Source organism: Macellibacteroides fermentans (genome assembly GCF_013409575.1).
GTDB lineage: Bacteria > Bacteroidota > Bacteroidia > Bacteroidales > Tannerellaceae > Macellibacteroides > Macellibacteroides fermentans.
Genome location: NZ_JACCCY010000001.1, coordinates 57,672 through 519,044, shown reverse-complemented (window position 1 = coordinate 519,044; position 461,373 = coordinate 57,672). Strand labels below are relative to the sequence as shown.

General features: G+C 41.1%; 380 protein-coding genes, 6 tRNA genes, 1 other RNA gene and 5 pseudogenes (2 of these 392 running past the window's edge). 211 read left to right on the top strand and 181 right to left on the bottom strand.

Annotated features, from left to right (window positions below):
* On the top strand, positions 1-1,566 hold the 3' portion of the coding sequence (locus tag F5613_RS02165; protein ID WP_246303316.1) for an IS1182 family transposase. It extends 96 nt beyond the left edge of the window; the window shows 1,566 of its 1,662 coding nt (coding positions 97-1,662); its start codon lies off the left edge, out of view; it ends in the stop codon at positions 1,564-1,566.
* Between the two features lie 295 nt (positions 1,567-1,861).
* On the opposite strand, the gene F5613_RS02160 is transcribed toward F5613_RS02165, so the two are convergent.
* Together F5613_RS02160 and F5613_RS02155 are read right to left on the bottom strand one after the other, a co-directional pair.
* A complete protein-coding gene (locus F5613_RS02160) occupies positions 1,862-3,253 on the bottom strand; it encodes a GNAT family N-acetyltransferase (protein WP_179398501.1) in 1,392 nt (463 codons plus the stop codon).
* Positions 3,254-3,409: 156 nt separating this feature from the next.
* On the bottom strand, positions 3,410-4,327 hold the full coding sequence (locus F5613_RS02155; RefSeq protein ID WP_179398500.1) for a DUF2156 domain-containing protein: 918 nt from the start codon (positions 4,325-4,327) through the stop codon (positions 3,410-3,412).
* Positions 4,328-4,504: 177 nt separating this feature from the next.
* Between F5613_RS02155 and gnd the strand changes: the two genes are divergently transcribed.
* From gnd to pgl, 3 genes are read left to right on the top strand one after another with little or no spacing between them, the layout of a single operon-like run.
* Positions 4,505-5,959, top strand: coding sequence for a decarboxylating NADP(+)-dependent phosphogluconate dehydrogenase (gnd, locus tag F5613_RS02150; RefSeq protein WP_179398499.1), 1,455 nt, complete (start codon positions 4,505-4,507; stop codon positions 5,957-5,959).
* 15 nt (positions 5,960-5,974) lie between these two features.
* Positions 5,975-7,456 (top strand): glucose-6-phosphate dehydrogenase, encoded by a 1,482-nt coding sequence (zwf, locus tag F5613_RS02145; RefSeq protein ID WP_079683859.1) that lies wholly within the window; start codon positions 5,975-5,977, stop codon positions 7,454-7,456.
* Positions 7,456-8,154 carry a 6-phosphogluconolactonase gene (gene pgl / locus F5613_RS02140; protein WP_179398498.1) on the top strand — a complete coding sequence of 233 codons (699 nt, stop codon included), beginning with the start codon at positions 7,456-7,458 and terminating at the stop codon, positions 8,152-8,154. Before zwf ends, pgl begins: the two co-directional genes overlap by 1 nt.
* Before the next feature lie 30 nt (positions 8,155-8,184).
* On the opposite strand, the gene F5613_RS02135 is transcribed toward pgl, so the two are convergent.
* Positions 8,185-8,784, bottom strand: coding sequence for a M23 family metallopeptidase (locus F5613_RS02135; RefSeq protein ID WP_246303342.1), 600 nt, complete (start codon positions 8,782-8,784; stop codon positions 8,185-8,187).
* 330 nt (positions 8,785-9,114) lie between these two features.
* Between F5613_RS02135 and F5613_RS02130 the strand changes: the two genes are divergently transcribed.
* The 3 genes from F5613_RS02130 to F5613_RS02120 all read left to right on the top strand — a co-directional run bounded on the left by F5613_RS02130 (position 9,115) and on the right by F5613_RS02120 (position 11,931).
* Positions 9,115-9,615 carry a GNAT family N-acetyltransferase gene (locus F5613_RS02130; RefSeq protein ID WP_179398496.1) on the top strand — a complete coding sequence of 167 codons (501 nt, stop codon included), beginning with the start codon at positions 9,115-9,117 and terminating at the stop codon, positions 9,613-9,615.
* 110 nt (positions 9,616-9,725) lie between these two features.
* Positions 9,726-11,129: a glucuronate isomerase gene (gene uxaC / locus F5613_RS02125; RefSeq protein WP_179398495.1), complete on the top strand. Its 1,404-nt coding sequence runs from the start codon at positions 9,726-9,728 to the stop codon at positions 11,127-11,129.
* A gap of 481 nt (positions 11,130-11,610) precedes the next feature.
* Positions 11,611-11,931 carry a helix-turn-helix domain-containing protein gene (locus F5613_RS02120; RefSeq protein WP_179398494.1) on the top strand — a complete coding sequence of 107 codons (321 nt, stop codon included), beginning with the start codon at positions 11,611-11,613 and terminating at the stop codon, positions 11,929-11,931.
* 228 nt (positions 11,932-12,159) lie between these two features.
* On the opposite strand, the gene F5613_RS02115 is transcribed toward F5613_RS02120, so the two are convergent.
* Positions 12,160-17,259: a DUF3320 domain-containing protein gene (locus F5613_RS02115; RefSeq protein ID WP_455639249.1), complete on the bottom strand. Its 5,100-nt coding sequence runs from the start codon at positions 17,257-17,259 to the stop codon at positions 12,160-12,162.
* Positions 17,260-17,809: 550 nt separating this feature from the next.
* On the opposite strand from F5613_RS02115, the gene F5613_RS02110 reads away from it, so the two are divergent.
* Positions 17,810-18,970: an ISAs1 family transposase gene (locus tag F5613_RS02110; protein ID WP_179398492.1), complete on the top strand. Its 1,161-nt coding sequence runs from the start codon at positions 17,810-17,812 to the stop codon at positions 18,968-18,970.
* On the opposite strand, the gene F5613_RS02105 is transcribed toward F5613_RS02110, so the two are convergent.
* From F5613_RS02105 to F5613_RS02085, 5 genes are all read right to left on the bottom strand, one after another.
* The gene (locus tag F5613_RS02105) at positions 18,914-19,552 is read right to left on the bottom strand and encodes a hypothetical protein (protein WP_179398491.1); all 639 of its coding nucleotides are present in this window, start codon (positions 19,550-19,552) and stop codon (positions 18,914-18,916) included. The genes F5613_RS02110 and F5613_RS02105 overlap by 57 nt on opposite strands.
* 250 nt (positions 19,553-19,802) lie before the next feature.
* Positions 19,803-20,780, bottom strand: coding sequence for an IS982 family transposase (locus tag F5613_RS02100; protein ID WP_455639057.1), 978 nt, complete (start codon positions 20,778-20,780; stop codon positions 19,803-19,805).
* A gap of 153 nt (positions 20,781-20,933) precedes the next feature.
* A complete protein-coding gene (locus tag F5613_RS02095; protein ID WP_139376633.1) occupies positions 20,934-21,428 on the bottom strand; it encodes a helix-turn-helix domain-containing protein in 495 nt (164 codons plus the stop codon).
* 345 nt (positions 21,429-21,773) lie between these two features.
* Positions 21,774-22,292: a hypothetical protein gene (locus F5613_RS02090; protein ID WP_179398490.1), complete on the bottom strand. Its 519-nt coding sequence runs from the start codon at positions 22,290-22,292 to the stop codon at positions 21,774-21,776.
* Between the two features lie 508 nt (positions 22,293-22,800).
* Entirely contained in the window at positions 22,801-23,028 is a 228-nt protein-coding gene (locus F5613_RS02085) for a DUF4248 domain-containing protein (protein WP_179398489.1), read from the bottom strand.
* A gap of 239 nt (positions 23,029-23,267) precedes the next feature.
* On the opposite strand from F5613_RS02085, the gene F5613_RS02080 reads away from it, so the two are divergent.
* The 3 genes from F5613_RS02080 (at position 23,268) to F5613_RS02070 (ending at position 24,775) form a co-directional block, all read left to right on the top strand.
* Positions 23,268-23,699 (top strand): HU family DNA-binding protein, encoded by a 432-nt coding sequence (locus tag F5613_RS02080; protein ID WP_179398488.1) that lies wholly within the window; start codon positions 23,268-23,270, stop codon positions 23,697-23,699.
* 100 nt (positions 23,700-23,799) lie between these two features.
* On the top strand, positions 23,800-24,261 hold the full coding sequence (locus tag F5613_RS02075) for a glucosaminidase domain-containing protein (protein ID WP_179398487.1): 462 nt from the start codon (positions 23,800-23,802) through the stop codon (positions 24,259-24,261).
* Between the two features lie 190 nt (positions 24,262-24,451).
* Positions 24,452-24,775, top strand: a complete 324-nt coding sequence (locus tag F5613_RS02070; RefSeq protein ID WP_179398486.1) for a hypothetical protein — start codon at positions 24,452-24,454, stop codon at positions 24,773-24,775.
* 315 nt (positions 24,776-25,090) lie between these two features.
* On the opposite strand, the gene F5613_RS02065 is transcribed toward F5613_RS02070, so the two are convergent.
* The 3 genes from F5613_RS02065 to F5613_RS02055 all read right to left on the bottom strand — a co-directional run bounded on the left by F5613_RS02065 (position 25,091) and on the right by F5613_RS02055 (position 27,187).
* Positions 25,091-26,101 carry a nucleotidyl transferase AbiEii/AbiGii toxin family protein gene (locus tag F5613_RS02065; RefSeq protein ID WP_179398485.1) on the bottom strand — a complete coding sequence of 337 codons (1,011 nt, stop codon included), beginning with the start codon at positions 26,099-26,101 and terminating at the stop codon, positions 25,091-25,093.
* Positions 26,094-26,699, bottom strand: a complete 606-nt coding sequence (locus tag F5613_RS02060) for a DUF6088 family protein (RefSeq protein WP_179398484.1) — start codon at positions 26,697-26,699, stop codon at positions 26,094-26,096. Before F5613_RS02060 ends, F5613_RS02065 begins: the two co-directional genes overlap by 8 nt.
* A 212-nt stretch (positions 26,700-26,911) precedes the next feature.
* The gene (locus F5613_RS02055; RefSeq protein ID WP_179398483.1) at positions 26,912-27,187 is read right to left on the bottom strand and encodes a hypothetical protein; all 276 of its coding nucleotides are present in this window, start codon (positions 27,185-27,187) and stop codon (positions 26,912-26,914) included.
* Between the two features lie 155 nt (positions 27,188-27,342).
* Between F5613_RS02055 and ltrA (F5613_RS02050) the strand changes: the two are divergent.
* Positions 27,343-28,749, top strand: a pseudogene (gene ltrA / locus F5613_RS02050) (group II intron reverse transcriptase/maturase).
* A 111-nt stretch (positions 28,750-28,860) separates the two neighbouring features.
* Here ltrA (F5613_RS02050) and ssrA read toward each other — a convergent pair.
* The 3 genes from ssrA to F5613_RS02035 form a co-directional block, all read right to left on the bottom strand.
* Positions 28,861-29,259: a transfer-messenger RNA gene (gene ssrA / locus F5613_RS02045) on the bottom strand.
* Between the two features lie 58 nt (positions 29,260-29,317).
* A complete protein-coding gene (locus F5613_RS02040) occupies positions 29,318-30,229 on the bottom strand; it encodes an alpha/beta hydrolase (RefSeq protein ID WP_179398482.1) in 912 nt (303 codons plus the stop codon).
* 28 nt (positions 30,230-30,257) lie between these two features.
* Positions 30,258-31,037 (bottom strand): glycoside hydrolase family 16 protein, encoded by a 780-nt coding sequence (locus F5613_RS02035; protein WP_179398481.1) that lies wholly within the window; start codon positions 31,035-31,037, stop codon positions 30,258-30,260.
* Positions 31,038-31,173: 136 nt separating this feature from the next.
* Here F5613_RS02035 and F5613_RS02030 point away from each other — a divergent pair, with 136 nt between their 5' ends.
* The 4 genes from F5613_RS02030 to F5613_RS02015 all read left to right on the top strand — a co-directional run bounded on the left by F5613_RS02030 (position 31,174) and on the right by F5613_RS02015 (position 36,815).
* The gene (locus F5613_RS02030; RefSeq protein ID WP_179398480.1) at positions 31,174-32,913 is read left to right on the top strand and encodes a DUF6057 family protein; all 1,740 of its coding nucleotides are present in this window, start codon (positions 31,174-31,176) and stop codon (positions 32,911-32,913) included.
* Between the two features lie 11 nt (positions 32,914-32,924).
* Positions 32,925-34,382 carry a TolB family protein gene (locus F5613_RS02025; protein WP_179398479.1) on the top strand — a complete coding sequence of 486 codons (1,458 nt, stop codon included), beginning with the start codon at positions 32,925-32,927 and terminating at the stop codon, positions 34,380-34,382.
* A 60-nt stretch (positions 34,383-34,442) separates the two neighbouring features.
* The gene (gene nikR / locus F5613_RS02020) at positions 34,443-34,844 is read left to right on the top strand and encodes a nickel-responsive transcriptional regulator NikR (protein ID WP_079683879.1); all 402 of its coding nucleotides are present in this window, start codon (positions 34,443-34,445) and stop codon (positions 34,842-34,844) included.
* Between the two features lie 93 nt (positions 34,845-34,937).
* Positions 34,938-36,815: a TonB-dependent receptor plug domain-containing protein gene (locus F5613_RS02015; protein WP_179398478.1), complete on the top strand. Its 1,878-nt coding sequence runs from the start codon at positions 34,938-34,940 to the stop codon at positions 36,813-36,815.
* Positions 36,816-36,918: 103 nt separating this feature from the next.
* Here F5613_RS02015 and F5613_RS02010 read toward each other — a convergent pair whose 3' ends face one another.
* Entirely contained in the window at positions 36,919-41,241 is a 4,323-nt protein-coding gene (locus F5613_RS02010; protein WP_179398477.1) for a hybrid sensor histidine kinase/response regulator transcription factor, read from the bottom strand.
* A 210-nt stretch (positions 41,242-41,451) separates the two neighbouring features.
* Between F5613_RS02010 and F5613_RS02005 the strand changes: the two genes are divergently transcribed.
* Both F5613_RS02005 and F5613_RS02000 read left to right on the top strand, forming a co-directional pair.
* A complete protein-coding gene (locus F5613_RS02005) occupies positions 41,452-42,777 on the top strand; it encodes a glycoside hydrolase 5 family protein (protein WP_179398476.1) in 1,326 nt (441 codons plus the stop codon).
* Positions 42,778-42,813: 36 nt separating this feature from the next.
* Positions 42,814-43,998, top strand: coding sequence for an AGE family epimerase/isomerase (locus F5613_RS02000; RefSeq protein WP_179398475.1), 1,185 nt, complete (start codon positions 42,814-42,816; stop codon positions 43,996-43,998).
* A 27-nt stretch (positions 43,999-44,025) separates the two neighbouring features.
* Here the strand turns inward: F5613_RS02000 and F5613_RS01995 are convergent, their stop codons facing one another.
* On the bottom strand, positions 44,026-44,310 hold the full coding sequence (locus tag F5613_RS01995; RefSeq protein WP_179398474.1) for a hypothetical protein: 285 nt from the start codon (positions 44,308-44,310) through the stop codon (positions 44,026-44,028).
* Positions 44,311-44,464: 154 nt separating this feature from the next.
* Here F5613_RS01995 and ltrA (F5613_RS01990) point away from each other — a divergent pair.
* A pseudogene (ltrA, locus tag F5613_RS01990) lies at positions 44,465-45,871 on the top strand (group II intron reverse transcriptase/maturase).
* 110 nt (positions 45,872-45,981) lie between these two features.
* Here the strand turns inward: ltrA (F5613_RS01990) and F5613_RS01985 are convergent.
* Together F5613_RS01985 and ettA are read right to left on the bottom strand one after the other, a co-directional pair.
* Positions 45,982-46,632 (bottom strand): 3-keto-disaccharide hydrolase, encoded by a 651-nt coding sequence (locus F5613_RS01985; RefSeq protein ID WP_179398473.1) that lies wholly within the window; start codon positions 46,630-46,632, stop codon positions 45,982-45,984.
* 21 nt (positions 46,633-46,653) lie between these two features.
* The gene (ettA, locus tag F5613_RS01980; protein ID WP_068179822.1) at positions 46,654-48,342 is read right to left on the bottom strand and encodes an energy-dependent translational throttle protein EttA; all 1,689 of its coding nucleotides are present in this window, start codon (positions 48,340-48,342) and stop codon (positions 46,654-46,656) included.
* A gap of 147 nt (positions 48,343-48,489) precedes the next feature.
* On the opposite strand from ettA, the gene F5613_RS01975 reads away from it, so the two are divergent.
* A tRNA-Lys gene (locus F5613_RS01975) sits at positions 48,490-48,565 on the top strand.
* Between the two features lie 57 nt (positions 48,566-48,622).
* On the opposite strand, the gene F5613_RS01970 is transcribed toward F5613_RS01975, so the two are convergent.
* The 10 genes from F5613_RS01970 to F5613_RS01925 all read right to left on the bottom strand — a co-directional run bounded on the left by F5613_RS01970 (position 48,623) and on the right by F5613_RS01925 (position 58,027).
* Entirely contained in the window at positions 48,623-49,240 is a 618-nt protein-coding gene (locus F5613_RS01970) for an HAD family hydrolase (protein ID WP_179398472.1), read from the bottom strand.
* A 203-nt stretch (positions 49,241-49,443) separates the two neighbouring features.
* Positions 49,444-50,550 (bottom strand): type II toxin-antitoxin system HipA family toxin, encoded by a 1,107-nt coding sequence (locus F5613_RS01965; RefSeq protein WP_179398471.1) that lies wholly within the window; start codon positions 50,548-50,550, stop codon positions 49,444-49,446.
* Entirely contained in the window at positions 50,543-50,878 is a 336-nt protein-coding gene (locus F5613_RS01960; protein WP_079683886.1) for a helix-turn-helix domain-containing protein, read from the bottom strand. Before F5613_RS01960 ends, F5613_RS01965 begins: the two co-directional genes overlap by 8 nt.
* 162 nt (positions 50,879-51,040) lie before the next feature.
* Positions 51,041-53,833, bottom strand: a complete 2,793-nt coding sequence (locus F5613_RS01955) for a glycoside hydrolase family 2 protein (RefSeq protein ID WP_179398470.1) — start codon at positions 53,831-53,833, stop codon at positions 51,041-51,043.
* Positions 53,834-53,901: 68 nt separating this feature from the next.
* Positions 53,902-54,642, bottom strand: a complete 741-nt coding sequence (locus F5613_RS01950; protein ID WP_179398469.1) for a DUF5131 family protein — start codon at positions 54,640-54,642, stop codon at positions 53,902-53,904.
* Between the two features lie 10 nt (positions 54,643-54,652).
* Positions 54,653-55,504, bottom strand: coding sequence for a GNAT family N-acetyltransferase (locus F5613_RS01945; protein WP_179398468.1), 852 nt, complete (start codon positions 55,502-55,504; stop codon positions 54,653-54,655).
* Positions 55,495-55,950: a cupin domain-containing protein gene (locus F5613_RS01940; protein ID WP_179398467.1), complete on the bottom strand. Its 456-nt coding sequence runs from the start codon at positions 55,948-55,950 to the stop codon at positions 55,495-55,497. The genes F5613_RS01945 and F5613_RS01940 overlap by 10 nt, the downstream gene beginning before the upstream one ends.
* A 185-nt stretch (positions 55,951-56,135) precedes the next feature.
* Positions 56,136-56,693: a hypothetical protein gene (locus F5613_RS01935; protein WP_179398466.1), complete on the bottom strand. Its 558-nt coding sequence runs from the start codon at positions 56,691-56,693 to the stop codon at positions 56,136-56,138.
* Between the two features lie 379 nt (positions 56,694-57,072).
* Positions 57,073-57,621, bottom strand: a complete 549-nt coding sequence (locus tag F5613_RS01930; RefSeq protein WP_179398465.1) for a hypothetical protein — start codon at positions 57,619-57,621, stop codon at positions 57,073-57,075.
* 187 nt (positions 57,622-57,808) lie between these two features.
* Positions 57,809-58,027: a DUF4248 domain-containing protein gene (locus F5613_RS01925; RefSeq protein ID WP_079684258.1), complete on the bottom strand. Its 219-nt coding sequence runs from the start codon at positions 58,025-58,027 to the stop codon at positions 57,809-57,811.
* A 271-nt stretch (positions 58,028-58,298) separates the two neighbouring features.
* Between F5613_RS01925 and F5613_RS01920 the strand changes: the two genes are divergently transcribed.
* Complete coding sequence (locus F5613_RS01920) at positions 58,299-58,736, top strand: HU family DNA-binding protein (RefSeq protein ID WP_068178817.1); 438 nt, start codon at positions 58,299-58,301, stop codon at positions 58,734-58,736.
* Positions 58,737-59,036: 300 nt separating this feature from the next.
* Here the strand turns inward: F5613_RS01920 and F5613_RS01915 are convergent, their stop codons facing one another.
* Together F5613_RS01915 and F5613_RS01910 are read right to left on the bottom strand one after the other, a co-directional pair.
* The gene (locus tag F5613_RS01915) at positions 59,037-59,786 is read right to left on the bottom strand and encodes a hypothetical protein (RefSeq protein WP_179398464.1); all 750 of its coding nucleotides are present in this window, start codon (positions 59,784-59,786) and stop codon (positions 59,037-59,039) included.
* A gap of 12 nt (positions 59,787-59,798) precedes the next feature.
* Complete coding sequence (locus F5613_RS01910) at positions 59,799-60,647, bottom strand: hypothetical protein (RefSeq protein WP_179398463.1); 849 nt, start codon at positions 60,645-60,647, stop codon at positions 59,799-59,801.
* A 265-nt stretch (positions 60,648-60,912) separates the two neighbouring features.
* Between F5613_RS01910 and F5613_RS01905 the strand changes: the two genes are divergently transcribed.
* The 5 genes from F5613_RS01905 (at position 60,913) to F5613_RS01885 (ending at position 66,148) form a co-directional block, all read left to right on the top strand.
* Positions 60,913-61,248 carry a winged helix-turn-helix transcriptional regulator gene (locus F5613_RS01905; protein WP_079684519.1) on the top strand — a complete coding sequence of 112 codons (336 nt, stop codon included), beginning with the start codon at positions 60,913-60,915 and terminating at the stop codon, positions 61,246-61,248.
* A gap of 184 nt (positions 61,249-61,432) precedes the next feature.
* Entirely contained in the window at positions 61,433-62,305 is an 873-nt protein-coding gene (locus tag F5613_RS01900) for a PepSY-like domain-containing protein (protein WP_179398462.1), read from the top strand.
* A gap of 506 nt (positions 62,306-62,811) precedes the next feature.
* A complete protein-coding gene (locus F5613_RS01895; RefSeq protein WP_179398461.1) occupies positions 62,812-64,230 on the top strand; it encodes an NAD(P)/FAD-dependent oxidoreductase in 1,419 nt (472 codons plus the stop codon).
* Positions 64,231-64,235: 5 nt separating this feature from the next.
* Positions 64,236-65,132: a LysR family transcriptional regulator gene (locus F5613_RS01890; RefSeq protein WP_068180317.1), complete on the top strand. Its 897-nt coding sequence runs from the start codon at positions 64,236-64,238 to the stop codon at positions 65,130-65,132.
* Between the two features lie 71 nt (positions 65,133-65,203).
* Positions 65,204-66,148, top strand: coding sequence for a YeiH family protein (locus F5613_RS01885; RefSeq protein ID WP_179398460.1), 945 nt, complete (start codon positions 65,204-65,206; stop codon positions 66,146-66,148).
* Between the two features lie 121 nt (positions 66,149-66,269).
* On the opposite strand, the gene F5613_RS01880 is transcribed toward F5613_RS01885, so the two are convergent.
* Both F5613_RS01880 and F5613_RS01875 read right to left on the bottom strand, forming a co-directional pair.
* Complete coding sequence (locus F5613_RS01880; protein ID WP_179398459.1) at positions 66,270-66,551, bottom strand: hypothetical protein; 282 nt, start codon at positions 66,549-66,551, stop codon at positions 66,270-66,272.
* A 137-nt stretch (positions 66,552-66,688) separates the two neighbouring features.
* Complete coding sequence (locus tag F5613_RS01875) at positions 66,689-68,530, bottom strand: ChbG/HpnK family deacetylase (RefSeq protein ID WP_179398458.1); 1,842 nt, start codon at positions 68,528-68,530, stop codon at positions 66,689-66,691.
* Between the two features lie 269 nt (positions 68,531-68,799).
* Between F5613_RS01875 and F5613_RS01870 the strand changes: the two genes are divergently transcribed.
* A complete protein-coding gene (locus F5613_RS01870) occupies positions 68,800-69,675 on the top strand; it encodes a VIT1/CCC1 transporter family protein (protein ID WP_179398457.1) in 876 nt (291 codons plus the stop codon).
* 66 nt (positions 69,676-69,741) lie between these two features.
* On the opposite strand, the gene F5613_RS01865 is transcribed toward F5613_RS01870, so the two are convergent.
* From F5613_RS01865 to F5613_RS01855, 3 genes are all read right to left on the bottom strand, one after another.
* Positions 69,742-71,898 (bottom strand): alpha-galactosidase, encoded by a 2,157-nt coding sequence (locus F5613_RS01865; RefSeq protein WP_179398456.1) that lies wholly within the window; start codon positions 71,896-71,898, stop codon positions 69,742-69,744.
* Between the two features lie 78 nt (positions 71,899-71,976).
* Positions 71,977-73,050, bottom strand: coding sequence for an alanine racemase (locus F5613_RS01860; RefSeq protein ID WP_179398455.1), 1,074 nt, complete (start codon positions 73,048-73,050; stop codon positions 71,977-71,979).
* 6 nt (positions 73,051-73,056) lie between these two features.
* Complete coding sequence (locus tag F5613_RS01855) at positions 73,057-73,491, bottom strand: GNAT family N-acetyltransferase (RefSeq protein ID WP_218858855.1); 435 nt, start codon at positions 73,489-73,491, stop codon at positions 73,057-73,059.
* A 613-nt stretch (positions 73,492-74,104) separates the two neighbouring features.
* Between F5613_RS01855 and F5613_RS01850 the strand changes: the two genes are divergently transcribed.
* The gene (locus F5613_RS01850; RefSeq protein WP_179398453.1) at positions 74,105-74,674 is read left to right on the top strand and encodes a DNA-3-methyladenine glycosylase I; all 570 of its coding nucleotides are present in this window, start codon (positions 74,105-74,107) and stop codon (positions 74,672-74,674) included.
* 289 nt (positions 74,675-74,963) lie between these two features.
* Here F5613_RS01850 and kdsB read toward each other — a convergent pair whose 3' ends face one another.
* Both kdsB and F5613_RS01840 read right to left on the bottom strand, forming a co-directional pair.
* A complete protein-coding gene (gene kdsB / locus F5613_RS01845; protein ID WP_179398452.1) occupies positions 74,964-75,713 on the bottom strand; it encodes a 3-deoxy-manno-octulosonate cytidylyltransferase in 750 nt (249 codons plus the stop codon).
* 207 nt (positions 75,714-75,920) lie between these two features.
* On the bottom strand, positions 75,921-78,191 hold the full coding sequence (locus F5613_RS01840) for a cation:proton antiporter domain-containing protein (RefSeq protein ID WP_179398451.1): 2,271 nt from the start codon (positions 78,189-78,191) through the stop codon (positions 75,921-75,923).
* 84 nt (positions 78,192-78,275) lie between these two features.
* Here F5613_RS01840 and F5613_RS01835 point away from each other — a divergent pair, with 84 nt between their 5' ends.
* A complete protein-coding gene (locus F5613_RS01835; RefSeq protein WP_179398450.1) occupies positions 78,276-78,773 on the top strand; it encodes a hypothetical protein in 498 nt (165 codons plus the stop codon).
* A 12-nt stretch (positions 78,774-78,785) separates the two neighbouring features.
* Complete coding sequence (locus F5613_RS01830) at positions 78,786-79,169, top strand: 2-amino-4-hydroxy-6-hydroxymethyldihydropteridine diphosphokinase (protein ID WP_179398449.1); 384 nt, start codon at positions 78,786-78,788, stop codon at positions 79,167-79,169.
* Here F5613_RS01830 and F5613_RS01825 read toward each other — a convergent pair.
* From F5613_RS01825 to F5613_RS01790, 8 genes are all read right to left on the bottom strand, one after another.
* Positions 79,127-80,161 (bottom strand): 50S ribosomal protein L11 methyltransferase, encoded by a 1,035-nt coding sequence (locus F5613_RS01825; RefSeq protein ID WP_179398448.1) that lies wholly within the window; start codon positions 80,159-80,161, stop codon positions 79,127-79,129. The genes F5613_RS01830 and F5613_RS01825 overlap by 43 nt on opposite strands.
* 20 nt (positions 80,162-80,181) lie before the next feature.
* On the bottom strand, positions 80,182-81,303 hold the full coding sequence (locus F5613_RS01820; RefSeq protein WP_179398447.1) for a glycosyltransferase: 1,122 nt from the start codon (positions 81,301-81,303) through the stop codon (positions 80,182-80,184).
* The gene (locus F5613_RS01815) at positions 81,287-82,579 is read right to left on the bottom strand and encodes a glycosyltransferase family protein (protein ID WP_179398446.1); all 1,293 of its coding nucleotides are present in this window, start codon (positions 82,577-82,579) and stop codon (positions 81,287-81,289) included. Before F5613_RS01815 ends, F5613_RS01820 begins: the two co-directional genes overlap by 17 nt.
* Positions 82,572-83,924: a polysaccharide deacetylase family protein gene (locus F5613_RS01810; protein WP_246303315.1), complete on the bottom strand. Its 1,353-nt coding sequence runs from the start codon at positions 83,922-83,924 to the stop codon at positions 82,572-82,574. Before F5613_RS01810 ends, F5613_RS01815 begins: the two co-directional genes overlap by 8 nt.
* Complete coding sequence (locus F5613_RS01805) at positions 83,893-84,885, bottom strand: GNAT family N-acetyltransferase (RefSeq protein ID WP_179398445.1); 993 nt, start codon at positions 84,883-84,885, stop codon at positions 83,893-83,895. Before F5613_RS01805 ends, F5613_RS01810 begins: the two co-directional genes overlap by 32 nt.
* Before the next feature lie 98 nt (positions 84,886-84,983).
* A complete protein-coding gene (gene recA / locus F5613_RS01800; protein ID WP_068180396.1) occupies positions 84,984-86,018 on the bottom strand; it encodes a recombinase RecA in 1,035 nt (344 codons plus the stop codon).
* Positions 86,019-86,022: 4 nt separating this feature from the next.
* Positions 86,023-86,481 carry a thioredoxin-dependent thiol peroxidase gene (gene bcp / locus F5613_RS01795; RefSeq protein WP_068180266.1) on the bottom strand — a complete coding sequence of 153 codons (459 nt, stop codon included), beginning with the start codon at positions 86,479-86,481 and terminating at the stop codon, positions 86,023-86,025.
* Between the two features lie 4 nt (positions 86,482-86,485).
* Complete coding sequence (locus F5613_RS01790; protein ID WP_068180263.1) at positions 86,486-87,679, bottom strand: saccharopine dehydrogenase family protein; 1,194 nt, start codon at positions 87,677-87,679, stop codon at positions 86,486-86,488.
* Positions 87,680-87,929: 250 nt separating this feature from the next.
* On the opposite strand from F5613_RS01790, the gene F5613_RS01785 reads away from it, so the two are divergent.
* Positions 87,930-89,117, top strand: coding sequence for a THUMP-like domain-containing protein (locus tag F5613_RS01785; protein ID WP_179398444.1), 1,188 nt, complete (start codon positions 87,930-87,932; stop codon positions 89,115-89,117).
* 117 nt (positions 89,118-89,234) lie between these two features.
* Here the strand turns inward: F5613_RS01785 and F5613_RS01780 are convergent, their stop codons facing one another.
* Positions 89,235-90,908, bottom strand: coding sequence for a putative transporter (locus F5613_RS01780; protein WP_179398443.1), 1,674 nt, complete (start codon positions 90,906-90,908; stop codon positions 89,235-89,237).
* Between the two features lie 271 nt (positions 90,909-91,179).
* On the opposite strand from F5613_RS01780, the gene F5613_RS01775 reads away from it, so the two are divergent.
* Positions 91,180-91,254, top strand: a tRNA-Pro gene (locus F5613_RS01775).
* Between the two features lie 240 nt (positions 91,255-91,494).
* On the opposite strand, the gene F5613_RS01770 is transcribed toward F5613_RS01775, so the two are convergent.
* From F5613_RS01770 to F5613_RS01750, 5 genes are all read right to left on the bottom strand, one after another.
* Positions 91,495-92,034, bottom strand: a complete 540-nt coding sequence (locus F5613_RS01770) for a hypothetical protein (protein WP_179398442.1) — start codon at positions 92,032-92,034, stop codon at positions 91,495-91,497.
* Positions 92,035-92,047: 13 nt separating this feature from the next.
* Positions 92,048-92,335, bottom strand: coding sequence for an ISAon1 family transposase N-terminal region protein (locus F5613_RS01765; RefSeq protein WP_179398441.1), 288 nt, complete (start codon positions 92,333-92,335; stop codon positions 92,048-92,050).
* A gap of 106 nt (positions 92,336-92,441) precedes the next feature.
* Positions 92,442-93,551, bottom strand: a complete 1,110-nt coding sequence (locus tag F5613_RS01760) for a hypothetical protein (RefSeq protein ID WP_179398440.1) — start codon at positions 93,549-93,551, stop codon at positions 92,442-92,444.
* A gap of 90 nt (positions 93,552-93,641) precedes the next feature.
* Positions 93,642-95,321: an ATP-binding protein gene (locus F5613_RS01755; RefSeq protein WP_246303314.1), complete on the bottom strand. Its 1,680-nt coding sequence runs from the start codon at positions 95,319-95,321 to the stop codon at positions 93,642-93,644.
* 7 nt (positions 95,322-95,328) lie between these two features.
* The gene (locus F5613_RS01750; protein ID WP_179398438.1) at positions 95,329-96,297 is read right to left on the bottom strand and encodes an SIR2 family protein; all 969 of its coding nucleotides are present in this window, start codon (positions 96,295-96,297) and stop codon (positions 95,329-95,331) included.
* A gap of 408 nt (positions 96,298-96,705) precedes the next feature.
* Here F5613_RS01750 and F5613_RS01745 point away from each other — a divergent pair, with 408 nt between their 5' ends.
* A complete protein-coding gene (locus F5613_RS01745; protein WP_179398437.1) occupies positions 96,706-97,149 on the top strand; it encodes a hypothetical protein in 444 nt (147 codons plus the stop codon).
* Between the two features lie 216 nt (positions 97,150-97,365).
* On the opposite strand, the gene F5613_RS01740 is transcribed toward F5613_RS01745, so the two are convergent.
* From F5613_RS01740 to F5613_RS01720, 5 genes are all read right to left on the bottom strand, one after another.
* Entirely contained in the window at positions 97,366-98,769 is a 1,404-nt protein-coding gene (locus tag F5613_RS01740) for a CHC2 zinc finger domain-containing protein (protein ID WP_179398436.1), read from the bottom strand.
* A 60-nt stretch (positions 98,770-98,829) separates the two neighbouring features.
* Positions 98,830-100,164, bottom strand: a complete 1,335-nt coding sequence (locus tag F5613_RS01735) for a replicative DNA helicase (protein ID WP_179398435.1) — start codon at positions 100,162-100,164, stop codon at positions 98,830-98,832.
* A 57-nt stretch (positions 100,165-100,221) separates the two neighbouring features.
* Positions 100,222-100,836 (bottom strand): hypothetical protein, encoded by a 615-nt coding sequence (locus F5613_RS01730; RefSeq protein ID WP_179398434.1) that lies wholly within the window; start codon positions 100,834-100,836, stop codon positions 100,222-100,224.
* Between the two features lie 243 nt (positions 100,837-101,079).
* Positions 101,080-101,628, bottom strand: a complete 549-nt coding sequence (locus F5613_RS01725) for a hypothetical protein (RefSeq protein ID WP_179398433.1) — start codon at positions 101,626-101,628, stop codon at positions 101,080-101,082.
* A 186-nt stretch (positions 101,629-101,814) separates the two neighbouring features.
* The gene (locus F5613_RS01720) at positions 101,815-102,033 is read right to left on the bottom strand and encodes a DUF4248 domain-containing protein (protein ID WP_079684258.1); all 219 of its coding nucleotides are present in this window, start codon (positions 102,031-102,033) and stop codon (positions 101,815-101,817) included.
* 271 nt (positions 102,034-102,304) lie between these two features.
* Between F5613_RS01720 and F5613_RS01715 the strand changes: the two genes are divergently transcribed.
* The 19 genes from F5613_RS01715 (at position 102,305) to F5613_RS01625 (ending at position 120,635) form a co-directional block, all read left to right on the top strand.
* The gene (locus tag F5613_RS01715; protein ID WP_068178817.1) at positions 102,305-102,742 is read left to right on the top strand and encodes an HU family DNA-binding protein; all 438 of its coding nucleotides are present in this window, start codon (positions 102,305-102,307) and stop codon (positions 102,740-102,742) included.
* 86 nt (positions 102,743-102,828) lie between these two features.
* Complete coding sequence (locus tag F5613_RS01710; protein WP_179398432.1) at positions 102,829-103,299, top strand: glucosaminidase domain-containing protein; 471 nt, start codon at positions 102,829-102,831, stop codon at positions 103,297-103,299.
* A 32-nt stretch (positions 103,300-103,331) separates the two neighbouring features.
* Positions 103,332-103,625, top strand: a complete 294-nt coding sequence (locus F5613_RS01705; RefSeq protein WP_179398431.1) for a hypothetical protein — start codon at positions 103,332-103,334, stop codon at positions 103,623-103,625.
* A gap of 279 nt (positions 103,626-103,904) precedes the next feature.
* Positions 103,905-104,609: an SOS response-associated peptidase gene (locus F5613_RS01700; protein WP_179398430.1), complete on the top strand. Its 705-nt coding sequence runs from the start codon at positions 103,905-103,907 to the stop codon at positions 104,607-104,609.
* Between the two features lie 37 nt (positions 104,610-104,646).
* The gene (locus F5613_RS01695; RefSeq protein ID WP_179398429.1) at positions 104,647-105,105 is read left to right on the top strand and encodes a LexA family protein; all 459 of its coding nucleotides are present in this window, start codon (positions 104,647-104,649) and stop codon (positions 105,103-105,105) included.
* Between the two features lie 3 nt (positions 105,106-105,108).
* Positions 105,109-106,377, top strand: coding sequence for a Y-family DNA polymerase (locus tag F5613_RS01690; RefSeq protein ID WP_179398428.1), 1,269 nt, complete (start codon positions 105,109-105,111; stop codon positions 106,375-106,377).
* Positions 106,378-106,595: 218 nt separating this feature from the next.
* Positions 106,596-106,976 carry a hypothetical protein gene (locus F5613_RS01685; protein WP_179398427.1) on the top strand — a complete coding sequence of 127 codons (381 nt, stop codon included), beginning with the start codon at positions 106,596-106,598 and terminating at the stop codon, positions 106,974-106,976.
* Complete coding sequence (locus F5613_RS01680; RefSeq protein ID WP_179398426.1) at positions 106,973-107,935, top strand: DUF4407 domain-containing protein; 963 nt, start codon at positions 106,973-106,975, stop codon at positions 107,933-107,935. Before F5613_RS01685 ends, F5613_RS01680 begins: the two co-directional genes overlap by 4 nt.
* Positions 107,936-108,151: 216 nt before the next feature.
* Positions 108,152-108,775 (top strand): type IV toxin-antitoxin system AbiEi family antitoxin domain-containing protein, encoded by a 624-nt coding sequence (locus tag F5613_RS01675; protein WP_179398425.1) that lies wholly within the window; start codon positions 108,152-108,154, stop codon positions 108,773-108,775.
* Between the two features lie 706 nt (positions 108,776-109,481).
* Complete coding sequence (locus F5613_RS01670) at positions 109,482-110,360, top strand: hypothetical protein (RefSeq protein WP_218858854.1); 879 nt, start codon at positions 109,482-109,484, stop codon at positions 110,358-110,360.
* The gene (locus F5613_RS01665; protein ID WP_246303313.1) at positions 110,350-111,573 is read left to right on the top strand and encodes an acyloxyacyl hydrolase; all 1,224 of its coding nucleotides are present in this window, start codon (positions 110,350-110,352) and stop codon (positions 111,571-111,573) included. Before F5613_RS01670 ends, F5613_RS01665 begins: the two co-directional genes overlap by 11 nt.
* Before the next feature lie 225 nt (positions 111,574-111,798).
* The gene (locus tag F5613_RS01660; RefSeq protein ID WP_179398423.1) at positions 111,799-112,602 is read left to right on the top strand and encodes a metallophosphoesterase family protein; all 804 of its coding nucleotides are present in this window, start codon (positions 111,799-111,801) and stop codon (positions 112,600-112,602) included.
* Positions 112,583-113,215: a hypothetical protein gene (locus F5613_RS01655; protein WP_179398422.1), complete on the top strand. Its 633-nt coding sequence runs from the start codon at positions 112,583-112,585 to the stop codon at positions 113,213-113,215. The genes F5613_RS01660 and F5613_RS01655 overlap by 20 nt, the downstream gene beginning before the upstream one ends.
* Positions 113,216-113,218: 3 nt before the next feature.
* A complete protein-coding gene (locus F5613_RS01650) occupies positions 113,219-115,768 on the top strand; it encodes a DUF5686 and carboxypeptidase-like regulatory domain-containing protein (RefSeq protein WP_179398421.1) in 2,550 nt (849 codons plus the stop codon).
* Positions 115,769-116,050: 282 nt separating this feature from the next.
* On the top strand, positions 116,051-117,349 hold the full coding sequence (locus F5613_RS01645) for an inositol-3-phosphate synthase (protein WP_179398934.1): 1,299 nt from the start codon (positions 116,051-116,053) through the stop codon (positions 117,347-117,349).
* A gap of 97 nt (positions 117,350-117,446) precedes the next feature.
* Positions 117,447-118,142, top strand: coding sequence for a nucleotidyltransferase family protein (locus tag F5613_RS01640; RefSeq protein WP_179398420.1), 696 nt, complete (start codon positions 117,447-117,449; stop codon positions 118,140-118,142).
* A 14-nt stretch (positions 118,143-118,156) separates the two neighbouring features.
* Positions 118,157-119,026: an ATP-grasp domain-containing protein gene (locus F5613_RS01635; protein WP_179398419.1), complete on the top strand. Its 870-nt coding sequence runs from the start codon at positions 118,157-118,159 to the stop codon at positions 119,024-119,026.
* Positions 119,023-119,937 carry a CDP-alcohol phosphatidyltransferase family protein gene (locus tag F5613_RS01630; RefSeq protein WP_179398418.1) on the top strand — a complete coding sequence of 305 codons (915 nt, stop codon included), beginning with the start codon at positions 119,023-119,025 and terminating at the stop codon, positions 119,935-119,937. Before F5613_RS01635 ends, F5613_RS01630 begins: the two co-directional genes overlap by 4 nt.
* Complete coding sequence (locus F5613_RS01625; protein ID WP_179398417.1) at positions 119,934-120,635, top strand: HAD family hydrolase; 702 nt, start codon at positions 119,934-119,936, stop codon at positions 120,633-120,635. Before F5613_RS01630 ends, F5613_RS01625 begins: the two co-directional genes overlap by 4 nt.
* 44 nt (positions 120,636-120,679) lie before the next feature.
* Here the strand turns inward: F5613_RS01625 and F5613_RS01620 are convergent, their stop codons facing one another.
* Positions 120,680-121,606 (bottom strand): helix-turn-helix domain-containing protein, encoded by a 927-nt coding sequence (locus F5613_RS01620; protein ID WP_179398416.1) that lies wholly within the window; start codon positions 121,604-121,606, stop codon positions 120,680-120,682.
* 93 nt (positions 121,607-121,699) lie between these two features.
* On the opposite strand from F5613_RS01620, the gene F5613_RS01615 reads away from it, so the two are divergent.
* From F5613_RS01615 to F5613_RS01605, 3 genes are all read left to right on the top strand, one after another.
* Entirely contained in the window at positions 121,700-122,371 is a 672-nt protein-coding gene (locus F5613_RS01615) for a hypothetical protein (RefSeq protein WP_179398415.1), read from the top strand.
* A 113-nt stretch (positions 122,372-122,484) separates the two neighbouring features.
* Positions 122,485-124,947: a phenylalanine--tRNA ligase subunit beta gene (gene pheT / locus F5613_RS01610; protein ID WP_179398414.1), complete on the top strand. Its 2,463-nt coding sequence runs from the start codon at positions 122,485-122,487 to the stop codon at positions 124,945-124,947.
* A 33-nt stretch (positions 124,948-124,980) separates the two neighbouring features.
* Complete coding sequence (locus F5613_RS01605) at positions 124,981-125,706, top strand: YebC/PmpR family DNA-binding transcriptional regulator (protein ID WP_068186063.1); 726 nt, start codon at positions 124,981-124,983, stop codon at positions 125,704-125,706.
* Positions 125,707-125,798: 92 nt separating this feature from the next.
* Here F5613_RS01605 and F5613_RS01600 read toward each other — a convergent pair whose 3' ends face one another.
* The 6 genes from F5613_RS01600 to F5613_RS01575 all read right to left on the bottom strand — a co-directional run bounded on the left by F5613_RS01600 (position 125,799) and on the right by F5613_RS01575 (position 129,806).
* Positions 125,799-127,055, bottom strand: coding sequence for a Y-family DNA polymerase (locus F5613_RS01600; protein WP_179398413.1), 1,257 nt, complete (start codon positions 127,053-127,055; stop codon positions 125,799-125,801).
* Complete coding sequence (locus tag F5613_RS01595; RefSeq protein WP_079683164.1) at positions 127,055-127,495, bottom strand: LexA family protein; 441 nt, start codon at positions 127,493-127,495, stop codon at positions 127,055-127,057. Before F5613_RS01595 ends, F5613_RS01600 begins: the two co-directional genes overlap by 1 nt.
* Positions 127,496-127,595: 100 nt before the next feature.
* Positions 127,596-128,540, bottom strand: coding sequence for an NAD(P)H-dependent flavin oxidoreductase (locus tag F5613_RS01590; protein ID WP_079683163.1), 945 nt, complete (start codon positions 128,538-128,540; stop codon positions 127,596-127,598).
* Positions 128,541-128,626: 86 nt separating this feature from the next.
* Positions 128,627-129,046, bottom strand: coding sequence for a DUF302 domain-containing protein (locus F5613_RS01585; RefSeq protein WP_068186076.1), 420 nt, complete (start codon positions 129,044-129,046; stop codon positions 128,627-128,629).
* Positions 129,047-129,057: 11 nt separating this feature from the next.
* Positions 129,058-129,561 carry a thioredoxin gene (gene trxA / locus F5613_RS01580; RefSeq protein WP_068186078.1) on the bottom strand — a complete coding sequence of 168 codons (504 nt, stop codon included), beginning with the start codon at positions 129,559-129,561 and terminating at the stop codon, positions 129,058-129,060.
* A complete protein-coding gene (locus F5613_RS01575) occupies positions 129,558-129,806 on the bottom strand; it encodes a hypothetical protein (RefSeq protein WP_179398412.1) in 249 nt (82 codons plus the stop codon). Before F5613_RS01575 ends, trxA begins: the two co-directional genes overlap by 4 nt.
* Positions 129,807-130,075: 269 nt before the next feature.
* Between F5613_RS01575 and F5613_RS01570 the strand changes: the two genes are divergently transcribed.
* Positions 130,076-132,343, top strand: a complete 2,268-nt coding sequence (locus F5613_RS01570) for a beta-N-acetylhexosaminidase (protein WP_179398411.1) — start codon at positions 130,076-130,078, stop codon at positions 132,341-132,343.
* Between the two features lie 43 nt (positions 132,344-132,386).
* Complete coding sequence (locus tag F5613_RS01565) at positions 132,387-134,630, top strand: GH92 family glycosyl hydrolase (RefSeq protein ID WP_179398410.1); 2,244 nt, start codon at positions 132,387-132,389, stop codon at positions 134,628-134,630.
* 133 nt (positions 134,631-134,763) lie between these two features.
* Here F5613_RS01565 and F5613_RS01560 read toward each other — a convergent pair whose 3' ends face one another.
* The 3 genes from F5613_RS01560 to kbl form a co-directional block, all read right to left on the bottom strand.
* A complete protein-coding gene (locus F5613_RS01560) occupies positions 134,764-136,431 on the bottom strand; it encodes a formate--tetrahydrofolate ligase (RefSeq protein ID WP_179398409.1) in 1,668 nt (555 codons plus the stop codon).
* A gap of 68 nt (positions 136,432-136,499) precedes the next feature.
* Positions 136,500-137,345 carry a histidinol-phosphatase gene (locus tag F5613_RS01555; RefSeq protein ID WP_179398408.1) on the bottom strand — a complete coding sequence of 282 codons (846 nt, stop codon included), beginning with the start codon at positions 137,343-137,345 and terminating at the stop codon, positions 136,500-136,502.
* Between the two features lie 81 nt (positions 137,346-137,426).
* Positions 137,427-138,617, bottom strand: a complete 1,191-nt coding sequence (gene kbl, locus F5613_RS01550) for a glycine C-acetyltransferase (RefSeq protein ID WP_179398407.1) — start codon at positions 138,615-138,617, stop codon at positions 137,427-137,429.
* A 172-nt stretch (positions 138,618-138,789) separates the two neighbouring features.
* Between kbl and F5613_RS01545 the strand changes: the two genes are divergently transcribed.
* The gene (locus tag F5613_RS01545) at positions 138,790-139,743 is read left to right on the top strand and encodes an NAD-dependent epimerase/dehydratase family protein (RefSeq protein ID WP_179398406.1); all 954 of its coding nucleotides are present in this window, start codon (positions 138,790-138,792) and stop codon (positions 139,741-139,743) included.
* A 540-nt stretch (positions 139,744-140,283) separates the two neighbouring features.
* Here the strand turns inward: F5613_RS01545 and F5613_RS01540 are convergent.
* The 3 genes from F5613_RS01540 to F5613_RS01530 all read right to left on the bottom strand — a co-directional run bounded on the left by F5613_RS01540 (position 140,284) and on the right by F5613_RS01530 (position 143,768).
* A complete protein-coding gene (locus tag F5613_RS01540) occupies positions 140,284-141,135 on the bottom strand; it encodes a TIGR01777 family oxidoreductase (RefSeq protein WP_179398405.1) in 852 nt (283 codons plus the stop codon).
* 113 nt (positions 141,136-141,248) lie between these two features.
* Positions 141,249-141,935 (bottom strand): NAD-binding protein, encoded by a 687-nt coding sequence (locus F5613_RS01535; RefSeq protein ID WP_179398404.1) that lies wholly within the window; start codon positions 141,933-141,935, stop codon positions 141,249-141,251.
* Positions 141,936-141,947: 12 nt separating this feature from the next.
* Positions 141,948-143,768 carry a TrkH family potassium uptake protein gene (locus tag F5613_RS01530; RefSeq protein WP_179398403.1) on the bottom strand — a complete coding sequence of 607 codons (1,821 nt, stop codon included), beginning with the start codon at positions 143,766-143,768 and terminating at the stop codon, positions 141,948-141,950.
* Positions 143,769-144,021: 253 nt separating this feature from the next.
* Here F5613_RS01530 and F5613_RS01525 point away from each other — a divergent pair, with 253 nt between their 5' ends.
* From F5613_RS01525 to F5613_RS01495, 7 genes are all read left to right on the top strand, one after another.
* Positions 144,022-144,732 carry an NUDIX hydrolase gene (locus tag F5613_RS01525; RefSeq protein WP_079683154.1) on the top strand — a complete coding sequence of 237 codons (711 nt, stop codon included), beginning with the start codon at positions 144,022-144,024 and terminating at the stop codon, positions 144,730-144,732.
* Between the two features lie 22 nt (positions 144,733-144,754).
* Positions 144,755-146,239 (top strand): xylulokinase, encoded by a 1,485-nt coding sequence (locus F5613_RS01520; protein WP_179398402.1) that lies wholly within the window; start codon positions 144,755-144,757, stop codon positions 146,237-146,239.
* Positions 146,240-146,275: 36 nt separating this feature from the next.
* Positions 146,276-147,604, top strand: a complete 1,329-nt coding sequence (gene xylA, locus F5613_RS01515; RefSeq protein WP_179398401.1) for a xylose isomerase — start codon at positions 146,276-146,278, stop codon at positions 147,602-147,604.
* 69 nt (positions 147,605-147,673) lie between these two features.
* Positions 147,674-149,218 carry a D-xylose transporter XylE gene (gene xylE, locus F5613_RS01510; RefSeq protein WP_179398400.1) on the top strand — a complete coding sequence of 515 codons (1,545 nt, stop codon included), beginning with the start codon at positions 147,674-147,676 and terminating at the stop codon, positions 149,216-149,218.
* A gap of 97 nt (positions 149,219-149,315) precedes the next feature.
* The gene (mtgA, locus tag F5613_RS01505) at positions 149,316-150,092 is read left to right on the top strand and encodes a monofunctional biosynthetic peptidoglycan transglycosylase (RefSeq protein ID WP_179398399.1); all 777 of its coding nucleotides are present in this window, start codon (positions 149,316-149,318) and stop codon (positions 150,090-150,092) included.
* Positions 150,056-150,721 carry a lipoyl(octanoyl) transferase LipB gene (gene lipB / locus F5613_RS01500; protein ID WP_179398398.1) on the top strand — a complete coding sequence of 222 codons (666 nt, stop codon included), beginning with the start codon at positions 150,056-150,058 and terminating at the stop codon, positions 150,719-150,721. The genes mtgA and lipB overlap by 37 nt, the downstream gene beginning before the upstream one ends.
* Positions 150,718-151,659, top strand: coding sequence for a tRNA dihydrouridine synthase (locus F5613_RS01495; protein WP_179398397.1), 942 nt, complete (start codon positions 150,718-150,720; stop codon positions 151,657-151,659). The genes lipB and F5613_RS01495 overlap by 4 nt, the downstream gene beginning before the upstream one ends.
* On the opposite strand, the gene F5613_RS01490 is transcribed toward F5613_RS01495, so the two are convergent.
* Entirely contained in the window at positions 151,656-153,074 is a 1,419-nt protein-coding gene (locus tag F5613_RS01490) for an MltF family protein (RefSeq protein WP_179398396.1), read from the bottom strand. The genes F5613_RS01495 and F5613_RS01490 overlap by 4 nt on opposite strands.
* A gap of 18 nt (positions 153,075-153,092) precedes the next feature.
* The gene (rlmD, locus tag F5613_RS01485) at positions 153,093-154,514 is read right to left on the bottom strand and encodes a 23S rRNA (uracil(1939)-C(5))-methyltransferase RlmD (RefSeq protein WP_079683147.1); all 1,422 of its coding nucleotides are present in this window, start codon (positions 154,512-154,514) and stop codon (positions 153,093-153,095) included.
* Positions 154,515-154,701: 187 nt separating this feature from the next.
* Here rlmD and ppdK point away from each other — a divergent pair, with 187 nt between their 5' ends.
* The 13 genes and pseudogenes from ppdK (at position 154,702) to F5613_RS16420 (ending at position 170,249) form a co-directional block, all read left to right on the top strand.
* Positions 154,702-157,422, top strand: a complete 2,721-nt coding sequence (gene ppdK / locus F5613_RS01480; RefSeq protein WP_179398395.1) for a pyruvate, phosphate dikinase — start codon at positions 154,702-154,704, stop codon at positions 157,420-157,422.
* 165 nt (positions 157,423-157,587) lie between these two features.
* Positions 157,588-157,965, top strand: coding sequence for a LytTR family DNA-binding domain-containing protein (locus tag F5613_RS01475; RefSeq protein WP_079683146.1), 378 nt, complete (start codon positions 157,588-157,590; stop codon positions 157,963-157,965).
* A gap of 26 nt (positions 157,966-157,991) precedes the next feature.
* Positions 157,992-158,642 (top strand): FHA domain-containing protein, encoded by a 651-nt coding sequence (locus F5613_RS01470; protein ID WP_179398394.1) that lies wholly within the window; start codon positions 157,992-157,994, stop codon positions 158,640-158,642.
* Positions 158,643-158,765: 123 nt separating this feature from the next.
* The gene (locus F5613_RS01465) at positions 158,766-159,011 is read left to right on the top strand and encodes a hypothetical protein (protein WP_079683144.1); all 246 of its coding nucleotides are present in this window, start codon (positions 158,766-158,768) and stop codon (positions 159,009-159,011) included.
* The gene (locus tag F5613_RS01460; protein WP_079683143.1) at positions 159,008-159,523 is read left to right on the top strand and encodes an FHA domain-containing protein; all 516 of its coding nucleotides are present in this window, start codon (positions 159,008-159,010) and stop codon (positions 159,521-159,523) included. Before F5613_RS01465 ends, F5613_RS01460 begins: the two co-directional genes overlap by 4 nt.
* Before the next feature lie 15 nt (positions 159,524-159,538).
* Positions 159,539-160,342: a PP2C family protein-serine/threonine phosphatase gene (locus F5613_RS01455; RefSeq protein ID WP_179398393.1), complete on the top strand. Its 804-nt coding sequence runs from the start codon at positions 159,539-159,541 to the stop codon at positions 160,340-160,342.
* Between the two features lie 41 nt (positions 160,343-160,383).
* Positions 160,384-162,213, top strand: coding sequence for a serine/threonine protein kinase (locus F5613_RS01450; protein ID WP_179398392.1), 1,830 nt, complete (start codon positions 160,384-160,386; stop codon positions 162,211-162,213).
* A 12-nt stretch (positions 162,214-162,225) separates the two neighbouring features.
* Positions 162,226-163,170 (top strand): hypothetical protein, encoded by a 945-nt coding sequence (locus F5613_RS01445; RefSeq protein ID WP_246303312.1) that lies wholly within the window; start codon positions 162,226-162,228, stop codon positions 163,168-163,170.
* Positions 163,171-163,174: 4 nt separating this feature from the next.
* Positions 163,175-165,019 carry a Kelch repeat-containing protein gene (locus tag F5613_RS01440; protein ID WP_179398391.1) on the top strand — a complete coding sequence of 615 codons (1,845 nt, stop codon included), beginning with the start codon at positions 163,175-163,177 and terminating at the stop codon, positions 165,017-165,019.
* Between the two features lie 2 nt (positions 165,020-165,021).
* Positions 165,022-165,903, top strand: a complete 882-nt coding sequence (locus F5613_RS01435) for a serine O-acetyltransferase (RefSeq protein ID WP_179398390.1) — start codon at positions 165,022-165,024, stop codon at positions 165,901-165,903.
* Positions 165,904-166,233: 330 nt separating this feature from the next.
* On the top strand, positions 166,234-167,961 hold the full coding sequence (locus tag F5613_RS01430; protein ID WP_246303339.1) for an NADH-ubiquinone oxidoreductase-F iron-sulfur binding region domain-containing protein: 1,728 nt from the start codon (positions 166,234-166,236) through the stop codon (positions 167,959-167,961).
* Positions 167,962-167,972: 11 nt separating this feature from the next.
* Positions 167,973-169,739: pseudogene (locus F5613_RS01425) on the top strand (NADH-dependent [FeFe] hydrogenase, group A6); the annotation flags it as partial.
* Positions 169,740-169,775: 36 nt separating this feature from the next.
* The gene (locus F5613_RS16420; RefSeq protein ID WP_176134041.1) at positions 169,776-170,249 is read left to right on the top strand and encodes an NADH-quinone oxidoreductase subunit NuoE family protein; all 474 of its coding nucleotides are present in this window, start codon (positions 169,776-169,778) and stop codon (positions 170,247-170,249) included.
* A 214-nt stretch (positions 170,250-170,463) separates the two neighbouring features.
* Here F5613_RS16420 and F5613_RS01420 read toward each other — a convergent pair whose 3' ends face one another.
* Positions 170,464-171,426, bottom strand: a complete 963-nt coding sequence (locus F5613_RS01420; RefSeq protein ID WP_179398387.1) for a TPM domain-containing protein — start codon at positions 171,424-171,426, stop codon at positions 170,464-170,466.
* A gap of 10 nt (positions 171,427-171,436) precedes the next feature.
* Entirely contained in the window at positions 171,437-172,024 is a 588-nt protein-coding gene (locus tag F5613_RS01415; RefSeq protein WP_068186165.1) for a LemA family protein, read from the bottom strand.
* Positions 172,025-172,171: 147 nt separating this feature from the next.
* On the opposite strand from F5613_RS01415, the gene F5613_RS01410 reads away from it, so the two are divergent.
* Together F5613_RS01410 and F5613_RS01405 are read left to right on the top strand one after the other, a co-directional pair.
* On the top strand, positions 172,172-172,627 hold the full coding sequence (locus tag F5613_RS01410; RefSeq protein ID WP_089418928.1) for a septal ring lytic transglycosylase RlpA family protein: 456 nt from the start codon (positions 172,172-172,174) through the stop codon (positions 172,625-172,627).
* A 12-nt stretch (positions 172,628-172,639) separates the two neighbouring features.
* Positions 172,640-173,575, top strand: a complete 936-nt coding sequence (locus tag F5613_RS01405) for a UDP-glucuronic acid decarboxylase family protein (protein ID WP_179398386.1) — start codon at positions 172,640-172,642, stop codon at positions 173,573-173,575.
* A gap of 199 nt (positions 173,576-173,774) precedes the next feature.
* On the opposite strand, the gene F5613_RS01400 is transcribed toward F5613_RS01405, so the two are convergent.
* Both F5613_RS01400 and F5613_RS01395 read right to left on the bottom strand, forming a co-directional pair.
* Entirely contained in the window at positions 173,775-175,544 is a 1,770-nt protein-coding gene (locus F5613_RS01400) for a sensor histidine kinase (protein WP_068185496.1), read from the bottom strand.
* 10 nt (positions 175,545-175,554) lie between these two features.
* Complete coding sequence (locus F5613_RS01395) at positions 175,555-176,241, bottom strand: response regulator transcription factor (protein WP_179398385.1); 687 nt, start codon at positions 176,239-176,241, stop codon at positions 175,555-175,557.
* A 193-nt stretch (positions 176,242-176,434) separates the two neighbouring features.
* On the opposite strand from F5613_RS01395, the gene F5613_RS01390 reads away from it, so the two are divergent.
* The 3 genes from F5613_RS01390 to F5613_RS01380 all read left to right on the top strand — a co-directional run bounded on the left by F5613_RS01390 (position 176,435) and on the right by F5613_RS01380 (position 178,882).
* On the top strand, positions 176,435-177,721 hold the full coding sequence (locus tag F5613_RS01390) for an L-cysteine desulfidase family protein (RefSeq protein WP_179398384.1): 1,287 nt from the start codon (positions 176,435-176,437) through the stop codon (positions 177,719-177,721).
* 59 nt (positions 177,722-177,780) lie between these two features.
* The gene (locus F5613_RS01385; protein WP_179398383.1) at positions 177,781-178,005 is read left to right on the top strand and encodes a CDGSH iron-sulfur domain-containing protein; all 225 of its coding nucleotides are present in this window, start codon (positions 177,781-177,783) and stop codon (positions 178,003-178,005) included.
* 376 nt (positions 178,006-178,381) lie between these two features.
* Positions 178,382-178,882, top strand: coding sequence for a thioredoxin family protein (locus F5613_RS01380; RefSeq protein ID WP_079683132.1), 501 nt, complete (start codon positions 178,382-178,384; stop codon positions 178,880-178,882).
* Positions 178,883-178,954: 72 nt separating this feature from the next.
* On the opposite strand, the gene F5613_RS01375 is transcribed toward F5613_RS01380, so the two are convergent.
* The 6 genes from F5613_RS01375 to F5613_RS01350 all read right to left on the bottom strand — a co-directional run bounded on the left by F5613_RS01375 (position 178,955) and on the right by F5613_RS01350 (position 185,874).
* Positions 178,955-180,040 (bottom strand): LptF/LptG family permease, encoded by a 1,086-nt coding sequence (locus tag F5613_RS01375; protein ID WP_068185461.1) that lies wholly within the window; start codon positions 180,038-180,040, stop codon positions 178,955-178,957.
* Between the two features lie 3 nt (positions 180,041-180,043).
* Complete coding sequence (gene tgt, locus F5613_RS01370) at positions 180,044-181,174, bottom strand: tRNA guanosine(34) transglycosylase Tgt (RefSeq protein ID WP_068185457.1); 1,131 nt, start codon at positions 181,172-181,174, stop codon at positions 180,044-180,046.
* 58 nt (positions 181,175-181,232) lie between these two features.
* Positions 181,233-182,822 (bottom strand): 4Fe-4S binding protein, encoded by a 1,590-nt coding sequence (locus tag F5613_RS01365; RefSeq protein ID WP_179398382.1) that lies wholly within the window; start codon positions 182,820-182,822, stop codon positions 181,233-181,235.
* Positions 182,822-183,754 (bottom strand): DUF362 domain-containing protein, encoded by a 933-nt coding sequence (locus tag F5613_RS01360; RefSeq protein WP_068185452.1) that lies wholly within the window; start codon positions 183,752-183,754, stop codon positions 182,822-182,824. Before F5613_RS01360 ends, F5613_RS01365 begins: the two co-directional genes overlap by 1 nt.
* Before the next feature lie 218 nt (positions 183,755-183,972).
* On the bottom strand, positions 183,973-184,623 hold the full coding sequence (locus F5613_RS01355) for a response regulator transcription factor (RefSeq protein WP_179398381.1): 651 nt from the start codon (positions 184,621-184,623) through the stop codon (positions 183,973-183,975).
* 15 nt (positions 184,624-184,638) lie between these two features.
* On the bottom strand, positions 184,639-185,874 hold the full coding sequence (locus tag F5613_RS01350) for a PLP-dependent transferase (protein WP_179398380.1): 1,236 nt from the start codon (positions 185,872-185,874) through the stop codon (positions 184,639-184,641).
* 406 nt (positions 185,875-186,280) lie between these two features.
* On the opposite strand from F5613_RS01350, the gene F5613_RS01345 reads away from it, so the two are divergent.
* Genes F5613_RS01345 through F5613_RS01325 form a run of 5 tightly spaced genes read left to right on the top strand, consistent with a single transcriptional unit; the run spans position 186,281 to position 194,008 of the window.
* Positions 186,281-189,352, top strand: coding sequence for a SusC/RagA family TonB-linked outer membrane protein (locus tag F5613_RS01345; RefSeq protein WP_179398379.1), 3,072 nt, complete (start codon positions 186,281-186,283; stop codon positions 189,350-189,352).
* Positions 189,353-189,364: 12 nt separating this feature from the next.
* Positions 189,365-190,726 carry a RagB/SusD family nutrient uptake outer membrane protein gene (locus F5613_RS01340; protein WP_179398378.1) on the top strand — a complete coding sequence of 454 codons (1,362 nt, stop codon included), beginning with the start codon at positions 189,365-189,367 and terminating at the stop codon, positions 190,724-190,726.
* Between the two features lie 32 nt (positions 190,727-190,758).
* On the top strand, positions 190,759-191,337 hold the full coding sequence (locus F5613_RS01335) for a TlpA family protein disulfide reductase (protein ID WP_179398377.1): 579 nt from the start codon (positions 190,759-190,761) through the stop codon (positions 191,335-191,337).
* Positions 191,338-191,349: 12 nt separating this feature from the next.
* The gene (locus F5613_RS01330) at positions 191,350-192,807 is read left to right on the top strand and encodes an amidohydrolase (RefSeq protein ID WP_179398376.1); all 1,458 of its coding nucleotides are present in this window, start codon (positions 191,350-191,352) and stop codon (positions 192,805-192,807) included.
* Between the two features lie 22 nt (positions 192,808-192,829).
* Positions 192,830-194,008: a dicarboxylate/amino acid:cation symporter gene (locus F5613_RS01325; RefSeq protein WP_068185408.1), complete on the top strand. Its 1,179-nt coding sequence runs from the start codon at positions 192,830-192,832 to the stop codon at positions 194,006-194,008.
* Between the two features lie 19 nt (positions 194,009-194,027).
* Here F5613_RS01325 and F5613_RS01320 read toward each other — a convergent pair whose 3' ends face one another.
* Entirely contained in the window at positions 194,028-194,354 is a 327-nt protein-coding gene (locus tag F5613_RS01320; RefSeq protein WP_068185403.1) for a cupin domain-containing protein, read from the bottom strand.
* Positions 194,355-194,433: 79 nt separating this feature from the next.
* Between F5613_RS01320 and F5613_RS01315 the strand changes: the two genes are divergently transcribed.
* The 3 genes from F5613_RS01315 (at position 194,434) to F5613_RS01305 (ending at position 196,878) form a co-directional block, all read left to right on the top strand.
* Positions 194,434-195,048 carry an HAD family hydrolase gene (locus tag F5613_RS01315; RefSeq protein WP_179398375.1) on the top strand — a complete coding sequence of 205 codons (615 nt, stop codon included), beginning with the start codon at positions 194,434-194,436 and terminating at the stop codon, positions 195,046-195,048.
* A gap of 41 nt (positions 195,049-195,089) precedes the next feature.
* Positions 195,090-196,208, top strand: coding sequence for a Card1-like endonuclease domain-containing protein (locus F5613_RS01310; RefSeq protein WP_179398374.1), 1,119 nt, complete (start codon positions 195,090-195,092; stop codon positions 196,206-196,208).
* Between the two features lie 241 nt (positions 196,209-196,449).
* Positions 196,450-196,878, top strand: a complete 429-nt coding sequence (locus tag F5613_RS01305; RefSeq protein WP_079683192.1) for an Hsp20/alpha crystallin family protein — start codon at positions 196,450-196,452, stop codon at positions 196,876-196,878.
* A gap of 74 nt (positions 196,879-196,952) precedes the next feature.
* Here F5613_RS01305 and F5613_RS01300 read toward each other — a convergent pair whose 3' ends face one another.
* From F5613_RS01300 to F5613_RS01280, 5 genes are all read right to left on the bottom strand, one after another.
* Positions 196,953-199,007, bottom strand: coding sequence for a DNA topoisomerase 3 (locus F5613_RS01300; protein ID WP_179398373.1), 2,055 nt, complete (start codon positions 199,005-199,007; stop codon positions 196,953-196,955).
* A 20-nt stretch (positions 199,008-199,027) separates the two neighbouring features.
* On the bottom strand, positions 199,028-200,335 hold the full coding sequence (locus F5613_RS01295) for an NCS2 family permease (protein ID WP_179398372.1): 1,308 nt from the start codon (positions 200,333-200,335) through the stop codon (positions 199,028-199,030).
* A gap of 2 nt (positions 200,336-200,337) precedes the next feature.
* Positions 200,338-201,036, bottom strand: a complete 699-nt coding sequence (locus F5613_RS01290) for a nucleoside-specific channel-forming Tsx family protein (protein WP_179398371.1) — start codon at positions 201,034-201,036, stop codon at positions 200,338-200,340.
* 108 nt (positions 201,037-201,144) lie between these two features.
* Entirely contained in the window at positions 201,145-202,065 is a 921-nt protein-coding gene (locus tag F5613_RS01285) for an efflux RND transporter periplasmic adaptor subunit (RefSeq protein WP_179398370.1), read from the bottom strand.
* Positions 202,066-202,076: 11 nt separating this feature from the next.
* Positions 202,077-206,378: a CusA/CzcA family heavy metal efflux RND transporter gene (locus F5613_RS01280; protein WP_179398369.1), complete on the bottom strand. Its 4,302-nt coding sequence runs from the start codon at positions 206,376-206,378 to the stop codon at positions 202,077-202,079.
* A gap of 148 nt (positions 206,379-206,526) precedes the next feature.
* Between F5613_RS01280 and F5613_RS01275 the strand changes: the two genes are divergently transcribed.
* Positions 206,527-207,504, top strand: coding sequence for an IS982 family transposase (locus F5613_RS01275; RefSeq protein WP_034753041.1), 978 nt, complete (start codon positions 206,527-206,529; stop codon positions 207,502-207,504).
* Between the two features lie 253 nt (positions 207,505-207,757).
* Positions 207,758-208,063 carry a hypothetical protein gene (locus F5613_RS01270; protein WP_068185372.1) on the top strand — a complete coding sequence of 102 codons (306 nt, stop codon included), beginning with the start codon at positions 207,758-207,760 and terminating at the stop codon, positions 208,061-208,063.
* Between the two features lie 79 nt (positions 208,064-208,142).
* Here F5613_RS01270 and F5613_RS01265 read toward each other — a convergent pair whose 3' ends face one another.
* A complete protein-coding gene (locus F5613_RS01265) occupies positions 208,143-208,835 on the bottom strand; it encodes a hypothetical protein (RefSeq protein ID WP_179398368.1) in 693 nt (230 codons plus the stop codon).
* A 643-nt stretch (positions 208,836-209,478) separates the two neighbouring features.
* Here F5613_RS01265 and F5613_RS01260 point away from each other — a divergent pair.
* From F5613_RS01260 to F5613_RS01230, 7 genes are all read left to right on the top strand, one after another.
* Positions 209,479-211,050, top strand: a complete 1,572-nt coding sequence (locus tag F5613_RS01260; protein WP_179398367.1) for a type I restriction-modification system subunit M — start codon at positions 209,479-209,481, stop codon at positions 211,048-211,050.
* 2 nt (positions 211,051-211,052) lie between these two features.
* Positions 211,053-212,249, top strand: a complete 1,197-nt coding sequence (locus tag F5613_RS01255) for a restriction endonuclease subunit S (RefSeq protein WP_179398366.1) — start codon at positions 211,053-211,055, stop codon at positions 212,247-212,249.
* A 46-nt stretch (positions 212,250-212,295) separates the two neighbouring features.
* Positions 212,296-212,598, top strand: a complete 303-nt coding sequence (locus F5613_RS01250) for a helix-turn-helix domain-containing protein (protein WP_179398365.1) — start codon at positions 212,296-212,298, stop codon at positions 212,596-212,598.
* Between the two features lie 127 nt (positions 212,599-212,725).
* Positions 212,726-213,598: a hypothetical protein gene (locus F5613_RS01245; RefSeq protein WP_179398364.1), complete on the top strand. Its 873-nt coding sequence runs from the start codon at positions 212,726-212,728 to the stop codon at positions 213,596-213,598.
* Between the two features lie 108 nt (positions 213,599-213,706).
* Complete coding sequence (locus tag F5613_RS01240) at positions 213,707-215,026, top strand: AAA family ATPase (RefSeq protein WP_179398363.1); 1,320 nt, start codon at positions 213,707-213,709, stop codon at positions 215,024-215,026.
* Positions 215,013-215,633, top strand: a complete 621-nt coding sequence (locus F5613_RS01235; RefSeq protein ID WP_179398362.1) for an RloB family protein — start codon at positions 215,013-215,015, stop codon at positions 215,631-215,633. Before F5613_RS01240 ends, F5613_RS01235 begins: the two co-directional genes overlap by 14 nt.
* A gap of 127 nt (positions 215,634-215,760) precedes the next feature.
* Complete coding sequence (locus tag F5613_RS01230) at positions 215,761-218,610, top strand: type I restriction endonuclease subunit R (RefSeq protein ID WP_179398361.1); 2,850 nt, start codon at positions 215,761-215,763, stop codon at positions 218,608-218,610.
* Positions 218,611-218,624: 14 nt separating this feature from the next.
* Here the strand turns inward: F5613_RS01230 and F5613_RS01225 are convergent, their stop codons facing one another.
* A complete protein-coding gene (locus F5613_RS01225; RefSeq protein WP_179398360.1) occupies positions 218,625-219,284 on the bottom strand; it encodes a DUF1349 domain-containing protein in 660 nt (219 codons plus the stop codon).
* 167 nt (positions 219,285-219,451) lie between these two features.
* Between F5613_RS01225 and F5613_RS01220 the strand changes: the two genes are divergently transcribed.
* Positions 219,452-220,204 (top strand): response regulator transcription factor, encoded by a 753-nt coding sequence (locus tag F5613_RS01220; RefSeq protein ID WP_179398359.1) that lies wholly within the window; start codon positions 219,452-219,454, stop codon positions 220,202-220,204.
* Between the two features lie 28 nt (positions 220,205-220,232).
* Here F5613_RS01220 and F5613_RS01215 read toward each other — a convergent pair whose 3' ends face one another.
* Positions 220,233-220,811 carry a pyridoxamine 5'-phosphate oxidase family protein gene (locus F5613_RS01215; protein ID WP_179398358.1) on the bottom strand — a complete coding sequence of 193 codons (579 nt, stop codon included), beginning with the start codon at positions 220,809-220,811 and terminating at the stop codon, positions 220,233-220,235.
* A gap of 151 nt (positions 220,812-220,962) precedes the next feature.
* Between F5613_RS01215 and F5613_RS01210 the strand changes: the two genes are divergently transcribed.
* The 21 genes from F5613_RS01210 (at position 220,963) to F5613_RS01110 (ending at position 244,287) form a co-directional block, all read left to right on the top strand.
* Positions 220,963-221,883 carry a nuclear transport factor 2 family protein gene (locus F5613_RS01210; RefSeq protein WP_179398357.1) on the top strand — a complete coding sequence of 307 codons (921 nt, stop codon included), beginning with the start codon at positions 220,963-220,965 and terminating at the stop codon, positions 221,881-221,883.
* 284 nt (positions 221,884-222,167) lie between these two features.
* On the top strand, positions 222,168-223,334 hold the full coding sequence (locus tag F5613_RS01205) for an IS4 family transposase (protein WP_179398356.1): 1,167 nt from the start codon (positions 222,168-222,170) through the stop codon (positions 223,332-223,334).
* 253 nt (positions 223,335-223,587) lie between these two features.
* Positions 223,588-224,355, top strand: coding sequence for an SDR family NAD(P)-dependent oxidoreductase (locus F5613_RS01200; protein ID WP_179398355.1), 768 nt, complete (start codon positions 223,588-223,590; stop codon positions 224,353-224,355).
* A gap of 487 nt (positions 224,356-224,842) precedes the next feature.
* Entirely contained in the window at positions 224,843-225,646 is an 804-nt protein-coding gene (locus F5613_RS01195) for a DUF2971 domain-containing protein (protein ID WP_179398354.1), read from the top strand.
* 35 nt (positions 225,647-225,681) lie between these two features.
* Entirely contained in the window at positions 225,682-228,006 is a 2,325-nt protein-coding gene (locus F5613_RS01190) for an ATP-dependent helicase (RefSeq protein ID WP_179398353.1), read from the top strand.
* Between the two features lie 76 nt (positions 228,007-228,082).
* Entirely contained in the window at positions 228,083-229,222 is a 1,140-nt protein-coding gene (gene nspC / locus F5613_RS01185; protein WP_079683105.1) for a carboxynorspermidine decarboxylase, read from the top strand.
* 67 nt (positions 229,223-229,289) lie between these two features.
* The gene (gene ftsY, locus F5613_RS01180) at positions 229,290-230,243 is read left to right on the top strand and encodes a signal recognition particle-docking protein FtsY (RefSeq protein ID WP_079683104.1); all 954 of its coding nucleotides are present in this window, start codon (positions 229,290-229,292) and stop codon (positions 230,241-230,243) included.
* Positions 230,244-230,285: 42 nt separating this feature from the next.
* Positions 230,286-231,584, top strand: coding sequence for a 30S ribosomal protein S12 methylthiotransferase RimO (rimO, locus tag F5613_RS01175; protein ID WP_179398352.1), 1,299 nt, complete (start codon positions 230,286-230,288; stop codon positions 231,582-231,584).
* Between the two features lie 81 nt (positions 231,585-231,665).
* Positions 231,666-231,956, top strand: coding sequence for an HU family DNA-binding protein (locus F5613_RS01170; protein ID WP_179398351.1), 291 nt, complete (start codon positions 231,666-231,668; stop codon positions 231,954-231,956).
* Positions 231,949-233,430 carry an HU family DNA-binding protein gene (locus F5613_RS01165; RefSeq protein ID WP_179398350.1) on the top strand — a complete coding sequence of 494 codons (1,482 nt, stop codon included), beginning with the start codon at positions 231,949-231,951 and terminating at the stop codon, positions 233,428-233,430. Before F5613_RS01170 ends, F5613_RS01165 begins: the two co-directional genes overlap by 8 nt.
* A 148-nt stretch (positions 233,431-233,578) precedes the next feature.
* Positions 233,579-234,574, top strand: coding sequence for an AAA family ATPase (locus tag F5613_RS01160; protein WP_068185313.1), 996 nt, complete (start codon positions 233,579-233,581; stop codon positions 234,572-234,574).
* A 132-nt stretch (positions 234,575-234,706) separates the two neighbouring features.
* Positions 234,707-235,576 (top strand): DUF58 domain-containing protein, encoded by an 870-nt coding sequence (locus tag F5613_RS01155; protein ID WP_079683101.1) that lies wholly within the window; start codon positions 234,707-234,709, stop codon positions 235,574-235,576.
* Positions 235,577-235,584: 8 nt separating this feature from the next.
* The gene (locus tag F5613_RS01150; RefSeq protein WP_179398349.1) at positions 235,585-236,562 is read left to right on the top strand and encodes a hypothetical protein; all 978 of its coding nucleotides are present in this window, start codon (positions 235,585-235,587) and stop codon (positions 236,560-236,562) included.
* 1 nt (position 236,563) lies between these two features.
* Positions 236,564-237,550, top strand: coding sequence for a vWA domain-containing protein (locus F5613_RS01145; RefSeq protein ID WP_179398348.1), 987 nt, complete (start codon positions 236,564-236,566; stop codon positions 237,548-237,550).
* A gap of 11 nt (positions 237,551-237,561) precedes the next feature.
* Positions 237,562-238,581, top strand: coding sequence for a vWA domain-containing protein (locus F5613_RS01140; protein ID WP_068185307.1), 1,020 nt, complete (start codon positions 237,562-237,564; stop codon positions 238,579-238,581).
* A 14-nt stretch (positions 238,582-238,595) separates the two neighbouring features.
* Positions 238,596-239,309 carry a tetratricopeptide repeat protein gene (locus tag F5613_RS01135; protein ID WP_068185474.1) on the top strand — a complete coding sequence of 238 codons (714 nt, stop codon included), beginning with the start codon at positions 238,596-238,598 and terminating at the stop codon, positions 239,307-239,309.
* A gap of 33 nt (positions 239,310-239,342) precedes the next feature.
* Positions 239,343-241,166, top strand: a complete 1,824-nt coding sequence (locus F5613_RS01130; protein WP_179398347.1) for a BatD family protein — start codon at positions 239,343-239,345, stop codon at positions 241,164-241,166.
* Between the two features lie 5 nt (positions 241,167-241,171).
* The gene (locus tag F5613_RS01125; RefSeq protein WP_079683096.1) at positions 241,172-241,939 is read left to right on the top strand and encodes a tetratricopeptide repeat protein; all 768 of its coding nucleotides are present in this window, start codon (positions 241,172-241,174) and stop codon (positions 241,937-241,939) included.
* 18 nt (positions 241,940-241,957) lie between these two features.
* A complete protein-coding gene (locus F5613_RS01120; RefSeq protein WP_179398346.1) occupies positions 241,958-242,653 on the top strand; it encodes a phosphatase PAP2 family protein in 696 nt (231 codons plus the stop codon).
* A 138-nt stretch (positions 242,654-242,791) separates the two neighbouring features.
* Positions 242,792-243,070, top strand: coding sequence for a DNA-binding protein (locus F5613_RS01115; RefSeq protein WP_079683094.1), 279 nt, complete (start codon positions 242,792-242,794; stop codon positions 243,068-243,070).
* A gap of 104 nt (positions 243,071-243,174) precedes the next feature.
* Positions 243,175-244,287 (top strand): universal stress protein, encoded by a 1,113-nt coding sequence (locus F5613_RS01110; RefSeq protein ID WP_179398345.1) that lies wholly within the window; start codon positions 243,175-243,177, stop codon positions 244,285-244,287.
* Positions 244,288-244,799: 512 nt separating this feature from the next.
* Here F5613_RS01110 and F5613_RS01105 read toward each other — a convergent pair.
* On the bottom strand, positions 244,800-245,375 hold the full coding sequence (locus F5613_RS01105; protein WP_176134042.1) for a superoxide dismutase: 576 nt from the start codon (positions 245,373-245,375) through the stop codon (positions 244,800-244,802).
* Positions 245,376-245,638: 263 nt separating this feature from the next.
* On the opposite strand from F5613_RS01105, the gene F5613_RS01100 reads away from it, so the two are divergent.
* From F5613_RS01100 to F5613_RS01070, 7 genes are all read left to right on the top strand, one after another.
* On the top strand, positions 245,639-246,283 hold the full coding sequence (locus F5613_RS01100; protein ID WP_179398344.1) for a hypothetical protein: 645 nt from the start codon (positions 245,639-245,641) through the stop codon (positions 246,281-246,283).
* Positions 246,284-246,463: 180 nt separating this feature from the next.
* On the top strand, positions 246,464-247,003 hold the full coding sequence (locus F5613_RS01095) for a pyruvoyl-dependent arginine decarboxylase (protein ID WP_068186632.1): 540 nt from the start codon (positions 246,464-246,466) through the stop codon (positions 247,001-247,003).
* 211 nt (positions 247,004-247,214) lie between these two features.
* Positions 247,215-247,928, top strand: coding sequence for an SIMPL domain-containing protein (locus F5613_RS01090; protein WP_079683202.1), 714 nt, complete (start codon positions 247,215-247,217; stop codon positions 247,926-247,928).
* A gap of 3 nt (positions 247,929-247,931) precedes the next feature.
* The gene (nfo, locus tag F5613_RS01085) at positions 247,932-248,771 is read left to right on the top strand and encodes a deoxyribonuclease IV (protein WP_179398343.1); all 840 of its coding nucleotides are present in this window, start codon (positions 247,932-247,934) and stop codon (positions 248,769-248,771) included.
* 97 nt (positions 248,772-248,868) lie between these two features.
* Positions 248,869-250,275, top strand: a complete 1,407-nt coding sequence (nhaD, locus tag F5613_RS01080; protein WP_179398342.1) for a sodium:proton antiporter NhaD — start codon at positions 248,869-248,871, stop codon at positions 250,273-250,275.
* A 10-nt stretch (positions 250,276-250,285) separates the two neighbouring features.
* On the top strand, positions 250,286-251,923 hold the full coding sequence (locus tag F5613_RS01075) for a dipeptidase (protein ID WP_179398341.1): 1,638 nt from the start codon (positions 250,286-250,288) through the stop codon (positions 251,921-251,923).
* 53 nt (positions 251,924-251,976) lie between these two features.
* Positions 251,977-252,444, top strand: coding sequence for an outer membrane beta-barrel protein (locus tag F5613_RS01070; RefSeq protein ID WP_079683282.1), 468 nt, complete (start codon positions 251,977-251,979; stop codon positions 252,442-252,444).
* 86 nt (positions 252,445-252,530) lie between these two features.
* Here F5613_RS01070 and F5613_RS01065 read toward each other — a convergent pair whose 3' ends face one another.
* A complete protein-coding gene (locus F5613_RS01065; RefSeq protein WP_179398340.1) occupies positions 252,531-254,195 on the bottom strand; it encodes an AMP-binding protein in 1,665 nt (554 codons plus the stop codon).
* 104 nt (positions 254,196-254,299) lie between these two features.
* A complete protein-coding gene (locus F5613_RS01060) occupies positions 254,300-254,746 on the bottom strand; it encodes a YhcH/YjgK/YiaL family protein (RefSeq protein WP_068186641.1) in 447 nt (148 codons plus the stop codon).
* A gap of 213 nt (positions 254,747-254,959) precedes the next feature.
* On the opposite strand from F5613_RS01060, the gene trhA reads away from it, so the two are divergent.
* The gene (trhA, locus tag F5613_RS01055) at positions 254,960-255,610 is read left to right on the top strand and encodes a PAQR family membrane homeostasis protein TrhA (RefSeq protein WP_179398339.1); all 651 of its coding nucleotides are present in this window, start codon (positions 254,960-254,962) and stop codon (positions 255,608-255,610) included.
* A 275-nt stretch (positions 255,611-255,885) separates the two neighbouring features.
* Here the strand turns inward: trhA and F5613_RS01050 are convergent, their stop codons facing one another.
* The 12 genes from F5613_RS01050 to F5613_RS00995 form a co-directional block, all read right to left on the bottom strand.
* Positions 255,886-257,436 (bottom strand): sodium:solute symporter family protein, encoded by a 1,551-nt coding sequence (locus tag F5613_RS01050; RefSeq protein ID WP_179398338.1) that lies wholly within the window; start codon positions 257,434-257,436, stop codon positions 255,886-255,888.
* A complete protein-coding gene (locus F5613_RS01045) occupies positions 257,433-257,573 on the bottom strand; it encodes a symporter small accessory protein (protein WP_179398337.1) in 141 nt (46 codons plus the stop codon). The genes F5613_RS01050 and F5613_RS01045 overlap by 4 nt, the downstream gene beginning before the upstream one ends.
* Positions 257,574-257,575: 2 nt before the next feature.
* Positions 257,576-258,001 carry an acetolactate synthase gene (locus F5613_RS01040; protein WP_068186647.1) on the bottom strand — a complete coding sequence of 142 codons (426 nt, stop codon included), beginning with the start codon at positions 257,999-258,001 and terminating at the stop codon, positions 257,576-257,578.
* Between the two features lie 29 nt (positions 258,002-258,030).
* Positions 258,031-259,329 (bottom strand): phenylacetate--CoA ligase family protein, encoded by a 1,299-nt coding sequence (locus F5613_RS01035; protein WP_179398336.1) that lies wholly within the window; start codon positions 259,327-259,329, stop codon positions 258,031-258,033.
* Positions 259,330-259,446: 117 nt separating this feature from the next.
* Complete coding sequence (locus F5613_RS01030) at positions 259,447-260,088, bottom strand: HAD family hydrolase (RefSeq protein ID WP_068186651.1); 642 nt, start codon at positions 260,086-260,088, stop codon at positions 259,447-259,449.
* A gap of 129 nt (positions 260,089-260,217) precedes the next feature.
* Positions 260,218-261,981, bottom strand: coding sequence for an ArnT family glycosyltransferase (locus tag F5613_RS01025; RefSeq protein WP_179398335.1), 1,764 nt, complete (start codon positions 261,979-261,981; stop codon positions 260,218-260,220).
* Positions 261,982-262,074: 93 nt separating this feature from the next.
* On the bottom strand, positions 262,075-263,607 hold the full coding sequence (locus tag F5613_RS01020; RefSeq protein ID WP_068186654.1) for a DUF4435 domain-containing protein: 1,533 nt from the start codon (positions 263,605-263,607) through the stop codon (positions 262,075-262,077).
* Between the two features lie 170 nt (positions 263,608-263,777).
* The gene (locus F5613_RS01015; protein ID WP_079683211.1) at positions 263,778-265,040 is read right to left on the bottom strand and encodes a phosphoglycerate kinase; all 1,263 of its coding nucleotides are present in this window, start codon (positions 265,038-265,040) and stop codon (positions 263,778-263,780) included.
* 122 nt (positions 265,041-265,162) lie between these two features.
* Complete coding sequence (locus tag F5613_RS01010; protein WP_179398334.1) at positions 265,163-265,624, bottom strand: alanyl-tRNA editing protein; 462 nt, start codon at positions 265,622-265,624, stop codon at positions 265,163-265,165.
* A 64-nt stretch (positions 265,625-265,688) separates the two neighbouring features.
* A complete protein-coding gene (locus tag F5613_RS01005) occupies positions 265,689-266,597 on the bottom strand; it encodes a transposase (RefSeq protein WP_246303311.1) in 909 nt (302 codons plus the stop codon).
* 149 nt (positions 266,598-266,746) lie between these two features.
* Positions 266,747-267,337, bottom strand: a complete 591-nt coding sequence (locus F5613_RS01000) for an HD domain-containing protein (RefSeq protein ID WP_079683213.1) — start codon at positions 267,335-267,337, stop codon at positions 266,747-266,749.
* Positions 267,338-267,452: 115 nt separating this feature from the next.
* A complete protein-coding gene (locus F5613_RS00995) occupies positions 267,453-267,728 on the bottom strand; it encodes a hypothetical protein (RefSeq protein WP_079683214.1) in 276 nt (91 codons plus the stop codon).
* A 432-nt stretch (positions 267,729-268,160) separates the two neighbouring features.
* On the opposite strand from F5613_RS00995, the gene F5613_RS16655 reads away from it, so the two are divergent.
* The 22 genes and pseudogenes from F5613_RS16655 to proS all read left to right on the top strand — a co-directional run bounded on the left by F5613_RS16655 (position 268,161) and on the right by proS (position 287,423).
* Positions 268,161-268,514 carry an Arm DNA-binding domain-containing protein gene (locus F5613_RS16655; protein ID WP_179398201.1) on the top strand — a complete coding sequence of 118 codons (354 nt, stop codon included), beginning with the start codon at positions 268,161-268,163 and terminating at the stop codon, positions 268,512-268,514.
* Between the two features lie 253 nt (positions 268,515-268,767).
* Positions 268,768-268,902 (top strand): annotated as a pseudogene (locus F5613_RS00985) (zinc transporter ZupT); the annotation flags it as partial.
* 113 nt (positions 268,903-269,015) lie between these two features.
* Positions 269,016-270,098: an alpha/beta hydrolase gene (locus F5613_RS00980; RefSeq protein WP_179398332.1), complete on the top strand. Its 1,083-nt coding sequence runs from the start codon at positions 269,016-269,018 to the stop codon at positions 270,096-270,098.
* Between the two features lie 14 nt (positions 270,099-270,112).
* Positions 270,113-271,126, top strand: a complete 1,014-nt coding sequence (locus F5613_RS00975; RefSeq protein ID WP_218858853.1) for an alpha/beta hydrolase — start codon at positions 270,113-270,115, stop codon at positions 271,124-271,126.
* Between the two features lie 22 nt (positions 271,127-271,148).
* Positions 271,149-272,258 carry an alpha/beta hydrolase gene (locus tag F5613_RS00970; RefSeq protein ID WP_218858852.1) on the top strand — a complete coding sequence of 370 codons (1,110 nt, stop codon included), beginning with the start codon at positions 271,149-271,151 and terminating at the stop codon, positions 272,256-272,258.
* A 24-nt stretch (positions 272,259-272,282) separates the two neighbouring features.
* Positions 272,283-272,873 carry a flavodoxin gene (locus tag F5613_RS00965; RefSeq protein WP_179398331.1) on the top strand — a complete coding sequence of 197 codons (591 nt, stop codon included), beginning with the start codon at positions 272,283-272,285 and terminating at the stop codon, positions 272,871-272,873.
* Positions 272,874-272,881: 8 nt separating this feature from the next.
* The gene (locus F5613_RS00960) at positions 272,882-273,349 is read left to right on the top strand and encodes a nuclear transport factor 2 family protein (RefSeq protein ID WP_179398330.1); all 468 of its coding nucleotides are present in this window, start codon (positions 272,882-272,884) and stop codon (positions 273,347-273,349) included.
* A gap of 35 nt (positions 273,350-273,384) precedes the next feature.
* A complete protein-coding gene (locus tag F5613_RS00955) occupies positions 273,385-274,326 on the top strand; it encodes an aldo/keto reductase (protein WP_179398329.1) in 942 nt (313 codons plus the stop codon).
* A 243-nt stretch (positions 274,327-274,569) separates the two neighbouring features.
* On the top strand, positions 274,570-276,216 hold the full coding sequence (locus F5613_RS00950) for a carboxylesterase/lipase family protein (RefSeq protein ID WP_317171193.1): 1,647 nt from the start codon (positions 274,570-274,572) through the stop codon (positions 276,214-276,216).
* A gap of 24 nt (positions 276,217-276,240) precedes the next feature.
* A complete protein-coding gene (locus F5613_RS00945; RefSeq protein WP_179398929.1) occupies positions 276,241-277,224 on the top strand; it encodes an aldo/keto reductase in 984 nt (327 codons plus the stop codon).
* 36 nt (positions 277,225-277,260) lie between these two features.
* Positions 277,261-277,977, top strand: coding sequence for a carboxymuconolactone decarboxylase family protein (locus tag F5613_RS00940; RefSeq protein WP_179398327.1), 717 nt, complete (start codon positions 277,261-277,263; stop codon positions 277,975-277,977).
* A gap of 44 nt (positions 277,978-278,021) precedes the next feature.
* On the top strand, positions 278,022-279,038 hold the full coding sequence (locus F5613_RS00935; RefSeq protein WP_246303310.1) for an alpha/beta hydrolase: 1,017 nt from the start codon (positions 278,022-278,024) through the stop codon (positions 279,036-279,038).
* Between the two features lie 11 nt (positions 279,039-279,049).
* The gene (locus F5613_RS00930) at positions 279,050-279,571 is read left to right on the top strand and encodes a cupin domain-containing protein (protein ID WP_179398928.1); all 522 of its coding nucleotides are present in this window, start codon (positions 279,050-279,052) and stop codon (positions 279,569-279,571) included.
* A gap of 26 nt (positions 279,572-279,597) precedes the next feature.
* Positions 279,598-280,350 carry an SDR family oxidoreductase gene (locus tag F5613_RS00925; protein ID WP_179398325.1) on the top strand — a complete coding sequence of 251 codons (753 nt, stop codon included), beginning with the start codon at positions 279,598-279,600 and terminating at the stop codon, positions 280,348-280,350.
* Between the two features lie 11 nt (positions 280,351-280,361).
* Positions 280,362-281,003, top strand: coding sequence for an NAD(P)H-binding protein (locus F5613_RS00920; RefSeq protein WP_179398324.1), 642 nt, complete (start codon positions 280,362-280,364; stop codon positions 281,001-281,003).
* A gap of 133 nt (positions 281,004-281,136) precedes the next feature.
* A complete protein-coding gene (locus tag F5613_RS00915; RefSeq protein ID WP_179398323.1) occupies positions 281,137-281,985 on the top strand; it encodes an aldo/keto reductase in 849 nt (282 codons plus the stop codon).
* A 19-nt stretch (positions 281,986-282,004) separates the two neighbouring features.
* A complete protein-coding gene (locus F5613_RS00910) occupies positions 282,005-282,676 on the top strand; it encodes a flavodoxin family protein (RefSeq protein ID WP_218858850.1) in 672 nt (223 codons plus the stop codon).
* A gap of 187 nt (positions 282,677-282,863) precedes the next feature.
* A complete protein-coding gene (locus tag F5613_RS00905) occupies positions 282,864-283,154 on the top strand; it encodes a hypothetical protein (protein ID WP_179398322.1) in 291 nt (96 codons plus the stop codon).
* On the top strand, positions 283,135-284,007 hold the full coding sequence (locus F5613_RS00900; RefSeq protein ID WP_179398321.1) for an RteC domain-containing protein: 873 nt from the start codon (positions 283,135-283,137) through the stop codon (positions 284,005-284,007). The genes F5613_RS00905 and F5613_RS00900 overlap by 20 nt, the downstream gene beginning before the upstream one ends.
* A 140-nt stretch (positions 284,008-284,147) precedes the next feature.
* Positions 284,148-284,588: a hypothetical protein gene (locus F5613_RS00895; RefSeq protein ID WP_179398320.1), complete on the top strand. Its 441-nt coding sequence runs from the start codon at positions 284,148-284,150 to the stop codon at positions 284,586-284,588.
* 307 nt (positions 284,589-284,895) lie between these two features.
* A complete protein-coding gene (panB, locus tag F5613_RS00890) occupies positions 284,896-285,717 on the top strand; it encodes a 3-methyl-2-oxobutanoate hydroxymethyltransferase (RefSeq protein WP_079683215.1) in 822 nt (273 codons plus the stop codon).
* Positions 285,718-285,941: 224 nt separating this feature from the next.
* Positions 285,942-287,423 (top strand): proline--tRNA ligase, encoded by a 1,482-nt coding sequence (proS, locus tag F5613_RS00885; protein ID WP_179398319.1) that lies wholly within the window; start codon positions 285,942-285,944, stop codon positions 287,421-287,423.
* A gap of 152 nt (positions 287,424-287,575) precedes the next feature.
* Here the strand turns inward: proS and F5613_RS00880 are convergent, their stop codons facing one another.
* From F5613_RS00880 to F5613_RS00870, 3 genes are all read right to left on the bottom strand, one after another.
* A complete protein-coding gene (locus tag F5613_RS00880; RefSeq protein ID WP_068186669.1) occupies positions 287,576-288,502 on the bottom strand; it encodes a magnesium transporter CorA family protein in 927 nt (308 codons plus the stop codon).
* A gap of 208 nt (positions 288,503-288,710) precedes the next feature.
* Positions 288,711-290,063: an MFS transporter gene (locus F5613_RS00875; protein ID WP_068186671.1), complete on the bottom strand. Its 1,353-nt coding sequence runs from the start codon at positions 290,061-290,063 to the stop codon at positions 288,711-288,713.
* Between the two features lie 11 nt (positions 290,064-290,074).
* Positions 290,075-291,379 (bottom strand): bifunctional folylpolyglutamate synthase/dihydrofolate synthase, encoded by a 1,305-nt coding sequence (locus F5613_RS00870; protein WP_179398926.1) that lies wholly within the window; start codon positions 291,377-291,379, stop codon positions 290,075-290,077.
* Positions 291,380-291,632: 253 nt separating this feature from the next.
* On the opposite strand from F5613_RS00870, the gene F5613_RS00865 reads away from it, so the two are divergent.
* From F5613_RS00865 to F5613_RS00850, 4 genes are all read left to right on the top strand, one after another.
* Entirely contained in the window at positions 291,633-292,958 is a 1,326-nt protein-coding gene (locus tag F5613_RS00865) for a PhoH family protein (RefSeq protein WP_179398318.1), read from the top strand.
* A gap of 127 nt (positions 292,959-293,085) precedes the next feature.
* The gene (locus F5613_RS00860; protein ID WP_179398317.1) at positions 293,086-293,397 is read left to right on the top strand and encodes a hypothetical protein; all 312 of its coding nucleotides are present in this window, start codon (positions 293,086-293,088) and stop codon (positions 293,395-293,397) included.
* Positions 293,398-293,437: 40 nt separating this feature from the next.
* Entirely contained in the window at positions 293,438-295,591 is a 2,154-nt protein-coding gene (locus tag F5613_RS00855; RefSeq protein WP_179398316.1) for a TonB-dependent receptor, read from the top strand.
* Positions 295,588-296,040 (top strand): DUF4625 domain-containing protein, encoded by a 453-nt coding sequence (locus F5613_RS00850; RefSeq protein WP_068186682.1) that lies wholly within the window; start codon positions 295,588-295,590, stop codon positions 296,038-296,040. Before F5613_RS00855 ends, F5613_RS00850 begins: the two co-directional genes overlap by 4 nt.
* 1 nt (position 296,041) lies before the next feature.
* Here F5613_RS00850 and F5613_RS00845 read toward each other — a convergent pair whose 3' ends face one another.
* Positions 296,042-298,045, bottom strand: a complete 2,004-nt coding sequence (locus F5613_RS00845; protein ID WP_179398315.1) for a biosynthetic peptidoglycan transglycosylase — start codon at positions 298,043-298,045, stop codon at positions 296,042-296,044.
* Between the two features lie 108 nt (positions 298,046-298,153).
* On the opposite strand from F5613_RS00845, the gene F5613_RS00840 reads away from it, so the two are divergent.
* From F5613_RS00840 to F5613_RS00825, 4 genes are all read left to right on the top strand, one after another.
* Positions 298,154-299,158: a 2-hydroxyacid dehydrogenase gene (locus F5613_RS00840; RefSeq protein WP_179398314.1), complete on the top strand. Its 1,005-nt coding sequence runs from the start codon at positions 298,154-298,156 to the stop codon at positions 299,156-299,158.
* A gap of 111 nt (positions 299,159-299,269) precedes the next feature.
* On the top strand, positions 299,270-300,553 hold the full coding sequence (locus F5613_RS00835; protein WP_068186689.1) for an O-acetylhomoserine aminocarboxypropyltransferase/cysteine synthase family protein: 1,284 nt from the start codon (positions 299,270-299,272) through the stop codon (positions 300,551-300,553).
* 10 nt (positions 300,554-300,563) lie between these two features.
* Positions 300,564-301,397, top strand: coding sequence for a patatin-like phospholipase family protein (locus F5613_RS00830; protein ID WP_179398313.1), 834 nt, complete (start codon positions 300,564-300,566; stop codon positions 301,395-301,397).
* Positions 301,398-301,482: 85 nt separating this feature from the next.
* On the top strand, positions 301,483-303,597 hold the full coding sequence (locus tag F5613_RS00825) for a M3 family metallopeptidase (RefSeq protein ID WP_179398312.1): 2,115 nt from the start codon (positions 301,483-301,485) through the stop codon (positions 303,595-303,597).
* A 269-nt stretch (positions 303,598-303,866) separates the two neighbouring features.
* Here the strand turns inward: F5613_RS00825 and tnpC are convergent, their stop codons facing one another.
* The 7 genes from tnpC to F5613_RS00790 all read right to left on the bottom strand — a co-directional run bounded on the left by tnpC (position 303,867) and on the right by F5613_RS00790 (position 309,743).
* A complete protein-coding gene (tnpC, locus tag F5613_RS00820; RefSeq protein ID WP_179398925.1) occupies positions 303,867-305,447 on the bottom strand; it encodes an IS66 family transposase in 1,581 nt (526 codons plus the stop codon).
* Between the two features lie 193 nt (positions 305,448-305,640).
* A complete protein-coding gene (locus tag F5613_RS00815) occupies positions 305,641-306,162 on the bottom strand; it encodes a hypothetical protein (RefSeq protein WP_179398311.1) in 522 nt (173 codons plus the stop codon).
* 521 nt (positions 306,163-306,683) lie between these two features.
* Positions 306,684-306,757: transfer RNA gene (locus F5613_RS00810), tRNA-Arg, on the bottom strand.
* A gap of 34 nt (positions 306,758-306,791) precedes the next feature.
* Positions 306,792-306,865 (bottom strand) — tRNA-Arg (locus F5613_RS00805).
* A 24-nt stretch (positions 306,866-306,889) separates the two neighbouring features.
* Positions 306,890-306,963: transfer RNA gene (locus F5613_RS00800), tRNA-Arg, on the bottom strand.
* 75 nt (positions 306,964-307,038) lie between these two features.
* Positions 307,039-309,354, bottom strand: a complete 2,316-nt coding sequence (locus tag F5613_RS00795) for a patatin-like phospholipase family protein (RefSeq protein ID WP_079683226.1) — start codon at positions 309,352-309,354, stop codon at positions 307,039-307,041.
* A 122-nt stretch (positions 309,355-309,476) separates the two neighbouring features.
* Complete coding sequence (locus F5613_RS00790; protein WP_179398310.1) at positions 309,477-309,743, bottom strand: hypothetical protein; 267 nt, start codon at positions 309,741-309,743, stop codon at positions 309,477-309,479.
* A gap of 154 nt (positions 309,744-309,897) precedes the next feature.
* Here F5613_RS00790 and ltrA (F5613_RS00785) point away from each other — a divergent pair.
* Positions 309,898-311,304 (top strand): annotated as a pseudogene (ltrA, locus tag F5613_RS00785) (group II intron reverse transcriptase/maturase).
* A gap of 112 nt (positions 311,305-311,416) precedes the next feature.
* On the opposite strand, the gene htpG reads toward ltrA (F5613_RS00785), so the two are convergent.
* Together htpG and F5613_RS00775 are read right to left on the bottom strand one after the other, a co-directional pair.
* Entirely contained in the window at positions 311,417-313,465 is a 2,049-nt protein-coding gene (htpG, locus tag F5613_RS00780) for a molecular chaperone HtpG (RefSeq protein ID WP_179398309.1), read from the bottom strand.
* A 213-nt stretch (positions 313,466-313,678) separates the two neighbouring features.
* A complete protein-coding gene (locus tag F5613_RS00775) occupies positions 313,679-316,237 on the bottom strand; it encodes an ATP-dependent Clp protease ATP-binding subunit (protein WP_079683228.1) in 2,559 nt (852 codons plus the stop codon).
* 201 nt (positions 316,238-316,438) lie between these two features.
* Here F5613_RS00775 and gyrA point away from each other — a divergent pair, with 201 nt between their 5' ends.
* A complete protein-coding gene (gene gyrA, locus F5613_RS00770) occupies positions 316,439-319,030 on the top strand; it encodes a DNA gyrase subunit A (protein ID WP_179398308.1) in 2,592 nt (863 codons plus the stop codon).
* Positions 319,031-319,082: 52 nt separating this feature from the next.
* On the top strand, positions 319,083-320,303 hold the full coding sequence (locus tag F5613_RS00765) for a tetratricopeptide repeat protein (protein WP_179398307.1): 1,221 nt from the start codon (positions 319,083-319,085) through the stop codon (positions 320,301-320,303).
* A gap of 80 nt (positions 320,304-320,383) precedes the next feature.
* Here the strand turns inward: F5613_RS00765 and F5613_RS00760 are convergent, their stop codons facing one another.
* The 15 genes from F5613_RS00760 to F5613_RS00690 form a co-directional block, all read right to left on the bottom strand.
* Positions 320,384-320,857 (bottom strand): C-GCAxxG-C-C family protein, encoded by a 474-nt coding sequence (locus F5613_RS00760; RefSeq protein ID WP_179398924.1) that lies wholly within the window; start codon positions 320,855-320,857, stop codon positions 320,384-320,386.
* A 7-nt stretch (positions 320,858-320,864) separates the two neighbouring features.
* Positions 320,865-321,167, bottom strand: a complete 303-nt coding sequence (locus F5613_RS00755) for a Dabb family protein (protein WP_179398306.1) — start codon at positions 321,165-321,167, stop codon at positions 320,865-320,867.
* A 15-nt stretch (positions 321,168-321,182) separates the two neighbouring features.
* Complete coding sequence (gene serB, locus F5613_RS00750) at positions 321,183-322,409, bottom strand: phosphoserine phosphatase SerB (RefSeq protein ID WP_079683232.1); 1,227 nt, start codon at positions 322,407-322,409, stop codon at positions 321,183-321,185.
* 134 nt (positions 322,410-322,543) lie between these two features.
* Entirely contained in the window at positions 322,544-325,048 is a 2,505-nt protein-coding gene (locus F5613_RS00745; RefSeq protein WP_179398305.1) for a beta-N-acetylglucosaminidase domain-containing protein, read from the bottom strand.
* 391 nt (positions 325,049-325,439) lie between these two features.
* The gene (locus F5613_RS00740) at positions 325,440-327,635 is read right to left on the bottom strand and encodes a beta-N-acetylglucosaminidase domain-containing protein (protein ID WP_179398304.1); all 2,196 of its coding nucleotides are present in this window, start codon (positions 327,633-327,635) and stop codon (positions 325,440-325,442) included.
* A gap of 39 nt (positions 327,636-327,674) precedes the next feature.
* Positions 327,675-329,432: a DUF3857 domain-containing protein gene (locus F5613_RS00735; RefSeq protein ID WP_179398303.1), complete on the bottom strand. Its 1,758-nt coding sequence runs from the start codon at positions 329,430-329,432 to the stop codon at positions 327,675-327,677.
* Between the two features lie 18 nt (positions 329,433-329,450).
* A complete protein-coding gene (locus F5613_RS00730) occupies positions 329,451-331,409 on the bottom strand; it encodes a DUF3857 domain-containing transglutaminase family protein (RefSeq protein WP_179398302.1) in 1,959 nt (652 codons plus the stop codon).
* Positions 331,410-331,414: 5 nt separating this feature from the next.
* On the bottom strand, positions 331,415-332,503 hold the full coding sequence (locus tag F5613_RS00725) for an AMP-binding protein (protein WP_179398301.1): 1,089 nt from the start codon (positions 332,501-332,503) through the stop codon (positions 331,415-331,417).
* A 12-nt stretch (positions 332,504-332,515) separates the two neighbouring features.
* Positions 332,516-333,580 (bottom strand): o-succinylbenzoate synthase, encoded by a 1,065-nt coding sequence (locus F5613_RS00720; protein WP_179398300.1) that lies wholly within the window; start codon positions 333,578-333,580, stop codon positions 332,516-332,518.
* Positions 333,577-334,401 (bottom strand): 1,4-dihydroxy-2-naphthoyl-CoA synthase, encoded by an 825-nt coding sequence (menB, locus tag F5613_RS00715; protein ID WP_068183723.1) that lies wholly within the window; start codon positions 334,399-334,401, stop codon positions 333,577-333,579. Before menB ends, F5613_RS00720 begins: the two co-directional genes overlap by 4 nt.
* A gap of 3 nt (positions 334,402-334,404) precedes the next feature.
* On the bottom strand, positions 334,405-336,072 hold the full coding sequence (menD, locus tag F5613_RS00710; RefSeq protein ID WP_179398299.1) for a 2-succinyl-5-enolpyruvyl-6-hydroxy-3-cyclohexene-1-carboxylic-acid synthase: 1,668 nt from the start codon (positions 336,070-336,072) through the stop codon (positions 334,405-334,407).
* 6 nt (positions 336,073-336,078) lie between these two features.
* Positions 336,079-337,185, bottom strand: a complete 1,107-nt coding sequence (locus F5613_RS00705; RefSeq protein WP_179398298.1) for an isochorismate synthase — start codon at positions 337,183-337,185, stop codon at positions 336,079-336,081.
* Positions 337,182-338,411 carry a Cof-type HAD-IIB family hydrolase gene (locus F5613_RS00700; protein ID WP_179398297.1) on the bottom strand — a complete coding sequence of 410 codons (1,230 nt, stop codon included), beginning with the start codon at positions 338,409-338,411 and terminating at the stop codon, positions 337,182-337,184. Before F5613_RS00700 ends, F5613_RS00705 begins: the two co-directional genes overlap by 4 nt.
* A 155-nt stretch (positions 338,412-338,566) precedes the next feature.
* Entirely contained in the window at positions 338,567-338,830 is a 264-nt protein-coding gene (locus F5613_RS00695) for a helix-turn-helix domain-containing protein (protein ID WP_068183736.1), read from the bottom strand.
* A gap of 129 nt (positions 338,831-338,959) precedes the next feature.
* Complete coding sequence (locus F5613_RS00690) at positions 338,960-340,882, bottom strand: AAA domain-containing protein (protein WP_179398296.1); 1,923 nt, start codon at positions 340,880-340,882, stop codon at positions 338,960-338,962.
* Between the two features lie 508 nt (positions 340,883-341,390).
* Between F5613_RS00690 and F5613_RS00685 the strand changes: the two genes are divergently transcribed.
* From F5613_RS00685 to F5613_RS00675, 3 genes are read left to right on the top strand one after another with little or no spacing between them, the layout of a single operon-like run.
* On the top strand, positions 341,391-343,637 hold the full coding sequence (locus F5613_RS00685; protein WP_179398295.1) for an aconitate hydratase: 2,247 nt from the start codon (positions 341,391-341,393) through the stop codon (positions 343,635-343,637).
* Positions 343,638-343,644: 7 nt separating this feature from the next.
* On the top strand, positions 343,645-344,910 hold the full coding sequence (gene icd, locus F5613_RS00680) for an NADP-dependent isocitrate dehydrogenase (protein WP_079683245.1): 1,266 nt from the start codon (positions 343,645-343,647) through the stop codon (positions 344,908-344,910).
* Positions 344,911-344,913: 3 nt separating this feature from the next.
* Positions 344,914-346,266: a citrate/2-methylcitrate synthase gene (locus tag F5613_RS00675; RefSeq protein WP_179398294.1), complete on the top strand. Its 1,353-nt coding sequence runs from the start codon at positions 344,914-344,916 to the stop codon at positions 346,264-346,266.
* 70 nt (positions 346,267-346,336) lie between these two features.
* On the opposite strand, the gene F5613_RS00670 is transcribed toward F5613_RS00675, so the two are convergent.
* The gene (locus F5613_RS00670; protein WP_179398293.1) at positions 346,337-347,596 is read right to left on the bottom strand and encodes a type IX secretion system plug protein; all 1,260 of its coding nucleotides are present in this window, start codon (positions 347,594-347,596) and stop codon (positions 346,337-346,339) included.
* A gap of 155 nt (positions 347,597-347,751) precedes the next feature.
* On the opposite strand from F5613_RS00670, the gene F5613_RS00665 reads away from it, so the two are divergent.
* The 6 genes from F5613_RS00665 to nqrF are packed head-to-tail and all read left to right on the top strand — an operon-like array spanning position 347,752 to position 353,591.
* Positions 347,752-349,101, top strand: a complete 1,350-nt coding sequence (locus tag F5613_RS00665) for a Na(+)-translocating NADH-quinone reductase subunit A (protein WP_179398292.1) — start codon at positions 347,752-347,754, stop codon at positions 349,099-349,101.
* Between the two features lie 21 nt (positions 349,102-349,122).
* Positions 349,123-350,316 carry an NADH:ubiquinone reductase (Na(+)-transporting) subunit B gene (locus F5613_RS00660; protein WP_179398291.1) on the top strand — a complete coding sequence of 398 codons (1,194 nt, stop codon included), beginning with the start codon at positions 349,123-349,125 and terminating at the stop codon, positions 350,314-350,316.
* A 20-nt stretch (positions 350,317-350,336) separates the two neighbouring features.
* Positions 350,337-351,026: an NADH:ubiquinone reductase (Na(+)-transporting) subunit C gene (gene nqrC / locus F5613_RS00655; RefSeq protein WP_179398290.1), complete on the top strand. Its 690-nt coding sequence runs from the start codon at positions 350,337-350,339 to the stop codon at positions 351,024-351,026.
* Positions 351,027-351,030: 4 nt separating this feature from the next.
* Complete coding sequence (locus F5613_RS00650; RefSeq protein WP_179398289.1) at positions 351,031-351,660, top strand: NADH:ubiquinone reductase (Na(+)-transporting) subunit D; 630 nt, start codon at positions 351,031-351,033, stop codon at positions 351,658-351,660.
* 24 nt (positions 351,661-351,684) lie between these two features.
* Entirely contained in the window at positions 351,685-352,302 is a 618-nt protein-coding gene (gene nqrE / locus F5613_RS00645; protein ID WP_179398288.1) for an NADH:ubiquinone reductase (Na(+)-transporting) subunit E, read from the top strand.
* Between the two features lie 29 nt (positions 352,303-352,331).
* Positions 352,332-353,591 (top strand): NADH:ubiquinone reductase (Na(+)-transporting) subunit F, encoded by a 1,260-nt coding sequence (gene nqrF / locus F5613_RS00640; RefSeq protein WP_179398287.1) that lies wholly within the window; start codon positions 352,332-352,334, stop codon positions 353,589-353,591.
* A 714-nt stretch (positions 353,592-354,305) separates the two neighbouring features.
* On the opposite strand, the gene F5613_RS00635 is transcribed toward nqrF, so the two are convergent.
* On the bottom strand, positions 354,306-355,484 hold the full coding sequence (locus tag F5613_RS00635; RefSeq protein WP_179398286.1) for a transglutaminase-like domain-containing protein: 1,179 nt from the start codon (positions 355,482-355,484) through the stop codon (positions 354,306-354,308).
* A 150-nt stretch (positions 355,485-355,634) separates the two neighbouring features.
* Here F5613_RS00635 and F5613_RS00630 point away from each other — a divergent pair, with 150 nt between their 5' ends.
* On the top strand, positions 355,635-355,817 hold the full coding sequence (locus tag F5613_RS00630; protein WP_068183770.1) for a hypothetical protein: 183 nt from the start codon (positions 355,635-355,637) through the stop codon (positions 355,815-355,817).
* 133 nt (positions 355,818-355,950) lie between these two features.
* Positions 355,951-357,717, top strand: a complete 1,767-nt coding sequence (locus F5613_RS00625; RefSeq protein WP_246303307.1) for a glycoside hydrolase family 9 protein — start codon at positions 355,951-355,953, stop codon at positions 357,715-357,717.
* Positions 357,718-357,726: 9 nt separating this feature from the next.
* On the opposite strand, the gene F5613_RS00620 is transcribed toward F5613_RS00625, so the two are convergent.
* Positions 357,727-358,179, bottom strand: a complete 453-nt coding sequence (locus F5613_RS00620) for a type I restriction enzyme HsdR N-terminal domain-containing protein (RefSeq protein ID WP_179398285.1) — start codon at positions 358,177-358,179, stop codon at positions 357,727-357,729.
* Positions 358,180-358,235: 56 nt separating this feature from the next.
* On the opposite strand from F5613_RS00620, the gene F5613_RS00615 reads away from it, so the two are divergent.
* From F5613_RS00615 to F5613_RS00585, 7 genes are all read left to right on the top strand, one after another.
* Positions 358,236-359,012, top strand: a complete 777-nt coding sequence (locus F5613_RS00615; protein ID WP_068183776.1) for an AMP nucleosidase — start codon at positions 358,236-358,238, stop codon at positions 359,010-359,012.
* 9 nt (positions 359,013-359,021) lie between these two features.
* Positions 359,022-360,044, top strand: coding sequence for a DNA polymerase III subunit delta (gene holA / locus F5613_RS00610; protein WP_179398284.1), 1,023 nt, complete (start codon positions 359,022-359,024; stop codon positions 360,042-360,044).
* 934 nt (positions 360,045-360,978) lie between these two features.
* On the top strand, positions 360,979-361,434 hold the full coding sequence (locus F5613_RS00605; protein WP_079683257.1) for a helix-turn-helix domain-containing protein: 456 nt from the start codon (positions 360,979-360,981) through the stop codon (positions 361,432-361,434).
* A 60-nt stretch (positions 361,435-361,494) separates the two neighbouring features.
* Positions 361,495-362,277, top strand: coding sequence for a dihydroorotate dehydrogenase electron transfer subunit (locus F5613_RS00600; protein WP_179398283.1), 783 nt, complete (start codon positions 361,495-361,497; stop codon positions 362,275-362,277).
* On the top strand, positions 362,265-363,176 hold the full coding sequence (locus F5613_RS00595) for a dihydroorotate dehydrogenase (RefSeq protein WP_079683258.1): 912 nt from the start codon (positions 362,265-362,267) through the stop codon (positions 363,174-363,176). Before F5613_RS00600 ends, F5613_RS00595 begins: the two co-directional genes overlap by 13 nt.
* A 162-nt stretch (positions 363,177-363,338) precedes the next feature.
* Entirely contained in the window at positions 363,339-363,986 is a 648-nt protein-coding gene (locus tag F5613_RS00590; protein WP_394353436.1) for an MgtC/SapB family protein, read from the top strand.
* Between the two features lie 299 nt (positions 363,987-364,285).
* On the top strand, positions 364,286-364,855 hold the full coding sequence (locus tag F5613_RS00585) for an ester cyclase (protein WP_179398281.1): 570 nt from the start codon (positions 364,286-364,288) through the stop codon (positions 364,853-364,855).
* Between the two features lie 354 nt (positions 364,856-365,209).
* On the opposite strand, the gene F5613_RS00580 is transcribed toward F5613_RS00585, so the two are convergent.
* The 6 genes from F5613_RS00580 to F5613_RS00555 form a co-directional block, all read right to left on the bottom strand.
* Complete coding sequence (locus F5613_RS00580) at positions 365,210-366,427, bottom strand: IS256 family transposase (protein ID WP_179398280.1); 1,218 nt, start codon at positions 366,425-366,427, stop codon at positions 365,210-365,212.
* A 58-nt stretch (positions 366,428-366,485) separates the two neighbouring features.
* Positions 366,486-367,100, bottom strand: coding sequence for an aminotransferase class IV (locus tag F5613_RS00575; RefSeq protein ID WP_179398279.1), 615 nt, complete (start codon positions 367,098-367,100; stop codon positions 366,486-366,488).
* The gene (locus tag F5613_RS00570) at positions 367,084-368,127 is read right to left on the bottom strand and encodes an aminodeoxychorismate synthase component I (RefSeq protein ID WP_179398278.1); all 1,044 of its coding nucleotides are present in this window, start codon (positions 368,125-368,127) and stop codon (positions 367,084-367,086) included. Before F5613_RS00570 ends, F5613_RS00575 begins: the two co-directional genes overlap by 17 nt.
* A 1-nt stretch (position 368,128) precedes the next feature.
* A complete protein-coding gene (locus F5613_RS00565) occupies positions 368,129-369,010 on the bottom strand; it encodes a carbon-nitrogen hydrolase (protein WP_179398277.1) in 882 nt (293 codons plus the stop codon).
* Positions 369,011-369,014: 4 nt separating this feature from the next.
* Positions 369,015-370,055, bottom strand: a complete 1,041-nt coding sequence (locus F5613_RS00560) for an agmatine deiminase family protein (RefSeq protein WP_079683262.1) — start codon at positions 370,053-370,055, stop codon at positions 369,015-369,017.
* Between the two features lie 157 nt (positions 370,056-370,212).
* Positions 370,213-372,204: a glycoside hydrolase family 97 protein gene (locus F5613_RS00555; protein WP_179398276.1), complete on the bottom strand. Its 1,992-nt coding sequence runs from the start codon at positions 372,202-372,204 to the stop codon at positions 370,213-370,215.
* Between the two features lie 110 nt (positions 372,205-372,314).
* Between F5613_RS00555 and F5613_RS00550 the strand changes: the two genes are divergently transcribed.
* The gene (locus F5613_RS00550; RefSeq protein WP_179398275.1) at positions 372,315-374,054 is read left to right on the top strand and encodes an SGNH/GDSL hydrolase family protein; all 1,740 of its coding nucleotides are present in this window, start codon (positions 372,315-372,317) and stop codon (positions 374,052-374,054) included.
* 67 nt (positions 374,055-374,121) lie between these two features.
* Here F5613_RS00550 and F5613_RS00545 read toward each other — a convergent pair whose 3' ends face one another.
* Complete coding sequence (locus tag F5613_RS00545; RefSeq protein WP_068183813.1) at positions 374,122-374,544, bottom strand: PaaI family thioesterase; 423 nt, start codon at positions 374,542-374,544, stop codon at positions 374,122-374,124.
* Between the two features lie 97 nt (positions 374,545-374,641).
* Between F5613_RS00545 and F5613_RS00540 the strand changes: the two genes are divergently transcribed.
* The 21 genes from F5613_RS00540 (at position 374,642) to F5613_RS00440 (ending at position 401,133) form a co-directional block, all read left to right on the top strand.
* Complete coding sequence (locus F5613_RS00540; protein WP_179398274.1) at positions 374,642-376,342, top strand: glutamine--tRNA ligase/YqeY domain fusion protein; 1,701 nt, start codon at positions 374,642-374,644, stop codon at positions 376,340-376,342.
* 13 nt (positions 376,343-376,355) lie between these two features.
* Entirely contained in the window at positions 376,356-377,780 is a 1,425-nt protein-coding gene (locus F5613_RS00535) for a tetratricopeptide repeat protein (protein ID WP_179398273.1), read from the top strand.
* A 3-nt stretch (positions 377,781-377,783) separates the two neighbouring features.
* Positions 377,784-378,686, top strand: coding sequence for a DUF368 domain-containing protein (locus F5613_RS00530; RefSeq protein WP_079683266.1), 903 nt, complete (start codon positions 377,784-377,786; stop codon positions 378,684-378,686).
* 242 nt (positions 378,687-378,928) lie between these two features.
* On the top strand, positions 378,929-379,156 hold the full coding sequence (locus F5613_RS00525; RefSeq protein ID WP_068183827.1) for a 4Fe-4S dicluster domain-containing protein: 228 nt from the start codon (positions 378,929-378,931) through the stop codon (positions 379,154-379,156).
* Positions 379,157-379,178: 22 nt separating this feature from the next.
* Entirely contained in the window at positions 379,179-380,258 is a 1,080-nt protein-coding gene (locus tag F5613_RS00520; RefSeq protein WP_179398272.1) for a 3-methyl-2-oxobutanoate dehydrogenase subunit VorB, read from the top strand.
* 187 nt (positions 380,259-380,445) lie between these two features.
* Positions 380,446-381,210: a thiamine pyrophosphate-dependent enzyme gene (locus tag F5613_RS00515; protein ID WP_079683268.1), complete on the top strand. Its 765-nt coding sequence runs from the start codon at positions 380,446-380,448 to the stop codon at positions 381,208-381,210.
* Between the two features lie 18 nt (positions 381,211-381,228).
* Positions 381,229-381,771, top strand: coding sequence for a 2-oxoacid:acceptor oxidoreductase family protein (locus F5613_RS00510; protein WP_068183837.1), 543 nt, complete (start codon positions 381,229-381,231; stop codon positions 381,769-381,771).
* Between the two features lie 213 nt (positions 381,772-381,984).
* The gene (locus F5613_RS00505) at positions 381,985-383,280 is read left to right on the top strand and encodes a DUF3472 domain-containing protein (protein WP_246303306.1); all 1,296 of its coding nucleotides are present in this window, start codon (positions 381,985-381,987) and stop codon (positions 383,278-383,280) included.
* 30 nt (positions 383,281-383,310) lie between these two features.
* Positions 383,311-385,320 (top strand): putative porin, encoded by a 2,010-nt coding sequence (locus F5613_RS00500; protein ID WP_179398271.1) that lies wholly within the window; start codon positions 383,311-383,313, stop codon positions 385,318-385,320.
* Positions 385,321-385,326: 6 nt separating this feature from the next.
* Complete coding sequence (locus F5613_RS00495) at positions 385,327-386,154, top strand: transporter substrate-binding domain-containing protein (RefSeq protein ID WP_179398270.1); 828 nt, start codon at positions 385,327-385,329, stop codon at positions 386,152-386,154.
* A gap of 94 nt (positions 386,155-386,248) precedes the next feature.
* Positions 386,249-387,535: a DEAD/DEAH box helicase gene (locus F5613_RS00490; RefSeq protein ID WP_179398269.1), complete on the top strand. Its 1,287-nt coding sequence runs from the start codon at positions 386,249-386,251 to the stop codon at positions 387,533-387,535.
* A 693-nt stretch (positions 387,536-388,228) separates the two neighbouring features.
* A tRNA-Thr gene (locus tag F5613_RS00485) sits at positions 388,229-388,302 on the top strand.
* A 101-nt stretch (positions 388,303-388,403) separates the two neighbouring features.
* Positions 388,404-388,967, top strand: a complete 564-nt coding sequence (locus tag F5613_RS00480; protein ID WP_079683272.1) for a DUF4199 domain-containing protein — start codon at positions 388,404-388,406, stop codon at positions 388,965-388,967.
* Positions 388,967-389,914, top strand: a complete 948-nt coding sequence (locus F5613_RS00475) for a glycosyltransferase (RefSeq protein WP_079683273.1) — start codon at positions 388,967-388,969, stop codon at positions 389,912-389,914. The genes F5613_RS00480 and F5613_RS00475 overlap by 1 nt, the downstream gene beginning before the upstream one ends.
* Positions 389,911-390,438 (top strand): nitroreductase family protein, encoded by a 528-nt coding sequence (locus tag F5613_RS00470; protein ID WP_179398268.1) that lies wholly within the window; start codon positions 389,911-389,913, stop codon positions 390,436-390,438. Before F5613_RS00475 ends, F5613_RS00470 begins: the two co-directional genes overlap by 4 nt.
* Before the next feature lies 1 nt (position 390,439).
* Entirely contained in the window at positions 390,440-391,006 is a 567-nt protein-coding gene (locus tag F5613_RS00465) for a manganese efflux pump MntP (protein ID WP_179398267.1), read from the top strand.
* Positions 391,007-391,131: 125 nt separating this feature from the next.
* A complete protein-coding gene (gene ilvD / locus F5613_RS00460) occupies positions 391,132-392,862 on the top strand; it encodes a dihydroxy-acid dehydratase (RefSeq protein WP_179398266.1) in 1,731 nt (576 codons plus the stop codon).
* Positions 392,855-394,222 carry a GntT/GntP/DsdX family permease gene (locus tag F5613_RS00455; protein WP_179398265.1) on the top strand — a complete coding sequence of 456 codons (1,368 nt, stop codon included), beginning with the start codon at positions 392,855-392,857 and terminating at the stop codon, positions 394,220-394,222. Before ilvD ends, F5613_RS00455 begins: the two co-directional genes overlap by 8 nt.
* Positions 394,223-394,283: 61 nt before the next feature.
* Entirely contained in the window at positions 394,284-395,312 is a 1,029-nt protein-coding gene (locus F5613_RS00450; protein WP_179398264.1) for an FAD:protein FMN transferase, read from the top strand.
* A gap of 183 nt (positions 395,313-395,495) precedes the next feature.
* On the top strand, positions 395,496-398,090 hold the full coding sequence (locus F5613_RS16625; protein WP_179398263.1) for a sensor histidine kinase: 2,595 nt from the start codon (positions 395,496-395,498) through the stop codon (positions 398,088-398,090).
* Positions 398,077-401,133 carry an ATP-binding protein gene (locus F5613_RS00440; RefSeq protein WP_218858848.1) on the top strand — a complete coding sequence of 1,019 codons (3,057 nt, stop codon included), beginning with the start codon at positions 398,077-398,079 and terminating at the stop codon, positions 401,131-401,133. Before F5613_RS16625 ends, F5613_RS00440 begins: the two co-directional genes overlap by 14 nt.
* A 13-nt stretch (positions 401,134-401,146) precedes the next feature.
* Here F5613_RS00440 and F5613_RS00435 read toward each other — a convergent pair whose 3' ends face one another.
* Positions 401,147-402,862: a phosphoethanolamine transferase gene (locus F5613_RS00435; RefSeq protein ID WP_179398261.1), complete on the bottom strand. Its 1,716-nt coding sequence runs from the start codon at positions 402,860-402,862 to the stop codon at positions 401,147-401,149.
* A gap of 102 nt (positions 402,863-402,964) precedes the next feature.
* Positions 402,965-403,318 (bottom strand): hypothetical protein, encoded by a 354-nt coding sequence (locus F5613_RS00430; RefSeq protein WP_179398260.1) that lies wholly within the window; start codon positions 403,316-403,318, stop codon positions 402,965-402,967.
* 433 nt (positions 403,319-403,751) lie between these two features.
* Here F5613_RS00430 and recJ point away from each other — a divergent pair, with 433 nt between their 5' ends.
* Both recJ and F5613_RS00420 read left to right on the top strand, forming a co-directional pair.
* A complete protein-coding gene (gene recJ / locus F5613_RS00425) occupies positions 403,752-405,476 on the top strand; it encodes a single-stranded-DNA-specific exonuclease RecJ (protein ID WP_179398259.1) in 1,725 nt (574 codons plus the stop codon).
* A 9-nt stretch (positions 405,477-405,485) separates the two neighbouring features.
* On the top strand, positions 405,486-407,405 hold the full coding sequence (locus F5613_RS00420) for a RecQ family ATP-dependent DNA helicase (RefSeq protein ID WP_179398258.1): 1,920 nt from the start codon (positions 405,486-405,488) through the stop codon (positions 407,403-407,405).
* A gap of 80 nt (positions 407,406-407,485) precedes the next feature.
* On the opposite strand, the gene F5613_RS00415 is transcribed toward F5613_RS00420, so the two are convergent.
* A complete protein-coding gene (locus F5613_RS00415; protein ID WP_179398257.1) occupies positions 407,486-408,760 on the bottom strand; it encodes a hemolysin family protein in 1,275 nt (424 codons plus the stop codon).
* Between the two features lie 224 nt (positions 408,761-408,984).
* On the opposite strand from F5613_RS00415, the gene thiC reads away from it, so the two are divergent.
* Positions 408,985-410,682 carry a phosphomethylpyrimidine synthase ThiC gene (thiC, locus tag F5613_RS00410; protein ID WP_179398256.1) on the top strand — a complete coding sequence of 566 codons (1,698 nt, stop codon included), beginning with the start codon at positions 408,985-408,987 and terminating at the stop codon, positions 410,680-410,682.
* 304 nt (positions 410,683-410,986) lie between these two features.
* Here the strand turns inward: thiC and F5613_RS00405 are convergent, their stop codons facing one another.
* Genes F5613_RS00405 through F5613_RS00375 form a run of 7 tightly spaced genes read right to left on the bottom strand, consistent with a single transcriptional unit; the run spans position 410,987 to position 418,482 of the window.
* Positions 410,987-411,439: an ATPase gene (locus F5613_RS00405; protein ID WP_179398255.1), complete on the bottom strand. Its 453-nt coding sequence runs from the start codon at positions 411,437-411,439 to the stop codon at positions 410,987-410,989.
* A 53-nt stretch (positions 411,440-411,492) separates the two neighbouring features.
* Complete coding sequence (locus F5613_RS00400) at positions 411,493-413,316, bottom strand: V-type ATP synthase subunit I (RefSeq protein ID WP_179398254.1); 1,824 nt, start codon at positions 413,314-413,316, stop codon at positions 411,493-411,495.
* Positions 413,313-413,930, bottom strand: a complete 618-nt coding sequence (locus tag F5613_RS00395; RefSeq protein WP_068183904.1) for a V-type ATP synthase subunit D — start codon at positions 413,928-413,930, stop codon at positions 413,313-413,315. Before F5613_RS00395 ends, F5613_RS00400 begins: the two co-directional genes overlap by 4 nt.
* A 3-nt stretch (positions 413,931-413,933) precedes the next feature.
* Positions 413,934-415,259: a V-type ATP synthase subunit B gene (locus F5613_RS00390; RefSeq protein ID WP_179398253.1), complete on the bottom strand. Its 1,326-nt coding sequence runs from the start codon at positions 415,257-415,259 to the stop codon at positions 413,934-413,936.
* 4 nt (positions 415,260-415,263) lie between these two features.
* A complete protein-coding gene (locus F5613_RS00385) occupies positions 415,264-417,024 on the bottom strand; it encodes a V-type ATP synthase subunit A (RefSeq protein WP_079682998.1) in 1,761 nt (586 codons plus the stop codon).
* Between the two features lie 2 nt (positions 417,025-417,026).
* The gene (locus F5613_RS00380) at positions 417,027-417,890 is read right to left on the bottom strand and encodes a DUF2764 domain-containing protein (RefSeq protein WP_179398252.1); all 864 of its coding nucleotides are present in this window, start codon (positions 417,888-417,890) and stop codon (positions 417,027-417,029) included.
* 1 nt (position 417,891) lies between these two features.
* The gene (locus F5613_RS00375) at positions 417,892-418,482 is read right to left on the bottom strand and encodes a hypothetical protein (RefSeq protein WP_079683083.1); all 591 of its coding nucleotides are present in this window, start codon (positions 418,480-418,482) and stop codon (positions 417,892-417,894) included.
* Positions 418,483-418,855: 373 nt separating this feature from the next.
* Here F5613_RS00375 and F5613_RS00370 point away from each other — a divergent pair, with 373 nt between their 5' ends.
* Positions 418,856-419,353 (top strand): GNAT family N-acetyltransferase, encoded by a 498-nt coding sequence (locus F5613_RS00370; protein WP_179398251.1) that lies wholly within the window; start codon positions 418,856-418,858, stop codon positions 419,351-419,353.
* A 364-nt stretch (positions 419,354-419,717) separates the two neighbouring features.
* Here the strand turns inward: F5613_RS00370 and F5613_RS00365 are convergent, their stop codons facing one another.
* The 4 genes from F5613_RS00365 to F5613_RS00350 all read right to left on the bottom strand — a co-directional run bounded on the left by F5613_RS00365 (position 419,718) and on the right by F5613_RS00350 (position 425,753).
* Positions 419,718-421,781 (bottom strand): acetate--CoA ligase family protein, encoded by a 2,064-nt coding sequence (locus F5613_RS00365; protein ID WP_179398250.1) that lies wholly within the window; start codon positions 421,779-421,781, stop codon positions 419,718-419,720.
* Positions 421,782-421,874: 93 nt separating this feature from the next.
* Positions 421,875-422,618: an MIP/aquaporin family protein gene (locus F5613_RS00360; protein ID WP_179398249.1), complete on the bottom strand. Its 744-nt coding sequence runs from the start codon at positions 422,616-422,618 to the stop codon at positions 421,875-421,877.
* A gap of 22 nt (positions 422,619-422,640) precedes the next feature.
* Entirely contained in the window at positions 422,641-424,140 is a 1,500-nt protein-coding gene (gene glpK, locus F5613_RS00355; RefSeq protein WP_179398248.1) for a glycerol kinase GlpK, read from the bottom strand.
* Between the two features lie 47 nt (positions 424,141-424,187).
* Entirely contained in the window at positions 424,188-425,753 is a 1,566-nt protein-coding gene (locus tag F5613_RS00350; protein ID WP_179398247.1) for a glycerol-3-phosphate dehydrogenase/oxidase, read from the bottom strand.
* A 195-nt stretch (positions 425,754-425,948) separates the two neighbouring features.
* Here F5613_RS00350 and pheS point away from each other — a divergent pair, with 195 nt between their 5' ends.
* The 3 genes from pheS to F5613_RS00335 all read left to right on the top strand — a co-directional run bounded on the left by pheS (position 425,949) and on the right by F5613_RS00335 (position 428,700).
* Positions 425,949-426,968: a phenylalanine--tRNA ligase subunit alpha gene (gene pheS / locus F5613_RS00345; protein ID WP_179398246.1), complete on the top strand. Its 1,020-nt coding sequence runs from the start codon at positions 425,949-425,951 to the stop codon at positions 426,966-426,968.
* Between the two features lie 89 nt (positions 426,969-427,057).
* Positions 427,058-427,699, top strand: a complete 642-nt coding sequence (gene nth, locus F5613_RS00340; protein ID WP_068183937.1) for an endonuclease III — start codon at positions 427,058-427,060, stop codon at positions 427,697-427,699.
* A gap of 92 nt (positions 427,700-427,791) precedes the next feature.
* On the top strand, positions 427,792-428,700 hold the full coding sequence (locus tag F5613_RS00335; RefSeq protein WP_179398245.1) for a hypothetical protein: 909 nt from the start codon (positions 427,792-427,794) through the stop codon (positions 428,698-428,700).
* Here the strand turns inward: F5613_RS00335 and F5613_RS00330 are convergent.
* The 10 genes from F5613_RS00330 to F5613_RS00285 all read right to left on the bottom strand — a co-directional run bounded on the left by F5613_RS00330 (position 428,690) and on the right by F5613_RS00285 (position 446,675).
* Positions 428,690-429,445, bottom strand: coding sequence for an MBL fold metallo-hydrolase (locus F5613_RS00330; protein WP_079683084.1), 756 nt, complete (start codon positions 429,443-429,445; stop codon positions 428,690-428,692). The two genes, F5613_RS00335 and F5613_RS00330, sit on opposite strands and share 11 nt — an antisense overlap.
* 4 nt (positions 429,446-429,449) lie before the next feature.
* Complete coding sequence (gene murB, locus F5613_RS00325) at positions 429,450-430,463, bottom strand: UDP-N-acetylmuramate dehydrogenase (RefSeq protein WP_179398244.1); 1,014 nt, start codon at positions 430,461-430,463, stop codon at positions 429,450-429,452.
* Between the two features lie 173 nt (positions 430,464-430,636).
* Entirely contained in the window at positions 430,637-433,471 is a 2,835-nt protein-coding gene (locus F5613_RS00320; protein WP_179398243.1) for a TIM-barrel domain-containing protein, read from the bottom strand.
* Positions 433,472-433,643: 172 nt separating this feature from the next.
* Entirely contained in the window at positions 433,644-437,753 is a 4,110-nt protein-coding gene (locus F5613_RS00315; RefSeq protein WP_179398242.1) for a hybrid sensor histidine kinase/response regulator transcription factor, read from the bottom strand.
* 93 nt (positions 437,754-437,846) lie between these two features.
* The gene (gene rho, locus F5613_RS00310; protein ID WP_179398241.1) at positions 437,847-439,907 is read right to left on the bottom strand and encodes a transcription termination factor Rho; all 2,061 of its coding nucleotides are present in this window, start codon (positions 439,905-439,907) and stop codon (positions 437,847-437,849) included.
* 200 nt (positions 439,908-440,107) lie between these two features.
* Entirely contained in the window at positions 440,108-441,421 is a 1,314-nt protein-coding gene (tilS, locus tag F5613_RS00305; protein ID WP_179398240.1) for a tRNA lysidine(34) synthetase TilS, read from the bottom strand.
* A gap of 55 nt (positions 441,422-441,476) precedes the next feature.
* Entirely contained in the window at positions 441,477-442,241 is a 765-nt protein-coding gene (locus F5613_RS00300) for a zinc ribbon domain-containing protein (protein ID WP_079683012.1), read from the bottom strand.
* Position 442,242: 1 nt separating this feature from the next.
* On the bottom strand, positions 442,243-443,340 hold the full coding sequence (locus tag F5613_RS00295) for a Nif3-like dinuclear metal center hexameric protein (protein WP_179398239.1): 1,098 nt from the start codon (positions 443,338-443,340) through the stop codon (positions 442,243-442,245).
* A gap of 1 nt (position 443,341) precedes the next feature.
* Positions 443,342-445,099 carry an aspartate--tRNA ligase gene (gene aspS / locus F5613_RS00290; RefSeq protein ID WP_079683014.1) on the bottom strand — a complete coding sequence of 586 codons (1,758 nt, stop codon included), beginning with the start codon at positions 445,097-445,099 and terminating at the stop codon, positions 443,342-443,344.
* Positions 445,100-445,472: 373 nt separating this feature from the next.
* Entirely contained in the window at positions 445,473-446,675 is a 1,203-nt protein-coding gene (locus F5613_RS00285; protein WP_179398238.1) for a uracil-xanthine permease family protein, read from the bottom strand.
* Between the two features lie 51 nt (positions 446,676-446,726).
* Here F5613_RS00285 and msrA point away from each other — a divergent pair, with 51 nt between their 5' ends.
* Positions 446,727-447,230, top strand: a complete 504-nt coding sequence (gene msrA, locus F5613_RS00280; RefSeq protein ID WP_246303305.1) for a peptide-methionine (S)-S-oxide reductase MsrA — start codon at positions 446,727-446,729, stop codon at positions 447,228-447,230.
* A gap of 1,033 nt (positions 447,231-448,263) precedes the next feature.
* Here the strand turns inward: msrA and rplT are convergent.
* The 13 genes from rplT to F5613_RS00215 all read right to left on the bottom strand — a co-directional run.
* Positions 448,264-448,608 carry a 50S ribosomal protein L20 gene (gene rplT / locus F5613_RS00275; RefSeq protein WP_068183962.1) on the bottom strand — a complete coding sequence of 115 codons (345 nt, stop codon included), beginning with the start codon at positions 448,606-448,608 and terminating at the stop codon, positions 448,264-448,266.
* Between the two features lie 105 nt (positions 448,609-448,713).
* Positions 448,714-448,911, bottom strand: coding sequence for a 50S ribosomal protein L35 (gene rpmI, locus F5613_RS00270; RefSeq protein ID WP_068183964.1), 198 nt, complete (start codon positions 448,909-448,911; stop codon positions 448,714-448,716).
* Positions 448,912-448,960: 49 nt separating this feature from the next.
* On the bottom strand, positions 448,961-449,590 hold the full coding sequence (gene infC, locus F5613_RS00265; protein ID WP_179398237.1) for a translation initiation factor IF-3: 630 nt from the start codon (positions 449,588-449,590) through the stop codon (positions 448,961-448,963).
* Between the two features lie 29 nt (positions 449,591-449,619).
* Positions 449,620-451,575, bottom strand: coding sequence for a threonine--tRNA ligase (gene thrS / locus F5613_RS00260; protein WP_179398236.1), 1,956 nt, complete (start codon positions 451,573-451,575; stop codon positions 449,620-449,622).
* 135 nt (positions 451,576-451,710) lie between these two features.
* A complete protein-coding gene (locus F5613_RS00255; RefSeq protein WP_179398235.1) occupies positions 451,711-453,825 on the bottom strand; it encodes a tetratricopeptide repeat protein in 2,115 nt (704 codons plus the stop codon).
* A 43-nt stretch (positions 453,826-453,868) separates the two neighbouring features.
* Entirely contained in the window at positions 453,869-454,189 is a 321-nt protein-coding gene (locus F5613_RS00250) for an acetyl-CoA carboxylase biotin carboxyl carrier protein subunit (protein WP_068183970.1), read from the bottom strand.
* 67 nt (positions 454,190-454,256) lie between these two features.
* Positions 454,257-455,804 (bottom strand): acyl-CoA carboxylase subunit beta, encoded by a 1,548-nt coding sequence (locus F5613_RS00245; RefSeq protein ID WP_179398234.1) that lies wholly within the window; start codon positions 455,802-455,804, stop codon positions 454,257-454,259.
* Between the two features lie 22 nt (positions 455,805-455,826).
* Positions 455,827-456,384 carry a peptide deformylase gene (gene def, locus F5613_RS00240; protein ID WP_179398233.1) on the bottom strand — a complete coding sequence of 186 codons (558 nt, stop codon included), beginning with the start codon at positions 456,382-456,384 and terminating at the stop codon, positions 455,827-455,829.
* A complete protein-coding gene (gene ruvX, locus F5613_RS00235; protein WP_079683022.1) occupies positions 456,381-456,809 on the bottom strand; it encodes a Holliday junction resolvase RuvX in 429 nt (142 codons plus the stop codon). The genes def and ruvX overlap by 4 nt, the downstream gene beginning before the upstream one ends.
* 68 nt (positions 456,810-456,877) lie before the next feature.
* A complete protein-coding gene (locus F5613_RS00230) occupies positions 456,878-458,275 on the bottom strand; it encodes an undecaprenyl-phosphate glucose phosphotransferase (protein ID WP_079683023.1) in 1,398 nt (465 codons plus the stop codon).
* A 97-nt stretch (positions 458,276-458,372) separates the two neighbouring features.
* Positions 458,373-459,509 (bottom strand): OmpA family protein, encoded by a 1,137-nt coding sequence (locus F5613_RS00225; protein ID WP_179398232.1) that lies wholly within the window; start codon positions 459,507-459,509, stop codon positions 458,373-458,375.
* Positions 459,510-459,750: 241 nt separating this feature from the next.
* Positions 459,751-460,635, bottom strand: coding sequence for a glucose-1-phosphate thymidylyltransferase RfbA (gene rfbA / locus F5613_RS00220; protein WP_179398231.1), 885 nt, complete (start codon positions 460,633-460,635; stop codon positions 459,751-459,753).
* 59 nt (positions 460,636-460,694) lie between these two features.
* Positions 460,695-461,373: the final stretch of a PD-(D/E)XK nuclease family protein gene (locus F5613_RS00215; protein ID WP_179398230.1), read on the bottom strand. Its footprint extends 2,189 nt past the window's final position; 679 of the gene's 2,868 nt are visible here — the last part of the coding sequence; its start codon lies beyond the right edge, outside the window; it ends in the stop codon at positions 460,695-460,697.

The window sequence follows — 461,373 nt, the reverse complement described above, 5'->3', positions numbered from 1 at the left end:
GTTGTCAATGCCCTGGTTGATAATCTTGATCTTGATAAGATTAAGGCTCTTTATAAAGAATATGGTCGTAGTCCCTATCATCCGCAGATGATGCTCAAGGTGATTATCTACGCCTACATGAACAACGTTTATTCCTGTCGCAAGATTGAGAAGCTGCTTCTTCGCGACATCCATTATATCTGGCTTGCCGGGTATGAGAAACCAGACTTTATTACGATCAACCGTTTTCGTAATCGGGTAAAGCATGAGATTAACCAGATTTTCACCCAACTAGTGCTTCTTCTTGCCGGTAAAGGCTATGTGAGTCTGGATGTGGAATACATTGATGGGACAAAGATTGAATCCAAAGCCAACAAATATACCTTCGTCTGGCGCAAAAGTGTGGAGAAGAACCGGGACAAACTTCTCGATAAAATAAGAATCCTACTTGAACAGATTGATGAAACGATCGCCCAGGATAAAGCAGCAGAGAATCAATCCGTGGCGTTTACTCCGGCAGCCATCTCCGATCTTGCCCGGGAGTTGAAGGAGGCGCTGGCAGAGCAACCCGCAGCCAGGACCAGGGAAGAGAAAAAAGCCCGTCGGGCAAGGGAGAAAGAGATAAAAGAGTTAGAGAAGCACGGCGATAAGCTTGCCGAATATGACCAGCATCTGCAAACACTCGGGGATCGTAATTCTTATTCCAAATGTGATCCTTCAGCCACCTTTATGCGCATGAAAGAGGATGCGATGAACAACGGCCAGACCAAACCCGGCTACAACTTACAAATCGGGACAGAGAACCAATTCATCACCGACTTTTCCCTGTTCCCCAACCCTACAGACACATTAACCCTTATACCTTTCCTTAGCTCGTTTTCCGGACGTTACAACCGGCTTCCCGGCAAAGCCGTTGCCGACTCCGGTTATGGATCGGAGGAGAATTATCGTTTTATGGAAGAACATGATATAGAGTGTTTTGTAAAATACAACTGGTTCCACAAAGAGCAGAAGCGTTCGTTTAAGAATAATCCTTTTCTGGTGGATAATTTATATTATAATGCCAAAGATGATTACTATGTTTGCCCCATGGGGCAGCATATGACCTTTGTGGGTAAGACTCATGGAAGGACAGCTAGCGGATATATTACCGAATCACATCGCTACAGGGCAGCAAGATGCGAAGGATGCCCTCTTCGGACCGGATGCTTCAAAGCCAAGGGGAATCGCTCCATCGAAGTTAACCGCAGACTCGTGGAATATAAACGCAAAGCCCGTGAGAAGCTGATCTCGGATGAGGGACTTGAACACCGATCCAAACGACCTATAGAACCAGAAGCCGTTTTCGGACAAATGAAATACAATATGGCATACCGTCGATTCCGTCACTTCGGACTCGACAAAGTCACCATGGACTTTGCCTTCTTTGCCATAGCCTTCAACATAAAAAAGATGTGTGCAAAAGCAGCTAAAGGGATATCAAAGGGCTTTTATAACAGGAAAATTACTCTGAAAACAGCGTTTTATGAGGTGATAAGCGATCAAAATCGAATCGAAAGAAAAATCAATCCAAAATGGGCGGCTTGAAGCTTTTTTGAAAAACGAAACAAAAAAGAAAGAGGATGTGCCAATTACTTTGTTTTGACACACCCTCCTTTTTTCTTGTTTGCCCGGTATGAATGTATTCAAACAGATTTAAACGAATTCAAAAGTATTCAAACGAGTACAATCTGCTATGGAGATATTCTATCCTACGTTAGAGATTCTGAATTCATTCATAGTACCAGAGTACAATCTGCTATGAAGATATTCTATCCTTATAATTACCAAATAACTACCAGAAATCTCCCAAGTATCTTACGTATATCCTTCAGTAGATCAGTTAGTCGAACATCAAACTCATAAAAGGATATTCCGGATAGATGATGAAGTGGGCCAGTTGCCCTATGTCCATCGTTAGCGTTTCGAAAGCCTCTTTATCTGTTTCTAAGTAGTAGTCGCCCGGAGTCCCATCACCCCCGGTTTTTGTATCTTCACTATGTTGCATCATTGCATATCCTTCAGTGGTGTTGCATGGTGATGCATCAATTCTGTCATTTGTAATGCCTGGTTTATTTATTATTCCTTTTTGAAAGGAATAATTCCTTTCGGTCTGGATACCTTCGTTGTCTGTTGTTTTGAAACATTTCCCGTTCTCAATTATATAAGAACCGTTGTTGTTGGTCAGCAGCGGATCAGACAAATGAATGATCAGCCGCCTTTCCGGGTTTACGGCTGCCCACATGCACAGCATTTTATTAGCATCAATAATCCGGGCCATCCCGAATGGAATAGTTTGTCCTTCTTCTGAGGAGGTATTGGATACTACCGTACGATATATCCCGGAGGAGGCATGGTAGTGATTTAAAGCTGTGCGAAGTAAAGCCTCCTTCACCTCTTCGCTGTCAGCCACCAACTCTTTGGCAACAAAAGAAGAACCACCGGCAGGTACCGTAAAAATGATGCCGACCGGAATATGTTTACTGTTTAACGCCACCCATATCTTCCCATCGGAAATGGCATAGTCATGCACAATAGTCCGGAAGTTGGCATAGGGATGTAATATACAAGCGTTACGTTCCCTTAACCGTTGATCAAAATAGGAAAAACAAGCATCCATAAGATCCTCTCTCTTTTGCAAAAAAGAGTCTCCCAGATCACTAATGGAATACTGTTCCATAACAAGGGCATCTTTACCATGTTTTAGCCCATTTTCACCGCACTGTAGAGTTTCTTCTCCACACTGCAAATCATCTTCCCCTAAGCGTTGCTCTTTGGGCGGAAAACCTACGGATGAAGTAGATGTTCTGTCTGTAGCCGATACAAAGCGTTGCTCTTTGGGCGGATAAACCTGCTGATTATAGGCGAAAACCGTTACATAACCACTCTTCTCATAAAAACCATAAAGCCACGGTTCGGCAGGGATTAGAATTGATAACGGTATCTGACGGCGCTCCATCTCTTTGAATGAATCGATCAGCAAGCTACGCATCAATCCCCGTCCCTGTGCTTCGGGGAGGGTACCAGCACCTGATATATAAGAAGCTGTAACCTCCTGGTTCCATATCCGAAACGGATAGGGCAACATATATAAAGCCGATAAGATACATCCCTTTTCTTCCAGCACACGGATGTTTTCCTCACGTACTACCTCGTGGAAGAAAAGAGAAATAAACGCTTCCGTATCACCAAAAAGCGATTTCCATAACGACTTTAATTGTTCTATATCCTTCATCAATTTATTTTAATAGTCTTGCAATTTCGATAGGAGGTTGCCGTACATCTCCGATTACATAGTTGCTTACCGGTTGAAACAAACAATAATTTATTCTCCGTTGGTCACGTTCAGCCCGTCAATAGGTAATATCGTGCTGCCGAATCAAACAACTATTTATTGTCCGTTGGCCGGTTTCTTTATCACTACATTCTTTTCAAGCAGAAATACCGGATTATAAGATAACTTGGCTTGTCGCAAGCCCGGTAATCCTAAATCCTCTTCTCTGTTCACGTATGTATATTGCTCCGGAATGCGTGAAGCAAATTCCTGGTTAATAATCGTAAAGGCACCCTGGTAATTTACATCCGCCTTTTCCACATGCACCCCAAAGGTATTATGATTAATGGGCGATCCAAAGGAGAATGCTATAATTTCTGAACCAACCCTGATAGCACCACCCGTCAGTCCCAGCGCCTCAAAATTCTGCAATGCATAGGTAAGCGACCTGCGTTCGTAAGTCAGATCGTCGCCATCCGTATCCGGATCATTGGCTTTAAACCACTTATGTTCCAGTCGGAGGCAATGCGGAACCAGATCTGGCGTAATGGGAAGATACTCGTAATCGGGATTCTGTTTCTTAAAATTATTGATGTGATTCCGCTTGGACTGAAATTTTTTCCCCTTAAGCGAAGTAAGATCCTCCCTCAGGTAAATATAATCGTAGTAGTCTCGGTTGGGCAGGTAAACCAATTCGTTGGGGAAATGCACCTCCAGATTCTCTTTGGCAGCAGGCGTAATACCCAGCATACACAAGGGATGTCCGTTAGCCAGCGAATCTTGCTCTATCAGCTCGACCGACTTCTTCAAATCCCCTTTGCCTATCGGACACATGTAGGCAATACGGGTTCCGTCTTCAATCCAGAAACGGATCAACAACTCGCCGTCAACAACCGCGTACTCACTTTTGTAAAGAAAGCGCCAGCTGCACATATTAGAAAAAGAAAAATCACAATTACGATAATCCCCCGGAAGGGTGAAAGATTGTATAATACCCCTGTCGTCAAGGGTAATTGGTTTAAATGGTATATCCATGTCTGTTTTTTTGTTGCACCTATAGAACTATTAACCCGCCAATAATGTTTAGTGGAAATATAAAAATTCGGCTAATAATTTTATTTTACTTACTAATAAAGAGAATCTATCAAACAATTGAACAAATGTAATTGTTCTAAGTACATGAAAAAAGTTTTTAACTAAAAATAAAGATATATGGAATTAGCAGATGTAGGATTGATCGGGTTGGCAGTTATGGGCGAAAACCTTGCATTGAACATGGAAAGCAAGGGGTATAAAGTAGCTGTATATAATCGTAGCGCACCCGGAGAAGAGGGAGTTGTTGATCGTTTTGTGAATGGAAGAGGTAAAGACAAAAAATTTATCGGCTCAAATAACATTCAGGCATTCGTTAACTCCATCCGTGCTCCCCGAAAAATAATGATGATGGTAAAAGCCGGTTCTCCCGTAGACGAACTTATTTCGCAACTGGTACCTTTTCTTTCGCCGGGTGATGTGATTATTGATGGAGGTAACTCCGACTTTAACGACACCGAACGCCGGGTAAAAGAGGTGGAACAGAAAGGATTCTATTTTATCGGGTCCGGAATCTCAGGAGGAGAGGAGGGTGCACTTAACGGTCCTTCCATCATGCCCGGCGGTTCAGCCAAGGCCTGGCCTTTGGTACAGGAACTGCTTCAGTCCATCGCCGCCAAGCTGGAAGACGGTACACCCTGCTGCCAATGGATTGGTAACGGAGGGGCAGGCCACTTTGTAAAGATGGTGCACAACGGCATCGAATATGGCGACATGCAACTTATAGCCGAAGCCTACTCGTTGCTCAGAGCCGGAAAAGAATCAGACAACGCACAGCTTGCCACCGTGTTCGACAACTGGAACAAAGGCGATCTGGATAGCTTCCTGATCGAGATTACCGCCAACATCCTGCGCTTCAAGCAGGCGGACGGTACCTATCTGGTGGATTCCATTCTGGATGTAGCCGGACAAAAAGGAACGGGTAAGTGGAGTGCCATGGCTGCCATGGACCAGAACGACCCGCTTACATTGGTAACCGAAGCCGTGTATGCACGTATGCTATCCGGCTTACAGAGCGAAAGACAAAAAGCATCCGCCTTGTATCCCGGACAAGGAGAGGAGGTTGCTGCGTTAACTACCAACGATATCCGTGATGCCTTGTACGCATCTAAAATTATCTCTTATGCACAGGGATTCTCTCTGATGAGCCGTGCTTCCGCATCTTATAAATGGAACCTGAACTACGGAGCCATTGCCCAGATATGGCGTAAGGGATGTATCATACGTTCGGCCTTCCTCGGTAAGATTACAGAAGCCTACCAACACAATCCGGAACTCGAGAATCTGCTGTTCGATCCATTCTTTAAACAAAAGATCGAAAACTCCCAGTCGGCCTGGCGTAAAGTGGTATCTGCCGCGTTTGCTTCGGGAGTGGCTATCCCTGCCATGGCATCGGCCCTCAGTTATTTCGACGGACTACGCACCTTGAACTCGTCGGCCAACCTTATCCAGGCGCAGCGCGACTACTTCGGAGCACATACCTACGAACGAACCGACAGTCCGAGGGGACAGTTTTTCCATACCGACTGGACCGGTAAAGGCGGATCTACGCATTCGGGAAATTATAATGTATAAAAGAGGAGGGAACCTATGAACGAAAAAGTAGACAGTCAGCTTATTGTTATTTTCGGAGCCTCGGGCGACCTTACAGGCCGCAAGCTGATCCCTTCGTTGTATGAACTGCATAAACGGGACCTGCTTCCCGAGAAGTTGTGTGTGATGGGTGCGGCGCGTACCGAGTATACCGACGAGGAATTCCGTAACATACAGCGTGAAAACCTGGAGCATTCGCAGAAAGGTAAAGAACTTAAACCCGGCGATATCGACGCTTTTCTGGAGCATATCTGCTATGTAAGCTTCGATTCGGGCAAGAGCTCCGACTATTATAAACTAAAGGATCGCATCACAGAGAAGCAAACTGCTCTGAATCTGCCGGATAAGGTAATGTATTACCTGGCTACTCCACCGCAGATGTACGACCTGATTCCTCAGTATCTGCAGGAAAACGGGATGAATGTAGCCGCTACTCCCGAGGGATGGCGACGGGTTATCATCGAGAAACCCTTCGGTACGAGTCTGGAGACAGCGCGCGCGCTTAACAAAAAGTTGATGAGTATCTTCGATGAAAAAGAGATTTACCGCATCGACCATTACCTGGGAAAGGAAACCGTACAGAACATCCTGGTGCTGCGGTTCTCCAACGGGATTTTCGAACCCCTGTGGAACCGTAACTACGTAGATTCTGTAGAGATAAAGGTCTCCGAAACCCTGGGAGTGGAAAACCGTGGTAAATATTACGAAGGCTCCGGGGCCATGCGAGACATGATACAGAATCACCTGATGCAACTGATGGGCTTTATCGCCATGGAGTCGCCCGCCGTGTTCGAAGCCGAACCTTTGCGCGACGAGATTGTAAAGGTGTTCCGTTCACTGCGTCCCTACAAGTCAGCCGAGATAGACCTTAACGTGGTACGCGGGCAATACGAGGGATACCGTCAGGAGCCGCAGGTGTCGCCCACTTCCACTACGGAAACCTACGTTGCCATGAAGTTTTTCATCGACAACTGGCGGTGGGGCGGTGTGCCCTTCTACCTGAGTACAGGCAAGAAGCTGGATGAGAAGAAGTCGGAGATCGTAATCAACTTTAAATCCACACCCAACCAGCTTTTCAGCGGTCAGTGCTCCGGTACCTCCTGCAACAAGCTTACCATTGCCATCCAGCCCAACGAAGGTATCTCCCTTCAGTTCGGACTAAAGATGCCAGGTGCCGGATTTGAAGTAAAACAGGTAAGCATGGACTTTAAGTACGAATCATTGTCGAAAGTCTACCTGCCAGACGCCTACGAGCGCTTGTTGCTGGATGCCATGCTGGGTGATTCCACCCTGTATGCCCGTAGCGACGCTTTGGAGGCAAGCTGGAAGTTTATCGACCCCATTCTGGCACACTGGAAGGAATCAGGCGATCAGAACCTGTATCCCTACACACCCGGAACCAAGGGACCCAAAGAGCGTAAACCCCTCAAGGTATTACCTCGTCCCTGTATTTGTTACAGTAAACAACAGATTGAATAATGGAAATAAAAAGATACAAGACTAGTGCAGAGGCCCTGGAAGGTCTCACCGGGTTGCTTGCCGACCTTATGAGTGCCAGGCCCGGACCTTTTCACCTGGCCATTTCGGGAGGCGATACACCCAAAAACCTTTTCAAACTTTGGGTGGATGCCTACAAAGATAAAATTGACTGGAAACAGCTCAGATTCTATTGGGTGGACGAGCGTTGCGTACCTCCGGCCGACAGCGAAAGCAACTACGGACAAGCCAAATTACTCCTTTTTGATCCCTTGCAAATTCCGGATGAACACATATTCCGTATGAAGGGAGAGGTTGATCCTGTAGCCGAAGCAGCACGCTACGCCACCCTTTTAGAAAAGCAGCTACCCAAGGTAAACGGATTGCCCCGTTTCGATTGCATCATGCTGGGAGTGGGAGGCGATATGCACACCGCATCCATATTTCCAGGTAACCTGGCCTTGCTTACTGCAAAGGAAACCGTAACAACCGCTGTACATCCCGTATCGGGACAAACACGCGTAACGCTTACGGGACCCGTTCTGCTGAACGACACTCCTTTGCTGATTCCTGTTATCGGAGCATCCAAAGCCCCGGTGATAGAAGCCCTGGCCAGAGGACTGGATCCGCAAAACCCAACCCCGTCGGCTTACGTGCTGAGCAAAGCAAACCATGCAACCGTAATTACGGATGTAAACTAAAAAGAAAAACGCGATTCGGATTGAACAGCGTTAACTTACGTATCTCACAGCAATGCTTCCACCAGACGTTTTTGTACAAACAATACGTTTGCGCTGGAGGCATCGCTCTTTTAGATTGAAGATGATGTTGGGGTTGAAATGCTGTCCGTTTATGCGTGTCTCAAAATGCAGGTGTGCCGTAGTGGTTCTGCCGGTACGACCGGTCAGACCTATTGGCTGACCCGCTTTTACGATATCGCCGGATTTAACGAAGTTTTTGGAATTATGACTGTATACGGTCTCCAGACCGTTATAATGACGTACCACAATTACATTTCCGTAGGCAGCGTAGGGTTTGGACATCCTTACCACGCCATCGAAGGCCGACAGGATCGTGTCGTTGGGAACGGTTTTAATATCCACGCCAGTATGTCCGCGCCGTTTTCCTCCATAAGGCGAAATCACCTTGGCCCCGGGCAACGGAAAAGCAAAATCCTCGTCGGCAATCAGATCCAGGTTGATGGTATGTTTGTTGCCACTCTTGAACAAGGCCGGATCATGAGCCACCAGGTGATTTATCTCTCTGGGAGAAAACGTTTGGGTAATCTCAATCCGCGGATCCACAATGGGTTCGAGCGCAGCTTTAGGCATGCAAAAACTAAAATCGGTTGCCGGAAGCGGAATATTCTGCGCAGGCAGAACCACCTTCGGAGTGTAGGCCGCCAGCGAAACTTCTTGCTTTTGAAAGCGGGAGAATTGAGTGGAACAGGAACTGAACAACAACAACGCAGAGCAAGAGATTAAACAAAGTATGTTTTTCCGATATTTTTTCATGAATACAAACATAAGAATTAAATTTTTCTTATCCTACGCCCTTCTCTCTTCTTAGCTTTTCTTTTCATATTTTTACATTCCCATCCTTTAAAGCATTCCCTTTTATACTATTTTTGTGCTCATTATTAACAAGTACCAATTAAAAATATGGAAAACGTAGAATTGAAAGAGATGACCCCGGCCGATCTTGAATTTGTAAAAGAGGTATACGATTACTATATACTCCATTCTACCGCCGTATTCTACCTGCATCCCTTAACCATCAGTGAGCTGGGCGAAAACATCCGTCTGGGCGACCCCCGTTACCTGGCCTATACCATTCATGCCAACAACCAGCGGTGCGGCTTTTGCTACATTTCCAAATTCAAACCCAAGGAAGCATTCGACGTAACCGTCGAGATAACCGTCTACCTCACACCTTCAGCCGGAGGTAAAGGCATCGGATATGCTGCCATGCAACAGTTCGAGCCCCGCATCTGGGAGGCTGGATTCCATAACATCGTGGCCCTTATCACCGGCGAGAACACAGCCAGCGTACGCCTTTTCGAGAAATGCGGCTATACCGAATGTGCCCGTATCAAGCAGGTGGCCCGTAAGTTCGACCGTCTGCTAGACCTGCTCATCTACCAGAAATTGCGCGCTTCCTAAAGGGAGGCATGTTAATATTCATTAGTTTTTTGATGTGGTTCAACAATGAACTCTCAATAAAAAACCATTTCTTTGCCCTACCATATTTTCGTCCTTAAACTTATCATTGTATGAACACATTTTTGACTGCCGATTTTTTACTTAAATCGGATACTGCGAAAGCGCTTTACCATAATCATGCGGCCAAGATGCCGATAATCGACTACCACTGCCACCTTAATCCGCAGCAAGTAGCCGAAAACTATGGATTTGCAGATCTCACCGAGATCTGGTTGGGAGGCGACCATTATAAATGGAGGGCCATGCGTGCCAACGGCGTTCCGGAAGAGTACATCACCGGATCCAAACCATCTTACGAAAAGTTTATGAAGTGGGCAGAAACCATGCCCTATACCCTTCGTAATCCGCTATATCACTGGACGCACCTTGAATTGAGCCGCGTATTCGGTGTAGATAAGGTGCTTAATCCAACCACCGCCCGCGAGATATATGATGCGTGTACGGCCAAGCTTCAGCTTCCCGAATTCAGAGCCCTGGGCATCATGAAACAAATGAACGTTGAGGTAGTCTGCACCACAGACGATCCCATCGACTCCCTTCAATATCACAAACAACACCGTGATAATGAAACCGGTATAAAGATGCTTCCAACCTGGCGTCCCGATAAAGCCATGGCGATAGAGAGCCCCCGGGTGTACAACGAATACCTCGATAAGCTGGAGGCAGCGGCCAACGTAAACATCACCTCCTATAACAACCTGCTGGAAGCCCTTCAGATCCGTCAGGATTTCTTCGAATCGATGGGCTGTTGTGTGTCCGATCACGGACTCGAAACCTTCTGTGCCGAACCCTATACCCAGGCAGAAATAGAAGCTATTTTCCTGAAGGTACGCGAAGGGAAAGAACCCACTGCCGCCGAGGCAGCTAAGTTCCGGTCGGCTTTGCTGTTCGAATTCGGACGGATGAATGCACGCAAGGGATGGGTACAGCAATTCCATATCGGAGCGATACGCAACAACAACCCCCGCATGTACCGTCAGCTGGGTCCCGATACCGGATTCGATGCCATACACGACGTGCCCGTGGCCGCAGCCATGAACTGTCTGCTGGGTAATTTGGATCTGGAAGGAATGCTTACCAAAACCATTGTGTACAACCTCAATCCCCGCGACAACGAACTGATGGTTACCAACGCCTACAACTTCAACGACGGTACGGTACCCGGCAAAATGCAGTACGGGGCCGCCTGGTGGTTTCTGGATCAGAAAACAGGCATGGAAAATCAGCTCAACGCCCTTTCGGCACTGGGCCTGCTAAGCCGTTTCGTAGGGATGCTCACCGATTCGCGCAGTTTCCTTTCGTACCCCCGTCACGAATACTTCCGTCGTATCCTGTGCAACCTGTTGGGTTCCGAAATTGAAGCGGGTGAGATACCCGTATCCGAGCTGCCTTTCGTAGAGCAGATGGTAGAAAACATATCCTACTACAATGCTAAAAACTACTTTGGATTCTGATAAAATAAAAGAGAGCCCGACTTACAAGAGCCGGGCTCTTTGCGTGTGTAAATTATATAGTATCAGAAAAGTGATCTAAACAAAGAAAGCCGGTCTTAGAGAGTAAGACCGGCTTATGTAATTAAAATCCAAACCTTATTCTCTCGAACCAGGGTCAGCGAACACTATTTAGTATAAAAAAAACTTCAATATAAATGCAAGTGGAATGTTAACATTCTGCTTACTTAATATAAAAACAAAGTAAGATCCCAAAACGTTTAGTAAAACATTAAAAAATCGTATAAAAAAATATTAATAATGTGATAGTAATCAATGGGATATACTATTAATTCATGTATTCTATACAATAATAACTACCTTTTTAAAAGATTTGTTCAGGAAGACGTTATTAATGATCTCACTATTGAAATATCTATATTTTATGCTATATATTTGATGTTATTATAGATTTATCTATATTTGTAAATCTAATATTGAGCATATGTACAGCGATATTTATGAAAAGTCCGGATTTGAAATAATCCGTGAGCTTGGTAAACGGTACAGCGACTACCGCAAGCGGATGGGGTATACTCAAAAAGAAGTTGCCGAAAAATCCGGATTGAGTGTCTTCACCATAAGCTCTTTCGAGAATGGCTCTTCCACCGGAATCACCTTCTCCTCTTTCATACGATTGCTTCGGGCGATCGACTGTCTGGACGAAATTGAAAAACTATTGCCCGAACTGCCCGAAAGTCCACGGGCCATATTTATGAAACAAACTAAAAATAGTAAGACAGCAAAGACCTTATTGAAGCCGTAACCAATGCCATTGCTAATTTTGAGACTTACCCAAAAGACCTGGCTATTGACAACCACTTAATAGCAACCATGAAAGCCGATTTTGTGAAGATGTAACTGCAATGACCCCTATTGATGGAGGTATAACCTTCGCCTTTCGTAATTTGCTCTACATTTTTTATTGCGTTGCTATTTCGTTAATAGTTTCTTGTTATAATCGTTAAACCAGGCACTTTTTAATTGGAATTACTTAACACAAAATTATTCTATCGTTTTCCAATTTTGCAAATCCTCTTTGAATCGCTTTATCTATACCTTGTTGCATTGAAGATTCAACAATATTACCTAATCGGGCAAAGCCAAATAAGCGTGCAGTCTCACGAATTAGATCCTCACGAGATAGGCTGATTTGTGCCTCTAACACTTCTCGTACAGCAACGCTTACTTCCTCAGGGCATATATCGGCAGCATTTGTCATATAGATACGATAATTCATATAGTCTTTCGGATCTTGATCATTCTTCCAGAAATAACGACCCTTACCAACTCCTGTAAATTTAAGATTCATTCTGTCAAATATCTGATTAAAATGCTCATCAATTCGACTGCCTATACGTGATATGCCCCACATCGAAAGGACTCTTCGGCATAACTGATCTTTACTTATTGGAGCTTCCAAGGCTATAACATCTGATATCTGACTTTTAATTAAATCTTTCCAATGTTCAAATGTAAACTCTTCGGGTAAAACTCCACAAAATTCAACAGGAAATATTGAATATTCTGCTCTATAACTTATTGCTATTTGAGGTATTTCAATTGATAGTGGTTCAGGTTCGCTTAATGACTCGCTCTCAACAAGGTGTAATATTTCATCTTTTTCAATCTGATTTATTGGGACATCATTAATTATTTGAATTATTTCAGAGATAACCTTATCTTGGTTTTCTATCCAGTCTATTGCCCAGACCCGATGAATATTCCAACCTAACAGTTTAAGAACATCTTGTTGAATAATCTCTCTGTCACGGACGGTTTTTGCCGCTTTATATGAGGTACCATCACACAATATACCTAACACATATTCAGATTTATTCTCGTTGCTTACAATTCCAATATCAACCCGATAACCTGAACAGCCAATATTCGTATGGACATCATAACCATACTTTCGTATTTGATCTGCAATTACATCAACTAGAGATTTTCCTTTTATATGATTAGAATATGGATTTATGGAGATCGTTTTTTTGCCTTTCTCAGCAAATTCCAGGAATGCTTTCAGACCAGCAACTCCCTCTGAAGATGTACGTGCTAAATCAATCTGTTCGGCTCGTAGGGTAGAAAACACCTTCATTTCGTAACGTGCACGAGAAACGGCAACGTTAAGTCTTCTCCATCCTCCATCACGATTAAGCGGACCAAAGTTAAGGCTAACCTTACCTTCTTTATCTGGACCATAACCAACCGAAAAAAGTATTACATCGCGCTCATCGCCTTGTACATTTTCAAGATTTTTGATAAATATTGGTTCCGGCGAATTGATAGCAATAGATTCAAGATGTGGATTTTTTGCAAAAGCATCTGTCAATAAATCTTCTATTAATATTTGTTGTACAGAACTAAATGTAACTACACCAATACTGTATTTTGATAATTTTCTATCAGATAAACGAGCTAAAATTTCACGAACTACAGCATCAGCTTCAGCATAATTTTTACGACTTTTACCCTTATCATAAAATCCTGCGACAGGCTGAAATGTTACTTTACTTTTTATATCGTCTGGAGAAGGGAATGTAAGAAGTTTATTTTCGTAATATTGCGAGTTGCTAAATGCAATCAAACTTTCGTGTTTGCTTCTATAATGCCATAAAAGATGATTTGAAGGCATTGATAGAGCTAAGCAATCATCTAGTATGCTTTCCAAATCTTCCTTGTCCAGATTATCTTCGTCAATATTATTCGAAGAAAAGAAGTTGGTAGGTGGCATCTGTTTTGGGTCACCCACTACAATTAGGCTGTTGCCTCTGGCAATAGCACCAACAGCCTCGCAGGTTGGCATCTGAGAAGCTTCATCAAAAATAACTAAATCAAACTTGAAATTGTCGGCATCAATATATTGAGCTACAGACATCGGGCTCATCAGCATACAAGGGTTAATACGCGTTAGCAGTGTTGGTATTGTATCAAAAAGTTTGCGTATAGAAACACCACGTCCATTATTACGAATATTACGTTGTAAAATTCCAACTTCGGAACTCTGAGATGCTTCTTTGATAAAGGAGGGTATATTAGCTGCTAATTTTGCAAATAACTCATCACGTGTAAGTTTTTCAAACCGAGAGGTTAGCTCCTTAAATTTACGAATTTTATCCTCAAATATTTTACCATTGAAATTTGCTAGTATTGGACTTGAATCAATCGTATAATTAATGATGGATTTATATAATGCTTTGTCGAATGCGTTAATAACTTGTTTAACATCATTGTTGTCTATATAATTAACAAATGCCTCTAAACCAACTTCTTTAGCCTGCTGTTTAATTTGATTCCAATTACACCAATCCCTAAGTAGCTCCAGATTAGCTAATAATCTTTTAGAGGTATCAATATTTATATCAATCCAATTTTCAGATGTTTTGATGTTTATTTCTCCTTTCTTGGCCAACATTAAATTTATATCTGATAATTCGTCGAAACTGTCAACATAAGTCAACAGCTTTCCTTCATGTAAGGCAAGAAAGGAATCACTTCCTTGAGAAAGATTATCTGCCAGCAAAATTCGTAGTTGTAAACCAATAGATACATCAGAAGCAAGACGTGTTAATATTTCAGATATTGTCAATGCAGAACTACATATTTGTTCTAGCTTTAACCAATTCTCACTTAGCATACCAGTCAAATCGGCATAATAGGCTTTTTTGTTTTCAATAAATTGTTTTTCAGTCTGATATTGAATAATATCTAAAAGTGTTTGAGGTATTTTTGTTTTATCAATCTGTCCGCTTAAAGAAAAGCCCCGCAGAGTTTTTGCAATTTTATTTTGGATGAGAAGTTTTGGTAAAAACCACTTTGATTGTGATGCATTCCACTCAAAATGAAGTTTTTGTGCGCCAATATCAAAAAACGTATTGGAGTAATGTTTACTATATTTATTTTTGATTTTATCTCGTTCAATACCATGTGGTATTGTTTCTCTAACATGTTTAATAATGTCATAAAGATTCCTCGTTTTTAATAAAGGACTCGGAATATCTCTATTGGTCATTAATAGCCTGCATAGTTTACTCAAATCATTATGCATTGCATAAGTGAGATTGTTTTGATTACCTCCAAGTAACTGGATGATGCTTTGTGCTGATGATTTAAATTTAGTTAGAAGTATGAGTTGTTGTGTTAATAAATCTCTTAGCTCAGTTTTTAAAGTCTGTGAATAGTTTGATGTTTCAATCTCGCGTAAAGGATGTTCAACTATTGAATTAAATAAATCAGCAGCAACCTGCATCTGTTCAACGATATCTCTCCACTGTTCAAGTTCTTGACCACTTAATTCTGCTACTATATTATCTTGAAATTCAAATGTAGATGTGTTTTCTGCAACAATACTATAATTGTATAAAGCATCATAAAGAGAAATGCCTGAAGATAGTTTTTTGTGTAATTGCTCGACATAGCTACTTAATTCTTTTCGTAGCATATGTAAACGCTCAGACTCTGCTTCAAAATTTTCTGGAGAAGATCTACGAATGATTTCTGTCGTCGCTTTTAGCTGCTCAAGAACTGTTGTTTTCTTTGATTTATTAGAGTGTAGTTCCAAACAAAATGGAGCAATGCCAATATCCGCCAATCTTTTTTGTACAACAGAAAGTGCTGCCATCTTTTCGGCCACAAATAATACTTTTTTACCATTATAGAGGGCATCAGCAATTATATTTGTAATAGTTTGCGATTTCCCTGTCCCAGGAGGTCCATGCAAAATGAAGCTTTTACCAGTACTTGCGTTACACACAGCCTCCATTTGATAAGAGTCGGCACTAATTGGTAAAGCTACCTCTGCAGGTTTGAAATCCTTATCGAGATTAAATTCTTTATTTTCATCAGCTTTCCACTCAATCATTCCTGTAATAAGGCTTTTTACAATCGGATTTCTACATAATTTATCGGCATTGTTGTGAATATCATTCCACATTATGAATTTACTAAAAGAGAAGATCCCAAGTATAGCCTGATCTTCCACATCCCATCGTTTTTGGTTCATAATCCCTTTACGAATGGTATTTAATACCAATTTAACATCTACACCGCTATCATCTTTAGGTAAAACATCCAATCCTCCTATATTAATTCCAAAATCTTGTCTCAACATTTCAAGAAGGGTCACATTCATCATAACCTCTTCTTCTCTAGAACGAATAACATATCCTCGTGCAGCCGATTTGCGAACAATTTCGATGGGTAGTAATAGTATAGGAGCATAGCGGGGGCGTTCACTAGTATTTGTTTCATACCACTTTAACAAGCCTAAAGCTAGATATAATGTATTTGCTCCATTCTCTTCGATTGAAGAACGGGAGCTCCGATATAATCCTGTAAGCGAATGATTTAATTCTGTCTCTGACAAATAAGAACGAAGTCTTTTCTGCGTCAGTTCTTGCTTTACTAAATCAATAATCGGATCTGTCTGGCTGATTGATTGGTATATACCCGCACTCATTATATCATTATTCCAGTCCGAAGGCTTAGGTAGTACGGTAAATTCTTTTCCGTCTGCAAGTGCGTCTTCAAGTAAATTTATATTTACTGATATTAATTGTAGTGTGCTTTTAGTCAATCTAATATTAAGCAGGTTATTTCTGAGAGTAAGATCTAATAACTTACGTTCCCAAAGTCTCTGTTTGGTTACATCAATCTGACTTATATCTATACACCTATCTTGAGAAATAGATTCAGGATTGTCATTTTTACGAAGACTAGGAGTGGACTCTATTATTTTAAATTCATTTGATCCAATTATTCTTTGAGGTAGAGGTCGGATTGCGGCAAATCGACACCTTTTAATGTCAATTGCAAGCACAAATTTTGAAGGATCATTCAATAAATCTTCTGCAACATTCAACGCTGAGTCAAAATTTATATTTTTACCTGCATTCATGCAAGTGGTTTCAACTACTGCTACCTCGTTAATTCCTTTCGCTATGCGTTTTGTAAGTATGGACACATCGTCATTAATACCATCGGCAAATGTGTCGTCTATCAACCATCCTCCAGCAAATGCATGACCTTGTATAATAATTATAATTGGGTTAATTCCGACAGCCTCTAAACATGAGGCATAAAGGAGGGACATATCCAGGCACGTTCCCAGTTTGGCAGATAAAATAGTGTCGCACATCCTAATTCGCTGACCTGTCAGTTCATAGCTTGCAGGAGGAGTACTATATACAGGGCAGACGCATATTATTTTAGAGCTAAAAGAGTAAGGATTATTACTTAATGTGTATATATATAATGCAGATATTCAATATATTAAACATAGCATATCTGACGTTCATAATTTATTGTATCAAAACATCGTCAATTTAAAATAAGATTAAAATAGCCATATTTAATATTAATCGTACATATTGTATGTGATAAAATTTGCTTTAAAAATAATAACCGTCTCTAAAAATTGGATGTATCTTTTTGCTACGACAACTTTGTTAAGTTAAAACTTTAATCAGAATATTTAAGTTCAGTTTGAAGTCATATTGACATTACTAAAAAGAGCCCAAAAACGGTAATTACAACTACGAAAAGAAAGATAATAAATCTTCAAAATAATCACTTAAACTCATTGATATCTCAGTAAAAAATCGTATATTTACCTTATTATCAATAGTTTAAATACATAAAATATGACATTGCTTGCTTTTGCTTCAAGTATCGAAGATTATCGTTTTGACAGAAATAAGGTTCACTCTGCAGAAACTATTATTTATATTACGTTAGCTGCCGTTATTTGCGGGGCCGAGACATGGAATGAAATAGAAGACTTTGGTCATTGTAAAATTGATTTCTTCTCTCGTACGATCCCTTCTTTTAATGGAATACCCTCACATGATACATTTAACCGATTTTTCACAGTCTTGGATACCTCATATTTTGAAAATCAATTCAGAGAATGGGTTAAATCCATATGTGGCAAGTATAAAGGCGTGGTTGCTATCGACGGCAAAACAATATGCGGAGCATATGAGTCTGAAGAGGCTAAATTATTCAGAGGTACCTACTTAAAACCATCGAGTCCCAAATATAAACTTCACATGGTAAGTGCCTGGGCCGCAGACAATGGAATAAGCCTTGGACAAATCAAGACAGAAGAAAAATCCAATGAAATTACCGCTATCCCCGAACTATTGGAAGCATTAGATATTAAAGAGTGTATAATCACTATTGATGCTATGGGATGTCAAAAGACAATAGCATCTAAAATAATAGACAAAGAAGCTGATTACGTTTTGGCTGTGAAAAACAACCATATGCATTTATACAAAGAAATAGAACATTTTTTCACCATTTGGAGTGCTGAGAAGCCCAACCGGGTAAGCGTTTACGAGAAGAGCGAGACTGGACATGGTCGTTTGGAAAAAAGAACTTGCATAGCCTGTGACAACCTATACTGGTTAAATACTAAAGACTTCACTCAATGGGCTGGTTTGAAAACATTTGCCTGTGTCATTACAGAGCGTACCGTTCCAGGCGAAAAAGGCCCTCGTAAACAAAAAGAAACCAGATACTATATTTCTTCATTAGCTTTAGATGCTGAATTAATCGCTAGTTCTGTCAGAAAACACTGGTCTGTGGAAAATAATTTACACTGGCAATTGGATGTCTCGTTTAATGAAGATTACGGAAGAAAGAAGAACAATGCTGCCGTCAACTTTTCGCTTGTCTCTAAAACAGCTTTATCTATGTTAAAGCACTATGAAAGTAAAAGTAGCATTGCTCGCAAAAGAAAATCAGCAGGATGGTCTGACGACGTTCTCCAAAGCATACTTTCTGTGGAGAAATTTTAATGCGTCTGCCCTGGTACTATATACAATATTAAGCTCTGCTATAGCTTCATATATAGCCGCCATTTGTTTTTTTACTCGGTCTGGATTGCGACTTTGATATTCATCAAGGGATGGATTACTAGTCCATTTATCTAAAAACTGCGATGCACGGTGAAGAATTGTCGAAATGAATGGGTAGTTGGGGGTTACAAATGCAGATAGCATTTCAGGTAAAACTGCTACTCCTGACCATTGATCGAAAGGTAGTATTTCTATTGGATGTTTTTTTGAAATAATATCCTCTCCATTTCTTGAAATAGATATTATTACTTCTCCGGAAACCTTTTCTGTAAGTTCTGATAGATATTTTACAGAAATTATTGGCTGTAAATCTTTAATCTCAATCGAACTTTCATTTGGAATTCTATCAATAACTCTTTCTGTTGTGTCCGTCAAGAGCGGACTAAACATTACAACAATTCTAATGTTGTTGATCTCCTCTGTATTTTCATTTATTATAAGAAGTTTTCTAATAACAGGAACGTGATTCTGCTGCATCGCAAAATTAACTACCGGGCAATAAGTGAGGTCAATATCCAACATAGTATTAAAATTATCTGTGATTAGTCAATCGTCATAAATATGGTTTCAAATAATAGCTATCGATATTATGTAAATCAAATCAGCAAATCATAAAAAAAGATGATTGAATCTTAAAAACGGGGGGTAGTTATTTTTTATAATAAAAACCTGCTTGATGATTGTACTGTCATGATTAATACAAAGATAGTTTATTTATGTGTATATTGATTATTTATTTATATTAAAATATATATTTAACCCGTTGGCGGAATTAAATTAGTGCATATTTAATTTGTCCAATGGGTTTGTTATTAATCTTGTTTATATATTGAAGGATTGTAAGTGCACTAATTTTCCCCGTAATTCTGGTAAACAATCCTTCTGTTTGTTTTGCGTAATTTCTGATTATCATAAATTGATCGCATAATTGTGCAAAAAGCGTTTCAACCCTTTTCCTTGCTTTAGCAAATGGACTAAATACAGGTTTCCAATCTTTTTGATTCGACCGATATGGAACTTCCAACTTGATATTAGCTTTTTCAAATAAATCAAGTTGTATGGCTGCTCCAATATATCCACGATCACCGATGATGGTGCAATTCTGAAAGTTACACTTTACGTCTTTCAAATAATGAATGTCGTGAACACTCGCCTTTGTCAGGTCAAAAGAGTGTATGACACCGCTCAACCCACAGAGAGAATGTAATTTATATCCGTAATAATGTTTACCCTGTGAAGCACAATAGCCATAATTGGGAGCTTTATCATAATTATTCTTTCCCATTTTACAACGTTTTGACCTTATGGGACGACAGACTTCAATTGGCATAGAATCAATACAGAAAATAGCTTCTCCACCATCAACTTTTGATGCAATTCTTTCACGCACCTGATTACATAAGCCGATAGTGAGCTTCCTGCGATCATTATATTGACGACGGGATATGAGAGAAGAAAAATTATCTTTGTATTCATTTAATTTAGAAAACAAAAAGCTTTCACTATCTATACCTATTGATTCGGCAGCAAGGCTTAAACTGATCACTTCTAAGTCAGAGAACTTCGGGACGACTCCTCTGCGAGGTATATTCCCTTTTTCGTTTACTAAATCAGCAGAAAACATCTTGCATATATCAAGAAATTTAGCGAATATTGCATATAAGTTGTGCATAATTGAGCTGTATATTAATAGTTTGATCACCATTAAAATGCTAATAATCAATGATATGCACAACTTATTTCCTGACATTTTTTAGTGAATTAATTCCGCCAACGGGTATATTTATTATTCATGCAAAATTAAAAGCAACCGGTCGGGGTATTATGAATTAAGGTTTTGTTATGTTTACCAGACCGATACTTTTTAATTTATGCATTTTCGTGGGTGATCCCCGTGTTACTTTCAGTCATTACTCATAAAATCTAAAATGTGTCCTTTCAATGAAAACGTGGTGTCTGACGCTTCCGTTTCTCTCTCTTTCTGTCTCTTTTTGTCGGATTTCCCTTCCATCGCATCCTTCTGTCTGGGTTTGCCGGCGATGGAATCGTAGTACAGTATCCCGATGTGCGATATGCCCATCTTGTTCTCCACCTCAATGAGGTAGCGTTCTTTGAGTCGGTTTAACACGTCGCGGACTTTCCATACCGAAAGGCCGAAGATTGCAGCTATTTCCTCTTGAGAGCAGATTACTTCCCCTCTGTGGCATGTAAACTGCTTGTTGTCCCGGATTACCGTGCCGGTGGCAAAGTAGCTTCTGGAAAACAGGAAAAGATAAACATTGGCCAATAGCTGTTCTAGGGCATTGGACCCGTAAAGGTCGTTCAGCACTTTTCGTGGTACTCTGATGTAGCCCGACTCCAGCAGACTGTCCAAATATTTTAGTTTAAAATTGCTCATAACGTTGATATTTAAGTGTTTAACAAATAAGGATCTTCTGGTTCCCCAAAAACCGCAGGCCAAACCGCAGGTCTTTTCCCTGCATTGATGCGGGTTTGGAGGGTGTCCACCGCAGGTCAAACCGCAGGCCCTATATTAATATATAAAGAATATTTCTGTATAAGGCTACGCTTTAAAACCGTAAATCCGTTGCCGCTGCAACTCAGGAACCACCGACAAAGAACAGTTAAAAGATTGGATAATAAAAAATGGAAGATTCTCATATTTTTAAAAGTTAAATCCCTTTACTGATGCGGCTTTTGGAGAAAAACGATATGAGATTGCTTTTTCCTTTTTCAGCCATTTTCATCCGGTTTCTTTGTATGTTATACTAATCATATTTTCGATATTTCGAATCAGGTTTATCTCTTTGTTTTTCTTGAATTTATGTAGGCAGTTGTAGATGTGTGCATCTTTTGCGTTGAGAACAAAATTGGTTTGCAAGAAGCTTACCATTCTGTTTATGGAGCAGTCTCCAAACACTCCGTCGCCCAGCAGCTGAGATACGCAATAGTAGAGTAACATCCTCTTATTACGTGGAATATGGATCGGCTTATTGTCTGCTTCCGTGCAAACATAGCTGCTTATCTCTTTACCGAACTCAGCCAAAAAGCCGGTAGAAAGCTGCTTCCAGTGCCTGGAGGTGTGCTCAGTGTTTTCGAATGCCCAGGAGATAAGCCGCAGGATGATTCTCTTTTTCAAGCGGATGTCCGTAAAGTTACTTATACGCTCTTTGAGGTGCTTCAAAGTAGGCTGATTCTGATTACATATTTTGTTGATCAAAACGAAGCCGTAATCGTCTTTATTTAATATAATTTCACACATGGCCGGAGATTAAAGGTGTATTTTAAGTATTATTGTCATATTGAAATTTATTCTGCATTAGCACATGCCTGTGTTTTAGTTTTGTAATTTTCTCATTTTTAGTCCACTTTTCAGCATTAAATAGGGACTGTTTACGACCGATCGGGCAATTCCGCTTCTTGTTCCGTGAAGCTTTTCAGCTTTCAAAAGGACATAGGAGAGACTTTTTACTCCATTTTCTTTTGTTTCCCAAAGCAGTATGGAGTGATTTTCTACCTAAAAAGGACTAAAACCAGAGATAAAAGGAAGGTTTCCCGGTGATAAGAGAGGTGTTCCATAGAGATAAAAGAGCGTTTTTGAATGATACCTGATCCTGTTTTCAAAGATATATGTTTGACAAATCAAAGATATAGGAATGAACTTTCAAAGATATATGAATGAAACTTCAAAGATATATGATTGGAAAGCCAAAGATATAGGATTGAAAACGGATGGATACCTGTATTTCAGTATGCTCTTTTAGGGGTGCTTAAGGTGGCCCGATGCAATCGAACAGCAGGGAGATTTGTTTGGGACTGAACCGTCGTTGCCCTTTTTGCCATCCAGTCTCATGCAGACGGGGAATAAGGTTAGGATGCCTTAGCATCCAGCGAAGCAGCTGTTTGGTGGCAGCCGAAAGAGAAAGAGTGGGTGAGTACAATTGGCTGAGTTCAGACAATGAGTAGCTCTTGACAGGAATTTCTTCTGTGTTTTTCATCCGTATTTTGATTGCGATTATCATAATCAAATATACGTATAATTATTTATATTGGCAAATTATTGAGGAGATATTTCGGAAATAAAAGTATCTTTTTTGCTGATTTCGGACATATTCTCCCATAAACTGCACTAACTGCACATAGGTGTCTGTTTTGCGCAAACAGGCAGGAGGGTGGATGTATCTTTGCATTGTTACGTAACGAAAAGATTTCATTAACCCTTAAAAATTAAAAGCGTATGTCACTAAAATTTTCACTTGTGCACCGTAAGGATATGACCAAAGGTGCTCCTGCCGATCGCAAATTGTATTATGGTTTAACCCGTGTTTCCATCCGATTGGACCTGGAGAAGTTGTGCGATGCCATCGCCTCGCGAAGCACTGCCAGCCGTGGCGACATCAAGTTGGTGCTTGAAGGTCTGATCTATGAGATGTGTAGCAAGCTAACTGAAGGGTACTCTATTTCCCTCGGCACCTTTGGTACCTTCCGCATCACCAACGGTTCGAAAGGAGTTGCCACTCCGGAAGAGTTCAACGCCAGCATGTTCAACAAAGGACGCATCACCTTCAGTGCCGGAACGATGCTTCGCGGTGCGCTGAAAGACCTGAAGTATGAGAAGATGCAGGTGGTAACTGTGGAAGAAAAGTGCGATAAAGAGCACGTTTATTAATCCCTCATTGTACCCCCGGATACCGGTGCCGGGGGTGCAATTTTGTATGCACAAATCTCAATTTTGAATTACAAGATTTAGAAACAAACAAGATATCAATATGCTGAAAGAAATATTTGTACAGAGTTATTACCCCCAGGTAAAAGAGGCGGGAATAAAATATGGCATTAACCCGGTGGTGCTGCTGGCCCAGATCGCCATCGAAACAGGGTGGGGCGAATCGGTGCTGTGTAAGGAGCACTTTAACTTCGGAGGGTTGACAGGCTTCGGTAAACCGTCTGAGTTCTGGCCGGGTACCAAGGTGCAGCTTTGTGAAAAGGGCCTTACCTACCGGAGCTACCCCGATGCCCGCAACGGCATCCTGGATATGGCCCGCCTGCTGCGCTCATCCTATGCCTCTGCCTGCAACGTAAGCAACGTTCCGGCCGCCTATGCCCAGGAAATAGCCTACAGCCGCTACATCAGCGAGGTAAACGGCGACAACCGCGATAATTACAAGCAGCTTTTGGTAAAGCTCTCGGTAACCATCAGTAAGCTGATAGCGCTGCAGTTTCCGGAGTAAATACAAGAGCCTTTATTTATTATTGGTACACCTTATTGAAGAAGTACCCGGATGGCATACATTACTACTTTGGTAGCATACAAATATCAATAGAAGTTCTGTTTTGGGAATAGATCCGTCTCCAGGATGGTGCTTCCCTAAGCATTAAACAAACGATTCTCAATACTAACCCCTTAAAACAAACAGAAAAATGAAACAAGTAAAACAGATCATTGAATTTATTTTGGTAGTGGCAAGCTGCTTTTTTCGGAAAAGGAAACAGCCGAAAGTCCACCCTCACGTTCCTGAAGATCCTTACCCTCCTGGCTCTTGTAATGGAAGAAAAGGAGATTGCCCTGGCTGCACTGGGTGTAATTGTGACCCTCAGTCAGCGCCCGCCACCGGATACCCCGGTGCCTCCGAGCAATATGGAGCCGCCAACCTGCTTGGCTGGTGTTTGATAGCGGTAGCCGGAACCAGTTACCTGTATAAGTTGCTGGTTAAGGATAAAAAATGGCCGGGATATGTAATATAATAAGGTTCGCGCAACGCGCAAATAGTTTAATAAATGAATTATCCAAATTAACCGGTCTGTTTCGCAACATTGTATAATTAGTTGCGAAATGGACGGCTAATCATTATCTTTGTAACGGAAATTTAAAGTGTTCACCGGTTTTTGGAGATGCCGGTTGTTTTATAGAGAGAAAGTCCGGCTCGTGAGAGTCGGACTTTTTGCATAATTATTCATAGCATTGTGTGATTAACGTAAAAAGATGTGGATATTAATTACTAATTTTATAGACATCGACATATTTAATTATGAATACTAAAGAAAGGGAGCGGATAGCTTCTATCGTTTAGCAGATCTGAACCTATCTTGAAGTTCAGATATAGCTATCAATAGTTTTTCAAACGAAGGTTTCTTTCCGTAAATCATAGATTCCTTCATTGCTTCATAATCAACCTTCCATACGTCAAGTATATCTTCTCTTGGAACAAGTTGCAATCTCCTGCGTACATCTGGCGTATAGTCCATTTCCATAACAGAAGTGTAAATCTCTCGGTGATGGCGAATGGATTCCCACAATACGTCATCTTTAACAGCATCCTTGGCAAAGTCTTTATTCATCATCACGTACAGATCATACAGATGGCGACTTTTACGTTCAGCCTTCATGCCATGGCCAGGAATAGAAAATAGCTCATGAAGCAAGAAAGCCTTCTCAAGGAATGTCTTTGCGAGAATAGCTGTGTAAATGGCGCTATCTTCTAATGGGGCAATAGGGAGGCTTTCTGCGATGATGCTCTTGATATGTATTGCCTCAGTTGGTTCAATTAACGAACGCGCACTCACTTCCAATACAATATCAGGACGAAGATATCCAAGCCCCTCTTCAAAGACAGACTTATAACGAAGATAAACTTGTCGTGGCTCAGGATAGGTGTTGTCGCCTTCTCCGTTAGGTTGAGCCTCGACGGTAATAAACGAATGTAGTCCCAGTTGCTCCAGTTTTTCACAAATCATCGGGGTTAGCTGATCGAGAACGAAGAGCGACGATGTCTTGCGTAATTTCTTGATTTGTTTTTTCGTAAGATCGCCCTCTTGAGCACCAAGAAATACTGGATCAACCGCAAGGTCAATATCCTCAGAGAATCGTTCGATGAGTTTCCATCCTTTGCTTAGGCTTGTGCCGCCTTTGAAAACCAGGTGTCTGGCAATCGGCAATGAGAATAAGGACTGTAAAATGGCTGTTACCCAGAAGTCCTTCTCTATAACCTGAGAAGGTAATCCAACTTTATGTGCAATTGATTCAAAGACACTTTTGCGCTGTGAGTCTGATAACACGAGAAACTTATTCATATAGACTAATTATTAGTTCCCTTACCTTCGATGTCATTAGTTTGAGGTCTGCCACCTGAAGACGAGGGTTTTCATTTAGTTTTGTCTTGATAATCGATATTTGTTCTTCCGTCAGGTTTTCCACTTTCCAGTCTTTTAAGGCTGTTGTCAGGAGGAGTGCCAGCTGACTACGAATGGCAAAATACCTGGGAGAAGAATGCTTGAACTTAATGCTTTTGCCCTCACCAATATTTATGGTGCGTGATACTCCATTGGTAAGGTAGACAACATTCATCGGTATCTGCTGAGTAAGTCCAAGTTGATATTGCGCATAGAGGCCTGTTGGTGCAATCTTGGCGCCATCTCGTTTAGCCATAGCCCCTGCAATATCTTCAAGCGACGGAGGCACAGGACCAAGTCCATACACCTTCTCAATCTTAGGGTAGCAATAGATACCGCGTGCAGCACGAAGCATCAGACCTTTTTCGGTTAATCGTTCTAGTGCTTTATTGACTGCATTCCGATTTCCATAAGAAACGAAGTCACTTACAAAGAATATTGAACCACGCCCGCACTTCTTTGCTTTGATAAGTATCATGTTTTCAATAGTTTCAACCATAAAATAAACGGTTTCTTGTCGCGAAATAATATGTTTTTTACGACTGGAAATATACTGATTATTTTCTAAAGTGCAATCAAAAGTACAAGAAAACTGCGTTATTCATGCAATGATTTACAATGGAATTAGTGTAATTGGCGGATATGATACTGTAACGTTGGAGTCTTTAGTTGCGAATGGACATAAAAAAGAGTGTAATCTGCGGTTGCTGATTACACTCTTTTGTTGTTCGCCCAGCACGAACGTATTCTAACGGGTGTAAGTCCCCAACGCGCCCTAACAGCGGGAAGCGTCCAGCCAACGACAAGGGTGTTCATCGCGAGGTGTAATCTGAAGGAAGTCTTCGGCAAAGATCTGGCCTGACGAACAGAAACTTGATACCAAGGCTCACGAGTGTGGATTAGTTTGCAATACAAAACAAAGTCCGATAGCTGTTCGGAACACTTGGAGTAAATCAAGCAGGTATAAGATTGAAAGAATACGTCCATAACTGGGGAGATCTCACGGGCGAGGTCATCCGAGCAGTAACAACGAACCGTGAGAAGTCAGCAGAGGTCATAGTAGCCGGGCAAGGAAAAAAAACATCGACAACCTGGTGAAGGACTGAACTTTAATTAAACTGGAATTATTACATTATTACCAAATGGAAGAAACAATGCAGCAAACAACAGAATCTGTTGGCTGCCATCAGATGAATAGGACGGAATCCGAAGGGTATGATGGAGCGCAGACTTTTATGAGGATAATAGGTGAAAACCTAGTGGAAGTGCAGATAGGCACAACCAATTTGTTGGAACTTATCCTGAGTCCCGAAAACTTAAATCGATCTTATCGGCAAGTAATAGGGAATGACGGATCCGGAGGTGTCGATAAGATGGGAACGAGCGAACTGTTGCCATACCTAAACCTCCACAAAGACGAATTGATAGAGCAGCTACTAAAGGGTAAGTACCGGCCCAATCCGGTCCGTCGTGTCGATATCCCCAAGGACAACGGCAAGGCACGTCAACTCGGTATCCCTACGGTTGTTGACCGGTTCATCCAACAGGCTATAAGCCAAGTGTTGATACCGATATACGAACGAGAGTTCAATGACAACAGTTTTGGCTTCCGCCCAAACCGCAGCGCCCACGATGCGCTGAAGCGGGTGCAGGAATATGCAGACAATGGGTATCATTACTGCATAAACCTTGACTTGGAACGATTCTTCGATACAGTAAACCATAGCAAGCTGATAGAGGTGTTGTCACGGACAATCAAAGATGGACGGGTAATTTCACTTATCCATCACTATCTCAAAGCCGGCGTAATGGTTGCTCATAAGTATGAATCAACCGAGGAGGGAGTTCCTCAAGGGGGTCCGTTAAGCCCGATTCTAAGCAATATCTTGCTGAATGAGCTTGATAAAGAGTTATCTCGCCGAGGTCATCCATTTGTCCGCTACGCAGACGACTGTCTGATTTTGGTTAAAAGCAAGCGAGCCACAGAACGAGTACGAGACAGTATATCCACCTATTTAGAGAAGAAACTCTTCCTTAAAGTGAATATGGAAAAGACCATCATTGGAGATGTTCGAGGCATGAAATACCTTGGCTACTCATTCTACTGAAGGTCCAAAGGCAAGTGCGGTCTACGCACCCACCGTACAAGTCAAGAAAAGTTCAAACGCACGCTCAAACAAATAACCAAACGAAACAATGGAAAAGGTTATGCATGGCTAAAGCAACGATTGTCACAATACGTACGAGGCTGGCTAACTTACTACAGTTTAGCAGACATGAACCAATTTATCCAAAAGACGGATGGTTGGTATCGTCGCAGGCTAAGGACGTATATATGGAAGAGTTGGAAGAAAATCAGCACCAAATCACATAATCTCCAGAAATGTGGTATAAACAAACATCAGGCTTGGCAATGGGCTAATACCCGTAAAGGATACTGGCACATAGCCAACAGCTGGGTGCTGCATCGGGCAATTACAGATGAGAGTCTAGACCGAGCAGGTTATCCACAAATAATGAGATTATATCGCCGTCTGCATCGTAATTAAAGAACCGCCGTATGCCGAACGGCATGTACGGTGGTGGGAGAGGTCGGAAAACAAAAGTAGGAAGAAAACTACTTTTGTTTTCCTCCTACTCGATTGCCTGCTGGCTCTCTTGGGTGGAGCTGGAGAGATTCGAACTCTCGTCCAAACGAGGAACTAATTTGCTTTCTACATGTTTATCTTCGCTTAAATTGTCGGGGAGGAGCAAGACCGAAGCCACCAACTCAACCCTTATCCTCTATGTTTCGCTTGCGATCCGAGGCATCCCGCAAACTATCTCCGATATTTCTGCACCACCGGGTCGGACCGCTTCGGAACAACAGCATCCGGGTGATGTAACGTCCCCACAACTGTTGCGGGGATTAAGCTTTAATCTACTATACTTCGATTAAGCAGCGAGAGCGTAATTATTTTCGCCAGTTAAAATTTTGTTGTCTGAGATTACAGTGCAAGCCAACCACGCACTACATGCTTACAAACCACTTCTGCCCGCTGTCAAAACCGGTCAGCCCCTTGATTTGCGGTACAAAGATACGAATAATCTTTGTACCGCGGTATATTTTATCCTAATTTATTCGCTAAGATCGCCTTCGGCCTCTGCAGGTTCGATAACCCCCAGTTCCATAAACCACTCTTCGGCACGGTATGGCCACTCGTTTACGGCATTTCCCGTGTCGCGCAAACCGTAACCATGTCCGCCTTTGCTGTACAGGTGCATCGTGGCAGGTACTCCGGCCTCTTTCAGTGCGTAGTAATAGAAAAGGCTGCTGTTGATGTATGATTTATCGTCTTCGGTCTGCACCAGCATGGTAGGAGGGGTTTGGGCTGTTATCTTCAGCTCCGGAGCGATGCTGAAGTTTGGTCCGTCCAGGTAGGCCGGATAAACAAGCAGACAGAAGTCGGGTTTGCAGCTCACCTTATCGGCGGCATCCACCTCCGGATAGGTACGTTTATCATAACTCGTGCTGGCCATCGCCGCCAGGTGAGCTCCGGCAGAGAAGCCCATCACTCCGATACGCTGCGGGTCCAGGTTCAGCTCTTCGGCTTTGCTTCTTACCAGGCTGATGGCACGTTGTACATCCTGCAAAGGTGCCGTGTGTTTTTCGAGCCCTGTACGGCGGGGTACCCGGTATTTAAGTAATACGGCGGTAACACCGATCTCATTCAGCCATTGGCAGATTTCGTCTCCTTCGAGGTCGTACGCCAGAATCTCGTATCCGCCACCCGGACAAACAACCATGGCCGCGCCTGTGGCCACTTCGTCGGAGGCTGGGTATATGGTGATGGTGGGATCGCTTACTCCCGAAAGGCGAAGTACGGAAGCGCCTCCCACTTTCCCGCCTTCGGGCAGTGCCTTTTCAATCAACTTGGTCTGCTCGCCGGGAGCGCCCTTGGGAAACAACTGGATGGGTTTATCCTGCGCCATAATTGAACCTGTAATAAGATTAGTAATCAACAGGAAAAGTAAATTTCCTTTTTTCATAACGAGTTTGTTTTAGTAGGATTTATGTTTAGTTGTAATAACGTACCCAGTCTACATAATATTTAAGCGGGAATATACTGTTGTCGATTCCCTGAGATCCTCCCCAGGCTCCTCCCACTGCCAGGTTGAGCAGGAGATAGTGGGGCTTGTCGAACCGCCAGTACTCGGGCAGCTGATCGTCTTTGCGGTAACTTAAAATCAGTTTTTCGTCCACGAAAAAGTCCAGCCGGTCGGCATACCATTCCACGGCAAATACATGAAATGCACTGAAGGCATCATTCAGCTTTACAGAATTGCTGCGTATCACTGCTTCGGGATCGCGTTTGGATCCGGGGGTATGTACGGTGGCATGGATGCGCAGCGGATCGTAACCCACATTTTCCATGATGTCGATCTCGCCGCATTCGGGCCAGCCCACGGTGGATCTGTCGGTTCCCATCATCCAAATGGCAGGCCAGGATCCTTTTCCGGTGGGTATCTTGGCGCAAACCTCGATGCGGCCGCGGAAAAATTCCATTTTGCCCAGGGTGTTGATACTGGCCGAAGTGTATGAAAAGGTGTCTACCTTTTCCTTGTGGGCCGTAATTACCAGACATCCGTTGGATACATACGCATTCTTCTTATTCCGGGTGTAGTACTGAGCTTCGTGATTCCGGATATACCCCGTCTCGTAGTCCCAGACTGCCGGGTCGGGCAATCCTTCGTAATTAAACTCTTCAGACCATGCCAGCTTGAGCTGCTGATTGTATTGAGCCTGCAGCGGCAGCAAACAAATTGTACAAAAAAGAAGGAGGATGAATGGTTTCATAAATCATGTAATTTGAATACGAAGGTAAGTATCTTATTTGATTTTTACAACATATTGAAAATAGATTAAATAATCTGCCTGTAAGTTTTTAAGGCTTATTAAAAACCAGTACATTTGCAACATAGATGATAATACCATGAAGCACCTAATCTCTTTCCGCTGGCCTCTGGTGGCGGTATGCTTGTTTGTTTTTTTACAGCTTTGTTGCTCGTATCACTTTTATTATATTGAACAGAATCAATTGTTTCTGTTTACGACGGATTACTTTCTTTCTGCGTTGAAGGTTCCGGGCGGACTTACTGTATATATGGCCGAGTGGATCACGCAGTTCTTTATGCTTCCCTATGCAGGTCCGCTGGTGGTGTCGATACTACTTACATGTACCGGTATGTTGTGCGAAGCGTTGTTCAAACGCCTGAATGCGGGTAAATACGGATTTGTATGCAGTCTTTTCCCCCTGGTTTCGTTGCTGTTGGCTCACTTTAACTTCAATTATTATACCCAGGGTACGATGGCTTATCTCTTTATGCTGGGAGCCTTGTATCTTACGTTACGTATTGCCGATGCCACCAAACGGCTTATTGCGGCTACGCTGGTTGCGGTGGGCCTGTTCCTTTTGTCGGGTTCCGTTGCCATCCTGTACGCCCTGTGTCTGTTTATGATAACGATTCTGAACCGTACAAAGCGTTGGTATCTGTTTGCATTGCCGGTGACTGTCACTTTTGTGCTGGCCCTTGTTTCGGTACGCTTCGCCTGCTTTGGTCACTACCGTTTTGCCTTGCTGCCCGATGCCTATTACCATCCGCAATCTCTTCCGGTGGCGTCAATCTATATATCCTGGTGGATCCTGCCTTTCCTTTTGCTTGCGGTAAAGCTGTTGAGCAGTAAGCAGCAGGGGAGAACCATGTGGCTCAAGCAAGGGGTGTTAGCGGCTGTTCTTGTGGGCTTCACCTATTGGGGCATCCAAAGCTACGGCGATTTTAAATCGGCCAAACTGAAAGAGCTCGACTTCTATGCCCGTACGCAGCAATGGCCTAAAATTATAGAGGCATGTGAGGGGAAAGTGACCAACCTGCTTTACATGAACTACCTGAACATGGCTTTGGCTCATCAGGGAATGTTGGGCGACCAGATGTTTGCTTTCGACCAGCGTGAACCCAGAAGCTTGATGGTGAACTGGAACAAGACTGCGGAGGTGTCGGCATTGCTCAGCGATGTGTACTTTGCCATAGGGGATATTGCCTCTGCTCAGGAGATGGCCTTTGAAGGAAATGTGGCGGTACATGGATATGGGAGTCCCCGTATGTTAATGCGTCTGGTGCAGACCAACCTGATATACGGTGCTTATCCGGTGGCCGAAAAATATATTTCGCTGTTGGAACATACCTTCTTCTACGATAAATGGGCCGGTTCGCATCGTAAGTTCCTGGGGAATGATGCATTGATCGAGCAGGATCCGCTGCTTGGGAACATGCGTCGCTGCCTGCCGGATACAAGCCGGTTGGTTGCCTTAAACGGTGCCTTGGCCGATTTGGAGACTGTGGCTGTGGCTAATCCGCAGCACAAGGCTGCCTTTCAGTATCTGGCCGGAGTATGCCTGCTTTCCAAAGATCTTGCCAAGTTTAAAGAGTTGATAGATAAGTATCATGGTACGCCGGTGTTGCCGTCGCTGCCCGTTCCTTACCAGGAGGCGGTGATTGCTTTTGCCGAAAAGGATACCGCCTATTGGCGCACCCGGGGTGTTACCCAGGAGGTGGTGAGACGTTTTTCCGATTACAAACGCCAGGTGGTGGCCAACCGTAATTATCCCAATGCAGCCGACCTGCTGGCGGGATCGTACGGAAAGACCTACTGGTATTTTTATATGTTCAAATAACCTGTTTAATTATGTATAAATCACTTTGTATCGTATTAAGTTCGCTATTGGTAGGCTGTACGGAAACAGTCACCGTAAGTAAACAGCTGGCCGAATTGCCTATTATTGTGCCCGATTATAAGGAGGTGACCATCCCCGCTGCCATTGCCCCTCTGAACTTTGAGGTAAAGGAGGCTAAGGGGGATGTGCAGGTACGGTTTGCCTCGACAACCGACTCCTTCGAGGTGGCTGCCAACAAGGGCCGGATTGAGATTCCCTCCGGAAAGTGGGAGGCATTGCTAGCTTCGGCCACGGGTAAAAGCATCACGGTGCGCATATTCGAAAAGCAGTCCGAAGGGTGGGTGGGGTACGCTCCGTACACCATGCAGGTGGCTCCCGAGCCTATCGATCCCTATATTGTGTATCGTCTGATCGAACCGGGGTATGAGTTATGGAACAAGATGGGCATCTACCAGCGCGAACTGGCAACCTACAGCGAGTCCGCTATCTACGAGAATAAGATGACCGACAATAACTGTGTGAACTGCCACTCTTTCTGTATGCAGAATCCCGAAAAGATGCTGTTCCACATGCGTGCCACCTATCCGGGAACGATGATAGTGGATGGCGGGAAGATAGAAAAACTGAATACCAAGACGCCCGAAACCATCTCGCCGCTGGTGTATCCTTCGTGGCATCCGTCGGGCAAATACGTCGCTTTTTCGGTCAACAAAACCCAGCAGTCGTTTCATTCCAATAGCCGGAACCGCATCGAGGTGTACGACCTGGAGTCGGATGTGGTGGTGTACGATGTGGAGAAGCACGAGATTGTAACCTCCTCGCGGTTGAGCGGCAGGGATGCCTTCGAGACCTTCCCCACCTTTTCGCCCGATGGGAAATCGCTTTACTATTGTTCGGCAGAAGCCAAAGAGATGCCCGCCTCTTTCGAAGAGGTGAAGTATAGTCTGTGCCGCGTGGACTTTGATCCGGAGAGCCGTTCGTTCGGTGGGCAGACCGACACGCTGTACAACGCAGCCGTGAACGGGAAAAGCGTATCCTTCCCCCGCGTATCGCCCGATGGCAAATACCTGCTATACACCCTGGCCTCCTTCGGTAACTTCTCCATCTGGCATGCCGATGCCGATTTATACATGGTGAATCTGCAGACAGACACTCACGAGCCTCTTACCGAAGCCAACAGTCCGGATGTGGAAAGCTATCACTCGTGGTCGTCCAACAGCAAATGGATTGTGTTCAGCAGCAGACGGATGGACGGTCTCTATACCCGTCCCTTTATTGCCTATATAGATGCACAGGGAAAAGCCTCCAAGCCTTTTGTGCTTCCGCAGAAGTCGGCCGACTTCTATCTGGATTTCATGAAATCGTACAATATCCCCGAGTTCGTTACCGGTAAGGTAAAACAGCAAAGTCGGGAAATCGCCCTGCATGCTAAAAACGATAAGGGAACAGACGTAACGTTTTCAAAATAATTTTTCTATCTTTAACGCCGATAAAATAGCTTCGGCGTTAAAGATAAAATTGAAAGGATCATGTCATTAAAACGTTTTGGCGTATCACTGGAAGACAACCTGCTCGAATCGCTTGATAAATTCGTAACAGACAATGGGTTTGCAAACCGTTCGCAAGCCATTCGTTTCCTTGTGGAGAAGAATGTGGCGGAAACCAAATGGCAGTGCAACCATGTTGTGGCAGGAACCATCATCATTATGTACGACCAGCTTAAAAAGGACATCGCCCTGAAGATAGAGCGTGTTCAGCAGCAATATAAAGATGTTATTTTGTCGTCTTCACAGTATTACCTCAATCAGAATTTTTGTCTCCATATCGTAACCGTGACCGGAACTGCCCAGCGACTCACCGAGTTGTCGGACGGGTTGATTACGATTAAGGGCATCAAACATGGTAAACTGGTGATGAGCCGGGCGGACTGACGTCCTTTTTTTTAGCCCTGCGGTAACACCTTTTTTGTTTAGCGTGTTACTATTCTATGGAAAGTTGTGTAAACATTAAAATAAGGGAAGAGAATGAAAAAAGAAGCAATGATGCTTTTAGGCCTTTTGTTAAGTACGGCTTCGTATGCCGGAGACGGAGGGAAGATAGACAGCCTGATCAATCTGAACGGGGTGGTGGTGTCTGCCACCAAAATTCAGGTGAACAAGAACAGCGTACCCATGTCGGTGTCTGTAATTGAGAGAGAACAGATAGAAGCCAGTAGCGAATCGGTCTTGTTGCCTGTACTGTCGCAGCGTGTACCGGGACTCTTTGTAACCCAAAAAGGGATTACCGGCTTCGGTATATCCGAAGGTGCTGCCGGAACCGTAAACATCCGTGGAGTGGGGCAGAGTAACAAAGTGTTGGTGATGTTTGACGGACAGCCGCAATGGGCCGGCGTGTTCGGTCATGCGCTTCCGGATACCTATGTGGCATCGGATGTGGAGCGTGTGGAGGTGATACGCGGACCGGGTTCTCTGTTATACGGATCCAATGCCATGGGAGGAGTGATAAACATCATCACCCGCAGGCAGCATGAGGAGGGACGTTCTACACAGGCCCGGGTGATGTATGGCTCTTACAATACCCAGAAGTACATGATAAACAACGGTTACAACGTGGGCAGGTTCAGCAGCTTTGTATCCCTTAACCACGACCGTACCGATGGTCACCGTCCCAATTCGGAATTCCAAATCACCAACGGCTTCGCCAAACTGGGCTATACCATAAACGACCGCTTCAAAGCGACCGGCGATGTGAGTCTGGCTAAATACAAAAACCAGAACCCCGGTAAGGTTACCGCACCTATCCGCGACAATACGATGGATATTCTGCGTGGAACCACCTCCTTTGCGCTGGAAAACACTTTCGGTAATTCCAGCGGTGCCATCCGTGCATTCTACAACTGGGGCGACCACGAGATAAACGACGGACTGCCTATGACATCCAGTGCCATGAACAGGGGATATCTTTTCCGTTCGGACGACCATAACTACGGGGTGCTTCTGTACCAATCTTTCCGCCTGCTTCCGGGCAATCTCTTCACAGTGGGTGTAGACTATAAGAACTGGGGCGGACATGCCTGGAACGACAGCATTGTTGGTCCGGATCAGGAGTTGGTGGACAAATCCGTAAGCGAGACTGCCGGATACATCATCATGCAGCAGGAGCTGTTCGATAAGGTGAGTCTGAATGCCGGTGTACGGTACGAACACAACAGCACCTTCGGCGGCGAATGGGTTCCCCAGGCCGGCGTAACCTACCGTCGGGTGGATGGAAATACATTGAAAGCGTCTGTATCCAAAGGCTTCCGGAGTCCCAATATCCGCGAAATGTATATGTTCCCGCCTCAGAACCCGGATCTGGAACCGGAACGGATGACCAACTACGAGCTTTCTGTAGGACAGCAATTCCTGGGTGGACGGTTGTTTACGGAGCTGACCGCCTTCTTTATCGACGGCAGTAACATGATTGAGGTTACCCGTATCGACGGTCGCCCACGTAACGTGAACACAGGTTCGTTCACCAACAAGGGAATCGAATTCGAAACCATCTGGATGGCTTCCAACAAGCTGCATTTCGATCTTAATTACAGTTACCTGCATACAAGCAAACCCTTGTTGGCTGCACCCACCCATAAGCTGTCGGCAAACGCAACCTACAAACCCGGCCGCTTCACCTTCAATGTGAATGTACAATCCATCCACGACCTATATGTAAACACCGTAACACCGGTTAAGGAAGATTATGCCCTGCTCAATGCCAAGGTATCTTACCGCTTCGGTTCGCAGTCGAAAGGACTCAATCTGTTTGTAAAGGGAGAAAACCTTACAGCAACACGCTACACCATCAACGAAGGCTTCCCCATGCCGAAAGCCATCGTAATGGGAGGGTTTGATGTTACTTTCTGATGATTAGAGATTGTGTAATCCCCTCATAAATAAAAAAGAGTGCCTCTTGCAGGGGGGCACTCTTTTTTATTTATGAGGAGGTTCTATTCTATGATGCCGAACTTTACCGTTTAACCTCTTTCTCGTCGTTGCCGTTGCTGTTGCCTCTCTGCTCCATATAGGCAGTAGGACTCATGCCGAAATGAGCGTTGAAGCTGCTGGAGAAGTAGGAGGGGGTGTTGTAGCCCACTTTGTAACCCACTTCCGAGACTGACAGTTTGCCCGTGCTCAAGAGGTAAGCGGCCTGCTTCATGCGGATCACCTTGATGAATTCGATGGGACTTTGGTTGGTTAGAGCTTTCAGTTTACGATGCAGGTGCGTACGGCTCATACCCAGCGCCTTGCTCATGTTCTCCACACTCAGCTCCGGATCTTCCATATTCTCCCGGATGTAATCGATGGCATGCTGCAGCAACCGCTCGTCGGTCGACGTAAGCGTAACCTCCTGCGCCTCCATATTCAACGACTTGCTGAAACGCTCTTTCAGGGTCTGCCGTAAGGCAATCAGCTTCTCAATTCGTACATTGAGATGCTTCACGTTGAAAGGCTTGGGGATATACGAATCGGCACCTGTTTCCAGTCCCTCGATGCGGTGTTCCAAATCCGACTGCGCCGTAAGTATGATTACCGGGATGTGGCACGTCTCCGCATCCGTCTTCAGTCGTTTGCACAGCTCGGTACCCGTCATCTCCGGCATCATCACATCCGTAATTACCAGATCGGGCAGTATCTTCTTTGCTTTGCTCAGTCCCAGCGCTCCGTTTACAGCCTCTTCCACCTGATAGCGGCTTTCCAGCTCCTTACGTATGTATTTGCGAATATCCTCGTCGTCTTCCACCACCAGGATAGTCAGCTTCTTTCCAACTGCATCCTCCTGTACCTCATGAACATCAGATGCCTCCGGGGATTCCATCGCCTTACTAGCTTTCATATCCTCCGGCATCTCTCTTAGACCTTGCAATTCCGTTACCTGTCGAACCTTAGTAGCTCCCTGAACGTTCTGCTCTTTCGCTGTTACCGATCCATCCAGTATCTTTGAAGCTGTCTGTGCATCAGATACTCCCTGTGCACCGGTAGTAACCTCCTGCATTTCTGCTCCGGTGCCTTTAGTCTCCTTTTTTTCCACCCTATGGAAGCCATCTTCCAGTGCCATCTGCTCTACGGCAAAGTGGCTGTTGCCCGGAAGAATGAGCAGGCAGAAAGAGGAACCCTTATCCATTTCGGAAGAGGCGGTTATGTTACCCCCGTGAAGCTCTGCAATACTTTTCGCCAGGTGCATCCCGATACCCGAACCCGCGGTAAGCTGCTTGCTGTTGCCCTGATAAAAACGTTCGAACACCCGTTGGAGGGTATCCTTATCCATTCCCACACCGGTATCGGACACGGTGATATACACCCGTCCCCCTTCGTCTTCGCGAATATCCAGTGAAACCTTGCCACCATCTGGGGTGAACTTAAAGGCGTTGGATAAAATATTAAACAGACACTTGTCCAGCAAATCCGGATCGTACCAAACCCGCACCTGTGAAGAGTTGTAACTGTAGGTAAGTGATATATGTTTCCGGTTGGCCAGGTCGGTAAACGAGCCCAGCAGATCAGACACAAAGGATACCAGTTCCAATTGCTGTACCTGTAACTTCATCTTGCCCTGCTCCAGTTTGCGGAGTTCCAGAATCTGATTGATCAGGCGCAACAACCTTTCGGCATTACGGTGCATCATGGAGTGCAGCTGCTGCTTTTCCGGATCGGTCTCCGTTTCCATCATCTGCTCAAGCGGACCGATAATCAGGGTGAGAGGAGTGCGGAACTCGTGACTGATATTCGTAAAAAAGCCCATCTTGGCTTGAGTAAGCTCCTCCTGTTGGCGCATTTTGAACCGTTCGATGCGGAGTTCGTTTTTCTCCTTCATACGCAGGGTGAAGAGCCGCAATAGCAGCCATACGGCACCGCAGGCAAGCAGAAAATAGAGGGTGCGGGCCCACCACGTAGCCCACAAAGGCGGCTCCACCACGATGGTAAGCGAAGTAACATTGTCGCCCCACACCTCCGGATCGTTGCTGGCCTTCACTTTGAATGTGTAGGTGCCCGGATTCAGGTTGGTGTAGGTGGCAAAACGCTGAGACGAGTTGTAATAGATCCACTCGTTGTCGAATCCCTCCAACTTACAGGCGTAGATGATATTGGCCGGAACCGCTGCATCCGGAGTGGTAAACTCCAGCGTGAAACTCTTGTCGCTGTACAAAAGCCGTATCTTTTCAATCTGCGAGACATTCTGAGGAAGCACCACCCGTCCGTTCACCTCCTGGTTGATGGCGACCGACTGATTAAAGATTCGTAAGCCCGTTATGTAGGTAAGCGGACAATCGGTCTTGTCTTCGATTGCATCCGGAAAGAAGGAGTTGAGTCCGCTTATGCCTCCGAAGAAAATCTCGCCGGCCGGACTCTTATAATAGGATGCCAGGATAAACTCGTCGCTCTGCAAGCCGTCGTAGCGCGTATAGATCTTGGAGGAGAGAGAAGACGGATTAAACCGCACGATCCCCTTGTTGGTGCTCAGCCACAGGTTCTCCTTGTGGGGTACAATGCCGTTGATAACCTGACTGATCTGCTGTCCGGATGGCCTTATCGACGTAAAGTTGTTCTTGTCCGGATTATACCGGTTCAACCCATTCTGCGTACCGATCCATATCACACCCTGCTCATCTTCAGCAATAGCATACACAGCCATGCTGCTTAGTCCGCTATCCATCTTAAAGGAGGTGAGTGTCTCCGTTTCCGTATCCATACAGCTCAACCCAAAGTAAGTGCCAATCCACAACCGGTTTCTGCTGTCCATAAAAATCACGGAGATATAATCATTCACTAGTCCCCTGTTATCTTTTGTCTGAAAATTACGGAAGGTTTTGTCTGCCGGATTAAAGCGCGACAAGCCCCCGCCGTTGGTACCCAACCAAAGATAGCCCCTTTTATCCTCCGCGATACTCTTCACATAATCGGAACTCAGTCCGTCCGGTTTCCCATTGGAACGGTAGGTAACAAACCCCCGTCTGTCCGGGTCCCACATACAAAGGCCCCCCACATAGGTACCCGCCCAAATCCTCTTTTTGCTATCACAGAAAACACTCACGATGGCATTGTCCGAAATTGAATTAGGATTACCCGGATTGTGCAAGTAATGCGTAAACCGTCCGCTCTTGCGGTCGAAGAAGTTCAGTCCCCCGCCATCCGTGGCAATCCAGAGATTATTATCTTTGTCGGCCGTAACCCCCATCACATGGTTATAGCTAAGCGAATTAGGCTCGTTGTTTATTTTACGGTAATTGGTAAAGCCGTTGGAACCGGTATGGATAACGCACAACCCTTTGTAATGCATACCCACCCAGAGGTTCCCTTTTTTGTCCTCAAACAAATAATGTATCTTCGAGTCGCCCATCTCCTGCATAAACTCATTGAACACCGGATGTGGAGAGATAGACTGCTGATCCGCTCTGAAACGCATCACCCCCAGTCCGTCGGTCCCCGCCCAGACAGCACCCTCTTTATCCTCCATGGCACAGAAAGTACGCCGGGCCGTACCCCTGCTGAACGCCTCCGGATAGGCAATAAACCGCTTCTGTTTCTGATCGTATACCGTCACCCCCACACCGATGGTGGAGATCAGCATATTGCCATTCTTCTTTTTGAACAGGTCGAATATTACATCGCTCTTCAGGTGACCACTGGCCACGCTGTAATTGGTGAAACTCTTTTTTACCGGGTTGTACACCGACAAGCCGTTATCCTGCGATCCAAACCACAAATTACCATCCGCATCCTCGTCGATAGCCCGGATATGGCCGCTGCATAACGACTGCCCCGGATGCGTATGCGAAGGCGAGAACAATACACTTTCCGACGTTTTAGGATCGAACCTCAGTACTCCCAGTCCGGACGAGGCAAACCACAGGCAGCCGCTCCTGTCCTGGAAGATGGCATTACACTGATTCTGCTTTACAATATAATCCGGCTGATTGAGGGCGGTACTCACAAAATTATCGTTCCGCTTGTCGTAATACTGTAACCCCTCGATGGTGCCCACCCATAAGTTATCGTTTCGATCCGTATATAAAGCGGTAATATGGTTGCTTACCAACGATCCCCGCAAGGCGCTGTTACGCTTGTAGACGGTAAAACCGTACCCGTCAAATTTATTAAGGCCATCTTCGGTACCAATCCACACAAAACCCCGCTTATCCTGCACGATACAAGAAACTTTCGTGCTGGACAAACCATGATCGGTCGTAAAAATACGGGAATCCAGGTTATGATGGTTCTGAATAGCCTTCAATACGTACGGAATGTTAACCAGGTAGCAACAAAACAGTACCAGCGTGCAAAGTTTTTTCATTATTGTTCCTATAAATTAAAAGGCAAAGCCTGCTTTTGGAAGGTAAAAATACAATTTAATGCGATACAAAAAAATGTCAGTTGCCTAAAGCGTACATTTTATATGGCAGATGCAACATTGTTAAAACAATTAGGCACAATTCTGATAGTCTGCTTCTCTACTTTTCCTCACTTTTGTAAGGTGAAATTATATAATAAAATTCAATAGAATATGCGACACGTACTAGTGTATGTTAACCTTGTGTTCCTGCTGCTGCTTGCAAGCTGTACAGGAAAGAGTACCACCACCGCATCGGTAAACGATGCATGTATCCGGGTAGAAAACGGACAATTTGTTCTTAACGGCAAACCCTATTATTTTATAGGAACCAATTTCTGGTATGGGCCGCTGCTGGGGTCGCAGGGCGTGTTTGGCGACCGCGACCGGTTGATACGCGAACTGGACTTCCTCAAGGAAAAGGGAGTCAACAACCTGCGCGTACTGGTGGGAGCCGACGGTCCCAACGGAGTACCCTCCAAAGTGATGCCCTCCCTGCAGGAATCACCGGGACATTACGAGCAGTCGGTTTTCGACGGACTGGACTTCTTTATGAGCGAGCTTGCTAAACGCGATATGCACGCCGTGCTGTACCTGCACAACACCTGGGAGTGGTCCGGAGGCTATGCCCAATACCTTAACTGGGCAGGATACGGTCCCGTGCCCGTTCCGTCGGTTGCCGGATGGGATGCCTTTAAAGACTATGTGTCTAAATACTTCGAGTGCGACAGCTGTCAGCAAATCTTCAAGAACCACATCACCACGGTGTTGTCGCGTACCAATTTTTACAACAAACGTAAATATACCGAAGACCCCGCCATCCTGTCGTGGCAGATAGCCAACGAACCCCGACCCATGGGCTCCGGAAACAAGGATGCCTACGCCGCGTGGATCAAAGACATAGCCGCACACATCAAGAGTCTGGATAAGAATCACCTTGTATCCACCGGATCCGAAGGCGAGGCAGGCAGCGAAGAAGACTTCGACCTCTATGCCCGTGTTCATGCCGATCCCAACATCGATTACCTTACCATGCACATCTGGCCCAAGAACTGGGGCTGGCTGGACAGCAAGGATATCCCAGGCACACTGAACCGTGCCATCGAGAACACCGCAGCCTACATGGATAAACACATTGCCCTTGCCGATTCGCTGCGCAAACCCATCACCCTCGAGGAGTTCGGTATGCCCCGCGATTCGCATAAGTACGAATTAAGCGACCCTACCACCAGCAGAGATACCTATTATTCTTATATCTTTGAGCGCGTATTGGAAAGCGTACGTACCAACGGCACCCTGGCCGGATGCAATTTCTGGGCATGGGGCGGTTATGCCCGTCCGCGTACGGACCATGTATACTGGCAGGTGGGCGACGACTATATGGGCGATCCAGCCCAGGAAGAGCAGGGACTTAACTCGATTTTCGATACCGACTCTACCGTGCAGGTGATTAAGAATTATACCGTATCCATGCGTCAGATCATGGATGCAGCCAAATAAGATATTATTTCATACAGAAAAAACGACAAGAGAACGATGAGCTTACTCAAACAACTGAAAGAGGAGATGCGTGCCGAGCTGATTCATGGAATCCTTCCCTACTGGATGGGGCGTATGGTGGATGTGGAACAGGGCGGGTTTTACGGACAGATAGATGGCGCCGACCGGATCATTGGTGGAGCAGGGAAGGGGGGCATCCTGAATGCCCGCATCCTATGGACCTTCTCGGCGGCCTACCGTGTGCAGCCCGATTCCGCATACCTGCACATGGCCGAACGCGCCTACGGGTATGCCCTCAAATACTTTTTCGACGAGGAGATGGGCGGTACCTACTGGCTGGTAAATGCCGACGGATCGCCGGCCGATACCAAGAAGCAGATCTATTCGCAAGCCTTCTTTATCTATGCCCTTACGGAATACCATATGGCATCCGGCAACGAAGAGGCATTAGCTAAGGCAAAGGAGTTGTTTCACCTGATCGAACAACATAGCAGGGATACCCAGCTGGGAGGCTATTTTGAAGCTTACAGCCGCGACTGGCAATTGCTGGACGACCTCCGCCTAAGCGAAAAAGACGAAAACGAGAAGAAGACCATGAATACCCACCTCCATATCCTGGAGGCCTATACCAACCTGTACCGTGTATGGAAAGATCCACGCCTTAAAAAGGCGCTGGAGGCGCTGATACTGATCTTTGCCGATCATATCATCGATACCCGTACAGGACATATGAATCTCTTTTTCGACGAACAGTGGACTCGCAAAGGAACCATCGACTCCTACGGACACGACATCGAAGCCTCGTGGTTGTTGTACGAAGCCGCCCAGGTATTGGGCGATCCCGCCCTGCTGCTACGGGTGGAAAGCCTGTCCATGCAGCTGGTGCAGACCACCGTACGCGAAGGCTTGCAGTCCGACGGAAGCATCTGGTACGAGACCGATACCCGCAGAGGACATACCGATACCGACCGGCACTGGTGGCCTCAGGCAGAGGCGGCCGTAGGATTCATGTACGCATGGAAACTATCCGGCGATGCAGCATATTTGGATAAGTCGGCCGCCACCTGGCAATACATCTCAGCCCACCTGATAGACCGGGCCCACGGCGAATGGTACTGGAGCATCCGCGACGGGAAACCCAACCTGGCCGAAGACAAGGCCGGCTTCTGGAAATGCCCCTACCACAATTCGCGTATGTGCATCGAAATCATCAGAGCCTGATAAAACAAAAACGCCGTTGTACCCAAGTTATCGGTACAACGGCGTTCTATTGTTCGCCCAGCACGAACGTATTCTAACGGGTGTAAGTCCCCAACGCGCCCTAACAGCGGGAAGCGTCCAGCCAACGACAAGGGTGTTCATCGCGAGGTGTAATCTGAAGGAAGTCTTCGGCAAAGATCTGGCCTGACGAACAGAAACTTGATACCAAGGCTCACGAGTGTGGATTAGTTTGCAATACAAAACAAAGTCCGATAGCTGTTCGGAACACTTGGAGTAAATCAAGCAGGTATAAGATTGAAAGAATACGTCCATAACTGGGGAGATCTCACGGGCGAGGTCATCCGAGCAGTAACAACGAACCGTGAGAAGTCAGCAGAGGTCATAGTAACCGGGAAGGGAAAAAAACATCGACAACCTGGTGAAGGACTGAACTTTAATTAAACTGGAATTATTACATTATTACCAAATGGAAGAAACAATGCAGCAAACAACAGAATCTGTTGGCTGCCATCAGATGAATAGGACGGAATCCGAAGGGTATGATGGAGCGCAGACTTTTATGAGGATAATAGGTGAAAACCTAGTGGAAGTGCAGATAGGCACAACCAATTTGTTGGAACTTATCCTGAGTCCCGAAAACTTAAATCGATCTTATCGGCAAGTAATAGGGAATGACGGATCCGGAGGTGTCGATAAGATGGGAACGAGCGAACTGTTGCCATACCTAAACCTCCACAAAGACGAATTGATAGAGCAGCTACTAAAGGGTAAGTACCGGCCCAATCCGGTCCGTCGTGTCGATATCCCCAAGGACAACGGCAAGGCACGTCAACTCGGTATCCCTACGGTTGTTGACCGGTTCATCCAACAGGCTATAAGCCAAGTGTTGATACCGATATACGAACGAGAGTTCAATGACAACAGTTTTGGCTTCCGCCCAAACCGCAGCGCCCACGATGCGCTGAAGCGGGTGCAGGAATATGCAGACAATGGGTATCATTACTGCATAAACCTTGACTTGGAACGATTCTTCGATACAGTAAACCATAGCAAGCTGATAGAGGTGTTGTCACGGACAATCAAAGATGGACGGGTAATTTCACTTATCCATCACTATCTCAAAGCCGGCGTAATGGTTGCTCATAAGTATGAATCAACCGAGGAGGGAGTTCCTCAAGGGGGTCCGTTAAGCCCGATTCTAAGCAATATCTTGCTGAATGAGCTTGATAAAGAGTTGTCTCGCCGAGGTCATCCATTTGTACGCTACGCAGACGATTGTCTGATTTTGGTTAAAAGCAAGCGAGCCACAGAACGAGTACGAGACAGTATATCCACCTATTTAGAGAAGAAACTCTTCCTTAAAGTGAATATGGAAAAGACCATCATTGGAGATGTTCGAGGCATGAAATACCTTGGCTACTCATTCTACTGAAGGTCCAAAGGCAAGTGCGGTCTACGCACCCACCGTACAAGTCAAGAAAAGTTCAAACGCACGCTCAAACAAATAACCAAACGAAACAATGGAAAAGGTTATGCATGGCTAAAGCAACGATTGTCACAATACGTACGAGGCTGGCTAACTTACTACCGTTTAGCAGACATGAACCAATTTATCCAAAAGACGGATGGTTGGTATCGTCGCAGGCTAAGGACGTATATATGGAAGAGTTGGAAGAAAATCAGCACGAAGTCACATAATCTCCAGAAATGTGGTATAAACAAACATCAGGCTTGGCAATGGGCTAATACCCGTAAAGGATACTGGCACATAGCCAACAGCTGGGTGCTGCATCGGGCAATTACAGATGAGAGTCTAGACCGAGCAGGTTATCCACAAATAATGAGATTATATCGCCGTCTGCATCGTAATTAAAGAACCGCCGTATGCCGAACGGCATGTACGGTGGTGGGAGAGGTCGGAAAACAAAAGTAGGAAGAAAACTACTTTTGTTTTCCTCCTACTCGATTTGTAAACCCTCCGGATTATAACGGAGTAACCGTTACATTCCTGAACTGAATATCCTTTCCTTCGCTCTGCAAAGCAATGTAACCTGTTTTATGCATCGAACGCGTACCCGAATTCTGGTACACACCGTTTATAAACACCGTAATATTACCATCCTTGCAGTAAATCTTAGCACGGTTCCACTCGCCTACAGGCTTTTCGCTGGATTCGTTGGTCTTCTTAACCACCGGGAAAGCCGGACGAACCGTACCCGGTCTGCTCATAAACTCGAACAAATCGCTGCCACCCAGTAAAACAAAGTCGCCCGCATCGCCTGCGTGAAGCTGGCACTCAATCGCATTGGGCCACAGCTTTTCGCCGTCCTGCACAAACAAGAAGATACCACTGTTGGTTGCTTCCACCGGATAACGCCATTCCACATCCAGGATAAAGTTACTATACTTCTCCTTGGTGTACATGTAACCGAAAGGGGTACCCTTAACATGGATCACGCCATCCTTCACCGTATACACCTCCTGGGCACTGGCGCCCCCTTTGTCTACAAACAAATTCCAGTTAGACAAATCCTTGCCATTAAACAACTTTACAACCTGCGCACCCGCATCGGCCGTACACACAAACAAGGCAGCACAAACAACCGCTGCAAACGAAAGAAAAGATTTTTTCATGGTCTTGTATTATTTAAATGATTAATCAGCAATCAACTTACGGTAACGAACACGCTTCGGCTCTACATCGCCCAGCTGCTTCCGTTTGTATTCTTCGTATTCGGAGTACGAACCCTCGTAGAATACCACGTCGGAGTTACCCTCGAACGAAAGAATATGCGTACAGATACGATCCAGGAACCAACGGTCGTGCGAGATAACCACGGCGCAACCGGCAAAGTTCTCCAGACCCTCTTCCAGTGCACGCAAGGTATTTACGTCGATATCGTTGGTAGGCTCATCCAGAAGCAATACATTGGCCTCGGCACGCAATGTAAGTGCCAGATGCAAGCGGTTACGCTCACCACCCGAAAGAACACTGCAAAGCTTCTCCTGGTCGCCGCCCGTAAAGTTGAAACGCGACAAATAAGCACGGGCATTAATCTCCTTGCCACCCACACGAATATACTCCTGTCCGCTGCACACCACCTGGAAAACCGTCTTTGTAGGATCGATATCCTTGTGCGTCTGATCGGCATACCCGATCTTCACCGTTTCACCCACTTCGAAGGTACCCTTATCTACTGTCTCCATACCCATGATCATCTTGAACAAGGTAGTCTTACCCGCACCGTTGGGACCGATAATCCCTACAATACCGTTGGGAGGCAGCATAAAGTTAAGATCATCAAACAACAACTTGTCGCCAAAAGCCTTGGCCACGTGCTGCGCCTCGATCACCTTGTTACCCAGACGCGGACCGTTGGGGATAAAGATCTCCAGCTTCTCTTCGCGCTCCTTCTGATCCTCGTTAAGCAACTTCTCATACGAATTAAGACGAGCCTTACCCTTGGCCTGACGAGCCTTGGGAGCCATGGTAGCCCATTCAAGCTCGCGCTCCAATGTCTTTCTGCGCTTGCTGGCCTGCTTCTCTTCCTGCGCCATACGCTTCGTTTTCTGATCCAGCCACGAAGAATAGTTACCCTTCCAGGGGATACCCTCGCCACGGTCAAGCTCCAGAATCCATCCGGCCACATGATCCAGGAAGTAACGGTCGTGCGTAACACAGATCACCGTACCCGCATACTGCTGCAAATGCTGCTCCAACCAGTCGATAGACTCTGCATCCAGGTGGTTGGTAGGCTCATCCAGCAACAATACATCCGGTTGCTGAAGCAACAAACGGCACAAAGCCACGCGACGGCGCTCACCACCGGACAACGTATCCACCACCTGATCTTCGGGCGGACAACGCAAAGCATCCATAGCACGCTCCAGGCGGCTGTCCAGGTTCCATGCATCCGTAGCATCAATCTTATCCTGCAATTCGGCCTGTCTGTTAATCAGCGCATCCATCTTGTCGGGATCGTCCAGCACCTCCGGATCACCAAACTTCTCGTTCACCTCCTCGTACTCCTTCAGTACATTCACGATATCCTGCACCCCTTCCTGTACGATTTCCTTTACAGTCTTGCCGCTTTCCAGCTTTGGATCCTGTTCAAGATAACCCACAGAGTAGCCTGGCGAGAAAACCACTTCGCCCTGATATTCTTTTTCGAGACCGGCAATAATCTTCATCAGGGTAGATTTTCCCGACCCGTTAAGACCGATAATACCGATCTTGGCACCGTAGAAAAAGGAGAGATAAATATTCTTTAAAACCTGTTTCTGAGGAGGAAACGTCTTAGTGACGCCCACCATAGAGAAAATAATTTTTTTATCGTCTGCCATAGATAAAATGTCTGTTTATTAGTATGTTTTACAGTATGTTTACAAGTATGCCTGCAAAGATAGCAAAATAAAAATGGTGCGAAAACTTGCACAATAAAAATGTACGCCCTATCTTTGCACTCGCATTACAGAAGTAACGCACAGGATGATTCGCTAGCTCAGCAGGTAGAGCACATCCCTTTTAAGGATGGGGTCCTGGGTTCGAGCCCCAGGCGGATCACCAATAAGAAGGCTTTCCAAACGGAAAGCCTTTCTTATTTTTATAACAATATCTTTATAGTCAGATCATTAAAATATCCATGGGGCTATTAAAGCTAAACCGGGTATCTGAATGGCTTATCCTGTTATCACCCCACAAAGCCACCCCAAAGTCCACCTTTGCATTCTTGGCACAATGATAATCGTAATCACTATCACCAATATAGAGCACTTCATCCGGAGATACGCCACACCTCTCCATATAAACCAGCAGCGGATCCGGATTCGGTTTAGGGCGGGGCGCATCCGTAACACATATAATCGTTTCAAAATGGTCTATAATCTTACCTAAGGCAAAATCGTTGTTGAGTTCGTTGTGCGTACGCGAAGTGACCAACCCTAACCCCAACCCTTTACTCTTCAGAGCGGCGATTATATGCTCGATATGGGGAAAAAGCTCGATCTCAGCCTTGTGCTTCATAAAGTTCTTAACCCACACCTCATCAAACTCTTTTGGATTTTCAGCCCCGAGACGTTCCATGGTAGTCACCCCCGGAATACCCAACACAAAATTAAGCTCCGAAGTCTCATAGTGTTTGCCAAACAACTGCAGGATAGTCTCCTGCCAAGTAGCCAAAACAGCTTTTTCATTGTCCACCAAAGTCCCGTCAATATCAAAAACCAAATGTTTATACCCCATATGATTGTGTTTTAATAGATTGCAATGCCTCTTGAGTATTCATGACTCCAGAATGTAATTTTGAAGATGGCTTTACTATTAACGTAATCCATTTAAAAAAGTTGTAAACTTCTGGGTGACTTTTTAATCCATCTCCTACGACGAATATCCATGGGGCTATGGAAGCTAAATCGGGCATCCGTATGGGCTTATCCTGTTATCAACTATTTCAATCTGAATCTCGTCTTCTTTTTTGCAATACATTTCTCCGTCAACTCTTGTATAATCTGAGTTGCCGACTGTTTTGACAGACCTATTTCAGTCGCCACCGCAATCGTATCGGCAAGAGCAGGCTCTCCCTTACCATTTATGGTCGTAGTATGGTAGCCATTAAAACCACTGCTTGGCAGTAGATCATAAGCCGGCGAAAGTTTCCACGCCCCATCAATCCATTGGAACGAAAAATTCTTAGCATGATCGTCCCGATTTGAAATCAGGATATTAAACACCATTAGCCGGAACATTTGAGCCACCTGTTCCATATCCCTGGTGAGATTCAGCGTCAGCTTCAATAGCAAAGAGTAGTCAAGACAAGGAATCCGGTAATTGGCATTGAGCAGTCCGGCTGCACTTATGGTATGTATCTTACCTTGAGGAGTTCTGTCGAATCGTTTAACTCCGAAATAGCGATTATCAAACAAGCGGGTTTCCGCCATTCGTATTCCACACTCTTTGGCAAGTAGAGAGTAGTTGTACTCTATTTCTCCAACATTAACAGGATCGCTGGTTGCTTTAAACTTCACAAGCCACTCGCAACCATCTAACTTCGCAAATACCTTGGGGCGTGCTCCACCGGATGAACCGCCATATTTATAGAGCAAATCGACCGAACCCGTACTTTCTTTGCTTTCGAGTATTTTTTCGATCTCATTTGCTAAACGATCAAAATTTAGAAACTCATCATCTGTGGCAATGCTTTTGTCTGGTTGATACTCCAATGCGCCACGTCCGGTAGAACCAATCAGCGACAATCGTTCTAAAATATTCAATTTATATGGATCGACCCCTTTCTCTTGTAAATAACGATCAAGCAATAGATTGCCCCAACCATCCGGCAAACTGTCATCGAACACCCCAAAGTTTCCCGCAAACGGATCTCGCTTGGCCATTATCAGACCTGGCTTCAACGGCAGATAGAATGGAGATATTGAAAATCCGCTCTGTATCCAGTCAGCATCGTATTCAAAACCACACAATCCTTCGGGCGTAAGAGCCATTCGCCCTACACGTCTATCAGATATAAAAATCTCTATCATTGAGACACTATTCATTTTTATGCCCTCTTTTTCTTTGTTTCGTTTGCTCCGATTTTACTATATCGTCAATACTCTGATAGGTCTTGCTGCTGAAAAGAGTTTCGAACTCATCTATCATATCCAATGCAAATGCAAGCATCACCAATGAACGCACAGATATCTCTCCAGATGATTCAAAACGCCTGTAGGAAGGCAACGAAAGCCCTGCTTTTGCAGCAAGCATCTTTTGCGTCCACCCTTTTTCCAATCGCCTCTGTTTAACACGCTGGGCAATACCCGACATTATCAAGTTGGGAGTTTTATCTATAAGTGATAATATATTATCATTTACATCTACTTTCATATATCTAATGCTATTATATGAGCACTTACAAAGTTAATCAAAGTTTCTCAACTATCAAATCAAACGAGACAGAATATCCTTTCTTCCTTTGTCTTTGGGCATTTATCTTTGTACCGATCTTTCTTATATAAATAAGCGTGTCCAAGCAATTATTCAAGACGGTCATTTATTAATTGTATTGAAATCAAAAAACAATTGTCCTGATATATTATTCTCTGCACCATTACCGCTAAAACGGTGTAATTGGGACTGGGGACCGTAATTCTCTGCTTTTCCAAACTTAGTACCTACCGGAGGTATCGCACTCATAAAAGAGATGTTTCCTTTGGGGTATGCCGGAACTGTATAATTCCTGTCGGCTGCGTACAAGGATTGTATAGCTGGAGTGAATAAATGAAGTATAACATCTTCTTTTCCCGAATATACTGCAAAGGGTGTCGGACAATCCAGTTTCATTCCGTAAAAGAGGGAATAGTATCCTTTGAACTCGGGATAGTCCCAACTCTCGCCGGTAACGGTGTTATTATATGTTTTATTCCAAACGTTCAGGGTTCCTCCTTTCATGCGGTTCTTGTATACCCGATATGGACCGTTTGCAAACAGAGTGGCTCCCTTAACGCCCTCTTCGGGGAAATCGAATGTAATTCCTGCCATGGAAATCTTATCCTGTGGCCGGTAATCGTAATCCAGTTGCAATACGCCCGAAGGCAACATGGTCCACGTAAATCCATAGGCGACATCTTTGCCGTTGTTCGTTACGTAGGTTACTGTCAAATGTGGATTTCCTTCTGCCAATTTATATTCAACGGATTTACAGGTAACCTGTTTGTCTGTTATCAGAACAGGGCCATTACTCAATGGAATGGTTTTCCCCTGATAAACGACTGCGTGAAGCAATCCAGTCTCCTTATTAATACGGGCTTCTACTCCGGCAGCCGATAACAACCAATCGGCTCCCAGATCCTGCGCTTGGGCAGCAGGGGCTGATTTATCCGTTGGCAAACATCGCGAGGCAACCTTAAGCGGATTCCCAATTTCGTAGCTCCAGGTAAATAACTCACGGTTTTCACGATCGGTCGCGGTAACATATAGTATATCATAATCCTTCCAGTCTTTGGGTAGATCGATAGTTATTGCGCTCTTTTCTCCCGGTTTGCAATCGGGAGAGTCGATGCGACCAGCTACAGATGTCACGCCATCCACCGAAAGATCCGTAACCTTTGCAAGTCTGAATTTAAATGTACATTCGTTGATGTTGGTGAATGCGTACCGGTTTTCAATGATCAATCGTTTATTCCATGTGGGAGTTATATACTTTTTCTCCAAATGGACAGGAGACCAGATTTCTTTAATGGTAAAGAAGCTTCCCTCTTTTTCGCGGTACGGCCCGGTGATACCATCAGCCCCGTGATCTTTATCTGTATCTAAAAAACCATTTCTATCGGTCCGGACAACAGCCTGGTCGGCCAAATCCCAAAGAAACATTCCGGCACTGAGGTTATTAGAACGCATCAAATTCCAATAATCATCCAGTCCCGCTCCATGTCCGCCGTCATACAATCCATGCAATATTTCAGTCGGCATAAAAATATCCCGTCCATGAAACAGATTATTTATACCCGTGTCGTAATTAATATAATGTGCTGTGTTTATACAGCTAAACTTAGCCCAGGGATGCAGGACAGCCCGTTTTTGAATATCATATTGCGGAAAAAGAGGATCAAGGTCAAAATTAAATCCACCTTCATTTCCATTTGCCCAGAATACAATACTGGGATGATTTATGTCGCGGGTAAGCATTTCTCTTACCAGCACTTTGCCTACAGGAGTATCATAGGGCGGATATTGCCAGGCACAGAGTTCATCTATCACATAAAGACCTAACGAGTCGCACACCTCAAGAAAATGTTTATCCGGTGGATAATGAGACATACGAACGGCATTCATATTCATCGCCTTTATCAGATTTACATCGTCGATGCTAAGCTGTTTATTTGTGGTACGTCCGGTTGTGGGCCAGAAAGAATGACGGTTAACCCCTTTAAACATCATCTTTACGCCATTCACATACACCCCGTCGTGTTCGCGGACTTCCACGGTACGGAAGCCGATCTTTTCTGTTATCGTATGTAACATCTTTCCTTTACGGCTGATGGAAATAGAAGCAGAATATAGGGTGGGGGATTCGGAGGACCAGGGCTTTACATCGGCTATATGACCGGACAAAGAGATTTTATTTTTTTTACCGGCAGCAGGGGTGGAAGATAATTTGCCTATCACTTTATTTTGCTGATCCAGAACCACCATTTGAGCATCAATGTCCGACAGATTGCCCGAAAGGATAATATCTGCCTTAACATCTCCTGTATGACGTGCGTCAATAGCTGTATAATCTATAAATTCGTTGGGGACAGCCTCCAGGTAAACCGGACGGAAGATACCTCCAAACACCCAGAAATCTGCTTCGCGTTCCGCCTCATTTATACTATTATTGGCAGACATCTTGCTCACCTTTACATCCAAATCATTTGACTTTCCATAATGGACCAGATTGGTAATTTCCCGCTTAAACCGATAAAAAGCGCCTTGATGAACAGTACCTGCTTGTTTACCATTCACTTTAATTTCGGTATCGGTCATAGACCCTTCAAAAACAATAAAAATACGCTTGCTTTTCCAGTCCGCCGGAATTTGAAATTTGGTTTTATACAATCCTTCTTCGTTGGCCTTATTCTTATCGTGTCCATAATTGTAGGTGCCATAGCCTTCGGTTTCCCAGCAGGATGGAACTTTTATCTTATTCCATGAACCGCTTTTAGCTCCTTTGGTACAAAAGAAGTCCCACTCGATGGCATCGTCGGAACCTTTACCTGATAAGTATTTTATCTCTGTAACCTGCGCATGTGTTATTTCCAGGCAAAATATGAATAGGAATAAAAGGTGGTTTTTCATCATAATACTAATTTATGTGGTAAATATACAAGAAATAAATGTTTCCTTTAGGTTAACTTCCGAAGTTCTTCTCACAAATTTATTCCGGCTTTTCGGGCTTGGGAGTGTTGGAGGGGACGTTTGATGTTGTAGTGTTTACCGTCTTTGATGAAGTTGGCGCCGGTTTGTTTGAACCAGAAGGATACCTTTTCCTTTTCGCAGACGCTGCGGAGTTCCATTACCCAGTCGAAGTTGCAGGGGCGGGCTTCGTTGCCGGATTCGCCGCCTGCTACTACTTGTTCCACCCATTGACCTATGTTGTAGGGTGCAAGGTCGATGCGCTCCAGTAAGGGTTCGCAAATAATGATTTTGTGCCGGATGGGAGCGGAGCGATAGATGGGTAGCCGGTAGTTGGCACGGGATTGATTCTCTACGGTGCAGCAGATGGTTACGTGCTCGTATCCCTCGCCCCAGTCGGCCGGCAGGCATTGAGTCAGCCGGTCTATCCGCTTGGTAATCATCAGGAACTGGAGGTCGCTCCGTTGGTGTATCATCGCCCAGGCATCGGGGCGCCAAGGATCAGCATCTTCCACAAAGAAATCGGACGTAAAGCAGGTGTAGACCAGCGTGCCGGAGGGGATTTTGTACTCTCCGCTGCGTTTACGCTTGATGGGGGCATCGAAACTTTTCGTCTGCGTTATCACCGAGCTGTCTATGTTTCGCCGGGCATCCCCACGGTATACGTAGCAATGGCGGCAACCCTCACTCAGCTTGTGGCAGCCGTGCCACGGATTCCAAAGGGCCGATTTCTTTTCGACGGCATTTACCTCCATAGCACTTGCTTTACAGAACCTTTATCATTTCAAACTGCTTTCCCTTCTGCTGGATATTCCGTGCTTTCAGGAAATCGGTAATATTCGTACAGGTAGTATCCGTATTTATCACCTTTACGGCGGTATGCTTGTTCCGTTTCAACGCTTCCCTTAGTAGCGCGGTTGCAATACCCTTACACCTATGCATAGGCTCAACAGCCAACTGGGTAACATCGCCGGATGCAGGTTCGAAAATACAATACCCTGTGAGCCTGTTGTCTAGGTAAGTTCCTAAGCATACGAATTTATCCATAGCCCTTTCTACAGATTCAAAACTGTTCTGCCAGGAAGGATGGAAATCTGCCATTCCGGAAGCCGATTTACATGCTGCAACATCCACCTCTTTTATTGAATATGGAACATCCAGCTGCTCTTTTCCTGTGAGAATCATTTCGTTTGACTGACAGAAATAATTAAACTCCCGGCTCACCTCAAACCCCAGGTTCCGGTATAAAGACACCGCTTTTGTATTATGCTGCAATACTTCAAGCAGATAGTGCCGGATGCCCGCTGCGCGCAGGAAGGGGATTGAATACTCAAATATCTTTGTGGCCAATCCTTGTCCGCGGTAGTCGGGGAGTGTGCCTGTTCCCGTGTCGTAAGCCGTTGCAATGCCGAGGAACGTGCCAATTCCATTCAGCGTAAAAGCAACCAGCTCGTCTCCATCGAACGCCCCAAAGGAAAGCTCCGGAAGATAACCGCGTCTTGTAAGCATGGCCTGTAACTGAGTATCATTCAGTTGAAGTTCGTAATCGGCAAAAGCCTTTCCAAATGCCCTGCAGATTGTACCGAAGTCGGTTTCTTTGAGCGATTTTATTTCCATTTCGGGTTCCATTCAGTTCGTGATCCGTCCTCTGTAGAATAGTTTCCCAACGAATTTTCTTTGGATTGAATAACCATGTAAATCATCGGTTCGTCCGAAGAATTCCTCATGCCTCTTGACGGAGCAGGAGCCACGCGGACAACCGAGCCTTCGCATACAGGGAAGCAATCATCATCAATCTGGAAATCGCCCGAGCCCTTCAGGATGATGTAGGTCTCCTCGTTATCTCTGTGGCGGTGGAAGTAAGGAATCTCCGTATGAGGAGGCAGCGTATTAAAGGAAATCTCTGTTCCGGTAGCTCCGGTAACATCCTTCAGAAACAACTTTCCGAAGATCTCCGTGTTCAGTTTCGGGTGTATCAGGGAGTATTCGCCAACACTATCCAATGGCCCCATATTGATGGCCGTATAACCTTCGCCTTTTGTAATTTGCTCTACATTTTTCATTGCGTTATTATTTCGTTACCAGTTTCTTGTTATAATCGTTAAACCAGGCACTTTACCATGCCGAATCGAGAATGTGCAAATATAATCACCATCTAACCGATTTTGTCAGAAATAAAGTAATTTATTTTAGTTTTATCTTCCGATATTCAACCTGCAGTGTATCCTACGGAAGATATTTTTCGCTATTATTTCTCAGATAGTTTGTCCTGAAATTCAGGTATTTTGCTTAAATCAATCTCAAGAGGGGGAATATCGCAACCCTTTACGTGGTGCTCGGGGTAGTAGTTTTCGACCCAAACGCCCAGTTTCGGCTTCTTTGCTTTGGGGGTTGCATCTGCAGCTTTTTCACCACCGTTGGCCTGCTTGTATTGAGCGCTTTTTTTACCCACAATGCAGTCGTAAGCTACTATGGTGATGCGGGATCCGCCTCTTAATCGGTCAACACGGATGATGTTTTCGCTCGTAAACTCTGCCATGATGCGGTTCCATTGCCTGCGTTCGGTTTTAAAAAAGGCTGCTAGTTCTTTCTGATTCACAATCAGCTCTCCCCTGAAGCATGTGTAGATCCGCCCGTCCAGCACAACATCGCCTTTGGCAAAATAAGCCTTTTGGTAAAAGTAGCTGAGGATATCTGCTCTGAGGGCTGTCTTTTTACAGCTGCTCTGCTGGTTATCCAATATCACCCGGGGGATGATGCAGTATCCGCTTTTCAGTAAGTTTTCTAACGCAAAAAATTTATTCATCGTATCGATTTTTAAGGTAATTAATAATGTTATAATTAAATGTCCTATCCTAATGTCGTCTACTTCCCTGTATTGATGGGGTTTTGACTTCGAAATGTCCTATCCTATGTCCTAAGCTTCTTAAATATATAATGCATATTCAAGATAGTTTTAAAAAAAACCGGAATTCAAAGACTTCCCATTACTGATAAATGCTTCAGACAATCGCTATTGTCTTTCCGGATTTGTTTTGCCCTCCGGCCAGGCTTTGGTTAAATCGCTTCCGCAAGCGGAGGAGATTTGTTTCGTTCATTTCTTGAAATTGCTTTCGACTGCAATGATACGACATGTTTTTGGAAGAACAAGTTATACTTTTTTGACGGTTTTATTAACCTTTCAATCATTGACTATGTTCCTTAATCTTCTTTATTACAGACTCATACGCATTTATTACGGAGAGTTTGTCAATGAAATTATACTCATTTTGTATAATTTGCAGATTAAAATTTTTATTTAGCAGCTTGCAGATGCACTTCAGAATATGCCTTTTGGAAGTGAATTTTATGATTCCTGCCATACTAAGTCCGTAAATAATTAAAAAACACTCTTTGGTAATTAATTTATTTTTTACCGAGATATTCTTACCACAGGAGTGTTCATTCAGTTCGAGCCTGTAATTCTCGTAATGGTAATTCTTGTCCCACTCCTTGTGCATGGTATGCAACCTGGGCAGGAAATAGTTTTTGAATTTGTTTTTAAAAACCATCTGCTCCTTGTTGTTAAAATAGGCGGGATCGTTTATGTATCCCATTATTTCGAGGATGATAGAGAGCGCATATTCATCCTTCCTTACATTGGCTAAAAACAGGTCGAAGTTGTAAGGATTGGTTCCGCAATAGGTCTCGATCAACTCTTTAAATCGAGACCTTTTCTTCTTTAATTCGTTCATGATTTGATCTAGATAATAAGTTTGTAAAAGCATATTTTATAAGTTTATTTTCAAAAAAAAGCACAAGGTTTCCCTGCCTTGAAATCAATTGATTTTAAGACTCAGATAAGTTTATTTGAGTGTTGAAATAAGCTTATCTTGAAGTGCAAATAAGCTTATTTAGGACAGAGTGTAAGCCTTGGTTTTTTCAGGGTTCTCCCAGTACGGAAACGATGTGTTGCACCATTTTGGGGGTTAACCGTTTGTGCCCTTTTTCCCATCCTTCCTGTTGGAGGAGGTGGAGGAGTTTGGGGTTGGCGGTAATCCAGCGTTTAAGTTGTTTGGAGGCCGAGGCCATGTTTATATCGGGCGAAAACAGGGAAGATAGCTCCCCGAAACCATAACTTTTAATAGTGAACACTTTCATTTAAGGTCAAAAATTAAGTTTTAAATTATTATATCATTATTATCAAAGATACATTTATTCCCTGATATATGCAACTTTTAGGGGCGTAAATATCTATAATCAGGTATGCTTTAAAGCATAGGCTAAGTGGACATATCTGTACTTATCTGTACTTAAGTGGACACAGGTGGACACAAGTGTACACAAGTGGATTTGAGATTTCGGGGGGTGGTATATTTGTACTGTTGATCAGCAAAGCATTTATTTACAAACAATTAAAAACAATTTAACGATGGCTTTACAATTTACCGTTGTACGACGGAAGGATATGAGAAAGAATGCTGCGGCAGACAGTAAACTATTTTACGGTCAGACCAAGGCGAGTATGAAAATGGATTTTGATAAATTCTGCGAGGCAGTGGGCGATTACTGTACCGCCTCCAGTGCGGATGTAAAAGCGGTGCTGGATGCCACCACCCATACCCTGGCCTCCAGGCTGGCAGAAGGCTATGTGGTCCAACTTCAGGATCTGGGAAATTTTCAGATGCTGGCCGGTAGCGGGGGCGCTGATACGGAGGAGGATTTTTCTTCTGTGATGTTCAAGAGACCGAAGATTGTTTTCCGCCCCGGTGCTAAGTTGCGTTATATCATCAATAACGCAAAGTTCGAAAAGCAGGTGGTTAAAACGATAACCGTAGAAGAAAAGTGCGATAAAGAGCACGTGTATTAATCCCTCATTGTACCTCCGGGTAGCCGGAACCAGTTACCTGTATAAGTTGCTGGTTTAAGTAGTAAATTGGTCGGGATATATTTGCACACATTATAATGTTCGCGCAGATAGTTTAATAAATGAATTATCCTAATTAACCGGACTGCTATGTAACATTGTATAATTAGTTGCGAATGGGTGGGTAATCATTATCTTTGCACCAAGGTTATTAAACGTTTTTATTATTAATTGTTTCAAGATTAATTAATTGTAATAAGGAAAGTCCGGCCCGTGAGAGTCGGACTTTCTTGTTATCCTAAGTTATTTAAGCATCCACTCCATTAGTTCCTTCATAAAAGTGGCGTCGTCTTTTCCTTTCCAGACAACCTTCATGCCGTTGGGGAAGGTTGCTTCTACGCCACCCATCATCAGACCTGTCATCGTTTCGCCAAAAGCGGCTATTTTCCCGTTGCTATCCAGCTTTACATAGGCGCCGTGAACCGGAGCTGCGTCGCTGTTCATCCGGCTGATGGGTGTTCCGCCTGTTATAGACCGGCTTCCGCTGTATGATAATTCGTACTCGTTTTGAATTACTTCAGATTTGACTGTTGTTGCCCCTGCATTGGGTTTAGGTGGCAGGTCAATCCCATATTCCATCCCGAAAGGCACAACAATGTCGTTACCCCCAAAGGCTTTCATATCGACCCGGTGCTCTTCGTCCATGAAAAGGATCAACCTTCCTCCGTTCTGTACATAGTTTACAATGTCTTTCCTTTCTACTGAGGTAAGATCTCTTTTGGTTGTCACCCTCTCTCTGTTTAGTGGCGAAAGAATTACAAGCAGGTCTGCCTCGCTTAACAATGCTTCGTTTAGTTCTTTGTCTTTATTGATAATCAGGTTGGCGCCCATCTGCTTCTCTACAATATCCTTATACAAATTAAATATATTGGGATTAACGTAGGCGTAGATTGTATCCACATCGTGAGAAACGTCGATAATTACATTCTTTTTCTGTGCGCTGATACTGATTGTGCATGTTGCCATCAGTATGATAAATAATATTTTCTTCATCTTCTAGATTTTTTATTTTTTGTATAAATTAGTAGCAACGGCAGTAAGATTTTCTTCGCCGGCTATGTCTGGATAGGTCAACTGCATTACAAGTACAAACTCGTCGCCGGTTTGTATCTGCAACCTGGTTTCCTTTACTTTCTTCAGGTATTCTATCTGGAAGTTTACAGCCTCTGCCGAAGCTGTAGCACCGCCATGCCCGCCGATGAAAGTGGTGGCTCCGCTTGCTTTGGCATGTTCCAATCCCGCCAATTGAGCGTCTACAGCTTCAAGACTGGTAATCTGGAGTGCACTCATGTGCATATTGGCCACCGGGGTGAAATGGGTATAATATACTTTCCCCCCGATAAGGATGCTGGCAGCGGGGAAGTCTGACGATGCCCCCGGTGAGAATTTGAATTCGACACCCGCCCAGTTTTCTTTTGCATCTTTGCCTACGGTGACCGAAGGGGTAAATTGACTTATGTCCATCTTGTTGCCGAAGGTTGTGGCAAAATTAGCCATCATGCCGCTGTAAACGTCTCCTTTTACAAATTGGGGCATTCCTTCAATCATAACGAATTTGGAGTTGTCGAATGCGCTGAATCCTGCTGCATGATAGTTGGCTATTACTTTCTCGACAGGTTTATTGAGTTTGCCCAGGTATTCGCCCAGTTCTTTGATGTTGTCGTGGAATGCTGCGGGCTCTAATACAACTACAGACTTATTGCCTTCGATGATGTAACTCATATCGCCCAAGGGGTCGGCTGTGATGTAGGAGTGGAGTTTGAAACTACCGAACTCTTTTACTTCAAACTTGCCTTGTGCGCTTGCCGTAAGTGTTGCACAGAGGACTAATGCAATTGAACCTAATTTTTTCATGACCTGTTATTTATTGTTACACAATGTAGTTCCGTTCTCATAGAGTTTTTAATTTGTTTTAATCCGATTCAAACTTACTTTATCCGATTGCTGTATGCAAACGGGTTTCTAACTCACCTATAGGGTTAGTATTGTTGATTATCAATGTGTTGTGAAATTAGATTTAAGTTTTTTTATGAAATTATCTGAAGGAGTATAATAATTTGTTTGGTTTGTTACTCTCTTTTGGATATAATAGATATTTTTGTTGCAAATTCATAAAAATATGAGAGAAGTAGATTTACGGTATCCAACATGTCCGATAAGGAATGTGCTGGCACGAATAAGCGACAAATGGTCTTTAATCGTTTTATGGAATCTGGGATTGAACGAGAAAATGCGCTACAAGGAATTGATGCTGTCAATTCCGGATATTTCGCATAAGATGCTTACCAATACCTTAAAGCATCTGGAGGAGGATCACCTTGTGAAGCGTGAAGCGTATGCCGAGATTCCCCCGCGTGTGGAATATTCGCTTACAAAAACAGGAAAGAGTCTGATTCCGACCATCGAACAGATGATTGACTGGGCGCAGACTAATTTTGAAGAAGTGGTAAAGTAGGTGTCCTTTATCGTTAAATATCTGTGCCGGATTAATTTAACTACTTAAGAAGACTTGTACGCCTAATAAATTGTAGAAAAATATTATAAATTTGGTTAATTTATAACGCTCGAATATAATTACTCGTTATTTTTGTGGTATGCGAACCTGCTTTATTGGCGATTCCCTTAAATGTATATGACCTATGAAGTTTAGAAATTGTTTGTATTGTACCTTGTTGGCTGTGCTGTTTGTAAGTTTTACGGCTTGTGAGAAGGAGAATGAGATGGAAGAGCTTACGGCTGAGATTCCGGTTGCCATTAAACGAGATTTTAATGCAAAGTATCCTTTGGCAACGATCACCTCTTTTCATGCCTATTCGGATAGTCTTAATGAAATTGAGTTTGTAAATGACCAGCAGAATAAAGCTACTGTTTGGTACGATAAGAACGTGTGGAAGTTTACCTATACCAAAGTTGACGACCTGAAACAGCTTCCGGTTAAGGTGCAAGACTCCTTCAGGAATTCTCCCTATGCAAATGCCTCTGTGCAGGATATATACAAAGCCGAACGGAGGGGTATTAAACAGCCCCTTTACACGTTACACTTTAAGTACGCCATCAAAAAGACGCCCAATGTGGAGCATTACGTATTTATAAGTGAAGACGGATTGTTTATAAAGACTTTAAACTGGCGACCAAACGATCCGAGTTGGATTATAAGGTTGCCCCAGGATCATTTTAATTACATTGCCCGGAAGTACAGCGGAGCCGAAATAAGGGGGTATGTAAATAACGGGGGCTACAACGAATACTTTATACTGCATGAGGGTAAGGTGAAGTTTGTAACTTTTAGAGGAGAAGTGGAATCTGATCGTGGTTTCTGGTACGAAACCCGGTACGAGCTGGGTAGGGATGCGGTTGTTCCGGAAAATGTGATTGCTTACCTGCATAAAACTCATCCCGAATTTACCTATACCCACGTGTATTACATTGAGTCGCCCGATGGTAATTCGTATCATTTGCAGGATAAAAATCACGATCAGGAACTGGGTTACATTATAGGCGAAGGGATCTGACGGGTTTTTTAGTCAGCATTCTCTTTAGATTTGAATATAAGATATTGGTGCATCGGTAGATAGCTTGTTTTGTAATGAACCATTGCTAAATATGCGCAATTGTATTAGTTATTTTTTTACTTGAACTTTTAACTTTTAGTGTTAAAGAAGTGTAACCATTTAGTGTGAGAGTCCTTTTAAATAGATAGATTTTTGCCAAAACATGTTATAAAACATATAAAAAGGGGTTGTTATAAAAATAATCCGTTTTACCTTTGCAGTATACTAAATAGTGTTCACTAAATCCTGTTCGTGAGAATCGGGTTTAATTTTTTTGGATATCATAAAAATTGATTTTTTAAAGCCTGCCTTTTTTAAGGTGGGCTTTTTTTGTAACGTTATATAATATTATAACTTTTGGTTATACATCATTAAAAAAAACAATTAGTTTTGCAGTAGGTTATGTTTTACCTTTACGCCTTTCTTGCAAGGAAACATTGTAAAACAATCTCTATAAATATCTATTTATGAATAACAACGAACTAAAAGAGAGGCTTGAACTGCTGGAAAAAGCGGGGATGGACAGACGCCATTTTCTGAAGCTGATGGGGATGACCGGCATGCTTACTGTAGCAGGCACTTCGCAAATTAAAGCATTTTCGAGCAACGCAAAAGGTAAAATAGTGATTATCGGAGGGGGGGCAGCCGGGATAAGTATGGCTGCACGTTTGATGAACTGGTTGGATGAGCCGGATGTAACCTTGATCGATCCTAGCGAACTACAATATTATCAGCCTGGTTTTACACTGATTGCTTCGGGGGTATATCAGCCGGAGGATGTGTATAAGAAGCAGGAAGCCTGCATTCCGTCTGGTGTGAAGTGGATAAAGGATAGCGTTGCTGCCGTAGATCCGGTGAAGAACGAAATCAGAACCCAGACAAACGGAGTGGTTGCCTACGATTTTCTGGTGCTTACGCCCGGTTTGCAGATTAACTGGAACCTGGTGGAGGGTATGACGCATGAAACACTGGGACAGGGTAACGCACACTGTATATACGATTTTGAAGGGGCCAAACGTACCTGGGCTGCCTTGCAGGAGTTTGGCGAGAAGGGCGGACGCGGTATCTTTACCGATACCTACACCAAGCATAAATGCGGGGGTGCTCCCAAAAAGATCTGTTTGCTTACGGAACATTATACCCGCCAGCAAAATACGCGCGATAAGGTGAAGCTGGATTACTTTACAGCGGCACACGAATTGTACGATGTGAAGTATTATACAACCCGCCTGGAGGAGATTTATAAAGAACGTAACGTAAGTATTACCTTGAATTATAGGGTGAAGGGTATCGATACCTCCGCTAAGAAGGTTTTCTTTAACAAGGTGGAAAAGGTTGAGAAAGAGGTGAAAGATGAGCAGACAGGCAAGTTAACCAAGGTGGAGGAGAAGATTGTAACGCCTTATACCGAGGATTACGACTTCCTGCATTTTACGCCGCCTATGTCGGCTCCCGACTTTGTGCGCGATTCCGGATTGGGGTGGACCGAAGGTAAGTTGGCTGCCGAAGCCTGGGTGATGGTAGACAAAGAGACGCTGATACACAAAACATATAATAATATTGTGAGTCTGGGTGATGTGGCTGGTATTCCTACCAGTAAGACTTCGGCTGCGGTACGTATGCAGGTTCCGTTGGCTGCCAAGAATCTTATTTCGCTGATGGAAGGTAAAGAGCCGGTGGAGAAGTACGACGGATACGCGGCTTGCCCGATCATTACGGAGTATGGCAAGGTGCTGCTTTGCGAATTCGACTATGACAAGAATCCGAAACCAAGTGTTCCGTTCAACTTTATGGACATGTCGCAGGAGCAATGGCTGGCCTGGGTGCTGAAGGTTTATATCCTGAAGCCTATGTATTTTTATGGAATGCTAAACGGTTATGCCTGATTTATATGGCTGATTTTAGGTTAAAAGTATTTTTAAGCGTAGCGAGGAATCTTAGTTTTACGAAGGCTTCGCAGGAGCTTTTTATCACTCAACCGGCTATTACGAAGCATATTCATGAGCTGGAGAGTGTCTATAAAACACGTCTGTTTGATCGTTTGGGCAATCGCATTGCCCTTACGAGGGCAGGCCTGCTGTTGCAGGAGCACAGCAAACGGATACTGGACGATTACAAGCGGCTGGATTACGAGATGCATCTGTTGCAGAACGAATGCTCGGGCGAGCTCCGCCTGGGGGCCAGTACCACCATTGCGCAGTATGTGCTGCCTCCTTTCCTGGCACGTTTTATAGAGAAGTTCCCGCAGGTTTCGTTGTCGTTGCTGAATGGTAATTCGCGCGATGTGGAGGGTGCCTTGCTGGAGCATCGTATTGACTTGGGACTGGTGGAGGGTATCATCCGCCAGCCCAATCTTAAATATACCACTTTCCTTAAAGATGAGCTGGTGGCGGTGGTGAGCACCCGCAGCAAGCTGGTGAAGCACGACGAGATTACGGTGAAGGAGTTATGTGATGTACCCCTGGTTTTAAGGGAAAGAGGTTCGGGTACGCTGGATGTGTTGGAGACTTCTCTGTTGAGCCATAACGTAAGATTATCGGATATGAATGTGCTGATGTACCTGGGTAGTACGGAAAGCATCAAGTTGTTTCTGGAGAATACGGATTGCATGGGGATTGTATCGGTACGGTCTATCGACCGCGAACTGGTTGCCGGGCAGTTTAAAGTGATAGAGATAAAGGATCTGGATATGGAGCGGGAGTTCTCTTTTGTGCGTCTGCAGGGCGAAGAGAGCGGTTTGTCGCAGGTGTTTATGCAGTTTGCCGAGCATTATAATAAAAACTTATAAGGCATTAAAAGATACGATTGGCGCGTTTGTTTTCGGTTGCTTACCTTTGCAGTCGTTAAATAGGTAGATATATGAATGCAATTGAAAATTTTCTGCAGTCTAAGAGGAAGGTTGTTTACGTGTTGTTACTGTTATTTTGTTTTTTACCCATGGTTACCCCGCCTGTGGCTCTCTTCACAGGGTTGGTTTTTGCATTGGTCTGCGGGGAGGCTTTTCCTGGTTTTACTAAAAAATCGTCTAAATATTTGCTCCAGGTTTCGGTCGTGGGACTGGGATTTGGGATGAATCTGCACGAGTCGCTGGCTTCGGGCAGGGAGGGGATGGTGTTTACTGTTATTTCGGTGGTGGGAACGCTGCTGATTGGTTCGGTGCTGGCCCGGAGGATGCAGGTGGACCGTAAGACGGGCTATCTGATCAGTTCGGGTACTGCCATTTGCGGCGGTAGCGCCATTGCAGCGGTGGGGCCGGTAATCAAGGCGAACGACCACGAGATGTCTGTATCGCTGGGGGCGGTCTTTATCCTGAATGCCGTGGCGTTGTTCTTATTTCCGGTACTGGGGCATCTGCTGGATCTTACACAGCAGCAGTTTGGTATGTGGGCTGCCATTGCGATACACGATACAAGTTCGGTGGTAGGTGCCGGTGCCGCTTATGGCGACGAGGCTCTGAAGGTGGCTACCACTGTTAAGCTTACACGTGCTTTGTGGATTATCCCGGTGGCATTTGTTACGTCGTTTATTTTTAAAAGCAAATCGGACAAGGTGTATATGCCCTGGTTTATCTTCTTGTTTGTGCTTGCCATGCTTGCCAATACGTTTTTATCGTTACCCGCTCTGCTTACCGGTAGTATGGTTTGGTTGGCACACAAAGGGCTTACGCTTACGCTTTTCTTTATCGGAGCCGGACTTTCACGCGGGGTGCTGCGCAGGGTAGGGATGCGTTCGCTGACGCATGCTGTATTGCTGTGGCTGGTTATAGGTGTGAGTTCGCTCGCCTACGTATGGTTTTTCTGTTGATAGAAGAGGTGTAGTTTAGTTTTTTGAGACATAAAAAACGGGAGATAAAGCATTCGCCTTGGCGATTCTTTGTCTCCCGTTGGTATTTTCGGAAGGTTATCCTTTCGTAGTTGTACGTTCATTAACGGTTTCTGCCGGCTCCGCCGGGAAGATTCCGCGAAACGGCACGTGTGTGTTGATGAACTCCTCCCATAGGATGGGTAGGATGGTTATGCGGATCAATCACATGTGTCGCTTTTCTGCGTGCAGCTATTTCAATGACAGATTTGATTTGTTGGGTTCTGCTCTCTACAGCAGTCTTTATTCCTTCAATAATCTGCTTGCAATCAAGGCACATCCAATATTGGCTAAGATCTTTGTTATAACAAAGTTTCTTATGTTCGTGTGTACACTTTGCTTTCATAACAATGCATTGTTTGTATTTAGAAAACAACCTTGGGCCGGGGTTTGTTGACTGTATCCGACTTATTATTGTTAAACATTGCTGCTTTGTTTAAATTGCCTTCGGGCCATCCTCCGGTACACACAAGTAGTGCCGTATCAGCGCAGGGCGGGCAGCAGGTGTTTCCAGATAAGGTTTATCTCGGCCTGCATATCGCCTATGTTGGCTGTGGTTACTATCACCGCGTCTTTCTCTGGTATCACGATGATGAATTGTCCGTTGGCTCCATCGGCGCGGAAGGCGTTGTTCCTGCATCGCCATACCTGGTATCCGTAGCCTTGGGTCCAGTCGCTTTCCTTTACTTTGCCGTTGGCAGGGAACCATACGGGTGGTTGGGCGATGTGCGATTGGGTGGCCTCGTCGAACCAGGATTCGGGCAGGAGCTGCTTGCCGTTCCATTTTCCCTTCTGCAGCATGAATTGTCCCATCTTGGCCATGTCTTCGGTCTTGATGTAGAGTCCCCATCCTCCTGCATTTATGTTGGTGGGACTGCTTTGCCATTCGGCTCCGGTGATGCCCAGCGGACGGAACAGGCGCGGGTAGAGGTAGTCCAGTACTTTTTGTCCGGTTACTTTCTGGATGATGGCCGACAGCATGTAGGTGCCTACGCTGTTGTAAACGAACTTGGTGCCGGGTTTGTGTACTACGGGGGTGGCCAGGAATTTACGTTCCCAGCTTAGATCTTCTTTGCGGATGTCGGATGTCGGGTCGGTGTCGTGACCGCAGCTCATGGTTAGCAGGTGCCTGATCTCCATTTCGGCCAGGTTAGGCGAAATCTCTGCGGGCAGGTCGTCCGGGAAGAAGGAGATTACCTTGTCGGTAACCTTGATACGGTTTTCGGCAACGGCAAATCCGATGGCGGTGGCTGTAAAGGTTTTGCTTACGGAGTTCAGAATGTGGTTCTTATTGGCTGCGTTGTCGCCCAACCAATGTTCGGCCACTACTTTTCCGTGACGCAGAACCATCACGCTGTGAAGGTCTTGTCCGCTTTCCTTAACCGCCTTCAGGTAGTTGGTGATGCCTTTAGGGTTTACCTTTTCGGCTTCGGGCGTGCTGCGGGGTAGTGCTTTGGTCAGCTCGTTGTAGCTGATCAGCTGTATTCCTTTGTCGCGGATTGCCTGTTTCACCTTGTTGCTGGTAAAGAGGTTGGTCACTCCCTGGCGGTCGGCCGCCACCTGCTCGTATCCAATATGGTGTACGGCTTTCATTTCGGCATCGTCCAGGGCGGGATGATCTACAAAGAGGTAGCTCTTTCCGGCTTCCAGCTTTTGAAGCATACGGATAAAGCTCTCTTCTTTTTCGGCCGAAGTCTGACTGGGACCGTCGTACCGTACATATTCAACTTTGGTGCCGTATCCTGTGTCGGTAAGGTTGATGGGCAGGTTGTATTCGGTAGCCAGGCGTTCGGTAAGCTTCTGCACCTCCGGATCAAAGGCGTTGGATAGCATGTGTCCGGAAAGGTGGCTGATATGGGGTATGTTTTTGAGTGCCAGTTCGATCTGCGCCCTGAATTCCTGTTCTATCTCGGCAAGGGTCCATTTGCTTTCCTTGATGGACAGGCCGGGGTAGTTGGGGTTGGGAAACATCATGGGAAGGAAGTAGCCGTTGCTGTCTGTAAGCGACGGACAATGGGTGAGGGGACGCCATTTGATATTGTCCCATTCGCTGGTGATGGTAAGGTGTAGTCCCACGTCGATGCCGGGGTTCTCTTTAAGAAGTTTGGCTGCTTCGGGAAACCAGGGGGCAACAGCCATCACCTCGATGGAGGTCTGGATTCCGTTTTTATAGCCTTCCATACAGGCCAGGTTACTGGATTGGAACGAACCCATGTCGTCTGCTCTTACAATTAGCCGGGGATGTAGTGTCTGCGCCGGCAACGAAACACAAGCGGCACACACCATTAGTGTGCAGATTGCTTTTTTGAAGTGGTTTGTTTTCATATCGAGATTGTTCTAAAAGAATGATTCATGTAAAACAGTTCTGTGTACTTGTATGCTGCAAAAGGCACAGAACTTACAAAAGTATCTTTTTTATTTTAAATCTGGAGTGATAAATTAATAAAATGAGGGGAATCTTTGCCTGGCATTCTTTTTAATTTTAAAGGATGTGGGTGAATTGTTATGTTATTTGTATACCTTTGTAGAGCGCCCGGCTCACTTTTACGATGCTGGGTGGCTTGAATATGTAATAACCTAGCTGACTAATTTTTATGTTGAATGTAGATTTAAATACGAGACGGGATTTTATCCGGTTTCAACGGGATGAATTGACTTCGTCTCTTGTTTACGCTAAACTGGCGTCTATAGAGAAGGATGAACAGAATAAAAAGGTGCTTAACGCTATATCGTTCGAGGAGTTGGAGCACTGCGAGGTGTTGATGAAGTATACGGGTATTATTCCTTCGCCTTACAGCTGGAAGGTGATTTTTTATTATGTGCTGGCCCGGATATTCGGACTCACATTTGCAATCAAGCTGATGGAAAACGGCGAATCGGAGGCGCAGGATATGTATGCCCGCTATAAAGATTACCCCGAGGTGGTGGCCCTGGGCCAGGAGGAGGAGAAGCACGAAGAGCAGCTGATTGCGATGATAAACGAGGAGCGCCTTTCTTATATGGGTTCTGTTGTACTGGGACTGAATGATGCGCTTGTGGAGTTTACCGGTGCGTTGGCTGGTTTCACCCTTGCCCTGAACGACTCGAAGCTGATCGCTCTTACGGGAAGTATCACCGGAATTGCTGCGGCTTTGTCTATGGCCTCGTCCGAATATCTTTCTACCAAGTCCGACGGAGACGGCGAGAAGCACCCCGTAAAAGCGGCTGTTTATACCGGTTTTGCCTACATTGTGACGGTGTTTGCCCTGATTCTTCCGTTTATATTGATAAGCAATGTGCTGGCGGCTTTAGGCCTGATGCTTGTTGCTGCACTGATTATTATCGGGTTGTTTAATTACTATTACGCAGTTGCCAAGAGCGAAAGTTTTAAGAAGCGCTTTGTGGAAATGGCCGTTTTAAGCTTTTCGGTAGCTACGGTGAGTTTCCTGATTGGCTACGCACTCAAATATTTTACCGGAATAGAGGCGTGATAAAATATAAAAGGCTGCCCCTCTTTACGATAGGGCAGCCTTTTTTGTATGGTACTGACAGCTGGCTTATTGAGCGGTAAGCTCCAATACGTGGCTGGTGGTGTGTCTGGTTGAAAGTAACGGCAGACCAACCTTCATGAGGTAATCGCCGGAGTATACTTTCCCATTGGCTGCGGAAACCGGTTTGCTGTCCTGAAGCAGGTTGATCTCTTCAACTTTGTAACGCTTGGCCGGGTCGAGGCCCTCTAACCGTACCGGCTGAGTGATTTCGCCGTAACGGGGATGGATATCGTAGGTAAATAAGATAGCCTTGTTTTTATCTTTGGCATTGTACATAACAGCTGCGTGGTCGCTTTCGTAGGGTGAAACCAGTCTGTATTGATCGCCGTCCAGTATAACGGGTTGCAGGCGTTTGAAGTTCTTTACCACATCCTGACAAAGAATCTGTTCCTTTTCATTCATCTCGTGCAGCTGGATATCGAAGCCCAGTTTGCACATCATGGCTACATCCAGACGAAACTTGAGCGGTTGTTTTCCCCAGGAGGTAACGTGGGCTGCAATGCTTTTGGATGGGAAGAAATGGGAGAATCCCCATTGGATAAAGATACGCTCCACTCCGTCGGTGTTGTCGCTTGCCCAGAATTCGGTGAAGTACTTCAATGCTTCGTAGTCGCAACGTGCACCTCCGCCGGAACACAGCATCATCGGAAGGGTAGGATATTTATCCTTCACCCGTTTAAGTACCTTGTACAGTCCGCGTACATGTTCGATGTAGAGATGCGACTGCTTGTCTTTGAGGTAGGCCGAATAGACGTTGGTAATGGGGCTGTTGCAGTCCCATTTAAAGTATGCGATGCCCGGATAGCTGGTCATCAGTTTGTCTACAATACCGAACACATAGTCCTGCACTTCGGGATTACTGAGGTCCAATACCAGCTGGTTACGGAAGTAGTAGGTTTCTCTGTTGGGCAGATGGATGGCCCAGTCGGGATGCTTCTCAAACAGCTCGCTCTTGGGGTTCACCATTTCGGGTTCGATCCAGAGTCCGAATTTCACGCCTTGCGCATTGGCCTCTTTTACAAGGTGCCCGATGCCGTTGGGAAGCTTCTCTTTTATCTCGGTCCAGTCGCCCAATCCCTGAGTGTCGCTGTTGCGCGGATACTTGGTTCCAAACCAGCCGTCGTCCAGTAAGAACATATCTACTCCCAAGTGTTTGGCCTCTTTAAACAGGTTGCCCAATTTGGTTTCGTCGAAATCGAAATAGGTGGCTTCCCAGTTGTTCAGCAACGACATACGCGATCCTTCTCCGTCTTTTAGCTGGTACTTGCGGGCCCAGGAATGGAAATCGCGGCTGGCCTTTCCTTTTCCTTCGGTGCTGTAGGTGAATATAAACTCGGGGGTGGCAAATACCTCGCCGGGTTTAAGGGTATATTCGGATGCGTAGGGGTTGATACCCGAGAGGATACGTAATTTATTATGATTGTCTACCTCGAAGGTGAAACGGAAATTGCCTGTCCACGCCAATGTCCCAAAAAGAACATCGCCGCTGTTTTCTTTTGCTTTATCGTTGAGCGATACTAAAAAGAAGGGCGAGCAAAGCATGCCGGCACGGCTTCCAAGTTTGGTATCTACCATTTTTTTACCGAAAGAAAGCTCCTGTTCGGTCATGTTGACTTCGTGGGCCCATTCGCCGCTGAATTCGGTCATGTAGTATTTGGATGCCTGCATGCTGAGCAGGGAGGAGGCATATTGGTAGAGGGTGGCCGGCTTCTTTTCGTTGTGTCTGATTTCGGTACGTTCTTTGATGATATTCTCCTTGGCAAAAGCCGTGAAGTAGAGGGTAACCTCTACGGGATAGACTTCGTCTTTCAGCAGGATGGATGTTTCTGTAACGCCCGGCTCTACATTGCGGGTGTTGTGAGATACATACTTGAGCAACAAAGAGGGGTTGCCGTCGTTGTGCAGGATACGTATGGCAGGCTCGAAGTAATCTTCCATGCCATGGGTTAGGTAGGCTTCGATACCCTGCGGAAGGTAAGCCAGATCGGATGCATCGCCAAGTGCTTGTCCCAGATAGGATTGATATAACCGGCCGTTGTCGCCTACCTTGAAGATGAGATTTGTCTGATCGGTCCGAATTGAAATGAATTTGCTTTCTGCGGCCTGCAGCTGCAGTAAACCGGCAAAGATCAGGATGGATAATAGAACCAATGTTCGTTTCATAAAAGATTTAAATTTGTGTGTGTTAACAAGTAAATGTTTTGTAGACACTTATTATTTTTCTGGCGACAAATGTAATTATTATTCTTCTAACTGTTTATCTACATAGTCGGAATTCATGATACGTAATATTCCCATATAATCGAGTCTGAACTCGATACTGTCTCCCACACACAGGTTTTGGGCATTGCTGCCTATATCTACCACAATCATATCCGAGCTGGCTCCCACAATATGCATGGAGGAATCTACCGGGTAGATATGCCCGTCTTCCACATCAAGAAGTCCCACGTCTACGATGGCCCTGAAGGATACTTTGCCGGTAAGCGCCTCGTCGAATGAGGCAGTCTGCCCCGTAAGGTTATGCCCCAGTTCGCCGGTGGGAACTACCGGTTTTTCGTTCAGCTCAATTATTTCGGCAAATAATTTGAATACATCATTGTGCATATGTTCGTAAGGCTGACTGTAATACACATCCGTACCCAGGTAGAGGGTTTCGCCTACACGGAAGTGATTGATGCCATTGGGGAGAATCCCTTTCAGAATTAAGGGGATGGTTACCGATGCCCCTCCCGAGATATAGGGTATCTGTTTGTTGAACTTTGCCTCCACCAACTGTTTATACAGGCAGAGCTGGATGAGTTTATCTTCGTTAGGCAGCACGCCGTACATACACGTGAGGTTTGTGCCGATACCGATCACCTCGATGTTGGGCAGTTCGAATACGTTGGAGTAGAATTCGATGAAGTTATCGCGCAGAACGCCTTCGCGCAGTTCGCCCAGCTCGATCATGATAACAATGCGATGTTTTTTATTTTGGTTAACGGCTGCTTTGGACAGTAGCCGGATGGTTTCGAGTTCGGTATTGAAACTGATGTCGGCATATTGAACTACCCGTGCAGCGTTTCGTTTGGCCGCAGGTTTAATGAATACAGTTTCTATCTGTGGGGCGATGGATTTAATGATACGCAGGTTGCTGATACGGCTGTCGCACACTTGCCTGATTCCCAGACTGAGTACCTTTTCGAGGTATTTTCTGTTTCCGCAAAGCATCTTTACGACTATTCCCCATTCGATGTTATGTTGTTTGAACAGCCGGTCCAGGTAATCGTAATTCTCCTTCAGCTTGTGTGTATTTAATGTTATATATGCCATCGCGGATTATTTTATCAGTCTCATTTCAAGATATTTATTTTCGAAACCAAGTCTTTCGTATAATTTACGTGCGGGATTGTCCGGGTCTACATGCAAGGCGATGCCTCCCTCGGATAATTCGATTGCCTTTTGCATGAGCTGTTTTCCCAATCCTTTGCCGCGGTAGGCCTGATGGGTGGCGATGTATACAAGGATATTCTCCGGAATATAGCTTTCCATTCCGGTTTTGTTCACCACCACGGCTCCGGTCATGGCCTCCTGATCCCACGAGGTGATTAGAAATCCACCGGGTTTATTGTCGGCCTTCAAAGCATAGCGGATGGCTTTGAGAATATGTTCTTTGGGATCGCCGTATGGCCCGAGCTGCTTAAAAAGGAAATCGGCAATCGCTTCTTGAAGTTCGTTTGAAGGTGGATTCTGGCTGGAGAATGTTGTTATCATATGCATTCAATTTTTAGTGATTTTTGGAAGGATTGGTCGGAATCTCAAATGGAAAATGAAACGTCCATCTTCAAAGATAGGTAAAAAAGAGAAAAAAGGCTGACTGTTTTAGTCTGTTTTTTAGTTAAAATGTTGAAAATAAGCTGAAGTCAATGCTTATATATGGTGATTTGGTGTGGTTTGAAGCGTGGTTTGGATAAGGAAAGTGCCGGTTATTTATACCGGAATAAAGTTCCTTAAATAGGATTCGATACAATAAAAAAGGGATTATTCAGAATAATAACCCCATTCTAGTAAAATGCTTTTACCTAATTGCTCCATGCAATTTTTAATAAACTTTTTCATGTTAGTCCTAATTTATATGTTTTATAAATATGTTGTACAACATATTTGAGTGCAAATTTACACCTTTATTTGAATGTGCAAACCTATTAAAGGTAAAAATATAGGGGGGAATGTTTAAAAATAGCTAACAATGTATGTAGGGGTTATTTTATTTGTCCTTTCAGTATCCATATATAAACCGGAAGTCTGATTTATATATAATAATAAACCCGGTGCGATTTGTTTCATGCAGTTTTCTATCTTTGCAAATAAGTAAAAAAATACGTTTATGGAAAAAGCAGATGGAATAGTTCGATGCGGCTGGAGTGGTACAGACCTTTTGTATACAACCTACCACGACCAGGAATGGGGGCGTGAGGTGAACGACGATCCTACAATGTTTGAATTCCTTGTACTGGAAAGCTCGCAGGCGGGGTTGAGCTGGATTACCATTTTACGTCGCAGAGAGAATTACAGAAAGGCTTTTGCGGATTTCGACGTACACAAAGTGGCCGGATTTACAGAAGAGGATGTGGAACGTTTGATGCAGGACCAGGGTATAATTCGTAACAGACGGAAGATTGAGTCGACCATCTCCAATGCACGTTGCTTTATAAAGGTGCAGGAAGAGTTCGGATCCTTTTGTGCTTATCTGCGCTCTTTTTTGCCTGGCGGTGAGCGCATTGTTAACCATTGGAGCAGTTTGTCTGATGTTCCGGCATCAACGGATTTGTCCGACCGCATCAGTAAAGATATGAAGAAGAGGGGTTTTAAATTCTTCGGCACCACCATCTGCTATGCGCATTTACAGGCGGTTGGGTATGTGAATGATCACCTGGTGTCTTGTAGTTTCAGGTAAAATTCTAAACAGACCTTATATGCAATTTAATATAAGCTGATTATGGGAAATCTAAAAGGAAACAGACTTATGTGACACTATTGGATTGTATTACCAAAGAAGAATAGGGCGGCAGTACTTCACTGCCGCCCTATTCTTTTGGAATTTCAGGGACTATCCATACTAATTCCTTTATCAAAGGAATAAATAACTACAAACTTTATGTCTTGTAGTCTTCATTAACACAATGTTATGGACAGTATCGAAATCTTATGGAAAGTGTCGGATTTTTATGGACAGAAGTCGGATATTATCTGTTTCTTAAGAATTGCAGCGCCTTTTCCATGTCTTCGGGTGTATCGATGCCGATGGTTTCCTGCTGGGTGATACCTACCTTAATTTTGAATCCGTTTTCCAGCCAGCGGAGTTGTTCCAGACTTTCGGCTATCTCCAGCGGAGATTGAGGTAGACGGGTGATGGCTGCCAGGGCATCAGCACGGTAGGCGTAAAGTCCGATGTGCTTATAGTAAGTATGACTGGCTATCCATTCGTGCTGCTCTTTGCCGCGCAGGTACGGAATGATGGACCGGCTAAAGTAAAGGGCTTCCTGGTTCTTGTTAAGTACAACCTTGGGACTGTTTACGTTGCTTAGTGCCTCGAAAGAGTCGTTGCCCTGGAATGGTTTCACAAGGGTTGCAATGTCGATGGAGTCGTTGTCGAAGCATGACTTCAAGCTCTCGATCTGTGAGGGCTGGATAAAGGGTTCGTCACCTTGAATGTTTATTATCACATCGTAACCTGCACCTACCAGTGTGTACGCCTCGTGACAACGGTCGGTGCCGCTGCGGTGCTCGGTGGAAGTCATCACCACGTTCCCTCCAAAAGCCTTTACTGCAGCTTCGATGCGTGTGTCGTCTGTTGCCACCCATACCGCATCAAGTACCTCTTTTACCTGTTCGTATACCCGTTGAATCATAGGTTTGCCATCCATCTGTGCCAGAGGTTTGCCTGGAAAGCGGGTAGATGCATACCGTGCGGGAATAATTCCAATGAATTTCATATATTTCTGTATTTTGCTTTATACTTACTACTTTACTATTTAAACCTTAAATCCGTAATCCTTAAATTCTTACATCTTAGGTGCTTACAACTTATATCCTTACAATTTAATCCTTATAAATTAAACACTTACTAATTAAATATCTAATATCTAATACTTTATACCTGGTGATTTTCACTTTAAGTTCTATATATTAGGTCTTGTGTTTTAGGATCCAACCGTTTCTCCTTCGCTTAATTTAACCATCTTATCCCGTTCGCCAACGATCCAGACAATGTCCCCTTCTTCAAGGATGGTGTCTGGAGAGGGGTTCATCACGGAGGACACACCCCGTTCGATCCCGATAACCAGGCAGGCTGCGTTATCGCGGATACCCGACTGGCGTATGGACAGTCCGATTAGTTTGGAGCCAGCACTAATTACAAACTGTTCCATGCTAACCTCCTTCACCTCTTCTTTCTGAAGAACAGATTGATTCTGTCTGTATCGTTCTTCTGTGTATTGCAGGAAAGACTCAAGCTCTTTGTCGGTGCCTACCACAATTAATTTGTCGAAAGGGTATAGCCTCTCGTCGCCACCGGGTATGTTGATACGTTGTTCGCCCCGGATGATAGTTACCACATTCACCCCGCATTTTTGTCGGAAGTTAAGCTCCTTCAGTGTTTTGCCAACACTGGGGGAGGCCTGTCTGATCTCGAAATCGGCTAAATGGAGGTCGCGGGCCAGCAAGTGGTTCGCAAAGTGCTGCTTGATGGGTGAACGCCTTTCCATCTCTTCCTGGCGGGCGGCCAGGTTCCGGAAGAAGTGTCGTTCTATCTGTATGGAATGCTTTTTAAGCCGTTTGGATAAAATGAATACCAGGATGGAGGCCGCTGCAATGGCGACAACCAATCCGAATGTGATATTGAGAAGCTTGATGATGGGTATCATAACGATCCCGATGCAGAGGATGATGCGTAAAACAATAAGGGATACCAACGATCCTCGGTTGTATTTACTGTCTTGCCAAAGTTCCTGAAACTCTTCGGAATGATTCTTTTTCATCATGATGGCTCTGAGCAGCGGCGAAATGATAAGCAGTATAAGCACCAGCGAGATGATCTCTCCGAAGATACCCTGCGTACTCCTGATAATGAGGGGGGCTACAAAGCGCAGCCACAGCAGGATCAGGACTACCGATACGGCAGAATACATCACAACGATTCGCATCAGGGCTTTCAGCAGCTTGTTCCACGTACTTTTCTGTTTGATGGTTGATCCCCCGGATGAGTATCGGTCGAAAAAGCGTCTCCACGATTTAGGCATATGCTTGTCGGCATACACATAGGCGGGCTCCGATAACCGTATCATATAGGGTGTGAGGAATGTAGTTATCACGGATACCGCTACAACGATGGGGTAGAGAAAGTTGTCTGTTACCTTGAGCGATAATCCCAACGATGCGATGATAAAGGCAAACTCGCCGATCTGCGCTAAAGCAAATCCCGATTGAATAGCTATTTTAAGCGGCTGCCCGGATAAGAGTATGCCAAATCCGGAGAAAAGAATCTGACCAAGGATTACTGCCAGTGTGATGAAGAGGATAGGTAGCTTGTATTGCCAGAGCAGTTCGGGTTCGATTAGCATCCCCACGGATACGAAGAAGATGGCCCCGAACAGATTTTTAACCGGCTTAACAACGTGCTCGATGCGTTCTGCCTCGATGGTTTCGGCAAGTATGGAGCCCATGACGAAGGCACCCAGTGCCGACGAGAATCCCGATTTAGTTGCAAGGATTACCATCCCCAGACATAGACCTACACTAACAATCAGCAGGGTTTCATCATTTAGGAATCTTCTTGCTTTACGTAAGAAGGTGGGTAGTATGTAAATACCGGTTACAAAGCTGAAGAGCAGGAATACGCCCAGTTTAACCACACTGTCCAGCATATCCATGCCTTCTACATGCTTGCTTACGGCCAGGGTGGATAATAGAACCATGAGTAAAACGGCAAAGAGGTCTTCTACAACCAGAATGCCGAATACCACGCCCGCAAAGCGTTTGTTGCGCAGCTCCATGTCCTCGAAAGCCTTGAATATGATGGTGGTAGACGACATGGAGAGCATCCCTCCCAGAAAAAGACTGTTCATATGTCCCCATCCAAGGGATAGTCCGGTTGTATAGCCAACGCTCATCATCCCGAAAACGACAGTTACAGCCCCTACCACAGCGGTACCACCCACCTTCATCAGTTTCTTGAAACTAAAATCGAGTCCCAATGCAAAAAGTAGAAAAACTACCCCGATATCAGCCCAGATACGTATACTGTCTGTTTCAGATACCGTAGGAATGGATGCTATCGAGGGACCGGCAAGAATTCCTGCAACTATATATCCAAGGACTACAGGTTGCTTTAATCGTTTGAATAACAGCGAAACAAGTCCCGCCGAGATCAGTATGACAGCTAAGTCTGATATAATGGATGGTAAATGCGACATTGTCCGTTTGTTTATATAGGCAAAGTTACTTATATTTTAATTTCTTTTCGTTAGCTTTGCGCAGTAAATTAATTATGAAATAGCATGAAAACACGTATCTCATTGTTAACCATTTTATCTGTTATGCTGATTTGTTTGAGTGGATGCAGCAATAAAAAAGAGTTTGAAGAATTTTCGTTTACCTATAGCATGGAAAGTGTAGACAACTACAAGATGGTTATAACCTACGACAGTGATCAGAATTATAAATTGGAAGAGTACAATTACTTTTTCGACAATGCCGCGAATAAAAGGGATCCGAAGATAAGTGAAGGGAAACTGACCGATAAAGAATTTGGAGAAATACAGAAACTGTTAAGTAAGAGTAAACTGTTTGAAATGGAAGACTCGTATGGTTTCGATAAGGAATACAACCGTGATTTGGGTGATATTATGTATCAGATCTCTTTTTCAACTAAAGACAAAGACAAATTTATATCGATCCGTTCTACCGAGAACCAGCAGTTTTCATCGGGATTTATCAGTCTGATCGGGTATATCAATACGTTTATCAACTCCCACAAGAAAGAGGTGGCCAACTAAGTATTATCGAACATGCTTTATCGTGTTATTTTAAGTCTCGGGTCTAATTATAACGAGCAGCAGAACATGGCATTTGCTGTGGAGCAGCTAAAAAAACTATTCCTGTCTATCCGCTTTTCCGAAAGCTATTATACAGAGCCGGTGGGCAGCTCTTACAGCATTGGCAATTACCTGAATCAGGTTGCCATCGCTTATACCGACTGCAGTGCGGATGAACTCAAACCTTTGTTTAAAGAGATAGAAAAAGCCGCCGGAAGAAGTCCCCAATTAAAAGCTGAAGGCAAAATACCCCTCGATGTAGATCTTGTTAAATGGAGTGATTGGGTGATTAAGCCGGCCGATCTCCAACAGGATTATGTGCTGAGGGGATTGTTCGACTTGCAGGAGGAGCCCTGAGGCAGGCAAGAGATAATAATGAAAGGGGCTGCCAAAAGACCCATTTTGCCGGTTAGGGCTATCAAACTATTCAGACACTTGCATACAGCCCACTTGACCAGACTATCTCTTTGTTCGTTATAGAAGCCCTTGCTTACAATTACATCGTAGGCGTAGGGTTTGAGGTAATCCCTGTATTTCTGTATGGGGAGTATCCTTTCGGTCCAGTTCCCGTTTTCCGGATCACAGGTGTTCCATGGGTCGCTTGGTACAGGTTTCAAATCGGACTGTATCACGTTATTTATATCCCCGAAGGTTAGTCCCCGGGTGCAATGTGCCCATTCATTCAAATCGTCTTCATTCAATGATGGAAACTGCGTACGGATGTACTCGTAACGCTTGGTAAAGTAGTTAGGCGACAAGGCATCACCGGTTTCGCAGGAGTCCATTATTTTCCTTAACTTTCTCTTTACGTATGGATTGTATGGGGTAGAGGCGGTGGTGAAATACATCGTTAACGCAGGATTGATAGCTACCAACCCGGAAAAAAAACGTTTCAGATCGTACACATGCTCAATCAGATCTGTCGCAATCAGCAGGTCGGGTTTCGATTGGGTATCCCTGCACCAATCAGCAAGCTGTTCGGTACTGCCTTCCAGAAACAGATCGGCTCCGGTTCCGGTATATTCCTTCAACCGGAATGCTGCCTGAACAGACAACGGGTTGAGGTCTACATAGATTACATGTCCGATACCGATCGATTTGGCCAACATACTCAGGAATCCGCTTCCCCCTCCAAAATCAATCATGGTAAGTTCGCGGGGTGATTTACCTGATCCGGCTATTCCTTGCTGTAGACAGGTTGCATAGATTTTAAGGAAATAACCTATTGCCGGCATCATTCCTTTGATATAAGACTTGTTATAGCTGCTTATCGAAAGCGTTTCGTAAGGAACAGCCTGCAGCTTTTCCGTCAATTCCTGAATAGCTTTGTGGTAGATTGTGTTTTTCATACAAGTAAATTAGATGATCGTCATCCCATCATTTCGGCCAATCGCCTGGCCTGTTCCAGATTGGAGAACTGTGGTATAAGCATTTTTCTTCGCTCCTCGATGGATGCAACGTGAAATGGCATCTCCATATACTGGTTGCAAGCCAGCACAAGGTCGTCTGCTGTATTGGCAATACAGCACAAATTGTCGAGTCCGCTTCCGGCCAGCATTTTCTTATTGGCAATAACATGCCTTCCCGCAAACAACGTATTTAATAACTTTAGTTTTAATCCCGTTTCCTGAAACGTAACCAGCACATGAACCTGGGCATTTTTTACCAACTCTTCCATACGGTCTTCCGCCGGATTTATCTCCAGACAGACGTTGATGTATTTAGCAGCCGCCTGCTTCAGTCTGTTTGTGGGATTAAGTCCCGCCACCACACATCTGAAGGGAAGTCTGCAGAAAACATTTTCAATCAGATACAGTGCGGCACGTTCATTTTCGGGGACAGATAAATTACCGTGATATAATATATAATCCGATTGTCCGGGAAGGATATCAATCTGTTCGTTCTTATGAAAACAGGGAATAAACTCGACCCGGTTTGCCGGGAAGCGTTTACGAAGGTAAGCTGTGTCGGTTCCCGAAACAGCAATCATCAGATCTGCATGTCTCAGAACCGGCTCATAAAGCCGGAACTTGAGAGCCTCCAGGTAAAAGAATGCTTTTGTTACAGGATTGCTTTCTGCTTTACCGAGGTGCTGGTAATAGGCATGTTCAATATTGCATTCCCTGAATATCTTCATCCGGTCCTTCAGATCCGGATGGCTGATGAGGTAACAACTATGAAGTCCCTCGAAAAGGATGGGATAGGAGTTGGTGCATAGATTTCGGAGCAGCTGCTTGTCTCTGCGGCTGTATACATTGTAGGGAAGCAACGAAAAGTGGGAGCTGAGTCCCTTTTCCCTTTTGTAATAAATCACCTCTTCGCACAAATTATTCAACTCCACGGCATGCTGACGGCCATACTCAAAGCAATGCAGATGGATTTTAAACCCGCAACGGCTCAATGCATACAGTTTGTAGTAGATGTCGATCACCCCGCCGTAATTGGCCGGAAATGGAATGTTCAGGGCAATGATGTTAATATGCTTTTCCATGTTCGTCTCCTTTCTTTTGCAATTCCATAAAAAGATCCATAAATTGGGCAGCCTGTTCTTTGCGGGAATACCTCTTTACAACCTCTTTATCTACGCTGACCGATGTATATCCGTCGGTTTTCCATCTTTCAAAGTAATATTTTATAAAATCGTAGGCTTCCTGGGCAGTACGGGCGCTTGCTCCGGCATTGGCTTCCCGGATGGCTGCCTCCAGACAAGCTTCGTCGCTTCGTACGCACAGCATGGGCTTTTCTACTGCCATAGCCTCGAAAAGCTTGGTCGTCATAATCCCCTTCGGTCCGGATTGACTGGCGGTGTTGGCCAACTGAAGCAATATCGAGCTGTTATTGAGGATGGAAGGAACTTGCGAAGCTTCCACATACGGATATAAATCCATGTAACCGAGCAAGCCAAATCTTTCCGCCTCGCCGGAAACCAGCTGCTGCGAATAAGAGTCCATGTACCATTTTACCCTGAAATCCGCCGGAGTGATAACACCTTCGGTATGCAGACGCCCGATTGCCTCAAACAGAGGACGCGGGTCGCGAATGGCAAAACTAAGCAGTCGGCCGGTGTAGGAAAGTACAAACTCGCTGGTCTTGATCTGTTCCGGATAAAACAGCTCCGGATCGTAGCCGTTAAATATAAGCCGTACATTGCCGTTGTACCTCTTCAGTGTATCCACATGCCAGGTGGATACCGTGGTGATACAATCTGCTTTGGGAAGAACCTTGTTCCTCTCGTTTAACAAACGCCTGGTAAAGAGAGTGGTTATCAGCCTGTTCAGCCATGAAAAGCGGCCCATCTTGCTGGCGATATATTCGGTTCCGGCATATTGTTCAATGATATCTCTGTGGTCGGCCACCAGCGGAAGCCTAAACTCTTTGGCTACTTTGTAAGCTGCCGGAAGAGGGAAGGTACGGTAGGTACTGCATAAAACACAGCCAAAGCCTCCCTGACTAAGCTTCCGGGCAGCTGCTTTGGCCATCCTGCGCTCCTTGTATCCGAAAAGGCAGTCGGCCGTCAGCGTTGCCACCCAAGCCAGTTTTTTAATCCATCTGTTTTTATATGGATAGAAATCCACGTAGGTAACATCGCAGACCTCCTTTAAGAATGCAAAGGTATTTTCGTTGATGTACTCTGTAACGACCACTGGTTCCCATTCGGCCTTCTTCATATATTTGCACAGGTAACCCATCCTTGGGGCAAATGCCGGAGGAAACATATCGCAAAGGATAAGTATCTTTTTGGATAATATGTTCTCTTTCTCAGGCATTGATCATCAGATGTTCTATTAATTTACTATAAAGAGAACGTAACCAGGGTACGGTGCGGGTTAGCTGCGGATTGTCCGTCACCAGGTTGTTGTGCCAGAGTAAAACCAGTTCTCCGTTCATCTCTTTAACCTTGTCGATCAGGTCGATGCAATAAACTTCGGCCTCCTGACTGGTCATATTCATGTATTTTTGTTCGTTCAGCGTACAATCCATTACTGTGATTGAATGAAGCTTCAGCGAATTGACAATCCCAGTATAAGGATCAATCCGACGAACCGGCCGGGTAGTGCCCAGTCTAAATCCTGCCACATCTGCATACCCCATGGTGAAATCGTCTGTTATACCTGCCTTTTCAAGCTCTTCCATATCTCTGGGGTCTCGTGAAGAGAGGTAATGATGCCTGTTGTATTTTACGGGCTGGATGATGGCGTTTTCGAGGTTGTTATGCTCTTGTGCAATCAAACCGGGGTTAATTCCGGCTTCGTAACTGCTGTGCAACCCGATTGATATGTTATTGTTTATGCTGGCTGTAAGCAGTTTACGGATGGGGTGAGATTTTAATTTATAATGAGGCTTGTCTTGCGGTGTGCTTCCACCGGCTCTTACAAAAAGAATACTTTTACAGCGCTTGTTACCAACTGTAAGCTGAAGTTTCCGGGCTTGTATATCAAACCAGGGAAAGGTATAAAAGGGATCGGCTTCCGGTTGTCCGGTTCGAATGCGTAGAAGACTGAGCGCGTTGGTGCCACGCATCAGCTCACGTATGACACTTTTCCACGATCTGCAAAAGAATGGCATATCCAGGTCGTGGGTGAGGTAGATCTTTTTTATAGCCTTACCCGGCTCGGGAATTTCGAATCCCGTACTTCGTAACCACCTGCGAAGTATCTTTCCGTATTCGTCCACGATGGGCCTGTTAATGAACCCCATTCGGCCGGCAATCGATTCTTTCCCGGGAAATCTGCCGTGCTCGTCCCTTACAGCAGGACGTACCATCTCTTCGTATCGGCTCAGCATAAAAAAAGCACTGGCAATAATATCGGCGTATACAATCAAAGTTTCGCCAGCCCAGAAGGTTTGAGGTTTGCCGTAAAGCAATGGAACACCTTCAATCTGTTTTAAAGGCAATATAGGAAGGTTGGAATGTGTGCCGTAAATTTTTTCGTGAAAGAACAGAGATGGATTAATAATGATGTTGTAGTTCTTATACAGATCTTTGTCCGCCGTATAACCAACCGCATTATATACCTCATCGGGAACTTTTACTGCAATTAAAAAGTGAATAATGTAACGAATCGTCTCTTCATTCAGCTTAAATCTTTCGGTTATCATCTCGCTCATCATGTTGTTTGGTTACAAATTTCCCTAGTTTTAACCAGGCTCTGTGTAGTAAACACATTTTTCCTCTTGTTATTGTGAAATAGGGGGTCTGAATTGTACCAAATTTCCGGAAATAATGCTCAACACCCTCTAACATTGATCCTTCAAAGTCGAATCGATCCGTAAACCGGGATACAGAACAGATGGCTTCCCACATCAGCAGGCTGCCGGCGCCCGATGATCGTAGTGCCGGATCTTCGCCTCCGGCCAGATAGTAGGCCGAGCTTTTCTGCCATACCACAAAGATCGCAGCGTGAAGTTGCCCAGTAGAATCGTATGCACCCCACAGCTCCCCCTGATTCCGGAGGCGGCAACATTCAATAAGCCGTTTCAGCAACTGCTCGTCGCCTTTAACAGCTAATCCCTGTCTGCCGAAGCTCTGGGCATTCACCTTCAGGAAATCATCCACCGGAATTCCCTTCTTACAGATTATACCCTTTTTATCGCGTGCAGAGCGGATGTTACGTTGTATATTCTGACTCAGATTATCCCACAATATCTCCTGATTATTAATACCTTCCAATACGTACGAATAGCGGGTGGTCTGGTTGTATCCACCCCAGTAAAAAGGAAGCCAGTCGGTAATGCCGGAATGGAAATTTTGTAAAAAGGAGCTGTATCCGTCCAATCGGGAAACAAACTTCTTTAAACATTCCTGCCTGTGGGTGATTTGTTTACCATAAGCCTTCGGCTCGAAACGAGGGTTTATCCAGGGTCCCATGGTCTGGGTATAGCAGGGCATTGAAATCACGTTGGAAAGTGGTTTATAAAGGGGCATGGCGGCTAAGATATTGTTTCCATCTTCAACCAATAACACATCCCACTTTGAAGCTCCGCACACCACATCCAGCCACCAGGGTCTGCCGAACAGGGGAATGGATTCTTCCGTAATACATAGTGCGATGTATCTGTCTTTTTCACTCATGCCGTTTTACAAGTATTGGAGTTAAAAAAATAACCTTGTTATCCCGAATAACGGTAATAACAAGGTTTTATTTTACTTTCACAAAAGAAAGCTATCTCTTATCCCTTCAGGGCATTCAAAATTAATCCGGCAATCTCTTCGGCCAATTCGGGATTATCGGCAACACACTGCTTGGCAGCATCGCGGCCTTGTCCCAGTTTAGTCTCATTGTAGCTATACCATGAACCGCTTTTCTTTACGATATTCAATTCGGAACCCAAATCGATTATCTCGCCGGTGCGGGATATACCTCCACCAAACATGATGTCGAATTCGGCTTTACGGAAAGGAGGAGCAACCTTGTTTTTCACCACCTTTACGCGAACCTGGTTACCTTTTACCTCGTCGCCGTCCTTAAGCTGACCGATACGACGGATATCCAGACGCACCGAAGCATAAAACTTAAGAGCATTACCACCGGTAGTAGTTTCCGGATTACCAAACATAACACCGATCTTGTCTCGGAGCTGGTTGATAAAGATACAGGTAGTATTTGTCTTGTTGATAGCGGCGGTAAGCTTACGCAATGCCTGAGACATCAAACGGGCTTGCAGACCCATCTTGCTGTCGCCCATCTCGCCTTCAAGTTCGGCTTTGGGAGTAAGTGCCGCCACAGAGTCGATAACGATGATATCGATAGCCGACGAGCGGATAAGCTGTTCTGCAATCTCCAGTGCCTGTTCGCCACTATCCGGTTGCGAAATATATAAGTTCTCTACATCCACACCCAGCTTTTCGGCATAGAAACGGTCGAATGCATGCTCTGCATCAATAAATGCGGCAATACCACCTGTTTTTTGTGCTTCGGCAATGGCATGAATGGCCAGGGTAGTCTTACCAGACGATTCCGGTCCGTAAATCTCGATCACCCTTCCGCGGGGAAATCCGCCTACGCCCAAGGCAGCATCCAGCCCGATCGAACCCGAAGGGATGACACTTACCTCTTCCACATGATCATCACCCATTTTCATGATTGAGCCTTTGCCGTAGCTTTTCTCAATCTTATCCATTGTGGCACGCAACGCCTTCAGTTTCTCCAGGTTGGGTGCCGGTTTCTCAAAATTAATCTCTGAACCTTTTTCTTTTTCAGCCATCGTATTATTTATTAAGGATTTGATTTGCATGGTCTTTTGTATTCACCTCTTTCGAGTCGATCACCCGTTCGATGATGCCCTCCTCGTTTATAATAAAGGTTGTACGGGCAGTCCCCATGTATTTACGTCCGTACATCGATTTTTCCTGCCATACGCCAAAAGCCTGGTTCAGGGTTGTTTCTGTATCAGCAATCAAGCTGAAGGGCAACGACTGTTTGGAGATAAAGCCCTGGTGCGACTTGGCACTGTCTTTGCTTACCCCAATAACCTCGTATCCTGCAGCACGAAGCTGTTCGTATCCATCACGCAAGCTGCAGGCCTGAGCCGTACAGCCGGATGTGTTATCTTTGGGATAAAAATACAATGCTAGTTTTTTTCCTGCGAAATCGCTCAGCTTGATATTGTTCCCATTCTGATCGGTCCCCAGTATTTCGGGGGCTTTATCTCCAACAGTAAGTGCCATATGCTTATAGTTCTAAGTCTACGTTAAACAATTCGTGCCAAGGTAAACCCTGTTCGTTCAGTTCTTTCATGAACGGATCCGGATTAAACTCCTCTACGTTAAATACACCCGGTTTACGCCAGATACCCTGCATGAACAGCTTTGCACCGATCATAGCCGGAACACCTGTAGTGTAGCTAACACCCTGCGCACCTGTTTCTTCGTAAGCTGCCTGGTGGCTGCAGTTGTTGTAAACGTAGTAAGTAAGTTCTTTACCATCTTTTAGTCCGCGGATACGGCAGCCGATGGATGTTTCGCCTGTGTAGTTTTCGCCCAGATCGCCGGGGTTAGGCAACACAGCCTTCAGGAACTGGATTGGAACAATTTCCATTCCGTTGTACATGATAGGATCGATACGAGACATACCGATGTTCTGTATCACACGCAGGTGAGTAAGGTACTCCTGACCGAATGTCATCCAGAAACGGGCACGTTTGATAGTCGGGAAGTTCTTGGTAAGCGACTCCAACTCCTCGTGATGCAACAGATACGATTCACGCGGACCGATGTTGGGGTAGTTAAGCGGCTTATGTATCTCCTGTGGTTCTGTTTCCACCCACTGGCCGTTTTCCCAGTATTTGCCCTTCTGAGTAATCTCGCGAATATTAATTTCCGGATTGAAGTTGGTTGCAAAAGCCTTGTGATGATCACCGGCATTACAATCCACGATATCCAGGTATTGAATTTCATCAAAATGATGTTTTGCTGCATAAGCAGTGAAAACTCCGGTTACCCCCGGGTCGAATCCGCAACCCAGGATAGCTGTCAGACCAGCTTCCTTAAATCTATCCTGATAAGCCCATTGCCAGCTATACTCGTATTTAGCTTCGTCGATAGGTTCGTAATTGGCTGTGTCAAGATAGTTCACACCACAGGCAAGACATGCATCCATGATGGTAAGGTCTTGATAGGGGAGTGCCAGGTTAACCACCAACTCCGGTTTGAAGGAATTGAACAGTTTGATGAGTTCGTCCACATTGTCTGCGTCCACCTGAGCTGTCTGAATCTTTACGTTTTTGATTGCAGCAGCAATCGCGTCACATTTAGACTTTGTACGGCTTGCCAGCATGATATCTGTAAAAACATCCGCATTCATAGCGATCTTCTTAACTGCTACCGTACTAACACCACCTGCACCAATAATTAATACTCTTCCCATTTATCAAATAGAATTTTCTTGTTAATATAGTTACTAAACATTTAAACCAACTACAAAAATACGATTATTATTGAGATTAATCTGCATCCGTAAGAATAAAAAATATCTATAATGAGATCGATCCTTGTATATGCAGGGCCAGATTGAAATATTTGCCTTATTTTTGTATCGGATTCAAGCTGTGATATCCCATCGATACATTCTCTTTTGCGGGGGTATAGATTAAAAACATTCAAGAAGCAGTACAATCATGCAGGTTACAGAACAATTCCGCGATTTTATACGTAAACATCAAAAAGACGATCTCAACAAGCTGTTGCTTTCGGCTAACCGCTATCCGGATATCGATATCCCTTTTGCGGTGGAACAGCTTGCATCCCGCCGTCAGATCAAGGATAAGTTACCTTCGTGGTACGACAACGAAGCATTGCTCTTTCCCGCCAAAATAGCTGCCGAACAGTGTTCGTCCGAGCTAACCGGATTGTATAAACAGCAGTTGGTTGGCGAAAACGAGCGTGTGTGCGACCTTACAGGCGGACTTGGGGTGGATAGCTACTTTATTTCACACAAGGCCCGTGAGGTGCTTTACCTCGAGCGCTTTGAACGTTATTGCGAAACTGCCCGTCATAATTTCGGAGTGCTACAGGCAGACAATATCCGGGTGCTGAATACAGATGCTGTAGAGTACCTGGAGCAAATAGAGCAGGTGGATCTGTTTTATATCGATCCGGCCCGCAGAGGACAAGGAGACAAGCGGGTGTATGCTCTTGAAGATTGCGAACCCGATTTAATAAGACTTGCTCCCATATTACTGCAGAAGGCGCCCCGTATTATTGCCAAAATATCTCCCATGGCCGATATTCAGCACACGTTGCAGCTGCTGCCCCAGACCACCGGCGTGCATGTGGTGTCGGTAAAGAACGAATGTAAGGAGCTGTTGTTTATTCTGGAGCGTACAACGGCATTGGTTGATCCTCTTATAACCTGCGTAAACCTTACCAGCGAAAGTACGGAGTCCTTTTCATTTACCCTGGCGGACGAGCGGGATACGGCTGCCGGAATGGCTGCAGGTATCGGTCGTTTTTTATACGAGCCCAACGCATCGTTGCTAAAGGCCGGAGCCTTTAAGTGTGTGGCGGACCGGATGGGGGTGGCCAAGCTTCAGGTAAGCAGTCACCTTTACACTTCCGATAACCTGGTTGAACTTTTCCCGGGCAGAAAGTTTGTGGTGCAGGAGGTATATCCTTTTACCGGTAAGCTGGCCAAGGAGTTGCACAAGAGCGTTCCCAAGGCAAACATTACCGTAAGGAACTTTCCATTATCGGTTCAGGAGTTGCGGAAGCGAACCAAAATAGCCGAAGGGGGTGATGTTTATATATTTGCTACGACCAACGCCAACGGCGACAAACTGCTGGTCCGGTGTTCTAAGCTTGCCTGATACAACATTTCCTTATATCACGAAAAAGAAGGAAAACAAAAACAGCAGGAAAATGCAGGATGAGCAACATCAATACGTTCCACCGGGAAGCGATGAAGTGCTCAAACCTCTGTTATATCAGGAAAACAGCAGGATGAGCAGTTGTGCCGAAATAACCCGAATAAACATGGACAAGGGATATACAGTTGCGTAGGCAACCGATGGTTCATCACCTTCAACCGTTGTGTTTGCGTAACTCAGCGCCATGGGATTGGCCATGCTACCGCAAAGCATACCCATGCTGTTGGCATAATCCATTTTAAGAACACGCATGGCTACAACGCCCACAATCAATACGGGTACAAGCGTGAGTGCGGCACCCAATCCAATCCAGATCAGACCTTCGGTACGGAAGATGGTCTCGAAGAAGTGAGCACCCGAGTTGATACCCAATCCTGCCAGATAGATAACGATACCAAGCTGACGAAGCATCAGGTTTGCGCTTTGCGTTGTGTAAGTAGTAAGATGTAGACGGGCACCAAAAGCCCCCATCAGTATCCCCACGATGATAGGTCCCCCGGCAATTCCAAGTTTAACAGGTGTACTTATGCCCGGAATGGTTATGGGTAATGCGCCCAGGATAACACCCAAAGTGATGCCTACAAATACGGCAATCAGGTTGGGATTGTCCAGTCGTTTTACCTCGTCGCCAAGGATCTTCACCACATTGTTTACCGAATTCTTTTCTCCCACGATGGTCAGCTTATCCCCAATCTGCAGGTGCAGGTTAGGAGAGGCCAGCAAATCGATTCCCGCGCGGTTGATGCGGGTGATATTTATGCCGTACAGATTGCGCAGCTTCAACGATCCCAATTTAACCCCGTTTATCTTAGGCTGGGTAACAATCACCCTGCGGGATATAAGCTGACTGTCAATTGCATTCCAGTCGATATCTTCCTTGTTCCAATCCACTTGCTCTTGTTCGCCAAACAATACTCTGATACTCTCTACATCCGATTTCACCGAGATGATAAGCAGATGGTCGTGTGGGAGCAGCTTCGTCTCCGAAGTAGGAATACTAACCTTGCCATCTCTCCACACCCTGGAAATTACAAACTGCTTGTGAGTAAGCTTCATGATATCGCGGATGCTTTTATCGTAAATGGCCGGATTGCTTACCTGGAACTCGCCAACATAGGTGGTAGGATCTTTATGCTCTTTCGAAAAAGAGGTGTCATTCTTGTAGATGAAAAACTTGCGTAAAAACACAATGGCCAGAATAACGCCTACAACCCCTAAAGGATAAGTTACCGCACAAGCTAAAGCCATATCGGTAGTTCCTTTGGTGTCTGCCGGATTAAGCTGCAGAAATGCCTGCTGAGCCGCACCAAGTGCCGGAGTATTGGTTACCGCCCCCGAAAACAAGCCTACCATATTGGATAGTGAAACCCCCAATCCCCAGTGAAATCCTAGTGTCATGGAAATACCCAGCACAATTACAGCAATGGAAAGCAGGTTTAATTCGATTCCTCCTTTTTTGAATGAAGAGAAAAAGCCGGGGCCCACTTGCAGTCCCAGTGTATACACAAAAAGAATAAGTCCCAGGTTCTGGGCAAAGTTAAGCATGTCCGGATTAACCTCGATGCCGATGTGTCCGGCAAGGATACCTGTAAAAAACACGAACGTGATACCCAACGAAATGCCGAAAAACTTTATTCTGCCCAGAGCGAGTCCCAGAGCAGACACCATGCATATTACAATCACAGCCTGTATGATTGTGGGTTTTAAAAACGCATCCGATAACCAATCCATAAGATAACCTAAAATTTGTGGCTGCAAAGATATGACTTTATGTTTGATTAAAGCTCAAATTACGAAACAATGTAATAACTAACACCCCGTAATTGGATGTGGAATCTCTTTAATACGTTCAAAATGAAAGAAGTGATGCTTGTTTGGCTGATATAATGCCTGGGTGGATTCAATAATTTTGAAGGAAAAGAGGGAAAAAGTTTTGCAGTTAAAAAATAAACCCTACCTTTGCACCGCAATCAGAAAACAAGACGCAAGTCAACTGGTTTTTCGGGGTGTAGCGCAGTCCGGTTAGCGCACCTGCTTTGGGAGCAGGGGGTCGTGGGTTCGAATCCCGCTACCCCGACAACAAAAAGGCAACTATCTAAGATGGTTGCCTTTTTTGTGTTTTAATACTTTTCCCCTCAACTTTTGTCGGTGATCCATGATCTCTTTTACCACAAAGAAAGTAAAGATAAAAGTGCATATATGCTTATAAATAACAATGAATTACAAAGAACACCACAATTAATTCAGTAGATAGAAACATTTTTTGTTGAACAATATGTGTATTTCGAATGAGAATATTGATTGAAGGATCATTTATTTACAACAATTCTCGCAATTCATCTATATCTTTTTTAAAGTCTTTATAAGTGACCCTGTAATTATCGTAAATTTCATCAAATAATTCCCATATCTCATTGAATATGATTTGTACTTTTTCACATTGTTTTTTTACTTTCTTTATTGTCTCAGAAGTAGTTAGCCTATGTACAATCTCTATTCTTAAGAAATTTAAATTATTTGCCTTTTCTACAAATATGTGAATTTTTTCATCTAAAATAGACTGATTCAATTCTTGAATGAGCTGACCAAACATTTTGTTTTTAAATTTTCTATCTTGAAATTCTTGAGGAAATACTCTCAATTGAATATAAAATGTTGAACTCTCAATTAGAATCCGAATAAGCTCTTCTGTTAATTGATGATAAATTAATACTGAAGCTAAATACCCTTCAATAGTTTTTTTTTCAAAACTACTATCTGCTAACTCATTTAATTCATCAAGAAATTCTGGGCGTTCAAATCCAGGCCACTTGTTGGAATCTTCTAGCTTAATCAAAATGTCGTCCTTGTATGCCATAATTATTTACTTTTTAATGTATGAAGTTGAATTGTAATCTATTCAATGTTGTCAATACTATTATCACTGTTGTACAGTAAGAGATTTTATCCAGCAATTTACCTCGTACCGAAAAAATATTGACCATAACATGGGGATAAAATCCTTTACACCCATACTCGAAAGCAGAATCTTTTTGGTTGATATTATTCATTTCTTCCAGATAAATCTTGATCTCCCTGGGCTTTTCTTCTACCGACACTATTTCAAAGTAATCCAACAACCCTTCAGGTATTAACAAGCTATAACTATCTTTGTGCATATACTTTTTTATTTAGAAAGATAATTTTATAATCTTTTCCCCTTAACTTTTGTAGGTGTATCCGTGATGTATGTTTCATTATTTTGATTGAACCAGTAAAAGTCGATTAGTCGATTATATCTACATTTTTATTCCAAATATCCATTGCATTAATATATGTAATTCCATCTTCCCAATTTTTTATTTCTTTAATATATGAAACGATACTTTTATTATTATTTGTATATTGTTGCCTGAAATTGGGAATAGCAGTCGTGAATACTTCATTGTTTGTTAACTCATTATGAAAATCCATGATTTTAAAGAAAAGAACGCTATTGTTAAGATTAACTCCTTGCTCTTTATATATTTTATTTACAGAAAAATGGTTCGTTATATTTAAAATAATATTTAGTACTCTTATAAGAGGATGTGGGTGATTGTATTCTTTAAAATACAACTCTAAATGGCTAGTGAAGTTTAGAATGTATTCGAACAGACATGCTCCAAAAATAGCTATAGTTGTCGTAACAACTTCTTGATTAATGTTTTCTATTAAATAAGTATTTATATATTGATGTATTTGGGTTGCAATAGATATAGATGCATAGGTATCTGCATTAATCTCCAATTTGTGATTAATAATATTAAAATTGTTATCAATACTTTGCTCTTGAAGTTCTTTGTCTGTTTCAACCCTAGAAAGTTGAAACAAATGAGCCAATTCGTGATAATAAGTAAATTGAATATTTATTTGAAAAGCTAAATAGCTCATGGAGTTATCAAATTTAGCAATCAAATCAGGTTCTTTTGATTGTACAAATTCATTTAAAGCATGATTGTTTAAATACTTATTTATGCATTCTTGCATTAATCCCATGTTAAACAATATTACACAATGATTATTATATTTACAGGCCTTTGCATTTACATTATAATCATTGGAATATAAAAAAGTACTTTTTAATATGTTTTTTCTATTGAAATGAATGTCGAGATTTTCTCTACAAAAATTGTAAATAGATTCATAATGCTTTTTTTGGGGAGTATCTCTAAAGTCAAAAATATCGCTATTACTAACGATACTGTTTTTTACTGCATATTCAATTTCTTGAGTATAATCAAATGTTTTATTAAATATTATAGCATTAATTTCATAGCAGTTCCGTTTGGTTTTCTTTTTACGAGTACCTATAAAACGTTTTCCTTTACGTGTTTTTCTATCCCCTTTTCCCATTTGTTAGAATATATATAACTATATGTAATGAATAATTTTTCTATTCAACGTTGTTTCTTGTCCACAAGGTAGAGTAGTATTATGAATTTTTTATTTTTGTTGTTTACGTAATGACTCAACTGCTAGTAGAATACCTTTTTCTTTATTTGGAACATTCCATTCATCCCAAAAATTTATTGTTGCACTATCTGGCTTAATAGTTGGTTTATCTATAATTACACGACTTGGCAATAATGAAGCATCTCCCACAATTAACGCTTCTCCAGTATCTAATATAGGAAGCATTTCAGAAAAATCACCTAGATTATCAGGAAAGAGTCGTTTAATTACATTTTGGTCTTCTGGATTTGTAAGACGCATTGCTACAAAGTTGCTACACTGACTTAAAACTGTTTTATTCACATCAGAAGGTCGCTGGCTTATAACCACTAAAGAGATACCATATTTTCGTCCTTCTTTTGCAATTCGTTCAAAATTTTGCAATCCTCTTTCATCAATTCCTCCTTTAATATATGTAGGAATATATAAGTGTGCTTCATCACAAAATAAAGCAATTGGATGTCGTTTGCTTGGTTCCATCCATTGCTGAATAGAGAATATTAATCTACCAACTAAACCTGTAATCAAAGGTAATATATCTGAAGGAACTTCCGAAAAATCAACTATTTTCAAGCCTTTACCATTACCAAAATCAAGTAAATTATTTGCAAGTTCAGAAAACCAATCATAATGAAGAAGTTTTTCCTCTGAATTAAATAGAAAATTTAATCTTTTATCCGCCTCTTTGCTTTTTAATCGTTGGATAAATCTAGTTAATTTTCCATGCAAAGGCCCCTGTTTATCAGAGCCTGCTTTACTACCTTGTACCATTTCAGTATCCAACTTTTCCAATGAATTTAAGACATCTGATATTTTATAAGGGATTGGACTTTCAATAGTAAAATTATTTAATATATCTTGTTTGTTTTCTTTCTTCAATATTTCTTTTTTATAATTGATTATTAAATCAAATAATACTCTAGATTGGTTAGGAGCATTGGAATCACTTCTGTCCAAAAGTAGTGATTCTATTTCTTCGTAAGACAATAGCCAATACGGCAAAAAAATAACATTTTTATCACTTGAATTATCAGCTGGTCCAGCAATTTTTAACAAAGTTGTATTCTTTAATTTGCCTAGAGGTTTATATTCTCCATGTAAATCAAAAACAACAGAATTAATTGAGCACAATTTTGTAGCTTTTTCTAGAATATTAGCTACAGTCCAAGATTTTCCAGATCCTGTACCACCTACAATTATAGCATGTCTTTGAAAGAATTTATTCCCATCCAAATTAGCATTTGATTCTTCTGAAATAGTATATTTGCCAATTGTTAAAGGATTTTCACTATTAGATGAAAGGGTATTCATAAACATTGATAATTCATTCCCTTGTAATAGGAAGCAATCAGCGTTAATACTTGGAACCGTGTTTAATGTCCTTTTGAAAATGTATTTTTCAGTTCCACTTTTTTCGATTAATGTTCCTACAAGATTGATGCGGATTACATTTTCAACAATATAGTCAGGATCATTTTTTTCATCAATCTTTTCTGCTACGGCTTTTCTCATTATTTTTGAAACTAAGCCTATTATTTTCTCACCTGTTTTTGTTGAACGAATTTGAACAATCTGATTAATTTGAACGCTGTTCAATGACTCTTCATTATCAACTTTTACTGATACATTTCCTGTATCGACACTTTGCACTTTTCCAATTAAAGATTCCATATTCATGCTATAATATTTCGATAAAGTTATTCAATTGCCAAAAATTTCCATTTAAAGTAACATCCATCTTTTTATTAATATTGTTGTTTTTATACATGATTCTAGTAACACCAACTTCTTTTTCCTCGAAAAGGATGTACTTTTCAGCCTTTTCTATTTCTTTGTATGTGCTATCTGTTATACTCTTTGTAATTAATACTACAGGAGCACCTTTTTTTATTTGTGTTATTATTCGAGGGGTTAAGTGTTCATCATTGAATCCAAACCCAATAATCAGAAAACTAGAAGCATTTTTTATTATTGTGTCAGCTTTTTGAATGAGCTCTCTATACGGACTATTATAAGCTTCTTGAAATTTGTTTCTCCCTGGAGCAATTATTTTAGGGGAGTGTTGAGCGTAACAATTATTCATAAATCTTAGTTCTCCTGAAACGTCAAACCAATTTAAAGAACCATGAACTTTGATTAAATTTACCATATCTTTATTTTGAAATAAATTTTCATCAAAACAGGAGAGAGTTTTACCTGTAAAACCATCTGTAAAATTGATACTATAATAGGCCATAACATACTCTAAGACTCTATCATAATTAGTGGTTACGATATTCAATACTTTTGGGTGTACATCAATGAATTTATCAATTAAAAGTTTGATTCCTTTGAAACTATCAATCTCATTTGATGTGATTTTTTCCAAAACAGCTATGTCAGCCCCATTTATTTCATTCCAAATTACATTCTTTATTTCTGGTATTTGGTTTTTATATTTTTCTTTTCCTAATTCCAATTCTAAATTGGTATTAGTTGTGTCAAAACCTATGATTTCTTCCTTTAGTTTTTCATTTAATTTAAACATACTTGGTAAGCCGAAAGGCACAGTGGCACCGGAACCCCAAACAATTAATGGTGGAGTTTTTAGAAAAGTTTGTGTTATTCTAAAAACTTGTTCTCTTATATTATCAGATTCTTTTGTCATTATTTTATTACATTATTTACTACGATAAATGTTAATATTTTCACAATTAAAATAAGTGAGATATATAGAAAATATAATAAACAAAAAAAGAGATTTTCTATGTTGCATACAAATTTAGTAAATATTTGAGAAAATAGTTATAATTGTACAATAAATAAATTAATTGAGGTGTTTTTATTTTAATTATTGTTTTTTGCTTTTAAAGGGTATTATTTTATTAAGTTTTACATGTTTATAATCTCAGCCAAATATTAATCCTCGTCATCTCCAATGGTATTCGTTAGGGACAGAGGGGGAGCACATAATAAACTAATGATTTATCTGGGTTTTGGAGGATGGATAAGTAATTAGTTGCGGAATTGGAATATTTGGGCCATCTTTGTGTAGTTTAACAAATAAATTATCAACATGAAAGTGAAAGAATTTATTTCCAAAACCGAATTGTTATGCGAACACTGTGGAAAAGACTTGCTTACCGATCCGGCATCCGGAATATTTGTGACCTGGACTACTAAACACAAATCTTACAACCTAAAAGAATTTTACCAAAAAGCGTATTATTGCTGTAAAGGTGCATGTAATGAGGCGATGAAGATAAAGTCCAGGAATCAGGGTTTGATCTACCACGAACAGGAAGATTTGTCTGTTTATATGAATCCTCTTACCTATATAAATAAGAGTGTGTTGTGGATGGATTTGTTGAATAAAGGTGTAACGCTTAAACCTGCTGCGTTCGATAAGTTGAATAACCTGTTTACAGTTGCTTTTATTGAAGTTTCAAGAAGGATGACTAATAAGGAGGTGACCGAAGCAAAGTATCGCGTTGCAAATGGAATTGATTCCATATTATAAAACTGGTTCTGTTTAAGATAAATTACAGGAAAATTAATGGCAACCGGTGGGGGTTTTGAAAGTTCTTTTAAACCCCCGTCCGTTGCGAAAAGTGGACGGGGGTAAAAGAAATAGAAATGTTTAACAAATAAATAATGAAAGAATATTTTAAGGCAACCGGTCGGGGTGTTGTAATTTCTGACTTTGGTAGATTTTACCCGACCGGTGCCTTTTGTTTTAATGCCAGACTTTGGGGCGGTTTAGTTGTTTGCCTATTTGTTTTAGTTGGGTGTGCAGGTGCATCAGGTCGATGTTGAGTTGGATGCGGTCGGGGCCGGCTCCGGTTATGAATCGCTTGTCGTATAGTTTTCCTATTTGTTTGCGTAGCTCGGCTTCGCGGGCTTCCAGTCGGGGGCGGTCGCTTATCAGCGTACCGAATTCTTCTGTGGCTTGCAAAGGCAATTCGCTTTTGGGGGTGGTGGATTGGATTTGGTCGGTTAGTTGGGATTCGCGGATGATGGCGCGGAAGGATTGGCGGCCCAGTCGGCGGAAAAGGGAGTCGGGGTCTTCGCCCGGAGGGAGTACCAGGTCGCAGGTTTGGAGGCCGTTGCTTTGCAATACATGGATAGCTTTGGCGGCAATTTCGCGACCTCGCTCGTCGGCATCCATCAATACGGCCACGCGGTTGGTATATTGCTTCAGCAACAAAGCCTGTTCGTTGGTAAAGGCTGCACCGCACTGTGCCACCGAATTGGGATAGCCTGCCGCCACCATGGACAACACGTCTTTGTAGCCCTCGGTCAGGAAGCAGAATCCTTCGTTGCGGATGGCGTTGCCTGCCTGAAACAATCCATACAGGGTTTCGCTCTTTTTATACAATCCGTCCGATTTACTGTTCAGATACTTTTGTACGTGCTTTTTCTCCTCCTGTGTGGGGTTGAAAGTGGTCCGTCCGGCAAAGCCTACCAGTCTGCCGCCGGCATCGCGGATGGGAAAGATAATACGTCCCGCCATGGCCGAAAATCCGTGAAGCACGGACATCCCTGCCATACCCACTTCGTAATCTATATACGTCTGTGCGATGCCATGGCAATCGGGATGATACTTCCCCGATGGCTCAATGGCTTTCACTCCGCTCAACTTCATTTCGGAATCCATGGGCTTATCTAAGCCGGTACCGTTTGTTTGTGCAAAGTCGGGATCGTACTGGCTGGCCACTTCGGGGTGGAATCCGCTGAGGGATTTCAGGAAGCGGATGTTGGCGGCTTCGATGGCCTCCTGTTGGGCAGGGGGAAGTTCCACCACCGGCTTCTTTTCCACTTTGCGAGGTGTGTGCATCACCAGCGGTTCCGAACCGTTTCCCCACCGTTCGCGCAGTAGCTTTACGGCATCCACAAAGCTGCAACGTTCGTATTGCTGAATGAATGAAAACACATCGCCCCCGGCATCGCAGGCAAAGCATTTAAAGATCTGCTTCCCCTGGTGTACATGCATAGAGGGATGACTGTCGTCGTGAAAGGGACAAAGCCCGATGTATTTGCCGCCGAACTTTTGTTGCAGGTGCACGTAGGCGCCAATCACCTTTTCAATGCAAAGCGAATCCTTCAGGTCGCGGGTCTGTTGTTCGTAATCGATACTCATGGTATGGATGATTTAAGGAAAGTCTGCCGCCGGTTACGATGGCGGCAGACCGGTTGTGAATTAATAATCGCTCAGGCGTGTCATGTTCTCATTGTAACGGAAACGGGTGATGCCCGTGCTTCCGTTTCGGTTTTTCGCTACTTTAAGGAAGCCTATCCCGGCAAGCGATTCACCGTTTACATCCTTGGTTTTACCCTGTTGTTCGGGGCGGTTTATAAAGATTACGATATCCGCCGCCTGCTCCAGTACACCGGAATCGCGCAGGTCGCTCATACGGGGATCCTTTGAATCGGTACGTTTCTCGATGTCGCGGTTCAGCTGCGAAAGCAGCAGGATGGGGATGTGCTCCTCGATGGCCAGATCCTTGATGCGCTTGATGGCAAAACCCAACGTGGTGGCGTGGTTGTTATTGGCGTCGCTCTCCAGCTCCAGCTGATGCAGGTAGTCCAGCACCACCAGATCGCACTGGTTGCGGTTGCGCGCCAGCTTAACCTTCGACCGGATATCCTCCACCCGTGCCGAAGGAATGTAGTCGATATACAGCGGCAGCTCGGCCAACTTGGTTTTATTGAGGTTGCGAACCGCCTCGATCTCGGTAACGGTAAGTCCATGCTGACGTAAATTGGCGGCCGATACCTCGGAGAGCGACAGCAGGATACGACCGTAAAGCTGTTCCAGACTCATTTCGAGGGTGATAAAATACACCGGATGTCCGCTCATCGCCACCTGCAGGGCAATAAAGAGTGCCAAAGCCGACTTCCCCTGTCCCGGTCGTGCGCCGATACAGGGCACCTCGCCGGGCAGCAGACCGCCTATTATCTCATCCAACCCTTTCAGACCGGTGGACAATCCCACCGAATGCACATCCTGTTGCAGCATCCGTTCGTGTTTGGCAATCACCTCTTCCCCAATCTGAGACACCTGGCGGATGGTTGAATTATCCACTCCCACGCAGCTGATCTGCTGCATCTTCAGCGTCGTATCTTCCAGAATCTGCTTCATGGAAAGGTTGTACTGCACCGCTTTGGCGCGCATCTCGGTAGAAAGTGTGGAGAACTTACGCCGCTGAAACCCTTCGATGATATGATCCGCATACATCCGCACGTTGCATCCGTCCAGCACCAATCCGAAATAATCCTTTACGGCATCGATACCGTTTATCTCGTTGTAATAGGCCGGATCGATGCGCCGCATCTCCTCCTCAAGCAAGGTAAGGTCCATGGGAATACCGTTGTTGTACAGGTTAACGGAAGCCTCGTACACAAAGCCGAAGGGCTTGCTGTCGAAATGCTCCGGTTTAAGTCGGGGGTAGATATCACCCATGCAGGTCTGACCCGTAATAAGGGCACAAAGTAAGGAAATCTCTTCTTTAAATTCCAATGAAATGTTATTCATACTGATTGATTTAATAGTGCAAACGGATTGATTTGCACCGTGTTTGTTTTGTTTTGATTAATTGCTGTTCTGATCCGGAAACATCTCCCGCATGTTGATCTCGTACACATCGCAGGGCAACTTCTTCGGTTCGGCCGGTTTATGCTCTTTCAGCTTGGCCCCTACCAACATATCGTAGGCTGTGATGGTGATTCGGCTGCCGTCCTTCAGGCGTTCCACTTCGATAATGCCATCGCTTTTTAGAAAATCCATAGCCTGTCTAAATAATCGGTAATTTACATTCAGCTGAGCCGCCATTTTCTTTTGCTGAATAATCAGCTGACCGCGCCGGCAGGGATATACCGAATTTTTAATTGCCATGGTGCCATCTACGAACCGGGCATCCATGAAAAAATTAAATAAGAGATTGGCAACAAGTCTCTCCAGATCGTCCTGGTTCGTAAGGTTGTGTAACACGGTTCTGGGAATTGCACAATACCCTTCGTTGATAAGTCTGCGCATGGAACACGATTTTTCCATAATTATGTTGGATAATTGGGTAAAGTTCCGGTTTTTGCTGTAGAAAGGTTGTTTTGCACCACTGAATGCACCCCCTAAACCTTGGATCGATGCGGCCTCTAATGAGGTCGTTGTCATGTCTGGTGTAAACTCCTTTATTAATATAATATTCATGTTCTTTAATACAATTTTAAAATTAATCCTGATTTAATATTAATCTACAGATTTGCCGGAACAAAAAGTTTAAAAAAACGGGAACTTGTGGCGACCTCCCGTCTTGGTCTTGTGGTTAAATCGCTTCCGCAAGCGGAGGAGATTTGTTTCGTTCGTTTCTTGAAATTGCTTTCGACTGCAATGATACGACATGTTTTTGGAAGGTCAGATTATACTTTTTTGGCGGTTTTATTAACCTTTCAATCATTGACTGTGTTCCTTAATCTTCTTTATTACAGACTCATACGCGTTTATTACGGCAAATTTATCAGTCAAATTATACTCATTTTGTATACTTTGAAGCCTGTAATTTATTTTTAGCAGCTTACAGATGCACTTCAGGAAATGCCTTTTGGAAGAGAATTTTATAACTCGTGCCATGCTAAGCCCGTAAATAATTAAAAAACACTCTCTGGCCAGCAACCTGTTTTTCTCATCACGATTTTTCCGGCAGCTATGCTCATTCAGTTCGAGCATGTAATTCTCGTAATGGTAATTCTTGTCCCATTCCTTGTGCATGGTATGCAACCTGGGGAGGAAATAGCTTTTGAATTTGTTCTTAAAAACCATCTGCTCCTTGTTGTTGAAATAGGCGTGATCGTTTATGTATCCCATTATTTCGAGGATGATAGAGAGCGCATATTCATCCTTCCTTACATTGGCTAAAAATAGGTCGAAGTTGTAAGGGTTGGCTCCGCAATAGGTCTCGATCAACTCTTTAAATCGAGACCTTTTCTTCTTTAATTCGTTCATAATTTCAATTTGGTTATACGTTTGTAAATACATATTTTATCAGTTTATTTTCAAAAAAAAGCACAAGCTTTCCCTGTCTTGAAATCAATTGATTTTAAGACTCAGATAAGTTTATTTGAGTGTTGAAATAAGCTTATTTTGAAGTGCAAATAAGCTTATTTGGAATTAGGAAATACCCCTGTAATTTCAGGGTTCTCCCAGTACGGAAACGATGTGTTGCACCATTTTGGGGGTTAACCGTTTGTGCCCTTTTTCCCATCCTTCCTGTTGGAGGAGATGGAGGAGTTTGGGGTTGGCGGTAATCCAGCGTTTAAGTTGTTTGGAGGCCGAGGCCATGTTTATATCGGGCGAAAACAGGGAAGATAGCTCCCCGAAACCATAACTTTTAATAGTGAACACTTTCATTTAAGGTCAAAAATTAAGTTTTAAATTATTATGTTATTATTATCAAAGATACATTTATTTCCTGATATATGCAACTTTTAGGGACGTAAATATCTATAATTAGGTATGCTGTAAAGCATAGGCTAAGTGGACATATCTGTACTTATCTGTACTTAAGTGGACACAGGTGGACACAAGTGTACACAAGTGGATTTGAGATTTCGGGGGGTGGTATATTTGTACTGTTGATCAGCAAAGCATTTATTTACAAACAATTAAAAACAATTTAACGATGGCTTTACAATTTACCGTTGTACGACGGAAGGATATGAGAAAGAATGCTGCGGCAGACAGTAAATTATTTTACGGTCAGACCAAGGCGAGTATGAAAATGGATTTTGATAAATTCTGCGAGGCAGTGGGCGATTACTGTACCGCCTCCAGTGCGGATGTAAAAGCGGTGCTGGATGCCACCACCCATACCCTGGCCTCCAGGCTGGCAGAAGGCTATGTGGTCCAACTTCAGGATCTGGGGAATTTCCAGATGCTGGCCGGCAGCGGGGGAGCAGATACGGAGGAGGATTTTTCCTCTGTGATGTTCAAGAGACCGAAGATCGTGTTCCGTCCGGGCGCTAAGTTGCGTTATATCATCAATAACGCAAAGTTCGAAAAGCAGGTGGTTAAAACGATAACCGTAGAAGAAAAGTGCGATAAAGAGCACGTGTACTAACCCCAAAGCCCCTCCCGGAGGTTTTGTACCTCCTGGGGGTGGCTTTTTCATCCTGAAAACTCAATACGAAACTTCAATTCTAACACATGATAAAAGAAATTTTTGTACAGCAATTTTATCCCCTGGCCCAGGCGGCGGGGAAACTATTTAATATCAATCCGGTGGTGGTGCTTGCCCAGGCCGCCATCGAAAGCGGATGGGCGGAAAGCAGATTATCCAAAGATTATAATTCCTTTTTTGGAATAACCGGCTATGGTGGCCCGACCGATTATTGGGCAGGCGAAAAAATAAGGCTCAACGAAACGGGATTGCTGTTTCGCAGCTATGCTTCGGCAAGGGATAGCTTCTTCGATTTTTGCCGACTCATACGAAGCTCGTATACCGTTGCCGCAAACGTAAGCAATGTACCTGCCGCCTATGCCCAGGAGATAGCCTACAGCCGATACATCAGCGAGGTAAACGGCGACAACCGCCAAAATTACAAACGCATGCTAATACGGATTTCCACCGATATGGAAAGGCTGATAGCGTTGCAGTTTCCGGAACATAAAGATTGATTCTCAACACAACCCCTTAAAACAACAGAAAGATGAAACAAGTAAAACAGATCATTGAATTTATTTTGGTAGTGGCAAGCTGCTTTTTTCGGAAAAGGAAACAGCAAAAAGTCCACCCTCACATTCCTGAAGATCCTTATCCTCCTGGCTCTTGTAATGGAAGAAAAGGAGATTGCCCTGGCTGCCCTGGGTGTAATTGTAACCCTCAGTCAGCGCCCGCCTCCGGATACCCCTGCACCTCCGAGCAATATGGAGCCGCCAACCTGCTTGGCTGGTGTTTGATAGCGGTAGCCGGCACCAGTTACCTGTATAAGTTGCTGGTTTAAGTAGTAAATTGGTCGGGATATATTTGCACACATTATAATGTCCGCGCGATTAGTTTAATAAATGAATTAACCTAATTAACCGGACTGCTATGTAACATAACTTTAATTGTTGAATGATTCTTTAAATAACTTATATTTGTACCACATCAAGAAAATGGTTAATACCATTGTGCTTGGTAAGGTTTTGGTTAAGAAAGTCCGGCTCGTGAGTGTCGGACTTTTTGCTTTTATATTGTTATAATAATAGTATATCTTTGAATCTTTAACACACTAAGTTCTATGTGCTTTTATAACAGTATGAGTAAGAAGGCGCAGCAGTTGGCGGCGCGGTATGGACGGAAATCAGATATAATCGAGATTGCTCGCGAGATATTGGAAGAACAGTACAGGCAATCGGCTTTTACCAATCCCGATTGTGCGGTGGTAACGACTTCCGAATCCCTCGAGGTGCGTAAATGGGGGTTGATTCCCTTTTGGTGTAAGACACCGGAGGATGCAGATAAGATGCGGAAGTTTACCTATAATGCACGGTCGGAAACTGTATTTGAACTCCCTTCCTTCAGAGGGCCGATTCTTTCTAAACGTTGCATTGTTCCTAGTACGGGCTACTTTGAATGGCGGCACGAAGCCGATGGAACAAAAACACCTTACTTTATTTTTGTACGGGATTTGGAGATATTCTCCTTTGCCGGGGTGTGCGACACCTGGCAGAACAAGCTGACCGGTGAGGTTCTAAATACCTTCTCCATCCTTACCACCCAGGCCAATCAACTGACAGGCTTTATTCATAACAACCCTAAAACGGGTAACCGGATGCCTGTTATCCTACATGTTGAAGAGGAGGAGAAGTGGCTGGATCCATCATTAAAGCGCCCCGATATTGCTGCCATGTTGCGCACTTTTGATTCCGAACGGATGGATGCCCATACCGTTAAAAGTGATTTTTTGAAGAAGAATCCCAAAGATTCGTCTATTCTGTTATAGTATTTTTATGCATGGTTTGTTTTATCTTTGCAGAACAATGAACACGAAGAATAGTAAGTCGGAATTAGATATCTTTAAAGTTGACACATCCAGTAGTGTGGAACTTCCGTTTGTGGAAGAGGGGATCCGGGCGGGTTTTCCCTCTCCGGCACAGGATTACCTTGATTTAAGCATCGACCTGAATCACGAGCTGGTGAAACATCCCTCTACTACATTTTACGGCCGGGTGAAAGGTGATTCCTTGCTAGAAGCTGATATTCACGACGGCGATCTGCTGATTATCGACAAGTCGCTGGAACCTCGTAACGGGGATTTAGCAGTCTGTTGTGTAGATGGGGAGTTCACCCTCAAATACATCCAGATAGAACAGGATGCGGTATGGTTGATACCTGCCAATAAAGAATTTCAACCAATAAAGGTGACTGCCGGAAACGAATTTATCATCTGGGGTATTGTTACCTATTCCATCAAAAAGCATCGAAATACAAGGAGATAGCCCATGTTTGCGTTAGCGGATTGTAATAATTTCTACGCAAGCTGCGAAAGGGTGTTTAAGCCCTGGCTGCGTACTACGCCCATTGTTGTACTTTCTAACAACGATGGGTGCGTGATTGCACGCAGCAACGAAACCAAGGCCCTGGGCATTAAAATGGGGGTGCCTGCCTACCAGATTAAGGATGCGATTGACCAATATGGCATTGAAGTGTTTTCCAGCAATTATACGTTGTACGGGGATATGTCGAACCGGGTGATGTCTATGTTGGGTTCGTATGTGGAGGAGATGGAGGTATACTCCATTGATGAAGCTTTTCTGCACATGGGTGGTTTCGGCCAACTGGATCTGAAGGCGTACGGCGAACAGATTGTAAAGTCGGTAACCCAAGGTACGGGTATACCTATCAGCATGGGGATTGCGCCTACCAAAACCCTCGCCAAGGTGGCCAACAAGTTTGCCAAAAAATATCCCAACTACAAAGGGGTATGCCTGATTGATTCTGACGAGAAGCGTATCAAGGCGCTGCAACTCACGGAAATTGGCGATGTGTGGGGTATAGGCAGGCAGCATGCTAAGATGTTGGCTCAACACGGGGTGAAGAATGCCTACGATTTCGCTCAGCTTCCCAAGGCCTGGGTAAGGCAGAAGATGACTGTGGTGGGCGAACGTATGTGGAAAGAGCTGAACGGAGAGTCGTGTATTGAAATGGAACTGGCCCCTGCACCTAAGAAGCAGATCTGTACTTCGCGCTCGTTCGGCCACATGGTAACGGATTTCTCCGAACTGGAAGAGGCTGTGTCTACCTACGTATGTATGTGTGCCGAGAAACTACGTGCTCAAAAATCGTGTGCTGCTTCGCTCATGGTTTTTATTCATACCAATAACTTCCGGAGTGATCTGCCTCAGTATTTTAAGAATTATGTAATCAAGTTGCCTGTTCCCACCAGCAGTTCGCTGGAGTTGGTAAAGTATGCCCTTATGGCGCTACGCCTTATTTATGTAAAAGGCTATCAATTTAAAAAAGCAGGGGTGATAATCACCGAAATAGTGGACGAAAGCGCCGTGCAGATGGATCTGTTTGACAACGTAGACCGCGAAAAGCACGCCAAGATCATGAAGGTGATGGATGCTCTGAACTCCGGCTTCGACCACCGCAAATTAAGCCTTGCCGTACAAGGCTCCGGCCGCAAATGGAAGCTCCGCCGCGAGAAACTCTCACCCTGCTACACCACCAACCTGCAGGAAGTTATAGAGGTGCGTACGGATAGATAAGTGTTATGGAACCAGTTACCTGTATAAGTTGCTGGCTTAAGATTCATACAGTAAAAGTCCGGCTCGTGGGGGTCGGACTTTTTTTATTAATAATTATGATTTCGATTGAAAAATAATCTGTCAAACTTATTGATAATTCAGACCCCAATGATGATTCAGCTAATACAACTACAATTACGTATGGATCGTCTATGCCGATCGATTTGATATATCAATTTTTGAAGGAAGACTACGAAACGAAAGGTTACGAAGATGCTCTTTGTAACCCGGATAATTCGTACAAGGAGATGAATAAAGTTATTATCAGAAATAATTTGGAGGTAAGATTTAAACAGGTAAAACTTAAATACATGGATGATGTACGAGAGATAGATTTTCATATTCAATCTCGTGCTCAAGCCGGTTTGGTTGATGTGGTAGAGCAACTTAAAACAAGAAAGCAAACCCTTACAGAGCATCAGCGACAACTGGAGGAAATGGAAAGAGACTTAAGAAACAATACCGGGTATATGATCGGAATGCTGCTTTCGTACGAAAGAGGATTTCTTAGGGGACTTGCGGCACTTTCGTTAGAAACGCTTAAATCTCAAAGATCATGAGTCCCTGGGTTAAATTTGGATGTTTCATTACCGGATGGAATCGTAATATTCTTGCCAACTGTACGGAGGCAAGTCATAAAGCATTAAAGAAATATACATCTTCGATGCTTATATTAATTCTTCTGTGGGCATTTACCGGATATTGTTTTGCAGATAGATATGTGGGGTTGCAATGGTGGGGTTGTATTATTGTTGCTCTTGTATTTGTAATAATAGTTGTGCAGATAGAAAGACAGATTATCCTTACAGTTGTAAAAAATTATTGGGTAGTAGCATTACGAGTACTTTTGGCGTTTATAATGGCGATTCTGGGCTCTACAATCATCGACCAGATCATTTTTGGAGATGACGTTGATAAGGAGATGATTGATATCAGAACGGAAGAGGTTAACCGAATTGCTCCTGCGAGGCAGATTGTAATTCAAGCCGAAATTGACAGATTGTCTTTTGCCATCGATTCATTGGATAAAGTGAATATGCAATTGAACGAAGAAATTGCGCAGCGTCCAACAATAATGACTGTACAATCGGTAACCACCGAGGTTCCTGTTGTACAGAAAGATGGTAGCATAGTAAAAGAAAAATCGAATTCAATAACGCGTACGCCGATTGAAAATCCCAGACTAAAACAGGTGATTTCCAATGAGAAGAATTTGGAATATATGAGAAAGCTGCTGGATGAATACAATAATAAAAAACTTAATGTGGCAGCCGAGCTTAAAAAAGAATTGGAAGCCAAGACCGGTTTTTTGGAAGAGCTAAAAGCTTTGGTGCGAATTATGTCTAAAAGTAGTATTGCATTAGGATTTTACATGTTTATGTTCTCTTTTCTTTTAATCCTTGAATTATTAGTAGTTATTTGTAAATTGGGAGATAAATCCTGTGATTACGATTTGATAGTTCAGCATCAGCTTGCTGTGAAGGAGGAGTCTATAAGAGATCTGGTAAAAAGAGTCTAATAAATACAGCGAAAGTCCGACCCGTGAGAGTCGGACTTTTTAATTATAACAAGGGGATTACCCATTTTTTGATTCATGTAGGTCTGAAAAGGTACAATACTGAAAGGTATTTGAGTTATTTGTATAAAATAGCTGAATTAAGTACAGATAATTGAATTTATTTGTATTATGTGTTCCTGTTTTTACTATATTTGCTCTCAAAATGAATCAGGTTAGATGACAACACTTACAGAGATTGGTAATACGCCCGTTGATTTTGCAGTGTTAAGATCAATGTTTCCCAGCCATAAGTCGGTGAACAACAAAATCAGCGAATTGGAGAAGTCCGGAGTCCTTATAAGACTTAAGAAGGGGATGTATGTTGTATCGCCAAAGGAAAGCGGTAAACTTCTATCGCTGGAGTTGATAGCTAATCATCTTTATGGTCCTTCGTATGTATCTATGGAATCGGCTTTAAGGTATTTTGGGCTGATTCCGGAACGTGTTTACGCTAACCTATCGATGACTGTCAAGCACTCCAGAGAGTTTAATAATCAACTCGGAAGATTTATATATACACAATGCCAGAAGGAGTATTTCCCCATCGGTATCAGGCAGGAAATCCATGCTGAAACAGCATTTCTTATTGCTACTCCAGAAAAAGCCTTATGTGATCTGATCATTCACACCCCGAACCTGAATTTGCGGTTTAAGAAAGAAATACTTACTTACCTGGAAGAATTCCTTCGCTTCGATATGGATGCATTCTACCAGATGGATTATCGTATTTTTGAACAATGCGCAGAAGTGGGTAAGAAAAAAGTTACATTTAAGAAAATAGTAAAAATACTAAAGCCTTAAACAGATTACTTTCTGCAATTAGCAGATATGATGCTTTTTGAAGAATGAACTGGGCCGGATATATTTGCACACACTATAATGTTCGCGCAAATAGTTTAATAAATAAATTATCCAAATTGTCCGGTCTGCTATGCAACATTGTATAATTAGTTGCAAATGGACGGGTAATCATTATCGTTCGTAACGAAAAATAATAGTGTTCACTGGTTCTTTACTAGAAGCCAGTTCTTAAATACAGCGAAAGTCCGGCCTGTGAGAGTCGGACTTTTTAATTTTATATTATTATAATAATAGTATATCTTTGAATCTTAAACACTCTAAGGTCTATGTGCTTTTATAACAGTATGAGTAAGAAGGCGCAGCAATTAGCAGCGCGGTATGGGAGAAAGTCGGATTTTGATATCTTACAGGTTGACACATCGCATCGTTTTGAATTAAAAGGAGAGAGTTTAAGAAAAAACTGTAAATTGTCAGATTTAGAAATATTAGTTAAGTCATAAAATTGAGGCATATCTGCCTTTTGGGTGGGTGCATATCACCGGAATAACTAATTAAGATGTAGAAAATGTGGAAAACAAGATAAATAACTTATCTTTGTATAATAGAAATCCATTATACTAAGACTGTAAAAGTGAAAAGAGTATTGTGTTTAAGTATGTTGATATCTCTTGCTGGATGCAATGGGGATGTTTTTATAGACGATTATATGTCTAAAGGAGATGATGAGATTACAATCTCAGAAACTAATAATAGTAAAGAAATAAATTTCAAGTCAGACAATTGGGGGCTTATTGATATTGTTTGTGAAACGTCTGATCAATACACTATCAATGCATACAACATTGATGGCGAGTTAACCTATCTACCTTTCAAAGAGAAAGAATTGGGCACTGTTCATTTAAAAAATGACTATATGGATGTGCAAGTAGAGAAAAAAGGTGGGAACAAACTAAAGGTGATACTCAATGAGAACCTGATTAATGAGAATGTTCGAATGCTGATAGAAGTAGGCAACAGTTTTAAATATGAAAAGATAGAAGTGCAACTGGCTCCCACACAAAAATATCAGATTGACAGTGTAGTGTATGACTTCGATAAATTTGAAACGGATGTGAGTCGTTTAGAGAAAATGCAGAATATTATTATTGAGAACAATGCTTCCTCACCATTAACTTTTAGTGTCCTTCCGTATAATAAATCTTCACATGAAATCCTCTTTTCTAATTCAACAACAGTATGGAGAGAGGAGTTATTCACTAATTTACTAGGCATTCCACTGCCCGAAATAACTATCCCGGATATAGCCGATGGAAAGCCTGTGCTCCGTGATACCAAAATTGCTTTTGGCATTCAAGAACAACACTTAGCAGTAGATTTAGACAAAGAGTTTTCCGTTGATGTAACGATTGATGGATTCGATAAAATAAAAGTAGTAGTTTTTAATGTAATGAGAAGCTATTCCGTGCCCTACAAAATATATATATCGAATCCGAGAACGGGTAAGAAAATAACTTCCTCAGGTAAACTATACAGTAGTGAGCCTATGGATTATTATATTTTAAAACAAGTGTTGGATGAAAACTAATATGAATAATATTGTAAACAGAACGATTGTAGCTATTCTGTTGTTGACGTTAATATCTATAGATGGTTTAGCCACTGATCGAGATACTACTTCAAACAAAATCATACAGATTATAGGACTTGATTTAAAACCAAGTTACCTGTTCCCTACTCACGAGTTCTTTAAAGGTAGTAATAACGCCCAAAAGGAGATGAACTCTACACTATCTGGACATCTGAAGTATGGTTTCAAGTTCGCTCCTGACAGCTATTTGGGCAATGTATATCCATACGCCATACAGGGAGTAGGAGTTGGTTATAATACCTTCTTCAACTCTTCCGAACTGGGCAATCCTCTATCCGTTTACGTCTTCCAAACATCAAGGATAGCAAACATCACTAAGGAATTGTCATTCGATTATGAATGGAATTTTGGAGCTTCATTTGGTTGGAAGAAGTATGATGAAGAAAAAAATCCACATAATAAAGTTGTTGGCTCTAATACCAACGCCTATATTCATCTTGGTCTTCTGTTGAATTGGCAACTTTCTTCAAACACAAACCTGCGTGGTGGTGTGGGTTTGACACATTATTCCAATGGTAACACCAGTTATCCCAATGCAGGAGTTAACACAATTGATGCTTCCATAGGTGTGATTCGCTTTTTCAGAAACAACGAAAGATCTACATATTTTCCCTATCAATCACGCAAACATGTATTCAATTCTTATATTAACTATGACCTTATTCTCTATGGTTCAACACGAAAAAAAGGCATCTACCCTGAAGATTCAGGCCCTATGCTAGTTCCTGGTTCCTTTGGTGTTATAGGGCTAAACTTCAACCCTTTGTATAACTTCAATAAATACTTCCGTGCTGGTGTCTCTCTTGACTTACAGTATGACGAAAGTGCCAACATCGGTAAGCATATAGCCAACGAATATATTCCAGGTAACCCAGAGGATCTTAAATTCTACAGACCCTCCTTCAGAGAGCAGTTTTCGGCAGGTCTCTCATTGCGTGCTGAGATTGTTATGCCTATTTTCTCAATCAACCTTGGCATTGGAAAGAATTTCCTGTGCAAGGGAGGCGATACTAATTCATTTTATCAAACCTTTGTGTTGAAGACTTATATTACGGATAATGTTTTTTTGCATACAGGATATCAACTTTACCGTTTCGAGGATCCAAACAATCTTATGTTTGGACTTGGCTATAGATTTAACGCTAAATGAAACAACAAAAACAAAAAGTCCGACCCGTGAGAGTCGGACTTTTTAATTTGAATAGATAACCTTAAAAAGAATATCTTCAGGGTAGTTGTAAATGGCATATATTCAGTAGTATACGCGTTTAATAATTTAATAATCAACCTCTTTTTGGACTATTTTTGAAGAGAAATAGAACTTTTTGCGTGTAGATGGGGTTCGTAACTTTGCATCGTCATCAAATGAGTGAATATGATAAAAAGAGGTGTTTTAATAGGGTTGTGTTTAGGTTTTTTGCTTACAGGTTGTGATTTAATAGAATATCATCCATATGATGTACGTATCGACGGAGAAACAAATATCAATTTAAAGAATATTGAAAAGATACAGCAGCAATGCGCCGGAAAGGATACGATCCGTTTCGCTTTTATGGGCGATTCGCAACGATGGTACGACGAGACAGCCGATTTTGTGAAACATATTAACAAGCAGGATAGCATCGATTTTGTTATCCACGGAGGGGATATCTCCGATTTTGGAATTACAAAGGAGTTTCTCTGGATCAGGGATATCATGCAGGGGCTTCGTATTCCGTATGTTGCCCTGATTGGGAATCATGATATCCTGGGTAACGGAAAAGAGGTGTTCGAACAGGTGTACGGCGACGAGAACTTTGCCTTTATTGCCGGTAATACCAAGTTTGTGTGCATGAACACCAATGCGCTGGAATACGATTATTCGCATCCCGTACCCGATTTCGATTTTATAAGCCGTGAGGTGGCGGACTCGGCCCGGTATTCTAAAACAGTGGCTGTTATGCATGTAAAGCCTTACGACGATCAGTTTAATAACAACGTAGCCCGACTGTTTCATGCGGAAATAAAGAAGTTTCCTTCGTTGCAGTTTGCTTTGCATGCCCACAACCATAAGCTGCAGACAACCGATGTGTTTAAGGATGGCATCATCTATTACGGGTGTGCCTCGATGAAGCAGCGGAATTATATGGTATTTACCTTAACTACAAACGGTTATAGTTATGAAGTTGTCAATTATTAAGAAGATAATAGTTTTTGTGGTGTTGCTGATGATGGCCTATTCGCTTACGGCTGCCGAGACGTATAGTCCGGGGGTGGAGAAGTTCCATAGGGTATGGAATCACCTGATACCCCGGTACACCAAGTTGCAGTATGCCGGATCGATGGGTTTCATGTCTGTAGGTACCGGATGGCAGTATGGATCGAATCATCAGTGGGAGACGGATTTGTTGCTGGGCATCGTGCCGCGGTATTCGTCTAAACGGGCCAAGGCTACCCTTACCCTGAAGCAGAACTTTATGCCGTGGAATGTGGAGCTGAACGATCGCTGGAGTCTGGAGCCCCTGGCCTGCGGGTTGTATGTAACCACGCTGTTGGATAATGAGTTCTGGACCAAGGAGCCGGAGAAGTATCCGTCTGGTTACTACGGGTTTTCCACCAAGTTGCGTGCCAATATCTTTGTGGGACAGCGCCTCTCTTTTTCGTGCGATAAAAACAATCCAAATAAAAAAGTTACGCTGTTCTATGAACTAAGTACCTCCGATTTGTATTTTATTAGTGCGGCGACCAACAAATATCTTAACCCACGCGATGTGCTGAGTCTTTCGTTTGGTGTTAAACTCCAATTATTTTAAAAGATGCCAACAAAATATATAGGCTACGTAGCGCTGTTGCTTTTGATGCAGTTGATTCCGGCACGGGGGGTGGCTCAGACTACGGTGAAGGGGATGGTGCTCGATTCGATTACGGGCGAGGGACTTCCATTCGTTTCGGTGTTGCTTAAGGGTACTAACCAGGGAACCACCACCGATGCCGATGGTTACTTTGCTCTGGCAAGTCCTTCGCGTTCCACCATGCTTGTATTTTCGTGTCTGGGGTACAACGAGAAGTTGATTACCTTGAAATCGAGACGCGAAAACAACCTGAAGGTTTCTATGGCGCCTACTTCCTATGCCCTCAATGAGGTGGTTATCAAACCCGGCAAGGAGCGTTATGTAAAGAAGGGCAATCCGGCCGTGGCCTTTGTAAAGCAGGTGATTGATGCCAAAGAGAAGAATGATCCCAGAAACAAAGACTACTACGGGTACGAGAAGTATGAGAAGATGACGTTTGCCCTGAATAACTTTAACGAGGAGAAGCAGAAGAAGGGGTTGTACAAGAAGTTCGATTTCCTGAAGGACTATGTGGATACCTCGGATGTTACGGGTCAGCCTATATTGAATGTCTCCGTAAAGGAGTCGCTGGAGAATGTGTACTACCGCAAAGATCCTAAGGAGGAGAAACGGGTGGTGAGCGGCATCAAGCGGTCGGGGATAGACGAGCTGTTCTCGCAGGAGGGGGTGCAGCAGTTCCTGAAGGAGGTGCTGAAGGATGTGGATCTTTTCAAGAATGATATTCCCCTTTTCCTGAACCGGTTTGTGAGTCCGCTTTCCACCATGGGGCCCTCATTCTATAAGTATTACCTGATGGATACGGTGCAGGTAAACGGCGAACCGTGCATGGATCTGGGGTTTGTTCCTTTCAACTCGGAGTCGTTCGGCTTTACCGGGCATCTGTACATCACCCTCGATTCTACACACTTTGTAAAGAAGGTGGCTTTGCAGATACCAAAGGATATCAACCTTAACTTTGTGGAGGGGATGCGGATCGACCAGGAGTACGACCGGGCTCCGGATGGTACCCGGCTGATCAGCCGCGACGATATATCGGTGTCTTTCAAGCTTACGGGTAAATCGGATGGGTTGCATGCGCGACGAACGGTTACCTATAAGAATCATACCTTTGATAAGCCGGCCGACGAATCGGTGTTTAACAGTCCCGGGGAGGTTATCGAGCTGGCCGAGGCTAAGTTTCACGACAACGAGTTCTGGAAGCAGAACAGGCACATCCCCATCGGGCAGAAGGAGCAGACCGTGGATGCCATGCTGGCCCGCTTGAGGGAGGTTCCTCTTTTCTATTATACCGAACAGGTGGTGAAGGTGCTGGTTTCGGGTTACATTCCCACGGCTGCCAAAAAGAGCAAAGTGGATATCGGACCGATGAATACGTCCATCAGCGGAAATGCGGTGGAGGGACTGCGCTTCAGGGCCGGCGCCACAACCACGGCTTATCTTAATAACCGCCTGTTTGCCGACGGCTACATGGCCTACGGTACAAAAGACCGGAAACTAAAGTATTCGGGGGGTGTGGAGTATTCGCTGATAGATAAAAAGGAGCATCCCAACGAGTTTCCGGTGCATTCCATCCGGGCCGAATATCAGTATGATGTAAATCAGCTGGGACAGCATTACCTGTATACCAACATGGATAATATGTTTCTTTCCTTTAAACGGAAGAAAGACGACCGGGTTACTTACCTCCGTAAGGCGGAGCTGAGCTACAACCGCGAGCATTATTCGGGCTTCTCCTACGGTGCCACCCTGCGGCATAAAACCGAGACAGCCACTGACTATGTACCGTTTCTGCAGAAGGAGGGCGACGGACTTACACGGGCTGTTAACGATTATTCCATGGGTGAAATGGAGTTCAGGTTGCGCTTTGCCCCGGGCGAAAAGTATTACCAGACCCGTAACAACCGTATCCCCATCACCTTCGATGCGCCTATCTTTACCCTTTCGCACATTGTGGCCCGTAAGGGGGTGCTGGGTGCCGATTACGATTACAACCGTACGGATCTGGGTTTCCAGAAGCGTTTCTGGTTCTCGGCCTTCGGGTATACGGATGTGATTCTGAAGGCGGGTAAGATATGGGATAAGGTGCCTTTCCCGTTGCTGATGATTCCCAACGCCAACCTGTCGTACACCATTCAGTACGAATCGTATGCGTTGATGAATGCCATGGAGTTTCTGAACGACCGGTATGCTTCGTGGGATCTTACCTATTTTGGAAACGGGGTGTTGTTTAACCGTCTGCCACTGGTAAAAGAGCTGAAGTGGAGAGAGGTGCTTACCTTTAGAGGATTGTACGGCGACCTGAGCGATAAGAACAATCCGGCCAAGAGCGACGGCCTGTTCTTGTTTCCCGAAGGGTCTTACCAGATGGGTAAAAAACCGTATATGGAAGTTGGAGTAGGGGTGGAGAACATTTTGCGGTTTCTGCGCTTCGATTATGTATGGCGACTAACCTACAGGGAGTTACCGGATGTAGATACCAGCGGCCTGCGTGTTAGTCTGCATTTTACTTTTTGATTTGGGTGGTGCGCATCCGTTAAAGAGGAGTAATGCGTTACGTTTTGTTTAAAAAAAACATGTAATACTGTTTTAATATTAAAATAAATTATAATTTTGTGGTGTATTCTTTGTAAAAAGGAATCGCTTATAACGACTTTTGGAACAGAAATGAAGAAAACCAGACCAATTTAGCGTAATGCTTTATTGTACATTTGTACCCGGTTTTCGGAGTTACCGGCAGTTCGCTGCCGTTTTTCGATCATTAAGATTTTTGGGATCTAATTTAATGAATAAATGAAAATGAAAGTAGAAGTTAAACCAGCCAGCGGGAAGCTGGGGGTTTTAGTTGTAGGTGTAGGAGGAGCCGTGTCGACTACCTTTTTAGTAGGAACATTGGCAGTAAGAAAGGGATTAGCCACTCCAATCGGATCAATCACACAGTTGGCCACCATGCGATTGGGTAAAAGAAATGAGAATAACTTCCCTAAGATAAAAGATATCGTTCCATTGGCGACGTTGGATGATATCGTATTTGGCGGATGGGATATATTCCCGGAAGATGTGTATGCTGCAGCAAAGCATGCCGAGGTACTTACCGATAAGGATCTGGAAGGTGTTAAAGACGAATTGATAGCCATCAAACCGATGAAGGCCGCATTCGATCAGAACTTTGTAAAACGTTTGAACGGTACACATGTGAAAGAGGCCGCCACCCGTTGGGAGCTGATGGAACAGGTACGCGAGGATATCCGTAACTTCAAGGCTCAGAATAACTGCGATCGCGTAGTTGTAATTTGGGCTGCCAGCACGGAAATCTATTTGCCGTTGGCCGACGAACACCAGACGCTGGAAGGTTTCCGCAAAGCCATGAAGGAAAACAACGTGGAACAAATTGCTCCAAGTATGTGTTATGCCTATGCTGCCATCGCAGAAGGTGCTCCGTTTATTATGGGTGCTCCTAACTTGTGCGTGGATATGCCGGCTATGTGGGAATTCTCTAAAGAGATGAATGTACCCATCTGCGGAAAGGACTTCAAAACAGGTCAGACCATGCTTAAGACCGTATTGGCTCCGATGCTTAAAACGCGTATGTTAGGTCTGGACGGTTGGTTCTCTACCAACATCCTGGGTAACCGCGACGGCGAAGTGCTGGACGATCCGGATTCATTCAAGACCAAAGAGGTCAGCAAGCTTTCGGTTATCGATACCATCCTGCAGCCCGAGTTGTATCCGGAGTTGTACAAGAATATTTACCACAAGGTACGTATCAACTATTACCCACCGCGCAAAGACAACAAAGAGGGTTGGGATAATATCGACCTTGTTGGATGGATGGGCTATCCGATGCAGTTGAAGGTTGACTTCCTGTGCCGCGACTCGATCCTGGCTGCTCCGCTTTGTCTGGACTTGGTATTGTTTGCCGACCTGGCTTTGCGTTGTAATTTCTCGGGTATTCAGAGTTGGTTGTCGTTCTATTTCAAGAGTCCGATGCACGACTTCGAACATGTTCCCGAACACGATTTGTTTATACAGTATATCAAGCTGAAAAATACATTGCGCACCATCATCGGTGAAGAGACATTGGATTATATCGATTGATATAGTAACTATAGATTGAAGTAAAAAGAAACCCTGCGAAGGCATTGAATCCGGTTCAATGCTTTCCGGGTTTTGTTTGTATATAATTTTGATAGGTATGAAATATGCAATTATAGCAGCAGGTCTCGGATCGCGTCTGCAATCAGAAGGAGTGTCGTTGCCCAAGCCGTTGGTTAAGCTTAATGGCGAGGCGATGATCGACCGGTTGATCCGGATATTCGTGGCCAACCATGCCGAGTCGGTGAGTGTAATTGTGAACGAAGAGATGAAAGAGGTGCAGGAACACCTCAAATCGCTCTCGTTGCCTGTGCCCTTACACCTTGTAATTAAGAGTACACCAAGCTCTATGCACAGCTTTTTTGAGCTTTCGCCTTCGCTGGAGGGGGGCAAGTTCTGTCTTACTACGGTAGACACCATCTTTAAGGAAGATGAGTTTGCCAGTTATATCAAGGCATTTGAACAGGATGACGTACACGATGGACTGATGGCGGTTACCGATTACATTGACGACGAAAAGCCGCTATACGTTGCAACGGACCCATCGCTTTTGGTTACCGGTTTTATGGATAGCGCGTATCCCGGTGCCCGGTATATCTCGGGGGGTATCTATTGCCTTAATCAGGCAGGAATACATACGCTGCACGGCTGTATGAACGACGGGGTGTCGCGCATGCGCAACTATCAGCGCAGGTTGGTAGAGGAGGGGGTGCAGCTTAAAGCCTACCCGTTTTCAAAGATTATTGATGTCGATCATGCGGAAGACATCCAAAAAGCAGAGAATTTTATTTATTAATAGTTTTCGGGTAAATGAAACAAAATAAAATCGCCGGCATTGTACGGGGCAACTGCTATTCACCCAATCATGTGGGAAACGATGCGGCTGTTTTTAATGAGACGATCCGCCACCTTGAGTTGGCCGGATACGAGGTTGCTACTTATACAGAGGAAGATGTATTGAACCGGGAAGTTTTGGAACCGGTTATCTTCACCATGGCACGAAGTAAAGAGGTCGTGGAAAAATTGAAAGAATACGAAAACAGGGGAGCTGTGGTGGTGAATTCGGGTTATGGTATTTCCAATTGTACCCGCGAGCAGATGACGCGTCTGCTGGTAGACAATAACATACCTCATCCCAGAAGTATTATAACTCCCACCAAAGATCATCATATTGCCCAGCGTCTGAAAGAAGAGGGTATGGATAATTGCTGGATCAAACGGGGCGATTTCCATGCGATACACCGCGAAGATGTAACCTACGTACGACATATCGAAGAGGCCGAAGGTATCTTGAGCGAATATGCCCTGCGTGGTATTCCCAATGCAGTGATAAATGAGCATCTGGTGGGCGACCTGGTTAAGTTTTACGGTGTGGCCGGAAGTGATTTCTTCTATTGGTTTTATCCGTTTAATATGAATCACAGTAAATTCGGACACGAGCAGATTAACGGTAAAGCTACAGGGATTGCCTTTTCGGTGGAGGATATGCACGCTATATGCGAACGTTCTGCACAGGTGCTGAAGGTTAAGATTTATGGCGGCGACTGTATCATTTCGCCCGAAGGCGAGATTCGTATCATCGATTTTAACGACTGGCCCAGTTTTGCCCCTTGCAGAGATCAGGCTGCACCTCATATAGCACGTTGTATTATTGAAAGTGGTAAGGATTTATTGGCATGAAAGAAGAAATTAAATCTACGCTGAAGTCGATGGACACCGAAGAGTTTATCGACCTGGCGTTTTACAGGCCCATCGGTTATCTGTGGGCCAAATTATTTGAACGGTTACACATAACCCCCAACGCTGTTAGCGTGGCTTCCATCTTTTTGGGTGTGGCTGCCGGCGTATTGTTTTATTTTGATGATCTTGCCTACACCATTCCGGGCATCTTGTTGCTTATCTGGGCGAACTCTTTCGATAGCGCCGACGGACAGCTGGCTCGTATGACGGGGCAGTATTCGCGTCTGGGACGTGTGCTGGATGGTGTTTGCGGCGATATCTGGTTTATCACCATCTATGCGGCTATCTGCTTTAGGCTTACCCCCGAGTTTGGTATCTGGATTTGGCTGATGGCTGCCGTAGCCGGGTATTTTCATAGCATGCAGGCTTCCATGGCCGATTATTACAGGAACTTCCACCTCTATTTCCTGAAAGGGAAGAAGGGCAGCGAGCTTGAAGATTCGTCTATCCTGGTGGCACGTAACAAGGAGATTACCTGGAAATCGGATCCGGTGGAGAAGTTCTTTATGTTCTTTTATGTTCCTTACACCCAGAAACAGGAACAGCGGACGCCCGCCATGCAGAAGTTCCGTATTACACTTCGTAATGTGTACGGCGACCGCGAAATGCCCCAATGGTTGCGCGAGCATTTCCGTGCGCTGAGCAAGCCTTTAATGAAGTATACCAATATCCTGTCGTTCAATACGCGTGTAATTGTGCTTTTCGTATCTCTGCTGATCGATATGCCCTGGATATACTTCGTATTCGAACTTACGGTGCTGAACGGGTTGTTGCTGTATATGCGCACCACCCACGAACGGATCTGCAAAGAAACAGAACAACTTGTATTAAATAAAGAGAATAAAGCATGATTAAAGGTTTGATTTTTGACTATGGAGCCACCATCGATTCCAATGGTACGCATTGGGCGGAAGTTATCTGGAACCAATACCAGACGGCCGGTGTGCCTATCTCCAAAGCCAACTTTCGCGACGCGTATGTGTATGCCGAAAGAGCCCTGGCCGTAAATCCGTACATTAAACCGGAGGATAATTTCCTGCGGTTGATGCAGGTGAAGATCAGGATCGAGTTCGACTACCTGCTGGGCGAAGGGATCTTATCTAAGAACGATACAACCGATTCTGTAATCGATGCCATTGCCACCGGCTGTTACGAGGATGCCCGTAAGTCGGTTGAGGCTGCCAAGGCTACGCTGGATGTATTGTCTGCCCGTTATCCCATGGTGCTGGTATCCAATTTCTATGGTAATATTCAGGCTGTGCTGGATGACTTCCAACTAACATCCTATTTCCCGGTTGTGATTGAATCGGCCGTAGTGGGGGTGCGTAAACCGGATCCGGCTATTTTCCGTCTGGGAGTGGAGGCGCTTGCCCTGCAACCCGAAGAGGTGGTGGTGATAGGTGACTCGTACCGCAAAGATATTCAGCCTGCACAGTCGCTGGGATGCGACACAATCTGGATTAAAGGAGCCGGATGGGACGATTCCGAGGCGGCTGTTCAACACGATAAAATTATTACTGATATAGCGCAGCTACAGGAGCTTTTGTAAATTGCTCCGTAGCTGTAGATAGACTTTAGTCGGTTTCTACCGGCCTATTGCTTGCCTTTTCTGAACTCGGCAGGCGATTGGCCGGTATGTTTTTTAAAGAACTTACCGAAGGTGGACTGGTTGGAGAAGTTAAGCATGTCCGACACCTGTTGCACCGTCATATTAGGTGTTTTAAGTAATATCTTGGCATCCAGGATAAGCGAATGGTCGATCCAGTTGTTGGTGGTCTTGCCGGTGAGCTCCTTCAGGACGGCCGACAGGTACTGGGGGGTGATGCACATCTTGCCGGCATAGAAGCTAACGGAGTGTTCTTCGCGGCTGTGCTTGAACATCAGTTTCAGAAATTGCTGGAACAGCTCTTCCTTACGTGATAGTTCGAATGGTACGATGTCGTTCTTCTTAAAGATGATGTTTTTAAGTTCGAAGAACAGGTGGAATATCAGCGACTGGATAGCCTCCTTATGAAACAGGTGCTCTTTGGCTTCGGCCCGTTTGCGGATCAGAGTAAAGAGGGTGTCAAGCACGGATACCTCTTCGTCGGTAAGCTCTACACTGGGGCTTTTACGTAAGAACATATACTGCAACGAATTATCACCGTCATCGTTCTTCTTAGGCATATTGCTAAGCATGTCTTTCGATATCACCATGATTTTTCCTTCCAGATCTTCGGGCTTGCACTGTACTTCCAATATATGATCGGGTAGAATAAAAAACAGGGTGTTTGCCTGCAGAGGAAATTTAAGATAGTCAACGTTGATGGTAACTTCTCCTTTAGTAAGCAGAATCAGACAAAGTCCGTTGATACGTACGCTCATGGGAGCATCTTCCGCCAGATACTCTTCACAATTCTCTGCTGCTTTAAATTTTGTTTGAAGCGATTCGATCACCAAATCGTTGGAAAAAGAGTGGGGGTGACCGATATTTTCGTTAATCTGTATAATGTCTATCAGTGGTAAATCAGCCGATTTCATATTTGTTGTTCTTTTTTAAGAAGCCAAAAGTAGTGTTTTTATGTAAATGCGCCTACATTTGCGGAGATAAACGCAATTAAATAGACATAAATAATGAAACATACCATTTATATTCTTATATTGGAAATTTTGTTTTTCTGTACACCTTTACGTGCTCAAGAAAAGAACAAACCTTTCCAACACCTGTCCCTTTCGCTTGGGGCAGGAACCATGGGCGCCGGTCTGCAGTTTACCGCCCCTTTACATCCTCACTGGGCCTTGCGTGCCGGCTTTGATGCCCTTCCGCTGGATATTTCGTTCAACTATTACGAAGGCGAATACGAGATTGCCACCAATTCGACCGTCAAATTCCTGAACGGGAATGTGTTGGCGGATTGGTATCCGATGCGAAACGGACTCTTTCATGTAACCGGAGGGGTATTTCTGGGGGAGAGCTCTGCCAAAGGTGTGGCACGGAGTGCGCGGTCGTATACCCTGAACGGACATATATTCGAACCCGAATACTTCGGTACGGCCCATGTTACCGTTAAAACGGCTTTTGCCAAACCCTACCTGGGTATAGGTTTAGGACGAGCCATACCCCGGTCGAGGTGGGCCTTCAGAACCGAATTGGGGGTGATGTACCACGGAACGCCCCGGGTGGAGGTGGTGAACAACACCGTATTTTTATTGTCTATAGGTGATTTGCCCGAGTTGAGGGAAGAGGTGGTGAAATATAAATTTTATCCTCAACTTTCGTTCAAGGTGGCCTATAGGCTGTTTTAAGCCCTTTACGCAATCCTTTTTTTAAAGATGCTGCGCAGCCTTTGTTAGGTTTTGAATAATTCTTATTACCTTTGGCGGTCATTTATAGAAAATAAGAACAAACTTATACAACGATGAATATATCTTACAACTGGCTGAAGGAATATCTTGATTTTGATTTACAGCCTGAAGAAGTTGCCGCAGCGCTTACCTCTATTGGTCTGGAAACAGGCGGTGTAGAAGAGGTTCAAACAATTAAAGGCGGATTGGAAGGTCTGGTAATAGGTGAAGTGCTTACCTGCGAAGAGCATCCTAATTCGGATCACCTGCATGTAACAACCGTAAATGTGGGACAGGGTGACCCGTTGCAGATTGTGTGTGGTGCCCCCAACGTGGCAGCCGGACAGAAAGTAGTTGTTGCTGTAAATGGCACCAAGCTGTACGACGGCGAAGAATCCTTTACCATCAAGCGTTCTAAAATACGCGGTATCGAATCGAACGGAATGATCTGTGCCGAAGACGAAATCGGTATCGGAACCGACCATGCCGGAATCATCGTACTTCCCGAAACGGCTGTTGTAGGAACGCTGGCTAAAGACTATTATAATGTAAAGAGCGACTACGTGCTGGAGGTGGATATCACTCCCAACCGTGTAGATGCTACTTCGCACTACGGTGTGGCACGCGACCTGGCTGCCTACCTGAAACAAAATAAGGTGAAGGCTACGCTTACACGTCCTTCGGTAGAGACCTTTAAGATTGACGATCCTTCGCCTGCCATTGAAGTGGTGGTTGAAAACACGGAGGCTTGTCCGCGTTACTCGGGTATCACCATCAAAGGGGTGACCGTAAAGGAGAGCCCGGAATGGTTGCAGAACCGGTTGAACGTTATCGGTCTGCGCCCTATCAATAATATTGTAGACATTACAAATTACATACTTCATGAACTTGGTCAGCCGTTGCACGCTTTCGATGCGGCAAAGGTAGCCGGCGGTAAAGTGGTTGTAAAGACGCAGCCCGAAGGTACTTCCTTCGTTACGCTTGACGGGGTTACCCGCACCCTTACCGATCGCGACCTGATGATCTGTAACGCCTCCGAAGCCATGTGTATCGGCGGTGTATTTGGCGGTCTGGATTCGGGCGTAACCGAAGCGACTACCGACGTGTTCCTGGAATCGGCCTATTTCCATCCAACCTGGATTCGTAAGACAGCCCGTCGCTTCGGTCTGAATACGGATGCTTCGTTCCGTTTTGAACGTGGTCTGGATCCCAACAATACGTTATACGTGCTGAAACGTGCGGCCCTTCTTATCAAGGAGATTGCCGGAGGAACCATTTGCGGACAGATTCAGGATGTATATCCCGAAGTGGTTAAGCCTTACAGCGTTTCTGTAACTTACAACAAGATAAACACCCTGATTGGGAAAGAGATACCGGCCGAAACGGTTAAGAGTATCCTTGAAAGTCTGGAGATGGAGATCGTATCGGAATCTGCCGAAGGTCTGCAACTGAACGTTCCTGTATACCGTGTGGATGTACAACGCGACGTAGACGTGATTGAAGATATTCTGCGTATCTATGGCTACAACAACGTTGATTTCAGCGACAGCGTGAAGTCTAACCTGAGCTATAAGACTCCGACCGACCGTAGCTACGAACTGCAGCAGCTTATCTCGGAACAGCTTTGCGGAAGCGGATTCAACGAAATAATGAACAACTCGCTTACACGTGCGGGCTACTACGAAGGTTTGTCTACTTACCCTGCATCCCATGCGGTAATGTTGATGAATCCGCTTAGTGCCGACCTGAACTGTATGCGTCAGACGCTTCTGTTTGGTGGTTTGGAAAGTATTGCCCACAACCGCAACCGTAAGAACGGCGACATCAAGTTCTTCGAATTCGGTAACTGCTACGATTACGATACTGACAAAATAAAGGAAAACGAAACCTTATCGGCTTTCACCGAAGAATTCCGTCTCGGACTTTGGGTAAGCGGTAACAAGGTATCCAATAACTGGGCGCATGCCGACGAGAAAGCAACCGTTTACGAACTGAAAGCCTATGTTGAGAATATTCTGGTACGCTTGGGCGTGAACACAGGTAAGCTTGTATTCGGCAACCTGACGAACGACATCTATTCGGCTGCTCTCAGCATTACTACCGGTGCCGGTCGTCAGCTGGGTACACTGGGTGTTGTAAACAAGAAGCTATGCAAGGGGATGGACATAGACGGCGAGGTTTATTATGCCGAACTGTCGTGGACACTGCTTATGAAGGAGATTAAGAAGAGCAAGGTTACCTATAGCGAAATCTCAAAATTCCCTGCCGTTAAGCGCGACCTGGCTTTGTTGCTGAATAAGAGCGTACAGTTTGCCGAAATACAGAAAATTGCTTTCGACAGCGACCGCAAACTTCTTAAGAAAGTAGAGCTGTTCGACGTTTACGAAGGCAAGAACCTGTTGCCTGGTAAAAAGTCGTACGCCGTAAGCTTCTACCTTCAGGACGAAGAAAAGACGCTTACCGACAAGCAAATTGATGCCATCATGAAGAAGATTCAGACTAATCTGGAACAGAAGCTTGAGGCCCAACTAAGATAATTATCTATTATAAAATATAATTAAATAAACAATATGGGAAGAGCGTTCGAATATCGTAAAGCGAGAAAAATGAAACGTTGGGGTAATATGGCCCGTGTTTTTACAAAATTGGGTAAGGAAATTACCATTGCAGTAAAAACAGGAGGACCCGACCCCGAAACCAATCCCCGTCTGCGTGTGCTTATTCAGACTTCCAAGAAAGAGAACATGCCCAAAGAAAACGTGGAACGCGCCATCAAGAAGGCAAGCTCCAAGGATTTTACGGACTACAAGGAGATGAACTACGAGGGATACGGACCATACGGTATCGCTATCTTTGTAGAAACAGCCACAGACAATACCACCCGTACAGTGGCCAACGTACGCAGCTATTTCAATAAACTTGGCGGATCGCTGGGAACTACAGGTAGCCTGGAATTTCTTTTCGACCACAAGTGTGTATTCCACGTAGCTAAGAAAGAGGGTATCTCGTTGGAAGACCTCGAGCTGGAATTGATCGACTACGGAGTGGATGAGCTGGAAGAAGACGAAAACGAAATTGTAATTTACGGCGAATTCGCTCAAAATTCAAACATCCAGAAATACCTGGAAGAAAACGGATTTGAAATCAGCAGCGCCGAGTTTGAACGTATCCCCAACGATACAAAATCTGTAACACCCGAACAGCGTGAGCAGATTGAGAAGCTTATCGATAAGCTGGAAGACGATGAAGATGTACAAAACGTTTTCCATAATATGAAGGAGGAAGACGAGGAGTAATCCTTGATTCTCTCTTTGTTTTAGGAAATTGAAAGCCTTCCGGCAGCTACATCAAGTAGCCCGGAAGGCTTTTGTGTTATATACCTTTTGTGCTAGATCAGCTTCACTCTGATCACCTCGTTGATGTTGGTTGTATAGCGTGGAGAGAGATGTTCCTGTTTCATTTTCCAGGTGCGGAACTCCTGGGCTGCAAGCTTGAGTACCGGATTTCCAAATTTATTATTCAGTTTGTCTATCGTTTGCATCAGCGATTTATGACGTGGATCCGAATTAAAGAACAGAGAGGGTTGAAGCTCTGTTTCATTAATAAAATCCATCAGTATCACTCCGGCTCTTTTATAACGGAAGTCATTTTTAAAGATGCGATCTAATGCAGAGGTGGCAGCCTTACTCAATTCGATGGACGAAGAGGTTGGAAACGGTAATTTAACATGAAGGCTATTGCTGTATTGTTCGCATGCATCGCCAAATCGATTGGTTGAGATAAAAACAATCAATGAACGGCAAAACGATTTTTGCCTCCGGAGTTTTTCGGCTGCTGTTACGGCAAAGGTGGTGATTCTCTCACTAATCTCTTCCTGTTTGGTATATTCTTTCTCGAAAGTCCGCGTGATGGCAATGCTTTGTCTTTTCTCTTTTAATTCCAATTCGTGGGCTTTCAGCCCGTTCAGTTCTTCCAGTAATTTTACTCCGTTGATAGTCATATGGCGCCTTACCCACTCTTTGTCCAGTAGTGAAAACTCGTAGGCGGTTTGTACACCGATAGCTTTTAATTTAATGGCTTGCCGGCGTCCTATACCCCAAACATCTTCCACCTTAAGCCACTTTAGTGCTTTGATACGACGCAGCTCCGAATCAATCACATAACTGCCTCCCGTACGGTCGTGAAACTTTTTAGCAATGTGATTGGCCACTTTCGCCAACGTTTTGGTAGGGGCAATGCCTACGCTGACAGGTATTCCGGTCCATTTAAGTACATGAGACCTCATGCGTAGTCCGTAGTCCGTAAAATCTTCCTGTATCCCATCCAGATTCAAAAAACATTCGTCGATACTGTATATCTCCTGTTCCGGACTATACCCGGATAGTATGCTCATAACCCGCTGACTCATATCTCCATACAAAGGGAAATTGGCAGAGAATACGGCAATTTGGTTACGTTCTACCAGATGTTGAATCTGAAACGCCGGTACAGCCATCCCTACGCCCAATGCTTTTGCTTCGTTGCTTCGTGCGATAACACATCCATCGTTATTGGAAAGAACGACGACGGGTTTACCGTTGAGCGACGGATTGAACATCCTTTCGCAGGAGGCATAAAAATTATTACAGTCAACCAGAGCAAACATTATACCTTTTTAATTACATAGGTGACAATTCCCCAGATTGTAAAATCGTTATCCTTGTTCACCTCTATTACCGGATAGTCGGGGTTGGAGGGTACAAGCAGGCACCGGTCTTTTTCAATACGGATTTTCTTGACGGTAAACTCTCCGTCAACAAAGCAAACGGCAATCTTTCCGTCTTGCGGATCCAGACTACGATCTACCACCAACAGATCGCCTTCGCTCAGGTCGGTATCCATCGATACACCGTTTACCAAAGCAAAATAGGTAGCTGCCGGATGTTTTATGATGTATTTGTTCAAATCGATCGCCTGAGCTATAAAGTCTTGAGCCGGCGAAGGAAATCCCGCCTTAACTCCACCAATCAATGGAATTTCGGTTTCGTTATCTCCGGAAGCGGAGTAAAGGTCAAGGCTGGCGGACGAATGTAGCTTGGTTACCATTTCTGTTTTATGTTTGGTACAAAGATACAAAAAAGAGAAAAGCAACAGGCCGACTTCACCAAAGGAAAGTCGGCCTGCCGTATTAATTGAGAAATGTAAATCAGAACCTGGTATCCGATAAACGGGCCGCTGTTTCGTTGAACGAGCTGATCAGTTGATGCATCACGGAATCTACTGTAGGACATTCGTTGATGATTGCGGAAACTTGTCCTATCTCTAGCTCACCTTCCATCAGGTCGCCTTCAAATATACCTTTCTTTGCACGTCCCCTGCCTAATAATTCGCGCATTTCTTCCGGAGTGGCACCACGGTTCTCTGCCTCTTCCACTTCGTTGAAAAACTCGTTCTTTGCCAATCGGGTAGGGGCCAGCTTCTTGAGCATAAGACGGGTGTCTCCCTCATTAAGTTTCAGACAGAAATCTTTGAAAGCACTGCTTGCCGAGCTTTCATGCGTAAGGGCAAAACGGGTACCTATCTGTACACCGTCGGCTCCCAATGCCATGGCGGCGTACATGGCTTCGCCTGTACCGATGCCTCCTGCTGCAAGCAATGGAAGCGATGTAGCCTTGCGGACGGAAGGAATAAGGCAAAGGGTGGTAGTCTCTTCCCGACCGTTATGACCTCCGGCCTCGAATCCCTCGGCAACGATGGCATCTACGCCGGCCTCTTCACACTTTGCTGCAAACAGAGCGCTGGATACAACATGCACCACGGTAACATCGTGTTTTTTAAGGAAGCCGGTCCATTTCTTTGGACTTCCGGCAGAGGTGAAGACGATCTTGACACCCTCTTCTACCAGGATGTTCATAATCGTTTCTATTTCGGGATACATCAGGGGTACATTGACACCGAAGGGATTGTCGGTTGCTTTCTTGCATTTTTGAATATGTTCGCGAAGCACCTCGGGATGCATGGAGCCAGCTCCAATCAACCCTAATCCACCTGCGTTACTTACTGCCGATGCCAGTCTCCATCCACTGCACCATACCATACCTCCCTGGATTACAGGGTATTTAATTCCGAATAAATCACAAATCCGATTCATATTGGTTTAATTACATAAATAAAGCCTGCAAGATAAATATTTTTTATCCAGCAGGCTGTATTTGTGTAAAAGTTATTTTGATTTACCTACTTCCTGATCATTGTTTTCAGTATGTTCTCTATATCTGCAAATGCGGTACCCATTACTTTTTCTACCACTCCTCCGATTTGTGAAGCCAGCAATTGCGAATTCATCCGGGAGATATGAGTCTTCCCATCGGTGGTGGTATATACAGAGATGCGGCAGGGCATCAGCGAAGAATAGATCCGTTCGCTGTCTTCCTTCAACAGCTGCACGGAATAATCCGGCTTGCAGAGCTCAATAACCTTTACGGGCAGGACATCCTTTCCATTCTTTCGCAACGTTTCCTGCAGATCGTGTGTCATTGATATTTTCCAACCTATTTCTGTTATCTTGGCAGATAACAGCTCTACGGTATGTTCGAATCCGTACAGACTCTCGTTCTCAATAAAGAACGGGTGTGCGATGGGTTTTGAAGTGTCCATTGTTTTTTTATTTACTTTTTCTTAAGCAATACAGTCTCAATAGCCTCTTTAAAGGCCGATTTAGGCATAGCTCCCTGAGCCATCTGAGGGGCTTCGTTCATAGGAACGAACAGTAACGAAGGAATACTGCGGATACCAAATGCAGAGGCCAGCTCTTGTTCTGTTTCCGTGTTTATCTTGTAGATGTAAATCTGACCATCGTATTCGGCAGCCAGTTCTTCCAGCACGGGAGCAATCGACTTACAGGGTCCACACCAATCGGCATAAAAATCGATGATGGCGGGTCTGTCTCCCAAATATTTCCACTCCTGAGGATTTGCTTCATAGTTAGCAACCTTTGTTAAAAATTCTGCTTTAGTTAAATGAATTGTTTTCATCTTACTTTCTGTTTTTGAATTTGAATTATTTTCTTTTTTATTAATTTCGTTCTGAGCTGTTTTATTACCTGCCTCCTTAGCATTGCACGAAGCGAGGGTAATAATTCCAAGCACCATAAATAAGGCTATTTTTTTCATTTCTTTTCTGGATTATAGTTTTTAATCTGATCTTTATAAAGCGTATTTTGTTTGTATGTTCCGGAGTCTGAACTGCAAGCCGATGCGCCGCAGCACGATAGATTGTAGGCTGCCTGTATCAATAAAACAGCTGCAAGCATTAAATAGATGTACTGAGAAGTATAAATAGCATATATACCAATACCTATGCCTCCAACTAATCTTACTATACGGGCAAATCCCCAATTCCTGAATCTACTATCCATCTTTTGTCTGTATTATTTGTTTTTACCTTCTAACTATTGATCATTGTTATTAATGTCCATTAGAAACATATTGCAAAGATAGATAAAATTTAAATACAAACATATTTCTAAAGGAAAATATTTATTGTTTTTATTTATTTAATAGGAAACAGCACTTTCACGGTTTTATTTAAACGGATTTAGGCATATAAAGCGGATAGTTGTATCTTTACCGAACTTTGAGAAATACGAAGTACATATATATTTATAAATTGATAAACTAAACGCAGATGTTATTGTCAAAACAAATCTGTAAAAAGCTTCTGCTATCTGCTGCAGTATGCTTTTTATCTTTTTCTGATGGTGTACCTGTATCAGCACAGCAGGTTCATATTATTCCCAAACCGGCAGAGATGCAGGTTAAGGATGGATTCTTCAGGGTTAATAAATCAACCGTAGTTGTGTTGCCGGATAAGTTGCCTTCATCTGAGTTGTTGCACGACATGATGGATCACGCTGTTGCAGGATCAAAGGGTGGTACGTTAAAAATAGCCAGACACGATGTAAAAAAGAATGCCATACGCTTTGTGTTGGATAAAACCAATCCGGATAAAGCTACGGAGTCTTATTCGTTAGAGGTAGATGGCAAAGGGGTTACGATTACTTCGGGCTCCGACAAGGGATTATTTTACGGTGCGCAGACTCTTTTGCAATTAATGAGTAAGGATGGAATTGCTTTTGCTTCAATTAAGGATGAACCTCGTTTCCCGTACAGAGGTTACCACCTGGATGTGTCACGCAATTTCTTTCCAAAGGAGTTTATCCTCAAGATGCTCGACTGGATGGCGTTTTACAAATTAAACACGTTTCATTGGCATCTTACGGACGGAGCGGGATGGCGTATCGAAATCGATGCCTATCCGAAGCTGACGTCTGATGCTGCATTCAGACCGATTGCCGACTGGAAGACCTGGTGGGATGGCGACCGGAAGTTTGTTCCGGAAGGTACACCCGGTGCTTACGGAGGATACTATACAAAGAAAGAAGTACGTGAAGTGGTGGCGTATGCTGCCTCAAAGCATATTACAGTGATTCCTGAGATTGAAATGCCGGGACATTCCGAAGAGGTGTTCGTAGCATATCCCGAATTGAGTTGTTCGGGTATTCCCTATAAGAACAGCGATTTTTGTATCGGTAACGATTCTACTTTTACATTTGTGGAACAGGTGCTTACCGAGGTGATGGAATTGTTCCCATCCAGATTGATCCATATCGGAGGGGATGAAGCATCCAAGAAAGCATGGGGTGAGTGCCCGAAATGTCAGCAACGGATGAAGAACGAAGGTCTGTCTGATCTGGATGAACTGCAGAGCTACATGATCAGACGTGTGGAGAAGTTTCTTAATTCGAAAGGACGCAGACTGGTTGGTTGGGATGAAATTATTGAAGGTGGTCTGGCTCCGGAAGCAACCGTTATGTCTTGGCGGGGTGTTGAAGGTGGCATAAAGGCGGCCAAAGATGGTCACGATGTGATTATGACCCCGGGTAATTATATGTATTTCGATTTCTATCAGGCGGATCCTAAAACTCAACCGGCTGCGATCGGAGGGTTTACTCCTGTAAAGCAGGTGTATAGTTACAACCCGATGCCGGCAGAATTGAATGAAACGGAGGGTAAGCATATATTGGGTGTTCAGGCAAATACCTGGACAGAATACATGCCCAATGCCGATCATGTAGAATACATGGTGTTTCCCCGTCTGCTTGCCTTGGCCGAAGTGGCATGGACAACGCAGGAGTTACGTACCTGGGCCGACTTTAAACCCAGAATGAACAGTCATGTAAATCTGTTGAAGAAGGGGGGCGTGAATGCCTTTACGCTATCGGACGATATTGAAATAACAATGGCTGTAGATACCCTGAATAGGCAGATCAAAGTGATGTTTGATGCAGAGAAATATCCGGCGGAAATACGGTACACGACAGACGGATCAATGCCTACTACAGCTTCGGCAATATACAAAGATACCATCCTGGTAAAAGATTCGGCCTGGATTAAGGCGGCTATTTTCCGTAACGGAGTAATGCAGGGAACTCCCTCCGAGAAAAAGGTGGATTATCATAAAGGGATAAACCGCCCTATCCATTATAACAGTAAGCTTTATAAAGGCTACATGGCCGGAGGTATGAATGCTTTACTGGACGGATACCGAGGGGGACTTACTTACCTGGACGGTCGTTGGCAGGGATACCTGAATGACCTGGATTGCGTAGTGGATATGGGAGAAAAGGCAGACCTGCATAAAGTGTCTGTCCGTTTCATGCAGCTTACAGGACCGGGGGTGTTCCAGCCGGGCGAGGTTAGTCTGTTAACCTCCGAAGATGGTGTGAACTTTACCCTGCAGCAGACTATCAAGACGGTGGTACCTAAAGAAGAAAGCAACCTTGCTTTCCAGGAATATACATTTCAAGGTAACTGGAAAGGACGTTTTGTCCGTTTGCAGGCATCCGAAGTAAATAATGGATTTATCTTTGCGGATGAAATCGTGATTTGGTAATCAAGATGAGATTGAAATTTGGTAATAAACAAATTATAAAAAAATGAAGAAACAAGTATTTGCACTTCTGCTAAGCGGCGTTTTAAGCGTCTCCGCCCAGCAACCTGTAGATTATGTGAATCCTTTTATCGGCACAAGCAACTACGGAACAACCAATCCTGGAGCTGTTTGTCCGCAAGGGCTTATGAGTGTCACCCCCTTCAATGTGATGGGATCTGAAAGTAATAAGTTCGACAAAGACAGTCAGTGGTGGTCGGCGCCCTACACATCAGATAATAACTATTTTACGGGCTTTGCCCATGTAAATCTGAGTGGGGTAGGATGTCCGGAACTGGGTGGATTGTTGCTTATGCCTACTGCAGGCGATCTGAATGTAGATTACTCGCAGTACGGAAGTGCATACACCGAAGAGGTAGCCAAGCCTGGTTATTACGGTACAAAACTTACAAAATACGGAATCAAGGCCGAGGCAACTGCCAGTATGCGTACAGGTTTAAGCCGTTTTACCTTTCCGGCAGGAAAAGGAAATATTCTGCTGAATCTGGGAGAGGGACTTACCAACGAGACCGGAGCAACGGTACGTATTGTAAATGATACGGAAATTGAAGGAAGTAAGCTGATGGGTACCTTCTGCTACAATCCGCAGGCTGTATTTCCGGTCTATTTTGTAATGAAGGTAAGCAAAGCTCCCAAGCAGATGGGATACTGGAAGAAACAACGCCCTATGAAAGGGGTGGAAGCCGAATGGGATGGCTACTCGGGCAAGTATAAATTGTATACCAAGTACAACCGGGATATGAGTGGCGACGATGTAGGGGTTTGGTTTACCTACGACAACGAAGCCAACGAAGTGATTGAGGTTAAGATGGGCGTATCTTTCGTAAGCATCGAGAATGCACGTTTGAACATGAATACGGAGCAACCCGACTTTAATTTCGACAAGGTAAGCACGGCTGCCCGCGAACAATGGAACAGTGATTTGTCTCGTGTGCTGGTTGAAGGTGGCAGCAAGGACGAAAAAACGATCTTCTACACGGCTTTATACCACATGCTGATCCATCCCAATATTTTGCAGGATGTAAACGGCGAGTACCCGATGATGGAAAGTCTGAAGACAGGTAAAACCAGCGGCAACCGCTACACCGTATTCTCTTTGTGGGATACGTATCGTAACGTGAGTCAGCTTATGACACTGCTTTTCCCCGAACGTCAGGTAGAAATTATCCGTACCATGGTCGACATGTACAAAGAGAGCGGCTGGTTACCCAAATGGGAGCTGTTCGGTCGCGAAACCCTTACTATGGAGGGCGATCCTTCCATTCCTTACATTGTGGATGCATGGATGCGTGGTATCCGCGACTTTGATGTGGAGACAGCCTACCAGGCCATGCGCAAGGGAGCCACTACTCCGGGAGAATTCAACCTGATGCGTCCGGATGCCAACGACTACTTTACCAAAGGATATGTTCCATTGCGTGAAAAGTTCGATAATTCGGTCTCTCATGCTCTGGAGTATTACATAGCCGACTGGAACTTATCTAAGTTTGCCCAATCCCTTGGCAAGAAAGAGGATGCCAAACTATTTTACGATCGTTCCATGGGTTACAAACACTATTACAGCAAAGAATATGGTACACTACGTCCCATATTGCCTGATGGTTCCTTCTATTCGCCCTTCGATCCGTTGCAGGGAGCTAACTTTGAACCTAGTCCCGGTTTTCATGAAGGCAATTCATGGAACTACACATTCTATGTACCCCATGATATAGCCGGACTTACCAAACTGATGGGAGGTAAGAAGAAGTTTGTGGATAAGTTGCAGATGGTGTTCGATAAGAAGTATTATGATATGGCCAACGAACCTGATATTGCCTATCCTTACCTGTTCTCTAATTTTAAGGGAGAAGAGTGGCGTACACAAAAGACCGTTCGCGGCCTGCTTCGCGATTACTATCACAATGCTCCCAACGGTTTGCCGGGTAACGATGATACAGGCACCATGTCGGCCTGGGCTGTATTTGCCATGATGGGATTCTATCCAGCTTGTCCGGGTGATGTAAATTATACGCTTACTTCGCCTTTGTTCGATAAAGTGACTATTAAGCTTAACCCAGACTATTACAAGAAGGGTGAACTTGTGATTGGTACAAATCGCACTCATGCTGAAGAAATTTATATTCAAGAGGTGAAGGCCGGAAACAAGAAGTTGAATGGCTATTTTATAAGTCACGACGAGCTGGTAAATGCCGGATCTATCGAGTATAAACTAAAGGCGACAAACAAGTAATATTTTTTATATAAACATTCTGATAGACTCTAAAAACCAAGAGGCTGAATCCCATTGAGATTCAGCCTCTTTGTTTTTCTGTTTCAACCGTTTGATTGGGTTGGATGCATCATGATCAACCGGATGGAGCTTATTAGCTCAGTCCCTCAACCACACCATTTATAATATCAATATTCTTTGCCTGAGGTTCTTTGGGTAATCCCGGCATACGCATAATATCTCCCATGATTGCTACAATCATTCCGGCTCCGTTATTGATAACAATGTCGCGTACCTTCATTTCGAAGTTTTCGGCTACACCATAAGCTTTGGGATCCGACGAGAACGAATATTGGGTTTTAGCGATACACACAGGAAACTCTGCAGCGCTTGTGCCTTCGATCTGTTTGATTTTCTTTTCGGCCGAGGTGGTGTAAACAACCGATTTAGCTCCGTAGATGGTTCTGCAAACCTTTTCAATCTTGGTGCGGATGGAATCGGAGTCTTTGTAAGTATACAAAAGCGGACCCGATGGTTGCTGCTCGATTGTATCTACCACCAGACGGGCTAAGTCTGTTGCACCTTCGCCACCTTCGGAAAAGGCATTGTTAACGGCAAAGCCAACACCCATCTCTTTGCAATGTGCTGCAAGCAAAGCAATCTCTTCATCCGTATCGGTAGCATATTTATTGAATGCCACCACTACCTCCTGACCGAAGCTCTTCAGGTTCTGGATATGCTTGTCAAGATTGGCAAAACCCTTTTTTAGTCCCTCGATGTTAGCCTCTTTAATCTTGTTTTCCGGAACACCACCGTGCATCTTCAATCCCTGAGCCGTAGCAACAATAACCGTCAGCTTGGGAGATAGTCCCGCTTTGCGGCATTTGATGTTGAAGAACTTCTCTGCTCCTAAGTCGGCGCCGAATCCGGCTTCGGTTATAACATAATCTCCGTAAGTAAGCGCCATCTTTGTTGCAAGCACCGAGTTACATCCATGGGCGATGTTGGCAAACGGACCTCCATGAACAAACGCAGGAGTATTTTCTGTAGTCTGCACAAGGTTCGGCAGAATAGCCTCCTTAAGCAGTACTGTAATGGCTCCGGCAACACCCAGATCGTTCACCGTAAAAGGCTTGTCGTCGTAGGTATATCCCAATAGAATGTCTCCGATACGGCGTTTCAGGTCTTCCAAATCGGTTGCCAGACATAAAATAGCCATAATCTCGGAAGCCGGAGTAATGTCGAATCCGGTCTCGGTTGGAATACCGTTGGCCGAACCTCCCAATCCGGAAACAATGTTACGTAAACTACGATCGTTTACATCAAGCACACGTTTCCATTTTATCTCTTTCAATCCATCGCACGAATGACGGTTCTGGTACAGATAATTATCCAGCAGTGCTGTTATCATGTTGTGCGCCGAAGTGATTGCATGAAAATCTCCTGTAAAATGCAGGTTGATGTTTTCCATGGGCAATACCTGGGCATAACCACCTCCGGCGGCTCCCCCCTTCATACCGAAGCAGGGACCTAAAGACGGTTCGCGCAGTGCAACTACTGCTTTTTTACCGATTTTATTCAATCCCAACGTAAGACCGATCGATACAGTTGTCTTTCCAACACCGGCTTTGGTAGGAGTGATGGCGGTTACCAAAATCAGGTTATGTTTGGCAATCGCTTCATCGTTAATCAGATTAAGTGGAATTTTGGCAATGTATCTGCCATAGTTATGTACCTCTTCGCGGGGAATACCCAACGTTTCTGCTACATCTTTAATCTTGTGTAATGAGACCTCTCTGGCAATTTCGATATCCGACTTCATTAATTCTTATTTTAGACGTTTACTAATTCTGTACTACTAAAAAATAACAATAGAATCAAACATAAGGTTTAAAAAGGTATCGATTGCCATGAACCGGCAATCAGTTCGCAGGTAGATTTATAACCTGCCTGCTTTAACATGTCAAATGCCTCTTGCCGCCCGTCGTTTACCAGATCGGGTGTGTGACAATCGGAATTTACCATTACGGGAATTTGCAACTCCCTCATCCGCGAAAGATATTCTTGTCTGGGGAACGTCTGCTGTTTCTTAAGCAGGTTCTTTGTATTGATCTCCACAATCAATCCTTTACCGGCAATAACCTCCAGGTATTCGTTTACCATGTTTCTGTACCAGGGGGCGGTAAACGAAAAGTCTTTGCACCGCTGACCGTTCATATAGATTTTGTCCAGGTGGCCAACAATATCAATCCCGCCGAGTTCCACCATCCGAATGGACGATTCGTAGTAACGTTTCACCATATTCCGGATGTCGCCTTCAAAATAGGTATCCACCGCCTGCTTGAATTCCGAGAAAGGGCCGTCTATGCAAACCATGTTAGCTTCGCACAGCTCTGTGGCAATCGGCAGGAAATGTACAGATCCGATGCGGTAATCCAACGGCAGATTCAGGAAATAGGGGATAGAGGGGTTGTAGGTTGTATCCAGGTAATCAATCTCCATCCCGGTATAAATTTCGAGATGTCCCTGGTATTTATCTTTTAACCGGCTAATCTCTACGAGGTATTCAGGCATATCAAAAGCCGACATGTTCCAGAAGGTTTCGAAAGGCAGCGGTCCGTGCGAAGAGATTCCGTAAGCCCTGAACGACTTGGCAAGGGCAAACTTTACAAATTCTTCGGGCATGCTTCGTCCGTCACAAAAGGAGCAATGACTATGATAGTTACTGAGGTGCATAGAAGATTGTGTTTTATCAGGTATATAAAAAATTAACAAGGGGAAACAGTGGTTCCCCCTTGTCAATTGAATGGAATGTTATTATTTAATAACGTTCAGCTCTTTTCCTACCTTTATAAAGGCTGCAATAGCCTTATCCAGGTGTGCTTTGGTGTGGCAAGCCGACAATTGTACACGGATACGGGCCTGGTCTTTAGGAACTACAGGGTAGTAGAATCCGGTAACGTAGATACCCTCTTCCAGCATACGTGCAGCATATTCCTGCGATAATTTGGCATCATACAGCATCACTGCACAGATAGCCGATTGCGTAGGTTTGATATCAAATCCGGCAGCAACCATTTTTTCGCGGAAATAGGTTACATTCTCAACAAGTTGTGTGTGCAGCTCGTTGCTTTCGTCCAACATCTTGAATACTTCAAGTCCGGCTCCAACCACTGCGGGAGGAATGGAGTTGGAGAAAAGATACGGACGCGAGCGTTGACGCAGGATTTCGATAATCTCTTTCTTACCGGTTGTGAAACCTCCGATAGCGCCGCCAAATGCTTTACCAAGTGTACCTGTGTGAATGTCGATACGGCCGTATACATTGTATTTTTCGGCTACACCGCGACCGGTTTCACCTACCACTCCGGCAGAGTGACATTCGTCTACCATTACAAGCGCATCGTACTTATCGGCCAGGTCGCAGATTTTATCCATCGGAGCCACGTTGCCATCCATAGAGAAAACACCATCCGTTACAATAATACGGTGACGTTGACCCTGGGCTTCGATCAGCACTCTTTCAAGATCTGCCATGTCTGCATTGGCATAACGATACCGTTTAGCCTTGCAAAGACGAACCCCGTCAATAATAGAAGCGTGGTTCAGTGAATCAGAAATGATAGCATCTTCTTCTCCGAACAATGGCTCGAAAACACCTCCGTTGGCATCGAAACAAGCCGCATAAAGGATGGTGTCTTCTGTTTGGAAATACTTGGATACCGCAGCTTCCAGCTGTTTGTGGATATCCTGTGTTCCGCAAATGAAACGTACAGACGACATACCGAACCCGTGTGAGTCCATAGCATCTTTAGCCGCCTGAATAAGTCGTGGGTTGTCTGATAGACCAAGGTAGTTGTTGGCGCAAAAGTTAATAACCTCTTCACCGGCATTCACTTTAATGTCGGCTTTCTGAGACGTTGTGATAATTCTCTCGTTCTTGTACAATCCGGCAGCTTTAATTTCTGCCAGCTCATTTGCCAAGAAATCTTTCATTTTTCCGTACATGATTTTGTGTTTTGTTAGTTAAAACAATTCGTCTTTATCAACAATGTGTTTTAGGAGTGACAAAGTTCATAATAATTTCTCAATATAGGGTAAAAAATTATCCAAAAATTATCCAGACTATTTTATTCTACATACATTTGCACCGGAAAAACTAAAAGCACATCTAAACGGAATGAAAAATGTATTAATTATTGGTTCTACCGGTCAGATCGGTTCGGAATTGACAATGGAACTAAGAAAACGTTACAACGGTAACATCGTAGCAGGCTATATTCCGGGTCAGGAACCGAAAGGCGACTTACTCGAATCAGGTCCTTCTGCTATTGTGGATATTACGAACGAACAACAAATCGCCGAAACAGTATCAAAGTACGAGATCGATACGATTTATAACCTGGCGGCTCTCTTGTCGGCTGTAGCGGAAGCAAAACCCCAGCTGGCATGGAAGATCGGAATGGGAGGTCTTTTTAATGTTCTTGAAGTGGCGAGAGAAATGAATTGTGCGGTATTCACCCCCAGTTCGATCGGTGTATTCGGGAACAACACGCCTAAAGACAAAACGCCTCAGGACACTATCCGTAATCCACGCACCATGTATGGAGTTACGAAGGTGTCTGGCGAATTGCTCAGCGATTATTATTTTATCCGCTTCGGAGTAGATACACGTTCGGTTCGCTTTCCGGGTCTGATATCCAATGTAACACCTCCGGGTGGTGGTACAACCGACTATGCTGTAGACATTTATTATGAAGCAGTGAAGACTGGTCATTTTGTTTGTCCCATTGCTGCCGGTACGTATATGGATATGATGTATATGCCGGATGGTTTACGCGCTGCGATTGATATCATGGAGGCCGATCCTTCGCGTCTTGTACACCGTAATTCGTTCAACATTGCTGCGATGAGTTTCGAACCTGAAATAATTGCAGCAAGCATCCGCAAATATATTCCTGAATTTACGATGGAATATAAGGTTGATCCGTTGCGTCAGAGCATTGCCGAATCATGGCCAAATTCGCTGGACGATACCTGTGCCCGCAACGAGTGGGATTGGGCGCCTACTTACGACCTGGATATGATGACGCAAGATATGCTTCGCGTTTTGAAAGCAAAGTTCAATAAGTAACTTTTTGAATGAAAAATGGAAAGAGGGAAAGCCGTAAAAAGGTTTTCCCTCTTTTAGATTTTATTATTTGCCTGATTCATCAAAGATAATACTTCCTGTTTTGTTATTGACAATTCATCCTTTTTAGTCAAAAGTAATATATCCTGCTCTGTCAAAGACAATGTTTTCTGTTGTAATTTCTGGGTGTTGGATTAATGTAATTATGTATCAATGTACATCAAAGGGAGCTGACTGAATAATATTTGTATAAGCATCGTGAAGATTCTTTTTGTCTCATAATTTATATAAGGCTATTAATTCTTTCCTTGTTATAAAGTATTCAGATCAATACGGAGAACTATTTCCGAAACAACGAACAAGTATTCGTTTGCCATATGTCAAACGCAAAGTAGCCATATGTGTAACTTGCGTTTGACATATGTTGAATGCAAGGTGTCCATATGTTAAACGAATAAGTTGTCGTTATGAAAAAATTAGTTGTTCGTATAGAAAATATTAAAAGTCTGCTGGGTACAGGTTTGCAGATGGAACCTTTAATTGTTATGAAATGATGGAACGGATGGCATCTTCCAGTTTGGGGTAACGGAACTTAAAACCACCGTGAAACAGTACATCCGACACAACCTGTTGCCCCGAAGTGACCATTGTATGCCCTTCGCCCAACATGATTTTAAATACAAATGCTGGAATGCGGAACCAGCATGGCCGGTGCATTACTTTGGCAGCTGTTTTGCTAAACTGTTCGTTATTGGTTAGCTGGGGTGAAACAAAATTAACCACACCGGTTACCTGTTTATGATCGATAAGCCACTGCATGGCTTTTACAAGATCGTCTATATGAATCCAGGGAAGTCCCTGACGGCCGTTGCCTATGATACTTCCAACAAAAAAACGGAAAGGAGCAAGCATCAAAGGTGCAGCGCCACCCTCTTTGCCAAGCACCACCCCGAATCGGGTGATAACCAGACGAATCCCGGGCTTCAGCATCCTCGCTTCCTGTTCCCACGATTCGCATACGTGGGTCAGAAACCCTGTTCCACGCATCGGGCTGGACTCCCCATGTACTCCGCTATCCGGATAAATTCCTACAGCCGAAACAGAGATACATAAAGAGGGCGGGGCAGCCATTTGGTTCAATGCGGTAACCAGCCGTCGGGTAGTGAGTACACGGCTATCCATAATCTCCTGTTTGTATTTGGATGTCCATCGTTTGCTGATGGATGCACCTGCCAGATTAATCACTATATCGGTCCCCTCCAACGTGCTGATCAGCCCCTCCGGTGAGGCAAGAATGCTTCGAGACAAAGCAACCGGCGTATGATTATCCCGTTGAAAAAAGTCGCACAGCTTTTTTCCAATAAATCCCGAAGCGCCGGTTATAGCTATTTTCATACCCTATGCTTTTATAGAAATGAATATCAACCTATTTACACTAATACAATGGAACAGATGCAATTGTTTTGCAATTATTCATTTATTTATGTCTGCACACATCGACTCCCTTTTTACAATGAAGCCAGTTTACGGAGGTCTTCTGTTTTCCCGAAAACCAGCAATAGATCATTGGCTTGAATCAGTATGTCGTTAGTGATGTGATTAATTACTTCATAACGCTTCTGCGTCATCCCCAACAGATTTTTACCCTCTATAAGTCTTTCAATGGCAACCAGCCGGATGTTGAAGTTCTCTTCGAGGTTGATGGTTTCTACCGATTGATCTATCAGGACTTCCGGTGTTTTCATCTTATACAAATGGTGCGTATCCGTAATTCTGTCCCATTGCAGGGCGCGGTCGCCCAGAATGGTTTGTGCAACATACATGGCGGCAAAGTCGCGTTCGGGAGTCATAATCTCCTTTACACCAATTGAGCGAAGCACCGTTTCGTGAATGGAAGAGATGGTTCGCACAATCATACGTGCGGCTCCAAGGCTTTTAAGAAGTGCCACAGTCTGTACGGAAATACCGAAATCTTTACCGTAAGTGATAAATATTGCATCCACCTCTTTGATGGGAAGGGCATTGATCGCTTCCTGATCGGTCGAATCCAGACAGATAGCACCCGCTATGTTGCTTTTTATGGCTTCCACCTGACGCATATTAATGTCGACCCCTATAACTTCGTTGCCAATCTTAGTCTGATAGTTGGCTATTTCGCGCCCCAGACTACCTAATCCAATTACGATGTATTTCATGATGTTCCGATATTACATTAATATATGTTCTTTAGGATAGGTATAAACCTGCTCCTTATATTCTTTCATTAAACTTGAAAAGAAGGTGAGTACCCCAATACGACCGATAAACATGGAGATAGCCACTATCACCTTGCCTGTTTCACTCAGCGAGGGGGTGAGGTTGATGCTAAGTCCCGCTGTACTGAGGGCGGAAATGAGCTCGAAAACGATGCTAAACAGAGGAATATCCTTTTCTGTCCACGATAATAAAATGGTGGAAAATGCAAGCCAGGTAAGATAAACAATGATAACGGCCAACGAGCGGCGGATGGTATAGGTTGTGATACGGCGTCCGCGTACTTCCAGATCCCTTTTGTTGCGCATTACATTGAACGTAGCAGCCATTGCCACAAACATAGCGGTTACTTTAATACCGCCACCGGTAGACATGGGGCCTGCTCCGATAAACATAAGAATCATCATGATCACCATTGTCGTGTGAGTCAGCATGGGGATATTGGTAGGATTAAATCCCGCAGTACGGGGAGTTACCCCGCCCAGCAATGCCGTGGCTAGCTTTCCCTCGGTGGGCAAACCTGCAAGGGTGTTGTTGTATTCGAAAAAGAGATAGGACAGGGAACCCACAAGAATCAATACGATAGTAGATGTTATCACGATGTACGAATGTGCATTGATGATATGCGGGGTATGGATGTAATGTTTCTGTTTACCGATAACGATATTGAAACTGTTTATAACCACGTGCCTGAGCAGCTTCAGGTAATTAAAAAGAATGGGAAAACCCAGCCCTCCGAAAATAACCAGTCCCGAAATGATTACCCGCAGCGAATAGTTGGTTTGTACCAGCGGATCGTTCAGGTTACCCGATAAGGTGGATATGCCGGCGTTGCAAAATCCCGAAACGGAATGGAAAACTGCGTAGAACAACTCTTCTGAGGTCCCTCCCGGTAAAGTGCCTGATACACTTTGGAAGATAAGATAGGCACCGATGGCTTCAATAAACAGAGTAACGAACAGGATGTTGATTACCACCTTGAAGAGTCCGCCCAATCGCTCTTCGCTTAGCATGTCTTTAAGGATAAGCTGACTGTTTATGGAGGTCTCACCCATGAATGAGAGGGCAAAGAAGCTCGTGAAAGTCATCACCCCGATGCCGCCCACCTGTATCAGAAGCAGGATGATGATATGTCCGGCAGCTGTAAATTGGGTGGCAACATCCACGGTTGTTAGTCCGGTTACACAAACCGCTGAAGTAGCTGTAAAAAGAGCATCTACAAAATGTATACCGTGGATGGAGGCATTGGGTAGCATCAGCAACCCGGTGCCGGTCAGAATCACAAAGGCGAAGCTGAAGATAAATAACAGCGACGGCCTTATGCGGTGCTGAATTACCGTGAATACCTGCCGCGAACTATGTATGATGGTGAGTACAGCCAGCAGGCCATAGGTAAACCAGCGGTTGGAAAAGAAATCGAGGTACGGCAGCGAGTCGGCCATTACTTTAGTAAAGAATATCTTGCTGAATATTGAACCGATCAGCAAAAAATAGATGGTCAGATCGGTAAAAAGCATTCTCTCGCGGATAATCTTGTCAAATTGAACAATGTACCGCAGACTGATACCTACAAAGAAAAGTAACAGCAAATGGTTGTGATATTCCGACAGACGGAGCGTGGTTTGCGGCGACAGGGAATACCCGAACTGATATAGTAAAATGAACAACGATCCCAGTGAGGCCAATGAGATACTTATCTCGGCTACGATGTTAAACACGTTCCGCAACCTCGATGCATGCATTTTATATAAGAATAGATAGCGTCGTATATCCATTGTGTATATCGAATAGGTATTGAACAAATATACAAATTTTTGCGAATAGATGATAAATATAGTAAGAATATTGATATTGTTTATGTTACAGTATGCTCTGGAGTCTTATTGTATAAAGTAAGATTATAAAAACTCAGATAATTAGGGTATTATGAGCATATTTATTTTGAAGAATGATTTGTTTATGAAAAAAAACAATATATTTGCAGCATCTTTAATTTAATTGTTCAACATACTAAATGAAATTACCAGCATGTTATATCCCCATGTTTCTGTAGACTGTGTGTTATTGGGCGTAAATGAAGAGAAGCTTTGCGTGCTTCTGGTGGAGCGTGCTGATTCTCCGGGCGACCAGATCGACTACAAATTACCCGGAAGCCTGATTTACGAAAACGAAGACCTGGACGATGCTGCTTACCGGGTGCTGAAGGAGAGCACAGGTATAAGTAAAGTACAGCTTAAACAGTTCCGTTGCTTTGGTTCTCCGTCGCGTACCCAGAATAAAGAAGATGTGCTTTGGCTCGAGAATGCTTCCAAACTGAAGATCGGCCGTATCGTAACCGTTGCGTACCTGGCACTGTGTAAAATAAGCAAGCGAAAGAATCTTTCTCCTAAATATAAGTCGGCTCAATGGGTGCCGGTAAACGAGCTCCCTAAATTGCCGTTCGATCATAATGAAATTGTTGCGGCTGCCACCAGCGAGATTCGTCAGTGGATCGAAATCGAGCCTTCTATTGTGTTTGAATACCTTCCTTCCCGCTTTACTTTGTATGAGCTGCGCCGTACCTACGAGACTATATTCGGAAAGGCTTTTGATATCCGTAATTTTCATAAGAAGATTGCATCATTGGCCTATGTTGTGCCCACCAACGAGATGCAGGAGGGAGTTGCCCACAGGGCAGCGAGGTATTACCGTTTCGACAGAGCCATCTATAAGAAGCGTTCGATTGTGAATAAGAAGTAAATTAACAGTAAATCTGAATCATATGTATTTATTGGGTTGTGATATTGGAAGCTCTTCTGTGAAGGCTTCGGTGGTGGAAGTTGAAAGTGGAAAAACCGTGGGATCCGACTTTTTCCCAAAAGAGGAAGCTCCCATTCTGGCTGTTAAGCCGGGTTGGGCGGAGCAGGATCCTGAATCGTGGTGGGGTTATCTGAAAGATGCAATCAAAGGGGCGATAGCCGCTGCACGCATTGATGGAAAAGAGATTCGTGCCATCGGTATTTCGTATCAGATGCATGGACTTGTGGTGGTTGATAGCGACAAAAAGGTATTACGTCCTTCAATTATCTGGTGCGACAGCAGGGCGGTACCCTACGGAAACCGTGCCTTCACAACGATTGGAGAAGAGCAGTGCTTGTCTCATCTGCTTAATTCGCCCGGAAACTTTACGGCCTCTAAACTGGCCTGGATTAAAGAATATGAGCCGCGCTTGTTTGAGCGTATCCACAAGATAATGTTGCCCGGAGATTATGTGGCGATGCGGATGACGGGCGATATTGTGACTACCGTTTCCGGATTAAGCGAAGGAATTTTCTGGGATTTCAAGAACCAGTGCGTATCGAAGGATGTGATGAATTACTTTGGCTTCGACAATGATCTGATTGCAGATATCAGGCCTACGTTTGCCAATCAGGGTGAACTTACGGAGTCGGTTGCCAGCGAACTGGGAATGAAAAAAGGAACACCCATTACCTACAGGGCCGGCGATCAGCCCAATAATGCCTTGTCGCTTAATGTATTAAATCCGGGCGAAATTGCCGCTACTGGTGGTACTTCGGGGGTTGTGTACGGGGTGAACGGCGCTATAAATTACGATCCGCTTTCGCGTGTAAATACCTTTGCCCACGTTAATTATACTCCGGAAGAACCTCGTTTGGGCGTATTGTTGTGTATCAACGGGGTAGGTATCCTCAATTCGTGGATAAAACGGAATGTAGCTCCTGCGGGAATGGATTACGAGGCATTGAATGACTTGGCGGCCACGGTGCCTGTGGGTTCCGAAGGTTTGTCAATTCTGCCGTTTGGTAACGGAGCTGAACGTATGCTGCAGAATAGATCTTCGTCTTGCTCGGTTCACGGTCTTAATTTCAACATACATGGTAAGGCACATCTGGCCCGTGCCGCTCAGGAAGGTATCGTATTCTCCTTCAAGTACGGCATGGATATCATGAATGAAATGGGTATCAATATAGATGTAATCAGGGCAGGTCACGCAAACATGTTCCTTAGTCCGGTATTCAGGGAGGCTTTGGCTGGTGTAACCGGTGCCGTGATTGAGTTGTACGACACCAATGGCGCTGTAGGTGCAGCCAAGGGTGCAGGTATAGGTGCCGGCATTTACAAATCGCCTGCCGAAGCGTTTGCCTCATTGCAGAAAATAAACCGGATTGAACCCGACGGACTTAAAGCCGACAGTTATTGCAGTGCTTATGAGATCTGGAGGGAACGATTGATTAAAAATAGCTGATTTTAAAGTGTATATTAATTCTTAATACTGACAATTATGAGTTTTTTTAAAGGAGAAAAAGAATTCTTTCCTGGTATTGGAAAGATTCGTTTTGAGGGATTGGATACTGTAAATCCGTTGGCATTCCGCTATTATGACGAAAACCGTGTGGTAATGGGTAAAACTATGAAGGATCACCTGCGTTTTGCTATGGCTTACTGGCATACTTTGTGTGCCGAAGGTGGCGATCAGTTTGGCGGAGGTACAATTGATTTTCCATGGAATAACGTAGCGGATGCGATTTCGCGCGCCAAATATAAAATGGATGCTGCTTTCGAATTTATGACCAAGTGCGGTATTCCTTACTATTGCTTCCACGATGTGGATGTTGTTGAAGAGGCTCCAACTATGCTTGAGTTTGAAAATCGTCTGCACACCATGGTGGAGCATGCCAAAGGCTTACAGGCTGCAACAGGCAAGAAATTGCTTTGGGGTACAACCAACGTGTTCAGCAACCGTCGTTATATGAACGGTGCGGCAACCAACCCATATTTCCCTGCTGTGGCGTTTGCCGGTACTCAGATTAAAAATGCAATTGATGCAACCATCGCTTTAGGTGGCGAAAACTATGTATTCTGGGGTGGCCGCGAAGGCTATATGAGTCTGCTTAACACCAACATGAAACGCGAAAAGGATCACCTGGCTATGATGCTAACGATGGCCCGCGATTATGGAAGAAAGAACGGATTCAAAGGTACATTCCTTATCGAACCGAAACCGATGGAGCCTACCAAGCATCAATATGATGTGGATGCCGAAACAGTAATCGGGTTCTTGCGCCATTATGGTTTGGATAAGGATTTTGCACTTAATATTGAAGTGAACCACGCAACCCTGGCTGGTCATACTTTCGAGCACGAATTGCAAGCTGCAGTAGATGCCGGTATGTTAGGTAGTATCGATGCTAACCGCGGCGATTATCAGAACGGTTGGGATACAGATCAGTTCCCCATCGATTCATACGAACTTACTCAGGCTCTGCTTGTAATTCTTGAGGCAGGCGGTTTCAAGACCGGGGGTACTAATTTTGATGCTAAGACCAGAAGAAATTCGACGGATCTGGAGGATATCTTTATCGCACATGTTTCCGGTATGGATATGTTTGCCCGCGCATTGCTTTCGGCAGCCAATATCCTGGAGAAGACCGATTACCTGAAGATGAGAGCCGAGCGTTACGCTTCGTTTGATTCGGGCGAAGGAAAGGCTTTCGAAGATGGCAAACTTAGCCTGGAAGATCTTCGTACAATTGCTTTGGCTCACGGTGAACCCAAACAGTTCAGCGGAAAGCAGGAATTGTATGAGATGATTGTAAGCCGTAATATCTAATAATGAATAAGAACCGGAGCCGGAGGGGGATCACACCCTTCGGCTCTTGTTATTTAATCTAATATATTCATGAGAAACAAAAACTATATTTTTGGTATTACTCTGGTAGCTACATTGGGCGGGTTGCTGTTTGGATACGATACGGCAGTGATTTCCGGAACAGTGGAGTCGTTACGAAAATTCTTTATCGAGCCTTATAACTTACCTCTTGATCAGGCAAATGCGTTGGAAGGTTTCGTGGTGAGCAGTGCGTTGATTGGTTGTATTCTGGGTGCTTCGTTTGCCGGTTTACTTAGTCAGCGGTACGGCCGGAAGCCCACACTTATATTGGCTGCTGTTTTATTCTTGCTGTCGGCTATCGGTTCTTCCTGGCCCGAATTATTCTTTGGAATGCCTGGCTCCGGCGATCACAGCTTCATGTATAATTTTGTAGCTTATCGTATTTTGGGTGGAGTAGGCGTAGGACTTGCATCCATGGTTTCCCCCATGTATATTGCTGAGGTGGCTCCTGCCGACAGGCGTGGAAACTTGGTATCGTGGAACCAGTTTGCCATTATCTTCGGTATGCTGGTGGTTTATTTTGTAAATTATTGGATTGCTTTGCAAGGGGATGCCCAGTGGCTGCATTCGATTGGATGGAGATGGATGTTTGCTTCCGAAGTGATTCCTGCTATACTGTTCCTGATTTTCTTATTCCTTGTGCCCGAAACACCGCGTTATCTTGTAATGAGGGGGAAGACCAGTGCTGCCAGCGCTATTTTACATAAATTGCTGGATAGACAAGAGGCCGAAAAGGAATTGGCAGATATTCAGGAAAGCTTCAAGGAAAAGGCGCCTTCACTTCGGCCATATTTCAAATTTATGGGGGCCTGGTTGCTTACGTTCGTAATTTTATTTGCGGCATTGGAATTGTTAGGTAATACCAATGCTCTTGAGCTGGCATTGATATTCAGCTTTGTGATTTCACTTATTTTCCCGATTCGTTCGTTTGGTGTGGTTATTATTATGGTAGGTATCTTGCTGTCGGCTTTCCAGCAGTTTGTTGGAATAAACGTTGTGCTTTACTATGCACCGGAAATCTTTAAGACTATGGGTGCAAATACAGATGTGGCTCTTTTACAGCAAATCATCGTGGGAGCCATCAACTTGTCGTTCACTGTGCTGGCAATCTTTACTGTAGATAGATTTGGTCGTCGCCCGCTAATGATTATCGGTGCCTTGGTGATGTCTGTCGCTATGCTTTTGCTGGGTACCACTTTTTATACAAATTCTGTGGGGATGGGTTCGCTTATTTGTATGTTGGTGTACACGGCAGGCTTTGCCATGTCGTGGGGACCTGTATGTTGGGTTTTGTTGGCCGAAATATTTCCCAATTCAATCCGTTCTACAGTTATGAGTATTGCAGTAGCCGGACAATGGGTTGCCAACTTTCTGGTATCGTGGACTTTCCCTATGTTGGATAAAAATCAGTATCTGACAGATAATTTCAATCACGGTGTGTCTTATTGGATATATGGAGTGATGGGGCTGTTGGCCGCATTCTTTATCTGGAAGATGGTTCCGGAAACGAAAGGGAAAACCCTGGAGGAGATGGAGAAATACTGGAAGCGATAATAGTTTAAGGAAGAGGATGACTTTGATGGGTTATCCTCTTTTTTTTTGGAAATTAATCAGTAATTTTGTAGTCATAATTAAAGCGTGAGGATGTAATATGATTCTTCTTAAACGAATTCTTATCTGGCTTAGAAACCTGTTTATTTTTCTTTTTGTTTTTAGCTTGCTTTGGGTGGTGGCAGGAAAAGTGGTTCCTGTATATTACACTCCACTTATGTTTATACGTTTGTATGAACAGTTTCAGGATGGCAAACCGCTTAAATTGAAGCATACATGGGTGCCCATGTCTAAGATTGCCCAACCGATGGTTCAGGCTGTAATTTCGTCCGAGGATAATCTTTTTATGGAACACAGGGGCTTTGATATCGAACAGATCAAGAAGGCCAAAAATGAGGCCGATCGGGGTAAGCGTGTTCGTGGAGCCAGCACCATTAGTCAGCAGACAGCTAAAAATGTTTTTCTATGGCCCGGGAAAAGCTATATTCGTAAGGGTATTGAAGCTTACTTTACAGTGCTGATAGAGTGGGTATGGGGTAAAGAGAGAATTATGGAGGTGTATCTCAATTCCATCGAAATGGGAGAGGGGATTTACGGTGTGGAGGCTGTGGCCCGGGAACACTTTAATAAACCGGCCTACAAACTTACCAAAAGACAGGCTGCCCTTATCGCGGCTACATTACCTAACCCCCGTAAATTCAACTCGGCCAAGCCTTCTCCTTATATGATTAAGCGCCAGGCTAAGATTCTTTCACTCATGGGTAAACTTATGAAGGTGGAGATGGGTTACAATGAGGGGAATTCGGATCAGGATTCCGGTGAAATTAAAAAAAGAAAAAAATGGAGAGCTTTAGTTACTACGACCTTGGCAGAATAGAATACGGAGAGGCGCTTGATCTGCAGACAAATAGTTTTCAATCGCTGATTGATGCGAAAAGAAAGGGACTTGAAGAGAAGAACTGTCTGTATTTCTGTGAGCATAATCCGGTGCTGACTTTAGGAAAAAGCGGAAAGGAGACCAATTTACTGGTACCCGAACTGTTGTTGAAGGAGAAAGGGGTTTCCTTGTTTCATATCGACCGTGGGGGGGATATTACCTATCATGGTCCGGGACAAATAACCGGTTATCCGGTTTTCGACCTGGATGGGTTTGGAATGGGACTGAAAGCCTATATCCATACACTGGAAGATATAGTGATTGAATTTCTATTGCTTTACGGGGTTAAAGCTGAACGGCTGGACGGAGCTACCGGTGTGTGGCTGGACAGTAAAGTTCCGGGTGCTGCCCGTAAGATTTGTGCTATCGGGGTGAAAAGCAGCCATTTTGTTACAATGCACGGATTTGCCTTAAATATAAATACGGATCTTACTTACTATTCGCTGATCAATCCCTGTGGGTTTGTAGACAAAGGGGTAACCTCTCTTGCCAAAGAGTTGGGGGCCGAACAAGATTTTGAGCTGGCTAAAAGCCGGTTGCATACCCTTTTCCAACAGGCTTTCAGATGACTGGTTTTGAGATTCACTTTGCTCCTTTGCAGGGCTATACAGATTGTGTGTACCGGAAGGTTCATGCAGCTATATTTGGTGGCGTGGATACTTATTACACTCCTTTTCTGAGAGTGGAAAATGGGTGTGTCCGTTCCAAAGATTTACGCGATATCGTGCATTCGGATAATTCTCCACATAATGTGATACCTCAACTAATTGCTGCTAATCCGGATGAATTGTCTTATTTGACAGATCTGGTGGTAAAGGAGGGATACAACAGGGTGGATATCAATATGGGATGCCCTTTCCCCAAACAAACCCGACTGAAACGTGGTGCCCGGTTGTTGGCTTTTCCTGAGGATGCTGCTAAATTACTGGCTTGTATAAAGGACTATCCGTCGGTTTCCTTTTCTGTAAAGTTACGCCATGGCTGGGATGATTGTTCTCAATTTGAAGAAACTCTTGCTGTACTGAATGAATTGCCTCTTACACATGTAACGTTGCATCCGCGCTTGGGAATACAGCAGTATAAAGGGCAGGCCGATAAGGATGTATTTGCCCGTTTTTACAGTTTATGCCGTACCCCTCTTTATTATAACGGCGATATAGGCTCGGTTGCAGAAATTAATGAGCTGAAAGAGTGCTTTCCCAATTTAGCCGGCGTGATGTTAGGTAGAGGGTTGTTGGCATATCCCTGGCTGGCATCGGAATGGAAACAGGGTGAAACCTTGCCTGTTAACGAACGACGTACAAAGCTGATTGGCTTTCATGAACGGTTGCTGGATGCATACACCTCTCGCCTGGAAGGTGGCGAACATCAGTTGTTGTCCAAGATGCAGACTCTTTGGGATTATCTGTTGCCGGATGCCGAGAAAAAATTGAGAAAGAAAATTCTTAAAAGTACCACATTGCAGCAGTACCTGCAAGCAGTGTCAGCTTTGTTCGCGACCTATTAACTTTGTGTTTTCTTCTTATAATAGTCGAAACGGAATAACACATCGTTTACATAATTATAGGTTTCCGAGCCACGGAGGTACCCGTGTTTGCACACGGAGTCGTTGTAATAGAACGGATCGCTTTTCTTTCGGATAAACTCATCTACATTTCCTTCCCATTTATTGGGATCCTTTCCATATTTTATGGCCAATCGCTGGGCGTCATACACATGACCTATACCGGCGTTGTAAGCGGCAAGGGTGAATTTTATCTTTTCTTTCTCGTCTGTTATTTCTGAAAATCCCTGGCGGAACCTACGGAAACACTCGATTCCGGTTTTAATACCGATTTCCGGATCTTTAAGCTCGTGTGATGCAACACCTAGTCCCCGGGCTGTATTTGGCATAATTCCCATCAAACCTTCGGCCCCGGCCCATGAAACAGAATGGGGATTGAAATGCGATTCCTGATAAGATATGGATGCCACCAACCTCCAATCTAAATCTACCTTTTTCGCGTATTTCTTAAAAAGAGGGTCGTAAGCAGATATCTGTCCTTTTTTTACTTCCGATAAAGAGACAACATCCGGCATCTTGCTTAGCTCAAAATAACGTTTGGTTATGGCTTTGAAGTTGTAATCCGAAGCTTTGTCGGTAGCCCAAGCGTTAATAGCTTCCGCTAAAAGGGGACTGTTTTTGCTAACTGCCCATGAAGACCTCTGCAAAAAGCTTATCTTCAGACTTATATTTATATTATTGTAATATGTCTTATTTAGTCTGGCTAGTTTATCGTCACTAACGGTGAAGGGAATTTCCCCTTTGGCCACCATTTCGATCAGGTCTTCGGAAGTTACGGTATCTTTCTCAATATCGGCTATGTGGATACCTCCGCCCAGCTCAACATTCAGGTTGGTAAGCCGTTCGTGGTATTTGGTGCCGTGTTTTACATAAACGGTTTTACCAATAAGCTGGGTAACATCCTTAACGAGGGTATCTCCTTTATTGGAACGTTGAACCAACACCTGAGTGGAGAGTTCCTCTCGTCCACAGAATATAACCTCTTGTCTGAGCGTATTGGTTACCGGTAATGGATAGGCAACCACATCGGCTTCACCGTTTAAGAGCATTTCGCTTAATTTGGATATGTTTTGGGCTACTTTGATATTGAGCTTTAATCCTTGAGAATGCGCAAAATCGCGGATTAGATCGTACTCGTAACCCATGGGCTGCATTTTGTACTGAAAGTATGAAGTAGAACTGTATAAAGTAACGGCTGTAAGCTCTCCTTTTACTTTCAATTGAGGTAAATCCACCTGCAGGGATCCTTCCTTGTTATCGTCTTTTTTATTGCTGTAACAAGAGAAACATCCCAACAGGATGGAGCCGATCAGTAAAATCAGCGTTATCTTTTTACGAAACACGGTTTTGTCCGTCATTTCTGTCCTCCATGCAAATCAAGAATGAGATTTCTTTTCCAATAATACAACATTTTCCACGTGATGGGTGTGGGGGAACATATCAACAGGTTGTACCTTTTTTACTTCGTATTTAACGTCAAGAAGTCCGAGGTCCCTTGCCTGCGTAGCAGGATTACAGCTTACGTAGACAATTCGCCGGGGTTCAGCAAAAAGGATTGTATCAATTACGTCGTCATGCATTCCGGCACGGGGCGGGTCGGTGATGATCACATCCGGTTTACCATGCAGGGCAATGAATTCCTGCGTAAGTATATCTTTCATGTCTCCTGCAAAGAACAGCGTGTTCTCAATGTTATTGAGAGCAGCGTTTACCTTGGCATCTTCAATCGCTTCGGGTACATATTCTATTCCTATAACTTTCTTTGCGCGACTTGAAACGAAATTGGCAATGGTTCCGGTGCCGGTATAAAGGTCGTACACCATTTCGTTGCCTGTTAATCCGGCAAAATCACGCGTTATCTTATACAAATTGTAGGCTTGTTCGCTGTTGGTCTGATAGAATGATTTGGGACCTACCTTGAATTTAAGTCCTTCCATCTCTTCAATAATATGATCTTTGCCTTTGAACACTTCTACTTTCTGATCGGTGATTGTGTCGTTGCACTTACTATTAATAATGTATAGTAAGGAGGTTATTTGCGGAAATTGTTCGGCAACATACGTAAGCAATTCATTTATCTTGTCTTGTTCGTCTTTGTAGAAAACAACAATAACCATGATTTCTCCTGTAGACGCTGTACGTACAATCAAGGTGCGCATCAGCCCATCCTGATTACGTAGATCGAAAAAAGGATAACCTTCGTGCGAAAGGCAATAATTACGTATGCTTAGACGAATTTGATTTGATAGTTCGCTCTGCAGCCAACATTGGTTTATGTCGAGTACTTTATCGAACATACCCGGAATATGAAATCCTACGGCATTCATACAGTCAAACGACTTGTCCGAACCGATTTCGGCTTCCGTAAGCCATTTTTTATTCGAAAAAGTGAACTCCAGTTTGTTGCGGTAATAGGTTGTCTTTTCTGATCCTAAAATAGGATAGACCTCACCCAGTGCTATCTTTCCAATACGGGTAAGATTGTCTGTTACCTGTTTATGTTTGTATTTTAACTGTTCTTCGTAGGGCAAATGTTGCCATTTACATCCTCCGCATGTTCCGAAGTGTTCACAAAATGGAGTCGATCTTTTATCGGAATAGGAGTGAAAACGGATGGCTTTACCTTCTGCATAACTGTGTTTCTTGCGAGTAATCTGGATGTCTACAACATCTCCCGGTGCTACAAAAGGAATGAAAACTACGAGGTCGTTTACCTTTGCGATGGCTTTACCTTCTGCGGCTACATCTGTGATGGTTACCTGTTCAAAAATGGGTAACGGTTTCTTATTTCTTGCCAATGTCTTTTATTTTATAATTTTCGCCACGCAAATATACGAATTTACTATATACCAGTTATAGATTGAGGTTGTAAAACACATAAAATTATTTTAGGCTTTTACATATACAGTCATTAATTAAGTTATATTTGCATTATTGCAAACCAGAAGTAGCAAAACAACCTAAAATCAAAAAATAACAATGATTATGAACAAGAAACGCGTTTACACCTTTGGAAACGGAAAAGCCGAAGGACAAGCCAATATGAAAAATCTATTGGGGGGAAAAGGTGCCAACCTTGCCGAAATGAATTTGATCGGAGTTCCGGTTCCTCCAGGTTTTACAATCACCACAGAAGTTTGCTCAGAATACTATGAACTGGGTAGAGATAAAGTAGTCTCCCTTTTACAGGAGGATGTGAAAAATGCGATTGCTAATATTGAGCAATTGATGAATGCTACTTTTGGAGATATTGAAAATCCATTGTTGGTTTCGGTACGTTCCGGAGCAAGAGCTTCCATGCCGGGCATGATGGATACAATCCTTAACCTGGGTTTGAACGACGAAGTCGTGGAAGGATTGATCCGTAAGACTAATAATCCCCGGTTTGCTTGGGACTCTTACCGCAGATTTGTACAAATGTACGGCGATGTGGTGTTGGGGATGAAACCGGTAAATAAAGAGGATATCGATCCTTTTGAGGAGATTATTGAAGAGTTGAAGGAAGAAAGAGGTGTTAAGCTTGATAACGAATTAAGTGTTGACGACCTTAAATTAATGGTATCTAAATTTAAGAAAGCTGTAAAAAATCAAACAGGTCACGATTTCCCAACCTCTGCCTATGATCAGCTGTGGGGTGCCATATGTGCGGTGTTCGACTCATGGATGAACGATCGGGCTATTCTGTATCGTAAAATGGAAGGTATTCCTGCCGAATGGGGTACAGCTGTGAATGTGCAGGCCATGGTATTTGGTAATATGGGTGAAACTTCAGCAACCGGAGTTTGCTTTTCGCGTGATGCCGGTAGTGGAGAAGATTTATTCAATGGTGAATATCTGATTAATGCGCAGGGTGAAGATGTGGTTGCCGGAATTCGTACTCCTCAGCAAATTACGAAGGTGGGTTCGCAACGCTGGGCAGAATTGGCTTGTGTATCGGAAGAAGAGCGTTTGGCAAAATATCCGTCTATGGAAGAGGCTATGCCTTCAATTTATGCCGAATTGGATGCACTGCAGACTAAACTTGAAAACCATTATAAGGATATGCAGGACATGGAGTTTACTGTTCAGGAAGGTAAACTTTGGTTTCTACAGACCCGTAACGGCAAGCGTACCGGTTTTGCCATGGTGAAGATTGCTATGGACTTGTTAAGAGAGGGTATGATTGATGAAAAAACAGCATTACTTCGTGTCGAGCCTAACAAGTTGGATGAATTATTGCATCCTGTGTTTGATAAGAAAGCATTGAAAGTTGCCTCTGTTATTGCTAAAGGATTGCCTGCTTCGCCGGGTGCCGCTACCGGACAGATTGTTTTCTTTGCTGATGATGCCGCCGAATGGCATGCCAAAGGGCATAAGGTTATTATGGTGCGTATTGAAACATCGCCGGAAGACTTGGCCGGTATGGCTGTTGCCCAAGGGATTCTTACAGCCCGCGGCGGTATGACGTCTCATGCGGCGGTAGTTGCCAGAGGAATGGGTAAGTGTTGTGTTTCGGGTGCCGGAGCGCTGAAGATCGACTACAAGAATAAAACCATGCAAGTGGGAGGTCTTGTATTGAAAGAGGGCGATTATATATCCTTGAACGGTTCGAACGGTGAGGTGTACTTAGGCCAAATCCAAACGAAGGAGGCAGAGCTGTCGGATGATTTCCGTGAATTGATGACATTGGCCGATAAGTATACAAAATTAAAGGTTCGCACCAACGCGGATACTCCGTGTGATGCACAGATTGCAAGAAATTTCGGAGCTGTTGGTATAGGGTTATGCAGAACGGAGCACATGTTCTTTGAAGGTGAAAAGATAAAGGCGATGCGTGAAATGATTCTTTCGGAAGATACCGAAGGCAGAGTTAAGGCATTATCCAAGATTCTTCCCTATCAGCAGGCCGACTTTAAAGGAATTTTCAGAGCGATGGATGGTTGTCCGGTTACAGTTCGTTTGTTGGATCCTCCATTGCATGAATTTGTTCCGCATGATCTGAAAGGGCAGGAAGACATGGCTGCTATGATGGGCGTTTCTGTAAAGAAAATCCAGGAAAGGGTTGAATCGCTTTCAGAACAAAACCCGATGTTGGGACATCGTGGCTGCCGCTTGGGAAATACCTATCCCGAAATAACAGAGATGCAGACTTTGGCTATATTAGGTGCTGCTCTCGAATTAAAAGCAGAAGGTATTCATACCTATCCGGAAATAATGGTGCCACTGATTGGTAATGTGGTTGAATTCCAGCAGCAGGAAGCTGTAATCCGGACAACAGCCGAAAAACTATTTGCAGAAAAGGGCGACAGCATAGAGTTTACAGTAGGTACGATGATAGAGGTTCCCCGTGCGGCGCTTACAGCCGACAAAGTAGCTTCTTCCGCTGAGTTCTTCTCTTTTGGTACAAACGATTTAACGCAGATGACCTTTGGTTATTCTCGTGACGATATAGCTTCGTTCCTGCCGGTTTATCTGGATAAGAAAATACTTCAGGTAGATCCATTCCAGGTGCTGGATCAGGAAGGTGTCGGTCAGCTTGTAAGAATGGCAACTGAAAAAGGTCGCTCCATCCGTCCGGATTTAAAGTGCGGAATCTGCGGTGAACATGGCGGTGAGCCTTCGTCTGTAAAGTTCTGTCACAGGGTGGGACTGAATTATGTTTCTTGTTCTCCTTTCCGTGTTCCTATTGCCCGATTGGCAGCGGCTCAGGCAGCGATTGAAGGTTAATCTATAGGATATTTAGTTCTTATCCTCGTAAACTGTTTTATTTGTGATTGTTTTTGTAACAAATAACAATAGTTTACGAGGATTATTTTTTTTTATTGTAATTTTGTTAATCAATAAAAAATAATGTCTATATTTGTTCGCGGTGAACATTAATTTAGCCCGGCAATGGATAGATATTTAATTATTAAAACAAGAGATGAGTTGTTGAGAATAAGAATTGAACAAATTCTTTATTTCGAAGCAGATCGTAATTATACCAAGTTGATTTTAAATAACGGGATTCAATTTACTTTTGCAATTAATATTGGTAAGATAGAGGAGATTCTTGAAAATCAGGTTACAGGATGTAAAATGATATTAATGAGGGTTGGCAAAAGTCATATAATCAACAAGAATCATATTTTGCAAATAAATCTGCCAAGACAAAAGCTTTTGTTGCTTACGGCAGAAGGTAAAGCCCGCGAGCTGATTATTTCGAAAGATCCGTTAAAAGTGCTGAAAGATTCTCTTGAAAATGAGATTCGTGAAGATGCAAAAATGTAAAATTAATCTTATTATTATACAATGAGATGATAATACGAATAGGAAAAGCCAGTGATAATGACTATATTGTGAATGACGACCATGTGAGCAGGCATCATGCTTACTTGCTTCGAAACGAACAAGGATGGTTTATTGAAGATATTCAATCGACCAATGGGACGTATGTGAATGGTTGTCAGGTTGTAAAGAAGAAAATTTGTTCTTCGGATTCAATTATCTTAGGTGATAAATACGTTTTAGATATAAAGAGTGCCTTAAGATCTGTAAATGACTATAGTGAAGACTTTCTCGCCCTGAAAGATGTATATGAAAAATACATCAGTGAAAAAATCAAAATCCAATCCAATAATCAGTTTAAAACCAGGTTATTTCAGTCGTTGCCCTTTGCGTTACCAGGTGTAGTGGGTATTGCTGTAGGTTTTTGGGGAAACGGAACACCACAGCTTTTCGGATTAAGTCTTTCTTTGGCCATTTGTGCCCCTACGATTGGGATTTATATGGGAGCCAAGCAGTCGGCCAAAATACCTCAGCTTCTTCAAGATATTTCCAACCAGTTTAAGATTGATTATGTTTGTCCCAAATGCGGCACCTTCCTTGGTGAAATCCCGTGGGAATCTCTACGTAACAAAAAACAATGTCCGGTTCCTTCCTGTAAGGCCAAATGGGTTAGCTTCTAATTGTTCGTATCGAAAAACATGCCTTTTGTACAAGAATGCCTGTAGTTGGATTAAGGTCCGGATAAGGCTTGATTATTACGGATTTCTTTTCGTACATTTGCGTTGTAAATAATAATTATAGATATGGAAAAAGCAGAAGAATACACATTTGTCACAATTGATAATGGTGACTTTATGGATGCCTCAGAGAGCTTTATTGTAGATGTTGAGAGTGATACTCTTTCATTTGATGCAGTCATGTTGGATGATGATATGTCCGGATCTGATTTGATTACTCTGTCGGATGACACCGTCTTCATGACTGATGCAGATGTTATTGATATGTCTTCAATTGATCTAGACGATTCAGACGCATCCTTTATGTTATGATTTCAATCAAATGTCCATATTGTAAAGTTGGGCTTAAAATAGACGAGACAAAAATCCCGTCTACGATTGATTCATTTAAATGTCCAAAATGTACAAAACCTATTGCGGTTTCATTACTTGGACAATTAAGGTCTTTGAATAAAACAGAGACACCGACTGTTGTTGTTAAACATCGAAATGCAACTTCCGGTACAATTACCGTACTACCAAACTCTGACACTCCTGCTCAAACATTTCTCCTTCACGAGGGGATATTGATTGCAGGACGTAAGTCGGAAGCCTCAAAAGCGACCATCGGTATAGTTACGATGGATAAGTGCATGAGTCGCGAGCACATTAAAATTGAAGTGAAGCATGAGGGTGGGGGAGTTTATAAACATTTTTTGTCCGACAATAACAGTAAGAATAAAACTTTGTATAATAACACATGCCTTGAGAATGGAGAAGTTGTTGTTTTGAAAGACAACGATGAAATAGTGATCGGAAAGACCATCCTCAGGTTTAATGAATAATGGAAGGATCAGGCTATGGATATAATGATGGGACAACCATTTGCTGTTTGTGAAAGAGGTGGCAGACTGAATAATGAAGATTCAGTATATCCTCAGCCGGAAGTATCGAGTCCTAAGCAGCGATTGTTTATTGTATGCGATGGCGTAGGTGGATCTGAAAAGGGCGAAATAGCAAGTGCGTTAGCTTGTGAATCGTTGCAGACATACTTCAGTTCCTTTTTGCAGGGAAATCCTACCGAAGAATTTATTAATCAGGCTGTAAAATATACTGAATCTCGTTTTGACGATTTTGTATCATCCAATCCTTCAGCTAAAGGGATGGCAACAACCATGGCCCTTCTTTATGTTGGAACCAATGGTATGACGCTTGCTCATATTGGGGATAGTAGGATTTATCAATTCAGAAAGGGGCAGATTTTACATGAAACCGTTGATCACTCTCTTGTCAATTCCCTGGTTAAACTCGGACGCATAAAACCGGAAGAGGTTAGCAGTCATCCACAAAAAAATGTGATATTAAAAGCGATAAGCGGAACAGAAAATCCGGTTCAGGCTGAAGTTACATTGATTACGAATGTAACTCCCGGTGATTATTTCTTTATGTGTTCTGATGGGGTTATGGAATGTTTTGATGACAAGGCTTTATCCGGTTTATTTGAAAAAAATGTTTCTTCAGATTTGCTTAAGACAGAAGTTCTTGAAGCGTGCAACAATATATCCAGAGATAACTTTTCATTTTTCATTATTCCAGTGAATAATGTTCAGGAAACCGTTTCTATCAAGCATTTTATACTCTCATTTTTTTATTCTTTCATATAAAATCAGTAAATTTGTCAAGATGAATCTTTACTTTAGTACTGATGGAATTACCAACTGGGCATTATCTTCAAAAAGGGAAATATCAGCTAACTGAAACCGTTGGCCGAGGAGGCTTTGGTATAACATACAAAGGTGTATGGTTTACCGAGGTTAAGGGATCGTTGGGTAAAGTCAAGACGGAAGTTCCTATTTGTATCAAAGAATATTTTTTTAAAGATTACTGTTATCGGGATGAAGAAACCTTTGCTGTAAAGGTTCATTCGGAAACAGGAAGAGCTTTATTTGAAAAATTTAAAGAGAAGTTAATTAAAGAGGCGAAAATATTGTCGGATGTACATCATCCACATATCGTTAATGTGCTTGAAGTTTTTGAAGAGAACGATACAGCTTACATCGCCATGGAATATATTCAAGGGTATTCATTGAAGTACTTACTTGAAAAGGAGGGAAGACTTTCCGAAAATACGGTTCTTTTTTATACACACCAAATTGCTCATGCCCTTCAGTTTGTTCACGAGAAAAGTATACTCCACCTGGATATCAAGCCCAGTAATATATTAATCGACAAGGACGACAATGCCCGTTTAATCGATTTCGGAGTTAGTAAACGATATGATTTGTTTCAACAGGAAACGAGCACAACGATGCTTACTCTTTCCAAAGGATTTGCTTCTGTGGAGCAATATGACGATGAAGGAACTCAGAATTTCTCTCCCTGTCCGGACATATATTCGCTGGGTGCTACTATGTATAATCTGTTGACTGGTAAAATACCTACCGAATCAATTCTACGTGCCGCTAAGCCTTTGCAAAAACCATCTGAGCTTAATTCTTCAATTTCTGAAAGAACAGAAGAGGCTATTATGAAGGCGATGGCTATAGTTCAAGCCGACCGCTTTCAATCTGTTAATGAGATGATATTGGCATTGGGACCTTCCCCTGAAAGAGAGGTTAGAGAGAAGACTAATGGGGTGAATGGTACATCCCAGGCGGATGATGCTACGGAACTTTATACGCTAACCCGAAGGGTTGATCTGGAGGAACCGACTCATGAAAATACAAAGACTATTTTACAAGGCAATGAAGAGCCTGTCTCTAATCCGGATGACGATACAATACTTGAAAGAGGAAATGTAGATGAACTGGAGGGAGGACCTGTTAAACGTAGGAATTATTTTAAACCAATTTTAATCTCGTTGATTATTTTTGTTTGCGTTGGAACAGTTCTGTATTTTATAAATTTAAAATCAAGGAACTCCGATAACATTCCAGAGCCGATAGATGACAAAAAGCCTTTGACAGTTTCGGAGGATAATCGCAAGAATACGGATACATTGGTATTGAATAATGCGGAAGAACATAAAAACAATTCTTCCCTTTTAACTGTGACTCCTCTTGATCAGACAATAAAGGATAATATTACGTCTGTTAACGAACCCGATGTGCAACCTGTACCGGCTAAAACACCGGATACTGATTATGCCAGTCTACTTGATTTAGGAAAGAAGAAATTGGCTAAAGGTGATTATCAGGGCGCGAGGAATGATTTTAATAAGGCTAAAGAACTCTCATTAACAGAAGAAATTTTGCGTTTATTAATTACCTGTGATTCAATGGAAGAACAAAGTGTGATTTCTAATAGGAGATCTTTGTACGAAGAGAAAATGCCTTTTGGAAATTACATGATAGTTAGAAACAAATCAACTGGTAAATACGGAGCTATTGATTCAAAAGGGATCGATCGCATACCATGTGTATATCTAAGTGTTGGAAAGGCTGAAAAGGGTAGAGCTTTTGAACGTGAAGATAATCTTTTTGATATATATAATTCATCATGCGAACTGGTGAGTAAAGGCGTTACATACTATTAATACTTGAAACCTATGAGTCGTTTTCTTTTATTGTTGTTTTTAATTATTGGGCCTTTAAACCTTAGTGCTCAAAGGCTGACTGAATATAATGAAAAAGGAAATGAGGCATTATCCAGAAATGATCTTGCTGATGCCAAAATGTGGTTCGAAGAAGGAGTTTCGTTTTGCGATAGTTATAGTATTGATAAGCTGACGACTATCTGGATTGAAAACGAACAGTTTCGGATTCCGATGCGTAGCTTAATGACTAAATGCCTGAATTGTCTCAATATAAAAGCGACGGAGAATGATACTGCTTCAATAGCCCGGCTCATCCTTTATTACGAACATGGTATAGGTACACCCGAGAGTCCGGAGCTGGCAAATTATTGGGAAGAACAGTTGTCAAAATTGTCAAAGCCAGAGGAACAATTGCCCGCTTTAGAGAAACGTTTACCTTCACCTAAAGAAAAACCAACACCGCTGAATCTGATCATAGGTTATAATTTTACTCCGTCTGCACCCTATGGAATAACGTTTGGCCTACTTGGTAAACGATGGGGCGGTTATTTGCGATTGAAGTCAAATATGACATTTGGTAAAACAACAGTCGACTGTAATGAATCTGGTATTTTAAACTATACGGAAGGTGCTTATTATAAATTTGACCGAGAACGTATTTCCCGTTTTGGAATTACAGGGGGATTGATTGTAAAAATCTTGCCTTGGTTGTCCGCTTCAGTTGGGGTAGGGTATGGCGAACGTGAATTACAATGGCATGCCACAGCCTATAGCTATTCAAACAATAGTTTAACAACAGAGCTTTGGTGTGAAAATGTAACCGGATCCTATAAGGGGATAGAAACAGATGCAGATGCGATTGTAAAAGTGAGTAAGAACTTTTATTTTAGTGTGGGCTGTAACTCGATTAATTTAGAATTTGCCGATTTAAATGCAGGTATTGGATTAATATTTTAAAAATATGGATACAACTTCAAAACTATATACAAGATTGTTTCTGTCATTACTGACTGGATTATTTATTTTTCAATCGTGTTTGGATGATCCATCGGTACCAGATGAAGTATTCAATGCCAGAACTCCAGAGGTGGAAACCTCTTCGGTAGAGTCTTACTCTGCTACCACTATTACAGTTTCGGGAGCTGTTCTACAGGCAAATGGCGCAGAAGTCACAGAGAAAGGAATTTGCTGGGGTACATCTTCTCCGGTATCGGCTGTTAACAAGGTGCCTGCCGGAAATGGACTAGGTTCATTCACTGCGGAAGTAAAAGGTCTTTCTGCCAATAAAACATATTATCTTAGGGCTTATGCTATTAATGCTAAAGGTACGGCATACGGAGAAGAAAAAACTGTTGTAACCACTTCTGGAATGCCTACTATTGCTCTATTGAAACTTTTACAGGTAAGAACGTATGATGTTGATCTGGAATCGGAGGTCGTTAACGAGGGGGATTCAACTGCTGTACGTGGATTTTGTTTTTCGGAATCTGCATCTGTATCAATTAAAGATGATACAGTCCATGTAGGATCCGGAAAAGGCAAATTTTCTACAACGATCAAGAATCTACAGGCAAATACAACCTATTATGCACGATCGTTTGCTGTTAACAGTTATGGCGTACAATATAGTGACTCAATCCAATTTACAACTCTGAACGCTCTACCAACAGTTAAAACTTCGATTTTTAATGATAATAAAGATGGAAAGGTTAAAGTTGGGGGGATAGTAGTAGATATGGGTTATTCTGAGATTACAGCCCGGGGAATTTGTTGGTCCTTTAGCAATGAACCTACAATACAGGATAATGTATTCAACTTTACACCAGGTACAGGTGCTTTTTCTGGTTATTTAGAAAAAATCAATGGAGGAAAAATATATCATATTAGAGCATTTGCTACAAACAGTATAGGCACTTCATATGGAGAAGAAGTCATTTTTCCTGCTCCACCAGTATTTACTGATATGGCTCCTTTCACAAGTTATCGACCTACTGGAGCAGCTGCTTTCAGTTCGTACGGCCGGGCTTATTTAGTTGGGGGGGATGTAGGTCAATCATACAGCAATGTAGTTTGGGAATTTGATCCGATATCTAATTCATGGCGAGATAGAAATATTTTTCCTCTTGGAGGAAGAAAATTTGTGACAGCGTTTTCGACAGATGCAACAGCTTATTTATTAGGCGGATTAGTTAATCCAGGTCAGCCAACTACTGAATTTTATAAATATAAGGTTTCTCTTAATGAATGGGAAATATTGCCACCTTTTCCTGGAACACCCAGATGGAGTGCTAAAGCAACCGTCCAATCAAAGGGGTCTGTAACCTATGGCTATGTTATAGGAGGACGCACAACCAATGCTATTTTAAATGAGGTTTGGAGGTATAATATCAATAGTGGTCAATGGCAACAAATAGAGAATTTCCCCACTAGTCATTATGGAGGCATTGTTCTGAGTAAAAATGATACTATCTTTGCAGGGTTGGGACAAACAGGCGAGTCGACTTCCACCAAGACCTTATGGATTTCGTCCGGTGATATGAGTACATGGAAGGAAGAAACTGAAATTCCTAATCTTGCCGGGACTATAAGCAGTGGAGTAATACTGAATGATTTACTTTATGTAATTGACTCCAACAACAGAATTTGGGAGTATAATATAAAACAAAAAGTCTGGACGAGTAAAAGTACACTTGGAGGGTATAAAGATGAAGGCCATAGTATGATGTTGCTTAATGGTTCAATATATATAGGAATGAGTGTTTTTTCGACGTCTATGAAAAAATATGATCCCATTTGGGATAATTAATTATGAACAGAAGTCAGATTTTGGAGGAAATTCAAAAAAACGTAACGAAATTATCTACCTCCAACTTGCCGGAGTATAAATATATTCCACTGCATCAAAAGCCATCGCCTTCGGTAGATGAGCTTAAAAAGATAATGCATTTATTGAAAAAGATAATTTTCCCCGGTTTCTTTGGTACTGAACAAGAGGCTAAAGAACATTCGATGGAATATTATATGGGTGTTCATTTGGAACAACTTTACGATTTATTGCAAGAGCAAATCTTTCATGGGTTATGCTTTGAAGTTGAAGGGTGTTCAGATTCAAAAGAACGTTCTTCCAATATTGCCGTAGAGTTTATTAATCATATTCCACATATTAAATATTTATTGTCGACAGATATTAAAGCGATATTAGATGGAGATCCTGCAGCAAAAAGTCTGAGCGAGATAATATTTTGCTATCCGGCCATACAGGCTATACTTCATCAACGGGTAGCCCATTGCCTTTTAAATCTTGGGGTGCCTGTAATACCTCGTATTATCACAGAAATAGCCCATTCCAATACGGGTATAGATATACATCCGGGAGCCAAAATAGGAGAGTATTTCAGTATTGATCATGGTACGGGAGTTGTTATCGGTAAAACTGCGGTTATCGGCAACCATGTCCGTTTGTATCAGGGGGTTACACTTGGGGCTAAGAATTTTATCCTTGATAACGAGGGCCTGCCTTTGGATGTGCCCAGACATCCCATTTTGGAAGACTGGGTTACAGTCTATTCAAATGCCTCCATCCTTGGCAGAATAACTATTGGAGAAGGCTCTGTTATTGGTGGTAACATCTGGTTGACACACAGTGTGCCTCCACATTCTAAAGTACTTCAAAGCGGTGCAATGGAATAAAATTGTAAGCTAAAACTTCCTTGTAACACTTGATTTAAATATTTTTAATTTCATTTTGTTTTTACCTCTGGTTTTGATGTAATCAGAGAAAATTTGTGTATATTTGTGATATGTCTGTTGTGCAAACCTTAAATTATTTTCCCTATGAAGAAAATACAGACACCTGCAGATTTACAACATTTATACGAATCTCTTCGTAAATTGATGCGTATTCGGGAAACAGATCCAAATCCCGAAGAGAATTCAGATTTTACTTCCCCGAAAGAATTTCAAAATAAAAGTATTCTTTTAGTGTGTGGAAGAGGTGGTTGCAAAGCATCTCAAAGCGACATGCTTATAGAAAAATTACAGTCGGCTATACGGAAAGAAGGTCTGGAAGAGCAGATTCAGGTAATTTTGACTGGCTGCTTCGGATTTTGCGCACAAGGGCCGATTGTTAAAGTAGTACCGGACAATACCTTTTATGTGCAGGTAAAGCCGGAAGATGCCGATGAGTTGATTCATACGCACTTCGTTAAAAAGATGTATCTTGAGAGGCTTTTATCCTTAGATGCCGATAGAAATCAGGTAATCCGTAATCCGGAGCAGATGAGTTTCTACAAACCCCAGATGCGGATTGCTTTAAGAAATTGCGGAATGATAAATCCTGAATCAATAGATGAATACATTGCCAGAAATGGATATGCAGCATTAGCCAAGGTTCTTACCCAATCTACTCCCGAGGAGGTTATTCAAGAGATTATTGAAAGCGGACTAAGGGGACGGGGAGGGGGTGGATTTCCTACCGGATTAAAATGGCAGATTACCAGAAAAGCGGTTAAATCGCCAAAATATGTGGTTTGCAATGCCGATGAAGGTGATCCCGGAGCATTTATGGACCGGTCGATTTTAGAAGGTGATCCTCATTCGGTAATTGAAGCAATGGCAATAAACGGTTATTGTACTGGTGCAGCCAAGGGGTTGGTTTACATCAGAGCCGAATATCCGATGGCGGTTGAAGGGCTCCGTATTGCCATCAGTCAGGCTACCGAATATGGGTTGCTAGGGAAGAATATAATGGGGACCGATTTTTCGTTTGATATTGACATTAAGTATGGAGCCGGAGCTTTTGTATGCGGTGAAGAAACTGCCCTGATTCACAGTATGGAAGGAAAAAGGGGGGAGGCAACTGTTAAACCTCCCTTTCCAAGTGAAGAGGGGTACCTCGGATTTCCTACCAATGTTAATAATGTAGAGACTTTTGCCAACATTCCTACCATAATTCTGAAAGGTGCGGATTGGTATAACAAAATAGGTACGGAGAAAAGTAAGGGTACCAAGGTATTTGCGCTGGCAGGTAAAATAAACAACGTGGGACTTATAGAAGTTCCTATGGGAATTACCTTGCGTGAGATTATCTATGGAATAGGGGGCGGAATTAAAAATGGGAAAAAATTTAAAGCCATTCAGACAGGCGGACCTTCCGGGGGATGCCTTACTGAAAAGCATCTTGATTTGCCCATAGAATATGATACGCTGCAGGCTGCCGGCTCGATGATGGGGTCCGGAGGGATGATCGTTATGGACGAGGATGATTGTATGGTAGCCATGGCTCAATTTTATTTGGGATTTACCGTTGAAGAGTCCTGTGGTAAATGTTCACCATGCAGAATTGGCAATAAACGTTTGTTTGAAATCCTCAATAAAATTACATCGGGCAAAGGAACTGAAGAGGATCTACGAAAATTACGGGACCTCGGACAAGTAATTAAAGATACTTCACTTTGCGGTTTGGGGCAGACTTCTCCTAATCCGGTATTATCTACTCTCGATAATTTTTACGACGAATATGTTGCGCATGTAACAGAACAGCGTTGTCCGGCTCATCAATGTCGTGATCTTACGGTGTATTACATCAATCCTAAAAAGTGTACCGGATGCACTTTATGTGCCCACGTCTGTCCTGTTCATGCCATTGCTGGCGAACGGAAGGCTACGCATATTATCGATCCGAATATATGTATCCGTTGCGGAAGTTGTCTTGAGAAATGTCGTTTTGGTGCAATATATGTTTACTAGGAGGGCTATGTATGGGAACAATTAAATTGACAATAGATAATAAAGAGGTGATTGTACCGGAAGGAACTACTATTCTTGTGGCATCTAAAAGTGTGGGTATAAAGATTCCTACGCTATGCTTTATGAAGCTGGATGAGTTGCATTACGAAAATAGTCCGGGAAGCTGCAGAATCTGTGTGGTTGAAATAGCCGGTAATAAAAAACTGATGCCTTCCTGCAAAACGCTTTGTGCCGAAGGTATGGTTGTTCGGACACATAATCCCCGTGTATTGAATGCCCGTCGTACCATTATGGAGCTAATCCTCTCTAATCACCCTTTCGAATGTCTTACTTGCCGCAAGAATGGGCAATGTGAGTTACAGAATGTAGCATCGGAGCTTGGGATCAGAGAAATCCGTTATCCGGGTGAGAAATCTACATTCTCACCGGATGTGTCTCCGGCTATTGTGCGTGATCTGGACAAATGCATCATGTGCCGCAGGTGCGAGACAATGTGTAACAGTGTACAGTCTGTTGGGGCAATTTCTGCTATAAACAGAGGCTTCAATTCAATTATTTCTACGGGTTTTGGCGAAGATATAGAGTTAGGCAACTGTACTTATTGCGGACAATGTGTGGCTATTTGTCCTGTTGGGGCGTTAGGAGGTAAAAGCAGTGTCGACCAGGTGCTTGATGTTTTGGCAGATTCTTCTAAAGTTGTTGTTGCTCAGACTGCTCCAGCAGTACGCACAGCCTTGGGGAAAGCTTTTGGCATGGAATCTGACCAGGTGGTGACCGGTAAAATGGTTTCTGCGTTGCGGGCCATTGGTTTCAATTATGTTTTTGATACCGATTTCGCGGCAGATCTTACCATTATGGAAGAAGGTACCGAGCTTTTAGGGCGTTTAACCCATCTTATTGAAGGTAAAGCAGATGCCAGAATTCCCCTGATGACCAGTTGTTGTCCGGGATGGGTTAATTTTGTTGAGCAAAACTATCCGGAACTTATAGATAACCTATCCACAGCCAAAAGTCCACAACAAATGATGGGGGCGGTGATAAAAAACTATTTTGCAAAAAAACTCAATAGACCCCGTAAAGATATTGTGGTTGTTTCTTTAATGCCATGCCTGGCCAAAAAGTACGAGTGTATGCGCGAGGATATGTCAGTCGAAGGCGATCCGGATGTAAATTACGTATTATATACGCGTGAATTGGTGCGACTTATCCGTTTTGCTAACGTTGATTTCCAATCATTACCCGAAAGCGATTTCGATTCTCCCTTAGGCGAATCTACCGGTGCGGGAACTATATTCGGTGCAACAGGAGGGGTGATGGAAGCGGTTGTACGTACGGCTTATTCCATCTATACCGGTAAGCCGGCTCCAAAAATAGATTTTCAGGAACTTCGCGGATTTGAAGGGATAAAAAAGGCTACAATAGATTTTGATGGTGTCCAGATAAAGTTGGGTATTGCTCATGGCTTAGGCAATGCGCGAAAGCTGGCAGAAAGTATCCTCAACGGAACATCCGATTTTCATGCTGTGGAAGTGATGGCTTGTCCGGGTGGGTGTATAGGCGGTGGTGGCCAGCCTTTTCACCACGGTGATATGTCTGTTATAAAGAAACGTGCAGCCGCTTTGTATGATGCCGACCGGCAGAAGAGCCTGCGTAAAAGTCACGAGAACCCTTCCGTGCAAAAGCTATATGCCGACTTTCTGGGAACTCCCTGCGGACCTGTTTCGCATAGGCTGCTACATACTCATTACACCAACCGAAGGAAAATTGTAGGTGTCTATCCGGTATATCACGAATCAACCAAAGAGAATGGAGCCATCTGTTTGTCGGCTTCCACTATCGAATCCCTGAAAACAATTTGCGGAAAGTTCGATAATGATCCCAAAGAGCTGATCAATATTTTACATGCCGTACAGGAACTTGTTGGCTATCTTCCTAAAGAGGTGCAGGAGATTGTTGCAGAACAACTCAGAATACCTCTATCCAAGGTGTACGGAGTTGTTACTTTCTATTCCTTCTTTACTATGGCTCCCAAAGGGAAATATCCCATATCAGTGTGTTTAGGAACAGCCTGCTATGTAAGAGGAGCAGAAAAGGTGTTGGATGAATTTAAAAATCTGCTTAAGATTAAGGTTGGAGAAACAACGGCAGATGGATTATTCTCGCTGGATTGCCTCAGATGCGTAGGCGCCTGCGGTTTTTCGCCGGTTGTGCTTGTGGGCAAAAAGGTTTATGTAAGGATGACTCCCGAGAAAGTAAGGGATGTCTTGAATGATTTTTATAGTCTTTGAAAGGTTGGATTTATCTATTTCTTGTATTAGTTGATTTTTAAAAGGAGGGAACAGTAATGAGTAAAAAAACAAACTGGGAATGCTTCTATGCAAAATAGAATCCATTCCCAGTTTGAACTAATAACAACCGGTCAGATTTGAAGTGACTGTAAGTATTTGATGTTGTGAGTGATGTTCATTGTAAGTCTAAACAGTCTTTATCACATCAGAGCGATTAGAAACGGCTGATAGATCCACCACCACCAGAGCTTCCTCCTCCCCAGGAACCTCCGCCTCCGCTAAATCCACCACCGATACCCCCGCCGAATCCACCGATACCTCCTCCGATAATCGGACCTTTGGAGCGGGTTAGCCGACTTAGAATCACGTCTCTTTTATCAGTGTGACTACAGTTTTTGCAGACGTAGATTTCTTCTGCAAGTCCGGATGATTGGTAAGTAGCCGCCTGTACAGTACGTGTACCCTGATAAACAAGAGTCTTCTTCCCGCATCTAGGACAGAGGCGAGGCCTTCTTTTCATAAAGTATGACATTCCTACAATCATAATCATAAAGAGAAAGATTGTGCCGATCAAAACGCCTATATCATCAGATTGACCTTCCGGTTGATAATCTGTTGATCGCTGATAGTCACCCGACAGTAAATATTCTCCCACTGCGGCAACACCTTTAGCCATACCCTGACTAAAATTTCCAGCTTTCAGATCTGGGATCATATAGTTTTGTTGTAACCGGTAGCAAATAGCGTCAGGCAAAATTCCTTCAATGCCATAGCCAGTCTCAAATACGACAGCACGTTGTGCCGGGTCTGTTACAAGCAATATAAGTAGTCCGTTGTCTTCTCCTTTTTTCCCAATACCCCAATGTTTAAATAAATCCGTTGCAAACATGCGGGCATCATTATCTCCAATCGACTCAATGGCTACCACAGCAACTTCGATGGACAGCGAATCCTCTACAAGCTGAAGCATTTGGTTGATAGTGGCAACATCCTCCGGTAATATGATACCATCCGGATTGCTAACCCTGTTGCTCCGGTCGCTTAAATGAGCATTGGGGACTGTCTCGACGGTGTATGAAGCAGCCTGTACTGACGAATAAAAGCTACTGATTGCCAAAAATAACACAAGCAGACCGGCAACCCGTCTGCTTGTGAATTTAATCTTATTTAAAAGCATAGTTTATACATTAAAATTCAACGGTTGGAGCTTTTTCTGCACCGGATTCGGCTGCGAAGTAAGCTTTAGGCTGAAATCCAAACATACCGGCCAGAATATTAGTAGGAAAACTACGGATATTGGTATTGTAATTTTGTGCAACTTCATTGAAGCGCTTACGTTCTACCGAAATTCTGTTTTCTGTACCTTCCAGCTGTGCTTGCAATTCCATAAAATTCTGGTTAGCCTTCAAATCGGGATAACGTTCAACCACAACCATTAACCGGGATAAAGCACTGCTAAGTTCGCCTTGAGCAGCCTGAAACTGTTTCATAGTTTCTTCATTAAGGTTGGTAGGGTCGATGGTTGTTTTCGTTGCATTTGCACGTGCGTTTATTACGCCCTCAAGTGTGGCCCGTTCGTGTGATGCATATCCTTTTACTGTATTTACCAGATTCGGAATCAGATCTAATCTTCGCTGATACTGATTTTCTACCTGGCTCCAGGCTGTTTTTACACTTTCATCCTGAGTGACCATTGAGTTATAGACTCCTCTCACCCAAAAGAAAAGCACTAAAACAACGGCAATAATAATCCAAAGGGTCTTGTTCTTAAACATTTTGTTCAACTTTTTATTTTACATATTATAAAATACAAAAATACACTGTTTTATCAATATATAGGCTTTTATAATGAAAGAAATGAGATAGGATTGGTTGTTTTTAAGAAAATAAAATTACATTTGCGTACAATAACAAGCTGATTTATGGCTAATCTAATGCGATTTCTTTCTTTATCAATTCTTGTCTGGTTTAGTCTGGATGGTTTACACGCACAAGAAGAGGGGCTTGCATCCTATTATCACAAACGGTTTCATGGAAAAGTTTCGTCCAGCGGACGGATTCATGATGCAGAGGAGTTAGTTGCAGCTCATCGTACCCATCCTTTCGGAACCTTTCTTCGCGTTACAAATTTAAGCAATCTCAAAAGTGTTATTGTATGTGTTACAGATCGCGGACCGCGACGAAAAAGCCGAATTATCGATGTTTCCTATAGTGCTGCCGAATTGCTGGGCTTTATAAGTAAAGGAATTGAAAGGGTTAGGGTAGAGGTTGTTCCGGGTATACCAGATTTGAGATACCTGGATTTGATATATCCTAAAATGCCTTACTTAGATGCAGCTAAGTTCAGATCGGCTATTCCTTATCGTATGGATTATTAAAAAATTGATAAAATGAAGCAAATACTGGTAACCGGGGGAGCCGGTTTTATTGGGTCGCACTTGTGTGCCCGCTTATTGAAGGAAGGCAATTACGTGATCTGTCTGGATAATTTCTTTACCGGATCTGTAAAAAACATACTCCATCTTCAGCAGAATCCTTTTTTCGAATTTGTACGTCATGATATAACCACTCCCTTTTCGGCCGAGGTTGAAGAGATTTACAACCTGGCTTGTCCGGCTTCTCCTGTGTATTATCAGGAAGACCCCATTCAGACAGTTAAGACTTCTGTTATGGGAGCTATTAATATGCTTGGACTGGCAAAACGAAAAAAAGCCAAAATATTACAGGCGTCAACTAGCGAAGTATACGGAGATCCGTTTGTGCATCCGCAGACCGAAAGTTATTGGGGTAATGTAAATCCGATTGGTCCCCGTTCCTGTTACGACGAAGGAAAGCGATGTGCCGAAACCCTTTTCATGGATTACCATCGGCAGAATGATGTCCGTATAAAGATAATCCGGATATTTAATACCTATGGCCCGTATATGAGCGCCAATGATGGGCGTGTTGTATCTAATTTTATAGTTCAGGCATTGCAAGGCAACGACATTACAATTTATGGCGATGGCACGCAGACCCGTAGTTTTCAGTATGTAGACGACCTGATTGAAGGGATGGTACGTATGATGCCAACGGACGATGATTTTACGGGTCCGGTTAATATCGGAAATCCGGGAGAATTCTCTATGCTTGAGTTGGCCCAAAAGGTGATTGAGATGACTGGTACTAAATCTAAAATTGTTTTCAGGCCTTTACCGGGTGACGATCCCAAACAACGTAAACCGGATATTACTCTTGCTAAAGAAAAACTGGGAGGGTGGGAGCCTAAAGTTAATCTGGAAGAGGGACTAAAAGAAACTATAAAGTACTTCAAAACAATTTTGTAGTAATTAACAACAATTGGACTATTGAGAACTTAGGCAGATTCCTGCCATAATCTATTTTTTTTACTTATATAAGCTAATCGTTGGACCATGGTCTATTTATCGTTGAACCTAGGTCAAGATATCGTTGGACCATGGTTCAACGATATTTCAACCATGGTCCAACGATTAGATCTTCGTAATGAAAAAAACTATTCTTCGTTTACACTCGCTTCTTTAGGGTAAATAAAAACTCTAATCCTCCCTCGGGGCGATTTTTGGCAAGGATTTGTCCTTTGTGAAAGTTAACACCATTCTTTACGATTGACAAGCCAAGTCCTGTTCCGCCTACCTTTCGGCTTCTACCTTTATCTACTCTGTAAAACCGTTCAAATATGCGATTTATATGTTCTTCGCTTATTCCTATACCATTATCGGCAAAACTGAAATAGTAATACTTCGGATCTTCTTTGTAACAATTAACTGTAATAGTTATCCCTTCGCCGGCATAAGCGATGGCATTGTCGTACAGATTCCGGAAGATTGAATATAATAAGGAGTAATTTCCGTAAATTACGGGATTGCCTGGAAGAATAATATTGGTTTCAATTCTCTTTTCGGCTAATTCTTTTGAACACTCCTTTTGTATTTCGCCTAGTAATCTTTTGATACTGATTTCACTCAGGTCAAACATGTCAGACGCTTCATCCAGGCGATTCAGAACGGAAATATCCCTTAGCAATCCTGTTAGTCGGGTACTTTGTGAATAGCAACGTTCTATAAAAAACTGTCGTTTCTCAGGTGCCAGATTAGGATTGGCGATAATGGTCTCGAGGTATCCCTGAATACTGCTTACAGGTGTTTTAAGTTCGTGCGCTACATTCTGGGTAAGCTGACGTTTCATCCGGCTCTCTTCTTCCTGACGCGAAATGTCGCTTATTGACAATTCGTAGCTGTTATCCAGAAATAAAATACATTCAATGAGAAAAATCTTTCCGTTTTTATCGACAGTAAGCGATTCTCTAAGCACTTTTCTTTTACGATTCGGGTCAACCATACTACGTCTCAGAAAACTTCTTATCGGTTCCATTTCCGGGATGGAAATAGCTTCTTCCGCATTTTTGATCTGTTTATCGGATATTACATTTATATATTGATTGAAAAGAATATTGGATAAGGTTTCCTTGCCTTCGCCAGAAAACATGGCAAACCCCTCTTTCGAATACTGAAAATGTTTGATCAGCTTTTCTCTTTCCATCGACAATGCATCTTTAGCTATTTGCTGCTTATGATAAAGTGTAACTATATTCTGCGAAATATCACCTAATTCATCATTGGAAAATGTGTAGGCAGTCTCCACAACCCTGTCTTTTTCCATCACATGGGCAAAATTCCGCAGCTTGGAAATCGTACGTCCGATGCTAAAAGTAAACCGGGAAAGGACGATAAAGAAGATGGTAGTCATCAGAATCATAAAGTATATAAAATCCTTATCGATAGATAGTTCGCTTTTTACGTACGTATCATAAGGTAATGCCGAACGGTAGATATAATTATCTATCAAATTGGCCGAATAGAAATAGCGTAATCCGGTTGTAGTAGACTTGCGGATGGCAAATCCTTTATTGTTTATTCTTGCACTTTTAACTTCACTTCGGTTGTTGTGATTGTTTAATTCTTCCGGATGGATGTTGTCGAATACAACCAATCCCGTAGGATCAATAATCGTAATTCTAAGCTCTTTTTGCGGAATTTCAGTCAGAAACTGAGCTAATGTAGAATCTATATTGGCCGACTGATGGGTGCGTTGGTAAATTTGATAATTGTAATTTTCGAGGACTTTATTAAGCTTATCCTGCGAAAATTCTTTTTCGCGCTGAAACTGAAATAGCAGGAAGCAAAATGTAAATCCAAGAAACATGGAGAAGACCGACCAAAACAGACGCTGGCTAAATGGAATTCTGTTATCGGTTGTTTTTTCAATTTGAACCATCTTCGTTACTTTAATATTCAAAACAATAACCAAAACCAAGTCTGGTAACTATGTTTTTACCGTAGATACCTATTTTTTTTCGTAGCCGGGTAATATTTACATCAATCGTGCGATCAAGAACATACACTTCGTCTTTCCATATGCGCGATAAAATCTCTTCTCTTGAAAATACATTTCCTTTATTTTCGAGCAACAGCTTTAAAATTTCGAATTCTTTTTTTGTTAAAGGAACCTCTTCTCCGTTTACGGAAGCTTTAATGCGCTTGGTGTCCAGAATCAGAGTCTCGTAGGCTAATAATTCGGGTTCTTGTTCAAGAGGTTTGGATGCTGTACGTCTTAATACGGCCTTAACCCGGGCAACAACCTGACGAATTGAAAAAGGTTTGGAGATGTAATCGTCGGCACCCAGATTGAAACCGGTAAGAAGATCATTTTCCGTATCTTTGGCCGTCAGAAATATGATGGGCATTTTGGCTGTCTTTTCATTTTTCCGAAGCATGTTTGCCAACTTGAATCCGGATATTTCTCCCATCATTACATCCAGAAGTAATAAATTATAGGAGCTTATATCTAATTTCAGGGCATCTTCGGAGCTAAATGCGGTATCAACATCGTAACCCTCAATTTCGAGATTAAATTTTAATATTTCGCACAAATCTTCTTCATCATCTACAACAAGAATACGGGTAGTTGCCATAATTCAATATGTTAAATAGTTTATTACAAAAATAATTATTTTATGCAAAAGAACTCTTATTTTGTTTCGGCGTAATGAAATAAATATTACAAAAGTATTACAGACTGTCTGATTATACAAATTGATACTATTTATATGGAGCTGAAAGAAATATTAGATACCTTTGCATAACACAAATAAGCATGAATTACATATGGATATTACAATACAGAAACAGATCATAGAACTAATTAAACGCGAAGTGGTTCCCGCCATTGGATGTACCGAGCCTATGGCCGTGGCACTTGCAGTAGCTAAAGCATCTGAAACTCTAGCCAAAACACCTCAGAAAATAGAAGTATTTCTTAGTGCAAATGTTCTTAAGAATGCAATGGGTGTTGGTATTCCCGGAACAGGAATGATTGGGTTGCCTATTGCTGTTGCTTTAGGAGCTTTGATTGGTAAATCCGAATACGGACTGGAGGTATTGAGAGATATTACTCCTCAAAGTCTTGAAGAAGGAAAAAATATGATTGAGAAACGATGTATTGATATATCATTGAAAGATAATGTTGATAAGCTATATATAGAAGTAATCTGTCGTTATGAGGCCGAATATTCAAAAGTAATTATTCAGAAAGAGCATACACAGGTGGTTTTGGTTGAAAAGAACGGCGAAAAACAATTTGATAAACAAGAAAGCGATACACTTGATACCAACCTTCAGGAAGACGAAGTCGCATTGACCTTCTCCAAAGTATTCGATTTTGCGACCCAAACGCCTGTTCACGACCTTGAATTTATCCTTGAATCGGCCGAACTTAATCGTCGTGCTGCCATTTCATCAATTAATGGAAGCTATGGACACACTGTTTGTAAAACAGTGTCTGGAGTAAATGGGAAAAAGTATTTGGGAGATTCGGCTTTTACGCATATGCTTTCTATGACTGCTGCAGCATGCGATGCCCGAATGGATGGCGCTTTTATTCCAGTAATGAGTAATTCGGGGAGTGGAAACCAGGGAATAGCCGCTACGTTACCTGTGTTAAGTTTTGCCGACGATATTAAATGTTCGCAGGAGCAACTAATAAGGGCTCTTACTTTAAGCCACCTGATGGTTATTTATATTAAACAGAGTTTGGGCCGTTTATCTGCTTTATGCGGATGTGTAGTCGCTGCTACAGGAGCGAGTTGTGGAATAACTTACCTGATGGGAGGGAGTAAGTTGCAATTATCCTATGCCATAAAAAATATGATTGGAAACATCACAGGTATGATTTGTGATGGGGCTAAGCCAAGTTGTGCCATGAAAGTATCCAGCGGCGTTTCTACGGCCATGCTTTCGGCCCTTATGGCGATAGAAAATAAGGTGGTTACCTCTTCTGAAGGTATTATAGACGACGATGTTGACAAGTCTATTGCCAATTTAACGGCTATTGGGTCGATAGGGATGGAGGCTACCGACAAGCTTGTGTTGCAGATTATGACAAAAAAAGCGTAAACATATCAAACTCTCACTATGTTATAACTGTAGGTTGATAAAATTCCAATCAGAATCCTATGGGAGATAACGAGAGCAAACAATCAATTGTTGAAGTGAAGATTATTGAAAAAGGTCCGGTTGTAATACATGGACCTGTTAAGGTTACAACTCCCGATGGAATGGTTGTAGTAAGGGATATGTGTGCTATATGCAGATGTGGCAATTCCAAAAACCAACCCTACTGCGATGGTTCGCATTTAACCCAATCAAAGCATGTGTATGAACACGAAGAGTTTTTTTAATTTATATTTTACCTTACTCTGTAACCCTTTCGCATTAATATTTTCAATCGTTTTATAGTTTAAGCCAGACTATTTAGGTTTGTTTACATGTTAAATAACACCTTTGAGTGGCGTGTTTTGTTCTATAAAACATATAAAAAAAGTTGTTTTTATGCAGAAAATTGGTTTAAGATTTGGACTGTAAACCAATTTGCACCTATATTTGCCGCCGTAAAACGACAGAAACTATTCTTTAGAGAAAGATAGGACCGTTTTACTTTCCTGAAAATCAGGAGTCGGTTTTGTGATAAAATGATATGCAGCCTTCGGAAATGAAGGAATTGTTTGCTTGAAAGTTATGTTGCAAATCGATTAAGTTTAACGTAAAAATTACATTATGAAGGTTAGAGCTTATGTTCTCCTTGTATTTGCAGGTATATTGACTATGTCTGCTTCTACAAAAAAAGCGAGTCTGTCCGAAGGTAACACTCCGGGAAATCTTGCTCCGAGAATAGAGTCCATGGATAACGGCCGTGAGGTACGTTTCCAGAATCATTCCGGCAAATACACGCTGTTAAATTTTTGGGCTGCGTATGATGCGGAATCCAGGGCGCGAAACATTCAGTTGTGGAATGAGGTTAACAAGTTGAATTCATCAGAAATTGAAATGATTTCAATCTCTTACGACAAGAGTCCTTCTGTTTTCTCAGAAACAGTTAAAGCAGACGGGTTGAATCAGGAAAATCAATTTCGTGACGAACAGGGTGCTGAATCAGAGTTGTACAAGAAGTATGGCTTGAAAAAAGGATTTAGGAACTTTTTAATTGACGACAAAGGTGTAATAGTCGCAGTGAATGTTTCTCCAAAAAATCTCCCTGAAGAATTAAGAAAAGATTAATCTACAATGAGTATGCAAAGAGGGTGAATCAATATTGATTCACCCTCCTTTTTTTATATTTTCATTCTTATATTATCTGGGAGCCCTCCTGTATAGGAAAACAGCAATCATCGTATAAATAATATTTGGAATCCAAGCGGCAACAAACGGACTAACATAGCCGTTTATAGCGAAGGTGGATGTTACAGTCATAAACAGAATATAAGAAAAACTTAGAGCAAGTCCAATCCCGATGTTAAGTCCCATTCCCCCTTTAATTTTACGCGAAGAGAGAGATGCTCCAATCGTTGTAAGAATAAATGCGGCCATCACTGTGGCAAAACGCTTGTGATATTCAATTTGGAATGTCTGTATATTGCCAATACCTCTTTTCTTCTGCCGGTTGATGTAGACTTCCAACTGTGGAGTTGTCATCGTTTCGCAATCGTTAACCGATATAAGAAAATCGGAAGGTACAATAGTAAGGGTGGTATCTTTACGACTGCCGCTTTGTATGGTTTCGCGCATCCCCTCAAAATCACGTATCATGTAATCAATGACTGTCCATTGATACAGGGAATCATACTTGATTGAGTTGGCTGTAAGACGTGAGATTAGTTTTTTATCTTTAAAATGTTCCAACGAAAAACGATACCCCATATTGGAACGGGCCTCGTAGCGATCGAAATAGGCAAAAACTCCGGGTTCAACTTCAAGCTGTACGTTCTTTGCATACAACATTTGCTTATTCTTTATGTATTTGTTCTGGAAATCGATACGCGTACTATTTGCCGGGGGTATGATAAAACTGTTTAATACAAATGTTAAGGTTGCTATGATTGCTGCCGAAACGGCATAGGGCATCATAAGCCGCCTGAAACTCATTCCACTGGCCAACATTGCAATTATTTCTGAATTGTCTGCCAACTTCGACGTAAAAAAGATTACGGCGATAAAAGTAAACAGGGGACTGAACAGATTTGCAAAATAAGGAATAAAATTCAGGTAGTAGTCCAGAATGATGTCTTTCAACGGAACGTTAGGCTGCAGAAACTTGTCAATTTTCTCATTAATATCGAACACAACCGAAATGGAAATGATCAACATTATGGCAAATACATAGGTTCCAAGGAACTGCTTGATAATGTATTTGTCGATCCGTTTCAATTTGAATTTCATGGATTATAATCTGTTTGAAAGTTGAGTAACCATACCACTTTTCCATATTGAGAAATCGCCGGCGATAATGTGCTTCCGTGCTTCACCCACCAACCATAAATAGAATGCCAAGTTATGTATTGAAGCTATCTGCAGGCCAAGCAATTCATTTGTTTTGAAAAGATGTCGTACATAAGCCTTGCTGTAAAGCGAGTCTACATACGATGTGCCTTCTGTGTCAAGAGGTGAGAAGTCGTTTTCCCATTTCTGGTTACGCATATTCATTGTTCCATATTTGGTGAAAAGCTGTCCATTACGTCCGTTTCTTGTTGGCATGATACAGTCAAACATATCAACGCCCCTTTCTATGGCTTCCAATAAATTTACAGGTGTTCCAACTCCCATCAGATAGCGTGGCTTGTCTTTAGGAAGGATATCGTTGACGACTTCAATCATTTCGTACATCTTTTCAGTAGGCTCACCTACAGCCAATCCACCGATTGCATTTCCATCGGCGCCCTTCGAAGCTACGTTTTCTGCAGCACGTATCCGCAAATCAGGATAAACACATCCTTGTACAATCGGAAAAAGGCTTTGGTTATATCCATACATGGGATCAGTGCTGTTGAAGCGGTTAAAGCAACGATCTAGCCAACGCTCTGTAAGTCCCAGCGATTCTTTGGCATAGTTATAATCGGCGTCACCTGGACAACATTCATCAAATGCCATAATGATATCGGCTCCAATGGTTCTTTCAATATCCATTACTTTTTCCGGAGTAAATAAATGTTTAGAACCATCAATGTGGGAACGGAATTCGGCTCCTTCTTCATGCAATTTGCGGTTTTCCGCTAATGAAAACACCTGAAAACCTCCACTATCTGTCAGAATAGGTCCATTCCAGCTATTAAACTTATGTAAACCTCCGGCTTGTTTCAGTATTTCGAGTCCCGGTCGCAGATAAAGGTGATAAGTATTACCCAAAATAATCTGAGCTTTGATATCTTCCTTCAGCTCGGTCATATGAACAGCCTTAACAGAGCCCTGGGTTCCAACAGGCATAAAAATGGGCGTCTCAATTACCCCGTGATCGGTAGTAATCAAGCCCGCCCTTGCATTTGTTTTAGTATCTTTGTATTGAAGTTCGAATTTCATTCGGTAAAATTTTACGCAAAGTTACTTCTTTCCTTCATAAGGAGCAAAAGAAGAAAGCCTAAAAACCGAATTCGTCAACGACTACCTCTTTGATTTCTTCTTCTTTTGGCTTTTCTGCGAGAAGATGCACTTCGTTTGCTTTAATGATGATGGCTCTTGCCGGACGAGCCGGGCAAATTGATTCGCAACCACCGCACCCGATACATATTTCCGGCTCAACATGCGGAATTCTCAAATCTCCCTTATAGGGAACCATTTTTACGGCCTGAGTGGGGCAGTGTTCCGAACAAGCACCGCAATCTGTTCCATCAATCTCGACAATACACCGATGTTTAATGAAATGCGCAATACCAACCTGTGTTGTTATCTTTTGTTCGACTGTTAGTGGTTTGATTGCGTGATTCGGACAAACATCCGAACAAACCGTGCATTCGTAATTGCAATAACTGCTGTTGTACGAAAGGTGCGGTTTTAATAGGTAATCAAATCCATATTCCAGTCCTGCAGGTTTTAAAATATGAGTAGGGCATTGCACTACACATAAATGACAGCCGGTACATGTATCCTTAAATCGTTCCAGACTGATGGATCCGGGAGGAGTTACAGGCGACCAGTTAGCTTCATTTTCTTCTCCATGAGCTCTTTCTCTATGTCTTTTTTGTCCGTTTACCTGCTCAGCAAGCGCAGCTGCTAAAGGGACGGTGGAGGCAACGGTGATGCCTGTAGACAAGAATGAACGCCTGCTTGACGATACATTTGCAGTTTTTACGGTATCCTTATTGATTTCTTTATTTTTAAATAAAGGATTTATACTGTAATGAAGCGCATCTTTCGAGCATGATGATATGCAATTAAAACAATCTACGCACCGTGAGTTGTCCACATGCATACTTGCCATGTCAATTGCCTCGGCTTTGCATGATTTCTCGCATTTACCACATTGAATACATGCGTTTTTATCAAAATTGATATTCAGCAGTGAATAGCGTGAAATGAGTCCAAGTAAAGATCCTACCGGACAAAGTGTGTTACAGAATAAACGACCTCTCCAGGCTACCAGACCGACAAAAAGTAATAGAACAACTGCACCTGCAATCAAGGAAGGTATAGTAATCGTTTCAATTGTTACATGGTACAGTGTATAATTGTCGAACTTCATCAATACATCGGCTATCAGGTTGTTACCCCATATAACCAACGGTCTGAATAGGTTGGCAGCCACCCTGCCGAAGTTGCTGTATGGATCAAGCAATAGTAATAATTCGATAGATCCGGCTACAGCCAACAAGGTCGTTAGGGCAAGTAATCCGTAACGAAACCAGTTCATGGGTTTTTTATACCTGAACCGGCGTTTTCCGTTCTTTTTCTTTTTACCGATACAATAAATCCGGTTAATGATGTCCTGCAAAACACCTGCAGGGCAAATAACAGAGCAATAAAGCCTTCCAAAAACCAGAACAAGCAATAACTGCGCAATGATTATCCACAGTATGCCTGCAAGGATGGCTGGTACTATCTGTAAATGCAGAAGGCCATGCAAACTATCGGGTAATAGATTTGCAAAATCTACAAAATACAAAATGATAGGTACAAAAAAGAGGATTGCGAGAATAACTCGCAACCTCTTCAATAAGCTAGTTTGTTTCATTATATCTTAATACGTTTGATCGTTAATTTATCCAGGTTTGAGGTGCCTAGTTTAAGGGCTTCTCCTTTACCTATGTGTCCTACGGCACTGATATCTAATTTCTCAACCTGATTAAAGAATCTCAACGCAGCTGTGTCTGTAGCAACAATATTGGTAGATGCGATCAATGTTTTAAGTTGAGCTACATCCGAAAGGCTTTTTCCTTGTGGACCGTTTTTATGCATGATTCGATATGCATCCACAATATTCAATACCGGTTTTTTATTCCATGTACATATGTCGGCAATACATTGCTGCAAATCATTTGAATGGAAATAACGTCTGTCCCAAACAATCCCCATGTAATTTTTCATTGCACAGGTAAGCTTGGCACCACCATGATTTTTAAGCACCGGTACATTTATCCAGACATCAGCTTCAATAAGAGATTCATGAATTTTGGCATTCTTAAGCGTAACGCCTCCGGGTATTGCTACTTCTTTGTAATATTTTTCATCATTACCAGGCATCATGATACCTCCGGCCTTTTTAACAGCATCTGATATCCCGCTGGTTTCATAACATTTCTGCCAGTTATCGCACGTATGGTCAAATACGGTTACTTTCTGGGCTCCGGCACCAAGACATTTCTTTACTAAAGCAGCTACTAATTCCGGATTTGTATTTCCTGCCATTTCCGGAGCGCGGTCCCATCCGATATTCGGTTTAATTACAACCTTTTGCCCTTTCTTTACAAATTTGCCAATTCCGCCTAAAGCCTCAAGAGCTTTGTCTAACATTGCTGCTGGTTCTCCACCCATTACGGCAACTAAGTCGGGAGCCTTCTCTACAGCAACTGTATTAGAAGATAGGGCTGCCTGCAAGCCATCAAAATTTAATGATAATGCAGCACCCGCCACTGCACTGGTCTTTAAGAAATCACGACGTTTCATATTGTGTATTTAGGTATTAATTGTAGGCTAAGCATATAAAGATTTAGCAAATATAGTGTTATTATATAGATTTATATCCTTAAATGTGTGAAAAAGTGCAAAATACAGGTTGTGGAGATGTGGTTATATATCGAATATTAATAATTGCAGATTATCGAGATAGTTTATGTGATTAGTAAAAATCCAACCGCGATAGAGGATATCCGGTTGGATTTTTATTAAATATAGTATTCAGCAGAATCAACTATCCCTGCACGAAGGGCGTATTTTGTAGCTTCGTGCACATTGTTTACAGCAAGTTTACGAAATATATTTTTTCGATGAGTGATTATGGTATGCGTGCTGGAAAAACGCTCGGAGGCAATCTCTTTTGTTGTCCTTCCCAATGCAATCAGTTTAAGAATTTCTTGTTCTGTAGAAGTGAGAATACTATCTTGCTTTTCAGCCATTACTTTTTTGCTTAACAACAAATTGGTAATACGGTGACAAATAAAACGTTCCGAATCTATCGCATATTGCAGAGCTGCTTCAATTTCCTCTTTGTCACAGTCTTTCATTACCACACTGAATTTATCGGAGCTGAAAACGATGCGACGCATAAATTCTTCACTAAGCTCGTCCGAAAACAGGATCCACTCAGCATCTTTGAAGCGTTCGCTTAGAATAATCAGCTCATCAGCTCCGGCTATATCAAAAAGTGTGTAATCAAGGATCACCACCGCCTTGGGGAAAGCGGTGAGCTCTCGTATAAGCTCTTTTTTTGTGTCGGCTTCTACCGATTGAACAGTACCGGGCATTCTTTCCAAAAGAAAAAGAATACCCGCTTTGGTGATGTCTTGATTATCAGCAAGGATAAAAGGCTTCGACATATGTTTTCTATTTATTTAAGGTAATGCCTGCTTAATATCTGTTAGTAAGTCGTTTACCGTTTCCAGTCCAACCGACAAACGTATGGTTTTCGAATCTACATCCATGGCAACACGCTGCTGCTCTGTAAAGGTACCGTAAATAGTGCTGGCAGGATGAATTGCCAGAGTTTTGTTGTCAAATAAATTGGTCGCACGCCTAATAAGCTTTAACTTATTCATGAATGCAAAACAAGCTTCCCTTGAAGCTAAATTAAAGGTAAGCATTGCCCCCGGAAGCGGACCGAACTGGGAAGTACTGATGTCGTAGTATGGATTACCCGGCAATCCTGTATAGTTTACTGATTCTATGTTTTCCAACTCCTGCAGTTCCTTTGCAAGTTCCAGACAAGTAGCTGCCTGCCGCTCAAACCGGATAGACATCGTTTCGATTCCAAGCGTTTGCATATAAGCCACCTGAGGAGTCATGTAGGCACCCAGGTTACGGTGGATCTCTTTACGCATTTTAAAGGTAAAAGCCTTTTGTGAACCAACCAGGGCCGATACATCTTTAAGACGTGCAGAATTAGACCAGTCGAATGTACCATAATCCAAAATTAGTCCACCTGTACTTGTTGCTCCTCCAGAAATGTATTTAGTGCTGGACACAATTTCAATATCCACACCAAAGGTTACCGCTTTAAAGATATTGAAAGGAACTACCGTGGTATCAGCTATCAGCGGAACACCTGCCTCTTTACCTATCGTACTCAAAGCTTTAAGATCGGCAACTTCCATCTGCGGATTGGTAATCACTTCGAGAAAGATCGCACATGTATTTTGATCAACATGTTTCCTTACTTCAGCAGGGTTGGTTAAGTCGCAGAAACGTGTTTCCACACCAAAAGCACCCAATGTATTGAGTAAAAATGAATACGTATTTCCAAATAAGTGTCTTGATGTAACTATATTAGCTCCAGAATATGCTATTGCCATCAATGTGTTGCTAATAGCTGCCATTCCGGAATTAAGAGCGGTCACCCCCATAGCGCCCGTAATCATACGGATTCGGTCTTCAAAATATTGTACTGTAGGATTTGTGATCCTTGAATATGCATGATCGGTTGTACGGCCGCAGAAAGCAGCTTCCATATCTTCAGCCGAATCGAATTCGTATGCAGCTGTATTATATACAGGCATAGAAAGCGAATGATATACATCTGCTTTTTCGTAAGGGGTATTTAATACCCGGGCTTCAAAACTAAAATCTTCCATTCTTCTAACTACCTATTTGTTTTAAGATTCCGGCAACGACTTAATATGTGTTACCAATTCCTTTCCTAGAAGTAGCAAAGGTAATTAAATTTGAAAATCTAGCTGCAATTACAATCATATTCTTGCGCATATACCATAAACATGGTATGCGTATACCTGTAGCATGTTATTTTGTATGGATTTGATAGCTCATAGATTTGCATCGTGAATTATGTTTAATTTTTAAATAAAAAAACAAAGATTATGAAACAAGTAAAAACTTCCATGTGCACGACAATGTGTTGTAGCATGATGAATATGTCTATGTATATGCATAGCATGTGTAAAACCCAGCACTCCGCTTTAAAAGAAAATAGTAATAAACATCGCATTAATAAGGTTATAAATCGTAAATTATTATACCAATATGAACCAGTTAATATACAAAATAACAATCCTTATATTTATTTTAAATCCTCTTCTGTCGCACGTCAGAGCAGATGAAAAACCAGCAGGTATATTCCTGCAAGGTAACGTCCGAAATAAAACTGGCGAACCCTTGATAGGTAGTACCATTCAAGTACAAGGAACTTCCATAGGTTCGACAACCGATCTGGACGGTAATTTTACCATAACCGATATTCCTTCCAGAACTAAAATAACCCTACTGATTAAATATATCGGTTACAAACCCTTGATTAGGGAGCTCAAAAACACTTCATCAGAACCACTTCAGATAATATTGGAAGAAGATGCACTCGGTTTAGACGAAATTGTAGTTACCGGGTATACTCAAACGAAGAAGAATGCACGAACCAGTGCAATAACGGAGGTAAAATCGGAAGATCTTAAAGATGTTTCAGGCAGTAGCTTTGGCGAAAAGCTACAGGGTCAGGCCAGTGGTTTACTTGTATCGTCCACCAACGGCGTACCCGGATCTGCCATGTTAGTAAGATTGCGTGGAACAACTTCCATTAATGCGGGTAACGAACCGTTGTATATAGTAGACGGAGTATTTGTGAATAACAAAACGCTTCAGGGAATTCGTAGCGGCGGACAGACAACCAATCCGCTAGCCGACCTCAATCCTGCGGATATTGAAAGTGTGGAGGTATTAAAAGACGCCAACGCCACAGCCATATATGGTGCGAGGGGAGCCAATGGAGTTATTATAATTACAACCAAACGTGGAGCTTCAGGTAATAAAACCACAGTTCAGTTTAATTCTGAATTCGGTTTTTCTCATTACGATAAATTGTGGGATCTTACGACAGGTCCCGAACATGCCCTTATACTAAATGAAGCACATATAAATGATGGAAAATCGTATGAGAGTAGACCTTATCGTCCTGTAAGTGAGGTTGTAAACGGAGTTCCGGGACAAGGCACACCAGAAGAGCAGGGAACGTACGACCGCCTTGGATTATTGTTCCGTACCGGATTGCAACAAACGTATAACCTTTCTTTGTCGGGAGGAAACGAACAGACCCGATTTTATGTGTCAGGAGAATATACAGATCAGGAGTCTATTATTAAATTGCAGGACTTCCAGCGTTACGGTTTTAGACTCAATCTGGACCACGATCTGTCGAAGCAGCTAAAGTTTGGATTCAGCACATCATACGCAGAGACTCTTCGTGAAATCTGCCGAACCGGAGATACCGGAGGAATCCTTAACACAGGTCTCCATACACCCACATTAACCCCCATATTAAATATAGATGGTACATACAACAGTGCCGAACGTTTTAACAATCCCTATTTGTTGCTCGAAAACAGTAATCATCATGCAAATGGCTCTCATCTTATTGCAAATACGTTTCTGAAGTGGCAGTTATTGAACAATCTTTCCTTTAAAACATCATGGAGCATTGATAACAGTACGTATCATGAATTTGTCTATTACAATGCAAAAATGAATGAAGGGAAATCTACCAACGGCAGTGCTACCGATGTAAATACAACCAATAAATTGTGGATTGCCGAGCAGCTGATAAACTATTACACATCTATTGGCGAAAAGAATTTCATCTCATTATTCATAGGTAATACATTGCAACGCAATGTGGTGGAACGTGCCAGCATTACGGGGACAAATTTCCCCGGGATAGAATTTACTACTATCTCATCGGCAGCGGTAACTACCGGATCTACTTCGGGCAAAATTCCGTCGGGCATAATTTCATATTTTGGTGGAGCAAACTATAGTTACGCCGATAAGTACAGTGCCGATTTTAATTTTCGGGCCGATGCTTCTTCCCGTTTTGGAAAGAGTAACAAATGGGGATACTTCCCTTCCGGAGGTGTATCCTGGAGAATAGGACAGGAGACATTCATCAAGGACAACCTGCCTGCCGTTTCGGAATTAAAGGTCAAGGCTAGTATCGGGTGGACAGGTAATCAGGAAATAGCCGATTTCGCCTCCCTGGGTCTTTGGACAGGAGGAAGCAACTACCTTGATTTGCCTGGCATCTCTCCCTACCAGTTGGCTAATTCGGATCTAAAGTGGGAAACAACCCGGCAGTGGAATATCGGTTTGGAATCGGCATTTATTAATAATCGTCTCAATATACAGCTTAATTACTATAACAAGTACACAACTGATTTATTACTGAGTGTCCCTGTCCCTGCTAAGACAGGCTTTGCCTCAACATTTGATAATCTGGGTGAAATGAGTAATAAAGGATTCGAATTGGAGATAAATTCACAAAATATCCGAAAAACCGATTTTGAATGGTCTACCTCCATTAATTTATCTCACAATGCCAATAAAATTGAAAAACTCCCGGTTTCATTTACCCAATACAACCGCGATTGGGTACGTCTGGAAGAGGGATATCCTATGTATTCATTCTGGTTGTATAAACAATTGTATGTTGATCCGCAGACCGGTAATGCGGTGTACGACGATTCCCGTACCAAGGATGGGAAAATTACAACAGACGACAGGCAGATAGTAGGGGATGCCTGGCCCGATTTTACCGGAGGGCTTCGTAATACATTCCGGTATAAGAATTTTGATCTGTCGATATTATTCTATTTTTCCGTTGGAAACGATGTGTTTAATATGAATCGCTATTTTCAGGAGCATGCAGGTTCACGAGGCGTTTCGTGGTCTTTACAAAAAAGCATGATGGACAGGTGGACCAAACCGGGTGATATTACCGACATTCCCCGGGTAACTACACTTGCCAATGCTGATGGTAGCTATAATCATAATTTTGAAAGTAGCCGGTTTTTGGAGGATGGATCCTTTATTAGATTGCGTAATGTATCTCTAGGTTATACACTTCCACGCTTTATGGTTGCCAAAGCCGGACTACAGCGTGTAAAGTTGTATGCTAATGCAACCAATCTGTTAACGTTTACCGGATATTCCGGTGCCGACCCGGAAGTAAATGCAGCAGCGGATTTTTCAAATGCTACAGTACAGGGCCTCGATTTTTCTACGCCTCCTCATCCACGAACCTTTGTGTTTGGAATAAACATTACTTATTAAAAAACGGAAATCATGAATAATTATAATATAAGAAGAAATATAGCAACGGGAGTAGCAGCACTAACTCTTCTGCTTACCTCGTGCGAAAGTTATTTCCTGGAACCGGATTCGCCTCAGTATATTGCCGATAATATCTCGATTGTAGATGCTAAGTCGGCCGAAACAGCTCTGTTGGGCGTTTACAGTGCATTACAGCATAGCGAATATTATGGAGGAGACGGATTTCAGTCGGCCGTCAATCTGGCAGGTGGCGAATTGATTTGGGTCGGTACCCAGAATCACTACAATACCTTTGTGACTCATACTTACCGGGCGGATAATCGTACCCTGAACGATTCATGGCAAGCAATCCACAAAGTGGTGAACGGAGCCAACCATATCATTGCCAAAGTACCGTTGTTGAATGAAACAGGACTTACAGACCAACAACGTAATCAATTGTTGGGAGAGGCGTATACCTTACGTGCATTGGCTCAGTTTGACTTGGCCAGAGCCTGGGGAAATATCCCTTTGGTTTTACAACCAACCCTCAATGCAACCGACTTTTCCGGATTGAAACAAAGCAATCGTCAGGAGGTGTATAAACAGGTACTAAGCGATCTTGACAAAGCAGAACAGTTAATTGGAAATAATTCCAACATCAACAGAGTTACTCTTCCTGCCATATATGCTTTTAAGGCAAGAGTATATCTCTATACTGAACAATGGGATAAGGCAGAAGCCTACGCATCCAAAGTGATTGCTAATACGGCATTTGGCCTTGTCAGTTGGCAGACCATCCTTTCCGGAAAGAATACCAGGGAATCGGTGTGGGAGCTGGCATTCAGCACCGCAGATAAAAGTAGCTACTTCTCGGTTTGGTCGTCCGATGCGTACCGTAACACACTGGCTCCGTCAAAAGCTTTATATAACAGGCTGCGGGATCCGCTGATCGGAGGTGCCAGATCAGCCTTGATTAAGGATGTTTCAACACCAGCAAAAACCGATTTCTATGTACAACTTCTATATTGGAGATCTAATAATGATAACCCTACTTATCTGTTCCGTCTGGCCGAACAATATCTTATTCGCTCTGAAGCAAGGAGTAAAAAAGAAACTCCCGATTTAGTCGGGGCATTGGCCGACCTGAATGCTGTACGTAACCGCTCGTCGATAGCATCATTTGAATCCACATCCAGGGAGGAGATTCTTTTGGCCATAGAAGAAGAACGCAGGGTGGAGTTTGCCTTCGAGCCACACAGGTGGTTTGATCTTGTCCGAACCGGAAGAGCTGGCACCGTATTGGGAGTAAATGATACGCAAAAATGGATTTTCCCTATACCTTATAACGATCTTGCAGCAGATCCGGCACTGGTTCAAAACCCGGGTTACTGATTTGAATTATTTAATCATAAACATTGAACAATATGAATAATCTATTTAAACAAAAAGAAAAATTTCTTATAGTTGCCTTTCTGGTCTTATTAACTACACCATTGTACAGTCAGCTTTCATCAAAAGAAACGACCCCTGCCGTGCATAAAGATAGCACAGGATATATTGTTAAAGTTGGCGATAAAGCTCCTGTATTTACAATTACGCTGACCGACGGGCGTAAAATTACTCCAAAGGAATTGAAGGGTAAGGTGGTATTGTTGCAGTTTACAGCTAGCTGGTGTGGGGTTTGCCGTAAGGAGATGCCTCACCTTGAAAAAGATATCTGGCAAAAATATAAAGACAATCCTCATTTTGTATTTATCGGGATTGATCGCGACGAACCGCTCGAAACAGTAATCAATTTTGCAAAGCAGACCGGAATTACGTATCCTTTGGGGCTTGATCCCGGCGGAAAAATCTTTTCTCTGTATGCCCAGCCAAAAGCGGGAATAACACGCAATGTGCTGGTCGATAAAACAGGAAAGATAGTCTACCTTACACGTTTGTTCAATGAAGAAGAATACAATGGATTAGTAAAAAAGGTAGACCAGATACTCAGTCACAAATAAAAAAATTGGATAATGAAACAATATATAGCTATTATAACGGCTTTGTTGCTGGTATGGCCAGCATATGCCGCATCGAAGAAAAACAAACAACCATCGCTTAATAATGTAGCGATCAGCTACCTGGATAATTCTTTCCAGCAATACGACGCATTACAAAAGCAGATATGGGCTAATCCCGAATTAGGATTTTTGGAAACTTTCAGCTCCTCATTGCTACAGAAGCATCTGGTGGAAAATGGTTTTGATATTGAAACTGGAGTGGCAGGAATGCCTACTGCTTTTGTGGCAACTTATGGTAGCGGTGAGCCGGTAATAGGTATTCTGGCCGAATTTGATGCGCTCCCCGGATTGTCGCAAGACACAGTTCCTTACCGAAAACCGTTGGTTGAGGGAGGCAACGGGCATGGATGCGGACATAATGTGTTTGGCGTAGGTTCGGTTGCCGGAGCCGTAGCTATAAAGCAATGGCTATCCGAACATAAGCATGCCGGCACAATCAAGGTATTCGGTACACCGGCTGAAGAAGGTGGAGGAGGTAAAGTTTACATGGTAAGAGATGGCTTTTTTAAAAATGTGGATGTAATACTTGACTGGCATCCGGGTACAGGAAACAGAGTGAGTGTGGGTACCGGAACGGCTATTCAGATGATTGACTATAGTTTTACAGGTAAGGCATCTCATGCAGCCGGAGCACCAGATAAAGGTAGGTCGGCATTGGATGGGGTAGAGGCTTTCAATTACATGGTGAACCTTTTACGTGAACATGTTCCCACCTCGTCCCGTATTCATTATGTGATTACAAATGGAGGAGAAGCTCCCAACGTTGTTCCCGAATTTGCCAAAGTTTCTTATTATATTCGCAGTCCTAAGCGGGAAGTTCTGAAGGAGCTGACCAATTGGATAGAAAAGGCTGCCGAAGGAGCGGCATTGGGGACTCAGACCAAGGTTTCTTCAGAAATCATTTCCGGGTTTTATGAGAAGCTTCCAAACCGTAAACTAGCCGAACTGGTTCAAAAGAAACTTGAAATCGTAGGAGGTATAAAGTATGATGCACGCGAGAGAACATTTGCAGAAGAAATCCTGAAAACGGTAAACCGGGATAGCTCTGCATTGAGTGAAGTTGCCCGGATAGCTCCCCTCAAAGAAGAAGAGCCATCCCAGGGAGGGGGTTCGTCTGATGTGGGTGATGTAAGCTGGAATGTTCCAACTGTAAGTTTTACAACAGCTACCTTTATTCCGGGATCGGCCGGACACAGCTGGCAAAATGTTGCATCAGACGGTACAACCATCGGCACTAAGTCGCTTATTAATTCGGCTAAGGTTTTTGCACTTTCTGCCATCGAACTCTATACCAACCCCTCTTATATTGAGGAAGTAAAGGAGGAGTTTGATAAACGCAGAGGCAACGAGTTCAAATACGATCCTTTGTTGGGCGACAGAAAGCCTGCGCTCGATTACAGGGTAAGATAATGCTATAAAATAATAAGGTTACATGAAAAAATTCTTTACAAGTACAATCGTTCAGCTGCTGGCCGGGGTGATTGCAGGTATATTGCTTGGAACTGTTGCTAATGAGCAGGCAATGTATGTAGTGGTTTCAGTAAAACACATTCTAGGGCAACTCATCTTCTTTATGGTGCCACTTATCATATTAGGTTTTGTGGCACCCTCCATCGCCCGGTTGAAGAACAATGTGGGAGGGATGTTAGGTATAGCTTTGCTTTTAGCCTACACATCATCGGTTGCCGGAGGTTTGTTTGCTGCGTTTGTTGGATACGAAGCCATTCCCTTTCTTCACGTTGATACTGCTGGCTCAACCCTGAAAGAAATACCTGCCATGCTATTTCAACTGGATATTCCCCCTGTGATGTCTGTAATCAGCGCATTGGTATTGGCATTGATGCTCGGGATTTCGGCGGTGTGGATCCGATCGTCTGTTGTTCAGGATCTACTGGAGTCGTTTCAGCAAATGATTTTGCTACTTGTAACACGTGTCCTTATTCCCGTACTGCCTTTCTTTATTGCTGCAAACTTCTGTGTGCTGAGTTACGAAGGCTCCATTGCCAGTCAGCTTCCCATTTTTGTTTCGGTCATACTTATTGCCATTGTCTGTCATTACATATGGTTGTTTGTGCTTTATGGTCTGGCTGGTATCTATGCTGGAAAAAATCCGTTACGGGTACTCAAGCATTACGGTCCCGCCTATCTTACGGCAGTAGGCACTATGTCATCTGCTGCAACATTGGGCGTTGCCCTTCAGTGTGCAGGTAAAAGTGATGTGCTTCGCAAAGATGTGACCGATTTTTCAATCCCGTTGTTTGCCAATGTACATCTTTGCGGATCGGTAATTACGGAGGTCTTTTTTGTGATGACAGTTTCGCAAGTGTTATATGGAGTAATACCGCCTCTTGCAACAATGATTACTTTTGTGTTCTTGCTGGGGATATTTGCCATTGCAGCACCCGGAGTGCCGGGAGGTACAGTCATGGCTTCTTTAGGTATTGTTCTTTCAGTGTTGGGCTTTGACGAAGCCGGTACAGCCTTGTTGCTTACTATATTTGCACTTCAGGATAGTTTCGGCACAGCATGCAACGTTACAGGCGACGGAGCTTTGTCGCTTGCACTTACCGGATATGCCAATAAAAAAGAAAACGATCTGATTCCGGAATAATCCGGAATCAGCGTTTTAATTATCCTTTAACCATGGAAAGTAACATTTTGAACCGTTTGATAGCATGTAGAGCGTGTGGTACATTGGCCGGCATAATGATGGTCTGTCCGGCTTTTAGAATGTGAGGTTGCCGGTTAATTGAAATCTCGGCTTGGCCGTCCAAAACCTGAACTACAGCATTGTAAGGCGAAGTATGCTCTGTTAGTCCCTGACCCTCATCAAACGAAAAGAGAGTTAGGTTACCGGAATCTGTTTTAATCACTTGTTTACTAACCACACCACCTTCGGCATAATCAATCATCTGTTCCAGATTGAGAACAGTTCCTTTTTCAAAACCTATATTCATCTTTCTCTAATTTATATGTTTATTTGATAAACAGCCGCGAGACATAGAAAGTTGCTGTTTTTTTGTAAGTTTGCATTCTATGAAAAATATAAAGAATCTACTGATAGATATGGGCGGAGTGCTGATAGACCTGAATCGCCCGCGTTGCATCGCTTCGTTCGAAAATATTGGAATAAGTGACATCCGCAGTCTGATTACCACAACCTACCTGCAGGAAGGGCTTTTTATGAAGATAGAGGAGGGAAGTATTACGCCCGACCAGTTTCGTGATGGGATCCGTAAGCTTAGTAATCAACCCCTTTCCGATCAGCAAATAGACGATGCGTGGATCTCTATGCTGGATCATATGCCGCCCGCACGATTGGAACTGTTACTTGAGTTGCGAAATAAATACAATGTTATGTTATTAAGCAATACCAACGCAATACACTGGGATTGGATATGCCGTAACCGCTTCTCGTGGAATGGACATACACCTTCCGATTATTTTCACACCTGTTACCTGTCGTACCAGCTTGGTATGCTGAAACCCTATCCGGATATATTTAATCACGTTGTAAAGGATGCCGGAATACTTCCTGCAGAAACTCTCTTGATAGACGATGCAGTTCCCAACTGCGAAACAGCGGCCTCCCTTGGATTTAAAACCTATACGCCAAAGGATTTTGAAGACTGGTCGCATCTTTTTAGCTGAGATTCTATACAATTACAATCTATAATAAACCTGAATAAATTATGAATCACCAGATAGTCATCCTAGGAAAAGAAATTTTGTCGGTTTACCACGGGATAAAGGAGTTTGGACCAGATATGGTTCACTTTGTATGCACGGAAGAAACCAACCAATTGCCCGATCGCATTTTGCCTTTGTTACCTTCATCCATTCAACATAAAATCTATCATGTACAACCCTATGATGCGCGTACAGTTGCGCAGGTTTGTGAACAGATCCAGAAAGAGAATGAAGGCTTTTACGCCTATAATCTATCTGAAGGGACGAAGCTGATGACACTGGGTGCTATCTATATCGTGCGTAAATATCAGGCAAAAGCCTTCTATCTTACGCCGAACAGAGAGATTGTTCATCTGGACACACTCGAAAAAGAGTTGATGCATACCACGCTCGAAAACCATGAAATTGTTTCACTCAGCGGCAATCACCTGGCCGAATATCATAATGCCAAAGATTTGGCTGAGGCAGATATCGATGCTTCGGCATCCATAAAAAACTTTATTGAGCAACATCCTAAAGAGCACGCTAGATTGCAGAAGTTTTTTGGTATCTTTTGTCGTCGCGACCTGATTAACCTGCCGGCATCTAAACTCTTTCAAGACGGATTGAGATACAAACAGCGGGACGGATCATTATTTATTTACAAAGAGAACCAACCGTTGTTGAAATTACCGCATACCAATGCCTGTCATCTTTATTTTGAAGGTCGCTGGTGGGAAACACTGGTGGCCAATCAGGTACGTATCTGGAGTAATAAACAATCGTCCCCACGCGAAGTATGGCAAAGCGTACTTTTTCAATCCAATAAACAAGATACAAGAACCAAGAATGAAGTGGACGTACTGCTAAACAACGAACTCAAACTAATGTTTATCGAATGTAAGTCGGGCTACGTAAGTCAGAACGACATCTACAAAATTGATGCAGTGAGGGAAACCTACGGAGGAGATATTTCACAGGCGGTATTGGCCTCATATTATCCCATAGCCATAGATTTACAGGATAAATGTGCCGACCTTCAGATATATCTTTTTGCTCCCAAAACAGCCGATCAGCGAATTGATTTTATTTATACCTTGCCCGATCGTCTGGACGAATGGAGTGGGGCCCTGATTCTTTAAAACCGAACAAAGTATATGCTCACCATTGCTCCATTAAAATAATTAAATAAAAGATAATGAGTGTTTTGAATGTTGTAAATTTGTCAGAAATGCGGACAGGATTTACAGTTCTAACGTGTCAAAAATACAGCCGTTTGCTCTGGCACACGGTTTGTATTTTTGATGGTGAAACGAGTTGTTTATGCAACCCGCAATCAAAACAAACAGAATGTTGGACAATTTAATATTGGAGGATTTAATTATGATGCCTGTTAGAAGATCTCAGAATTGGTTACCAAGTATTTTCAACGATTTCTTTGAAAATCAATGGATGGAGCGAGTAAATACAACTACTCCGGCTATCAATGTATTTGAAACTGACAACGAATTCAAGGTTGAAGTAGCAGCTCCGGGATTAAAGAAAGAAGACCTTACCATTCGTTTGGATCAAGACAATCAGTTGAACATAACGATGGAGAAAAAGGACGAACGGAACGAGGAAAAAAAGAACGGTCGTTACTTACGCCGTGAATTCAATTATTCTAAATTTCAGCAGAACTTGATTTTGCCTGATGAAATTGAGAAAGATAAAATCGAAGCAAAAGTAGAAGAGGGAGTTCTTACAATTACAATTCCTAAAAAGGTATATAACGAAAAAGAACAATCCGTGCAGTTGATAGAAATTAAGTAACTGTTTTGTGTAAACGTAAAAGGGGAGGAGCTACAACTTGTAAACTCTTCCCCTTTTTATGTCTTTTTATGTAATCAACGTTTGTTCAGTATATCAATCAGTTGGGCATCAGACAGACCTTCACCGTAAGTTGCGTAATCCAACCGGAAACTACATCCGTTTTTATATTCGGAGCAACCATAGGCAGTTTTCCCTCTCAATATCGATCCTTTACGGCACATGGGGCATATTGGTTTGGTTTCAGCAGGAGCTGTTTCTTCTTTAACCGGTTTCTCTTTGGGCTTAGACTTTGTCTTCTTTTTCCCTTTTTCGGCAGCCGACTTTTCTTCCACCGCTTCCTGTATGGTAATGGTGCGTGCACTCGTATCCGAAAAAACATTCGATACAATCTGGTACACCAGCTGTTTTAACTCTTCCAGAAAGGTGCGGGCTTCGTAGGTTCCCTTTTCAATCTGTCTTAATTTCTTTTCCCACAATCCGGTAAGTTCGGCACTTTTGAGCAGTTCTTCCTGAATGGTGCCGATTAGTTCCATACCGGTAGGAGTGGCAATCAGGTTTTTCTTTTCCTTACGCACGTAGTTACGCTTGAACAATGTTTCTATGATTGCTGCGCGGGTAGACGGGCGACCAATCCCATTTTCTTTTAAAGCATCCCGAAGTTCGTCGTTATCTACAAGCTTACCTGCAGTCTCCATGGCACGTAATAAAGTAGCCTCGGTATAGGGCTTGGGGGCTTGCGTCCATTTTTCGCCCAGAATAGGTTCGTGAGGACCTCTTTCGCCTTTAACAAACTCGGGCAAGATACCCTCTTCCTCACTCGGTTCGGCATCCGGATCCTTTTGTTCGGCACCAAACACCACACGCCATCCCGGCTCCAGAATCTGTTTTCCTGTAACCTTAAATTCCACTTTCCCCACTTTGCCCAGTACGGTTGTGGTAGAAATCTGGCAATCCGGATAAAAAGCTGCTACGAAGCGTCGGGCAACCAGGTCGTATACCTTTCGCTCGTTTTCCGAAAGATTAATAGGACGTACCCCTGTGGGAATGATAGCATGGTGATCGGTAACCTTGGTATCATCGAAAACTTTCTTGCTTTTTGGTAATTTCTTTCCCAGTAAGGGGGTGATAAGTTCGGCGTAATCGGTCATACCCTTTAACGTATTGGGTACTTTGGGATATATATCGTCGCTCAGGAAGGTTGTATCCACACGCGGATAGGTAGTCACCTTCTTTTCGTAAAGAGACTGTATCAATTTAAGTGTGTCTTCAGCCGAAAAAGCAAATTTCTTATTACACTCAACCTGCAAAGAGGTAAGGTCGAACAGACGCGGAGGATATTCTTTACCCTTTTTCTCCGAAGTATCCGTTACCTCAAAATCTTCCTCCTTAACCACGGTAAGGAAGTTTTCGCCCTCGGTTTTATCCGTAAATTTTCCTTTGGTAGACGAAAAGGTAGTGTTTCTGTACACCGTCTTCAGTTCCCAATAGGGTTCGGGAGTGAAGTTGGCAATCTCATTTTGTCTGTTTACTATCAAAGCCAGGGTAGGGGTCTGCACACGACCTATGGAAAGTACCTGACGGTTTTGTCCGTACTTCAGCGTGTACAAGCGTGTTGCATTCATACCTAACAACCAATCGCCAATTGCGCGCGACAGTCCGGCTTCGTATAATTTATTGAAAGATTCCTGTTCTTTAAGTTTTTGAAACCCTTCGCGAATCGCTTCTTCAGTAAGTGATGAGATCCACAAACGGTAAACCGGACAAGTAACGCCGGCTTTTTGCATCACCCAACGTTGTATAAGTTCACCTTCCTGCCCGGCATCACCGCAGTTAATCACCATTTCGGCATTTTGCATCAGTTTCTCTATTACCTGAAACTGCTCTACATACGAGGGAGAATCTATAAGTTTGATCCCGAATCTGGGAGGAATCATAGGCAAGGAGCTGAGTGACCAGCGCTTCCATTCGGGCGTATATTCGTGAGGTTCTTTAAGGGTACAAAGATGGCCGAATGTCCAGGTAACCTGATATCCGTTACCCTCAATATAGCCTTTCATTTTGTTCTTTGCCCCCAGAACCTCTGCTATTTCGCGCGCCACACTGGGCTTTTCCGCAATACATACTTTCATGGGGGCAAAGATACAATATTTTAATAATAGATATAGCGAAGTATTAAGAGTACAGTAAGAATATATAGTGTAATCGATACCTCTTTATATCTGCCGGTAAGTAATTTCAATATGGCGTAGCTCATCATACCCAATGCCATACCTTCGGCAATTGAGTAACTGAGTACCATAAAGAGAATAGTTGCAAATACAGGTAATGTTTCGGTAACATCATCAAATTCAACTTTGCGAATCGAATCCATCATAAATACTCCAACCATCACCAGAGCTCCGGTAGTAGCAGCACTTGGAACTAAAAGGAATACCGGAGCAAACAACAAGGCAACCAGAAATAGACCACCTGTTACTGCAGCAGTCATACCCGAACGTCCGCCTTCTGCAATACCTGCAGCACTTTCAACGTAGGTAGTAACTGTAGAAGTACCGCAAACAGCCCCAACGCTAGTACCAATAGCATCGGCAAGCAACGCTTCCTTCATGCGGGGAACATTTCCTTTTTCATCCATCATTTCTGTTTTCGCTAATGCACCTACCAATGTACCGATAGTGTTGAACAGATCGATAAACACAAGCAGCATTACGATGAAGAACATATCCAGATTCAATAACGACTTAAAGTCGAAATGCATGAATGTGGGTTCCATAGAAGGGGGTATAGAAATAGGAGAGAAATTCTCGGGCAAAGTAGTTACTCCCATTGGAATGCCAATGGCAGTACAGATAAGAATGGTATAAAATAAAGCACCCTTAACGCCTTTTGCCATCAAGACTCCCGAAAGGATAATTCCGATAACTGCAACTAAAGAAACATTGGTGAATGAGCCTAAAGCAACCAAAGTAGCCGGATTGTCTACAATAATACCCGAGTTTTTCAATCCGATAAAAGCGATAAACATACCGATACCCACAGACATGGCATAACGCAAGTTAAGTGGAATACAGTTAACCACCTTTTCACGAATATTCAAAACGGTAATAATAATAAAGATTATACCTTCTGCAAATACAGCAGCAAGAGCTGTCTGCCAGCTATATCCCATACCTAATACTAAGGTAAACGCAAAAAATGCATTCAATCCCATACCCGGCGCCTGCGCAAAAGGTAATTTAGCCAGGAAAGCAATAAGTAAGGTAGCAATTGCCGAAGCAAGGGCTGTAGCCGTAAAAACAGCACCTTTGTCCATTCCTGTGGCACTCAGAATATCCGGGTTTACAGCCAGAATATAGCTCATGGTAAGAAACGTGGTAACGCCCGCAAGTATCTCGGTACGTACCTTCATGGTTTTAGGATTGAACCCAACCAGTTTATGAAAGAATGAGGTTTCCATAATTAATTAAATGACCATTTTAGAGCCAACGTAGGAATCATATAGAACTTATTATTTTCGCCAAACTTGTTCCAAACAAAGTTGTTGCTGATTTCAACCTCCGAACCAACGCTGAGGTTAAACGCCGGATCCACACCTTTCAACTTGTTAAAGTTAAGCCAGATCTGAGGCTCTGAAAGGAAGATGATGTTTGTATTCTCTCTCCATAAGTCGGCAAACCCTGTAAATGTACCGGCACCTTTAGCAAAATGAATATACCATGTACCAGTAACCTGGAAATTGTTGGGTTTATATGACTTTTGGATATATTTATACATTGCCTGTAATCCAAAACCTTTTGTAAAATCGCCGTTGTTGTAATTATAAGCGATACCGGCCAGGTAAGCGTTTGAATAAGGATACTGACCGCGGCCACCGTTGTACTCGATATGAGCGGCAAGAGGACCTTCCCAAAACTTCAGTTCGCGTGCAATTTCCCAATAGGCACTTTGAACACCTTTGTTGTTATAATCGAAATCCAGAAAAAAAAACGTACTACCCCATTTGTCTGGTTTAAACATTTCAACGGTTGTAGTAGTAGCTGGTCTACCGTCCAGTTTGTCGTACAATGCACTTCCGAAATCATAGTGCAACTGAACGTTCTGAGCCTTAGCACCCAAGGCCACCAATAAGATTGCTGCGATGGTAAAGAATTTTTTCATCGAATTTAATTCTGTTAATTAATAATTTATATGCTAAAATTAAGGGATCAAAGGTATGAAAAAATGTTTATTCCACGCAACTATTATTAAGGTTTTGAAACGCATTTTTCACATTTCACCCTTTTCAATCTGCGCCGTAACATACATGCCGGGGCGGAAATTAGGGTCTTCGCTTATAACTTTGGCAAATACTTCCAGCGAACGGCTTGTTTCATCTACCTCTTGTCCGATAGAAATAAGTTTGGCTTCGAAAGTTTTGGTACCCATTCCGTTTACTCTAAACCAGACTTTTGCACCCAGACGGATATCTTTCAGGTCTTTTTCGTACGTGGTGAGTCGTAGAAGCGTTTCTTGCTTGTTTATAATCTCACATAGTATGTCTCCCTCATTCAGGTATTTGCCCACATTTACCTTAACCTTGCCGATGTATCCATTTACAGGAGCTTTTATTTCCAGAGCAGGTGTGATACCATTTTTCAACAGCGACTGGGTTGAGATTCCCAACAACGACAACTGGGCTGCTGCGGCTTCCATTTTGCTTTTCATCGATAGATAATCGGCTTTGCTTTGTTCCAGTTTCTTTACAGAAGCAACCTCCTCTTTGGAGAGAACTAACTGCCGGTTGTATTCCGATTTCAGATATTCGGTCTGCGCCTGACTTTCAAGAAAGGTTTGCTGCAAGGATATAAAATCGAGGTTGTCGAGTGTGGCAAGCAACGTTCCCTTTTTTACATAACTACCGGGAAGCAGGTTTGTCGAACGGATAATTCCACCCATCAGCATCGTAACCGAAGCAAAGTTCTGGGGTGGAATAATCAATGTACCGTTAAAAGATACTTTGTTTATAGCAGTAGCAGCTGTAGTCCCATCAATTGCAGTCGAATCGTACGGTTGACTGTAGGCAGACGAATCCGGTGAAATAACGGTTACTGAATCGGCCGTAACGGAAGTCGGCATCTCCTGCTTCGTATCAGAAGACGAATTGCAGGACGTTAGTATGGCAAGTACGCAAAGAAAAGTATGTTTCATAGTTGTAATTTTTACTTATATAATTCGCTTTCCAAGACTGCTATGTTGTATAGATAAACTGTTTCAAGATATCCCTTTTTAATAGACAATGCACTGTTTACACTTTGAATAAACTGTGTGATATCCGTATCACTGGCTTTTAACTGTAATGATGCAGCTTTTATAAGATTCTCCGCTTCAGGCAATGCAGATACGGTATAGTACCGGATACTCTCTCCATGCCGCAACAGTTCGGCATTAAGCTCTTCCTGTTTATTTAAAAGCTCTTTTTCCCCATATTCCTGTCTGATCTGCTGGATATGATATTCGATGCTGGCCTGTTTGATGCGGCTCTGCTGACCTGTAAAGAAAAGAGGGAATGATACACCTACCATCCAGGAATTGAGTCCTTTGAGGGGTAGGATATCCTGGCGGACATATCCGATGGATAGTTCCGGGAAAAATCGGCTTTGTTCAATCCGCAACAGCGCTTTTTTCTCTTCAGTCTGACTCTGCAACAGATTCATGCGGATATTCTGCCCGGCAGGCTGCTTTTCTATGGGCAGAAGCGTAAGCATCTTATCGGCAGGTACTATGTCCTCGTCGGTATAACAAGCCCATTTTAAACGTATAGCTGCCATCCGAAGCTCTTCATTAGCCTGAAACAATTTGTTCCGCATCTCTGCAGCCATCGTATTGCACATGCTTTTTTCCAGCAATGTGATATCCCCTTGTTCGTAACGGATTTCTCCGGCCCGTTGCAAACGCCCGGCCATTTCGGCCTGTTGTTTGTATAGCTCCTGCTGCTCGCGGGCAAACAGATAATAACACCAGGCCCGTTTTATTTCGGCAACCACCTCTTTTTCTACAATTTCTCTAGAATACCTGCCGGATGTAACTTGCTTATTTACCAATGCATTTCTGTAAAAGGGAGTCAGCAGTGAGCCTATTTCCTGCGTAAATTCCATTTGTCGGTCTTTCCGTGTCTCACCGTTTAGCTGTCCCCACGAATATGTAAACGAAGTGGGCGCCAACTCCCATGCTTCGTTGCGTGCACTGCGATACTTTTCTGTCTCTGCAACTGCCATTTTAAGTCGGGGATGATTCATTTTTCCCATCGTGATGGCATCGCTAAGCATTACCTCTTTCTGTGCCTGCAGAGGTAGAGCAGCAAAAAGCAATAAAGAGAAGAACAGGAATTTCTTAAATTTTGTCCTTTTCAAGGTCGCCGTGCTGTTTACAATTCTGTAAAATACTGGAATGATAAGCAACGTGAGTGCAGTTGAAACAAGCAATCCCCCAATCACTACCGTTGCCAGAGGCCGCTGCACTTCGGCGCCGGCACTGGTTGCAATGGCCATGGGCACAAAACCGAGCGAAGCAACCAATCCGGTAAGAAATACCGGACGTAGCAGGTGCGGACACCCTTCGGCTATAATCCGGTTGGTTGTTTTTGTATATTGCGATGAATGCCTGAAGGCATTGAAATGATTTATCATTAAAATACCATTCAGCACAGCCACACCAAATAGAGCGATAAAACCTACACCGGCAGAAATACTGAATGGCAACCCTCTTAACCATAGAGCGACAATACCGCCGATTAGTGAAAGCGGAACGGTGCTGAATACGAGCAAAGAATAAACAACACTTTTGAAAGAGAAAAACAGAAGCAGTAATATAAGCATCAATGCTACCGGAATAACGATCAGCAGTGTTTTTATGGCGTTCTGAAGATTTTCAAACTGACCGCCGTATTCAAAATAATAACCGGGTTTCAATTTGATGTTCTTATCCAGGGTGGATTGAATATTTGCCACCACCTGCTGTATGTCGCCCTCCCGTACGTTTACGCCAATCACAATCCTTCGTTTGGTGGCATCGCGGTTAATCTGCAGCGGACCGTTTTTCAGTTCGATCCAGGCAATTTCGCTTACAGGAATCTGAACACCCTCTGCCGTACGCACAAATAACTTGTCCAGGTTAAGGTCGGACACCTTATCCTTGTCCAGCCGGAGCACCAGGTCAAACCGTCTTTCATTCTCGAACACCACACCGGCTATCTCGCCGGCATATGCGGTACGTATCAATGTATTCAATTCCTGGATATTCATACCGTACCGGGCAATTTTGCTGCGGTCGTACGAAATAAGCAACTGCGGCAGACCCATGGCCTGTTCCACCAGCACATCGGCAGCTCCGGGAACTTTCTCTACATAGGTGGCTGCCTCTTTTGCCCTTGCATATAACTCTTCCATATCTTCTCCATACAATTTAATGGCTATGTCGGCCTTGGCTCCCGTCATCAATTCATTGAACCGTAGCTGGATAGGCTGACTGAAATTGAATTCGGCACCGGTAACAGGCGCCAAAGCGTCCTTCATCTTTTGAACCATCTCCGCCCGGCTCGAGGCACTGGTCCACTCCTTAAAAGGCTTCATAACAATCATAATATCGGCATCTTCCACCGCCATGGGATCTGTAGGCACTTCGGCCGTTCCAATTTTAGCCACTACGTGTACAATTTCAGGAAACTTATCCATCAGGACTTTTTCGGCCTGGTTGCTGATTGCAATACTTTGACTAAGCGAACTGCCCGCCGGTAAAGTCATCTGCATGGCAAAATCGCCTTCATCCATCGTTGGAATAAACTCGGCGCCCAAACGGGTAAATAAAATCAGACTGCCAGCCATGGCTGCCAAGGCAGTTGCGATAAAAGCCGTTTTATGATGCATACACCAGTTCAAGGTCTTCTGGTAATACACATTCAACCAGTCGAAGAAACGATCTGCCAGCGTACGCGTCTGCTTAAGCTCTTTTTTTAGAAACAGCGAAGCCATCATAGGTACATACGTAAGCGACAATATCAATGCCCCCAGAATACAGAATACCAGTGTTTTGGCCATAGGTATAAAATACTTACCCTCTATGCCCTGCAAAGTCAGAATCGGAAAGTACACAATCAGGATGATGCCAACGGCAAATGTGGCAGAGCGAACTACCTGGCCGGCACCAGTTTCGATTTCACGATCCATCATCTCCTGCGACAGATTCCTGCCAACCATACTCTTTCCATACAGGTGAGCCAAAATACCCTCTACAATTACGATGGAACCATCTACCACAATCCCAAAGTCGATCGCCCCCAAACTCATCAGGTTTGCCGAAACATTAAACAACCGCATCAGGATAAAGCCAAATAACATGGACAGGGGAATAACAGATGCCACGATCATTCCGGCACGTACATTCCCTAAAAAGACAATAAGAACCAGAAAAACAATAATAGCGCCCTCGATCAAATTAAATACAACGGTGGAGATATTTCGGTTAACCAAATTAGATCTGTTCAGATAAGGCTGGATGGATACACCTTCGGGCAACATCTTTTGCAGTTTTTCCACCCGGCTTTCCAGTTCGCGGGTCACCACGTTGGCATTCGCACCTTTCAGCATCATGGCGATACCTCCTACACATTCCCCTTTTCCATCCTTCGTCATCGCCCCAAATCGCTTGGGAGCCCCAAGCCGTACCAGACCAACATCATTGATATGCACCGGAATCCCATTCCGGTTCGTAATTACAATTTGTTCGATATCGGATGGCCGGGTAATCATCCCTTCGGCCCTTATATAATAAGCTTTTTTATCTTTTTCGATATAGCTGCCCCCGGTGTTCTGATTGTTCTTTGCCAGTGCCTCGTACACATCGCCGATTGTGATGTTAAGCGAGAAAAGCGCCGACGGATCTACCGCTACTTCGTACTGTTTCACATAGCCGCCAAAACTGTTAATCTCAACAATCCCGGGGATACCGGACAGTTGTCTTTTAACAATCCAATCCTGAATGGTACGCAACTCCATGGCGTTGTACTTATCTTTGAATTTAGGATCTACTTCGAGGGTGTATTGGTAAATTTCACCCAGTCCCGTTGTGATAGGCATGAGTTGGGGAACACCCAGTTCGGGTGGGATCTCGCCCGATACAGCCTGTATCTGTTCGTTTATGAGCTGCCTGGCATCCAATGTCTTTACATGATCTTTAAACACTACCGTAACCAGAGACAGACCGAAGCGCGAGACCGAACGAATCTCCACAACGTTCATGATGTTACTCATGGCAACTTCGATAGGGAAGGTGATGAGCTGTTCCACCTCCTGAGGAGCCAATGAGGGTGAAACAGTTACAATCTGCACCTGATTATTGGTGATGTCTGGTACGGCATCAATAGGCAGGGTGAGCATAGCATATACTCCGCCAATAAGCAGAAAAAGTGTGGTTAAGCCCACAAAAAATTTATTCTTAATAGAAAATCGGACAATCGAAGCAAGCATAATTCTGTATGTTTAAGGTCACCCAAAGATACATAAATAAAACGAAGTTAAAAACTATTTACGAATCAAAATCAGCTATAATCCTAATTATTTATATACATGTATTTAAATAATGATATACCCGTTGGCGGAATTAATTCACTAAAAAATGTCAGGAAATAAGTTGTGCATATCATTGATTATTAGTATTTTAATGGTGATCAAACTATTAATATACAGCTCAATTATGCACAACTTATATGCAATATTCGCTAAATTTCTTGATATATGCAAGATGTTTTCTGCTGATTTAGTAAACGAAAAAGGGAATATACCTCGCAGAGGAGTCGTCCCGAAGTTCTCTGACTTAGAAGTGATCAGTTTAAGCCTTGCTGCCGAATCAATAGGTATAGATAGTGAAAGCTTTTTGTTTTCTAAATTAAATGAATACAAAGATGATTTTTCTTCTCTCATATCCCGTCGTCAATATAATGATCGCAGGAAGCTCACTATCGGCTTATGTAATCAGGTGCGTGAAAGAATTGCATCAAAAGTTGATGGTGGAGAAGCTATTTTCTGTATTGATTCTATGCCAATTGAAGTCTGTCGTCCCATAAGGTCAAAACGTTGTAAAATGGGAAAGAATAATTATGATAAAGCTCCCAATTATGGCTATTGTGCTTCACAGGGTAAACATTATTACGGATATAAATTACATTCTCTCTGTGGGTTGAGCGGTGTCATACACTCTTTTGACCTGACAAAGGCGAGTGTTCACGACATTCATTATTTGAAAGACGTAAAGTGTAACTTTCAGAATTGCACCATCATCGGTGATCGTGGATATATTGGAGCAGCCATACAACTTGATTTATTTGAAAAAGCTAATATCAAGTTGGAAGTTCCATATCGGTCGAATCAAAAAGATTGGAAACCTGTATTTAGTCCATTTGCTAAAGCAAGGAAAAGGGTTGAAACGCTTTTTGCACAATTATGCGATCAATTTATGATAATCAGAAATTACGCAAAACAAACAGAAGGATTGTTTACCAGAATTACGGGGAAAATTAGTGCACTTACAATCCTTCAATATATAAACAAGATTAATAACAAACCCATTGGACAAATTAAATATGCACTAATTTAATTCCGCCAACGGGTAATGATATAGATGGTTTTATCAGCTGCATTTCCCCGTTTTCTGTAGAATTAAACCACACGTTCTACAGCATTTCCACACATTATCAAAGATGTAATAATTTGTGGTTAATTGATTTACATGATTGATATATAGTGTTTTGTTTGTATTTGAAATGTATTATCAGATGTCTTGGCACGGTCTTTTCATATTACTTTAGTGTAGAAGTTGATTTAGTATTAATCATTAAAACTAAAAAGAGATGAAAAGAGTAATTATGATCATGGCGATCGCAACCAGTGTTTCGTTCGCTACCCAGGCAATCAACCCGGTAGAAAAAACAATCAATCCGCAGGAAGTGGTAACTCAGGATGAATTTGTGGTGATAGAAGTGAAAGATCTTCCTGCTCCGGTAGTAGAAAGTATTCGCAAAACCTACGCCGAGTCGGTTATCAAAAAGGCCTTTATAACACAAACTGAGAAAAAGACATATAAGGTTATCGTTGTAACAGCCGATCAGAAAGAGGTTACGGTGCTGTTGAATGAAAAAGGTGAAGTTGTAGAATAACCCTTACAAAGATAGATTAGTTGCATGCTAACCCACCGCCCTGCCTATAAGTTTAGGCAGGGCGGATAACTTTTATAGCTTAACGAATATTTCCAATGCTGTTCTTCGCTGTATCGTGCTTTGTCTTCAATACATTTCCGGTTTTGGTGAAGCATATCTTAACCTGAGTTTTCAATGTATCTTTCAATCCACTGCTTGCTTTTACAAGAACCAGATCCAGCGTATAATTTCCATCCGGCAAATCCAGTACCGCATCGCAGTCGTCGTCCTTAACCGGATATACCAATCCGGGCTCAAATTGTTGTCTGCCGGTTGCCGCATACGAGGCAGCCGCTGCACCACCACCGCTTCCGGACAAGCTGCTTACACTGCTAACTGCCGCCGAGATAATTGAACCACCGGGCAATGCTCCACCCACAAGTTGTGCTCCCTGAGCCAAAGCGCTTCCGGCTTGTTGTAAACCGGCATGTACCCGTGCCGATGGTTCGGCTGGTGTAGCAGCAATTGTAAGTTTCTCCATGTTGATTTTGAATTCCGTATCCGGAAACAAAACCCGGCAGCCCTCTTCGGTCATATCGATTTTGATCACGTTAAGTATGCCTTTCTTTGCGTCGTTGATGCTTCGTTTATTCGTTGAAGCAACCGTTACGTTCATTGAAATGCGGTTAGGCATTCCACCATCCAATTTGATTTTTTCTTCCTGCTGAGCGCGCAAAGGCGGGATTGAAGAGCAAATCAAGCATCCGAAAAGTAATAGTGTGCTGACTCTCATATATTTATTTATTAGTTGCGGCAAATGCCACACTAATAAAACAAGCCATAAGATTTATCTGTTGCAAAAAGGGGCTGTAAAATCTGCAGCGCTGAATGCAGCGGTAAAACCTAGGATTGATACGGTATCTGAAGGGGTAGTTGTCCTGACTGGTGTCCTGTCCTTTCTTAATATAGTATTCATGTTCTTTAATAGAGTATTAAAATAAATCCGAATTTAATATAAATCAACAGAATGGAGGGGGAAGAAAATGGTTAAAAGCAGGATTTAGGGACGTCTTTACGTTTAAGCCTTTGTCAGAACCACTATTTTATAAAAAACAAAATTACGCCAAAATATCAGGATAACCAAATATTTAAGACGTAATAAAACATGTTGTTTAACACATCCACCTAAAAGCCTCTAAATTTGCAGGTACATTTTGAGAAAAAAGTCCTAACATTTAGCACAAAAAGTCCTAACATTTCGAGTAAAAAGTCCTAACACTTTTTTCGGGAAGTCCCTGAATATCTTCGGGTAGGAAACATGGAGTCGATTTAATTAATATATTATTTGGCTTTTGTGTAGGGATTGTTAATTTAATTGCGTATATTTGTTTACGAAATAGTGAACAAATTATAATCTAACAGTTTAACAAAATACCATGTCTGAAGATCATAAAAGGCAGCTAGAACAGCAGCTTTGGAACATTGCCAACACCTTGCGCGGGAAAATGAATGCGGATGAATTCCGCGATTATATCCTTGGCTTTATTTTCTATAAATATCTTTCCGAAAAGATGAACCGATATGCGGACGAAATACTTGTGCCTGATGGTATTAAGTATGTGGAAGTGGACGAGCATACGGAGCCCGGACAGGAGTATCTGGAGGCAATCCGGGACGAAGCATTGGAAAAGCTGGGGTATTTTCTTAAGCCAACGGAACTGTTCAGCCAGATGGCCAAGCGGGGAAACGGAGATACCGAAGGTGCCGATAATTTCATACTGGAAGATCTGAAGCGTATCCTTACCAACATCGAACAGAGCACCATGGGTACGGCAAGCGAAGACGATTTTGATAATCTGTTTGAAGATATGGATCTTACCAGTACCAAGCTGGGAAGAACGGAGTCGGCTAAGAACGAGCTGATTGTAAAAGTTCTGGTGTACCTGGACAAGATTGATTTTCACTTGGAAGATACCGAGCTGGATGTGCTGGGCGATGCTTACGAATACCTTATCGGACAGTTTGCCAGCGGGGCAGGGAAGAAGGCCGGCGAGTTTTACACGCCTCAGGAAGTCAGCAAGATTTTGGCAAAGATAGTAACCACCGGTAAGAGCCGACTGAAATCTGTTTACGACCCAACCTGCGGCAGTGGTTCGCTGTTGTTGCGTGTAGCCAGGGAAGTGCAAGACGTGAACGAGTTCTGTGGCCAGGAGCTGAACCGGACCACCTACAACCTTTGCCGCATGAACATGATTCTTCACGATGTGCATTTTACCAAGTTCGATATACGCCAGGAAGATACCCTGGAGCATCCGCAGCACCTCGACAAGCGTTTCGAGGCGGTGGTGGCAAATCCTCCCTTTTCGGCCAACTGGAGTGCCAGTCAGCTTTTTATGACGGACGACCGCTTTAGTCATTACGGCAAGCTGGCTCCTTCCAGCAAAGCCGACTTTGCCTTTGTGCAGCACATGGTTTATCAGCTGGCAGACAACGGCACCATGGCCATTGTATTACCTCACGGAGCTTTGTTCCGGGGTGGGGCAGAGCTGCAGATACGCCGCTACCTGATTGAAGAGCGTAATTACCTGGATGCCGTGATCGGTCTGCCTGCCAATATCTTTTACGGCACAAGCATTCCTACCTGTATTCTGGTATTCAAGAAGTGCCGAGAGAACCCCAACGACGTGCTCTTTATTGATGCCAGTCAGCATTTCGAAAAGGTGAAAACCCAGAATGTGTTACGCAACGAGGACATCGAAAAGATCGTTACCACCTACCGCAACCGAAGCGAGGAAGCCAAATACAGCAAACTGGCTACCCTAGCCGATATAGCCGGAAACGACTACAATCTGAACATCCCCCGCTACGTTGATACCTTCGAAGCCGAAGAAAACATCGACATCAACCAACTGGCAGCCGAGCTGGTATCCCTTGATAAAGCAATGGCCGAGACCGACAAAACCATTGCCTCCTATTGCAAAGAACTAAACATCCCAACCCCCTTCTAACCATGGAAAAGAAAAAGAACACACCAAAACTCCGCTTCCCCGAGTTTACAGGGGAGTGGGAAGAAAAGAAGTTGGGGGAGATTACTACTAAATTAAGTGATGGTTTACATTCAACACCCAAATACACAGATGATAGTGTTTATTATTTTATTAATGGAAATAATCTGATAAATGGGAAAGTAATAATTAACGAGAATACAAAAAAAGTTGAAATAGAAGAATACCTAAAACATAAAAAGGAATTAAATAATACGAGTATCCTTATTTCTATAAATGGTACTATTGGAAGCTTGGCTTTATATGAGAATGAACAAGTGATATTAGGTAAAAGTGCGTGTTATATAAATGTAATTGAATCGATTGATCGATTATTTATTTATAGTACACTTCAAACTTCGAATGTTATTAATTATTTTACATCAGAGCTTTCAGGTACTACAATTAAAAATTTATCATTAACTTCAATTAAGAATACTGTAATTAAATTACCTTCACTTGCTGAGCAAACCAAAATAGCAACCTTTCTAACGGCTGTAGATGAAAAACTTACCCAGCTGAAAAAGAAGAAAACCCTTTTGGAACAATATAAAAAAGGGGTAATGCAAAAATTGTTTTCCCAAGAACTCCGCTTCAAAGACGACAACAACCAAGACTTCCCCGATTGGCAAGAAAAAACATTAGGTAAAGTTGCAACCATAACAATGGGGCAATCACCTGATTCAAAAACTTATAATACGGATAAAATTGGTAAATTACTTATTCAAGGCAATGCTGATATTACGAATAGGATTACCAATCCACGAAATTGGACTAGTGAACCAACAAAAGAATGCAAGGCTGGAGACTTGATCTTAACAGTACGAGCACCTGTTGGGATGGTTGCTAAATCAATTTATGATGCTTGCATTGGAAGAGGAGTATGCTCTATTAGAAATAATCCCTACAGTGATATTGAATTCTTATATCAATTTCTTTTAGACTATGAGCCTAAATGGGGTCGGTTAGAACAAGGAAGTACATTTACGGCAGTAAATGGTCGTGATATAAGCTCAATTGAAGTTTTATGCCCTTCTCTCCCTGAACAACAAAAAATAGCCACCTTCCTCTCTGCCATAGATGAAAAGATAAACCATTGCAGTGCACAGATTGAAAAGATGGAAGCCTGGAAGAAGGGATTGTTACAGCAAATGTTTTGTTGATTTTAGTTGTGTAACGTAAGACTAATTACCTAACAAATCAGGCAATATGAAAAGAGAAGAATTGCTAAATAGTAAAGAATATTGGCTGTCAAAGATACAAATAGACCTTTTCAACGAAGTTGAAAAATACATGCAAAGAAATGGTCTGAACCGGACACAGTTGGCTGAAAAATTGGGAGTTTCGAAGGATTACATTAGTGAGATATTAAATGGAGATGCTGATCACCTTATTTCTAAACTGGTTGAGTTGTCTCTGGCAATTGGAATGGCTCCCCGTTTGAGCTTTGAAGATTTGGATACTCTTGTAAAAGCCGATAGCTTTAATAAGGATGAAAATATTGATAAATAATATAATGGATAATAGCACCTATCTTTTTTGAACACATAGTTAGTATGAAGCGAACCTTTTGAGGTTGATTCCCCGCTTTATTATTTTAATTTTATCCAGAGGGAATAGGGATAAACTTATTACTATTATGAAACATTTATTTCTTTCGTTGTTTGTTGTTCTTGCTTTGAGCTCGTGTAAATCAACTTTCTTTCAGGTGGCTACCACACAGTGCGATAACCTGAAATCAGAACAGAATGCTTTGTTCTTTGAGGATGCAAATTGTAAAGTGTATTATAACTTGTGGTCGGAGGGGGGAAACGCTGGTTTTCTTTTTCATAATAAATCGGATCTTACCATTTATGTGAATCTGGCGGAAAGTTTCTTTGTGAAGAATGGGATCGCTTACGATTATTCCCTTAACAGAACGTTCGCAAAGAGTGTGTCACAGAGTTTTTCAAATCAGCAGTCTGTTAGTGCGTGGGGTTTCAAAAATGGATTGCCGGTGCTGAATAGTGTTTCGGAAGATGGCAAAGCTTCTAAAATTGCCGATCTAAGTGTGCTGATGCCGGGTCTGTTTGGAGGAACGGATGCCAAGGAAAAGTCTACAGCCACTTCAAGCCAGGTTACTTACTCCGAGGAGCCTATCGTCGCTATTCCTCCGCATACCGCTAAATACTTTTCTGAATATTCAATATATGAAACTCTTTACCGTGATTGTAATTTGCTGTTGTATCCGTCTAAGAAACAAGTGAGACCGCTTAAATTTACTTCGGCAAATTCGCCTGTTACCTTCAGTAATATCATCACTTATTCGATGAGAAATTCCGGCGATGATATTCAAATTAAGAATGATTTCTATATCAGTGAAATAAAGAACCTTCCCAAAAAGGTGGCTATCAAAAAGGTCTTCAGAAGAGATTGCGATAATAGAGAAATTAAAGAGTGGCACTTTACAGATGCTGCAGTTAATAAATTCTATCTCCGTTACAGTAAAGATGGAGATGATTCTAAATATTAATTGTTTTGCCAGATTTTGCAGATGCAATTCAAATATTATTTATTAAAAGTTGTATATGGATATTTTAGTTTGCATATTTGTAAACAAATTACATAAATAGCACATAAAATGATAGTAAACTTTTCTGTACAGAATTATCTCTGTATTAAAAACAAGGTTAAGTTGTCTTTTGACGCGACTGCATCGAAGGATTTGGAAGAGTATTATGTCAGTAAAAAATTAAATGGAAAGCTCCGTTTACTTAAGATTGGTTTGATTTACGGTGCTAATGCTTCGGGAAAGACGACTGTGCTTAACGCGCTTGATTTTTTGCGTCAAATGGTGAACGATCCGTTTACCAAGAAGACTGATGTGTTCGATTTTGAACCTTATTTGTTTGACTCAAAGACTCGTGCTGGGAATACTTTTTTTTCTCTTGAATTTATTCAGAATGAAGTAAAGTATCTTTATGAAGTGGAGTTGAATAAATCGGCCATCGTAAGCGAAAAGCTATTTTTTTATAATCCTCGAAAAGCGTTGGTGTTTAGTCGTACTACCGATATGGCTAAGCAGCTAACAATAATTAATGAGATTGGTAGTAAGATATCCCTGTCAAACGAACATAAAGCTGCATTGGAGGCAAATACATTGTGGAATAACACTGTACTGGGTGGATACCTGAAAACTAATATTGAATCGTTTGAATTGCAGGAGGTGTCTGATTGGTTTAAAACAAAATTAAAACCTCTTATTGAACCAAGAACAGACTTGCTGGCTTATGTGTCTTCTAAAATTGAGAATAAAGAAATTGATACAAATAATGTTGTCCAGATTTTAAAGAAGGCTGATTTTAATATTTCGGGTATATCAATTGAAAAAAAGGAGTTAGTCAACTCTCCTGAATTATTAAATTTGTTGATTGAGAAACTAAAATTATCCGAAAATAAGAAAACGGAAATAAAGGAGAAAGGTGTACTAGAATCGAAGGAGGTGCTATTTCATCACACGATTGAAAACGGTTCGACGGTTGTGTTACCTTACCGGGTTGAGTCTGCCGGTACACAAAGATATTATCAGTTTAGCGGTTTACTTGATATGATGATACGTAACGATGTGATTTTCCCGATTGATGAATTGGAGTCTTCGTTGCATCCGGATCTGTTCAAGTATTTTATACTTACATTTTTGGTAAATAGTAAGCATTCGCAAATTATCGCTACGACACATCACAGGGAATTTCTTATGGAAAAGGATATTCTCCGCAATGATTCTATTTGGTTTACCGACAAAAATGATGCTGGTTGTGTTGATCTCTATTCGCTTTCTGATTTTGACTCGTCCGTAATCAGAAATACCACATCAATCTATAATGCCTATAAAATAGGAAAGCTGGGAGCAAGACCAAATCTAAACGATTATTTTATCAATATTGAAGATGGCAAGGAGTAAAAGTACAAGGAAAGGTGCCGGTAAGGATGTATACTCCATTGTTGTGGATGGTGAAACGGAAGTGTGGTATTTTCAATTGCTTAAGCAATATGAATCTTTAAAGAATGTAGATATTAAACCTGATCTTCCTAAAAAGAAGAAATTATCTGAATTGTATGATTTAGTGGTTGATAACGCTGCTGAATTTACAAAGGTAATATGGGTGATTGACTTGGATGTTATCATTAAAGAAGATAAAGAAAGACGTGGCGGGGGTAAGTCTGCATTACAGGAGTTAAAAGAGTATATTGATTCCCTTGAGCAGTTGGATAATGTTCATGTACTGATTAATACCCCTTGTCTGGAGTATTGGTATTTATTGCATTTAAAACAAACGAGTAAATATTACAGTAGTTTTAAAGATGTCTCAAAGCAATTTAAGGGTACGATTTTAGAGGGATATGAAAAGACCGAAAAGTATTACAAAACGAAAAATATTTATCTTTTGCTTAAGCCTGGCCTATCTGTAGCGATAGATAACGCAAAGAGGTTAGGAGAATTCGATATAGAAAGTCCCGAAACAGGAAAGGCTGAGATTTATAAAATATTTGAGTTATTGAATTTATAATTATTTGTTCTACCTTTGTATAACTCTATATTCAATCGCCTATAGAGTTTGCTTTTAGTATGAAATTGGAATCTGATATCCATTATTGATATATCAGGCTATCATTGCTGACAAAACTTTAAATGAAATGACTACTCAACCGGAACAAGTGTTGGAAAATAATTTGGTGACTCAGCTTCAGCTGTTGGGTTATACGTATGTGCCTATCAAAGATGAAAGGGATTTATTGGGCAATTTGAAATTGCAGTTGGAAAAGCACAACGGAATTGTATTTACCGAGTTGGAGTTTCAGCGGGTACTGAATATCTTAAGTAAGGGTTCTGTATTCGACAAGGCAGTTACTCTGCGTGAGAAACAGCATATTGTACGGGATAATGGGGAGGATTTGTATTTCGATTTCTTGAATCAGGAGAATTGGTGTCAGAACTTGTTCCAGGTTACCAACCAGGTTACTATGGAGGGGAAATATAAAAACCGGTACGATGTTACTTTGCTGATTAATGGGCTGCCATTGGTACAGATAGAACTGAAACGCAGGGGGATTGAACTGAAGGAGGCTTTTAATCAGACCAATCGCTACCATCGTCATTCTTACGGGGCTTCGTTGGCTCTGTTTCAGTTTATTCAGATTTTTGTTATCTCCAACGGTGTGAATACAAAGTATTATGCCAACAATAAATCACAATCGTTTAAGCAGACGTTCTTTTGGAGTGACCCCAATAATAAGCTGATTACGCAGCTCGACAAGTTTACATTTTCATTTCTGGATACCTGCCATGTGTCTAAAATGATTTGTAAGTATATTGTATTAAATCAGACGTATAAGGTGCTGATGGTGTTAAGGCCTTATCAGTATTATGCGGTGGAGGCTTTGATAGATAGGGTTAAAAACTCTACAAAGAATGGGTATGTCTGGCATACTACGGGTTCGGGTAAGACGCTTACCTCCTTTAAGGCGAGTCAGATTATAATGAATATGCCGGAAGTGAAGAAGGTGGTATTCGTGGTGGATCGCAGGGATTTGGATTACCAGACTTCCAAGGAGTTTAATGGTTTCAGCAAGGGGAGTGTCGATAGTACCGAGAGCACGGATATTTTGGTTCGCCAGCTTGAAGATAATACCAAACTTATTGTTACCACCATTCAGAAATTGAATACGGCTATCAGCAAGAAGCGCCACGAATATCGGCTGAAGTCGGTCAAGAGTGAACGGATTATTTTCATTTTTGACGAGTGTCACCGGAGCCAGTTTGGTGAGACGCACAAGCGGATTGAGAATTATTTTGAGGATACGCAGTTCTTTGGCTTTACTGGTACCCCCATTTTTGCGGATAATGCCGTTAAAAATGAGCATGGCAAGCGTACAACGCATGAATTGTTTGGCGAGTGCTTACATAAATACGTGATTACGGATGCCATAAAGGATGAGAATGTGCTGAAGTTTTCGGTGGAGTATGTAGGGCGTTACCAAAATAAGGATGGGAGCAGGACTAATATTGATATTGAGGTTGAAGATATTGACAGAGAGGAGTTGATGCGGTCGCCGGCTCGACTTGGCAAGATTGCGGACTATATTGTGGCCAACCACGACCGTAAAACGCACAGCAGGGAATTTACGGCTATGTTTTGCGTGAGCAGCGTGGATGTGCTTATCCAGTATTATGAATTGTTTAAGTCAAAAAAGAAGGCGGGAGAGCATAATCTGCGTATTGCTACGATATTTAGTTATGCGGCTAATGAAGCCGACCGTGATGCTGACGGGTTTCTACCCGAGGAGGTTTCTGTTGTGGAGGAGGCAAAGGCTTTGTATGGATTGAATGTGCATAGCCGCGAGAAATTGGACGAGTTTATTGAAGATTATAACGGCATGTTCCAAACTAATTTTTCTACCCGGGATAGTGTGTCGTTTTATAATTACTATAATGATATTTCAAAGCGTGTAAAGGCTCGTGAGATTGATATTCTGTTGGTTGTTAATATGTTTCTAACAGGTTTCGATAGCAAGCCGCTTAATACGTTGTATGTGGACAAGAACTTGAAGTTCCATGGTTTGATTCAGGCTTATTCGCGTACCAACCGTGTGCTGAACGAACAGAAGTCGCAGGGCAATATAGTGGTGTTCCGTAACTTGAAACAGGCTACAGATGATGCGATTACTTTGTTCAGCAACAAGGATGCGAGGGAAGTGATCTTAATGGAGCCTTATGAGGATTATGTAAAGCGGTTTGAAGCTGCTTACGAGCATTTGCAGCAGGTTACTCCTACGGTTGATAGTGTGAATGATTTGCGGAGTGAAGAGGAGGATCTGGAGTTTGTTAAGGCGTTCCGCGAAGTGATGCGGGTGAAGAATGTGCTGACTACTTTCTCTGATTTCTGCTTTGAGGATCTGCCCATGGATGAGCAGCTTTTTGATGATTACAAAAGTAAGTACCTCGATTTGCATGATAAGGTTAAGTCTGATTCGCAAAAGGAGAAGGTTTCTATTCTGGATGATGTGGATTTTGAGTTGGAACTAATTCATAAAGATGAAATCAATGTGGTTTACATCTTGAAGTTATTGGCCAATTTAAAGGACAATCCCGACAAGGAGAGGCGCCATGCGGAGATTGTTAAACTGATTGCGGGTGAGACGCAGCTCCGGAGCAAACGTGAACTGATTGAGAAGTTTATTCGTGAGAATTTGCCTGCTATTGAGGATTCGGATGCCATCCCGGATGCTTTCGAGCGTTTTTGGACAGAAGAACAACAGCAGGCTTTCATGAAGTTGTGCTCCGATGAAAACCTGCTGTTTGATAAAGTTGAAAAAATCATTTCCGATTACATATTCACTCAGCGTGAACCGCTAAGGGATGAAATCCTGAAGTTACGCAATGATGGAAATCCACCCGTTAAAGAGCGCAAATTGGTAAGCGAACGCATCCTAAGTAAAATTAAAGGTTTCTTTGATACCTTTATTTCCGGAATGGGGGTGGAGTAAATCTTTTGTGCGTTTTATTTACCGCTATTATTCTTCAGCCATTCCAGTCTGCGCATATCTGCTAAATGTTTTACGGAGAAATGTTCAAATTTTACATCAAAACCATTTCCATCCGGACAGGCAGCCATTAATCCTACCATTACCGGCGTATTGTCTTGCAGCCATGCATTGCGCATCATTGTATAGGTTTTGTCGTCAAACGAATAAAAAACTTCTACGGCATCCAGTCGCCTTACAGCTTTTATCCAAATATACGGGATGGATTTTTCTAGTGAAATAACACTCCAGTCGCTGGTTTTATGTGTCACCACGGTGCTTAGGTTATACTTGCCGTCTACGTATTCAATCCCTGCTTTGATGTAGTTTTCATGATCAATACGAAGCATTAATCCTGCTTGATCAAAGCGTTCTTTGTAATTGCCTGTAATTTTCACCTTCACTTCAAATTCTCCACCGTATGTACTGTAGTAAAAGGGGGCATCGTCTACAGTAAATCCGTAGTGTGAAATTCTCCAGTAATCGCTTTGAGGAGTTACAAACATGGATAAAGTTTTGTCCTTAATTTCCCATTTTTGCGGTTCGTTGAACCATTGCATCTTTTCTAACGACTGAGCAAATCCTGATTGTACAGCTATTGCTATTAATAGGGCCACGAAAGCTTTTTTCTTTTTCATGTTATTTATTATTTGCAAATTATTGCTTCGGTCGTTGAGATTAAAAAACCTCTCATGGTTTCTTAATCTCCTTAACCGTATGCGCTTTCTTTTAATTACTTTTGCAAAAGTAATGCTATATTGATAATACGGCAATACTGATTAATAACCATTTTACTTCTTCCCATATGGATATTGTGAGTCAACTGAGCGAAGAGTTGCTGAAGCAGTCATTCTCTGATGAATTAAAACAGCAGGAACGGCTGAATGACTGTAAACAGATCGCTTTCAATTATTCTAAAGTAGAAAATTCCATTGCAGTGTTAAGCGATTTGAAGTCAAATGTAAGCTTCATTTATTATGGAGGTATAGCAGAACAGCTGGGCATGGCCAAACGAGGGGATATGCATACTGTTGGATCTATCTGGGAGGAGGCAATATTAACCCGTATCCACCCTGATGATTTGAAGCAAAAGCATGTACAGGAGCTTCGGTTTTTTAATTTCCTTAAAAGTATACCAAAAGCCCGTCGATCGGATTATTATCTGGTAAGTATTATACGGATGCGTGATGCCGATGATATTTATGTTCAGGTATTACATCGTATGTTTTATGTTGCCAGCTATTCGAACGGAAGTATATGGCTGGCTTTGTGCCTTTATAATTTATTTGCAGGAACCAATCCCCGGAACGTTATTGTAGATTCATTGTCGGGACAACAAACCGACCTTGTAACCCATAATTGTAACGACCTTTTAACCGGGAGGGAGAAGGAGATTTTAAAGCTGATTGATAAGGGGAAGATGAGTAAAGATATTGCCTCTTTATTATCGATAAGTGTGAAAACGGTAAGCCGGCACCGACAGAATATATTGGAAAAACTTCAGGTAAATAATTCGATCGAAGCCTGTCGTATCGCTAAAGAGCTTAGTCTGATTTAATACTTTTTAGCGATACGATTTTTATTTTTCAGAATTTTATTTTTACGGTTCCAGAATCTGTTGGGAGATTGGCTACGCCTTCGCTGATGTAAAAGTGCCCCAGCTTTTGTTTATGCTCGGTATTGTACATTTCTTTGAGATTGGGATATTTTTCAAAAACGATTTTATCCACTGAATCATTTTCCATGATTACAGCTTTTCCGAATATCCTCATGCATTGTCCTTTTGAGTTGAGAGAGGCTATTTCGATATGGGGATTGTTCTTTATTTGTCTGAACGATGCTTTTTGTTCTCCTATATGGAACCAGAGCTTGCCATCGTAATTGAGTGCTATGCCGATGGGCCGTACTGCCGGAATGTTATTTTCTACCGTGGCCAGATAATAGGGGTGACAATCTTTCAGGAACTCGGAAACCTTCGTTAGTCCTTCCTCTTTCGAAATATTTAAAATGATTGCCGGTTCACTGCTTGCTCCGGTAATAGCATCGGTTGTTGCAATTTTAGTCTCCGGTGCGTTGTCTGTGGTTTCCTGTTTTTCTTTTTCCGGAGTGTTGCAGGCAGTTAAAAGCAGGCCTGAAATTAGGATAAACAAAGTTTTTCTGATCATGACTTAAATAGTTTAAAAGATGAATATTCTTTCTGTGGTTGACAACAAAGATAATACAATTTTGGTAAATGATTTATCAAACAAATATATTTTCTATTTGTTTTATTATAAGTGGATTATAAGTTTTGTTTTACGCTAAAAACTAAATGTTATGAAAACTAAATGGCTGTTATTCTTATTGCTTATTCCTTTATTTGCTTGTACCACACAATCAACTTCTCCATTATCTAAAGCCGAAAAAGATAAAATTCAGGGTGAAGTAAAAGCGGCCGCCAACGAGATTCGTAAAGCCTGTGATGAAGTTAATGCGGATGCGCTGACCGGAGCTATACTTGATTCGCCCGATTTTCTCTATATGATGAATGGAAATGTGATTACTCATAAGGAGTTTGTTGAAAATGTGAAACCTATTTTTGCCGAGATGAAGAGTCAGAAAATAACAATTCTGGATGAACAGTTTGCATTTCCTGATAATACCAGTGTGCTGTATGTGGCTAATTACACGGATACGGTACACTATAAAGACGGACGCGTAACTTTGGATGAATCGGGTATATGGACTATGTTGTTTAAGAATACGGATAAGGGGTGGAAGATGGCATATGGTTCGGAAACCTTTATTACAAGACCGTTGCTTGATAAGTCGACTGGAGGTTTGAACCAAATGGAACTTGTTAAACAATTTGCCGGAACATGGAAAGATGATATGGGCAAAGATACCTCTTTTGTCTGGTCTAGTAATGGCGAGTTCAAAGATAATGTCTTACTTTTCGACCTTAAAATGATGGTAAAGGGGAAACTTATATCCGAAGGAAAGTCTTCGGTGGTATATGATAAAAGAAGTGGTAAATTTATTGAAACAGAACATATTAAAGGGTCGGATCCTGTTGTATATGCTTGGTGGTTTACTGCAAATAATATGATTAATTCTGTTATGATACATGATATTGCAACTCCGGATAAAGCAGCAATGAATGCGACGCTGGAATTTAGTAAAGACGGTACGGCAAAACAAGTCTTTTACAAGAGTGAGAAGGAGGTTTGGTCGGTTAATTATACCCGCCAGAAATAGGTGAAACTAGTTTAAATTCGGAATTTATGATAGTTTCAATTAAGATTCTTTTATTTAAAATTGATTAATGGTTTACTTTTCTACTAGTAGATGAATGTGGGAAGAATCGATTAAGGATAGGTTGCAAAATGGTAGTTTTAATGCTTTTTTGATATGTTATATCATTGCTGTCCCATTAAAATCTAAAATAGTTCTTTGAAATATTTGAAATTTAGTTAGTTATAGAGGTTTTTCGAGCGCGACGATTTCAATTGATAACTTTGCAGCCCATAATAAAGGCTGCAATGAATAAAGAGAAATATGTGTTTGCCCAGTTGATCTCATTTCTGAATGAAGATAAATTCCGACGTATTGTCAACAAGTTCCAAGGGAATCGTTACATCAAGCATTTCACTTGCTGGAATCAACTACTTTCTTTGATGTTCGGGCAACTCTCCAATCGTGAAAGTTTGAGAGATTTGATTATCGCTCTTGATGCCCATCACTCTAAATGTTATCATTTAGGAATAGGAAGGAATGTATCAAGATCATCTCTGTCAAGAGCCAATCAAGATAGAGACTATCACATCTTTGAAGAGTATGCCTACTACCTGATAAACGAAGCAAGACAAAAGCGAGCCACGGAAATCTTTAAACTTGGAGGGAACATCTATGCCTTCGATTCGACAACCATTGATTTGTGCCTGGCCGTATTCTGGTGGGCAAAATTCCGCAAGAAAAAAGGTGGTATCAAAGTACATACACTATACGATGTGGAAACACAGATACCTGCATTCATTCATATCACTGAAGCGGCAGTACACGATTCAAAGACAATGAAAGAAATCCCTTATGAATCTGGTTCTTACTACATCTTTGACCGGGCTTATAACAATTTTAAGATGTTGTATAAGGTTCATCAGATTGACGCATTCTTCGTTGTCAGGGCAAAGAAAAACCTGCAATACAAATCCATCAAATGGAAACGCAGACTCCCCAAGAATGTACTTTCAGATGTGACAATCGAATTGATTGGTTTTTATCCCAAGCAATACTATCCCGAGCAGTTCCGGCTTGTAAGATACTGGGATGAAGAACAAAAACGAGAGTTTGTATTTCTAACCAATGCGATGCACATTTCTGCTCTTCAGGTGGCTGAACTTTACAAGAACCGCTGGCAAGTAGAGTTGTTCTTCAAATGGCTGAAGCAGCACCTCAAAATCAAGAAGTTTTGGGGTACTACCGAAAACGCTGTCCGGGTTCAAATCTATTCAGCCATATGTACATACTGCCTGGTGGCAATCGTTCAACACGATATGCAACTGGATAGAAGTACATACGAAGTTCTTCAAATATTAAGCATTTCATTGACTGATAAAACTCTTCTTCGAGACCTCTTTGATAAAACTAAATTTCAAAATGACAAAGAACGATTTGGACCAAATGGGCCAAATTTATTTAATTATAAATAACGTCCTATTTTTAATGGGACACTAGTGATGTTATATGTTAATTTAAAGTGTTAACTAAGCAAAAAATGGACTTAATTACTGCTATTATACATTTAATTTCGAATATTTTAGTAGTTTTGTAAAGTGAATTTTTTAAATAATTAAACAGGCGGGAGTCTTGCTCGGGAGAGTCGGGCTCTCTTTTTTTATAGGTGTTAGTTTGGTTGCCTTTTAATTCTTCCTTACCTTTCGGGCATTTTAAATTAAACGAACAATGAAGGATAAAATAATTTTCATTACCGGAGCTACAAGTGGCATTGGTGAGGGTTGTGCACGCAAGTTTGCTTCAGAGGGAGCAAACTTGATATTGAATGGTCGTAACCAGGATAAACTAAATGAGTTAAAGGTTGAGCTGGAAGCTGATTTTGGAATTGAGGTGTTGTTGTTACCTTTTGATGTGCGCGATCGGGAAAGAGCAAAAGTGGAGATCGAATCGTTGGAGGGAAAATGGAAGTCGATTGATGTTCTGGTAAACAATGCCGGACTTGTGATTGGTTTTGATAAGGAGTTTGAAGGTGTATTGGAAGAGTGGGATATCGTGATTGATACCAACATAAAAGGATTGCTGAATATAACAAGGCTGGTCACCCCCGGTATGGTTCAACGGGGTGTGGGGCATATTATAAATATCGGTTCCATTGCCGGTGATGCGGCTTATCCGGGGGGAAGTGTCTACTGTGCAACTAAAGCTGCGGTTAAGACTTTGTCCGATGGCCTTAGACAGGATTTAGTCGATACTCCTTTGCGGGTTACGAATATTAAGCCCGGATTGGTTGAGACAAACTTTTCGGTGGTACGTTACAGAGGTGATAAGGAGGCGGCAGATAATTTCTATAAAGGGATTAAACCTTTATCAGGAAGTGATGTTGCCGAATCTGTTTATTTTGCGGCTTCGGCGCCTGCTCATGTTCAGGTGGCAGAAATATTGGTTCTTGCAACAAATCAGGCTACTTCAAATGTAACTTACAGAGCTGTTCGATAGTATTGGTTTATACAAATAAGACTAAGTAAATTGAGCTTTTAATATAAATGGAAAAGATAGTTATTTATAATAAATAAATTATTATATTTGCAATTTGAAATAAATTTCAAATTTTAAGCAGACAGAAGTCCGGCTCGTGAGAGTCGGGCTTTTTTATTGTTTTAAAGGTTACAAGTAAAATTCTTTTAATTGCCGATATTTTAATGCAGAGCTGTTATATAGCATATTTTCAAACTTATATCAATGAATCCATGTTTAAGTGTGTAATAGAACATTCTTTATTATTTAACTGGAGTATGGTCTGCTGTTTATTTTAATTGCAGATTTATTCTATATAATTTACCTGAATCTTGTTCGCGAGGGTAGGATTAGGGGTTTTCAATATTTATAATAAGCCGGTCCTAGTGATAAGACCGGCTTTATTATTTTAAATTGCCTTGTTTTCTTCCACAATAGCTATATTTGTGGTTCAAAAGAAATTTACAGCATGGAATTATATCATTATACGACATTGGAGTCTTTTTTTAAAATGCTTAGCGGAGCTGGAGAAAGCGGCTTTCTAGGCATGGAGCTATCCAATTATATGTATTCTAAGGATGCATCCGGAGAACCTTATGGCTTATCTATATTGAGGAAGGCGATAGGAATGTATGAGTTAAATCATCAAATTCCCGCTGAATCAAGCAAGGTGGAGGTTCCTTTTTTTAGAAATGACCGCAGGATGTTGGTCGGCCCCGAACAAGAGATGTATATCTATCCGCTTACCGAGTGTCAGGATTCAATGCCTTGGTGGAAAACAGCCGGGAAAAGTGCCGTACAGGTGGCTATAGGATTGGATTATAAAGCCTTAGTGGAATACTGTATGAATAATAATAAATTTCTGCTTAAGTGTAAATACGATGACGCGGCAGTGATGGATGTATTTGTCAAACAATTTGAAAGTGAATATGATACTTTCGATTTTGACGAGGAGCACAGCCGCTTCAGTGTGCGAACAAAATTTTTCTCAATGATGTACAATGCATGTCTTGAGCTGAAAGATCCGACTCTGTCGGATGAAAAGGAGTGGCGGATTGCATCCTTTGTCTCTCCGCAGGAGGCTGATTATGTGTTCAAAAATGGCTTAATAGAACCAATTGAAATATTGAAATTGCCATCTTCTGTGCTTAAAAGTATCTGTATCCGCACGAATGAGCACTTTGAATTGATCATTAGCGGAATACTTGGTCTTTTGGAAAAAGAGGGCTTTGATCCCGAATTGATAGAAATTCGTAAATCGGCTTTGCAATAAGCTATCTTATCATCATATTCATTTAATTTAATTCAGTGGAAGAGTATCTAAGTCAATTAAACGAAAGTCAGCTTCAAGCGGTTACCTATTCCGAGGGACCTTCGCTTGTTATTGCAGGTGCCGGTTCAGGAAAAACGAGGGTGCTTACCTATAAAATCGCCTATCTGCTTCATCAGGGTTTTCCCCCTCAATCTATTCTGGCCCTTACATTTACAAATAAAGCTGCCCGTGAAATGAAGGAGCGTATCGCCTCTATTGTGGGTGAACAACAGGCTCGCCGACTGTGGATGGGCACGTTTCACTCCATATTTTCGCGTATTTTAAGAAGCGAAGCCTCTTATCTGGGGTATCCTTCTGCTTTTACCATCTATGATTCGGCCGATTCGAAGAGTCTGCTTAAATCTATCATGAAAGAGATGCAGCTGGACGATAAGGTATATCGGATCGGTACAGTTCAGAGCAGGATCTCAAATGCTAAGAATTCGTTGATTACGGTTAAGGCCTACGAACAAAGCAAGGAGCTGATTGAGGCCGATCAACATTCGAAGATGCCTTTGATTGCGGAGATTTACAAGCGATATCAGGCTCGTTGTAAACAGGCCGGAGCGATGGATTTTGATGATTTGTTGCTGCAGACCAATATTTTGTTTCGGGATTTTCCGGAGGTGTTGGAAAAATACAGACGATTCTTTCGGTATATTTTAGTGGATGAATATCAGGATACCAATTTTGCCCAGCATTTAATTGTACAGCGCTTAAGCGAACTACATCAGCGTATCTGTGTAGTTGGAGATGATGCGCAAAGTATCTATTCTTTCAGGGGTGCTAATATTGACAATATTCTTCAGTTTAAGAATGTGTATCCGGGATGCAAAATATTTAAGCTTGAACGGAATTATCGCTCTACGCAATCTATTGTAAATGCGGCCAATAGCTTAATCCATAAAAATAAAGAGCAGATTCATAAAACGGTTTATTCTGAAAATAGCGTAGGAGAGAAGATTCGTGTAATCTCTTCGTATTCGGATTATGAAGAGGGATATGTGGTGGCTGGAAAGATTGCCGAGATGCGTATGGCTGGAACGCACTATACCTATTCTGACTTTGCCATTCTGTATCGGACGAATGCACAAAGCCGTATCCTGGAGGAGGCATTGCGTAAACGAAACATTCCGTATAAGATATACGGAGGCTTGTCTTTTTATCAGAGGAAGGAGATAAAGGATATTATTTCTTATTTCAGGGTGATTGTTAATCCGCACGATGAAGAGGCCCTGAAGCGTATTATAAATTATCCAACCAGAGGAATCGGTGAAACGACTGTAAATAAGTTGATTGCTGCTGCATCCGATAATGAAGTGAGTTTGTGGACTGTATTGCAGGATCCGGCTGCCTACAAGTTACCGGTCAACAGTGGTACAGCTAACAAACTGAACGCATTCAGGGAACTTCTTGAGAGTTTTATGCTTAAAAATGATCAACTTTCTGTAGAGGAGTTGGCTGCTGTTGTTGTAAAGGAAACGGGTATTGTGGGTTCTCTTTTTCAGGACCGCTCCGTGGAGGGGATCAGTAAACAGGAGAACTTACAGGAGTTGATTAAAGGTATTTCGGAGTTTGCCGAACTAAAATTGGAAGAGGGGGCCGAATCGGTTAAGCTGGCCGATTTCCTGTCGGAGGTTTCACTGCTGACTGATCAGGATAACGACAAAAATGAAAATGCCAACAAGGTGACGATGATGACTGTTCATGCGGCTAAAGGGTTGGAGTTTAAAAATGTAATCGTAGTTGGACTGGAAGAGGATCTTTTCCCTTCGCTTATGGCTAAGGATAGTCTTCGGGCTATCGAGGAGGAACGTCGCCTGTTTTATGTAGCTATTACCCGCGCCGAAGAAAATTGTCTGCTCACGTATGCCAAAAGCCGTTTCCGTAACGGACAGAGTTCTATTTGTTCGCCCAGCAGGTTTCTGAAAGATATTGATGCCGAATTTTTGGATATTCCGTCAGTTGCTTCAACTGAAGATACTTTCCAATCAAAACGAGCTGAGTATCAGTCGGCAGCTCTATCCTCATTCCGTAATCAGACGAAAGCAGAGGATGTATTCAGTTCGCCTGTTACAGCTGCTGCACAACAACGTGTTTCACACCTTACTAAAATAAATGATGCGGCTACTTCCGGCGGGAATGTTTCGGCATTGAATAGTAATTTACAACCGGGCTGCAGGGTGCGTCACGAGCGATTTGGTGAGGGTGAAATTCTTCAGATTGAAGGGACAGATGCCAATCAGAAAGCAACCGTTTTATTTGATAACTTCGGACAAAAACAGTTGCTTCTTAAGTTTGCAAAACTTACACTTGTTTAGATATAAGATGTAGCAGGTGATTTAGGGTTTTTTTAATTACCTTTGCAGCCTGAATTATGATAATATTGATTTAAGTATGATAGATTTAAATGCGATTCCATCTCCTTGCTACGTAATGGAGGAAAAATTGTTACGCAATAACCTTGCCTTAATAAAAAGAGTGAAGGAGGAAGCGGGAGTAAATATTATTCTTGCCTTTAAAGCTTTTGCTTTGTGGAAATCGTTTCCGATTGTGCGGGAATACATTCCATATTCCACTGCCAGTTCAAAATTTGAAGCGCAATTGGCTTTCGAAGAGATGGGTAGCCCGGCGCACACCTATTCTCCTGCGTATACCGAGGCTGATTTTCCGGCTATTCTGAAGTATAGTAGTCACATCACTTTCAACTCTCTTTCTCAGTTTGACCGTTTTTATCCGCTGGTGAAGGCTGATGGACGTGGCATTTCATGCGGCCTACGTATTAATCCGGAATTTTCGGATGTGGAGACCGATTTGTATAATCCGTGCGCTCCAGGTTCACGTATGGGGATCGTACGTGATTTATTGGGCGAAACTTTGCCGGAAGGAGTGGAAGGGTTACATTTTCATACCTTGTGCGAATCTTCTTCGTATGATCTTGAAAGGACTTTGCAGGAGGTTGATAAAAAATTCGGGACGCTTCTTTCTCAGGTTAAATGGCTGAATATGGGAGGAGGTCATCTGATGACCCGAAAAGATTACGATACGGCTCACCTGGTTTCTGTACTTCGTGCATTTAAAACTAAATATCCAAATCTGGAAATAATTATGGAGCCAGGAAGTGCTTTTGCCTGGCAAACCGGTTTTTTACTTACTACAGTGGTGGATATCGTGGAGAATAAAGGTATTAAAACAGCGATTATTGATGCATCATTCACCTGTCATATGCCCGACTGCCTTGAAATGCCTTACAAACCGGCTATACGGAATGCTACGGACGCCGTGGAAGGTAAACCTACCTACCGGATTGGAGGAAACAGCTGCCTGAGTGGCGATTATATGGGAGACTGGTCTTTCGACAAACCGCTTGAAGTGGGTGATAAAGTCATTTTTGAAGATATGATTCATTATACGATTGTTAAAACATCTATGTTCAATGGTATTCCACACCCTTCATTGGCCTTGTGGAGCAAAGAGGACGAGCTTGTACTTTACAGATCGTTTGGCTACGAAGATTACAAAAACAGAATGAGTTAATGTTCTAAACAATATTTTTTGTACTTTAGCGCAATAATTAGAGTGGTATAAACTAGCAATATAAAGTATGGGTATTTTCAGCTTTTTCAGTAAAGAAAAAAAAGAGACATTAGATAAGGGATTATCGAAGACAAAAGAAAATGTATTTACCAAGATTGCCCGGGCAATTGCCGGCAAGAGCAAGGTAGACGATGAAGTATTGGATAATCTGGAGGAGGTACTTATCACTTCGGACGTTGGAGTGGATACTACACTTAAAATTATTTCCCGCATCGAGAAGAGGGTGGCCTCAGATAAATTTGTAAATACGCAAGAGCTTACGGCCATTCTGCGTGATGAGATAGCCAGTCTGCTTACCGAAAACAATACAGAAGATACGGAGGGATTTACAACTCCGGATGATAAGAAGCCGTATGTAATTATGGTTGTAGGTGTGAATGGCGTGGGTAAAACCACTACAATTGGCAAACTTGCTTATCAATTTAAAAAAGCAGGTAAAAAAGTGTATCTGGGAGCTGCTGATACCTTCCGTGCTGCAGCGGTAGAGCAGTTGGTAATCTGGGGCGAACGGGTAGGGGTGTCTGTGATAAAACAGAAGATGGGCTCTGATCCGGCTTCGGTTGCTTACGATACCTTGAATTCGGCTGTTGCCAATGATGCGGATGTGGTTATTATTGATACTGCTGGCCGTCTCCATAACAAGATAAACCTGATGAACGAGCTTACCAAAATAAAAAATGTGATGAAGAAGGTTGTTCCGGATGCTCCACACGAAATTCTGCTGGTTTTAGATGGATCGACCGGACAGAATGCTTTTGAACAAGCTAAGCAGTTTACGGCTGCTACGGAAGTAAATGCGCTTGCGATCACTAAATTGGACGGAACGGCTAAAGGGGGAGTGGTTATAGGTATATCAGATCACTTCCGAATACCCGTAAAATATATCGGGCTGGGTGAAGGTATGGAAGATCTTCAGGTATTTCAGAGAAAAGAGTTTGTAAATTCATTATTCGGAGAATAAATATACAAAGAAGGGCTAGCTCTTCTTTCTCCATTTTTATATATGAGAAAAAATAAAGTTGATATTATTACATTGGGGTGTTCCAAAAACCTGGTTGATTCTGAGCAGTTAATGCGTCAGTTCAAGGCGAATGGGTATACTGTGGAGCACGATCCGAAAAAGATAAACGGCGAAATCGTAGTGGTTAACACCTGCGGTTTTATTGGTGATGCACAGGAGGAATCCATTAATATGATTCTTCAACTGGCAGAAGCCAAAAAGAATGGTAAAATTGGCAAGCTGATAGCTATGGGATGCCTTACCGAACGCTTCCTGGACGACCTTAAACGGGAATTACCCGAGGTGGATAAGTTTTACGGCAAATTCAACTGGAAAGAGGTGTTGTCTGATTTAGGCAAAGCCTATCACAATGAATTGTCGGACGACCGTATGCTTACTACCCCCAAACATTATGCGTATTTGAAAATTGGCGAAGGTTGTGATCGCACTTGTTCTTATTGCTCTATTCCTATTATTACCGGTAAGTATCATTCCAGACCGATTGAGGATATTGAAGCAGAAGTAAAATTGCTTGTAAAAAGGGGCGTAAAGGAATTCCAGGTTATTGCGCAGGATCTTACCTATTATGGGTTGGATTTATATAAACGTATGGCTTTACCCGAATTAATTGAACGGATTTCAGATATACCGGGCGTTGAGTGGATACGACTTCATTATGCCTATCCGGCTCATTTCCCCTACGATTTGTTACGTGTAATGCGCGAACGTGATAATGTATGTAAATACCTTGATATAGCATTACAGCATATCAGCGATAATATGCTGAAGAATATGCGTAGGAATATTACAAAAGAGCAGACATACGAACTCCTTGAACGTATACGTAAAGAGGTTCCGGGTATTCATGTGCGTACTACCCTGATGGTTGGTCACCCGGGTGAAACTGATCAGGATTTCGAAGAGTTGGTCGCATTTGTAAAAGAGATGCGTTTTGAGCGTATGGGTGCTTTTACATATAGTCATGAAGCGGACACCTATTCCTATAACCATTTTGAAGATGTAATCCCTCAGGAAACGAAACAGGAAAGAATGGATTATATCATGCGGATTCAGGAGCGGATCTCTACGGAGTTGAACGAATCTAAAGTAGGAAAGATTCTTAAAGTGATTGTTGATAGGGAAGAACCCGATTTCTATGTGGGACGATCGCAGTTTGATTCGCCTGAAGTGGATCCGGAAATTCTTATTTCCAAAGAAAAAGAACTTAAAGTAGGAGAAATGTATTTTGTTGAAATTACAGATTCTCAGGCTTTTGATTTATACGGAAAGATAGTTGATTGATTTTTATCAATCAACTATCTTTTGTGCATTTGCAAAGAATAAGTAAAATAGCACGTATTCTGATTTAATGAAGATACTGATATGAAAAACAAAGAGTTGATTTCCGAATTGTCCGACCGCTTGGGTATGAAGTCCCAGGAGGTTGCTGATATGCTTGATTCTTTTTGTTCGATTGTTGGGACTCATTTAATTGAAAATGATATTGTAACTCTTCCAGATTTCGGACATTTTGAGGTGAAGAAAAAGTCTGACCGGATTTCTGTAAATCCGGCCAACGGGAAGCGTTACCTGGTTCCTCCGAAGCTTGTAGCCGTGTTTAAACCGGCAACAATCCTTAAAGCTAAATTAAAGGAGATGGCAGATAATGAATAACAAGTTGACTATACAGGAATTAGCCACGTTGTTATCTGTCAAAAGTGGTAAAGACGTGTATGAAACCGAACGTTTTATACGCGAATTTATTACGGTTGTATCTGAAGGGCTGCTTTCAGACAAAATGGTGAAGGTAAAAGGATTGGGTACCTTTAAAATTGTATTGGTGGAGGATCGTGAAAGTATTCATGTAAATACAGGTGAACGTATTTTGATTCCGGCTCATTATAAGTGTTCATTTTTACCTGATAACGAATTAAAGGAATTGGTTAATCGTCCGTTTTCTATTTTTGAGACAACTGAAATTGGAGATGCAGCTTCGTTCCAGGATATGGAAATGGCTGACGACTCAGATGAAGACGATGTAGATTCTGATTTAGAATCGGATGCGAATGAAGATGGAGAGGATTTGTCTTTACCGAAGTCTTCTGTGACTGAAAGCAGGATTAACGGTCTCCTGGACAAAGAAATGACCGAAGAGCTTGCTGATCCGGAGGACTTGCCGGAAATTCATTCCCCGGAAGAAGCTTTGACTGTCGATAAACAGCCGAATGGACAAATTGAGACGGTAGATTCTCCGGTTTCAGATGATTCTCCGGAGGAAGTTTCAGAGCCTTATAATGAAGAAACTATAGAAATGGAAAACCTCAAAGAAGAAGATACTATTGAAGTTGAAGATTCGATAAACATGGATGAGACTCTCTCAGAAGAGATAGATGAGTCTCCGGAAGCAGATCTTGCATCTGAAGTAGTTGATACTATCCCAGACTCGCAGGCAAATGAGTTGATGCCCGAACTTGAATCAAGCTCACAGGTTGACAGTCCGGATAAAGAAAAAGAGCAGACCGAAAACAGAGAAGAAATAATACGGGCTAAACTGGCTTCTCTTTCAGCAAAAGATCCGGTAGCATTTGTCGCTCCAGAAGCAAAACCTAAAAAGAGACGTAAACACGGCCATACTGCAACTAAAACTTTTTTCTATATCATTGTTGGCGGATTGCTTGTGACAGCTTCTGTTGCCCTGTTTTTTTATTTCCAATCTCTTGAGGTGAGAAATGCAGTGCCAATTATGATTGAAAGTGTTTCAGCGATACCGACTGAAACGCCCGCCCCGACAGATTCTGTTTTCGATGAGTCTGATTCTATTCCTTCAAATGAGAAGGATTCTGTGCCGGAGGTGGTTTCGGAACCTCAGGGTACTATGCAAACGGAGCAAGTAAAAACAAAATACATGGATACGGTCGTAATTCAAACGGGAGACAGACTCACTTTGATCTCGTTGAAGTATTACGGACATAAAATCTTCTGGGTATATCTTTATCTTGCCAATAAGGAATCTATACCCAACCCAAACAGCGTTGCTATCGGGACTAAGATACATATCCCGGTGCCCGAAACATATAATATTGATGCGAATGACGAGCAGTCCATTCGGAAGGCCGCAGCGCTTCAAACTGAGATTTTAAAGGAGTGATAAACTATTTTAATAAACTTATGCCATAAGAGTTGCTTTGGTTAGCATTATTTAACTGGTAAAGTAAGGAATACGGTTTTAACATTTCTATTTTTGTGCTGCGTTTTAAAAAGAAAAAGAATAACAAACAATATAATCAAATAATTCTATGAGTCAGACAGTAGACATTCGTGAGTTGAATGAGCGAATTGAAAGCAAAAGTTCGTTTGTGAACATGATTACCATGGGAATGGATCAGGTGATCGTAGGTCAGAAGCATTTAGTTGAATCATTAATGATTGGTCTGCTTTCGGATGGACACATCCTTTTGGAAGGTGTTCCCGGTTTGGCAAAAACCCTGGCCATAAAAACCCTGGCTTCGTTGATTGATGCCAAATATAGCCGTATTCAGTTTACACCCGATTTGTTGCCTGCAGACGTTGTGGGTACCATGATTTACAGTCAGAAGAACGAAGATTTTCACGTTAAGCAAGGTCCTGTTTTTGCGAACTTTGTTCTGGCAGATGAAATAAACCGTGCTCCGGCAAAGGTGCAGAGTGCTCTGCTTGAGGCTATGCAGGAACGTCAGGTTACAATCAGTGAGCATACATTCAAATTACCGGAACCATTCTTGGTGATGGCTACCCAGAACCCCATCGAACAAGAAGGAACCTATCCGCTTCCTGAAGCTCAGGTTGACCGTTTTATGCTTAAGGTGGTCATTAATTACCCCAAAAAGGAAGAAGAGAAACTAATTATCCGTCAGAATATCTCCGGTATAAAGAATGAAATCAAACCGGTTCTTACTAAACAGGAAATCATTGAGGCACGTAAAGTGGTTCGCGATGTTTACCTGGACGAAAAAATAGAACGATACATTGTTGATATCGTATTTGCAACCCGTTTCCCTCAGGAACATGGCTTGGCAAATCTATCCAATATGATATCATTCGGTGCATCTCCCCGTGCATCCATCAACCTGGCGTTGGCGGCTCGTGCATACGCATTTATTAAACGAAGAGGATATGTTATCCCCGAAGATATCCGTGCGGTTTGTCACGACGTGATGCGTCACCGTATTGGTTTAAGTTATGAAGCAGAGGCAAATAACCTGACATCAGAAGAGATTATAAGCGAAATACTTAATAAAGTAGAAGTTCCTTGATTTTTTTCGAACTGTCTATTCCGCTATTATTTGTTTTATGTTTTGAGACCGAGTTATTCATCTGCGACATTGCATAGGACATATAACGGAAGTGAGTGAGGAAATTTAGTTTAAACCAAGAATGTGGTTACTATGGAAACAAGTGAACTATTAAAGAAAGTTCGTAGGATAGAGATTAAAACCCGCGGATTGTCCCGTAATATTTTTGCGGGTCAATATCATTCGGCCTTCAAAGGTAGGGGGATGGCTTTTAGCGAGGTTCGGGAATATCAGTATGGCGATGACATCCGGGATATCGACTGGAATGTTACGGCCCGCTATATACGTCCTTATGTTAAGGTGTTTGAAGAAGAGCGTGAACTTACGGTTATGCTGATGATTGATGTTTCCGGAAGTCGGGACTTCGGTTCTGTAAATGTTATGAAGAAAGAAATAATTACAGAAATAGCGGCGACTCTCGCATTTTCGGCAATTCAGAACAATGATAAGATCGGAGTACTGTTTTTCTCGGATAAAATTGAAAAGTTTATTCCGCCTCAGAAGGGAAAGAAGCATATACTGTATATCATCCGCGAATTGATCGACTTTAAGCCTGATGATACAAAAACGGATATCAGCCTGGTATTGAAATACCTCACAAACGCAATTAAAAAACGCTGTACGGCTTTTCTTATTTCCGACTTTATAGATAAGGGCGGATTTAAAGATGCGCTGACTATTGCAAACAGAAAGCATGATGTAGTGGCGATTCAAGTGTATGACCAGCGTGAAACTGAACTTCCTTCGGTTGGACTGATGAAAGTGAAAGATGCTGAAACGGGTGCTGAACGTTGGATAGACAGTTCGTCGGCCAAAGTACGTAGTGCTTTTAGTGAATGGTGGAATACACGGCAAAATGAAATGAACAACGCATTTAAAAAATGTCGTGTCGACTCGGTTTCTGTCCGTACCGATGAAGATTATGTCAAAGCGTTGATCGCTCTATTTGAAAAACGTAATTAAGCATGCAAATGAGATACATAAATAAAGGCATTTTGTTTATTGCGATCGTATTGTCTTTCTTGCAAGGAACAAAACTATATGCGCAACAGACCCTGATTGATGTTTCAATCGATTCTGCAGCTATACTGATTGGTGAACAGACCGTATTGCATCTTACCGTTACAACCGATAATGGTAAAAATGTGATTGTTCCTATACCTAACGATACCCTGATGACCGGGGTGGAGGTGCTGAATATTGCCAAGGCCGATACAACGGTTATTGATAACAACAGGTTGCTAATCAAGCAGGATATTTTGGTTACCTCATTCGACTCGTCTTTGTATCTGTTACCTCCTTTTAAGGTAATTGATCAGACGGATACGATTTACTCGAATCAGGTTGCTTTAAAGGTTTCCACCATTCCTGTAAACATTGATAAACCGGATGAATTTAATGATATAAAGGAAACTTGGGATCCTCCGTTTGTTTTGGCGGACTATTATCTTCTCATCTACGGAGTATTGTTTGCTTGCTTTCTGATTTGTCTGATCGGATATATATTGAAAAGACTCAGAAACAGACAGTCAATCATACCATTTAAGAAACAAGAACCTAAACTTCCTCCTTTTGAGATGGCCATGAAAGAACTGGATGAAATCAAGCAACAGAAACTATGGCAACAAGGTAGAAATAAAGAATACTACACCTTGCTTACAGATACCTTGCGCAAGTATATGGTAAATCGTTTTGGAATCAATGCAATGGAGATGACTTCCGGAGAAATTCTGGAGCTGATCCGTTTGGAAAGTGAAGCCAATTCGTCGTATAATAGTTTGAAGCAGATTCTTGAATTGGCCGATTTTGTGAAGTTTGCCAAGCTGCATCCGCTTCCCGATGAGAATGAATTGAGTCTGATGAATGCATATCTTTTTGTTAATCAAACAAAAGTAGTTGAAGTGGCATCTCCTGAAGAATCAAAAGAATCAACAGAAATAAAAGAATAAAATGGTATTTGCAAATCCTACATATCTGTTTTTATTGTTGTTGCTTATCCCGCTTATTGGATGGTATATATGGAAACTCCGTAAAAAACAGGCAAGTTTTCAGATATCCTCTTCGCAGGCATTTGATGCTCCTCAAGCAACATCTTACAAGGTACACTTAAGACATCTGCCTTTTGTATTGCGAGTTGTAGTTATCGCGCTACTTATTGTTGTTCTTGCAAGGCCTCAGTCTACCGACAATTGGGAGAATACAACAACTGAGGGTATCGATATTGTAATGGCGATGGATATATCGAGTAGTATGCTGGCCCAGGACCTGAAACCTAACCGTCTGGAAGCTGCAAAAGATGTGGCGGCGGCTTTTGTGAATGGCCGGCCAAACGATAACATTGGATTAGTTGTATTTTCGGGAGAAAGCTTTACTCAATGTCCGCTTACTACCGATCATACGGTTTTGCTTAATCTGTTTAAAGATATTCAAAGTGGTATGATTGAAGATGGTACAGCTGTAGGATTGGGGCTAGCCAATGCTGTTAGCCGTATCAAAGACAGTCAGGCTAAATCGAAAGTAATTATATTACTTACCGATGGATCCAATAATATGGGTGAAATAGCTCCTGTAACAGCTGCCGAGATTGCTAAAACTTTTGGTATCAGGGTTTATACGATTGGGGTTGGTACCCAGGGAGAAGCTCCGTATCCTTTCCAAACAGCTTTTGGTGTTCAATATCAGAATGTAAAAGTTGAAATTGATGAGAAAACTTTAAACGAGATTGCCGTAACAACAGGAGGTAAATACTTCAGGGCTACAGACAATGCCAGCTTAAAGTCGATCTATTCTGAAATTGATCAGATGGAAAAAGTAAAAATCAGCGTGCAGCAATATAGCAAGAAGCAGGAAGAATATAAAGACCTTGCCTTACTCATATTTGCATTATTGCTGATGGAGATTTTATTGAGATATACATTGTTTAGAAATATTCCATAAATAATAGGCTTATGTTTCGTTTTGCAAATCCCGAGTTTTTATACTTGCTGTTTATTCTCCCGGTATTGCTTGCAGTATATGTTTATGCATACTTGCAGAAGAGAAAGGCAATAAAGAGATTGGGAAATCCTGAAATTCTGTCGCAATTGATGCCCGAAGTATCACCCAAACGACAGTTTTTGAAGTTTTGGTTCATATTTGGAGCTGTGGCTGCAATTATTTTTGTAATAGCAGGACCCCAGTTTGGCTCGAAACTTGAAACTGTAAAGCGTCAGGGGGTAGAGATAATGGTTTGTCTGGATGTATCCAACTCTATGTTGGCTGAAGACGTTTCGCCTAATCGTCTGGAAAAATCGAAGCAGATGCTTTCCAAACTAACAGATGGTTTTACCGATGATAAAGTGGGATTGATCGTTTTTGCGGGAGATGCATTTACGCAGCTTCCCATTACATCTGATTACATTTCTGCCAAGATGTTTTTAACATCCATCAATCCATCCATGGTTTCTGCTCAGGGTACGTCAATCGGCGCTGCCATTAATCTGGCTGCACGCTCTTTTACTCCTAATGAAACTTCGGATAAAACGATTGTGCTTATCACGGATGGCGAAAACCATGAAGATGATGCTATCGGAGCTGCTTCCGCTGCTGCAGAAAAAGGAATTCATGTCAATATTGTTGGTATTGGTTTGCCTAAAGGTGGTCCTATTCCATTGCAGGGAACCAACAATTACATGAAGGATAAAGACGGAAATGTGGTTATAACTATGCTTAATGAGCAAATGTGCCAGGAAATAGCCGCTGCAGGAAAGGGTATGTATGTTAGAGCCGATAATACAAATTCCGCATTGAAAGCTTTACAGAAAGAAATCGACAAAATGAAGAAAACAGAGCTTGACAGCAAAGTTTATTCAGAATATGATGAACAGTTTCAGCTTGTGGCATGGATAGCTTTATTTTTGCTTATCGTTGAACTGCTGATCTTTGATAGAAAGAACAGGATTTTTAGGAAAGTAAAGATTTTTTCGTAAATTAGGACGTTATGATGATAATTAAGAGACCGATATTTATAGTTGCTCTATGTCTGATGGGGGCAAGCTTTACTTTTGCCCAAAAAGCAGAACGAAAGAATGTTCGCGAGGGAAATAAATTATATAAGAAAGAGAAATATACAGAATCCGAGATTTCTTACCGAAAGAGTCTGGAGGTAAATCCTCGTTCGATTGAAGGTACCTATAATCTGGGTAATTCTTTATATAAACAAGGTAAGTTTCCCGAAGCAGCCGAGCAGTATCAGCTGATAGCTGCACAAGAGAAAGATCCGGTTAAGTTGGCACAGGTTTTTCATAATTTAGGTAATATTTCTATGAAAAACAAGCAATATGATAAGAGTGTACAGGCATACCGGCAATCATTGCGCTTGAATCCTAAAGATGATGAGACCAGGTATAACCTGGCACTTGCTCAGAAGTTGCTGGAGAATCAGCAGAATCAGGATCAGAGTGAAGAACAACAGAACAAAGATCAAAAAGATGATCAGAAGAACAAGGAAGATCAACAACAGAATCAACAACAACAGCAAGACGATAAAAAACAAAATAAAACTCAGGAAGAGCAACAGCAAAATGAGCAAATGAGTAAAGACAATGCTCAGCAGATGCTTGATGCTTTCCTGCAGGATGAAAAGGATACTCAAGAAAAGGTTAAGAAGGCGCAAATGCAACAGCAACAGCGCAGAAGAACAGAGAAAGAGTGGTAATATTTAGATAAAAAACAGAAAAAATATATTATAATGAGAAAATTAGTTTTCTTATTTTCGCTTCTCCTTTTTGTGTTAGTGTCTGAAGCTGCTGATGTAAAATTTACAGCTTCGGCTCCTAATGCGATTGTTATGGGTGAACAGTTCAGGTTGTCTTTTACGGTCAATGCTGAAGCGAAGGATTTGAGAGTGCAGGAAATGCCTGATTTTGAGGTTCTGATGGGCCCCTCACAATCTAAATCGTACAGCTCGTCTTGGGTTAATGGTCAGAGTACGAGTGAAACAACGATTACTTATACCTATATTTTGATGCCCAAAAAAGTAGGTACATTCAATATTGCACCGGCTACCATTAAAGTAAATGGAGCAAACTATGTTTCTAACGCTTTATCGATAAAGGTTTTGCCTCCGGATAAAGCTGCTGCCGGATCAGGAAATTCATCATCAGAAGGAGCATCCTCATCGCAACCAAGCTCTCAGGCAATTACAAGCGATGGCCTCTTTGTTAAAATGTTGGTAGATGATCGCAATGTATACGAACAACAAGGTTTTGTTGTAACATTTAAGTTGTATTCTCTTTATGACTGTGGTCTGACCGGAGTAAAATTCCCCGAGTTTGAAGGTTTCCTGGCACAAGAAGTAGAATTACCCGAACAAAAACAGTGGGGACTTGAAAATTACAATGGCAGAAACTACCGTACAGTAGTTTTGAAGCAAACCGTTTTATATCCGCAGCGTTCTGGAAAACTAACTATCCCTGCGGGTAAATTCGATGCTGTTGTAAGAGTGAGGACCCAACAAAAGGTGCGTAGCATATTTGATGATTTCTTTGATTCTTATCAAGATGTTAAGAAGGTGATTACATCTTCTCCAGCTTCGGTTACAGTAAAACCATTGCCAGCAGGCAAGCCTGCTTCATTTTCTGGTGCAGTTGGGAACTTTAGCATGAATGCTTCCATCAATTCCGATAGGGTTAAAGCAAATGAGGCTGTTACGATAAAACTTAAACTGACAGGAAACGGAAATGTTAAACTCATCAAGAATCCTGAGGTTGTTTTCCCGAATGACTTTGAAATTTATGATCCAAAAGTTGAAACGGATATTAAAACAACTGCTGCCGGAGTTTCTGGAAGTAAGACTATCGAATACTATGCTATTCCAAGATATGCGGGTGACTTTGAAATTCCTGCCATAGAGTTTTCTTATTTCGATACAAAATCTCTATCCTATAAAACGCTGAAAGCCGGTCCGTACAAGCTTCACGTTGAAAAGGGAGATGGTAATGCAGCTTCGCCGGTTATAAACAATTTTGGTGAAAAAGAAAGCTTGAAATATATTGGTCAGGATATCAGATATCTTAAAATCAACGATGTTAGATTTGTTTCAAAAGATGACGTATTCTTTGGCTCTTTTATTTACGTGCTATGTTACTTAATTCCGTCAATATTATTTGTCGTATTTTTCTTTATCTACCGTAAGCAAGTAAAAGAAAATGCCAATATTGCTCTGGTTCGCACCAAGAAAGCGAATAAGATGGCTGTTAAACGCTTAAAGAATGCAGGTAAACTTTTAAAAGCAAATGATAAAGAAGCATTTTATGAAGAGGTTTTACGTGCTTTGTGGGGATATTTAAGTGATAAATTGAATATTCCTCAATCTAATCTTACAAAAGATAATGTTGAAGCAGAATTAATTAAATATGGCGTTGACGAATCTTTGATTAATGAGTTTATGCGTATTTTGAATACATGTGAATTTGCACGTTATGCTCCAGCTCAAAGTTCGGATGCGATGGATAATCTGTACGAACTAACAGCCGATGCAATTGGAAAAATGGAAAACACAATCAAAAAGTAACTAAAATGGAAATAATCGGATATATTAAAAAATATGGGCTTTTATTGTTGTTCCTATGCTTTTATGGAAATCTGTTTGCTCAAGATTCGACAGTAAAAGAGGCTGAAGTTGCTTTTTCGAAAGGTGAGTTTGATAAAGCAATCGAACTGTATGAAAACATTTTAAAGACAAACGGTGAGTCTGCCGAAATATATTATAATCTTGGCAATTCATATTACCGGGTGGACAAAATCGCTCCGGCTATCTTGAATTACGAACGGGCATTACTGCTGGATCCCGGAGATGGAGACATTCGTTTTAATCTTCAAATGGCGAAACTTAAGTCGGTCGACAAAATAGAACCCGTAGGCGAGCTGTTTATAGTTACTTGGTTTCAGTCGGTTCAGAATATGGGATCTGCCGATTCGTGGGCTAAATTAGGTATTACGACCTTTCTGTTATTTATTTTCAGTTTGTTTATGTATTTCTTCTCTCGATGGATACGCTTGAAAAAAATTGCATTCTATTTAAGTATCGTTTTATTAGTTATTGTTATTCTTGCCAACATTTTTGCAAGTAATCAGCAAAGCAAACTAAACAACCGGAACGATGCCATCATCTTTGTCCCGACAGTTACTATAAAGAGCTCGCCGGATTCCAGTGGAACTGATTTGTTTATTCTACATGAAGGAACAAAAGTTACGGTAAAAAGCAAGTTGGGAGAATGGAGTGAAATCGAACTTGAAAATGGGAATGTGGGTTGGATGCTTACCAAAGATATTGTTGCTATTTAATTTAACATCCAATGCCTCATGCTCGAAAAAGAGTTATTATTTGAACGAGATTTATTTTTCTTCCTCAACGGCAGCGATTCAACATTTCTGGATAGCTTTATGTGGCTATATTCCGGGAAAGTTGTCTGGCTGCCGTTGGCAGCTTTTATATTGTTTGTACTGGTATATAAGAAGAATTGGAGAGAATCGATTCTCATACTTGTATCCATTGCTTTAGTGATTACCTTATGCGATCAATTTGCTTCTCATTTTTGCAAGCCCATTTTTGCGCGGTATCGCCCCACGCATCATCCCGATTTTATGGATCAGGTAAAGATTGTTTTTGATTACAGAAGTGGTCTTTACGGCTTTATATCGAGTCATGCAGCCAATGCATTCGGCTTTGCCATGTTTATGTCTTTACTTTTAAGAAATAAGATGTTTACGTGGACTATCTTTTCCTGGTCGGTGCTTACAGCATATACCCGGATATATCTGGGAGTACATTTTATTTCGGATGTAGTATGTGGTATGTTTGCCGGAGTCTTTTTTGGATATGTTGTATACAAGTTGTACTTATATGTACGGAATACCGGTTTGAAAGCCTATTTCCCAACAAATGCGCCAGATACTATCTATAGCTTAAAAGAGAAAAGATTGATTGTCTATTCAATACTTATTTCAGTTTTACTTATATTGATTCTAACAAAACCTCTGGTTACAATACTACGATAGACGGAGTGATTAAATGATGCCGTAAAGCATGTGAAAATAAACATTATTTGTGTGAAATAATTTGTTTAGTATGTTTATAATGGCTAAGTTAGAGGCATGAATTTTAACACAAGTATTAACCTTCAAAAAAGGAATACCATGACGAAGACAATCACATTTAACGAGCTACGTAAAATCAAAGACAGCCTGCCTGATGGTAGCACTCATCGTATTGCCGATGAGTTGGGTTTATCAGTAGAAACCGTTCGGAATTATTTCGGAGGACATAATTTTAAGGATGGAAAGAGTTGTGGGGTACACATAGAGCCCGGACCAGATGGTGGATTAGTAATTCTTGACGACACAACAGTTTTGGAGCGCGCATTGCAAATTCTCAACGAAAAGATTGGGAAGAAAGCGGTAGCGCCCGAAGCGTAAAGGAAATTTTCAACGCTTAAAATCCCAATGCATAACTAAAGGCACTGGGATTTTTTTTTAAACCTTTAAAAGGAACTTGTTGTTTTATATAAAAAACCATAAGTATGGAAGATAAGTTAGTAACATTAGCTATCCACACGTTCGAAAAAGCTCAGATTTTAAAAACGATGCTTGAAACAGAGGGTATTGATGTTTATATACACAATGTAAACCTTATTCAACCGGTTGTATCAGCCGGAGTACGTGTGAGAATTAAAGAAAGTGATCTACCCCATGCTCTCAGAATAATTGAGGATAGTAAGTTTTTTGCTGAAGAGGATGTCAATGTTGAATCCGGACCAAAGACAAAGAAAGTGCTGATTCCTGTGGACTTCTCGGATTATTCGATTGCCGCTTGCGAAATAGGTATTAATTATGCACACAAGGTTGGTGCCGAAGTGATGATTCTGCATGCTTATTTCACCCCTTATTTCCCCTCGGCTATACCTCTTGGAGATACGTTGGCCTATCAGATAAATGACGACGATACCGTACAGCATTTGCTGAAGAGAGTCCAGGATGACATGGCTAATATTTGCAATTTACTTAAAAAGAAAATGGATTCCGGAGAATTACCCTATGTAAACTTTTCGAATGCACTGCGGGAAGGTCTGCCGGAAGAAGAAATAGTAGCCTTTTGTAAAGAGTATAATCCAACGTTGGTTGTTATGGGTACAAGAGGTAAAAGTCAAAAAGATTTGGACTTAATAGGTAGCGTTACCGGCGAAGTGATCGAGATAAGTAAGGTTCCTGTTCTTGCAATACCCGAAAATGTACCGTTCAACAGTTTGAGTGATGTTAAAAATGTAGCTTTTTCAACCTCTTTTGATCAGCGCGATTTGATTGTATTTGACAAGTTTATGGAATTATTCAAGGATTTCGATATACAGATTCATATTTTTAATATATCAACAAGCAAGGATGAATGGAACGAAATAAGATTGTCCGGAATACGTGAATACTTTAAGAAACAATATCCGGATGCAAAGATAAACCATACTGTGCTTGATGATGGTGATTTACTTTTGGCAATCGAAAAATTTGTAAGAGATAAAAGTATTGATCTCATTGCATTTAGCACACATCGCAGGGGTATTTTTGCCAGAATGTTTAATCCGAGTATCGCAAGGAAGATGTTATTTCACACAGATACACCTATGATGGTATTACATTCATAACTGTAAGTAACTAGAGTTTTAATGTATTTGTTTTTTCATATAAGTAGAGTTTGTTATTTGTTTGTCCGTATATCGCTGTGAAGTCATATACGGACTTCTTCTTTCTGGTTGCAGGCATAAATACAAATACACGGACCGATAGAAAAGATTTACTTATAATCTATTGCTGATGCTGTTGTACTATTTAAAAAAGGTAGGCATTTAGAGCAGATCATGCCATAAACTATTCCTTAGTAAACGGGAAACTATTTCTTTTATAACTATAAACTATTCGTTTGTCAATTGTGTATCTTGCGTTTGTCATATGTTGAACGCAAAGTAGACAGCTGTTGACTTTGCGTTCAACATATGTCAAACGAATACCTCTTCGTATTGAAAAGAATAGATCTCTTAAGTGAAAAATCTAAATAAAAAGAGCTACCCAACTAATGAGTAGCTCTTTTCCGGGAGAAACCTCCCGTCCTCAAATTGTAAGCTGTGAGGAAGGATTTAATATTGTTGCAAATATAAAATTAATATCTTTTCTCAACAACACTCCAATCAACAATTTTCCAAAGTTCGGCCAGGTGGTCGGCACGGCGGTTTTGATAATCCAAATAGTAAGAGTGTTCCCATACGTCGAATCCCAAAATAGGAGTAAGACCTTTTGTTACAGGGTTACCTGCATTAGATTCCTTTGTGATGAATAGTTTTCCATCTTTATCTTTTGCAAGCCATACCCAGCCTGAACCAAACTGTGTTACGCCGCCATTAACAAATTCTTTTTGGAATTCTTCGAAAGAACCCCACTGGTCGTCAATAGCTTTTGCTAACGCACCGCTGGGTTTTCCGCCTCCCTTAGGAGAAAATTGTGTAAAGTAGAGATTATGGTTTAACACCTGACCTGCGTTGTTGAAAATAGCGCCATCCGATTCTTTTACGATTGTCTCAAGATCCGCATTTTCAAATTTTGTTCCGGGGATAAGGTTGTTTAAATTGTTTACATAAGCCAGTAGGTGCTTACCATGATGGAATTCAATGGTAGCTTTACCAATTACAGGTGCCAACGCATCGGTGGCGTAAGGCAATGATACTAATTCAAATTTCATAACTTTTTCGTTTTTATCTGTTATTTGACTATTGGGTGAAATTAGCAACAGTAAGCTAAGACATAGTGTAAGCATAGCTAATATGTTTTAATTGTTTTATAGTTACAACATGGCATGTCGCAGTTTTGTTCGGTTAGTTGAGTAAAAAATATTGAATTGTTAATGTTTTTTGTAGACAGTCTATTGTCTTTTAACGTGCTTCTGTTGTTAAATTAAGAGATGGTACGTATCTTTGAAGTATAAATCTGAAAGTATAAGTAAGTATGAACAAGTTGTTTGCATTCTTTCTATTCTTTTCGCTTTTATTGTTTTCTGCTTGTGCGACCATGGATCAAACATCAAGAACAATTTTTGCAGCTAACACCGGAAATGCCATCGGTAGTGTTGCCGGGTTGTTTATTGGAGAAAGTATGGGTGGAAGGCACGGAGCTTTTGTAGGTTCATCTATCGGGTCTATTGTTGGAACCGCTGCAGGAGTAATGGTCGTAGCTGAAGATAATACTTCCCGAAACAGGAATAGGATACAAGAGATGCCTCTTCAGGAGAGAGCAAAGCTGGTCGTTACCGAAATAATTCTGGAAGATGAAAATAATAATGAAGGCATAGATGCCGGCGAACTTTGCAAGATTACCTTCGTTATTGTTAATGAGTCTGCTGTTCCCGCAATTGATGTGAGGGCAGTTCTTAATAAGAAGAATGGGGCAGGAGAGTTGGTTTTATCAGATCCCGTACCAATCGGCAGAATTGATTCTGATGAGTCGGTTCGATATTCAGTTGCAGTTACTGCTTTACCTACACTTAAAACCGGATTAGCCGATTTTGAGATAATATTGAAGGAAGGCAACGGCAATATTGCCTACGACGAGGTTTTCAGTGTTCGTACTATTCATGCCAAAGTTGAGAAGTAATGTGCAGAATCGTTACTAAAATCAGATTTTAAGATACTCTTCACACATTATTGCTGGTCAAAAATTAAATTATTGAGCCCGGACATGTTTTTTTCAGGATTTAAATGTGTTTTATCGGAAAGAAGTTCCTATTTTTGCAGGCTCAAAGCATTTATTAATAAGTAAAAAAGTATTTTGTAGATGGTTAAGAAAGTTGGTAATTTAATTCCAAACACCTTTTTTATTACAAAGGGAAGTGGGGAGTCTGATCTTGAAAAGCATGCAGGTTCTTACCACATGGCTCTTTATGATGCCGGTATCTCAGACTTTAATATCATGACGTATTCGTCTGTTATACCTGCAACTGCTCATTTGGTAACCATGGACGAAATTGATCTTCCTCCATTTGGTTCGGAAATGAAAACCATCATGGCTGTATCTCACGGATATCAGGATGAGTTTGTTTCTGCAGGTGTTGTTTATGCCTGGATGTACAAAGATGAAAACTTTGATGAGAAGTTAGGTGCTTTGGTTTGTGAAGTTAGTGGCCGCTATCGTATTGAAGAGCTTGAATCAAGATTGATTCGCGTTATCAACGACTTGCATCAGAAAACTTACGGTAAGTATTACTTAGGTGAACTAAACTTTATTACTGAAGGTATAACCATCGAAAAAAGATATGGAACAGCGTTAGCTGCTCTTTGCTTTGTTGATTTTCTTCAACCCGTGATAAAGGAATAAAACACGAAGCATAATAAATATCAATACAAAGCTGCACTCATAAAAAAGTGCAGCTTTTTTTGTTCAGATGGTAATGTTTTATTTCCTTTGCAACTATATGCTATAGTATAGCTTATTTTTTATAATAATAAACTTTCTTTTTTGCAGACTTGTTTTAGTGATGAATCATATAGATTGATTATCTTATTAACTTTTTCAAATCTTAAGAATAATGGAAGACAAATCGAAAGGAATGGCAATTGCCGGATTACTGGTTGCCGTTGGATTAGTTTTATTGGGATTATGTATTAAATCGGCAATTGATGGATTCAAAGATAAGGAACGGGTAGTTTCTGTTAAAGGATTAGCTGAGATGGAAGTTAAAGCAAATCATGTTATTTGGCCGCTAATGTTTAAAAATATCGGTAATGATCTGCCGGCATTGTATGTTACAATGGAGAATCAAACTAAGGCAATTAAAGATTTTCTGAGCACTAATGGCATTGATTCGACCGAGGTATCAGTTGCAGCTCCCGAAATTATAGATATGAAGGCCGAACGCTATACCAATGAAAATGTTGCTTATCGTTACAACGTTACTTGCGTACTTACCGTATCCTCAAGCAAGGTAGATTTGGTAAGGGGACTCATGATCAGACAAAGTGACCTGCTTAAACAAGGAATTGCAATTACTGGCGGCGATTATAGATTCTCCACCCAGTTTCTTTTTACAGGACTGAATGATATTAAGCCTCAAATGATTGAGGAAGCCACTAAAAATGCAAGGGCATCTGCCGAAAAGTTTGCTGCGGATTCGGATAGCGAACTGGGCAAGATTCGCACAGCCAATCAGGGACAATTTACAATTTCAGACAGAGATGCCAACACTCCGTATATTAAAAGTGTAAGGGTGGTAACGACTGTCGATTATTATTTAAAAGACTAAAAGATGAAATATATTGGAGCACATGTAAGTGCATCTGGCGGTGTAGAAAATGCACCGCTAAATGCACACGAGATAGGGGCAAAAGCATTTGCCCTTTTTACAAGAAATCAACGTCAGTGGAAGTCATCTCCTTTAACTTCCCGCAGTATCGACCTTTTTAAAGAGAGATGTGCAGCGTACGGATATCTTCCTTCCCAAATCTTACCTCACGATAGCTATCTTATAAACCTGGGCCATCCTGAAGCCGAAGGGTTGGCTAAATCGAGAGAAGCTTTTTTGGACGAGATGCAGCGTTGTGAACAACTGGGATTAGATCGGTTGAATTTTCATCCGGGGAGCCATCTTAACGCATTCCCGATCGACGATTGCCTGGATCGTATCGCAGAGTCAATAAATGAAGCTTTAAATCAGACCAGCGGTGTTACTGCTGTTATTGAGAATACAGCCGGACAAGGAACCAATTTAGGTCATACTTTCGAACAGATAGCCCATATAATTGATCGGGTCGAAGATAAGAGCAGAGTAGGCGTTTGTATCGATACTGCCCATACTTTGGCTGCAGGATACGACATTAAAACAACCGAAGGATTTATTGATACTTTTGATAAATTCGATAAAATAATTGGATTTTCATATCTTAGAGGTATGCATATTAATGATTCAAAAAAGGACTTAGCGTCTAAGGTGGATCGTCATGATAGCATCGGGAAGGGTTTAATGGGATTAACAACTTTCAAAATGCTGATGAATGACCCGCGTTTTGATAATATCCCTATGATTCTTGAAACTCCGGACGAGACAATCTGGGCGGAAGAGATTAGTTACTTATACGGATTGTTATAATTTCTCCTCTGTAATTTCGATATTTTATTCGGTTTTTCATCTTGAATTGCCGAAAGCTATAGTTATTGATAAAAAGAAACTTAAATAAGGATATTCTATGTTTATTTTAATGCCTATAATCTTTGTTTCAGGGATTCTGCTCATTGCGTTGGAGGATAAGATTAAAATTAATAAAGCGGCAGTAGCTTTGTTTATGGCCATATCCTTATGGATGATTCTGATGTACGATGCCTATTCAATTTTTGTTGAGAGAAATAGTCCGTTGTTTCAGGAATTTCTTACTAAAAATCCGGAGATAGCTTTAAAACCAATCACAGATCAGTTTATTGATTTTATTACGAACCGATCTATTGTTTATCATTTAGGAAATGTTTCTGAAACACTGTTCTTCGTAATGTGTTCAATGTTGATTGTAGACATTGTAGACAAACATGGTGGTTTTAAATCGATGACAAGTTATCTCACCACTACTCATAAACGAAGATTATTATGGACTATCAGTTTTTCAGCCTTTTTCTTCTCAGCACTTCTTGATAATCTGGCAGCTGCCATTGTGCTGCTTGCTGTATTAAGGAAGTTGGTCCCTGACAGGACAGATAGATTAAAGTATGCATGCATGGTAATTATTGCTGCTAATGCAGGAGGATCCTGGTCTCCAATCGGTGATGTAACAACCATCTTATTATGGGTAGGTAAGAATATTACAGCTAGTCATCAAATTACGCACCTATTCATTCCTGCTTTGATAAATATGCTGGTTCCACTTACTATTGCCCACTTTTGGCTGTTTAAAAAGGGCGCAATATTAAGACTTAAAAGCGTAGAAGAAAAAGACGAGTATCCTCAAATTCCTATTCGCTCAAGACGTACAATATTTATTATCGGCGTTCTATCTCTTGCCCTTGTTCCTGTGTTTCAGATGTTAACCGGCTTACCTCCTTTCTTAGGTGTATTGTTGGGATTGGTTATACTTTGGTTTTATACAGACATCATGTATAGCCGATTAAATCAGATGGAGGAGACAGATAAGCTTCGTATTTCCAGTTTACTTCCTAATATTGATCTTTCTACCGTATTCTTTTTCCTTGGGATACTGATGTCAGTAGGAGCTTTGGAGACTTCCGGACAACTGGGGCTGATGTCTGCTTATCTGGATCAGCATGTGCACGAGCCGTTGCTGATTAGCTTTTTGATAGGTCTTCTGTCTTCCGGAGTGGATAACGTAGCCCTTGTTGCGGCAACAATAGGTATGTACCCCGTTGTACAACAAACAAGTGAATTGACTCCCTACTTGATGTCATTCATCTGCGATGGAGATTTCTGGACATTTTTATCTTATTGTGCCGTAACAGGAGGTAGTATCTTGATTATCGGTTCTGCTACCGGAGTTACCGTTATGGGACTTGAAAAAATAGATTTTATGTACTATACAAAACGTTTTTCTATTCTTGCGTTAATCGGCTATCTTTGTGGTGCAGGAACGTATATATTGTTTTTTATTTAATGATTATATAATGAAAAGAAAATGGATGGTTCTGGCTGCATGCGCAGCCCTTTTAACTGCTACAACGTCTGATGCTTGTACCAGTTTCTTAGTAGGGAAAAAAGCCTCGGCTGATGGCTCCGTAATGATTACTTATGCTGCCGATTCGCATAACCTATATGGTGAGTTGTATCATTGGCCGGCTGCGAAGTGGCCTAAAGGATCCATGTTGGAAATTCGCGAATGGGATTCCAACAAGCCATTAGGAAAAATTCCCCAGGTTGAAGAAACCTATAATGTGGTTGGAAATATGAATGAACACCAAGTCGCAATAACCGAAAGTACTTTCGGTGGACGTCCGGAGTTGGAAGATTCAACCGGTATAATGGACTACGGAAGTTTAATATATGTTGCGCTTCAACGGGCTAAATCGGCACGCGAGGCAATTCATATCATGACTTCACTTGTAAAAGAACACGGATATTACAGCAGCGGCGAGTCTTTTTCTATTGCCGATAAGAACGAAGCCTGGATTATGGAAATGATCGGTAAAGGTGTAGGTAATAAAGGAGCTGTGTGGGTTGCTATCCGTATCCCGGACGACTGTATCTCGGCTCATGCCAACCAATCCCGGATTCACCAGATTCCATTCGACGACAAAGAAAACTGTATGTATTCTCCGGATGTAGTTTCTTTTGCAAGAGAAAAAGGATACTTCAATGGAAAAGATAAAGATTTCAGCTTTACGAAAGCTTATTGTCCCTATGATTTTAGTGCATTAAGAGGCTGTGAGGCTCGTGTTTGGGCTTTTATGCGTAAATATGATAAGAGCTTGGATGCTTATCTTCCATTTTTGAAGGGAGAATCTGATAAACCAATGCCTTTGTATGTTAAAGCAGATAGAAAACTTACCTTGCAGGATGTAAAGAACGGAATGCGAGATCATTATGAAGGAACAGAATTCTGTATGACGAATGATGCCGGTATGGGCCCATATAAAGTGCCATATCGTTGGAGACCTATGACTTTTAAAGTTGACGGTCAGGAGTATGTAAATGAGCGTGCCATCGCAACTCAGCAGACTGGTTTCGTTCTATGTGCTCAATTACGTAATTGGTTGCCGGATGCAATAGGAGGGGTGCTTTGGTTTGGTGTGGATGATGCCGCAACAGCTGTTTTTACGCCTATGTATGGCTCAATCAAAGAAACTCCGGAATGTTTCCGGGTGGGTAACGGCGATATGATGACCTTCTCCTGGACTTCCGCTTTCTGGATTCATAACTGGGTAGCAAATATGGCTTACAGCAAGTACAGTTTCATGATTGAAGATATCAAGCCTGTTCAGAAAGAATTGGAACTTGGATTCGAAGCTATGCAACCGTCAATTGATAAGGCTGCTGCAGATATGTATGCAAAGAATCCGGAGGAGGCTGTAAAGTTTCTTACATGGTATAGTACAACCGAAGCGAACCGTAGTACCGCTCGTTGGAAACAATTGGGTGAATATTTGGTTGTGAAGTATATAGATGGTAACGTGAAAAAAGAGGTGAACGGAAAATTCATGCAAAATGGCTATGGCTTATCTGCTTCTCCCAATTTCCCAGGTTACGACGAGACTTACTATCGCAGCATTGTTAACAGTGCCGGTGAACGATTGAAAGTAAAATAAGGTTATATAAATAGTGTTTTTAATATTGGGTAAAACTTTTAAAAAAGATGAGTATGAAAAAAGTAGTTTTAGTGTTTCTGTTTGCTGTAATGACGGTGGGTGGTGTTTTTGCTCAACAAGGAGCCTCTTCGGTAGGTTTGAGTGTGGGTTATGCGCTTGATTCCGATAATACGACAGTAGGAATTGATTATCGCTACAATGTGTCAGATGATGTGCGTATCGCTCCTTCTTTAACGCATTTGATGAAGCATGGTGGATTAAGTGCATGGGCGCTTGATTTTAATGCTCACTATGTTGTTAAATTAGATCCTTCATTCGGTTTTTATCCTTTAGGTGGAGTCAGCCTTTCATTTTGGGAAGCTGGCCGCGATTGGGATGCAACCCGTCTTGGTGTCAACATCGGTCTTGGTGGAGAAGTATATGCTTCCAGAGATTTAACTGTTGGCTTGGAGATGAAGTATAATTTGATACAAGATTTCGATCAAGCTATGGCTGCCGTTCGGATAGCCTATAATTTTTAGTGTTTTTGACTTATTTTACCCAATAAAAAGGGCGCTCTTGTTGGAGCGCCCTTTCCTTTTTATAAGATCTGATATCTCGATGTGAATCAATTATTCTCAGCCGGCTGGTAAAGGTATCGCTTGATACTTCTTTTAGGCGTCTTTTCGAATTCTTCCTGATACATCTTAATTCCCGATATCTTAGAATATCCAGGTAACAATTCATTCAGGTCTTTTATATTCTCCTGCATCAGAATCTCTATTTTATTGTGATCGATGCCCTGTTTATCTACCTGCTCCCAATCCGGATAAATCAATGCAACTAATTTGCCGTTTTGAGAAACTATAAGCGATTCTGCAACGTAGGCCATGTTATTTAGCTGTTGTTCTATCTCTTCAGGATAGATGTTTTGTCCGGATGGCCCTAAAATCATTGTTTTGCTACGGCCTTTAATGTAAATAAAACCATCTTCATCAATAGTACCTAAGTCGCCGGTACGTAACCAGCCATCTTTGGTAAAACTGGATTTCGTAGCTTCCGGATTTTTATAGTATCCTAACATCACGTTGGTTCCACGAACCAATATTTCACCTACAGCATTTACTGGATCTTCAGAGTCAATTTTTGCCTCCATTCTGTCTACAACACGTCCGCAGGAGCCCGCTTTGTATGTGTCCCATTGCTCATATGCAATTAACGGACCACACTCGGTCATACCATATCCAACTGTATATGGGAAATTAATAGACCGTAAGAAGTTTTCTACATCCTTATTCAGTCCGGCACCACCAATTACTATTTGTTTGAAATTACCACCAAAAGAAGCGGTTAGTTTTGCTGCAACTATTTCAAGTAACTTCTTCTCAATAAAAGGAACTTTTAGAAGAAAACGGGTAAGGGGCTTTTCCAGTTCAGGAAACACCTTACTCTTTATTAATTTCTCGATAATAAGAGGAACAGCCAGAATAAGTGTAGGCTTTATATTCATGAAGGATTCTGCAATGATCCTGGGCGAAGGAGTACGGGTAAGGAAATGGATATGGCAACCCTTGTTAATCCCATTTAATATTTCGAAAGCCAGACCGTACATATGCGCCATTGGAAGCATGCATACAAAGTTGTCGCCCGCATGTATAAATGGGATATTATCGTAGGCATATTGCGTATTACTCCACAAGCTACGGTAAGGGATCATTACTCCTTTCGAAAAACTTGTTGTACCGGAAGTGTAATTGAGAACAGCCAGTTCTTCCGGCTTTTCTACATGATACTTTACATCTGCCGAAGTAAATGACCTTGGGTATTTCTTTCCAAAGTATTCGTTAATCCGTTCGCGAACAGTAAAAGTTTCCTTGTTTTTCGATTTAATTACTGAAAAATTGTCAAGCATCATAAAAAGCTTGACATCCGGCATTTTTGCATCATTCATATTTTCCCAATTACTATTTGCTGCGAGAACAGCTTTAGATTCGGAATGATTAACGATATGATGTATATTATCCGGTTTAAAATCGTGTAAAATAGGAACAGCTACAGCTCCATAAGCAAGAATCCCAAAAAAACAGATAGCCCAGTTTGACGAATTACGTCCAACTAAGGCTACTTTATCCCCTTTTTTTATTCCCGCATGTTCAAGAATGATGTGGAACTTTTCAATTCGACGGGCAACATCTTTGTAATGATAGGTATGCCCTTCATAATCGGAGAAAGCAGGTAAATCCCAATGATTCTTAATGCTAGTCTCTATTAAACCTAAAAAACGATTCTCCATATTGCTGAAATAAAATAGTTTTCATAAAAAACAAAGTGCTCAATCTATACACTTTTTCAATAATAAAATACACGAAGATAGATAAAAGTTCTGCATAAACTGTTTTATAGAAGAACTTTAACTATTCCTTTGCGGATAACACCTTGTCCGATACCTGGTGCATGTCCGTCTTCGGGGAAATAGATAACAAACTGACCAGGATATATTTTGGTATATGCAGTTGGTTTATCAACGTAAAAGGTAATGTCTTTTTCCTCGTTGTAAGGTATAGATACATCATTAAGTTCGCTACCGCCTTTCCATCCTATTTTTTCGACCCCTAATAATGGGAACTGGATGTCGATGTATTTTTTATGAGTTTCGATGCTCGCTTCCTCTTTCGTTTTACCAAAAATACTTGTGATTGTTACCGTAAGATTGTGCTCTTCTAAAATAATTTTACCATCTTCCATTGAAGAAAAATCGGTCGACTTTATATATTCAAATGCTCTTTTAAATAAAGGATGCAGGTTTTCAATGCGCGAAGAATTTGATAAAGTATCAAGTATCATACTCGTAATTTGTTTTGTATTTATTGAGCAAATGTCGTTATTATTATTGATAATAGAGATAGGCAAACTTGAAATATTTATGAATATTATGCGTAATTTTCGTGTTTAAATTGTTATCTCAAAAACAAATGATTGAAGATCAAATAATTATTTATACCTTTGTTGTAGTATTTCATAGAATAAATTAGCTTTTAAAATATAATCAAAGATCTAATGGCGCATAGAAAACAATCATATAAAGAAGAAATTGCTAATGCAATTACGCATGGGATAGGGATCTTACTCGGTCTTACAGCAACTGTTTTATTGCTTATTAAGGGTATGAAATCGGGAGATCCTTGGGTGATTTCCGGGTTTATGGTGTATGCTTTTGGTATGACGCTTTCGTACGTTACTTCTACACTATATCATAGCTCCAGAAATGAGACGGCCAAACTCTACCTGCGTAAATGGGACCATAGCGCTATTTTTATACATATAGCAGGCACCTATACCCCTTTTACCTTAATATTATTACGTCAAGTAGGGTGGTGGGGCTGGAGTCTCTTTGCAATTGTTTGGTTAATAGCCCTCGTTGGCATCCTTTACACATTTAGAAAGATGAAGGATAAAAGTCCACTAAAAACAATTGCTTACATTGCCATGGGAAGTGTAATCGTTGTTGCGATCAAACCTATGATACAGATTTTTGAAGGTCAGCATATGATGGAAATATTGTATTGGCTGATCGGTGGCGGCGCATGCTATGTAGTAGGTGCTGTTTTTTATTCATTTGATAAGATAAAGTATATACACACGGTCTGGCATCTGTTTGTTTTAGGGGGAAGTGTCTCGCACTGCATCGCTATTTATAAATTAGTATAACAGATTCAGTAATATTCTATCGAGAAATTTGTAATGACTTTCATTTTAAAAGTCATTAAATTAGCACCAGTATGTTGGTGCTTTTTGGGATAAAAGTACCGACAAACTGGTGCTAATCTTTTATAGTAAATCAACTCCTTACAATAGGATATTCTTCTATTACTTCTAAAATCAAATTGATAAAAGGTACTCTATTTGAGTTTCAAAAATCATTTTAATAATCTATCCTATTGTTTGGTGAACTATGGTAAACTATTACTTACCTGTTTGTTTAATTAGCGTTTGGGCTGCGTAAGCAGACTTACACTAACTATTGCTACGACAGAAAGAGGTAAAGCAAATAGAATTGGATCTATTGCGAACCAAGGATATACATCAATCAAAACCTCTTTTCCAAACAATAATTTACAAAGTCCAACAGGTACAGCTTCTGCTTTATGTAAGAATAACATTGCAAACATACTGGCGAAAGCTCCTGTAAAAAGGCTGGCAATCGCACCTTGTCTGGTAACCTTTGGCCAATATAAGGAACAGAAATAGGCCGGTAGGAAAGTCACGGCGCACACCCCCATAAACAATGCTGTACCTCTTGCAATAATTCCTGCACTTAGCGTATAGCAGATGATATAGCTTAAGAGAATAGATATCAAAACGCCAATTCGTACTCCCATTGTCGAATTTTCATTCTTTCGGCGACCAAGCTTAGGAAACATGTCCGCACCAAAGGCCGCACCCATGGTATGAAACAGGGCACTTAAAGTTGACATGCTTGCAGAAAGGATACAAAGCATAAATAATGCTCCAAACCAGTCAGGCATGGCTTTATTGATAAATAATGGAATAATCTTGTCAATATCCTTTACTGCCTCGGAAGCTACCAATCCCTGCGTTTTATAGAAAAAAAGGTTGGAAAGAGCACCTACATGATAAATGGCCCCAACTGTGATTATTAGGAACACGCAGCCAATCAGAACACCCCGGTTTATTTGTTTGGAGCTTTCCACCATCATAAAACGGACAACCAATTGCGGCTGAGCCAAACAACCTAAACCAACACCCAGAATAAGCGATGTAACCAACGTAAACCATTGAGGAGAGCCGGTTACAGGCATGCGGGTCCAGCCTTGATGACCAAGCAATTTATATTTCTCTGGTACCAGAGGTGCCAAATCAGACAATTTCTTATTAGCCTCAACAAACCCGAGATCCATCGACTTGTAGAACCAGAATAATAAAAAGAACATACATACAAACATAATTACAGCCTGAAGCGCGTCGGTATAGAGAACCCCCTTTATTCCTCCGGAAATTACATAAGCAGCTACGATAAGAGTAAAAGCCAGCAAAGCCACATGAAAATCAATCTCAAACATCTGCTCAATGAACACAGCACCACCTTTCATCACTACAGCAGTATACAAAGGCATACCAATGAAAATTATACCGGCTATGAATATTTGAATTGCTCTTGAATTATAATGCAAACCTAACAGCTGGGGAAATGTTTTTGCATTGTGTTCGGCTCCCATTTTCCGGGTCTTTCTCCCAAATACAATAAAAGCGATGATAACACCCATAAACATATTGAGCAAACATAACCACTGGATACCCATACCGAATGTTGCTGCAATACCGCCAAAACCTACTATGGCTGAAGCCGAAATAAAGGTTGCTCCATAGGAAAGAGCCATGATAACCGGATTTACCTTTCGTCCTCCCAGCAAATAATCACTGGCATCCTTTGTCGCCTTGTATCCCAGGTAACCCAGATAGGCCACTAAAAACATATATATAATAACGATTATACCTAAGGTTAACGTACTCACTTGTTAGAGTTTTTAGAGTTAATACTATCATTTTCATCTTTATTCCAGTTCCTTACACCGAACCAGATGGCAAATATAACACAGGCAAAAGCCAATAAATATGCCAGCCAAATTCCCGGATCATCTATTCCAAACATATCTATAAATTTATTAGATCGGATTCAACAATAAACTCCATATTTTTCTTTCGAATAACATCGATTGCCGCATCCTGGTTATTAGTCCGCAGTATAAGAATAGATTTACCATACATGGATACACAATACATATATTCAATGCTTAAACCGGCCTGAGTGAAATTTGTAAGTGAGCTTGCGAAGCTTCCCGATTTTGAATCGGTGGTAATTGCCAGAACCTCTGTTAGGTTGGCACTTACATTGTTCGATTTGAGCAAAGAATAGGCTCTTTGCGGCTCGCTTACTATTATACGTAGTATGCCATACTCGGAAGTGTCTGCAACAGTGGCAGCGATAATCCTGATATCTTCTTTTGCAAGTAATCCCAGAATTTCACTGAGCTTACCATACTTGTTTTCAAGGAAAATTGAAATCTGATTAATTGTCATGGTTTAATTTATTAGAATTTCCGATTAGATTAAAATTTACGCAAATCACGAACTCTGATCGCTTTGCCTTCCTGGACCGGAAGTGAACCCTTGGCAACCAATTTAAGACGAGGTGTGATAAGTAATTCATCTTTAAGTTGATGTGTGATGTTTTTGCTAAGCTTTTGCAATGTACTGTAATCGTCTGTAAACAAATCGCTTATTTCTACTTCCACTTGCATTTCATCGCTGTTTCCAACTGTTTCAATCGTAATTAAATAATTGTTAGCAAGCTCCTTGAAATTCATTAAAATCTTTTCGATTTGAATAGGGAAGATATTCACACCTTTTAAAATAATCATATCATCGCTTCTGCCTTTAAAGCGATCCAATCGCTTGTGAGTTCTTCCGCATGGGCAGGTGCCGGGTATAATTCTGGTGAGATCTCGTGTACGATAACGAAACAACGGCATGGCTTCCCGGTTGATTGTAGTAAGGACCAATTCGCCAATGGTTCCGTCCGGAACGGGTTCGAGCGTAACAGGATCTATAATTTCAACAATAACATAGTCCTCCCAAATATGAAGACCATTTTGTTCTGTACATTCAAAGGCAACACCGGGCCCATTCATTTCGGACATTCCAAAGCAATTATAGGCTTTAACACCCAATAACTGCTCAATACGCTTGCGTTGTTCTTCCGAGTGAGGCTCTGCTCCGATACAGATTGTTTTTAATTTTGTTTCCTTTCTGGGATCGATACCCAATTCGTAAAACACTTCTGCAAGCCGGGTGGCATAACTCGGAATAATATGCAGGCAGGTTGTTCCAAAATCAGTTATAAACTTAATTTGACGCTTTGTATTTCCTGCAGCTGCCGGAACGGTCAAAGCTCCCAGCTTTTCGGCACCATACTGGAATCCAAGTCCGCCGGTAAACATGCCATATCCTGAAGTGTTCTGGAATACGTCCGTGTCTCTTAATCCCACCATAAACATACAGCGGGCAACCTGATTGGCCCATTCATCCAGGTCTTTTCTGGAATGTAATACCACTGTGGGATTACCTGTCGTTCCGCTTGACGAGTGAACCCGTACGCAGTCCTTTAACGGAATTGAAGCCATTCCAAAAGGATAACAATTTCTCAAATCATCTTTTGTGGTAAACGGAATCTTTCGAAGATCATCCAATGAATGAATGTTCTCGGACGTAATGTTTAGCTCGCTAAAAAGTTTTCCGTAATGAGATGAATTTTTTGCCGATTCTATGGTTTTTTTTAGGCGTTTAAGTTGAAGTTCCTCAAGATCGGAACGGTTCATCGTTTCAATTTCTTCCTGCCAATACATCATACTTTTGTATCTTTTTTAGTGTGTTTTCATTAAATTAGAACACAAAAGTAGGCTTATTTTTGATATTTATCACATTTTTGAATTAAAATATAAATAATTGACAGGTTTAAATAAACGTTATTTAAACCATTCCAGTAATTGAGAGACTGAAACCGACGAAAAATCCGGAATCACGTCATGTACTTTATCTGAAAGTTCTTCAGCCGGGATCGTACTACTTACACCAATAACCCTCATACCTGCTAATGTTGCAGCTTTAATTCCCGCAAAAGAGTCTTCAAATACAATACAGTTTTCTGGCTTGGCATTCCAGTCATTCGCTGCCAGTAAATAACACATAGGATCGGGCTTGCCTTTTGTAATACGATCAGCTGTTACAATCGTATCAAAAACGTTGTTGAGAGACAATATCGAGAATGCACGCTCCATTTTAAAATCTTGCGAACTGGTTACCAGACCAACTTTGAATCCCTCTTTTTTTACGTTGTAAACAAAATCCAACGCTCCGTCGATAGTAGGAAAGTCCATCTGTTTTTCAAACTCATTACTTTCCTGCAATACCGATGCTTTTGTTTCTTCAGAGGCATCGCTGAAATAAGTTTCCATAACATAGGGCATGGTAGTGCCTTTAATTTTGCTTGCAAAATTTTCCCCTAAACCGTAACGCACTCCGGCTTCATTCCAAAATATATCGTAAATAGGTTCCGTATTAACAAGTACACCATCAAAATCAAAAAGAACATACTTCTGCTTATTCATTTTCCTGCTAAAATTTAATCAATCATTATTAAAATGCAAAGATACGACAATCTTTCCTGAGGTTCAAGAACATTGTCGTATCTCAACGTATCGAAATACCTTTCTTAATAAAGAGGTAGATACTGCGTTTTATTTTTTTGTAAAACTATAAAGCAGAATCTTTTGATCTAATTCATCCGGAATATTTTCGGTAGCGGTTAAGAAGGTGAATGAATATTGATCTTTATATTCTTTTTCAATATCAGGCATATTCTTTTCGCATACCAGGAAGTAGCCTTCTTCAGGAAGCTGCTTTTCAAAGTCGTGGAATAAATTACCCATATAGAAATTGAGACCGTACATATTTTTGTACTTGAGAAGATTATTTACCACAAACACGTTTGATCTGTTTACCGGATACTCTTTCTTAATGCGCGTGGCAAATGCTTTGCACGAACTTCCCTCACGAATTGTGTACATAAATACACCATCTGTTACCAAATTAAGTGCAAATGCCAACCCGATCGTTGCATAAAGTATTTTGATATTAATCTTTCTGAACATTTGATATAACAGAATTCCAAGAGCAATTAAAAGAAGAACAAATAAAAATACTGTGAGGAATGTAGGATTCGCTAAAGAATTCTGAATTAATGAAACGGTGTAAAGTGTACTGGCCTTATCCGTATACTGAGCCATAATCGTGCTTAGATTAATAGCTCCCCCCATTACTAAAGCCGAAGCTATTAGAACTAAAGAGGTACAAGATGCCAGAAAAGCAGCAAATACTCGTGTAGCTTTCGTCTTGTATTCAGTAATATAGATGGCATATTGAGCAAGAAATAATGCTATAAAAGGATATGCTGGCATCAAATACACGCTCCGCTTACTTGCAGGGAAAGAATAAAAGAAGATTACACATACAATTACAACCAAGCTAAATAGTCTTACCTTTTCCATGGATTTAATGGATGACCAAACTCCTGTGACAAGCTCTTTGACTGTTTTTTCAGGTTTACGCACCTTTAAACCAAAGAGAGAAAAGAAAAATAAGATTGTCCAAGGTAGAAAGCCTGCTATTAGTGTAACGAAATTGTAATAAAATCCATTTTCGTGTCCTAATTTATAGTCAATATCAGGTGTGCTGGTATTGAAAAAACGACCAAAATTTTCGGCCAGAACTACATCAAGGAAATCATCGCCACCCTGTTTCCAGGCTGCAATGTACCACAACGCAGGTAAAAATAAAGAGGATATACCGGCATATACAATGGCTTTAAAAATATGAAGGAATTTGTATTTACCTAATACCAATAAATAAACTCCAAAAATAAAAAGAGGTAGTACAATGCCAACAGGGCCTTTTGTTAGTGTTGCACATCCCAAAATTAGTGGAATACCTAATGGTATACCTTTCAATTCAAGATGTTCTTCCCAACGGTAAAGTTGTATAAGACCTAAAACTATGAAGGTTGTAAGGAGTATATCAACGCGTGTGGTCATAGCGGCCCTGTGTATTTCTACACAGGTAATCAGCAATAATGCAGCAATAAATGCTTCCTGAAACCTGGTCCTCCTGCCAAAAAAAACCAACATAAAGCTTACCAGCACAATAAATGATATTGCAGACGGCAACCTGGATGTAAATTCATTAACATATCCCTGCGGATAAGAGAAAGCCGCCATCAGCCAATGACTCATCGGTGGTTTGTATGCAAACTCGTCGGCATATGTTTGTGGGAGAACCCAGTTCCCCGTTTCTATCATTGAGACGGCCACAGCAGCTTCACGAGGTTCACCTTTTGTTGAAAAATCACCTATTCCTATCCAGGGTAATACGGATATGATACAGATGAAAACAACCAACGTTATCGGTTTTTGCAAGTAGAGATACTGTAATGTAGGTGTACGCATAATAAACTGTTAAGAATTTAACTATCTGTTTCTTTTAAATTGAACACAAAATAACAACTTTTTGTTGAATTTACCAGCCTTTATCTTGATTATTTACGCACCCAGAGATGCTTTGATTGCCTTTCTGATTAATTCTGCATCTTCCATGTTCTCTTTTAAAATAGATAGAATAAGATTCAGGTAGTTTTCCTTATTGTTTATTCCTAAAATAGGACATAAACGGCTTTGGGGAAGCATTCCTTTCTGATTATAAACACGTAATATTTCCTGGTAATTTGATGTGCTGATAAATGACCTGAATTCGGTTTTTATGTCATTATAAAGCTCGTAGACATTTATATTATGTTCTATCATCTCAATGTGTGCAGCCAATTCTTCAACTGAACCTATCTTCCTTTCGGTAGTTGCTTCCAGCTTTTTTCTTACCCGATGTTTCGCGTGAAGGATAATCTGACTCTCCAGATCTTTCTCAAACAGACGGATAACGTTTTCTTTTATTTGTAAAAATACATCCTCCGGATTCTTCATCAATCGCTTGGCAACAGTTTTTATAACAGATTCAATCATTAACAGATTCTCAACCTCGGCTACATCCGGAACAAATATGTTTTGTTCCCTCAGATAATCAATTTCGCCCTGAGTGCGCCTGTCACGATCTACAATCCCTTTCGATTCCAGTGTGTGGAAATCTTTAAGCTGGCCAAACGCCTTTGTTGTTTCAATTACTTTTTGGCATCCACCCATGGGTTTTACTAAATAGTCGGGAAATATGTAAGGATATAATCTGCTATCAATACTATTGGAATCGTTACCTTCGATAAAGAGAATGGGTTTTCTACTGCCCAAAAGTTCAAGATAAACCTCTTCCGGATAGCTTTCATTACTTTCTATTATTTCGTAATCCCAGCACTGTTCGTCTGCCTCGTACGAGCGCACCCAGATTCGTTTACCTTCGGATCTCGCCGTTGCGAAAGCAATGTCGTGGGTCAGATATATATAGGTGCAATCCGGTCTGCAGGACTCAATTTCGTTCCAAAGAGTATTTTTAATTGAGTCATGGAGCAATACTTCTGGCTCTTCAATGATAAGTATTGCATTTGGCTTTGCACATAGTATAGCTCCAATCAAATAAAAAACAATCTTTTCGCCATCACTCATCCGTTCGGCTGTATATGAATCTCCATCTCTGGATGTTGATGTTAATTCGAAAAAACCCGATTTGCGTACCAAGCGGTTGTGGGGAAACATCTTTTCCCATATACCTTGTATAATGTCAATTTTGGTGATAGGAGGTGGAAGTCCCGGCGATGTTTTGCTTATTTCTTTGTAATTCACAGCAGTTTCGAACTCTTCCTGCTGTAGTCGTAATGTAAGCTTCTGATATTCTGAGAGCATGGATATGCTTGAACGTTCTGCTGCAAGGGTTTTAAGTGTGAGGGTGTCACTCGTAATAAAAAGGGCCCGCATGCCCGAAATATTTACGGCATAATCCGAGTATCGGGAAACAATATCTTTTCCAAACGAGCTTTTGCCGGATCCATTTGCTCCTATAACCACAAGTACTCCCGGATTTTCGATGACAGGAGTATCTGAAGAGTTTAATTTTTTAGGAAGTATCAGATTCATAAGATTCGTGATTAGTATCTTTAATTAAGGTTCAAAGATAGGAATTTTTGTTATTCAGCACGCTATTAAGTTGTACGAAACCGTAGTTAAGGATACGGATGAAATCAATAGAGTAGGGGAAAAGAAAAGGGCACTGCCAGGTGCCCTTTTTCTTTAAAATTTATATTGGATTAATATCCTCTGATTGCTTCGATACCTGGAAGAATTTTACCTTCGATTGCTTCAAGTAATGCTCCACCACCTGTTGAAACATATGAAACACCGTTAGCCAAGCCAAATTTGTTTACACAGGCAACAGAGTCGCCACCACCTACAAGAGAGAATGCGCCATTCTTTGTTGCTTCAACAATTGCTTCGCCAACAGCAAGTGAACCGTGTGTAAAGTTTTCGAATTCAAATACACCTGTAGGACCGTTCCAAAGAATTGTTTTTGATTTTTTAATCACTTCAGCATATTCGGCTTCTGTCTTAGGACCGATATCAAGACCTTGCCATCCGTCAGGAATTTGATCTGCATCTACCAATTGAGTATTAGCATCGTTGCTAAATTTATCAGCAATTTTAGCGTCGCAAGCAAGAATCATGTTTACATTATTTGCTTTAGCTTTTGCAAGCAGTTCAAGAGCAAGATCAAGCTTGTCGTCTTCACAAATTGAACTACCGATATGGCCACCCAATGCCTTGGTGAATGTAAAGGTCATACCACCTGTTATAATCAGGTTATCTACCTTTCCAAGCAGATTCTCAATGATTTCAATTTTAGATGAAACCTTTGATCCACCCATGATTGCTGTAAACGGACGATTGATTTCGCTCATTACTTTTTCAACTGCAAGCACCTCTTTTTCCATCAAGTAACCAAACATTTTGTTGTTGATGTCAAAATAAGCAGCGATCAAAGCAGTTGAAGCGTGCGCACGGTGCGCTGTACCAAATGCATCGTTTACATAACAATCAGCCAAAGATGCTAATTTCTTAGTAAACTCTTTCTGGCTTTCTTTAACGGCTTTTTTAGCAGCTTTCTTTTCTTCTTCTGAAGCATCTTCTGCTAAACCTCTTGGTTTACCTTCTTCTTCAGCATAAAAACGAAGATTTTCAAGCAACAGAGCTTCACCTGGTTTTAGTGCAGCTGCTTTTGCAATTGCTTCTTCACCAACACAGTCATTTGCAAACTGTACGTTAACGCCAAGCAATTCCGAAACGTGAGAAAGAATATGTTTCAAAGAATATTTTTCAGTAACGCCTTTCGGACGACCAAGGTGTGAACCAATAATCGGGCTTCCTCCATCGGCAAGAATTTTCTTCAAAGTAGGAAGAGCTGCACGAATACGGTTGTCGTCTGTGATGTTGAAATTCTCATCCAGGGGAACATTGAAGTCTACCCGAACAAATGCCTTTTTACCGGCAAAATTGAATTTTTCGATTGTTTGCATAACTATTATTTTTAGAATTATGTTTGACTTTGTTAACGCCCCGCAAACTTACACAAAATTATTCTACAAGAAGTGCAAAAGCAGATAAAAATACATATCAATGATTAAACTCTTTTTTTATTTCAGTCTGTCAATTTAAATCTCAGACGAAGTCTTCCTTCTTGAAAATCGTAGTTTAAAAGCTTAAAATGGCCAATTTCAGAGGTGTTGGATACATGCGCACCAATACATGCACAAATGTCATAATCGCCAATGCGGATAATTCGTAACATTTCACTCGCATCTTCCGGCAGTTTACTTAAGTCTACCAATCCGGATGCATCATTTATATGCATGAACTCTTCTTTTACATCCAGGTTGCGGTCAATAACTTCATTCACGATACGCTCTACCTCAAGCATAGTTGCTTCATCCGGCTCTTCCGGAAGCAGATAATCACATTTCGATTTTTTCCGTTCAATATGACTATTCTTTGAGCGCGGACACCCGAACATTCTTACCATAGTCTGATTTAAAATATGTTCTGCCGTATGCATTGGGGGGTACTCGTTCTTATTGTGCTCATTTAAAAGAATCTCTTTCATCTTTCTTCCTTTTCCTTCTATTTCTTATTAATGCGAATCAGTAGTTGACATTGATTCATTTGTTTTAAAAAATTAGATAAATGAATGCGATGGCTATTTTCCCCATCGTATGTATAAGAAGTCCAGATGTTGATCTGACCTTCATCGCTCTTTGAATATTTGTTTTCTCATTCAACCAGTTGAAGAAAGACTCTATGGGTTGTCTGACTTTAGAAACAGCCGTCGAAAATAAGTCTCTGTGGGCTTTCTCTCTTTGAGTAATTACGGGCTCTTCAGCCTTAATAGCTTTTACGGGAGTTAGCATATCCAGACCTATTTCTCTCTGTTTTTCTCCCCAAAAAGAGAAATCGGAGTAGATTTTATCGGCAAAGATACTTCTATTGGCCAGGCTGTCTGCTGCTTCTGTTTTAAGTACCGTCAAATCGTTCTCTGCCGCAGATGAAAGTATCAACATCTCAGGGAATGGAATAGTTCCTTTCCTTCTGAAAGCTAACGTGTGGAGTTTCAAACCAAAGTAGTACATATTTTTGGTAGAGCAGTAGCCTTTTGTTGCAATTTCTGTAGCCACTTTTCCTGTTTTATTCTTTCCTTTGCAGGTAACAATTGGCATGGAATCGATCAGTGATGTCATATTGTCGCAATCTTCTGGTTTAAAGGATGTAATGAGATGCTTTACGAGTTCATTAATTGCCTCACTTAACAGGTTCAATCGATAATTGAACGTCTGATAAGAAGGTAGACAAGGAAACCAAGAAAGCAAATATTCTTTAGTGAATGTATGTATCTCTTTGATACTGAAGTAGCGTTGATAAGCTCCACAGAACAGGTATACAGTAAGCAGTTCCTGGTCGGTGAAGATAGGAGTTGCATTATTACTGAATCTCTGACAACAAAATTTCAGTGAAGACTCATAGATATCGCAGATATACATATATATTTTTATAAGCTTAAGTTCTTTCTCCTTGGGAATCATAATTAGAAAAATGAGTGGTTTTATTCTTCTAAGATACTGATTTCCAGGGAGATTAAGAAATATTTTAATGTAATAATAAACTGTATAACAACATTTTAACTAAATGAATCAGCAAGTGATTTCAACTACTGATTCGCATTATTAATAATTTATTTCTTCAAGATACCCTTGTCTACAGATTCGTTTAAAAGATTCTCAGCATATTCCCAAAGTGTGTCCGATCCTTTATTGATCGATTTTTTTTGGGTGTATACTTCGTTATAAGTAACATTATACTTATCCCATGTACCGCCGTTATTAGAGAAGTTCTGCAACAAAGGTTCAAATTTGTCTAATGATTTGGCAAATTTTGCATCATCAGTCTCTCCATCCTCAAATTCTTTCCAGAGATCAATCAATTCTTTAGCCTGATTTTCCGGTAATAGTCCGAAAATTCGTTTTGCAGCAGCAAACTCTTCTTCTGTATTTTTATGGCTTTTTGATTTGTCATAAACAAATACATCTCCGGAATCTATTTCAACTATATCATGTATTAAAACCATTTTTATAACTTTCAGGATATCGACCGGTTTGTTTGCATGTTCAGAAAGAGCTATTGCCATCAGAGCTAAATGCCAGCTATGTTCTGCATCATTTTCGGGACGGTCGCTGTTGAGTAAACAGGTGCGACGTTGAATGTATTTGATTTTATCTATCTCTTTAATAAATTGGATTTGTTTAAGTAAGTCATTTGTAATCATATGTCAAGTATCATTATTTTGATTCTAAAATGTTATTTCTGATTGTTCAAATATATAAGCTATAAATAGTGAAGGGGAATATATTCATTCCCCTTCTTCTGTTATATTGTCGAAATTATTCATCTCTTCTTTTACGCATGGCCAGTCGATTGAGCTTTCCTTGTAATTTCATAATTTCAATAAGAGATAATTTTTCAAATGCCTCTATGGATAAATCGGGATCAGTTTCGGTTATAGTTACTGAGGGTGTTATTTTAGACTTTTGTTCATTTAATACTTCAAATAACATAGTAAAAAGTTCGGCAGACTGAATCCCGTTCGCTCTGTTAAAAGACTCAGTTAAGTCATTCTTAAGTTTTTGTACCAGAGTGTATTTAGGCCTTCTTCCCATAGGTGATTAGAATTTATTGAGTTAATATTTTCACAAATATATACAGAATCTCGCAAAGATAGGCAAAATTAGGAAGAATAGAGGTAAGTATTTGGAGTTTAGGCTCATTAATCATTATTCCTCTCTATTTTTCTCATAGTCGAATATCGGCAAGGTGGAAGAATAAAGAGCAGTTAAGCGGAAGATTTGCTACCTAAATACTGCCTTTTTGGTTAGTCGGATTAGGATGCAAAAACAACCTGAATAAAGATAATGACCTCAAAGAGCGCTTGTTTTTCTAAAATCGTCTTTCAAAAATAACCCTTTTTTCGCACTAACGGCGAAAAGATGGATTTTTAATAGAAAATTGGGATTTTTTGCCCATTGGCTCCTCAATTTATATTACTGAAAATAAATCTGTTACAAGTAATTTTACACTTAAATAACAGAGTCATGAAACAGGAAGTAAAGGTGTCTTTCTACCTGAAAAGAAATGAAACGAAAAAGGATGGTAAAAGCCCAGTAATGGCAAGGCTTTCAATCGGTAAATTCTCCGAAACCATCTTTAGTGCAAAAATGACCGTTCCGGCAGACCTATGGGCATCCGGCCGCGCCACAGGGAAAAGCCATACCTCAAATGAGATTAACCGACAGTTGGACGAAATCAGGGCTTCCTGCAGTACAACGATATATACAATTTACAAGGAAACAGGCAGTGCCAAATGGACATTCGTGGCAAGTATTCTTCCTCTAATACTGGGTTTTGTTGTGTGCTTTATTACAACCCAAATATGGAATTTATTTTAATAATTTTTTTTGTTGAAAAAGGGAAACAGGACAAGTCTAAGCCTTTTAAGGTTTCTTTCGTTTTTTTATTGTTTTGGATAGATCATAATCAACCGTAATGTTATTCTACAATGAACATTTCAATTAAAAACCTTTCAAAAACTTTTTGGCTGTCGTTCCTGTCGGGAATGGCTGAGCCGCTGGGCAGACTTCCATGATATTTTTTATAATGAAATATATGAACAATTACGGACAGGGAATGTTGATAGCCGCCGTTGCCGGAATTATGGTCTTTATCTCGGTAGATGAGCTACTGCCGGGCGCCGAAAAATATGGACATCATCATTATTCCATTTCCGGATTTGTGGCCGGAATGGCGGTCATGGCAATAAGCCTGCTCATTTTGTAAATTAAATCAAATCAGTAATAATGGTATAAGAATCCGTAATCTGTCTATTTACATAGGTATTTATTGTGCATAATTTTGTATTGTGATAATATAAACTTCTTAAAAGAAAGAATATGAAACATGCAGCAATATTGATAATAATAGCACTATGCCTCTTTTGGGGATGTAAAGGGCAGACGGATAATCAGACAGACGGATTGCTTGTACTGAAAGAACAAGGCAGTTTTTCCGTTGGCGGAACAATCATCCAAAATCCGGGGACTTATGATGCAAACAAGTTTGATAATTTCAAACCTTACCCTGATGGACAAACCTTTCACGGCGACCATGCTTATGTATTTTATCAAATACCTGATAATTCCCGCAAATATCCCCTCGTATTTCTACATGGTGCAGGACAATCGGCAAGGACATGGGAAACCACAGCGGACGGACGTGAAGGTTTCCAGAATATATTTTCACGAAGAAGATTCAGTACCTATCTGGTAGACCAACCCCGCAGGGGAAAAGCAGGGCGAAGCACCGTTGCTGCAACCATAGAACCCATTGCTGATGAACAGATGTGGTACGAAATATTCCGTATCGGTATTTGGCCGAACTATTTCGATAATGTACAGTTTCCACGAGATAAAAAAAGCCTGGAGAATTTCTTCCGCCAGATGACTCCCAACACAGGCGGTTTTGATGCCAATGTGATAACAAACAGCATGGTAGAGCTTTTCAATAAAATAGGTCAAGGTATTCTTATAACGCATTCTCAAGGAGGTTTACCCGGATGGTTCGCAGGGGTAAAGAGCAGTAATGTGAAGGCTATCGTATCGTATGAACCGGGTACCTACTTATTTCCCGAAGGAGAACTGCCTGAACCCATTACAGGACGTACAGGCGTATTGTCCGGTATCGAAATTCCGATGGCAGACTTTAAGAAACTGACACAAATACCTATTGTCTTGTATTTCGGAGATAATATCGGGAAAGAAGTAAGCAACGACCTCGGCGCGGAGAATTGGCGTACACGTCTGGCTTTGGGACGCCTCTTTGTAGAAGCGATTAACCGTCATGGCGGAGATGCTACTCTGGTGGAATTACCTGAGATAGGCATATATGGTAATACACATTTCCTCATGTCTGATCTGAACAATATCGAAATTGCAGACTTGCTTTCGGATTGGATGAAAGAAAAAGGACTTGATTAAAAATCAAACGTCTCATGAGAATAACAAAAATAATAAGAAGAAGAATTAGCAACATGGCACTACTGTTCGCTGCGTTGTCTTTTTCGGCATGTGGAAAAAATGATCCCGTTTCAGACAATGGGGATGAGGATAAAACGCCACCCGCCGAAGTTACTCATTTGATTCCACAGGAACTTGAAACAATTCCTGAAGCGTATTACCAAGCGGCAAATCAGCGAGGCACATTAGTTGAGTTTACTTACGAGACCTACGAATCAATGACCTACGAACAGAAAACCCGGAAACTGACAAAACGCGCAATTGTATATCTGCCGTATGCGTACTCTAACGAAAACAGGTACAATGCCTTTTATCTGATGCACGGCGGCTGGGGCAATGAAACATCGACTCTTGGCACACCCGGGCAGCCGAGTGTCTTCAAGAATATTCTTGATAACGCCATAGAGAACGGGAGAATGCATCCGCTTATCATTATTTGCCCGACTTACAACAATACAAGTTCCGAAGACAGTGGAAATTTCAGCCTTGCGCTTGAACTAAACAGGAATTATCATAATGAACTCTTAAACGACCTTATTCCGGCGGTAGAAAGTACATATTCAACCTTTGCGCAAAGTTCGTCTCCTGAAAGCCTGAAGGCGTCACACGATCATCGAGGGTTTGGTGGATTTTCTATGGGTTCGGTCGCGGCTTGGCGCACATTCCAATATTGCCTGGATTATTTCAGGTATTTCCTGCCTATGAGCTGTGGAACCTCACTGGACGAGGATAACATCTTTGCGGCAGCCGGGAATCACGACAAGGACGACTTTTTCGTTTGGGTTATCACAGGAACAGCAGATTTTGCCTATTCGTATGACAATAACAGAGTAAACAAAATGCGGAATTCCCCGTATTTCATTGAGGCTAACAACAAGCAGGACGGAAATTTTGCTTACAGCGTGAAAGACGGATATGCTCACGATGGCCGTGCGTCAACGGAATATACTTACAACGGGCTATGCTGGTTTTGGAATGAAGATGAATAATTAGAATATGATAAATCGTTTGATGATGAAAACAGGACAATTAGAAAATAGCAAATGGGAACTCTCCGTACTCGCATTTACGCGTTTAATAGGGAAATTTACGATGAAGATAATCTGTATGATAACGTTGTTGATGTGTAGCTGTTTTGTCTCGGCTTGCGACGGAGACAAGCCGAACACGACCGTTGTTGAAGAAAACGGCAACACAAACGAAAATGACGGTGACGAAAATAATACGGATATGGGAACACACCTGACTACAAATGATTATGTACGTGATATCGTCAATCATCCTGCTTTTAATGGGTTTGGGGAATTACTCTTATCCCGTGACGATAATTCGTCTTATTATAATACGCCGATCTCCAATGTAGGTTCCCTTATGCCGTATCACGGAAATGTCCGTCCGGACGTAATCGTTGGTTCGGTAAATTACATGATAGATGAGGTAAATAAAGGTAAAACGATCTTTTATGATATTTATACGGAACAACAAAAGCAGCAAGATCCGGCTAAAAGAAATACGGGAATTTTCTTCTTTCGGGGAAATCCCAATGCTCCTTTTGCGGTAGTTTGTCCCGGTGGAGGTTTTTCGTATGTCGGTTCACTTCACGAAGGCTTCCCTTTGGCACAGCGAATAAGCGAATTAGGACTGAATGCTTTTGTGATACGCTACCGTATCGGTAGTGAACAATATGCTACGGAAGATTTGGCAACAGCGATATCTTATATCTTTCGTAATGCTGCTATTCTCGGAGTAAGCAGCAAGAACTATTCAGTATGGGGTGGCTCAGCTGGGGCGCGTATGGCAGGAAACATTGCTTTAAGCGGTGTGTCTGCTTATAAGGGAGATAATTTGCCAAAACCTGCCACAGCAGTCATTGCTTATACCGGGCAATCAACTTATTCAAGTAATTTTTCACCTTCATTTATAACCGTTGCGGCAAACGATGGAATAGCCAATGTGAATACTGTGGAAAGGCGTGTCGAAAATTTACGAAATGCAGGTGTAGATGTTGAATATCGCAGGTATCAGACTGCCGGACACGGATTCGGCCTCGGAACAGGTACAGATGCCGAAGGATGGCTGGATTTAGCTGTCCGCTTTTGGCAAAGACATATTAAAGAATAAGAAATATTAATCAAAAAAAGATATATGAAAAATCTATTTTTAACTCTATTGATAATGTTGGTAATATGCCCTGTGGCATATTCAGGCAACAACCGTTCTTCTGTAAAGGAAGAGCAAACAAATACCGGAGCCACAGAACGAAAAATTCTGATAGCCTATTTTAGTTGGACAGGGAAAACAAAACAGATGGCGGAAAATATTGCCAAACATACAGGAGGAACCCTCTTCCGGATTGAAACGGTAAATACTTACCCAAGTGAATACACACCACATACCGAAGTAGCCAAAGCAGAACGCGATAATGGAATTCGTCCGGAACTAAAGATGACAGTAGAGAATTTGGATCAATACGATACGATTTTTGTTGGTTGCCCTGTCTGGTGGCATACAGCGCCTATGGCTATCTGGTCATTTTTGGAAAGCGAAAATTACAGTTTTAAAGGGAAAACAATTATACCGTTTTGCACTTATGGTGCAACATACAGGGATGAAACCTTGGCTAAAATAGTAGAACTAACCCCTGACTCCAAACATTTGAAAGGTTTTGGTTCAACGAATGGGAATGCGGATGTAGAACCTTGGTTGAAAGAAATAGGTTTAATAATCAATAAATAAAAATTGTCATGAAAAAAAGAATATCAAAAGTATTATTTCTCGCATTCAGTATATTGATGCTAAGTATGCAGACGTCTTATGCACAGAGACAAACAACAAACTGTGAGCAGACGAAACAGGAACTTCTAGATTTGTCAAAAACTAAATGGCAATGGATGGCTGACAAAAATGTGGATTCGCTGAATAACCTTTTTCATGACGAAGCTGTCTTTGTCCACATGGGCGGAACGATGAATAAGGAACAGGAACTGAATACGATCAAGAGTGGCGGTATCCATTACAAGCATGCAGAAATACAAGAAACATCAGTTCGATTTATTAGTAACACCGCAATCATTTTAGATCGGATTCGCTTGACTGCCGTTGTCGGTGGCAATGAAGTTGTAAATCCATTTATGGTAACGGAAGTATATGTATTGATAGATGGTAAGTGGAAGTTAGGATCACTCTCATTTACCAGATTATTAGGTGAATAAATAGAAAAATCCTTCAAATTATAAAAAATAACGATATGAAAATCTCAGAAAAATGTTTTACGTTAATAGCAATTCTGCTATTTGGAAGTGTACATTTTACGAATGCACAAGTTGTGAATGCAAATGTTCCAATGATAAAACTGAATAATGGTTTGGAAATGCCTCAATTCGGACTTGGAACGTTCACAGCATCAAATGAAGCCTGTAAAGAGGCTTGCCTTGTGGCTTTAAAGGCCGGTTATCGCCATATAGACACAGCCCACGCCTACGGGAACGAATCAGGGGTCGGCTCAGCGGTTAAAGAGAGTGGCGTTCCTCGTGAAGAAATTTGGATTACCAGCAAAATCTGGCCTTCTGAATATGGAGAAGGCATAACGATGGAAGCAATAGATAAAATGTTGGCTCGTCTGCAAACAACCTATATTGACTTACTATACGTCCATCAACCAGTCGGAGACTTTGTCGGTGCCTGGAAAGATATGGAGAAAGCCGTAGCAAGTGGAAAAGTACGGGCATTGGGTATCAGCAATTTTGATGACAGTGATGAAGCATTCCATGCCATTGTTGATAATATGAAAATAAAACCTGTTGCGTTGCAAATTGAATGTCATCCCTATGCACAACGAATAGATATTCGCGAAAAAGTAAAACCCTACAACATAGCAGTTGAATGTTGGTTTCCGCTGGGCGGTGCTATGAGTGAAGGCGCACTGTTCAAAGATCCTGTTATTAAGATAATCGCTGCTGCACATAGAAAGACTCCGGCACAGATTATTCTACGCTGGCATATTCAGGAAGGATTTTCGGTAATTCCCGGTGCAACTAATCCTAATTACATCAAGGAAAATATTGAAATCTTTGACTTTGCCCTCAATGATGATGAAATGGCCGCCATGCGTTCACTGAATAAAGAGAAACGCTTCTTTAATATGACGCTTGAACAAAAGCAAGGATTTGTCAATATGAAGTTTGAATGACTAATAAATAATTATGTCATAAAAGGATAGCATAGATAGATAAATAAATAGCATTAAATATATACATTTTTTATATGCTCTAAAAAAATACCCTAACACAAATAGGAACTTATTACTTTGTTCAAGCAAAAGAGGTAATGGAAAGCTGAATATAATGTTGATTCTTTGAATATATTCTTCCATAAAAAGCTGCCTTCGTCGCCATGAATAGAACAATGAATAAGGAGTAAGAAGGTAGGTAAAATGAATGGTAAATTGAAATATGACATGAAAAAGATATTAACAGCTTTAGCTTTAAGTATCATCAGCGGATCGTTGTTGGCTCAAAAATCTATTGTTCAAATAGATCAAAATACAACGGTTAAGGTTCGTATAACGTCAGGAATTTTGAGAGGTATAGAACAAGAGGGTATTGTTAGCTTTAAAGGAATTCCTTATGCTGCACCACCTGTAGGTAAATATCGTTGGCGACCACCACAACCAGTACCCGCATGGCAAGGAGAGCTTGATGCAAGTGAGTATAGGGCAAATTGTGCACAAGCAGGTTGGCCACGAAGTTCAGGAGGAATAGCTGAGGGTTCATCTGAAGATTGTCTTTTCCTGAATATATGGTTACCTTCCGGAACGAAGCCAGAAGATGAACTACCGGTTATGGTGTGGATACATGGTGGAGGTTTCGTTGGTGGAAGTGGTTCCGGTGAATCTACTTCAGGAGAAGAATTTGCCAAACAAGGTATTATTCTGATAACTTTTAACTATCGACTTGGACGTCTTGGGCATTTTGCTTTTCCTGCATTGAGTGAAGAATTTCCGGAAGAACCAAAGGGTAGTTATGCTTATATGGATCAGATTGCTGCCCTCAAATGGATACAGGAAAATATCGCTGCATTTGGAGGTAATCCGGATAATGTTACCATTTTTGGCGAGTCTGCTGGTGGCGTTTCTGTCCATTCACTACTGACGATACCATTTGCAAAAGGACTTTTCCATAAAGCGATTATTGAATCCGGTGGTGGTCGTGACGGAGTACTTACCGGTAGGTCGATACGTAAAGAAAATTCCGATCCGTATTACCCTGTTTCAGCAGAAACAATTGGCAGAAATTTTGCTCGAAAACATGGAATCGAAGGTGTTGATGCTACGGCTCTTGAAAAGCTTCGCTCATTAAGTGTAGAGGATATTGTAGATGGAGGACAAGAAACCAATGAGGATGGAGGACTTCCTATTTATTCAGGTCCAATCCTTGACGGAAAATTGGTAGTAGAAACAGCACAAAGTGCCTATGAGGCAGGAAGACCACCGCACATCCCGCTCATTATCGGCTCAAATAGTGCGGAAGTACCGGGAGGCTTCATTAATGCCAATTCAAAAGAGCAACTGTTGTCAATGTTTGGAGGTTATATAAATGAGGCTATTGCAGCCTATGACCCTACTGGCATAACCGATTTTGGCAAACTGCTTACAATGGTCACCACCGACAAAGTGTGGGCAGAACCTGCCCGATTCACTGCGAATGTTTTTGCCGAAAACGGAACACCTGCATATATTTATTTGTTCTCGTATGTGCCTTTATCACAGCAAGAGCGAATGCCCAATGGCGCACCTCATGGTTCTGAAATCCCATATGTATTTAATAAACTAAGTTCTCGTTGGGGAGCGGAGATTACTACAGACAAAGACCGGGAAGTGGCAAGGATGATGAACACCTATTGGGCTAATTTTGCAAAGACAGGTAATCCGAATGGCAAAGATTTACCTGAATGGCCTCTTTACAATCACCAAAAAAACGAGATTCTGGAATTCCAACTTGATGGATTGACTGTTGGTACACCCGATCCTAAAAAAGCACGGCTAGACGTGATAGAAAAGGTAACTAACACAATGAAATAACATCGGAATTAAATATTGAAGAAAATAAAAAAAAGAATATTAGGAGGTAGAGATTTAGAGGTTTCTGCAATCGGTCTTGGTTGTATGGGGATGAGTCATGGATATGGAATTGCCTCAGATGAAAAAGAAATGATACAGGTCATCCATCATGCAATGGAAAAAGGAATAAATTTCTTTGATACAGCAGAGGTATATGGTCCTTTTACTAATGAAGAATTGTTAGGCAAAGCATTGGAAGCATACCGGAGAGATGTAATCATTGCGACTAAATGCGGTATAAAGACTATAGACGGTAAACAGGTTGTTGATGGAAAGCCGGAAGAGATACGAAAATCCATTGAAGGTTCCCTGAAACGATTAAAGACCGATTATGTCGATTTATATTACCTGCATCGTGTTGATCCCAATGTGCCGATAGAAGATGTGGCGGAAACAATGAAAGAGTTGTATCAGGAGGGTAAGATACTTCATTGGGGGTTATCCGAAGCCGGAGTACAAACAATAAGGAGGGCACATGCCGTTTTCCCATTGACTGCCGTCCAAAGTGAATATTCTATGTGGTGGCGCGAGCCGGAAAAAGAGTTGTTCCCTATCTTAGAAGAACTCGGTATAGGATTTGTTCCATTCAGCCCTCTTGGAAAAGGATTTCTTACCGGCTCTTTCAATAAAGATACGGTTTTTGGTAAAGATGATTTGCGACCCGGCTTTCCACGTTTTACTCCGGAAGCATTAGCTGCAAATCAAAAATTAGTTGAGTTTGTAAAAGAACTGGCAATAGAAAAGAATGCTACAGCACCACAGATTGCTTTGGCATGGGTATTAGCTACTAAACCCTGGATTGTCCCTATTCCGGGTACAAGAAAAGCTGAGAGGATAGATGAAAATATCGGAAGTATTGATACTGAATTGTCAACTCAGGAAATTGCCAAAATCAATGAAAGATTAGAGCATATCCATGTAACAGGGAACAGATACCCGGAAGAATTTGCCAAAAGAGTCGGAAAATAGAGAATGATTGAGTAAAAAATATTTAATAAATCGGTTATGATAAAAGTGAATTTGATCTGTATAATTACGATATTATTGGGGATATCAGGTAACGCAAATGCACAGAATGATATGTTAGATAAGAAACAAGAAAAGATAATTACGATCTCCGCACTTACTGCCAAAGGAGATTTAGAAAGACTAAAACCGGAACTTGTTGCAGGTCTCGAAGCCGGTCTGACCGTCAACGAAATAAAAGAAGGATTGGTACACTTGTATGCTTACTGTGGATTTCCGAGAAGTATTCGGGGGCTGCAAACCTTTATGACTGTATTGGATGAGCGTAAAGCCAATGGTATTAATGACAATCCGGGACGGGAAGCATCGCCGATTAATGAAGAAGGCAGTAAGTACGAACGTGGAAAAAAGATTCTGGGCGAACTGACAGGCGCACCGCAGCCCGATACGCTTTCGGGTTATTCGGCTTTTGCCCCTACAATAGACACTTTCCTCAAAGAGCATTTGTTTGCAGATATATTCGAACGCGATGTTTTGACCTATGCCCAAAGAGAATTAGTTACGATTTCCGTAATCAGTGCTATTGGTGATGCAGAACCTATGCTCAAAGGCCATTTAACCATTTCGTTAAATGTTGGTCTAACGCCTGGACAGTTGCAAGAATTTGTAAAGGTTATTAAATCAGCCATTGGAGAAGAAAAAGCATCCGATGCGCAAAAAGTACTGGATGAAATTCTAAAAACAAGAAATAACTAAATAAAACAATAATGAAAACATTAATTTTAATAATCGCAATAGCTATGTCATTGACAATAAGCACAGCAAATGCTCAAACAACACAAAAACAAAATCCATATACTTTGGTATATGAAGGAGCAATTACAGAAAATGTAAAAGGAAAAGCAAATATTCACCCCGTATCGTATAAACTAAACGGGATTGATATTGCTGCAAATGTTTATACACCTGCCGGTTATGACCCTTCTAAAAAGTATCCTGCTGTGGTGGTAGCGCATCCAAATGGTGGTGTCAAAGAGCAGACCGCGGGATTATATGCACAGCGTTTAGCGGAAGCAGGATATATAACCCTTGCCGCAGATGCAGCATATCAGGGAGCAAGCGGCGGAGAACCGCGTCATACGGATAATCCTGCCTACCGTACTGAAGACATTCACGGTATGGCAGACTTTATTACCCAATATAAAGGGGTAGATGCAAACCGTTTGGGCATTCTTGGTATTTGTGGCGGAGGGGGTTATACTTTAAAGGCAACCCAGTCTGACAAACGATTTAAGGCAGTAGCAACATTAAGTATGTTCAATTCGGGTGAAGTAAGACGTAACGGATTTCAGAATTCTCAATTGGCTACCATACAGGAGCGGTTACAACAAGCCACAGATGCTAGAGCTCAAGAAGCCGCAGGTGGTAAAATCATTTATGCAGGTGTAGCAAGTATTACAGACGAAGAAATAGCTAGAACATCGACTGACCTGTACAGGGAAGGATACCTGTATTATTATAGAACCTATGCACATCCAAACTCTACCTTTCTATATACAATGAGTAGCCTGCTCGACTTAATGACTTGGGATGCTGCTGCAAATATGGATTTAATCAATCAGCCTTTGTTGATGATAGCCGGAAGCAAAGCCGATACGAAATATATGACAGACGAGGCGTTTAGCAAAGCTACCAATGCAAAAAACAAAGAGTTATTTTTGATTGATGGAGCTACTCATATACAAACCTATTGGAAACCCGAATATGTATCGCAAGCCGTAAATAAATTAGTAAACTTCTATCAAACGAACCTTTAAAATTCAGAATGATGAAATATAAAATAAAATCTATTCTACCTCTTGTCTCTGTGTTATTAGCAGTAAATTTGGCATTTACTGCTTGTTGTAATAATCAAAAAAACAATGATAAAATGGAAACTTCAAGTAGCAATGAAATAAATCAGATATTTCCCAAAGGAGAAGCCATCAATAACGATTATTTCAGTGGGACAGCATGGCTTCAAATGTTGGTTACCGACAAAGATAATTTTGATTTGACAATTGGAAATGTAGTATTTGAACCTGGTGTAAGAAATAACTGGCATTCACATCCTGGAGGTCAAATCCTGCTTTGTACAAAAGGAACAGGATATTATCAGGAAAAAGAAAAACCAATACAACTACTTAATGTCGGAGATGTGGTTGAAATATTACCCGATGTTATCCATTGGCACGGTGCATCTCCTGATAGTGAATTTACACACATAGCTATCACTTCACAATCTCATAAAGGTTCGGTTGTTTGGATGGAACCTGTGACCGATGAAGAATATAACAGCTATAAGAAATAGAGTTTTCAATAATTATAAAAAGAAATATGAGCAAGATCGAAAATATAACAGGAAAAGTAGCTGTAATCACAGGAGCCAGTAGCGGCTTAGGAGAATCAACAGCACGCTATCTTTCAGGACAGGGAGCAGTTGTCGTATTAGGAGCACGTCGTAAAGACCGTATTGACACATTGGCAAACGAACTGATTAAGAATGGGGGAAAGGCTCTTGCCGTTGAAACAGATGTAACAGATCATCTGCAGGTAAAAAAACTGGTAGATGCCGCCGTTCAAGAATTCGGGCGTATTGATGTGATGATTAACAATGCCGGATTAATGCCGCTCTCTCCATTGGAATATCTTAAGATAGACGACTGGAATCAAGCCATTGATGTTAATATCAAAGGAGTTTTATATGGTATTGCAGCAGCCCTGCCATATATGAAAGAACAAAAATCGGGGCAATTTATCAACGTATCTTCAGTAGCAGGTCATACAATCAGTCCGGGCGGAGCTGTTTATTCGGCTACAAAATATGCTGTCCGTGTAATTTCAGAAGCATTGAGGCAGGAGGTAAAACCATACAATATTCGCGTGGCAGTAATTTCGCCGGGAGCGGTTGCGACTGATTTGCCCAATAGTATTACCGCACCTGATATAGCCGAGGGTATCCATAAATATTACGAACAAAATGCGATACCTGCTGATTCGTTTGCAAGGACTGTATCATTTGTTATCAGTCAACCCGAAGATGTGGATGTAAACGAAGTATTATTCAGACCTACTGTTCAACAACTATAATGATATAATAAATGAAAATATTAATATTGGGGGCGGCAGGGCAAATTGGGCGTATGCTTGCTAAAGACCTTATCGAACAGACTGAGAATGATTTGGTACTATATGCCCGCAACGCTTCCAACAGATTAAAAGACCTGGCTTCCGAAAGGGTATCGCTGGCTAACGGTGATTTTTCGGATTATGCTCATTTGGTGGATGCCATGAAAGGCGTTGATGCCATCTATCTCAATGACATGAACGATAAGAAAGGTGTTGAAACCATTGTAAAAGCGATGAAAGCAGTCGGTGTAAAACGGATTATTGCAGCATCCATTCTGGGGATTTATGATGAAGTACCGGGAGCTTTCGGCGATTGGAATCGTCGCATGGTAGGTGACAGAGGTATTCAGCTCCATAAAGATACTGTTGCACTGGTGGAAACTCCCGAACTGGACTATACTATTCTGCGTCTTACCTGGCTATACAACCAGCCCGGCAACTGTAAATATCACCTTACAAATAAAGGTGAACCCTTTCAAGGAGCACAAGTAACCCGTCAAGCCGTTTCGCAGTTGATCGTAGACATATTAAAAGATCAAGGAGGAAAATATATAAAATCAAGCATCGGTGTAAGCGAACCCGATACCAATTGGGACAAACCTTCTTTTTATTAAAGCTTTGAAAAATTGGGAGGGGTAGAGTAATGAAAGATCGTATATGTTATAGAGTTTATTTGTTTGGCTATGTAAGGACAATTCAAAGAATGAAAAAATATTCGTTCAAGGATATAATTAAAATAAATTGAAAATGGAAAAAGTAAAATTAAATAATGGTGTTGAAATGCCTGTTTTAGGAATCGGTGTTTACAAGATACCTGATTTTAAAGAGTGTAAACAAACAGTATTAACTGCTATCGAAGCAGGTTACCGTTCTATCGATACGGCTGCTGCCTACCAAAATGAGGAAGCTATAGGCGAAGCCATCCATGAAAGCGGCATAGATAGAAAAGACTTGTTTATCACGACTAAGCTATGGATTGCCGATGCCGGATATGAACAGACATTAAAAGCTGCAGAATTATCTATGAATAAACTGCAAGTTGATTATCTTGACCTATATCTGATTCATCAACCATTTGGAGATGTATATGGTTCGTGGCGAGCGATGGAAGAACTTAACAGACAAGGTAAAATACGGGCTATAGGTATAAGTAATTTCTATACTGACAGGGTAATGGATTTGTTAGCAAACAATGAGATTGCACCCGCTGTAAACCAGATTGAAACTCATCCTTTTTACCAACGAGAAGAAGACCTGAAGTTTTTGAAAGAAAACGGTGTACAGATGGAATCTTGGGCTCCGTTTGCCGAAGGAAAGAATAACTTGTTTCAGAATGAGAAATTGCTGGAGATTGGTAAGAAATATAATAAGTCTGTCGCCCAGGTTATACTTCGTTGGTTAATCCAGCGTGGTGTGGTCGTGATTCCTAAATCTGTAAAAAAAGAACGGATAATTGAAAATATCAATGTGTTCGATTTTGAACTGTTAGCAGAAGACATGGAAATGATTAAATCCTTGGATACGAATAAAAGTTTATTTTTCAGCCATCGCGATCCGGAAATAGTCAAATGGATGTCTTCTTTTAAGAAAAAGTAAATAAGAAAAGAATAGAGGAATGATTAAAGTTACAGTCATTAACGGAAGCCCTCGAAAAAAATGGAATACAGCTACAATGTTGAAAAATTTCATTGAAGGTGCTTCATCAACAGGCAAAGATATTAAGACTAATTTTTTTCATTTATACGATTACAAATATCAAGGGTGTATAAGTTGTTTTGCCTGTCATCGAAAAGGTTCCACATATGGTAAATGTATTGTACGTGATGATATAACAGACCTTTTAGAAATGGTTTCTCATGCAGATATTGTTGTCTTTGGCTCACCGATATATTTTCATGAAATTACCGCACAATTGCGCGGATTTCTTGAAAGACTTATATATCAGTATCTTTCATTTGATGCTGAACATGAAGGCAATCTTGCTCCTAAAAGTTTACAGACTGCTTTTATTTATACGATGAATGTGACTAAGGATATCATGGAAAAAGGCAATTATCCGGTTATCTTAAACGAAATTGAAAGGTATGTTTGGAATGTATTCGGACAACAACCGGAAAGGCTTTGTGCATATAATACCTATCAATATACGGACTATAACAAATATGTTGCAACTTATTGGGATGAAAATGAAAAGTCCGAATATCGTCGTACACAATTTCCATTGGATTGTAAAGCTGCTTTTGATCTGGGAGTAACAATGATACAAAGAATAGCTAAGATTGAATAACATAGTATGATTTCAAAATCTTTGAAGGACTCTAATGTACTGACCGACTAAAGCATTATCAATAATGTCTGAAAGGATGAAAACATGTGATTGAATATTCGTAAAAATAGCTTGGGAATAGTAACTCTGCCTTTTACAGGTTATATACAAATTCACGGCTAATAGATAATCATTTTAAACGTTCAATATGAAAAAAGCATTATTGTTATTACTAGCGCATTGCAAGCTCAAGAAGCAGTTGACAAAGATGCTACAGCGCTTAAAGTTCGTACCAACTACGGAATTGTACGCGGAGTGTCAGACGGAAATATTGCCAGTTTTCAGTTTTAAAGGAATTCCTTATGCAGCACCGCCTATAGGTTGTTCTGGCACATATAGAGTAGGTTTAGCATATACATTTAATATACAAGTAATACCTTATGAAGCCATAAAAATATTAAGAACTTCAATTTATAATCATGATAAATTTTATCGATAAACTACAAAAGGAGATCAGGCAGCAGATTCAGCAGATCGAAGCCGAAGATAAGAATATCCTGAAAAAGTCTCTCGATGCCTCCCATGTATTGGGTGAGGGTTTCGACCGATTGAAGGAATTTATCATAGCATACCAGTTTCAGAATGAAGATGAGGAAATACTCTTTTTCAAAGAGGTAAAACCTAAAATATTCTGCCACCTGATCTATTACAGGAAAGTATATAATATCGAGATGCACCGTCCGGTTGCCAGCGTGGAGGCTCAAAAGGAATACCTGAAAAAGAAACTGGACGTCATTCAGGATTTCAACGACAAGATATTGGACTTTTATCGGTATTATCGTTCGGGCGCGACATACCTTGATGCTGCCTATTTCGTTCGCGGTCAACCCGATACTGAACAATATCTTGAAACGTTCTACTATGAACGCGATCCGCAGTTTTCGACTAACGCGGATTTTAAAGTTGCCAAGATTATGGCAAATGATATGCTGCAGGCATATCTGCTTTCGGAACTGGAACTGCTGGATAATTATATGCAAAAACCCAGCGCAACTTCTTTCCCGAAAGTAAAGTTGACATGGACGGGCAGTAAAACCGATCTCATCGAATTGATTTATGCTCTTGATACCGAAGGCTGCTTTAACAACGGGAAAATCCCCATAATACAGATTGCAGCTTATTTTGAGAGTATATTCAATATAGATCTGGGTAACAATATAGCCCGCAATTTCTATGATATGCGTATCCGTAACCAGCCCACACCATTCCTTGACCGCCTGCGGGAAGAAATACGTAAACGGATGGAGAATACCAAGCCTGGGGGAAAAGATAAAGACAACGATAAGAAATAATAGCAACAGACTTAAAAAAAATAAGAAGATGAAAAGAATCATTTTGTTATCATTGGTTTCCCTTTTGTTCTCCTGTGGAGGGTACAACGGGAAAATATGAAAAAGTAATTGCCGATTTCGCGCAAACCGACAGTAGAGGAATGAAATTGAATATGAATTTTAAAGTGGAAAAGCTGGAAGACGTACGCCGCGTAACCGTTATGGATAGTATTAAAATAATCACAGACAATTTTAATACCGAGAGGGACAAGCAGATGGCCTCACTTGAAAAAACTGTTAGCTTATTTACGGAAAACATTGAAAAAGCGAAGGCCGCCTATAGACCATCTCAAACTATGATAAATTCTTATCAGTCCAGCATTGACAAAACAAAAGAACAGATTAATGTGCTTAAAGAAACCACACCAGAAGGACTTGAAAGATACGAGAACAGAGATGCAAGCGATATTTTGATGATTATTGTTCGATGTACTTATTCAATCGACGAACCGATAACAAATAAGAGGGCAACGGAAACATTTGATTTTTTCCTTTCACCGGACGGAACAAAATGTTATTTTCCTAGAAGGGTAAAGGAATAATTTGAAATAGTGCTATAAACACAAAAGGCTTTCCGAGTAAGAAAGCCTTTTGTGTTTATAGCAGAAAACTATTTTAATCTTTTGCTAATTAACATGTAAATCTTATCTTTGCAAATAGATAACAGAGTTATTTGAATGCATGAAAAACTAAGTGTATCTAAGCACTTTCTACTTACTTATCCATTGCCCTTTTCATGCGAGAGTCTTCAAAATAAACTGATGGTCAGTTAAATATCCTCAGACTACCACAAATATAAAAATAAAATAGATACCTTTGCGGCATCCTATAATAAAAAAATGATAAATAATGTCAGTACATCAATCGGAAGATAACAGAAAAGTGACGACTCATCGTCTCGTAGAGATGAAACAGAGAGGAGAGAAAGTTTCCATGTTGACTGCTTATGACTATTCAATGGCCAAAGTTATTGACGAGGCTGGAATGGATGTAATTTTAGTGGGTGACTCTGCTTCAAATGTTATGGCTGGAAATGTAACAACTCTTCCTATGACTTTAGATCAGATGATTTACCATGGAACTTCGGTCGTAAAAGCTGTAAAAAGAGCCCTTGTGGTTGTAGATATGCCATTCGGTACTTACCAGGGAGATGCTAAAGTAGCTTTAGCTTCGGCTGTGCGTATCATGAAAGAAACCGGTGCAGATTGCTTAAAGCTGGAAGGAGGTTCTGAAATACGTGAATCACTTGAACGTATCTTATCGGCCGGTATTCCAATCATGGGACATCTGGGTTTAACGCCACAATCTATCAATAAATTTGGCACATATACTGTTCGGGCCAAAGAAGAGGCCGAAGCAAATAAGCTAATTGAAGATGCTCATTTTCTGGAAGAAATAGGTTGCTTTGCAATTGTACTGGAAAAAATACCAGCGAAATTGGCTGCACGTGTTGCTTCCGAACTTACAATTCCAATTATTGGAATCGGAGCAGGAGGGGGTGTTGATGGACAAGTTTTGGTTATGCACGACATGTTGGGTATCAACCAAGGTTTCTCACCTCGTTTCTTGCGTAAATATGCCAATCTTCACGAAGAGATTACCAAGGCGGTAAAAAGCTATATCAAAGATGTGAAAACATCTGATTTCCCAAACGAAAAAGAGCAATATTAATTTTATCGCTCATAAGTTTCAAGGTAAAAGGGAGTCTCACCAACAGAGACTCCCTTTTAGTTGGCAAATAAGTTACATATATTATCCTCAAACAGAGAAAGAGCTCTTTTTATATTTTGAGCTCTTTTTATATGCTTCAATGTATGTTAGCTTATGCTAAATTTTATACCTTTGCAGCTTATTGGATAAGTAAAAAAGAAACAATATAATATTAGAAAATTAAAATGGCAAAAGAGCTTAAAGAACTCACTCCCCGTAGTGTAAGTTACTCGCAGTGGTACCAGGATCTGGTTATTAAGGCTGATTTGGCAGAAAACTCTGCTGTACGAGGTTGTATGGTAATTAAACCTTATGGCTATGCCATCTGGGAAAAAATGCAACGTATTCTGGATGATAAATTTAAGGAAACAGGTCATTCCAATGCCTATTTCCCGTTGTTTATTCCCAAGTCATTCTTGAGTAAGGAGGCCGAACATGTGGAAGGTTTTGCTAAAGAATGTGCTGTAGTAACACATTACCGTCTTAAAACAAATCACGATGGAACAGGGGTTGTTGTAGATCCTGAAGCTAAGTTGGAAGAAGAACTGATTGTTCGTCCCACATCCGAAACAATTATATGGAATACATATCGTAACTGGATTCAATCTTATCGTGACCTTCCTATTCTGGTAAATCAGTGGGCCAATGTTGTTCGCTGGGAAATGCGTACCCGCTTATTCCTTCGTACAGCCGAATTTTTATGGCAAGAAGGCCACACTGCCCATGCAACGAAGGATGAAGCAGAAGCGGAAGCAAGGCAAATGCTGGAAGTATATGCCGATTTTGCAGAAAAATATATGGCTATGCCCGTTGTAAAGGGAGTAAAATCTGCCAGCGAGCGTTTTGCCGGAGCGTTAGATACTTATACGATTGAAGGATTGATGCAGGATGGTAAAGCTTTGCAAAGTGGTACATCTCACTTTTTAGGTCAGAATTTTGCCAAAGCATTCGATGTAAAATACATTGATAAAACAGGTAAGAGTGAATATGTTTGGGCAACTTCCTGGGGTGTTTCAACCCGTTTGATGGGAGCCTTGATTATGTCTCACTCAGACGACAATGGTTTGGTGTTGCCTCCTAAGCTGGCTCCGATTCAGGTTGTGATTGTTCCTATTTATAAGAATGATGAGCAACTTAAACTGATTGATGAAAAGATTTCAGGCATAGTTGCAGGGCTTAAGTCTTTAGGAATTTCTGTTAAGTACGACAATGCCGATAATAAAAAGCCGGGATGGAAATTTGCCGAATACGAATTAAAGGGTGTACCTGTTCGTCTGGCTATGGGTGGTCGCGACCTGGAGAACAATACCATTGAAGTGATGCGTAGGGATAAACTCGAAAAAGAAACAGTTTCTTGCGAAGGTATCGAAGCATATGTTAAGAATTTATTGGACGACATCCAGGAAAATATATTCAAGAAAGCATTCGATTATCGTACAGCAAATACAGTTTCTGTTGATAGCTACGACGAATTCAAACAAAAAATTGAAGATGGCGGATTTATCTTAGCGCATTGGGATGGTACTGCCGAGACAGAAGAGCTTATTAAGAATGAAACAAAGGCAACAATACGTTGTATTCCTTTGGAAGGAGATAAAACTCCGGGTGTGTGTATGGTTACAGGTAAGCCATCTGCACAAAGGGTTGTATTTGCTCGTGCATACTAATAACTTTAAATAAAAAGGGTGACTCAATTACTTGAGTCACCTTTTTTATTTTATAAAACCGACAGTCTGTAGTCGATACTATTTTTCAAAGATTTTTGCCACAGCTACCATCATAGGTATAGGGCCGGAGATATAAATTATATTATATAAAATCAGAACCAACGTATTTTTCTGAATATAATAAATGCGGCTGCAGATAACGCAAGAGCCAAAAGAATTATTCCTATAAATCCAAAACGTAAATCTTCTGCATAGGTAATAACATTCATTCCGTAAAAACTTGCAATTAAGGTTGGCACCATCAACAATATGGAAATAGAGGTCATTCGTTTCATGATGGTGTTCACGTTGTTCGTGATAATAGAAGCAAATGCATTCATGGTTCCCGTTAGAATATCACTATAGATATTCACCGTAATATGAGCCTGCCTCAACTCTGTTTCCACATCTTCAAGTAATTCTTTGTCAACGTAATCGGGCCCCTGGAAAATACTCTGCAGTTTGGTAAGCATCACTTCATTACCACGAATTGACGTGTTGAAATAAACCATACTCTTCTCTAGTTTCATCAAACGAAGAAGATCTTCATTTCGAATGCTTTTTTCCAATTCTTTTTCGGCCATTCTTACCTCATTGTTAACCTGCTTAAGGTATTTAAGGAACCACACGGCCGACGAATGAATAATACGTAATATTAAATCGAATTTGGTTCGGATTACAAGTTCTTTACGACGGGTATAACGAATAAAATCGTCAATTAATTCGGATTTATAATAACAAACAGAAACAATAATCTCTCCATTGGTAATCATGCCGATCGGCACGGTTGTGAATGGTATACCTTGTTCTGTGCTTTGTACGGGAATACGTAAAATAGTTAATAACCATCGCCCTTCGTATTCAATACGTGGACGTTCGTCGGTATCTTCAATATCGGATAAGAATGATTCAGGTACGTGTAGTTCGTTTGTAAGGTAGTTGATGTCGTCTTGAGTAGGACATTCAACATTTACCCAGCAATTGGGAAGCCACTGGTCAATTTCCATATAACCGGCTTCGCAATGAAGAAATTTTTTCATTATTGCCTCCTTTCGTTTTATTACGGCAGGGTGGAATAATGCTTCTACTTCTGCCAGATTACTTTTTATTTACCTCAAGCGGGATACTGTCATCCATAATTTAATGATTGATTTTATCGGGTGCAAAGGTAGGTTAATTAAACCAGATTACAAAAAAAGGGGATACCTAATGATATCCCCTCTGTTATAATTAACACTTGATGTGCTATTATTTGATATTCGGTTTTTCAAGTCCATACCCTTTTTTCTTGTCTTCTGCCTTAAGCATCAGTGCAACTACCAGGGCTAAAACACCAAATCCTGTAAAAATAATCATGGGAAGAGTATAATCGTATGCGGGTCCGTCGCCTTCCAGTTTGCAGTAACGGTCTAATACCCAGCCAATCAATGCAGGAACACCCATTAATCCCCAGTTCTGAACCCAGAAGATTAGGGCATAAGCAGTTCCCAGTTGATTTTCAGGAATAATTTTAGGAACTGATGGCCACATCGCCGAAGGTACAAGAGAGAAAGCCACACCCAAAATAATCATTATAATTGTTGCAAACCACCATTGGTTAAGCAAAGGAAGAGCAAACAACAAATGGACCCCAATCAACATACAGGCTCCGATAATCATAATTGTGGCACCTTTACCCTTACGGTCGTACAAGTTTCCAAAGAAAGGAGTAAGGAACAATGTACCTAAAGGAAGCAGACTGGGAATAATACCTGCAAGTTCGGGATCAACGGCATATTTATTAACCATCAAATCGGTTGCATATTTAAGGAATGGGAAAACAGCCGAATAAAACAGAACACAAAGTAATGCTATCAACCAAAAACCCTTATTCGTAATAATTAAGAAAATATCTTTAACTCTGAACGGCTCTTCAGCATCTTTGTCGGCATCAGTAAGCGAGGCATCAAGCTTGCGATCCATAAAAATATAGACGATAAAGGCGATAAGGCCGATACAAAGCATGATGAAACATAAAAGAATAGGAGCAGATACACTATTAAAATATTTAGCAAAAGGAACAGATACAGACATAGCCAGCATGGTTCCAATACGGGCAGTGGCCATTTCGAGACCCATTGCAAGCGCCAGTTCCTTACCTTTAAACCATTTCACAATAATCTTTGAAACGGTAATCCCTGCAATTTCAACTCCTACACCAAATATGGCATATCCAAAAGCAGCAATAGCGACCTGCGCTTTCATTCCCAGGATAATCAGGCCATCCATGGCGAAGTAATCGGAAATAGCATAATACTTGATACCACATCCAACCAACATAAGTAGACAAGCATTAAATCCGGTAAAGCGAACCCCCATCTTGTCCAGGATCATTCCTCCGAAGATAAGCATCAGCAAAAACACATTAAACCAGCCGTAGGCACTCGTAAAAATACCGTAATCGGTACTGCTCCAAAGCAATTCCGATTCGAGCATTGGTTTTAACGGCGACATAACATCGGTCAGAAAATAACCACACAACATGGTGAAGGCCACTACCGCTAGCGCAGCCCAGCGAGCACCTTTCGAGTCACTCAGCTTCTTTTGAATTTTTTCAGTCATTTGTTTTATTTCTAGTTGTAAATATCAAGTTTTAAAGCAATCAATGCATCCGAAACAATAAATGTACTACCGCCTATAAAAATACAATCATTAGGTTCAGCTGCATTCTTAGCCGCCTCAATGGCCAAAGCAACTGATGAATGAATTGTCCCTTTAAGACCATGTTCGCTTGCCTGCAAAGCAAACTCCTCTGCTGGAAGAGCTCTTTCGACCGAAGCATTGGTAAAATAATAAATAGCTTTTTTAGGAAGTAATTTTAAAACTCCGTGTATATCTTTGTCGTTTACCATACCAATAACTATATGCAGGGCATGGCAGGGCGTTTGATCCAATTGTTTGGAGAGATATTCCCAGCCTCCCACATTATGCCCTGTGTCACAAATTATAAGCGGATCTCTCTGGATAATCTGCCATCGCCCCATTAATCCTGTAAGTCCGGTTACCTGAGCAAACCCTGTCTTTACCGCTTGTGGAGTAATTTTATATCCTAACGAAAGAAGCTCTCTGATTGCTGTGAGGACAGTACATGTGTTCTTTTCCTGAACAACACCTCCTAATTCGCCTTCAATTGTACCATAATCAGTGGTATCATATACCCAATGGCCGTTGTCGGATATAGCCGAAGAGCGAATTACGCCTGATTGCTCTGCAAAGCGTATGGGCGCATTCTCAGCACCGGCTTTTGAAACAAATACATCCTTCACTCTCTCTATTCCGGCTTCGCCTACAATTACAGGAATTCCCTCTTTTATTATGCCTGCCTTTTCGTAGGCAATCTGCTCCAGGGTATCTCCCAGAAACTGTACATGATCTTTGCTTATGTTAGTAATAACGCAAAGATCAGGATCAATGATATTTGTACTATCCAAACGTCCGCCAAGTCCAACTTCGATAACAGCCACATCAACAGCCTGACTTCTGAAATAATCGAAAGCCATGCTCATTGTCAGTTCAAAAAATGAAGGTGACAATGTTTCAAAATAACTTCTGTGCTTTTCGATAAAATCGACTACATATTGTTTATCGATCATCTTCCCGTCAACACGGATTCGCTCACGGAAATCTACCAGGTGCGGAGACGTGTACAGCCCAACCTTGTATCCGGATTTTTGTAAAACAGCAGCCAGCAAATGAGAGGTAGAGCCTTTGCCATTCGTTCCTGCCACATGAATAGTCTTATATGCTTTATGAGGATAAGCCAAATATTTATCCAGACTTAGGCTGGTGCCTAACCCTGGTTTGTAAGCAGACGCTCCGCTATGTTGGAAAACAGGTACACGTGTATATAGATAGTGCAATGTTTCTTCGTAAGTCATCATTCTTTTTTTATATAAAATGCAAATTTAAATAAAAATGAAGGAATACGATTGTTCTCTCAAGAATAATCATAGTATAATTAGGTCAAAAGCTCAAAAATGTCAGAAAAACATTTGCACAGCTGTTCCAATCCATCAAAAACTGTTTTTAAACAAGTTATTTTAACTGTAATATATTATCATCAGACAAACTAATTGTTTATTTTTGTTGTTAGATAAACATACTATTATTTAATCATTAAACAGAAAGATCATGGGAGCAAAGAAGAATTTTGTGCTTGATACCAATGTTATCCTGCACGATTACAAGTGTATTGAGAACTTTCAGGAAAATGATATTTATCTGCCCATTGTTGTACTTGAAGAGCTTGATAAGTTTAAAAAGGGAAGCGACCAAATTAATTATAACGCCCGTGAGTTTGTACGCGAACTGGATTTACTTACAAGCAACGACCTTTTTCTTAAAGGAGCTTCTCTGGGTCCGGGTAAAGGAACACTCTATATCGTTACAGGCGACAAATATCAAGAGAAAATTGCCTTGTCGTTTCCGGAAAAAACACCCGACCACCGAATCCTGTCCAGCACTTTATTCATTGCGGAGAAGAATCCCAAAGTACGTACCATTCTCGTTACCAAGGATGTGAACCTGCGTATGAAAGGGCGTTCGTTAGGTATTGAAGTAGAGGATTATATTACTGACAAGGTTGTAAATGTAGATATCTTTGAACGTGCTCAGGAAGTGTATGAAAATGTCGATCCTGATTTGATAGACAAGATTTATGCGACTCCAGAGGGTGTTAATGCTGACTTATTGGATTTCAAGGTTACACTTGAGCCAAACGACTGCTTTATATTGAGGAGTGTACGAAACTCTGTATTAGCACGTTATAATCCTTATACCGAAAAGATAAAGAAGGTGGATAAAACGCCCAGTTATGGGATAGTACCCCGGAACGCCGAGCAAAGTTTTGCCCTTGAAATACTGAATGATCCCAATATTAAACTTGTGGCGCTGACCGGTAAAGCGGGAACCGGGAAAACCTTGCTTGCCCTGGCTTCTGCTCTCAAGCAAGCGGATATGTTCAAACAAATCTTACTTGCGCGCCCAATTGTGGCTTTGGCAAATAAAGATCTTGGCTTTCTGCCTGGCGACGAGAAGCAAAAAATAGCGCCGTACATGCAACCCTTATTTGACAATCTGAATGTAATTAAGGCGCAATTAACTCCTGGCAGTCCGGACATAAGGCGGATTGAGGATTTACAAAAAAACAATCAGCTGGTGATAGAAGCGCTTGCATTCATTCGTGGACGAAGTCTATCCGAGACTTTCTGCATCATAGATGAAGCACAGAATCTTACACCTCACGAAGTGAAGACGATCATAACACGTGCCGGCGAGGGAACCCGCATGGTATTTACGGGTGATATTCAGCAGATTGACTCTCCATATCTTGATGCCCAGAGTAACGGATTAGCCTATATGGTAGACAAGATGAAAGGTCAGGAGTTATTTGCCCATATTAATTTAATAAAGGGTGAACGCAGCGAATTGTCCGAATTGGCATCCAATTTATTATAAATTACCAGAAAGAACCTGTACTTTTATGTGATAGTTGATCACGAAGGTACAGGTTTTTTTATTTGTTCCGGGCTGAACAATCTGCGAACCATTTTGGTTATAGGAGTTGTGAACTGAACGGATGTTGATGAAAAGAAAGGTTACAAAACAGATTCTCTTTGCGTGGTTATTGATGTTTTCAATAGCACCGTTGGGCTTTGTGAAAGAATTTCACCATCATAAGTCCTGCGATACGGGTACCTGCGAAAATCATCACGAAGAATCTGCTCCCGACGACTGTTCCATTTGTCAGTTCCATCTTTTGCCTTTCGAAGAACCGGTAATCTTCCACCTAGATCTTTACCGAACCTATACAAAAATTAATCAAGCTGTTTATCTTTGCAAAGGATCCTTTGCAGAGCCTTTCTGCTATTATCTGCGTGCCCCTCCTGTTTTATAGGTAAATATCTTTATCTATAATTATCTAATAAAATAAGTTTATGCGTATCGGATATATTTCGGGCGTATTGTCGTTGTGCATTTCTGCGAACGCCTATGCGCTATATCCCGATTCACTCAAGGTTAGTCTGCCCGAAGTGGTAGTCACAAATAACTATATGTCTGGCCGCAACCGGGCAGAGGCAGTACCTGTAGAAGTGATAGGGCAAGAATTCCTGCGCGAATTTCATTCGGGTAGCCTGATGCAGACATTGGGTAAGCTTCCCGGGATTCAGTCCATGGATATAGGTTCGGGATTTTCCAAACCTGTAATCAGAGGTATGGGATTCAACAGGGTGGCAGTAACTGAGAACGGAATTCGGCAGGAGGGTCAGCAATGGGGGGCCGACCATGGATTAGAAATTGATGCCTTCAATGTAGAACGTGTTGAAGTCCGTAAAGGTCCGGCATCGCTCCAGTATGGAAGCGATGCAATGGGAGGAGTGCTTGAAATAAAGCAGTTGCCACCACCTTTAGACAATCAATTGTTTGGGGAGGTAAACCTGTTAGGTAAAACCAACAATAACTTGTTGGGAGGATCTGCTATGCTTGGTATCAAGAAGGATTCCTGGTATATTCAGACACGATTTACCGAACAACATTTTGGCGATTATCGTGTTCCAACCGATTCGATTGTCTATTTAACCCGGCAGATACCTATATATAACAGACGGATGAAGAATACAGCAGGTATTGAAAGAGATGCCTCGGCATCAGTATCTTACCGTAAATTGACCTATCAAGGTCAGCTGTTTCTGAGTAATGCCTATCAGAAAGTAGGTTTTTTCCCCGGAGCACATGGCATCCCGGATGCTTCGAGGGTAGAAGATGATGGAAACTCGCGAGACATTGATCTCCCTTACAGTAAAGTAAATCATTTTAAAGCTCAATTCCGTCAACAGCTTACTCTGGGTAAGAATCTTGTAGAATGGAATCTTGGTTACCAGAATAACCGCAGAGAAGAACGGAGTCTTTTCCATACGCACTATGGAAATCAACAAGCGCCGGTAATCAATCCTGATCTGGAATTGCAGTTTACATTAAATACCTTCAGTTCCGCCGTGAAGTGGACTTTTCTACAGCATGAAAATTGGAAACATACCGGAGGCATCGATTTACAATACCAAAAGAATGAAATAGGAGGGTACGGCTTTTTATTACCTCGTTATCAACGTGAGACTGCCGGATCCTATTACATGGCATCATTTAATCCTACAGGAGTACTTTCATTCAGCGGTGGAGTGCGCTTTGATTATGGACATATAGACATTAGGCCGTTTGAAGACATCTATCTGGAAAGTTACCTTCAACAAAGAGGATACAGTGAGGAGACGATCCGGTTCTATAAACAGCGAAGCTTTGAAACAGATCGTTCTTTTGCCAACTATGCAGCATCCGTTGGAGTTGTATATACACCGTCGGATAAACATACGGCAAAAATAAATATCGGTCGGAGTTTCCGTTTGCCCGGAGCCAACGAACTTGCATCCAACGGAGTACATCATGGCACGTTCAGACACGAACAGGGCGATGCTACATTGGATTCGGAACAGGGCTGGCAGTTGGATATGGGATATACATTTCATGGCAACTCGTTTCGTTTCGAATTGTCTCCTTTTGTTAGTTGGTTTACCAATTACATTTACCTCCAGCCAACCGGAGAGTGGTCCATTCTGCCTCATGCCGGTCAGATTTACAGGTATACGGGAGTAGAGGCTCTGTTTACCGGGGGTGAAATATCCGGAGAAGTAGATATACTTCACGATCTGACGCTTGCAGTTTCGGGCGAATATGTCTACACCTACAACCTCGAGGCTCATACGGCCCTGAGCTTCTCGCCACCGGCATCCGTGCGCACCAATCTATCGTATCACCCCGGGGAAACGCGGTTTTATCTGGAGCATGAATATATTGCTGCTCAGAATCGCATAGCCAGAAACGAAGATCCTACTCCAGGGGCGCAGTTATTCAATGCCGGGGCAAGCTTTTCAATACCGTGGAAGAAAAACAAATTGGAAGTCACTATATCTGCCAATAATCTGTTTGATACCAGGTATTATAATCACTTAAGTTTTTACAGGAAAATTGAAATCCCCGAACCGGGACGAAATTTCCAATTATTAATTAAAATCCCTTTTAAAACTCTATTAAAATGAATAAGTTAGTTTATATTTCAGCTATTCTTCTGTTTTCAACATTGTTCTCTGCTTGTACCAATGATTCGGAAGATGTTTCAAAGCCGGTAATCAATCTGATTGAACCCGAAGATGGTCATGCATTGAAAATAGGTGCAGCGGTGCACTTTGAAATGGAACTCTCGGACGATACAGAACTGAGATCATACAAAGTAGATATCCATAATAATTTTGATGGGCATAATCATACAAAGGCTGTATCCGAAACCGTAGATTTCACCTATTCGAAATCGTGGGATGTTTCGGGATTGAAAAATACACTGGTACATCATCACGAAATTGTTATCCCGGAAAATGCAACTCCCGGTAACTACCACCTGATGGTCTATTGCACAGATAAGGCCGGAAACGAAACGTATGTTGCACGTAAAATTGTGTTAAGTTACGATGCCGTTGAACATGAAGAGTAGACTACATATCAGGAAATACATCTAAAGTTTCAGCTTCTTCCGGTGCAGGTACACTATCTGTGGCATTGGCACCGGAGAAAAGAAAATCTTTTGCAGGGCCCGAGATTGTTATCTCGGGCTTTATTTTTGCAGCATCCTCTTCCGTTATCACTCCCTTAATAACCAAGCGCTCTCCCAATAGCCTGAAATATGAATCCAGCACAGGATTTAGCTGCATGTTGTCCTTAAAGCTCCACTTCACCCGCTTCGGTTTAGGAACGATACTTGCCAGGAAGATAGCCTCGTTTGCGGTTAAATCAGAAGCATCCTTATTAAAATAAAAGCGGGATGCCTCTTGTGCACCATAGACCATTGGTCCCCATTCGATAATATTCATATATACCTCAAACATTCGCTCTTTGGAGGTAAGACGGCCTCCTTCAATCAGCCATACAATAAGAGCCTCTTCCAGTTTGCGGGCAATATTCTTGTTCCTGCTCAGAAAAACATTTTTAATAAGCTGCATACTGATGGTACTACCTCCCCGGGCAAACTTTTTAACCTTGATATCGTGAATCAGAGCTTCACGTATGGCATCCGGCAAAAAACCGTTATGATAGAAGAAAGCACCGTCTTCCGATTGCATCACGGCCATTTGCAATAAAGGAGAAATAGCTGTAAGCGGACGGAAATTAGGGTTTTCCGGACCGGTAATAAAACTTCGAACCGGGTTTCCATCTTCATAGGCTGTATACACAAATGGTTCATTCATCTTGGCAAGGTTGGTATTTCCAAACGAAAGAATACGAAATTGATGAGATGTGAGTGATGATTGAAACTTTAAGCTGTCCACATTTCCAAAATCCACATCCATCAGGAAGTGGTAGGAAAGTTTTCCGCTGGTTTTAATTCCCTCTAAATTACTAAACAGCCCCTTTGGTAAAGATGCAAACAATTCTTCCGACGGAAACTCCGGTTTATTAACCGAAACTTTTACTTTCCATGACGTATCTTTTTCTACACGTAAGTACGGATTTAAATTCAGTGCATTAAAATGTACCTGCGACGAACTATCTACTTCTACATAATTATCGCCAACTTTCATTGAATAAGTAAAGTTAGCATTGTCCAGCAGTACAATTTCGGGCGAAATACGATAATGAAACAGAGTTAATCCACTTACTGAAGCTTTGCCTGTTAACAAACGAACATCACTATGAGCTTTGCTTTCACGCACTTCGAAGGCTAAGGTGTCGAATTTAAGATCGGCTCCCCACCGGTAATGAAGAAAAGGTAGTGAAACCTTACTGGTATCTTTTGAGTATAACCGGGCCTCAATATCTCTGTCGGCTTTCGATAATACTCCTTCGGAAATAAGATTGCTTATCATGCCATTTTCTTCTGCACGGATCTCTGTTTTAAAACGATCCTTATCTATCTTTAACTGGGGCACATCTATAAACAACCGGTAACCAGGAGCTTGATAGCTCACCTTAAAGTCGTGTAAATAGCCGTTAGAAGGCAATACACTGAAAAGAAGATTGAAAGTTTGCCTGATATTCTCACCAAAATGAGCCGATTCGTTTTGTTTTACATCTTCCGAATCCTTATTTAAAATCTTGGGAGCCCTATCATTCGCCTTAAAAATAAAATCGAAGTTGGAATTTATAGAATCTTTTTTTATAAAATCCACTTGCAGTCCGTGCATGGTTACCGTTTTTACATCCGCTTTTAATAGCAATAAGCGCGCAAAATCAAACTGAACCTCAATGCTACCTGCTTTTAAAAATGTATCACAGTTTAGAGGAATAACCGAAAGCCCTTCAATATGCAGACCATTCAGTCCTTCCATCCGCAGGTCGTTATAATGAATCCGGAGAGAATATTTTTGTTCGAAAGACAAAAGCCTTTTGTTCGCGTAGTTTTGAATAATAAGGTTTCTGGTTGCAAAAAGGGTTACCAACACTAATAGTAAAACACCTGCTGCCACTATAATTCCTTTTTTAAGCTGTTGCTTTTTATTCATAGGAAGTCAATCTTATTTGGATGCAAAGATAGATATTTTATAGCAAATCGGTTAGAAGCAACGAACTTTCAATATTGCTATATTGTTTTATCTTAAAACTTATTAATTATGGCATACAAAATAGCATTTTTTGGAGCAAAACCTTACGATATCTCCTCATTTGATCAGGTGAATAAAGATTTTAATTACGATATTAAATACTATAAGGGGCACCTGAATAAAAACAACCTGGTACTTACACAGGGTACAGATGCCGTATGTATATTTGTAAATGATACTGCCGATGCCGAGATTATTGATGGATTGGCGAAAAATGGAGTAAAATTACTTGCCCTTCGGTGTGCAGGTTATAATAATGTTGATTTGGCTGCAGCCAAAGGCAAAATGAAGATTGTACGCGTGCCTGCCTATTCACCCTATGCAGTGGCCGAACATGCAGTAGCTCTTATGCTTTCGCTGAACCGTAAAATTCACAGAGCTTATTGGCGAACACGCGATGGTAATTTTTCTTTACACGGATTGATGGGCTTCGACATGCATGGTAAGACTGCCGGCATTATCGGTACTGGTAAGATTGCCAAGATCTTGATTAAGATTCTCAAAGGATTTGGAATGAATATTGTAGCATACGATCTGTATCCGGATTATGCCTTTGCCGAAGAACAGGGTATTACATACACAACATTGGACGAACTCTACAAACAGTCGGATATTATTTCGTTACATTGTCCGCTAACAGATAAAACCAAATATTTGATTAATGATATCTCAATATGCAAAATGAAAGACAATGTGATGATTATTAATACGGGCAGGGGATTGCTTATTCATACCAATGCATTGATAGAGGGATTGAAAAATAAGAAAATTGCAGCAGCCGGACTGGATGTGTATGAAGAGGAGGGAGATTACTTCTATGAGGATAAGTCCGACAAAATAATAGACGACGATGTACTTGCGCGTTTGTTGTCCTTCAACAATGTAATTGTAACTTCGCATCAGGCATTCTTTACGAAAGAGGCCCTGCACAACATCGCCGAAACAACCTTATTGAACGTTAAGGCCTTTATGGAAAACCAACCGCTTGCTAATGAAGTGGTGTTGCCCGACTAAATAGATGCTTCCGATTATAAAGAAGCGACGATTCGGTATTATTTTGATTGGGAATGACTACATTTGTTGCCATAAAAATGATATCGAACGATCTATTAATAACAATTTGAGATGAGTAATGTATTTAAGCCGGATACTCTCTGTGTACAGGGAGGATGGAGTCCGAAAAAAGGAGAACCTCGTGTTCTTCCTATTTATCAGAGTACAACATTTAAGTATGAAACCAGCGATCAGATGGCTAAACTGTTTGATTTGGAGGAAAGTGGTTATTTTTATACCCGTTTGCAAAATCCTACCAATGATGCAGTAGCTTCAAAAATATGCGCACTGGAAGGTGGTGCGGCAGCTATGCTTACCTCTTCGGGACAGGCAGCCTCTTTTTATGCCATGTTTAATATCTGTTCTGCAGGCGATCATATCGTGAGCGCTTCCACTATTTATGGCGGAACGTTTAACTTGTTTGCTGTTACGATGAAGAAATTGGGAATAGAAGTAACCTTTGTCGATCAGGACGCTCCGGTGGATGTGATTGCAAAAGCGTTCCAGCCTAATACCAAGGCGCTCTTTGCCGAAACTATTTCCAATCCCGGATTAAGTATTCTCGATATAGAAAAGTTTGCCCAGATAGCCCACAGTCAGGGAGTTCCTCTGATTGTAGACAATACATTTGCTACACCTATCAATTGCCGTCCATTCGAGTGGGGAGCTGATATAGTAATTCACTCTACGACCAAATATATGGATGGACATGCCAGCAGCGTAGGAGGGGCCATCGTGGATAGTGGTAATTTCGATTGGAACGCATATCCGGGCAAGTTTCCGGGACTAACCGAGCCGGATGCATCTTACCACGGATTAACCTATACGGAGTCTTTTGGTAAAGGAGCCTATATAACCAAAGCAACCGTTCAGCTGATGCGCGACCTGGGTTCCACCCAATCTCCGCAAAATGCTTTTTTATTGAATCTGGGACTCGAAACGTTACATTTACGTGTGCCCCGTCATTGCGAAAATGCGCTTAAAGTTGCCCAATACTTAGAAGGTAAGGAAGAGGTTGCCTGGGTTAATTACTGCGGTTTGAAAGGTAACAAATACTACGAACTGGGACAAAAATACATGCCCAAGGGTTCATGCGGTGTTGTTACATTTGGCTTAAAAGGCGGACGCGATGTGGCTATCAGATTTATGGATAGCCTGAAGCTGGCTGCCATTGTTACACACGTTGCCGATGCCCGTACATCGGTGCTTCATCCGGCCAGTCATACGCACCGCCAATTGTCCGACGAACAGTTGATTGCCGCAGGAGTTGCTCCGGATTTAATCCGCTTCTCGGTGGGTATTGAAAGTGCAGATGATATTATTGCAGATATAGAGCAGGCTCTGGCCAATAAATAATTGCCGTAAAATGGACGGTTACACAGGACTTGTACTGGAAGGAGGAGGGATGCGTTGCACCTTTACCGCCGGAGTATTGGACTATTTCATGGATAAGGGAATCTATTTCCCTTATACCATTGGAGTTTCGGCAGGGGCTACCACCGGAATTTCGTATGCTGCGCGCCAGCGTGGAAGGGCCAGATACAGCAACATCGATTTGATGAAGCAGTATGATTACGTGGGCTTAAAAACGTTCATTAAACAGCGTAATATCATGGATTTTAATTTGTTGTTTAATGTGTTTCCTAAAAAGATTTACCCGTTCGACTACCAGACGTATTTTAAATCCCCGGAACGTTTTATAATGGTTACGAGTAATTGCCTTACTGGAGAAGCCGTTTACCTTGAAGAAAAACAGGATGAGAAAAGGGTGCTTGATATTTGTGTAGCTACCTGTAGCTTGCCGCTTCTTTGTCCGATTGCCTATGTAGATGGAATCCCAATGGTAGACGGAGGGGTATGTGATGCATTGCCCATTCGAAAATCGGAAGCCGACGGGAATTCACGGAATGTGATTGTACTTACGCGAAACAAAGGATATAGGAAACCTGTTAAACAACAAAAACTTCCGGGGTTTGTTTTCCGGAAATATCCCGAGCTACGGCGCGAGCTGATGCTTCGCTATCAACGCTACAACGAAACCATCGAATATATCGAACAACTTGAAGCCGATGGCAAGGCTCTGGTGATAAGGCCGATACGAGATGTGGTAGTAGATAGGATTGAACGGGATGTTGACAAGCTTACAAGTTTCTACGAGGAAGGATACGCTTGTGCCAAGGCTGTTTTTGAAAAGAAATAAGACAACTTAAAAGCTGATGTTTTCCGAAACCCTGTTATCTTTGTGAAAAATAATTGTATATACTAATAAATAAACTTGAACAAGAATGAAGAAAATGCTTATGGCTGCAGGAGTTGCCTTTGTATTGGGGGCCTGGACAAATGTTTCGGCTCAAGGTGTGCCGGCTAACGGGAATCCGTTTCTTGCCGAATACACTACGCCGTTTAAGGTTCCTCCTTTCGACAAAATTAAATTGGAGCATTACAAAGAGGCTTTCCTAAAAGGAATGGAAGAACAGGCTCAGGAGATTAATGCCATTGTTAAGCAACGTAGCGCAGCTACTTTCGAGAACACCATTGTTGCTCTAGATCAGAGTGGTAAACTTTTATCGAAAGTTAGTGCTGTGTTTTATGGACAGAACAGTGCCAATACTTCGGACGAAATGCAGGCAATCAGCCGCGAACTTTCGCCATTGCTTTCAAAGCACCGCGACGATATCAAGCTGAATGCCGGACTGTTTCAGCGTGTAAAGTTTGTTTACGATCAGAAATCAAAGCTTAATCTTACAAAAGAACAGGCTAAGTTGCTGGAAGAAACCTACAAAGACTTTGTACGTGGCGGAGCGAATCTGGATGCTGCAAAGCAGGCTAAATTGCGCGAACTAAATAGCGAGTTATCTATGTTGGAGCTTACTTTTGGTCAGAATATGCTGAAGGAAACCAACGATTTTCAACTAATTATCGATAAGAAGGAAGATCTTTCGGGTCTGCCGGCCAGTCTGATTGCTTCGGCTGCCGATGCTGCTAAAGCTGCTAAACTGGAAGGTAAATGGTTGTTTACACTTCATAATCCCAGTGTAATGCCATTCTTACAGTACGCTGACAACAGAGCATTACGCGAAAAAATTTACAACGGCTACATCAACCGTGGTAACAACGGAAATAAATCCGACAATAAAGAGGTGGTAAAGAAGCTGGTGACACTTCGTCTGGAAAAGGCCAAATTAATGGGTTACAAAGATTACGCCTCATTTATGTTGGAAGACCGTATGGCTAAAACTCCCGAGAAAGTTTACGCTCTGTTGGATGAAGTCTGGACACCGGCATTAGCCAAGGCAAAAGATGAATTGGCCGACATTAAAGCCGAAATAAAGAAGGAGGGTGGTAACTTCGAACCCGAAGGATGGGACTGGCGTTACTATTTTGAAAAGGCAAAGATTGCCAAATTCAATCTGGATGAAAACGAAGTTCGTCCGTACCTCGAATTAAACAACGTACGCGATGGGGCTTTCTATGTGGCTAATAAGTTGTATGGAATCACTTTTACTGAAATTAAAGATATTCCAACACCGCACGAAGAAGCAACGGCTTTTGAATGCAAAGACAAAGATGGTACACATCTGGGTGTGTTGTATATGGACTTTTTCCCACGTGAAAGCAAAAGAGGCGGCGCATGGTGTGGTGGATATCGTTCGCAAACCTATGAAAACGGCAAACGTCTTGCTCCGGTTGTTACGATTGTATGTAACTTCAGCAAACCTGCAGGAGATCAGCCTGCATTGCTAAGTGCCGATGAAGCAAGTACTTTATTCCACGAATTTGGTCATGGATTACACAGCCTTTTCAGAGATGTTCATTATTTTGGAGTAGCAAGTGTACCGCGCGATTTCGTAGAATTGCCTTCTCAGATTATGGAACATTGGGTATTTGAACCAGAAGTGCTTAAGGTATATGCCAAACATTACAAAACAGGCGAAGTAATTCCGGCTGCATTGATTGAAAAGCTTGAAAAGAGCGGAAAATATGGTCAGGGATTTGCTACAGTAGAGTATTTGGCTGCGTCGTTGCTTGATATGGATTACCATGTTCTGAAAGAAGTTCCTGCCAATCTGGATGCAATGGAATTTGAAGCAAACGTAATGAATAAAAGAGGCTTGCTTAAGCAGATTCCTCCACGTTATCGTTCTACCTATTTTAATCATACCATGGGTGGTGGTTATACAGCCGGATATTATAGCTATATCTGGGCAGAGGTGCTGGATGCCGATGCTTTTGAAGCATTCAAAGAAACAGGCGATATCTTTAATCAGGACAAAGCCATCAAATTCCGTAATAACGTACTTACTCCCGGAGCAATTGATGATGCAATGGATATGTACAAGAATTTTAGAGGAAAAGAACCCGGTACAGCTCCTTTGTTAAAGAACAGAGGTTTGATGTAATACCGTTTACTGTATAGTTTAAAGCCCCGTAATGAGTATTCATTACGGGGCTTTTTCTTGTATATCCAAACCATAATCTGATTCATGATATCAATCCATACTTTTCAAACTCATTTTATTATTCTGTCATTCATAAGTAAAAGCTATCCTCCCATACACAAGCAACAACCTCGTATCATTTAACCATTTTCTATAGTAAGTATTCGGTGTAGTACGTGTGATAAAATAGTATTATTCTATTTATAGCTTTAGCAAGATAATTTTTTAGATTACTTTTTCCAGTTATGAGGTAATAGTTCCTTGTAATTTTTGGGATCACAGTTTTGTACCCTGGTCAGGCAATCCATTAACCAGCGTGTTGGGTTTACGTTGTTTTCTTTACATGCACCCAGTAAAGAGAAAAATATAGCAGCGGTATGTGCCGCATCGTGTGATCCGGAGAAGAGGCAATTTTTCCGGCTCAGGGTAATTGGGCGTATAGCACGCTCCACAGCGTTGTTGTCAATAGCCAATTCGGCATCATTGACATAATGAGATAGCTGTTCAAAGCGGGTATACATATAACGTATTGCCTTATCAAGTGGAGAGTCAGGGGGTGTTTTCAGCAGGTTTTCTGTTGTCCAGACTTCCAGCCCTTTAATTATCGGGTACGCATTTTCCTTCCTCAAGTTGGTTGCCTGGGCATTTGTTAGTTCTTTTTTCCGTATTTCGTCTTCCACGGCATAAAGTTTTCCAATTTCATCAAGCACATAACGTGCCGATGGCGGATCATAGCTTTCGGCTTCGACAAACTTTCGCCGGACATGGGCCCAGCAGCACAGATGCATCTTCCCTTCCAGCTTGTCGAAAACATCATACACTGCATAACCATCACTTTGTACGATCTCGGTTTTTCCACTTAACAGTGTACCTAACGCTGAAGAGCTACGGCCCGGGTGGTATTCAATATATGGACTTTTGCAATGGGGCAGATAAAAAACCCACATATATCCCTGATGCAACGATCCGGGCTTCTCTGATTCCAACACCTTATGAGGAGTTTCGTCAGCTTGCACGTAACGACTCGCTTTCAGCGTCTCACGCAGTTCATTATATATAGGTTCTATACATTGGGCGGCAGCAGTCATCCAGTTGCTGACCGTAGAAGCTGACAAGTGAACCCCTTCGCGTGAAAATATCTCTATCTGACGGTTTAGTGGAAGATGGTCTGCATACTTAGATACGGCGATATGGGTCAACGCGCTCTCCGATGCATTGCTCCGGGGATAGGCCATTGAAGGAAGAGGAGCTATTACAATACTTCCATCAGGGAGTTTGTAGCGCGGGCGTACCAATTGCTCCACATACAACTTGCGCGGCTGAACAGCATAACGCTCGGTAACCTCTTCACCCATTCTGATCGCTCCGCTCAGATCAACCGATGGCTCCAGAATTTTGCTGATGCGTGGAAGTTCTGAAGGAATAGGTTTGCGTGCATGCGAGATCTTTTTCTCCTTGAAGCTTTTACGAAAACGGGAATATTCTTTGTCCTTTTCTATCTCTTTCTGTTCTTTCTGCTTCTCCTGTTCTATATTCACATTTTGTGGAGACTGAACAAAGCAGATGCTTAATTGGGAAGGATCCAGAGGAAGCCGTCGTTTTTCACTGGAGCTTCCCCAGCAGAAACGATTCAAACAGAGCAGCTTCCAGCGCAGGCGATCAATCTCTTCCTGCGCTTCTATAAGTTCAAGCTTACTTTCAAAGGCCTCTTGCTTCTTCTCATAGATCTCTTGTTCTTTCGCAAGAATCTCTTGTTTCTTATCAAGAATCTCTTGTTCCTTCGCCCGGATAGTTTGCTCATTCTCTAAGATCTTTTGCACATACTCCAGATCCTTCTGTTCACTCAAACGAAGCCTGTCCAACAGGCCTTGATACTCCTCTAAAGAGAGTGTTACAGACAAGGGAGGAAGAGTTTGTATCTGATCTTTTTTCATGCCACAAAGATATGTAAAAACAATGGATTTAACAAACAAACTATGTATTAAATCGCTTGTATAAAGCGTGTTACACTCTTTTTAACCACCTTCTTTTAACCTCTCTTTTTTCAGATAACAAGCGGTTGATTTCTTGCCAGTCACTAGTCCGATAGCCCCCTGCAATTTCCTCTTTTTTAAGACGAAGCACTCCCTGCCGAAGCTGACGGTGGATGCTGATATATTCGCCGGAGAGGCTGTAGAGCAGGGTCAAAGAATGTTTATTTTTTCTTACAAACACATGACATTCTCCCTCTTTTGGATAAAATCCCCAACAACGCTTCACTTTCCCGCATAGACTGTCGATACTGTAGGTGGATCGTTCGGGCAACATGTAAAGATAATAGGACCACTCTGGATTCAGTAATGAAAGCACACCACGGTTACGGATTAATAAATCAGCCGGTGAGCGGATACCTAAATCTTCTTTCTCAAATTTATAACGCCGACAACCATCAAAAATAAATAATACTGAATCAAATGAATTACGTTCTGAAAGTAATGATAGTAACTTCTCATTACGATCTGGATAATACAATACACTATATGACATTTTTTTTGAGGACAAAGAAACTCTATTATACTATATAATAAGACACGTACTACACCGAATACATACCTTCTCTTAGGAGAACTAATCGTTGGACCTAGGTCCAACGATATCTCAACCTAGGTTCAACGATATCTTGACCTGGGTCCAACAATAAGTAGACCAAGGTCCAACGATTAGTTGTTCGTAATAAAAATCATTAATCCAGGTAAAGAAAAGACTTAAAGACCTATACGAATATTTAAGCAGACACTCACTTAAGCATTAAACCAAGAACGTAGCCGGATTTCAATCATTATCCTGAATTCAATTACACCTTCTTAAAATCCATCTTGAAATTGTTTACTGCAAATGACAGATCATTTTCGCAAATTTAAGTTCTGTGTAGAAGGTTGTTGGAATTATATGGGAAATCCGGTTCTTGTATAAATTTGAAAGCAGATGGAGTGGGATCTTGAATAATTTAATTACAGTTTAGGGGTAAAAAAAAGAGCTGCAACCTAAATTGCAACTCTTTATGATTGTGACCGCGACAGGATTCAAACCTGTAACCGGCTGATCCGTAGTCAGCTACTCTATTCAGTTGAGCTACGCGGCCAATCAATTATGTAAAATATCGCTAAATTAATGTGTGACCACGACAGGATTCAAACCTGTAACCGGCTGATCCGTAGTCAGCTACTCTATTCAGTTGAGCTACGTGGCCAATTAATTTATATCTCCGAATGTGTGACCGCGACAGGATTCAAACCTGTAACCGGCTGATCCGTAGTCAGCTACTCTATTCAGTTGAGCTACGCGGCCATTACTTCGTGATTGCGAGTGCAAAGGTAGCCTTTTCTTTTATTTCTGCAAGCATTTCTGCTAGTTTTTTAACCTTTAATCCAACATTTTTGGATTAAAGATAAGATAGCCTATATTCAATCCAAAGTTAAAATTCTGTTTGGGATAGCTGTATCCATTGGCATACAAACTGATAGAGGCAAAGGGAAGTCTTATTACCAACGATGTTTCTCCCATAAATTGAAAAGACCTTAGAAAGTTTCCGTAATAGGGAGAATCGATATATGTGGACCCGGTGGAAATAACATCTTTCTTAATTTCGTAGAAAGGAGCAAAGCAATAGAGGTCTGCTCTGAAGTGAACCAGCTTACTCAACTTAATTATGGGAGAAAGACCAACTGCGGCATATTGATTGGCTCTGAATGCCTCGTTAAAAACGATTTCACTATGAGGGGTTGGTGTAAATGCCGGAGCCTGAAGGACAGATGAAGTGTAATTATTCATCAGATTTTTACTTGAAATAACAGTTTCCGCCGTATAACCCAGATTAAAACGGTTGGAAAACTGATGATATTGATGCAAACGTCCCTTAATCTGCAACCAGCTATGAGGTTTATCCGCCGTATTAAGTTGGGCAGAAGTACTGGCAGGATTATATTTTTCCTCTCCGTTTACATATTGGGCAATAATATACTGCTGTTTACCGGCAATAGGATAAAGCTTGTCATCCAAAGAATTTCGGTCCAGTCGTAGTGATACAGCAAAAAGATTATATACGCTGTTATCAAATTTAGAATTAGGAAACAAGATATTGGATGTCTGAAAATAGCTGTCATTAAGGTGACCGTAAGCTACACCCAGCTCGGCTTTGGCTTTGTTTAAAAATGGAAGCCCTAGCTTAACCTTCATATAACTTTCTTTTTGTTGTATAAATGAAGGTAAAACATCTTCGTAGAAGAGTGACTGACTTTCTGAGTATTTCTTAAACGAATAGGCTGCCTGCACATTCAGGTAGGAGGGGATTCTCGTTTTTAAATAGGTACGGGCATTAAGCAAAACACCGCTGAAGGAGTTCCCTACATGAAAATTGGCCGTGTAATCGGCTGCCACATGGGAGATTGCCTGGTAGTTGAATCCTAAAAACAGTTGGTTGGCCTGATGAGACGAAACGTTTCCTCCAAAGGATACCTTAATCTCATCTTTTACCGTAACATCCAGATAAAGATCGAAAAGCTTTTCTTTTCTGTTATAAACGGCATGTGGAATAATTTCCTTGATTTTGGAATAGGATAGCATCTTGAAGTAAGCACGACGAAAATCTTCCATCGTGAATTCATTGTTTATATCCCGATGCAATTGTGCTTCAATATAATTCCGTTGTGCATCGGTTACTCCGTTGATATATATGTTTTTGAACACCAATGGAGGAAGTCCTTCTTTGTAGGCCTTTCGCTTCAAGCTTAATTCATCCCTGGTAACCTCTCTGGGTACACGCATCTTTATGGAGTCGATAATGGAGAGGGTACGCCTGTAACCAATCTCCATCAGCTCTTTAGCTCTCGGGAAATCGAGCAATGAAACATCGCTGAACTGAAATTTAAGCATCATTCCATCTTCTTCGGGAATATCGTACTCCGTTTTCTGCATAATCATAGTTTCAAGCTGACTATACGGATTTTCGCTTGGTTTGTTATTGCTGCCGGCCACAACAGATCCAAGTATAAAATCGGGATTAAAGTCGGCTTTCATCGTTGTTACCGGGAAATTATCATAGATACCTCCATCATAAAGAGGTACGCTGTCTTTCCATATGGGTTTAAATACGAATGGAAACGACATGGAGGTTCTTACTGCATCACCCAGGTCGCCATTTCTGAATACTACAGCTTTTTTATTGTATACATCCGAACCGATACAGCGGAAAGGCACAAACAGATTATCGAAATTCCAGATTGCTTTCGCTGTTGCCTGTGCAAAAAGCGAAACAAAGGCCTGATTCATCTGAATAGGGTTAATCAGACTTTGGGGCAGGAAGTTTGTTTTTACTTGCAAAGAGTCTGATATGTCAATAGAGAAATGAGAAAAATCCGGTGTATCGTCCGGTTTCTTAAAGTAGTAAAGATAATCGTCTTCCACCATACCGGTCTGCCAATAGCCAAATTCTTCCGATAGAATCAGTGCCAACATCTCATCCGGGGTGTATCCCATAGCGTACAAACTTCCGATAATGGCTCCAATGGAAGTGCCTGCCACATAGTCTATTGGAATATTGTTCTCTTCGAGGGCTTTTATTACACCGATATGTGCAGCACCCTTCGCTCCGCCACCGCTTAAAACGAGTCCCACTTTTTGAGCCGTTACGGGTTGCAGAAGAATTAAAAGCAAGGTGAAAAATATAGTAATTTTTTTCATTTGTCCGGCAATTTATTTAGATAAGGAATAATGGTAAATTGTTTATTAATATATGTATTCAAAAGTAACTGAAAGTTTAGAGATAAACAAAAAAAGAGGAGAAACTTTATCTGTTTCTCCTCTTAATTGTTCGCCCAGCACGAACGTATTCTAACGGGTGTAAGTCCCCAACGCGCCCTAACAGCGGGAAGCGTCCAGCCAACGACAAGGGTGTTCATCGCGAGGTGTAATCTGAAGGAAGTCTTCGGCAAAGATCTGGCCTGACGAACAGAAACTTGATACCAAGGCTCACGAGTGTGGATTAGTTTGCAATACAAAACAAAGTCCGATAGCTGTTCGGAACACTTGGAGTAAATCAAGCAGGTATAAGATTGAAAGAATACGTCCATAACTGGGGAGATCTCACGGGCGAGGTCATCCGAGCAGTAACAACGAACCGTGAGAAGTCAGCAGAGGTCATAGTAACCGGGAAGGGAAAAAAACATCGACAACCTGGTGAAGGACTGAACTTTAATTAAACTGGAATTATTACATTATTACCAAATGGAAGAAACAATGCAGCAAACAACAGAATCTGTTGGCTGCCATCAGATGAATAGGACGGAATCCGAAGGGTATGATGGAGCGCAGACTTTTATGAGGATAATAGGTGAAAACCTAGTGGAAGTGCAGATAGGCACAACCAATTTGTTGGAACTTATCCTGAGTCCCGAAAACTTAAATCGATCTTATCGGCAAGTAATAGGGAATGACGGATCCGGAGGTGTCGATAAGATGGGAACGAGCGAACTGTTGCCATACCTAAACCTCCACAAAGACGAATTGATAGAGCAGCTACTAAAGGGTAAGTACCGGCCCAATCCGGTCCGTCGTGTCGATATCCCCAAGGACAACGGCAAGGCACGTCAACTCGGTATCCCTACGGTTGTTGACCGGTTCATCCAACAGGCTATAAGCCAAGTGTTGATACCGATATACGAACGAGAGTTCAATGACAACAGTTTTGGCTTCCGCCCAAACCGCAGCGCCCACGATGCGCTGAAGCGGGTGCAGGAATATGCAGACAATGGGTATCATTACTGCATAAACCTTGACTTGGAACGATTCTTCGATACAGTAAACCATAGCAAGCTGATAGAGGTGTTGTCACGGACAATCAAAGATGGACGGGTAATTTCACTTATCCATCACTATCTCAAAGCCGGCGTAATGGTTGCTCATAAGTATGAATCAACCGAGGAGGGAGTTCCTCAAGGGGGTCCGTTAAGCCCGATTCTAAGCAATATCTTGCTGAATGAGCTTGATAAAGAGTTGTCTCGCCGAGGTCATCCATTTGTACGCTACGCAGACGATTGTCTGATTTTGGTTAAAAGCAAGCGAGCCACAGAACGAGTACGAGACAGTATATCCACCTATTTAGAGAAGAAACTCTTCCTTAAAGTGAATATGGAAAAGACCATCATTGGAGATGTTCGAGGCATGAAATACCTTGGCTACTCATTCTACTGAAGGTCCAAAGGCAAGTGCGGTCTACGCACCCACCGTACAAGTCAAGAAAAGTTCAAACGCACGCTCAAACAAATAACCAAACGAAACAATGGAAAAGGTTATGCATGGCTAAAGCAACGATTGTCACAATACGTACGAGGCTGGCTAACTTACTACCGTTTAGCAGACATGAACCAATTTATCCAAAAGACGGATGGTTGGTATCGTCGCAGGCTAAGGACGTATATATGGAAGAGTTGGAAGAAAATCAGCACGAAGTCACATAATCTCCAGAAATGTGGTATAAACAAACATCAGGCTTGGCAATGGGCTAATACCCGTAAAGGATACTGGCACATAGCCAACAGCTGGGTGCTGCATCGGGCAATTACAGATGAGAGTCTAGACCGAGCAGGTTATCCACAAATAATGAGATTATATCGCCGTCTGCATCGTAATTAAAGAACCGCCGTATGCCGAACGGCATGTACGGTGGTGGGAGAGGTCGGAAAACAAAAGTAGGAAGAAAACTACTTTTGTTTTCCTCCTACTCGATTATGCAGATGTCAATTTATTAAATCAATTCTACACTCCGTTTGATAAATCGGCTGAGTGCTTCACCCTTCAACATACCATTTGAAAGCAGAGCAAGGTCGATAAGCTGACTTACCTTCTTGTTTTCTGCAGCATAGGTTGCCAGGATTGAGTTGTAATTGCTGGTTAATTCTTCTATCTTTTTACGGGTATTTTCCAGATCCTCTTTTTCTGAAGCTGCAATTTCTTCATCCTTCTTATCTTTTTGTTTGGCTTGCAAATCGGCTTCGCGGGCTTCCCATCCTTTTTTGTCGGCCATAATCGGATTGAGTTTTTCCGCACAAGCTTCTTCTTCTTCCTTTACTACCTCCTTAATTAAGGAATGGTCTGTATTTAATACCAGATTGTAGCTATCTGGCAGCTCTCCGTAAAACGACATACCCGGTTGCATAGCAGCCATTTCACGCATACGACGCATGTATTCGCTTTGAGTAATCATTACCGGATTAACGTTTTCGCCCAATGCTTCGAACGTAACGATGAATTCCGCCTTTTCCATCTTGGGAAGCTGACTTCTGAAGATTTCCTGAAGGGCATTTTGTTGTTCGGCCGACAGATGAACCTTGCCTGCATCGTCTTTGCGTATCAGGTTATCTACCGTATCACTGTCTACACGAACAAAACGACTCTTTTCGAATTTCTGTTCAAGCTGACTAATCACATGCACATCCAATTGACCATCCATATGCAATACATTATATCCTTTGTCTTTCGCCGCCTGGATGTAGCTGTATTGGTCGTCTTTATTGTTTGTATACAGATAAATAGTGTTGCCTTCTTTGTCGGTCTGATTTTCTTTAATCAGGGTTTTGTATTCCTCGAAAGTAAAACTCTTACCGTCAACATCTTTCAATAGAGCAAACTTTGCACCACGATCATAGAATTTTTCGTCGCTCAGCATACCATACTGGATAAACAGTTTAAGGTTATCCCATTTTTCTTCAAACTGTGCTCTGTCTGATTTAAAAATCTCTTCCAGACGATCGGCCACTTTCTTCGTGATGTGGTTAGATATCTTCTTAACATTGGAATCGCTCTGCAGATAAGAACGTGAAACGTTTAATGGAATATCCGGCGAATCAATCACACCATGCAGCAATGTAAGGAATTCAGGAACAATGCCTTCTACCGAGTCGGTTACAAATACCTGATTGCAGTACAATTGAATCTTGTTACGGTGCAACTCCATATTATTCTTTATTTTCGGGAAATAAAGGATACCGGTCAGATTAAACGGATAATCTACATTGAGGTGGATCCAGAACAGAGGTTCGTCCGACATAGGATAAAGATCTCTGTAGAATTTCTTGTAATCTTCGTCTTTAAGGTCGGCCGGCTTACGAACCCACGCAGGTAATACGTCATTAATAACGTTATCTTCTGCCGTGTCTACATACTTTCCGTCTTTCCATTCCTGTTTCTTTCCAAATGCAATTGGCACAGGTAGGAACTTACAATATTTAGTAAGTAATCCATTAATCTTATCTTTATTCAGGAAATCTCTGTTTTCATCATCTATATAGAGAATGATGTCTGTACCTCTGTCGGCTTTCTCAGTCTCTTCCAATGTATATTCCGGCGAACCGTCGCAACTCCATTTCATTGGTACAGCACCTTCTTTGTAGGATTTAGTAACGATTTCAACCTTTTTGGAAACCATAAAGGACGAATAAAATCCTAATCCGAAGTGACCGATAATGGCAGCTTTATCGTCTTTATATTTTTCAAGAAACTCCTCCGCACTGGAAAAAGCAATCTGATTTATATATTTTTCGATCTCTTCGGCAGTCATACCTATACCGCGGTCGGAGATGGTGATTGTATTATCATCAAACGCAACACGAACTGTTACATCTCCCAATTCTCCTTTAAATTCACCTACAGAAGAGAGTGTTTTAAGTTTTTGAGTAGCATCTACCGCATTTGAAACAAGTTCGCGTAAAAAGATTTCATGATCGCTGTAAAGAAATTTCTTAATTACCGGAAAGATGTTATCCGTAGTAACACCTATGTGACCAACTTTTGCCATAATTAATAATTTATTAATGTTATGTATTTTATTAAGTTCAAATTAGTTGCAGAATACTGATTCCGCTGTTTTCTGAAATGCAAAAAAAATGCCAAAACCTGTATATGCCATATTGACCACTGTTTGTGCCAATTTTTCAAATTTACGACATAAAAAAGCCGGACAAACTTGCCCGGCTTTTAAAGTAGGAGAGGAATGTTATCTAATTATTCCTTATTCTTTTTCTTTCTTAATTTGTGTTGTGATTTTCTGCTCTTCTTTATCGAAGTCCACTAATATAGTGTCGCCTTCGCTAACGGTAGCTCGAATAATCATTTCGGCCATTTCATCTTCCAGGTACTTCTGGATTGAACGTTTAAGGGGACGTGCTCCAAATTGTACGTCGTATCCCTTTGAGGCAATAAAATCTTTTGCTTCGTCTGTAAGAACCAGCTGATAACCAATGTTATTAACCCGTTTGTATAACCCTTCGAGTTCAATGTCGATAATTTTATGGATAGAATCTTTATCCAGCGGATCAAACATTACAACATCGTCGATACGATTTAAAAATTCCGGAGCAAAAGCTTTGTTCAGAGCTTTTTGAATTACACTTCTTGAAAAGTCCTTTTCTGAAGTACCAGCAAGTTGCTGAGTGTTGAAACCTACACCATGGCCAAACTCTTTAAGTTGTCTTGTTCCAATGTTTGAAGTCAGAATCAGGATTGTATTCTTAAAATCAATTTGTCTGCCTAAACTGTCAGTCAGCCTTCCTTCGTCTAAAACCTGAAGTAATAGATTGAATACATCCGGATGTGCTTTTTCAATTTCATCCAGCAACACTACCGAGTAAGGTTTTCTGCGAACTTTTTCAGTAAGCTGACCACCTTCTTCGTATCCTACATATCCCGGAGGAGCTCCTATCAGTCGTGAAACCGCAAATTTCTCCAGGTATTCGCTCATGTCGATGCGGATTAGGGCGTCTGACGAGTCAAACAGGTATTCGGCAAGCTTCTTTGCAAGGTATGTTTTACCTACACCGGTTGGACCCAGGAACATAAATGTACCGATCGGCTTGTTAGGATCTTTCAGCCCAACTCTGTTGCGTTGAATTGCTTTAACCACCTTCTGTACAGCATCATCCTGACCTACAACTTTGCTTTTCAGTATCTCGGCCATTTCGATCAGCTTCAGATTTTCAGCTTTAGCAATCCGTTGAACCGGTACACCAGACATCATGGCAATCACCTCGGCTACCTTATCTTCATCCACCGTTTCACGGCTTTCGTGAAGCTCTTCTTCCCAGCGTGTTTTAGCAGCCTCCAGCTGAAGCAGGTACTGACGCTCTTTGTCCCTAAAGCTGGCAGCCAATTCGAAATTCTGAGACTTTACTGCAGCAACCTTTTCTGCCTTAGTCTCCTCAATCTTCTTTTCAAGATCTTCGATACTTTTGGGCACCACTATGTTGGAGATGTGAACACGCGAACCAGCTTCGTCCAGGGCATCAATTGCCTTGTCGGGGAAGTTTCGGTCACTTATGTATCTGTCTGTGAGTGTTACACAAGCTTTGAGAGCCTCGGGTGTATAAATTACGTTGTGATGCTCTTCATACCTGTCTTTTATGTTTTGAAGTATCTGAAGAGTTTCGTCTGCTGTTGTAGGATCTACAATAATCTTCTGGAAACGTCTTTCCAACGCACCGTCCTTCTCAATATTCTTTCTGTATTCATCCAGGGTTGTTGCTCCGATACATTGAATTTCGCCTCTTGCCAATGCCGGCTTCAGCATATTGGCGGCATCCATGGATCCGGATGCTGCTCCGGCACCAACCAAGGTATGAATTTCGTCTATAAAAAGAATGATATTGGGATTTTTAGACAATTCATTTAATATAGCCTTGATACGCTCTTCAAACTGTCCACGATATTTTGTTCCGGCAACTACAGATGCCATATCGAGGCTAATTACCCGTTTGTCGAACAAAATACGAGATACTTTTCTTTGAACAATGCGCAAAGCCAATCCTTCTACAATAGCTGATTTACCAACACCTGGTTCACCTATCAGAACAGGGTTGTTCTTTTTTCTTCTGCTCAGAATCTGAGCCAGACGCTCGATTTCTTTTTCTCGGCCAACGATGGGATCCAATCTGTTTTCCATGGCAGCCCTGGTCATGTCTGAACCAAAGTTATCTAAAACAGGTGTATCGTTTGGTGATTTAGGTTGAGCAGATCCCTGAGCACCTCCGGAAGATCGGCCGGATTCTTTCTTTCCTCCAAAATTATCATCGTCTTCGTCGTCGTCATCATCAGTATATCCATCCCTGATTTCATCCGATTCTTCTTCCAGTCTCTTCATCCCGGTTCCGTTAACCAGCATATTGTACACAGTGCGGTAATCGACATTTTCCTCCAAAAGGACAGATGCTGCCGTATTGTTTGCATCTTTGAGTATTGCCAGCAACAGATGTTCTGTTCCGGTTTCGGTCTTTTTAAAGAGCTTTGCCTCCAGCATACTCATTCGTAATACCCGTTCTGTTTCTTTTGTCACTGCGATTTCGCTGTGATCAAAGCTGTCATCGAAGGAGTTTTTAAGGTTTTGTTCTATCTTCTTCTTTAGAAGCGACAAGTTGACGTCTAATTCGGCCAGAGTGTCATACGCAATACCATTGCCATCACGTAGTATGCCAAGCATCAAATGCTCCGGACCGATGTAACTGCTCTGCAGCCTGACAGCCTCCTCGCGGCTGTACTGTAGTACATCAAACAGTCTTTTTGTATAATTATTCTTCATATATTTTAATGTAATGCGTTTTGCAAAAATAACAATCTATTTGAACATTCAATCAAAATCTATGCCATTAATCCCCAATAATTGTTGAAAAGACTCAAATAGTAATTTTTCACATTAAAAGCTTTCGTAGTATGCGGAAAACCCTTACCTTAGTGCAATTTTTCAGAGTTCTGATAAAGCGTGTAATTAATATAAATCTAAATGGTTGATCAAGACAGAATTATTAAGATTAACATAGAAGACGAGATGAAATCGGCTTACATTGACTATTCAATGTCTGTTATCGTTTCACGTGCTCTTCCGGATGTTAGGGATGGTTTTAAACCAGTTCACCGCCGTGTACTGTTTGGGATGAATGAATTGGGTAATACCTCCGATAAACCTTATAAAAAATCTGCAAGAATTGTTGGGGAAGTTTTAGGTAAGTATCACCCTCATGGTGATTCATCTGTGTATTTTGCCATGGTTCGTATGGCTCAGTCATGGTCTTTGAGGTATCCTTTGGTGGATGGTCAGGGTAACTTTGGTTCGATAGACGGCGACAGTCCGGCTGCTATGCGTTATACGGAAGCCCGTTTAAGCAAAATGGCCGAAGAAATGCTGCGTGATATTGACAAAGATACCGTAGATTTTCAGCTGAACTTTGACGATACCCTGAAAGAGCCTACTGTATTGCCTACGCGTATTCCTAATTTACTTGTAAATGGTGGATCCGGTATTGCTGTAGGTATGGCAACCAACATGCCTCCTCATAACATGAGTGAGGTTATTGATGGTACGATCGCTTACATTGATGCAAAAGGTGAAATTGAAATCGAAGGCCTCATGCAGTATATTAAAGCTCCTGATTTTCCTACAGGTGCCTATATATATGGATATGCCGGAGTGAAAGACGCCTTCGAAACAGGGAAAGGCCGTGTAGTAATGAGGGGTAAGGCTGAAATTGAACACGAGCACAACCATGATAAAATTGTCATCACTGAAATCCCTTATCTGGTTAACAAGGCAGAGCTGATCAAACATATTGCCGATCTTGTTGGCGAAAAGCGTCTTGAGGGTATTTCCAACGTAAACGACGAATCAGACCGTTCGGGTATGCGTATCGTTGTGGATGTTAAGCGTGATGCCAATGCAAGTGTAGTATTAAATAAGCTTTATAAGCTTACTGCATTGCAATCTTCATTCAGTGTGAATAATATCGCCCTTGTAAAAGGAAGACCGGAAACACTGAATCTGAAGCAGATGATAGGTTATTTTGTTGAGCATCGTCACGAAGTGGTGATTCGCAGAACAAAATATGAACTAAAAAAAGCAGAAGAGAGAGCTCATATTCTTGAAGGATTAATCATTGCATCCGATAATATTGATGAAGTAATTGCCATCATAAAGACTTCAAAGAGTCCGAATGAAGCGATTGAACGTTTGATGTCTCGTTTTGCATTGAGCGAAATACAATCCAGAGCTATTGTTGACATGCGTCTGCGTCAGCTTACAGGACTTGAACAAGATAAGCTTCGTGCGGAATTTGAAGAAATTGAGAAGTTAATTGCTTACTTAAATGAAATTCTTTCCAACGAGGATGTTTGTATGCAAGTGGTAAAGGATGAATTACAGGAAATTAAAGATAAATACGGTGATGCTCGTAAAACAGAAATCGTATATGCATCTGAAGAACTTAATCCGGAAGACTTCTATTCGGACGATGAGATGATTATTACCATCTCTCATATGGGATATATCAAACGTACCCCATTGAGCGAATTCCGTGCTCAAAACAGAGGCGGAGTAGGAGCTAAGGGCTCTGAAACCAGGGATGCCGACTTTGTGGAGTATATTTATCCGGCTTCAATGCACGCAACCATGATGTTCTTTACTGCAAAAGGTAAGTGTTATTGGTTAAAGGTATACGATATACCGGAAGGAACAAAGAATTCGAAAGGTCGTGCCATTCAGAATTTATTGAACATCGAAGCGGGTGATAAGGTAAATGCCTTCGTTAGAGTGAAACGTCTGACTTCAGACATCGACTTTATCAATTCTCATTATCTGTTGTTCTGTACAAAGAAAGGTGTTATCAAGAAAACATTGCTGGAAGCTTATTCCCGTCCTCGTCAAAATGGGGTAAATGCAATTACCTTACATGAAGACGACGGACTGATCCAGGTAAGGATGACAAATGGTAACAATGAAGTTGTTATTGCTAACCGCAACGGTAGAGCCATTCGATTCCACGAAAGTGCAGTGAGAGTAATGGGACGTACAGCTGCAGGTGTTAGAGGTATGACTCTTGATGAGAACGATCATACGGATGAAGTTGTTGGAATGGTTTGTATGAAAGACAACGAGAACGAAACCATCCTTGTTGTTTCTGAACAAGGATATGGTAAACGTTCTAATATTGACGATTATCGTATAACCAACCGAGGTGGTAAGGGTGTTAAAACAATCAATATTACTGATAAAACGGGTAAATTGGTTGACATCAAGAATGTAACGGATGATAACGACCTGATGATTATAAATAAATCGGGTATCACTATTCGGATGAAAGTATCTGATTTAAATGTTATAGGCCGTGCAACTCAAGGTGTTCGTCTGATAAATCTTGAGAAACGAAATGATGAAATTGCTTCTGTTTGTAAAGTTATGTCTGATCCGGACGAAATAGACGACACAGATGAAGCAGACACTACAGAAAATGAAAATGCCAGCGAATTGTTAAACCAGGGAGAACTTTTTGAAAATGAAAGTTTTGAGGATACAGATACTCCCGAGCAATTTGAAGAGCAATAATTCTAATATATTTAAAACCTAAAAGGAATATAAATTTCAAATTAAAATCGCAATGAAAAGAGTATTATTAACAGTAGCTCTATGTGTGGCAGCATCGGCTTCCTTCGCACAAAAAAAAGACGTGAATACGGCTCAGAGTATCGCGAAGGGAACCAACCCTGATTTCACAGAGGCACGCAACCTTGTAAAGGGAGCATTGACAAATGCTGAATCTAAAGACGATGCCAAGACTTGGTTTGTGGCTGGGTTTGTAGAGAATCAACAGTTCGATGCTGAGAGAACAAAGCAGATATTGGGACAAAAACCAAACGAACCGGTAATGTATGAAGCTTTGTTGAATATCCTTCCTTATTTTGAAAAGGCTTATACGTTGGATAATCAGCCTAATGAAAAGGGTAAAGTTAAACCTAAGTTTGTAAAGGACATCAAAGGTATATTAGGTGCTAACCACATTTATTATATCAATGGTGGTGCTTACTATTTCGATCAGAAGGATTATAAGAAAGCGTATTCATTCTTTGATCAATATCTGAAAATATCAGATTTGGATATGTTTAAAGGCGAACCTGTTGCTGCCAGAGATTCAAACTTTATGACAGTTCAATTCTATGCTGCAGTTGCTGCAACACAGATGGAAGACAAAAAATTAGCTGTTGAATCATTGGAAAGAGCAAAAGCTTTTGATTACAGAAGAAATGATGTTTATCAGTACCTTTGCTACGAGTACGAACAGGCTAAAGATACAGTGAATCTTGAAAAAACACTAGAGGAAGGTCTTAACCTGTTTCCTGAAGAACAATATTACTTGTTGAGCCTTATCAACAACTATATCTATTCAAACAGAAACGAAAAGGCAATCGAGTATTTGAATACAGCTATTGCTAAGACTCCTAATAATGCACAGCTTTACGATGTAATGGGCCGTGTATATGAAACTGGATTGAAAGACTATACAAAGGCTGAAGAATCATTCAAAAAAGCGTTGGAAATTGATCCAAACTATACAGATGCTCTTTCTAACTTAGGTCGTGTTTTCTATAACCAAGGTGTAAATAAACAAGGTGAAGCAAACATGATTAATGATACTAAGAAATATCAACAAGAACTTGCTGTTGCAAAGGATTTCTTCAAGAAAGCTCTTCCATATTTTGAAAAAGCGCATCAGATGAAACCTGAAGAATCAGAATATATGATCGCATTAAGAGGAATATATTACAACCTTGATATGGGTGATAAATTAAAAGAAATTGAAGCTAAAATGAATGGTAATTGATTCATTTGATTTAATTGAAAAAAGACCTTGAATAAATATTCAAGGTCTTTTTTTATAGACTAAAATTCAGAAATAAATTGTTAATCTTCTAAATCTCCATTAAGCATCTGACCTGCTATTCTTGCTGCATCTGCTACATACATCGTGCATGGACGGGTTTGGTAATATTTTTTTGTCCTTAATGAAGGTGCAGGATCTGTCGCAGGGTTATGATCAGGCATTAAGTCTCTGCAAATAATTGCATTATTTCTGCTCCTAAAAATTTCGGTCATTTTTTGTACCATCGCATAGTTTCTGGTACGTGCGTCCTGGTCCAATGGATCAATTACCGGGTACTTAAATCCGGCAAGCATTGCCATCGCACTTATTGATCCGCAAATTTCTCTCATTCTGCCAACACCGCCGCCAAAAGATACAGTCATATTTTTAGCCATTTCCAAGTCCAGATCAAATACATCTGAATAGGCAAGAAATACTGATTGTGCACAGTTAAAGCCTGACCCAAAATTCTGAACAGCAAGTTTTACCCGCTCTTCAATATCGAAATCTTTAATATTCGTTTTAGTATTCATAGTCTACACAGGCTCTGTCGGCTTTATATGGGCCAATTAGTTCCTTGGCTACAGCTACGTGAGCTGGATGAATTGCATAGGTTTTAACGTCTTCCAATGAATCCAGCTCTGTTGTGAGAATCAAATCCCAGGCTTCGTCTGGATTGCAGTTAAAATCTACCCGAATAAGACGAAGTACGTCTATTACATCAATCAATGATTCCAATCCAGACTTAATAGCCTGCATTTTTTCCAATTTCTCGGCAGGAGAGGTGAACTCCTTTAATTTGAACATCACAATATGTCTTACCATGGTTATATATATAAATTACATTTGTTCATCTAAATAAGAATCTTTATATCCCAGGAAATAGAGAATCCCGTCAAGTCCGATTGTGGAAATCGATTGCTTTGCATTGGCTTTTACTTTAGGTTTGGCATGAAAAGCAATACCTAGTCCTGCAATACTTATCATAGGCAGGTCATTTGCTCCATCACCTACAGCTACAGTCTGACGTAGATCTACATTTTCTACCTGAGCAATCAGCCTGAGTAATTCGGCTTTTCTCTTACCATCAACTATATCTCCAACATGGCGACCTGTAAGTTTTCCATCTATTACTTCCAGATCATTCGCATAAACATAGTCAATATTATATTTTTGTTTTAAATAATTACCAAAATAAGAGAATCCTCCGGAAAGAATTGCAATCTTAAATCCTACTTTTTTCAAGATTCGCATCAATCTGTCAACTCCTTCAGTGATTGGTAGATTCTCTGCAATTTCCTGCATCACAGAAACATCCAGACCTTTAAGAAGGGAACAACGCTGACGGAAACTTTCTGAGAAGTCTATTTCTCCTCTCATTGCAGCTTCAGTAATAGCTCTAACCTGCTCGCCAACACCTGCTCTTTCTGCCAATTCATCTATTACTTCGGTCTCAATCAATGTTGAGTCCATATCGAAGCAAATTAAACGACGCATCCTGCGAAACATACTTTCTTCCTGAAAAGAGATATCAACCTCCAAATCAGAAGATAGTTGCATAAAATAGCGTTGCATCTGTTCACGATCTTTTGGATTTCCTCTAACTGAAAATTCAACACTTGCTTTAGGTGTACGAGCATTCTCATCTAAAGGAATTCGTCCGGTAAGTCTCTTTATATCGTCAATATTCATTCCCTGATCAGCAACAATTCTTGTTACTGCAGCAATTTGACGGGCCGAAAGCTTCCGTGCAACAATTGTAATAATGTAACGGTTTTTACCTTGTAACCTTACCCATTTTTCATATTGTTCTTCGGTAATGGGAGTAAATCGTATATTTACATCTAATTCATAACTTTTAAAAAGTAATTCTTTTAAAATATCTCCCGAATTTCCTTCGTTAGTTTGAAATAAAATACCTAATGATAAGTTGTTGTGTATATCAGCCTGACCGATATCCAAAATCAGAGCATTGTGTCTTGCCAATATCTCAGTAAGGCCTGCAGTTACTCCTGGACGATCCGTACCGTTAATAGTAAGCAATATAAGTTCATCAGTTTTTGCCATGTCTACAATTTTATATGGCAAAGATATAGACTATTTGTAATATTAGCAGTAAACATCGATTAATAAGTCCATACAAAAAAGCAAAAAGCTGTTTATTCTTGATAAACAGCTTTATAGGAAGATAATTAATGTCGCTATTTTTTTACAATTTCATGTATACGAATAGGTTGAGAACTTAACCCTGAAACATAGAGCCTGGTAGCATCCGGATATAAAATACGGGGAAGCTTTATAAAATCGGCACCGCCTTGGTATATTATGTATTTATCTCCATTTAAAGGCATTGCTTCAACTCTGACATATCCGATTACACCCGACAAAAACAAAAGTACTTCGTTTGCTCCTTTACAATCTATTTCCAATAAATTCGGACTACTTAACAATTGAAACGTTTTTAAGTCCTTATCATAAGGTAATAACTCTGGCTTCAGCTTTTCAACTTTATTTGTCTGCAATGTAAAATCCATCAAAAAGAATGTCTGTTCTTTGGGTGAATTATTTATCATTCTTACATATCGAATATCAGGACTTACAATAGCCGACTCCATATCATCTTCATCTTTAGTAACTTTTAATTGATTCCATGTTTTTCCATCTACAGAACTTTCAAATAATCTCCAATTATCGGATGACAGTGGAAGGTTAAGCGATATCGAATTCATTTTTTTATTTGATATTGTTTGAATACCTACATACTCTCCTGGTTTTATTTTGATAGGTTGGAATACAGGAACGATAACTATCTCATCTTCTCTCTCTGAAACAGGTTGGGTTTTAAGTTGCTCTACATTTGAATATATTTGAGAGGAAGAAGATTGCATTTCGTCTTCATGTCGTGCCAGAAGTTCATTTCCTACTTGTTTATATACTTGTTGTATAAATGGCATTATTACCTTTGATGCGGTTTTTACTCCTGGTTGAAAGTCATTCTTATTAAAATTACGATCAACCTCCTGAATACTGTCGAATAAAGCTGTAACCGCCGAATAGTTCTGCCAGGTTGACATTTCATCTTTATTTATCCATGCGTTCGCCATCTCCATTGTTTCTTTTCCTGCATTTCCAACTAATTCAAACTGTCGAAGCCATGGATTAATCTGTCTTATCAGCCTTTTATTTGGAGACTGACTATAAATCATTGTGGGAGCAACAGCCATTTGAGAAAACAATGCATTTAACTGGCTCGCCTCAAATTCCAAATATTTGCCAAGTTTAAATGATTGGGAAAATACATCAATAACCGGCTTAATTTGAACAGATTCGTCTCTTCTGAAGTTATGTCCGTTTGGACCTGGATCGCTATTATGTGCGCAAAACGTGAGAAATGCGATCGGAGCTTCTGGCATACATTGCCTGCAAGCTTCTTCCCACGACTTTTCCGGATCGTATTTTTTTATATTCCACGAATACATAGCAACTCCAAAGATGCCAATCTTGGAAGCCTCCGATTTATCCATTGGATTTGAGACAAAGCCAGTCATTGCATTATCAACATCCTTATCCAGACCGTAAGCCGGCCCCATTAGTAGATGATCTCTTACGTAATCATTTACCGGGAAATTCCACCATATAAATGGATTCCGTTTAATATGGCTTTTCACCCATTGAAGATTTTCTTTTGTTATATCTCCTACAACTTTATCTCCTGTCCACATTACCATTACAGAAGGATCTAATAAATTACCTAATACATCTAGGTAAGCATTTACACCAGTTGAAGATGCCGTTCGATTAAATTCGGTCGGACATAAAAGAAGAGGTTTTACATCACCTTTCTTCTGTACAAACTGAGCATTAATGTAGTTTAATAATCCGGCTTGTTTTTCGGAATTTGTTCCTTCCCCGGCAATATCATCAAAAAATAAGGCAAAGCAACGAACACCTAAAGTATACATACTTTCAAATTTGGATAAAACCGCATTACTGTCGGCTGCATTCCACTTAATATCTCTTCCTGGATTCATAGCCCAAACAAAATCAACTTTGTTCTTAGATGCTTCTGTTAATAGTGCAACAATTTGCTTTGCTTCATCAGCAGGATAGGGTTCTCTCCAAGACGGATATCTATGATAAGGATCATCTTTGGGTCCATAAATGTAAGTGTTGAGTTTTAATTTACCAAAATATCGCAATAACTCAATCCGGTCATCAAAAGACCATGGCTGCCCATAGAATCCTTCTACAATACCTCGGAAATTTATATCCGGATAGTCTGTTATTGTACATGGGTTTAACAATATTTGTCCGCCATCATTACGCTTAACAAGTTGTTTGATTGTTTGTGCAGCATAAAATAAGGACCTTCCATCTACAATTTCAATTAGTATACTTTTGGGTTGGATTGTTAGCCGATAAGCTCCGGAACGCTTTAGTTCCTCTTTTTTATCATTAAGCATGACAATTTTTAACGGAGTACCTTTCTTTTGGGTTGAGATTGGAAGGAATTCCTTAAGCAAAGCAATTGCATCAGCATCAACCGATTTAATCCCTGTTAAGAAGTAACCTGAAGGAATAAATGTTTGTGTCGATATAAGGATTTCTTGTGGAGTTGGGAAAATCTGCACAGGCGAATACTGAGCATGACCTTTCGATGTTAAAAACAACAAAGGTAAGAAGATAAATAGAATAAGCTTTTTCATGACCTGCTGTAAATTAGTTAACGAACTATATGGCGAAAAAAATCATTTGCTTCTCAAGCAAGTATCTAGACATGCGTTATGACAAGAAAAACGCTCACCTATATCATTAAAGAAGTCACGTCATCAACCTTTGCGTTTGATAATATAACAGTTGTAGTGTAGTTGAAAGTTTTGTATTATTTTAAATAAAAAAACAGTTTTTTTTAATAAGCAAATTCTGGATTTATATTCACATCAAATATAATTATAAATTAAATATTGAGAAATTATTTATGTTCTAAATAAGCGGTCGTTAATAATGTTTACGATTTGTTTAATCTATATTTAAGCATAGAGGTCAGAATCATTATTAATAATTCCGACCTCTATAGATTAATACTTTAGGAATACGTTACTTTGTTGTAATCCTAAAGTTTTTTAGGTTAAATATCTGTTCTGATGATGAATCGTTTCTTAAACGAAGATACTTTGCTTTTGGACTAACAGAAAAGGCTTCATTACCGAGCATTAATTCCGTTTTTCCATTTATCTGTTCCCAGGTTTGCCCGTTTTCCGACCACTCCAAACATTGCCAATCCCGTGTTGGAGAGGGTAAATTAAGTTGAGCTTTTGCTATTTTCTTATCAGCGGCAATAAGAATTCCTATATACTCTCCCGGTTTGATTTTAATAGGTTCGAGTAATGGAACTATATTAACATCATTATCAATCGTTTTTATCGGTACCAGTGACAGCTGGTCTATATTTGTGAAGATAATAGATGTAGCCAAATTATTATTTTTACTTAGCTTTAAATCTTCTCCAACTAACCGATATAACTCTATAATGAACGGTTTTAAAACTAAAGAGCCAGTCTTGACTCCAGGTTGCCATTCATTCTGATTGTATTGTTTATCTATGATCTGCATTTTCTCAAGCAATGATGTTAGTTCGGAATAGTACTTTTCAGCATCATTTGTGTTTTTTGATTTCCAGGCACTTGCCATCTTTAGAGAAACGGAACCCGCAAGACCTAAGTGTTCAAATTGTATTAACCAAGGGTCTATTTCTTTTATGAGACTTTCGTTCGTTGATTTTGCCCTTATCGTAGCCGGAGTTTCTGCTATTTGTTTAAACAAACAGGCCAGTACCTCAGATTCTTTTTGAGGAAAGTTATCTTCCGATAGTTCTTTTAAATATTTTTCCACTACAGGTTTGCTTTCGACTGATTCATCTCGACGGTATCTGTGTCCATTAATTCCCGGATCACTGTTGTGATCACAAAATACTTTGAAAGCTTCTGGAGCTTCAGGCATTATTAAGTTACATGCAGCAATCCACTCTTTATTTGAATCATAATCACTTAAATTCCATGCATACATTGCTGCACCAAAAATACCGACTTTGGAAGCTTCAGGTTTGTCCATCGGATTACTAACAAAACCACTCATAGCATCTTTTGCATGGATATCAAGGCCATAGGAGGGGCCCATAAGTAAATGGTCTCTAACATAATCACTGACAGGGAAGTTCCACCAAACAAATGCATTTCGCTTAATTCGTGTATTAACCCAGTTTAAGCCTTCCAATGTAATATCTCCCACAACCCTGTCGCCCGTCCACATTACTAGAATTGAAGGATCAAGCTTTTCTCCCAGAATATCAAGATAGGTATTGGGCTTAGGATTAGACCATGATTTATTGTACTCAGTCGGACACATAATCAGCGGGTTGACATCTTTCTTTATTTTTATAAATTCATTATGGATATAATTAAGTAATCCGGCCTGTTTTTCAGGTTGTGTACCTTCTCCTGAAATGTCATCGAAAAACACGGCAAAAGAGCGAATACCCAAACCATACATCATTTCAAATTTATTCAAAACAGCTATACTATCATTTTTATTCCATTGAATATCTTTTCCTGGATGAATAGCCCATACAAAATCTACTTTATTACGATTTGCTTCGGCAACTAAAGCCTCTATTTGTTTCGCTTCGGCTGCTGGATAGGGTTCACGCCATGAAGGCGAGCTGTGATATGGATCATCTTTTGGCCCGTAGATATAGGTGTTCATCTTTATTTTTCCATAAAATCGTAATTGCTCAATCCGATCATCAAAAGACCATGGGGTTCCGTAAAAACCTTCAACAGTTCCACGGTATGCAACATCTGGATAATCCGTAATCATACAGGGATAAAGTTTTATCTTTCCATCATTTGTCTTCGAAACAAGCTGCTTGATGGTTTGCACTGCATAAAATAGAGAACGGTCATCTTTAATCTCTATGGAGATACTTTTATCAGTAATCTTCAATCGATATGCCCCCGAACGTTGTAATACGGCTTGTTTATCCTTTAATAAGCTAATCTTTATAGGAATTGCTTTTTTAGTGGAGCCAAATGGCAATATCTCTTTTAAAAAAGATATTGCAACAGAATCTACGGATTTAAGACCAGTTATCCTAAAATCTGCTGAAATAAATGGCTGATTTGTGACTTCAATTTCCTGAGGAGTAGGAAATACCCGCGTTGGCATATGTTGTGCACTAAGTTTAGGGCATAGGCACAACAATCCCAACAGTAGAAAAAATTCAAATTTCTTCATCTGTTTCTTGTGTTTGTTTAAATTTAGTAATTGCGTTTATTATTTAATTTCAAAAATTAATTCTTTTCCTTGATTTACCTCGTTTTCATTATTCAGTGTTCTAAATAACTGATATTCATTTGGGTAAATCAATTGTTTTTTGATTTCATATTTCTTCTTTATGCTTATAGACGAATTCTGTGTTTTAGTTTCTATATCAAAAGTACCAACAGAATTATTTATTGTCTTAATTCTTGGTATAGATTGTAATTCAATACCATCTGATAATGAAATATGATAGTCATTTAACACATCGGATAGATAAGGAATCTCTAATGGCTGATTTCGTTTACTGTTCAATACTCTCGAAGAGAAAGGAATCTCTGGTAGTTTATAAGTGAAATATTCATCTTTATTGCTTATTCTATTTGTGGTAGTAAATTCAATTGTAAATATTCCATTATTATAATTAGTAACCTGAGCATTATTCGATCCGGTCCACTGTTTAACGTAAGCTTGGAAATCAATTGGAAATAATTCAGAATCGGCTTCAATTTTTGTTTTTACATCTGCCTGGGAAGTAGAAATTTTAATATCATACGTGCAATTTAGAACTGCTTTACGATCTGGGATATCCAAAATATTACCATCAAGTGTAGAAGCTCGATAAATTGATCCCTGGAAGGGTGTAAGCGATGCTGAAATAGTTTTTACTGATATATACCTTTCTTTTCCATTCAATGATGTTTTTACGAGCCACTCCTTTACTGCTTTCAGACCACAATTATCCACATTAACATATTTTGGAGTAACAGCAATAATTTCAGCAGGAAGGTCAACAGCCTTCAACATTATAGCTAAAAGATTCGCTTTTTCAACTTCAGTTCCATAGGTACTCCTCAAAACTTCATCAGCTTCTCTTACATTGTTTCCAATATTATCTAATGGAACAGGGGTTAAACTGATTCCATTTATTACATGATCAATAATTGCAATTGCCTTTGATTTGTCATCCGTTAGATTTTCTGTAATAAACTGTGCAAAAGTTTCAGATTCCAATGCTCTAACCTTACTAAGTTCTTTTTTTATATTTGATAAAGCATCTTTGAAAGAAGGATAACCTGACAACCAGAGCGTAGGTGTCATCGGATTGTTTTCTGGCTGGTATAACTCTTGTGATGCCGCAGGGATGTTCGATAATTGACAGGAAAATATCTTTTGATCCCCTTCAATATGGTTTTTTTGGATTGTCTTTAAGTATGATAAACCTGTTATTTGATAAGATAGATGTTTATCTTTCGGAGCTACAATGGTTATCTTACACTCATCGACAGGAGAACTTTCTTGCAGAATTTCTTTTATATCCAATTGCTGATTTCTATCCGAATTTGTAATTATGGAATAGTCCAGATAGATGGTCGCACCTAACTCAAGACCGGTATGAGTAACCACCATTTCTTTTAAATTATTATAAGCGCTTGCACCCGATGCATAACGAGGTAAGACTTCATTAAACGCATTATCCGGAGTCTTTACAATTGTTCCATCTACCATTTTTGTATATGATGAATGGATGATGAGCTTTTGATATGCAGGGTTGTAAACAATAAATGTTTCACCGTAAGTGCTGTTCATAGCAGGATGACTATGAATCTTCAGTATTTTATTGCATCTGAATTCCTGACTTCCATCAGAATTCAATTTAAAAGTTTTTTCCAATCTAATAAAATTTGCTTCCGAGGGTACAGAAGCATGGCAAAATAGAGCTATGATTAGAAATATAGAAAGTAGTATTCCTTTATTATTTATAGTATGCATTGCTTATTCTTTATAAGGTTATAATTTTTTTATAATCAAAGATTCTCCAAAAGACTTATGTTCATTTACTGCTTTACGAAAGCTATCCCAATCGCCAGCCTCATAAACACGTTTTTTTAGTGCAAGCTTCTGCTGAATCTTAATCTGATTGTTTTCAAAAGAAATACTCCCGTTAAAGTCAGCTACCGGACTAGTCTGAGTTGACTGCATATTCTTTATTGGAATTAAACGATATCCTTTGGGTATTATAATTTGTTCATCCAACTCTACTAAACGAGAGCATGCATCCTTAAAAGCATATGAACGCTCAGAAATTTCAGTATTTATTCTTAAAAATGTTTTTACACTATTATATAGATTATTCATAGTTAGAGGTTTAAAGACAATTACATCTTCGCCCATCAATGCATAGTTTGGAATCTCGAATGTATAAGTAATTTTGATCGGTCCCGATTGGTAATCTCTGGGATCTTTACCATAATCCACATTTACCAACTTAGCCTGAGGCGATACATTTAATAATTCACGTTCAAGAGCATTGTACCATTCTGATTGAAATCCCCTGGTGAAAATTCGTCTTACCACTCCATCGCTTTGCCCTTCTGCTGTAACTGTAAATTTCCCTTTCAATGTCCCATTTGTAAGCAAAGACGTTTGAGAGTTAATTCTAATATAATGATTTTCAGGAGGTGAAACCGGTGTAATCTTCAAGTCGGAACCCTCAGGTACACCTGGAAGATAATTTTGTTGTTGCTCTGCACTACTCCAAAGCTCACGTAGAAATGGCACCCAGGTTGGATCGAGGGGCATATAAGTTCCATTTGATAGTTTAACAACAGCTACGCAATGATTAAAATGATCGGCAGGAATCTGTTCAACTCTGCTACCCGCCATTGTCATTGCCGGATAAGCTTCAAAGCCAGCCATTCGGAGGAATGATATCAGTGTGCCTGCGATATCCTTACAGACTCCACAGCGATCTGTAAAATTCATTTTTGTGTTATGAAGTGTATAGCCTTCACCTTTTCCCATAGAAATTCCAGAATAGCGGATATTATCGGCCACCCAATGGGTTAATGCCGCGATTTTATCCATTTCAGTTTTCTTACCTTTTATAATTTCATCCACTTTTTTCTGAGCTTCAGGTAAAGCTTCGAAACTGCCATAATCTTCGTTGGTTTTGTTAAACCAAAGAGATTTATCTTCCCACTTTGGAGTACTTGACATCATCAATTTGGGTGCTACATCGAAAAGATCTACCATATTGGCTTCTTTCGGGAAAGGCATGATATTTTCTTTTTTGAAGCTATATATTTTTCTGTCACCTTCCATTCGTACGGAACTTGAACACTCTCCTTGATAGAATTCAAACTGCATATCCTTCTCCGCAGGCATTGAAACCCTGTATACTTTCTTTACAGTAGGTTCATCATTCCAAAAAGGGACAATATCATAAAAATGACCACGCATCGGAGGTATAAAACGTTCGTCATTTTCATCCATAGAAGTTAATAAAGCATAGGTAAACCCCTTTTTCTCAATCTTGTATTCAACCACATCACCGGGATAGAGTCTGCCAACTTCAAGCATAATCTGGCGAGCACCCCAATATATTGCCCTTGCCGGTGCAACATAATCTTTTGCTTGTGTTACATCCAGGTTGATTATATCTCCGTTCGCTCGGTATATTGTTGCATATGAGAACGATGCAAAAGCAGTAAGAGGGTCATAATCATATATTATGACACGATTTTTTAATGCACCTTCTCGGTTTTGAATCAGAATCGTTTTATAGATTGAAAAAGATCCAGAGCCGTTTGGTTGTACAGTAACATTAGTGCTGTCAGCAAGTGTTACACAATTATGAGAGGCATAAACTTTCTGTTTCTCTACAATTTTTTTTTGAACAAGCCAATCTTGCCCGTATGATACATAAGTAGAGAGAAATAAGGCTAAAATAATGTAATGATATTTCATAATAATCACGTTAATTTAGAATAATCAATTTGTTTTTGAGCAAGAATTTTAGTTTCAGCTCTATTTATTTTACCAGTAGATGTATATGGTATTTCATCAACTTCAATGATCTGCTTTGGAATCTGATACGTAGGCAAGCTTTTCTTTATTTTGAATAGAAAAGCCTCTTCATCTATTTTTCCATCAACCAGTAAAACCAATGCTTCTCCATACTTAAGATGGGGAACGGAAGATATAGCAAAAGGGTGGGGGATAATTGGTTTTAATTCTTCCTCCAGCAGTTCAATTTGTATTTTTATACCACCAGTGTTAACAATATTATCTTTTCGACCCAGGATATCAAAGCTCCCATCCGAATAAATCACAGCGATATCATTTGTAATCAATTTGTTTTCGCAGACAAGCGGAGCATCAATAATGAGTGTTTCATCCGACGAGAGAGATACTTTAACAGAAGGTAAAGGGATGTAATGTTGGCTAGCATCTAACCCATTAATCTTTCTTAGCGCTATATGAGAAAGAGTTTCAGTCATTCCATACGAAACATATATAGAATTCCGGAATATATTTAATTCCTTTTCCAGACCAGGATCTATTCTACCTCCTCCTAAAAGAATAATATCAATATTTTCCATTCGGTTACGCTCTATAGAGTCTTGAAGAGAATTATAAACCTGTAGTGGAATCATTGCCGCAAAACGGATGGGTAAAGATATATTAGCAAGCGGATGGCCGGATACTGAAACAACATGTAAGTCAAGTTTTCCAACTAGAGCCCTAACAACCATCATCTTACCAGCTATATAGGTCAACGGCACACATAGCAAAACGCGATCATTCGGATTAAGGTTAAAGTATCGGCAGGTTGCACAAGCACTATTCATCATCTGCTCCTTTTTCACTTTCATTTCTTTGGGTGTTCCAGTAGAACCAGAAGTCTGAACAGTAATAAAAAGATCATCATTAAACCAATTCAATAAAAAGTCATGCAACTCTGTCATCTCGGGAGTTGAAGCTTCTGGCAACTTAGTCTTGGAATAAGATATACCGTTTACTAATAAAGTCTGTGTATGTACGTTTGTATTATACTTCATTTCGTAATATTATTATTTACAACTAAGGTTTAGCTGCTTATTAATATTAAGAACTTTCCCTGATGGATTAAACCACAGACGATCACCTCTAGTCTCCAAGGGCATAGGTAAATTATTCTCATATAACGCTCCAGTACCTAACCCTTGAGGCGATTCAACACCTAGAGAAGCTGTCCACTGAGCAATAACATTTAATCCTATGTTTGATTCCAATGCTGAAGTTATCCACCAATCAATATTTAAATTGGTAGCTTCTTTTATCCATTCTTCAGCTCCCACCAATCCACCATGTAAAGATGGCTTTAATATAATATACTGAGGTTTTATGTTGGTAAGCAATTTCTTTTTTTCTGTCAAGCAATTAACTCCAATCAACTCTTCATCCAATGCAATTGGAACAGGAGAGATTGATGCTAACTTTGCCATTTCATCCCACTGTCCGTTTCTGATTGGTTGTTCAATAGAGTGAATTTCCAGCTCAGCCAGTCTATTTAATTTATCCATAGCCTCTCCCGGACTAAACGCTCCATTAGCATCTACACGCAACATCAGCTCTTCTTTCGAATAATTAGAACGTATACTCCTTAGTACTTTTAGCTCTTCTTCAAAGTTTAAGGCTCCGATTTTAAGCTTTATGCATCTAAATCCGGCTTCAAGTTTATCTGCAATTTGCTTTTGCATGGATTCGGTATTACCCATCCAGATCAATCCATTAATAGGAATCCCTTTCTCTCCTCTTGAAAAAGAGGTATTCCAGAAAGAATAAGAGCCACATTTGTAATGTAATAGCGCACTTTCAAGACCGAAAAGAATAGATGGAAAAGATCGGAGCGAATCATAATCAATTTCACCGGTTTCACTTAATTTTGAACAAGCGCCATTAAGGATTGATTCGTAATCGAGGCAATCATCACAGCTTAAGTTGGGTAGGGGAGCGCACTCCCCAATACCCTGAATTGTCTTATCTTGGGAAGTAAGTACAACATACCATACCTTACGCGTGGTATAAACCCCACGGGAAGTCCCTGCAGGCTGTTTAAACAGTAATGTATAAGGTATAATATTTACTTGTATCATGGTAATTTTGGAAATTGTTTAAAGTCAGGCTTTCTTTTCTCCAGGAAAGCATTTTTACCTTCTTGAGCTTCTTCTGTTAGATAATACAACATAGTGGCATCTCCGGCCAATTCTTGTATACCAGCTTGTCCGTCTAATTCAGCATTAAGACCAGCCTTAATCATACGTAATGCCAAAGGACTATGCAACATCATTGTTTCAGCCCAATCTACCACTTCATCTTCAAGTTGATCAAAGGGAACAACCTTATTTACCAATCCCATATCAAGAGCTTCCTGAGCATTGTACTGTCTGCATAAAAACCATATTTCGCGGGCTTTTTTCTGTCCTACAATCCGAGCCAGGTATGATGAACCGAATCCTGCATCAAAACTTCCCACTCTCGGACCTGTTTGACCAAAGATTGCATTATCAGAAGCAATTGACAAATCACATACAACATGTAGAACATGACCACCTCCGATAGCATATCCATTAACAGCAGCGATCACAGGTTTCGGAATCGAACGTATCTGCTTCTGAACATCTAACACGCTTAGGCGGGGTACGCCGTCTTTTCCAATATATCCACCTTTACCTTTAACATTTTGGTCGCCGCCGGAACAGAATGCTTTATCTCCAGCACCTGTAATTACTACAACACTGATTTCTGCCATTTCGCGACAAATACGCAAGGCATCACTCATTTCTCCTGTTGTTGTAGGAGTAAAAGCGTTTCTATATCGTGGGCGATTTATAGTTATTCGTCCAATTCCATTATAGAAATCGAATAGAATATCTTCGTATTCCTTTATAGTAGACCAAGTTCTGTTAGTTGACATAATTTATATAGTTTTTAGTTTATGATAATATGATTTAAATACTTCGGCATTGACTTCCATTGTTGTTATTACTTCAAATAACACAGGGTTAGAAGCCTCAACAGAAAAAAACGAATCCAGATTATTTATAAATTCTTCTTCTTTGTATGCCGATAAATAATCAAAGCCCATGGACTGAGCCCATTTTTCGGCTCTGGTAGAGTGTCTGCATGAAACATACTGATCCAGCGAGACTGCTTGATTTAGCCCGGGCAACAAATGAAATATTTCGCCACCCCCATTGTTTATCAATAAAATGCGAAGGTTACTCTTAATGTGTCTGTTCCATAATGCATTTACATCATAGAAAAAACTAAGATCACCAACGATTAGAAAGGTAAGTCCTTTATGTATAGATGCAAAACCGACCGCAGTAGATACAGACCCTTCAATACCGCTGGTTCCTCTGTTGCAGTATACCGAAACAGAAGCATCCAACGGATACAATTGAGCATTCCTCACAACGGAGCTATTTCCCAGCTGAAGAGCTGCGTTACAAGGTAGTGCCTCTAATAGTTTACCCATCACCCACAAATCAGAATAAACAGTAGTAGTTGGAGGAAGCACATGTTTGGATTGACTCAGCCAGCGAGATTGGTAAGTGTGTTTTAATGTATTCGAACTACATTTTTTATTAATCTCTTCAACAAATGACAAAGGGTCCATCTCCAATTGAGCTGTTATGCTTTGAAATAGATCTACAATTTTGGTATCTTCAGAAACATACCAATGAGATGCCGGTTTACAGCTTCTCAAGAATTTCTTAATTCTTTTCGAAACGACATGACCTCCTAAGGTAATTAGTAAATCGGGAGAAAAACATGCAATTTCTTCGTTTAATAATTGATAAATAATGGCATCAAAGTTATAAATTACTTTTGAAGACCGAATATTAGCCGTATGTTCGGACAGAATAACACAATCAAACTTTTCAGCAATACTTTCAAGCGCTTTTTCCAATCCATTAAATGGAGGCAACTGACCTATCAGAATCATTTTCTTTGTAGACAGGTTCCATTCTTCCAATAAGGTACTGTTATTCAGAGAATAATCAACCGGATTCCTTAGTATAGGCTTATTCTTTGGTAACTCTGTTACAGAAAAATCGAATAAAGGTTCTGATAATGGTATATTTATATGAGATGGTCCGGGAAGACGATTCATTAATTGAAATATAGCATCATGGATCATTCGTTTACAGTACCACTCATCTTCTTCCGATTCGGGCTCTAAAAGTTGTATTGATTGCTTTACAAGTGAATTAAAAACACCGGGTTGCGGAAGAGTTTGCCCATCCATTTGCCCGATCCATGATTGGGGTCTGTCGGCCGAAATAACCAGCAAAGGGACTTGCTGATAATAAGCTTCTGCAACAGCTGGTCCAAGATTCAGCAATGCAGTTCCCGATGTACAACACAAGGCAACTGGTTGTTGAATTTCCTGAGCCAGTCCCAATGCAAAAAATCCGGCACTTCGTTCGTCCACAACAGTATAACAACGAAAAAATGGATTCTGTGAAAATGTTTGAATCAAAGGAGCATTTCTGGAACCAGGGCATAGTACTACCTCACGAATTGAATATGCTTCGAGCATGGATGCCAGTAACAATACATTTTTCTTTGATGAGTACATAAAAGTTTATTTTAAAATAGCCAACATGGTTTGTAATTTATCATTCGTCTCTTCCCATTCCTGATCAACATCCGACGAATCCAAGAGACCGCCTCCAGCAAAAAGCGTCAGATCATTTTCCCCTATATTCATGCATCGTAGATTGACGTATATATCATTCCGCCCATCTGCATCAATCATTCCGATGAATCCGGAGTAATAACTTCTGTCGTATCCTTCATTTTCTTTGATGAATTGAAGAGCTTCCTTTCGGGGTAATCCACAAATAGCTGGCGTAGGATGAAGAAGTTCAACCAAATTACCTAAACATCTTCTATCTGCCGTTTCAAATCTGAATTCTGTTTTTAAATGAGCTAAATCACCTGCCTGGACAGTAAATGGACCATCTTCAAGTACATCAATATTAGCCGAAGCCAACTGACTTTTAATATAATCAGCAACCAGGGCCTGTTCTTTTCTGTTTTTATCATTCCAACTGTCGGGTAGGTTGTTCCCGATCAAAGGCTGTGTTCCAGCAAGTGCAACAGTATTCCAGTGACCAAATTGCCCAGACAATAGTAATTCAGGTGTACTACCTAACCAGGTTCCACTTTGAGGAGAATGACATAGGTATACAAAAGCTCTTTTATAGCGTCTGCAAGCATTGTAAAATGCTTTTGCCGGCGAGAATTCACTCGTTTTCTTTATATTAACTTTTCTAGACAATACCAACTTTTCAAATATGCCTTCTCGCAATGGTTTAATAAAGACATTAAAAGATTTATTATAAGCGTAATACAAATCTTCTTTATCCAGCGTAAATACTGTTTCTTTATTTGCACTGCAAGCAGATGACTGAAACGATGTTACTCCAGCTATTGATTTCCAACCAACAGACACAATATCAGCACGAATCAATACTATCGGATGTGATTCATTCAAGCAGAATGGAGCCAGAACAAATCCTTTTTTGTCGTTTAATTCTGTATACGACTTTAATTGCCCCATATCACCACCTTCCTGTAAAACAAGGGTAGGTTCATTATTTCCCGGCAAGAGATATAATGCGAAACTACGTTGTTGATGTATTAGGGAGTCGATACCACTAAAGTTAGTTACTTCACTAGGAATCATCTCTTCTTTAAAATGCTGTTCATCACCCTGATACTTGAGATTAATTTCCCCATTGAGGAAACTACATCTACATTCCAAATGTGTGTTGACCGTCCTTTGTGAATAACTTTGGCAATAGCAGTAACTGTATCTCCTTCTCTTGCAGAAGAAATATGATTTCCACTTACCTGAATTCCCACAACAAACTCGCCCTCATTACATAACAAGTTGGACCCAAAACCGGCAACAGTTTCCGCTAATGCAAGCGTAGCTCCTCCGTGAAGTATCCCAAATGGCTGACGTGTTCTTATATCCACAGGCATAATAGCTTCCACATGATCCTCTTCTGCAACGGTAAATTTCATTCCTAATGAATGCATCAGCGTATCCTTCAGATTATCATTAATCTTATCCAACGATGTGCTGAGTCCGATGAATGCGGAGAAAATATATTTCTCTATTAAATGTGCAACTCCATCTTCATCATTCGACAAAGTAACATAATCTGCACAAGCTTTAACCGGCTCCTGAGCGTTTGCCATTGCTACGCCAAGACCGGCATATTCTATCATTGAAAGATCATTAAATCCATCACCAACCGCGATTACCTCATTTTTTGTAATCTTAAGGTCCTTGACGAGCATATCCAACGATTTGGCCTTATCTGTATTTAGTGGAACTAATTCAAGGAAATAAGGCTCAGATCTATATACCCCAATTTGTCCACCATAGGTGTTGTGCATTTCTTTTTCAAGCAAAGCCAGGCGGGTCGGTTCTCCCATCATAAGACATTTTGACGGAGAAAAATTCATAGCCTCCAAGAAATTATCTACCTGTCTAACAGGCATTTTATTCAGAAATGCCTCTTTTTGAACATATTCATTGTCGGGTGTCTCAGTAATAATTGATGATTCATCGAAAGAAACCAGCGCAAAATTCTTTTTCTTTGCTATTTGTTGAAAGTGGGGGAGTATATTTTTATTTAATCTTTTCTCATGTGTAATCTGGTCAGTTGCACACTCTACAATGCACCCTCCATTAAATGAGAGAATATATCCACCAAATTCAGAAAGCCTTAATTCTTCGGCTAGAGGCCTGATACCATATGTGGGTCTCCCCGAAGCAAGAACCAATTTTATACCTAATTCCTGAGCTTTAATAAGAGCCGATTTCGTCCGGTCTGTTATTTCTTTTTTTGTATTTGTAAGCGTTCCATCAATATCGAGGACCAATAGTTTATACTTCATGGGGTATATTTGTTTTTATTACAAAAATAAAACTTATTTCTGAAACTCACTTAAGTTAATCACTATTCCTGTATTCAATTTCATTTTTAAATAAAAACCCCATAAAAGAAGTCTTTCGAGCTCTTTTATGGGGTTAATGGGATTATAAAATAAATTTATACTCCTTCTACGGGACTAATTACAAGTTGCAATTTCAAACCTCTTGAAAGTCTGATAAGCGTTGAAAGCTGAAGGTCAACTTTTCCGGCTTCAATTCTTGAAATATATTCCGGCTTAACTCCTAGGAGTTCAGCAAATTGCTTCTGATTCAAGCCCATATCTTTTCTACGTGCTTTCAACATTTTGCAAATAACAACAACTTCTGCTTTCGGATCCAATTTCCCAGCAGCTAATTCTGCAGATTCTTTTAAATTTTCCATATTCTTCTAACTGTTTTCTAAACCAAATTATTTATAGTGTATCTTTTGTAACTATAACATACATATTGCACAGATTGTTCCATCAATTATTAAAAAAAATAATCTATAAATAGAAATAGCTCTATTTTCCTAGGATATTTCTTCTGTACAAACTGAAATTATTTTTCCTTTCTTCTTAATATAATCAAACAATTCTTTATAAAAAGAATGTTTTGTAAGTGTTGAAGCATTACCTAAAATAATAAGTTTCATCCTTGCCCTTGTAATCGCCACATTCATTCGACGAAGATCCTGTAAAAAACCAATCTGACCCTCATTATTAGATCTGACCAGACTTATTACTATCACATCTCGTTCCTGACCTTGAAAACCATCCACTGTATGAACAGTGATCAATTTTTTGAATGGCTTAAAATATCCATCTTTCTTGATTAGAGAACGAATGTATTGAATCTGCGCTTTATAGGGTGATATAAGTCCGAAATCTATCTTTTCATCTAAAATCCGTTCTTTTCCTATTTTTTCAATATATTCATGTAACGTCTCAATCAAAACATTTGCTTCAGTCTTATTAATTTTACTTAGTGAGCCCTCAAGCTGAGCTTCAGAACTATCACTATCGTCTGTATTAATCCATACTAAAGGCGTATCATATGCCAGAATTCCACGATTTTTAACTTCTGCTGCAGCAATCAATTCATCATTGTAAAACCATGCAGAAGGGAAACCCATAATGTCATCGTGCATTCTGTACTGGATTTTAAGCAAACTCACAGCTAACGGCTTCCTTGTTGCAACTTTTTGCATCAAGGTTTCACTTAATCCTCCTTTCGCAGCTTCCAAACACTTAATCGTTGGAGGAAGCTGAAAATGATCTCCGGCAAAAACCACACGATCAGCCTTATTAATCGCAACCCAGCATGCAGCTTCAAGTGCTTGAGCAGCCTCATCGATAAACAACGATGTAAATCGATGACTTTCCAACACTCTGTTCGATGCTCCGATGAGTGTGCTTGCTACAACGCGCGCCTGATCAAACAGCGAGGCATCAATTGCTAATTCCAGCTCAGTTGCCCTGAATCGCAAACGAGACTTCCTGTTTCGTATCGTTTCACGTTCATCCTGATTTTTCCTCCTCATGGAGCGTTGCATATCTCGAATTGCTTTTCTTATGCTCCATAATTCTGGATAATCCGGATGAGCTTCAAAACGTCGCTCATAAGTAAATGAAAGCATCTTATCATTTACCCGGGTTGGATTACCAATCCTTAAAACCGAAATACCCCGGTCTACAAGTTTTTCTGCAATCCAATCCAACGCTGTATTACTTTGTGCGCAAACCAATACCTGATTTTCGCGCTGCAAAGTTTCACAAATCGCCTCTTCCAGAGTTGTTGTCTTTCCTGTACCCGGAGGTCCATGTACAACAGCAACATCTTTTGCCCGAAGCACCTTGTTTACAGCCTCTTCCTGAGTTGAGTTAAGCCATGGAAAACGAATTGGCATCAAATGCCTCTCCATCGCAGTATTTTTTCCAAGCAAAACATCCCTCAAATGTGCCAACCTGTTATTTTTAGCATTCATTACCGAAGTAATGGCTGCAAACATAGCTTTATAACTTGTTTCATCAAAATAAAGTTGCACTCCAAATGTATTTGCGTGCTGAAGTTCAATCAATGCTTCCGGATTTGGTAAAATAACCACCATTTTATCATCCTGTACATAACTTATTTGAACCGACCAATTAAAATAATGAATAGAACCTTCACCTCCTACACGAAAGAAACACACCGGTCTCCCATATTCAAAAGAATGTTCTATCTCTTTATCATCGGTTCTCACAACCTCAACCACAAACTGATTTAATGAATTAAAATAACTTTTTTCGGTAATAAGAGGATACCAACAAAGTCCCTGTTGCTTTTTTTTCCAAATACCAACTTGTTCTGTTTGCTTTTTGTACGCTTCCTTTTCATAATTGTACTCCTTCTGCAATAATTCAAATTGATTTTGGAGTTCAGTTATAGGTGAAAGAGTTGGTTTTAATATCATTTAAATCATATTTGAACTGCAAATATACAATTTATTCTTATTTTACTTACTAGTTTAGCACAAACTAGCAAATTTTATTGAAAATATTATTTTTTATTAATTAATATATAATATTTCGACAAAATAAAGGCTATAATTAATGTCATTTGTAAAACAAAAATTGTATTTTAAAATAAATGATCCTGATCAAAAGGATAAAAACAACGAGACTTATACTTAAATCACATATTAATATACCATATGGCCATTTTTATTCTATTATTTTCAGTACATATAATTACTATAGATAATTTTATTTCCGCTCAAAAAAATGCTTTTCATTCATAATCAAGTACTAATGATTACAAATAGTTGCCAAAGCGATTATTGTTATAAATAATTCTAATAAAATAGTCCATTTTCAGAACAAAATAGCAGTTCTTGCAGTTTTATAGAGGTAGAAAAGATAACATGATGCTTAACAATCAATTCCCGGTTGAAAAAAATAAATTATATAAATTGTTCCGATATGATATTTGATATTGAAATGCTAAAAAAATTCTACGCCTCTTTTGGGAGCAGGGTAGAGCGTTCTAAACAAAGCGTTGGTAAATCTATGACGCTTGCTGAAAAAATCTTATATGCGCATCTTTTCAATCAAGAGGATTTAAAGAGTTTTAAACGAGGTATTGATTACGTAAATTTCCGACCAGATCGTGTTGCAATGCAGGATGCCACAGCTCAAATGGCCTTGCTGCAGTTTATGAACGCAGGTAAAGACAAATCTGCTGTTCCTGCAACAGTTCACTGCGATCATTTGATACAAGCAGACTTGGGTGCAAAAACGGATATGAATACTGCAAACGAAAGCAATAAAGAGGTTTACGACTTTCTTAGCAGTGTTTCCGCAAATTTCGGAATAGGTTTTTGGAAACCGGGTGCTGGTATTATTCATCAGGTTGTTTTGGAAAATTATGCTTTTCCCGGAGGAATGATGGTAGGAACGGATTCCCATACCCCTAATGCCGGAGGACTTGGTATGGTTGCTATTGGTGTGGGTGGAGCCGACGCTGTAGACGTTATGACTGGTATGGAATGGGAGTTAAAGATGCCTAAACTAATTGGCGTAAAACTTACAGGAAGACTAAACGGATGGGCGTCTCCTAAAGATGTAATCCTTAAATTAGCAGGGATTCTTACTGTTAAAGGAGGAACAAATGCTATTATAGAGTATTTTGGTGAAGGTACAGCTTCTATTTCTGCTACTGGAAAAGCGACAATTTGCAATATGGGAGCAGAGGTTGGAGCAACAACATCCCTTTTCCCTTATGATAATCAGATGTCAGCCTATTTAAAGGCTACCAACCGAGAAGAAATTGCCCTAATGGCAGATGCTATTGAATCTTATCTTAAACCTGATCCGGAAGTAATTGAAAATCCCGAAGAGTATTACGACAGGGTAATCGAAATTGATCTTTCTGCATTAGAACCACATATTAATGGTCCTTTTACTCCCGATGCAGCCACTCCGATTTCTGAATTTGCCGCAAAAGTAAAGGAAAATGGTTATCCACGCAAAATGGAAGTGGGGCTGATCGGCTCGTGTACAAACTCTTCATATCAAGATTTAAGCAGAGCAGCCTCTATTGCCCGTCAGGCTTACAGTGATAAATTAAAAGTTGCAGCTCAGCTGATTATCAACCCGGGATCGGAACAGATCAGATATACTGCCGACAGAGACGGGCTTTTAGCTTCATTCGAGAATATAGGTGCTGTAATAATGGCTAATGCCTGTGGACCATGTATCGGTCAATGGAAAAGACATACAGACGACAACACACGGAAGAACTCGATAGTAACTTCATTTAACCGGAATTTTGCCAAAAGAGCTGATGGAAATCCGAATACGCATGCGTTTGTAGCTTCCCCGGAACTTACAATGGCTTTAACTATTGCAGGAGATCTCTGTTTCAATCCGCTTACAGATACTCTCGTAAATGAGGCAGGCGAACAAATTATGCTTCAGGAACCCAAGGGTACCGACTTTCCGCCCAATGGCTTTGCAGTAGAAGACAATGGTTATATAGCTCCGGGAGAAAAGAAAACTGAAATTAAGATCAATCCTGAATCTGCCCGTCTGCAGGTTCTTAAACCTTTTGCTTCCTGGGACGGAAACGATCTGTTGGAAATGCCGCTACTCATTAAAGCTGAAGGAAAATGTACAACAGACCATATTTCGATGGCTGGTCCCTGGTTACGCTTCAGAGGTCATTTAGAGAATATTTCCGATAATATGTTAATGGGAGCTGTCAACGCTTTTAACGGAAAGACAAATGCAGTCTTGAATCAGCTTAACGGTGGATACGAAGCTGTGTCATCCGTTGCCAAGCAATACAAAGCCAAAGGAATATCATCCATTGTTGTTGCTGAAGAAAATTATGGAGAAGGATCTTCCAGAGAACACGCTGCAATGGAGCCTCGCTTCTTGAATGTGAAAGTAATTTTGGCAAAATCGTTTGCCCGTATCCATGAAACCAATTTAAAGAAACAAGGTATGCTGGCAGTAACGTTTAACAATAAGTCGGATTACGATAAAATAAGAGAAAACGATCATATTTCAATTGTTGGCTTGCGCTCGTTTGCTCCTAATAAGAATCTAACAGCCATCCTTTATCACGCAGATGGTACACAAGAATCCTTTGAAGTAGTTCATACTTATAATGAAATGCAAATAGAATGGTTTAAAGCAGGTTCAGCACTAAACGTTACAAAATAAAAGAATAATGAATAAGATTACAAAACAAAACGACAAGCTGTTGGTGCCGGATAAAGTTACGATCCCTTTTATAGAAGGAGATGGTGTTGGTGCAGAAATAACCCCGGTTTGCCAGTCTATTGTAAATAGTGCCATAAAAAAAGCCTATAATGGAAAGCGGGAAATCCTTTGGAAGGAAGTTCTGGCAGGAGAGAAGGCCTTTAATCTTACCGGGAATTGGCTTCCAGAGGATACAATGGAGGCATTCAGAGAATATTTAGTGGGTATAAAAGGTCCGCTTACTACTCCTATCGGAGGAGGTATTCGTTCGCTGAATGTTGCTTTAAGACAAGAACTGGATCTGTATGTATGTCTTCGTCCGGTTCGATGGTTTAAAGGGGTCGTATCTCCGGTTAAAGAACCTCAGAAGGTAGATATGTTTATTTTCCGTGAAAATACGGAAGATATCTATGCCGGAATCGAATGGCAGCAAGGAACTCCCGAAGCAGCAAAATTCCTTAAATTCCTTACAGAGGAGATGGGCGTAAAGAAAGTCCGTTTCCCTGAGACATCTTCTTTTGGTGTTAAACCGGTTTCCGTTGAAGGAACACAGCGATTGGTACGTTCGGCAATCGAATTTGCAATCACAAATAAATTACCAAGTGTAACGCTTGTCCACAAGGGCAATATTATGAAGTTTACAGAAGGTGGATTTAAATTATGGGGATATGCTGTTGCTGAAAATGAATTTGCAGCACAAACGTTTACAATGCCTCAATATGATACTATTAAAAAGAACGAGGGAGAAGCTGCCGCAAACAAAGCGTTAGAAAATGCCGTAAAAGAGGGCAGGGTAATCATTAAAGATGTTATAGCTGATGCCTTTTTACAGAACACGCTGCTTATTCCGGAGGAGTATTCGGTAATTGCTACGCTGAATCTTAATGGAGATTATATATCCGATCAGCTTGCTGCTATGGTTGGAGGAATCGGCATAGCTCCGGGAGCAAATATCAATTATCAGACAGGACATGCCATTTTTGAAGCCACCCATGGAACAGCTCCGGGTATTGCTGGTAAGAACGTGGTTAATCCATCCTCTTTGTTATTATCGTCCGTTATGCTTTTAGAGTACATCGGCTGGAACGAAGCTGCCAAATTAATTGTTGATGCTATGGAATCAGCTTTTGAAAAAGGCGAAGCAACACACGATCTTGCCCGATTTATGGATAAAGGGAAAACACTTTCAACAACTGAATTTCGTAATTGTATCAACCAACTAATAAATATGTGAGACATGAAAAAGGAATATATTATCTACAAGCTATCAGAAACTATAAAGTCGTCATGTAAGATTGAAAATGAGTTATTTACTCAATTCAACGTTAAACGAGGACTAAGAAACGAAGACGGATCGGGTGTTCTTGTGGGACTTACGAAAATCGGAAATGTAGTTGGTTACGAACGTATGCCGGAAGGAGGCTTAAAAGCCATTCCTGGTAAATTATTTTATCGCGGACTTGACGTTGAAGATATTGTTCACGGATTGATAGCTGATAAACGCTTCGGGTTCGAAGAGGTAGCCTATTTGTTGTTATCGGGCAATCTGCCGGATAAAGAAGAGCTAGATGCTTTTCTTGAATTAATCAATGAAAATATGCCTCTCGAGCAAAAAACAACGATGAATATTTTGGATCTTGAAGGACAGAACATTATGAACATCCTTGCCCGGAGTGTATTGGAAATGTACACATTCGATCCAAACCCGGACGATACATCCAGAGACAATCTGATGCGTCAGTCTATCCAGCTGATTTCAAAGTTCCCCACGATTATTGCTTATGCATATAATATCTTCAGACATAGTACTCAAGGAAGATCATTGCACATCCGTCACCCGAAAGAAAATCTTTCCATAGCAGAAAACTTCTTGTTTATGCTTAAAAAGGATTATACAGAGCTAGAGGCACGCACATTAGATTTATTGTTGGTTTTACAGGCAGAACACGGAGGAGGTAACAACTCTACATTTACAGTACGCGTAACAAGTTCTACAGGCACAGATACCTACTCGGCGATTGCTGCAGGTATAGGGTCTTTGAAGGGACCGCTTCACGGTGGCGCCAATCTACAGGTTGTAGACATGTTTAATCATCTGAAAGAGAATATCGGTGACTGGAAAAGCGTTAAGGAAATAGATAAATATTTCAACTGTATGCTCCGTAAGGAAGTATACGATAAATCGGGTTTGATATACGGTATCGGCCATGCTGTTTATACAATTTCAGACCCCCGTGCTATACTGCTTAAAGAGCTGGCAAGGGATCTTGCTAAAGAAAAAGGCCGCGAAGAGGAGTTTGCTTTCTTGGAATTACTGGAGGACAGAGCTATTGAGACATTCTCTAATTTTAAAGGAAACAAATCCGGCAAACGGGTATCGTCTAATGTAGATTTTTATTCTGGGTTCGTATACGAAATGATAGGTCTGCCTCAGGAAATATACACGCCACTCTTTGCAATGTCTCGTATTGTAGGATGGACGGCACACCGTATCGAAGAGCTTAATTTTGAAGGGAAACGTATTATTCGTCCGGCTTACAAGAATGTATTGGAAGAACGTCCGTATGTTCCTATCAACGAAAGAATCTGATTCGTTAGCATCTAAGCTATAAAAAAAGGAATGTTTCTGGTGTATACCAGTTACATTCCTTTTTTTCTGATTATTCCGGGAAGTTAATCCTTTTTACGGCAATCAATTTATCGAACTTCGAGCCAAAAGGTCTGTGGTAAACCATAATTCGGTATTCATTGGACGTCTGACTAAAGTTGCCTTCAACAGGAGCTGTTTCTCCTTTTTGCTGTCCGTCTGGAACAAAAAGATACTGATAATTATAGGTTCCTTGTTTTAATAAAACCGATTTTTCGTATTGTCGGTCATCTTCATTATACTCCATACGGCTATTTTCATTCAATACATTATTAAACAAATTTCCCGAAATATGTATATTCCCATTTCCAATTGGTTTTGAAGCCAGAGAGAAGTGTACAATATAATAATCGGCCTCGGTATCCGGATCTTCAACCTGCGAACTTCGTATAACGTATTGTCCGTTTTGATCCTGATCGTATAAGTAAGGTTTATCGCTACGCACTTTATCAGGATAGAGATCAATATGATAATAGGGGCGATGAAACTGAATCCGCTGTACCCCCATACCATTGTATTTGTTACTTAAAAATTCAATTCTTCTATATTCGTTACCAGCTTCAAATATTAAATCCCTATTAAACTGATAAATAATACGATCTTTAGCTATGGTTAATGGTTGTATATTTTTCACCATATTGTCACATCTATTGTTTTGATAGATCTGTACTTTCAAATCAGATTGAGGAGCTGTGATTTCATAATTTGGATGTACAATTTCAAAACCAATCTGTTGATGCTCCTTATTAACGTCGATGTCTGTATTCGAACTTACAGTCGCTGCAACGTTCACTTTTGGCTCTACAATAGAAAAGCAAGCAGTAAAAACAATATCCTTTGGCCGGTCTTCATTATAAACCTTTACAACATAATTACCGGAAACCTTGAATTTGATGTCGTTGTTTGGCAAAAACAACCTGTAATTGGTGTAGAAAGTAGTTGTGTTGAGCGAATTGGCAAAATCATCTATGGATAAATTCTGAAAGCCGCTCATATATTCCAGCGATGATAGGACAGAAGGAGTCCAGTCCGCATTGCAATGGGTAATAGTGTACGCATACCTTCCATAGCCGTGACTTAAAGCATCGAAATTAATTTCGATAACCTTTCCGCTATTCAACTCTATTACAGGAGCGGAAAAAGTTTCGCCTTGAACTTTAACCTGCAACGTTTTTATTTGTTTATGTTTAACCTCCGTGCAATAAGTTTCCTGACAATTGCCCGTTACAAATAAAAAGCTTAAAATCAGTACAAATAATTCGAATCGTTTCATTTTAAATTATGTTTTAAAGAAACCCTAAAGTCACGTTCTAACTGGGTGCAAAATTATGGAATTATTTCTCTATTTATTTCTACTTTCCTGCTATAAAGCATAAAAAATTTATTTACTTTTGCGGGAAATTACACATAAACAATTTTACTTGTATCATGGCAAATGTGATAAAGATTAAAAAGGGTTTAGACATTAATCTGAAAGGTAAAGCTTCGGAAGTATTGTTAACCGGCGGAAAATCAAATAGCTATGCTATTATTCCCGACCATTTTAACGGTGTTTTCCCGAAAGTTGTTGCTAAAGTAGGAGACAAAGTCAAAGCCGGTTCTGTATTGATAATTGATAAGAACCGCCCCGAAATCAAGTTTGTTTCGCCTGTTAGTGGTGAAGTTACAGCCGTTAACAGAGGAGAAAAACGCAAACTGCTTAGCATCGTGGTAACAGCGGATGCGCAGATTGAGTATGAAGAGTTTGGCAAAAAAAATGTTGCTTCTTTAAATGCAGAAGCGATAAAGGAGTCTATCCTGCAAGCAGGAATCTGGCCCTTTATTAAGCAACGCCCTTACGATATCGTGGCTTCGCCCTCCGATTCGCCACGCGACATTTTTGTTTCATCATTCTTCTCAGCTCCATTAGCTCCTAATTTTGATTTTATTCTGAAAGGTCAGGAAACTGATTTTCAGACAGGATTAGATGCACTGGCAAAACTTACTGTGGGCAAAGTATACCTGGGTGTACGAAAAGGTTCTTCTGTTGTTGCAAAAAACGTAGAAGTAATTGAAGTTGAAGGCCCGCATCCGGCAGGAAACGTAGGGGTGCAGATAAACAATGTTAAGCCAGTAAATAAAGGAGAAGTGGTTTGGACTGTTTTACCTACGGATGTCATTCTGATTGGCCGTTTGTTTAACAAAGGAATTGCCGATTTCTCCAGACTTGTTGCCATAACTGGTTCTGAAACAACTGAAAGAGGATATGTTAAAGCGATCGCGGGTTGTACTATCGAAAGTATTGTTGGTAATAAAATATTATCGAACAATCACATCCGTATTATCAGCGGAAATGTATTGGTTGGAACTAAAGTTTCTAAAACCGACTATCTGGGAGCATACGACAATCAGATTACTGTAATTCCGGAAGGAGATGACAACGATGAATTCTTTGGATGGGCTACACCTGGACTAGATAAATTTAGTGCAAGCCGCACTTACTTTTCTTGGTTACTTGGTGGAAAAAATAAAGAGTATATCATTGATGCCCGTATCAGAGGTGGAAAGAGAGCTATGATTATGTCTAACGAGTACGATAAAGTATTTCCGATGGACATCTTACCCGAGTATCTGATCAAGGCAATTATTGCCTTCGATATCGACAAGATGGAAAATCTGGGTATTTATGAAGTCGCACCTGAAGATTTTGCTCTTTGTGAGTTTGTAGACACTTCTAAGATAGAACTTCAAAAAATTGTTCGCGAAGGATTAGATATGTTACACAAGGAAATGATTTAACAACATTAAAAATTGAATACATTGAAAGCGTTAAGGAATTATCTCAACACGATTAAGCCTAACTTTGAGAAGGGCGGAAAGCTGGCGATGTTCCATTCTGTATTTGAAGGTTTTGAAACGTTCTTATTCGTTCCTAACCATACTTCAAAATCCGGAGTGCACATTCACGATAGTGTGGATTCAAAGCGTACCATGACAGTGGTTATTCTCGCTTTGATGCCTGCTTTGCTTTTTGGTATGTATAATATCGGATACCAGCACAATCTTGCGATTGGAGCAGATCCGGGATTTATCATGACATTTATTTTTGGATTTCTGGCTGTATTGCCTAAAATTATAGTATCGTATGTAGTTGGCCTTGGCATCGAATTTGCCATTGCCCAGGTTAAAGGACACGAAATACAGGAAGGATTCCTTGTTTCAGGTATGCTTATACCGATGATTGTGCCCATCGACACTCCTCTTTGGATGATTGCAGTTGCTACAGCATTTGCGGTTGTTTTTGCAAAGGAAGTATTTGGAGGAACAGGTTATAACATCTTTAATGTAGCTCTTGTTACACGTGCATTTTTATTTTTTGCATATCCGGCTGCAATGTCTGGAGAAAAAGTATTTGTACGTACCGATAGTACTTTTGGCCTTGGTGCAGGAAATATAATTGACGGATTTTCTGGAGCCACACCACTGGGACAAGTAGCAACAGCAACTACGTCTGATGCACATATGACAGGTATTCTTGGAAATTCATTATCTTCATTCGATATGTTTCTGGGCCTGATTCCCGGGTCAATTGGTGAAACATCTGTTTTAGCCATCCTTCTTGGTGCAGTAATACTGATTTGGACAGGTATTGGAAGTTGGAAAACAATTCTTTCAGTATTTGTTGGTGGTGCATTTATGGCTGCTATCTTTAACCTTATCGGAACTACCGCTGCAATGAATGTATCTCCATTAGACCACCTTTTATTAGGAGGATTTGCTTTCGGAGCTGTGTTTATGGCTACCGATCCTGTTACTTCAGCAAGAACAGAAACAGGCAAGTACATTTATGGTTTCTTAATTGGTTTCATGGCGATTTTTATTCGCGTATTGAATCCCGGTTATCCAGAGGGAATGATGTTGGCAATTCTTTTATTAAATGTATTTGCTCCTCTAATCGACTTTTACGTAGTTGATTCTAATATTAAGCGTCGTTTGAAGCGAGCAACAAAGTAAATCTATAAAAATACAGTAATATGAATAGAGATAGTAATTTATATACTATAGTATACGCTTCTGTAATGGTGATACTTGTTGCGTTAGGGTTAGCCCTTACATCACAATCGCTCAGAAGCTACCAAAAGAAAAATGAAGATATAGATAAAATGATGCAGATTCTTCGTTCTGTACGCGTTCAAACTACTGCGGCAGATGCTGAAGCAACGTTTAAGAGTCTTATCAAGGAGTCTTATCTTGTAGATGAAAATGGCAAACAAGTTGAAGGAGACGCTTTTTCAACCGATTACGTGAAAGCTTTTGCTTCAAAAGAAGCTTTACCTGTATTTGTTGCATCTATTGATGGAGAAACTAAATATATCATGGCAATGAGTGGCGCCGGTCTTTGGGGACCACTTTGGGGATATATGTCTGTTAATGAAGATAAAAGCACAGTGTATGGCGCAGACTTTAGTCATCAGGGAGAAACTCCGGGTCTGGGAGCAGAAATAACTCAATCTTTCTTTAGCAAAGAATTTTACGATAAGAAGTTATTTAATGAAGCTGGAGAATTTAAATCCATTGCGATTGTAAAACCCGGAAAAACTGCAGAAGGACAAGATTACGTTGATGGAATCTCTGGCGGAACGATTACAAGCCAGGGTGTAAATCAAATGATTCTAACTAGTATGGGTGGGTATATTAAGTTTTTAACCTCACAAAAACAGTAAGGAAATGGGAATATTAACTAATAAAAATAAGCAAATATTACTCGGCCCGCTGAGTAAGAACAATCCTGTTGTGGTTCAGATGCTTGGTATTTGCTCAGCATTGGCAGTAACATCCAAGCTAGAACCTTCGCTTGTAATGGCTATTTCAGTAACTGCTGTAGTTGCTTTTGCAAATGTAATAATCTCTTTGCTTCGTAATACAATCCCTAACAGAATCCGAATAATAGTTCAACTTGTAGTTATCGCTGCATTGGTTACCATTGTAAGTGAGGTTCTAAAAGCGTTTGCGTATGATGTAAATAAACAGCTTTCTGTTTTTGTGGGACTTATTATTACGAACTGTATTTTGATGGGACGTATCGAAGCTTTTGCTTTAGGTAACGGACCATGGGAGTCTTTTCTTGATGGAGTTGGTAATGGCTTGGGATATGGTATAATTCTTGTAATCGTTGGTTTCTTCCGCGAATTACTTGGTTCTGGTACTCTTTTCGGCTATCATGTTATACCACAGGCCGTTTACGATTTTGGATACGTTAACAACGGATTGATGATTTTGCCTCCAATGGCTCTTATTACCGTTGCCGTAATTATTTGGGTTCATCGTTCCAGAAACAAGGACCTTCAGGAAAATTAATTCTAACTCAAAAACAGGAATAGAATGGAACAATTATTAAGTACAATCCTCCGGGCTATCTTTGTTGACAATATGATCTTTGCTTATTATTTAGGCATGTGTTCATATTTGGCTGTTTCAAAGAATGTAAAAACCGCTTTAGGATTAGGTATAGCAGTAACATTTGTATTAGTGTGTACCTTACCAATCAATTACATGCTCGAAAATTATGTTTTGAAAGAAGGAGCTCTATCTTGGTTAGGGGCAGATTTTGGCTCAATTAATTTAAGTTTTCTTTCATTAATTATATTTATCGCAGTTATTGCTTCTTTTGTACAACTTGTTGAGATGGTTGTAGAGAAGTATGCTCCTTCGTTATATGCCTCATTAGGAATATTTCTACCTCTTATTGCTGTAAACTGTGCAATATTAGGTGGATCTTTATTTATGCAACAGAAAGCATTCCCAAATGTAGGCATTGCGACAGCTTATGGTTTTGGTTCAGGTATTGGATGGCTGTTGGCAATTGTAGGTATGGCAGCCATACGCGAAAAACTGCAATACTCCGACGTACCCAAACCTCTAAAGGGATTAGGAATAACCTTCATTATTACAGGTTTGATGGGTATTGCCTTCATGAGTTTCTCAGGGATTAAAATTTAAGTATTAACTCGATAAAACGAAATAGTAAGATGACTTTATTAATGTCGGGCGGATTAACAATCGCTATCAGTGCCATTGTTTTCTTATTGATTACATTGGTCCTTGTAATTGCATTGTTATACGCTAAAACAAAATTAGTCCCATCCGGAAATATCAAGGTGGTTGTTAATGGCGAAAAAGAGTTTGAAGCTCCTATTGGCGGTACTGTTTTAGGCACATTGCAGGCTCAGGGAATCTATCTTTCTTCTGCTTGTGGCGGAAGTGGTAGCTGTGGACAATGCCGTTGTCAGGTTGAAGAAGGTGGTGGTAATATTTTACCTACCGAAGTTGGATTCTTTTCTCGTAAACAAATAAAAGATCACTGGCGCTTGGGTTGTCAGACCAAAGTGAAAGAAGATATGGTTATTCAAGTACCAGAAGAGGTATTCGGGGTAAAATCATGGGAGTGCGAGGTTATATCTAATAACAACGTTGCTTCATTTATCAAGGAGTTTGTTGTTAAATTGCCGGAAGGAGAGAAGCTTAACTTCAAACCGGGTAGCTATGCTCAGATTGTAATTCCTAAATTCGACATCAAATATTCGGATATGGATATCGATGATCGTTTCAAATCGGAATGGGACAAATTTAAGTTGTGGCCACTTACTTGCAAGAACGAAGAAGAAACAATCCGTGCCTATTCAATGGCCAACTATCCTGCAGAAGGAAATATCATTACATTGAACGTTCGTATTGCAACTCCTCCTTTCGACAGAAGTACAGGTACCTGGAAAGCGGGTGTTAAACCTGGTATTGCTTCCTCTTATATCTTCTCATTAAAACCGGGAGATAAGGTTACAATGTCTGGTCCTTACGGAGACTTCCACATTCTGGAAACAAACAATGAAATGTTGTACATCGGTGGTGGTGCCGGTATGGCTCCGCTTCGTGCTCAACTGCTTCACTTATTCAATACTGTTAAGACAGGTAGAAAAGTTTCTTATTGGTATGGTGCCCGTTCGAAGAACGAGATTTTCTATGAAGAAGATTTCCGTGCTATCGAAAAGGAATTCCCTAACTTTAAGTTCCACATCGGTCTTTCTGAACCTCGTCCTGAAGATAACTGGACTGGCATGGTAGGTTTCATCCACCAGGTTATTTATGATAATTACTTGAAAGATCATGAAGCTCCTGAAGATATTGAATACTACATGTGTGGTCCTGGTCCGATGTCTAATGCTGTTAAAGTAATGTTAGACAATCTGGGTGTTGCAAAAGAAAACATCTTGTTCGACGACTTCGGAGCATAATTGCTTCCAGACAATATAATTTTAGAGAGGGCTATCAAACGATAGTCCTCTCTTTTTATATATTCATGTGATCACTCCCTTTTTTCAGGACGGGTCATAAAAACTGATTTATTGCAAAAACAACTGTCATCCATCATTTTTAGGATTTAAGATAGTGAATACCATGCAATTATAAAATGACAGATGTCTAAATCCATCTGTCATCATGTGTCATCTGTCAGCTTTTTTTGAAGTAGAGTATAACATCGTAATCCTTCCCATTTTATATAAACTAAAAGTTTCTATTCTGTAAATAAACACGATGCCTTAACAGAATTAGGACATACTATACGATGTACTATTATTTTCATAACGGAGAACTATTCGTTTGGCATATATTCACTTTGCGTTTGACAATTGTTGAATGCAAAGTAGACATATGGGTAACTTGCATTCAACAATTGTCAAACGAATAGATTGTAACTATGAAATAAATAGATTGTAGTTATGAAAATAATAGTATCCCTAATACTTTCAAATAGCAGGTAATATATAATACCATCATCAACCTTCATACTAAAACTCCGGACACCTTCCCTAAATCCATCCTAAAATAGTTTACACAGATGGATATACCAGAAGCAGAGCTGTGGTTGGGTACACATAAGAATAGCAGTAAAAAAAGTAGGCGGCAATGAAACTTATTCATGCCGCCTACTTCTATACGATTTCTTATTAATTGAAATAAAGCCGTATTTCTTTCGGTTCTTTAATTTCTACAACGTCTTTACGTAATCCTTTGGCGGTCGTATACTCAATGGTATATTCTCCTGGTTCTGGAAGTGATACGGTAAGATATAGGTTCATATCATCAGTCGGACCAGCAGTTTTACCAGATGCAACGGTATCACCCTTGGCATTCTTTATGGTAATTGTTTCCGCAACACGGCCATCAGAATCGAGCGTACATTGCTCGGCCTTATACATACGTATCGTAACGGCTATACCCTTTGCCTTTTCAACCAGCTGTTTCTGATACAGCTCGATGTAGCGGTCGGTCACATCTACACCTCCCACGGTTGAATCCCTACGGGCCCAGACCATTGGGAACGCCAATCCGTCGTGTTTGTAGGAAGTTGCGTATATCCAATGGATTGGATTGCTTTTATCAGCTTTTCCGGCACGGTCTAAAAACCATCCTTTGTTTAATGCATCCGGATAGTATTCTGTAAAATACCATTGTCCGTCAATATAAACTTCACTCCAGTTGTGGTTTCCTTCTTTCGACACCCAAAGAGGAGTACCCGCTACGCGGGATGGAATACCTGCTGCCCTGAACGCATCGGTAAGCAGGATGGATAACCCGGAGCACGAAGCCATACTTATCTTCATGGACTCGGAAGGCGACTGATTGGGCTTTTTACGTTTTGTGTTGTATTCTACCTTGACCAATCCTCGTAACGATTTATTGATCGTATCTACAGCTTGGTGTATATCGGTAAGGTCTTTTACAAGGGGATATAACATATCGTAAAATGCCGGTCGCCAGTCTTCTCTGGTTTCATCCATAGATGCATAGGGGAGTACCTCATTGTAAAAAACAGGAAGCGGTACCTCTTTTGCCCACGGAAAAGTTTCTCTGGCTTTATAGGCCAACTTTACATTGGAAGTAAGCAACTCTGCAGGCAAGGTATCAAGGTCGGCTTTGCTCATATAGGCAATAAGAAAAGCCATTCCTTCCCGTTGCGAGGCAGGAAGGTTTTTGATGGACGCTTCTAATTCCTTTTTTCTTTCCGGTGTTACCTTACTTAAAGATTCGACGGTTTTGGATTTGATTGAAGGAGATACTTGTTTGTACACTCCGGAACAGGAGACAAGCAAGCAGACTGAGAACAGGATAAATAATCTACTCATATTATTAAAATGGTTATTTAGTTTTGGAAAGTAGGTTTCCGATTTGCAAATATATAAAATAATAATTCTTTTTTGTAAGTTATGTAATATCCTGCAGCAATTTACGTTTAATAAGCATCAGATATATATACCCTAAAACAGTAACAGATTATGAAACCTATAATTCTATCTTTCTTTGTAATCATTTTCTTTACTGCCCTGTTTTTGGACAATAAGGAAAATAAGCCGGTTGTGATGGAAAGAAAGGTTACAAGCTCGGCCGAATTCAAAAATATAACTAAGTCAGATTCTATCTTAACCAAATTTGTTATACAAAACAATGGTTTAAAATAATTGAAATTCAATTTTATTATGTACGTTTGTAAAAACTACTAATGTTGAATTTGTTTGAACAGACTGCTGTATAATTATCTTCATAGAGTAATTAACAGGCAGCATGTTCAATTATTTATTTAATTATTTTTGTATGAAAAACCACTATTTGAATGTTTCTGTATGCACATTAATTACTCTTTTATTTACTGCATGTGCAAAAATCAATCCTCCGGTAAATGAGTTATATAGGTTTAACCAGTTGGGGTTTTATCCTTCTCAAGAAAAAATAGCAGTGCTGGATACTGTTGTTTCCGGACCGTTCTATATTAAAGAGCTTAACTCCGGGAAGGTAGTTTACGAGGGTCTGGTTTCTCAGCCCCGGTTGTCTGCTTTTTCGAAAAAGGAAACCGTTGTAATCCCTTTCTCACAACTCCGCACTATAGGTACTTATTTCATCGAAATTCCGGAAGTAGGTAAATCATTGCCATTTGAAGTTAAAGATTCGCTTTTTTCATCCCTGTCCAAAGCATCACTCAAGGCTTTCTATTTACAACGTTCGGGTACAGATATAGAAGCGGAATTTGCCGGAAAATGGGAGAGACCAGCCGGTCATCCTGATACTTTGGTACGGATACATCCTTCGGCTGCAACAGCTGTTCGTCCGGCAGAATCTTTAATTTCTTCCCCCAAAGGTTGGTACGATGCAGGTGATTATAACAAATACATCGTGAATTCCGGTTTTACAGTGGGAATTCTGCTTTCATTGTACGAAGATTATCCACAGTATGCACAGAGCGTTTCGGTTCAGATTCCGGAAAGCGCGAATCAAACTCCCGATTTATTGGACGAAATCTGGTGGAATCTGGAATGGATGCTTTCCATGCAGGATCCGTCGGATGGAGGAGTGTATCATAAGTTAACAACTCCTTCATTCGAAGGGATGATTAAACCTACCGAATGCAAACAACCGCGTTATGTAATCGAAAAGTCTGTAACATCTACACTTGATTTTGCCGCATCAATGGCACAAGCATCAAGGGTGTTTGCGCCCTTTGAAAAGGATTATCCGGAGGTTTCACAAAAAATGCTTCAGTCATCCATTCGTGCGTTCAATTGGGCTTTACAACATCCGGATGCATTGTATAATCAGAGAAAAATGAATGCAAACTTCAAACCGGCAGTTTCAACCGGTGGATACGAAGATCGTTCTGCTACGGATGAGTTCTTCTGGGCAGCCACCGAATTATATATAACTACAGGCAACGATAAATATACGAGTTACGTAAAACAATATCTGCCCGAATCATTTATTTTGCCTGTGTGGGGCAAAGTATACGGACTGGCACAGATGTCATTAATTAGACACCGTGACAAGCTGGAGAAGGAGATGGGTAGTCTGTCTGATTCCGCCGGAAAGCAGCTTATTAATTATGCGGACAGTTGTTTGGCAGGAGTAGAGCTTGCTCCCTACGCCGCTGCCTATGGCCGATCTTCAAAAGATTTCTTTTGGGGATGTAATTCGGACAAGGCATCCAATCAGGGCATTGCATTTCTGTATGCATATAGGTTAACAAACGATCGCCGTTATCTGACCAATGCATTACATTCAATGGATTATTTATTAGGGAGAAATGCCACAGGTTATTGTTATGTAACCGGATTTGGCCATAAATCGCCGTTACATCCGCATCACAGACTTGCTGCAAGCGACGGTATTGATGAGCCGCTTCCGGGATTTCTGGTTGGAGGCCCGAACCCCGGCAAACAGGACGGGTGTGAATATCCGTCTTTAGTTCCCGACGAGGCTTATGTTGATATTTTACCCTCTTATGCCTCCAACGAAATTGCCATCAACTGGCAAGGGATGTTTACTTATTATGTGATGGCTCTGGATGCTACGTTAAGGGATATAAAATAAACGTAGTTTCTATATAATGGAATCGTACATGGGGATTTCATTCAGAAAGGTATAGTTGCCGGATTCGAAATCGATCCGGCAACAAAAATGCTGCATTCCATTGCTCACTACCAGGTACCTTACCTTCAAAACCATATTATAACGTATAATCTGGTCGATTACAGACTGTTTTATAGCTACCGTGGGGGATTTATACTCTGCAATAAAAACAGGGGCTAAAAAACGGTTGTAAGCAACCGTATCGCATCGTTTATTGGTTCCGTTAAGAACTATACTGATTTCGTTGGCTATAAGTTCTTTTGGATAACCTTTTTCAGTAATAAGATAATTAACAAAATGTTGTCTTACCCATTCTTCGGGAGTCAGGGTCACGTATTTCTTACGTATCGGATCTAAAATTAGGTGCTTTCCGTTCTTTTCGGATATTTTAGGAACGAAGGATGGGAGGTTTAATGAGAACATTTGTTACTTTTGTTGAGACTTTTTAGTGTAAAATATCCCCTCAAAGGTAGTGATTTATGAAAACAAAACAAGAAATAGTTGAAAATTGGTTGCCTAGATATACGGAACGGAAGCTCGAAGATTTTACCAAGTATATTTTGCTTACCAATTTTACGAAATATGTGGAATTATTTGCCGAGACCTTTAATGTACCCATACTGGGACTTAAATCGTCTATGCCTAACGCTTCGGCCGAAGGTATAACCATTATCAATTTTGGTATGGGTAGTGCAAATGCGGCCACTGTTATGGATCTGCTATCTGCTATCAAACCAAAGGCTGTGTTGTTTCTGGGTAAATGCGGCGGACTTAAAAAGAGTAATAATCTGGGCGATTATCTGTTGCCTATCGCTGCCATTCGGGGTGAAGGCACATCCGACGAGTATTTACCCAAAGAGGTTCCTTCGTTGCCGGCATTTTCCATGTTAAGGGCTATTTCTTCCGCCATTAGGGATCAGGGACGCGATTATTGGACAGGTACGGTTTACACTACCAACCGCCGGGTGTGGGAATACGACAATGAGTTTAAATCTTACCTGGTAAAAACCCATGCAACCGGTATAGATATGGAAACGGCTACATTGCTTACTGCCGGTTTTGCAAATGAGATCCCTACAGGTGCACTGCTGATGATTTCGGATAAACCTATGGACGAAAGCGGTGTTAAAACGGAGGAGAGTGATAAGTTGGTGACACAGAACTTTGCTCCCGAGCATGTCAACCTCGGCATTGAAGCTCTGCGACAGATCATCAAAGGCAACAAAACAATCAGACACATACGTTTTAGCTGGTAATTTAAAAATATGGCCAAGAAAGAATATACATTCGAAGAGTTATCCAGAGATATTGTTCAGAAAAAGTTCAGTCCCGTCTATTTCTTTATGGGGGAAGAACCCTTTTTTATGGATAAACTTACCGATTTGCTGATCAATAATGTTTTATCGGAAGAGGAAAAAGATTTTAATCAACTTGTTTTTTACGGTGCTGATGCCGAAGCAAGCGCCATTATCAATGCGGCCCGCCGTTTTCCGATGATGTCTAAATACCAACTAATTGTTGTTAGGGAAGCCCAGCTTATAAAAGATATCGAAGAGCTGAACCACTATGTGCAAAATCCGCTGCAATCTACAGTGTTGGTTGTTAATTACAAATATAAAAACTTGGATAGAAGAAGGGCTTTAGCCGGATCTGTGGATAAAACAGGCATATTATTCGAGTCTAAAAAGGTTGCCGACTATAAAATGCCTGCTTTCATCGGCAGCATGTTACAACAACAAAATATTGCTATCGATGCGAAAGCATCGCAGATGTTGGCCGACTTTTTAGGAAATGACTTAAGTCGGCTTACTAAGGAGTTGGACAAGCTATCTTTGCTTCTTCCTGGTAATCTGCCTAAAAAAATTACTCCCGAACTTGTAGAGCAAAACATTGGTATAAGCAAGGAGTTTAACAATTTTGAGCTTATTAAGGCGCTTGCATCCAAAGACAAACTCAAAGTAAACCGGATTATTCATTATTTTGATAAGAATCCCAAAAACAATCCTATACAGGCAACCTTACCAGTGTTATTTAATTACTTCTCTAATTTATTGATATGCTATTATAGTAAGGATCGATCCGAAAATGGATTAATGCAGGCATTGGGACTGAAAAACAGTTTTCAGGTCAAAGATTATGCTATAGGAATCAAGAACTACTCGGCCATGAAAGTCTTCAATCTGATATCTGATATACGTACCTGCGATGCTAAATCGAAAGGAGTAGAGAATATTTCTTTTTCAGATGGAGAACTGCTTAAAGAACTTATATACAAAATACTTCATTAGGATTTATTTTATCTGATATTTTACAAGAAGTAAATATTCTATGTCTGTAAGTTTAAAAATCTAAACTCAGATTCATTTCTCAATAGCACTAGTTATTCTTTTGCACAAAATCTTCTCAATTAAAGGGATTATTGCTGGTTTGTTGTTTACAAACGTACCGCAATAATCCCTTTTCTAGCTGTATTATAGTCAATTAGCCCAAAATAAACCCTCCGAGAATCGAATATTTTACATTACACGAATAGTTGTTCACAAATATAGCCATTTTGCACCAGTAGCGGTCCAGCTTAACAAAAATCATAAAGTATACAAGCGTAAACCAAGCCAAATTGGCATTTCTAAATATTTTTAGAGAATATAGACAATATACATCTGTAATCATAAACATGGAATAGGTAGGTTTAACAATCTACACAAACAATTGTTCACATTTATATAATCTAAAGTTTACACAATATTAAATAGTTTACATCCATAACAATTCACAATTGTATACAAATGGAGTAGGGGATACCATATTGGTTGATCCTAATGTAAATTTGCTTATGTTATCGTATTCCAATCAATTATCATAGTCAAGTTGAGAGTTCCTTTAATTTATTCCTTCATTAATTTACAACTGTTACCTATTTGATGTAAATTCACTATTCAAACACCAATATAAATATACGTATATGATTGAATGCCATACGAATACATGTATTATGTAAACCTTTAATTTAGCCAATATTTATACCTGATATACTTGTTTCACTTTGTAAACATTACATATGTATAAGTGTGTTTACAATCGTATAGTTTAAATTTATAATTATAAATTGCATATTTGTAAACTATTGTTTACCTTTGTTCAAAATTACATTTGTTTACAAAAAAAGAGAAATTAAGACACAATGTCAGCATTAATATACCTTTTCTATTAAATATTATTCAGATGAAAGATAGAATTTTGAGAATCATGGAACATGAAGGAATTTCACCTTCTAAATTTGCTGAAGAGATTGGCATTCAAAGATCAGCCATGTCTCATATTATTTCTGGACGCAATAATCCCAGTTTGGATGTGCTGACAAAAATTATGCAACGATTTACTTACGTGGATACAGATTGGCTATTGTTCGGTAAAGGATCGATGGTTAAAAATGGAATTACTAAAATAGAAGAGCCTAATTTATTTCGCGAGAATGAGATTAATCCGCCCATTGTACAGGTCGAACCCGAATATCGCAAGCACACGGAGTTCAGCAAACCCGAAATTACAACAAAAAACACTGGTATTGAACAGATTAAATACGAAGAACGGAGCTCTAAAAATGTAAGTAAAATAATGATTTTTTATTCGGATAACACTTTCGAGACCTTTACTCCCGAAAAAAACAAGAAAGAATAAAATTCTATTGGCTTTAAGCCGCTTTATCTTTTATCTTTGTATCCAAATTGTGATATATATATGAAGAAGTATTTACTGGATTTAAAGGTTGCAGATAATGTTCGCCTTCATCCAAATTATTGTCTCCTGAAACTAACTTCAGAAGAAACTCTTCCCGAAATGATTCCCGGACAATTTGTTGAAGTTCGAGTGGATGGTTCATCTTCTACCTTTCTTAGACGTCCAATTTCTGTTAATTATGTGGATAAAGATCGGAATGAATTATGGTTGCTTGTCCAACTAATTGGTGACGGCACCCGCCGAATGGCCGAATACAGACAGGGAGATACGATGAATGTTGTATTGCCTTTAGGTAATGGTTTTACAATTCCAGATTCGGATCAGGAAGAAAAGAATTTACTACTGGTTGGTGGTGGAGTTGGAACAGCGCCAATGCTGTTTTTGGGTGCTGTTTTAAAATCCAAAGGCTTTCATCCAATCTTCCTATTGGGAGGAAGAACAAAGAATGATGTATTGCAGTTAGACGATTTTGCAAAATTCGGCGATGTTTGCATTACTACTGAAGATGGTTCTTTAGGCGAAAAGGGATTTGTAACAAATCATTCGATTTTGAACACAAAGCTGTTTGATACAATTTATACCTGTGGTCCGAAACCTATGATGGTAGCTGTGGCAAAATATGCTGCTGGCAAAGATATTTCATGTGAAGTGTCTCTTGAGAATACCATGGCTTGTGGCTTCGGAGCCTGCCTTTGTTGTGTAGAAAATACAGTAGAAGGACATGTGTGTGTTTGCACAGAAGGTCCAGTCTTTAATACTAGAAAATTAAAATGGCAAATTTAAATGTAAATATAGGGAATCTGCAATTGAAAAACCCGGTGATGACCGCCTCTGGGACTTTTGGTTATGGCATCGAGTTTGCCGATTTTGTAGATTTAACTCAAATTGGAGGTATATTCGTTAAAGGTACAACAATTGAACACCGCGAAGGCAATCCATATCCTCGTATGGCAGAAACTCCCGCCGGAATGCTTAATGCCGTTGGACTTCAAAACAAGGGTGCCGATTATTTTGCTAATAACATCTATCCGAATATAAAGGATATTGATACGCACATGATTGTAAATGTGAGTGGATCTACCGTAGAAACTTACGTTGAATGTGCCGAAAAAATTGCTGCTTTAGATAAGATTCCAGCTATTGAATTAAATATTTCTTGTCCAAACGTTAAGCACGGAGGGATGGCTTTCGGCGTTACTTGCGCAGGTGCCGCAGAAGTAGTTCGTGCCGTAAGAAAAGTATACCCCAAAACATTGATAGTAAAACTTTCGCCCAATGTTACCGACGTAACAGAAATTGCGAGAGCCGTAGAAGCCGAAGGTGCCGATGCTGTGTCTCTTATCAATACCCTTCTGGGAATGGCTATTGATGCCGAAAAAAGAAAACCGATATTATCGACAGTTACGGGTGGACTTTCCGGACCATGTGTTAAACCTATTGCACTGAGAATGGTTTGGCAAACTTACAATGCTGTTAAAATACCCATTATTGGCTTAGGGGGGATATCCAACTGGAAAGATGCGGTAGAATTTATGCTGGCAGGCTCTTCTGCAATTCAAATTGGAACATATAACTTCGTTGATCCGGCAATTTCTGTAAAAACAGTTGAAGGCATCAACGATTATCTAGATAAGCATGGCTTCAAATCTGTGACAGAAATTATTGGAGCTCTTGAAGTCTAATAATAAATAGTATGTAATATTTGTAATTACAAACTTAAATAATTAAGTTTGTAATTACAATAAACATATTTACCGTCTAATCTTTTACGTATGAATTTCAGTAATTCCATCGATGATTTGCTAACTTTACTACAGAGCTTAACAGTTACTCCGTATACTGCTATGTTGAAATTGTTAGTTAGTTTTGTCCTTGGTGCTATTATTGGATTTGAAAGACAATTTAGAAGACATGATGCAGGAATGAGAACCTTTACATTGATTTGTATGGGTTCGACTGCAGCAATGCTTCTTTCAATTTGGATTCCACAATCATATCCTAACTTTCTAAATGGAGATCCTGGAAGAATAGCAGCTCAAGTCTTAACTGGAATAGGCTTTTTAGGTGCAGGCGCAATTATACAGAGTCATGGCAGCGTACACGGCTTAACAACAGCTGCTTGTATTTGGGTTATGGCTGTAATTGGACTAACTGTTGGCGCTGGAATGTATATTACAGCTATTATTACAACAATTTTCACATTAATCGTACTGGTTTCCCTCGAAAGTTTAGAAAAGCGGATGTGGCTTGATGGAGTCAATAAAATTCTATCAATAACATGCAATACGGCAACACCTGATCTTCGAACTATACGAAGTATTATTGAAAATAGGAATATATTTATTGTCAGCCTTTCCTACGAACAAAATTACGATAAGAATATTGCAGTAATTACGTTTAAAGTGAATGTAAAAGCAAAATCTTCTTATACAGAATTATTTAACCAAATTCGCTCATTAGGTTATATATCCCAAATAAAGCTATTAGCTTAACGAAAGTCTTTTACATATTAGCATATCAAACATGATTATTTACTTATTATAATTATGTATCCAATATATTTTATAATCACCATTATGTTTAATACTGTTTGCGATAACATGTATCCTATCTTAAAAATACGTAGATATACAAATTAGCCATATAAACTATTCTAAAGCAACTAGAAAATAAAACAAACTTTATTAATTTATTTTTTGTTTTATAATTGAGTTGATTTGCCAAGTACCATCCTAACAAGTGTACTAGATGAATTTGAATAATTTAGTTATTTAATTATAAGGAGGTGCATATGAAAACGGTTAAATTTAAACTTATTAGTGCTTTATTACTACTGATAATTGCGTTTAGTCTAACAAATTGCATTATTAGTAAGGATGACAAAAAAGAATACGATCAACTTAAGGCACGATGTGAACTTGAAAGCCAAAACAAAAGTACAGTCAGGCAGGTTTTTGAAGCTATAAATGCCAGAGACTTCGAAAAAATGAGAACTTTTTATGCGCCTGAATATAAGATGACTGGTCCACGTTTGCCGAACGCCTACACTATCGACTCTTTAATTCAGTATATACAAAGAGATATAGCAGTATTTCCAGACTGGAAATATAGTGTTGAGAATATGGTAGCACAGGGTGATACTGTGGCAGTTAAAATAGCCCAGTTTGGTGTTCAAGCAAATGAATATATGGGTATTAAACCTAAAGCAAATCAAATCTCAAGAGCAGCCATTTTTATTACGGTTTTCTCCAACGGAAAACTTAAAGAAACATGGATTCTACAAGATAACCTGGGATTTATGGAGCAAATTGGAATGCAATTAACTGTTAAACCAGAAGATAAGACTAAAGGAAAGAGATAAATCGAGATTTAAATCTTATTCGCTCCTAACCTGTTATTAATACTTTTATTAAACCTTTCGGGACTAAACCAGAAGTATTAATAATAAGTTTAGATCAACTAAAATAAAAAAGTCCGAGGAACAACATCTTCGGACTTTTCTTTATTATTTAGGGGAGTGTAATTTAAACTCTGTCTGGTTCATATTCTAGGAAAATCACTACAAATATAATTTTTCTTTTTGGATTTACAAATGCTTTTTAAGGCTGTTATTGGTAGTGTGCAAGGGCGGTGAGGAACGAGCCGTTTATATACCCTTGCTCACTACCGGGAACAGCCTTTTCTTTGCGTTTGAAAAACCGGGAAGAAAAATGGATTATATATCCAATGGCATTCTATCACCGAACTTAATCCGCAATTGACCGGCTGTCAATGCCCAATTATGAAGAGGCTGTGTCCATTTTTTTGAGATATTTATAACGGCCAGGTAGATCAACTTCATCAAGGCCATGTCATTAGGGAAAACGCCCTTTGTCTTGGTCACTTTTCTAACTTGACGATGGAAGCCTTCTACGGCATTAGTGGTGTAAATTAGTTTTCGAATCTGTTCATCATAAGCAAAATAGGATGTAAGCTTGTCCCAATTCCTTTTCCATGAATCCATGACTACAGGATATTTCTTACCCCATTTATCTTGTAGTTTATCAAAATTCAATTCCGCCAGATCAAGCGTAGGGGCTTGATAGATTGTCTTTAAATCAGACATAAACTCTTTCTGATCTTTTGAGGCAACATATTTCAATGAGTTCCGGATTTGGTGAACAATACAACTCTGTATAATCACATGAGGGAAAATTGTGCTGATGGCCTCTGCGAACCCCGTTAGATTATCAATACAAGCAATCAAAACATCTTTCATCCCCCGTGCTTTAAGATCGGTCAGAACACTCAACCAGAAGTTAGCTCCCTCGCTTTCGGAAACATACATACCTATAAGCTCCTTACGGCCATCTTTGTTGATGGCCAATACATTATACACTGCTCTGCTTTCGGTTCGGCCTCCATCTTTTACTTTATAGTGCATCGCATCCAACCATAGAATGGTGTACATATTCTCCAAAGGGCGACTTTGCCATTCTTTTACCTTGGGAACGATCCGGTCTATTATTTCGCTAAGGGTATTGTGTGAAATCTCCACATCGTACATTTCCTCTATATGAGTGGAAATATCTCTCAGACTCATCCCCATTCCATACAAACTGATAATTTTGGAGGACATATTATCTGCCAAAATCGTCTCCCGTTTCTTGAGAATCTCCGGATTAAAACTGCTGTGGCGATCCTGGGGAGTCACTATCTCAATCTCCCCGGCCATCGTTTTAACGTGCTTACTGCCTCGGCCATTACGCTTATTGCCAATCTGACGCTCTGACTCATCCAGATGAGAGGACATCTCTCCGTCTAAAGCGGCTTCTAAAAACTCTTTTAATAAGGGGCCAAAGGCGCCATCCTTTCCTGTGAGTGATTCACCACTGCGAAGTTGTGCTAATGCCTTGTCTCGCATTAACTGGTACTCTTGACTGTTTCTATCCATAATGCAAAGTAAATTGTTTTTGGACAGAGTTCAAATTACGGTCTCTTATTTAGTATATCTACGCATTTTTATGAATAGTATTTTTTAATGTAAACTTATTTATCATTAGTTCTATTTCTCCAAATTGTATCATGGCATTAAATAGTCTGATTTTATTATACGTATATATATCTTCCAAATAAATATTTCGTTCTTTAATGGTAAAATTGCTTAGCAATTGTTCCCGACGAGTTCCTTTTAAAAGTGGTTTTGCAGGTGTCTCCCATTCCATCCCATTCCACAATGCAATGTTACAGAAACTTGTGTCTGTAACAAGTCCATTCTTTACAATTAGAATATCATCGGCATCATTACGCAAATCGAACAATTGATTAATCCGATTACGATCAGTGCTCTTATATTGATAATTTATTTCGTTATCAAAAACAAGACTCAGACAGTTTATAGACGGCAGTTTATAAGGTTGATAACTAACATCGATTATCTCTTGATCATATATTACTCTGCATTTTGTTCGCTCAAAATGTGTCTCAGCATTAATAAAATCTTCAAGATTGACGAATGAGGAGGATCCAAATAACTCTTTACGAGTAGTATTAAAGCGCTTATTATGAAAGGAAAGATTCAGAATCTGTCCTTTTTCTATACAAATTGATTCAATATAGTGGCACATATACTTTCTGTATCATTTCGTTATACTCAGACTCTAAATTACTTTTTGCTGTAATACCTCCGCCACTTTTGAAGTAGAATTTGCCGTCGGCCTGTTCTATAAAACGGATCATTACTGTACTATCCAATCTTTCACCATCAAAATAGCCAGCAATACCTGTATAAAATCCTCTTTTATGTGTTTCAGATTCACTTATAATTGCCTGCGTCTTCTTTTTAGGTGCTCCTGTAATTGACCCGGCAGGTAATAAGGCAAAAAGAATATCCCCCAACTTGGCACTATAATCAACAGGGAGTTTTCCTTTTATTTCGGAACTTACTTGAAGCAAAGAGCCTTTATTTGTCATTATTTTATCCAAATAGCGGTATTTACTTACTGTAACATCTTTTGCAACAATACTCAAATCATTTCTAATCAGATCAACAATTGTTGCATGCTCTGCAGACTCTTTCAAATCATTCAGAATACAATGCTCAGCATCCGGTAATGAGGCATCAATTGTTCCTTTCATGGGATAGGAATAAATATCGCCATTTTGTATACGAACAAATATTTCTGGCGAAAAAAATACAAACCGATCTTTAAACCACATTTTATACAGGGAATCCGATCGAAGAAAAAGCTCCTGCAACGAAAGATTTGTTTCTACCAGAGTAGCACAAGTAAGGTTGGTTAAATACGAATTCCCTTCGTTAATATTTTTGATCACAGTTTGAAATGATCGTTTATAATTTTCCCACGACACAGGCTTCACCACCCATTTTATATCTTTATCTAATTTTGTTGTCCTTTCTGGGTCAGAATTAAAATTACCCATCAGCTCCCCTCCTGCTCTATTTATATTACAAGCATTATCAACATTCGTGAAGCCATTCAAATTGAATAAACATTCTTTAGAGTTGATAAGATGAGGTTCTTCGATAAAGATTTCAGCCTGATCATAATCAATAATAAATAGAAAAGGCTTGCCCGATTTACCTAGCAGGTTCATACGGTCAAGCGCTTCTTGTTTAGTAAAAAGTTTCATTTTATTTTAGGAAACGTTCTGTTAATCCACCAAAAGCATCTATGCGGCGATCTCTAAAAAATGGCCACCACCGGCGTACATTCTCACTTCTTGTTTTATCAATTTCCACAACCTGAATCTTTTCATCCAAGTTCGGAAAACTTACAAGCAATTCACCTTGTGGACCAGCAACAAAACTATTTCCCCAAAACTGGATACCATTTGTTTGCCCCGAAGGATCAGGTTCATGTCCGGTTCTGTTCACCGAAATTACTGGTATACCGTTTGCAACTGCATGAGCACGTTGAGAAATAACCCAAGCACCAAGTTGTCTGTCTTTTTCATCAGAAGGATCGCTACTCTCCCATCCAATTGCTGTAGGATAAATAAGCATTTCTGCACCACGCATGGCCATGAGGCGTGCAGCTTCCGGATACCATTGATCCCAACAAACCAATACGCCCAAACGTCCAACAGAAGTATCAATCGGCTCGAAACCTAGATCACCTGGTGTAAAATAGAATTTCTCGTAATAAGCAGGATCATCTGGAATATGCATTTTTCTGTATTTACCAGCAATGCTGCCGTCGCGTTCCAAAACAACTGCAGTATTATGATATAAACCAGGAGCTCTTTTTTCAAACAAAGAGAGTACAATCACGACTCCTAATTCTTTTGCAAGAGCTCCAAATATTTCTGTAGAAGGTCCCGGAATAGACTCTGCTAGGTCAAAAAGAGTAGTATCTTCTGTCTGACAAAAATAGAGTCCATTATGTAACTCCTGCAAAACGATTAGTTCGGCACCATCTTTTGCACAACTGCAGATACCAGCTTTCAATCTTTCGATATTATCAGCTATATTACCTGTATTTTTTTGTTGAATTAAACCTACTTTCAATTTCATACTTCTATTCTTTTATAAAACCCTCTGGATATTGCATCGTAACACAATGAAGAGATCCGTGTTGTTTTATCAACGGTAAACAATTAATTCCTACAATTTCACGGTCTGGGAAAGCCTTTCTCAACTGACTTATGGCCTCATTATCTTTAGGAGAATTATAAGTTGGCAACAATACTGCTCCATTGATAATAAGGAAATTAGCATATGTTGCAGGCAAACGCTCACCATTCCATTCCACTTTATCTGCCATTGGCAAATCAATAAGTTTATATGGTTTATTATCTAGCGTACGGAACTCCTTAAGCTGCTCTTCCATCTCTTTAAGCTCTGCAAAATGTTCATCAGTTTCATCATCACATTTTACATAAGCAATAGTATCCTCGTTACAAAGACGAGCCAATGTATCAACATGACTATCCGTATCATCTCCGGCTAAATATCCACTTTCGAGCCATAAAACCTGCTTAAACCCAAAAATATCTTTAAGTTGATTTTCAATCTCTTCCCTGCATAAATACTCATTGCGATTGAGAGACAATAAACATTCTGCCGTTGTTAGTAATGTACCCTTTCCATCAGATTCGAGGCTACCTCCTTCCAATACGAATGGTTGCATATTTAGAGGTAAAACTTCGTCGGCAAATGTATCCGACATAAACAACCTTCGAGTAATCAGATTATCTTTATCTGCAGCAAACTTCATCCCCCAGCCGTTAAAAACAAAGTCGTAAACCGCCGGAGTGCCATCGATAAAAACAGAAATACCACCATGATCTCTGGCCCAAGTGTCGTTTGTGTCCATTTCACGGAAAATCACCTTGCTATAATCTACATCTCCCAACTGCTGTTTTACAATCTCCTGATCAGCACATACGATAAGAAGCTTCTCCCGTTTAATAATTTCGTGCGCAATGGAAACAAAACAAGGAACAACTTCTTCCAATATAGGAGCCCAATCGGTATCCTCATGTGGCCATGTAAGTTGTACTGCACTTTGCGGTACCCACTCGGCCGGAAATAGTATATCTACATTCTCTCCTTTCATCTTTCTTCAATATTTCTTTATGATAAACTCCCCCTAATTTCTATTACCATACAATGAACAGAAATCAGGTCGTAATGCATGGCAAAGATACAAAAAAAACAGAGAGGCAACACTTCCGAAAAAGTACTGCCCCTCCAATACAAATCAAAACAAAAAATTATTTGAAAATACGCGCAGCAAAACCTCCACCCGGAGCCATCTTGATTTGCAGCTTTTTATTGGCTGGAATCGTAATGATTTCTTTTTTGTAGTCCCTGCCGGCTCTGTCGGCATTAACCCCGTCTTTAAAAATTTCCGCCTTAAACGTTCCTTCTCCCAAAAAAGAAAGATCCAACTCTAATTCTCGCGAATCCCAGTTTGTGAGTGCCCCAACATACCAATCGGCTCCATTTCTTCTTGCAATAGCAACATATTCTGAGACTTTACCATCCAGAGACATGGTTTGATCCCAAACAGTTGGAACTGAAGCGATGAATTCCGTACACTCTTCTTCGCGCATATAATTAGAAGGATTGTCGCATAACATGTTAAACGGTGATTCAAAAATAACATAGGTCGCCAGCTGCCGGCAGCGGGTTCCCTGGCTCATCGGCTCCGAATTAATAGGTCGATAGCTACCTCTTGCAGCATTTCGCATCGCCCCTTGCGTGTAATCCATTGGACCAGCAATCATACGAATGAATGGAATAGTAACATCGTAAGTAACCATATCATAAGATTCCGGTGACCATTTTAATTGCTCCAGACCGTTTACTCCTTCGTAATTGATTACGTTCGGATACGTTCTATTTAAACCTGTTGGCTTAAACACACCATGAAAATCCACCATCATTTTATATTTTGCACAAATCCGGGCAGCTTCGTATAAGAAATTTACCATCTGCTGGTCGTCACGATCCATAAAGTCTACTTTAAAACCTTTTACTCCCATTTCGGCATAATGCTTAACCACTTTTTCCATATCTCGGTGGAATGCCCAGTAACCCGCCCAAAGAATTATATCCACATTCTTTGATTTACCATATTCAATAAGACCTTTAAGATCAATCTCTGGAATAACCTGCATAAGATCTGCTTTTAAATTAACAGACCACCCTTCATCCAGAATAACATAATCAATACCGTGCGCTGATGCAAAATCAATGTAGTATTTGTAAGTTTCATTATTTATGCCTGCTTTAAAGTCTACTCCATAAATATTCCAGTCATTCCACCAATCCCAGGCAACTTTTCCTGGTTTAACCCAAGACACATCTCCCGCACGGTTGGGAGAAGCAAGACGAAACACCATATCATTATCAGTCAGCTGCTTATCCGATTCAGAAACAATAAATGCACGCCAAGGGAAAGTTCTTGTTCCAGTAGTCTTAGCTATAAAGTCTTCACGTTGCTTAACCAACATTTGCAAGCGGTTATGACCACCCTGTTCAACTGTTTTCGGATAAGGAGCATGAACCGCCTTTAATGATGGCTTTTCTGTAGAATTATTCAGAAACATGCCGGGAAAATCTTCCAGATCAGCTTCAGTAATACATAATTTTTTACCATTATCAAGTGTAACCAGAAATGGTAAGATCATAAGTCTACCCGAATTTAATTCTGTAATAGGTTCATTCACATAAGGCTGTTCGAAAGAATTAAAAAACTGCTGCTCGAAAGTAGGAGCTTTACTATTAACATATGGGGCAAAAGTCTCATAATTCTTACTGAAGTTATAGGATGCCTCTTCAGATTTAACAACTATATCACCTTTCTTTCTAGTAACAAAACGATAAGCCAATCCATCATTATAAGCTCTGAATTCAATAGACCAATTACCTTTAAAATTCAAGCTCATTCCGTTGTAGGAATCGGTAACCTCCGCCTTTTTATAAAATGGAGAAGGAATAACCTTATTGACAGCGCTTCTAGTTACTTTAGCAACTTTAGCATGTAAGCCAAGTATCTCATCTCCTTCAAGAGACATTGAAATTGAAGATGGAGCCAGTACCTCTGTTTCTTCGTGCGAAACTGAAAATGAGATAATTTTATCTACATTAACTACGGTTTTTAATTTACCGTCGGGAGAATCTAACTGATAACTTTTTTGAGCCACAGCCTGCAGGCCATAAGCTAGAAATAAGGTTAGACATACAAGTTTACAATTCATGGTCTTTTTATTTTATAATTAATCCTGCAAAGATAAGAGCTTTTACAAATTTTTAGTTTTTAAAAATGTATTATCTTTGTCAGTTTTGTATCAAATTTCAATTAAATACTATGTTAAATTTAAAGATTACAAGTTTATTTATGCTTTGTCTGTTTCTGTTACCGGCAAATGCACAGCAAAAATGGTTTAATCCGATGAATACGGATTATCCGGTTGTTCAGAACCAAGGATGGACAAAAGAAATTGGTAATTCCTATGCCAGGCTACCCCAAAGAGCAAAAAATGAAGTGAGAGAACCTGTATGGAACTTATCACGCAATTCGGCAGGTCTTGCCATTCACTTCTATTCAAATGCAAATAATATTACCATTCGCTACAAGGTGGAAGGATCTTATTCTATGCCTCACATGCCTAATACAGGCGTTTCCGGAATAGATCTTTATGCAATAGACAGTGATGGAAATCTGAAGTTAGCTTCCGGCAGCTATAAGTGGGGAGATACGATCTCTTTCAATTACAAAATTGATGCAAAAGACAAATATCATAACTTGGGTTTCGAATATCGCCTTTATTTACCAACTTATACATCTGTTAAGTGGTTAGAGATTGGAATTCCGGAAAATGCAGATTTAGAATTCATTCCTTTACGAGAAGAATTACCCATAGTGGCCTATGGCACCTCCATAACTCAGGGAGCTTGTGCAACCCGTCCTGGCATGGCGTGGACAAATATAGTATCACGTTCGTTGGATTTACCTGTGATTAACCTTGGATTTTCGGGAAATGGCAAATTAGAAAAGGAGGTGATAAACTATATTAATGAACTGGATGCACAACTATATATTCTAGATTGTTTACCCAATCTTTCCGGATATAAAGAAGAGGATGTTTTTAAAAAGGTTGTAGATGCCGTAAAGCAAATCCGATCTAAGCACAACACTCCTATTTTGTTGACCGAGCATGCAGGTTATAGCAATGCTGGCTTAGATACAACCCGCCTGAGAGATTATACAATTCCTAATAAAGCTTCTCGAAAAGCCTACGAAAGCTTAATAGCAGAAGGGGTTAAAGATTTGTGGTATCTTTCTAACGAAGAATTGAATTTTTCGATGGACAGTTGGGTTGATTATGTACATCCTTCAGATTTAGGAATGCAATTTTATGCTGATGCGTACAATAAAAAAATACGTGAAATTTTAAAAATGCCCAAAGGAAACCTCACAACGACCTGCCCGGTTACTCAACGTAGAGAACCAGGAAACTATGAATGGCTCAAACGTCACCGCGAAATCCTTCAAATGAATAAAGCAAATCCTCCGAAAGCCGTTGTATTTGGCAATTCAATCATGCATTTTTGGGGAGGAGAGCCCAAAGGTCCGCATTCAACGGGAAAAGATAGTTGGGAAGCATATATGGAGCCACTTGGCTTCCGTAACTTTGGCTATGGATGGGACCGGATTGAAAATGTATTATGGCGTGTATACCATGGTGAGCTTGATGGATATAAGGCCGACCGAATTCTTATTAAAATCGGGACGAATAATTTTGGAGTGAATAGTGATAAAGAGATTTTGGCAGGATTGGACTTTCTTTACAAGGCAATCCGTCAGCGTCAGCCCGAAGCAACAGTTACAGTACTAGGTATTTTACCTCGAAGAGGTATGGAAAAAAGAGTTGCGTCAATCAACAAAGAGATTAGTAAATTAGCAAAGAAACAGGGTTTAATATATAAAAATGTGAACAAAGACCTGCTTCTTTCCAATGGACAAATTAATGAGTCACTCTTTGGAGACGGCTTACATCCAAATGCCGAGGGTTACAAAATAATAGGTAAAAAGATTACCGAATAGAGGAAAGTCTTTTTACCCATTATTACTTAACATAAAACACATCAAATCTGAGATTTATTTTCTAAAATTAATCAGGTTTGATGTATTCGTTTACAATGCAAAATGTACCCGAAGCCTTGGCAACCATTACATCATCACAATATATTTCACATTCACTGAAATGAACTCTTCTACCAGCTTTAATTAAGATTCCTTTGGCAATAAGTTCATTTCCCCATGCCCCCCTTAGAAAGGAAACTTTAAGCTCTGCCGTTAGTACATCCAAATTTACCGGAGTTACTGTATAAGCTGCAAAACCGGCTATAGTATCGGCCAGTGCAGCTACCACCCCACCGTGTATCACTCCACTATATTGTTTATGTTCTGCTGCTAATGGCATTTTAGCTTCAACCTTGCCTTCTTCAATACTTGTAAATTCTATACCCAGATGATTTAAATAAGGATTTTCTTTCACACGATTGATCAACTTTGATTTTATCTCGGCGTCCATATATTCTTTTTGCCCGCAAAATTAGTTAATACTGCGAAGAAAGCCCTATCTTTGTCGTTTAAAAATTAAAATAACATCGTATTATACTTTGTAACATATGAGCGAGATCAATATTAAAGAGGAAGAAGGAAAAAAGAGTCTTAACTTTATAGAGGCTTTCGTAGAGAGTGATTTGGCTGCTGGAAAGAACGGCAAAAGAATTCAAACCCGTTTTCCGCCGGAGCCCAACGGTTACCTGCATATCGGTCATGCCAAAGCGATTTGTCTGGACTTTGGAATTGCCGAACGTTATAACGGGATTTGCAACCTGCGTTTTGACGATACCAATCCGGTAAAGGAGGATGTTGAGTATGTAGACTCAATCATGGAAGACATCAAATGGCTTGGCTTTCATTGGGAAAATGTATATTACGCTTCAGATTATTTTCCTCAATTATGGGATTTTGCAGTTCGTCTCATTAAGGAAGGCAAAGCCTATGTGGACGAACAAAGTGCAGAAATTATCGCTCAACAGAAAGGAACTCCTACCCAACCGGGAACAAACAGTCCTTTTCGCGATCGCCCGGTAGAAGAAAGTCTTGATTTGTTTAATCGTATGAATCAAGGTGACTTTGAAGAAGGCAGCATGGTATTACGTGCCAAAATCGATATGGCTTCAAGCAACATGCACTTCCGCGATCCTATCATATATCGTATCATAAAACACCCGCACCATCGTACCGGCACAGCGTGGAAAGCTTATCCTATGTATGATTTTGCACATGGTGAAAGTGATTATTTTGAAGGAGTGACTCATTCATTGTGTACATTAGAATTTGAGGTTCACCGTCCTTTATATGATTATTTTATTGATTTGCTTAAGAAAGACGACGATTACCGTCCACGTCAGATCGAATTTAACCGACTGAATCTTACCTATACAGTAATGAGTAAACGTAAGTTGCTGCAATTGGTTAAAGAAGGACGTGTAAATGGATGGGATGATCCACGAATGCCTACCATATGCGGTTTTAGACGCAGAGGATTCACCCCCTCTTCTATCCGTAGCTTTATCAACAAGATCGGCTATACAAAATACGATGGTATTATCGATGTAGCACTATTGGAACATGCAGTCAGAGAAGATCTGAATGCTACTGCTCCAAGAGTTTCGGCAGTATTGGATCCTGTAAAATTAATCATTACAAACTACCCGGAAGGGAAAGTTGAAATGATGGAAGCAATTAATAATCCGGAAGATCTGACTCAGGGAAGCCATGAAATAGCCTTCTCACGCGAATTATTTATTGAAAGAGAAGACTTTATGGAAGATGCTCCTAAGAAATTTTTCCGTATGACTCCCGGTCAAGAAGTTCGATTGAAGAATGCTTATATTGTAAAATGTACCGGATGTAAGAAAAATGAGTCTGGAGAAATTGAAGAGATATATGCCGAGTATGATGAGTTGACTAAAAGCGGAATGCCTGAAAGCAATCGTAAAGTTAAGGGAACACTGCATTGGGTATCTGCCGAACATAGTTTACCTGCAGAAGTTCGTCTTTATGACCGATTATTTACTGTTGAGAATCCATCGGAAGATAAAGAAAAGGACTTCCTTGAACTTCTTAATCCAGACTCGTTAAAGGTTTTGACAAATTGCCGGGTTGAAGCAGAGTTACAGCATGCAAAACCTTATGATAACTTCCAGTTTCAGCGCCTGGGCTATTTTAATGTAGATCCGGATAGCAATAGTGAAAAGATTGTTTTTAACAGAACAGTATCACTTAAAGATACATGGAGTAAAGTGAAAGATAAATAACTAGATAGAATTAATGATGAAAAAAAACATTTCGCAACTGTTAGAGAAATTCAAAACAGGTTTGGCGGAAGGAAAAGATCCCTATTTCGATTCTGAAGAAATAGAGGATCTTTTGAATGGTATTAGTGATGAAGAAGCAAAAGAATACTTAATTCCAATTTTGGACTTGGGACTAAGACTGTATCCTTTTAACCAATCTCTACTCATTAAACGAATTGAAAAAGAGTGTATTAATGAAAATTACGAAACGGCATTATCGTATGCCGAGGAGTTAAAGCACGTTGATGATCCGGATCTTCATGTGGCACGTTTGGAATGTTTCTGTATGTTAGAGGAATACCACAAAGCGGTCACATATCTTGATAATTTGGAGGCAGAAAAAAACGAATACTTAGAAGAAGTATACGAATCGTTTATAAATATCCTTGCCGATCATGAATTCTATACGGTAGGAATTACTTTTGCAAAAAAGGCAATTAAGTTATTTCCGGATAACAATGATATTCAATTAGCTCTTTTATATATTTATTTCGACTACGAAAAAAATAAAGAAGTAATAAAGCTGGCTACTAAGCTTACAGACAAAATGCCCTATTCTTACGATGTCTGGTATATGCTTGGCGCGTCTTATGCTCGAATAGAAGAGTTCAACAAAGCAATCGAGGCCTTAGATTTTGCACTCACGTGCAAAGATTGTCTGGAATCCAAAATGCTTAAAGGTTTTTGCCTTGCCGGAATCAAGAATTACAAGGAGGCACTGGAAATCAACCTCGAAGTAAATAAAGAAAAGCCCACCAGTCTTGTTCAACAAGCAATTGTGCAGTGTTATAGTTATTTGGGACAGAACGAAAAAGCAAAACTTTTATCAAGATTTCTGATTGAAGTGTACAAGGGAAACTGTCCGAGATCAGTACTTGGCTGCTATCTTAATACTTGTATGGTCACATCACAAGAAGAAGAAATGATTGATGCGCTAAAAACTCTGGCATCCACTGGATCACAGCATAAAATGCACCTATTTCTTCAAATGATGGTAAGTAGTTTAATGGATCTTGAGGATAGCACCGATTATTCCGAAGAAATTCTAAAACTCAAAATAGAATTTGGAGGCAATATGAATTTATTTCAGGATATGCTGTTTAAAAAAGGCTTTTTTCATTTTGCAGCCGGTGAGGTTCGTTCTGCCTTGCAATATCTGGAAGAACTGGAAGAAGAAAATTCGGATTATTACCTGCTTCATCCCTTATTAACTTTATGTTATCTTGAAACAGGTAATAAAGATAGATTCTTAAATCAGATATCTTTGTTGCCGAAAGATAGATTGACAGTACTTTCAAAGATAAATCATATACATTTTAATCCGGTGCATGATAAAATTATGCCAAGGAGCAAAGATCTTAGCAGTATATTAATAAAGAATATAAACAACTACAATTAATCTATGAAAAGAGGTATCAAAGATTATGGAATGTTGATGCTCAAAGGCATAGCCATGGGAGCAGCCGATGTAGTTCCCGGTGTATCCGGAGGAACAGTAGCATTTATAGTAGGAATCTATGAAGAGCTTATCAACTCTATTAAAAGTATAAATCCTACAAACTTAAAATTACTGTTTTCATTACGGATAGCCGAATTCTGGAAAGCGATAAATGCGAATTTTCTACTTGCGTTGGTTAGTGGAATCGCGATAAGTATCTTTTCATTGGCAAAACTTATCACATATTTACTTGAAAATGAACCCGTGTTAGTTTGGGCATTTTTCTTTGGACTTGTGTTAAGTTCCACTTATTTTGTGGCAAAGACCATTACACAATGGGATTGGAAGACTTATTTGTTCTTTGTTATCGGAACAGTGGGTGCCTACTTTATTACAGTTGCCACCCCTACCGAAACACCTAACAATCTGTTCTTTATATTTTTATGCGGTGCTATTGCTATCTGCGCCATGATATTGCCCGGAATCTCAGGAAGCTTTATACTGGTTCTGCTTGGCAAGTATTTCTATATCATGAGTGCTGTCAAATCTCTCGACATCGTTGTAATGTTAGTATTTATTTGCGGTGCATTTATCGGTATTACAAGCTTTTCAAATGTACTCTCATTTTTATTGAGAAGATTCCATAATACGACAATAGCTACATTAGCAGGTTTTATGCTTGGCTCATTAAACAAAGTGTGGCCATGGAAAGAAACAGTCGAAACCTATGTAGATAGTCACGGCCACATCAAACCATTGGTTGAAGAAAATATTCTGCCGAACACCCTTTTGTGGGAAGGTATTGGACTGATGCTTTTCGGCTTTATACTTGTTTATGTATTGGAAAAAATCTCTCAAAAGAAGTAATTTCATCGAAATAGAATCTATAAAAGTCCTGATCAGTGTTTTGATCAGGACTTTTTTTATATCCTGTTTAGGAGGTTAATAAACAGATTCATAGCTGTTTATTTGATTAATCATTACATATTTAAAATATGTGATATTGGGAAAAGAAAGAAAATAAAGGTCTGTTTTTAAAAGAAATAATTAACTTTGACCCACTCGAATGTGTTTAACATAGTAGATTATTGTTTTAAAAAAGTGATAATATGGCAAAGGTAAAGGGAGCGGTTGTTGTTAATACAGAACGATGCAAGGGATGCAATCTGTGTGTAGTTGCGTGTCCTTGTGATGTATTAGAGTTGCATCCGCGCGAAGTAAACAACAAAGGATATCATTATGTGTATATGAAATCTCCCGACGACTGCATTGGTTGTGCAAGTTGTGGGGTGGTTTGTCCGGACGGTTGTCTGACCGTATACAGAGTTAAATTATAAATGAAATCAATCTGAAACAGATATGGCAGAAGAAGTAAAATTGATGAAGGGAAACGAAGCTATCGCTCATGCTGCAATACGTAATGGAGTAGACGGCTATTTTGGATATCCCATCACACCCCAATCGGAAATATTGGAAACCTTGACAGCCGAAGCGCCATGGGAAACTACAGGAATGGTAGTTTTACAGGCTGAAAGTGAAGTTGCGGCTATTAATATGGTATATGGAGGTGCAGGATGTGGCAAAAAAGCCATGACATCCTCGTCAAGCCCCGGTATTAGTTTAAAACAAGAAGGTATATCTTATATTGCAGGGGCCGAGTTACCTTGCCTTATCGTGAATGTTATGCGTGGAGGTCCTGGTTTAGGAACAATCCAACCTAGTCAGGCCGACTATTTCCAAACAGTGAAAGGTGGCGGACATGGCGATTACCGCTTAATAACCCTGGCACCTTCTTCGGTTCAGGAAATGGCCGATTTTGTTGGCTTAGGTTTCGACCTTGCGTTCAAATATAATAATCCGGCTATGATTCTTGCCGATGGTATTATTGGTCAGATGATGGAAAAAGTGGTGCTACCTCCATTTAAACCCCGTCGCACTGACGACGAAATCCGCAAAGAATGCCCTTGGGCAACTCTTGGAAAAGTTGGAGGTCGTAAACGCAATGTTATCACTTCCCTGGAACTCGATGCCGCAGTTATGGAAGAAAACAACCTTCGTTTTCAAGCTAAATACAAGAAAATTGAAGAAAACGAGGTTCGCTTTCAGGAAATTATGTGTGATGATGCAGAGTATCTGTTAGTGGCTTTCGGATCTTCAGCCAGAATTTGTCAGAAAGTTGTTGAATTGGCAAGGGAACAAGGAATTAAACTTGGATTACTTCGTCCTATTACACTATGGCCTTTCCCTACAAACATATTGAAAGAATATGCTGAAAAGGTAAAAGGAATGCTGGTGGTTGAACTAAACGCCGGTCAGATGGTAGAAGATGTACGCTTAGCCGTAAATGGCAAAGTGAAGGTCGAACACTTTGGTCGTCTTGGAGGTATTGTATTTACTCCGGATGAGATATTACATGCGTTAAAAGAAAAATTATTCTGAACCGATTATGCGCGACAACAAACTTGACAAAATACTTACCATTATTTTTATGGTACTAGCTATTGCAGCTGTAGTATGTTACTTTGCAGTAGATGATAGAACCGTATTCTTGTATTGTGGCGGAGCTGCGATATGTTTACGCTTAGTGCAGTATTTTATGCGTTTTGTACATTAAAAAGGATCAATTATGGAACTAAAAGATATTATCAACCCGGCTAATTTGGTTTATGCTAAACCCAAATTAATGAATGAAAATGCCATGCACTACTGTCCGGGATGTAGTCACGGTGTTATCCACAAGCTGATTGGTGAAGTTGTAGACGAAATGGGTCTCGAAGAGAAAACCATTGGTATAGCTCCTGTTGGATGTGGTGTATTTGCCTACAATTATCTGGATATTGACTGGCAGGAAGCAGCACATGGTCGTGCTCCGGCCATTGCTTCGGCAATTAAAAGACTTAATCCCGATAAGATGGTATTTACGTATCAGGGAGACGGCGATTTGGCTGCTATCGGTACTGCAGAAACAATCCATGCAGCTAACAGAGGCGAAAATATAGTTATTGTATTTATTAATAACGGTATTTACGGGATGACAGGCGGACAGATGGCACCTACTACGCTTGAAGGTATGGCAACCTCTACGACACCTAACGGCCGCGATATTTCGTTGAACGGATATCCGCTTAAAATATCAAATCTTTTGGCGCAGCTGGATGGAACTTGTCTGGTTACCCGACAAAGCGTACATACGCCCGGGGCTGTTAAAAAAGCAAAGAAAATGCTTCGCAAGGCCTTCGAAAATGCTATGGCTAATAAAGGGACTTCTATTGTCGAGTTTGTTTCTACGTGCAATGCCGGTTGGAAAATGACTCCTGATGATGCGAACAAATGGATGGAAAAGAATATGTTCCCTGCCTATCCGTTGGGAGACTTAAAGAATATTGATTAAGTAATATAAAATAGCTACATGAAACACGAAATTATTATTGCCGGATTTGGAGGACAAGGAGTTCTTTCCATGGGAAAGATTCTTGCATATTCCGGACTAATGGAAGGAAAAGAAGTGAGCTGGATGCCATCTTACGGCCCTGAACAGCGTGGAGGAACTGCAAATGTAACCGTAATTCTGAGTGACGATCCTGTTAGCTCCCCTATTCTAAATGAATTCGACATCGCTATTATTCTTAATCAGCCTTCGATGGATAAGTTTGAAAGTAAGGTTAAACCCGGAGGAATACTTATTTATGATGGTTATGGCATTCACAATGTGATTAAAAGAGAAGATATCAGCATTTACAGAGTAGATGCTATGGATGCAGCAACCGAGATGGGTAACGAAAAAGCATTCAATATGCTCATTCTTGGAGGTCTTCTGAAGGTATGTCCGATGGTAAAACTGGAAAATGTATTACTCGGATTAAAGAAGTCTCTTCCTGAAAGACATCACAAACTTATTCCAATGAATGAAGAAGCCATTAAGAAAGGAATGGAAATCATTCGTCAGGCATAAGCCAGATTGTAAGTTATACAATTCACTTTACAAAGCCGGAAGGAACATTTCTTCCGGCTTTTCTTATTATTCTGCCCAGTCCGGTTAATTTTATACCACAGTTTTTAATTTATATCTCATCTATTATTTAATAAACCCAATAATTAAGTACATTTGCAATTAATACATACAAATGTATTTACGCCAATTTATTACTAAATCAAACAAATTATTATGAAGATTATGAAAAAAGTTTTCTATGGGTTACTTCTTGGCCTGTTTTTTACACCTGTAATGGGACAATCCTATTCGGTAAATAAAGAAGCCTTCTCTGTTAAATTACATGGCAATGCTTACATTGCTTCCGCTAAGCCTGTTGCCGAAATTTCGGATAAAGGTCTTACCGCCTGGACAAATCAGTCCGATGTTATCTCAACTTATATTTATTCGGATAAGCCTCAAACATGTATGTTGTATATACAAGGTACAAAACAAGAGGGTGATGCATCGCTTGAAGTGCTGGTGGGAAAACAGAAGTTTACAGTTCGGCTTATGGATGGGCAAAGCCTGGATAAAGTTGCGGTAGGAAAAATAAAACTATCCACCTCCGGATATCATGCAATTAAATTAAAGGGAATAAAGAAAAAAGGGAAAGAATTTGCCCGGATAGAATCTTTTATACTTGAAGGCATTGAAGGAAACGTAAACTATGTTGGCGATTTCTCGCCCTATTGGGGAAGTAGAGGGCCATCGGTTCATCTCAATTACGCAATGCCCGAACAGACAACCGAATGGTTTTACAACGAGGTTACCGTGCCCGTAAACGAAGATGTTATAGGCAGTTACTATATGGCTAATGGCTTTGGAGAAGGCTACTTTGGTATGCAATGCAATTCGGAAAGCGAACGCAGGGTTTTATTTTCGGTATGGAGCCCTTTTGATACCCAGGATCCGAAATTAATTCCGGATGAAGACAAGATCAAAGTATTACGTAAAGGAAAGGACGTTCATATCGGCGAGTTTGGAAACGAAGGATCAGGCGGACAGAGTTTTTTACGTTATAACTGGAAGTCGGGGGTCACTTACAAATTCCTTACTCACATTAAACCCGATGGAGCAGGAAATACCATTTACACAGCCTATTTTTATGCAACCGACCAAAAAGAATGGAGGTTGATTGCCAGTTTCTCCCGTCCTAAAACTAACACCTATTACACCCGAGCACATTCGTTCCTGGAGAATTTCATTCCATCGCAGGGATACCTAAGCCGAAAAGTATGTTTTACCAATCAGTATTGTCTCGGCACAGATGGAATCTGGCGACCGGTAACAAAAGCAACTTTTACCCACGATGCAACAGCCAATGCCAAAGCAAGGCTTGATTATGCCGGAGGTGTAACCGAAAATAATGCATTTTTCCTAAAGAACTGTGGTTTCTTTAATGATAAGACCAGTTATGGAACTAAACTGGAAAGAATCAATTCCGGCAAGGAGCCCGTCATAGATTTCAACGCGCTTAACAATCTGTGATATCATTTTTTTGTTTTATCTTTGCGCTCAATGAAACAGTTCATACATATAGTACTGCTATCCGTCTTGTTCAGCGGAGCCTTACAAGCCCAGCGGTCGGGAGAATCAAGGAAAAGAGGAGGATTTTCTCTTTCCGGATTGTCGTCGCCAACCAGCATGCCAGCTGACAGCCTCGTTTCGGATAGCACAAGATTGAATTCAAAAAGAATAACAGCCTTCAGGCTTACAGATAAGATAGGCGACACATATATTGCGCCGATGGACACCAACCGCATGAATTACTACAACAGCACGCTTGTAGAAGGTAAGTCGGTTGCCATAGGCTATTTAGGCAATCTTGGGTCGCCCCTTCAGTCTAAAATATTCTCAGAGCGTAAGGAAGAACGGGATTTTATCTTTGCAGATGCATACGATTATTACCTGACGACCCCCACAAATGCTAATTTTTTCGACACCAAAATACCCTATTCCAATCTGATGTACACCACAATGGGTGGAAGTACTCAAAAGGAAGAGCAGTTAAAAGGCACGCTTACAAGCAATTTTGGAAAAAAAGTGAATGTGGGGGCCGATCTGGACTATATCTACGGACGTGGTTATTACAACTCCAACGGTACTAAATTATTAAGCTATCGTTTGTTCGGGAATTATATTTCAGATCGCTATCAAATGTATGCATATCTGGCTAATTCCAATTTTGTTAATTTTGAAAACGGAGGTATTACGAACGACCGTTACATAACTAATCCGGACGATTATACAGACGGAAGAAGGGTTACCGACACAAAAAATATTCCTGTTCGCTATTCAAACACATGGAATCGTGTACGTGGCAAGCAGTTTTTTGTATCTCACCGGTACAACCTGGGATTTATGCGTACCACAGAGGGAACCGACGAGGATGGTGATCCTAAAGAAGAGTTTGTTCCTGTATCCAGCATCATTCACACGTTGGAATATAAAGACAACAGGCGCCGTTTTATAACCCACGATGCTGCTGGTGTAGATTCCAGCTATGTAAACAACTACATTGAAGGATCAGTAAACGACACCACCTCTTATTGGTCAATAAAAAATACTTTTGCCCTTTCTTTACGGGAAGGATTCCAGGATTGGGCTAAATTCGGACTGACAGCATTTATCAATATAGACAAAAGTCGTTATCGATTGATGGACTCTATTCCGCGCAACAAATATATTTACGACGAAGTATCTACGTTTGTAGGTGGAGAACTTTCAAAAAGACAAGGTAGTATACTAACATACGTGGCTCGGGGAGAATTGGGAATTGTAGGACCCGATGCCGGAGAATTCCGTTTAACCGGAGAACTTAAATCCAGCTTCCCTCTTTTCCGCAAAGAGGCATCCATAAAGGCTGTGGGATATATCAAAAACCTCACTCCGGCATTTTATCAGCGTCATTACCATAGTAAATACTTTTGGTGGGATTATAAACTGAAGAATATACAACGGGTATATGCCGGCGCAGAAGTGAATCTTGAATCTACCCGTACAAATCTGTCTGCAGGCGTAGAAAGTATACAGAATTACGTATATTTCAATACGCAAGGTACTCCGGATCAGTTTGAGAGCAATCTTCAGGTTATAACCGCCCGTCTTAAACAAGATTTTCGTTTCGGTGCTTTTAATTGGGAAAACGAAGCCGTATATCAATTAAGCAGCGAAAAAAAGATTTTACCATTGCCCCAACTCAGCCTGTACAGCAATATGTACCTGGGGGTAAAACTGGCAAAGGTCCTTACTCTGCAATTGGGAGCTGATGTACATTATCACACATCCTATTATGCTCCCTACTATCAGCCTGCAACCCAACAGTTCCAGCTTCAGGAGGAAGTAGAAGTGGGTAACTATCCGTTGATCAACGCTTATGCGAACCTACACCTTAAACAGGCCCGATTCTTTGTGATGTTCTACAATGTAGGCTCCAAATTTGTTGATCCTGAATATTTTTCGCTTCCCCACTACCCGCTCAATCCAATGAGTATGAAGATGGGTATCTCAGTTACTTTTAATGATTAACAGCCTATGAAGTTTAAAAAGCTATATAGTTTGTACGGCCTATTGCTTATAGTGTCTTTGGCAACCATGTGGCTTCTTTATCCTTATATAACAAGGAAACCCCTGCATCGTGACTATGAAGAGATAAAGAAAGAGGGGGTATTGCGTATTGTTACAGAGTACAATAGTTCCGGATATTACATAAAGGGAGATACCATTGAGGGCTTTCAATACGAACTAAGTCAGGTTATTTCTGAAATTTCGGGTCTCGAGGTAGAGATTCATCTTGATATGAATCTATCCACCAGCTTCGAAGGTTTATCAACGGGTAAATACGACATTATTGCCCGCAATATACCAGTAAGCAGTAACATGAAGGAAAATTATCTTTTTACCGACCCCATTGTTCTGAATAAACAGGTGCTGGTACAACGAACCGAGGAGGCAAACCAGGGAATAAAGCCAATCCGCAACCAGCTTGATCTTGCTCAGAGGCGTTTGTATGTTCCTAAAGACTCGCCTGCCAAGCTTCGTATCGAAAATCTTTCGCACGAGATTGGAGATACGATTTATGTATCAGAAGACGAACTGTACTCTACCGAACAGCTGATAATTATGGTTGCAAAGGGGGATATCGACTTTGCAGTGTGCGATCTGCAGCTTGCTAAAAAATCGGCGACTCAGTTTCCGGGAGTTATTGACATTGATACCGACATTAGTTTTACACAGTTGCAATCGTGGGCGGTAAGAAAAAATTCGCCTGTACTTTTGGATAGTATCAATAGTTGGTTTAATCAGATTAAACAGTCGGGACGTTACGAAAATATATACAAAAGGTATTATAGCGATAAATAGTTCCATAATATGGAATGAATAAGCATCAAACTACTTCAGCAAGCTGAATATTGCTAAAAAATACCTATCTTTACCGTGTAAATAAAGTTATAAGATGAGATTTGATGAACTAGATCTGGAAGATGCAGTCCTGGATGGCCTGGATGCCATGAACTTTCAGGAAACAACCCCTGTGCAGGAGTTAACCATACCGGTTATATTGGAGGGAAAAGATATTATTGCCTGTGCGCAGACAGGAACAGGAAAAACTGCAGCTTATGTGCTCCCTGTTATCAATGAGTTGAGCAAAGGAACACATCCTTCAAATGCAGTGAATGCTATAATCATGGCCCCAACCCGTGAACTTGCACAGCAGATCGATCAGCAAATCGAAGGTTTTACCTACTTTATTCCGGTTTCGGCCGTTGCCATTTACGGAGGCACCGACGGTGTGGCCTGGGAACAACAAAGCAGGGGTCTTAAAATGGGTGCCGATATTGTTATCGCTACACCCGGACGGCTTATCTCGCACATAAAGCTTGGCGGAGTCGATTTATCTAAAGTTTCCTTCTTTATCCTGGATGAAGCAGACAGAATGTTGGATATGGGATTTTTTGACGACATTATGTCAATACATAAGTTGCTCCCTCCTACCTGTCAGACTATCATGTTTTCGGCTACTATGCCTCCCAAAATCAGAACCTTGGCGAAGACTATCCTAAAGGATCCCGAAGAAATTAAAATTGCTATCTCGCGCCCTCCCGAAACTATACTACAATCTGCCTACATCTGTTATGATATACAGAAATTACGTATTCTGGAAGATTTGTTTGCTAAAAGCAGACCGCAGCGGGTAATTATATTCTCTTCGTCCAAGTTAAAGGTTAAAGAACTGGCCTTTGCCATCAAACGGATGAAGTTTAATGTGGCTGCCATGCATTCGGACCTCGAACAGGCCAAACGGGAAGAGGTAATGAAAGATTTCAAGAACGGAAGAATAGACATACTTGTGGCTACTGATATTGTTGCCAGGGGGATCGATATTGACGACATCAAGCTGGTGATTAATTTTGATATTCCGCACGATCCCGAAGATTATGTACACCGTATCGGACGTACAGCCCGTGGCACCAATGGCGAAGGTTTAGCCATCACATTCGTTGCCGAACACGAACAAGCACAGTTTTCGCGTATTGAAAAGTTCCTTGAAAAACCTATCTACAAAATTCCTGTACCTGCCGAATTTGGAGAAACTCCGGCTTATGAGCCTGAGAAGCATCCGGAAGGAAGGGGATTCAGACGGCCTGGAGGTGGAGATAAAGGCAGAACAGGCCATGGTGGCGGAAACAGACAGGGAGGGCGTTCGAACTTCCGTAAAGGTCCCCGTCCAGCCAATAAATGATGATAGTATTCTTTCTGTAACTTTATTCTATTGATCTTGCATCGATACAGATAAAATAGGTGGCCGCTTAATTTTGCGGCCTCTGTTGTTTTTATAGGGTTCCGGACTCTCCCACCCGCTTATCCGGATATCATCTGTGTAAAATATTCCAGCATTAACCAGGTTCCCTATTAACTTTAATTACAAAGCAGTTGTAATCTGCCACGCGCATAACGAAGTGCTAATCGTTGGACCATGGTTGTTTTTTCGTTGGACCTAGGTCAAGATATCGTTGGACCATGGTTGAGATATCGTTGGACCTGGGTCCAACGATTAGTTCTTCGTATTAAAATTATTTAATCTCGGTATAGAAAAGGTTTATTTATAAGACCACAGACGTAAATATACTCAGGGATGCTCCGGAAAATAAACGATAAAACCATAGATTTTACGCAGCGAGCTCACACCAGACTATAAACAATAACAACTAAACATTATTTAACACTTACAGAAACACAAGCATACCAGCACGTTAACCTCTTTAAGTTAAAAAAATAACAGCAAACACTGTGAAACCCCTTGCAGGGTAAAGAAAAATGTCTACTTTTGCACCCGGGTAAGTCCTACACGGCATGCTCCCTCGGAATCCCCCAGGGCTTGACCGCAGCAAGGGTACTTGGTTGTAGCGGCGCGATGTAGTAAGCTTACCCACCTGCCTCTTTAGCTCAGTTGGCCAGAGCACGTGATTTGTAATCTCGGGGTCGTTGGTTCGAATCCGACAAGAGGCTCAAAAAAGGAAGCTTACTAAAAGCTTCCTTTTTTTATTTCCAATTATTCGGCAAATATGCGGCAAAAGAATTATTTTTGCTGAAAAGTAAACTGTCACAACATGATTGAAAACAAAAATTATCTACTCAAGGCAGCTGCAACCTACGGATTGTCATTAGGCATATACTGGATTATTAAATATATGTTCTTTATATTCGGCTTGCAAGTACCCTTTTTGTATGTAGTTTATTGGGGGATGACAATGACCGTTCCTTATCTGGCCTATATATTGACTAAGAAATATAAACAATATATAGGTGGACGTATCAGCTTTTTCCATGCCTGGCAATTTGGAATTCTGATTTACTTTTTTGCCGCTTTGGTAGTTTCTCTGGTACATTATATTTTCTACAGATTCATTGCTCCGCCCGACTATATAGCGAACGCTTATAAACAAACCATCGAAATGATGACAATGGCCAATGTGGATGCCAAGCTGATATCAACGCTGAAAGATATGGCAACACCTACTTCCATTGGGATGACAATTCAGGGAATCTTTAATAATGTAATGTATGGCATTATTTTTTCCATTCCTGTTGCAGCAATTGTTTGCCGTGGATATAAATCCGCCGGGGCATTAAATAAAGAGGATAAAGAGAATACTGATAATACGATTGAATAATGGACATATCACTAGTCATTCCGTTGTACAATGAAGCCGAATCTCTACCCGAGCTTTATGCCTGGATAGAGCGCGTAATGAAAGCTAATAATTTCACGTACGAAGTAATTTTTGTAAATGATGGTAGTACGGACAATTCATGGGAGGTGATAGAGCGTCTCAAGGCCCGGTCGCCCTTCATCAAAGGAATTAAGTTCAGACGCAATTACGGTAAATCTCCTGGATTGCATTGCGGTTTCGAACGGGCTCAGGGAGATGTAATCATTACAATGGATGCCGATCTGCAGGATAGCCCGGATGAAATTCCGGAATTATACCGTATGATAATGGAAGATGGCTACGATCTTGTATCTGGATGGAAGAAGAAAAGATATGACCCTATATCCAAAACAATCCCTACCAAGCTTTTTAATGCTACGGCACGCAAGTTTTCGGGCATCAAATTGCACGACTTTAACTGTGGACTGAAGGCATATAAAAATATTGTCATAAAGAATATCGAGGTTTATAATGACATGCACCGTTACATCCCCTATCTCGCTAAGATAGCCGGATTTAATAAAATCGGCGAAAAGGTGGTAAAACATCAGGCCCGCAAATACGGAACCACCAAGTTTGGTCTTAGCCGCTTTGTAAATGGCTACCTCGACTTGATCACACTTTGGTTTACCTCCCGTTTTGGCAGAAAGCCCATGCACTTCTTCGGTTTATGGGGAAGCGTTATGTTTTTTATCGGATTTATTGCATTAATAGTTGTGTTGGGAATGAAGATGGCCTCCCTGTATGCAGGCGACCCACGTCCGCTTGTTACCAGTTCGCCCTATTTCTATATCTCACTAACGGCAATGATTATGGGTACGCAAATGTTTCTGGCCGGATTCCTTGGCGAATTAATCTCACGCAGCGATTCAAAACGTAATCAATATAAAATTGAAGCCGAAATATGAACTTTCTCGAATTAGTTACCAAACGTTGCTCCATACGCAGGTTTGCATCTACACCTGTGGAGATTGAGAAGATTGAATACATTCTCGAAGCGGCAAGACTTTCCCCGTCGGCTGTAAATTTTCAGCCTTGGACGTTTGTTGTGGTTCAGCAGGAAGAGGGAAAACAAAAGTTACACGATTGCTATTCGCGTGAGTGGTTTAAATCGGCCCCCCTTTATATTATTGTTTGCGGACATCATGACCAATCCTGGAAAAGAGGTTCCGATGGCAAAGACTTTCTGGATGTTGATGCAGCTATCGCGGCCGAACATATTTGCCTTGCAGCAACCGAATTAGGATTAGGTACCTGCTGGGTTTGCAACTTTAATGCCGAGCTCTGCCATCGTCAATTTGGCTTACCGGATACAACCGAGCCGATAGCCATTATTCCGATTGGTTACCCGGAAGATTCGTTAATGTTCGAACAAACAGCCAAAAAAAGAAAAGGATTGAGCGAAATCGTTAAATGGGAAAAGTACTGCTGATATGTTTTTTATAGAAATTATTTTATTGTCGGTAGGACTTTCAATGGATAGTTTGGCGGCATCCGTCACCACAGGCTCAGTAATTAAAGAATACAAAAGAAGACATATATTTCGCATCGCATCCATCATGGCCATGTTCCAGGCTGGGATGACAATGATTGGCTATTTCGCCGGAATAGGTTTTTCGAACTACATCTGTCGTTTTGATCATTGGATTGCTTTCTTTCTGCTTCTTTATATAGGAGGTAAAATGGTTTACGAAGAGCTATCGGCCAATGATGAAGACGAAAACTGCAAATGCAATCCACTCTGCAATAAGACAATATGCGGCTTAGCTATTGCAACCAGTATCGATGCACTGGCCGTAGGGATATCTTTGGCGCTTATCAGCACCGGAATCATGATTCAGGCTTTAACAATCGGATTGGTAACCTTCGCTTTTTCTGCATTTGGAGTGTACTTTGGAGGCAGGTTTGGCCGGAACATTAATTTACGACTCGAATTAATCGGGGGGATCATTCTTATTCTTATCGGTTTTAAAATTCTATCCGAACATCTTTTTTTCTAAGAAAAAACAGTATCTTAGCGACCGATCATATTATCTGATAAAACCAAACTACTGCTTAACAGGCCTTAAAATTACTTAACCTTAATAGGCTTGTTATATTGACAGTAATGTAAAAATACACATGTATGAAAAGCCAACAATTAAGAAAGCTTGCACCCGAACTTGATTCGCTGCGTTTAGGTAGCGGATGGAGTGTGGAAGACCTCCAAAAACCCCAGATTATTGTAGAAAGCAGTTACGGACACAGTCACCCTGGTAGTGCCCACCTGCAAGCATTGGTAGAGGAAGCCGGAAAAGGGATTAAAGACTGTGGCGGCAAACCTGCCAACTACTACGTAACCGATATTTGTGACGGCGAAGCACAGGGCCACGATGGGATGAACTACTCTCTTGTTTCGAGAGACATCATGGCTGCGATGATTGAGATTCATGTTAAAGCTACGCCCTTTGATGCCGGTGTTTTTATTACCAGCTGCGATAAGTCGGTCCCCGCACATTTAATGGCCATAGCCCGTTTGGATATGCCGGCATTGTTAATGCCCGGAGGAATCATGAGTGCAGGTCCGAAGTTGCTAACGCTGGAGCAAATTGGCAAATACAGTGCGATGCACGCACGTAAAGAGATTACCGACGAACAATTTATGAGTTACAAAAGGGATGCCTGTCCCAATTGCGGAGCCTGTTCTTTTATGGGTACAGCCTCCACCATGCAGATTATGGCGGAAGCATTAGGTATGGCCCTACCAGGCACAGCTCTGATACCAACCTCCTCGCATTATCTGAAGGATGCTGCACGTGCAGCCGGCGAAAGAGCTCTTGGCCTTGCCAAAGAACAGCTTAAGCCATCGGACATAATGACAATGGAGGCGTTCGAGAATGCAATCATGGTTCATGCCGCTATTGCCGGATCAAGCAATAGCCTGCTTCATCTTCCTGCAATTGCACATGAACTGGGAATCGAGCTATCCCCTGCCCTGTTCGATAAAATACATCGCAAAATTCCCTATTTGCTTAATATTCGTCCCAGTGGATATTGGCCGGGCGAATATTTCTGGTATGCAGGCGGTGTACCGGCCATCATGGAAGAAATAAAGGATTTTCTACACCTTAATATTCTTACTGTTACAGGAAAAACGGTGGGTGAAAATCTGGAGAACATGCGATTGAGAGGCTTTTACGAAGGTTGTAGAAAGCACTTATCGGGTCTGGGAGTAAAAGTACACGATATTATAAGACCGGCCAGCGAGCCTATAAGGCGCGAAGGTGCGATTGCCATACTGAAAGGAAATCTTGCCCCCGAAGGAGCTGTTGTTAAACACTCGGCCATCTCGCCCAAATTGTTAAAGGTTTCTTTAAAAGCAAGGGTGTTTAACTGCGAAGAAGATGCTATGAAAGCAGTAATCGATAAACAGATTCATCCGGGTGACGCTGTGTTTATTCGTTATGAAGGTCCCAAAGGAAGCGGTATGCCTGAAATGTTCTATACAACAGAAGCCATTGCATCCGACGCATCACTTATCGATAGTGTGGCACTTATCACCGACGGTCGGTTCTCGGGTGCGACAAGAGGTCCGGCTATTGGGCATGTTTCGCCGGAAGCCATTGACGGGGGACCTATTGCCCTTGTTGAAGAGGGCGACATAATCGGTATAGATATTCCAGAGCGCAAACTGGATATTATCGGGATTAATGGCGAGCTGCTTTCGCCAGATACGATTGAAATGGTTCTTACCGAAAGAAGAAGAAAATGGAAATCGCCTGTTTCAAAGCATAATCAGGGTATATTGCAGATATATACACGCAACAGTGTTTCTCCGATGAAGGGTGCATATATGGAGGACAACAGCAATGAGTGAAGCATCCCATTTAATACTTGTCACATTCTTATCCATTGGTTTGTTACTTTATCTCGTACTTAGGGTAAAGTTACATCCCTTTCTGTCGCTGCTTATTACGGCCATGTTTTTAGGTGTAACTTCGGGAATGCCTTTAAGCAAGGTTAACACGGCTATACAAAACGGATTGGGTGGCACATTGGGGTTTGTAGCCACCGTGGTAGGCATTGGAGGAATATTCGGACAGATACTGGAAGCATCGGGTGGTACAGAAGCCATTGCAAGGAATCTTATTCGGCGTTTTGGCAAAGACAAGGCACATTGGAGTCTGGTTATGGCCGGTTTTCTGATTGCCATACCTGTTTACTTCGATGTAGGTTTTATAATTCTGGTGCCGGTTGTGTATGCCTTGGCTAAAGACACGAAGCGTTCTACTTTGTTCTATGCAATACCTTTATTGGCAGGACTGGCCGTAACTCATACATTTGTACCTCCTACTCCCGGACCTGTGGCTGTGGCGGATATGTTGGGTGCCGACTTAGGCTGGGTCATTCTCATCGGATCTCTTATCGGTCTGCCGGTAGCTATTCTTGCCGGTCCGGTATTTGGATCTTACATTTCTAAAAAAATCGATGTGGCTCCCCCGAAGCACATGATGGAAGAACTGAACAATGGTACAGAACAGTCAGAATGTTCGCTTCCTTCTTTCACTGCTGTTGCAACCATTATAGGTATGCCCTTAATGCTTATGGTGGTAAAGTCTGTCATCGAACTTCTGATAAAGCTCGGCTATATGCAGGAAGGCATAGTGTACGATATATCTGTATTTGTTGGCCACCCGTTCACGGCATTGATCATCGCAACTCTTATGGCGGCTTATTTTCTGGGTACTCGCAGGGGATTTACCCGAAAACAATTACTGGATGTAAGCGCCAAAGCGCTGGCGCCGGCAGGTATGATTATTTTAATCATAGGTTCGGGCGGAGCATTTAAAGAGATGCTTATCCAAAGCGGTGTGGGTAATGTTCTGGCCGAAGGCATCTCTGCCACGAAGCTTCCTCCCATAGTTCTTGCTTTTATTATTGCTGCAGCGGTTCGTATAACATTAGGCTCGGCCACAGTGTCCATGATTACAGCCGCCGGAATAATCGGACCTATACTGGAAGCCTATACCCTTTCCGAAATTCACCTGGCTTTGATCGTAATTTCAATCGCTTCGGGTGCTACCATTTTATCCCATGTAAACGACAGCGGATTCTGGTTAGTGGGCAAATACCTGGGGTTAACAGAAATGCAGACATTAAGGTCGTGGACCGTAATGGAAACAATTATTGCATTGGGTGGATTTGGAATTGCATTGTTGCTAAGCTTTTTTGTATGATGAGAATTTTAATAGTCAAACCATAATATTTCATACCTTTGCAAAAAATAGAAAGATTCGTATGACTAAGCTTGTTGCATTTACTGCAGCTGTGGGGATAGTCTTTATCCTATCAGGCTGCTATAAAAAAGAGTATTTTGAAGACAGTGGTACAGTATTTCATACATTGTATCATATCAAATATGAATCCCATGAGCTTCTGACAGAAAAGATCGATGCCGAACTTCAACAATTCAATCTTTCTCTTAATCCGTTCAATCCAAACTCGATTATATCGAAGGTAAACAATAACGAACCTGTAGAAGTAGATCCCTGGTTTAAGGAGGTGTTTACCAAGTCATTGGAAGTATCAACTGCTACAGACGGAGTCTTTGATATCACTTGTGCGCCGATGGTCAACCTGTGGGGATTCGGTTTTAACAAAATGGATAGTGTAACGCCTCAAATGATTGATAGCATCAAATCTTTTGTAGGCTACCAAAAGATTCATTTGAAAGGATCAAGGATAGTTAAAGATGATCCAAGAGTAATAATAAACTGTTCAGCCATTGCCAAAGGATATGCTTGTGATGTTATTGCCCGATTACTTGAGAAAGAAGGTGTTGAGAATTACATGGTGGAGATTGGTGGTGAAGTAACCATGAAGGGAGTAAATGCCCAGGGCGATTGTTGGCGAATCGGAATTAATAAGCCCGAAGACGAAACCACCGGAATGAAGAATGAAGTTGAAGAGGTGGTTCAATTATGTAAAAAAGGTGGTATTGCAACATCTGGGAATTATCGTAATTATTACGTAAAAGATGGAAAAAAATACGCGCATACGATAGATCCCAGAACCGGATACCCCGCACAACAAGATATATTAAGTGCAACGGTTGTGGCCGACGATTGTATGACGGCCGATGCATATGCTACTTCCTTCATGGCCATGGGAACAAAGGCTATGCGAAAGCTGGTCACAAAGACTAAAGGGATCGAGTATTTCATCATCTATACGGATTCTATTGGAAATCAACAGATTGAATATTCCAAAGGAATGATTCCTTTTTTGCCTAATCGTCAGCAATTAGCGATATTAGAAAACCCTTAAAAAAACCTTTTAAATTCAAATAATTCTTCTATATTTGCATAAACCGAAAGCTCAAAAATGCTTTTGCAGCTAATTGTTGCTGTTTATAATTGATGAACTACTAATGTGAATATTAAATATAGTTTATTCCTTTGGCTAACCGTTTTGTGCATAGTGATAGTATCACTTTATGCATGTAATTCTGTGCAAAATAAAAAGCCCCACAATGTATTGGTAATTCATTCTTTCAATAAAAACGATAGTTGGGTAGAGGATCTAAACAAGGGTATTAAAGAAGCCTTTGATGATGAGAACTTAGATACCCAAGTTAAGGAATACTATCTTTCTACAGAGTTAAGGACCGAAGAGGCCAAACAAAACGAGATAAACAAGTTACTGGATAGCTACAGCTCAAAACCATTGGATTTGATTATTGTGGCTGACGACGACTGTTTTTCTTCTTTCTTTGCCACAGAGCATCCATATACACATTCCAAACCTGTAGTCTTTGCGGGAATTGATTATGTTATATCTGAATTAATTGAAAAACATACTCACGAAAATATTACAGGAATTACAAATGAGCCCAATTTTAGGCAAACCTACAGACTTGCAGTTCAACTTTTTGGTAAAATAAACAGCATTCAAATAATCGCAGAAGATTCTTATGCAGGCAGAGCAGCTATAAATGACGCAAAGACTCACTTAATAACCATACCAAATACAGTTATTAAAGAGGATAGTTTACAGCTGGATGTCTGGGAACCATTGGAAATGGAATCGAACGACTCGGTTTATATATCTATTAAGAATATAAATAAAATAAACGGCCGCCAATTAATGGAAAGCATGACCTATCGGCCTCACAGTTTTTGCATTATGGCTAAATGGTCCGATTTTTACTCGGACTTGCCTCACATGGGAACTGCCCCTTTTCTTATGGTAAACAATGAGGGGTTTGGAGATGGACGGATTGGAGGTTATATGGCCGAAAATTATGAGGTTGGATATGAAGCAGGAATTATGGCTGCCAAAATTTTAACTGGCACTCCAGTTGCTTCAATACCTGTTAAAGCAATAGAGCTTAAACCCATATTTAATTGGCAACAATTGCAACGATGGAATATCCCAATTGATAAGCTGCCGGCTAACAGCATTATTCTCAATATGCCGATGCGTATCAGATATAGTAATCTTATTATTTATGTACTAGTTTTTTCAGGTTTGTTTATCGTTTTCATTACTGTATCTTTGATATATATTTTAAATAAAGAGAAAAAAGATAAGAAACTAGCTCAAAACCTATTACTAAATAAACGTGAAGAGTTGGAGGTTACCATGAAATCAATTCGAGAATCGGTAATTTCCATTGACAATAACAAGCGAATCTTTGCAATTAATCAAGCTGCATTGGATTGTTTGGGGTTAAAAAAAGATATGCACGAATACATTGGTGCCGATATTTTCTCTGTTTTAAATATAACATTAAGAGGTCGTGACAATTATTTAGCAGATATTTTCAATTCCTTAGACAAGTTCTATCTCTCTTATCAGCTTGATAAAGGGGCTACTATTGTTACATCAGAAAATCAGTCTCTTTTAATTGAGGGAACTGTCAGTTCATTACTAACAATGGATAATTATACGGGCTGGATTATCTCTTTTAAAGATATAACAGACGAATTCATAAAAAAAGAGCTTCATACGCTGGCCATGGGGGATGCACATGTATATGCGTGGCGTTACAACGGAAAAAAAGATGTTTTTGTATTTGAAGAGGTCTTCTTCAGAGAGACCGGAGTGTATGACAACGGTAAACATACCATCCATTCGGATGTTTTTGAAGGAATGATTCATCCGGAAGACTACGGGAATTGGAATAAACAGATCAAACATATTCTGGACCGAAAGAGTGACAAACTGACCATCCAAATACGTATATACATTAATAATAAATATGAGTGGTGGAGTTTCAATGTAACTTACATCAATAATCCGGCCCTTTCTACCTCATTCACACTTTTTGGACTGTGTATGAGTATTCAAACATTCAAAGAGACAGAAGAAAACCTGCGGATTGCAAAGGACAAAGCGGAAGAATCTGATAAGCTTAAAAGTATCTTCCTTTCTAATATGAGTCACGAGATACGTACTCCATTAAATGCAATTGTAGGATTCTCGAATCTACTTACATCCGATGATAATTTCTCAGCCGAAGAGAAAAGTATCTTTGTAACTACAATTAATGAAAAGTGCGAAATACTGCTTACACTAATAAATGACATACTAGACTTGTCAAGGATTGAGAGTGGCCTGCCATTTAATCCTGAAGTATGCAACCTAACATTAATCATAGAAGAGACGCTGGCCTCCGAAAAAACAATCCTAAGTCCATACGTCGCACTTAAAAAGAATTTACCAAAGGAACCTGTATTTATTAATGCCGACTCATTGAGATTAAGACAATTGATCCGTAATCTCATTAACAACTCATTTAAATTTACACATGATGGCTTTATTGAAGTTGGTTGTATCCTTTCCAAAAATAAGAATCTGATTTTCTATGTCGAAGATTCAGGATTGGGTATTTCTCTTAAAGAACAAAAAAAGATCTTCGAACGTTTTTATAAGACAGATAACTTTAGTCAGGGAGGAGGATTAGGCCTTTCTATTTGTAAAGTGATTGTTGAACGCATGGGTGGTGAAATTTCTGTTCAATCGGTTCATGGTGAAGGATCAAAATTTACGGTGGTCCTACCCTATTCAAGTGTAATTGAAGCTTCGTATGAAAATGAGTAAACTTAAAATTGAACATAATCTGAAGTATCTTGTGGCAACAATCCTGTTTGTTGTTATCAGCATTCTTAGTATATCGTGTTCTGATGCAAAAAAACACAAGGATTCCTACAATATATTACTTATTCACTCAAACAATGAGGGGCCTGTATGGCAGGATGAATTAACCCAGGGGGTTAAACAGTATTTTGATGAGAACAATGTCGATGTAAACATATCGGTACATTACATGAATACAGACTTTGTTATCAATAAAGAAAACATAAGAAGGATGAATGACCTTATGGTTTCCTACGAACAAAATCCACCGGATTTAATTATCACCTTCAATAATCAGGCTACTTATTCCTTATTATCCTCTACTCACTATATTGCCTATAATGTACCAATCGTGTTCAGTGGAACTTCACATTATTTCAATTATCTGATTGATAATCACTCCAACATTACCGGTTTTATAGCAAAACCGGATTTTAACAAAGTGTATAAATTAGCAAAAACACTGCTAAAGGATAGTACGTTGATGCTTAATGTAATTGTAGATGGAACTCCTGCCGGATTAAGCTTGTTGGATACTTTTAAAAAACAAATGAATCCGGAAAATCATTCAGACAAAATGTTGTATTATAACATATATGATGAGAATATTCACGACATCATGTACTGGAATCAATATCATTCCAAAAATGTATTTGTTATCATGCCCAAGTGGAATAGTTTCTATTCTAACCTGGCACATGAATCATCTGCACCCTTTTTCCTCGTTAATAATCAGGGTTTTGGAGATGGAAGCCTGGGTGGATATATGGTGCCCACCAATAAACAAGCTCAACTTACAGCCCAAACAGCTCTTGAAGTACTTAAAGGCCGCTCCATTAAATCCATCCCAATAAAAGACATGGAGCAAGTTCCTGTCTTCGACTGGAGAGAGATAAAAAAATGGGACTTGAATATTAAAGATCTTCCTAAAAATACGCTTATCGCCCACATGCCGTTTTATGAGAAATATAAAATACCTCTGCAAACCGGAGGAGGCATTGTATTTGTTTTTATTTTAGTTGCCATCACTCAACTAATACTTCTATATAAAGAAGAAAGCAGACAGAAAAAAGATACGCTGCATAAATTACTTAAACAAGGTAAAGAGCTTGAACTGTCGCTTAAATCAATCCCAGAAGGTGTAATATCCTTAGATTTAGCTAATTGCATATTAACAATAAATAAGGCTGCCATGCAGTTTTTGAAATTGAAAGGAGATGCCACCTCCTACATAGGAGCAAACCTTTTCACCTTACTGGATATTCATCTTCCAGGTAATACATATTATCTACAAGAAATGATCTTATCTACAAAAGGAAAAGAAAAGAACCTCTCATTTGATAAAACTGCCTATATCAAATCTCCAAATGTAAAAGATTTTCCTATTAAAGGAGACATCGCAGGAATTTACAGAGATGGTATTGCCTATGGAACCGTTATTACATTTACAGATATCTCCAACGAACTGATTCAAAACGAACTGATGGATATTGCTATGAATAATGGTAGTATTTTTACCCTTCGAATACCCGAAAGCCATGAAGGAATTAACTTTAGTCCCCTGTTCTTCAGTCATTATCAAATTTATGACGATGGGAGTCATCTAATTAGCAACGACGAATTCATTAAACTGCTTCACCCCGATGATGTTGAACTCTTCCATGATTTGATAAGTTCTGATTACTATCTGGAGGGTAAGATTGCTTTTAAAGCCCGTATTAAAGTAAATAATAAGGGATATAACTGGTTTGAATTCCGTTTATCATCCATGTACGATCCCAAAGCGAGTACGAAGAAATTCATTTTTGGAATAGTAATTGATATCCAGTCGTATAAACAGACGGAAGAAGAACTTGTAGCAGCCCGGGATAAAGCAAAGCAATCGGATGCACTTAAAAGTGCCTTTCTTGCAAATATGAGTCACGAGATTCGCACGCCTCTAAATGCTATTGTTGGATTCTCAAACCTGCTAACCTGTGATGATGAATATGACCAGGAAGATAGACTTATCTTTATTGACGCAATCAACAACAACTGCAGATTGCTTTTGGCTCTTATATCAGACATCTTGGATCTGGCACGGATTGAAAGTGGATCCATGCTCTTTAAGAATATCCGCTGCGATGTGAACGAATTGATTGAGCAAATTATTAATACACATCAGGTAATTATACCATCCAATCTGCGCTTGATAAAGGAGGTGCCTAATGAAACATCAATTCTGATGATTGACTGTATCCGACTGAATCAGGTGATAACAAACTTGATAAACAACGCCATCAAGTTTACAACTAAAGGTTATATTAAAGTTGGCTACACGAAAGAAAAAGAGGGATATCTCAAATTCTTTGTTGAAGATACAGGCCGGGGTATTGCCGAAGAAGATCTAAACAATGTATTTAACCGGTTCTATAAGAAAAATGAATTTACTCAGGGAGCCGGGCTGGGATTATCGATTTGCAAGGTAATTGTAGATAGGTTCAATGGCACCATTCAAGTAACATCCAAGCAAGGAGAAGGAACACGCTTTGAAGTTCGCATACCCGATCAGGATGCTGCTTCCTATGAAATGGATGGCATCGTACCCAACTGCGATAAAGGAGTCAAAGACTACAGTCAACAGATACAAGTAACCAATCAACCAAAGAATGGCTTATCAACGATCCTGATTGCCGAAGATGAAGATAGTAACTTTCTGTTGGTTAAAACCATTCTTAAGAATAAGTATCAATTGATCAGAGCTAAGAACGGCAAAGAGGCAATTGATATATTCAGAAGAGAAAACATTGATTTGATTCTGATGGATAATAAGATGCCTGTTATGTCGGGGCTGGATGCTCTTACAATCATAAGAAAAGAATCAAATACAATCCCGATCATTATGCTTTCGGCCTATGTATTTGATTCCGACATTGAAACAGCCAAAAAAGCCGGAGCATCAGAGTATCTATCCAAACCCGTAGATGTAAAACTACTGAATGAAACCATCGCTAACTTTCTAAGCTAAAAACTTTAGCCTATCATCTTTCGCCATAAGTTAATTGCCATTTATCGAGCATTTTAAAATCAAGCTCTTTTAACCCTATTTTCCAGAAAGGAATCGGATCATCATGATCTCCCAGATACATACGGTCGCGTACCTTAAATGCCGGCTGTGTAAGTGCAAAAGAAGAATCGGATTCCGATGTACTGACACCTCCTAAATCAAGAACGGTATGAAATACACTGTTGGTACTTACAGGAGTTGTCTGATGATTGACGGCCGCATTGTACTTTTCGGGCCATTCTGTTCTGAATACATCCGAGAACCAGATAATATACGGAATATGAAGCTGGTAGTAAGTTGGAATTGGCGATGCATGTAAATATCTGGCACGCGCATCGTCAAAAATATCTTCACCGTGATCAGACAGATATACCAACGATGTGCAGTCGCCGGTTTGTTTAAGCTTCGAGATAAGTTCGGATAAAATATAATCTGTATAAAGTATCGAGTTATCGTAAGCATTGCGCATTTCTTTTTTATAAGCAGCACGTATTCCGGCCACTTTATCAGGCTTAAACATACTAAACTCCTTTGGATATCTTTCATGGTAATTGAAATGAGATCCATAGGTATGAAGCACAATAAATAAATTGCCTGTATTTTCCTTAATTGCTTTATCTACATAAGGCAGAACGGCCCCGTCGTGCAAAGAGGTTAGAAGACTGCCTGTTTTGAAAGAGCTGAGATCAATAAATTGATCGGCTTCACGATAAAAAGCACCGATCATTGAGGTGGTAAGCTTCTGATTGGCAATAACAACTGTTTTATATCCAGCCTCTTTAAAGGCAGTCACAATACTTTTCTGACTGTATATCACCTCATAGTTTTCGGCCGAAGCTGCCGAAAGAATTATGGGTACACTCTTATGTGTATTATTAGATTGAGTAATTACATCGGTAAAATGCACCAATCCATCCTGTTTACCTAGCCGAGGAGTCGTTTCTCTTTCGTAGCCATACAAACTCCATTCCATCGCCCGGGAGGTTTCTCCTACAACAAGCACTACAATTTCCCTTTTAGAAGATGTTTCATCCTTCTTTGCATTAAATGTAAAATGGGCCGAAGTTTCATGGTATCTTTTGTTTTTACCAGCTTTCTCTATTGCAAAATAAAGATTATAAAGAGCATTGACCGGATAAACATCCTTTTTAAAAGAGACTTCCTGTTCTCTATCGGGGGTTAATATATAGGAGGTGCCGCCTGCTATAAAAATTGCCAAGGCCACTAAAGCCCACTTCTTTCTAAAACTTTGCGACAATTTATCTTTCAGTCGCACAGAGCGATACGCAAGATACAATGTGGGCAATGTATATAAAAAGAAAACACAGAGGATAATTACCAATATATTTCCGACCAATTCACCTGCTTCCGAAGCATTCGAACTGGTAAGGTTTAAAAACATATCTACGGCAACAACCGATTCTCCGAAAAGATAAAGCAGAATAAGTTGTCCCCCATCCAGAATAAACTTGGGAAGAAGCAGCCACACCATTATTCCAGGCTTTTTGAATACCAGCAACAGCCACATAACACAAGCCAGAGGGATTAAGATAGCTGCAATTCCTACTGTGATAGAGAATGGCTCCGTAACAAAAAAAACCAGATTTGGGACAATAAGCAACAGGGAGAATAAGAAATACAGATGCTCCTGACTTACAATCCAACGAACAATTTTTGAGAAATGGGCCATATATTCAACTACTTACAATTCAAAACACCTATTAAAACCTTTATTATAAAAAATAAAACCAGCAAATGTAATCAAATTTAAACACTAACAAGCTATTAAGTATTAATTAAAAGCGGCTATTTTATTAATTGTTTCGATAAACTCTTCGTTCGTAAGCATAATGGAAGGCTCCCTAAAATTAACATAGTCTTCAAAATAGTCGCTGGCAACATCGGCAACCAGTTCCGAACCATCCAATCCGAATGATGTAACTATATTTTCGACCTTGCTTCGAATCCGGCGGATTACATCCAGTCTCTCCTGGTAACGATCCGGCTTTTCATTACCGGTAATATGTTCGTTTTTTGCTATCAGATACATAACAGTATAAAACTTGTCCACATTTCCAAACAGCGGAATAAATTGTTGTTTAGTTTCATCGGGTAATCCCGCCAGTAAAGCTTGTACTTTTGTCATTTTAATCAAATTATCATTTAAGGGTGCAAACCTACATAAAAAAGTTCATTTTAGCCATATGAAGCAGTCGGATAGCTTCCATCTAAATTTATCAAAACTACAGTAATGAATGCTAATTTCCATCAATTTTAGTGATGTAATTTAGTTTTAGATACCAAATTACTCATAAAAACAGAAATATACAGGTAAAAAACAAAATGAAAACTGACTTATATCAATTTTACATTTCAAATACAATCAATAAATCGGCTTCTACTGTTGCAATAATCCATTAGAAATATCTAACTTTACGGATTGAAAAGTATTGGACGTGGTGCATAAGGGTTTTTCATTGTGCCCGTTTATTAAACCGCCCAAACCGGTTTTGAAATACTTTCTGCGGCTACAGCTTTGGCTGAAGCACCCAGACAGACAAAAAAAAGTAAAATATATAATGACCAACAAATGGAATTTTCAGAAACCGACAGAAGAAGAAAACCGGATAAGCAAAGAGCTGGCTGATAAGCTGGCCATAAGTCCTGTTATCTGTCAGCTTCTTGTTAAGCGTGGCATAACTACGGAAGAAGAGGCAAATAAGTTTTTTAAGCCCAGTCTGAACGACCTGCATGATCCTTTTCTGATGCCAGACATGGATAAAGCGGTAAAACGCCTGAATAAGGCTCTGGGTGAAAGGGAAAAAATATTGGTATATGGCGATTACGATGTGGACGGAACAACAGCTGTTTCATTGGTCTACAAATTCTTACGCCCCTATACCACATTATTGGATTATTATATTCCGGATCGGTACGACGAAGGTTACGGCATCTCATATAAGGGTATTGACTATGCAGCCGATACCGATGTGAAGTTAATTATATCACTCGATTGCGGCATCAAAGCAATCGAAAAGATTGAGTATGCAAAGAAAAAAGGAATCGATTTTATTATCTGCGACCACCATATGCCCGACGATACTTTGCCGGATGCAGTTGCTGTTCTGGATGCCAAACGCGTAGACTCGATATATCCCTACGAGCATCTTTCGGGATGTGGCGTGGGCTTCAAATTCATGCAGGCATTTGCCAAAAGCAACAACTTTCCTTTTGCCGATTTGGAAAAACTGCTCGACTTGTGTGCTGTAAGTATCGCATCGGATATTGTTCCGATTACGGGCGAAAACCGGATCATGGCTTATTACGGGCTGAAGCAGATAAACAGCAACCCAAGTCTGGGACTAAAAGGAATCATCGATGTTTGCGGTCTGACGGGTAAGGAGATTACCATGTCTGATATCGTTTTTAAGATTGGTCCGCGCATCAACGCTTCCGGCCGCATGATGAACGGTAAAGAGGCGGTTGATCTTTTGCTGGCAAAAGACAGCGAAAGTGCACGCGAAAAGAGTGAAAACATCAATCAGTACAACGACGAACGCCGCGAACTGGATAAAAAAATTACCGACGAAGCCAATGCTATCATAGATGATTTTCAGGATATGGCCGACAGAAAGGCTATTGTTGTCTTCAATCCGGCTTGGCATAAGGGTGTGATCGGTATTGTGGCATCCCGGTTAACGGAAAAATATTACCGTCCGGCTGTGGTACTCACCAAATCATCGGAGCTTATTACCGGCTCTGCCCGTTCGGTTGCCGGATTCGATATATACAAGGCTATTGAAAGCTGCAGGGATCTGCTTGAGAACTTCGGGGGACATACCTACGCAGCCGGACTTTCTTTAAAAGAAGAAAACCTGGAAGCGTTCACCAATCGGTTTCTTCAGCTTGCAGCCGATGAAATCGTGCCGGAACAGATGGTTCCTCAGTTGGATGTGGATGCAATTCTTGATTTCAAAGACATAAACGCCAAGTTTATGCATGACTTGAAAAAGATGAGTCCCTTTGGTCCCGATAACCAGAAACCGGTATTTTGCAGCAGACGGGTAAAGGATTACGGAACCAGCAAACTGGTTGGGAAAGACCTTGAACATATTAAACTTGAATTGATAGATGCCAATTCCAACAGTCCCATTCACGGTATTGCGTTTGGCATGCATAAGCACAGCAAGCATATTAAAGGCATGAAACCTTTTAATATCTGCTATACAGTGGAAGAAAACACATATAACGGAAACACATCGTTACAGCTGATGATTAAAGACATCAAGCCAGACGATATATGAAGGGACGAGGTGGATGTCTACCATAAGATATTAGAGAAGTACTGGGGATACCAGTCTTTTCGTCCGTTGCAGGAGGATATCATCCATTCCATCGCTGCGGGCAGGGATACACTTGGCCTGATGCCTACCGGCGGAGGCAAATCTATTACTTTCCAGGTACCAGCCATGGCGATGGAAGGGATATGCATTGTGGTTACTCCCCTGATTGCCCTTATGAAGGATCAGGTGGACAACCTGCGTAAAGTGGGGATAAAGGCCACGGCTGTATATGCCGGGATGACCCGTCAGGAGATTATAGCGCAGCTTGAGAATTGCATTTTCGGAGATTATAAATTTCTTTACGTCTCGCCCGAACGTCTTGTTACAGAGTTGTTCAAAGCCAAGCTTTACGCAATGAATGTGTCGTTGCTGGTAATTGACGAAAGCCATTGTATCTCTCAGTGGGGATACGACTTCCGTCCCTCCTACCTCGCCATTGCCGATGTACGCGAGCTGCTGCCCGGGGTACCGGTACTGGCGCTTACCGCCACGGCAACTCCCGAGGTGGTGAATGACATTCAGGAACGTCTTCACTTTAAAGAAAAGAACGTATTTCAGAAAAGTTTCGGACGCAGCAATCTTTCTTACGTAGTACGAAGTACGGAAGACAAGATGAATGAGCTGGTACATATGCTGAACAAAGTACCCGGAACAGCCATTGTGTATGTACGCAACAGGAAGAAGACTAAAGAAATAGCCACCATTCTGCAACAAGCGGGTATTTCGGCCGATTTCTTTCATGCCGGAATCAATCATGCAGAGAAAGAGCTGAAACAACAACGCTGGAAAAGCGGCGAATGCCGTGTGATAGTTTCCACCAACGCATTTGGTATGGGTATTGATAAACCCGACGTCCGGTTGGTTGTTCACATCGATATGCCTGGTTCGCTGGAAGAATACTATCAGGAAGCCGGTCGCGCAGGAAGAGACGAACAACGGGCCTACGCCGTGGCTTTATGTACCGGAACCGACAGTGCCAAATTGAAAAAACGGTTGTCGGACGAGTTTCCCGAACGCGATTTCATACTGCGTGTATACGAGGCTTTAGGTAATTATTACCAAATTGCCGTAGGTTTTGGTCTGGATACCGTGCACGACTTCGTTTTAAACGAATTTTGTGCCGCATTTAAGTTTCCGTTACTGCAGACTCACCATGCGTTGAAGATTCTGGAGCTTTCGGGTTATATAGAATATACCGATGAAATCGACAATGCTTCGCGCTTGATTTTTATTGCTAATAAGGAGGATTTATATAAATATCTTCATCAGGACAAGCAATCCGATGCAATCATACAGGTTATTTTGCGTTCGTACACCGGTTTGTTTGCCGATTATGCCTATATTAACGAGGCGCTGATCGCTACACGTGCCAATGTATCGCAGCAAGAGGTTTACGATACGTTGATCGGTTTGTCTAAATATCACATCGTAAAGTACATACCTCATAAAAAGACACCGCTTATAATCTATACCCAGACGCGGGAAGATCTGAAGTATGTTGTTATACCCCCAAGTGCTTTCGAAGAGCGCAGGCAACGGTTTGAAACCCGGATTCAGCGGGTACTGGACTACATTAAAGAAGACCGCAGGTGCCGGAGCCGCATGTTGCTCGAATATTTTGGCGAAGATGGGTCGGCCGACTGTGGATGTTGCGATGTTTGTCTTGCCCGAAACAGTTCGGGGCTGTCCAATCACGAATTCAACACCATTAAAAGCGCCATCGAGAAGGCTGCCGGATCAACACCTCTGGAGGTGAGTAAATTAATTCAGAGTCTGCCCCACCCGACAGAGAAAAGCATTACCGTAATTCGTTTCCTTGCCGACAACGATCCTCAATTTCAGCTTTTCGACGGGTATCTGCGCATAATCGAATCCAACGATCAGAAATAGAAATAAAAAAAAGCTGCGGATTATTCGTTCATTGTTGTAACATGAATGAATAATCCGCAGCCTTTATGCTGTATGGATATTTAATCCTCCATTTCTCTTGTAACCAATACCTTGTCGATACGGGCACCATCCATATCCACAATCTCGAACTTGAAGTTCAACCAACGCAGCTTCTCGCCTGTACGTGGTACACGTTCAAGTATTTCAAGAATCAAACCGCTTAATGTGTTATAATCGTGCTCGTTATACAAGTCTTCCATATCAAAATACTCCAGAAACTCATAGAAAGAGAACTGGCCGTCTACCAGCCAGCTACCATCTTCACGCTGAATGATTTCCTGTTCTTCTCCCACTTCGGGCACCTGACCGATCAACCCTTCCATGATATCTTTCAGGGTAACAATCCCTTGAATCCCGCCAAATTCGTCGGTTACCATGGCCGATTTCACCATGGCTTTTTTAAATTGCTCCAGGGCATTGTACACACTTTGATTCTCCGGAACAAATAAAGCTGGACGGATAACCTGACTAAGTTTGAAGTCTGGTGAATCTATTTTACCAAACAAATCTTTCAGGTAAACGATTCCCTGTATATTATCAAACCTTTCGGACGCAACCGGATACACATTGAAAAGATTCTCCTTCACCTTATCGCTGATGGACTGATTCGAATCTGCCACATCCAGCCAAACCAGTTCGCTTCGGTGTGTCATAATTGAACCAACGTTCCTGTCACCCAGATTAAACACACGCTCTACAATGTCTTGCTCTACCTCCTGCACCTCTCCCACATCAAAGCCCTCTTTGATGATTGCTTTTATCTCTTCTTCCGTAACACGATTATCTTCAGTCTTTTCAATTCCGACTAAATATACAACCAGGCGGGTACTTTTGGAAAGCAACCAAACAAAAGGAGATGCTATGAAAGACAAAACAGACATCGGCTTAGCAACAAACATGGAAACCTTTTCGGCAGCACCCATCCCGATTCTTTTAGGAACCAGCTCGCCCAAAACCAACGTAAGATAAGTAACAATAATTACAATCGTTGTTTTAGAGATGATAAGTGAATAGGGTTTTAGCGGTTCAATACCGTCAATTAGCCAAGCCAGCTCTGCAGCAAAGGCTTCGCCGGAATACAAACCGGTCAGGATACCGATCAATGTAATACCGATCTGTACGGTAGACAAAAACTTATCCGGCTGGTTGGCCAGCTCCAAAGCTGCCTTAGCTAGTTTATTTCCCTTTTTTGCATAGGTTTCGAGCCTCGATTTACGTGCAGAGACCAACGCGATTTCTGCCATCGACAATAAACCGTTTAAAAGAATAAGACAAATAATAATAAAAATTTCCATTCTCTTATTTGTGAATTAACAGTTGCGAAGTTACAACAAATAATTGAAGATAAACAACGCTTCAATAATATTCATTGATATGTTTCCCCAGATTATTAACACCCCCTTTTTGTTTTCTTTCCGCATTCGTACTACCTTTGTATCGTATCAGGTCATTTTATAACCTACATAGGAGAATAACTTGCCCCGGACTCTGTTAAAATAGACAAATTGTAAACAGAAATATGATTCCGACACGAAATTTGCGTATTACCTATCCATCCTCCCAAAAGATCTATGTGCCGGGAGAGATTAACAGATTGAAAGTCGGCATGCGACTTATTACTCTTTCGGACTCGCTGGTTCCCGACGAAAACGGAAAAAAAGAGAAAAGAAAGAATAATCCGGTGATCGTTTACGACACTACCGGTCCGTATTCCGATGCATCATCAGCGCTATGTATTACCGAAGGAATCCCCCGGATACGTGAAGAATGGTATGCAAGACGCAAAGATCTGGTAAAACTTGCCGACTTTACCGTCCCCTCTTTTACAACCAATACAACGGATCCGGCTGCAGAATTTACCTGTTTTCCCAAACAGTATTATCCGTTTAAGGCAAAACAAGGCAAGCGAATCACCCAGATGTATTATGCCAAACGCCGAATTATTACGCCGGAGATGGAATATGTGGCCATCAGGGAGAATCAACAGGTGGAAGGACTGGGATTAAAGTCGTTTATCACCCCGGAGTTTGTCCGAAAAGAGATTGCCGCCGGCAGAGCGGTGATACCCGCAAACTTAAATCATCCGGAATCTGAACCGATGATTATAGGAAAGCGGTTTCTGGTTAAAACCAATGCTAACATTGGAAATTCCACACTTTCGACGGATGTGGAAGAAAGCATCGAAAAAATGGTGTGGAGCTGCAAATGGGGATGCGATACATTGATGGATCTTTCTACCGGTAAATACATCCACGAAACCCGCGAATGGATCATTAGAAACTGTCCGGTTCCTCTGGGCACGGTTCCTGTTTACGAGGCACTGGAGAAGGTAGACGGAAAGATTGAGGACCTTACCTGGGAAGTATTCAGAGACACGCTTATTCATCAGGCAGAGCAAGGAGTGGATTACTTCACCATCCATGCCGCACTGTTAAGCAGTCATATCGATTTGGCTATGAACCGTCTTACCGGAATTGTATCCCGCGGCGGCGCTATAATGAGTACGTGGATGAAGATCCATAAACAAGAAAATTTTCTGTATACACATTTCGATGAGATATGCTCGATTTTAAGTCAGTATGATGCCGTGGTTTCGATTGGAAGCGGACTAAGACCAGGTTCTATTTACGATGCCAATGACATTGCTCAGTTTGCCGAACTTAAAACAATGAACACCCTTACAAAAATAGCCTGGGAACACTTCGTTCAGGTTATTATTGAAGGACCGGGACATGTACCCTTAAACAAAATAAAGGAAAATACATCCGAGCAAAATTATGCCTGTATGGGAGCTCCGTTCCATTCACTGGGGCCGGTTACAACAGATATTTCTCCGGGCTACGATCATATTAGTGCAGCCATCGGCTCTGCGCAGATTGCCTGGTACGGCGTTTCCATGATTTGTGCCGTTTCACCCAAAGAGCAACTCAATGTACCCAACAAGGAAGATGTACGCGAGGGGGTAATTGCCTCAAAAATAGCGGCTCACGCAGCCGATCTTGCGAAAGGTCAGCCCGGTGCGCAGGTGCGGGATAATGCAATAAGCAAAGCCCGGTTCGATTTCAGGTGGAAAGATCTGTTCAATTTATCACTCGATCCGGAAAGGGCAAAACAGTATTACAAGGGAAAAGCAACTAAAAACCCGGAAAACAGTACGATGAACGATACCAACTTCTTTGCCATGAAGCTGAGTATGGATATAAAGAACGGCGAATAACAACCAGTCCTTTCGTCTCAATAAAGTATCTTCTAAAAGCAAATAAAGGAAGATTAATCTTCAAAACAGTTACATCTGTACATCGGGCCCATGGAGGCGATACATTGGGCCCATGGGCGCGTTTAATCGTCTCCATGGGCCCGATGTACATATCCAGTCATATTTCCGGTTAGATGATACTATTTCCGGCGTTAATCAAGCAGGGTTGCCAGCTTAATCTACTAAATGAAAGGGCGTGATTCCCTTTAACGAGAAACACGCCCTTTATACTTATACTCCGCGAAGCAGATTCCTTTACATACAATTATGCAGGAATTGTGCCGGAAATCAAAATCAACACAAGCAAACCTAAGATAGCATACAATTCGGGGAATACAGCCATAACCATGGTGGCACCAAATACGTTATGACCCGATCCGATAGCTGCAATACCATTTGCACAAACTCCAGCCTGACGAATTGCAGAGAAGAAGCCTACTAATCCCATGGCTAAACCTGCTCCAAACACAGCTGTTGCAGCAAAAGAGGAAATTTCAGGTACTAAAAAAGCTTTCAACATAAAATATCCTACAAAACCATAAAGACCCTGAGAACTTGGTAAAGCACTTAAAGCAATATACGAACCTAAAGCATCCGGATTCTTCTTCATAGCACCTACCACAGCGTTACCACTTATTGTAACACCGTAAGCACTACCAATCCCAGTCAATCCAACCATTAAGGCAACTCCAACATACGCTAATAAAATTGGTTCCATAATCATTCTTGTTTTTAAATTATTATTTTAATTATTTTGATTTTCAATAAGATTTATTTCTCTAGTTTAAAAGGAGTAAAGGTTTTTCCACCGCCTCCAAATTCTGCGTTCTTGTAATACTCTACAAATGTAAGACGTAAGGGGTGTACCAATGAGCTAATCATACATAAACCGAAATTTATTGAATGACCTATTAACAATATTAGTAATACCATTACCGAACGTAATACAATATTCATTCCATCCGTCATTGTAAATGCCAACTCATTGAACACCCCACCAAGAATAGCCCCGGTCAGTCCAATGGCAAACAGACGAATATATGATAAAGTATCCCCAAGCAAACCTGATGCAATATTATAGGCATTCCATAAACCTGACCCGAAATTTAAAAATACATTCTTTCCGGGCGAATTATATAATAATGCAACAAGTAAACCGATTGCTATCAATCCATTACATACGTTTAACATCATTGGAGAAAGAGCAATACCCACCATAGGAAGACCGAATGCCGCAATAGCAGCTACTATAACCAAAATCCAGCCAATTGGAGCCACACCATACTTCCAGCCTTTCAGATAGATAACCTGAGCCGCAGCCACACATTTTCCAAATACAATTTGGAGCAGTCCAACTATAATAGATAGCGTCATTAAATTATCGGAATTCAGGAAGTATGCTTTAAAAGCAGATAAAGCCTTCACATCCGCTAATGCAATTCCCAGAAACGATCCGGAAAGCAGACCGAAAATAATGGTAGCCAATCCCAGAAACTGGAACAAAGTAAGGAAAGGACGTAAGTCCGGACCAACCTTACGTTTGAGCAGCGTACAAACCGTAACTATAATGATTCCATAACCGGCATCACCAAAGCAGAATCCAAAGAACATCATAAAGAAGGGTGCGAAAAACGGCGTTGGATCAAACTCATTGTAGTTTGGCAATGAGAATAGCTTGGTGATAGGTTCGAACAAGCGAGAAAAACGGTTGTTTTTCAATTGAATAGGCACACTGTCTTCTTCCTTTATTTCGAGCTTCTGGTAATAAATACCTTTATCGTCCAGCATCTTCTCAAGAGCTTCTTCCTTCTCCCTTGGAGCCCAGCCTTCCATCAGCATCAGTTTATCATCAGCTTCCTTGGTAGCCTGCACGATGGCATTGGAGTAATTAAACTTATTATGCAGTTTTTTGTCCAGCATATCCAGCGTATTGTAATCCTCCACCGCATATTGCTTCAGTCTGTCTGCAATTGCCTTGATGTCTTCAAGCTGCTTATTATAACGGGCTCTCAACTTTGCCAATCCCCTATCCGGCATCTTTGGTCGCTCGGCATCAATTTCAATTACCTCTCCAATTTTGGTGATAGTAATAAAATACACAACCGATTGATAAGTGGATATCTGTATTGCATTGTATTTCTCTACCCATGAATCATTAAATTTAGCAACGGGGCAGGTAAAAAAGGTAATATGATAACCTGCACGCTGAAGTTTATTAATGTTTGAATAGGTAAATTCGCCCCAGATCTCCATATAAGCAATCTCTTTTTCGAGTGTCTGCCTGGCCGATTCCAGCAACGCTTTCTTATCCTGACATTCTTCTATCTTCTGTACCAGTCGTAATCCCTCTTTAACAGAGATATCCCTTGCAGGAGCTTGCTGAACATCTTTCTGGTCCGCCAGCAAGGCCTTAAAGTATCTCTTAAGGGTATCAATCCTTTTACGTTGTATAAGAGACTCTTGCAGCTCTTTATTGTCCGCCGTCGATTTGGTTTCAACCAGATGAACCACTCCGGCATCACGCAAATCAGATAAGAATGTTTCGTATTCTTTATGGTAAACCATAAAGGCATATTTATTCATCTTTACAATCATGCTACCTCCTCCTCTTCTTTGAGATTACGTTTTTCCTGGTTAGATCTCATGATTTTTTGCGAAGATTTGGACAGACTTTCTTCGTCTTCCATAAATCTCTTCACCTTGCGGATCGCATCCTTATAGCCCGGAATCTGTACTTTCTCAAAAAGGTTTACTTTTTGAGTAGTCTTCTTCCTTGCATGCTCCAACAACTCCAGCTTCATGCCCGAAAACTCGGCCTCTATACCCGTACGTGCCAAAACCTTAAGCAACTCAATGCCATCGGCATACCACGAAGGGGAATTAAACAGACTGTACGTACCTATCTCGAATTCAATATCATTCAAAACAGGCACAAGTACACCGGCAATTTTTCTTGTGGAAAGTGTAACATCCTTAACCTTTATAAGTGAAGGATTGAACTCATTCCATAGAGCAACCATATTTTCGTAACTGCGAATTTCTTCTTCAAGCTGGAGTTCCAATGATCTTACCTCGTCTTTTGTGCGCTTCACCTCAATACGTAAGGCACTCTCCTTACTTTTAATGGTTGGTAGAGAGCGCTCGCGTACTTTGAGTTGTTTCTCAAGCTGCTGCAACGAAGTTTTGTTATATTGAAACTTTATAGCCATAGGTTATTCTTTTACTTTCCAGTATTGATCAACAAGCGCTTGCTTGATGTTCACCTCCTGTGGTTTAAAATGTTTAGAGAACAATTCCCAGGTAACATCAAGCATCTCTGTAGTATTCAGGTTTACGTCGATAGCCAAAAGTTTTTTAGAATAGTCTTTGGCATAGTTTAACGTACGAATATCATAATCCGTAAGGTCGAATCCGTTTTCAAGTTTTGTCTTTGCATTAGCAGCATCGGCATACAAACGTACAGCTGCATTCATAACCTGCGGATGGTCTTCGCGCGTTTTCTTACCTGTAACAAGCTGTTTTAGACGAGACAAGCTGCGGAACGGGTCAACAATTACTTTACCCACGTCGCTATCCCTGCGCAAATACAGCTGTCCTTCAGTAATATATCCTGTATTATCGGGTACGGCATGCGTAATATCGCCACCCGATAAAGTAGTTACCGCAATAATTGTAATTGATCCACCGGCCGGGAACTGTACTGCCTTCTCATAAATCTTGGCAAGATCCGAATACAACGAACCTGGCATTGAATCTTTGGAAGGAATCTGGTCCATACGGTTAGATACGATTGCCAAAGCATCCGCATAGTTGGTCATGTCCGTAAGCAATACCAACACCTTCTCGTTCTTCTCAACAGCAAAATACTCAGCAGCACATAATGCCATGTCCGGAATAAGAATACGCTCCACCGAGGGATCTTCCGTAGTATTGATAAAACTTACAATACGATCGAGAGCTCCTGCATTGCTGAAAGTATTTTTAAAGAAAAGATAATCGTCGTTGGTCATACCCATTCCGCCCAGAATAATCTTGTCCGATTGTGCACGTAAGGCAACCATCGCCATTACCTGGTTGAAAGGCTGGTCGGGGTCTGCAAAGAACGGAATCTTCTGACCTGTTACCAGCGTATTATTAAGGTCGATACCCGCAATACCTGTAGCAATAAGTTCGGAAGGTTGTTTACGTCGTACCGGATTCACGGAGGGACCACCAATCTCTACATCTTTACCTTCGGGTATTGGTCCGCCATCAATCGGATCACCGTAGGCATTGAAAAAGCGACCGGCCAATTGATCTCCTACTTTAAGTGAAGGAGCCTTGCCCATGAAAACAACCTCTGCGTTGGTACGAATACCTTCCGTACCCGAAAAAACCTGCAAAGTTACCTCGTCGCCGATAATTTTTACTACCTGAGCCAGCTTGCCATCTACAGAAGCCAACTCATCATACCCTACTCCTGCAGCTTTAAGCGAACAAGTAGCTTTCGTAATCTGGGTAATTTTCGTATATATTTTTTGAAATGCTTTTGTTGCCATATCTTTAATTATTTACAATTCGCTCAGCAAGTATCTCATCCAACTGCTCGTTAAACTTCTTGAATTCTGCACTTTCCCACTCAGAATAGTTCATCTGTTTAAAGACATTGATCAGCTTCTTGAAATAGTCCATTACCTCAGTAAAGCCATCAAATCTGAAGTCCGAACGACAAATCCGGCTCACTCTGTCCATCATGAACTCCTGACGGTTAAGAGGCGTAACTGCATCAATGGCATCAAATGCATCCTGTTGCAAAATAACGAAGTCGATCAACTCCGATTTCCAGAACGTAATATGATATTCTACAGGCACACCATCGTCACCCAGGATATTGATTTGCTCGGCAATCTCTTTACCACGCAGCATACGTGTTTTAATTTCGTCAACCATTTCAATCCAGTTTGGAGATATATGCTTGGCAATATACTCCTGAAACTCGGGGTATTCAAGGTACTTTGAATAACTGTCTATCGGATTTACAGCCGGATAACGCTTGCGGTCTGCACGCTCCTGCTCCAACGCATAGAAACAACGGGCCACCTTCTTTGTATTTTCGGTAACAGGTTCTTTAAGGTTACCACCGGCAGGTGATACGGTACCTATAAAGGTTACTGATCCAGAAGCTCCATTTTTAAGTTCTACGAATCCTGCACGCGCATAGAAGTTGGCAACAATGGCAGATAAGTCCATCGGGAATGCATCCGGTCCGGGTAATTCTTCCAAACGGTTAGACATTTCACGCAATGCCTGTGCCCAACGTGAAGTAGAGTCGGCCATCAACAATACCTTCAATCCCATACTACGATAGTATTCGGCGATGGTCATAGCTGTATAAACCGAAGCTTCACGAGCTGCCACCGGCATGTTTGAAGTATTAGCAATGATAATAGTACGTTCCATCAATTTACGACCGGTGTGCGGATCTACCAGGTGAGGGAACTCTGCAAAGATTTCTACAACCTCATTAGCACGTTCTCCACAAGCGGCGATAATCACGATATCTGCCTCGGCCTGTTTAGATATGGCGTGCTGCAGAACGGTCTTACCTGTCCCGAACGGTCCGGGAATAAATCCTGTACCACCTTCTACAATGGGGTTCACCGTATCGATGATACGTACACCAGTTTCCAGCAGTTTATAGGGTCTCGGTTTTAATTTATAACATGTTAAAGCCTTTTTTACCGGCCACTTCTGAATCATTGTAACCACAGTGTCGTTACCCTCTTCGTCCGTTATAACAGCGATGGTATCTTCTATTTTATAGGAACCTGCACCCACAATCGATTTTATGGTAAACGAACCTTCCAAAACAAAAGGCACCATGATTTTATGGGGTTGTAAATTTTCATTCACTTCTCCCAACCAGCTACCGGCTTCCACCTTGTCGCCAACGGCAGCCAAAGGTTTAAACTCCCAAAGTTGATCGTTATTCAAGGCATAGGTGTAATCTCCACGCTTCAGAAATACACCGTCCATTTTATCCAGGTCGTTCTGTAATCCGTCGTAGTTGCGGGATAGCATACCGGGTCCTAAAGTAACCTCAAGCATATGGCCCTCAAACACAGCTTCATCTCCTACCCGCATACCACGGGTACTTTCAAATACCTGAACAAAAGCGTTCTTACCTATTACTTTAATTACTTCCGACATCAGCTTTACGCCTCCAACGGAAATGTAACAGATCTCATTCTGCGAAACCGGACCATCAACCTCTAATGTAACAAGGTTAGATACGATTCCTTTCACAATTCCTTTCGTTGCCATAACTATTTATTATTGTTTCTTTTAAATTCTTCCAATGCACTCACACTTCCTTTCTTCATCCCTTTTACAAGTTCGCGGAATGTTTTCTCTCCGGCCTCTTTATCCAGGGTAACCCAACGTTCAATCATTTCCAGTTTAAGCATATAGGCAAAGACACTTTCTATATCAAAAGTTTTAAAAAATGTCTTTTCATCAAGCCAGTTCCACTTTAACACATCCAGTTTCTTTTCACGCAATGTTAAATCCGGCTCTTCTGCAATCCTAATAAGTTCAGGAAGATAATCTACTTCATCCCCTAGTCCGAAGTCGCGCGCATTAGACGATCGGATCGATTCTGCCACTTTATTATTTCCAATAATATAAGCTTTCTTATCCCATCCGAATTTTCTGCAAGTTATTGCCGAAAGAATATTGTTGATATTCAGATTCAGCTCAAACCATTCCGAAACAAACTTATTACTACACTTCATTGCATAAGCATAATAAAGTGAAGCCAGATAGTCTTCCCATGTTATTAATTCCGGACTATCCTGATTGGCAAGATAAACAGAAAGAAATTGGGCAAAATAGGCAGGCAATTTGCTGTTTTTGGGAGCTTTTACTCCCTCCTTGAGGGCTTGTATTAGCGTTTGATATTCCTCATAGGTAATTCGTCCACGCGGATCGGGATCCAGGTCGCGGAACCGGAAGTAAGACTTCAGATTTTTATTGTCGAATTTATTGAAATAGAGGTTTATCAGCTTTATATCGCTACTTGTGAGTATAGAGTCCAATTCTTCTCTAAAAGATAAAAGTGTATAGTTTACTTTGGTATCTTCCAGCGAAATATTGGGCAGCCCAGCGATTAATGCATAATATTTACTCATATCAGAATAGCATTTCTACCAAAGCCGGACGAAGAAATTCTTTAAAGAAAGCAACAAATTCGGCTTCACCGAAAGAAACTTTATAAGAACCGTCAGCTGGTAATATGGTAAACGAAGCCGGTTTTCCATTTACTTGTTCAATTTTCACCCCTTTATCTAAAAGAGATTTGGCATTGGCTTCAAAATATTTATTCAAAGATTCAGCATCTTCAGTCTGAATGGTAAGAGCTTCTTTCTTTACCCATTCTTTAGCCATCTCGAGCATAATTTTATGCATAAATTCTTTATCTGATACAATCGCAGATACATTTGACGTCGCAATTTTACCATTTATAAGATTCGCAATTTCACTCTTCAATGCCTCTACATATTGTGCAGCAAATAACTTTAATTCAGCTTCAGTATTCTTTTTAAGTTCCGAAGCCTGTTTTTCGGCTGCTGCAATAATCTGTTGTGCTTCCGCCTGGGCATTGTTAAGTATGGAATTTTGTTTTTCCACTGCTTCAGCAATTATGCGAGACGCCTCCTCATTACCTTTCTCTACTCCTTCTTTGTAGATCTTATCGGTCAGTTCCTGAATCTTTGTATCCATTTCCATCTATAGTTTTATGTAATTGTCCAAAAATAACGTCCACAAAGTTATTCTTTTCCCCGAATAATACATTAATTTAATGTAAAAACTCAAAAAAAACAAGCATGATGTGGCAGCTCTGTTATTCAAAGATTATATCGTAATCACAAATTATTATAAACCAAATAAATAACGCTCTTTTATCAAAATCACAAATCTAAAGTAGGATCTTTTATAATAGATTAAATGTTTTACTATGGTATTGATAATAAATTGCTTTTTGCAAAAATATTGTTTTTTGATTTAAATGGCAAAAGAGACAGCATTTAATTGTAGTCAAAATATACTTTTATATAGTCAACATTTACTAACTTTGTCAGTAAAATAACTAAATATGCTTAAATTCAGACAAGCCACAGAATCAGATTGCCAGTTGATACAATCTCTTGCTTCCCAAACATGGGAAGATACATATAAAAACATATTAACGAAAGCTCAATTGGATTATATGTTTGAAATGATGTATTCAATCGAAAATATTAAAAAACAGATGAACGAGCTGCACCATCTGTTTTTCATCGTTGAAGACGATCATACTCCCTGTGCTTATTGCTCAATCGAACAAAAGGATGATTTCCTGTTTAACTTTCAGAAAATTTATGCCGTGCCCACGGTTCATGGAAAAGGAATCGGGAGATATCTTATTGAACAGGGAATTGAATACATTAAAACACATTTTCCAACAGCATCTAAAGTTGAGCTTTATGTAAACAGATTTAATCCGGCAGTCGACTTTTACAAACACATGGGATTTGAAATAGAAAGCACCAGGGATCATCATATCAGAAATGATTTCTACATGAATGATTTTATCATGGTAAAGACTATTTAATCACTGCCCGGATTGTTATATATATGAAGCATAACTTGAACAAGGAATTAAATAAGATGGTACAATCATGAAATACAAATCATTAGTATTCTTAATTGTTTGTGTTTTGGCTTGTTCTTTTTCATCTTGCCGAAGCGTACAACTGAGAGATAAACACAAAACAGAGAAGTCGGACGTTGTATCTAAAACGGAAGTTCAACCCTGATGAAATCTATATTATAGATAATACTAAAAAGGAGAAAGCTTAAGGCAAAGTCTTTAAATATCTCTGCTTATAAATAATTATTTGGAAACTATGATATGCATAAAATAAAGGAGGGAACCTCAGGTTATTGAGGTTCCCTCCTTCTATCTTATACGATATCTATTTCTTTTCTATCCGGATGCGGGCATCCACAGCAAACAGGCCTCGATCGGTTGCAAGCAAAGGATTGATGTCTATTTCCTTTATTTCCGTTGCAAAACGCAGCAAGGTGGATAGCCGTACAATAATATCGGCATATTGTTGTTCATCAATACCTTTCTGCCCTCTTGTTCCTTTAATAATAGGATAACCTCTTAAAGACCTGATCATGGAGTACGCTTCATCATACGACAAAGGAGACAGACCATACGATACATCTTTGAGTACTTCAACAAAAATTCCTCCAAGTCCACATAAAACAACATGCCCGAACTTTTCTTCATATTTAGCTCCTAAAAACAATTCGGTTCCTTTCAACATGGGTTGTACCATGATGGAAGTTACTTCAGGCAAACGCATCATCCGTTCAAATTCAAACAGAAGATGTTCTTCGTATTTGATATTTAGTGCTACGCCGCCTATATCACTTTTATGAACAGGTCCCACAACCTTAGCCACCACAGGATATTTTACCTTTCTGGCAAATTCAATTATTTCGTCTTTATCGTCCGAAGTAAACTCGGCAACCATCGGTATATTTGCGGCCCCGAGTAGTCTGCGCACCTGCGAAGGATTCAAATACCCGTCTGCTGGCAACTGATCGATGATCCTTCTTACTTCTGGTACATCCACTCCATACAATTGTATATCCGTACTGGCCGGTGTTGGCGTATTCAATACCCTGGACAAGGCTGTTCCTAATGTTACTTCGTCCGAAAAATTAACATGACCTTTCTTTATAAAGCTGCGTACTTCGGGACCAGCCGTAACAATAGAAGGCAATATTGGGAAGATAGGCTTCTTACATTGTCCCATCTTTTTATGAAGTACCTCATAAGCATCATAAACGTTCACTACTCCCGGACTACCAAAAATAACCATCATCAAATCGACTTCGTCAAATTTATTCTCGCAATAATCAATTACAGTTGCAAGATGTTCCGGAGTTCCCGTACCTATGATATCGATAGGATTTCCCACAGCTGCACCCGGATATAGTTTCGATTTGAGTTCGTTTGCAATTGGTCCCTCCAGATTCGGAACATTTAAATGCCCCTTGGAGAGTGCGTCTGCCAACATTACCGCGGGACCTCCGGCATGGGTGATGATAGCACAATTCTTTCCTTTCACCTCATTCAAGGTAAAAATACTGGCAACGGTAGTTAATTCCTCCCTGCTGAAGCAGCGTACGATACCGGCTTTACGGAATAATGCCTCTACCGCCGAATCCGAACTTGCAATTGCACCTGTATGTGATGATGCAGCTCTTTTACCTGAATCGGTGCTTCCGGCTTTGATGGCTGCAATGCGACATCCTTTTTTTATCAACGATGACGCGTGATACAGCAATTTATCAGGCTGCTTTATGCTTTCTATATAAAGCATCTTTATTTTTGAATCTGTAACCGGATTAAAATTACGATCCATGTATTCAAGTACATCCTCTACCCCGTTTTGCTTTGAATTGCCTACAGACCACACCGACGAGAAACGCAATCCTTTTGTTAAAGCCGATTCGAGAATGAAAAGTGCAGTACCACCCGAACTTGAAATAAAATCTACTCCATCGTGATGAAATTCAGGAACCGGCTGAGTAAATACTCCGTGATAATTAGTATTCATCACACCGATGCAATTAGGTCCTATAAATGAGGCTCCGGCTTCGTTGATTATGTCCAACAGTTGATTTTCAATAATTCCTCCTTCAACAGTTTCTTCTCCGAATCCTGCGGATATAATAATAAAAGCCCGAACATTTTTTTGTTTGGCCAGAACTTCAACTACCTCGGGACACGCTTTCCCCGGGATAGATATGATGGCGAGCTCCGTATCGGGGATTTCTGCAACATTTGCATAAGATTTAACCCCTTGCACTTCGGTTTCTTTGGCATTAACTACGTATAAGTCTCCTTTATATTTTCCATCAAGCAGGTTACGCACCAGCCTTCCTCCCGGTTTCTGTACATTGTTAGATCCTCCAACAATAACAATACTTTGGGGATTTATGAGTTCTCTGTTAATCATAACGTTTAATTAGTTGAATTTTTTGATTGGTAAATCAGCCTTTTCCAACCAAAAAATGGTATTTGTTTAATATCAATTTACATCTTCTTATAATCAGTCCAGCAATATCAAATAGAGCATAGCGGCCAACGTAGAGCCCAGAAGCGGACCGATTAACGGAACCCAGGAATACGACCACTGACTGTCTCCTTTGTCTTTAATGGGCAAAACTGAGTGCATAAACCGGGGAGCTAAATCTCTTGCGGGATTAATCGCATAGCCGGTGGTACCTCCAAGAGAAAGACCAATAACCCAAACCGTAAAAGCAACCGGGATTGCTCCTACAGAGCCTAAACCAATAGGAATTGTAACTTTCTCATTTAACATCTGAGCTTCTCCTTTTGTAATATAGAATACCACTAGCATCAGAACAAATGTACCAATTACTTCCGATAAAAAGTTCCTAAATGGATTCCTTATTTCTGGAACTGTACAGAAAACACCTAATTTGGATACTTTGTTTTCTGTAATGTCAAAATGATCCTTATAAAACATCCAAACCATCAGCGCACCGGTAGCAGCACCTAAGAACTGTGCCACAACATAGGATAAAACATTGCTCCAGGGAAAAGTACCGGCTGCCGCCAGACCAATTGAGATAGCTGGATTTAAATGAGCCCCACTATACGGCCCGGCAACTACCACACCTATAAAAACACCCATAGCCCAGGCCGTAGTTATTACCATCCAACCGGAGTTATTTCCTTTCGTTTTATCTAAAACCACATTGGCGACAACACCTCCACCCATTAAAATCATGATTGCCGTACCAATATATTCAGCTACAAACGGAGTCATATTAATTGTATTTTTAAGATTATTACTCGGCCCATTGTAAAGTACGTCCTACAGCTTTGTGCCACTGATGTAGCAAGGCTACCGATTCTTCTTCTGTCATTGAAGAGGTAAATGTCCTGTCAACACTCCACTGTTCCTGCAAATCGGACATATCTTTCCAATATCCTACAGCCAGACCAGCCAGATAAGCCACTCCTAAAGCAGTTGTTTCAAGAACTTTAGGCCGGACCACCGGACAACGACATATATCTGCCTGAAACTGCATTAAAAAACAATTGGCAACAGCCCCTCCGTCCACGCGAATCTCCTTGAGCTTCGATTTTATATCATTCTCCATTGAATTCAGAACGTCATACACCTGATAGGTAATTCCTTCAAGAGCAGCTCGTGTAATATGTGCTGCGGTAGTACCACGCGTAATACCCACAATGGCTCCCCTTGCATATTGATCCCAATAAGGAGCGCCTAAACCTGTTAGCGCAGGCACGAAATATACCCCTCCATTGTCGGGAACAGACTCGGCCATCTGCTCTGTAACAGCAGCGTTGGGTATAAGTCTGATTCCATCACGCAGCCACTGTACCACTGCGCCTCCTACAAACACACTGCCCTCCAAGGCGTAAGTCACCTCTTCTCCAATCTTCCATGCTATGGTAGTTAACAGGTTATTATGGGACACAACCGGCTTCTTTCCTGTATTCATAACCATAAAACAGCCTGTGCCATAGGTTGTTTTAGTCATCCCCTCCTCCAGACAAAGCTGGCCGAACAAAGCCGACTGCTGATCACCGGCTATTCCAGCAACAGGAATTCCGGATGAAAAGATCGGACTTTTGGTTTCACAATACACTTCGCTGCTGGTTTTAACTTCAGGTAGCATTGATTCTGGGATTGTGAATAATTCCAATAACTCCTTGTCCCATTCAAGTGTATGAATATTGAATAACATGGTGCGGGATGCATTACTTACATCTGTAATGTGTTTTTCTCCTCTGGATAATTTCCAAACCAACCAGGAATCTACTGTTCCAAAGCAAAGCTCGCCTCTATCCGCCCTTTCTCTGATTCCTTTTACATTATCTAATATCCATTTTATTTTAGTAGCCGAAAAATAGGCGTCTATTACCAATCCGGTTTTATTATGAATCATCTCGGCATACCCATTTGCTTTAAGCTCTTCACAATAGTCGGCGGTCCGTCTGTCTTGCCAAACAATCGCGTTGTAAACAGGAAACCCCGTTTCTTTATCCCACACAATGGTCGTTTCACGCTGGTTAGTAATTCCGATACAGGCGATATTTTTATCTGTCAGATCTGCTTTTGCCATAGCCTCCATAATAACCGAGCTTTGAGAGTACCATATTTCATTCGGATCATGCTCAACCCATCCGAGTTGAGGAAAGTATTGCTGAAAGTCTTTTTGAGAGGTTACTACAATCTCTCCCTGATGATTGAAGATTATGGCACGCGAACTAGTAGTTCCCTGATCAATCGCTAGTACATATTTATTCTTGAAACTCATATTTGTATTAATTTACATTTTAAGATATTAGTATATTAGAATTCGGTTTAATCTGTTAAAATATAATTGGATGTCAACTCGCTAAAGGATTGGATTTGCATATCTATCCATTGTTGGTCTTTCTGGCGCTCTGCAGCAATGATCCGGGCTGTTCGGGGAGCCATTTCCAGGGCTGCTTTCGCATCCAGAAAAAGTATGCGAAGTCTCCTTGCTAAGACATCCTCAAGCGTAAGAGCCATTTCATTTCTAACAATCCAAATAATTTCTCCCACTGAATATGTATACTGAGGATGCAACTTTTCACCCAAGGTTGGTGACGAAGCAATAAATGATCTGATTTCCTCTGCATCCGTACCATATACATACAGCGGATCGTTATAATCCGGATTTTCTTTACATCCGTGGATTTTATAGGTCTCGGTAACACATTCGGGAGCCTTTAAATGCATCCTGGCATATGCCAAATCAATCGTATCCTGAGCCATCTTTCGATAAGTTGTCCATTTACCACCTATGATAGTTATTAATCCCGATTTTTCTACAATCAATTTATGACTCCGGGAAATCTCTTTTGTTTTTTTATCCTCGCTTCTAGGCGCAGCCAAAGGTCTAAGACCAGCAAATACAGATAGGACATCTTTTCTTTGCGGGGGCTTGGTAAGGTACTTACCGGCAGTATTTAAAATAAAATCAATCTCTTGTTCGAGGGCAACCGGCTCCAGCAATGCATGCTTCATCAATGTATCCGTTGTGCCAACTACTACTTTATCATGCCAGGGAACTGCAAATAATACCCGTCCATCGGCAGTTTTTGGTATCATAATGGCATAATTACTTTGTAAAAACGACGCGTCGAGCACCAAATGAACTCCCTGACTGGGACGTACAGTAGGCTTTATCCCGGGTTCGTCCATCTGAAGTATATCATCTGCAAAAACACCTGTTGCGTTGATAACAACCTTCGATTTAACCACATGCTGCTCGCCGGTTTCCATATCCATCACTTCAACTCCACAAACCTTTCCCTCCTGTTTAATCAGGTTCGTAACCTTCATATAATTTAGGACACATGCCCCTGCATCAACCGCCGTTTGAGCGATATTGATTGCCAGACGCGAATCGTCAAACTGTCCGTCGTGATATATTACTCCGGCTTTCATTCCCTTTTTGCGTAACATAGGAATTGTTTTGACGGCCCGCTTCGGACCAATACAAAAAGAACGGCCGAATCCCAGGTTTGCAGCCATTAAATCATATAATATCAGTCCGATTGTATAAAAAGCACCTTCCCACCAACGATAACATGGAATCAAAAAAGATTGATTCTTCACCAAATGTGAAGCATTTTTCCTTAGTAATCCCCGTTCTCGAAGAGCTTCGAGAACCAATGAGACATCTCCCTGAGCCAAATAACGAACTCCGCCATGAACTAACTTTGTACTTCGACTGGATGTTCCTTTGGTAAAATCGTCTTGTTCAAACAATGCGACACTTGCCCCACGGGTTATCGCATCCAAAGCAATTCCTAAACCAGTAGCTCCCCCACCGATAACAATAAAGTCGAAGGTATTTTCATGAGTAACCAGTTGATGCAACAGCGCGTTTCGTTTCATATCAATAGCGATTTAGATTAACAAACACAAATGTAAATATTTGTTTGATTTAAGCTGAATTATTAGTTCTATATTTTTATTGAAAAAAAATTTTATCCGGGTTTCTTACTGATAATAGAGAATAATCTTTTATTAACATTGTCAATGTAAAAAGAAAAGTTAACTTTGCAAGCTGTAAAATAAAGGAGATTTGCAATGATCGATAGGATAAAGGCTCTGCTTCAGGAAGTAGAGGATATGAAAGCGGCAAATGCCGAAGAACTGGAAGCTTTACGAATTAAATATTTAAGTAAAAAAGGAGAAGTATCTCTTCTTTTTAATGATTTTCGTAACGTAGCAGCTGATCAAAAAAGAGAAGTCGGACAGTTCCTGAATGTACTGAAAGAAACAACTCAACAGAAAATTAATGATCTGAAAGAGGCTTTCGAGAATATTCAGACTACCAACAATGATATTGATCTAACACGTACAGCTTATCCTGTACAACTAGGTACGCGACATCCTCTGTCTATTGTCAAGAAGGAAATTTGCGATATATTTGGCCGTTTAGGCTTTAGTATCGCTGAAGGACCTGAAATTGAAGACGATTGGCACGTATTCTCTTCTCTTAATTTTGCAGAAGATCATCCTGCCAGAGATATGCAGGACACCTTTTTTATTCAACACAATCCGGATGTATTGTTAAGAACTCATACTTCTTCCGTACAAACTCGCGTGATGGAGAACCAGGAGCCTCCAATCCGTATAATCTGTCCCGGACGTGTTTATCGTAATGAAGCTATTTCGTATCGCGCACACTGTTTCTTCCACCAGGTTGAAGCGTTGTATGTTGATAAGAATGTATCCTTTGCCGATTTGAAGCAAGCTTTGCTTTTCTTTGCAAAAGAGATGTTCGGACCAGATACCAAAATTCGTTTACGCCCTTCCTACTTCCCATTTACTGAACCATCTGCAGAAATGGATATATCATGTAACCTTTGCGGAGGAAAAGGATGTCCGTTCTGTAAACATACAGGTTGGGTAGAAATTTTGGGATGTGGAATGGTGGATCCCAATGTTTTGGAAAACTGTGGAATAGACAGTTCTGTTTATTCCGGATATGCACTCGGTATGGGTATCGAGCGTATTACAAATTTGAAATACCAAGTAAAAGACTTACGCATGTTCTCAGAAAACGATGTACGTTTCCTGAAACAGTTTGAGTCTGCCAATTAAGTTGATAACCTAGTCTTTTTTACCACCCCCGGGATTAACACACCCGGGGGAAACACACGGGTTAAAAGACTGTTATCTTATATAGTTGCATGCGAAAAGAAGAACGTTATAAGGGAATAGTTGACTGGTTTAGTAAAAATATGCCGGTTGCGGAATCTGAATTACATTATAAGAATCCGTATCAACTCCTTATAGCAGTAATTCTTTCCGCACAATGCACGGATAAAAGGGTAAATCAGATCACTCCGGCCCTTTTTGAAGCATTCCCCACCCCCGAAGTATTAGCAGTTTCAACTCCTGAAGTTGTTTTTGAATATATCCGCAGCGTATCATATCCCAATAATAAATCAAAACATCTGGTTGGGATGGCTCAAAAACTCGTTTCAGAATTTAACAGCGAGGTACCGTCCGACGTAGATGAGCTACAAAAACTTCCCGGTGTAGGGCGGAAAACAGCCAATGTGATAGCATCTGTCGTCTATAACAAGCCTGCCATGGCGGTTGATACCCATGTGTTCCGGGTTTCAAACCGGATTGGACTTACCAATAACAGTAAAACACCTCTTGAAACAGAAAAAGAGTTGGTAAAGCATATTCCTGAACACCTTATTCCTAAAGCACATCATTGGCTTATTCTTCACGGCAGATACGTTTGTCTTGCACGTAAGCCCAAATGTGAAGAATGCGGTATAAAACAATGGTGCAAATATTTCTTTTCAAAGAAATTGTGATGACCTGTTGTTCCGTTCAACTTTAATCTTTTTCCTTTAGTTTGTCTCAGGTTACCAGATAATTAGTTATATTTGCTATTATTATCTGGAAAATGAAAGAATACCGCAATGAGATTATAATTGCTCTTGTATCTATTATTGGAGCTATTCTGGCTACTTGGTTTTTCTTCTTTTCAATTGATGAAAAGAAAATTACCGTGCAAAGCGACCTGTTCTCGGTGGTTGCCCCTAATCCGAATGCACTTCTATGTATTAATCGACCATCCATGCTTTCCAAAATCATTCTTTCAGACGATTATACAAAGAAATTATTTGCCCCGCATCTCCCCCCTGTTTTTGCTAAGATTATAGACAAAAATCCGGGTATTCCATTTTATCTCATATCTTATCACGAGCAAGGAGAGGTGATTTATGCTAATGCAACATTAGAACAAGCTTATCAAATTGCCGATAATATTTTACATCCCTATTTCAGCAGTTTCGATCCCAAAAGGACGTTGATAGACAAGGCCGAATTTACTTTTTATGCCTTACCTGGCAATCGTTTTTTTGTTACTTATTACAATCAAGGTGTTTGGGCTGCAAGCTTTAGCAAAAAGCTCCTGGATGAGATTTGTCTCCAACAAAAGATAGGTCAGACGGCCCTGTCGGACAGAATTTTGTCCCAAAAGAAACTGATGGATCGAAATGCTCCGTTAAATCTATTGATTCCGGCTCCGTCGCTGGATATTTCTGTTCAGATAAACGACTCCATACGGATGGGTTTAGGCAACGGATGGGTTTATGCCGACCTGTTTAGCAGCGATGGGAAGCTATGTTGCTTTTCTGGTATCCCCTATAATGCACAACTGGATAGCATATATCCGATAATGGCAGATTCGGTCGTTCGAAGGTTAAAATCTTTTTATCCGAATCATAATTTTTTACCTCAATTATCGAAAGATGCTGAACGAATTTACTTTACAGCTTGCCTTGTTCAACCAGACTCTGTCAGCAGGTAATCGTCAATCCATCATAAGCATAATGAACGTTTGCGGGAAGTTCTTTCTCAATAAATTCATGCAAACCAATCCGGTGACTCATGTGTATCAGGTATGCAGTTTTAGGACGAATCTTTTCGATATTCTGTAATGCCTCTTCAAGCCCCTCGTGTGAGGGATGATGTCCTTTTCGCAAAGCATCAATAACAAGGACATCCAATCCTCTTAGCTTCATTATTTCATCATCTGATATATATTTCAGATCAGTCAAATAGGCAAAATTTCCAATTCTATATCCTAAAATAGGCAATTTACCATGCAGTATTCTTATAGGAATAACCTTGATGCCAGCCGCATCGAAGGGTTGCTCGGATATTCGAATCAATTCGAGGTTTGGAACTCCGGGATATTTAAACTCCCTGAAAGCATAAGGCATCCGGGTAATAATGGCTTCAGCAACATTGTCTTCAGCATAAATATCAACCCCTTTGTCTCTGCAAAACGGACGCAAATCGTCCAAGCCACCAACATGATCGTAATGCTCGTGGGTAACCAGAACGCCATCGAGTCGGGTAATTGAGTGTGTAAGCATCTGCAAACGGAAATCCGGTCCGCAATCTATCAACAAATGCTTGCCGTCTATTTCCACAAAAGCCGAAGCTCTTAAGCGCCAGTCACGCGGATCTTTACTTGTACAAACCTCGCATGTACATCCAATCTCAGGATTTCCTGTAGAAGTACCTGTTCCTAAGAAAGTAATTTTCATCATCTCAAGATATATATTTTACTTCAGGTTCTATCTGAATACCAAATCGTTGGGAAACAGTTTCCCGTATCGTTTCTGCCAATAGTGCAATCTCTGTTCCTTCTGCACCGCCAAGGTTGACTAACACCAAAGCCTGGTGTTCATACACTCCTGCCTGGCCGAATGCTTTTCCTTTAAAACCACACTGCTCAATCAGCCAAGCTGCCGGAACTTTTACCCGCCCGTCCGACAAAGGATAGGATGGCATAGAAGGATATTGCTCCTTTAAAAGATTATAATGACGCTCCGAAATAGTTGGATTCATGAAGAAACTTCCGGCATTACCCATTGTTTCGGGATCGGGAAGCTTTCTTGTTCTAACATCAATTACAGCTTTTCTAACTGCTGCCAGATTAATTTCGTTGCAGGCTGCCAGTTCGGCTTTAAGATCGGCATACTCTATAGCTATCCGGGGGTGTTTATTTAAGCGGACAATCACATAGGTGACAATATATTTGTCATTCAATTCATTTTTAAATACACTTGATCTGTAACCATATTTACAATCTTCAATTGGGAAAATCCGTTTAGAAGCCGTTTCTATCTCTACAGTTTCAACCGCCTGAACAACGTCTTTGAATTCGGCCCCATAGGCTCCGATATTCTGTATGGCGGCTGCTCCTACTTCACCCGGAATAAGAGACAAATTTTCAATGCCTCCCCATCCGTTCTTAACAGCAAAAGCAACTAAATCATCCCACAGTTCACCAGCACCCACTCTTATTGAAACATTTTCATCATCTTCTTCAACGATTGCCATCCCCTTTATGGCAGAGTGCATAACAACACCCCTATAATCATGGAGGAACAATAAATTACTTCCGGAGCCAATGTGTACTTTCTCGAATGAAGAAACATATTCGTCTTTCAAAATTCGAACTAACTCTTCTTCATTATTGTACTCCATGAACCAACGCGTCTTAACATTTAAATGAAATGTATTATGTCTCTCCAAAGAGTAATTTTCTTCTATTTTCATTATTTAATTATTTCCTTTTATGTATAAAACTAAAATTGCGTAAAGGTATAAATAAAATAAAGTGTATCAAAAAAAGACTGCAACCTATATCGCATAGGCTGCAGTCATCATTAGTGTTTACTCAAAATTTGTTAACCTTAGTCTTCAAAAAAAAATCAGTAGTGGTTATTATTTCATCTGTTAATTTTCAGTTGTGTTCCATTATACTGTACCGTTTTATCGGGAACCGGATTTGTGTCAAATCCTTTCGGTGTATCCTTCCCAACAAATACAATATGGAATGTACGCTCTTTCACCATGCCGTCAAAGTCTCCTTTTCGTTCGCCAATGGTTAATTCTTTAGATTTATCATCGTATACGAAAGGAATTGTTGTATACTGTCCCTTTTCGTAATTATAATTTGTACCTTCATCTTCATACAAAGTAAACGATGCATTCTTACCTGTGTAAACATAAATCGTAATTGGAGCTGCAGGTTTTTCGGATGCATATTGAATCGGCTCACCAATGGGGACGATAGATCCTTCCTTTACAAACAAGGGCATCCGCTCGTAAGGTGCATCAACCATCTTATTTTGACCGCCTGCAGTATAATTTCCATTATAAAAATCGTACCATCCGCTATTCTGAGGGAAATAAACTTCGCGGGAACGGGCTTTATAGGTGTAAACCGGACAAACAAGAAAACTTGGACCAAACATATACTGATCACCCAGATCGTTTACTTTAGCGTCGGAACCAAAATCCATCACCATCGGACGCATGATTGTGTAATCGTTCAAATATACTTCTCCGGCCATTGTATAAATGTAAGGCATAAGGCGATAACGCAATCTGTCGTAGTAGACAATGCTCTTGTAGGCTGGATCGGTTGCCGGAGCAATATTATACACTTCTCTATATGGGAACTGACCATGTGTACGGAATAATGGAGCAAAGGCGCCAAATTGTGTCCAACGGCTGTTTAATTCACGCCATTCTTTAATATCCTCCGAACCCTCTTTCGCCCTTTCATAACGCTTCTCAACACAGAAACCACCAATATCCATGGTCCAATACGGATTACCGGAAAGAGAATGATTTAATCCGGCAGAAATCTGAGCTTTGAAATCTTCCCATCGTGTACCAATATCTCCACTCCAGGTAGCCGCACCATACTTTTGTAATCCGGCAAAACCAGAACGGGTTAACAAGAACACACGTTTATTATTATCGACCGACCGTTGTCCTTTATATATCGCCATCGCATTCATAAGCGCATACGTATTAAAATATTTGGCAGACGGGCCCATGGCCGTTGGTGTCATCAACTCCTTACGATACTCTATACTCGCATTGGAAAGAATATCCGGTTCAGAGGCATCCATCCACCAAGCATCAAATCCTTTAGAATAGAGGTGCTCCTCCATTTGTTTCCAAAACAGATCGCGGGCTCCTTCACTGTAAGCATCGTAAAACGAACCTACATAACCCTGACCAATCCAATCTTTTATACTGTCTTTTACAGCACGTTGATACATCCAGCCTTTTTTATCAAATTCTTTGTAATGCTCTGTTGTTTCATAAAATTTAGGCCAAACAGAAATCATCACTTTTGCATTTAATGCATGCGCATTATCCACCATACCTTTTGGATCAGGAAACCTGGCTGCATCAAACTCGTGGCTACCCCATGATTCTTGTGGCCAATAACTCCAGTCAACAACCATATTATCTACCGGAATTTCTCTGCGACGTAATTCCTTAAGAGCATCAAGCAATTCATCCTGAGTTTTATAGCGTTCCCTGCTTTGCCAGAAACCCATTGCCCATTTAGGCATAACCTGAGCTTTTCCAGCTATTCCACGGTATCCTTTCATAACATCATCCATTGAATCTCCCTTTATGAAGTAATATTCAATCTGATCACCTATTTCGGAAGAAAGCGAAAGCTTATTTTGTTCTGAAGGGTCTACAGGCGATAAAAACTTTAAGCCGATATAGGATACTCCACCATCCGGAAGCCATTCAAGTTTTATATGGTATTTTTTTCCGGCCTCCATGGATACTCCAAATTTGGCAACAGAAGGATTCCAGGCTGTACGCCATTTTGCGGCCATCAGCTGTCCATCTATCCAGATTTTTGTATAGCCTGCATAATACAGTAAAAAGCGATGTACACCCGAGTCATCTGATTGTATCTCGCCCTCCCAGGTAATTTTTGAATTGTAGAATGGGAAATCAGCAGGGAATTTCTTTACAGTAGTAAGATTTTCATAATCTATTGTATTTTCAATACGCGATACAAATACATTATTTGCATCTCCATTAACCATATAGGTTGCTGTTAAACCACCCTCATTTCCATCTTTATCAAACAATTTCAAGTCAGATAATTGAGCGTAATCACGTGGATCACCAAACTTAGTTACAGAGTAATTATCCCAGAATATTCCATAATTCTTATTACTAACAATAACAGGAATAGAAACTTTGGTATTATATTGAAAGAGAATTTCATTCTTGCCTTTATAATTGAACTCATCGGCCTGATGCTGACCTAATCCATAGAATGCCTCGTCGTTAGGTGATTCAAACACCTGACGAATATTGTACCCTTTTGTACCTTCAATTTCGACTGGAATAAATGTTTTGCCGCCACCTTTGTTTTCTTGTAAAATTGTATTTCCATCCAGATCCTTAAATTCTACCTCTCCAGTTTTAAGATCGGCGAATGCCCTTAGTGAAGCCGTCTCTATAACAACTTTACCATCCTTTTCGACAAGTTTCCAGTCGTTAAAAACAGGCAGCTCATCCACTACCAAGCTTTTTGCCGTTGAAAAGGTATCAGCAGCAGTAGCCGAAACGCGTATTACTTTATCATTGACAACAGTTAATTTAAGTAGTCTGGCATTTCCATCCGTTTTATTAAGATGAATAATAACACCATCAACAACCTTCTCATATGAAGAACTACAAGAAAAGAGAATTAAGGAAAGTAAAGCAAAACAGAGCAGCTTCTTAAACATTGCACTAAATTTAAAGATTAAACTAAAAAAAATTGCATCAGTCGTCTGATAAACGACTGATGCAAAGATATGTTTAAGCTTTATCTTCCTTTATGCCTGATGTTAAAGCAGCAAGGATACTTTGTTACATGGGGGGAATCTTTTGTTTCATAAGTATACCTAAAATGTAAAATTACTCGTCTACCGCCCCTTTACGATTACCATATTGCGAAGGCAATACATCAAATTCATCTTTAAAGTACTTACGGAAATACTTCGGATTATTAAACCCAACCTCATAGGCAATTTCAGATACAGACAGTTGACTCTCCTCTAAAAGCTGAGCGGCACGCTTAAGACGAATCACCCTGATAAACTCAATAGGAGTCTTTCCGGTAATGGATAATAGCTTTTTATACAGATGGACACGGCTCATACCCAACTCCCTACTTAGCTCTTCGACTGAAAATTCCGGATTGGAAATATTTGCTTCCGTATAATCCAGTGCTTTTTTAATTAGTTTATCATCAAGAGAGCTGACCGAAATCTTAGATGGCTCTATTTTAATATGCTGCTTGAACATAGATTGGATGCTCTTTCGTCCTTCAATGATATTGTGAATTTTGAGTTTAAGAATTTCCAGATTAAATGGTTTTGTTATATAATCGTCTACTCCGGCCATCAATCCTTCCAACTTACTCTCTTCACCACTCTTGGCGGTAAGTAAGATAATTGGAACATGCGACGTTCTGATATCAGCTTTCAAGGCTTTACTCATCTCTACGCCATCCATTTTAGGCATCATAACATCACTTACTATAATATCTGGTATTTCTTTCAGAGCAATCGCCATTCCCTCCATTCCATCAGAAGCCTTTAAAACTACATAATGATGCCGAAGCCTTTCTGCAACAAAATCGCGGAAGTCATCATTATCTTCCACCAATAAAATTTTGGGAAGAGATTGAAGTTGTTCATCTTTTTCTTCGGTCAACGTTTCATTTTCAAGCATGTCATCATTTCCTTTTACGGAAATTTGTTCAGGCACATCACCCTCTTTATAGGGTATGGTAACAGTAAAGCAGCTCCCTTTACCCATTTCACTTTCAACCTCAATATCACCGCCATGCAGATTTATAAATTCTTTAGCTAAATGGAGGCCTATGCCACTACCTTGATACGAGTTAGTGTCGGCACTTTTAATCTGATAGAAACGTTCAAATATTTTGTCGAGTTTATCAGTTGGAATTCCAATTCCCGAATCAGAAATACGAATCCGTATCGACTTCTCTGTTTTATTATCTGGTAATTCAACAAGTTCCATATTTACCTTTACCTCTCCATTAGCCGGCGTAAACTTATGTGCATTGGATAAAATATTCAACAACGCCTTAGACAACTTATCTTCATCAAATCTGGCATACAAATGATCGATGGAAGATGTAAAGGAAAACTTAATCGATTTTCGCTGCATCAATTCATTGAATGAACTACATAAATCCTTTACAAAAAGAACTATATCTCCTACAGAAGGCTGCAAGGTATGGCCGTTAACATCTAATTTACGGAAATCCAGCAGTTGATTTACCAGATTCAATAGATTCTTTGCGTTTTTACGAATTATAAGCAGCATTTCTTTTTCGTCCGAATTCTCCTTCTTCTTTAAAAGCTCTTCCAATGGCGTTAGAATTAGCGTTAGCGGAGTACGGAATTCGTGACTAATATTTGTAAAGAAACGTAATTTAATTTCGTCCAACTCCAATTGTTGCGATGTTCGCATTTTCTCTCTGGCATAGGCCAGTTTCTTTTCTGCTCTTCTGGTTGAATACTTTATGTAGTAGTAAATCAGAGACAAAATAACAAGTAAATAAAAGGCATAAGCCCAAGCAGTCTGCCAAAAAGGAGGACGAACCGTTATGAGTAATTTAATAGGATTTTCGCTCTCGAGGCCATCATTGTTCACCGCTTTTAAATAGAAGGTATATTTTCCCGGGTTTAGGTTTGTATAGGTAACTTTACGACCTATTCCGTCGGCTTCCAGCCATTGTGTATTAAAGCCATCCAATTTATAATAAAAACGCGATTTGTTTGGCATACAATAATCAAGTGCTGCAAATACTATGGAGAAGTAATTATCGGAATAATCTAATTCGATCTCTTGAGTATGGGTAATACTCTCTTTTAAAATGGTACGACCATTATATTTTTCTCCGGGTTTCAAACTTTTATTATAAAGCTGAAAATCAGTTATTACTACTTTAGGTTTATTGCTATTATAAATAATGGCATTGGGTGTAAAGATGTTGAATCCTAAAGAACCCCCAAAAATTAATTCCTGTTTCGAAGTAATATAAGCAGCATTGTAATTAAACATTTCACCTTGCAACCCTTCCGAACGGTCGTAAGTAACTATCTTAAAGAAATAACCTGGAGTTTCATTGGCTGTTGTAACCTTTACACAAGACAAACCACTATTAGTACCGATCCATAGGTTATGATCCGCATCTTCCTGAATACTTTGAACCAAGTCTGCAGAAAGACCATCCTTTACGTTAAATGTACGCATGTCGCGTGTATAAGCATTAAACATAATTAATCCATTGCGCGTTCCTATCCACAACAATCCCCTGCTATCTTCGTAAAGATTATTAATATCATATTTGCTGAGCTGCATTTTATTAAATAATCCAGGTTCATATTGTTCTAGTTTATCAGCTGCAACATTATATATCCATAATCCACTTTGAGCACCAATCAGAATTTCACCAGATTTCTTCTGGATTATTGAATAGACCGATCCATCCGTAATAAAATGCTTTAATCGTTTCCCTGTTGCAGCATCTATTACAACCACACCTCCCCGCAGAGTACCCACCCATAAATTACCAGAGGTATCGTTCATGATATCCCATATGTTGTTATCTGTAAGTACATCCGGATTATTTGGATTAAATCCGTAATGCGTAAACTTCTTGCCATCAAAACAATCCAGTCCCTCCAGGTAATAACCAATCCAGAGCCGGCCTTGCGAATCGCCGGACAGACTAACGATAACATTTCCAGAAGGGCTGTTAGGATCTCCCGGGCGATGCGGATAATTTATATATCTTTCATTTTTCCTGTCAAAATAAATTAGTCCGCCACCATTGGTTCCAATCCAGATATTACCATCGGAAGTTTCATGAAAACAATTTATATCATTATATGGCAACTCAGCTTTTTCTGTAACTGATTTAAATTTAAAAACACTTTCATGATAATAACATACCCCCATCTTATAGGTCCCTACCCACATGATACCTGTATCATCACGGTATAAGCATTTAACGGTATTCTGAGTGATACTAAATTGATTTTTCTCATTATGAGAAAGATAGGTAATCTTGCCGGATTTCTTATTTACTATATTAATGCCTCCATGATCGGTACCAATCCAAATTAAACCTTTGTCGTCTTCATCAACAGATGTAACAATATTTTTTGTTATCCGATACGGAGCATTTGCTGTTTCGGAATACACATGCCATTTGTTTTGCTGCACATTATAATAACCCAATCCAAAATGTTCGCCAATACCATACATCCATAAGTCGCCTGCACTATCTACAAATAAACGCATATCGACCAGATTTCGCATTTTTATTTTTTGTAACATAGAGCTGTCTCGTTTGATAATTTTATGTGTCTGCGCATCCATGCATTCAACCAAGCCATTATCGAACAAAAACCAGTAACGGTTACTGCTTTGCTTTATATCTGTAATTATACCGGTACTGAGGTTCCCGGCGCCACCTTGCTTGTTTATAATTAGTTTTTTCTTTTTTACATCGTACAGGCGAACATCTTCGGGAGTGATAAACCAATAATTTTTCCCCAGATCAATATACAAATTTGTAAAAGAAGTAACTCCGGCAAACTTGTTGAAGATACTGTGCAAGTCCTCTTCAAACTGCTCTTTTAAAGGATTATAGATTGCATAACCGGCTCGTGTAGTTAGCCACAGCAGTCCATCTTCTGCTTCCTGTATTCGCAGAATATCATTATTATAGCTACTTGCATTGTCCTGCAGATTATGTTTATAAATCGTAATTTCGTATCCGTCGTATCGATTTAATCCGGATGGTGTTCCAAACCAGATAAAACCGGTTTTATCCTTATAAACACATTTCACTTCACTGTTTGAAAGTCCGCTTCCAACATCTACGCGATTAAATTTATAATTGTCTTCTCCGGTTTGAGAGAAAAGAATTTGAGGCAAAACAAGCCATACGAAAAAATATAGTAGTGGTTTTATCTTATTCATCTGTTGTTGATTTCAGTATTGCATTGCAAATATAAAAAGAAAAGGGCATCACTGCTTAGAGACGCCCTTTTTCTTTTTATACTATTTGGAAAATTATCCGTTCATAGAAGCCAGAAATTCCATGTTATCGTAGGTTTGCTCCATACGTTTCTTAACAAACTCCATTGCTTCCAGCGAGTTCATATCCGAAAGATATTTACGTAAGATCCACATACGATTTAATGTGGCTTCATCCTGCAGAAGATCATCACGTCTTGTACTTGAAGCCGTTATATCTACAGCTGGATAAATACGCTTATTAGATAATTTTCTATCAAGCTGAAGCTCCATGTTACCTGTACCTTTAAACTCTTCAAAAATAACATCATCCATTTTTGAACCAGTTTCAGTTAAAGCGGTGGCAAGAATAGTAAGACTACCTCCGTTTTCGATATTACGGGCAGCACCGAAGAAACGTTTTGGTTTCTGAAGTGCATTGGCATCCACCCCACCCGACAATACTTTACCCGAAGCCGGCTGTACTGTATTATAAGCACGTGCCAGACGAGTGATAGAGTCAAGCAAAATAACAACATCATGTCCGCATTCAACCATTCGTTTTGCCTTATTCAGAACAATTTCGGCAATTTTCACATGGCGCTCAGCCGGTTCGTCAAATGTAGAAGCAATTACCTCTGCATCTACGCTACGGGCCATATCCGTAACCTCTTCAGGACGTTCGTCAATCAATAAAACAATCATATATACCTCTGGATGGTTGGCTGCAATTGCATTGGCAATATCCTTAAGTAACATTGTCTTACCAGTTTTAGGCTGTGCAACGATAAGTCCGCGTTGTCCTTTTCCAATGGGTGAGAATAAATCTACCACACGAACTGCAATCTTATCATATACTTTTGGAGTATTTCGGGCAGTAAGCATGAACTTCTGATCCGGGAATAAAGGGGTAAGATGATCAAACGGTACCCTGTCGCGAACTTCTTCGGGAGTACGGCCATTGATTTTATCCACTTTAACAAGTGGAAAATACTTTTCACCTTCCTTTGGAGGACGTATGGCTCCTTCTACCACATCTCCTGTTTTTAAACCAAACAGTTTGATCTGAGACTGAGAAACGTATACATCATCCGGCGAAGTAAGATAATTATAATCAGATGAACGAAGGAATCCATAACCATCCGGCATCATCTCCAATACACCCGTACCAATCAGTATTCCATCAAATTCATATGGCTTCTCCTGTGAAGCTACAGGCTGAGATGCATTTCTTGGATTATTAAAATTGGCTTGGCGTTGGTTCTGCTGACGAGCATGATTTTCTGGTTGAGCAGCTTTGGGAGCTTCTGGTCTTGAAGGAGTAGATGAGAATGGAAATACCTGATCAAGTACGGAGCTGGTTCCTGCACCACTGTGTCTGAATACAACTCTTTTAGGTTCATCAGAAGCAGTTGCAGCAGGGGCATCCTGTTGTTCTACCTTTTCTTTATCGGCAGCCACTTCAACAGTTGGTGTAACCTTCTTTTCGGCTTCGGCAACCGGTTGTTCTTTCTCTGCTTTAAATTCGATTGTATTTTGAACCGATTGTTGAACTGGTTGAACCGGAGTTGTTGTAACAACTACTGTCTGATCTTTTGAATCTGCCGAAACAGCTGCTCCAGCTACCTTTTCCTTTTTCTCAATCCGAATTCTCTTCTTGCGTTCCTGCGATTCAGCAATAGGCTTTACCTCTTTAGTGGCAGGTGTTTCAACTACCACAGGCTTAACCTCCTGAGCTTTTACCTCTGGTGCTGCTTTCGTCTCTGCAGCAGATTTCAATACCGGAGGAGCTAAGGTTGATTTTGTTTCTTTTACAGCAACTTGCTTGACATTTGGCTCTTTATCTGTATTAGGTTTAGGGCTTTTTGCCTTGGGTGCTGCTGATTTAGCCTGAGGAGCTTTTGCTTTTGCTTGTTGTTTTTCGGCTTTTTTAGCCTCTTTTTCTTTTTCTTTTTCTGCCTGAATACCTGCATATGAAATAGCCTGCTCATCAAGAATTCGATAGACAAGCTCTTCTTTCTTTAAAGATTCGGCTTTCTTGATACCTAACTCTGAGGCAATTGACTGCAATTCCGTCAGAAGTTTTTCATTTAGTTCTAGAATGTTATATTTTTGCATATTGCGTAGGAATAATATCAACGGCGCACAACATGCTCATCATTACGATGCGTGCACAACGTCATCATTGTATCATTATAAATTTGGTAATAAAATCATTTTGAATAATACCGGACTGTTTACTCGATTTGATGCACCGAAAACATATCTGTGTAGTAAAACTGTGCAAATTTACTAAATAGTTTTCACATTTAGTAATTTCAATCGATAAATTTTAGTTTTAAAACTCTTTTTGTTGTTTTTTCAATGCGATACCTGTTATCTGTACGTTCACCAACAATCCAGATTACATCTTGTCCACTGCATAAAAGCCATGTTTTCTCTTTATCGAACAGCGAAAATTTCTTATCACTAAAATAATCGCTAACTTTTTTCTTTCCTTTCATTCCGAATGGAACAAACCAATCTCCCTCTTGCCAATGTCTTAAAACGAGGGGAAAAGATAATTTATCAAAATCAAAATAAGCAAACTTTCTATCTTTTTCGATCTGGTAGTCTTCTTTAATAACAACTATCTCGGGTTTAAGTTCAACGGGCAAATCTACATTATCATCTTCCAGGTTAATTAGATAAGCTCTGTTATCCTCTCCCGACAGAACATCAATCAGCAAATCGGAACGATCTTTAAGCAGGCGGTGGGTGGATGAATAAAAGATTTTCCCGGAATCTTTATCAAGTACAGTAAAGATAGATTCGCAGACTGTTCGGCTAAACCCATAGGGTTTAAGCATTTCATACAGAATGGTTGCCGGTGCTGGAAACGATAATAAAGCAGAAATAGACAATCGGTTGTTTTGGATTATTACTCTTCTGGCTTCTTCAATCGAGTGATTATAAATCAGCGAAGCATCGTACAAATGATTTGTCGTTCGGGCCAAAGAAGCTTTAACAGACGGATTGATCTCTTCCAATAAGGGAATTACTTTCAACCGGATAAAGTTACGTGTGTATATATCAGAACTATTGGAACTGTCTGTTACATATTCCAAACCGTTTTTTTCTATATAAGCATAAATATCCTCTCTGGATACACACAGCAATGGACGTACTACATTCCCATTTTTGGGTTTAATACCCGTTAAACCTGTAATCCCGCTACCCCTTGTCAGATTAATAAGCAGTGTCTCCACACTATCATCCCGATGGTGAGCCACGGCAACCGCATCGGCATCGTATGTATTAAGAAGCTCTTCAAACCATCTATACCGCAGTTCTCGGGCAGCCATTTCTACAGAAAGTCTGTTCTCCTGTGCATATTTATTGGTTTCGAAGGATATTTTACATAAAGGAACCTGTAACCGTTTGGTAAAATCGATCGTAAATTGCTCGTCTCTGAAGGATTCGTCTCCACGCAAATTAAAATTACAATGAGCTGCAATGCATTTATATCCTAAGGATACAAGTATATGAAGCAAAGCAACAGAATCTGCTCCGCCACTTATTCCAACTACAACCGGCTTTTCGCCGGATAGCAATTGGTGCTGAATAATGTATTGCTGTATTTGTTCCTTCATAAAACAACATAGGGATACGTTTTGCGTATCCCTATCTGTATGCTTCGGTAATTGTTTATACTTCTACGCCAGCCAATTCCGGGTCGATCATAATACGACCACAATATTCGCAAACAATGATTTTCTTACGAAGTTTGATGTCCATCTGCTTCTGGGGCGGTATTTTATTAAAGCAACCACCACATGCATCACGCTGGATATAAACAACAGCCAAACCGTTGCGTGCACCTTTACGGATACGTTTAAATGCCGACAATAAACGAGGTTCGATGGAAGCTTCAAGCTTTTTGGCCTTTTCTCTAAGTTTTTCTTCTTCCTGTTTGGTTTCAGAAACAATCTCTTCCAATTCGCCTTGTTTTTGAGCAAGGTCGGCCTTACGTCCATCCAATGTCTCGGTAATCTGGGCGATTTCCTCTCTTTTCGCAACTGCTGCAGCACTGAACTCACGAATTTTCTTTTCAGAGAATTCAATTTCCAGTCCCTGGAATTCAATTTCTTTCGAAAGATTATCGAATTCGCGGTTATTACGTACGTTATCCAACTGCGATTTATACTTTTCAATCAGTCCGGTTGAATCAGCAATCTTGTTCTTTTGTTCTACAACAGAAGTCTCGAAGTACTTAATTTCAGACTGATAATTTTGAAGACGAGTTTCAAGACCTGCTATCTCATCCTCTAAATCCTGAACTTCCAAAGGCAGTTCACCACGAAGCGTCTTGATCTTATCGATCTCAGTCACCATCGTCTGAAGTTGATACAGCCTGGAAAGCTTTTCTTCAACTGTAACTTCTTTTTCAGCTGATTGTTTCTCTGTAGCCATTCTATAAATATTTTACCGGGTTTGAATTAACATTCGAAAAATGCAGGGCAAAGGTAGGAAATTTTTTTGATATTATTGTATAGAATATATCTTTTGTACATTCTTCCGACTCATAATGACCAATTACAGCCAATAATATCCGATCTTCCACATTATAATAGTCGTTATACTTCGCTTCGCCCGTAATAAATACATCGGCGCCATAAGCTATGGCATCTTTTATCAGGAATGCTCCGCTTCCGCCGCAAATAGCAACTTCACGTATATTTTTACCTGTAAAAGGAGAATGCGTCAAGCTTTTTAAATGGAATATATTTTTAATCCGTAGTAAAAAGCTCTGTTCATCTTCACTTTCGGGCAACTCTCCTACTACACCGGAACCTGCCTGTGTCCAGTTATTTGCCAGCGGATACAAATCGTATGCAGGCTCTTCGTACGGATGAACAGACATCAGCGACTTTATTACTGCACTTTTCATACTTACGGGAAGCACTGTTTCAATACGTACTTCGGGTTCTGTATGCAGGTCGCCTATATCTCCGCAGAAAGGATTAGCACCCTCTTTTGCTCTGAAACTACCCTCTCCACTCACATTGAAGCTGCATGAATCGTAATTGCCTATACAACCTGCTCCGGCATTGAACAATGCCTGCCTTACCGCTTCGGCATGTGATGCGGGTACGAATGTGACCAATTTAAGCAAAGATGCCTTCAGGGGACTTAATATCCGTACGTTTTGCAACCCTATCATTTCGGCCAATTTATAGTTCACTCCTCCCGTGGCATTATCCAGGTTGGTATGTGCTGCATAAATCACCAGATCATGTTTACAGGCCTTTATCATACATCGTTCGATATAGGTAGAACCGGTCAACGATTTAAAGGGCTTAAAGGCCAGCGGATGGTGCGAAATAATAAGATTACAATCCAATTCGAGGGCTTCATCAATAACCTCTTCGGTAACATCTACACAAAAAAGCACACCGGTTGCAGGTTGGTTAATATCTCCAACCTGCACACCGGCATTATCAAAGTCTTCTTGTAATGGCAGCGGAGCATACTGTTCTATTTCTTTCAGTATATCTCTTACACGTACCATCTTATTCCTTTATGTCTACTACCAGATTCAACTCTTCCAGCTGTTCGATATCAATTGGTGCAGGTGCATCAATCATAACATCGCGTCCCGAGTTGTTTTTCGGGAATGCAATACAATCTCTGATCGAATCGAGACCGGCAAACAAAGAAACCCAACGATCCAGACCATAAGCCAATCCACCATGAGGAGGAGCACCATATTTAAATGCATTCATCAGGAAGCCAAATTGTTCCTGAGCTTTCTCGTCTGTAAATCCAAGTAATTTAAACATCTTCTGCTGCAAGGCACTGTCATGAATACGGATAGATCCACCTCCCACTTCGACACCATTGATAACCATGTCATAGGCATTGGCGCGAACTTCTCCGGGGTTAGTATCCAACAGCGGAATATCTTCCGGCTTTGGCGACGTAAATGGATGGTGCATGGCATAGAAACGCTTAGTTTCTTCGTCCCACTCAAACAAGGGGAAGTCCACTACCCATAAACATACAAAATTATTTTTGTCACGCAGTCCCAGTTGATTTCCCATTTCGAGACGTAATTCACACAATTGCTTACGTGTTTTCATTACATCATCTCCCGAAAGGATAAGAATCAAGTCGCCCGGTTTAGCATTAAAGGCTGCTTTCATCTCCTGCAACGTTTCCTGGGTATAGAATTTATCCACACTCGATTTAACAGTACCATCTGCTTCTACGCGTGCATAAACCATTCCTTTGGCTCCAACCTGCGGACGTTTAACAAAATCTGTAAGGGCATCCAGCTGCTTACGGGTATAAGATGCCGCACCTTCTGCGCAAATACCCCCTACATAGGCTGCATTATCAAAAACAGAGAACCCTTTACCTTGCATGATGTCCATTAATTCTACAAACTTCATATCAAAGCGAAGGTCCGGTTTGTCGCTTCCATAATACTTCATGGCATCGTGCCAGGTAATACGTGCAAACGATTCTTTATATTCTATACCACGGATGGTTTTAAACAAATATTTGGCCATTCCTTCAAATAATGAAAGAATATCTTCCTGTTCTACAAAACTCATTTCGCAGTCAATCTGAGTAAACTCAGGCTGGCGGTCGGCACGAAGGTCTTCATCACGGAAACACTTCACAATCTGGAAGTAACGGTCAAATCCCGAAACCATCAGCAATTGCTTAAAGGTTTGAGGCGACTGTGGCAGTGCATAAAACTGTCCGGCATTCATACGCGAAGGAACAACAAAGTCGCGTGCACCTTCGGGAGTCGATTTAATAAGCACCGGAGTTTCCACTTCCAGGAAATTCTGTTGATCAAGATACTGACGCACGGCAATGGTCATCTTATGACGAAGCTCCAGGTTGGCACGTACAGAAGAACGACGCAAGTCCAGGTAACGATACTTCATACGCAGGTCGTCTCCACCATCCGTGTCATCCTCAATCGTAAACGGAGGTGTAACCGAGCTATTCAAGACGTTTAAGTCCGAAACAATGATTTCGATCTCGCCTGTTGGAATATTCATATTTTTACTTGAACGCTCTTTTACTGTTCCGGTTGCCTGAATTACAAATTCGCGTCCCAGTTTATTTGCCTTTTCACAAAGATCGGCATTTGTTTCCTGATTAAACACCAGCTGCGTAATACCATAACGGTCACGAATATCGACAAAGGTCATCCCTCCCATTTTACGGGTTTTCTGGACCCAGCCGGCCAAAATTACGACTTCCCCTTCATTGGCAAGGCGTAATTCTCCACATGTTCTGTTTCTGTACATAAAGGTATAAATATGTATAATTGTTTTCTTTTACAAACGATACTGCAAACTTACATAAAAATACTTTATTAATTCTTGTGATGATTGAAAAAGTATCAATAAAATGGAATCCTTTTTTTGTTAAAGTGATCGGATAAGGCTGCGCTTCACTGTTGGGAAGTAACTTCTTTAAAATGTGTGCACACCAAATAAGGATTCGTAGATGTTGCAACATAAAACAATTATACCGATTGATAGTTTGCAGAACTTTCCGAAACTAACAACCGGTATATAGTATGATAAACAGCCTCAGGTTGGTCTAAATGTGTATGCAGACCAGACCGGGACTGATTGAAATCATTAAAAGGAATGATGCCTCATTAAATAATACACATTATTCGTGAGCCACTTTAGTATGATTTGGCAAGACCAAATTCAGAATAACACCGATCAATGAAGCTAAACCAATTCCTGCAATGGTAAATTCGCCAAACTGAAATACTGCACCGCCGATACCGAATGTAAGAATCAACGACGAAATAATCAGGTTACGGGTATTACCCAGATCTGTTTTATTTCTGATCAGGTTATTGATACCAACCGAAGCAATCGTTCCGAACAACAGCATCATAATTCCACCCAACACTGGTGCAGGGATAGTTTTTAACAATGCACTTACCTTTCCAAAAACTGAAAACAAAATACCTGCAACCGCAGCAATACGAATAACAACAGGATCTGTAATTTTGGTAAGAGAAATAGCTCCTGTTACTTCCGAATAGGTAGTTACGGGAGGTCCTCCGATGATACCGGCCGCAGCACAAGCCAATCCATCACCCAACATGGTACGATGTAATCCCGGATCTTTCACAAAATCTTTTCCGGTAACCGAATTTACCGCATAAATATCACCCACATGTTCAATCACCGGAGCAATAGCAACCGGGGCTAAAAACAGAACTGCTTCCAAAGAAAAATGTGGAGTTACAAATTGAGGTAACGAAAACCAGGGTGCAGCAGCTACCGGTGCCAAATCAATGTCAAAAAACAGCAGACCTACTACATAGCCAACAATTATTCCTGAAAAAATAGGAATAAGCTTAAGCAAACCCTTACCCAGCATTGTAACACATACTGCCGTAAATAAAGCTACCAGAGCCAGGATCCAGTTATCCTTAGCCATGTTTACTCCGGTTCCAGCCAAAGATAAACCGATAAGAATAATTACAGGACCTACCACTACCGGAGGAAAAAGCCGGTGGATAAAACTAATTCCACGCCATTTGATAAGCAAACTCATTATTCCATAAACGGCACCCACAGCTACAAATCCGGATAATGTTCCCGGAAGGCCGTACAATTCGGTCGCCTTCAAAATAGGCGCGATGAATGCAAAACTACTTCCTAAAAAAACCGGAACTTTACCTTTGGTAACTAAATGAAAGATAAGTGTGCCAAGTCCTGCGGTAAAGAGCGCAGTAGAGGGATCTAACCCAACGAGAAGCGGCACTAAGACTGTGGCACCAAAAGCCACGAACAAGAATTGAACCCCTACAACAGTTTTTTGAAAGGGATTTAGGTGTTGATTTTTCTCCATTAAATTTAGTACATTTGTGCAAAGATAAATAATTTATCCAAATTTTATATAATGATGGAATCTGCAAACAAAAAAAATGAAAAGGCGTATTTGGCTTCAGGTTGTTTTTGGGGAACTCAATATCATCTGAACAAAGCATTTGGCGTTACGTCTACCTTTGTTGGTTATATGGGCGGCGAACTTGAAAACCCTACCTATCCCGAAGTTAAAACCGGACTTACCGGGCATGTGGAAACAGTGGAAGTGAATTTTGATCCGGAAGAGATCTCATTCGACAAGGTATTGGAATTATATTTTGAGACACACGACTTTACACAAGTTGGCGGTCAGGGTCCCGACATAGGCACGCAATACAGATCTGTAATTTTCTATACAGACGAAAAACAGAAAGAAACAGCAGAAAAGTATATTGCTATTTTATCGAATATGGGGCACAAGGTCGCTACCGCGTTAGAGCCCGCCTGTAAGTTTTGGGTAGCAGAAGACTATCATCAACATTATTACGATAAAAAAGAAGATACACCTTATTGTCATATTTATAAAAAAATATTCTAACGCAGGATAAACATCTTTCGTATTTCTTTAATATTCCTGAGTTGTTTGAAGATGTCCCCAAATTGAGTATAAAATAACTGCTTAATTGCAACGCACAATGACAACCAACATCCGGATGGTTATTTGTAAATGCAATGATTTTTAAAGGTAGATTTATGGTTTTAGCAACAATTTTTAGACTAAAATATTTGGCTATTCCAATTACATTTTCTATCTTTGTTGTACAGAAAATGAGTTAAGCCGCACTTGTTCGATTGGCAAACTCATCAGTATTTTTAATTCCGAGACAAGCTCTCGTTGTCAATGGCGGGCCGCACCCTTCGGGGCATGCATCGCACAGCGGATTACAAAGACGGCGAAGCACTCAAAACCTGTCACACGGAGTTTATTCATATCTTCAGTGCGGCTTTCTTTAACATAGCAAAGCGGAAATCTTAAACGGTTTCCGCTTTTTTTATCTCCCCTGTACACCTTCCTGTCTTTTCAATTATTTGAGATTCATGCTTCAACATCAATTACAATGCGCGGGTTTATTTTATTATTTCATCGATAAACGTATTATATAACAAAGAAAATTCCTTTGTGTTACACGCGTAACCTTAACTAAACTAAATCCATCTTCCCTATAACATACTACTTTCCCTATTATGATTTAATATTTTGAATACGAAGATCTATTCGTTTGCCAATTGTGCATCTTGCGTTTGTCATATGTTGAACGCAAAGTCAACAATTGGATAACTTGCGTTCAACATATGTCAAACGAATAGTTCATAGTTATAAAGATAATAGTTTATAGTTACAACAGAGATAATTTATCGTTATGAAACAAATAGTCCCCCGTATGCTTAAGGGAAGTACACAAGCCAGTCCTCGAAAATAAGTCAGCAATAAATAAGCAGGATATAATAAGGGATAGGATGTTTAAAACCTGAATGTTAATTCTGTACTGGAAGAAGCTCACCTATGTACAAAAAAAATATCGTGAGACAATATACATTGCTCACGATATTTAATATTGTTAATAAAAAACTTACTTAACCTTTGCTACGATAGCTTTGAAGGCTTCTGGGTGATTTACAGCCAAATCGGCTAATACCTTACGGTTCATTTCGATTCCGGCAGCGTGTAAAGCTCCCATCAAACGTGAGTAAGACATACCTTCCAAACGTGCAGCTGCGTTGATACGTTGAATCCACAATGCGCGGAAGTTACGTTTCTTGTTACGGCGGTCACGGAAAGCATAAGTCAAACCTTTTTCCCAGGTGTTTTTTGCTACGGTCCAAACGTTTTTTCTTGCACCATAATAACCTCTGGTAAGTTTTAAAATCCTTTTTCTTTTTGCTCTTGAAGCAACATGATTTACTGATCTAGGCATAATTCTAATCTGTTTTGAATGTTAGCGCCATCTTTCGATGAACTTTAATTTGCTAATGCACTCGGTTAATAAAAATCGTTGTTTAAAACTCGCTGTTAATTAAGATTACTTAAGGCAAAGCAACTGCTTAACGTTGTTTACATCCACTTTGTCTACAAGACCAATGTGTGTAAGATTTCTTTTGCGCTTCGTAGTCTTTTTAGTCAAAATATGACTTTTAAAAGCGTGTTTTCTTTTGATTTTACCTGATCCGGTAAGGGCGAACCTCTTTTTGGCACCGGAATTAGTCTTCATCTTAGGCATTTTCCAATTTATTTTAATTATTAACTAATAAACGTTCTTTCAAACGTTTTTATTCATTTTCGTTATTCTCTTCAGAGACAGGCTTTGGTTTAGGTGTTACGATAACCTTTTTAACCGGAGCTGCAGGCTGTGAAGGCTTTTGCGGCTGTGGAACCGGAGCTTTCTTGGGAGTAAGCATAATAATCATACGCTTGCCTTCCAATACCGGAAGCTGTTCAACCTTACCATAATCTTCCAAATCATTGGCAAATCTCAGAAGCAAAACTTCTCCCTGCTCTTTGAAAAGGATCGATCTTCCCTTAAAGAAAACATAGGCTTTTACCTTAGCTCCCTCTTCAAGGAACCCTTTAGCATGCTTTAATTTAAAGTCATAATCATGGTCATCTGTCTGAGGTCCGAAACGAATTTCTTTTACCACCACTTTAACAGATTTAGCTTTCTGCTCTTTCTGACGCTTTTTTTGCTGATAGAGAAATTTCTGATAATCGGTTACTTTACAAACGGGGGGGGCAGCATTTGGCGAAATTTCAACAAGATCAAGTCCCAAGTCTTCAGCAATTCGCAATGCCTGTGATGTAGGGAAAACCCCTTGTTCTACGTTATCACCCACTAAACGAACCTCACGTACACGGATACGTTCGTTAATTCGATACTGTTCTTTCAGATTGTCATTCTTCATTCAAAAAGATTTATTCTCCTCCTTATTAGTTATTTACCTTCTTTCTTTTGCCAGTGGTTCATCATTTCTTCCACTTCTGCATTCAAAAGCGATGCAAAGGTAGTAATATTCATCGAACCTTTATCACCTTCGCCCTGTTTTCTTACAGAAACTTCATCATTTTCTGCTTCTTTCTCTCCCACAACCAGCATATATGGGATGCGCTTCAATTCATTGTCACGTATCTTACGGCCAATTTTCTCATTTCTATCATCAACAAGGACTCTTATATCCTGATCTTCAAGCATAGAAGATACCTTATAAGCATATTCGTTGAACTTCTCGCTGATAGGCATGATTACCACCTGGTCTGGTGTAAGCCACAAGGGGAATTTACCTCCAGTGTGCTCGATAAGAACTGCAACAAATCGCTCCATAGAACCGAACGGAGCACGGTGAATCATAACAGGACGGTGTTTCTTGTTATCATCTCCGGTATATTCTAGTTCAAAGCGCTCGGGCAGGTTATAGTCAACCTGGATCGTTCCAAGCTGCCAGCGACGGCCAATGGCGTCTTTAACCATAAAGTCGAGCTTTGGTCCGTAGAATGCAGCTTCGCCAAGTTCTACTTTAGCCTTAAGACCCTTTTCCTGACATGCTTCAACAATAGCTCGTTCTGCTTTGTCCCAGTTCTCGTCAGAACCGATATATTTTTCTTTATTATTGGGATCTCTCAATGAAATCTGTGCTTCAAAATTCTCGAAGTCGAGTGCTTTGAAAATTATGAATATAATATCCATCACTTTTAGGAACTCATCCTTCAGCTGATCCGGACGGCAAAACAGGTGGGCATCATCCTGCGTAAATCCACGAACCCGAGTCAATCCATGCAACTCGCCGCTTTGCTCGTAACGATATACCGTACCGAACTCTGCAAAACGAATAGGCAGATCCTTGTAAGAACGTGGAAATGCTTTGAAAATTTCGCAGTGATGCGGACAGTTCATTGGCTTTAGCAAGAACTCTTCGCCATCCTGCGGTGTATGGATAGGCTGGAATGAATCTTTTCCATATTTTGCATAGTGACCAGAGGTAATATATAATTCCTTCTGTCCGATATGCGGAGTAATTACCTGCTGGTAACCGTAACGCTTCTGAATACGTTTCAGGAAGTCTTCCAGGCGCATACGCAATTGCGTTCCACGGGGCAACCACAAAGGTAATCCCTGTCCAACTGCCTGAGAGAAGGTAAACAATTCAAGTTCTTTACCCAACTTACGGTGGTCACGCTTCTTAGCCTCTTCCAATAGAGCCAGATACTCATCAAGCATCTTCTTCTTAGGGAAGGTGATACCGTAGAGACGAACCAGCTGTTTACGTTTTTCGTCACCTCTCCAATAGGCACCGGCAACGCTCAATATCTTAACAGCCTTAATGTAAGACGTGTTTGGTAAATGCGGTCCGCGACACAAGTCGGTAAAGTTACCTTGTGTGTAGGTGGTAATCGTACCGTCTGCCAATTCGCCGATCAGCTCTGTTTTATAGGTTTCTCCCCGATCGCCAAACATTTTGATGGCATCTTCTTTGGAGATACTTTCTCTTTTAATACTCTCCTTGCGCGCAACCAATTCCAGCATTTTAGCTTCGATAGCCGGAAAATCGCTATCTTTAATTGGTGTTTCGGGATCTACATCATAGTAAAATCCGTTCTCTATCGCCGGACCTATACCAAACTTGGTACCGGGAAACAGCTCCTGAAGCGCTTCGGCCATAAGGTGAGCACTGGAATGCCAGAAAGCATGCTTTCCTTCTGCGTCATCCCACTTAAACAATTTAACTGCCGAATCCGAAGTAATAGGTCTCGTTAAATCCCATATCTCTCCATTAACGCTGGCAGCCAACACATCCTGTGCCAAACGGGAACTGATGCTTTCTGCAATTTGCATCGCAGTTGTTCCTTCAGCATATTCTCTTACGGAATCATCCGGAAATGTAATCTTTATCATATTCTGCACATTCATTTTCAAACTAGGATGCAAAGGTAGCATTCTTTTTTTAAATTATTAACTATTTACCTAAAATCTTCATTATCCAACTGTAATAAAATTAAAATTGGAACATCTTATTATCAAACAACGAATTTACTGGTTACTTGTCATCCGCTTTATAATGCTATACGAATTTATAATTCCAAGTTCGCCAGCCTTACTCAAGTCGGCAATACCCCGATCGGTATCTCCTAAAGACAATCGCGTAAGTCCTCTGTTAAAATAGGCTTCCGCAAATTCCGGATCACGTCTTATAGCTTCATTATAGTCTTCGATAGCGGCTCTGAAATCGCGCTGTACACACCGCAGGTTACCCCTGTTGAAATAGGCGTATACATAACCCGGATTAAGTTGGATAACTTTATCATAGTCGCGGACAATCAGTTCATGTTCGTAAGCACGTTTGTTATCTTTCAACTTAGCCGTTGAAGCATCGGCCGATGGTGCGACAAGGCTCTGCTGTTTAGAGGCTGTACTGAGGTTAAGACTGTTATTTTGCTCCTGACTGCTGTAGGTGTCCGTCTGCGAAAGCTCGTATTCGAGACGCTTGTAACGGACAACAGCTCTGTTAAAATAGGCCATGGCAAAAGAGGGATCCAGTTCGATCACTTTATTAAAGTCTTCAATTGCTTCGGCAAAGTCCTGCACCAGCATATAATCAAGCGCTCTGCCAAAGTATGCATTGGCAAGATTCGGATTTGCGGCCAGCTTGGCAGAATAGTCGTTAATGGATGCAAAATGCATTCCAATCTGCGCTTCGGTAAGGGCTGCCTCTTCATTTGTAACAAGCAATTTCCTTGGAAGCAGCATTTTTGAATTATAAGACTCGATCATCTTGTCGTAATACACGATCTTCTTTACCTGCTCTGCCTTTTCATAGTATGTAAGAACGAACAGCGGCTCCAGGTCTACACGTACATGGCGATCCTGAACACGACCTCTGACTTCGCTCTGATACTTGCTCTTGCGCTCCTCTTCTTTGTCGTATACTACAAGTCTGTTGAACTTATTTATATTTTTATCCGATTTTTCGCGGGTATTTTCTTCGTTATCGGTCTGCGTACCTGAACCATTCTGTGCAACTGCAGCGTTGTTTGGTTTGGCAGCCGATTTGTCTTTCTTCATCTTCTGCTCCATTTCAAAGGCTGTCCAATAATCTCTATCGGCCCCCTTCTCATCCCTTAACTTGCGTTTTGCCTCTGATCGGCTGTAATAACCCGGCAGAAAGTTTGGATATTGCTCCAACACAACATTAAAGTCGGCTATAGCTCCCCTATAATTACCCGTTTCCATAAACAACAAGGCCCGGTTGTAATATGCCATATAGTTATCGGGTTCCAGTTCAATTACTACATCAAAGTCTTCGATTGCCCGGTTGTTATCACCAACCTGAAAGCGGAGTAATCCCCGATTAAAACGGGCAATCAGATTCTGACTATCCATCCAGATCACCTGATCATAGTCGGCCATGGCCCCTCTGAGGTCATTCAGCTGGTATTTCACCAATCCACGGTTTATATAATATCCCCCTTCTCTGGTTTCGAGACGGATAGCTTCGTTTAGATCATCCAAGGCCTGCGGAAGTTTATTCATCTGATAATGCAACAACGCTCTGTTGCCATAAGCCTGGGCGTAGTAGGGATCAAGTTCAATGGCTTTATTATAGTCGGCCAACGCTTTGATAGAATCGCCCTTTTCAAGATACATAGCACCACGGGTCAGGTAGTTGACCGTATATTTAGGGAAGAGCTTCATAAGTTTATCGAATTCAGTCTCAGCAGCCTTGAAGTTTTTCATCTGAATATTTGCAACCGCCTTGTTAACAAGCATCTGACGGTCTTCGGGCTTAAACTCAAGTCCTTTTGTATAATCGGCAATGGCACCTTCGTAATTATCCTGACTTTGCCTTGCAATACCCCGGCAGTAGTAGGCCTGTACTAAAAAAGGGTTCCGCTCAAGACATAAAGTACAGTCTTCTTCGGCCCCCTTGAAATCATCTAAATTCACTTTCGCTATCGCCCTGTAAAAATAGGGTTCTGCCAACCATGGCTTCGATCTGATAACCTGATTAAAATATTGAATAGAAAGTACATAATCTTCAAAATATAATGCATTCCTCCCAATAGCAAGTACCCTGTCAGTATTTATCTGAGCGACCAGCGAAAGTGAACATAATTGTATCAGTAAAAACAGTATTGCCTTTTTCATCCTAAATTGCATAAGTTTGAAAGGCAAAAATAAGTAATTTATCTCACTTAGGTTCTATTTTTAGCATCAAATGATTCTTACTGATTTTTTCTCCTTCCTGAACATGCATCTCAATGATAACACCAGACACTGGAGCAACTATTCGATTTTGCATTTTCATAGCTTCATGTATTAGAAGCAATTCGCCGGCTTTAACCTCTTGTCCCTGCTCTACATCTACACGAATAATGGTTCCTGGAAGTTTAGAAATAACATCACCCGGAAAAGGCTTCTGCCAAACTTCGCGAGCTAAATATTTATTTGTTAATAATGTTTTGTATTTACGTGCTGTAACTACAAAATCAACATATTCATTCTTTTCCATTTTATTCAGTTTAATGAAAGATATATTTCATAAGAGCCGGCAACAGGCCAGCTCTTATATTTATTGATCAGAACGGAGGTATTCCGTGTTTTTTTGCAGGACGGTCTTCGCTCTTCAATACAGACAGTTTCAATGCATGTAGTAGCAACGAACGTGTTTCCTTTGGCTCAATTACAGAGTCAATAAAGCCTTTGGATGCCGCCACATATGGATTGGCAAACTTCTCAATATACTCTTTCACTTTTTCCTGACGCATTGCATCCTGGTCTTCTGCTTCCATAATCTCTTTTCTGAAAATTATATTGGCAGCACCTTCCGGACCCATTACGGCAATCTCGGCACTTGGCCATGCAAACATAAAGTCGGCACCAAGGTGACGTGAATTCATGGCAATGTAACCACCACCATATGCTTTACGCAAGATTACGGTAACCTTAGGAACAGTAGCTTCAGAATAAGCATACAATACCTTAGCACCGTGACGAATCACACCGGCATGCTCCTGGTCAACTCCAGGCAGATAACCAGGCATATCTTCTAGTGTAATAATAGGAATATTAAAGGCATCGCAGAAGCGGATAAAACGAGCAGCCTTGTCTGAGCTGTCGCAATCAAGCACACCGGCCAACACCATAGGCTGATTAGCTACGAAACCAACTGTTTCGCCACCCATACGACCAAATCCTATTACAATGTTTGCAGCCCAAAGCTCCTGAATTTCAAGGAAGTCAGAGTCGTCAACAATACACTTAATAACATCGCGTACATCATAAGGTTTCTTAGGATCTGCAGGAACAACCTGTTCGATGTTTAATTTTGCAGAAGGTTCTTTTGGTTCGATAGATTTTGCACGTTCCATGTTATTCCATGGAATAAGGCTTACCAGTTTCTTGATTTGGTCAAAACATTCAAGCTCGCTCTGTGCATAAAAATGGGCATTACCTGTAATTTCGGCATGTACGCGGGCACCGCCAAGGTCCTCCATTGAAATATCTTCGCCTAAAACTGTTTTAATTACATTCGGACCGGTAATAAACATCTTAGAAATATTTTCTACCACAAATACGAAGTCTGTTAATGCTGGAGAATATACTGCACCTCCGGCACATGGGCCTAAGATTAAAGAAATCTGAGGAATTACCCCCGAACAGATTGTATTGCGATAAAAAATTTCTCCGTAGCCAGCCAAAGCCCCTACCCCTTCCTGAATACGAGCACCACCCGAGTCATTGATTCCAATGATTGGGCACTTCATTTTCAAGGCGTGATCCATGATTTTAGTGATCTTACGTGCGTGCTTTAATCCTAAAGATCCACCTGCAACTGTAAAGTCCTGAGCGTAGATACAAATAGGTGCGCCAAAAATGGTACCGGTACCGGTAATTACTCCATCTCCATGCAACACTTTATTTTCCATGCCAAAATCACGGCCGTCATGGTCAACGAACAAGTCGTATTCATGAAAAGAATTCTTATCCAATAAGGTAATGATTCGTTCGCGAGCGGTTAATTTACCCATCGCAACCTGCTTTTCAATCGCAGCTTCACCACCACCCATCTCTACAAGAGCTTTACGTTCCCGAAGATCCTGAATGTTTTTACTTAATGATGTCATATTAATAAATTAAATGAAACATTTATTTACCAACAGCTTTAGCTCTGTAAGAACATTTTACTGTTCCTTTGAGAATACTATTGATTTTTCCTTTATTTAATTGACGGCGTATGGCCGATATATTGTCAATAAAAACTTTACCTTCCAAATGTTCGCACTCGTGCTGCACTACGCGGGCAGCAAAACCGTCTATGGTTTCCTCGTGTTCAACAAAGTCTTCATCCAGATATTTCACCTTTATAACTTTGGCTCTGGATACTTTTTCACTTATACCCGGAATACTAAGGCAGCCTTCTTCTAAAAGAATCTCCTCTTCACTCCTTTCAATAATATCCGGATTAATCATCGTTCTTTTAAAACCTACGCATTCCGGGAAATCATCACCCAATACATTTGCATCAATAACAAGCAGACGTATTGACAAACCTATCTGAGGAGCAGCCAGTCCAACCCCATCTGCATGATACATCGTATCATACATATCGGCGACTAGTTTTATAATTTCAGGATAATCTTTTGCAACATCTTCGGCCTTCTGACGTAACACGGCCTGTCCATATAAAAATACGGGTAAAATCATAACTTAAACTGATATTTGTTACTTTCTAAATAATCTTGCAAGATAATTACAGCACTAATTTCATCAACCAAGCCTTTATCTTGTCTTTTTTTCTTTTTTAAGCCACCTTCCAGCATGGCTCTATGAGCCAATACGGATGTAAAGCGTTCGTCCGAAAACACAACGGGAATAGTTGGAATAATTCTTTTGAGATGTTTTACAAAAGCTTCAATATGTATCATATTTTCCGACAGCTCATTGTTCATCTGCTTAGGCAATCCTACAACAAATAAATCTACGGGTTCCTTCGAGACATAGTCGGAAAGATACTTCACCAACTCACCACTCGGAACGGTAGTCAACCCCGTGGCTATAAGCTGTAATGTATCTGTAACAGCCAATCCACTTCTTTTGCGCCCATAATCTATAGCCAGAATTCTTCCCATCGGCTGCAAAGATATAACAAAATCGGAATGCAGTTACACAAATACTCAAAAAGTGTGCAGCAAATAAATCAATAGGCGTTTTTTTCGCCTTTAAACATGTTAACTACGGTAAGTACAATAATCTTAAGATCTAAGAAAAAGCTCCAGTTTTCAAGATACCATACGTCTCTTTTTACACGGCCTTCCATTTGTTCGAGGGTTTTGGTTTCACCTCTGTAGCCTGTGACCTGCGCCCAACCGGTTACACCGGGTTTAACTAAATGGCGTATCATATATTTATCTATTAGAAAAGAATAGAGCTCTGTATGCTTGAGCATATGAGGACGCGGACCTACAACAGACATATCGCCAAACAATACGTTAATAAATTGAGGAAATTCATCCAGGTTGGTTCTGCGCAAGAAATCTCCGACTTTGGTTTTACGCGGGTCGTCTTTTACCGCCTGCAGCAAATCGGCCTCGGCATTCACTTTCATTGTACGGAATTTATAACAATAAAAATCCTGGCCATACATACCGGTGCGTACCTGTTTAAATAATACAGGCCCCCTTGAGGATAATTTTATGCAAATTCCAATAATAATATATAGAACAGGGAAAAGGGTTATAAGTACCAGAAAAGAAAAAACAATATCAAAAGACCTTTTCAACGCCCGGTTATAGGCAAATTGGAGTGGTTCGTTCCTCACTGTCAGCAAGGGTATAGACTCTATCATTTCAAGTACAAGACTTTTTTTTACATTTCTATACAGTTCGGGCACTATGTAAAACCGGATCATATTCTTTTCCGCAAAATTCATCATTCTCAAGATTTTGGCATCTTGCGTTCCGGGAAGTGTACAATATATCTCATCTACCTCGTGCTCACTCACATAATCTTCCACTTCGTGAGTCATTCCCAAGTAATTAGGTAGGGAATAACGCAAAGAAACATTATCATCAAAAAAACCTGCCACATCAAAACCATAAGCTAAATCATTCTTCATTACCTGAAACAGGTCCAGACCGTTCTTTCCGGCTCCAACTATAACGACTTTTTTTGAATTATGCCCCTTACGTCTGTAGAACTTTAGCAGAACCCGGACCATTATCCGCCAGGTTGTGAAAATCAATACCGATGCAACGTAATATATAACAAGGAATGTTGCGAGTGAATCACCCAGATTAAGGAATAAGAGACAGGTAATAAAAAGCAACAGATGGATAGTGATAAGTAAAAAAGATCGTTGCGCAATCTTTTCGATAAAGATGACCGACTCATGCAGTTGCAATGGGGCAAAGGATAAGGAAAACAGGTAACAGAAATTTAACAACAAAACAACCTCTCTGATCTTATAAAAGATGGGTTGTACAAAAAACTCAGGTGTTATATACAGAGTTACAAAAAAGACCAGATTGACTACAATCAAATCTCCCATGCCAATAAGCCACTGAATCAGGTATGCCTGTTTTTTGTTGAGTTCCATAAAATAGTCAGTTCTTCAAACAGAAAATGTAATATTAATATAACAAAAAAGGTTGCACATTATTGTGCAACCTTCTTATTCTATTTATCAATTTTTATTACTTTTCAGCTCTCATGATAACAACACGGTTCCAATTGTTTTCGTTGTAAGGTTGTTCGTCACTACCTTTCCACTCAATTGTAATCTTATCAGAAGAAATTCCGTATTTGTCCATCAACTCTTTCGCAACCGCTCTCGCACGTTTTTCAGAAAGCTTCAGGTTGTAGTTTGAAGTACCTGTCTTCTTGTCGGCATAACCGATAACCTTTACAGCTGTACCATATTCTTTAACAAACTCTGAAGTGTTGTAGATATTAATCTGCTGATTCTTGTCTACCTTAGCACTGTTCAAACGGAAATAAACTACGTTGTCTACTACATTGTTTGTTACAACAGGAGCAACTGGTTCCGGACATTCAGGACAAGATTTAGGACGTTTTGCCAATTCCTGATTTTCAGCACGCAGGTTGTTAATCTGGCCGTTCAAATCATTTAACAAAGCATAATCCATTGGCTCAAGCACTTCAAAGTTAGACTTGCCCAACTTAAATGTCAAACCTGCAGTAAGCTGAAGAATACCATCCGAAGTATGACCTTCCTGTACACGGTTGAAATGCTCCTGAAGCAGTGAACCCTGAGCTTCGAAGTTCAAGTCAACACGATTGCTCAAACGAATCGCTGTTAACAAACCGGCATTAAGCGTAGGAGACTCTGAGCGGGACAAACCTTGATTTTTGAATCTGTTAGCATAACCCATACCTACCCAAGGAATCAAACGGAATCCTTTTGCTTCATCATACTTTCCCCAGAAGTTAGTAACATCCCACAACAAATCGACATGAGCAGCGATATATTTGTTGTGTTGCATAAATGGTTGTACATTCTGAAAACCGTGAAGTACACCACCATTTAACTGAGTACGGAAACCTAAATAAGGACTAAACCATTTACCAAAAGACACCTGAGGAGCAAAGTTAAGGCGATTTGCGAAATCTGCATTATCATTTTGATCACCTAGAAGCATACTTGCGCCCCCTGCAATTGAAATAAACCAGTTATCACCAAATTTATTTTTCTTAAAATCTGTTTTATATCCGGCCTCTTTGCTGGAACCAACCTGTGATTTAAATTCCTGTGCATTAGAAGACAATACAAAACCTGCAAAAATTGCTAGAAGAAAAACCTTCGTTTTCATTTTGTTAAACTTTTAATTAAACAATCAACTACCTAATTTCATATAAAAATTAAAAAACCAAATTAACTCTTTTACTTAATTAAAACAAATTAAACCTATAATTGTTTATACAATTTTGTTTTAATTGATGCTTAAATATGAATTTTAAGTAAATAAAAAACACATAAAAGCCTATTAAAAAGAGAATTAGGCAATCACGTCAAAACTTCAAAGTTCACAAAGATAATCAATATTTTACAATTTAATGTATATTTCTGTCTAATAATTTTAAAAGATAATCACCATATTGATTTTTTCTCATCGGTTGAGCCACCTCTTCAAGTTTTTTATCGGTTATCCAACCATTTTTATAGGCAATCTCTTCCAGACATGCAATTTTCAATCCCTGACGTTTTTCAATTACTTCAACAAAGGAAGAGGCTTCAAAAAGGGAATCGTGCGTGCCGGTATCCAGCCAGGCAAATCCGCGGCCTAACAACTGCACTTTAAGCATTTGCTGATCAAGGAATTCCTGATTAACAGTTGTTATCTCAAGCTCTCCCCTTGCAGAGGGTTTGCAGTTACGGGCGACCTCGACAACTTTATTCGGATAAAAATAAAGTCCCACTACTGCATAGTTCGATTTGGGATGAGCTGGCTTCTCTTCTATACTGATAACATTACCATCTTTATCGAAGGCAGCCACTCCGTATCGTTCAGGGTCGTTTACGTAATATCCAAATACAGTGGCTTTATTAGCTTCTTCTGCATCCTTAACCGCACTCTGAAGCATACGCGTAAAGCTTTGACCATAGAAGATATTATCTCCTAAGACCAGACAAACACTGTCGTTGCCTATAAAATCTGCCCCAATGATAAATGCCTGGGCAAGGCCATCGGGTGAAGGTTGTTCGGCATATTCAAATTTTACGCCAAAATCAGAACCATCTCCAAGCAAACGCTTGAATCCAGGTAAATCCTGGGGGGTTGATATTATAAGAATTTCTCTTATACCGGCCAACATAAGCACTGAAACAGGATAATAAACCATCGGTTTATCATATATCGGCAGCAACTGCTTGGATACACCCTTTGTAATAGGATACAAACGGGTTCCCGAACCTCCAGCCAAAACAATTCCTTTCATCCTTTTTCTTTTTTTAATTTATAACTGCAAACATACATAATTATAAGATAAATGACCAATCATTTGCCACAAATTCCGGTAAAAGCACAGTACATACAGGCATTTTCAGTTTCAGTCTGTCGGAAAGGAATGGTGTAATCAAATATCTCGCAAAGGCATTTACCCAGTTCTTCCGCAAAGTTATCCCGAATAGAGGCGAATTCACTTAATGGTATTTTCTCTTTGGCAGGTTTCTGATAGACCGCACTGTCAAACGCATCAGAAAACAGATTTCTCATATAATATATACCGGGTTGAATACTTTTATTTGGATCTGTTAATCCATACATCCACGAGTACAAACAAACCTGCATAACAGCCTTAGGCCTGTCTTTCAGCGATTTGTCAAAGAGGCTGTCAACCGTTGTAAAGACAGATGTACCGCTTCCGCTCTTGTAGTCAATTATACGGAGACTTCCCTTAACTTCATCTATGCGATCAATAAAACCTTTAAGTTGAATTGTTTCATCCGAATTAAGAATAAATTCGGCATACACTTTTTTTTCCGATTCAATATATATAAATGGAGTTAACTTGCTATCTCGCTCCAGGACCTTGATTACATATTTGCGAATCATTTCACCGATCAGAAAGTTCTGACCGGAAAGGGGACGAACAGTTGCCGATTTAAAGAAGATTTCGGCAAAAGCCTTTGCAATGGTCTGCGTTAGCAACTCTTTATCTTTCACAATTTTATCA

Excerpts from the sequence above, each read along its gene's own strand:
- F5613_RS02010 (WP_179398477.1), bottom strand. The coding sequence starts at position 41,241 with ATGAAAAAACTTTGCACGCTGGTACTGTTTTGTTGCTACCTGGTTAAC.
- F5613_RS01415 (WP_068186165.1), bottom strand. The coding sequence starts at position 172,024 with ATGTTTAAGAACAAGACCCTTTGGATTATTATTGCCGTTGTTTTAGTG.
- F5613_RS00815 (WP_179398311.1), bottom strand. The coding sequence starts at position 306,162 with ATGTCATATAGTGTATTGTATTATCCAGATCGTAATGAGAAGTTACTA.
- F5613_RS00525 (WP_068183827.1), top strand. The coding sequence starts at position 378,929 with ATGGCAAAGGTAAAGGGAGCGGTTGTTGTTAATACAGAACGATGCAAG.
- F5613_RS00535 (WP_179398273.1), top strand. The coding sequence starts at position 376,356 with ATGATGAAAAAAAACATTTCGCAACTGTTAGAGAAATTCAAAACAGGT.
- F5613_RS01495 (WP_179398397.1), top strand. The coding sequence starts at position 150,718 with ATGACTGGTTTTGAGATTCACTTTGCTCCTTTGCAGGGCTATACAGAT.
- F5613_RS01595 (WP_079683164.1), bottom strand. The coding sequence starts at position 127,495 with ATGGTAACCAAGCTACATTCGTCCGCCAGCCTTGACCTTTACTCCGCT.
- kbl (WP_179398407.1), bottom strand. The coding sequence starts at position 138,617 with ATGTACGGAAAAATGAAAGATTTCTTGGCAAATGAGCTGGCAGAAATT.
- F5613_RS02080 (WP_179398488.1), top strand. The coding sequence starts at position 23,268 with ATGTCACTAAAATTTTCACTTGTGCACCGTAAGGATATGACCAAAGGT.
- F5613_RS00430 (WP_179398260.1), bottom strand. The coding sequence starts at position 403,318 with ATGACAAAAGTACAAGCTTTACTGGCGGGATTACCCGATGAAACTAAA.
- F5613_RS00635 (WP_179398286.1), bottom strand. The coding sequence starts at position 355,484 with ATGAGTAGATTATTTATCCTGTTCTCAGTCTGCTTGCTTGTCTCCTGT.
- F5613_RS01555 (WP_179398408.1), bottom strand. The coding sequence starts at position 137,345 with ATGCACCTCAGTAACTATCATAGTCATTGCTCCTTTTGTGACGGACGA.
- F5613_RS00690 (WP_179398296.1), bottom strand. The coding sequence starts at position 340,882 with ATGATATTAAAACCAACTCTTTCACCTATAACTGAACTCCAAAATCAA.
- F5613_RS00695 (WP_068183736.1), bottom strand. The coding sequence starts at position 338,830 with ATGGAAAATTTAAAAGAATCTGCAGAATTAGCTGCTGGGAAATTGGAT.
- F5613_RS01460 (WP_079683143.1), top strand. The coding sequence starts at position 159,008 with ATGATTTCAATCAAATGTCCATATTGTAAAGTTGGGCTTAAAATAGAC.
- F5613_RS02055 (WP_179398483.1), bottom strand. The coding sequence starts at position 27,187 with ATGGACGTATTCTTTCAATCTTATACCTGCTTGATTTACTCCAAGTGT.
- F5613_RS00330 (WP_079683084.1), bottom strand. The coding sequence starts at position 429,445 with ATGAAAATTACTTTCTTAGGAACAGGTACTTCTACAGGAAATCCTGAG.
- F5613_RS01280 (WP_179398369.1), bottom strand. The coding sequence starts at position 206,378 with ATGCTTGCTTCGATTGTCCGATTTTCTATTAAGAATAAATTTTTTGTG.
- F5613_RS01215 (WP_179398358.1), bottom strand. The coding sequence starts at position 220,811 with ATGATCAGAAAAACTTTGTTTATCCTAATTTCAGGCCTGCTTTTAACT.
- F5613_RS01430 (WP_246303339.1), top strand. The coding sequence starts at position 166,234 with ATGCTTATAGAAAAATTACAGTCGGCTATACGGAAAGAAGGTCTGGAA.
- F5613_RS01850 (WP_179398453.1), top strand. The coding sequence starts at position 74,105 with ATGGAAAAAGCAGATGGAATAGTTCGATGCGGCTGGAGTGGTACAGAC.
- F5613_RS00930 (WP_179398928.1), top strand. The coding sequence starts at position 279,050 with ATGAAATATAAAATAAAATCTATTCTACCTCTTGTCTCTGTGTTATTA.
- F5613_RS02085 (WP_179398489.1), bottom strand. The coding sequence starts at position 23,028 with ATGAAAAACACAGAAGAAATTCCTGTCAAGAGCTACTCATTGTCTGAA.
- F5613_RS01815 (WP_179398446.1), bottom strand. The coding sequence starts at position 82,579 with ATGCCTGAGAAAGAGAACATATTATCCAAAAAGATACTTATCCTTTGC.
- F5613_RS01880 (WP_179398459.1), bottom strand. The coding sequence starts at position 66,551 with ATGAAAGCAAAGTGTACACACGAACATAAGAAACTTTGTTATAACAAA.
- F5613_RS01160 (WP_068185313.1), top strand. The coding sequence starts at position 233,579 with ATGAGTCAGACAGTAGACATTCGTGAGTTGAATGAGCGAATTGAAAGC.
- tgt (WP_068185457.1), bottom strand. The coding sequence starts at position 181,174 with ATGAAATTCGAACTTCAATACAAAGATACTAAAACAAATGCAAGGGCG.
- F5613_RS00650 (WP_179398289.1), top strand. The coding sequence starts at position 351,031 with ATGGGAATATTAACTAATAAAAATAAGCAAATATTACTCGGCCCGCTG.
- F5613_RS00935 (WP_246303310.1), top strand. The coding sequence starts at position 278,022 with ATGTCATTGACAATAAGCACAGCAAATGCTCAAACAACACAAAAACAA.
- F5613_RS01735 (WP_179398435.1), bottom strand. The coding sequence starts at position 100,164 with ATGAATAACATTTCATTGGAATTTAAAGAAGAGATTTCCTTACTTTGT.
- F5613_RS01070 (WP_079683282.1), top strand. The coding sequence starts at position 251,977 with ATGAAAAAAGTAGTTTTAGTGTTTCTGTTTGCTGTAATGACGGTGGGT.
- F5613_RS01565 (WP_179398410.1), top strand. The coding sequence starts at position 132,387 with ATGAAGAAACAAGTATTTGCACTTCTGCTAAGCGGCGTTTTAAGCGTC.
- F5613_RS00790 (WP_179398310.1), bottom strand. The coding sequence starts at position 309,743 with ATGGACGTATTCTTTCAATCTTATACCTGCTTGATTTACTCCAAGTGT.
- F5613_RS01935 (WP_179398466.1), bottom strand. The coding sequence starts at position 56,693 with ATGAATAAATTTTTTGCGTTAGAAAACTTACTGAAAAGCGGATACTGC.
- F5613_RS01805 (WP_179398445.1), bottom strand. The coding sequence starts at position 84,885 with ATGAGTGAAAAAGACAGATACATCGCACTATGTATTACGGAAGAATCC.
- F5613_RS01745 (WP_179398437.1), top strand. The coding sequence starts at position 96,706 with ATGAAAGTGAAAGAATTTATTTCCAAAACCGAATTGTTATGCGAACAC.
- F5613_RS01560 (WP_179398409.1), bottom strand. The coding sequence starts at position 136,431 with ATGAAGTCGGATATCGAAATTGCCAGAGAGGTCTCATTACACAAGATT.
- F5613_RS02110 (WP_179398492.1), top strand. The coding sequence starts at position 17,810 with ATGACATTGCTTGCTTTTGCTTCAAGTATCGAAGATTATCGTTTTGAC.
- F5613_RS00245 (WP_179398234.1), bottom strand. The coding sequence starts at position 455,804 with ATGACATCATTAAGTAAAAACATTCAGGATCTTCGGGAACGTAAAGCT.
- F5613_RS01420 (WP_179398387.1), bottom strand. The coding sequence starts at position 171,426 with ATGCTTTTAAATAAGATTAAATTCACAAGCAGACGGGTTGCCGGTCTG.
- gyrA (WP_179398308.1), top strand. The coding sequence starts at position 316,439 with ATGGTTGATCAAGACAGAATTATTAAGATTAACATAGAAGACGAGATG.
- F5613_RS00470 (WP_179398268.1), top strand. The coding sequence starts at position 389,911 with ATGAACTTTCTCGAATTAGTTACCAAACGTTGCTCCATACGCAGGTTT.
- F5613_RS01310 (WP_179398374.1), top strand. The coding sequence starts at position 195,090 with ATGAATCACCAGATAGTCATCCTAGGAAAAGAAATTTTGTCGGTTTAC.
- F5613_RS01360 (WP_068185452.1), bottom strand. The coding sequence starts at position 183,754 with ATGAAACGTCGTGATTTCTTAAAGACCAGTGCAGTGGCGGGTGCTGCA.
- F5613_RS00320 (WP_179398243.1), bottom strand. The coding sequence starts at position 433,471 with ATGTTTAAGAAGCTGCTCTGTTTTGCTTTACTTTCCTTAATTCTCTTT.
- F5613_RS01350 (WP_179398380.1), bottom strand. The coding sequence starts at position 185,874 with ATGGAAGATTTTAGTTTTGAAGCCCGGGTATTAAATACCCCTTACGAA.
- F5613_RS00625 (WP_246303307.1), top strand. The coding sequence starts at position 355,951 with ATGAAAAACCACTATTTGAATGTTTCTGTATGCACATTAATTACTCTT.
- rfbA (WP_179398231.1), bottom strand. The coding sequence starts at position 460,635 with ATGAAAGGAATTGTTTTGGCTGGAGGTTCGGGAACCCGTTTGTATCCT.
- F5613_RS01405 (WP_179398386.1), top strand. The coding sequence starts at position 172,640 with ATGAAGCAAATACTGGTAACCGGGGGAGCCGGTTTTATTGGGTCGCAC.
- F5613_RS01600 (WP_179398413.1), bottom strand. The coding sequence starts at position 127,055 with ATGTTTGCTCTGGTTGACTGTAATAATTTTTATGCCTCCTGCGAAAGG.
- F5613_RS02135 (WP_246303342.1), bottom strand. The coding sequence starts at position 8,784 with ATGCCTAAAGCTGCGCTCGAACCCATTGTGGATCCGCGGATTGAGATT.
- F5613_RS02075 (WP_179398487.1), top strand. The coding sequence starts at position 23,800 with ATGCTGAAAGAAATATTTGTACAGAGTTATTACCCCCAGGTAAAAGAG.
- F5613_RS01525 (WP_079683154.1), top strand. The coding sequence starts at position 144,022 with ATGTTATATCCCCATGTTTCTGTAGACTGTGTGTTATTGGGCGTAAAT.
- tilS (WP_179398240.1), bottom strand. The coding sequence starts at position 441,421 with ATGAAGGAACAAATACAGCAATACATTATTCAGCACCAATTGCTATCC.
- F5613_RS01065 (WP_179398340.1), bottom strand. The coding sequence starts at position 254,195 with ATGGAGAATCGTTTTTTAGGTTTAATAGAGACTAGCATTAAGAATCAT.
- F5613_RS01025 (WP_179398335.1), bottom strand. The coding sequence starts at position 261,981 with ATGCGTACACCTACATTACAGTATCTCTACTTGCAAAAACCGATAACG.
- F5613_RS01040 (WP_068186647.1), bottom strand. The coding sequence starts at position 258,001 with ATGACAATTAATCAGATTTCAATTTTCCTTGAAAACAAGTATGGTAAG.
- F5613_RS00565 (WP_179398277.1), bottom strand. The coding sequence starts at position 369,010 with ATGAAATTGAAAGTAGGTTTAATTCAACAAAAAAATACAGGTAATATA.
- F5613_RS00580 (WP_179398280.1), bottom strand. The coding sequence starts at position 366,427 with ATGGATAGAAACAGTCAAGAGTACCAGTTAATGCGAGACAAGGCATTA.
- recJ (WP_179398259.1), top strand. The coding sequence starts at position 403,752 with ATGACCAACAAATGGAATTTTCAGAAACCGACAGAAGAAGAAAACCGG.
- F5613_RS01195 (WP_179398354.1), top strand. The coding sequence starts at position 224,843 with ATGGAATTATATCATTATACGACATTGGAGTCTTTTTTTAAAATGCTT.
- F5613_RS01620 (WP_179398416.1), bottom strand. The coding sequence starts at position 121,606 with ATGAAATCGGCTGATTTACCACTGATAGACATTATACAGATTAACGAA.
- F5613_RS02115 (WP_455639249.1), bottom strand. The coding sequence starts at position 17,259 with ATGTCCCTCCTTTATGCCTCATGTTTAGAGGCTGTCGGAATTAACCCA.
- F5613_RS00630 (WP_068183770.1), top strand. The coding sequence starts at position 355,635 with ATGAAACCTATAATTCTATCTTTCTTTGTAATCATTTTCTTTACTGCC.
- F5613_RS00495 (WP_179398270.1), top strand. The coding sequence starts at position 385,327 with ATGAAGTTTAAAAAGCTATATAGTTTGTACGGCCTATTGCTTATAGTG.
- F5613_RS00855 (WP_179398316.1), top strand. The coding sequence starts at position 293,438 with ATGCGTATCGGATATATTTCGGGCGTATTGTCGTTGTGCATTTCTGCG.
- F5613_RS01120 (WP_179398346.1), top strand. The coding sequence starts at position 241,958 with ATGCTCGAAAAAGAGTTATTATTTGAACGAGATTTATTTTTCTTCCTC.
- F5613_RS01540 (WP_179398405.1), bottom strand. The coding sequence starts at position 141,135 with ATGAAAATAGCTATAACCGGCGCTTCGGGATTTATTGGAAAAAAGCTG.
- F5613_RS00920 (WP_179398324.1), top strand. The coding sequence starts at position 280,362 with ATGAAAATATTAATATTGGGGGCGGCAGGGCAAATTGGGCGTATGCTT.
- F5613_RS01455 (WP_179398393.1), top strand. The coding sequence starts at position 159,539 with ATGGATATAATGATGGGACAACCATTTGCTGTTTGTGAAAGAGGTGGC.
- F5613_RS01615 (WP_179398415.1), top strand. The coding sequence starts at position 121,700 with ATGAAACATACCATTTATATTCTTATATTGGAAATTTTGTTTTTCTGT.
- F5613_RS02130 (WP_179398496.1), top strand. The coding sequence starts at position 9,115 with ATGGAAAACGTAGAATTGAAAGAGATGACCCCGGCCGATCTTGAATTT.
- F5613_RS00895 (WP_179398320.1), top strand. The coding sequence starts at position 284,148 with ATGAAATTGAATATGAATTTTAAAGTGGAAAAGCTGGAAGACGTACGC.
- F5613_RS01835 (WP_179398450.1), top strand. The coding sequence starts at position 78,276 with ATGAAAACACGTATCTCATTGTTAACCATTTTATCTGTTATGCTGATT.
- F5613_RS02070 (WP_179398486.1), top strand. The coding sequence starts at position 24,452 with ATGAAACAAGTAAAACAGATCATTGAATTTATTTTGGTAGTGGCAAGC.
- F5613_RS01900 (WP_179398462.1), top strand. The coding sequence starts at position 61,433 with ATGAAGTTTAGAAATTGTTTGTATTGTACCTTGTTGGCTGTGCTGTTT.
- F5613_RS01235 (WP_179398362.1), top strand. The coding sequence starts at position 215,013 with ATGGCAAGGAGTAAAAGTACAAGGAAAGGTGCCGGTAAGGATGTATAC.
- F5613_RS01075 (WP_179398341.1), top strand. The coding sequence starts at position 250,286 with ATGAAAAGAAAATGGATGGTTCTGGCTGCATGCGCAGCCCTTTTAACT.
- F5613_RS02065 (WP_179398485.1), bottom strand. The coding sequence starts at position 26,101 with ATGAATAAGTTTCTCGTGTTATCAGACTCACAGCGCAAAAGTGTCTTT.
- F5613_RS00370 (WP_179398251.1), top strand. The coding sequence starts at position 418,856 with ATGCTTAAATTCAGACAAGCCACAGAATCAGATTGCCAGTTGATACAA.
- aspS (WP_079683014.1), bottom strand. The coding sequence starts at position 445,099 with ATGTACAGAAACAGAACATGTGGAGAATTACGCCTTGCCAATGAAGGG.
- F5613_RS00510 (WP_068183837.1), top strand. The coding sequence starts at position 381,229 with ATGAAACACGAAATTATTATTGCCGGATTTGGAGGACAAGGAGTTCTT.
- F5613_RS00380 (WP_179398252.1), bottom strand. The coding sequence starts at position 417,890 with ATGAGTAAATATTATGCATTAATCGCTGGGCTGCCCAATATTTCGCTG.
- F5613_RS01035 (WP_179398336.1), bottom strand. The coding sequence starts at position 259,329 with ATGATGTATTGGCAGGAAGAAATTGAAACGATGAACCGTTCCGATCTT.
- lipB (WP_179398398.1), top strand. The coding sequence starts at position 150,056 with ATGGAGAGCTTTAGTTACTACGACCTTGGCAGAATAGAATACGGAGAG.
- F5613_RS00850 (WP_068186682.1), top strand. The coding sequence starts at position 295,588 with ATGAATAAGTTAGTTTATATTTCAGCTATTCTTCTGTTTTCAACATTG.
- F5613_RS01645 (WP_179398934.1), top strand. The coding sequence starts at position 116,051 with ATGAAAGTAGAAGTTAAACCAGCCAGCGGGAAGCTGGGGGTTTTAGTT.
- F5613_RS01785 (WP_179398444.1), top strand. The coding sequence starts at position 87,930 with ATGCAGGTTACAGAACAATTCCGCGATTTTATACGTAAACATCAAAAA.
- F5613_RS01305 (WP_079683192.1), top strand. The coding sequence starts at position 196,450 with ATGATGCCTGTTAGAAGATCTCAGAATTGGTTACCAAGTATTTTCAAC.
- F5613_RS01970 (WP_179398472.1), bottom strand. The coding sequence starts at position 49,240 with ATGGGGTATAAACATTTGGTTTTTGATATTGACGGGACTTTGGTGGAC.
- F5613_RS01390 (WP_179398384.1), top strand. The coding sequence starts at position 176,435 with ATGGATATTACAATACAGAAACAGATCATAGAACTAATTAAACGCGAA.
- F5613_RS02160 (WP_179398501.1), bottom strand. The coding sequence starts at position 3,253 with ATGAAGGATATAGAACAATTAAAGTCGTTATGGAAATCGCTTTTTGGT.
- F5613_RS00455 (WP_179398265.1), top strand. The coding sequence starts at position 392,855 with ATGAGTGAAGCATCCCATTTAATACTTGTCACATTCTTATCCATTGGT.
- F5613_RS00825 (WP_179398312.1), top strand. The coding sequence starts at position 301,483 with ATGAAGAAAATGCTTATGGCTGCAGGAGTTGCCTTTGTATTGGGGGCC.
- bcp (WP_068180266.1), bottom strand. The coding sequence starts at position 86,481 with ATGGCACTTACTGTTGGAGATAAAGCCCCCGAAATACTGGGGACCGAT.
- F5613_RS02030 (WP_179398480.1), top strand. The coding sequence starts at position 31,174 with ATGAAGCACCTAATCTCTTTCCGCTGGCCTCTGGTGGCGGTATGCTTG.
- F5613_RS01020 (WP_068186654.1), bottom strand. The coding sequence starts at position 263,607 with ATGAATCTGATACTTCCTAAAAAATTAAACTCTTCAGATACTCCTGTC.
- F5613_RS01410 (WP_089418928.1), top strand. The coding sequence starts at position 172,172 with ATGGCTAATCTAATGCGATTTCTTTCTTTATCAATTCTTGTCTGGTTT.
- F5613_RS00545 (WP_068183813.1), bottom strand. The coding sequence starts at position 374,544 with ATGGACGCCGAGATAAAATCAAAGTTGATCAATCGTGTGAAAGAAAAT.
- F5613_RS00315 (WP_179398242.1), bottom strand. The coding sequence starts at position 437,753 with ATGAATAAGATAAAACCACTACTATATTTTTTCGTATGGCTTGTTTTG.
- F5613_RS01915 (WP_179398464.1), bottom strand. The coding sequence starts at position 59,786 with ATGAAGAAAATATTATTTATCATACTGATGGCAACATGCACAATCAGT.
- F5613_RS01330 (WP_179398376.1), top strand. The coding sequence starts at position 191,350 with ATGAAACAATATATAGCTATTATAACGGCTTTGTTGCTGGTATGGCCA.
- F5613_RS01440 (WP_179398391.1), top strand. The coding sequence starts at position 163,175 with ATGGATACAACTTCAAAACTATATACAAGATTGTTTCTGTCATTACTG.
- F5613_RS01675 (WP_179398425.1), top strand. The coding sequence starts at position 108,152 with ATGACAACACTTACAGAGATTGGTAATACGCCCGTTGATTTTGCAGTG.
- F5613_RS00570 (WP_179398278.1), bottom strand. The coding sequence starts at position 368,127 with ATGAAACTTTTTACTAAACAAGAAGCGCTTGACCGTATGAACCTGCTA.
- infC (WP_179398237.1), bottom strand. The coding sequence starts at position 449,590 with ATGAAGAATGACAATCTGAAAGAACAGTATCGAATTAACGAACGTATC.
- F5613_RS00295 (WP_179398239.1), bottom strand. The coding sequence starts at position 443,340 with ATGGTACGTGTAAGAGATATACTGAAAGAAATAGAACAGTATGCTCCG.
- F5613_RS01790 (WP_068180263.1), bottom strand. The coding sequence starts at position 87,679 with ATGGGAAGAGTATTAATTATTGGTGCAGGTGGTGTTAGTACGGTAGCA.
- F5613_RS01210 (WP_179398357.1), top strand. The coding sequence starts at position 220,963 with ATGAAAACTAAATGGCTGTTATTCTTATTGCTTATTCCTTTATTTGCT.
- panB (WP_079683215.1), top strand. The coding sequence starts at position 284,896 with ATGTCAGTACATCAATCGGAAGATAACAGAAAAGTGACGACTCATCGT.
- F5613_RS01765 (WP_179398441.1), bottom strand. The coding sequence starts at position 92,335 with ATGCACAAAGATAGTTATAGCTTGTTAATACCTGAAGGGTTGTTGGAT.
- F5613_RS00365 (WP_179398250.1), bottom strand. The coding sequence starts at position 421,781 with ATGATTAACAGAGAACTCATAAATCCCCAAAGTATTGTTATTGTTGGA.
- gnd (WP_179398499.1), top strand. The coding sequence starts at position 4,505 with ATGGAATTAGCAGATGTAGGATTGATCGGGTTGGCAGTTATGGGCGAA.
- F5613_RS01770 (WP_179398442.1), bottom strand. The coding sequence starts at position 92,034 with ATGGCATACAAGGACGACATTTTGATTAAGCTAGAAGATTCCAACAAG.
- F5613_RS01345 (WP_179398379.1), top strand. The coding sequence starts at position 186,281 with ATGAACCAGTTAATATACAAAATAACAATCCTTATATTTATTTTAAAT.
- F5613_RS01125 (WP_079683096.1), top strand. The coding sequence starts at position 241,172 with ATGGAAATAATCGGATATATTAAAAAATATGGGCTTTTATTGTTGTTC.
- F5613_RS01275 (WP_034753041.1), top strand. The coding sequence starts at position 206,527 with ATGTCAGGAAATAAGTTGTGCATATCATTGATTATTAGTATTTTAATG.
- F5613_RS00910 (WP_218858850.1), top strand. The coding sequence starts at position 282,005 with ATGATTAAAGTTACAGTCATTAACGGAAGCCCTCGAAAAAAATGGAAT.
- F5613_RS01140 (WP_068185307.1), top strand. The coding sequence starts at position 237,562 with ATGTTTCGTTTTGCAAATCCCGAGTTTTTATACTTGCTGTTTATTCTC.
- F5613_RS00745 (WP_179398305.1), bottom strand. The coding sequence starts at position 325,048 with ATGAAAAAGCTTATTCTATTTATCTTCTTACCTTTGTTGTTTTTAACA.
- F5613_RS01830 (WP_179398449.1), top strand. The coding sequence starts at position 78,786 with ATGCTTTATCGTGTTATTTTAAGTCTCGGGTCTAATTATAACGAGCAG.
- rimO (WP_179398352.1), top strand. The coding sequence starts at position 230,286 with ATGAGAAAAAATAAAGTTGATATTATTACATTGGGGTGTTCCAAAAAC.
- F5613_RS00435 (WP_179398261.1), bottom strand. The coding sequence starts at position 402,862 with ATGGCCCATTTCTCAAAAATTGTTCGTTGGATTGTAAGTCAGGAGCAT.
- F5613_RS01855 (WP_218858855.1), bottom strand. The coding sequence starts at position 73,491 with ATGATAACAACATTCTCCAGCCAGAATCCACCTTCAAACGAACTTCAA.
- ettA (WP_068179822.1), bottom strand. The coding sequence starts at position 48,342 with ATGGCAGACGATAAAAAAATTATTTTCTCTATGGTGGGCGTCACTAAG.
- F5613_RS00515 (WP_079683268.1), top strand. The coding sequence starts at position 380,446 with ATGGAACTAAAAGATATTATCAACCCGGCTAATTTGGTTTATGCTAAA.
- F5613_RS01325 (WP_068185408.1), top strand. The coding sequence starts at position 192,830 with ATGAAAAAATTCTTTACAAGTACAATCGTTCAGCTGCTGGCCGGGGTG.
- F5613_RS01665 (WP_246303313.1), top strand. The coding sequence starts at position 110,350 with ATGAAAACTAATATGAATAATATTGTAAACAGAACGATTGTAGCTATT.
- F5613_RS01535 (WP_179398404.1), bottom strand. The coding sequence starts at position 141,935 with ATGAAATACATCGTAATTGGATTAGGTAGTCTGGGGCGCGAAATAGCC.
- F5613_RS01660 (WP_179398423.1), top strand. The coding sequence starts at position 111,799 with ATGATAAAAAGAGGTGTTTTAATAGGGTTGTGTTTAGGTTTTTTGCTT.
- F5613_RS01450 (WP_179398392.1), top strand. The coding sequence starts at position 160,384 with ATGGAATTACCAACTGGGCATTATCTTCAAAAAGGGAAATATCAGCTA.
- F5613_RS00615 (WP_068183776.1), top strand. The coding sequence starts at position 358,236 with ATGAAAACAAAACAAGAAATAGTTGAAAATTGGTTGCCTAGATATACG.
- F5613_RS01860 (WP_179398455.1), bottom strand. The coding sequence starts at position 73,050 with ATGGCATATATAACATTAAATACACACAAGCTGAAGGAGAATTACGAT.
- F5613_RS01950 (WP_179398469.1), bottom strand. The coding sequence starts at position 54,642 with ATGGAGGTAAATGCCGTCGAAAAGAAATCGGCCCTTTGGAATCCGTGG.
- F5613_RS00675 (WP_179398294.1), top strand. The coding sequence starts at position 344,914 with ATGAAAAAGGAATATATTATCTACAAGCTATCAGAAACTATAAAGTCG.
- F5613_RS01920 (WP_068178817.1), top strand. The coding sequence starts at position 58,299 with ATGGCTTTACAATTTACCGTTGTACGACGGAAGGATATGAGAAAGAAT.
- F5613_RS01520 (WP_179398402.1), top strand. The coding sequence starts at position 144,755 with ATGTATTTATTGGGTTGTGATATTGGAAGCTCTTCTGTGAAGGCTTCG.
- F5613_RS00360 (WP_179398249.1), bottom strand. The coding sequence starts at position 422,618 with ATGACTCCGTTTGTAGCTGAATATATTGGTACGGCAATCATGATTTTA.
- F5613_RS01150 (WP_179398349.1), top strand. The coding sequence starts at position 235,585 with ATGAGATACATAAATAAAGGCATTTTGTTTATTGCGATCGTATTGTCT.
- F5613_RS00230 (WP_079683023.1), bottom strand. The coding sequence starts at position 458,275 with ATGGAACTCAACAAAAAACAGGCATACCTGATTCAGTGGCTTATTGGC.
- F5613_RS01755 (WP_246303314.1), bottom strand. The coding sequence starts at position 95,321 with ATGGAATCTTTAATTGGAAAAGTGCAAAGTGTCGATACAGGAAATGTA.
- uxaC (WP_179398495.1), top strand. The coding sequence starts at position 9,726 with ATGAACACATTTTTGACTGCCGATTTTTTACTTAAATCGGATACTGCG.
- F5613_RS01335 (WP_179398377.1), top strand. The coding sequence starts at position 190,759 with ATGAATAATCTATTTAAACAAAAAGAAAAATTTCTTATAGTTGCCTTT.
- F5613_RS01295 (WP_179398372.1), bottom strand. The coding sequence starts at position 200,335 with ATGGAAACCTCATTCTTTCATAAACTGGTTGGGTTCAATCCTAAAACC.
- F5613_RS01385 (WP_179398383.1), top strand. The coding sequence starts at position 177,781 with ATGGGAGATAACGAGAGCAAACAATCAATTGTTGAAGTGAAGATTATT.
- F5613_RS02155 (WP_179398500.1), bottom strand. The coding sequence starts at position 4,327 with ATGGATATACCATTTAAACCAATTACCCTTGACGACAGGGGTATTATA.
- F5613_RS02005 (WP_179398476.1), top strand. The coding sequence starts at position 41,452 with ATGCGACACGTACTAGTGTATGTTAACCTTGTGTTCCTGCTGCTGCTT.
- F5613_RS01220 (WP_179398359.1), top strand. The coding sequence starts at position 219,452 with ATGGATATTGTGAGTCAACTGAGCGAAGAGTTGCTGAAGCAGTCATTC.
- htpG (WP_179398309.1), bottom strand. The coding sequence starts at position 313,465 with ATGGCAAAAGTTGGTCACATAGGTGTTACTACGGATAACATCTTTCCG.
- nfo (WP_179398343.1), top strand. The coding sequence starts at position 247,932 with ATGAAATATATTGGAGCACATGTAAGTGCATCTGGCGGTGTAGAAAAT.
- pgl (WP_179398498.1), top strand. The coding sequence starts at position 7,456 with ATGGAAATAAAAAGATACAAGACTAGTGCAGAGGCCCTGGAAGGTCTC.
- F5613_RS01165 (WP_179398350.1), top strand. The coding sequence starts at position 231,949 with ATGAATAACAAGTTGACTATACAGGAATTAGCCACGTTGTTATCTGTC.
- menB (WP_068183723.1), bottom strand. The coding sequence starts at position 334,401 with ATGTCAACTAACAGAACTTGGTCTACTATAAAGGAATACGAAGATATT.
- rho (WP_179398241.1), bottom strand. The coding sequence starts at position 439,907 with ATGCAAAAATATAACATTCTAGAACTAAATGAAAAACTTCTGACGGAA.
- xylA (WP_179398401.1), top strand. The coding sequence starts at position 146,276 with ATGAGTTTTTTTAAAGGAGAAAAAGAATTCTTTCCTGGTATTGGAAAG.
- F5613_RS00500 (WP_179398271.1), top strand. The coding sequence starts at position 383,311 with ATGAAACAGTTCATACATATAGTACTGCTATCCGTCTTGTTCAGCGGA.
- F5613_RS01135 (WP_068185474.1), top strand. The coding sequence starts at position 238,596 with ATGATAATTAAGAGACCGATATTTATAGTTGCTCTATGTCTGATGGGG.
- nspC (WP_079683105.1), top strand. The coding sequence starts at position 228,083 with ATGATAGATTTAAATGCGATTCCATCTCCTTGCTACGTAATGGAGGAA.
- F5613_RS01090 (WP_079683202.1), top strand. The coding sequence starts at position 247,215 with ATGGAAGACAAATCGAAAGGAATGGCAATTGCCGGATTACTGGTTGCC.
- xylE (WP_179398400.1), top strand. The coding sequence starts at position 147,674 with ATGAGAAACAAAAACTATATTTTTGGTATTACTCTGGTAGCTACATTG.
- F5613_RS01260 (WP_179398367.1), top strand. The coding sequence starts at position 209,479 with ATGTCTGAAGATCATAAAAGGCAGCTAGAACAGCAGCTTTGGAACATT.
- F5613_RS01300 (WP_179398373.1), bottom strand. The coding sequence starts at position 199,007 with ATGAAAGTATGTATTGCGGAAAAGCCCAGTGTGGCGCGCGAAATAGCA.
- F5613_RS00540 (WP_179398274.1), top strand. The coding sequence starts at position 374,642 with ATGAGCGAGATCAATATTAAAGAGGAAGAAGGAAAAAAGAGTCTTAAC.
- F5613_RS01750 (WP_179398438.1), bottom strand. The coding sequence starts at position 96,297 with ATGACAAAAGAATCTGATAATATAAGAGAACAAGTTTTTAGAATAACA.
- F5613_RS01395 (WP_179398385.1), bottom strand. The coding sequence starts at position 176,241 with ATGGCAACTACCCGTATTCTTGTTGTAGATGATGAAGAAGATTTGTGC.
- F5613_RS01630 (WP_179398418.1), top strand. The coding sequence starts at position 119,023 with ATGAAAGAAGAAATTAAATCTACGCTGAAGTCGATGGACACCGAAGAG.
- F5613_RS01375 (WP_068185461.1), bottom strand. The coding sequence starts at position 180,040 with ATGAAATTCAAATTGAAACGGATCGACAAATACATTATCAAGCAGTTC.
- F5613_RS00755 (WP_179398306.1), bottom strand. The coding sequence starts at position 321,167 with ATGGTAAGACATATTGTGATGTTCAAATTAAAGGAGTTCACCTCTCCT.
- F5613_RS02035 (WP_179398481.1), bottom strand. The coding sequence starts at position 31,037 with ATGAAACCATTCATCCTCCTTCTTTTTTGTACAATTTGTTTGCTGCCG.
- F5613_RS01355 (WP_179398381.1), bottom strand. The coding sequence starts at position 184,623 with ATGTCGAAGCCTTTTATCCTTGCTGATAATCAAGACATCACCAAAGCG.
- F5613_RS01590 (WP_079683163.1), bottom strand. The coding sequence starts at position 128,540 with ATGAATCGGATTTGTGATTTATTCGGAATTAAATACCCTGTAATCCAG.
- F5613_RS01115 (WP_079683094.1), top strand. The coding sequence starts at position 242,792 with ATGACGAAGACAATCACATTTAACGAGCTACGTAAAATCAAAGACAGC.
- F5613_RS01145 (WP_179398348.1), top strand. The coding sequence starts at position 236,564 with ATGGTATTTGCAAATCCTACATATCTGTTTTTATTGTTGTTGCTTATC.
- F5613_RS00905 (WP_179398322.1), top strand. The coding sequence starts at position 282,864 with ATGAAAAAAGCATTATTGTTATTACTAGCGCATTGCAAGCTCAAGAAG.
- F5613_RS01865 (WP_179398456.1), bottom strand. The coding sequence starts at position 71,898 with ATGAAACGAACATTGGTTCTATTATCCATCCTGATCTTTGCCGGTTTA.
- F5613_RS00865 (WP_179398318.1), top strand. The coding sequence starts at position 291,633 with ATGGGAGCAAAGAAGAATTTTGTGCTTGATACCAATGTTATCCTGCAC.
- F5613_RS02100 (WP_455639057.1), bottom strand. The coding sequence starts at position 20,780 with ATGTCAGGAAATAAGTTGTGCATATCATTGATTATTAGCATTTTAATG.
- F5613_RS02000 (WP_179398475.1), top strand. The coding sequence starts at position 42,814 with ATGAGCTTACTCAAACAACTGAAAGAGGAGATGCGTGCCGAGCTGATT.
- F5613_RS00285 (WP_179398238.1), bottom strand. The coding sequence starts at position 446,675 with ATGGAGAAAAATCAACACCTAAATCCCTTTCAAAAAACTGTTGTAGGG.
- F5613_RS01200 (WP_179398355.1), top strand. The coding sequence starts at position 223,588 with ATGAAGGATAAAATAATTTTCATTACCGGAGCTACAAGTGGCATTGGT.
- F5613_RS00550 (WP_179398275.1), top strand. The coding sequence starts at position 372,315 with ATGTTAAATTTAAAGATTACAAGTTTATTTATGCTTTGTCTGTTTCTG.
- F5613_RS00300 (WP_079683012.1), bottom strand. The coding sequence starts at position 442,241 with ATGGCTACAGAGAAACAATCAGCTGAAAAAGAAGTTACAGTTGAAGAA.
- F5613_RS00335 (WP_179398245.1), top strand. The coding sequence starts at position 427,792 with ATGAAAGAATACCGCAATGAGATTATAATTGCTCTTGTATCTATTATT.
- ilvD (WP_179398266.1), top strand. The coding sequence starts at position 391,132 with ATGAAAAGCCAACAATTAAGAAAGCTTGCACCCGAACTTGATTCGCTG.
- F5613_RS01155 (WP_079683101.1), top strand. The coding sequence starts at position 234,707 with ATGGAAACAAGTGAACTATTAAAGAAAGTTCGTAGGATAGAGATTAAA.
- F5613_RS01925 (WP_079684258.1), bottom strand. The coding sequence starts at position 58,027 with ATGAAAGTGTTCACTATTAAAAGTTATGGTTTCGGGGAGCTATCTTCC.
- def (WP_179398233.1), bottom strand. The coding sequence starts at position 456,384 with ATGATTTTACCCGTATTTTTATATGGACAGGCCGTGTTACGTCAGAAG.
- F5613_RS00705 (WP_179398298.1), bottom strand. The coding sequence starts at position 337,185 with ATGATTCCTAGTGAAGTAACTAACTTTAGTGGTATCGACTCCCTAATA.
- ruvX (WP_079683022.1), bottom strand. The coding sequence starts at position 456,809 with ATGGGAAGAATTCTGGCTATAGATTATGGGCGCAAAAGAAGTGGATTG.
- F5613_RS01315 (WP_179398375.1), top strand. The coding sequence starts at position 194,434 with ATGAAAAATATAAAGAATCTACTGATAGATATGGGCGGAGTGCTGATA.
- F5613_RS01240 (WP_179398363.1), top strand. The coding sequence starts at position 213,707 with ATGATAGTAAACTTTTCTGTACAGAATTATCTCTGTATTAAAAACAAG.
- F5613_RS00600 (WP_179398283.1), top strand. The coding sequence starts at position 361,495 with ATGAAGAAGTATTTACTGGATTTAAAGGTTGCAGATAATGTTCGCCTT.
- F5613_RS00900 (WP_179398321.1), top strand. The coding sequence starts at position 283,135 with ATGATAAATTTTATCGATAAACTACAAAAGGAGATCAGGCAGCAGATT.
- F5613_RS01605 (WP_068186063.1), top strand. The coding sequence starts at position 124,981 with ATGGGAAGAGCGTTCGAATATCGTAAAGCGAGAAAAATGAAACGTTGG.
- F5613_RS01245 (WP_179398364.1), top strand. The coding sequence starts at position 212,726 with ATGAAACATTTATTTCTTTCGTTGTTTGTTGTTCTTGCTTTGAGCTCG.
- F5613_RS01695 (WP_179398429.1), top strand. The coding sequence starts at position 104,647 with ATGAACACGAAGAATAGTAAGTCGGAATTAGATATCTTTAAAGTTGAC.
- F5613_RS01635 (WP_179398419.1), top strand. The coding sequence starts at position 118,157 with ATGAAACAAAATAAAATCGCCGGCATTGTACGGGGCAACTGCTATTCA.
- F5613_RS01100 (WP_179398344.1), top strand. The coding sequence starts at position 245,639 with ATGAACAAGTTGTTTGCATTCTTTCTATTCTTTTCGCTTTTATTGTTT.
- F5613_RS01465 (WP_079683144.1), top strand. The coding sequence starts at position 158,766 with ATGGAAAAAGCAGAAGAATACACATTTGTCACAATTGATAATGGTGAC.
- F5613_RS01470 (WP_179398394.1), top strand. The coding sequence starts at position 157,992 with ATGATAATACGAATAGGAAAAGCCAGTGATAATGACTATATTGTGAAT.
- F5613_RS01000 (WP_079683213.1), bottom strand. The coding sequence starts at position 267,337 with ATGATTACAAATGACTTACTTAAACAAATCCAATTTATTAAAGAGATA.
- nqrC (WP_179398290.1), top strand. The coding sequence starts at position 350,337 with ATGAATAGAGATAGTAATTTATATACTATAGTATACGCTTCTGTAATG.
- F5613_RS00590 (WP_394353436.1), top strand. The coding sequence starts at position 363,339 with ATGTTGAAATTGTTAGTTAGTTTTGTCCTTGGTGCTATTATTGGATTT.
- F5613_RS01640 (WP_179398420.1), top strand. The coding sequence starts at position 117,447 with ATGAAATATGCAATTATAGCAGCAGGTCTCGGATCGCGTCTGCAATCA.
- F5613_RS00490 (WP_179398269.1), top strand. The coding sequence starts at position 386,249 with ATGAGATTTGATGAACTAGATCTGGAAGATGCAGTCCTGGATGGCCTG.
- F5613_RS01270 (WP_068185372.1), top strand. The coding sequence starts at position 207,758 with ATGAAAAGAGTAATTATGATCATGGCGATCGCAACCAGTGTTTCGTTC.
- F5613_RS02120 (WP_179398494.1), top strand. The coding sequence starts at position 11,611 with ATGTACAGCGATATTTATGAAAAGTCCGGATTTGAAATAATCCGTGAG.
- F5613_RS00740 (WP_179398304.1), bottom strand. The coding sequence starts at position 327,635 with ATGAAGAAATTTGAATTTTTTCTACTGTTGGGATTGTTGTGCCTATGC.
- F5613_RS01840 (WP_179398451.1), bottom strand. The coding sequence starts at position 78,191 with ATGTCGCATTTACCATCCATTATATCAGACTTAGCTGTCATACTGATC.
- F5613_RS01965 (WP_179398471.1), bottom strand. The coding sequence starts at position 50,550 with ATGAATAGTGTCTCAATGATAGAGATTTTTATATCTGATAGACGTGTA.
- F5613_RS01700 (WP_179398430.1), top strand. The coding sequence starts at position 103,905 with ATGTGCTTTTATAACAGTATGAGTAAGAAGGCGCAGCAGTTGGCGGCG.
- F5613_RS01365 (WP_179398382.1), bottom strand. The coding sequence starts at position 182,822 with ATGAAACAAACTAGCTTATTGAAGAGGTTGCGAGTTATTCTCGCAATC.
- F5613_RS01030 (WP_068186651.1), bottom strand. The coding sequence starts at position 260,088 with ATGAATAAGCAGAAGTATGTTCTTTTTGATTTTGATGGTGTACTTGTT.
- F5613_RS00975 (WP_218858853.1), top strand. The coding sequence starts at position 270,113 with ATGAGAATAACAAAAATAATAAGAAGAAGAATTAGCAACATGGCACTA.
- proS (WP_179398319.1), top strand. The coding sequence starts at position 285,942 with ATGGCAAAAGAGCTTAAAGAACTCACTCCCCGTAGTGTAAGTTACTCG.
- F5613_RS01725 (WP_179398433.1), bottom strand. The coding sequence starts at position 101,628 with ATGAACGAATTAAAGAAGAAAAGGTCTCGATTTAAAGAGTTGATCGAG.
- F5613_RS01960 (WP_079683886.1), bottom strand. The coding sequence starts at position 50,878 with ATGAAAGTAGATGTAAATGATAATATATTATCACTTATAGATAAAACT.
- F5613_RS00375 (WP_079683083.1), bottom strand. The coding sequence starts at position 418,482 with ATGGATACAAAGATTCAGGAACTGACCGATAAGATCTACAAAGAAGGA.
- F5613_RS02090 (WP_179398490.1), bottom strand. The coding sequence starts at position 22,292 with ATGTGTGAAATTATATTAAATAAAGACGATTACGGCTTCGTTTTGATC.
- F5613_RS00670 (WP_179398293.1), bottom strand. The coding sequence starts at position 347,596 with ATGAAACGATTCGAATTATTTGTACTGATTTTAAGCTTTTTATTTGTA.
- F5613_RS00555 (WP_179398276.1), bottom strand. The coding sequence starts at position 372,204 with ATGAATTGTAAACTTGTATGTCTAACCTTATTTCTAGCTTATGGCCTG.
- serB (WP_079683232.1), bottom strand. The coding sequence starts at position 322,409 with ATGGCAAAAACTGATGAACTTATATTGCTTACTATTAACGGTACGGAT.
- F5613_RS00505 (WP_246303306.1), top strand. The coding sequence starts at position 381,985 with ATGAAGATTATGAAAAAAGTTTTCTATGGGTTACTTCTTGGCCTGTTT.
- menD (WP_179398299.1), bottom strand. The coding sequence starts at position 336,072 with ATGTACTCATCAAAGAAAAATGTATTGTTACTGGCATCCATGCTCGAA.
- F5613_RS01380 (WP_079683132.1), top strand. The coding sequence starts at position 178,382 with ATGAAGGTTAGAGCTTATGTTCTCCTTGTATTTGCAGGTATATTGACT.
- F5613_RS01045 (WP_179398337.1), bottom strand. The coding sequence starts at position 257,573 with ATGTTTGGAATAGATGATCCGGGAATTTGGCTGGCATATTTATTGGCT.
- F5613_RS01940 (WP_179398467.1), bottom strand. The coding sequence starts at position 55,950 with ATGAAAAATGTAGAGCAAATTACAAAAGGCGAAGGTTATACGGCCATC.
- F5613_RS01570 (WP_179398411.1), top strand. The coding sequence starts at position 130,076 with ATGTTATTGTCAAAACAAATCTGTAAAAAGCTTCTGCTATCTGCTGCA.
- F5613_RS00395 (WP_068183904.1), bottom strand. The coding sequence starts at position 413,930 with ATGGCTATAAAGTTTCAATATAACAAAACTTCGTTGCAGCAGCTTGAG.
- mtgA (WP_179398399.1), top strand. The coding sequence starts at position 149,316 with ATGATTCTTCTTAAACGAATTCTTATCTGGCTTAGAAACCTGTTTATT.
- F5613_RS00950 (WP_317171193.1), top strand. The coding sequence starts at position 274,570 with ATGAATGGTAAATTGAAATATGACATGAAAAAGATATTAACAGCTTTA.
- F5613_RS01870 (WP_179398457.1), top strand. The coding sequence starts at position 68,800 with ATGTTGAATGTAGATTTAAATACGAGACGGGATTTTATCCGGTTTCAA.
- F5613_RS00700 (WP_179398297.1), bottom strand. The coding sequence starts at position 338,411 with ATGAAGTATAAACTATTGGTCCTCGATATTGATGGAACGCTTACAAAT.
- rplT (WP_068183962.1), bottom strand. The coding sequence starts at position 448,608 with ATGCCTAGATCAGTAAATCATGTTGCTTCAAGAGCAAAAAGAAAAAGG.
- F5613_RS00475 (WP_079683273.1), top strand. The coding sequence starts at position 388,967 with ATGGACATATCACTAGTCATTCCGTTGTACAATGAAGCCGAATCTCTA.
- nhaD (WP_179398342.1), top strand. The coding sequence starts at position 248,869 with ATGTTTATTTTAATGCCTATAATCTTTGTTTCAGGGATTCTGCTCATT.
- msrA (WP_246303305.1), top strand. The coding sequence starts at position 446,727 with ATGATGGAATCTGCAAACAAAAAAAATGAAAAGGCGTATTTGGCTTCA.
- nqrE (WP_179398288.1), top strand. The coding sequence starts at position 351,685 with ATGGAACAATTATTAAGTACAATCCTCCGGGCTATCTTTGTTGACAAT.
- F5613_RS01820 (WP_179398447.1), bottom strand. The coding sequence starts at position 81,303 with ATGGAAAAGCATATTAACATCATTGCCCTGAACATTCCATTTCCGGCC.
- F5613_RS01890 (WP_068180317.1), top strand. The coding sequence starts at position 64,236 with ATGGCTGATTTTAGGTTAAAAGTATTTTTAAGCGTAGCGAGGAATCTT.
- glpK (WP_179398248.1), bottom strand. The coding sequence starts at position 424,140 with ATGAGTTTCAAGAATAAATATGTACTAGCGATTGATCAGGGAACTACT.
- trhA (WP_179398339.1), top strand. The coding sequence starts at position 254,960 with ATGGCGCATAGAAAACAATCATATAAAGAAGAAATTGCTAATGCAATT.
- F5613_RS00925 (WP_179398325.1), top strand. The coding sequence starts at position 279,598 with ATGAGCAAGATCGAAAATATAACAGGAAAAGTAGCTGTAATCACAGGA.
- F5613_RS01825 (WP_179398448.1), bottom strand. The coding sequence starts at position 80,161 with ATGAAAAACACAATCTACCACAAAGCTATTCAGGAATTGACGGAAAAG.
- F5613_RS00575 (WP_179398279.1), bottom strand. The coding sequence starts at position 367,100 with ATGTGCCACTATATTGAATCAATTTGTATAGAAAAAGGACAGATTCTG.
- ppdK (WP_179398395.1), top strand. The coding sequence starts at position 154,702 with ATGAACAAGAAACGCGTTTACACCTTTGGAAACGGAAAAGCCGAAGGA.
- F5613_RS01265 (WP_179398368.1), bottom strand. The coding sequence starts at position 208,835 with ATGAGAGTCAGCACACTATTACTTTTCGGATGCTTGATTTGCTCTTCA.
- F5613_RS00835 (WP_068186689.1), top strand. The coding sequence starts at position 299,270 with ATGAGTAATGTATTTAAGCCGGATACTCTCTGTGTACAGGGAGGATGG.
- F5613_RS01400 (WP_068185496.1), bottom strand. The coding sequence starts at position 175,544 with ATGGTTCAAATTGAAAAAACAACCGATAACAGAATTCCATTTAGCCAG.
- F5613_RS01010 (WP_179398334.1), bottom strand. The coding sequence starts at position 265,624 with ATGAAAGAGATTCTTTTAAATGAGCACAATAAGAACGAGTACCCCCCA.
- F5613_RS00845 (WP_179398315.1), bottom strand. The coding sequence starts at position 298,045 with ATGAATAAAAAGCAACAGCTTAAAAAAGGAATTATAGTGGCAGCAGGT.
- F5613_RS01105 (WP_176134042.1), bottom strand. The coding sequence starts at position 245,375 with ATGAAATTTGAATTAGTATCATTGCCTTACGCCACCGATGCGTTGGCA.
- F5613_RS01705 (WP_179398431.1), top strand. The coding sequence starts at position 103,332 with ATGAAACAAGTAAAACAGATCATTGAATTTATTTTGGTAGTGGCAAGC.
- F5613_RS01625 (WP_179398417.1), top strand. The coding sequence starts at position 119,934 with ATGATTAAAGGTTTGATTTTTGACTATGGAGCCACCATCGATTCCAAT.
- F5613_RS01095 (WP_068186632.1), top strand. The coding sequence starts at position 246,464 with ATGGTTAAGAAAGTTGGTAATTTAATTCCAAACACCTTTTTTATTACA.
- F5613_RS02040 (WP_179398482.1), bottom strand. The coding sequence starts at position 30,229 with ATGAAAAAAGGAAATTTACTTTTCCTGTTGATTACTAATCTTATTACA.
- F5613_RS00595 (WP_079683258.1), top strand. The coding sequence starts at position 362,265 with ATGGCAAATTTAAATGTAAATATAGGGAATCTGCAATTGAAAAACCCG.
- F5613_RS00620 (WP_179398285.1), bottom strand. The coding sequence starts at position 358,179 with ATGTTCTCATTAAACCTCCCATCCTTCGTTCCTAAAATATCCGAAAAG.
- F5613_RS01905 (WP_079684519.1), top strand. The coding sequence starts at position 60,913 with ATGAGAGAAGTAGATTTACGGTATCCAACATGTCCGATAAGGAATGTG.
- F5613_RS00440 (WP_218858848.1), top strand. The coding sequence starts at position 398,077 with ATGAAAATGAGTAAACTTAAAATTGAACATAATCTGAAGTATCTTGTG.
- F5613_RS01575 (WP_179398412.1), bottom strand. The coding sequence starts at position 129,806 with ATGGATAGTAGATTCAGGAATTGGGGATTTGCCCGTATAGTAAGATTA.
- F5613_RS01530 (WP_179398403.1), bottom strand. The coding sequence starts at position 143,768 with ATGGATATACGACGCTATCTATTCTTATATAAAATGCATGCATCGAGG.
- F5613_RS00250 (WP_068183970.1), bottom strand. The coding sequence starts at position 454,189 with ATGGAAAAGAATGAATATGTTGATTTTGTAGTTACAGCACGTAAATAC.
- icd (WP_079683245.1), top strand. The coding sequence starts at position 343,645 with ATGAATAAGATTACAAAACAAAACGACAAGCTGTTGGTGCCGGATAAA.
- F5613_RS02105 (WP_179398491.1), bottom strand. The coding sequence starts at position 19,552 with ATGTTGGATATTGACCTCACTTATTGCCCGGTAGTTAATTTTGCGATG.
- F5613_RS01170 (WP_179398351.1), top strand. The coding sequence starts at position 231,666 with ATGAAAAACAAAGAGTTGATTTCCGAATTGTCCGACCGCTTGGGTATG.
- F5613_RS00585 (WP_179398281.1), top strand. The coding sequence starts at position 364,286 with ATGAAAACGGTTAAATTTAAACTTATTAGTGCTTTATTACTACTGATA.
- F5613_RS01130 (WP_179398347.1), top strand. The coding sequence starts at position 239,343 with ATGAGAAAATTAGTTTTCTTATTTTCGCTTCTCCTTTTTGTGTTAGTG.
- F5613_RS00960 (WP_179398330.1), top strand. The coding sequence starts at position 272,882 with ATGAAAAAAAGAATATCAAAAGTATTATTTCTCGCATTCAGTATATTG.
- F5613_RS01490 (WP_179398396.1), bottom strand. The coding sequence starts at position 153,074 with ATGACGGACAAAACCGTGTTTCGTAAAAAGATAACGCTGATTTTACTG.
- F5613_RS00560 (WP_079683262.1), bottom strand. The coding sequence starts at position 370,055 with ATGAAAGGAGAGAATGTAGATATACTATTTCCGGCCGAGTGGGTACCG.
- F5613_RS01545 (WP_179398406.1), top strand. The coding sequence starts at position 138,790 with ATGAAAAATGTATTAATTATTGGTTCTACCGGTCAGATCGGTTCGGAA.
- nth (WP_068183937.1), top strand. The coding sequence starts at position 427,058 with ATGCGAAAAGAAGAACGTTATAAGGGAATAGTTGACTGGTTTAGTAAA.
- F5613_RS00875 (WP_068186671.1), bottom strand. The coding sequence starts at position 290,063 with ATGACTGAAAAAATTCAAAAGAAGCTGAGTGACTCGAAAGGTGCTCGC.
- F5613_RS00390 (WP_179398253.1), bottom strand. The coding sequence starts at position 415,259 with ATGGCAACAAAAGCATTTCAAAAAATATATACGAAAATTACCCAGATT.
- F5613_RS00520 (WP_179398272.1), top strand. The coding sequence starts at position 379,179 with ATGGCAGAAGAAGTAAAATTGATGAAGGGAAACGAAGCTATCGCTCAT.
- F5613_RS00955 (WP_179398329.1), top strand. The coding sequence starts at position 273,385 with ATGAAAATCTCAGAAAAATGTTTTACGTTAATAGCAATTCTGCTATTT.
- F5613_RS01250 (WP_179398365.1), top strand. The coding sequence starts at position 212,296 with ATGAAAAGAGAAGAATTGCTAAATAGTAAAGAATATTGGCTGTCAAAG.
- F5613_RS01435 (WP_179398390.1), top strand. The coding sequence starts at position 165,022 with ATGAACAGAAGTCAGATTTTGGAGGAAATTCAAAAAAACGTAACGAAA.
- F5613_RS01930 (WP_179398465.1), bottom strand. The coding sequence starts at position 57,621 with ATGAACGAATTAAAGAAGAAAAGGTCTCGATTTAAAGAGTTGATCGAG.
- F5613_RS01060 (WP_068186641.1), bottom strand. The coding sequence starts at position 254,746 with ATGATACTTGATACTTTATCAAATTCTTCGCGCATTGAAAACCTGCAT.
- F5613_RS00870 (WP_179398926.1), bottom strand. The coding sequence starts at position 291,379 with ATGACTTACGAAGAAACATTGCACTATCTATATACACGTGTACCTGTT.
- F5613_RS00965 (WP_179398331.1), top strand. The coding sequence starts at position 272,283 with ATGAAAAATCTATTTTTAACTCTATTGATAATGTTGGTAATATGCCCT.
- F5613_RS00725 (WP_179398301.1), bottom strand. The coding sequence starts at position 332,503 with ATGAAGTATAATACAAACGTACATACACAGACTTTATTAGTAAACGGT.
- F5613_RS00765 (WP_179398307.1), top strand. The coding sequence starts at position 319,083 with ATGAAAAGAGTATTATTAACAGTAGCTCTATGTGTGGCAGCATCGGCT.
- F5613_RS00830 (WP_179398313.1), top strand. The coding sequence starts at position 300,564 with ATGGACGGTTACACAGGACTTGTACTGGAAGGAGGAGGGATGCGTTGC.
- F5613_RS01680 (WP_179398426.1), top strand. The coding sequence starts at position 106,973 with ATGAGTCCCTGGGTTAAATTTGGATGTTTCATTACCGGATGGAATCGT.
- F5613_RS00480 (WP_079683272.1), top strand. The coding sequence starts at position 388,404 with ATGATTGAAAACAAAAATTATCTACTCAAGGCAGCTGCAACCTACGGA.
- ftsY (WP_079683104.1), top strand. The coding sequence starts at position 229,290 with ATGGGTATTTTCAGCTTTTTCAGTAAAGAAAAAAAAGAGACATTAGAT.
- F5613_RS01340 (WP_179398378.1), top strand. The coding sequence starts at position 189,365 with ATGAATAATTATAATATAAGAAGAAATATAGCAACGGGAGTAGCAGCA.
- F5613_RS01885 (WP_179398460.1), top strand. The coding sequence starts at position 65,204 with ATGAATGCAATTGAAAATTTTCTGCAGTCTAAGAGGAAGGTTGTTTAC.
- F5613_RS01690 (WP_179398428.1), top strand. The coding sequence starts at position 105,109 with ATGTTTGCGTTAGCGGATTGTAATAATTTCTACGCAAGCTGCGAAAGG.
- F5613_RS00350 (WP_179398247.1), bottom strand. The coding sequence starts at position 425,753 with ATGAAACGAAACGCGCTGTTGCATCAACTGGTTACTCATGAAAATACC.
- F5613_RS01475 (WP_079683146.1), top strand. The coding sequence starts at position 157,588 with ATGGATAGATATTTAATTATTAAAACAAGAGATGAGTTGTTGAGAATA.
- F5613_RS01910 (WP_179398463.1), bottom strand. The coding sequence starts at position 60,647 with ATGAAAAAATTAGGTTCAATTGCATTAGTCCTCTGTGCAACACTTACG.
- F5613_RS01230 (WP_179398361.1), top strand. The coding sequence starts at position 215,761 with ATGACTACTCAACCGGAACAAGTGTTGGAAAATAATTTGGTGACTCAG.
- F5613_RS01110 (WP_179398345.1), top strand. The coding sequence starts at position 243,175 with ATGGAAGATAAGTTAGTAACATTAGCTATCCACACGTTCGAAAAAGCT.
- F5613_RS00415 (WP_179398257.1), bottom strand. The coding sequence starts at position 408,760 with ATGGAAATTTTTATTATTATTTGTCTTATTCTTTTAAACGGTTTATTG.
- F5613_RS01715 (WP_068178817.1), top strand. The coding sequence starts at position 102,305 with ATGGCTTTACAATTTACCGTTGTACGACGGAAGGATATGAGAAAGAAT.
- F5613_RS01895 (WP_179398461.1), top strand. The coding sequence starts at position 62,812 with ATGAATAACAACGAACTAAAAGAGAGGCTTGAACTGCTGGAAAAAGCG.
- F5613_RS00685 (WP_179398295.1), top strand. The coding sequence starts at position 341,391 with ATGATATTTGATATTGAAATGCTAAAAAAATTCTACGCCTCTTTTGGG.
- F5613_RS02060 (WP_179398484.1), bottom strand. The coding sequence starts at position 26,699 with ATGGTTGAAACTATTGAAAACATGATACTTATCAAAGCAAAGAAGTGC.
- F5613_RS00880 (WP_068186669.1), bottom strand. The coding sequence starts at position 288,502 with ATGAAAAAATTTCTTCATTGCGAAGCCGGTTATATGGAAATTGACCAG.
- F5613_RS01740 (WP_179398436.1), bottom strand. The coding sequence starts at position 98,769 with ATGAGTATCGATTACGAACAACAGACCCGCGACCTGAAGGATTCGCTT.
- kdsB (WP_179398452.1), bottom strand. The coding sequence starts at position 75,713 with ATGAAATTCATTGGAATTATTCCCGCACGGTATGCATCTACCCGCTTT.
- F5613_RS00400 (WP_179398254.1), bottom strand. The coding sequence starts at position 413,316 with ATGATTGTAAAGATGAATAAATATGCCTTTATGGTTTACCATAAAGAA.
- F5613_RS01655 (WP_179398422.1), top strand. The coding sequence starts at position 112,583 with ATGAAGTTGTCAATTATTAAGAAGATAATAGTTTTTGTGGTGTTGCTG.
- F5613_RS00840 (WP_179398314.1), top strand. The coding sequence starts at position 298,154 with ATGGCATACAAAATAGCATTTTTTGGAGCAAAACCTTACGATATCTCC.
- F5613_RS00720 (WP_179398300.1), bottom strand. The coding sequence starts at position 333,580 with ATGATACAAGTAAATATTATACCTTATACATTACTGTTTAAACAGCCT.
- F5613_RS01225 (WP_179398360.1), bottom strand. The coding sequence starts at position 219,284 with ATGAAAAAGAAAAAAGCTTTCGTGGCCCTATTAATAGCAATAGCTGTA.
- rpmI (WP_068183964.1), bottom strand. The coding sequence starts at position 448,911 with ATGCCTAAGATGAAGACTAATTCCGGTGCCAAAAAGAGGTTCGCCCTT.
- holA (WP_179398284.1), top strand. The coding sequence starts at position 359,022 with ATGGCCAAGAAAGAATATACATTCGAAGAGTTATCCAGAGATATTGTT.
- F5613_RS01730 (WP_179398434.1), bottom strand. The coding sequence starts at position 100,836 with ATGAATATTATATTAATAAAGGAGTTTACACCAGACATGACAACGACC.
- F5613_RS01810 (WP_246303315.1), bottom strand. The coding sequence starts at position 83,924 with ATGATGAGCGAGATGATAACCGAAAGATTTAAGCTGAATGAAGAGACG.
- F5613_RS01720 (WP_079684258.1), bottom strand. The coding sequence starts at position 102,033 with ATGAAAGTGTTCACTATTAAAAGTTATGGTTTCGGGGAGCTATCTTCC.
- F5613_RS00795 (WP_079683226.1), bottom strand. The coding sequence starts at position 309,354 with ATGAAAAAAATTACTATATTTTTCACCTTGCTTTTAATTCTTCTGCAA.
- F5613_RS01320 (WP_068185403.1), bottom strand. The coding sequence starts at position 194,354 with ATGAATATAGGTTTTGAAAAAGGAACTGTTCTCAATCTGGAACAGATG.
- thiC (WP_179398256.1), top strand. The coding sequence starts at position 408,985 with ATGATTCCGACACGAAATTTGCGTATTACCTATCCATCCTCCCAAAAG.
- F5613_RS00940 (WP_179398327.1), top strand. The coding sequence starts at position 277,261 with ATGATAAAAGTGAATTTGATCTGTATAATTACGATATTATTGGGGATA.
- F5613_RS00225 (WP_179398232.1), bottom strand. The coding sequence starts at position 459,509 with ATGAAAACGAAGGTTTTTCTTCTAGCAATTTTTGCAGGTTTTGTATTG.
- F5613_RS00980 (WP_179398332.1), top strand. The coding sequence starts at position 269,016 with ATGAAACATGCAGCAATATTGATAATAATAGCACTATGCCTCTTTTGG.
- F5613_RS00915 (WP_179398323.1), top strand. The coding sequence starts at position 281,137 with ATGGAAAAAGTAAAATTAAATAATGGTGTTGAAATGCCTGTTTTAGGA.
- F5613_RS02015 (WP_179398478.1), top strand. The coding sequence starts at position 34,938 with ATGAAAAAAGAAGCAATGATGCTTTTAGGCCTTTTGTTAAGTACGGCT.
- F5613_RS00450 (WP_179398264.1), top strand. The coding sequence starts at position 394,284 with ATGACTAAGCTTGTTGCATTTACTGCAGCTGTGGGGATAGTCTTTATC.
- pheT (WP_179398414.1), top strand. The coding sequence starts at position 122,485 with ATGAATATATCTTACAACTGGCTGAAGGAATATCTTGATTTTGATTTA.
- F5613_RS00405 (WP_179398255.1), bottom strand. The coding sequence starts at position 411,439 with ATGGAACCAATTTTATTAGCGTATGTTGGAGTTGCCTTAATGGTTGGA.
- F5613_RS01780 (WP_179398443.1), bottom strand. The coding sequence starts at position 90,908 with ATGGATTGGTTATCGGATGCGTTTTTAAAACCCACAATCATACAGGCT.
- F5613_RS00860 (WP_179398317.1), top strand. The coding sequence starts at position 293,086 with ATGAAAAGAAAGGTTACAAAACAGATTCTCTTTGCGTGGTTATTGATG.
- F5613_RS00465 (WP_179398267.1), top strand. The coding sequence starts at position 390,440 with ATGTTTTTTATAGAAATTATTTTATTGTCGGTAGGACTTTCAATGGAT.
- F5613_RS00530 (WP_079683266.1), top strand. The coding sequence starts at position 377,784 with ATGAAAAGAGGTATCAAAGATTATGGAATGTTGATGCTCAAAGGCATA.
- trxA (WP_068186078.1), bottom strand. The coding sequence starts at position 129,561 with ATGAAAAAAATAGCCTTATTTATGGTGCTTGGAATTATTACCCTCGCT.
- F5613_RS01015 (WP_079683211.1), bottom strand. The coding sequence starts at position 265,040 with ATGCAAACAATCGAAAAATTCAATTTTGCCGGTAAAAAGGCATTTGTT.
- F5613_RS00385 (WP_079682998.1), bottom strand. The coding sequence starts at position 417,024 with ATGGCAACGAAAGGAATTGTGAAAGGAATCGTATCTAACCTTGTTACA.
- F5613_RS01205 (WP_179398356.1), top strand. The coding sequence starts at position 222,168 with ATGAATAAAGAGAAATATGTGTTTGCCCAGTTGATCTCATTTCTGAAT.
- F5613_RS01875 (WP_179398458.1), bottom strand. The coding sequence starts at position 68,530 with ATGAAAACAAACCACTTCAAAAAAGCAATCTGCACACTAATGGTGTGT.
- F5613_RS02095 (WP_139376633.1), bottom strand. The coding sequence starts at position 21,428 with ATGAGCAATTTTAAACTAAAATATTTGGACAGTCTGCTGGAGTCGGGC.
- F5613_RS01290 (WP_179398371.1), bottom strand. The coding sequence starts at position 201,036 with ATGAAAAAATTCTTTACCATCGCAGCAATCTTATTGGTGGCCTTGGGT.
- F5613_RS01945 (WP_179398468.1), bottom strand. The coding sequence starts at position 55,504 with ATGGAAATAAAATCGCTCAAAGAAACCGACTTCGGTACAATCTGCAGG.
- F5613_RS00665 (WP_179398292.1), top strand. The coding sequence starts at position 347,752 with ATGGCAAATGTGATAAAGATTAAAAAGGGTTTAGACATTAATCTGAAA.
- F5613_RS01255 (WP_179398366.1), top strand. The coding sequence starts at position 211,053 with ATGGAAAAGAAAAAGAACACACCAAAACTCCGCTTCCCCGAGTTTACA.
- F5613_RS01670 (WP_218858854.1), top strand. The coding sequence starts at position 109,482 with ATGTCTAAAGGAGATGATGAGATTACAATCTCAGAAACTAATAATAGT.
- F5613_RS02025 (WP_179398479.1), top strand. The coding sequence starts at position 32,925 with ATGTATAAATCACTTTGTATCGTATTAAGTTCGCTATTGGTAGGCTGT.
- pheS (WP_179398246.1), top strand. The coding sequence starts at position 425,949 with ATGATCGATAGGATAAAGGCTCTGCTTCAGGAAGTAGAGGATATGAAA.
- F5613_RS01585 (WP_068186076.1), bottom strand. The coding sequence starts at position 129,046 with ATGGACACTTCAAAACCCATCGCACACCCGTTCTTTATTGAGAACGAG.
- F5613_RS00995 (WP_079683214.1), bottom strand. The coding sequence starts at position 267,728 with ATGGGAAGAAGGCCTAAATACACTCTGGTACAAAAACTTAAGAATGAC.
- nikR (WP_079683879.1), top strand. The coding sequence starts at position 34,443 with ATGTCATTAAAACGTTTTGGCGTATCACTGGAAGACAACCTGCTCGAA.
- F5613_RS01445 (WP_246303312.1), top strand. The coding sequence starts at position 162,226 with ATGAGTCGTTTTCTTTTATTGTTGTTTTTAATTATTGGGCCTTTAAAC.
- zwf (WP_079683859.1), top strand. The coding sequence starts at position 5,975 with ATGAACGAAAAAGTAGACAGTCAGCTTATTGTTATTTTCGGAGCCTCG.
- murB (WP_179398244.1), bottom strand. The coding sequence starts at position 430,463 with ATGAAAATAGAAGAAAATTACTCTTTGGAGAGACATAATACATTTCAT.
- nqrF (WP_179398287.1), top strand. The coding sequence starts at position 352,332 with ATGACTTTATTAATGTCGGGCGGATTAACAATCGCTATCAGTGCCATT.
- F5613_RS01995 (WP_179398474.1), bottom strand. The coding sequence starts at position 44,310 with ATGGACGTATTCTTTCAATCTTATACCTGCTTGATTTACTCCAAGTGT.
- F5613_RS01955 (WP_179398470.1), bottom strand. The coding sequence starts at position 53,833 with ATGATGAAAAACCACCTTTTATTCCTATTCATATTTTGCCTGGAAATA.
- F5613_RS01985 (WP_179398473.1), bottom strand. The coding sequence starts at position 46,632 with ATGAAAAAATCTTTTCTTTCGTTTGCAGCGGTTGTTTGTGCTGCCTTG.
- recA (WP_068180396.1), bottom strand. The coding sequence starts at position 86,018 with ATGGCTGAAAAAGAAAAAGGTTCAGAGATTAATTTTGAGAAACCGGCA.
- F5613_RS01760 (WP_179398440.1), bottom strand. The coding sequence starts at position 93,551 with ATGGGAAAAGGGGATAGAAAAACACGTAAAGGAAAACGTTTTATAGGT.
- F5613_RS00970 (WP_218858852.1), top strand. The coding sequence starts at position 271,149 with ATGATGAAAACAGGACAATTAGAAAATAGCAAATGGGAACTCTCCGTA.
- thrS (WP_179398236.1), bottom strand. The coding sequence starts at position 451,575 with ATGATAAAGATTACATTTCCGGATGATTCCGTAAGAGAATATGCTGAA.
- F5613_RS16655 (WP_179398201.1), top strand. The coding sequence starts at position 268,161 with ATGAAACAGGAAGTAAAGGTGTCTTTCTACCTGAAAAGAAATGAAACG.
- F5613_RS01710 (WP_179398432.1), top strand. The coding sequence starts at position 102,829 with ATGATAAAAGAAATTTTTGTACAGCAATTTTATCCCCTGGCCCAGGCG.
- F5613_RS00605 (WP_079683257.1), top strand. The coding sequence starts at position 360,979 with ATGAAAGATAGAATTTTGAGAATCATGGAACATGAAGGAATTTCACCT.
- F5613_RS00735 (WP_179398303.1), bottom strand. The coding sequence starts at position 329,432 with ATGCATACTATAAATAATAAAGGAATACTACTTTCTATATTTCTAATC.
- F5613_RS00255 (WP_179398235.1), bottom strand. The coding sequence starts at position 453,825 with ATGAAAAAGGCAATACTGTTTTTACTGATACAATTATGTTCACTTTCG.
- F5613_RS01650 (WP_179398421.1), top strand. The coding sequence starts at position 113,219 with ATGCCAACAAAATATATAGGCTACGTAGCGCTGTTGCTTTTGATGCAG.
- F5613_RS01285 (WP_179398370.1), bottom strand. The coding sequence starts at position 202,065 with ATGAAACATACTTTTCTTTGCGTACTTGCCATACTAACGTCCTGCAAT.
- F5613_RS01005 (WP_246303311.1), bottom strand. The coding sequence starts at position 266,597 with ATGATTCCCAAGGAGAAAGAACTTAAGCTTATAAAAATATATATGTAT.
- F5613_RS00775 (WP_079683228.1), bottom strand. The coding sequence starts at position 316,237 with ATGAAGAATAATTATACAAAAAGACTGTTTGATGTACTACAGTACAGC.
- F5613_RS00730 (WP_179398302.1), bottom strand. The coding sequence starts at position 331,409 with ATGAAATATCATTACATTATTTTAGCCTTATTTCTCTCTACTTATGTA.